This is a genomic window from Rhizobium tumorigenes (assembly GCF_003240565.2).
In the GTDB taxonomy this organism is placed as follows: Bacteria; Pseudomonadota; Alphaproteobacteria; order Rhizobiales; family Rhizobiaceae; genus Rhizobium; species Rhizobium tumorigenes.
Window position 1 is genome coordinate 2,828,504 of the sequence record NZ_CP117255.1, and the last position, 428,997, is coordinate 3,257,500.

General features: G+C 61.2%; 400 protein-coding genes, 2 tRNA genes, 2 pseudogenes and 2 riboswitches (1 of these 406 running past the window's edge). Of the genes and pseudogenes, 197 read left to right on the forward strand and 207 right to left on the reverse strand.

Features of this window, described 5'->3' with window-relative positions:
• The 3 genes from PR017_RS13855 to PR017_RS13865 form a co-directional block, all read left to right on the forward strand.
• Positions 1-654 carry the 3' portion of an electron transfer flavoprotein subunit beta/FixA family protein gene (locus PR017_RS13855; protein WP_111219922.1) on the forward strand. It extends 96 nt beyond the left edge of the window, so only the last 654 of its 750 coding nucleotides appear in the window; its start codon lies beyond the left edge, outside the window; it ends in the stop codon at positions 652-654.
• Between the two features lie 22 nt (positions 655-676).
• Positions 677-1,606, forward strand: a complete 930-nt coding sequence (locus tag PR017_RS13860; protein WP_111219920.1) for an electron transfer flavoprotein subunit alpha/FixB family protein — start codon at positions 677-679, stop codon at positions 1,604-1,606.
• Between the two features lie 145 nt (positions 1,607-1,751).
• On the forward strand, positions 1,752-2,633 hold the full coding sequence (locus PR017_RS13865; protein ID WP_111219918.1) for a 3-hydroxybutyryl-CoA dehydrogenase: 882 nt from the start codon (positions 1,752-1,754) through the stop codon (positions 2,631-2,633).
• 15 nt (positions 2,634-2,648) lie between these two features.
• On the opposite strand, the gene PR017_RS13870 is transcribed toward PR017_RS13865, so the two are convergent.
• Both PR017_RS13870 and tlpA read right to left on the reverse strand, forming a co-directional pair.
• Positions 2,649-4,019, reverse strand: a complete 1,371-nt coding sequence (locus PR017_RS13870; protein WP_111219916.1) for a tetratricopeptide repeat protein — start codon at positions 4,017-4,019, stop codon at positions 2,649-2,651.
• A gap of 144 nt (positions 4,020-4,163) precedes the next feature.
• Positions 4,164-4,829: a thiol:disulfide interchange protein TlpA gene (gene tlpA, locus PR017_RS13875; protein ID WP_111219914.1), complete on the reverse strand. Its 666-nt coding sequence runs from the start codon at positions 4,827-4,829 to the stop codon at positions 4,164-4,166.
• A gap of 23 nt (positions 4,830-4,852) precedes the next feature.
• Here tlpA and argH point away from each other — a divergent pair, with 23 nt between their 5' ends.
• The 4 genes from argH to PR017_RS13895 all read left to right on the forward strand — a co-directional run bounded on the left by argH (position 4,853) and on the right by PR017_RS13895 (position 10,799).
• Positions 4,853-6,256, forward strand: coding sequence for an argininosuccinate lyase (argH, locus tag PR017_RS13880; RefSeq protein WP_111219912.1), 1,404 nt, complete (start codon positions 4,853-4,855; stop codon positions 6,254-6,256).
• Positions 6,257-6,358: 102 nt separating this feature from the next.
• Entirely contained in the window at positions 6,359-6,553 is a 195-nt protein-coding gene (gene lptM / locus PR017_RS13885) for an LPS translocon maturation chaperone LptM (protein ID WP_111219910.1), read from the forward strand.
• 14 nt (positions 6,554-6,567) lie between these two features.
• Positions 6,568-7,836, forward strand: a complete 1,269-nt coding sequence (gene lysA / locus PR017_RS13890; protein ID WP_111219908.1) for a diaminopimelate decarboxylase — start codon at positions 6,568-6,570, stop codon at positions 7,834-7,836.
• A 251-nt stretch (positions 7,837-8,087) separates the two neighbouring features.
• Positions 8,088-10,799: a TIGR02302 family protein gene (locus PR017_RS13895; RefSeq protein WP_111219906.1), complete on the forward strand. Its 2,712-nt coding sequence runs from the start codon at positions 8,088-8,090 to the stop codon at positions 10,797-10,799.
• A 59-nt stretch (positions 10,800-10,858) separates the two neighbouring features.
• On the opposite strand, the gene PR017_RS13900 is transcribed toward PR017_RS13895, so the two are convergent.
• The 3 genes from PR017_RS13900 to PR017_RS13910 form a co-directional block, all read right to left on the reverse strand.
• Complete coding sequence (locus PR017_RS13900; protein ID WP_111219904.1) at positions 10,859-11,218, reverse strand: response regulator; 360 nt, start codon at positions 11,216-11,218, stop codon at positions 10,859-10,861.
• A gap of 133 nt (positions 11,219-11,351) precedes the next feature.
• Positions 11,352-11,894 (reverse strand): hypoxanthine phosphoribosyltransferase, encoded by a 543-nt coding sequence (hpt, locus tag PR017_RS13905; protein ID WP_111219902.1) that lies wholly within the window; start codon positions 11,892-11,894, stop codon positions 11,352-11,354.
• Positions 11,895-11,961: 67 nt separating this feature from the next.
• Positions 11,962-12,687: a hypothetical protein gene (locus PR017_RS13910; protein WP_240538972.1), complete on the reverse strand. Its 726-nt coding sequence runs from the start codon at positions 12,685-12,687 to the stop codon at positions 11,962-11,964.
• A 179-nt stretch (positions 12,688-12,866) separates the two neighbouring features.
• Between PR017_RS13910 and ftsE the strand changes: the two genes are divergently transcribed.
• From ftsE to PR017_RS13930, 4 genes are all read left to right on the forward strand, one after another.
• Positions 12,867-13,526 carry a cell division ATP-binding protein FtsE gene (ftsE, locus tag PR017_RS13915; protein WP_111219900.1) on the forward strand — a complete coding sequence of 220 codons (660 nt, stop codon included), beginning with the start codon at positions 12,867-12,869 and terminating at the stop codon, positions 13,524-13,526.
• Complete coding sequence (locus PR017_RS13920) at positions 13,519-14,538, forward strand: cell division FtsX domain-containing protein (protein WP_206423165.1); 1,020 nt, start codon at positions 13,519-13,521, stop codon at positions 14,536-14,538. Before ftsE ends, PR017_RS13920 begins: the two co-directional genes overlap by 8 nt.
• Positions 14,539-14,653: 115 nt before the next feature.
• Entirely contained in the window at positions 14,654-15,337 is a 684-nt protein-coding gene (locus PR017_RS13925; protein ID WP_240538980.1) for a YdcF family protein, read from the forward strand.
• A gap of 86 nt (positions 15,338-15,423) precedes the next feature.
• Entirely contained in the window at positions 15,424-16,227 is an 804-nt protein-coding gene (locus PR017_RS13930; RefSeq protein ID WP_111219896.1) for a lysophospholipid acyltransferase family protein, read from the forward strand.
• 2 nt (positions 16,228-16,229) lie between these two features.
• Here PR017_RS13930 and PR017_RS13935 read toward each other — a convergent pair whose 3' ends face one another.
• The gene (locus PR017_RS13935; RefSeq protein WP_111219894.1) at positions 16,230-16,763 is read right to left on the reverse strand and encodes a gamma-glutamylcyclotransferase; all 534 of its coding nucleotides are present in this window, start codon (positions 16,761-16,763) and stop codon (positions 16,230-16,232) included.
• 50 nt (positions 16,764-16,813) lie between these two features.
• On the opposite strand from PR017_RS13935, the gene PR017_RS13940 reads away from it, so the two are divergent.
• Positions 16,814-17,830 (forward strand): DUF2125 domain-containing protein, encoded by a 1,017-nt coding sequence (locus PR017_RS13940; RefSeq protein WP_111219892.1) that lies wholly within the window; start codon positions 16,814-16,816, stop codon positions 17,828-17,830.
• A 24-nt stretch (positions 17,831-17,854) separates the two neighbouring features.
• Here PR017_RS13940 and PR017_RS13945 read toward each other — a convergent pair whose 3' ends face one another.
• The 3 genes from PR017_RS13945 to PR017_RS13955 form a co-directional block, all read right to left on the reverse strand.
• Positions 17,855-18,787 carry a prephenate/arogenate dehydrogenase family protein gene (locus tag PR017_RS13945; protein WP_111219890.1) on the reverse strand — a complete coding sequence of 311 codons (933 nt, stop codon included), beginning with the start codon at positions 18,785-18,787 and terminating at the stop codon, positions 17,855-17,857.
• The gene (gene hisC, locus PR017_RS13950; RefSeq protein WP_111220045.1) at positions 18,784-19,893 is read right to left on the reverse strand and encodes a histidinol-phosphate transaminase; all 1,110 of its coding nucleotides are present in this window, start codon (positions 19,891-19,893) and stop codon (positions 18,784-18,786) included. The genes PR017_RS13945 and hisC overlap by 4 nt, the downstream gene beginning before the upstream one ends.
• A 103-nt stretch (positions 19,894-19,996) precedes the next feature.
• Positions 19,997-20,746 (reverse strand): class I SAM-dependent methyltransferase, encoded by a 750-nt coding sequence (locus PR017_RS13955; protein ID WP_111219889.1) that lies wholly within the window; start codon positions 20,744-20,746, stop codon positions 19,997-19,999.
• 87 nt (positions 20,747-20,833) lie between these two features.
• On the opposite strand from PR017_RS13955, the gene gloB reads away from it, so the two are divergent.
• Positions 20,834-21,604 (forward strand): hydroxyacylglutathione hydrolase, encoded by a 771-nt coding sequence (gloB, locus tag PR017_RS13960; protein ID WP_111219887.1) that lies wholly within the window; start codon positions 20,834-20,836, stop codon positions 21,602-21,604.
• Entirely contained in the window at positions 21,604-22,029 is a 426-nt protein-coding gene (locus tag PR017_RS13965) for a cupin domain-containing protein (RefSeq protein ID WP_111219885.1), read from the forward strand. Before gloB ends, PR017_RS13965 begins: the two co-directional genes overlap by 1 nt.
• Before the next feature lie 3 nt (positions 22,030-22,032).
• Here the strand turns inward: PR017_RS13965 and yddG are convergent, their stop codons facing one another.
• Both yddG and PR017_RS13975 read right to left on the reverse strand, forming a co-directional pair.
• Positions 22,033-22,926, reverse strand: a complete 894-nt coding sequence (gene yddG / locus PR017_RS13970) for an aromatic amino acid exporter YddG (RefSeq protein WP_111219883.1) — start codon at positions 22,924-22,926, stop codon at positions 22,033-22,035.
• Between the two features lie 49 nt (positions 22,927-22,975).
• Entirely contained in the window at positions 22,976-23,746 is a 771-nt protein-coding gene (locus tag PR017_RS13975) for a DUF3108 domain-containing protein (protein ID WP_111219881.1), read from the reverse strand.
• Positions 23,747-23,980: 234 nt separating this feature from the next.
• Between PR017_RS13975 and rpmB the strand changes: the two genes are divergently transcribed.
• A complete protein-coding gene (rpmB, locus tag PR017_RS13980; RefSeq protein WP_111219879.1) occupies positions 23,981-24,283 on the forward strand; it encodes a 50S ribosomal protein L28 in 303 nt (100 codons plus the stop codon).
• Between the two features lie 115 nt (positions 24,284-24,398).
• Complete coding sequence (locus PR017_RS13985) at positions 24,399-25,031, forward strand: queuosine precursor transporter (protein ID WP_111219877.1); 633 nt, start codon at positions 24,399-24,401, stop codon at positions 25,029-25,031.
• 39 nt (positions 25,032-25,070) lie between these two features.
• Here PR017_RS13985 and PR017_RS13990 read toward each other — a convergent pair whose 3' ends face one another.
• From PR017_RS13990 to cobS, 3 genes are read right to left on the reverse strand one after another with little or no spacing between them, the layout of a single operon-like run.
• Positions 25,071-26,069, reverse strand: coding sequence for an esterase-like activity of phytase family protein (locus PR017_RS13990; RefSeq protein WP_111219875.1), 999 nt, complete (start codon positions 26,067-26,069; stop codon positions 25,071-25,073).
• A 52-nt stretch (positions 26,070-26,121) separates the two neighbouring features.
• Complete coding sequence (gene cobT, locus PR017_RS13995) at positions 26,122-28,020, reverse strand: cobaltochelatase subunit CobT (protein ID WP_111219873.1); 1,899 nt, start codon at positions 28,018-28,020, stop codon at positions 26,122-26,124.
• A gap of 44 nt (positions 28,021-28,064) precedes the next feature.
• On the reverse strand, positions 28,065-29,054 hold the full coding sequence (cobS, locus tag PR017_RS14000) for a cobaltochelatase subunit CobS (RefSeq protein WP_111220043.1): 990 nt from the start codon (positions 29,052-29,054) through the stop codon (positions 28,065-28,067).
• A 162-nt stretch (positions 29,055-29,216) separates the two neighbouring features.
• Here cobS and PR017_RS14005 point away from each other — a divergent pair, with 162 nt between their 5' ends.
• On the forward strand, positions 29,217-29,369 hold the full coding sequence (locus PR017_RS14005; protein ID WP_154677468.1) for a hypothetical protein: 153 nt from the start codon (positions 29,217-29,219) through the stop codon (positions 29,367-29,369).
• Here PR017_RS14005 and PR017_RS14010 read toward each other — a convergent pair.
• On the reverse strand, positions 29,366-29,983 hold the full coding sequence (locus PR017_RS14010) for a J domain-containing protein (protein ID WP_111219871.1): 618 nt from the start codon (positions 29,981-29,983) through the stop codon (positions 29,366-29,368). The two genes, PR017_RS14005 and PR017_RS14010, sit on opposite strands and share 4 nt — an antisense overlap.
• Positions 29,984-30,087: 104 nt before the next feature.
• Here PR017_RS14010 and PR017_RS14015 point away from each other — a divergent pair, with 104 nt between their 5' ends.
• Entirely contained in the window at positions 30,088-30,369 is a 282-nt protein-coding gene (locus PR017_RS14015; RefSeq protein ID WP_111219869.1) for a BolA family protein, read from the forward strand.
• 319 nt (positions 30,370-30,688) lie between these two features.
• On the opposite strand, the gene PR017_RS14020 is transcribed toward PR017_RS14015, so the two are convergent.
• From PR017_RS14020 to PR017_RS14030, 3 genes are read right to left on the reverse strand one after another with little or no spacing between them, the layout of a single operon-like run.
• On the reverse strand, positions 30,689-31,999 hold the full coding sequence (locus PR017_RS14020; protein ID WP_111219867.1) for an HlyC/CorC family transporter: 1,311 nt from the start codon (positions 31,997-31,999) through the stop codon (positions 30,689-30,691).
• Positions 31,996-33,126 carry a 3-dehydroquinate synthase gene (gene aroB / locus PR017_RS14025; RefSeq protein ID WP_111219865.1) on the reverse strand — a complete coding sequence of 377 codons (1,131 nt, stop codon included), beginning with the start codon at positions 33,124-33,126 and terminating at the stop codon, positions 31,996-31,998. Before aroB ends, PR017_RS14020 begins: the two co-directional genes overlap by 4 nt.
• Entirely contained in the window at positions 33,123-33,713 is a 591-nt protein-coding gene (locus PR017_RS14030; protein WP_111220041.1) for a shikimate kinase, read from the reverse strand. Before PR017_RS14030 ends, aroB begins: the two co-directional genes overlap by 4 nt.
• A gap of 150 nt (positions 33,714-33,863) precedes the next feature.
• Between PR017_RS14030 and PR017_RS14035 the strand changes: the two genes are divergently transcribed.
• The 5 genes from PR017_RS14035 (at position 33,864) to PR017_RS14055 (ending at position 37,775) form a co-directional block, all read left to right on the forward strand.
• Positions 33,864-34,031 (forward strand): hypothetical protein, encoded by a 168-nt coding sequence (locus tag PR017_RS14035; RefSeq protein WP_164498237.1) that lies wholly within the window; start codon positions 33,864-33,866, stop codon positions 34,029-34,031.
• Positions 34,028-34,984: a site-specific tyrosine recombinase XerD gene (gene xerD, locus PR017_RS14040; RefSeq protein ID WP_111219863.1), complete on the forward strand. Its 957-nt coding sequence runs from the start codon at positions 34,028-34,030 to the stop codon at positions 34,982-34,984. The genes PR017_RS14035 and xerD overlap by 4 nt, the downstream gene beginning before the upstream one ends.
• A gap of 63 nt (positions 34,985-35,047) precedes the next feature.
• Positions 35,048-36,001, forward strand: a complete 954-nt coding sequence (locus PR017_RS14045; RefSeq protein ID WP_111219861.1) for an acetyl-CoA carboxylase carboxyltransferase subunit alpha — start codon at positions 35,048-35,050, stop codon at positions 35,999-36,001.
• Positions 36,002-36,235: 234 nt separating this feature from the next.
• The gene (locus PR017_RS14050; protein ID WP_111219859.1) at positions 36,236-37,549 is read left to right on the forward strand and encodes a L,D-transpeptidase family protein; all 1,314 of its coding nucleotides are present in this window, start codon (positions 36,236-36,238) and stop codon (positions 37,547-37,549) included.
• A complete protein-coding gene (locus tag PR017_RS14055) occupies positions 37,542-37,775 on the forward strand; it encodes a sulfurtransferase TusA family protein (protein WP_240538971.1) in 234 nt (77 codons plus the stop codon). Before PR017_RS14050 ends, PR017_RS14055 begins: the two co-directional genes overlap by 8 nt.
• Here PR017_RS14055 and PR017_RS14060 read toward each other — a convergent pair whose 3' ends face one another.
• A complete protein-coding gene (locus PR017_RS14060) occupies positions 37,776-38,939 on the reverse strand; it encodes a CobW family GTP-binding protein (RefSeq protein WP_111220039.1) in 1,164 nt (387 codons plus the stop codon).
• A 13-nt stretch (positions 38,940-38,952) separates the two neighbouring features.
• A complete protein-coding gene (locus PR017_RS14065; RefSeq protein ID WP_111219855.1) occupies positions 38,953-40,086 on the reverse strand; it encodes a D-alanyl-D-alanine carboxypeptidase family protein in 1,134 nt (377 codons plus the stop codon).
• 141 nt (positions 40,087-40,227) lie between these two features.
• On the opposite strand from PR017_RS14065, the gene PR017_RS14070 reads away from it, so the two are divergent.
• The 5 genes from PR017_RS14070 (at position 40,228) to PR017_RS14090 (ending at position 46,175) form a co-directional block, all read left to right on the forward strand.
• Positions 40,228-41,388: a M20 aminoacylase family protein gene (locus tag PR017_RS14070; RefSeq protein WP_111219853.1), complete on the forward strand. Its 1,161-nt coding sequence runs from the start codon at positions 40,228-40,230 to the stop codon at positions 41,386-41,388.
• Positions 41,389-41,542: 154 nt separating this feature from the next.
• Positions 41,543-42,205, forward strand: a complete 663-nt coding sequence (locus PR017_RS14075) for a CBS domain-containing protein (RefSeq protein WP_111219851.1) — start codon at positions 41,543-41,545, stop codon at positions 42,203-42,205.
• A 42-nt stretch (positions 42,206-42,247) separates the two neighbouring features.
• Positions 42,248-42,529: a CBS domain-containing protein gene (locus PR017_RS14080; RefSeq protein ID WP_111219849.1), complete on the forward strand. Its 282-nt coding sequence runs from the start codon at positions 42,248-42,250 to the stop codon at positions 42,527-42,529.
• A gap of 700 nt (positions 42,530-43,229) precedes the next feature.
• The gene (locus tag PR017_RS14085; RefSeq protein WP_111219847.1) at positions 43,230-44,348 is read left to right on the forward strand and encodes a porin; all 1,119 of its coding nucleotides are present in this window, start codon (positions 43,230-43,232) and stop codon (positions 44,346-44,348) included.
• 105 nt (positions 44,349-44,453) lie between these two features.
• Positions 44,454-46,175, forward strand: a complete 1,722-nt coding sequence (locus tag PR017_RS14090; protein ID WP_111219845.1) for an ABC transporter ATP-binding protein — start codon at positions 44,454-44,456, stop codon at positions 46,173-46,175.
• A gap of 58 nt (positions 46,176-46,233) precedes the next feature.
• Here the strand turns inward: PR017_RS14090 and PR017_RS14095 are convergent, their stop codons facing one another.
• A complete protein-coding gene (locus PR017_RS14095; protein ID WP_111219844.1) occupies positions 46,234-46,518 on the reverse strand; it encodes a DUF982 domain-containing protein in 285 nt (94 codons plus the stop codon).
• A gap of 128 nt (positions 46,519-46,646) precedes the next feature.
• Positions 46,647-47,072, reverse strand: a complete 426-nt coding sequence (locus PR017_RS14100) for a hypothetical protein (RefSeq protein WP_240538970.1) — start codon at positions 47,070-47,072, stop codon at positions 46,647-46,649.
• Between the two features lie 214 nt (positions 47,073-47,286).
• On the opposite strand from PR017_RS14100, the gene PR017_RS28310 reads away from it, so the two are divergent.
• The gene (locus PR017_RS28310; RefSeq protein WP_111219842.1) at positions 47,287-47,454 is read left to right on the forward strand and encodes a Thivi_2564 family membrane protein; all 168 of its coding nucleotides are present in this window, start codon (positions 47,287-47,289) and stop codon (positions 47,452-47,454) included.
• Positions 47,455-47,522: 68 nt separating this feature from the next.
• Here PR017_RS28310 and speB read toward each other — a convergent pair whose 3' ends face one another.
• Positions 47,523-48,578, reverse strand: a complete 1,056-nt coding sequence (gene speB, locus PR017_RS14110) for an agmatinase (protein WP_111219840.1) — start codon at positions 48,576-48,578, stop codon at positions 47,523-47,525.
• 103 nt (positions 48,579-48,681) lie between these two features.
• On the opposite strand from speB, the gene PR017_RS14115 reads away from it, so the two are divergent.
• Positions 48,682-49,845: an aminotransferase gene (locus PR017_RS14115; RefSeq protein ID WP_111219838.1), complete on the forward strand. Its 1,164-nt coding sequence runs from the start codon at positions 48,682-48,684 to the stop codon at positions 49,843-49,845.
• Here PR017_RS14115 and PR017_RS14120 read toward each other — a convergent pair.
• Positions 49,826-50,554 (reverse strand): histidine utilization transcriptional repressor HutC, encoded by a 729-nt coding sequence (locus tag PR017_RS14120; RefSeq protein WP_111219836.1) that lies wholly within the window; start codon positions 50,552-50,554, stop codon positions 49,826-49,828. The two genes, PR017_RS14115 and PR017_RS14120, sit on opposite strands and share 20 nt — an antisense overlap.
• 232 nt (positions 50,555-50,786) lie before the next feature.
• Between PR017_RS14120 and PR017_RS14125 the strand changes: the two genes are divergently transcribed.
• From PR017_RS14125 to PR017_RS14145, 5 genes are all read left to right on the forward strand, one after another.
• A complete protein-coding gene (locus PR017_RS14125; protein ID WP_111220035.1) occupies positions 50,787-51,614 on the forward strand; it encodes a transporter substrate-binding domain-containing protein in 828 nt (275 codons plus the stop codon).
• 100 nt (positions 51,615-51,714) lie between these two features.
• Positions 51,715-52,356, forward strand: coding sequence for an amino acid ABC transporter permease (locus tag PR017_RS14130; protein WP_111219834.1), 642 nt, complete (start codon positions 51,715-51,717; stop codon positions 52,354-52,356).
• A complete protein-coding gene (locus PR017_RS14135; protein WP_111219831.1) occupies positions 52,353-53,021 on the forward strand; it encodes an amino acid ABC transporter permease in 669 nt (222 codons plus the stop codon). The genes PR017_RS14130 and PR017_RS14135 overlap by 4 nt, the downstream gene beginning before the upstream one ends.
• Positions 53,018-53,809 (forward strand): amino acid ABC transporter ATP-binding protein, encoded by a 792-nt coding sequence (locus PR017_RS14140; protein WP_111219829.1) that lies wholly within the window; start codon positions 53,018-53,020, stop codon positions 53,807-53,809. The genes PR017_RS14135 and PR017_RS14140 overlap by 4 nt, the downstream gene beginning before the upstream one ends.
• 37 nt (positions 53,810-53,846) lie before the next feature.
• Positions 53,847-54,788, forward strand: a complete 942-nt coding sequence (locus PR017_RS14145; RefSeq protein WP_341797228.1) for an AraC family transcriptional regulator — start codon at positions 53,847-53,849, stop codon at positions 54,786-54,788.
• 15 nt (positions 54,789-54,803) lie between these two features.
• On the opposite strand, the gene PR017_RS14150 is transcribed toward PR017_RS14145, so the two are convergent.
• Both PR017_RS14150 and PR017_RS14155 read right to left on the reverse strand, forming a co-directional pair.
• Positions 54,804-55,070 carry a BON domain-containing protein gene (locus PR017_RS14150; protein ID WP_111219825.1) on the reverse strand — a complete coding sequence of 89 codons (267 nt, stop codon included), beginning with the start codon at positions 55,068-55,070 and terminating at the stop codon, positions 54,804-54,806.
• Between the two features lie 78 nt (positions 55,071-55,148).
• Positions 55,149-55,808, reverse strand: coding sequence for a hypothetical protein (locus PR017_RS14155; protein WP_111219823.1), 660 nt, complete (start codon positions 55,806-55,808; stop codon positions 55,149-55,151).
• 319 nt (positions 55,809-56,127) lie between these two features.
• On the opposite strand from PR017_RS14155, the gene dxr reads away from it, so the two are divergent.
• On the forward strand, positions 56,128-57,303 hold the full coding sequence (gene dxr / locus PR017_RS14160; protein WP_111219821.1) for a 1-deoxy-D-xylulose-5-phosphate reductoisomerase: 1,176 nt from the start codon (positions 56,128-56,130) through the stop codon (positions 57,301-57,303).
• A gap of 21 nt (positions 57,304-57,324) precedes the next feature.
• On the opposite strand, the gene hemA is transcribed toward dxr, so the two are convergent.
• Positions 57,325-58,539: a 5-aminolevulinate synthase gene (gene hemA, locus PR017_RS14165; protein ID WP_111219819.1), complete on the reverse strand. Its 1,215-nt coding sequence runs from the start codon at positions 58,537-58,539 to the stop codon at positions 57,325-57,327.
• Positions 58,540-58,910: 371 nt separating this feature from the next.
• On the opposite strand from hemA, the gene PR017_RS14170 reads away from it, so the two are divergent.
• The 3 genes from PR017_RS14170 to PR017_RS14180 all read left to right on the forward strand — a co-directional run bounded on the left by PR017_RS14170 (position 58,911) and on the right by PR017_RS14180 (position 65,538).
• The gene (locus tag PR017_RS14170) at positions 58,911-59,192 is read left to right on the forward strand and encodes a YMGG-like glycine zipper-containing protein (RefSeq protein ID WP_111219818.1); all 282 of its coding nucleotides are present in this window, start codon (positions 58,911-58,913) and stop codon (positions 59,190-59,192) included.
• A gap of 177 nt (positions 59,193-59,369) precedes the next feature.
• Positions 59,370-61,301 carry an autotransporter assembly complex protein TamA gene (locus tag PR017_RS14175; RefSeq protein WP_111219816.1) on the forward strand — a complete coding sequence of 644 codons (1,932 nt, stop codon included), beginning with the start codon at positions 59,370-59,372 and terminating at the stop codon, positions 61,299-61,301.
• A gap of 55 nt (positions 61,302-61,356) precedes the next feature.
• Entirely contained in the window at positions 61,357-65,538 is a 4,182-nt protein-coding gene (locus PR017_RS14180; protein WP_111219814.1) for a translocation/assembly module TamB domain-containing protein, read from the forward strand.
• Here PR017_RS14180 and PR017_RS14185 read toward each other — a convergent pair.
• Positions 65,535-65,963, reverse strand: coding sequence for an Lrp/AsnC family transcriptional regulator (locus tag PR017_RS14185; RefSeq protein WP_111219812.1), 429 nt, complete (start codon positions 65,961-65,963; stop codon positions 65,535-65,537). The two genes, PR017_RS14180 and PR017_RS14185, sit on opposite strands and share 4 nt — an antisense overlap.
• Before the next feature lie 126 nt (positions 65,964-66,089).
• Here PR017_RS14185 and rocF point away from each other — a divergent pair, with 126 nt between their 5' ends.
• From rocF to PR017_RS14210, 5 genes are all read left to right on the forward strand, one after another.
• Positions 66,090-67,025 carry an arginase gene (gene rocF, locus PR017_RS14190; RefSeq protein ID WP_111219810.1) on the forward strand — a complete coding sequence of 312 codons (936 nt, stop codon included), beginning with the start codon at positions 66,090-66,092 and terminating at the stop codon, positions 67,023-67,025.
• Between the two features lie 20 nt (positions 67,026-67,045).
• Complete coding sequence (gene rocD, locus PR017_RS14195; RefSeq protein ID WP_111219808.1) at positions 67,046-68,245, forward strand: ornithine--oxo-acid transaminase; 1,200 nt, start codon at positions 67,046-67,048, stop codon at positions 68,243-68,245.
• 344 nt (positions 68,246-68,589) lie between these two features.
• Positions 68,590-70,380 carry a methyl-accepting chemotaxis protein gene (locus PR017_RS14200; protein ID WP_111219806.1) on the forward strand — a complete coding sequence of 597 codons (1,791 nt, stop codon included), beginning with the start codon at positions 68,590-68,592 and terminating at the stop codon, positions 70,378-70,380.
• A complete protein-coding gene (locus PR017_RS14205) occupies positions 70,380-70,856 on the forward strand; it encodes a chemotaxis protein CheW (RefSeq protein WP_111219804.1) in 477 nt (158 codons plus the stop codon). Before PR017_RS14200 ends, PR017_RS14205 begins: the two co-directional genes overlap by 1 nt.
• A 377-nt stretch (positions 70,857-71,233) precedes the next feature.
• Entirely contained in the window at positions 71,234-73,006 is a 1,773-nt protein-coding gene (locus tag PR017_RS14210) for a methyl-accepting chemotaxis protein (RefSeq protein ID WP_111219802.1), read from the forward strand.
• A 37-nt stretch (positions 73,007-73,043) separates the two neighbouring features.
• Here PR017_RS14210 and fdhD read toward each other — a convergent pair whose 3' ends face one another.
• From fdhD to PR017_RS14260, 10 genes are all read right to left on the reverse strand, one after another.
• Positions 73,044-73,805: a formate dehydrogenase accessory sulfurtransferase FdhD gene (fdhD, locus tag PR017_RS14215; protein ID WP_240538979.1), complete on the reverse strand. Its 762-nt coding sequence runs from the start codon at positions 73,803-73,805 to the stop codon at positions 73,044-73,046.
• Positions 73,806-73,872: 67 nt separating this feature from the next.
• Entirely contained in the window at positions 73,873-74,643 is a 771-nt protein-coding gene (locus PR017_RS14220) for an SDR family NAD(P)-dependent oxidoreductase (RefSeq protein WP_111219798.1), read from the reverse strand.
• 173 nt (positions 74,644-74,816) lie between these two features.
• Positions 74,817-75,221: a F0F1 ATP synthase subunit epsilon gene (locus tag PR017_RS14225; protein WP_111219796.1), complete on the reverse strand. Its 405-nt coding sequence runs from the start codon at positions 75,219-75,221 to the stop codon at positions 74,817-74,819.
• Between the two features lie 69 nt (positions 75,222-75,290).
• Positions 75,291-76,745, reverse strand: a complete 1,455-nt coding sequence (gene atpD, locus PR017_RS14230; protein WP_111219794.1) for a F0F1 ATP synthase subunit beta — start codon at positions 76,743-76,745, stop codon at positions 75,291-75,293.
• A 21-nt stretch (positions 76,746-76,766) separates the two neighbouring features.
• Positions 76,767-77,654: a F0F1 ATP synthase subunit gamma gene (locus PR017_RS14235; RefSeq protein WP_111219792.1), complete on the reverse strand. Its 888-nt coding sequence runs from the start codon at positions 77,652-77,654 to the stop codon at positions 76,767-76,769.
• 29 nt (positions 77,655-77,683) lie between these two features.
• Positions 77,684-79,213 carry a F0F1 ATP synthase subunit alpha gene (atpA, locus tag PR017_RS14240; protein ID WP_111219790.1) on the reverse strand — a complete coding sequence of 510 codons (1,530 nt, stop codon included), beginning with the start codon at positions 79,211-79,213 and terminating at the stop codon, positions 77,684-77,686.
• Positions 79,213-79,779, reverse strand: coding sequence for a F0F1 ATP synthase subunit delta (locus PR017_RS14245; RefSeq protein WP_206423167.1), 567 nt, complete (start codon positions 79,777-79,779; stop codon positions 79,213-79,215). The genes atpA and PR017_RS14245 overlap by 1 nt, the downstream gene beginning before the upstream one ends.
• 246 nt (positions 79,780-80,025) lie before the next feature.
• Positions 80,026-80,409, reverse strand: a complete 384-nt coding sequence (locus PR017_RS14250) for an AGROH133_08824 family phage infection protein (RefSeq protein ID WP_111219786.1) — start codon at positions 80,407-80,409, stop codon at positions 80,026-80,028.
• 113 nt (positions 80,410-80,522) lie between these two features.
• A complete protein-coding gene (locus PR017_RS14255) occupies positions 80,523-82,742 on the reverse strand; it encodes a primosomal protein N' (RefSeq protein WP_111220033.1) in 2,220 nt (739 codons plus the stop codon).
• An 81-nt stretch (positions 82,743-82,823) separates the two neighbouring features.
• Complete coding sequence (locus PR017_RS14260) at positions 82,824-83,777, reverse strand: GNAT family N-acetyltransferase (RefSeq protein WP_111219784.1); 954 nt, start codon at positions 83,775-83,777, stop codon at positions 82,824-82,826.
• A gap of 139 nt (positions 83,778-83,916) precedes the next feature.
• On the opposite strand from PR017_RS14260, the gene PR017_RS14265 reads away from it, so the two are divergent.
• Complete coding sequence (locus tag PR017_RS14265; RefSeq protein ID WP_111220031.1) at positions 83,917-84,864, forward strand: tyrosine recombinase XerC; 948 nt, start codon at positions 83,917-83,919, stop codon at positions 84,862-84,864.
• A gap of 73 nt (positions 84,865-84,937) precedes the next feature.
• Positions 84,938-86,029 (forward strand): TraB/GumN family protein, encoded by a 1,092-nt coding sequence (locus PR017_RS14270; RefSeq protein WP_111219782.1) that lies wholly within the window; start codon positions 84,938-84,940, stop codon positions 86,027-86,029.
• A 511-nt stretch (positions 86,030-86,540) separates the two neighbouring features.
• On the opposite strand, the gene lpdA is transcribed toward PR017_RS14270, so the two are convergent.
• The 18 genes from lpdA to sdhC form a co-directional block, all read right to left on the reverse strand.
• On the reverse strand, positions 86,541-87,947 hold the full coding sequence (gene lpdA / locus PR017_RS14275) for a dihydrolipoyl dehydrogenase (protein WP_111219780.1): 1,407 nt from the start codon (positions 87,945-87,947) through the stop codon (positions 86,541-86,543).
• Between the two features lie 27 nt (positions 87,948-87,974).
• Complete coding sequence (locus tag PR017_RS14280) at positions 87,975-88,613, reverse strand: LysE family translocator (RefSeq protein ID WP_111219778.1); 639 nt, start codon at positions 88,611-88,613, stop codon at positions 87,975-87,977.
• 11 nt (positions 88,614-88,624) lie between these two features.
• Positions 88,625-89,380 (reverse strand): SDR family oxidoreductase, encoded by a 756-nt coding sequence (locus PR017_RS14285; protein WP_111219776.1) that lies wholly within the window; start codon positions 89,378-89,380, stop codon positions 88,625-88,627.
• A gap of 5 nt (positions 89,381-89,385) precedes the next feature.
• Positions 89,386-89,775 carry an MAPEG family protein gene (locus PR017_RS14290; RefSeq protein ID WP_111219774.1) on the reverse strand — a complete coding sequence of 130 codons (390 nt, stop codon included), beginning with the start codon at positions 89,773-89,775 and terminating at the stop codon, positions 89,386-89,388.
• 50 nt (positions 89,776-89,825) lie between these two features.
• Positions 89,826-91,073, reverse strand: coding sequence for a 2-oxoglutarate dehydrogenase complex dihydrolipoyllysine-residue succinyltransferase (odhB, locus tag PR017_RS14295; protein WP_111219772.1), 1,248 nt, complete (start codon positions 91,071-91,073; stop codon positions 89,826-89,828).
• 144 nt (positions 91,074-91,217) lie between these two features.
• Positions 91,218-94,202 (reverse strand): 2-oxoglutarate dehydrogenase E1 component, encoded by a 2,985-nt coding sequence (locus PR017_RS14300; protein WP_111219770.1) that lies wholly within the window; start codon positions 94,200-94,202, stop codon positions 91,218-91,220.
• Between the two features lie 162 nt (positions 94,203-94,364).
• On the reverse strand, positions 94,365-95,267 hold the full coding sequence (gene sucD / locus PR017_RS14305) for a succinate--CoA ligase subunit alpha (protein WP_111219768.1): 903 nt from the start codon (positions 95,265-95,267) through the stop codon (positions 94,365-94,367).
• On the reverse strand, positions 95,267-95,647 hold the full coding sequence (locus PR017_RS14310) for a hypothetical protein (protein WP_111219766.1): 381 nt from the start codon (positions 95,645-95,647) through the stop codon (positions 95,267-95,269). Before PR017_RS14310 ends, sucD begins: the two co-directional genes overlap by 1 nt.
• Before the next feature lie 2 nt (positions 95,648-95,649).
• On the reverse strand, positions 95,650-96,846 hold the full coding sequence (gene sucC / locus PR017_RS14315) for an ADP-forming succinate--CoA ligase subunit beta (RefSeq protein ID WP_111219764.1): 1,197 nt from the start codon (positions 96,844-96,846) through the stop codon (positions 95,650-95,652).
• A gap of 44 nt (positions 96,847-96,890) precedes the next feature.
• Positions 96,891-97,853, reverse strand: a complete 963-nt coding sequence (mdh, locus tag PR017_RS14320; protein WP_111220029.1) for a malate dehydrogenase — start codon at positions 97,851-97,853, stop codon at positions 96,891-96,893.
• A 178-nt stretch (positions 97,854-98,031) separates the two neighbouring features.
• Positions 98,032-99,192: a cell division protein ZapE gene (gene zapE, locus PR017_RS14325; RefSeq protein ID WP_111219762.1), complete on the reverse strand. Its 1,161-nt coding sequence runs from the start codon at positions 99,190-99,192 to the stop codon at positions 98,032-98,034.
• 47 nt (positions 99,193-99,239) lie between these two features.
• On the reverse strand, positions 99,240-99,779 hold the full coding sequence (locus PR017_RS14330) for a protease inhibitor Inh/omp19 family protein (RefSeq protein WP_111219760.1): 540 nt from the start codon (positions 99,777-99,779) through the stop codon (positions 99,240-99,242).
• Positions 99,780-100,010: 231 nt separating this feature from the next.
• Positions 100,011-100,790 carry a succinate dehydrogenase iron-sulfur subunit gene (locus PR017_RS14335; protein WP_111219758.1) on the reverse strand — a complete coding sequence of 260 codons (780 nt, stop codon included), beginning with the start codon at positions 100,788-100,790 and terminating at the stop codon, positions 100,011-100,013.
• Positions 100,783-101,241, reverse strand: a complete 459-nt coding sequence (locus PR017_RS14340) for a type II toxin-antitoxin system VapC family toxin (RefSeq protein ID WP_111219756.1) — start codon at positions 101,239-101,241, stop codon at positions 100,783-100,785. Before PR017_RS14340 ends, PR017_RS14335 begins: the two co-directional genes overlap by 8 nt.
• Entirely contained in the window at positions 101,238-101,474 is a 237-nt protein-coding gene (locus PR017_RS14345; RefSeq protein WP_111219754.1) for a hypothetical protein, read from the reverse strand. The genes PR017_RS14340 and PR017_RS14345 overlap by 4 nt, the downstream gene beginning before the upstream one ends.
• A gap of 47 nt (positions 101,475-101,521) precedes the next feature.
• Complete coding sequence (gene sdhA / locus PR017_RS14350; RefSeq protein ID WP_111219752.1) at positions 101,522-103,378, reverse strand: succinate dehydrogenase flavoprotein subunit; 1,857 nt, start codon at positions 103,376-103,378, stop codon at positions 101,522-101,524.
• Positions 103,379-103,385: 7 nt separating this feature from the next.
• On the reverse strand, positions 103,386-103,766 hold the full coding sequence (gene sdhD, locus PR017_RS14355) for a succinate dehydrogenase, hydrophobic membrane anchor protein (RefSeq protein ID WP_111219750.1): 381 nt from the start codon (positions 103,764-103,766) through the stop codon (positions 103,386-103,388).
• Between the two features lie 11 nt (positions 103,767-103,777).
• Positions 103,778-104,173 (reverse strand): succinate dehydrogenase, cytochrome b556 subunit, encoded by a 396-nt coding sequence (gene sdhC, locus PR017_RS14360; RefSeq protein WP_111219748.1) that lies wholly within the window; start codon positions 104,171-104,173, stop codon positions 103,778-103,780.
• Positions 104,174-104,476: 303 nt separating this feature from the next.
• Here sdhC and PR017_RS14365 point away from each other — a divergent pair, with 303 nt between their 5' ends.
• Complete coding sequence (locus tag PR017_RS14365; protein ID WP_111219746.1) at positions 104,477-105,034, forward strand: hypothetical protein; 558 nt, start codon at positions 104,477-104,479, stop codon at positions 105,032-105,034.
• 3 nt (positions 105,035-105,037) lie between these two features.
• On the opposite strand, the gene PR017_RS14370 is transcribed toward PR017_RS14365, so the two are convergent.
• The 5 genes from PR017_RS14370 to tsaD are packed head-to-tail and all read right to left on the reverse strand — an operon-like array spanning position 105,038 to position 108,534.
• Complete coding sequence (locus PR017_RS14370) at positions 105,038-105,688, reverse strand: class I SAM-dependent methyltransferase (RefSeq protein WP_111219744.1); 651 nt, start codon at positions 105,686-105,688, stop codon at positions 105,038-105,040.
• A 7-nt stretch (positions 105,689-105,695) separates the two neighbouring features.
• On the reverse strand, positions 105,696-106,127 hold the full coding sequence (locus PR017_RS14375; RefSeq protein ID WP_111219742.1) for an EVE domain-containing protein: 432 nt from the start codon (positions 106,125-106,127) through the stop codon (positions 105,696-105,698).
• 2 nt (positions 106,128-106,129) lie between these two features.
• Positions 106,130-106,423, reverse strand: coding sequence for a YciI-like protein (locus tag PR017_RS14380; RefSeq protein ID WP_111219740.1), 294 nt, complete (start codon positions 106,421-106,423; stop codon positions 106,130-106,132).
• Between the two features lie 27 nt (positions 106,424-106,450).
• Positions 106,451-107,440, reverse strand: a complete 990-nt coding sequence (locus PR017_RS14385; RefSeq protein ID WP_111219738.1) for an NAD(P)H-dependent glycerol-3-phosphate dehydrogenase — start codon at positions 107,438-107,440, stop codon at positions 106,451-106,453.
• The gene (gene tsaD / locus PR017_RS14390; protein ID WP_111219736.1) at positions 107,437-108,534 is read right to left on the reverse strand and encodes a tRNA (adenosine(37)-N6)-threonylcarbamoyltransferase complex transferase subunit TsaD; all 1,098 of its coding nucleotides are present in this window, start codon (positions 108,532-108,534) and stop codon (positions 107,437-107,439) included. The genes PR017_RS14385 and tsaD overlap by 4 nt, the downstream gene beginning before the upstream one ends.
• Before the next feature lie 74 nt (positions 108,535-108,608).
• On the opposite strand from tsaD, the gene hemC reads away from it, so the two are divergent.
• Genes hemC through PR017_RS14420 form a run of 6 tightly spaced genes read left to right on the forward strand, consistent with a single transcriptional unit; the run spans position 108,609 to position 114,423 of the window.
• Positions 108,609-109,538 (forward strand): hydroxymethylbilane synthase, encoded by a 930-nt coding sequence (hemC, locus tag PR017_RS14395; RefSeq protein ID WP_111219734.1) that lies wholly within the window; start codon positions 108,609-108,611, stop codon positions 109,536-109,538.
• Positions 109,539-109,541: 3 nt separating this feature from the next.
• Complete coding sequence (locus tag PR017_RS14400; protein WP_111219732.1) at positions 109,542-110,288, forward strand: uroporphyrinogen-III synthase; 747 nt, start codon at positions 109,542-109,544, stop codon at positions 110,286-110,288.
• A gap of 60 nt (positions 110,289-110,348) precedes the next feature.
• Positions 110,349-111,554 carry a COG4223 family protein gene (locus PR017_RS14405; protein WP_111219730.1) on the forward strand — a complete coding sequence of 402 codons (1,206 nt, stop codon included), beginning with the start codon at positions 110,349-110,351 and terminating at the stop codon, positions 111,552-111,554.
• A 9-nt stretch (positions 111,555-111,563) separates the two neighbouring features.
• The gene (locus PR017_RS14410; RefSeq protein ID WP_111219728.1) at positions 111,564-113,204 is read left to right on the forward strand and encodes a heme biosynthesis protein HemY; all 1,641 of its coding nucleotides are present in this window, start codon (positions 111,564-111,566) and stop codon (positions 113,202-113,204) included.
• 12 nt (positions 113,205-113,216) lie between these two features.
• Complete coding sequence (locus PR017_RS14415; RefSeq protein ID WP_111219726.1) at positions 113,217-113,702, forward strand: tellurite resistance TerB family protein; 486 nt, start codon at positions 113,217-113,219, stop codon at positions 113,700-113,702.
• Complete coding sequence (locus PR017_RS14420; RefSeq protein WP_111219724.1) at positions 113,692-114,423, forward strand: glutamine amidotransferase; 732 nt, start codon at positions 113,692-113,694, stop codon at positions 114,421-114,423. The genes PR017_RS14415 and PR017_RS14420 overlap by 11 nt, the downstream gene beginning before the upstream one ends.
• A gap of 5 nt (positions 114,424-114,428) precedes the next feature.
• On the opposite strand, the gene PR017_RS14425 is transcribed toward PR017_RS14420, so the two are convergent.
• Entirely contained in the window at positions 114,429-115,676 is a 1,248-nt protein-coding gene (locus PR017_RS14425; protein WP_111219722.1) for an MFS transporter, read from the reverse strand.
• A 103-nt stretch (positions 115,677-115,779) separates the two neighbouring features.
• Between PR017_RS14425 and PR017_RS14430 the strand changes: the two genes are divergently transcribed.
• Positions 115,780-116,124: a YggT family protein gene (locus tag PR017_RS14430; protein WP_111219720.1), complete on the forward strand. Its 345-nt coding sequence runs from the start codon at positions 115,780-115,782 to the stop codon at positions 116,122-116,124.
• The gene (locus PR017_RS14435; protein WP_111219718.1) at positions 116,121-116,435 is read left to right on the forward strand and encodes a DUF167 domain-containing protein; all 315 of its coding nucleotides are present in this window, start codon (positions 116,121-116,123) and stop codon (positions 116,433-116,435) included. The genes PR017_RS14430 and PR017_RS14435 overlap by 4 nt, the downstream gene beginning before the upstream one ends.
• Here PR017_RS14435 and ppa read toward each other — a convergent pair whose 3' ends face one another.
• The 5 genes from ppa to PR017_RS14460 form a co-directional block, all read right to left on the reverse strand.
• Positions 116,436-116,978: an inorganic diphosphatase gene (gene ppa / locus PR017_RS14440; protein WP_111219716.1), complete on the reverse strand. Its 543-nt coding sequence runs from the start codon at positions 116,976-116,978 to the stop codon at positions 116,436-116,438.
• Positions 116,979-117,163: 185 nt separating this feature from the next.
• Complete coding sequence (locus tag PR017_RS14445; RefSeq protein WP_111219714.1) at positions 117,164-117,670, reverse strand: GNAT family N-acetyltransferase; 507 nt, start codon at positions 117,668-117,670, stop codon at positions 117,164-117,166.
• A 203-nt stretch (positions 117,671-117,873) separates the two neighbouring features.
• Complete coding sequence (gene typA / locus PR017_RS14450; protein ID WP_111219712.1) at positions 117,874-119,688, reverse strand: translational GTPase TypA; 1,815 nt, start codon at positions 119,686-119,688, stop codon at positions 117,874-117,876.
• 187 nt (positions 119,689-119,875) lie between these two features.
• Complete coding sequence (locus tag PR017_RS14455; RefSeq protein ID WP_111219710.1) at positions 119,876-121,939, reverse strand: M3 family metallopeptidase; 2,064 nt, start codon at positions 121,937-121,939, stop codon at positions 119,876-119,878.
• A gap of 116 nt (positions 121,940-122,055) precedes the next feature.
• The gene (locus PR017_RS14460) at positions 122,056-122,697 is read right to left on the reverse strand and encodes a LysE family translocator (RefSeq protein ID WP_111219708.1); all 642 of its coding nucleotides are present in this window, start codon (positions 122,695-122,697) and stop codon (positions 122,056-122,058) included.
• 150 nt (positions 122,698-122,847) lie between these two features.
• On the opposite strand from PR017_RS14460, the gene PR017_RS14465 reads away from it, so the two are divergent.
• Positions 122,848-123,327 (forward strand): MarR family winged helix-turn-helix transcriptional regulator, encoded by a 480-nt coding sequence (locus tag PR017_RS14465; protein WP_111219706.1) that lies wholly within the window; start codon positions 122,848-122,850, stop codon positions 123,325-123,327.
• Positions 123,328-123,389: 62 nt separating this feature from the next.
• Here the strand turns inward: PR017_RS14465 and PR017_RS14470 are convergent, their stop codons facing one another.
• The 3 genes from PR017_RS14470 to PR017_RS14480 all read right to left on the reverse strand — a co-directional run bounded on the left by PR017_RS14470 (position 123,390) and on the right by PR017_RS14480 (position 125,259).
• Positions 123,390-124,613, reverse strand: a complete 1,224-nt coding sequence (locus tag PR017_RS14470) for an argininosuccinate synthase (RefSeq protein WP_111220027.1) — start codon at positions 124,611-124,613, stop codon at positions 123,390-123,392.
• A 108-nt stretch (positions 124,614-124,721) separates the two neighbouring features.
• Positions 124,722-125,027: a type II toxin-antitoxin system RelE/ParE family toxin gene (locus PR017_RS14475; protein WP_111219704.1), complete on the reverse strand. Its 306-nt coding sequence runs from the start codon at positions 125,025-125,027 to the stop codon at positions 124,722-124,724.
• Positions 125,017-125,259 carry a type II toxin-antitoxin system ParD family antitoxin gene (locus PR017_RS14480; RefSeq protein WP_111219702.1) on the reverse strand — a complete coding sequence of 81 codons (243 nt, stop codon included), beginning with the start codon at positions 125,257-125,259 and terminating at the stop codon, positions 125,017-125,019. The genes PR017_RS14475 and PR017_RS14480 overlap by 11 nt, the downstream gene beginning before the upstream one ends.
• A gap of 83 nt (positions 125,260-125,342) precedes the next feature.
• Between PR017_RS14480 and PR017_RS14485 the strand changes: the two genes are divergently transcribed.
• Both PR017_RS14485 and PR017_RS14490 read left to right on the forward strand, forming a co-directional pair.
• Complete coding sequence (locus PR017_RS14485) at positions 125,343-126,203, forward strand: SDR family NAD(P)-dependent oxidoreductase (RefSeq protein WP_111219700.1); 861 nt, start codon at positions 125,343-125,345, stop codon at positions 126,201-126,203.
• A gap of 60 nt (positions 126,204-126,263) precedes the next feature.
• Positions 126,264-126,905: a LysE family translocator gene (locus PR017_RS14490; RefSeq protein WP_111219698.1), complete on the forward strand. Its 642-nt coding sequence runs from the start codon at positions 126,264-126,266 to the stop codon at positions 126,903-126,905.
• Between the two features lie 106 nt (positions 126,906-127,011).
• On the opposite strand, the gene rlmN is transcribed toward PR017_RS14490, so the two are convergent.
• Complete coding sequence (rlmN, locus tag PR017_RS14495; RefSeq protein ID WP_111219696.1) at positions 127,012-128,247, reverse strand: dual-specificity RNA methyltransferase RlmN; 1,236 nt, start codon at positions 128,245-128,247, stop codon at positions 127,012-127,014.
• 247 nt (positions 128,248-128,494) lie between these two features.
• Positions 128,495-129,052 (reverse strand): invasion associated locus B family protein, encoded by a 558-nt coding sequence (locus PR017_RS14500; RefSeq protein WP_111219694.1) that lies wholly within the window; start codon positions 129,050-129,052, stop codon positions 128,495-128,497.
• A 338-nt stretch (positions 129,053-129,390) separates the two neighbouring features.
• On the opposite strand from PR017_RS14500, the gene PR017_RS14505 reads away from it, so the two are divergent.
• Positions 129,391-129,945 (forward strand): sigma-70 family RNA polymerase sigma factor, encoded by a 555-nt coding sequence (locus PR017_RS14505; protein ID WP_111219692.1) that lies wholly within the window; start codon positions 129,391-129,393, stop codon positions 129,943-129,945.
• Positions 129,946-129,970: 25 nt separating this feature from the next.
• Here the strand turns inward: PR017_RS14505 and PR017_RS14510 are convergent, their stop codons facing one another.
• Positions 129,971-130,360: a YkvA family protein gene (locus tag PR017_RS14510; protein WP_111219690.1), complete on the reverse strand. Its 390-nt coding sequence runs from the start codon at positions 130,358-130,360 to the stop codon at positions 129,971-129,973.
• 58 nt (positions 130,361-130,418) lie between these two features.
• Positions 130,419-130,724 carry a 4a-hydroxytetrahydrobiopterin dehydratase gene (locus PR017_RS14515; RefSeq protein ID WP_111219688.1) on the reverse strand — a complete coding sequence of 102 codons (306 nt, stop codon included), beginning with the start codon at positions 130,722-130,724 and terminating at the stop codon, positions 130,419-130,421.
• 35 nt (positions 130,725-130,759) lie between these two features.
• On the opposite strand from PR017_RS14515, the gene PR017_RS14520 reads away from it, so the two are divergent.
• Positions 130,760-131,239: a low molecular weight protein-tyrosine-phosphatase gene (locus PR017_RS14520; RefSeq protein ID WP_111219686.1), complete on the forward strand. Its 480-nt coding sequence runs from the start codon at positions 130,760-130,762 to the stop codon at positions 131,237-131,239.
• Here the strand turns inward: PR017_RS14520 and thpR are convergent.
• Together thpR and PR017_RS14530 are read right to left on the reverse strand one after the other, a co-directional pair.
• Positions 131,173-131,766 (reverse strand): RNA 2',3'-cyclic phosphodiesterase, encoded by a 594-nt coding sequence (gene thpR, locus PR017_RS14525; RefSeq protein WP_111219684.1) that lies wholly within the window; start codon positions 131,764-131,766, stop codon positions 131,173-131,175. The genes PR017_RS14520 and thpR overlap by 67 nt on opposite strands.
• Positions 131,767-131,832: 66 nt before the next feature.
• A complete protein-coding gene (locus tag PR017_RS14530; RefSeq protein WP_111219682.1) occupies positions 131,833-132,483 on the reverse strand; it encodes an arylesterase in 651 nt (216 codons plus the stop codon).
• 72 nt (positions 132,484-132,555) lie between these two features.
• On the opposite strand from PR017_RS14530, the gene PR017_RS14535 reads away from it, so the two are divergent.
• The 3 genes from PR017_RS14535 (at position 132,556) to PR017_RS14545 (ending at position 136,769) form a co-directional block, all read left to right on the forward strand.
• Entirely contained in the window at positions 132,556-133,266 is a 711-nt protein-coding gene (locus PR017_RS14535) for an ABC transporter ATP-binding protein (RefSeq protein ID WP_111219680.1), read from the forward strand.
• Complete coding sequence (locus PR017_RS14540; protein WP_111219678.1) at positions 133,263-135,809, forward strand: ABC transporter permease; 2,547 nt, start codon at positions 133,263-133,265, stop codon at positions 135,807-135,809. Before PR017_RS14535 ends, PR017_RS14540 begins: the two co-directional genes overlap by 4 nt.
• 189 nt (positions 135,810-135,998) lie before the next feature.
• Positions 135,999-136,769, forward strand: coding sequence for a Bax inhibitor-1/YccA family protein (locus PR017_RS14545; protein WP_111219676.1), 771 nt, complete (start codon positions 135,999-136,001; stop codon positions 136,767-136,769).
• 73 nt (positions 136,770-136,842) lie between these two features.
• Here the strand turns inward: PR017_RS14545 and PR017_RS14550 are convergent, their stop codons facing one another.
• The 8 genes from PR017_RS14550 to acnA all read right to left on the reverse strand — a co-directional run bounded on the left by PR017_RS14550 (position 136,843) and on the right by acnA (position 145,853).
• Positions 136,843-137,490, reverse strand: a complete 648-nt coding sequence (locus PR017_RS14550) for a hypothetical protein (protein ID WP_111219674.1) — start codon at positions 137,488-137,490, stop codon at positions 136,843-136,845.
• Positions 137,491-137,573: 83 nt separating this feature from the next.
• Positions 137,574-138,149, reverse strand: coding sequence for a hypothetical protein (locus PR017_RS14555; RefSeq protein ID WP_111219672.1), 576 nt, complete (start codon positions 138,147-138,149; stop codon positions 137,574-137,576).
• 292 nt (positions 138,150-138,441) lie between these two features.
• Positions 138,442-139,050 carry a hypothetical protein gene (locus tag PR017_RS14560; RefSeq protein WP_111219670.1) on the reverse strand — a complete coding sequence of 203 codons (609 nt, stop codon included), beginning with the start codon at positions 139,048-139,050 and terminating at the stop codon, positions 138,442-138,444.
• A gap of 163 nt (positions 139,051-139,213) precedes the next feature.
• Positions 139,214-139,861, reverse strand: coding sequence for a hypothetical protein (locus tag PR017_RS14565; RefSeq protein ID WP_111219668.1), 648 nt, complete (start codon positions 139,859-139,861; stop codon positions 139,214-139,216).
• Positions 139,862-140,008: 147 nt separating this feature from the next.
• The gene (locus PR017_RS14570) at positions 140,009-141,070 is read right to left on the reverse strand and encodes a helix-turn-helix domain-containing protein (RefSeq protein WP_161959322.1); all 1,062 of its coding nucleotides are present in this window, start codon (positions 141,068-141,070) and stop codon (positions 140,009-140,011) included.
• A 576-nt stretch (positions 141,071-141,646) separates the two neighbouring features.
• Positions 141,647-142,048, reverse strand: coding sequence for a DUF2794 domain-containing protein (locus tag PR017_RS14575; protein ID WP_111220025.1), 402 nt, complete (start codon positions 142,046-142,048; stop codon positions 141,647-141,649).
• Between the two features lie 153 nt (positions 142,049-142,201).
• Positions 142,202-142,945: a DUF1223 domain-containing protein gene (locus PR017_RS14580; RefSeq protein ID WP_111219664.1), complete on the reverse strand. Its 744-nt coding sequence runs from the start codon at positions 142,943-142,945 to the stop codon at positions 142,202-142,204.
• Between the two features lie 217 nt (positions 142,946-143,162).
• Complete coding sequence (gene acnA, locus PR017_RS14585; RefSeq protein WP_111219662.1) at positions 143,163-145,853, reverse strand: aconitate hydratase AcnA; 2,691 nt, start codon at positions 145,851-145,853, stop codon at positions 143,163-143,165.
• A gap of 269 nt (positions 145,854-146,122) precedes the next feature.
• Between acnA and ccmA the strand changes: the two genes are divergently transcribed.
• From ccmA to PR017_RS14610, 5 genes are all read left to right on the forward strand, one after another.
• A complete protein-coding gene (gene ccmA / locus PR017_RS14590) occupies positions 146,123-146,761 on the forward strand; it encodes a heme ABC exporter ATP-binding protein CcmA (RefSeq protein ID WP_111219660.1) in 639 nt (212 codons plus the stop codon).
• 340 nt (positions 146,762-147,101) lie between these two features.
• On the forward strand, positions 147,102-147,761 hold the full coding sequence (gene ccmB, locus PR017_RS14595) for a heme exporter protein CcmB (RefSeq protein ID WP_111219658.1): 660 nt from the start codon (positions 147,102-147,104) through the stop codon (positions 147,759-147,761).
• Between the two features lie 58 nt (positions 147,762-147,819).
• Positions 147,820-148,581, forward strand: a complete 762-nt coding sequence (locus PR017_RS14600) for a heme ABC transporter permease (protein ID WP_111219656.1) — start codon at positions 147,820-147,822, stop codon at positions 148,579-148,581.
• Positions 148,582-148,585: 4 nt separating this feature from the next.
• Positions 148,586-148,756: a heme exporter protein CcmD gene (ccmD, locus tag PR017_RS14605; protein WP_111219654.1), complete on the forward strand. Its 171-nt coding sequence runs from the start codon at positions 148,586-148,588 to the stop codon at positions 148,754-148,756.
• Positions 148,756-149,367, forward strand: a complete 612-nt coding sequence (locus PR017_RS14610) for a DsbE family thiol:disulfide interchange protein (RefSeq protein ID WP_111219652.1) — start codon at positions 148,756-148,758, stop codon at positions 149,365-149,367. Before ccmD ends, PR017_RS14610 begins: the two co-directional genes overlap by 1 nt.
• Before the next feature lie 300 nt (positions 149,368-149,667).
• Here the strand turns inward: PR017_RS14610 and PR017_RS14615 are convergent, their stop codons facing one another.
• From PR017_RS14615 to dapF, 5 genes are all read right to left on the reverse strand, one after another.
• Entirely contained in the window at positions 149,668-150,258 is a 591-nt protein-coding gene (locus PR017_RS14615) for a DUF2585 domain-containing protein (protein ID WP_111219650.1), read from the reverse strand.
• Positions 150,255-150,911 carry a septation protein A gene (locus PR017_RS14620; protein ID WP_111219648.1) on the reverse strand — a complete coding sequence of 219 codons (657 nt, stop codon included), beginning with the start codon at positions 150,909-150,911 and terminating at the stop codon, positions 150,255-150,257. The genes PR017_RS14615 and PR017_RS14620 overlap by 4 nt, the downstream gene beginning before the upstream one ends.
• A 74-nt stretch (positions 150,912-150,985) precedes the next feature.
• Positions 150,986-152,527, reverse strand: a complete 1,542-nt coding sequence (ftsY, locus tag PR017_RS14625) for a signal recognition particle-docking protein FtsY (protein ID WP_111219646.1) — start codon at positions 152,525-152,527, stop codon at positions 150,986-150,988.
• Positions 152,528-152,541: 14 nt separating this feature from the next.
• Positions 152,542-153,816 carry a tRNA (N(6)-L-threonylcarbamoyladenosine(37)-C(2))-methylthiotransferase MtaB gene (gene mtaB, locus PR017_RS14630; RefSeq protein ID WP_111219644.1) on the reverse strand — a complete coding sequence of 425 codons (1,275 nt, stop codon included), beginning with the start codon at positions 153,814-153,816 and terminating at the stop codon, positions 152,542-152,544.
• Positions 153,813-154,718: a diaminopimelate epimerase gene (dapF, locus tag PR017_RS14635; protein ID WP_111219642.1), complete on the reverse strand. Its 906-nt coding sequence runs from the start codon at positions 154,716-154,718 to the stop codon at positions 153,813-153,815. The genes mtaB and dapF overlap by 4 nt, the downstream gene beginning before the upstream one ends.
• A gap of 126 nt (positions 154,719-154,844) precedes the next feature.
• On the opposite strand from dapF, the gene PR017_RS14640 reads away from it, so the two are divergent.
• The 12 genes from PR017_RS14640 to amaB all read left to right on the forward strand — a co-directional run bounded on the left by PR017_RS14640 (position 154,845) and on the right by amaB (position 167,805).
• Positions 154,845-155,129 (forward strand): GIY-YIG nuclease family protein, encoded by a 285-nt coding sequence (locus tag PR017_RS14640; protein WP_111219640.1) that lies wholly within the window; start codon positions 154,845-154,847, stop codon positions 155,127-155,129.
• A 728-nt stretch (positions 155,130-155,857) separates the two neighbouring features.
• A complete protein-coding gene (ffh, locus tag PR017_RS14645; RefSeq protein WP_111219638.1) occupies positions 155,858-157,432 on the forward strand; it encodes a signal recognition particle protein in 1,575 nt (524 codons plus the stop codon).
• A gap of 12 nt (positions 157,433-157,444) precedes the next feature.
• Entirely contained in the window at positions 157,445-157,747 is a 303-nt protein-coding gene (locus PR017_RS14650) for a chorismate mutase (RefSeq protein WP_111219636.1), read from the forward strand.
• A gap of 71 nt (positions 157,748-157,818) precedes the next feature.
• The gene (rpsP, locus tag PR017_RS14655; protein ID WP_111219634.1) at positions 157,819-158,193 is read left to right on the forward strand and encodes a 30S ribosomal protein S16; all 375 of its coding nucleotides are present in this window, start codon (positions 157,819-157,821) and stop codon (positions 158,191-158,193) included.
• Between the two features lie 124 nt (positions 158,194-158,317).
• The gene (gene rimM, locus PR017_RS14660; protein WP_111219632.1) at positions 158,318-158,884 is read left to right on the forward strand and encodes a ribosome maturation factor RimM; all 567 of its coding nucleotides are present in this window, start codon (positions 158,318-158,320) and stop codon (positions 158,882-158,884) included.
• Positions 158,885-158,889: 5 nt separating this feature from the next.
• The gene (gene trmD / locus PR017_RS14665; protein ID WP_111219630.1) at positions 158,890-159,588 is read left to right on the forward strand and encodes a tRNA (guanosine(37)-N1)-methyltransferase TrmD; all 699 of its coding nucleotides are present in this window, start codon (positions 158,890-158,892) and stop codon (positions 159,586-159,588) included.
• 229 nt (positions 159,589-159,817) lie between these two features.
• On the forward strand, positions 159,818-160,381 hold the full coding sequence (rplS, locus tag PR017_RS14670; RefSeq protein WP_111219628.1) for a 50S ribosomal protein L19: 564 nt from the start codon (positions 159,818-159,820) through the stop codon (positions 160,379-160,381).
• A gap of 149 nt (positions 160,382-160,530) precedes the next feature.
• Positions 160,531-161,328, forward strand: coding sequence for a transporter substrate-binding domain-containing protein (locus PR017_RS14675; RefSeq protein WP_111219626.1), 798 nt, complete (start codon positions 160,531-160,533; stop codon positions 161,326-161,328).
• Positions 161,329-161,356: 28 nt separating this feature from the next.
• The gene (locus tag PR017_RS14680) at positions 161,357-162,175 is read left to right on the forward strand and encodes an amino acid ABC transporter permease (RefSeq protein ID WP_111220023.1); all 819 of its coding nucleotides are present in this window, start codon (positions 161,357-161,359) and stop codon (positions 162,173-162,175) included.
• Between the two features lie 245 nt (positions 162,176-162,420).
• Complete coding sequence (gene leuC, locus PR017_RS14685) at positions 162,421-163,830, forward strand: 3-isopropylmalate dehydratase large subunit (RefSeq protein ID WP_111219624.1); 1,410 nt, start codon at positions 162,421-162,423, stop codon at positions 163,828-163,830.
• 1,113 nt (positions 163,831-164,943) lie between these two features.
• Positions 164,944-166,227 carry an NAD(P)/FAD-dependent oxidoreductase gene (locus tag PR017_RS14690; protein ID WP_111220021.1) on the forward strand — a complete coding sequence of 428 codons (1,284 nt, stop codon included), beginning with the start codon at positions 164,944-164,946 and terminating at the stop codon, positions 166,225-166,227.
• Between the two features lie 45 nt (positions 166,228-166,272).
• Positions 166,273-167,805 carry an L-piperidine-6-carboxylate dehydrogenase gene (gene amaB, locus PR017_RS14695; RefSeq protein ID WP_111219622.1) on the forward strand — a complete coding sequence of 511 codons (1,533 nt, stop codon included), beginning with the start codon at positions 166,273-166,275 and terminating at the stop codon, positions 167,803-167,805.
• Between the two features lie 53 nt (positions 167,806-167,858).
• On the opposite strand, the gene PR017_RS14700 is transcribed toward amaB, so the two are convergent.
• Positions 167,859-169,178, reverse strand: coding sequence for a glucoamylase family protein (locus PR017_RS14700; RefSeq protein WP_111220019.1), 1,320 nt, complete (start codon positions 169,176-169,178; stop codon positions 167,859-167,861).
• A 360-nt stretch (positions 169,179-169,538) separates the two neighbouring features.
• Here PR017_RS14700 and PR017_RS14705 point away from each other — a divergent pair, with 360 nt between their 5' ends.
• Positions 169,539-170,039: a YciE/YciF ferroxidase family protein gene (locus PR017_RS14705; protein WP_111219620.1), complete on the forward strand. Its 501-nt coding sequence runs from the start codon at positions 169,539-169,541 to the stop codon at positions 170,037-170,039.
• Positions 170,040-170,239: 200 nt separating this feature from the next.
• Positions 170,240-172,282 carry an NAD(+) synthase gene (locus PR017_RS14710; RefSeq protein WP_111219618.1) on the forward strand — a complete coding sequence of 681 codons (2,043 nt, stop codon included), beginning with the start codon at positions 170,240-170,242 and terminating at the stop codon, positions 172,280-172,282.
• A 49-nt stretch (positions 172,283-172,331) separates the two neighbouring features.
• On the opposite strand, the gene PR017_RS14715 is transcribed toward PR017_RS14710, so the two are convergent.
• Complete coding sequence (locus PR017_RS14715; RefSeq protein ID WP_111219616.1) at positions 172,332-173,093, reverse strand: IclR family transcriptional regulator domain-containing protein; 762 nt, start codon at positions 173,091-173,093, stop codon at positions 172,332-172,334.
• A gap of 305 nt (positions 173,094-173,398) precedes the next feature.
• Between PR017_RS14715 and PR017_RS14720 the strand changes: the two genes are divergently transcribed.
• A complete protein-coding gene (locus PR017_RS14720; RefSeq protein WP_133255584.1) occupies positions 173,399-174,157 on the forward strand; it encodes a hypothetical protein in 759 nt (252 codons plus the stop codon).
• Positions 174,158-174,679: 522 nt separating this feature from the next.
• Here PR017_RS14720 and PR017_RS14725 read toward each other — a convergent pair.
• Positions 174,680-174,754, reverse strand: a tRNA-Gly gene (locus tag PR017_RS14725).
• A gap of 249 nt (positions 174,755-175,003) precedes the next feature.
• Between PR017_RS14725 and PR017_RS14730 the strand changes: the two genes are divergently transcribed.
• From PR017_RS14730 to PR017_RS14745, 4 genes are all read left to right on the forward strand, one after another.
• Positions 175,004-175,513, forward strand: a complete 510-nt coding sequence (locus PR017_RS14730; RefSeq protein ID WP_111219612.1) for a prolyl-tRNA synthetase associated domain-containing protein — start codon at positions 175,004-175,006, stop codon at positions 175,511-175,513.
• Between the two features lie 57 nt (positions 175,514-175,570).
• Entirely contained in the window at positions 175,571-176,539 is a 969-nt protein-coding gene (trxA, locus tag PR017_RS14735; protein ID WP_111219610.1) for a thioredoxin, read from the forward strand.
• Positions 176,540-176,686: 147 nt separating this feature from the next.
• Positions 176,687-177,349 carry an LON peptidase substrate-binding domain-containing protein gene (locus PR017_RS14740; RefSeq protein ID WP_111219608.1) on the forward strand — a complete coding sequence of 221 codons (663 nt, stop codon included), beginning with the start codon at positions 176,687-176,689 and terminating at the stop codon, positions 177,347-177,349.
• Between the two features lie 8 nt (positions 177,350-177,357).
• A complete protein-coding gene (locus tag PR017_RS14745) occupies positions 177,358-177,546 on the forward strand; it encodes a Trm112 family protein (protein ID WP_111219606.1) in 189 nt (62 codons plus the stop codon).
• Positions 177,547-177,552: 6 nt separating this feature from the next.
• Here PR017_RS14745 and PR017_RS14750 read toward each other — a convergent pair whose 3' ends face one another.
• A complete protein-coding gene (locus PR017_RS14750; protein WP_275113021.1) occupies positions 177,553-178,794 on the reverse strand; it encodes a ubiquinone biosynthesis hydroxylase in 1,242 nt (413 codons plus the stop codon).
• Between the two features lie 56 nt (positions 178,795-178,850).
• On the opposite strand from PR017_RS14750, the gene tesB reads away from it, so the two are divergent.
• The 6 genes from tesB (at position 178,851) to PR017_RS14780 (ending at position 186,332) form a co-directional block, all read left to right on the forward strand.
• Positions 178,851-179,732 (forward strand): acyl-CoA thioesterase II, encoded by an 882-nt coding sequence (gene tesB, locus PR017_RS14755; RefSeq protein ID WP_111219602.1) that lies wholly within the window; start codon positions 178,851-178,853, stop codon positions 179,730-179,732.
• 222 nt (positions 179,733-179,954) lie between these two features.
• Positions 179,955-180,293, forward strand: coding sequence for a P-II family nitrogen regulator (locus PR017_RS14760; RefSeq protein ID WP_111220017.1), 339 nt, complete (start codon positions 179,955-179,957; stop codon positions 180,291-180,293).
• A 28-nt stretch (positions 180,294-180,321) separates the two neighbouring features.
• Positions 180,322-181,701: an ammonium transporter gene (locus PR017_RS14765; RefSeq protein ID WP_111219600.1), complete on the forward strand. Its 1,380-nt coding sequence runs from the start codon at positions 180,322-180,324 to the stop codon at positions 181,699-181,701.
• Between the two features lie 243 nt (positions 181,702-181,944).
• Entirely contained in the window at positions 181,945-184,605 is a 2,661-nt protein-coding gene (locus PR017_RS14770) for an FtsK/SpoIIIE family DNA translocase (protein ID WP_111219598.1), read from the forward strand.
• A 126-nt stretch (positions 184,606-184,731) separates the two neighbouring features.
• Entirely contained in the window at positions 184,732-185,400 is a 669-nt protein-coding gene (locus PR017_RS14775) for an outer membrane lipoprotein carrier protein LolA (RefSeq protein ID WP_111219596.1), read from the forward strand.
• Between the two features lie 125 nt (positions 185,401-185,525).
• A complete protein-coding gene (locus tag PR017_RS14780; protein ID WP_111219594.1) occupies positions 185,526-186,332 on the forward strand; it encodes an exodeoxyribonuclease III in 807 nt (268 codons plus the stop codon).
• Between the two features lie 7 nt (positions 186,333-186,339).
• Here PR017_RS14780 and PR017_RS14785 read toward each other — a convergent pair whose 3' ends face one another.
• Positions 186,340-186,795: a cyclic nucleotide-binding domain-containing protein gene (locus tag PR017_RS14785; protein WP_111219592.1), complete on the reverse strand. Its 456-nt coding sequence runs from the start codon at positions 186,793-186,795 to the stop codon at positions 186,340-186,342.
• Between the two features lie 10 nt (positions 186,796-186,805).
• On the reverse strand, positions 186,806-187,489 hold the full coding sequence (locus PR017_RS14790) for a response regulator transcription factor (RefSeq protein WP_111219590.1): 684 nt from the start codon (positions 187,487-187,489) through the stop codon (positions 186,806-186,808).
• A gap of 154 nt (positions 187,490-187,643) precedes the next feature.
• Here PR017_RS14790 and PR017_RS14795 point away from each other — a divergent pair, with 154 nt between their 5' ends.
• The 5 genes from PR017_RS14795 to PR017_RS14815 all read left to right on the forward strand — a co-directional run bounded on the left by PR017_RS14795 (position 187,644) and on the right by PR017_RS14815 (position 191,596).
• The gene (locus PR017_RS14795) at positions 187,644-188,192 is read left to right on the forward strand and encodes a L,D-transpeptidase family protein (protein ID WP_111219588.1); all 549 of its coding nucleotides are present in this window, start codon (positions 187,644-187,646) and stop codon (positions 188,190-188,192) included.
• A gap of 145 nt (positions 188,193-188,337) precedes the next feature.
• Positions 188,338-189,168 carry an aldo/keto reductase gene (locus PR017_RS14800; protein ID WP_111219586.1) on the forward strand — a complete coding sequence of 277 codons (831 nt, stop codon included), beginning with the start codon at positions 188,338-188,340 and terminating at the stop codon, positions 189,166-189,168.
• 96 nt (positions 189,169-189,264) lie between these two features.
• Positions 189,265-189,804 (forward strand): DedA family protein, encoded by a 540-nt coding sequence (locus PR017_RS14805; protein WP_111219585.1) that lies wholly within the window; start codon positions 189,265-189,267, stop codon positions 189,802-189,804.
• A 171-nt stretch (positions 189,805-189,975) separates the two neighbouring features.
• Complete coding sequence (locus PR017_RS14810) at positions 189,976-190,212, forward strand: Lrp/AsnC ligand binding domain-containing protein (RefSeq protein WP_111219583.1); 237 nt, start codon at positions 189,976-189,978, stop codon at positions 190,210-190,212.
• 148 nt (positions 190,213-190,360) lie between these two features.
• A complete protein-coding gene (locus PR017_RS14815; RefSeq protein ID WP_240538969.1) occupies positions 190,361-191,596 on the forward strand; it encodes a glycosyltransferase family 4 protein in 1,236 nt (411 codons plus the stop codon).
• Positions 191,597-191,635: 39 nt separating this feature from the next.
• Here the strand turns inward: PR017_RS14815 and PR017_RS14820 are convergent, their stop codons facing one another.
• The 7 genes from PR017_RS14820 to epmA form a co-directional block, all read right to left on the reverse strand.
• Positions 191,636-194,125, reverse strand: coding sequence for a glycosyl hydrolase 2 galactose-binding domain-containing protein (locus PR017_RS14820; protein ID WP_111220015.1), 2,490 nt, complete (start codon positions 194,123-194,125; stop codon positions 191,636-191,638).
• 14 nt (positions 194,126-194,139) lie between these two features.
• The gene (locus tag PR017_RS14825; protein WP_240538968.1) at positions 194,140-195,099 is read right to left on the reverse strand and encodes a DUF1839 family protein; all 960 of its coding nucleotides are present in this window, start codon (positions 195,097-195,099) and stop codon (positions 194,140-194,142) included.
• An 8-nt stretch (positions 195,100-195,107) separates the two neighbouring features.
• Entirely contained in the window at positions 195,108-196,016 is a 909-nt protein-coding gene (locus PR017_RS14830) for an amino acid--[acyl-carrier-protein] ligase (RefSeq protein WP_111219579.1), read from the reverse strand.
• A gap of 5 nt (positions 196,017-196,021) precedes the next feature.
• Positions 196,022-197,203 (reverse strand): acyl-CoA dehydrogenase family protein, encoded by a 1,182-nt coding sequence (locus tag PR017_RS14835; RefSeq protein WP_111219577.1) that lies wholly within the window; start codon positions 197,201-197,203, stop codon positions 196,022-196,024.
• Positions 197,203-197,454: an acyl carrier protein gene (locus PR017_RS14840; protein ID WP_111219575.1), complete on the reverse strand. Its 252-nt coding sequence runs from the start codon at positions 197,452-197,454 to the stop codon at positions 197,203-197,205. Before PR017_RS14840 ends, PR017_RS14835 begins: the two co-directional genes overlap by 1 nt.
• A 278-nt stretch (positions 197,455-197,732) precedes the next feature.
• Positions 197,733-198,803, reverse strand: a complete 1,071-nt coding sequence (locus PR017_RS14845) for a lysine-2,3-aminomutase-like protein (protein WP_111219573.1) — start codon at positions 198,801-198,803, stop codon at positions 197,733-197,735.
• Positions 198,800-199,864, reverse strand: a complete 1,065-nt coding sequence (gene epmA / locus PR017_RS14850) for an EF-P lysine aminoacylase EpmA (RefSeq protein WP_111219572.1) — start codon at positions 199,862-199,864, stop codon at positions 198,800-198,802. Before epmA ends, PR017_RS14845 begins: the two co-directional genes overlap by 4 nt.
• A 150-nt stretch (positions 199,865-200,014) precedes the next feature.
• Here epmA and efp point away from each other — a divergent pair, with 150 nt between their 5' ends.
• Positions 200,015-200,584 (forward strand): elongation factor P, encoded by a 570-nt coding sequence (efp, locus tag PR017_RS14855; RefSeq protein ID WP_111219570.1) that lies wholly within the window; start codon positions 200,015-200,017, stop codon positions 200,582-200,584.
• Between the two features lie 84 nt (positions 200,585-200,668).
• Here the strand turns inward: efp and PR017_RS14860 are convergent, their stop codons facing one another.
• A complete protein-coding gene (locus PR017_RS14860) occupies positions 200,669-202,540 on the reverse strand; it encodes an ABC transporter ATP-binding protein/permease (protein ID WP_111219568.1) in 1,872 nt (623 codons plus the stop codon).
• Positions 202,541-202,778: 238 nt separating this feature from the next.
• Positions 202,779-202,859, forward strand: a riboswitch (SAM riboswitch).
• Between the two features lie 47 nt (positions 202,860-202,906).
• Here PR017_RS14860 and metA point away from each other — a divergent pair.
• The 6 genes from metA (at position 202,907) to PR017_RS14890 (ending at position 208,755) form a co-directional block, all read left to right on the forward strand.
• Positions 202,907-203,830, forward strand: coding sequence for a homoserine O-acetyltransferase MetA (gene metA / locus PR017_RS14865; protein ID WP_111219566.1), 924 nt, complete (start codon positions 202,907-202,909; stop codon positions 203,828-203,830).
• Positions 203,831-203,936: 106 nt separating this feature from the next.
• On the forward strand, positions 203,937-204,962 hold the full coding sequence (locus tag PR017_RS14870) for an aldose epimerase family protein (protein WP_111219564.1): 1,026 nt from the start codon (positions 203,937-203,939) through the stop codon (positions 204,960-204,962).
• Between the two features lie 88 nt (positions 204,963-205,050).
• A complete protein-coding gene (locus tag PR017_RS14875; protein ID WP_111219562.1) occupies positions 205,051-205,824 on the forward strand; it encodes a GntR family transcriptional regulator in 774 nt (257 codons plus the stop codon).
• Entirely contained in the window at positions 205,821-206,846 is a 1,026-nt protein-coding gene (locus tag PR017_RS14880; RefSeq protein WP_111219560.1) for an SIS domain-containing protein, read from the forward strand. Before PR017_RS14875 ends, PR017_RS14880 begins: the two co-directional genes overlap by 4 nt.
• The gene (gene nagA / locus PR017_RS14885; RefSeq protein WP_111219558.1) at positions 206,846-208,030 is read left to right on the forward strand and encodes an N-acetylglucosamine-6-phosphate deacetylase; all 1,185 of its coding nucleotides are present in this window, start codon (positions 206,846-206,848) and stop codon (positions 208,028-208,030) included. The genes PR017_RS14880 and nagA overlap by 1 nt, the downstream gene beginning before the upstream one ends.
• Positions 208,027-208,755 carry an SIS domain-containing protein gene (locus PR017_RS14890; protein WP_111219556.1) on the forward strand — a complete coding sequence of 243 codons (729 nt, stop codon included), beginning with the start codon at positions 208,027-208,029 and terminating at the stop codon, positions 208,753-208,755. Before nagA ends, PR017_RS14890 begins: the two co-directional genes overlap by 4 nt.
• 26 nt (positions 208,756-208,781) lie before the next feature.
• Here the strand turns inward: PR017_RS14890 and PR017_RS14895 are convergent, their stop codons facing one another.
• The 4 genes from PR017_RS14895 to PR017_RS14910 form a co-directional block, all read right to left on the reverse strand.
• Positions 208,782-209,183 carry a response regulator gene (locus tag PR017_RS14895; RefSeq protein WP_111220014.1) on the reverse strand — a complete coding sequence of 134 codons (402 nt, stop codon included), beginning with the start codon at positions 209,181-209,183 and terminating at the stop codon, positions 208,782-208,784.
• Positions 209,184-209,374: 191 nt separating this feature from the next.
• Positions 209,375-211,201 carry an ABC-F family ATP-binding cassette domain-containing protein gene (locus PR017_RS14900; RefSeq protein ID WP_111219554.1) on the reverse strand — a complete coding sequence of 609 codons (1,827 nt, stop codon included), beginning with the start codon at positions 211,199-211,201 and terminating at the stop codon, positions 209,375-209,377.
• A gap of 3 nt (positions 211,202-211,204) precedes the next feature.
• Complete coding sequence (locus PR017_RS14905) at positions 211,205-211,855, reverse strand: thiamine diphosphokinase (protein ID WP_111219552.1); 651 nt, start codon at positions 211,853-211,855, stop codon at positions 211,205-211,207.
• Between the two features lie 72 nt (positions 211,856-211,927).
• Positions 211,928-212,452, reverse strand: a complete 525-nt coding sequence (locus PR017_RS14910; protein ID WP_425070000.1) for a MarR family winged helix-turn-helix transcriptional regulator — start codon at positions 212,450-212,452, stop codon at positions 211,928-211,930.
• 113 nt (positions 212,453-212,565) lie between these two features.
• On the opposite strand from PR017_RS14910, the gene PR017_RS14915 reads away from it, so the two are divergent.
• The 7 genes from PR017_RS14915 (at position 212,566) to PR017_RS14945 (ending at position 221,633) form a co-directional block, all read left to right on the forward strand.
• The gene (locus PR017_RS14915) at positions 212,566-214,107 is read left to right on the forward strand and encodes an MDR family MFS transporter (RefSeq protein ID WP_111219550.1); all 1,542 of its coding nucleotides are present in this window, start codon (positions 212,566-212,568) and stop codon (positions 214,105-214,107) included.
• A 58-nt stretch (positions 214,108-214,165) separates the two neighbouring features.
• Positions 214,166-214,282, forward strand: a riboswitch (TPP riboswitch).
• A 48-nt stretch (positions 214,283-214,330) separates the two neighbouring features.
• Positions 214,331-215,359: a thiamine ABC transporter substrate binding subunit gene (thiB, locus tag PR017_RS14920; protein ID WP_111219548.1), complete on the forward strand. Its 1,029-nt coding sequence runs from the start codon at positions 214,331-214,333 to the stop codon at positions 215,357-215,359.
• 9 nt (positions 215,360-215,368) lie between these two features.
• Entirely contained in the window at positions 215,369-217,003 is a 1,635-nt protein-coding gene (thiP, locus tag PR017_RS14925; protein ID WP_111219546.1) for a thiamine/thiamine pyrophosphate ABC transporter permease ThiP, read from the forward strand.
• Positions 217,000-217,713, forward strand: a complete 714-nt coding sequence (locus PR017_RS14930) for a thiamine ABC transporter ATP-binding protein (protein WP_111219544.1) — start codon at positions 217,000-217,002, stop codon at positions 217,711-217,713. The genes thiP and PR017_RS14930 overlap by 4 nt, the downstream gene beginning before the upstream one ends.
• 343 nt (positions 217,714-218,056) lie before the next feature.
• Entirely contained in the window at positions 218,057-219,520 is a 1,464-nt protein-coding gene (locus PR017_RS14935; protein WP_240538977.1) for a M48 family metalloprotease, read from the forward strand.
• Between the two features lie 453 nt (positions 219,521-219,973).
• On the forward strand, positions 219,974-221,254 hold the full coding sequence (locus tag PR017_RS14940) for an ATP-binding protein (RefSeq protein WP_133255583.1): 1,281 nt from the start codon (positions 219,974-219,976) through the stop codon (positions 221,252-221,254).
• A complete protein-coding gene (locus tag PR017_RS14945; RefSeq protein ID WP_111219538.1) occupies positions 221,214-221,633 on the forward strand; it encodes a GGDEF domain-containing protein in 420 nt (139 codons plus the stop codon). Before PR017_RS14940 ends, PR017_RS14945 begins: the two co-directional genes overlap by 41 nt.
• 193 nt (positions 221,634-221,826) lie before the next feature.
• Here the strand turns inward: PR017_RS14945 and PR017_RS14950 are convergent, their stop codons facing one another.
• The 7 genes from PR017_RS14950 to PR017_RS14980 all read right to left on the reverse strand — a co-directional run bounded on the left by PR017_RS14950 (position 221,827) and on the right by PR017_RS14980 (position 230,035).
• The gene (locus PR017_RS14950) at positions 221,827-222,738 is read right to left on the reverse strand and encodes a PhnA-like protein (RefSeq protein ID WP_111219536.1); all 912 of its coding nucleotides are present in this window, start codon (positions 222,736-222,738) and stop codon (positions 221,827-221,829) included.
• A gap of 278 nt (positions 222,739-223,016) precedes the next feature.
• Positions 223,017-223,232: a CsbD family protein gene (locus tag PR017_RS14955; RefSeq protein ID WP_111219532.1), complete on the reverse strand. Its 216-nt coding sequence runs from the start codon at positions 223,230-223,232 to the stop codon at positions 223,017-223,019.
• A 518-nt stretch (positions 223,233-223,750) separates the two neighbouring features.
• On the reverse strand, positions 223,751-224,614 hold the full coding sequence (locus tag PR017_RS14960; protein WP_111219530.1) for an RNA polymerase factor sigma-32: 864 nt from the start codon (positions 224,612-224,614) through the stop codon (positions 223,751-223,753).
• A 338-nt stretch (positions 224,615-224,952) separates the two neighbouring features.
• On the reverse strand, positions 224,953-225,522 hold the full coding sequence (locus PR017_RS14965) for a CarD family transcriptional regulator (protein WP_111219528.1): 570 nt from the start codon (positions 225,520-225,522) through the stop codon (positions 224,953-224,955).
• Between the two features lie 360 nt (positions 225,523-225,882).
• Positions 225,883-226,221, reverse strand: a complete 339-nt coding sequence (fdxA, locus tag PR017_RS14970) for a ferredoxin FdxA (RefSeq protein WP_111219526.1) — start codon at positions 226,219-226,221, stop codon at positions 225,883-225,885.
• Between the two features lie 199 nt (positions 226,222-226,420).
• The gene (locus PR017_RS14975) at positions 226,421-226,825 is read right to left on the reverse strand and encodes an RNA-binding S4 domain-containing protein (protein WP_111219524.1); all 405 of its coding nucleotides are present in this window, start codon (positions 226,823-226,825) and stop codon (positions 226,421-226,423) included.
• Between the two features lie 3 nt (positions 226,826-226,828).
• The gene (locus PR017_RS14980; RefSeq protein WP_111219522.1) at positions 226,829-230,035 is read right to left on the reverse strand and encodes a helicase-related protein; all 3,207 of its coding nucleotides are present in this window, start codon (positions 230,033-230,035) and stop codon (positions 226,829-226,831) included.
• A 462-nt stretch (positions 230,036-230,497) separates the two neighbouring features.
• Here PR017_RS14980 and PR017_RS14985 point away from each other — a divergent pair, with 462 nt between their 5' ends.
• The 3 genes from PR017_RS14985 (at position 230,498) to PR017_RS14995 (ending at position 231,286) form a co-directional block, all read left to right on the forward strand.
• Entirely contained in the window at positions 230,498-230,653 is a 156-nt protein-coding gene (locus PR017_RS14985; RefSeq protein ID WP_111219520.1) for a DUF3309 family protein, read from the forward strand.
• A gap of 49 nt (positions 230,654-230,702) precedes the next feature.
• The gene (locus PR017_RS14990) at positions 230,703-230,954 is read left to right on the forward strand and encodes a YMGG-like glycine zipper-containing protein (RefSeq protein WP_111219518.1); all 252 of its coding nucleotides are present in this window, start codon (positions 230,703-230,705) and stop codon (positions 230,952-230,954) included.
• 182 nt (positions 230,955-231,136) lie between these two features.
• Positions 231,137-231,286 carry a hypothetical protein gene (locus PR017_RS14995; RefSeq protein ID WP_154677467.1) on the forward strand — a complete coding sequence of 50 codons (150 nt, stop codon included), beginning with the start codon at positions 231,137-231,139 and terminating at the stop codon, positions 231,284-231,286.
• A 30-nt stretch (positions 231,287-231,316) separates the two neighbouring features.
• On the opposite strand, the gene phbB is transcribed toward PR017_RS14995, so the two are convergent.
• Both phbB and PR017_RS15005 read right to left on the reverse strand, forming a co-directional pair.
• Positions 231,317-232,042: an acetoacetyl-CoA reductase gene (phbB, locus tag PR017_RS15000; protein ID WP_111219514.1), complete on the reverse strand. Its 726-nt coding sequence runs from the start codon at positions 232,040-232,042 to the stop codon at positions 231,317-231,319.
• Between the two features lie 58 nt (positions 232,043-232,100).
• Complete coding sequence (locus PR017_RS15005; protein WP_111219512.1) at positions 232,101-233,282, reverse strand: acetyl-CoA C-acetyltransferase; 1,182 nt, start codon at positions 233,280-233,282, stop codon at positions 232,101-232,103.
• 235 nt (positions 233,283-233,517) lie between these two features.
• Here PR017_RS15005 and phaR point away from each other — a divergent pair, with 235 nt between their 5' ends.
• Entirely contained in the window at positions 233,518-234,090 is a 573-nt protein-coding gene (phaR, locus tag PR017_RS15010) for a polyhydroxyalkanoate synthesis repressor PhaR (protein ID WP_111219510.1), read from the forward strand.
• 35 nt (positions 234,091-234,125) lie between these two features.
• Here the strand turns inward: phaR and PR017_RS15015 are convergent, their stop codons facing one another.
• The 5 genes from PR017_RS15015 to mtgA all read right to left on the reverse strand — a co-directional run bounded on the left by PR017_RS15015 (position 234,126) and on the right by mtgA (position 237,237).
• Positions 234,126-234,530 carry a hypothetical protein gene (locus PR017_RS15015; protein WP_111219508.1) on the reverse strand — a complete coding sequence of 135 codons (405 nt, stop codon included), beginning with the start codon at positions 234,528-234,530 and terminating at the stop codon, positions 234,126-234,128.
• Between the two features lie 133 nt (positions 234,531-234,663).
• Positions 234,664-234,849, reverse strand: coding sequence for a 50S ribosomal protein L32 (rpmF, locus tag PR017_RS15020; RefSeq protein WP_111219506.1), 186 nt, complete (start codon positions 234,847-234,849; stop codon positions 234,664-234,666).
• A gap of 159 nt (positions 234,850-235,008) precedes the next feature.
• On the reverse strand, positions 235,009-235,659 hold the full coding sequence (locus tag PR017_RS15025; RefSeq protein WP_111219504.1) for a glutathione S-transferase family protein: 651 nt from the start codon (positions 235,657-235,659) through the stop codon (positions 235,009-235,011).
• A gap of 14 nt (positions 235,660-235,673) precedes the next feature.
• Positions 235,674-236,396: a DUF1868 domain-containing protein gene (locus tag PR017_RS15030; protein ID WP_111219502.1), complete on the reverse strand. Its 723-nt coding sequence runs from the start codon at positions 236,394-236,396 to the stop codon at positions 235,674-235,676.
• Between the two features lie 94 nt (positions 236,397-236,490).
• A complete protein-coding gene (gene mtgA, locus PR017_RS15035; RefSeq protein ID WP_206423163.1) occupies positions 236,491-237,237 on the reverse strand; it encodes a monofunctional biosynthetic peptidoglycan transglycosylase in 747 nt (248 codons plus the stop codon).
• Positions 237,238-237,374: 137 nt separating this feature from the next.
• Here mtgA and PR017_RS15040 point away from each other — a divergent pair, with 137 nt between their 5' ends.
• Both PR017_RS15040 and PR017_RS15045 read left to right on the forward strand, forming a co-directional pair.
• Positions 237,375-238,289: a polyprenyl synthetase family protein gene (locus tag PR017_RS15040; protein ID WP_111219500.1), complete on the forward strand. Its 915-nt coding sequence runs from the start codon at positions 237,375-237,377 to the stop codon at positions 238,287-238,289.
• Between the two features lie 77 nt (positions 238,290-238,366).
• Positions 238,367-239,004, forward strand: a pseudogene (locus PR017_RS15045) (LysE family translocator).
• Positions 239,005-239,021: 17 nt separating this feature from the next.
• Here the strand turns inward: PR017_RS15045 and ispG are convergent.
• The 4 genes from ispG to PR017_RS15065 all read right to left on the reverse strand — a co-directional run bounded on the left by ispG (position 239,022) and on the right by PR017_RS15065 (position 246,077).
• On the reverse strand, positions 239,022-240,275 hold the full coding sequence (gene ispG, locus PR017_RS15050) for a flavodoxin-dependent (E)-4-hydroxy-3-methylbut-2-enyl-diphosphate synthase (protein ID WP_111219498.1): 1,254 nt from the start codon (positions 240,273-240,275) through the stop codon (positions 239,022-239,024).
• Between the two features lie 98 nt (positions 240,276-240,373).
• Positions 240,374-241,564: an MFS transporter gene (locus PR017_RS15055; RefSeq protein WP_111219496.1), complete on the reverse strand. Its 1,191-nt coding sequence runs from the start codon at positions 241,562-241,564 to the stop codon at positions 240,374-240,376.
• 200 nt (positions 241,565-241,764) lie between these two features.
• Positions 241,765-245,226 carry a pyruvate carboxylase gene (gene pyc / locus PR017_RS15060; RefSeq protein WP_111219494.1) on the reverse strand — a complete coding sequence of 1,154 codons (3,462 nt, stop codon included), beginning with the start codon at positions 245,224-245,226 and terminating at the stop codon, positions 241,765-241,767.
• A 110-nt stretch (positions 245,227-245,336) separates the two neighbouring features.
• Positions 245,337-246,077: a LuxR family transcriptional regulator gene (locus PR017_RS15065; RefSeq protein ID WP_111219492.1), complete on the reverse strand. Its 741-nt coding sequence runs from the start codon at positions 246,075-246,077 to the stop codon at positions 245,337-245,339.
• 353 nt (positions 246,078-246,430) lie between these two features.
• Here PR017_RS15065 and PR017_RS15070 point away from each other — a divergent pair, with 353 nt between their 5' ends.
• Positions 246,431-248,200: a glucan ABC transporter ATP-binding protein/ permease gene (locus PR017_RS15070; protein WP_111219490.1), complete on the forward strand. Its 1,770-nt coding sequence runs from the start codon at positions 246,431-246,433 to the stop codon at positions 248,198-248,200.
• 76 nt (positions 248,201-248,276) lie between these two features.
• On the opposite strand, the gene PR017_RS15075 is transcribed toward PR017_RS15070, so the two are convergent.
• Positions 248,277-249,641 (reverse strand): LLM class flavin-dependent oxidoreductase, encoded by a 1,365-nt coding sequence (locus tag PR017_RS15075; protein WP_111219488.1) that lies wholly within the window; start codon positions 249,639-249,641, stop codon positions 248,277-248,279.
• Positions 249,642-249,957: 316 nt separating this feature from the next.
• Between PR017_RS15075 and PR017_RS15080 the strand changes: the two genes are divergently transcribed.
• From PR017_RS15080 to PR017_RS15090, 3 genes are all read left to right on the forward strand, one after another.
• Positions 249,958-250,677, forward strand: a complete 720-nt coding sequence (locus tag PR017_RS15080; RefSeq protein WP_111219486.1) for a GntR family transcriptional regulator — start codon at positions 249,958-249,960, stop codon at positions 250,675-250,677.
• Between the two features lie 305 nt (positions 250,678-250,982).
• On the forward strand, positions 250,983-251,696 hold the full coding sequence (locus PR017_RS15085) for a histidine utilization transcriptional repressor HutC (RefSeq protein WP_111220010.1): 714 nt from the start codon (positions 250,983-250,985) through the stop codon (positions 251,694-251,696).
• A 52-nt stretch (positions 251,697-251,748) separates the two neighbouring features.
• Positions 251,749-252,312, forward strand: coding sequence for a HutD/Ves family protein (locus PR017_RS15090; protein ID WP_111219484.1), 564 nt, complete (start codon positions 251,749-251,751; stop codon positions 252,310-252,312).
• Positions 252,313-252,326: 14 nt separating this feature from the next.
• Here the strand turns inward: PR017_RS15090 and PR017_RS15095 are convergent, their stop codons facing one another.
• On the reverse strand, positions 252,327-252,797 hold the full coding sequence (locus PR017_RS15095; protein ID WP_111219482.1) for an Lrp/AsnC family transcriptional regulator: 471 nt from the start codon (positions 252,795-252,797) through the stop codon (positions 252,327-252,329).
• 131 nt (positions 252,798-252,928) lie between these two features.
• Here PR017_RS15095 and putA point away from each other — a divergent pair, with 131 nt between their 5' ends.
• Positions 252,929-256,621 carry a trifunctional transcriptional regulator/proline dehydrogenase/L-glutamate gamma-semialdehyde dehydrogenase gene (gene putA, locus PR017_RS15100; protein WP_240538967.1) on the forward strand — a complete coding sequence of 1,231 codons (3,693 nt, stop codon included), beginning with the start codon at positions 252,929-252,931 and terminating at the stop codon, positions 256,619-256,621.
• A gap of 73 nt (positions 256,622-256,694) precedes the next feature.
• Here the strand turns inward: putA and PR017_RS15105 are convergent, their stop codons facing one another.
• Positions 256,695-257,153, reverse strand: coding sequence for a hypothetical protein (locus PR017_RS15105; protein ID WP_111219478.1), 459 nt, complete (start codon positions 257,151-257,153; stop codon positions 256,695-256,697).
• Between the two features lie 111 nt (positions 257,154-257,264).
• Positions 257,265-259,091 (reverse strand): IlvD/Edd family dehydratase, encoded by a 1,827-nt coding sequence (locus tag PR017_RS15110; RefSeq protein WP_111219476.1) that lies wholly within the window; start codon positions 259,089-259,091, stop codon positions 257,265-257,267.
• 271 nt (positions 259,092-259,362) lie between these two features.
• Between PR017_RS15110 and PR017_RS15115 the strand changes: the two genes are divergently transcribed.
• Positions 259,363-260,141, forward strand: a protein-coding gene (locus tag PR017_RS15115) for an IS5 family transposase (RefSeq protein ID WP_425070025.1) whose coding sequence is annotated in 2 segments (ribosomal slippage) — positions 259,363-259,705 and positions 259,705-260,141 — 780 coding nt in all. Because the reading frame shifts where the segments join, the coding sequence is not laid out codon by codon here.
• On the opposite strand, the gene uxuA is transcribed toward PR017_RS15115, so the two are convergent.
• Positions 260,138-261,334 (reverse strand): mannonate dehydratase, encoded by a 1,197-nt coding sequence (gene uxuA, locus PR017_RS15120; protein ID WP_111222043.1) that lies wholly within the window; start codon positions 261,332-261,334, stop codon positions 260,138-260,140. The genes PR017_RS15115 and uxuA overlap by 4 nt on opposite strands.
• A gap of 124 nt (positions 261,335-261,458) precedes the next feature.
• Here uxuA and PR017_RS15125 point away from each other — a divergent pair, with 124 nt between their 5' ends.
• The 4 genes from PR017_RS15125 to PR017_RS15140 all read left to right on the forward strand — a co-directional run bounded on the left by PR017_RS15125 (position 261,459) and on the right by PR017_RS15140 (position 264,448).
• Complete coding sequence (locus PR017_RS15125; protein ID WP_111222044.1) at positions 261,459-262,190, forward strand: FadR/GntR family transcriptional regulator; 732 nt, start codon at positions 261,459-261,461, stop codon at positions 262,188-262,190.
• Positions 262,190-262,975 carry an SDR family NAD(P)-dependent oxidoreductase gene (locus PR017_RS15130; RefSeq protein ID WP_111222045.1) on the forward strand — a complete coding sequence of 262 codons (786 nt, stop codon included), beginning with the start codon at positions 262,190-262,192 and terminating at the stop codon, positions 262,973-262,975. Before PR017_RS15125 ends, PR017_RS15130 begins: the two co-directional genes overlap by 1 nt.
• 36 nt (positions 262,976-263,011) lie before the next feature.
• Entirely contained in the window at positions 263,012-263,698 is a 687-nt protein-coding gene (locus PR017_RS15135) for a D-lyxose/D-mannose family sugar isomerase (RefSeq protein WP_111222172.1), read from the forward strand.
• Between the two features lie 72 nt (positions 263,699-263,770).
• A complete protein-coding gene (locus PR017_RS15140; RefSeq protein WP_111222046.1) occupies positions 263,771-264,448 on the forward strand; it encodes a GNAT family N-acetyltransferase in 678 nt (225 codons plus the stop codon).
• Positions 264,449-264,453: 5 nt separating this feature from the next.
• Here the strand turns inward: PR017_RS15140 and PR017_RS15145 are convergent, their stop codons facing one another.
• From PR017_RS15145 to PR017_RS15195, 11 genes are all read right to left on the reverse strand, one after another.
• Positions 264,454-265,665, reverse strand: coding sequence for an OpgC family protein (locus PR017_RS15145; RefSeq protein WP_111222047.1), 1,212 nt, complete (start codon positions 265,663-265,665; stop codon positions 264,454-264,456).
• Between the two features lie 97 nt (positions 265,666-265,762).
• The gene (locus PR017_RS15150) at positions 265,763-274,264 is read right to left on the reverse strand and encodes a glycoside hydrolase family 94 protein (protein ID WP_111222048.1); all 8,502 of its coding nucleotides are present in this window, start codon (positions 274,262-274,264) and stop codon (positions 265,763-265,765) included.
• 405 nt (positions 274,265-274,669) lie between these two features.
• On the reverse strand, positions 274,670-275,368 hold the full coding sequence (locus PR017_RS15155) for a helix-turn-helix domain-containing protein (RefSeq protein ID WP_206423221.1): 699 nt from the start codon (positions 275,366-275,368) through the stop codon (positions 274,670-274,672).
• A 190-nt stretch (positions 275,369-275,558) separates the two neighbouring features.
• The gene (locus PR017_RS15160) at positions 275,559-275,741 is read right to left on the reverse strand and encodes a hypothetical protein (protein WP_111222049.1); all 183 of its coding nucleotides are present in this window, start codon (positions 275,739-275,741) and stop codon (positions 275,559-275,561) included.
• Positions 275,742-275,878: 137 nt separating this feature from the next.
• Positions 275,879-276,064 carry a hypothetical protein gene (locus tag PR017_RS15165; protein ID WP_111222050.1) on the reverse strand — a complete coding sequence of 62 codons (186 nt, stop codon included), beginning with the start codon at positions 276,062-276,064 and terminating at the stop codon, positions 275,879-275,881.
• A 151-nt stretch (positions 276,065-276,215) separates the two neighbouring features.
• Complete coding sequence (locus PR017_RS15170) at positions 276,216-276,965, reverse strand: ABC transporter ATP-binding protein (protein ID WP_111222051.1); 750 nt, start codon at positions 276,963-276,965, stop codon at positions 276,216-276,218.
• Positions 276,962-277,792, reverse strand: coding sequence for an ABC transporter ATP-binding protein (locus PR017_RS15175; protein ID WP_111222052.1), 831 nt, complete (start codon positions 277,790-277,792; stop codon positions 276,962-276,964). Before PR017_RS15175 ends, PR017_RS15170 begins: the two co-directional genes overlap by 4 nt.
• Positions 277,789-278,724 (reverse strand): ABC transporter permease, encoded by a 936-nt coding sequence (locus PR017_RS15180; RefSeq protein ID WP_111222053.1) that lies wholly within the window; start codon positions 278,722-278,724, stop codon positions 277,789-277,791. Before PR017_RS15180 ends, PR017_RS15175 begins: the two co-directional genes overlap by 4 nt.
• Positions 278,721-279,788 carry an ABC transporter permease gene (locus PR017_RS15185; protein WP_425070001.1) on the reverse strand — a complete coding sequence of 356 codons (1,068 nt, stop codon included), beginning with the start codon at positions 279,786-279,788 and terminating at the stop codon, positions 278,721-278,723. Before PR017_RS15185 ends, PR017_RS15180 begins: the two co-directional genes overlap by 4 nt.
• A gap of 18 nt (positions 279,789-279,806) precedes the next feature.
• On the reverse strand, positions 279,807-281,453 hold the full coding sequence (locus tag PR017_RS15190; protein ID WP_111222055.1) for an ABC transporter substrate-binding protein: 1,647 nt from the start codon (positions 281,451-281,453) through the stop codon (positions 279,807-279,809).
• Positions 281,454-281,495: 42 nt separating this feature from the next.
• The gene (locus PR017_RS15195) at positions 281,496-282,557 is read right to left on the reverse strand and encodes a dipeptidase (protein WP_111222056.1); all 1,062 of its coding nucleotides are present in this window, start codon (positions 282,555-282,557) and stop codon (positions 281,496-281,498) included.
• A 174-nt stretch (positions 282,558-282,731) separates the two neighbouring features.
• Between PR017_RS15195 and PR017_RS15200 the strand changes: the two genes are divergently transcribed.
• Positions 282,732-283,241: a DUF1993 domain-containing protein gene (locus PR017_RS15200; RefSeq protein WP_111222057.1), complete on the forward strand. Its 510-nt coding sequence runs from the start codon at positions 282,732-282,734 to the stop codon at positions 283,239-283,241.
• 24 nt (positions 283,242-283,265) lie between these two features.
• Here the strand turns inward: PR017_RS15200 and PR017_RS15205 are convergent, their stop codons facing one another.
• Both PR017_RS15205 and galE read right to left on the reverse strand, forming a co-directional pair.
• Complete coding sequence (locus PR017_RS15205) at positions 283,266-284,816, reverse strand: alkaline phosphatase family protein (protein ID WP_111222058.1); 1,551 nt, start codon at positions 284,814-284,816, stop codon at positions 283,266-283,268.
• On the reverse strand, positions 284,794-285,777 hold the full coding sequence (galE, locus tag PR017_RS15210) for a UDP-glucose 4-epimerase GalE (RefSeq protein WP_111222059.1): 984 nt from the start codon (positions 285,775-285,777) through the stop codon (positions 284,794-284,796). Before galE ends, PR017_RS15205 begins: the two co-directional genes overlap by 23 nt.
• Before the next feature lie 43 nt (positions 285,778-285,820).
• On the opposite strand from galE, the gene PR017_RS15215 reads away from it, so the two are divergent.
• Complete coding sequence (locus PR017_RS15215; RefSeq protein WP_111222060.1) at positions 285,821-286,054, forward strand: hypothetical protein; 234 nt, start codon at positions 285,821-285,823, stop codon at positions 286,052-286,054.
• A 62-nt stretch (positions 286,055-286,116) separates the two neighbouring features.
• Here the strand turns inward: PR017_RS15215 and PR017_RS15220 are convergent, their stop codons facing one another.
• From PR017_RS15220 to PR017_RS15245, 6 genes are all read right to left on the reverse strand, one after another.
• On the reverse strand, positions 286,117-286,404 hold the full coding sequence (locus PR017_RS15220) for a hypothetical protein (protein ID WP_111222061.1): 288 nt from the start codon (positions 286,402-286,404) through the stop codon (positions 286,117-286,119).
• A gap of 643 nt (positions 286,405-287,047) precedes the next feature.
• Positions 287,048-287,533 carry a bacterioferritin gene (gene bfr / locus PR017_RS15225; RefSeq protein WP_111222062.1) on the reverse strand — a complete coding sequence of 162 codons (486 nt, stop codon included), beginning with the start codon at positions 287,531-287,533 and terminating at the stop codon, positions 287,048-287,050.
• Positions 287,499-287,810 carry a (2Fe-2S)-binding protein gene (locus PR017_RS28315; RefSeq protein WP_111222063.1) on the reverse strand — a complete coding sequence of 104 codons (312 nt, stop codon included), beginning with the start codon at positions 287,808-287,810 and terminating at the stop codon, positions 287,499-287,501. Before PR017_RS28315 ends, bfr begins: the two co-directional genes overlap by 35 nt.
• A gap of 136 nt (positions 287,811-287,946) precedes the next feature.
• Complete coding sequence (locus tag PR017_RS15235) at positions 287,947-291,336, reverse strand: error-prone DNA polymerase (RefSeq protein WP_111222064.1); 3,390 nt, start codon at positions 291,334-291,336, stop codon at positions 287,947-287,949.
• Complete coding sequence (locus PR017_RS15240) at positions 291,333-292,910, reverse strand: Y-family DNA polymerase (RefSeq protein ID WP_275113042.1); 1,578 nt, start codon at positions 292,908-292,910, stop codon at positions 291,333-291,335. Before PR017_RS15240 ends, PR017_RS15235 begins: the two co-directional genes overlap by 4 nt.
• Positions 292,795-293,739: an ImuA family protein gene (locus PR017_RS15245; RefSeq protein ID WP_240539115.1), complete on the reverse strand. Its 945-nt coding sequence runs from the start codon at positions 293,737-293,739 to the stop codon at positions 292,795-292,797. The genes PR017_RS15240 and PR017_RS15245 overlap by 116 nt, the downstream gene beginning before the upstream one ends.
• A 163-nt stretch (positions 293,740-293,902) precedes the next feature.
• On the opposite strand from PR017_RS15245, the gene PR017_RS15250 reads away from it, so the two are divergent.
• Complete coding sequence (locus tag PR017_RS15250) at positions 293,903-294,340, forward strand: metallopeptidase family protein (protein WP_111222066.1); 438 nt, start codon at positions 293,903-293,905, stop codon at positions 294,338-294,340.
• Between the two features lie 8 nt (positions 294,341-294,348).
• Here the strand turns inward: PR017_RS15250 and PR017_RS15255 are convergent, their stop codons facing one another.
• On the reverse strand, positions 294,349-294,555 hold the full coding sequence (locus tag PR017_RS15255) for a DUF1737 domain-containing protein (protein ID WP_111222067.1): 207 nt from the start codon (positions 294,553-294,555) through the stop codon (positions 294,349-294,351).
• Positions 294,552-295,460 carry an HpcH/HpaI aldolase/citrate lyase family protein gene (locus PR017_RS15260; protein WP_111222068.1) on the reverse strand — a complete coding sequence of 303 codons (909 nt, stop codon included), beginning with the start codon at positions 295,458-295,460 and terminating at the stop codon, positions 294,552-294,554. Before PR017_RS15260 ends, PR017_RS15255 begins: the two co-directional genes overlap by 4 nt.
• A gap of 113 nt (positions 295,461-295,573) precedes the next feature.
• On the opposite strand from PR017_RS15260, the gene PR017_RS15265 reads away from it, so the two are divergent.
• The 4 genes from PR017_RS15265 (at position 295,574) to PR017_RS15280 (ending at position 298,150) form a co-directional block, all read left to right on the forward strand.
• Positions 295,574-295,804, forward strand: a complete 231-nt coding sequence (locus PR017_RS15265; protein WP_111222069.1) for a hypothetical protein — start codon at positions 295,574-295,576, stop codon at positions 295,802-295,804.
• A 149-nt stretch (positions 295,805-295,953) separates the two neighbouring features.
• The gene (gene leuD / locus PR017_RS15270; protein ID WP_111222070.1) at positions 295,954-296,559 is read left to right on the forward strand and encodes a 3-isopropylmalate dehydratase small subunit; all 606 of its coding nucleotides are present in this window, start codon (positions 295,954-295,956) and stop codon (positions 296,557-296,559) included.
• Positions 296,560-296,777: 218 nt separating this feature from the next.
• Positions 296,778-296,996, forward strand: coding sequence for a hypothetical protein (locus PR017_RS15275; protein ID WP_111222071.1), 219 nt, complete (start codon positions 296,778-296,780; stop codon positions 296,994-296,996).
• A 191-nt stretch (positions 296,997-297,187) separates the two neighbouring features.
• Entirely contained in the window at positions 297,188-298,150 is a 963-nt protein-coding gene (locus PR017_RS15280) for a GGDEF domain-containing protein (protein ID WP_240539116.1), read from the forward strand.
• A 20-nt stretch (positions 298,151-298,170) separates the two neighbouring features.
• On the opposite strand, the gene PR017_RS15285 is transcribed toward PR017_RS15280, so the two are convergent.
• From PR017_RS15285 to PR017_RS15295, 3 genes are all read right to left on the reverse strand, one after another.
• Positions 298,171-299,778 carry a DHA2 family efflux MFS transporter permease subunit gene (locus tag PR017_RS15285; protein WP_425070002.1) on the reverse strand — a complete coding sequence of 536 codons (1,608 nt, stop codon included), beginning with the start codon at positions 299,776-299,778 and terminating at the stop codon, positions 298,171-298,173.
• Positions 299,779-299,780: 2 nt separating this feature from the next.
• Positions 299,781-300,935 (reverse strand): HlyD family secretion protein, encoded by a 1,155-nt coding sequence (locus tag PR017_RS15290; RefSeq protein ID WP_240539117.1) that lies wholly within the window; start codon positions 300,933-300,935, stop codon positions 299,781-299,783.
• A gap of 83 nt (positions 300,936-301,018) precedes the next feature.
• The gene (locus PR017_RS15295; RefSeq protein WP_240539118.1) at positions 301,019-303,313 is read right to left on the reverse strand and encodes a cation:proton antiporter domain-containing protein; all 2,295 of its coding nucleotides are present in this window, start codon (positions 303,311-303,313) and stop codon (positions 301,019-301,021) included.
• A gap of 245 nt (positions 303,314-303,558) precedes the next feature.
• Here PR017_RS15295 and PR017_RS15300 point away from each other — a divergent pair, with 245 nt between their 5' ends.
• Complete coding sequence (locus PR017_RS15300) at positions 303,559-303,834, forward strand: hypothetical protein (RefSeq protein WP_111222074.1); 276 nt, start codon at positions 303,559-303,561, stop codon at positions 303,832-303,834.
• Positions 303,835-303,856: 22 nt separating this feature from the next.
• Here PR017_RS15300 and recX read toward each other — a convergent pair whose 3' ends face one another.
• Together recX and PR017_RS28420 are read right to left on the reverse strand one after the other, a co-directional pair.
• Complete coding sequence (recX, locus tag PR017_RS15305) at positions 303,857-304,453, reverse strand: recombination regulator RecX (protein WP_111222075.1); 597 nt, start codon at positions 304,451-304,453, stop codon at positions 303,857-303,859.
• Positions 304,432-304,758 (reverse strand): cold-shock protein, encoded by a 327-nt coding sequence (locus tag PR017_RS28420; RefSeq protein ID WP_111222076.1) that lies wholly within the window; start codon positions 304,756-304,758, stop codon positions 304,432-304,434. The genes recX and PR017_RS28420 overlap by 22 nt, the downstream gene beginning before the upstream one ends.
• Positions 304,759-305,005: 247 nt before the next feature.
• On the opposite strand from PR017_RS28420, the gene PR017_RS15315 reads away from it, so the two are divergent.
• Positions 305,006-307,306: an FdhF/YdeP family oxidoreductase gene (locus tag PR017_RS15315; RefSeq protein ID WP_111222077.1), complete on the forward strand. Its 2,301-nt coding sequence runs from the start codon at positions 305,006-305,008 to the stop codon at positions 307,304-307,306.
• Positions 307,307-307,469: 163 nt separating this feature from the next.
• Entirely contained in the window at positions 307,470-308,474 is a 1,005-nt protein-coding gene (locus PR017_RS15320; RefSeq protein WP_111222078.1) for a Tim44 domain-containing protein, read from the forward strand.
• A 190-nt stretch (positions 308,475-308,664) separates the two neighbouring features.
• On the opposite strand, the gene PR017_RS15325 is transcribed toward PR017_RS15320, so the two are convergent.
• Positions 308,665-308,754, reverse strand: a tRNA-Ser gene (locus PR017_RS15325).
• 291 nt (positions 308,755-309,045) lie between these two features.
• On the opposite strand from PR017_RS15325, the gene rplU reads away from it, so the two are divergent.
• The 11 genes from rplU to modC all read left to right on the forward strand — a co-directional run bounded on the left by rplU (position 309,046) and on the right by modC (position 318,509).
• Positions 309,046-309,363 (forward strand): 50S ribosomal protein L21, encoded by a 318-nt coding sequence (gene rplU, locus PR017_RS15330; RefSeq protein WP_111222079.1) that lies wholly within the window; start codon positions 309,046-309,048, stop codon positions 309,361-309,363.
• Positions 309,364-309,393: 30 nt separating this feature from the next.
• Positions 309,394-309,663, forward strand: coding sequence for a 50S ribosomal protein L27 (gene rpmA, locus PR017_RS15335; protein ID WP_111222080.1), 270 nt, complete (start codon positions 309,394-309,396; stop codon positions 309,661-309,663).
• A 126-nt stretch (positions 309,664-309,789) separates the two neighbouring features.
• On the forward strand, positions 309,790-310,425 hold the full coding sequence (locus tag PR017_RS15340; protein WP_111222081.1) for a GNAT family N-acetyltransferase: 636 nt from the start codon (positions 309,790-309,792) through the stop codon (positions 310,423-310,425).
• Entirely contained in the window at positions 310,422-311,012 is a 591-nt protein-coding gene (locus PR017_RS15345) for a GNAT family N-acetyltransferase (protein ID WP_111222082.1), read from the forward strand. Before PR017_RS15340 ends, PR017_RS15345 begins: the two co-directional genes overlap by 4 nt.
• A 178-nt stretch (positions 311,013-311,190) precedes the next feature.
• Entirely contained in the window at positions 311,191-312,285 is a 1,095-nt protein-coding gene (obgE, locus tag PR017_RS15350) for a GTPase ObgE (protein WP_111222083.1), read from the forward strand.
• The gene (gene proB / locus PR017_RS15355; protein ID WP_111222084.1) at positions 312,282-313,448 is read left to right on the forward strand and encodes a glutamate 5-kinase; all 1,167 of its coding nucleotides are present in this window, start codon (positions 312,282-312,284) and stop codon (positions 313,446-313,448) included. Before obgE ends, proB begins: the two co-directional genes overlap by 4 nt.
• Positions 313,441-314,724 (forward strand): glutamate-5-semialdehyde dehydrogenase, encoded by a 1,284-nt coding sequence (locus tag PR017_RS15360; protein ID WP_111222085.1) that lies wholly within the window; start codon positions 313,441-313,443, stop codon positions 314,722-314,724. Before proB ends, PR017_RS15360 begins: the two co-directional genes overlap by 8 nt.
• A gap of 37 nt (positions 314,725-314,761) precedes the next feature.
• On the forward strand, positions 314,762-315,352 hold the full coding sequence (locus PR017_RS15365) for a nicotinate-nucleotide adenylyltransferase (protein ID WP_111222176.1): 591 nt from the start codon (positions 314,762-314,764) through the stop codon (positions 315,350-315,352).
• A gap of 515 nt (positions 315,353-315,867) precedes the next feature.
• The gene (gene modA / locus PR017_RS15370; RefSeq protein WP_111222177.1) at positions 315,868-316,659 is read left to right on the forward strand and encodes a molybdate ABC transporter substrate-binding protein; all 792 of its coding nucleotides are present in this window, start codon (positions 315,868-315,870) and stop codon (positions 316,657-316,659) included.
• 75 nt (positions 316,660-316,734) lie between these two features.
• Positions 316,735-317,433: a molybdate ABC transporter permease subunit gene (gene modB, locus PR017_RS15375; protein WP_111222086.1), complete on the forward strand. Its 699-nt coding sequence runs from the start codon at positions 316,735-316,737 to the stop codon at positions 317,431-317,433.
• Positions 317,433-318,509, forward strand: a complete 1,077-nt coding sequence (gene modC, locus PR017_RS15380) for a molybdenum ABC transporter ATP-binding protein (RefSeq protein ID WP_111222178.1) — start codon at positions 317,433-317,435, stop codon at positions 318,507-318,509. The genes modB and modC overlap by 1 nt, the downstream gene beginning before the upstream one ends.
• A 9-nt stretch (positions 318,510-318,518) precedes the next feature.
• On the opposite strand, the gene PR017_RS15385 is transcribed toward modC, so the two are convergent.
• Positions 318,519-318,896 (reverse strand): winged helix-turn-helix domain-containing protein, encoded by a 378-nt coding sequence (locus tag PR017_RS15385; RefSeq protein WP_111222087.1) that lies wholly within the window; start codon positions 318,894-318,896, stop codon positions 318,519-318,521.
• Between the two features lie 253 nt (positions 318,897-319,149).
• On the opposite strand from PR017_RS15385, the pseudogene rsfS reads away from it, so the two are divergent.
• From rsfS to PR017_RS15415, 6 genes and pseudogenes are all read left to right on the forward strand, one after another.
• Positions 319,150-319,592: pseudogene (rsfS, locus tag PR017_RS15390) on the forward strand (ribosome silencing factor).
• A 108-nt stretch (positions 319,593-319,700) separates the two neighbouring features.
• Entirely contained in the window at positions 319,701-320,183 is a 483-nt protein-coding gene (rlmH, locus tag PR017_RS15395; protein ID WP_111222179.1) for a 23S rRNA (pseudouridine(1915)-N(3))-methyltransferase RlmH, read from the forward strand.
• A 151-nt stretch (positions 320,184-320,334) separates the two neighbouring features.
• Positions 320,335-321,786 (forward strand): murein hydrolase activator EnvC family protein, encoded by a 1,452-nt coding sequence (locus tag PR017_RS15400; protein ID WP_425070031.1) that lies wholly within the window; start codon positions 320,335-320,337, stop codon positions 321,784-321,786.
• Complete coding sequence (locus PR017_RS15405) at positions 321,776-323,098, forward strand: S41 family peptidase (protein ID WP_111222090.1); 1,323 nt, start codon at positions 321,776-321,778, stop codon at positions 323,096-323,098. The genes PR017_RS15400 and PR017_RS15405 overlap by 11 nt, the downstream gene beginning before the upstream one ends.
• Before the next feature lie 96 nt (positions 323,099-323,194).
• Positions 323,195-324,385 (forward strand): divergent polysaccharide deacetylase family protein, encoded by a 1,191-nt coding sequence (locus PR017_RS15410; protein ID WP_111222091.1) that lies wholly within the window; start codon positions 323,195-323,197, stop codon positions 324,383-324,385.
• A 12-nt stretch (positions 324,386-324,397) separates the two neighbouring features.
• Complete coding sequence (locus PR017_RS15415) at positions 324,398-324,940, forward strand: RNA pyrophosphohydrolase (RefSeq protein ID WP_111222092.1); 543 nt, start codon at positions 324,398-324,400, stop codon at positions 324,938-324,940.
• 95 nt (positions 324,941-325,035) lie between these two features.
• Here PR017_RS15415 and PR017_RS15420 read toward each other — a convergent pair whose 3' ends face one another.
• A complete protein-coding gene (locus PR017_RS15420; protein WP_111222093.1) occupies positions 325,036-325,734 on the reverse strand; it encodes a DUF1013 domain-containing protein in 699 nt (232 codons plus the stop codon).
• Between the two features lie 232 nt (positions 325,735-325,966).
• On the opposite strand from PR017_RS15420, the gene acs reads away from it, so the two are divergent.
• The 4 genes from acs (at position 325,967) to PR017_RS15440 (ending at position 331,091) form a co-directional block, all read left to right on the forward strand.
• Positions 325,967-327,919, forward strand: coding sequence for an acetate--CoA ligase (gene acs / locus PR017_RS15425; protein WP_111222094.1), 1,953 nt, complete (start codon positions 325,967-325,969; stop codon positions 327,917-327,919).
• Positions 327,920-328,015: 96 nt separating this feature from the next.
• Complete coding sequence (locus PR017_RS15430) at positions 328,016-328,231, forward strand: CsbD family protein (protein ID WP_111222095.1); 216 nt, start codon at positions 328,016-328,018, stop codon at positions 328,229-328,231.
• An 822-nt stretch (positions 328,232-329,053) separates the two neighbouring features.
• Positions 329,054-330,088, forward strand: a complete 1,035-nt coding sequence (locus PR017_RS15435; protein ID WP_111222096.1) for an aspartate-semialdehyde dehydrogenase — start codon at positions 329,054-329,056, stop codon at positions 330,086-330,088.
• Positions 330,089-330,272: 184 nt separating this feature from the next.
• A complete protein-coding gene (locus tag PR017_RS15440) occupies positions 330,273-331,091 on the forward strand; it encodes a lytic murein transglycosylase (protein ID WP_111222097.1) in 819 nt (272 codons plus the stop codon).
• A gap of 130 nt (positions 331,092-331,221) precedes the next feature.
• On the opposite strand, the gene PR017_RS15445 is transcribed toward PR017_RS15440, so the two are convergent.
• The 4 genes from PR017_RS15445 to PR017_RS15460 all read right to left on the reverse strand — a co-directional run bounded on the left by PR017_RS15445 (position 331,222) and on the right by PR017_RS15460 (position 334,965).
• On the reverse strand, positions 331,222-332,802 hold the full coding sequence (locus PR017_RS15445; RefSeq protein ID WP_111222098.1) for a GGDEF domain-containing protein: 1,581 nt from the start codon (positions 332,800-332,802) through the stop codon (positions 331,222-331,224).
• Between the two features lie 100 nt (positions 332,803-332,902).
• Entirely contained in the window at positions 332,903-333,544 is a 642-nt protein-coding gene (locus PR017_RS15450) for a carbonic anhydrase (protein ID WP_111222099.1), read from the reverse strand.
• Between the two features lie 68 nt (positions 333,545-333,612).
• Positions 333,613-334,488: a pyridoxal kinase PdxY gene (pdxY, locus tag PR017_RS15455; protein ID WP_111222100.1), complete on the reverse strand. Its 876-nt coding sequence runs from the start codon at positions 334,486-334,488 to the stop codon at positions 333,613-333,615.
• Between the two features lie 156 nt (positions 334,489-334,644).
• Positions 334,645-334,965: a low molecular weight protein tyrosine phosphatase family protein gene (locus tag PR017_RS15460; protein ID WP_111222101.1), complete on the reverse strand. Its 321-nt coding sequence runs from the start codon at positions 334,963-334,965 to the stop codon at positions 334,645-334,647.
• A gap of 154 nt (positions 334,966-335,119) precedes the next feature.
• On the opposite strand from PR017_RS15460, the gene PR017_RS15465 reads away from it, so the two are divergent.
• Complete coding sequence (locus tag PR017_RS15465) at positions 335,120-339,898, forward strand: NAD-glutamate dehydrogenase (RefSeq protein WP_111222180.1); 4,779 nt, start codon at positions 335,120-335,122, stop codon at positions 339,896-339,898.
• Positions 339,899-340,083: 185 nt separating this feature from the next.
• Positions 340,084-341,472, forward strand: a complete 1,389-nt coding sequence (locus PR017_RS15470) for an MFS transporter (RefSeq protein WP_240539119.1) — start codon at positions 340,084-340,086, stop codon at positions 341,470-341,472.
• Between the two features lie 75 nt (positions 341,473-341,547).
• Here the strand turns inward: PR017_RS15470 and purH are convergent, their stop codons facing one another.
• The 4 genes from purH to htpX form a co-directional block, all read right to left on the reverse strand.
• Positions 341,548-343,164, reverse strand: a complete 1,617-nt coding sequence (purH, locus tag PR017_RS15475) for a bifunctional phosphoribosylaminoimidazolecarboxamide formyltransferase/IMP cyclohydrolase (RefSeq protein ID WP_111222102.1) — start codon at positions 343,162-343,164, stop codon at positions 341,548-341,550.
• A 100-nt stretch (positions 343,165-343,264) separates the two neighbouring features.
• Complete coding sequence (locus PR017_RS15480; protein ID WP_111222103.1) at positions 343,265-344,923, reverse strand: heparinase II/III family protein; 1,659 nt, start codon at positions 344,921-344,923, stop codon at positions 343,265-343,267.
• A 141-nt stretch (positions 344,924-345,064) separates the two neighbouring features.
• A complete protein-coding gene (locus PR017_RS15485) occupies positions 345,065-346,498 on the reverse strand; it encodes an RsmB/NOP family class I SAM-dependent RNA methyltransferase (protein ID WP_164498259.1) in 1,434 nt (477 codons plus the stop codon).
• The gene (htpX, locus tag PR017_RS15490; protein WP_111222105.1) at positions 346,495-347,478 is read right to left on the reverse strand and encodes a zinc metalloprotease HtpX; all 984 of its coding nucleotides are present in this window, start codon (positions 347,476-347,478) and stop codon (positions 346,495-346,497) included. The genes PR017_RS15485 and htpX overlap by 4 nt, the downstream gene beginning before the upstream one ends.
• Before the next feature lie 103 nt (positions 347,479-347,581).
• Here htpX and PR017_RS15495 point away from each other — a divergent pair, with 103 nt between their 5' ends.
• From PR017_RS15495 to PR017_RS15510, 4 genes are all read left to right on the forward strand, one after another.
• Positions 347,582-347,809, forward strand: a complete 228-nt coding sequence (locus tag PR017_RS15495) for a DUF1674 domain-containing protein (RefSeq protein WP_111222106.1) — start codon at positions 347,582-347,584, stop codon at positions 347,807-347,809.
• A 124-nt stretch (positions 347,810-347,933) separates the two neighbouring features.
• A complete protein-coding gene (locus tag PR017_RS15500; protein WP_240539120.1) occupies positions 347,934-348,317 on the forward strand; it encodes a thermonuclease family protein in 384 nt (127 codons plus the stop codon).
• A gap of 867 nt (positions 348,318-349,184) precedes the next feature.
• Positions 349,185-349,625: a hypothetical protein gene (locus PR017_RS15505; protein WP_133255653.1), complete on the forward strand. Its 441-nt coding sequence runs from the start codon at positions 349,185-349,187 to the stop codon at positions 349,623-349,625.
• A gap of 154 nt (positions 349,626-349,779) precedes the next feature.
• Entirely contained in the window at positions 349,780-351,666 is a 1,887-nt protein-coding gene (locus PR017_RS15510) for an MFS transporter (RefSeq protein WP_111222109.1), read from the forward strand.
• A 39-nt stretch (positions 351,667-351,705) separates the two neighbouring features.
• Here PR017_RS15510 and PR017_RS15515 read toward each other — a convergent pair whose 3' ends face one another.
• The 5 genes from PR017_RS15515 to PR017_RS15535 all read right to left on the reverse strand — a co-directional run bounded on the left by PR017_RS15515 (position 351,706) and on the right by PR017_RS15535 (position 356,508).
• Positions 351,706-352,512, reverse strand: a complete 807-nt coding sequence (locus PR017_RS15515; protein ID WP_240539121.1) for a phosphatase PAP2 family protein — start codon at positions 352,510-352,512, stop codon at positions 351,706-351,708.
• Between the two features lie 87 nt (positions 352,513-352,599).
• Positions 352,600-353,712, reverse strand: coding sequence for a 3-isopropylmalate dehydrogenase (gene leuB, locus PR017_RS15520; RefSeq protein WP_111222110.1), 1,113 nt, complete (start codon positions 353,710-353,712; stop codon positions 352,600-352,602).
• Positions 353,713-353,889: 177 nt separating this feature from the next.
• Entirely contained in the window at positions 353,890-354,705 is an 816-nt protein-coding gene (locus PR017_RS15525; protein ID WP_111222111.1) for a sugar phosphate isomerase/epimerase family protein, read from the reverse strand.
• A 153-nt stretch (positions 354,706-354,858) separates the two neighbouring features.
• Positions 354,859-355,674: a sugar phosphate isomerase/epimerase family protein gene (locus tag PR017_RS15530; RefSeq protein ID WP_111222112.1), complete on the reverse strand. Its 816-nt coding sequence runs from the start codon at positions 355,672-355,674 to the stop codon at positions 354,859-354,861.
• Positions 355,675-355,848: 174 nt separating this feature from the next.
• Entirely contained in the window at positions 355,849-356,508 is a 660-nt protein-coding gene (locus tag PR017_RS15535) for a YggS family pyridoxal phosphate-dependent enzyme (protein WP_111222113.1), read from the reverse strand.
• Positions 356,509-356,703: 195 nt separating this feature from the next.
• Between PR017_RS15535 and leuS the strand changes: the two genes are divergently transcribed.
• From leuS to holA, 3 genes are read left to right on the forward strand one after another with little or no spacing between them, the layout of a single operon-like run.
• Entirely contained in the window at positions 356,704-359,334 is a 2,631-nt protein-coding gene (leuS, locus tag PR017_RS15540; RefSeq protein ID WP_111222114.1) for a leucine--tRNA ligase, read from the forward strand.
• The gene (locus tag PR017_RS15545; protein ID WP_111222115.1) at positions 359,324-359,863 is read left to right on the forward strand and encodes an LPS assembly lipoprotein LptE; all 540 of its coding nucleotides are present in this window, start codon (positions 359,324-359,326) and stop codon (positions 359,861-359,863) included. Before leuS ends, PR017_RS15545 begins: the two co-directional genes overlap by 11 nt.
• A gap of 21 nt (positions 359,864-359,884) precedes the next feature.
• Entirely contained in the window at positions 359,885-360,922 is a 1,038-nt protein-coding gene (holA, locus tag PR017_RS15550; protein WP_111222116.1) for a DNA polymerase III subunit delta, read from the forward strand.
• A gap of 1 nt (position 360,923) precedes the next feature.
• Here the strand turns inward: holA and PR017_RS15555 are convergent, their stop codons facing one another.
• The 8 genes from PR017_RS15555 to hemE all read right to left on the reverse strand — a co-directional run bounded on the left by PR017_RS15555 (position 360,924) and on the right by hemE (position 369,685).
• On the reverse strand, positions 360,924-361,808 hold the full coding sequence (locus tag PR017_RS15555) for a ParB/RepB/Spo0J family partition protein (protein ID WP_111222117.1): 885 nt from the start codon (positions 361,806-361,808) through the stop codon (positions 360,924-360,926).
• Between the two features lie 36 nt (positions 361,809-361,844).
• Positions 361,845-362,642: a ParA family protein gene (locus tag PR017_RS15560; protein WP_111222118.1), complete on the reverse strand. Its 798-nt coding sequence runs from the start codon at positions 362,640-362,642 to the stop codon at positions 361,845-361,847.
• An 18-nt stretch (positions 362,643-362,660) separates the two neighbouring features.
• Entirely contained in the window at positions 362,661-363,278 is a 618-nt protein-coding gene (gene rsmG / locus PR017_RS15565; protein WP_111222119.1) for a 16S rRNA (guanine(527)-N(7))-methyltransferase RsmG, read from the reverse strand.
• Positions 363,279-363,303: 25 nt separating this feature from the next.
• Positions 363,304-365,178: a tRNA uridine-5-carboxymethylaminomethyl(34) synthesis enzyme MnmG gene (mnmG, locus tag PR017_RS15570; protein WP_111222120.1), complete on the reverse strand. Its 1,875-nt coding sequence runs from the start codon at positions 365,176-365,178 to the stop codon at positions 363,304-363,306.
• Between the two features lie 101 nt (positions 365,179-365,279).
• Positions 365,280-366,599 carry a tRNA uridine-5-carboxymethylaminomethyl(34) synthesis GTPase MnmE gene (gene mnmE, locus PR017_RS15575; RefSeq protein ID WP_111222183.1) on the reverse strand — a complete coding sequence of 440 codons (1,320 nt, stop codon included), beginning with the start codon at positions 366,597-366,599 and terminating at the stop codon, positions 365,280-365,282.
• An 82-nt stretch (positions 366,600-366,681) separates the two neighbouring features.
• Positions 366,682-367,947: a transcription termination factor Rho gene (rho, locus tag PR017_RS15580; RefSeq protein ID WP_111222121.1), complete on the reverse strand. Its 1,266-nt coding sequence runs from the start codon at positions 367,945-367,947 to the stop codon at positions 366,682-366,684.
• A gap of 185 nt (positions 367,948-368,132) precedes the next feature.
• A complete protein-coding gene (gene hemJ, locus PR017_RS15585) occupies positions 368,133-368,678 on the reverse strand; it encodes a protoporphyrinogen oxidase HemJ (protein WP_111222122.1) in 546 nt (181 codons plus the stop codon).
• Positions 368,675-369,685 carry a uroporphyrinogen decarboxylase gene (gene hemE / locus PR017_RS15590; RefSeq protein WP_425070003.1) on the reverse strand — a complete coding sequence of 337 codons (1,011 nt, stop codon included), beginning with the start codon at positions 369,683-369,685 and terminating at the stop codon, positions 368,675-368,677. The genes hemJ and hemE overlap by 4 nt, the downstream gene beginning before the upstream one ends.
• A gap of 425 nt (positions 369,686-370,110) precedes the next feature.
• Here hemE and PR017_RS15595 point away from each other — a divergent pair, with 425 nt between their 5' ends.
• From PR017_RS15595 to dnaQ, 5 genes are read left to right on the forward strand one after another with little or no spacing between them, the layout of a single operon-like run.
• Complete coding sequence (locus PR017_RS15595; RefSeq protein WP_111222184.1) at positions 370,111-370,932, forward strand: pyruvate, water dikinase regulatory protein; 822 nt, start codon at positions 370,111-370,113, stop codon at positions 370,930-370,932.
• A 34-nt stretch (positions 370,933-370,966) separates the two neighbouring features.
• Positions 370,967-371,566, forward strand: coding sequence for a Maf-like protein (locus PR017_RS15600; RefSeq protein ID WP_111222124.1), 600 nt, complete (start codon positions 370,967-370,969; stop codon positions 371,564-371,566).
• A complete protein-coding gene (locus tag PR017_RS15605; RefSeq protein WP_111222125.1) occupies positions 371,559-372,419 on the forward strand; it encodes a shikimate dehydrogenase in 861 nt (286 codons plus the stop codon). Before PR017_RS15600 ends, PR017_RS15605 begins: the two co-directional genes overlap by 8 nt.
• Positions 372,416-373,018: a dephospho-CoA kinase gene (coaE, locus tag PR017_RS15610; protein ID WP_111222126.1), complete on the forward strand. Its 603-nt coding sequence runs from the start codon at positions 372,416-372,418 to the stop codon at positions 373,016-373,018. The genes PR017_RS15605 and coaE overlap by 4 nt, the downstream gene beginning before the upstream one ends.
• Before the next feature lies 1 nt (position 373,019).
• Positions 373,020-373,733, forward strand: coding sequence for a DNA polymerase III subunit epsilon (dnaQ, locus tag PR017_RS15615; protein WP_111222127.1), 714 nt, complete (start codon positions 373,020-373,022; stop codon positions 373,731-373,733).
• 57 nt (positions 373,734-373,790) lie between these two features.
• Here the strand turns inward: dnaQ and secB are convergent, their stop codons facing one another.
• Positions 373,791-374,267 carry a protein-export chaperone SecB gene (gene secB, locus PR017_RS15620; protein ID WP_111222128.1) on the reverse strand — a complete coding sequence of 159 codons (477 nt, stop codon included), beginning with the start codon at positions 374,265-374,267 and terminating at the stop codon, positions 373,791-373,793.
• Between the two features lie 90 nt (positions 374,268-374,357).
• Entirely contained in the window at positions 374,358-374,864 is a 507-nt protein-coding gene (locus PR017_RS15625) for an FxsA family protein (protein WP_111222129.1), read from the reverse strand.
• A gap of 140 nt (positions 374,865-375,004) precedes the next feature.
• Between PR017_RS15625 and PR017_RS15630 the strand changes: the two genes are divergently transcribed.
• The 5 genes from PR017_RS15630 (at position 375,005) to gyrB (ending at position 380,341) form a co-directional block, all read left to right on the forward strand.
• Complete coding sequence (locus PR017_RS15630) at positions 375,005-375,706, forward strand: Tim44/TimA family putative adaptor protein (protein ID WP_111222130.1); 702 nt, start codon at positions 375,005-375,007, stop codon at positions 375,704-375,706.
• On the forward strand, positions 375,703-376,821 hold the full coding sequence (mltA, locus tag PR017_RS15635) for a murein transglycosylase A (RefSeq protein WP_111222131.1): 1,119 nt from the start codon (positions 375,703-375,705) through the stop codon (positions 376,819-376,821). The genes PR017_RS15630 and mltA overlap by 4 nt, the downstream gene beginning before the upstream one ends.
• Positions 376,821-377,399 (forward strand): Smr/MutS family protein, encoded by a 579-nt coding sequence (locus PR017_RS15640; protein ID WP_111222132.1) that lies wholly within the window; start codon positions 376,821-376,823, stop codon positions 377,397-377,399. Before mltA ends, PR017_RS15640 begins: the two co-directional genes overlap by 1 nt.
• A complete protein-coding gene (locus PR017_RS15645; protein WP_111222133.1) occupies positions 377,396-377,761 on the forward strand; it encodes a helix-turn-helix domain-containing protein in 366 nt (121 codons plus the stop codon). The genes PR017_RS15640 and PR017_RS15645 overlap by 4 nt, the downstream gene beginning before the upstream one ends.
• A 144-nt stretch (positions 377,762-377,905) precedes the next feature.
• Positions 377,906-380,341, forward strand: coding sequence for a DNA topoisomerase (ATP-hydrolyzing) subunit B (gene gyrB, locus PR017_RS15650; RefSeq protein ID WP_111222185.1), 2,436 nt, complete (start codon positions 377,906-377,908; stop codon positions 380,339-380,341).
• 74 nt (positions 380,342-380,415) lie between these two features.
• Here the strand turns inward: gyrB and PR017_RS15655 are convergent, their stop codons facing one another.
• The gene (locus PR017_RS15655; RefSeq protein WP_111222186.1) at positions 380,416-381,015 is read right to left on the reverse strand and encodes a nitroreductase family protein; all 600 of its coding nucleotides are present in this window, start codon (positions 381,013-381,015) and stop codon (positions 380,416-380,418) included.
• A gap of 208 nt (positions 381,016-381,223) precedes the next feature.
• Here PR017_RS15655 and PR017_RS15660 point away from each other — a divergent pair, with 208 nt between their 5' ends.
• The 10 genes from PR017_RS15660 (at position 381,224) to PR017_RS15705 (ending at position 391,216) form a co-directional block, all read left to right on the forward strand.
• Positions 381,224-382,177 carry a glutathione S-transferase family protein gene (locus tag PR017_RS15660; protein ID WP_111222134.1) on the forward strand — a complete coding sequence of 318 codons (954 nt, stop codon included), beginning with the start codon at positions 381,224-381,226 and terminating at the stop codon, positions 382,175-382,177.
• A gap of 184 nt (positions 382,178-382,361) precedes the next feature.
• A complete protein-coding gene (locus PR017_RS15665) occupies positions 382,362-383,204 on the forward strand; it encodes a fumarylacetoacetate hydrolase family protein (RefSeq protein ID WP_111222135.1) in 843 nt (280 codons plus the stop codon).
• 176 nt (positions 383,205-383,380) lie between these two features.
• Entirely contained in the window at positions 383,381-384,652 is a 1,272-nt protein-coding gene (locus tag PR017_RS15670) for a polyhydroxyalkanoate depolymerase (RefSeq protein WP_111222187.1), read from the forward strand.
• Positions 384,653-384,794: 142 nt separating this feature from the next.
• Positions 384,795-385,220, forward strand: a complete 426-nt coding sequence (locus PR017_RS15675) for a DUF2852 domain-containing protein (RefSeq protein WP_111222136.1) — start codon at positions 384,795-384,797, stop codon at positions 385,218-385,220.
• Between the two features lie 85 nt (positions 385,221-385,305).
• Positions 385,306-386,067 carry a M48 family metallopeptidase gene (locus PR017_RS15680; protein ID WP_111222137.1) on the forward strand — a complete coding sequence of 254 codons (762 nt, stop codon included), beginning with the start codon at positions 385,306-385,308 and terminating at the stop codon, positions 386,065-386,067.
• 75 nt (positions 386,068-386,142) lie between these two features.
• Positions 386,143-386,811 (forward strand): phosphoribosylanthranilate isomerase, encoded by a 669-nt coding sequence (locus PR017_RS15685; RefSeq protein WP_111222188.1) that lies wholly within the window; start codon positions 386,143-386,145, stop codon positions 386,809-386,811.
• A 2-nt stretch (positions 386,812-386,813) separates the two neighbouring features.
• Complete coding sequence (gene trpB / locus PR017_RS15690; protein ID WP_111222138.1) at positions 386,814-388,034, forward strand: tryptophan synthase subunit beta; 1,221 nt, start codon at positions 386,814-386,816, stop codon at positions 388,032-388,034.
• 1 nt (position 388,035) lies between these two features.
• Positions 388,036-388,875 (forward strand): tryptophan synthase subunit alpha, encoded by an 840-nt coding sequence (trpA, locus tag PR017_RS15695; RefSeq protein WP_111222139.1) that lies wholly within the window; start codon positions 388,036-388,038, stop codon positions 388,873-388,875.
• 48 nt (positions 388,876-388,923) lie between these two features.
• Positions 388,924-389,832, forward strand: a complete 909-nt coding sequence (accD, locus tag PR017_RS15700) for an acetyl-CoA carboxylase, carboxyltransferase subunit beta (protein WP_111222140.1) — start codon at positions 388,924-388,926, stop codon at positions 389,830-389,832.
• A gap of 31 nt (positions 389,833-389,863) precedes the next feature.
• A complete protein-coding gene (locus PR017_RS15705) occupies positions 389,864-391,216 on the forward strand; it encodes a bifunctional folylpolyglutamate synthase/dihydrofolate synthase (protein WP_111222141.1) in 1,353 nt (450 codons plus the stop codon).
• Between the two features lie 52 nt (positions 391,217-391,268).
• Here PR017_RS15705 and trxA (PR017_RS15710) read toward each other — a convergent pair whose 3' ends face one another.
• From trxA (PR017_RS15710) to PR017_RS15765, 12 genes are all read right to left on the reverse strand, one after another.
• Positions 391,269-391,589, reverse strand: a complete 321-nt coding sequence (trxA, locus tag PR017_RS15710) for a thioredoxin (protein ID WP_111222142.1) — start codon at positions 391,587-391,589, stop codon at positions 391,269-391,271.
• Positions 391,590-391,664: 75 nt separating this feature from the next.
• Positions 391,665-395,216, reverse strand: coding sequence for a double-strand break repair helicase AddA (addA, locus tag PR017_RS15715; protein WP_111222143.1), 3,552 nt, complete (start codon positions 395,214-395,216; stop codon positions 391,665-391,667).
• Positions 395,209-398,406: a double-strand break repair protein AddB gene (gene addB / locus PR017_RS15720; protein ID WP_111222144.1), complete on the reverse strand. Its 3,198-nt coding sequence runs from the start codon at positions 398,404-398,406 to the stop codon at positions 395,209-395,211. Before addB ends, addA begins: the two co-directional genes overlap by 8 nt.
• Positions 398,403-399,140 carry a nucleotidyltransferase family protein gene (locus PR017_RS15725; RefSeq protein ID WP_111222145.1) on the reverse strand — a complete coding sequence of 246 codons (738 nt, stop codon included), beginning with the start codon at positions 399,138-399,140 and terminating at the stop codon, positions 398,403-398,405. Before PR017_RS15725 ends, addB begins: the two co-directional genes overlap by 4 nt.
• A gap of 12 nt (positions 399,141-399,152) precedes the next feature.
• Entirely contained in the window at positions 399,153-400,661 is a 1,509-nt protein-coding gene (tsaE, locus tag PR017_RS15730) for a tRNA (adenosine(37)-N6)-threonylcarbamoyltransferase complex ATPase subunit type 1 TsaE (protein WP_425070004.1), read from the reverse strand.
• A 5-nt stretch (positions 400,662-400,666) separates the two neighbouring features.
• Complete coding sequence (locus tag PR017_RS15735) at positions 400,667-403,249, reverse strand: PAS domain-containing sensor histidine kinase (protein ID WP_206423222.1); 2,583 nt, start codon at positions 403,247-403,249, stop codon at positions 400,667-400,669.
• A 200-nt stretch (positions 403,250-403,449) separates the two neighbouring features.
• Positions 403,450-404,850 carry an adenosylhomocysteinase gene (gene ahcY / locus PR017_RS15740; RefSeq protein ID WP_111222147.1) on the reverse strand — a complete coding sequence of 467 codons (1,401 nt, stop codon included), beginning with the start codon at positions 404,848-404,850 and terminating at the stop codon, positions 403,450-403,452.
• A gap of 168 nt (positions 404,851-405,018) precedes the next feature.
• Positions 405,019-405,294: an HPr family phosphocarrier protein gene (locus tag PR017_RS15745; RefSeq protein ID WP_111222148.1), complete on the reverse strand. Its 276-nt coding sequence runs from the start codon at positions 405,292-405,294 to the stop codon at positions 405,019-405,021.
• Positions 405,295-405,313: 19 nt separating this feature from the next.
• Complete coding sequence (locus PR017_RS15750; protein WP_111222149.1) at positions 405,314-405,715, reverse strand: PTS sugar transporter subunit IIA; 402 nt, start codon at positions 405,713-405,715, stop codon at positions 405,314-405,316.
• A gap of 154 nt (positions 405,716-405,869) precedes the next feature.
• The gene (locus PR017_RS15755; RefSeq protein ID WP_164498260.1) at positions 405,870-406,316 is read right to left on the reverse strand and encodes an HPr kinase/phosphorylase; all 447 of its coding nucleotides are present in this window, start codon (positions 406,314-406,316) and stop codon (positions 405,870-405,872) included.
• On the reverse strand, positions 406,316-408,091 hold the full coding sequence (locus tag PR017_RS15760; RefSeq protein ID WP_111222151.1) for a sensor histidine kinase: 1,776 nt from the start codon (positions 408,089-408,091) through the stop codon (positions 406,316-406,318). Before PR017_RS15760 ends, PR017_RS15755 begins: the two co-directional genes overlap by 1 nt.
• Positions 408,092-408,168: 77 nt before the next feature.
• Positions 408,169-408,903: a response regulator transcription factor gene (locus PR017_RS15765; protein WP_202617211.1), complete on the reverse strand. Its 735-nt coding sequence runs from the start codon at positions 408,901-408,903 to the stop codon at positions 408,169-408,171.
• Between the two features lie 353 nt (positions 408,904-409,256).
• Between PR017_RS15765 and PR017_RS15770 the strand changes: the two genes are divergently transcribed.
• From PR017_RS15770 to PR017_RS15785, 4 genes are all read left to right on the forward strand, one after another.
• Complete coding sequence (locus tag PR017_RS15770; protein ID WP_111222153.1) at positions 409,257-410,867, forward strand: phosphoenolpyruvate carboxykinase; 1,611 nt, start codon at positions 409,257-409,259, stop codon at positions 410,865-410,867.
• 118 nt (positions 410,868-410,985) lie between these two features.
• On the forward strand, positions 410,986-411,423 hold the full coding sequence (arfB, locus tag PR017_RS15775; protein WP_111222154.1) for an alternative ribosome rescue aminoacyl-tRNA hydrolase ArfB: 438 nt from the start codon (positions 410,986-410,988) through the stop codon (positions 411,421-411,423).
• Positions 411,424-411,484: 61 nt separating this feature from the next.
• Positions 411,485-412,093: an alpha-ketoglutarate-dependent dioxygenase AlkB family protein gene (locus tag PR017_RS15780; protein ID WP_111222155.1), complete on the forward strand. Its 609-nt coding sequence runs from the start codon at positions 411,485-411,487 to the stop codon at positions 412,091-412,093.
• 26 nt (positions 412,094-412,119) lie between these two features.
• Entirely contained in the window at positions 412,120-413,418 is a 1,299-nt protein-coding gene (locus tag PR017_RS15785) for a glycosyltransferase family 87 protein (protein ID WP_111222156.1), read from the forward strand.
• Here PR017_RS15785 and coaA read toward each other — a convergent pair.
• From coaA to hisB, 7 genes are read right to left on the reverse strand one after another with little or no spacing between them, the layout of a single operon-like run.
• Positions 413,306-414,301 carry a type I pantothenate kinase gene (gene coaA, locus PR017_RS15790; protein WP_111222157.1) on the reverse strand — a complete coding sequence of 332 codons (996 nt, stop codon included), beginning with the start codon at positions 414,299-414,301 and terminating at the stop codon, positions 413,306-413,308. The genes PR017_RS15785 and coaA overlap by 113 nt on opposite strands.
• Positions 414,298-414,621: a phosphoribosyl-ATP diphosphatase gene (locus PR017_RS15795; RefSeq protein WP_111222158.1), complete on the reverse strand. Its 324-nt coding sequence runs from the start codon at positions 414,619-414,621 to the stop codon at positions 414,298-414,300. Before PR017_RS15795 ends, coaA begins: the two co-directional genes overlap by 4 nt.
• Positions 414,622-414,640: 19 nt before the next feature.
• Positions 414,641-415,429 carry an imidazole glycerol phosphate synthase subunit HisF gene (hisF, locus tag PR017_RS15800; RefSeq protein ID WP_111222159.1) on the reverse strand — a complete coding sequence of 263 codons (789 nt, stop codon included), beginning with the start codon at positions 415,427-415,429 and terminating at the stop codon, positions 414,641-414,643.
• Complete coding sequence (gene hisA, locus PR017_RS15805; protein WP_111222160.1) at positions 415,426-416,175, reverse strand: 1-(5-phosphoribosyl)-5-[(5-phosphoribosylamino)methylideneamino]imidazole-4-carboxamide isomerase; 750 nt, start codon at positions 416,173-416,175, stop codon at positions 415,426-415,428. Before hisA ends, hisF begins: the two co-directional genes overlap by 4 nt.
• A 28-nt stretch (positions 416,176-416,203) precedes the next feature.
• Positions 416,204-416,854, reverse strand: a complete 651-nt coding sequence (hisH, locus tag PR017_RS15810) for an imidazole glycerol phosphate synthase subunit HisH (protein ID WP_111222161.1) — start codon at positions 416,852-416,854, stop codon at positions 416,204-416,206.
• 3 nt (positions 416,855-416,857) lie between these two features.
• On the reverse strand, positions 416,858-417,337 hold the full coding sequence (locus tag PR017_RS15815; RefSeq protein ID WP_111222162.1) for a DUF2628 domain-containing protein: 480 nt from the start codon (positions 417,335-417,337) through the stop codon (positions 416,858-416,860).
• A gap of 25 nt (positions 417,338-417,362) precedes the next feature.
• Positions 417,363-417,971: an imidazoleglycerol-phosphate dehydratase HisB gene (gene hisB, locus PR017_RS15820; protein ID WP_111222190.1), complete on the reverse strand. Its 609-nt coding sequence runs from the start codon at positions 417,969-417,971 to the stop codon at positions 417,363-417,365.
• Positions 417,972-418,182: 211 nt separating this feature from the next.
• Between hisB and hslV the strand changes: the two genes are divergently transcribed.
• The 4 genes from hslV (at position 418,183) to PR017_RS15840 (ending at position 421,843) form a co-directional block, all read left to right on the forward strand.
• On the forward strand, positions 418,183-418,713 hold the full coding sequence (gene hslV / locus PR017_RS15825) for an ATP-dependent protease subunit HslV (RefSeq protein WP_111222163.1): 531 nt from the start codon (positions 418,183-418,185) through the stop codon (positions 418,711-418,713).
• Between the two features lie 45 nt (positions 418,714-418,758).
• Positions 418,759-420,066: an ATP-dependent protease ATPase subunit HslU gene (gene hslU, locus PR017_RS15830; RefSeq protein WP_111222164.1), complete on the forward strand. Its 1,308-nt coding sequence runs from the start codon at positions 418,759-418,761 to the stop codon at positions 420,064-420,066.
• 160 nt (positions 420,067-420,226) lie between these two features.
• The gene (locus tag PR017_RS15835; RefSeq protein ID WP_111222165.1) at positions 420,227-420,595 is read left to right on the forward strand and encodes a hypothetical protein; all 369 of its coding nucleotides are present in this window, start codon (positions 420,227-420,229) and stop codon (positions 420,593-420,595) included.
• Between the two features lie 294 nt (positions 420,596-420,889).
• Positions 420,890-421,843 carry a DUF1402 family protein gene (locus PR017_RS15840; protein ID WP_111222191.1) on the forward strand — a complete coding sequence of 318 codons (954 nt, stop codon included), beginning with the start codon at positions 420,890-420,892 and terminating at the stop codon, positions 421,841-421,843.
• Positions 421,844-422,029: 186 nt separating this feature from the next.
• On the opposite strand, the gene PR017_RS15845 is transcribed toward PR017_RS15840, so the two are convergent.
• Positions 422,030-422,704, reverse strand: a complete 675-nt coding sequence (locus PR017_RS15845) for a L,D-transpeptidase (protein WP_111222166.1) — start codon at positions 422,702-422,704, stop codon at positions 422,030-422,032.
• 174 nt (positions 422,705-422,878) lie between these two features.
• Between PR017_RS15845 and PR017_RS15850 the strand changes: the two genes are divergently transcribed.
• Positions 422,879-423,367: an MmcB family DNA repair protein gene (locus tag PR017_RS15850; RefSeq protein WP_111222167.1), complete on the forward strand. Its 489-nt coding sequence runs from the start codon at positions 422,879-422,881 to the stop codon at positions 423,365-423,367.
• 4 nt (positions 423,368-423,371) lie between these two features.
• Here PR017_RS15850 and PR017_RS15855 read toward each other — a convergent pair whose 3' ends face one another.
• The 4 genes from PR017_RS15855 to lhpI form a co-directional block, all read right to left on the reverse strand.
• Positions 423,372-423,953, reverse strand: a complete 582-nt coding sequence (locus tag PR017_RS15855; RefSeq protein WP_111222168.1) for an ActR/PrrA/RegA family redox response regulator transcription factor — start codon at positions 423,951-423,953, stop codon at positions 423,372-423,374.
• 82 nt (positions 423,954-424,035) lie between these two features.
• A complete protein-coding gene (locus tag PR017_RS15860) occupies positions 424,036-425,346 on the reverse strand; it encodes an ActS/PrrB/RegB family redox-sensitive histidine kinase (RefSeq protein ID WP_111222169.1) in 1,311 nt (436 codons plus the stop codon).
• 27 nt (positions 425,347-425,373) lie between these two features.
• On the reverse strand, positions 425,374-427,839 hold the full coding sequence (gene hrpB, locus PR017_RS15865) for an ATP-dependent helicase HrpB (RefSeq protein WP_111222170.1): 2,466 nt from the start codon (positions 427,837-427,839) through the stop codon (positions 425,374-425,376).
• Positions 427,836-428,789, reverse strand: a complete 954-nt coding sequence (gene lhpI / locus PR017_RS15870) for a bifunctional Delta(1)-pyrroline-2-carboxylate/Delta(1)-piperideine-2-carboxylate reductase (RefSeq protein WP_111222171.1) — start codon at positions 428,787-428,789, stop codon at positions 427,836-427,838. Before lhpI ends, hrpB begins: the two co-directional genes overlap by 4 nt.
• Positions 428,790-428,997: the final 208 nt, after the last annotated feature.

Genomic DNA, 428,997 nt, shown 5'->3' on the forward strand with positions numbered 1-428,997 from the left:
ATGTCGATGAACCCGTTCGACGAAATCTCGGTCGAGGAAGCGCTCCGCATGCGCGAGGCCGGCAAGGCAACGGAAGTGGTCGTCGTATCGATCGGCCCGGCCAAGGCCGAGGAAACGCTGCGCACAGCGCTCGCCATGGGCGCCGACCGCGCCATTCTGGTCGAGACCGACGATGCCGTCGAGCCGCTGAACGTCGCCAAGATCCTGAAGGGCGTTGCCGATGCCGAGCAGCCCGGCCTGATCATCGTCGGAAAGCAGGCGATCGACGACGACAGCAACCAGACCGGCCAGATGCTGTCAGCCCTGATGGGCATCGCCCAGGCAACCTTCGCGTCGAAGATCGAGATCGGCGATGGCAAGGCCACCGTCACCCGCGAAGTCGATGGCGGACTGCAGACCATCGACATCAAGCTGCCAGCCGTCGTCACCTCTGACCTTCGCCTCAACGAACCGCGCTATGCCTCGCTGCCAAACATCATGAAGGCCAAGAAAAAGCCGCTCGACAAGAAGACTCCAGCCGATTTCGGTGTCTCGACGACAGCACGGCTCAAGGTGTTGAAGACGGAAGAGCCCGGCGGTCGCAAGGCGGGTGTCAAGGTCGCCTCGGTCGCCGAACTGGTGGACAAGCTCAAAAACGAAGCCGGCGTGCTCTAACTTACGGAAAGGACGATCCAAAATGGCCATTCTTCTTCTGGCTGACCACGCCAATGTCAGCCTTTCCGACCAGACCGCCAAGACGCTGACCGCCGCGGCTAAAATCGGCGGCGACATCCATGTGCTGGTATCCGGCAAGGGCGCGCGGGCTGCGGCTGACGCTGCTGCAAAGCTGTCCGGCGTCTCCAAGGTACTGCTCGCCGAAAGCGACGATCTCGCCAACAATCTTGCCGAACCTCTGGCTGACCTTATCGTCTCGCTGGCCGGCAGCTACGACACGATCATCTCGGCTGCCACCTCGGTCGGCAAGAATGTCCTGCCGCGCGTTGCAGCGCTGCTCGACATCGCGCAGATCTCGGAAATCATCGAGGTCGTTTCACCCGATACGTTCAAGCGGCCGATCTATGCCGGCAATGCCATCCAGACGGTCCAGTCGACCGACGCCAAGAAGGTGATCACAGTGCGCACGGCATCCTTCGCTTCGGCAGAAGAAGGCGGCTCGGCTGGGGTGGAAGCCATCTCAGCTGTCGCCAATCCCGGCCTGTCGACCTTCGTCGGTGATGCGCTGTCTTCTTCTGACCGCCCGGAACTGACCTCGGCCAAGATCATCGTTTCCGGCGGCCGCGCGCTCGGCTCGGCGGAAAAATTCCGGGAAGTCATCCTGCCGCTTGCCGACAAGCTCGGTGCTGCCGTCGGCGCATCGCGCGCTGCGGTCGATGCAGGCTATGCGCCGAACGACTGGCAGGTGGGACAGACCGGCAAGGTCGTTGCGCCCCAGTTGTACATCGCAGTCGGCATTTCCGGCGCCATCCAGCATCTCGCCGGCATGAAGGATTCGAAGGTCATCGTCGCCATCAACAAGGACGACGAAGCACCGATCTTCCAGGTGGCCGATTACGGTCTGGTCGGCGATCTGTTCGAGCTTCTGCCGGAGCTTGAAAAGGCGCTTTGAGCCGACCGGAGCCGGTTTGTCCCATGCGGACGACTGGAAACTTTGCTCTTATCAGTCTATCAATAATGCCGGGCTAGAGATGGCCCGGCATTATTTATGAACGGACGGGCCGCATCGATGAAATGCGCCGACCAAGGAGTGGGCGATGAGCACGATTTTGAACGCGATCGGTATTGTCGGCGCCGGCCAGATGGGCTGCGGCATTGCCCAGGTTTCGGCAATTGCCGGCTACAAGGTTCACATCTACGACCTTTCGCAGGAGCGCATCGAAAGCGCACTGGCGACCATCAACGGCAACCTCGCCCGCCAGGTTTCATCAGGCAAGATGACCGATGACAATCGCAAGACCGCTCTGGCGCTGATTTCCGGCTCCGCCGATGTCAACGATCTGGCGCCCATGGATCTGGTCATTGAGGCGGCCACCGAAGAAGAAAGCGTCAAACGCAAGATCTACACCCAGGTCTGCGCCGTGCTGAAGCCGGACGCCATTCTCGCCACCAACACCTCGTCGCTGTCGATCACCCGGCTTGCCGCGTCCACCGACCGCCCGGAACGCTTCATGGGCATCCATTTCATGAACCCGGTCCCGGTGATGAAGCTGGTCGAACTGGTGCGCGGCATCGCCACGGAAGAAGCGACCTTCAAAGTGGCGCGCGACTATGTGAGCTCACTCGACAAGACCTTCACCGTTTCGGAAGATTTCCCCGCCTTCATCGTCAACCGCATCCTCCTGCCGATGATCAACGAGGCCATCTACACGCTCTATGAAGGCGTCGGCACCGTGGATGCCATCGACACCGCGATGAAGCTCGGCGCCAACCATCCGATGGGCCCGTTGCAACTCGCCGATTTTATCGGTCTCGATACCTGTCTGTCGATCATGCAGGTGCTGCATGACGGCCTGGCGGACTCGAAATACCGACCCTGCCCGCTGCTGGTGAAGTATGTCGAAGCTGGCTGGATCGGCCGCAAGTCAGGCCGCGGCTTCTATGACTACCGTGGCGAAGTGCCGGTCCCGACGCGCTAAGAACCATCCGTCGTCTCAGGCGATAGCAGGTCGCCCCGTCATAACCCGGTACTCGCTTGCCCGCTGCTCCAGTAGACGCTCGAAGGCGGCCTTGATCGCCAGCACGTAGGGCGTCTTGTATTCGAACCCCGGATTGTCGCTGTGGATCAGCATCGAGGCGTTGACCTCGAAGACTACGACCCTGCCCTCGGCATCGAGCGCGCAGTCGATGCCGCAATAATCGAGACCGATCTGGCGGCGAATGGTCTCCAGCGCCGCCATGCCCGATACACCGAAAATGCTGGCCGGATCGGCAAGGAACGCCTGTTCTTCCGTCCGCATCCATTCCACATCGCCCATCCGGGTCGATGCATGATGCACCTTCCAGCCGTCGCCGATTGCCAGGTGGTAGGGAAGAATTTCCTCGCCGACGAACAGGAAGCGATATTTCCGGAACAGCCCGTCGGCGGAGCGGTAGTCGACATAGTCCGTCAGGTAGAGCATGCGCTCACCGGCTTCCTCGGCAAAATCCAGCAACGCGTCGGGGCTGTCGACAAGCTCCATCATTTCGCCGCCATGGGTAGTCGCATGGCGGACGATGACCGGTAGGGACGGCGTGGCCTGGTCGCGCACGCGGCGGCAGAGGTCCCCGGCATCGATGCGCACCGTTGCCGGCATCACCGTATCCGCAACATGGGCCAGTCGCTGCGAGATCGATTCTCGATCCGTCCCCAGGATCAGCCGGGGATGGTTGACCACCGGCCTCCCGAGCGAGTCCGCAAGATCGATGGCCGAGGCAATGACATCGAGCCCGAAATCCGTTTCGGAAACGAGGTTGACGACGACATCGACGCGGGGGTCCCGAACGTCAGGATCGTTGCGATAGCCGCGCAGCACCATGATCACTTCGCTGTCGAAGCGACCGCCATTGATCAGATCCTCGTAGGGCGTATTGCCGGCTTCGGGCGAGAACAGCATGAGGATGCGAAATCTGGCCGGCTTCTGCGCGGCCGGATAGTTGCGTACCACGCCCTTTTCGGCGACGGTCAGAAAGCAGGCATGGGCTCCCGCCGCATTGCCGAGCCTCAGCTCGAAAGTACCGCACAGAAGCAGCGCCTCCTGGCTTTCCGGATCGAGACGCAAGGCCGCTTGTGCAGTCTCCAGCGCTTCCAGCCTGCGGCCAAGCTGCTCGAACGCCTGCGCCTTGTTGCAAAGGCACTTGATATGGCCGGGCAAGCGGGCCAACCCCTTGTCATAAGCCTCGATCGAAAGGGTGAACTGCCCCATGCGCTGCAGAAAGTTTCCGCGTTTCAACCATGCAGCAGCCTCGTCGTCGGCAGAAAGGCCGATCATCGGTGCCATGATTGTGGAAACGTGCTGCGAAAAATCCGCCTCGGGCTGGCTCATCGGTATGGCTCTCAACAAAAGAAAATGACGGGCAATGCCGCGACTTTAGAGAGCGGGCCTTACTCCAGGGTGACGCCAACGATGAAAGAGCCCGACCTGCAGCACCCGCGGATGAGGAGCCGGGGCACAACCTTTGGCTCAGGCTTACAAGGCTGTCGCGGCCTTGATCAGCCCCTTGGCGTCTTCGCTGTCCCAGGCGGCCGGGCCATTCATGGCCGACACCAGGCAACCCTTGCCGTCCAGCAGCAATGTCACCGGCAGGCCGAAGGCCAGGCCCTGCTTCTTCAGCGCATTGAAGACGCCCATGCTGTTGTCGCGGTAGTAGCCGAGCGTATCGATACCGTTGTCGCTGCGAAAGGTCTTGGGCTTCTCGTCGTCGCCGGTGTCGATGTTGACAGCCACGACCTCGAACTTGTCGTTGCCCATCTGCTTCTGAAGGGCGTTCAGCGCCGGCATCTCCTCGCGGCAGGGAACGCACCATGTCGCCCAGAGATTGAGCAGCACGGTCTTGCCGGCAAAATTCTCGACCGAAAGGGGCTGGCCGTCAGCCCCCTTGAAGGCAACGCCTTGCAGCGACAGCGGCTGCTGGGCTCCGACCATGGCCGCGACCTGGCCCTTGGTGAAGGGTGTCAGCGCAGCGCCCTTGGCCTTGGCCGGCTGGCAGTCGCCGGCATCGGCGGTTTCGGTCGTCCCATTGCCAGACCCCGCCTGCTTCACGTATACCGCTGCCGCACCCGCGACGACGCCGGCAACGGCTGCGATCAGGACCAATTTCAAAGACGGCAGACCGAACGGCTTCTTTGCTGTCATTTCGTTCTCCAGATAGGCATCTCATGGCTGACGACACCAACGACACCAGCGCCTCCAACCAGATGTGGGGCGGACGTTTCGCGTCCGGTCCCGCCGCCATCATGGAGGAGATAAATGCATCCATCGGTTTCGACAAGAAGCTGTTTGCGCAGGACATCCGCGGCTCTGTCGCCCACGCCACGATGCTTGCCCATCAAGGCATCATTTCGACGGAGGACAAAGACAAGATCGTTCACGGCCTGAACACGATCATGTCAGAAATCGAGAGCGGCAATTTCGAATTTTCCCGCAAGCTCGAAGACATCCACATGAACATCGAGGCCCGGCTTGCGACATTGATCGGCCCCGCTGCCGGCAGGCTTCACACCGCCCGTTCGCGCAACGACCAGGTCGCCCTCGACTTCCGTCTCTGGGTGAAGGAAGAGTTGCAGCGCTGCGAACAGGCGCTGACCGGCCTGATCGCCGCCTTCCTCGACCGCGCCGAAGAGCACGCCGACACCGTCATGCCCGGCTTCACCCATCTGCAGACCGCCCAGCCTGTGACATTCGGTCACCACTGCATGGCCTATGTCGAGATGTTTGGCCGTGACCGCTCGCGCGTTCGCCACGCCATCGAGCACATGGACGAATCGCCGATCGGGGCGGCGGCGCTGGCCGGCACCGGCTTCCAGATCGACCGCCACATGACAGCCAAGGCACTCGGCTTCCGCGAGCCAACCCGCAATTCAATCGACACAGTATCGGACCGCGACTTCGCGCTGGAATTCCTGTCGATTGCCGCCATCGCCGGCATGCACCTGTCGCGTCTGGCCGAAGAAATCGTTATCTGGTCGACCCCGCAATTCGGCTTCGTGCGCCTGTCCGACGCGTTTTCCACCGGCTCGTCGATCATGCCGCAGAAGAAGAACCCCGATGCCGCCGAACTGGTGCGTGCCAAGACCGGCCGCATCAACGGCTCGCTGGTGGCGCTGCTGACGATCATGAAGGGGCTGCCGCTCGCCTATTCCAAGGACATGCAGGAAGACAAGGAACAGGTCTTCGACGCCGCAGAGAGCCTGGAACTGGCCATTGCCGCCATGACCGGCATGGTCCGCGACATGACAGTCAACGTCGCGCGCATGAAGGCTGCCGCCGGCTCCGGCTATTCGACTGCCACCGATCTTGCCGACTGGCTGGTCCGCGAGGCCGGACTGCCGTTCCGCGACGCCCATCACGTCACCGGCCACGCCGTGGCGCTGGCGGAAAGCAAGGGCTGCGAACTGGCGGAACTTTCGCTCGACGACCTCAAGGCCCTGAACGCGGCGATCACAGCCGAGATTTTCGACGTCCTGACCGTCGAAGCCTCGGTTGCCAGCCGCAAGAGCTTCGGCGGAACCGCCCCCTCCGAAGTCCGCAAGCAGATCGCCTACTGGCGCGCCCGGAACTGACTGGAAGGCCGCAAGCCGCAACGCAACAATCAGGGTGCACAAGGCGCTGAAACTTCGCTATGAAGGTCTGCCTGCCCGACGCCGCGCCTCAAGAGGAAATCGATGCAAACCAACGTGCCGCACATCATCCGCATGACCCTCGTGCTTTCGCTCATGGGTCTCGCCACCGTTGCGTGCGGCCGCAAGGGCGATCTCGATCCGCCGAGCGTCAACGCCACCAAGGGCGGCGACACCTCGAAGCCGACCAAGCAACCGGGTACGGCCGACAAGCCTTTCATCCTCGATCCGCTTCTTTAGAACAGGCCACCGCCGTGAACCATTTCCAGTATCGCGACGGCGTTCTCTACGCCGAGGACGTTGCCGTTTCGAAGATCGCCGAGACGGTTGGCACGCCTTTCTACTGCTACTCCACGGCTACGCTCGAGCGGCATTACCGGGTGTTTTCGGAAGCCTTCCACGGCGTCGATGCCATGGTCTGCTACGCGATGAAGGCCAATTCAAACCAGGCGGTGCTGAAGACGCTGGGCCGCCTCGGTGCCGGCGTCGATGTGGTATCCCTCGGCGAACTCACACGGGCGCTGGCCGCCGGCATTCCGGCCGAACGCATCATGTTTTCCGGCGTCGGCAAGACCGCGCTTGAAATGGATGCAGCTCTCGAGGCCGGCATCTACTGTTTCAACGTCGAATCCGAGCCAGAACTGGAAGTCTTGAACCAGCGCGCCGTCCGCGCCGGAAAAAAGGCGCCAGTCTCCTTCCGTATCAATCCCGATGTCGATGCGCGCACCCATGCAAAGATCTCGACGGGCAAGAAAGAGAACAAGTTCGGCATCTCCTATGAGCGTGCCCGGGCCGTCTATGCCCGCGCAGCCACCCTGCCGGGCATCGAGGTGACTGGCATCGACATGCATATCGGCAGCCAGATCACCGAGCTGCAGCCATTCCAGGCAGCCTTCAAGCTGCTTCGCGTACTCGTCGAGACGCTGCGTGGCGAAGGCCATGCCATCCACCACGTCGACGTCGGCGGCGGGCTCGGCATTCCCTACCATGACGACAACAATCCGCCGCCATCGCCGGACGCCTATGCCGAGATCGTCAGGAATGAGTTGAGCCAGCTGAACTGCCGTATCATCACCGAGCCGGGCCGCCTGCTGGTCGGCAATGCCGGCATCCTCGTCACCGAGGTGATCTACGTGAAGGATGGTGGCGAAAAGAGCTTCGTCGTCGTCGATGCCGCCATGAACGACCTCATTCGCCCGACGCTCTACGAGGCCTATCATGAGATCCGCCCGGTCGTCGTAACCGCCGCCAGCGCGCCGCGCATCAAGGCCGATGTCGTCGGCCCAGTCTGCGAGACCGGCGACTACCTGGCGCTCGACCGCGAGATGAGCATGCCGAAGCCCGGCGACCTGCTGGCTGTTTCCTCCGGCGGTGCCTACGGCGCCGTGCAGGCCGGCACCTACAATAGCCGGCTGCTGGTGCCGGAAGTGCTGGTCAAGGGCGACGAATTCCATGTCGTCAGACCGCGCCAGACCTATCAGGATCTGATCGACCTCGATTCCCTGCCGGCCTGGCTTGCCTGATCCCGTCTTCGAATTAAAGCAAAGACGCATGGAAAAACCGGCTTTGTCGTCGCACGCCCTCGTCTTCGCCACAAAGAATGCTATCCTTCCGCAAGCGCTGCTTCCTCGGAGGCGCCGGCCCATGGGCGCCGCGCCCTTGGAACGGCAATGACGATGTGGGGCGTTTTCAGGCGGCGCACGGTCGCCGGAGCAACTCTTCGTCCCGGTGATAAGCGTCGGCCAGCAACACCAGTTCGGGGAACAGCGAACCGATGACCAATGCGAGCAAAGACAGGAAAGGCGCTTTTGCCTCCCGGCCGGCGCTCGCACGCCTGGTCGCGACCAAGCGTTTCCTGGCGAGAGCGGTCCTCGTCTCCGAGCAGTTGCTGCCGATGTTGCTGCCCCTGGCATGCGTGGCTGCCCTCTATGTCTCAGCCTCATGGTTCGGTCTGTTCCGCATCTTGCCGACTGTCCCGAGGCTGGCGCTGCTGGGCATCTTCATCATCGCGCTCGTCGCCTCCTTCATTCCATTCCGCCGCCTGCACTGGCCGACCGCTCTCGATGCCGACCGGTTGCTCGAAGAGCGCAACGGCCTGTCGCATCAGCCGGTCGCAGTGCAGGAGGACGAACCTGCCTTCGAGACGCCCTTCGCGCGAGCCCTCTGGCGCGAACACCAGACACGCATGGCGGAACGGATCGCATCCCTCGATGCCGGCCTGCCGCGCCCCGATATCGCCCGTCACGACCCATATGCGCTGCGTGCCTTCCCGGCCCTGCTGCTGGCGGTCGCCTTCGGCTATTCGATGTCGAACAGCGCCGGCACGCTGGGCGACGCCTTCGACCACCCTCTGGCGTCAACCAACGCCCCCGACCTGCGCATCGACGCCTGGGTGACCCCGCCCGCATACACAGGCCAACCGCCCGTCTACCTGACCGGCACGGCAGCCACTGCCGCCGGCGCGATCTCCGTCCCGCAATTTTCCGAACTGACCGTCCGCGTCACCGGCGGTGCCGGCAGCGAAACGGTGCTGTTCCAAGACACCGGTAGCAAGAGCGGGACCGAGGTTGCGTTGCAGGAGGATGCGCCGGCTGCCAAGGCGGGTTCGCCCACGGCTCAAACGCCGCCTGCCGCTGCCGATGCCACCGAAGCCGCGGCGCGGACCCATCAGATGAAGCTCGACAAGGGCGGGACGCTCTCGGTCAACGGCCGGCAATGGGCGTTCAACGTGCTCGCCGACAAGCCGCCGGAAATCGTTTTCGACGGGCTCCCGCACGCGACCGTCAACGGTGCTCTCGAAATCGGCTTCAGGGCGAAGGACGACTACGGCGTGGACGAAGCCCACGCTGAAATAGTACCCGTCGATGCCGACCCGCAGGCAACGCCGCTCTATGCGGTGCCGGACTACAAGTTCGAGTTCTCCCGCCGCAATCGCAAAGACGTGAAAGGGCTGGGCAGCCACGACCTGACCCAGGATCCGCTTGCCGGAAAGCGCGTCCGGATCACGCTGGTTGCCCGCGATGGCGCCGGCCAGACCGGTCGCAGCCCACCGCACGAGATGACCATGCCGGCCCGCAACTTCAACGAACCGCTGGCCGGTGCCGTTGCCGAGCAGCGGCAGGTGTTCGCCCTCGACACCCGCAAGATGCCGGATGCGATCCAACTGAACGAAGCGCTGACGATCCGCGCCGACGAGACCGTCCCGAACCTCACCCACTACCTGCTGCTCCAATCGGCGCAGGCACGCATGCGGCTTGCCCATGACGATGCGTCTCTGAAGGATACCGCCGACTATCTCTGGCAGATCGCGCTCGGCATGGAAGACGGACAGCTTTCGGACGCCGAGAAGCAATTGCGCGACGCCCAGCAGAAACTCTCGGAGGCGCTGCAGCGCAACGCTCCGGATTCGGAGATCAAGAAGCTCACCGACGAATTGCGCAAGGCAATGGACGGCTACATGAAGGAGCTGGCGCAGCGCATGCAGAACGCGCCAAACCAGCCGAACCAGAAGAATGCGAGGGTTTTGCGCCAGCAGGATCTCGAGCGGATGATGGACCAGATCGAAAATCTTGCCCGCTCCGGCAACCGCGATGCGGCCCAGCAGATGCTGTCCGAACTGCAGCGGATGATGAACAACATGCAGGCAGGCCGCCCACAGCAGGGACAGCAGCAGCAAGGCAAGGACGACAGCAAGGGCCGCCAGCAGATGGACAAGCTCGGCCAGATCCTGCGCGAGCAACAGAAGCTGATGGACAAGACCTTCAAGCTCGACCAGGCCATGCGCAACAAGATGCAGAGCGGCGATCCGAACGAGGATATGGACCCCTTTGCCCAGCCGATGCCGGGCCCGCAGGGGCAGCAGCCTCCGGGACAACAACAGCCGCAGCAGGGTCAGCAACCGCAGGATCCGCAGCAGGGCCAAGGCGAACAGCAGGGCCAAGGCCAGCAGAAGGCGCAGTCGCCGGAAGACGACATGACGGAAGACCAGCTGCGCGAAGCACTGAAGGCCCTGAAGGAGCAGCAGAACGCTCTGGAAAAGCAGCTCGGCGAATTGCAGAAGGGTCTCGGGGAGATGGGCGTCAAGCCGGGCCCGGGCTTCGGTCAGGCACAGCGGGAAATGCAAGGCGCCGGCGGCGCACTCGGCAAGGGCGATGGCGAGAAGGCGACGCAGGGCCAGGGCCGTGCTCTGGAAGCGCTGCGCCAGGGTGCCCGCGACATGCTCAACCAGATGATGCAGGCGCAGCAGGGACAAGGCCAAGGGCAGCAGCAGGGCCAGGGTCCGGGCAATCCGGGAGGCCGGGATCCGCTTGGGCGCGCCACGGCAGACGGCAATGGTCCGCTCGACGACGGCAACACCAGGATACCGGACCAGATCGACGCCCAGCGGGCCCGTGAGATCCTCGACGCCATCCGCCAGCGGCTCGGCAACAATCCGACCCAGGAAGAAGAACGGCGCTATCTGGAGCGCCTGCTCGATATCCAGTAGAAGGCGCGACCCTCAACCGTGCAGGCCGATATCGGCCTAGGGGGTGTCGAGGCGTCGCGTCAAGCGGCAAGCGCCAGCGCAACGGCCTTGCGGATGTCAGGAAGGGCAAAGGGCTTGGAGACCACGTCGACGATCTTCTCCATGAGGTCGTCGGCGCGTTCGCGCTGTTCGGCATAGCCGGTCATCAGCAGGATCTTCATGTCCGGCCAGTGCGAAGACGCCTGGTGGGCCAGCTCTATGCCGTCCATCACCGGCATGCGGATATCCGACAGCAACAGATCGAAGCCGCCGCCCTGCAGCTTCTCCAGCCCCTCGGCGCCATCGGCCGCTTCCTCCGTTTCGTGACCGTCCATGCGCAACGCGCGAGCGACGAACCGGCGCAGCGAATCTTCGTCTTCGGTGATCAGAATTCTTGCCATGTGCATCGCTCCGTCGGACGGTCATGTCCCTGGCAGCGAAATCACCAGACTTTCCTTTGCGATCGGTAAACGGCACGTCGAAGAACCGGTCGCATGGTTAACAAGGCGTCTGTGACAGGCGCCCCGAAATGGCTCAGGCGTCGCCGGTGACGACACCGACGAAAGGCAATTCGCGGAAGGCATAGGCGACGTCCATGCCGTATCCGACGACGAAATAATCCGGGCATTCGAAGCCGACATACTCGGCCTCGATCTTTTCCTGGCGCTTGACGCTCTTGTCGAGCAGCACAGCCACCGAGACATTTCTGGCGCCACGCTCATAGAGCATTTCCTTGGCGAACCGCAGCGTCCGGCCGGATTCGAGGATGTCGTCGATCAGCAGCACGTCCCGGTCGCGCACGTCGCTGTCGATATCCTTGACGATCCGCACACCCTGCGACACCGTGCCGGTGCCGTAGCTGGAGAGCGTGACGAACTCGACCTCGGGCGCCAGCCCGGTATCGTGCAGCGCCCGCAGCAGGTCGGCGGCGAAGATGAATGAGCCCTTTAGGATGGCAATGACCAGCAGGTCCTTGGTCGGTCCCTTGGCAATCTCGGCGGCCAGTTCGAGATTGCGTGCGGCAATCTGCGCGGCGGTGAAAAGCGGCTCGATGTTTTTTCCGCGAACGACTGGCATGGTCGGCAGGCTCCCTGGGCATCATCGGCGGAAGGCCCGCCGGTTGGAGCAACAGCCGTTAGCACAATCACCGCCCGTCGGCACCCGCCTGGACAAAGGAAAGCCGAACCTCTGGCATTTTTTCCCCTTGGTGCGGCAATCGCGCCGAAAAGCCACGGCTCTCGCCTCCGCCGATCCGCTCGCTGGGTGGCGCGATCATCACACTCGCCAGCAACTGGTCGCCATCGTAGAGATCGGCCCGGATCTCCGACAAGGACCGGCCGGCTGCGGTGACGTTATCGATGATGCCGTTGAGCACGAGGATATGCATGCCGTTGGCATCGCGCGGCGTCAGCGAGACATGGGTGAACTGCAATGGTGCCGCAGCGATCGGCGGGACCCGCACCGGCGCTTCCGCCAGGCCGGAAAAACCGCCGACCAGACCGAACACCAGCACGAAAAGCGCCACGATCAACACCGCGAAGCTACGACCGGACGCCCGTTGCAACCAGCTTTCCCCGGCGCGCAGGAAATAGACGAGCGCCGACAGGAGAGCGGCAGATGCCATGCCCTTGCGCGGCTGCGGATAATGGCGTCTGTGGTTGTCGTTACCGCTGCGGCCCGAAAAATTGCTGCTACGGCCCGGCTGGACGATCACGAATTCGGCGTCGACGATATCGTCCGACCGCTCGAAACGACGAAGTGATCGCGTTGGCTGTTGCGCCTCTGGCGGGATCAGATCATAAGCCAGTCCCGTCTGATGGTGGCGATTGCGAAATGCGCCCATGGTGACGTCCTCTGTGGTGATCCACATCGTTTCATCGGCGCCGGCAAACGGGCCATTGAAAGGAATCCCACCTAGAAGTAAATTTGAATGGTTAATGCTTCGCAAAGATGGTCGCCGAAGCAGCTTGGGTCCGGCAAACTTTACGGTCCGTTAACCCTGTTGGTTAACAAGTCAGCGATCGAAACCGCGGAAGACTGGGCTGCCCGTTGATTCATTTTGAAAACGTCGGTTTGCGTTATGGCATGGGCCCGGAGATTCTCCGGGACATGACCTTCGACATTCCGAAAAAGTCCTTCCAGTTCCTGACCGGCCCCTCGGGCGCCGGCAAGACGACGCTTTTGCGCCTTCTGTTCATGTCGCTGCAGCCGACACGTGGCCTGATCCGCATGTTCGGCCGGGACATTTCCGCCATTCCCCATAGCGAGCTGCCGCTGCTGCGTCGGCGGGTCGGGATCGTTTTCCAGGATTTCCGCCTGCTCGACCATCTCACCACCTATGAGAACGTGGCCCTGCCCTTGAGAGTCCGCGGCAAGGACGAAAGCTCCTACCGCAACGATGTGCTCGAATTGCTAAAATGGGTCGGCCTCGGCGAGCGTATAAACGTGCTGCCGCCGGTTCTGTCCGGCGGCGAAAAGCAACGTGCCGCCATCGCCCGTGCGCTGATCGACCGCCCGGAAATTCTGCTCGCAGACGAGCCCACGGGCAATGTCGATCCGCCAATGGCCCGCCGGCTGCTCAATCTCTTCCTCGAGCTTAACCGGCTCGGCACTGCCGTCGTCATCGCCACCCATGACCTGACGCTGATGGACCAGGTCGAAGCGCGCCGCATGATCCTCTCCGAGGGGCATCTCGACATCTATGATTGAACCTGATGTCCCCAGCAGGCAGGCGCGTCCGGACGCGCAGACGCCAGCCGAAGCGAGGCGGCCGGCAATGCGCGTGCGCCCGACCGGCCCGATCGTTCCGTCCTCCAATATCCAAGGCAATGCACTGATGGTGGTGATCGCCATCATGGCTTTCCTCGCCTGCCTGACACTCGGCGCGGTCAGCATGGTACGCTCGACGGCCGCCAGCTGGGAAAGCCAGATCGCGCGCGAAATCACCATCCAGATCAAGCCCGACGACGATCTCGACATGGAGAAGGCGCTGGTCAAGGCCCGCGATATCGCCATGACCTTCGTCGGCACCAAGACCGGGCAGATCGTCGACGAGGCGGCCACCGCCCGCCTGCTGGAGCCGTGGCTCGGCTCGGGCCTCGATCTCAAGGAACTGCCCGTGCCCCGGCTGGTCATCGTCACCATCGACGAAACCCACCCGCCGGATTTCGCGGCGATGCGCGCTTTGCTGAAGGATGCGATCCCGCAGGCCTCGCTCGACGACCACCGCACATGGGTCGACCGGCTGGTGTCGATGGCTCACACCACGGTCATGATCGGCACCGGCATCCTGCTCTTGGTGTTCACGGCGATGGTGCTGACGGTGGTCTTTGCCACCCGGGGCGCACTGTCCGGCAATCGTCACATCGTCGAGGTGCTGCATTTCGTCGGCGCCGAAAGCGCTTTCGTTGCCAAGGAATTCCAGAAGCATTTCCTGAAAATCAGCTTCAAGGGCTCTGCAGTCGGCAGTGCCCTGGCAGCGCTTTTCTTTGCCGCCGCAGGCTTGCTGCAGCGCCACACGATTGCCACCCCGCAAACCGACCAGGCCACGGCGCTGTTCGGCACTTTCTCGGTCGGCGCACTCGGCTATCTCGGCATTTTCGCGACGATGGTAATCATCGCACTGCTGACGACGGTCACCGCGCGGTTCACGGTGATGCGAACCATCTACGAGATCGACCAGATCCGATCGGACCCGAGCAGGAGCGACAATGCGACCTGAGCTTAAAACTATGGCTGATCTGCCATCAAACGGCCCGGACACGGCCCTAGTCTGGCGGAACTGACGTTTGGCAACCATGGAACAGATGACACGAAACACGCTCGATCCGGCGACGATGCAGCAGGCAGCAGGTGGTGAAAATCCCCCGCGCCGCAGCGTTTTCCGTCGGATTATGCGTTGGACGGGCTTTGCCACCATTCTTGCCGGCGCCATCCTTTTCGGTGGCTTCCTGCGCTTTGCTGATTCGGTCACCACCCTACGGCCGCCACTTGATCCAAAGGCCGACGCCATCGTCGTGCTCACCGGCGGCTACCAGCGTATCGACCAGGCGATCGAGCTTTTGCGCAGCGGCGCCGGAAACCGGCTCCTGATATCGGGCGCCTATCCCGCCACGACCCGCAAGCAGATCGCCAAGGCCACACAGACGCCGCCGGATCTCTTCGCCTGCTGTGTCGACATCGGCTACGACGCCATCGACACGATCGGTAATGCCAGCGAAACGGTGAAGTGGATCCATGCCAAGGGCTACAAGAGCGTGCTGGTCGTCACCAACAACTACCACATGCCGCGCAGCATAGCGGAACTGCGCTATGCCGACCCGGAAATGGATTTCATTCCCTATCCGGTCGTCAACTCGGACCTGAAGACCAAGGCCTGGTTTACCGACCCGAATGCGCTGCGCACCATGCTCTCCGAATATGCCAAGGTGCTCCTGACCGGTGGTCGCAACCTGTTTGGTTTTGCCCGCCCGGCAGGCCTTCGCTCGCAGGAGCAGGACGACGCGCAGCACAAGGGCTAGCATCGGCGCCTGCCGTCTTTTTATTGCGATCGATATCGTGTAGGCACGGGATCAGACGCCGTCACCCGGCGTGTCGGGACAGCTTCATGATCACCGTTCGTTCGATCCTCTTCAATGCCGCCTTCTATCTGAACCTGATCATCCGGATGATCGTGCTTTCGCCCATCTATTTCCTGATGCCGCGCAAGGCCGGTTATGCCATTCCCAAGGCCTGGGCCACATCCAGCGTCTGGCTGATGGAGAAGATCGTCGGCACCACCTTCGAGATCGAGGGTCTCGAGAACATTCCGAAGGGCGGCTATATTTTTGCGCCGAAGCATCAGTCGTTCTGGGATACGTTTGCGCTGCTCCCCTACCTCGACGATCCCGTCTACATCCTGAAGCGCGAGCTTTTATGGATCCCGCTGTTCGGCTGGTATGCCAAGAAGCAGCAGATGATCCCGGTCAACCGTGGCGCCCGCGGCAAGGTGATGGTCGAGGTCCTCAGGCGCACGCGCGAGGTTCTGGCGGCAGGCCGACAGCTGATCATCTACCCCGAGGGCACGCGCCGCCCGCCCGGTGCCGAGCCCGTCTACAAATACGGCATTGCGCGCATGTACCGAGATCTCGATGTGCCGGTGGTGGCGGTCGCCATGCACCCCGGACTGTTCTGGCCACGCCGCGATTTTCGTCGCTATCCCGGCCATTTCAAGGTCCGCATTCTGCCCCCGATCCAGCCGGGTATGGACCCGGATGCCTTTTTCGCCCACCTGATCAAGGTGACCGAGGCTGCCAGCGACGAGCTGCTGCTGGAAACCGTGGCCCGCAATCCGGACCTGCCGCTACCGCCGACGGCCATCGAAAGACTGGTAATCCTGCGCAGTTCGACCTCGGCAGAGGCCAGCGGCTGAACTCAGGCAGCGCCTCGCAAACGCAACACCTCCTCATTGACGCTCTCGAGCCAGGCATCGCGGATGCCAGCCTCGCGGAGATGGGTGAGCGTATTGAACACATAGGCATCGTTCGGCCCGGACTGGCCGACGGAGACATCGACGATGCGGGCAGCTGTCAGCGGGTCGAGCGCGCCGGCATATTGCCGGTGATGGCGGTCGACCACATAGGCAACAGCCGTCACCCGCCGGCCGTCCGCAAGCCGGATCGGAGCGAGGCGCTCGAGATAGACCTTGGTCACCAGTTCCCGCTCCCTGAGGTAGGAAAGCACTGCATCCCGGTCAGTGTCGGCCACCCGAAACGCCACGCCACGGCAGGCGCCACCACGGTCGAGGCCGAGCACCAACCCGGGGCTGGCCTCGCTGCCGCGATGCACCCAGGAATAAACACAGAGCGAACGGCGATAACCGAAAATGACGGCATCCGCTTGTTCCAAAAAGGCGAAACCCGGATTCCACATGAGCGATCCGTAGCCAAACACCCAAAATTCGTCCATATCCAAAGCCATACTCACATCAGCATTGCTGTGCACCATTGGAGAACATCATGTCAGCGTCAAGCCAGAGCGAGCGATCCGGCAGAGGCTTCAGGGGGATGTTCATCCTTTTGGGGATCATCGTCCTGCTGGCCGCAGTCTACACCGCCGGCTGGTTCTATGCCGCCTCGGCGCTGAAGACCAATGTCCTGCGGGCGCTGGGCAAACAGGATGCGGCAGGCTTTACCGGCCAGTGTACGGACCTCGACCAGCAGGGCTTTCCCTTCCGCATCGGCCTGACCTGCTCCAAGGTTCAGATCGACGACCACACACGGGGTGTCTCCGCCACCTTCGACGACCTCAGCGCCTCGGCTCACGTCTACGCGCCGGGCAACATCGAGTGGCAACTGAATTCCCCGGCGGAGATCCGCACGTCGCAGGGGCTGACCATCTCCTCCGAATGGGCAGCGCTGCAATCTACCATGGTCACCCGGGGCAACGGCATCGAGCAGGGCGCCACCACCATCAACGGCCTCAAGACCGCCGTCGTCTCCTCGGCGACTGGCCAGACGGTGAATTTCACTGCCGACAAGACGGAGATCCATGTCCGCCAGAACGGCGAAGATCTCGAAGCCGTCTTCGAGGTGAAGAACTCCAACGCCGTCATCAAGGATTTCCCGCAGCTCCCAGCACTCGCCGCCGAGATCGATGTGACGCTGACCGGCAAGGCAGGACTGCTTGACGGCAGCGAAAAGGACGGGCGCGGCCTGTTTGGCGCATCGGGTATCCTGCGCAAGGTGACAACCGATATCGGCGACGGCCGTATCATGACCCTGTCAGGACCATTCTCCTTCGACGACGACGGCTTTCTGTCCGGCCAGTTCAAGCTGGAGATCCAGCAGATCAGCCATTGGCGCGACAGCATCAAGCAGGCGATCCCTGCCGCCAAGCAGACGGTGGACATGGCGGGCAAGCTGCTGAAGGCGCTCGCCGCCGGCGAGGACAAGGTGTCCGTCGATCTCACCGTCGATCACGGCGCGGTCACGCTCAGCGGCTTCATCCCGGTCGGCAAGATCCCGCCGATCTGAGGCGGTACGCGTTGAGACCGGGCGTCACGGCGCTTTCGGATCGAGCGCGTGGCGGCCGAAATCGGGGGCGTCGACATCCTGGCCGGCTTCGATGATGGAGCGGCGCACGGCGCGGGTGCGGGTGAAGAGTTCCATGATCTTGTCGCCCTCGCCCCAGCGGATCGCCCGCTGCAGATAGGCGAGATCTTCGGAAAACCGCGCCAGCATCTCGAGGATCGCATCCTTGTTGTGCAGGCAGACATCGCGCCACATGGTGGGGTCGGAAGCTGCCAGACGGGTAAAGTCGCGAAAGCCGGATGCAGAATATTTGATCACTTCCGACTGCGTCACCGTCTCGAGGTCGGCTGCCGTCCCGACGATGTTGTAGGCAATCAGGTGCGGCAGGTGGCTGACGATGGCCAGCACCTTGTCATGGTGCTCGGCGTCCATTTCGTCGACACGGGAACCAAGTGTCTCCCAGAAATGCCGGAGCACCTTTAGAGCCGTGTCGTCCGTACCTTCGACAGGCGTGAAAATGCACCAGCGTCCCCGGAAAAGACCGGCAAAACCGGCGTCGGGCCCCGATTTTTCCGTGCCTGCGAGGGGGTGGCCCGGAATGAAATGCACGCCCTCCGGAATATGCGGTTGCATCTGCGCGATGACCGAAGCCTTGGTCGAACCGACATCGGTGACAATGGCACCCGGCTTGAGATAGGGGGCAATCTCGATGGCGACACTCTCCGAGGAGCCCACAGGCACCGAGACGATGACGAGATCGGCACCCTTGACAGCCTCGCCCGACGACAGCGTGTAGCGGTCGCCCAGTCCCAGTTCTTCGGCCCGCTTCAGCGTCTCTGCGCCGCGCGTCGCGATGACGACCTCACGGGCAAGACCGAGCGCACGAATATCATGGGCGAGAGACGAGCCGATCAGTCCGATGCCGATCAGCGCGATCCGGTCGAACTGGACATCGCTCATGCCTTGCGTCCCATGAATTCGCCGAGTGTCTCGATGACGCCGCGATTGGCCTCTTCCGTGCCGATGCTCATCCGCAACGAATTGGTGAAGCCGTAGCCGCGCACGGCACGCAGGATATAGCCCCGACTTGCCAGCAATTCGTCAGCATCGGCGGCCCGCTTGCCGTCCACATCCGGGAAGTGGATGAGAACGAAATTGGCAACCGACGGCGTGACCTTCAGCCCGATGGCTTCGAACGCCGCAGTCAGCTTGTCCAGCCACATCAGATTGTAGGTGACCGCCGTCTCGACAAACGCCTGGTCGCGCATGGCAGCGGCTCCGGCGGCGATTGCAGGGGCATTCATGTTGAACGGTCCGCGAATACGGTTCAGCGCATCGACGATATCAGCCGGGCCGAACATCCAGCCGACGCGAAGCGCCGCCAGGCCGTAGGCCTTGGAGAAGGTGCGGGTCATGACGACATTGGAATTTGCCGAGACCAGTTCGATGCCGGCCTCGTAGTCGTTGCGGCGGACATATTCGGCGTAGGCGGCGTCGAGCACCAGAATGACGTTCTTCGGCAGCGCCGCGTGCAACCGTCTGATGTCGCTGACCGGGACGTAGGTGCCGGTGGGATTGCCGGGATTGGCGATGAACACCATCCGCGTCCGTTCGGTGACGGCGGCAAGGATCGCATCGACCTCGACGGTGCAGTCATTTTCCTTGACGGTGACCGGCGTCGCCCCGGCGCCCATGATCTGGATCTTGTAGACGAGGAACCCGTGTTCGGTGATGACGGCCTCGTCGCCCGGTGCCAGGTAGACGTGGCAAAGCAGGCCGAGCAGTTCATCGGAACCGTTGCCGCAGAGGATGTTTGCCGGATTGAGGCCGTTCACGTCGGCGATGGCCTGCCGCAGCACTGTCGCCTGGCCGTCCGGATAACGTTCCAGGTCGTCGGCCGCTGCCTTGAATGCGGCGATGGCCTTGGGGCTGGCACCGAGCGGCGTCTCGTTGGACGACAGCTTGAATACGCGGGAAAGACCCGGCGCACCTTCCTTGCCTGGCACATAGGCAGCGATGTCGAGAATACCGGGACGCGGAACGGGCTTGCTGATTTCGCTGCTCATGGGATCGACCTTGGACAAGGGCCGGCATATCCGGCTTCAAACATCCCGTGGCATTAATCCGGAATGACGATTTTGTCGAGCAGGAAGCCGGCAACACTCAGCGCTACGGCTGGCTTTCCTCACGCGTCGTGGGCACGCCGCGCGGCGCCAGCACGGGCACGAACACGCGCCGCGAAGCGCGCACCGCAACCGGCAGGCCCTGGTAAAGCCGTTTCTGCGCCTCGACGATGATGACGCCGGAGAAGGCCGGCCACAGCGTCCTGCCGATACGCTCGAAGGCGCGGCGCAGCCTGAGCACCGCACGCAGCTTGGAGGGCGGGAAGAACAACGCTTCGGCGGTCGCTCCCGGCGTAAAATTCGTCTCGCGCAACAGCGCCGTCAGTTGGCCGCGCGAATAGGGCCGACCCGAGCCGAAGGGCGTATGCTCCATCCGCGCCCAGACGCCCCGCCTGTTCGGCACCACGATCACCAGCCGCCCGCCGGGCGCCAGCACCCGCCAAAGCTCTTTCAACGTCTCGCGCGGGCTTTCGGCAAATTCCAGCGAATGCACCAGAAGGACGCGGTCGATCGACGAATCGGGCAATGGCAGTTCTTCGTCGAAGATCAGTGCCGTCGAGGACGCCGATCCCATCGGCCAGTTCACCGCCCCCTGCCCCGCCGGCATGAAAGCGAAGGTCCGCTCGGTATCGGCGCGAAAGCGGTCGAGATAGGGCACGGAATAACCGAGACCTACCAGCCGCTCCTCCGGCAATCGCGCCCAGAGCGACGACAGCGCCATGGCAATGGATTGCTCCGCCAGCCGGCCGAGTTCGGAATGATAGAATTGGCGAAGGTCGACGATATCGGCATGCATGCCGGAAATCTTATCAGCCGGCGGTTGGACTTCAAGGCCGCAGCCTCTACATTCGTGTCAACCGACGAAAGTTAGGACATTTGAGCCATGCAGCCTTTGGAACTCGACGTATTTACCTGCCGAACGGACAATTACGGCGTTCTCGTCCACGATCCGGAAACCGCCCTTACCGCCTCCATCGATGCGCCGGACGCAGCAGCCGTTGCTGCCGCTGCGGGGCGGCGTGGCTGGAAGATCAGCCACATCTTCACCACCCACCATCACATCGACCATGTCGAAGGCAATCTGGCGCTGAAGGAGCAGTTCGGCTGTCAAATCTTCGGCCCGCTTAACGAAGCAGTCGCCATTCCCGGCCTCGATCGCGCCTATGGAGACGGCGACAGCTTCAGGTTTGGCACCCACACCGTCAATGTCATCGAGACCCCGGGGCACACCGCCGGACACATTTGCTACCACTTCGAGGACGACAAGCTGCTGTTTGCCGCAGACACGCTGTTTGCGCTCGGCTGCGGTCGTCTGTTCGAACGCCCGGCCTCCGATATGTGGGCTTCGCTGCAGAAACTCGCGGTGCTGCCAGACGAGACCGCCATCTATTTCGGCCATGAATACACGCTGGCCAATGCCCGCTTCGCGCTCACCATCGATCCCGACAACGAGCGCCTGAAAGCCCGGGCGGCCGATATCGAGGCGATGCGCACCGAAGGCAAGTTCACCATTCCGACGACGCTGGCGCTGGAGAAGGAAACCAATCCGTTCCTGCGCCCCGCCGATCCGGCCATCCGCCGCAATCTTCTGATGGAAAGTCGCACCAACGAGGAAGTCTTCACCGAAATCCGCAAGCGGAAAGACAATTTCTGATGCGGCCGGACGACATCATCCGCGAACTTGGCATGCAGCCCCACCCGGAAGGTGGCTGGTATGTCCAGACCTTCCGCGACAGCACGGGCGAGGCGCGCGGCCATTCGACGGCGATCTATTACATGCTGCAGGCGGGAGAGCGCTCTCACTGGCACCGCGTCCGGGATGCCGCCGAAGTCTGGCACTACTATAGCGGCGCTCCCTTGGCGCTCGACATCTCGGAGAATGGCCAAGGCAAGACGACGATCGTCCTCGGGACAGATTTCGCGAGCGGCGAACGGCCGCAGGCGATCGTACCCGCCGGCTGGTGGCAGGCGGCGGAAGCCACCGGCGACTACACGCTGGTCGGCTGCACCGTCGCCCCGGGTTTTAAATTTTCGAGCTTCGAAATGGCGCCTGCGGGCTGGAAGCCTTCGGGCGACTGATCCCTATTCGGCAATGGCGACATCCGGTGCTGGCGGGCGGCGCAGGATCATTTTATGCGCGGCAAGCACGGCGCCGCCCGTCACCAGCAGGCAGGCGCCGGCAATTCCCCAGCTTGGCTCGGCAAAGCCGAACACCGTCAGGATCAGTGTCGACAGCAACGGCGCCGCATAGCTGGCGGCACCGAGTATCTGGATATCGCCGTTCTTGACCCCAAAGTCCCAGGCGTAGAAGGCAGCGCCGACCGGCAACAGGCCCAGACCGACTATAGCCGCCCATTGGAAGCCCGTTTCCGGCCAGACAGTGCTTTCCAGCCCCAGATGGCAGAGCAGCGAGAGGATGGACGTCGCAAGGCAGAAGCCGGTGACGACATCGGTCGAGACGGCATCGAAGCGCCGCGTCAGCAACGAATAGCCCGACCACGTGAAAGCGCAGAGAACGGCCGCACCATAGCCGAGCCCATAGGCCGCATCGAAATGAAACCCGTTGCGCCCGACGATCAGCACCGTACCGGCGAGCCCGGCAAAAGCCCCCGCGAGGTGATACCAGCGCAGCCGCTCCCCCGGCAGCAGCGCCGAGCCGACAACGATCAGCAACGGCCAGAGATAGGCGATGAGACCGGCCTCGACCGCCGGTGCATTTCTAAGTGCCGTGAAATAGAGAAAATGATAGCCGAACAGCCCGGCAATGCCTGTGATCCACACTTTCGCCGGCTGACGCAGCAGTTTTATACGCTCCGGCCTGAGGATCAGAACCACGATGCCCGGGATGCTGCCGATGGCAAAGCAGATGGCCGAAAGCTGGAAGGCCGGCATTGTCCCGGAGGCGGCAGTGAACAGCGCCAGGAACGACCACATCAGGATTGCCGAAAAACCGATCAGCGTTGCCCGCAATGTCATTCTGCCCCCCTTTGCGACACCGCGCCGGTGTCTGCCGGAAGAGGTGCCGTTAACTGCCGTACTTGACCGCCGTGATTGTCACCGTGCCGTATTTGGTCGGGATACGGACGTAGACTGGAGCATATACCTTCATGGCGTCCGCCTTGGCAAACCAGATCTCCATGTCGTTGCTCTTGCTCAGGTAGTCGAAATCGGTGCGGCTCTTCTTGTAGCCGCCGAGAGCGGTAAAATGCACGCCGCAAACGATCGCATCGCCCTTGAAACCCTCGGTCGAAAACGGCTTGGAGCCCTTTGGAGACAGCTTTAGGGTCATGCGTGTCTCGCCGTCGTAGATCGGCAGGGTCTGGGCGCAGACGTCGGTGTTTGCCGGGAAGATGAGCCCTGAAACCGGATCGAGAACGGAGCGCAGATCGCCCTCGGCAACCGGGATCCAGTTTTGCGGCCGGTGCGGCTCCGGCGTCGTGGTCGACGATGTGACGTTGCCATCGCGGTAGAGGACGTCATAGGTGTGCTGCTTGCGACCGCTCTTGTAATTGAGCGTATAGCGCGATGTCTCGAGCTTGCGCGGACCCACGACGCCGGCAACATCGGCTTGCGCCGAGATCGTCGTCACTAGATCGGCGAGGCCCGAGGAACTGACCGTGCCCTTGATGGTGAAATGCTTGTCGATGACTTCGGTCTTGAAATCGGCATGCGCGATCGGCAGCCCGGCCAGCGCAACGCGGTATTCGGTTTCATGCCGCATGTCCTCGGCATGGCCCATGGCCGGGAGTGATCCGGCGATAGCGGAGACGAGAAGCCATTTTCCGAGATATGACATCGTGGTTGCCTTCATATGAGTGGTAGTACCCTATATAGACACTTGTGACGATGTCTGCGATCGCTACAAGCACGAGCTTTTTGGCGGAATTGCGGGAAATGCCAAGGTTTGGCTTGACTGCCAGGGCTGCGCTGACTATAGAACCGCAACTTTCCAATCATGGCCTGTTGGATTGCGGAACCGGTTTTGCCGGCAAGGCTCTCCGATGGCAGACAAAAATAAAATAGGTGTACCATGTCCCGCATGTGCGAATTGACCGGCAAGGCCGTCCTGACGGGTAACAATGTCAGCCACGCAAACAACAAGACCAAGCGCAAGTTCCTTCCGAACCTGTGCCAGGTAACGCTGATCTCCGATTCGCTCGGCCAGCGTTATCGCCTGCGCGTTTCGGCTGCGGCGCTTCGCACCGTCGAACACCGTGGCGGCCTCGATGCCTTCCTTCTGAAGTCCGACGAAACCACGCTGAGCCAGCGCGCTCGCCTGCTTCGTCGCCAGATCGTCAAGAAGACTGCAGAACTCGCAGCGACCGCTGCCTAAGACTTCTTGATCTGACTTTATACGTGCTTTCAAAGGCTTGACGGATAACATCCGCTCAAGCCTTTGCTTTGACCGGCCCTTCCCTCCAACTGGTGGCATCACCCAGGATAAAAAAATGCCCAACCCGCGTTTTCTGCTGATCTACGTTGCCCTGATGACGCTGGTCGTCGTCGCGTCCAATTTTCTCGTCCAGTTCCCGCTGAACGGCGAGATCGCCGGCGTCAAGCTCGGCGACATTCTGACCTGGGGTGCCTTCACCTATCCGGTCGCCTTTCTCGTCACCGACCTCACCAACCGCCAGTTCGGCCCGACTATCGCGCGCCGCGTCGTGCTTGCCGGCTTCGTCGTCGGTATCGCCATGTCGTTCTTCTCGTCGGTGCCGCGTATTGCCATTGCCTCGGGCGCTGCCTATCTGGCAGGCCAGCTGCTCGACATCGTGCTGTTCAACCGCTTGCGCCGCCAGGCGTGGTGGCGCGCGCCGCTGGTTGGCTCCCTGCTGGGCTCTCTGCTCGACACGGTGCTGTTCTTCTCTCTGTCCTTCGCCGCCTTTTTCGTGTTCCTCGGCGACAACACACCATTCGCGCTCGAACAGGCGCCGATCCTCGGCATCTTCACGATGGAAGCGCCGCGCTGGATCTCCTGGGCCATCGGTGACTTCTCCGTCAAGCTGATCGTCGGCCTGATAATGCTGCTGCCCTACGGCGCCCTCATGAACGTTCTGAAGCCGGCGCAGCCGGTTCGGGGCTGAGATCACCTGGACTGTCCCTGAGAAACCGGTAGCGGTTTCTCACCGCAGTAGCCGGAATTCCAGCATCAGGTTGCGCTGTAGGATCGAGTGGTTGTCGTCGGACACCATGATCAGGTGGGTCGTGCCGTCTTCGGCGCGGAAGGCGTCTATGCCTTCCATGTTGTCGATCTGCTCGTCGGCATTGGCCTCGAAGATTACCTTTCCATCGACTACGGCACCCGGCTTGATGTCGCCGCCGGCAATGCGGCGCAGGCGCATGCCGATGCCGTGGGCGAAGTCGAAACGCCGTTCCAGAAGCAGCAGGTCGCCATCCGGGAGGAACACCCCGTCGCTGACATCGTAGTCGTCGTAATGGCGGACGGTGAAGCGGCCTTTCAGGGGGCCGTCGAGGATAGCGGCGAGCATGTTGCCGTCCTTGTCCAGGCTGCGTTCCGTTACCAGTACGGCATTGCCTGCAAGCGGGCTGCCCGGCGGGCCGATCATCAGCGCTTCGAGGCTCTGGTTGCCGCGCAACGCATTGCGGTTCATGAGGATAGGGAGCGAGCCCGAGGGCTTGGACGTCTCGAAGCCGGGATCGGGATAAACGTCGACGCGGTGGTTCTGCTCGTAGCTGACAAGCACGGTGTTGCCGCGCAGCGCAACGCCCTCGGCATCCATTGCGCCCTTGCCTTCATGCGTCTGGCCAAACCGGTCGATCATCGGCATGATGACCGCCTCGGAGATGCCCTGCAGCTTGCCATCGGCATCGCGGTCGATGGCGCCTGTCCACCAGTGCCCGGTATCGAGCACGGAGACGATGTGCCGGTGGTCTGGCCGCAGGCGGATCGCCGAGGCGGCGCCGAACAGATCGTTGCTCGAGGTCATCTGCAGGCCGCCCAGAAACTCGAGATCGCCGAATTTCGTCACCGTCGAGCCAAAACGGAAAGCGGATATCTTGCTCGCACGGATCTCGGCAGGTCCGCCGGCGGAAGGATCGCCGGCAGGCACACAGCCGGCCAGCAGCGCGGCCAGCAGGCAGACGCGGGAAAGTCGCTTCATCAGACCCTCGGATATCAGGGAACAGCCGTCGGCGAAAACCGGCGGCACGCTATCAGCCAGCCCGGCGCCGGCCGCGCCTCGGCTGCTGCGTCTGGTCTTCGAACAGCGATGCCAGCTGCTCTGTCATGGCGCCGGCCAGTTCGTCGGCGTCGACGATCGTGACGGCGCGACGATAATAGCGCGTCACGTCGTGACCGATGCCGATAGCGAGAAGTTCGACAGGCGAACGGGTTTCGATCTGCTCGATGACGGCGCGCAGGTGGCGCTCCAGATAATTGCCCGGATTGACCGACAGCGTCGAATCGTCGACCGGAGCGCCATCCGAGATCATCATCAGGATCTTGCGCTGCTCGCGCCGCGCCAGCAGCCGGTTGTGGGCCCAGATCAACGCTTCTCCGTCGATGTTTTCCTTGAGCAGGCCTTCGCGCATCATCAGGCCGAGATTGTTGCGGGCCCGGCGCAGCGGCTCGTCGGCCGATTTGTAGATGATGTGGCGCAGGTCGTTGAGCCGTCCCGGCGTCTGCGGCTTGCCGCCGGCAAGCCAGTTCTCGCGAGACTGCCCACCCTTCCAGGCCTTGGTCGTGAACCCGAGAATCTCGACCTTGACGCCGCAACGCTCCAGCGTACGTGCCAGGATATCGGCGCAGGTGGCGGCAACCGTGATCGGACGTCCGCGCATCGAGCCGGAATTGTCGATCAGCAGCGTCACCACCGTATCGCGGAACTGCGTGTCGCGTTCCATCTTGAACGACAGCGGCTGCATCGGGTCGATAATCATCCGCGTCAGGCGGGCCGGGTCGAGGTAGCCCTCTTCCAGGTCGAAATCCCACGACCGGTTCTGCTGCGCCATCAGGCGGCGCTGCATCCGGTTGGCGAGGCGTCCGACGGCACCCTGAAGATGGGCCAGCTGCTTGTCGAGAAACGCCCGCAACCGCTCCAGTTCGGAGGCATCACAAAGCTCCGACGCGCTGATGGTCTCGTCGAAATCCTCGGTGAAGACGTGATAGTCGACCTTTTCGTTGAAATCGGAGAAAGGGGTGTTCGGGCGGCGCGTCTCGCCGGGCGTTTCGGAATCGTCCTCGCCCTCGTCGGTCATGTCGTCGTCGGAGATCTCCGCGCCGTCCATCTCGCCGTCGTCCATCTGCTCGTCGGCCTGCTCGCTGTCTTCGGCGGGCGCGGCGTCAGCGCCGGCATCTTCGTCGACCTCGTCCTGGTCCTGCTCGTCGCTGCGCGGCTGGTCTTCCTCGGAGGTGCTGTCCTCGTCGTTCTGCTCGGTCTCGTCGTCGCCGTAGTCCTCGGCCATTTCCATGGCTGAGAGGACGTGGCGCATGGCGCGGGCAAAGGCCTGCTGGTCGTTGATCGCATCAGGCAGCGCATCCAGAGCGCCGGCGGTCTTTTCCTCGATGAACGGACGCCAGAGATCGAGCACCTTTCCAGCGCTTTCCGGCGGCTTCTGGCCGGTAAGCTTCTCGCGGATGATCATCGCCATGGCTTCGCCTAGCGGCGCATCTTCCTGGCGCTCGACACCGGCAAAGTTCGCCTTGGCGTATTTCTCGGTATTCATCGAGTAGATGTTGGCGGCAACGCCATCCATCCGCAACGTCCCGATCGATTCGACACGCGCCTGCTCGACGGCATCGAAGATGGTGCGCGCGTCGGTGCCCTGCGGCGCCATCGTCGCGTGAACGCGCGCATCGTGACAGGCAAGACGCAGCGCCATGGAATCGCCGAGACCGCGGGTAACGGCAAGCTCATGCAGCGTTGGCCGCTTCGACATTTCCGGCAGGCGGATGCGCTCGCCGCTCATGCCCGGACGCTCATTGGCAAACGTCACCTCGACTTCGCCGTCGCCGGCGATCGAGCGCACGCAGCCGGTGATCGCCCGGCGCAACGGCTCCATATCGACCTGCGCGCCGGGCTTGCCCTTCAGATTGTCTCCACGACCTGCCATATGACTTCAGTCTTTCCGAGCTATCATGTCGAGCATGAAATGCTCTAGGCCTCGAGAACGATGTTGGCGGCGCTTTCCTTCAGCTCCACACCGAAGGCGCGCTGATAGTGCTCGGCCACCAGCGGACGCTCGAGCTCGTCGCACTTGTTGAGGAACGTGACGCGGAAAGCGAAGGCGACATCACCGAAAATCTCGGCGTTCTCAGCCCAGGTGATGACGGTACGTGGGCTCATCACTGTCGACAGGTCGCCGTTCATGAAGGCAGCACGCGTCAGGTCGGCAACCCGTACCATCTTCGAAACGGTCTCGCGGCCGGCCGTCGTGCGGAAGGATTTGACCTTGGCGGCGACGATGTTCACTTCCTGCTCGTGCGGCAGGTAGTTCAGCGTCGAGACGATCGACCAGCGGTCCATCTGTGCCTGGTTGATCTGCTGCGTGCCGTGATAAAGGCCCGTCGTGTCGCCGAGGCCGATGGTGTTGGCGGTGGCGAACAGGCGGAAGGCGGGATGCGGGCGGATGACGCGGCTCTGGTCGAGAAGCGTCAGGCGACCGGACGATTCCAGCACGCGCTGGATGACGAACATCACGTCCGGGCGTCCGGCGTCGTATTCGTCGAACACGAGCGCGACATTATGCTGGTAGGCCCAGGGCAGGATGCCGTCCTTGAACTCGGTGATCTGCATGCCGTCCTTGACGACAATGGCATCCTTGCCAACAAGGTCGATACGGCTGACATGGCTGTCGAGGTTGATACGGACGCAGGGCCAGTTGAGGCGGGCCGCAACCTGCTCGATGTGCGACGATTTGCCCGTGCCGTGATAGCCCGAAATCATCACGCGCCGGTTATGCGCGAAGCCGGCGACGATGGCGAGCGTCGTGTCGCGGTCGAAGAGGTAGTCCGAATCGAAGTCCGGAACATAGGCGTCGCCCTTGCTGTAGGCCGGCACGCGCATGTCGGAATCAATACCGAAGGCTTCGCGCAGCGAAACCGTGGTGTCGGGCAGCTGCGAGATATCAACGTCAATCTTACTCATCATGTCTCCAAGGCGGGTGGTCGCACCCGGCCGCATTGCATGTTCTTTGTCGCGACTGCTTCGCCACCGAAGATGGCCGCTCATCTCGAATGGTCAAGACGACGGCGATTCTTCTCCGGGACTAAAGCGAAATCTCTGTGCGACCGGGCTGCGCCGGAGAGCATGACAAGCAAAGTCCCGGACAAGAAACGCCGCGCCCGGAGTGTCGACCGGAGATCGCAGCGACAAACGCGCGGGATACGCCTTGGCCGCCCGGCTGTCCCGGTCGATCTGGACCATACCTCATCCGAATTCGAACTCAAGGAGACGGATTAACAAAAACCGTTCTGCTTCAACAATTGATAGGCCTGGACGACAGCCCGGAATCGGTCTTCGGAGCCCCGGTCGCCGCCATTGGCATCCGGGTGGTGTTTCTTGACGAGCTGCTTGTAGCGGCTCTTGATCTCGGTCGCAGTGGCGCCGAAGGTCAAATCCATCGTGTCGAAGGCCTTGGCCTCCAGTGTCTTCAACTTGCGCGCGGGCGCTTCGAAACGGGGGCTCCGACCGAGCCCTTCGGCCACGAAGCCGAACGGATCGCGCATCCTCGGGTGGGCGCCGGAACGGACCTCGGAATGCAGCGGACTGTTGCGCGCCGCCTTGTTGACGCCGACGCTCCACGTCGGGCGGTGACCGGTGATCGCCTCCTTCTGGTAGCGCGCGATCTCGCTGTCCGAGAGGCCGGAGAAGTAATTGTAGCCCTTGTTGTACTCGCGGACGTGCTCGAAGCAGAACAGGAAGAATTTACCTTCGGCATTGCGGCCGACCGGCGCGCGATGGACACCCTTCTTTTCGCAGCCGTCCCATGTGCAGATGGGGTCGGCAGGCGTCTCGTCCGGTACCTTTCTACGGCGTGTCCGGATGCCATCGAAGAATTTTGAGTCTAGTCCCATGGGGCTAATTATGGGACGTCCGGCGGCCTACAACAAGAATTGACAAACCGGAATCTTGCAGGCTTTGTGATCCGTTTTCTTGAAACCGAAGCAGGCTGCAGATCATGACCGTTCAATCGCGCATCGAAGAAACGCTGACGCAGAATTTCGCGCCCGAGCGCCTTGCCGTCATCAACGAAAGCCATCTCCACGCCGGCCACCATCCCGACATCACCGGCGCCGGGGAAACCCACATGCGGGTTCGCATCGTGTCCGAAAAATTCGCCGGCATGCCCCGCCTCGCCCGCCACCGCGCCATCACCACCCTCCTGAAACCCGAACTCGACGCCGGCCTCCACGCCTTGGCCATCGAGCCATCGGCACCCGGCGAGGCGGTTAGCTGGTAGGTCTGGCCGCGGTTCTGGCAGCCGGCTGATGAACTAGCGTCGCGCTTCAGAGGCGGGGTTACAGCCAAAGTTAGAGCGCAACTCTCTCCGCCCTCATTCCTGTGCTCGTCACAGGAATCCAGTGCGCCCAAGTCCTTGGGCGCGACAAAACTCTCCACCTTAAGTGCATCCTCTCGCCGCGCAGACGCGCGACGGCTGGATCCCTGTGACAAGCACAGGGATGAGGGAGGTGAGTTTTGTCGCGTTATCAAACGGACGTCCAGGGTGCCGCAGAGAGCACCAAAGCGCGCATCGGACGGCGACTAAGCCCGCCTCAGCCCTACACCGGATCCGTATCAGCCGCCTCGGCCGGCCGGATGCGCAGCTTGGTAATCCTGTTCTTCTCGCGCTTCATGACGATGAAGCGCTTTCCGTAGAAGGTGAAGGCCTGGCGTTCTTCGGGGATGGTCATGGATTCGTGGATGACCAGCCCGGCGATCGTCGTTGCCTCCTCGTCCGGAAGGTTCCAGTCGAGGGCCCTGTTGAGATCGCGGATCGGCACCACACCATCGACCACGATCGAGCCGTCCGCCTCCTGCCGCACGCCCTGGATGTCGAGATCGTGCTCGTCGGCGATGTCGCCGACGATTTCCTCCAGGATATCCTCCAGGGTGACGATGCCCTGCACCTCGCCATATTCGTCGACGACGACGGCAAAATGCTGCTTGCGCCGCAGGAAGGCGTTCAGTTGGTCCTCGAGGTTGGTACTATCGGGCACGAACCACGGTTTTTGCGCGATCTTGGCAACATCGAGGTTCTCCGGCTCGACATTCGGCTCCGCCAGCGCCCGCAGCAGGTCCTTGGCATGGATGACGCCGATGATGTTGTCGGTCGTCCCGCGCCACAAAGGCATGCGTGTATAAGGGCTTTCCAGCATGGTGCGGACCACCGCCTCCGGCGCGTCATCGGCGTTGACGGCCCGCATCGACGTGCGGTGAACCATAATGTCTGACAGTTCGAGTTCGCTGAGGTCGAGGACGCCGCCCAGACGGTCGCGGTCGGCCTTCACCACCGATCCCTCGCGGTGCAGAAAGTCGACGGCACCGCGCAGTTCCTCATGGGCCGACAGCATCGACACTTCCTTGGAAAGATTGATGCCGAACAGCGCCAGGATCTGCCGGACGATGACATTGACGACGCTCGACAGCGGCCCGACCACCGCCACGAACAGCTTGACCATCGGCGCGACATAGAGCGCGAAACGGTCCGGCGCCGAGATCGCCCAGCTCTTTGGCAGAACTTCGGCGAAAATGACCAGGATGACAGTCATCGCCAGGGTCGCCAGTGCGACGCCCGAGCTGCCGAACAACCCGAGAAACAGGCTGGTGGCAATCGACGAAGACAGGATGTTGGCAAGATTGTTGCCGATCAGCAGCGCGCCGATCAGCCGGTCACGACGCTCTATCAGACCGTTGACGACAGCGGCACGGATTTCGCCATTGGCCTCCAGAGTATGCATGCGGCTGCGCGATGCCGCCGTCAGCGCCGTCTCGGAACCGGAAAAGAAGGCCGAGACCAGAACGAGCAGGACGATGGACAGGAACTGCGGCCAATATTCCGCAAGCGCTACGAATGTGCCTTCGATGGTCATTGCGGGTGATTTTCCTTGAGGAAGCTCAGAACTTCCGAAGAGGGAACATCGTCGGCGACGAAGGACTGGCCGACGCCGTGCGTGAGGATGAAGGTCAGCTTGCCGCTCTTTACCTTCTTGTCCTGGCCGATGGCTTTCATCAGCATCTCTGCTGGTGGCAAGGCGCCCGGGATGTCGCTCATGCGCGTCGGCAGGCCGACCGCCTTCAAATGTGCCTCGACCCGAACAGCATCGTCGGGGCTCGCCAGATTGAGCCGAGCGGAGAACCGATGCGCAAGCACCATGCCGATGGAAACACCCTCGCCGTGCACCAGCCGGCTGCTGTCGTAATTCGTGGCCGCCTCTAGAGCGTGACCGAAGGTATGGCCGAGATTGAGCAGCGCCCGCGCGCCGTTTTCGTGCTCGTCGGCCACGACCACATCGGACTTCGCCTGGCAGCTGGCGGCAATCGCCTCGATGCGGGACGGGCCGCCGGCAAACACGTCACGCCAGTTGGCCTCGAGCCAGGCAAAGAAGTCCGGCTTGTCGATCAGCCCGTATTTCGCGACTTCGGCATATCCGGCCCGGAATTCCCTTTCGCTCAGCGTATTCAGCACGTCGCTGTCGGCCAGCACGAGATCCGCCTGGTGAAAGACGCCGACGAGGTTCTTGCCCTGGCGGGTGTTGATGCCGGTCTTGCCGCCGACGGAGGAATCCACCTGCGACAGCAGCGAGGTCGGCACCTGCACGAAGCGCACGCCACGCCGGACGATGCCGGCTGCAAAGCCGGCGAGATCGCCGATGACACCGCCACCGAGCGCGATCACCATGTCGTTACGCTCCACGCGGGCTTCCAGCACCGCGTCGCAGACCGCCATCAGCGGCTCGAAGCTCTTGGTCTTTTCGCCGGCCGGCAGCACCAGGCTGGCTACAGCGATGCCGGCAGCCTCAAGGCTGTCTGTCAGGGCGGCGAGGTACAGGGGGCCGACATTTTCGTCGGTAATCACGGCAGCCCGCCGACCCCTGAGGCGTGCGGTAATCTCCGTACCGGCGCGCGCGATCAGGCCGGGGCCGATCAGGATATCGTAAGCCCGCTCGCCGAGCGGCACATGGACGAGACGCTCGGACACCTCGGGAATGGCATTCATGATACTTTACTTTCCTGGCTTGTGCGGAGGATCGCCGCCAGCACGTCCCGGGCGATGATATCCTTGTGGACATCGCGCGACATGACGGTGAGATCAGCCTCCGCATAAATCGGATAACGCGCCGTCATCAGGCCCTCGAGCGTTGCCTTGGGATCCCCTGTCTTCAACAGCGGCCGACTATCGCGTTTGTTCACTCGCTCCCAGAGCACATCGAGATCGGCCTTCAGCCATATGGAGAGGCCTTTGCGCTTGATATGCCAGCGCGTGCGATCGTTGACGAAAGCACCGCCGCCTGTCGAGACAACCCGCGGGCCGCCTTTCAGCAGTCTCTTGATCACCCGCGTTTCGAGCGACCGAAACTCTTCTTCTCCATAGGCCGTAAACAGTTCGGATATGGTCATCCGCGACACTCGCTCGATCTCGGCATCGGCATCGACGAAGGGAATTGCGAGATGGGTTGCAACGAGTCGTCCGATGGAAGTTTTGCCGGCACCCATCAGACCGACGAGGATAAGATTGCGCTGACCGAGCGCCGCTCGGGCTCTGTCTTTGAGGCTTTGCGCAAGGGTTAGGACAGGTTCACACATCGGGCCATTCATAAATTGTTTGCAAAGGGTATCGTCAAATGCGCCCATAGCGTCAAGTCGCCGCAGTATAAACACCTCTGCAATACATCTTCGCTAACGCTAGCCTTGCCGAAATGCCCTTGGCCTCTTGCCGACCACCCAGGAGACTGCATGCCCACACTGTTTCGCTTCCTTGTTTTTTGCGCGGTGATAGCGGGGACGGTCTATGGAGCGATGTGGGCACTGGCTGTTTTCGTCGAGCCGAAACCGCGCGATATCACAATCCGCATCCCGGCCGAAAAGCTCAATCCACCACCGACAGGCACGATCAGGCCATGACAGACCTCGGCCGCGCCCACATGGAAGCTTTCCTCGAAATGATGAGCGCCGAGCGCGGTGCAGCGCTCAACACGCTGTCGTCCTATCAGCACGATCTCGACGACCTGCACGGCTTCCTCAAGGCACGCGCCGTCCGAATGACGGAGGCGGCGTCTGCCGATCTCGGTGCCTATCTCACAGGTCTCTCCAACCAGGGCTTCAAGGCCTCCTCGCAGGCCCGTCGCCTTTCGGCGATGCGGCAGTTCTACAAGTTTCTCTATGCCGAAGGGCTGCGCACCGACGACCCGACCGGTATTCTCGATGCGCCGAAAAAGGGCCGCTCACTGCCAAAGATCATGGGCGTCGAAGAGGTTAGCCGCCTTCTGGCGCAGGCTGAAACCGAAGCCGAACTGGACGGGCCGAACAAGCTGCAGCGCGTCCGGATGCTGGCGCTGCTGGAACTGCTCTATGCAACCGGCATGCGCGTCAGCGAACTTGTCTCGCTTTCCGCCAAGGTACTGGACCACGAAGGCCGCTTCCTGATGATCCGCGGCAAGGGCAACAAGGAACGCATGGTGCCGCTGTCGCACTCTGCCATATCGGCGATGAAGGCCTATGGACAGATGCGCCTCGCCCAGGAGGCATCGGCCAAGGAGCCGCCACCGGAAAGTCCGTGGCTGTTTCCATCCTCCTCGAAGGAAGGCTACCTGCCGCGCCAGGTGTTTGCCCGCGACCTCAAGGACCTCGCCATCCGCGCCGGCCTGACGCCATCGCTGATATCGCCGCACGTGTTGCGGCATGCCTTTGCCAGCCATCTTCTTGCCAACGGCGCCGATCTGCGCGTGGTGCAGGAACTGCTTGGCCATTCGGACATTTCCACCACGCAGATCTATACCCATGTGCTGGAAGAACGCCTTCACCAACTGGTGCAAACGCACCACCCCCTTGCCAAACAGGCGAAAAAGCAGGATTAGGACCGGCAACAAAGGCCGGAGCCTGACAACCCCGCCCGCGCAAAAGGAACGGAAACGCCCCTCATGCACCAATATCTCGATTTCGAAAAGCCCATCTCTGACCTCGAGGGCAAGATCCACGAGCTGAAGAAGCTGGCCCTGGAAGACGAAAGCATCGACACTTCCGATGAGGTGAACAGGCTGGAAGGCCGCGTCCACGAAGCAACGCTCGAGATCTACTCCAAGCTCAATGCCTGGCAGAAGACGCAGGTCGCGCGCCATCCGCAGCGACCGCATTTCATCGATTATTCTGCAGCCTTGTTCGAGGAATTCACGCCTCTGGCCGGCGACCGGAAGTTTTCAGAGGACGCCGCCATCCAGGCCGGCCTCGCACGCTTCCGTGGCCAGCCTGTTGCTGTCATCGGCCAGGAAAAGGGCAGCGACACCAAGATGCGGCTGAAACACAATTTCGGTAGTGCCCGGCCCGAGGGCTATCGCAAGGCCATCCGCGTGCTCGAGATGGCGGATCGTTTCGGCTTGCCGGTCATCACGCTCGTCGATACTGCAGGTGCCTATCCCGGCGTCGGCGCCGAAGAGCGTGGACAGGCGGAAGCCATCGCCCGTTCCACAGAAATGTGTCTCGGCCTCAAAGTGCCGATCATCTCGGTCATCGTCGGCGAAGGCGGATCCGGCGGCGCCATCGCGATTGCCACCGGCAACCGCGTCTACATGCTGGAACATTCGATCTACAGCGTCATCTCGCCGGAAGGTGCGGCCTCCATCCTCTGGCGGGATTCCGCCCGTGCGAAGGAAGCTGCGACCAACATGAAGATCACGGCCGAGGACCTGAAGTCCTTCGGCGTCATCGACGGCATCATTCCCGAGCCGCTGGGCGGCGCGCACCGCGATCCGCAAGCCGCAATCGCCTCGACCGGCAACGTCATCGCGACCGCACTCGAAGAATTTTCTGGTCTTTCCGGCGAGCAGGTCCGCAACGAACGACGCCAGAAATTCCTCGCCATGGGCCGCAATCTCTAGGCGAAGCCCGTCCAAACGCAGAAAATCACGCGAAATTCTGCCGCAAAAAGCCAAATCTTGGCCACATTGATGTTATCCAACGAACCTCGGGCAAAGAAGTGCTTGCCTGGGGGCACCGGCCGATGCATAGGCTGGTAAGGAATCGTCAAGCATAAACGCCTATGATTTTGGTTCCTTTGATGGGGTTGCGATAAGGGTCACCCGACCCGTTTCGCGTCTAGGGCTTAGTCACACATGCGCATTCGTTACCTTGCCTCTCTTTCGCTGATGGCGCTGGCACTCGCCGGCTGCAACGACACGCTTGATTCCGCCACCTCGATCGACCTGTCGAAGGTCAAGAACAAGGTAGAGCAGCCGCTCCCGGACCGCATCGTCGCCGAAATGGCGAAAAAGGGCATGGACCGCAACTCGCCGATCATGATCCGCATCCTCAAGGAAGAGGGTGTCATGGAGATCTGGAAGGCGAAGACAGACAACCGCTTCGACAAGATTGCCGAATACAAGATCTGTGCGTGGTCCGGCCGCCTGGGCCCGAAGGTCAAGGAAGGCGACCGGCAGGCGCCCGAGGGCTTCTACAACCTGACGCCGGCCAACCTTAATCCGAATTCGAAATATTACCTCGCCATCAACACCGGCTTCCCGAACAAATACGACAGCGCAAACGGCCGCAATGGCGTCAACCTGATGATCCACGGCGCCTGCTCGTCTTCCGGCTGCTATTCGATGACGGACCAGCAGGTGCTGGAAATCTACGCCTTCGCGCGCGACGCCTTCAAGGGTGGCCAGAAGACCATCCAGCTCGAAGCCTTTCCGTTTCGCATGACAGCCGAGAACATGGTCCGCCATCGCCTCAACTCCAACATCGACTTCTGGAAGATGCTGAAGGCCGGCTACGACGATTTCGAGGTGACCAAGCGTCCGCCGGAAGTCGAGGTCTGCGAGAAGAAATACGTCTTCAACCAGCAGGCCGACGGTCCCTTCACTGCTGGCGGCAAATGCCCCGCCATGACCACGCCGCCTGCCCTTCAGTCGGCTCTGGTCGCCTACAACAGGAGCTACAAGCTCGATTACGACAAGGCGATGAGCAAATATAGCGATACCGCCTGGTACGATCCGACCGAAGCCGAGCGCAAGGCGGTCGTCGCCAAGCAGCGCGCCGGCCACGATCTGGCATACGCACCGACGGGCTCGGCCCTGGCTGCCGGCAAGATCATGAAGGTCACCGAACTCGAAACCCTGATGGCCCGCCAGTCGAACCTTCCGACGACGTCTCCGACCTTGATGGCCGGAATGCCGTCAGGCATCCACAATGCCAAAGGTAACATTGCGCAACTGCCGATGACGACTGCCTCTGTCCCGACGGCGGGCAGCGCTCCGGCAGCGACATTGGCCCCGACAGCCGTTGCCGTGACATTGCCGGCGACCGTGCCGGTACCGGCCCAGAACCCACTGGCCTATGCGCAGGTCCCGTCCCCGGTCGAGACAGCTCAGGACCAGCCTTCCGACAAGAAGCCGCCGTTCTGGAAATTCTGGTCGAAGAGTGAGTAGGCTCGACGCCGGCACCTATGACCTGCGCGGACTGAAATGTCCGCTTCCCGTTTTAAAGACCCGGAAAAAACTGGCGTCGATGCCTCAAGGCGCAGTGCTGAGCGTCGAGACCAGCGATCCGCTGGCCATCATCGACATCCCGCATTTCTGCAACGAAAACGGCCATACGCTGCTGGACAGCGCCAGCACGGCGGACGGCCATCGCTTCACGATTCGCAAGGGTTGACTACAGGCGCATTCCCGGGATCGCCAGCGGATTGTTTTCCAATGCCTCGCGGTCAGGCATGTCGACGCGCGGCTTGCCGAGGAAGGCGTCGAACAGGTCCTTGACGAAACTCTCCGGCAGATCCTTGGTGATCAGCACCATGCGCGTCCGCCTGTCGGCTGGATCCGGCCACGCCGGCAGTCGCACCGGTGCGTGAAAGATGTTCTGGACGCCATGCAGCACGACAGGCCGCTCCGGACGATCCTTCAGGGCGACGATGGCCTTCATGCGCAACAGCTTTTCGCCATGCGCCGAGCGCAGCAGGTCGATGAACATATCCAGCGCCATCGGATCGATCGGCTGGCTCTCGACAATCGAGAATGACCGGATCGACGCATCGTGACGATTGACGTCATGGCCATGCCGATGCCCGTCGCCATGATGGTGATCATCGTGATGATGATCATGCTCATGTTCGTGGTGATGCCCGTGATCGTGGGCTTCTGCAGTCATCTCATCCTGCAGCCAGCGGCCGACATCTGCAATTTTCGAGCCGGGATCGTACAGGCCGTTGACGAGGATAGCGGCACGCGCGGCCTCCTCGCTGTCGCCGTCGACGATCGGGGCGCGCGGATTGAGCAGCCGCAGCCGCGCTTCCAGCGCTGACGATGAGGCAGCACCCGCCATGGTGCCCTTGGAAATGATCAGCCGGTCGGCGACTGCCACCTGCCGGCGCGCTTCCTCGTGGTTGTCGAGGGTCTGCAGCCCGTTGACGGCATCGACGACAGTGACCATGCCGTCGAGATCGAAGCTCTGGGCGATGACGGGATTTCCCATGATCGCCTGCATCACCGGCGCCGGGTCGGCAAGCCCCGTCGTCTCGATGACGACGCGGCGCAGCGTGCGGCTGCGGCCCGTCTGCATCCGGTCCATCAGCATCGCCAGCGTATCGACCAGCTCCCCGCGTACGGTGCAGCAGAGGCAGCCATCGGACAATTCGATGATAGCGTCGCCGGAGCTCTCGACCAGCAGGTGGTCGATGCCGACATCGCCGAACTCGTTGATGACGACGGCCGTGTCGCGCATCTCCGGATCCTTCAGGATGCGGTTGAGAAGCGTCGACTTGCCGGCGCCGAGAAAGCCGGTGAGGATGGACACCGGCACCTTGTCAGGCGTGCTGTTCATGATCTGGGTCCGATCAGTTGGTCGGGCGCGGCTGCGGAACCGGAATGCCTGCGACATCGCCGGACACCTGTTGCGAATTCTTCGCGACAGACGCCTTGTCGGCAGCCGCATCAGGTCCGCCGCCGATCAGCCCGGCATAGGTGAAGTTGGGGGTATGGGTCATTTCGTGGATATAGGGCGACAGCACCTTCATCCGGCCTGTCGGGTCGCGCGTCTCGCTGCGCATCTGCGCACCCTTGGCGCTGCAGATATCGTTGGTAACGTCCGCCACCTGGTCCTGGCCAGGGCCATAGGGTTTCAGTGTCTGCAAGGTGTCGTTGCCGGGAAACTGCGAGGTAAAGCCTTTTTCGAGCATGTCGGCCGACATATCGGCGCGTTCAGCCAGGCTGTTGGTGCCGAGCACGACGGACACAAGCGTTCTGCCGTTGCGGGTCGCCGACGCGATCTGGTTGAAACCGGATGCGCAGATGAAGCCGGTCTTCATGCCATCGGCACCGTTGTACCGGCCGATCAGCAGGTTGATGTTTGGTACCGGCTTGACGCCGTTGGTAAAGCCTTCGAGCGCAAAGTAACCGGCATACTGCGGAAACTCGCGGCGCAGGGCGACCGTCACGATCGCGAGATCACGGGCTGTCGTGTACTGGCCCTTGCCCGGCAGGCCGTTCGGATTGATGAAATGCGAACTTGTCATGCCGAGTCGCGCTGCTTCCGCATTCATCTTGACGACGAAGCCCTGCTCGGAGCCACCGACCGTCTCGGCAACAGCCATGGCCAGATCGTTGGCCGATTTCACCAGCATCATCTTCAACGCATTATCGAGCGTCATCTTCTGGCCAGGCTTGAAATACATCTTGGCGGCAGGCTGGGCGGCGGCGTGCTTCGACATCACCACCGGGGTGTCGAGGCTGATCTGGCCGGCCTGGATGGCGCGAAACGTCGTATAGACCGTCATCAGCTTTGTCAGCGATGCGGGATACCATTTGCGGAACGCTTCCTCGTGCTCCAGCACGCGGCCGGTGCTGACATCGACAAGGATGTGTGGGTTGGCAAAGGCTGCGGATGCACCGCTCAGGAAAAGCGCTGTGACGGCAGCACCCACCGGCAAAAGCCGCAAGGCGGCAAACAAAGAATTCTGCTTCGTCGGCACGGTCTGTCCTTCAGTGTCCGGAATTTTCTCGAACCTCGCAGGTATTTAACCTATATGGCTATGAGAAGGCAAAGGTGATCGACGGTTTATTTCCGTCTTCCCACGCCATATCAAAGAGATTGATCAGCAGGAAAATCGACCATGCCCATCTTGAACAGAGCAGCGGAACTGCAGGACGAAGTGACCGAATGGCGCCGCCACATCCACGCCCATCCGGGCTTGCTCTACGCTGTCGAGGAAACCGCCGCCTTCGTCGCTGACAAGCTGAAAAGCTTCGGCGTCGACGAGATCGTCACCGGCATCGGCCGCACCGGCGTCGTCGGTATCATCCGTGGCACCGGCGAAGGCCGCACCATCGGCCTGCGCGCCGACATGGATGCTTTGCCGATGACCGAGATTTCCGGCAAGCCCTGGGCCTCGAAGACACCCGGCAAGATGCATGCCTGCGGCCATGACGGCCACACCGCCATGCTGCTGGGCGCCGCCAAATACCTGGCCGAAACACGCAATTTCACCGGCAGCGTCGCCGTCATCTTCCAGCCGGCCGAAGAAGGCGGCGCCGGCGGCAAGCTGATGGTCGAGGACGGCATGATGGACCGTTTCAAGATCGCCGAAGTCTATGGCATGCACAACATGCCGGGCATCCCCGTCGGCAAGTTCGCCATCCGCAAGGGTGCGATCATGGCGGCGACGGACGAGTTCAGCATTGTCGTCAAGGGCCGGGGCGGCCATGCGGCCATGCCGCACACCACGATCGACCCCATTGCCATCGGCGCGCAGATCGTTACCAACCTGCAGATGATCGCCTCGCGCAACGTCGACCCGCTCGGCTCTGCGGTCGTTTCCGTTACCAAATTCAACGCCGGCTTCGCCCAGAACGCCATCGCCAACGAAGCCACCCTCGCCGGCACTGTCCGCACGCTGGACGCAGGCATTCGCGATCTGGCCGAGCAGCGCCTGCGCCAGGTCGTCGCCGGTATCATCGCCGCCCATGGGGCCGAAGCCGACGTCCGCTATAACCGCAATTACCCGGTGACATTCAACCACGCCAACGAGACGGATTACGCTGCGGAGGCCGCTCGCGACATCGCCGGTGACGCCAACGTCAATGCGGAAGTCGATCCGATGATGGGCGGCGAGGATTTTTCCTACATGCTCAACGCCCGGCCCGGTGCCTTCCTGTTTCTCGGCAATGGCGACACCGCCGGCCTGCACAATGCCGCCTACGACTTTAACGACGAGGCCATAGCCCACGGCATTTCCTTCTGGGTCCGCCTTGCCGAGCAACGTCTCGGCTCGTAACGACGCAACCTCATTGGTGACCGATACCCGCGATGGCATTGATCAAAATCAATGCCATCGCGTCCCTCTTCCCTAGTGTGCTGAGAGTTCGGTTAGTGACGTCGGTTAAAAGAGCCGGTGTTGCTGCCCTCTTCAGGTCTCGGGAGGAATAAAAATGCTCGCCAAGAACGTCATGACAACCAGTGTCATCTCGATCCAACCCACCGCGAGCGTCCGCAGCGCCGCACTCTCGATGATCGCCCACTCCATCAGCGGCCTGCCCGTTGTCGATGACGATGGACTGATGATCGGCATCGTGACGGAGGGGGACTTGCTGCGTCGCGTCGCCGTACGCGCGCAGGATCGGCACTACGACCTGCCCGGGCCAAACGATCCCCCTTCATTGGACGACTACGTGCATACCCATGGATGGTCGGTCCGGGATGCGATGTGCAGCGATATCATCACGGCGGGCCCCGACACCGATGTCCGCGAGATTGCCGGCATCATGCTGTCGCACGGGATCAAGCGCGTACCGATCCTCGACAAGGGGCAGCTCATCGGCATCGTCAGCCGTTGCGACCTGCTGGGCATGATCATCGACGCACCCTTCGATATCGTCGCTTCCGGCGATGAGGGAATTCGCCTCGCCATCTCCACCCGGCTGCAGGACGATCTAGGCATCGACCCGGCGCACGTGAAGGTTACGGTATCGGGCGCTCGCGTTTCTGTTGGCGGGCGGCTTGAGACCGACCTGCAGCAAAAAGCCGTCCGGGTGCTCGTCGAAAGTGTTCACGGCGTGACCGGCTACACCGACCACACGACGCTGACAGACTGACAACCCGAGCGATTAGTTGCGACGGCATACCAAGGAACGACCATGGACGACGCCCAAAAGACCAACAAACCGCTGCAGACGGTGACGCGCGGCACATTCGCCAACGATGTTCTGGAAATCATGCAGCGGGAGAACGTCAGCATCGTGGTGGTGGTCGACACAGGAGCCATCATCGGCACCGTGACGGATCGCGACATAGCCATGAAGTGCCTCCTGTCAGGAAAGCTTCCTGGCGCTATCACCGCCTTCGACGTGATGACGCTGCAGCCGGACGGATGCATCGGCAAGGCCATGCGGCGCGCAGAACTGCACATCATGGAATAGCGGCGGCAGTCCCGTCCCGGTGTGGAGCCTGCTAGGCATGCCCTCCCGAACACGGATTTCGGCAAAAGATGAGTTGCGACAGGCTTGAGCCTGCGTTATGGAGACCAGGGCAAAACCGTTATGTCCACGTAGCTCAGTAGGATAGAGCACAGGATTCCTAGTTGCATTAATTGGGGGCTGCATTTGAAAGATTGCAGTCGATCTGCTCAAAGTCGGGGAACGCTTCGCTGAACTCCAGCATGCCAATCCCGAGCCAAGCGCCGGAGAAATCCGGTGAAGGTGTAGAGACTGGATGGGCAGCACCTAAAGGCCTCGGCCCATGGTGAAGGGACAGTCCAGACCACGAACGCCTCCGGGCGGCGGTTAAAACCGAAGTGGTATGAATCCTGGGGTCGGAGGTTCGAATCCTCTCGTGGACACCATTTTTACAAATTTCCAAACAATGGCACGCCCAACTATCCGAGACCGCCAATGCCTGGCGGCTGCCCGGATTTTGTGACATTTGGGCAACCTCGGCGTGCCGAAAGTCTCGCTTCGCGGCGATCGACGCTGATCCCTGTTGATACATTCCGTTGTCCCGATATGCTTATATTCAGCGGGGATTCGCCGCTGTTCCAGGTGGAGCATGGCACAGGCCGCAGTTGCAGCAGACAGTTTTGCGCGCAGCTGCCACGGCCAATCCCGACAGATTGGATAGATCATGAACATTCGCACATTGCTGTTGGGCTCGGCCGCAGCCCTTTCCATCGTCTCCGGAGCAAAGGCCGCCGACGCCATCGTCGCTGCCGAGCCGGAACCCCTTGAATATGTTCGCATCTGCGACGCCTATGGCGCCGGCTACTTCTACATCCCCGGCAGCGAGACATGCCTCAAGATCGGCGGCATGGTCCGTACCGAAGGCGAATGGCACGATGCCTACCAGCCTGACCATAAGATCGGCACCTTCTGGCATACGCGCGTCGAACTGAACGTCGATACCGCAACGGACACCGAATACGGCGCGCTGAAGACCGAGATGGTCTACCGCTTCGAATCGTCCGAGGGCATCAACACCAACAAGGTCCTGTTTGCCAACATCAGCCTCGGCGGCTTCCTCGTCGGCAAGGCAGATTCGCAGTTTTCGTCCTACACGGGCTATGCCGGCGACATCATCCAGGACGACGTGGTCTCCTACGGTCCGGGACCGACGAACACCGAACTCAACCAGCTGACCTACACCTACGATCCGGGCAACGGGTTCACCGCGATGGTCTCGGTCGAGGATTCGCAGTCTGCATCCGACGCAAATTACGACTCCTCCTTCGTCCAGAGCAATGGCCGCAGCTGGCAGGTCTCCAAGGCCGACACCTATGCGCCTGATGTCGTTGCCGGCCTCGGCTACAAGTCGGGCATGTGGAGCCTAAAGGTGGTCGGCGGCTACGACTCGATCGTCGAGGAAGGCGCCATCAAGGCCCGCGTCGATGCCGATTTCGGCGTCTTTTCGGCATTCCTGATGGGCGGCTGGAACACAGACGGCGACAAGCTCAACAAGTATGCTTCGGGCTACGTGACCGATGGCGCCTGCCCCGTCAACAAGGAAGAGCTTTGCGGCTGGGGCGACTGGGCTGTCTGGGGCGGCGTCAACGTGCCGATCAACGACAAGCTGAAGGGCAACGTCCAGGTCGCCTACACCGACAGCAAGATCCTTGCCGCGGCTGCCAACCTGCAGTTCAAGCCGGTCGGCGGATTCACCATCGAGCCGGAAGTCGAGTACACCAAGTGGGATTCGACCAACAACGACGCCTGGGCCGGCATTCTTCGCTTCCAGAGAAGTTTCTGATAGGCTAGACCCTCTCTATCGTCTGCCAAAGGGCCCGGCTTTCGGGCCCTTTTCTTTGTTCAAGCCGCTGGTCGATTGCCTCCTGCCCCATAAGCGAGTTTTCCCATGCTGCGCCGGTTCTTTTCCTATTACGCCCCTTACAAGAAGCTCTTTTATCTCGATTTCGGCTGCGCGGTCGTTGCTGGCCTTCTGGAACTCGGGTTTCCGCTGGCGATGAAGCTGTTCATCGACACGCTGCTTCCGGGCCAGGATTGGGGCCTGATTGCGGGCGTCGCCGTGCTGCTGCTGGTTGTCTATGTGATCAATACCGGCCTCATGGCGGTCGTCAATTACTGGGGACACGCACTCGGCATCAGCATCGAGACCGACATGCGTCGCCAGGCTTTCGACCATATCCAGAAACTCAGCTTCCGCTTCTTCGACAACAACAAGACGGGGCACCTGATCGCCCATGTGACCAAGGATCTCGAGGAGGTCGGCGAAGTCGCCCACCATGGCCCGGAAGACGTCTTCATCGCCATCATGACCTTCATCGGCGCCTTCATCCTGATGTTCACCGTGCACTGGAAGCTGGCGCTGATGACGACCGTCATCGTTCCCGTGATGACCTGGATGGTCAGCCGCTACGGCGCCCGGATGACGGAAAACTGGCGGAAATTGTTCGGCCAGGTCGGTGAGTTCAACGCCCGCATCGGCGAGAGCGTCGGCGGCATCCGTGTCGTCAAGGCGTTTGCCAACGAGGACCACGAGCGCGCGCTGTTTGCCGTCAACAACGAGGGATACAAGGCGACCAAGCTGAATGCCTATGCCTACATGACGGCGAGCCTCACGCTCTCCTATTTCGGCACCCGGTTCGTGCAGCTGCTGGTGATGGTGGCCGGCACCTATTTCGTCATTCGCACCGAGCTGAGCTATGGCGGCTTCGTCGGCTTCCTGCTGCTGGTCAACGTCTTCTTCCGGCCGATCGACAAGATCACCTCCGTGCTGGAAAGCTATCCGAAGGGCATAGCCGGCTTCAAGCGCTTCACGACGCTGATCGACACCGCCCCGGACATTGCCGACCGGACGGACGCCGTCTCGGTGGAGCATCTGAAGGGCGACATCGCCTATACCGACGTCAGCTTCGGTTACGACGCCAATGGCAGGATTCTCGGCAGGCTGAACCTGACGATCAGGGCCGGAGAGACGATTGCCTTCGTTGGCCCGTCAGGCGCCGGCAAGACGACGATCTGCTCGCTGCTGCCACGCTTCTACGAAGTCGACAGCGGCGCCATCAGCATCGACGGAATGGACATCCGCGACATGACGCAGGCCTCGCTCAGGGCGCAGATCGGCATCGTCGCCCAGGATGTATTCCTGTTCGGCGGCACGATCCGCGACAATATCGCCTATGGACGCCTTGGTGCCAGCGACAACGAGATCATCGATGCGCTGAGGCGGGCAGCTTTGGATGAATTCGTGCTGTCGCTCCCCGACGGACTATCCACCCGCGTCGGCGAGCGCGGCGTGAAACTCTCTGGCGGCCAGAAGCAGCGGCTGGCGATTGCGCGCATCTTCCTGAAGAACCCGCCGATCCTGATCCTGGATGAAGCCACGTCCGCGCTCGACACAGCCACCGAATACGCCATCCAGCAGTCTCTTGCAGCGCTCTCGGAAGGACGCACGACGCTGGTGGTCGCCCACCGCCTGGCAACAATCCGCAACGCAGACCGGATTATCGTGGTCGGCACGTCCGGCATCGTCGAGGACGGTACGCACCAGCAGCTGCTCGCACGCCGGGGTCCCTATGCACGGCTGCACGAGGCGCAATTCGGGGCGGTCGCCTGATTTTACGATACTGGAGCCGGTTTGCCGCAAGGCGAAAGCGTCTGCCGGCAATGACTGGCTATACCTTCGGCACATTTAAGAGCCGAGGCGTATCCGATACGAAAACGCCGGCCTCCTCCGCTGCGGCAAGGAAGGCTTCGCGGGCGTCATCAGGCGGCAACTTGTTCATCATCACCTGCCCAAATGTCCGCAAGGCATTGAAGTAGGCGTCTCCTTCGCTGACTGGCCAGTAGCGGGAGAGCAGGTTCATGGCTTGCCGGGTGGAACTGACGATCATGTAGAAGCCGAGCTTGTCTCGCTCCACATAACAACTCTCAGACCACTGCCTATCCTCAAGCGTCATGGCGCCCCCCAAAAACGCAAAAGCTACATATCAATCGACGTGACGGACAATCGTTCCGTGCACCCGGATGTTCTTCGCAACAGCCGGTGCGGCCCGGCATCTGCCATCCGGAAAATGGCGATTTTGTATCAATCGTTGTAAATATAGGAACCGCACATGTCTTCGTCGCTCTCGGGAGCGGCGTGGCCTGTGAAAACTGCAACCGCCGTCAGCCCCACACCAGCACCCCATGTAGCGATATAGCTGACCTTGCCGGAGCCACAGAGCCTGTTGCCATTTTCGAGCACCGGATCGGCCGGGTTTTGCACCCGATAGACGGACGCCGGAACCCTGTGACCGTCGATTCGGAAATGGTCACTGACCAGATCCGAGAAATCGAGCGATTCCCCGTTGGCAAAGCTGATGCTGAAATCATCCATCGAGATGTCGCCGGTTATACTGGACGCGGTGTTGCTATAGGCGGTGTAGGCGTCGGCCCGGGCTAGGGAAGACCAGCAGACGCCGATCGCGCTGGTGATGCACACCGACATGACGATGACGGACCTGTTCAGCATAGTTACCCCCACAGCACGGATTGGCGCCCGATTGAACTGGAAACGCTGGAAAGAGCTCAGCAAACCGGTAAAATCAGTTGTCGATCGGCGGCTTTATTGCACCACACGCACAAAAATGCATCGAATTTATCTGCCGGCCTTTCCTTATGAACATGGCTACATAGTTAAGCCAAGTGGCCGCAAGGCATATTCAAGACGCAAGGAGTTGGGGACAATGGGTTCATCTGTTTTGATTGGTATTTTGATCACGTTTCTGGTGATCATTCTGGTGCTTTGGCTTGTTCAGCGTTTGCCCATCGAGGCTCGCATCCGCCAGATCGTGCAGATCATCGTGATCATCATCGGCATCATCTCGCTGCTGAAGTACCTCGCGGTATTCTAGGCCAGATCCAATCGACGGATACGGGGTCGCCCGTGTCCGTCGATTTTCCAAAGCCTGCCCGTAAAAGCCTACCGCCCGCCGAGTGACGGGCTGAACACCATCAGGCTCAGGATTTCAAACAGCACCTGGGCACCGGCCTGCGCCGTATTGGTGGTCGTGTCGTATTGCGGCGCCACTTCGACCACATCCCCACCGACAATATCGATCCCCTTCAAGCCACGAATCAGCTCCAGCACCTCGCGTGTCGTCAGGCCGCCGATCTCAGGCGTTCCGGTCCCCGGCGCAAAGCTCGGATCGAGACTGTCGATATCGAACGACAGGTAGGTCGGACCGTCGCCGACGATGGCTCTTGCTTTTTCGATGATCGCCGGAATGCCGAGACCCGTCACGTCCTCCGCGTGGATGACTGTCATGCCGGACTCGAACGAAAACTCCCAGAGATATTCGGCCGAGCCGCGAATGCCGATCTGTACCGTGCGCGTCGGATCGAGAACCCCGTCGAGGACGGCGTTTCGGAAAGGCCCGGCATGGTGAAACTTGGTCTGGTCGAAGGCGCCGCTGGTATCGCAGTGGGCGTCGATGTGGATCATTCCGACCGGCCGCTTCCTGCCGACGGCTTTCAGGATGGGGTGGCTGATCGAATGGTCGCCGCCGACCGATAGGGGCAGGACGCCGGCGTCGACGATCTGGTTGACGCGCTTCTCGATATCCGCATGCGACTGCTCCAGCCGGTAGCGGCTCTGGAACGGCACATCGCCGATATCGGCAACACGGATATCGAACACCGGTGCAGTACCGAGCACATGATTGTAGGGACCGATCCGCTCGATGGTGCGCAGCGCACGCGGCCCGAAGCGCGAACCCGGGCGGTTGGTAACGCCGAGGTCCATCGGAATTCCGAGGATGGCCACCTGCAGATTGCCGAAATCGGGATCTTCCGCAGAAACCGGCAGATAGGGCGCGCTGACGAATGTCGGCAGGCCGGAATAGGGTGCCAGCCGCGTGCCGCTCTTTGAAAAGATCTTGTCGCCGACCTTGCGAAACGCTTCGTCGAAAATCGCGCCGCCTGCAGCATCGCTAAATTTCGCCCGCAACGCGTCCAGCTTCGTCTTGTCCCAGCTCATAGCCGCTTCCTCTGCCCGATGTTGTTCCCGCCTGCCTCGCCCGACAAAGCAGTTGAGAATGCCGTTGCACTCGTTGTAGCAATGGAAAAACGAGAAAGCCAATATGACCCGCGCCCAAGCCAACCCCCTCGTCACCCGTCTCTCACCCCCGCCGATCCCCTCGGTGCACGCCTGGGGGAGAGCCTATGACGGCGGGCTCGGCCCGTTGATCGATCTGTCGCAGGCCGTCCCCGGCTATCCGACCCATCCCGAGATGCTGCGGCTGCTTGGGCAAGCCGCCGCCTCGCCTGCCATGACCGGCTATGGCCCGATCGAGGGAGAACCGATGCTGCGCGAAGCCTATGCGCACCATGTCAGCGCGGTCTATGGCGCGGAAATCAACGCCGACCACATCCACATTACCGCCGGCTGCAACCAGGCCTTCATGTCCACCGCCATTGCCCTGACGGCTTCGGGTGGCAGCGTGGCGCTGACAAATCCCTACTACTTCAATCACGAAACGACGCTGTCGATGCTCGGTATCGGGCATAGTCTGGTCCAATGCGACGCGGCCAACGGTTTCCTGCCCGATCTCAACTCGGCGCAAGCAGCGCTGGCAGTTGGTGCACGGGCGCTCGTGGTGGTGACTCCCAACAACCCGACCGGTGCCGTCTATCCGAAAGATCTGCTGTATAAGCTTTTCAAGCTCTGCCAGGAGCACGGCGCCTGGCTGATCATCGACGAAACCTACCGTGACTTCCTACCCGAGGATTTCGGGCGGCCGCACGCGCTTCTGTCCGAACCCGGCTGGGAAGAAACGCTTGTGCTGCTCTACAGTTTTTCGAAATCCTTCTGCATTCCCGGCCATCGGCTTGGAGCAATTACTGCAGGACCGGCCCTCGTTGCGGAAATCGCCAAGGTCATGGACAATATGCAGATCTGTGCGCCCCGTGCGCCGCAAATGGCGGTTGCCACCGCCTTGCCGCTTCTCGCCGACTGGCGCGCCGATAATCGCCAGGAAATCGCCCGGCGGGCCGATGCGCTGCGTCAGGTGTTCGCCGATCTGCCGCAATGGGAAATCGGTGCCATCGGCGCATATTTCGCCTTCGTCCGCCATCCCTTTGCCGGGCAGTCATCGGCAGAGGTTGCCGAGAGGCTCGCGAGGCAGGCCGGCGTCGTCTGCATCCCCGGCAGCTATTTCGGCGAAGGACAGGATCACTATCTGCGGCTGGCCTTCGCCAACGCCGACGTGGCCTCTATCGCGCTTCTCAGCGATCGCCTGCGGTAGGCCAGGTTGCCGCTGGCTGAAAACAGCCGGCAAACTGGAACCGGTCGCCCGGATGGGTGATTTCCACGTAGGTGACGGTGCGGCCATTTTGCCAGGTCTGGCGAACGAGATTGAGGCAGGCTTCGCCACGCTCCGTCTCCAGCAAACGCGCTGTCGCCTGATCGGCCGAGATCGCCCGGATGACGTGACGGGCCTTGGTCCAGGGCACCTGCTCCAGCAGCCATTTTGCCGGCGGCATCGTGGCAAATTTCTCCTCCCGGGCAAGCGGCACCAGATCCAGCATGATGATGCGGCGCTCGAGCGCATTCGGCCTGCCATCGACGATGTGCAGGCATTGCAGCCTGAGGATTTCGGCACCCACCGGCTCAGAAAGCAGCTTGGCGTCGCCTGCGTCCAGGCGTTCGATCTTCCTCGTCAGGATCCTGTGGCCGTGGCTGTGCCCGGCGAGTTCGGCGGCAGTGCTGATATCCTGGATATCCATCACGGTGCGGTCGATCTGCGGCAGAGCGACGAATGAACCTGTCTTGCGCCGGCGCACCACCATGCCACGCGTGACGAGCGCCGACAGCGCCTTGCTGACCGTCATTCGCGAGCAACCATATTGCACCACCAGGTCTTGCTCGATCGGAATGCGGGACCCGGGCTGCCATTCGCCGGCCAGGATTTTCGCCTCTATGTCGCTGAAAATGGTCTGGTAAATTGATGCCAAGGTCGACCCCTCGATCCGTGTGGCAACAGAGCCTACCGGTCACCCGGCAATGGCGGGCGATGTGCCTGCAGCTGTCAGCCGGCACATTTTTTGCGTGTCCAGACTTTTACATTGACACCTTAGGCCCGGCTATATCTATTTGTATAGTCAAAAGCGGATCGCAGAAATCCGTCTCGCGGGAAAAATCACATTCAAATCCTCCGACAGGGGGATGAAAAACTGGAGAGAAATCATGAAAACCAATTCCCTGCTGAAGGGTCTTCTCGGCGCTGCCTTCCTGCTAGGCGCGACGCTGTCGGCCCAGGCTGCTGATACGCTTGCCGCAGTCAAGGCTGCCGGCACCATGAAGGTCGGTACCGAAACCGCCTTCGCCCCCTTCGACTTCATCGATGCCGGCGAGCATGTCGGCCTCAACGTCGATCTGTTCGCCGAAATCGGCAAGGAACTCGGCGTCAAGATCGAATGGGTCACGCTTCCCTGGGACGGCGTCTTCCCGGCCCTTGAAGCTGGCAAATTCGACGTCGTCGCCGGTCCGGCCACAATCACCAAGAAGCGCTTGGAACATTACCGCTTCACGCCGCCAATCGCCGAGGCCAGCATCGCCATCCTGAAGAAGGCCGGCGACAAGAAGATCGTGAAGCCGGAAGACATTGCCGGCACCAAGATCGGCGTCGGCAAGGCTACCTCGCAGCTCGACCAGCTGAAGGAATACTCGGCTACCCTGCCCAAGCCAGTCGACGTGCACGAATATGTCTCGTTCAACGACGCCTATGCCGACCTCGCCGCAGGCCGCGTCGAAGGCGTTGCAAACTCGCTGCCGAACATTGCATTCGTTGCCAAGCAGCGTGAAGGCGTCTTCGAAGTCGTCACGCCGACATTCGGCAAGAAGTCCTATTTCGGCTTCATCGGCCTGAAGGACGCCGATCACGCGCCTCTGATGGACGCGATCGACACGGCTCTTTTGAAGATCAAGGCAGATGGCCGCCTGGCCACGTTGCAGAAGAAGTGGTTCGGCGCCAGCTTCGACACCCCGGATGCCGTCAAGGACCCGGCATTCTGATCTGCTCATCTTTCTGACTGATTGCGCCCCGGCTTATCCCCGGGGTGCGATCCGAGACAGGATCGCGTCTCACTGACTGCCAGGCGAGCGAATTCAGGACATGTCCTTCAAACTCTTCGAACTGCTTTTGCAAGCATCGATCTACACGATCACGATCAGCGTCGCGTCGATCCTGATCGGCTTCACGCTTGCCTTGCTGATCTCGGCGATGACGCTGTCGGGCCAGCGGCTGTTCATCTGGCCAGCCCGAATTTTCATCAGCTTCTTTCGCGGCGTGCCCCTGCTGGTGCAATTGCTGCTGATCTACAATCTGCTGCCGGCCATCGGCCTGAACGTGCCGAGCATCGTCGCAGCCATCATCGGCATGTCGTTGTCGACCGCCGCCTATCAGGCAGAAAACCTTCGCGGCGGCTTTGCCAGTGTCCCACGCGGCCTGATCGAATGTGCCGAAATGGTCGGCCTGACGCCTGCCCAGATCTTTCGCCGCATCAAGGCGCCAATCGCCATGCGTCTGACCTTTCCGGCCCTCGTCAACGAAGCGATCCTGCTGCTCAAGGCCTCGTCGCTGGTATCCGTCGTCGGCATCATCGAATTAACCCGCATGGCCCAGGACCTGTCCGCCAGCACTTTCCTGCCGCTGCAGATCTTCGCCTCGGCCGGCCTCATCTATCTCATAATCAACTGGATCGTGGCGCTTGCAGGCGGCATGATCGAACGCTCGTTGCCGGGAGCGCCGCGATGAGCTTCGATATCCATGTCATCATCGACCAGTGGCCGGCGATCGTCAGCGGCGGCCTCGTAACCATCCTCATCTGGATACTCGGCACCATCGCAGCCGCCTTCCTTGGCTTCCTCGTTGCAGTGGCCCGCCGATACGGCGGCCCTGTGGTCGATAAGGTCTTTGGCCTGCTGGTTGCTATCCTGCGCGGCACGCCTTTCCTCATCCAGATTTTCCTGGTGTACTATGGCGGCCCCTTCATCGGCCTGTCGCTCGATCCGATCCCGGCCGGCCTCATGGGCCTGTCGATCTACGGGGCGGCCTATTACAGCGAAATCTTCCGCTCCGGCTTTGCGGCCGTGCCTCCCGGCCATATCGAAGCCGGCGAATGCGTCGGCATGAGCCAGGGTCAGATCATCCGACGCATCCTGTTGCCGGAGATGATCATGCTGGTGCTGCCGCCTTCGCTGAACATGACCATCATCCTGATGAAGGAAACGGCGGTGCTGTCGATCATCACGGTGCCCGAACTGACGGCCACGCTGAGCGCCATCGGCTCGCAGCAATATGCCTTTGTCGAAGCGCTCTTCGTGCTTGCCGTCTTCTATTGGGTCCTGGTCGAAGCCACCGGCTGGCTCGGCCATCTCGCCGAAACGAAACTTACCAGATTCAGGTTTTTCAACGCATGAGTATCCCGGCAATCGCAGTCAAGAACCTGATCAAGAAGTTCGGCGACACGACCGTGCTGCATGGCATCGATCTGGAAATCCCGCAGGGTCAGGTCTCCTGCCTGATCGGCCCCTCCGGTTCCGGCAAAAGCACGCTGCTGCGCTGCATGGCGTTTCTCGAGGAAGCGACAAAGGGCACCATCACCATCGATGGCGAAGTGCTCGGCTTTACGGAAAATGCACAAGGGGTACGGGAACGCCTGTCGGCCGCGACCAACCGGGCTATCCGCGGCCGTATCGGCATGGTCTTCCAGCAATTCAATCTCTGGCCGCACATGACGGCACTCGGCAACGTCAGCGAAGCGCTGAAGACGGTGCACAAGATGAGCCGCAAGGATGCAGAAGACAGCGCTATGGCACAGCTGGTCAAGGTCGGGCTGGAAAACCGGGCCGGGCACTATCCGTCGCAGTTGTCCGGCGGCCAGCAGCAGCGCGTGGCAATTGCCCGGGCACTGGCCCTGAAGCCGAAGATCATGCTGTTCGACGAGCCGACCTCGTCGCTCGACCCGGAACTGACCGGCGAAGTGCTGAACGTCATGCGCGACCTCGCTGCCGAGGGCATGACGATGGTCGTCGTCTCGCACGAGATCGGCTTTGCCGCCACCGTCGGCCAGCAGATGACATTTCTCGACCATGGCAAGATATTGTTCAGCGGCACGCCACAAGAGGTCTTCGCCAAGCCCCGCCACCCCCGCCTGGAACAATTCCTCGACACCTACCTCGACCGCGGCGCCTCGACGCTGCTTTAGGCGGCCAAGCATTCTCGGCTGTCTTACACCCCGGACTATGCCTATAAGTTTTCGACCGGACGGAGATCGAAACACTTTCAGGGGTAATTTCATGCTGCAGAAACTGCTCAACGGTGGACCGATGACGCGGACGGTTTCGCTGCCTCGGGGACGACACAGGCTGCATGCCATGCCGACCAGCGCCGGCTACGAGATCCGCCAGAACGAAACATATGACTGGGATGGCCGCAAGCGCGGGCAGACACCGTTTACAGTACTGCAGCACACCGTCAGCGGCGAAGGGCGATTGCGCTACGAGAACCGCAATTATCGACTGGGCCCGGGCGATACCCTGCTGGTCATGGTGCCGCACAACCACCGCTACTGGCTGGAGAGGAACAGCCGCTGGGAGTATTTCTGGATCTCGATGAACGGTGAAGAAGCCCTGCGCATCCACCAGCTGATACTGGAGGCCGCCGGCCCGTTACTGAAGTTGCCGCAAGGGACCATCGACCAGCTGGCGGATTGCAGCCTTCAGCTTATACACGGTGCCAAGAGCCCGGCCCAGGCCTCTACAGTTGCCTACAGCGCCGCCATGGCACTCTACGACGGGGTATTCGGGTCGCACGCCTTCATGCAGACCCAGAGCGCCATGCAGGCAGTCGTCGATCACATCAACGCCAATCTCGACAAGCCATTGCCTGTCGAGGAACTGGCGGAAGTAAGCGGCCTCAGCCGGGCACATTTTTCCCGTGTGTTCGCCGAGAGCGAAGGCCTGCCGCCGGCTGAGTTCGTGATGCAACAGCGGATGCAGAGAGCTGCCACTCTGCTGACTAAGGCGGCGTTCCTGCCGGTAAAAGAAGTGGCGATCATGTCGGGTTTCGACGACGCCAATTACTTCTCCAAAGCGTTCAGGCGCGTATACGGGCTCAATCCAACCGAGTTTCGCACCACGGGCATGTACGCATCGCTGCGCAGCGTGCCGGCTACCAACCGCTGACGCTGGGCGGAGACGTCACGCAATCGCGATGTGATTGGTGACGGAGGCAACGCCCTCCACACCGCGCGCAACTTCGGCAGCACGCTCGACTTCGTCGGCAGTTGCGACGGCGCCCCGAAGAACGATGGCATCGCCCTCGGCAGTCACAATCACATCGGAGGCGCTGATGCCGCCGGAGACCGCGAGCGCCTCTGCCACGCGCATCTCAAGTGTCGCATGATTTGGGTTTTCAACCTCGATTTCCGGCTCTTCACCGTTAAATGTCGCGGGTTTCAGCACCATGGCAGTATCTCCCTGTGTTTCAGCAGATGAAACGCCGAGCCCGGCCATTGGTTCAGACACGCCGATGCGCCGGTGCCATTACCACTTGATGCGGTAATTCATGCGCAGATCGCCGGCCCGTGTCGCGGAAAGCGGATCGGCAACGGACGCGGTAAAGCGAAGATGCGGTGCAATCGGCTGGTTGAGTGCCAGCGTGCCCGTGACGTCTCCCGTCCCCGAGGTCACCGTACCGCTCGCCGAAACCGCAGTGCCGGCCCAGGGATACGTCATTGTCAGTGCCTGCGTTGCGTCGATCGATGGCGACACGCCTGCGGCAGTCGCATAGTTGAGATTGAGCGAGTTAGATGCCTTCAGGTCGAGATTGCTGGAATAGATCCAGCTCCTGGATCGGCTCAGCGATACGCCGCCGCTGCCACCGAGCGTGTCGATCCGGACGACGACGGCACTATCTTCCGTTGTCCCCAATCTTTGCCGGCTGTCGGCCACCTTGCCCCAGACCGTTGCCAGTTCCGAGCCGCTCAATAGCTGGCCGCTAGTCCCGGTGCTCAGCCCGAGGTCGGCGCCGGCGCTTGCATCGACAGCCAATGGCAGCTTCACCCCGACTGTGGTCTGGTACACCCTCGGGGCCACCTTCACGGGAGCCCAGATCAACGCGCCGTCGGCCTTCGCCGGCAGGGCAATCGTCATCGTGCCGAGCACGACGCAAACGGGCGCCATGCGGAACAGCATTTTTGCCATGGATCATCTCCAGGGTTGGTATCGAGACAGACGGACATTGTCCGCAACGGCGGCAACCGAACACCGCACGATAGAGACGGTTCGGGTACCTCTTGCTAACAGGGCCAAGGCCCGGACGATGGGATCGTCACCAGCGCAGCGCATCTTGTCGATGAAAATAGTAAATGCCGCGTTGTTATGGTTCATAGATCCCATCCATACCCATGCTTGTAAACCCCCGTCCTTCAGAATTATGGTGCAACGCACACTTGCCGCCCCGAACCTTCCGCGCTAGAGCCTGCGTGACAAGGGATGACTCCGAGTTGCGAACGATGCAGATATGACATTGGACAAGCAGGCGCCGCGTCGGCTGACGATCATGGGCTCGACCGGCTCCATCGGCCGAAATACGCTGGACGTGATCAGCCATCTCGGCGGACGCGATGCGTTCGAGGTCAAGGCCCTGACGGCAAACGGCAATATCGCACTTCTGGCCGAACAAGCGCGAGCCGTTGGTGCCACTCTTGCGGTCACAGCCGACGACAGGAACTACAGTCTCCTGAAAGACGCCCTTAACGGATCGGGGATATCGGTGGCTTCCGGTCGCAGCGGCCTTGAGGAAGCCGCCGACATGGAATGCGATTGGGTGATGGCGGCCATTGTCGGCACCGCCGGTCTGGCACCCACCCTTGCGGCTGCCCGCCGCGGTGCCGATATCGCCCTTGCCAACAAGGAATGCCTGGTATCCGCCGGCGATCTCTTCGTCACCGCAGTAAGACGGGGCGGCGGACGGCTGCTGCCGGTCGACAGCGAACACAATGCCATCTTCCAGGTGCTGGAGGAAAACCAGCGCCACGCGGTCGAACGCGTCATCATCACCGCTTCGGGCGGCCCTTTTCGGACCTTTACCCTCGAGCAGATGGCCGACGTTACCGTCGAAACGGCGCGTGCCCATCCGAACTGGTCGATGGGTCTGAAAATTTCGATCGACAGCGCATCGATGTTCAACAAGGCGCTGGAAATGATCGAAGCGCGCCATCTGTTCGGCCTCACCCCTGATCAGATCGAAGTCGTCGTCCACCCGCAGTCGGTTGTCCATTCCATGGTCGGCTATTCCGACGGTTCGGTTCTGGCGCAGCTTGGCGCGCCCGATATGCGAACTGCAATCGGCTACGCCTTATCCTATCCGCGCCGGGCACATCTGCCGGTGGAGCGGCTGGATTTCACAAAGCTGGCGCGGCTGGACTTCGAGACGCCGGATGACGTCCGGTTCCCGGCCATCCGCCTTGCCCGACTGGCGATGACACGCGGCGGCGTGCAGGGAGCGGTCCTGAACGGCGCGAAAGAGATAGCGCTTGACGCCTTCATCGCCGGCCGTACCGGGTTTCTGACGATGGCAAAGGTCGCGGAAGAGGTGATGGACCGCCTCGCCTATCTGCCGGCCGCATCGAGCATGGACGACGTATTCGCTGCAGACGAAGAAGCCCGGCGACTGGCGACCGGGCTTCTGAACTAAATCGGCGAATGGAGCGATCCGTCAGGCGACGGCGCGCGCGAGCGCGCAGCGTGCCCAGAGCGATTGCACAGCCTCGACCAGATGGGCGATATCCGCATCGCTGTGCAGCGGCGTCGGGGTAATGCGCAGGCGCTCGGTCTTCTTCGGCACGGTCGGATAGTTGATCGGCTGAACATAGACGTCGAAGCTGTCGAGCAGGATATCCGAGATCCATTTGCACTTGGCAGCATCGCCGACCATGATCGGGACGATGTGGCTGGGATTCGGCAAATGCGGGATGCCGGCGGCATCCAGCATGCCACGCAGCTTGCGGACCCGGTCCTGGTGGCGGGCGCGCTCGAAACTGCTGGATTTCAGATGCTGTATCGATGCAACAGCCCCGGCAGCCAGGGCCGGCGGGATCGACGTCGTGAAGATGAAGCCGGAGGCAAACGAGCGGATGAAGTCACAAAGCGCGGTCGATGCGGCGATATATCCGCCCATTACGCCGAACGCCTTGCCGAGCGTTCCCTCGATGACGGTAAGACGATCCATCAGACCTTCGCGCTCGGCGATACCGCCGCCACGCGTACCGTACATGCCGACCGCGTGCACCTCGTCGAGATAGGTCATGGCGCCGTACTTGTCGGCGAGATCGCAGATCTCCTTGATCGGCGCGATATCGCCGTCCATCGAATAGACGGACTCGAAGGCGATCATCTTCGGGGCCTTGGGATCGGCAGCGGCAAGCTTGGCTTCCAGATCCTTCAGGTCATTGTGGCGCCAGATCACCCTGTCGCACTTGGCATAGCGGATCCCCTCGATCATCGAGGCGTGGTTCAGCGAATCCGAAAAGATGATCATGCCCGGAATGCGCGAGCCGAGCGTGCCAAGGGCTGCCCAGTTCGAGACATAGCCCGAGGTGAACACCAGTGCGGATTCCTTGCCGTGCAGGTCAGCCAGTTCGCGCTCGAGAAGAACGTGGTAATGGGTGGTTCCAGAGATATTCCGGGTGCCTCCCGCACCCGCGCCACAGTGATCGATCGCCTCTTTCATCGCCGCGATCACCTTTGGGTGCTGTCCCATTCCAAGATAGTCGTTGGAACACCAGACAGTCACATCCTTCGGTCCGTCGGCTGTGTGGCGCGTCGCGCGCGGAAAATCGCCGCGGTGGCGCTCCAGGTCGGCGAAAACGCGATAGCGCCCTTCCTGATGCAGCCCGTCCAACTCGCCCTTAAAAAACGCTTCGAAATCCATCATTTTCTCCAGTACCGTGACCGTGTTGTATGACTGCTGCACGGCACGTCAACCCTATCCCGCCCGACTGCGGCAAATGGCCATAGTTTGGAATAGCTCAAAAGAGAAAATAGCCCATCGACGAGCTTTTGCAATTGATCCATGCCAATGCGCAACGGACCTGCACGATGAAACAATGCCTGACCTTGTCTTTAGAGCAGAGATCCCAGTCGACAAGCAACACTCAGCAAAAAACCGCATAGGTCGGTAGACAATCATATTTAGCGCTATATTTTGGTGTTTAGACCAGCATTAAGACGGTGCTGACACCGCGCGGACACAATGGGGACGGCCAGCCGCTTTGACGGCAAAGCCAACGTGGAGAGAAATTTATGAAGAAAGTCCTAGCCTTCGTGCTGATCGGATTGTCGATCGCAAGCTGCACACCGACGGAACAGGGTGCGGGTATCGGCGCAGCTTCCGGCGCCTTGATCGGTGGTGCGGTGACCGGCAACTTCCGGGGCGCAGCTGTCGGCGGCGCCATCGGCGGGTTGACAGGTGCAGCGATCGGCAGCGTCGCCGAACAGCCTGGCCAGTGCTACTATCGCGACCGCTACGGCCGTCGCTACATCGACGACTGCCCACGCGGCGGATACCGCAACGACGGCTACTAAGCTACATCGCCTTCAGCGCGCCCCGGGCGAGAGTCCGGGGCGTCTGCATCCCATACGGGTAGTCTCACGTATATTATTAAAATGCTACACATGGCGACTTTGAACCGCTATGGTGAGACGGCGTTAACGGTTGGGGACGCAAAGCTGGCTAAATTATAAGTAATCGTAAAGCGCCGCATGTACATCAGACGAACCGGCCCGGGGATTGGTTTTGCGTATCGACGAGCAGGCACCGTTATTGCGGTCGCGGCGTGCGTATTCGTGAGTCCCGCTCTCATCAGCGACGCGTTTGCTTTCAAGCTCTTCGGCATCAATTTTTTTGGCAAGGACGAGGATAAAACCGATGCGGTTGCCGATCCCGTCCACTATTCGGTAAGGCTGAATACCGGCAACGCTGACAAAGACCTTAAATCTTCGATCGAGTCGAGTTCCATGCTCGAGGTCGACAAGGACAAGGCTGTTTCGGGCGATCTGGGTGTCGTCATCAAGGCCCGCGACGACCGCGACCGGCTGCTGGCATCCTTGTACGAAAATGCGCGCTACGGGGCGGTGGTGACGATCACCGTCAACGGCACCGATATCGACAAGCTCCCTCCGCAGCCGACATTCGGTCGGGTGAAACCCGTACCAGTGGTCGTCACCGTCGATCCGGGCCCACTGTTCAAGCTCGGCAAAATCCGACTGGAAGGCGACGCCGCCGGTCGCAACCCGACGAACTATGGCCTGGTATTGGGTGGTGACGCCGGTTCGCTGGTCATCATCAAGTCGGCTGACAAGGTCGTTGCCGAGATGAAAAGCGAAGGCCGGCCGCTCGCCCGGGTGATCAGGCGCGATGTCGTCGCCGATCACGCCACGAATACGGTAGACGTCACGCTGGACGTCAAGAGCGGCCCGATTGCCAATATCGGCGACGTCACGGTGACCGGCGAGAAGCGTCTCGATCCGACTTTCGTCCAGCGTTATTCGCGCCTGAACAAGGGGGATCGCTATTCCCCCGAGCAATTGAAGAAAGCCTCCGAACGGCTACGCAAGCTCGGTGCGATCGGCAGCGCGACGATCCATCAGCCCGACAAGCTCGCACCGGACGGCACGTTGCCGCTGAACCTGGAGATTTCGGAAGCCAAGCGCCACTACTTCGGCGCCGGCGCGCAATACTCAACCACCGACGGCTTCGGGCTGCAGGGCTACTGGGGCGATCGAAACGTTTTCGGCAAGGCGGAATCCCTGCGCATCGAAGGTACGGTGTCCCGCCTTGGCGAGACCACCAACTACCAGGATCTCGATTACGAGGCCGGGATCATCTACACGAAGCCGGCCGCCGTGCTGGCTGCCGGCACATTCATTGCCAGCATCAAGGCAGTGAGCACGAATCCGGACAACTACAGCGCCAGGACGATTACCGGCGATGTCGGCTACTCCTATGAGCTCAGTGACTACGACACTGCTCTGGCAGGCGGTCGCGTGAGCTACGAGGACAGCACCACCGATGCTTTCGGCGACCAGCAGTTCCTGACCTTCTCCGTACCGCTCGAGTATATCCGCGACACACGCGACAACAAACTCGACGCCACCGAGGGTTACCGGGCGACGCTCGACGCGCAGCCGGGCTATGAGGCCTTGGGCGGGACGATCTTCACGTCGCTTGAAGGCTCCATTTCTGGCTACAAGGGCATAGGGTCCGACGACAATGTCGTCTTTGCCGGCAAGCTTGCAGCCGGCTCGCTGCTGGGCGCGGACAATATCTCCGACATTCCGACCACCCGGCGTTTCTTCGCCGGCGGCGGCGGCTCTGTACGCGGTTATGCCTACCAGGAAATCACCGCCTACAATGCCTTGAACCAGGCACTCGGTGGCACGTCCTATGCGACGGTGTCTCTGGAGGCCCGCGTCAAGGTGACCAAGACGATCGGCCTCGTGCCGTTCATCGACGCCGGCAGTGTTACGGACAAAAACATCCCGGATTTCTCCGACGTTCGCGTCGGTGCAGGCGTGGGCTTGCGCTATGCCACGCCGTTCGGTCCCATCAGGGTGGACTTTGCCGTGCCTCTCAACAAATACCAGGGTGGCACATCGTATGGCATCTACGCCGGCATCGGACAGTCTTTCTGATAGTGCAGCAATGTCGACCTAAGATTCCGGCACGAAATGGGGTAACATCGCTCTGATGGGCACTTTGATAAGAGTTTTGAGCGGACTGACCAGGCTCGTCGGCATCGTCCTCGTTGCCGTCGTGGTGATTGCGATTGGCCTGGTCCTGGCGATTGGCTTTGCCCCGGGCGTGACGCGTTTTGCCGTCGATGAAGTCGCCAAGCTCGCCTCGACGCCTGACCGCCGTATCACCGTCACGGACCCCTCCGGTCTTTTGACGGGCAAGCTGCGCGCCGGCAACGTTACGCTCTCCGACACGAAGGGAATTTTTGGCCAGATCTCCGGCCTGTCCGTAGACTGGTCGCCGCTTGCCCTTATCAAGGGCACCTTCCATGCCGAGACGATCGCCGCTGACAAGGTGGATTTCGTGCGGTTGCCGGTCAGCACTGCGGAAGTCGTGCCGGAGCCGACGCAGGCAACGCGCACCGCGTTCACCTTGCCCGTCGCCGTCACAGTCGATGCGTTCAACCTGCCCAATATCCAACTGAGCAAGCAGATCGCCGGCAACGACTTCGCGCTGGCAGCCTCGGGCAGCCTCGATGCGGACGGCAACAGGATGGCGATGAAGCTCAATGCCAACCGCCTGGATGTGCCGGACGCAAGGCTGGTGGCCGACGTCGTCTTTGCACCCGACGACAACCAGCTGAAACTTCAGGCCAATCTCGCAGAGCCGAAAGGCGGTATGCTGGCCGGTCTGCTGCGCTTGCCCGGAAGTCCCGCAATGAACATCGATCTTTCCGGCCAGGGCCCTCTCTCAGACTGGACCGGCAAGCTGCAGGCGGCCCTGGATGGCCAGCAGATGGCGACGATAGACGGGCGCCACGTGCTGTCGGCAGACGGCGTGCGCCACATCACCGTCAAGGGCGGCGGCAAGGTGGACTCCCTGCTGCCACCGAATTTCCGGCCTCTCTTTGCCGGCCAGACGACCATCGACGTGGCAGCCGCCTTTGACGGCAAAGGCAAGATCGATATCCAGACCGGCAATCTCGCGACAGGCAGCGTCGTGCTTGCGGCATCCGGGACACTAGATCCCGCCGGCAACAACAGTCTCAATGCCAATCTGATCGGCACCTCCGGACCGGTAGACTTCCGCTGGCCGCTGGCCGAAGGCGAGGCTCGCGCCCTGATTTCACGCGTCGATCTCGCGCTAACCGGCGCAGCAGGCTCCGCAAAAATCGATGCCAGGGCGCAGATCGACAGCGCCAGCGTGCCGCAGGGGCGTCTTGCAAAGGTGGACCTCACCGCAAAGAGCGATGATTTCAATGTCTCGGCAAGCTCCGGTCCGCTGCTGCTCAACCTGTCAGTGGGCGATGCTTCCTTCGTCAATCCGGACCTGCAGCGGGCAGTGCACGGCCCGCTATCGCTGTCCGCCCCCCTGCAACTCTCTTCCAACAATATCGGCTTCAACGGTACGACTCTGAAAAGCGGCGGTATCAACGGCACGCTCAACGGTCGCTACACGCTGACCTCGCAGTCTCTGAACGGCAATTTCAAGCTGGCAGTAGCCCCGGCAGCACTGCCCGAGGCGGTCGCCCAGAAATTCGATGCGCCGATTTCGCTGGAGGCGCAGGTCGCCGGCACCATCCCCTCCAAGATCAATCTTTCCAATCTCCATCTGAAATCCGGTACCGCCGAGATTAACGGCAATATCGCCCTTGCGGACGAGGCGCTGACAGCGGATCTCTCCGGCCGATTGCTGAAACTTTCAAAGCTGCTGGACACCGCCGACGGCCAGGCCGACTTTACCGTCAAGGCATCGGGGCCGCTGGCAAAACTCGGCGTCGATGCCAGCCTGAAGGCGATCAACGTGAAACTGGCCGGCCGCCTACTGGATACGCTAGACGTCGCTGTCAAAGGCGTCGCCGATCCGAATGCCCCCGAGGGCAGCGTCACCGCGTCGGGTGCGATCGATGGCAAGCCGATCAACATCAGCGCCAATGCTACTTCCAAGGATGGCGCAACCGACATACCCGGCCTCAGCGTGGAGATCGGCGACAACAGCCTGAATGGGTGGCTGACCCTGTCGCCGGGCTTCGAGCCGGCCGGCTCTTTGACCTTCGACTTTCCTGATATAGGGCTGTTGGCGGCGCTGGCTGGCCAGCGGGCAGAGGGCAACCTCCGAGGCGAGGTCAAGATCGACAACGACAACGGCAAGACCTCTGCCGTGATCAATGCATCCGGTTCCGGAGTGCGGCGAGACGATCTTTCCATCGTCAAGCCGGAGATCGGGCTGACCATCAGCGACCTCAAGGCATTCGCTGCCAATGGCAGCATTCGTGCGGGCGAAATCGCTTCCGGCACGAACCGGCTGGTCGCCCCGGCGCTGACATTCAAGCAGCAGGGCAACCGCACGGACTTCGATCTGAAGGCCAACTATGACGACAAGCCGGTGACAGCATCGGGAAATGTCGTGACTGGTAACGGCCAGACGGTTGTCAGCCTCGATAACTTCGCGGCAACCCCGATGGCTATTCCGGTAAAGCTTGGCGCGCCGACGAAAGCAACGATTGCCAACGGCACCGTGACACTTTCCGGACTGACCATCCAGACCGGCAGCGGATCGATCAACGTGACCGGCAGCGCCGGTGAGGCTCTCGATATCGAGGCCAAGATCACAAGCCTGCCCGCAAGTCTGGCGAACACCTTCATGGCAAGCCTCGCCGCCGAGGGTACGATCTCCGGCACGGCCAAGGTAACCGGCAAGCCTGCGTCCCCGAACGTCGTATTTCAGGCAGACTGGGCCAATGCCGCCACGAGCCAGACGAAATCGGCCGGCATTTCCGCGCTGGGCATCAAGACAAACGGTAAGTTTGCAGACAACAAGGTCACGATCGACCTTAATCTCAGCGGCCCCTCCGGTCTGTCGCTGAACGGTGGCGGCAGTGTCGAGGTTGCAGGCAGCAAGGCCCTGGCCCTGAAATTCGAAGGCACCGTACCGTTCGACGTTCTTGCCGGGCAGTTGTCGGCACAGGGTTACGTTGCCAGCGGCGCGGCAAAGGTCAATGTCCAGATCGGTGGCACGACGGCTGCGCCGGCAATCACGGGCAGCGTCAACGTCAGCGGCGCCAAGCTCCTCGATATCCGTCGCAACCTTGCGGTCAACGCAATCTCCGCAAACCTGACGCTGGAGGGCCCGCAGGCGCGCCTAGTCAGCCTGAATGCGACGCTGGGCAGCGGCGGCACGGTTTCCGCCAGCGGCACCGTCGGCATCTCCGGTGACTTCCCGGCAGACATCGCCATCAAGCTCAACAGGGCGACCTATGTCGACGGCACGCTTGTCACTGCGACCGTCGACGGCACGCTCGGCATCAAGGGGCCAATCCTGACCGCTCCCGTCCTTAGCGGGCGGCTGAGGCTGGAGAAGGCGTCGATCACGGTGCCGGAAAAGCTGCCCGCGTCGCTGTCGGAAATCAACATCCGCCACAAGAACGCCCCCACCGCCGTGACCGCCCAGTTCAAGAAGGACCGGGCGGAAGGCGCCACGCAGAAATCGATGAGCCTCGGGCTGGACCTGCAACTCGATGCGCCGTCCCAGATTTTCGTGCGCGGTCGTGGCATCGATGCGGAACTCGGCGGCAGCGTCATCATCAAGGGGACAGCAGCCACGCCTGTCGTCACCGGCGGCTTCACAATGCGCCGTGGCCGATTGACCATTCTCAGCCGCCGGCTGGATTTCACCGACAAGAGCCGCATCAGCTTTGCCGGCGACCTGACACCCACCCTCGACATGGAAGCGACCTCGACGGCGAGTTCGACGACCGTGACCGTCAATGTGTCAGGCGTCGCCACGGACCCGACCATCGGCTTCTCCTCCTCGCCCGCTCTGCCGCAGGACGAGGTCATGGCACAGCTCATCTTCGGCCAGTCCATGGCCAAGCTTTCGCCGGTGCAGATTGCCCAGCTCGCAGACGCCGCCAGCCAGCTGGCCGGTGGCCGCTCGACCTCGCTGTTCGAGGGTTTGCGCAACCAGCTCGGCGTGGACGACCTCGATGTCACTACCGACTCCAAGGGCCAGACCCAGGTCGGCGTGGGCCGCTACATCAACAAGCGCACCTATCTGGAACTGCAGCAGGGCACCGGCAATTCGACCAAGGCCGTGATCAACCTCGATGTCGGGCGCGGCATCAAGCTGCAGGGCTCGGCTGGCTCCAACGGTGCCGGTGGCGCCGGTGTCGTCTATGAACACGAATACGACTAGAAACCGGTCTTGCTGGTTTTCAGGAGAATGTTCGATTCCGTCGTGTTGATACCGTCGATCAGCCGGATGCGCCTGAGCGTCTCGTCGAAGCCGGCAAGGTCATGGCTCTCCAGCTCGGCGATGAAATCCCATTTGCCATTGGTACTGTGCAGGGCGCGCACCTGCGGCAACCCGCGCAGCTGATCGGCGACCCGGTCTGCCAGCCTGCCGAGCACCTCGATCATCACGATTGCGCGCACACCTGCGGATCTCGTCTCGTGGCCGGTGCGAATCGTGAAGCCGGTGATGGTGCCGTTTTCCACCAGCCTGTCGATGCGCGCCGAGACTGTGGCGCGCGATGCACCGGTTGCAGCAGCCAGCGATGAAACCGGTATCCGCGAATTATGCCTGAGCGCACTCAGCAGCTCCCGGTCCAGATCATCCATACACATCTCACTTTGTAAAATAGGCCTTGGCAATCTGCGCAATCATACGCAAAAACCGACACTTTTCCATCTTTTTGCTGTCATCGCCGTAGGCCATATTACCCTGACAATTCAGGGAACCGCCTCATGAACACCCACTCGACCTCTGTCACGCTGATCGGCGTTCCTCTCGAAGAAGGCTCTGGCCGACGCGGCGCGGCCATGGGGCCGACGGCGCTCCGCATCGCCGGCATCGACACGATGCTGATCGAACTCGGTTATAACGTTATCGATGCCGGTGACCTTCACCCGGAACCGGCCGGCGACTTGCCGGATCATCCGAAGGCACATCACCTGAAGGTCGTCGGCGCCTTTACCCGGGCGCTGGAATCAAGCGTATACGACGTGGCCAAGGCAGGCGGATTTCCCATCATTCTTGGCGGCGACCATGCCCTGTCGATGGGCAGCGTCTCCGGCATGGCCCGCTATGCAGCCGGTATCGGCCGCCCGCTTTTCGTCTTGTGGCTCGACGCCCATGCCGACTTCAATTCGCCGGTGACGTCTCCGTCCGGCAATATCCACGGAATGCCGGTGGCGTTTTTCTGCGGCGAGGCGGAATTCGCCGACATCCTGCCGAAGGAGCGACCCTTCGTCGACCCGCGCAAGGTCTACCAGGTCGGCATCCGCTCCGTCGATCCACATGAGCGCGATGCCATCCGCGAGCACGGTGTCAACGTCTTCGACATGCGCGCCATCGACGAGCAGGGCGTGGCCTCCATCATCAGCAACATCCTGACGACCGTGAGCAATGCAAATGGCCTGCTGCATGTCAGCTTCGACGTCGATTTCCTCGATCCGGACGTCGCACCCGGCGTCGGCACCACCGTTCCCGGCGGCGCCACCTTCCGAGAAGCACATCTGGTCATGGAGATGCTGTCGGACAGCGGCCTTGTATCGTCGCTGGATCTCGTCGAACTCAATCCGTTTCTCGACGATCGTGGCAAGAGTGCCCGCGTTCTTGTTGAACTGACGGCCAGCCTGTTCGGCCGCCGCATCTTCGACCGCCCGACCCGCGCCGCCTGATCCTGGAGAGGAGACCGCCCGTGACCTTGTCCGCCAATCTCATAGCCACCGAACAGCGCCTCGGCGCCCACAACTACAAGCCGCTCGACGTCATCCTGTCACGTGGCGAAGGCGTGTATGTATGGGACACCGACGGCAATCGTTATCTCGATTGCCTGTCCGCATATTCGGCGGTCAACCAGGGTCACTGCCATCCAAAGATCCTCGCGGCCATGACCGAGCAGGCCGGCAAGCTGACGCTGACATCGCGGGCTTTCCGCAACGACCAGCTTGCCTACCTCTACGAAGAGCTCGCCGCCCTCACCGGCTCGCACAAGATCCTGCCGATGAACTCCGGCGCCGAGGCAGTCGAGACCGTCGTCAAGGCGGTTCGCAAATGGGGATATGAGGTCAAGGGCGTCGCCGAGAACCAGGCGGAGATCATTGTCTGCTCGGAGAACTTCCACGGCCGGACGCTCGGCATCATCAGTTTTTCGACGGACCCCGATGCCCGCAATGGCTTTGGCCCCTACGCCCCCGGCTTCGTCACCGTGCCCTTCGGCGATGCCGATGCACTGGCGGCAGCGATTACCGAAAATACAGTTGCGGTTCTGGTGGAGCCGATCCAGGGCGAGGCCGGCGTCATCATTCCGCCGGCCGGCTATTTCACGCGTGTCCGCGAACTCTGCACCGACAACAACGTCACGCTGATCCTCGACGAGATCCAGACCGGGCTTGGCCGTACAGGCAGGCTGCTGGCTGAGGAGCATGAAGGCATTGAGGCGGACGTGACGCTGATCGGCAAGGCGCTGTCAGGCGGCTTCTATCCGGTGTCTGCGGTGCTTTCGAACTCGGAGGTTCTGGGTGTCCTGAAGCCTGGCCAGCATGGCTCGACTTTCGGCGGCAACCCGCTAGCCTGCGCCGTCGCCCGCGCCGCCCTGAAGGTGCTGACGGAAGAAGGCATGATCGAGAACGCCGCCGTCATGGGCAACCGCTTCCTCGATGGCCTCAGGGCAATCCGGTCCAACATCGTCAAGGACGTTCGCGGTCGCGGCTTGATGATGGCGATAGAACTGGACCCGGAAGCCGGCGGCGCCAGGCCTTACTGCGACGCCTTGAAGGCACTCGGCATTCTGGCCAAGGACACCCACGGCCATACGATCCGTCTTGCACCTCCGCTTGTCATCACGGCAGATCAGGTCGACTGGGCCGTCGAGCGACTTGCCAAGGTCCTCGCATAGGACAACCCTTTCATCGCTCTCTATAGTTAGAGGCACGGGTGTTTAAGTGAGAGTGATGCGTATTCACCCCCAGGATTTGAGGGGTAAATTATCGAATCTAAGTAAATTTTTAATGACTTCATTATAATACAAATAGCAACGGATACACGACTTCCAAATAAAAATGACATTTCGCAAATTTAAAATTTTCGCCTGAACTACAAATAACTCAACCCGCAGCAAATAATCAGCCATACTTACAAATTAGATAGAATATAAAATGAAAATGGGCGACGCTCACATTTTACATTCTGCTGATTGGCGAAGTGTGCCTCGACGAAATTGCTTGATTGGAGGAAAATTCCATGTCGATCATACCGTTCAGTTCCGGGACCAAAGCCAAGGCGATCAACGCAGCCCTCATGAAATCCCAGGCAGTCATCGAGTTTGATCTGACGGGCAAGATTATCACCGCCAATGAGAATTTCTGCAATACGCTTGGCTACAAGCTGCAGGATATCGCCGGCAGGCACCACAGCATTTTCTGCGACCCCGCCTATGTCGCATCCAGCGAGTACCGCACCTTCTGGGCCAATCTCGGTGACGGCAAGTTCGATTCCGGAGAGTATAAAAGACTTGGGAAGGACGGACGCGAAGTCTGGCTCCAGGCGACCTACAATCCTGTGCTGTCGCACGGCAAACCCAGCAAGGTGGTCAAATTCGCCAGTGTCATCACCGACGCAAAATTGCGCGCGGCCGATGCCGAAGGCAAGCTCAATGCGATTTCCCGAGTCCAGGCCGTGATCGAATTTACGCCTGGTGGAGAGATCATTACGGCCAACGAAAACTTCCTGTCGCTCCTTGGATATAGGCTCGAGGACATCCGCGGACGTCACCACCAGATATTCTGCGACCCGGCCTATGTTTCAACGTCGGCTTACAGGAAGTTCTGGGAAACACTCTCCTCCGGTCAGTTTATCGCGGAAGAGTTCATGCGGATCGGCAAGGGCGGCAAGGTCGTCTGGATTCAGGCTTCCTACAACCCTATCCTGGACATGAACGGTCGCATCTTCAAGGTCGTCAAATTCGCAACCGACGTCACAGAACGCGTCCGCGCAGTCGCAGAACTGGCCGCTGGCCTGACGGCGCTTGCCAATGGCGACCTGGTATCGCGCATCGAAAAGCCTTTCATTCCGACGCTTGAAAAGGTCCGCGTCGACTTCAACAACTCCGTCGAGAAGCTGGAATCGGCCATGCGCGTCGTGGCCGAGAATGCCAACGCGATTGCTGCCGGCGCAAGCCAGACCCGCACAGCTTCCGACGAGCTTGCACGGCGTACCGAGCAACAGGCCGCCGCCGTGGAGCAGACAGCCGCTGCCTTGGAGGAGATCACCCAGACGGTTGCCGACAGCGCACGTCGGGCCGAGGAATCCGCCAATCTGGTGGCCCAGACCAGAAGCGGGGCCGAGCTCTCCGGAGCCGTCGTCCGCAACGCCGTCAATGCGATGGGGGAAATCGACAAGTCGTCGCGCGAAATCAGCAACATCATCAGCGTCATCGACGACATCGCCTTCCAGACCAACCTGCTGGCCTTGAACGCCGGCGTCGAGGCAGCACGGGCCGGGGAAGCCGGCAAGGGCTTTGCAGTCGTCGCCCAGGAAGTCCGCGAACTCGCACAGCGCTCGGCAAAGGCTGCCAAGGAGATCAAGACCCTGATCACCACTTCGTCGACGCAGGTCAAGAACGGCGTGTCGCTGGTGGACGAAACAGGCCGCGCACTGGACACCATCGTCCGCCAGGTCGGCGAGATCGACACGAACGTTTCGGCGATCGTAGTTGCTGCGCGGGAGCAGGCAACCGGGCTGAAAGAGATCAACAACGCCGTCAACTCCATGGACCAGAACACACAGCAGAACGCGGCCATGGTCGAGGAGACGACAGCGGCAAGCAGCAGTCTCGCCAACGAGGCCGAGAGCCTGCGCGAGTTGTTGGCGCAGTTTAGATTTGGGCAACACTCTTCCGCTATGATTCGATCAGGGCGTCCCGATGCCAGAGTGACGACGGGCTCGGCGCCCGTATCGAGGGTAAAGGCCGCTCGCGCCAGCGGTCGCGGGGCCACATCCGCGCTTGCTCAGGAAAATTGGGAAGAATTCTAATGGCAACCATCACGACCACGAGTTTCAGCGGCGAGACCCTCGAGATCATCGCTTTCCGGCTTCACGAGCAGGAATTCTGCGTGAAGACGACAACCATTCGCGAGATCCGCGGCTGGGCTCCTTCAACCCCGATCCCGCATGCACCTTCTGACGTCATCGGCGTCATGAACCTGCGCGGCTCGGTGATCCCGATCATCGATCTTGCCTACAAGCTGGGCATGAAGAGCACCGTCGCCAACGAACGCAGCGCTATCGTCGTCGCCGAAGTCCACAACATGGTCATCGGCATGCTCGTCGATCGCGTCTCGGACATCCTGACGATCGGCTCGGACCAGGTGCAGCCGGTCCCGGAAGTCACCGCTTCCTTTGATCGTTCCTATTGCGAAGGCATCATTGCCACGGAAAACGGTATGATCTGTTTTCTCAACCTGGCGAAGATGTTCAAGGAAACCGACGCAGAGGACATGGCCGCTTAAGCAGCCATCGCCCTCCACACATGAAACCGCTCCGTTCCGGGGCGGTTTTTTTATTGCCATTACGCGTAGAACAGCGACGCAGCAGAAATAGTGCCGAGCTACAATCTTTAGTTTTATTGTTTATTTAGAATATACCGAAATTTAACTATTTTTATCCATTTTTATATTGCGACATCATGTTGCCCACAGCTTAAACGCAGACAGCCAGTGCAACTCTGGCGCACCTAACAAATCGAATATCAGATGCGGTCGTTCCAGATGGATCGGCCAACGCCTTTTCGTGCGATGCGCCTGAGGAGGGCTGTTGTCGTGCCTGGAGGTTTCAATGGAGCAATGGCGCCGGCGTGAGGCTGCGCCAGGAAATGAGGCACCTTGCTATGAGCTTCGGACTGACTTCAGACGCCCAGCATATACTCGACGCCATCTCGCGATCACAGGCGGTGATCGAATTCGACCTGACAGGCAAGATCCTGAAAGCGAACGAGAACTTCTGCAACGCGCTCGGCTACCAGCAGAGCGAAGTCGTCGGCAGGCACCACAGCATGTTTTGCGACCCGGAATACGGCGCGTCGCAGGAATATCGCAATTTCTGGGCCAGCCTTGGCCGTGGCGAGTATGCCTCGGCCGTTTTCAGGCGAATTGGCAAGAGCGGCCGGAATGTCTGGATCCAGGCAAGTTACAACCCGGTTCAAAAGAGTGGCAAGCCATACAAGGTCGTCAAATTCGCCTCCGACATCACCGCCGAGCATGTCAAATCTGTCGAGAATGCCGGCAAGCTGAATGCGCTTTCCCAGTCCCAGGCCATCATCGAATTTACACCGACAGGCGAAATCCTCGTTGCCAATAAAAATTTCTGCAATGCACTTGGCTACTCGCTCAGCGAGATAGTTGGCAAACATCACAGCTTGTTCTGCGACCCGGCCTACAGCCGCTCCGAGGACTACGCGAACTTCTGGCGCCGTCTGGCCGGTGGCGAGTTTGTCGCCAATGAGTTCGTCCGCCTCGGCAAGGGAGGTCGCGAAATATGGATCCAGGCCGCCTACAATCCGATCCACGATGCCAACGGCAAGGTCTTCAAGGTCGTGAAATTTGCGACGGATGTCACCAGCCGCATGAGCGCCATTGCTAAACTCGGCGAAAGCATGAAGGCACTGGCGGAAGGCGATCTTACCCAGACCATCGACACGCCGTTCGTCCCCTCGATGGAGCAGTTGCGTCGCGATTTCAACGACGCACTGGGCAAGCTTTTGGCCGCCATGGAGACGATTGGCGGTAACGCGGGCGCCATCGCAGCCGGCTCGCGCGAAATCGGAACGGCAGCAGACGACTTGTCCAAGCGCACGGAGCAACAGGCCGCCTCTATCGAAGAGACGGCGGCAGCCCTTGAGGAGATCACGACCGCGGTCAACGACAGCAGCAAGCGGGCGGACGAAGCGGGACGGCTTGTCGCCCAGACACGGCAAGGCGCCGAGCAATCGGGCAATGTGGTGCGCAACGCAGTTGCCGCGATGGGCCAGATCGAACAATCTTCGCGCGAGATCAGCAGCATCATCGGCGTCATTGACGATATTGCCTTCCAGACCAACCTGCTGGCGCTGAATGCCGGCGTCGAGGCTGCCCGTGCCGGCGAGGCCGGAAAGGGCTTTGCAGTCGTTGCCCAGGAGGTCCGCGAACTCGCCCAGCGCTCCGCCGGGGCTGCCAAGGAGATCAAGGGGCTGATCAACAAATCCGGCCAATTGGTGAAAAATGGGGTCGCGCTGGTCGACGAGACCGGCAAGGCGCTTGAAGAGATCGTTCAGCAGGTCGGCGACATCGACAAGAATGTCATCGCCATCGTCGTGGCCTCGAAGGAACAGTCACTCGGCCTCAAGGAAATCAACCAGGCCGTCAACGCCATGGACCATGCGACCCAGAAGAACGCCGCCATGGTCGAGGAAAACACTGCGGCCAGCCACAAACTTACGCATGAGACCGAGGAGTTGCAGACACTGCTCGCGCAGTTTGGGGTTGGCGGCGACGGCCCATCGCGCGCAGCAACCGCCTCACAACGCCCACGGACCGCGCCATCGCTGGCCCGGCAACCGGTGATGCGGGCGGCAAGGAGCAGCGGTTCGTCAGCAGCAGTCGCAGAGAGCTGGGAGGAATTCTAGCCGCGAGCCCAGGAGCTGGGACAGCATACGGCCTCGCTCAGTCAAGCGTCGCGTCGGTAACCCGCCGGGGGTGGGTGAATATCTCGAAATCCTCCCCCCGGACCAGCGCAATCAGCGTCATGCCCGCCGCCTCCGCCGTCCGTATGGCGAGCGCCGTTGGGGCGGAAATCGCAATCAGCACGGCACTGCCGAGGATGGCGGCCTTCTGCACCATCTCGACCGACAACCGGCTGGTAACGACCACCGCGCCTGCGCTGGCGTCGAGACCGGCACGAACGACCGCACCACACAGCTTGTCCAGCGCATTGTGACGGCCGACATCCTCGCGCACGGCCGAAAGTCCCCTCCCCGGCAGATAGAAGCCGGCCCCATGCACCGCCCGCGTCTCGCGATGCAGCGGCTGCGCTGCATTGAGCAGGGCAACGGCGCCGGTGACTTCGGCCATGGTCAGTGTCAGGCCGACACCCGAGACATCCGGTACCGGGCGCACCGCCTGCTCTATCGACTCAATGCCGCACAAGCCGCAGCCGACCGGCCCGGCCATGTGACGCTTGCGGGTGCGCAACGCGTCCGCCACCGCATCGACAAGCGTAATCTGCACGTCGATGCCTTGGTCATCCTCGACAGCCTCGACGGCGGCGATCTCTCCCGTGGTGGTGACGATGCCCTCCGTGAGGCTGAAGCCGACAGCGAAATCCTCGAGGTCGGCAGGTGTCCCCATCATCACGGCATGCGAGGAGCCGCCATAGGAAAAGGCGATAGGCACCTCTTCAGGCACGCTCCGAAGGCTTCGAGCCATGTTGCCATCGCGACGCGCAATTCGCCCGACATGCGCAGTAGTTTCGAATGTGCTCAACGCTTTCCCATCAGCAAATCAGCTGCCCACCATTGATCTCGATAACCTGGCCCGTTATGTAGCCGGATAAGGATGGCGCCGACAGGAACAGATATGCCGGCGCGCAGTCCTCGGCCGTCCCTAGACGCTGCAACGGGATCGTGCGTCGGGTCGCCTCGAGTTTTTCTTCGGACGAATAGCGCTCGTGGAATTCTGTCGTGATCGTCCCCGGCGATACGCAGTTGACGCGGATACCGTCCAGCGCCAGTTCCCGCGCCAAGGCCTTCGAGTAGGTGGCAACGAAAGCCTTCGAGGCTGAATAGATTGCCGAACCCGGACTGCCTCCCGTCAGCGCGGAAATCGAGACTGTGTTGACGATGGCCGCCTGTCCCGAGGCTCTCAGCAGCGGCAGCAGGCCACGTGTGACCTCGACGACAGCTGTCTGGTTGAGCTGCACCACGGCCTGATATTGCGCGTCGGTGAGGTCGGCGGCCGGATAGCGTCCCAGCATCGTTCCGGCGTTGTTGACCAGCACATCCACCTGGCCAGCGTGTTCGCCAACGGCCTTGACGAAGGCAGACGTGCCATCGGCAGTACCGAAGTCGGCGGCAAAGGTCACGGCACGCCCTGTATTTTTAGCGTCGCTGAGACAATCCGGCAACGGGCGGCTCTCATCACGGCCGATATGCACCATCACGCGCGCGCCGCAGTCGAGAAACTGCCGCGCTACCTCAAGCCCGATCCCACGGCCCGCACCCGTCACGACGACGGTCCGGTTGGCAAACAAATTGGATTGAAACACTAGAACTCTCCCAGGCCCGATGGCTCCCATCCCGCTATCATAGGGTTTCGATCCACGAAGGAAAGCGGATTGGCGGGAGGTTTTGCGGAGAAAATCAGTATCCGACGGACAAGCCGGTTCAAAAAATAAAAGCGGCCGAAGCCGCTTTAGAGATTTCTTCCTGACACTCTGTCTCAGTCGCGGATAACGCTACCCTGCAGATGCGAAAGTTCCATGATGAACTGCTCGAGCTTCGACTTGTGCTCATGATGCACAGCATCGTTGAGCTCAGCCTGTGCCGCGTCGATGCGGCGCGTCAGCTCGTCGCGCTGCAGCTCGTCAACCGGAACAGCGGATTCGGCCAGCAACGTGCAGCCTGTCGGCAGGACGTCTGCAAATCCGCCGAAAACCACATAGTCCTTCTTCGCGCCGGTGCTAGAGCGGACGCTGACCACACCTGGCTTGATGGTGGTCATGGTCGGTGCATGGTTTGCCATGACGGTCATCTCGCCTTCGCTCGCCGGAATGACGACAGCCGTCACCATTTCTGACAGCAGCAGCCGCTCGGGAGACACCAGTTCGAATTTGAAATCAGCCATGGACCGTCACTTCTCGATTGTCTTTGGTAAGGCAGTGGCGCCGGCAAAGCCTGGCGCCACCGACAAGCATCAAACGGCAGCAGCCAGCTTCTTTGCCTTTTCGACCGCTTCCTCGATGGTGCCGACCATGTAGAAGGCGGCTTCAGGGAGGTGGTCGTAATCGCCGTTCACGAGGCCCTTGAAGCCTTTGATCGTGTCTTCGAGCGCAACGAGTTTGCCCGGAGCGCCGGTGAAGACTTCGGCAACGAAGAACGGCTGCGAGAGGAAGCGCTCGATCTTGCGGGCGCGGGCAACCGACAGCTTGTCGTCTTCCGAAAGTTCGTCCATGCCGAGGATGGCGATGATGTCCTGCAGTGCCTTGTAGCGCTGCAGCGTCGACTGAACCTTACGGGCAACTTCATAGTGCTCTTCGCCGACGACCAGCGGGTCGAGCATGCGCGAGGTGGAGTCGAGCGGATCGACAGCCGGGTAGATGCCCTTTTCGGCGATCGAGCGCGACAGGTTTGTCGTTGCGTCCAGATGGGCGAACGAGGTGGCAGGCGCCGGGTCGGTCAAGTCGTCGGCGGGGACGTAAATCGCCTGAACCGATGTGATCGAACCCTTCGTCGTCGTCGTGATGCGTTCCTGCATCTGGCCCATGTCGGTGGCCAGTGTCGGCTGATAGCCCACGGCCGAAGGAATACGGCCAAGCAGAGCCGACAGCTCCGAACCTGCCTGCGTGAAGCGGAAAATGTTGTCGACGAAGAACAGAACGTCCTGTCCCTTGTCGCGGAAGTCTTCGGCGATCGTCAGGCCGGTAAGGGCTACGCGGGCGCGTGCACCTGGTGGCTCGTTCATCTGACCGTAGACGAGCGCTGCTTTCGAGCCTTCGCCGCCGCCCAGCTTGTTCACGCCGGATTCGATCATTTCGTGGTAAAGGTCGTTGCCTTCGCGGGTGCGTTCGCCGACGCCGGCAAACACGGAGTAACCGCCGTGCGCCTTGGCGACGTTGTTGATCAATTCCATGATCAGAACGGTCTTGCCAACGCCGGCGCCGCCGAACAGGCCGATCTTGCCGCCTTTGGCGTAAGGTGCGAGCAGGTCGACGACCTTGATGCCGGTAACGAGGATCTGCGCGTCAGTGGACTGCTCGATATAGGCAGGCGCTTCCTGGTGGATCGAACGCTTGTTCGCAGTGACCAGCGGACCTGCTTCGTCGACCGGCTCGCCGATGACGTTCATGATGCGACCGAGCGTTTCCGGGCCGACCGGAACCATGATCGGCGTTCCGGTGTCCGTCACAACCTGGCCACGGACCAGACCTTCGGTCGCATCCATCGCAATCGTACGGACGGCGTTCTCGCCGAGGTGCTGGGCAACTTCCAGGATCAGGCGGTTGCCATTGTTGAATGTTTCCAGCGCATTCAGGATCTTCGGCAGTTCGCCGTCGAACACAACGTCAACGACGGGTCCGATGATCTGCGTGACCTTGCCGGTCGAACCGACTGCAGGCGCTGCTGCTGCGGGGGTAGCTGCCATAGCCATATTCTTACCCTCTTCCTAACCTCAGAGCGCTTCCGCGCCCGAAATGATTTCAATGAGTTCCTTGGTGATCTGCGCCTGACGCTGGCGGTTGTAGCTGAGCGTCAGTTTGTTGATCATCTCACCAGCGTTCCGGGTCGCGTTATCCATCGCGCTCATCTTCGCGCCCATCTCACCGGCAACGTTCTCGAGGAGCGCGCGGAAAACCTGGACCGAGATGTTGCGCGGGATCAGATCCGTCAGGATCGACGCGGCATCGGGTTCGTATTCATAGATCGCATTGGCCTGGGTCGCTTCAGCAGCGACAGGTGCAGTCGGCACGATCGCCGGGATAAGCTGCAGCGCCGTCGGCACCTGCGATATCACGGACTTGAATTCAGAGTAGAACAGCGTGCAGACATCGAATTCGCCGGTATTGAACATCTCGACGATGCGCTTGCCGATTTCATCGGCATTGCCGAAGCCGATCTTCTTGACGTCGCGAAGTTCCTTGCGCTCGACGATCAGCGACGCAAATTCGCGGCGAAGGATGTCGTAGCCCTTCTTGCCGACGGTGAAGATCTTGACAGTCTTGCCTTCGGCCAGCAGCCTGCGGGTATGGTCGCGGGCAAATCGGGCGATCTGCGAATTGAAACCGCCGCAGAGACCACGTTCTGCCGAGCAGACGACCAGCAGATGAACCTTGTCCTGACCGGTTCCACGCATCAGCGCGGGCGCCTCATCGCTGGTGCCGACGGCCTGCGTGATGTTTGCAAGCACGGCGCCCATGCGCTGCGAGTAAGGGCGGGCAGCCTCGGCCGCCTCCTGAGCACGCCGAAGCTTCGCCGCTGCGACCATCTTCATCGCTTTGGTGATCTTCTGCGTCGCCTTGACGGAGGCGATCCGGTTTTTCAGATCCTTAAGTGAAGGCATCCGTTATCCGTCCTAAAGTGATGCCTAGATCAGGCGAAAGACTTGCCGAAGGTATCGATGGCAGCCTGGAGCTTGCCCTTGATATCGTCGCTGATGGCCTTCTGGTCGCGAATGGCGTCAAGGATATCCTTGCCGTCAGACCGCAGATAAGACAGCAGGCCCTGCTCGAACTTGCCGATATCGGCGACAGCGACCTTGTCGAGATAGCCGTTCACACCGGCGAAGATCACCGCGACCTGCTCTTCCGTCTTCAGCGGCGAGAACTGCGGCTGCTTCAGGAGTTCGGTCAGGCGTGCACCGCGGTTCAGCAGGCGCTGCGTCGAGGCGTCGAGATCCGAGCCGAACTGCGCGAAGGCAGCCATTTCGCGATACTGGGCAAGTTCGCCCTTGATCGAGCCGGCAACCTGCTTCATCGCCTTGACCTGGGCGGCTGAACCGACGCGGGAAACCGACAGGCCGACGTTCACAGCCGGGCGGATACCCTGGTAGAACAGGTCGGTTTCAAGGAAGATCTGGCCGTCAGTGATCGAGATCACGTTGGTCGGAATGAAGGCCGAAACGTCGTTGCCCTGTGTTTCGATGACCGGCAAAGCCGTCAGCGAACCGGAGCCCTTTTCGTCGGAAAGCTTGGCAGCACGCTCGAGAAGACGCGAGTGCAGGTAGAAAACGTCGCCTGGGTAGGCTTCGCGGCCTGGCGGGCGGCGCAGCAACAGAGACATCTGGCGATAGGCGACGGCCTGCTTGGAAAGATCGTCATAGCCGATCAGAGCATGCTGGCCGTTGTCGCGGAAGTATTCGCCCATGGCGCAACCGGCAAACGGTGCGAGGTACTGCATCGGCGCCGGGTCGGACGCGGTGGCAGCGACGATGATCGAGTACTTCAGCGCGCCGCGCTCTTCGAGCACCTTCACGAACTGGGCAACCGTCGAGCGCTTCTGGCCGATGGCGACGTAGACGCAATAGAGCTTTTCAGCATCAGGGCCGTTGTCGTGGATGGCCTTCTGATTGAGGATCGTGTCGAGAATGATGGCGGTCTTGCCAGTCTGGCGGTCGCCGATGACAAGCTCGCGCTGGCCACGGCCAACCGGGATGAGAGCATCGATGGCCTTGAGGCCGGTCGACATCGGCTCATGCACCGACTTGCGCGGGATGATGCCGGGAGCCTTGACGTCGACGCGCGAACGGCGGGTCGCGTTGATCGGGCCCTTGCCATCGATCGGATTGCCGAGCGCGTCAACGACGCGGCCGAGCAGTTCCGGACCAACAGGAACGTCGACGATGGCGCCGGTGCGCTTGACGATGTCGCCTTCCTTGATGTCGCGGTCGGACCCGAAGATCACGACGCCGACATTGTCGGATTCGAGGTTGAGGGCCATGCCGCGAATTCCGCCGGGGAACTCGACCATTTCGCCGGCCTGGACGTTATCCAGTCCGTAGACGCGGGCAATGCCGTCACCGACGGAGAGAACCTGGCCGACCTCGGAAACCTCAGCCTCCTGGCCAAAATTCTTGATCTGGTCTTTCAGAATTGCGGAAATTTCCGCGGCGCGGATATCCATCAGCCAACCTCTTTCAATGCAAGCTTAAGGGTAGAAAGTTTGGTGCGTAGCGACGTATCAATCTGTCGCGACCCCACTTTCACAATCAAACCACCAAGAATAGACGGGTCCACCGTTACGGCGACCGTGACTTCTTTACCGGTAACGCTCTTCAGCGCTACCTTCAATTCGTTTTCCTGCTCCGCCGTCAGCGCATGCGCGGAACTGACCTCGGCAGTGACTTCGCCACGCTGCTCGGCAGCGATCAGGCGGAAAGAGCGGATCATGCCCGGCAGCGCAAAAAGACGACGGTGACGCGCAACGACCTTCAGGAAGTTTGCGAAGAAACCGGTGATCCCAGCCTTGGCCGACAAAGCCTCGATGGCCTTGACCTGGTCTCCGGACGAGAAAACCGGACTGGCAACGAAACGCCGCAAGTCTTCGCTTTCGTCGAGCATGGCCTGGAAACGGTCGAGATCGGCAGTCACCTGGGCGATGGCGCCCTCGGCGAGCGCAAGCTCGAACAAAGACGATGCATATCGCTCTGCCACACCGGATATAGGATGGGATGTGTCTGCCACGGGCACAATTTTCCCTGATTTCAACCCTAAAGTTAGGATCCGGGCGTGCGGATGCCTAGGACTTTGAATTGGTTTTGATTTCCCCCAAGAAATCCGCGGGAGATGCCCCCGCTTCTTCCCATTTCCGAGCCCGTCTAACATAGGAAGTTGAGACTCGCAACACACCTCGGTCCCGATTGCGCCTTTCGCGGGGATTTCTGCCGCAAAAACCCGAAATCTGCCCGCGACGAGTTGGCGCAGGTCAAATTCTGCTCAAATCCAGCCGAGAAAATAGATAATCGGCAAAGCTGCAAGAGTGATCTGAATGACAAGCATCACGAGGTTGACGACGATGTTTCCACGGTCCGACATCAGCGACAGTATCCTTCCGAATGCTGCAAGCGCGAAAGACGTGCCGAGCGCCAGATAAACCATGGGCTGTGCCAGAAGGATCGCCATCAGACCGAAGCCTATATAGGATCCGCCCATCGACCGGGCCTCCGCATAAGCGCCGAGGCGACCCTCGCGCGGCTGCAGACCGAGAATGCGATAGGCATAGCCGGGCGCAAACATCATGAATAGCCCGAGCAAAGCCGTAAAGGCAGCAGCGCAATAGGCGAGCTGTTCGCCCCGTTCCGTCGGAAAATAAAATTCCATCACCGTTCCCAAGTTAGATGAAGCTTGCCGGCCTTATGGCACGAAGTCTGTGTCGAGGAAATATGGATGCGGAGCCCTCGGCTCGACCGGAAATGTTGTCGGCAGCGGTCCGATTACAAAAAGCTCTGCGGGTCGATATCGAGTTGTACGTTGACAGAGCCGCGCTCCTTCGGCCCCTGCGCCAGCAGGGTGCGCAAAAAACCCTGCATGTCCGAATTGCGCCGGCCGTGTACCAGGAGCCGGAACCGATGCCGGCCGCGCACCAGCGCCAGCGGCGCTTCCGCCGGACCGAGTACGGCAATGCCCGGCACGCTGGGCGCGGCGTTGCGCATACCGCGCGCATGGGTTTCGGCATCCTGGCGCGTTTCAGCCGAGACGATGATCGAGGCAAGCCGTCCGAACGGCGGCAGCAGGGCTCTCTCCCGCTCCGAAATCTCGCGTTCGTAAAACGCAGCCGCATCGCCCGAGACGATCGCCTGCATGACGGGATGCTGCGGCTGGTAGGTCTGCAGCAGGCCATGGCTTTTCAGCCCGGTCCGGCCGGCGCGGCCGGTGACCTGGCTCAGCAGCTGGAATGTCCGCTCGGCCGCCCGTGGGTCGCCATTGGCAAGCCCGATATCGGCATCGACGATACCGACCAGCGTCATCAGCGGGAAATTGTGGCCCTTGGCCACCAGCTGCGTGCCGATGACGATATCCGCCTCCCCATTGGCAATGGCCTCCAGCTCCAGCCGCAGGCGTTTCACGCCACCGAGAATATCGGAGGACAGGACGATTGTCCTTGCATCCGGAAAATGCTTCTCCACCTCCTCGGCGATACGCTCGACGCCCGGGCCGCAGGCGACGAGATGATCGAAGGTGCCGCATTCCGGGCAGGCTTCCGGCGTCCGCTCCGCGTAACCGCACTGGTGGCACTGCAACTGCTGGCGAAACCGGTGCTCGACCAGCCAGCTGGAGCATTGCGGGCACTGGAAGCGGTGGCCGCAGACCCGGCAGAGGGTCAGCGGTGCATAACCGCGCCTGTTGAGGAACAGCAGCGCCTGGTGCCCGTCCGCGACCGTCTTTCCAACCGCGCGCAAAAGCACCGGTGACAGGAAACCGCCGCGATCCGGAGCATGCCGGCGCATATCCACGAGGTGCAGATCCGGCAACGCGGCATCGCCGAAGCGCGTCGGCAGGTGGATGGTGCTGTAGCGGCCGCTCTGGCCGTTGACCTGGCTTTCGACCGATGGCGTCGCCGACACCAGCACGACCGGGAAATCGCCGATCCGGGCGCGCACCACGGCCATGTCGCGGGCATTGTAGAAGACACGATCCTCCTGCTTGTAGGCAGGGTCGTGCTCTTCGTCGACGATGATCAGCCCGAGATCCTCGAACGGCAGGAACAGCGCCGAGCGCGCACCGGCGACAACGCGCACATCCCCCGTGACCGCCTGCCGCCAGACCTTTTCCCGGGTCCGAGGTGCAAGGTCGGAATGCCATTCGGCCGGCTTCGACCCGAAGCGCTGCTGGAAACGCTCGAGAAAGCTTGCTGTCAGGGCAATTTCCGGCAGCAGGATCAGCACCTGCCGTCCCTGCCGCAGGGTTTCGGCAATCGCCTCGAAATAGACCTCGGTCTTGCCGGATCCGGTAATCCCGTCGATCAGCGATACCGAGAACGTCGCCTTCCTGACCTCGTCGATCACCTCGACCGCCGCCTGCTTTTGCGGCCCCTCCAGCCGGGCCGCCACGAACTCCGGATCGGGCTTGGCAACGACAGGCGGCGGGGTGAGGAAGATAGTCTCGAAAACCCCCTGCTTTACCAGACCGTCGATCACGCTTGTCGACACGCCGGCAGCGTGGGCCAGGCCGCTGCGCGTCCACGAAGGCGCGCCGACGGCCATTTCCAGCACGCGGCTTCTGGCCGGCGTCAGCCGGTCGGGCGCGCCGCCGACAAACTTGAGCCCCTCGACCATCGGCTCCGGATCGAAGGCCGCCGGCACGCGCAAGGCCATCCGTGCCACATGACCGGGCGGCGACAGCGTGTAGGTCGCGACCCAGTCGATGAAGTCGCGCATTTCCTTGGCGAGCGGCGGGCAGTCGAAAACACGGGTGATCGGCCGCAGCTTCTTGGGGTCGACACCGTTGTCATCGCCCCCGTCCCAGACGACGCCGATCACCTGGCGCGGACCCAGCGGCACCTGCACGATCGAACCGGGCTCGACCGCCATACCCTCGGGCACGGCATAGGAATAGGGCCGAGGCGCAGGCATAGGCACCAGAACGGGCACAGTACGCGTCACCGGCGGCACCTTCGCAAGCGCGCCGAACAGATCGGAGGAATCGTTGTTCATTGCGGCAGACCATGCCCGGAGTTGGAAAGAAATGAAACCGGCGATGTGGGGGCGAATGATCACCAACTTGGGAATGTCGCGTTAGAGCGAATTCGCAACGAGCGAGCGCGGTGCTGGCTCGGTTGTCGGCAACGAAAGCGGCTTGAACTCGGCATCGGCGTCCTCCGCCATGTCGTGCACCGTCAGCTTTTCCAGTGCCCTCGTCACTTCGTTGACATCGCCTTCCAGTTGGTCAGGCGATATCAGCTTGCCGACGCGGAAGTCGAAGCGGTCGCCGCGCTTGTTGAGCAGTTCGTAAAACACCGTCATGTCGCGGAGTTCGGTGGACCATTTGGCAAACCAGTAGAACAGCCCTGAATTGCGCGCCGAGAGGTGAACCGGCAGGATCGGCAGATTATATTTTCGGGCCAGCGCGACCGCCGACGTCTTCCACGGGCGCTCGTTCAATTTCCCATTTGCCCAGTAGGCAATGCGGCCGGAGGGAAACAGCACCATCGCCTTGCCGTCTTCGACCGTCTTGTTGGTCAGCAGCAGCGTTTCGCGCGTCTTGAGCTTGCTCTTGTATTCATCGCGCCATTCGACGGGAATGATCATCTCGGCAAAGCGCGGATTGACACGAACCGCGTCCCGATTGGCAAACACCATCATGTCCGGACGCCGTTCCTTCATCAGGTCGAAGATGGCCACGCCGTCGGCAATGCCGGTCGGATGGTTGCTCACCAGAATGAAACCGCCGCTGGTCGGAATACGCTCGGCATTCTGGGAGCGGATATCGAGTTGCAGCAAATCGCTCATATATTCGAAGGACTGGAATCCGGGCAGCTTGGAAACATCGTCGGCAAAACGTATCGCTTTATGATAGCGCAGCAGCACATGCAGGAAGGGACGGATGAGCGGCCAGAAAGGGCTCTTGACGATCTTCTCCCCGCGCTCGGCGATCAGTGTATCGACGATATGGCCGGGTCTTCCCTGCGACACCAAGGCGATGGCGCCGGCAAGCTGTCCGAGGGTCGAGGTGGAATCGCGGCGCGTCATGGAAGGTCCTGCATGCTTATGTCGTGGTTATCGCGGCGTAAGATGATCGAAGCATGACACGCCAGCCGTAACGTTAGCGATTCCATAACTCTCCTTGAAGCAAAGTGGCAGCCTAAAATTGGAATTCAAGAGGTTTACCGTGGGCGAGATCCTGATCATGGCCCATCCCCAGCTTCTGGACGAGCGCCAGAAATGGCTGGAAGCGCTCCGCAGCGAGCGCAGGCTATCCGCCCACACGCTGGACGCATATGAGCGCGACACACGCCAGTTCCTGTTTTTCCTCACTGGCCACCTCGCCGGCCCGACCACATTGAAGGATATCCAGGCCCTGCGCCCGGCCGACTTCCGCGCCTTTCTGGCAAACCGCCGCCGCGATGGCGCCGGCGCACGCTCGCTGGGCCGCAATCTCGCCGGATTGCGCTCTCTGCTGCGCTACCTGGAGAAAAAGGGGCTGGTGAACGCTGCCGGTGTCGCTGCCGTGCGGTCGCCCAAGCAACCGAAATCTCTGCCGAAGCCGCTGTCCGACAGCCAGGCCATCAATGTCGTCAGCGACGAAGCGCAGATGCACGAGGAACCCTGGATCGCCGCACGGGACGCCGCCGTGCTGACGCTGCTTTACGGCTGCGGGCTGCGCATTTCGGAAGCGCTCAATCTTATGCCGGACGATCTGCGCCCCGGCGCCACATCGCTGCGTATCACCGGCAAGGGCAACAAGATGCGTATCGTGCCGCTGCTGGCCGTCGTCGTCGATGCCGTGGAGCGGTACAGGCAGCTCTGCCCCTACCATCTAGACCCGGCCCTGCCGCTGTTTCGCGGCGCTCGCGGCGGAAAGCTGCATCCCGGCCTTATTCAGCGCGGCATGCAGAAACTGCGAAGCGCCTTCAACTTGCCGGAAACAGCAACTCCACATGCCCTGCGACACTCGTTTGCCACCCATCTGCTGGCCGGCGGTGGCGATCTTCGCACCATCCAGGAGTTGCTCGGCCACGCCAGTCTGTCAACGACGCAGATATACACCGGCGTCGATTCCGCCCGCCTGCTCGAAGTCTATGACCGCGCCCACCCCCGGGGCTTAAACTCTGGTTAACCGAATGCGTTAAGAGAATATCCGCTCCGCGCGGGGTAGAGCAGATGCAGATCCCGTCCGCTGAAAGATCGTCATGACATCAGTCTACCGACAAAAGAACCGGCCCGCCATCCTTTCGACGCTCGGCAACGCCGGCTTCTGGGCGGCGGCGTCCCTGCCGCTTGCCTTCGCAGCCACGCTGGTTGTCACGCTGGCTTCTTTTGCGCCCGCCCATGCCGCCGACGATGCGGCCTGCGGCGGCAGGGACCTGCTTGCCGAACTGCGGAAGAACGATCCGGCGAAATACGCAGCTTTCCTCGCTGACGGTGACAAGGTCGCGAACGGGCGCAGCATTTTCTGGAAGATCGAAAAGCCCGGAGTGAAAACCTCCTGGCTGCTCGGCACCATGCACGTCACCGATCCGCGCGTGCTGGTCATGCCGAAGGGCGCGGCGGAAGCGGACGCCAAGGCCGATACTATCATCGTCGAATCCGACGAAATACTCGATGAAAAGAAGGCGACGATGGCGATCCTCGCCCGCCCGGACCTCACCATGCTCGCCAACGGTGCGACGATCAATTCGCTGCTGCCGGCAGCCGACGCCGCCAAGCTCGAGGCCGGCCTTGCCAAGCGCGGCATCACGCTGGGCGCGGTGTCGCATATGCAGCCATGGATGATCTCAAGCGTCGTCGCATTGCCGTCCTGCGAACTCTCGCGCAAAGCCAAGGGCGCGCAATTCCTCGACCAGAAGATCGCCAACGACGCAGCCGCAGCCGGCAAGCAGGTCAAGGGGCTGGAAACGCTCGTCGAGCAGCTGCAGGCCATGGCCGACCTGCCAGCCGCCTTCCATCTGAAATCGCTGATCGAAACCCTGCAGCTCGGCGACAAGATGAACGACGTCGTCGAAACGATGACCGATCTCTACCTTTCCGGCAATGCCGGAGCGACGATGGCGATGCTGAAAGTCGTCACGCCCGATGGCGAAGACACCGATAGCGACGGCGACTACGCTACGTTCGAGCAGCGCATAATCCTCGACCGCAACAAGGTCATGGCCGAGCGCGCCGCACCGATCCTTGCGGGCGGCAACGTCTTCATGGCCGTCGGCGCCCTGCACCTGTCGGGCGACCAGGGACTGGTCGAACTTTTCCGCAAGCAGGGCTTTACGCTGACGGCGGTTGATTGATCTGGCGGATCGAGGAGCGTCTCACCTGAGCAAATTTGCGGCCCCATAACACAGTTTTCGGCATGGGGGATAAATCCGGCGTGATTTATTTTTTTACGCAGTTAAATCAGGTTCTTACAGATTTTCGAGGCTTGTTTCATCCCCCATACCCGCCGGTGGCCATATACTGCAGAGGTCAAAGGATGGGGAAGCCGGGTCGCGAACCGGTCGCTCCAACGGAACGATATCCGGTGTCCGATGATGGTTGGAAGCGATGATCACGATGCGTTGGGCTGAGTGATCGGGATATCGGGTAGCGGAGGTCGGCACCTCCATATCGATATCGTCAAATCGCAACGATCGGCAGGCAGCCAAGCCCCGACACAAACAACACCAGCCACCCGGCTGCTTGCCATTTCCCCATCACGTTCGGCCATATCAGGCGCGACGCGCTTTCCCATGCCTGCAGTTGGCTGGCGTCGAAACACGAGCAGGAGCGCCAGGGCGAGAGGCCTTGGCGCTCCCTTCGATTTTACATATGGATCGGCTTGAAGGCGGCAGCCATGGCCGCTTCCTTGACGGCTTCCGACATTGTCGGATGGGCGTGGCAAACCCGGCCGAGGTCTTCTGCCGAGCCGCTGAAATCCATCAGCACGGCGATTTCATGGATCATGTCGCCCGCGCCGAAACCGATGATGTGGCCACCGAGGACCCTGTCGGTTTCCTTGTCGGCCAAAATCTTGACGAAGCCATCCGTCGCCAGCATCGCGCGGGCGCGGCCGTTGGCGCTGAACGGGAACTTGCCGACCTTGTAGGCGATGCCGGCGGCCTTGAGTTCTTCCTCTGTCTTGCCGACGGAAGCGACTTCAGGCTGGGTGTAGACGACGCTCGGGATGACATCGTAGTTCACGTGGCCGGCCTGGCCGGCGAGAATTTCCGCCAGTGCGACGCCTTCGTCTTCCGCCTTGTGGGCGAGCATCGGACCCTTGACGACGTCGCCGATGGCATAGATGCCGGCAACATTGGTCGCGAAGTGGTGGTCGATCTCGACACGGCCCCTGTTGTCGAGCACGACGCCGGCTTCCTCGAGGCCGAGATTAGCCGTGTACGGCTTGCGGCCTGTGGCAATCAGCACGACGTCTGCATCGAGCGAGGTCGCTTCGCCGCCCTTGGCCGGCTCGAAGGTGACCTTTGCGCCCGTCGCCGACTTCTCGACGCCGGTGACCTTGGCGCCGAGGTGGAAGTCCATGCCCTGCTTGGCGAGCAGGCGGTGGAACTGCTTGGAGACCTCGCCATCCATACCGCCGAGGATGGTGTCGAGATATTCGATGACCGTGACCTTGGCGCCGAGACGCGACCAGACGGAGCCGAGCTCGAGACCGATGACGCCGCCGCCGACGACAACCATCGTCGCGGGGACCTTCTCCAGCGCAATGCCGCCGGTGGATGAAATGATGATCTTCTCGTCGAGATCGACGTGGACGCCCGGAATGCCCGCAACGTCTGAGCCGGTGGCGATGACGATGTTCTTGCCTTCGATTTCCTGGACCTGGCCATCATCGCCGGTGACCGAAACCTTGCCGGCCGAGACGATCTTGCCTGAGCCGATGAAGCTGTCGATCTTGTTCTTCTTGAACAGGAACGCGACACCCTCGACGTTCGACTTCACGGTGGCATCCTTGTGAGCCATCATGTTGGGCAGGTTCAGGGTTGGGGCAGCGACCTCGATGCCGAGCGCTTCCATGCCGTGACCAGCCTGGTGGAACATCTCGGAGGCATGCAGCAGGGCCTTGGAAGGGATGCAGCCGATGTTGAGGCAGGTGCCGCCGAACGTTGCGCGCTTCTCGATGACGGCGACCTTCATGCCCAGCTGTGCTGCCTTGATGGCGCAGACATAGCCGCCAGGGCCGGTTCCGATAACGATCACATCATAAGACATCGAGAATTTCCTCTTGGATTTTTCCGGTTAGTCGGCGGCGCGCGCCAGGGCGAGACGAAGGCCGAAGCCGACCAAAGCCGCTCCGGTGATACGGTTGAACCATTTTCCGCCCGCAATGAAGCGATCGCGGATTGGCTTGACGGTAAAAAATACCGAGACTGCGGCAAACCAGGCAATGAGCGCCATCGCCATGCCGATGCCATAGCTGAACTGGATGAGCGCAGGCGTGTCGTGGTGGACCAGTGTCGAGAACAGCGACAGGAAGAAAAGCACCGGCTTCGGGTTCAGCGCATTGGTGATGAAGCCCGTCGCCAGGCAACGCCAGACCGAAACCGGCTTGCGGTCTTCTTCCGTCACGTCGATGTCCGCAACATTAAAACCCGGTTCACGGAATGATTTGATGCCGAGATAGACAAGATAGGCAACACCCGCCCATTTGATCACGCTGAACAGCAGGAGCGATTTGGAGACGATCAGGCCGAGGCCGAGGATGGTGTAGCTGATGTGAAAAAGCAGCGAAAAGCCCATGCCGACGCCGGTCATCATGGCAGCCCGACGGCCATGGACGACACTCTGGCGAAGGACCACGGCGAAATCGGCGCCGGGCACGACGATGAAGATGGAGAACACCGCCATCAGGCCCAGAAATTCGAACAGATATTGCATATTTGCTCCCCTCAGCGTCCGCCGCTGACATCTAGGATTGCACCCGTAATATAGGAGGCGGACGGGGACAACAGGAACAACACAGCATCGGCAATCTCCTGCGCCTCGCCTGGCCGCCGCATCGGCACAAGATGGGCAAGGTCCCGCGCCCGGTTTGGCAACCCGCCAGAGGCATGGATCTCGGTATTGACGATGCCCGGCCGCACGGCATTCACCCTTATACCCTCTGCAGCAACCTCTTTCGCAAGGCCCGTCGTGAACGTGTCGATCGCACCCTTGGATGCCGCATAGTCGACATACTGGCTCGGCGAACCGAGCGTGGCGGCAACGGACGAAATGTTCACGATGGCACCGCCCTTGCCGCCGTGCCTGATCGACATTCGCTTTACAGCTTCGGCGGCGCAGAAGATCGAGCCGGTGACATTGATGCGGAACAGGCGCTCGATCCGCTCGAAAGACATTTCGTCAACCCGCGCCGTCATGTCGACGATGCCGGCATTATTGACTAGCGCGTCGATGCGGCCGAAGTGAGCATCGACGACCGCATACATGGATGCAACACCGACCGCGCTGCCCACATCACCCTCGGCAATCACCGCTTCGCCGCCTTCGCGGACGATTTCTTCGACCACGGCCTCGGCCGCCTCGCGGTTCGTCGCATAGTTGACGACCACCGCAAAGCCCAGTTTCGCCGCCAGGAGCGAGATAGCGGCGCCGATACCGCGGCTGCCGCCAGTGACGAGGATCACGGGATGATCGCTGCTCATGGCACCTACCAGACCAGTCCGACGAACATCAGTATGAGACCGATCAGCGACACCGTCCAGATCCAGGAACGGTAGGGGCTGAGACCCAGCATATAGGCCGGGAGATAGGCGAAACGGGCCCAGAACCAAAGCCCTGTGCCCCAGGAAAGCAGTGCGCCGTCATGGTTGACGTAGAGGGAAACGACGCTGAGGGCGATGAAGGCAGGATAGGTTTCCTGGAAATTGCGCAGCGCGCGGGTGGCCCGGCCGGTCAGGAGGTTGGGTTGAGGCTCGTCGTCGCGCGTGGAATTTGCCGCCTTGACGCCGATCTGAAGACGGAACGCGGTCGCCTGCGCCGTCAGGTAGATGAAGGCAAGAGCCGCGCTCCACAGCAGGTAGGTAAGTTGAAAGGACATCAGGACTTTCCGAAATGGAAGCGGGCCGCGAAATGCGGCCCGGCCGGTGACTAGAGATCGAGAACCAGACGTTCCGGATCTTCGAGGCTCTCCTTGACGCGGACCAGGAAGGTGACGGCTTCCTTGCCGTCAACCATACGGTGGTCATAGGAGAGCGCGAGATACATCATCGGACGGATGACGATCTGGCCGCCGACGACGACCGGGCGCTCCTGGATCTTGTGCATGCCGAGAATACCGGACTGCGGTGCGTTGAGGATCGGCGAGGACATCAGCGAACCGTAGACACCGCCGTTGGTGATGGTGAACGTGCCGCCCTGCATGTCGGCCATGGACAGCGTGCCATCGCGGGCCGCCTTGGCAAGACGGCCGAGGTCCTTCTCGATTTCCGCAACGGTCATCTGGTCGGCATCACGGATGACGGGAACGACGAGGCCCTTGTCTGTGCCGACGGCCATGCCGACGTGACAATAGTTCTTGTAGATGATGTCGGTGCCATCGATCTCGGCGTTCACGGCGGGCAGTTCCTTGAGCGCGTGCGTAACGGCCTTGGTGAAGAAGCCCATGAAGCCGAGCTTGACGCCATGCTTCTTTTCGAAAATGTCCTTGTACTTCGAACGAAGCGCCATGACGGCCGTCATGTCCACCTCATTGTAGGTGGTCAGCATGGCAGCGGTGTTCTGCGCATCCTTGAGGCGGCGCGCGATTGTCTGGCGCAGGCGGGTCATCTTGACGCGCTCTTCACGCGGCGCATCCTCGACGGCAGTCGGTGCGCGCGGTGCGGACTTGGCAGGCTCGGCAGCGGCCGGTGCCGACAGGCCCTTGGCGACGGCAGCGATCACATCGCCCTTCAGAACCTGGCCACGCTTGCCGGAACCGTCGACCTGTTCGGCTGCAACGTTGTTCTCTGCCATCAGCTTGGCAGCAGCCGGAGCCGGCGGCATCGATGTCGGTGCGGCAGAAGCCGGGGCGGAGACAGCAGCGGCCGGAGCAGCGGCAGCAGGGGCAGCCGGCTCGGCTTTGGCAGGTGCGGCGGCAGCGGCCGGAGCAGCAGCGGCGCCACCGGCAGACATCTGGCCGAGAAGCGCGCCAAGACCCACAGTCTCGCCAGCCTGCACGACGATTTCCGACAGCGTGCCGGCGATAGGCGACGGCACTTCGATCGTTACCTTGTCGGTTTCCAGCTCGAGCAGCGGCTCATCGACCTTGACGACATCGCCGACTTTCTTGAACCAGGTGCCGACGGTCGCTTCGACAACAGACTCGCCGAGGGTGGGTACGCGAATTTCAGTGGCCATGTTCAAATCCTGAATTTTGATCGTTATCGGTTGGACGGCGCTCCGGCAGCAGCCGAAGGGTGGTCTGACGGAGCCCGGCAGGCGACGTCTTCAATCGTATGCTATGCGGAGGGGATATCTCGCGACATCCCCTCCGCTTCGTTCTTAACCGCCGAGCGCATCCTCGAGGAAGGCTGCCAGCTGCGCCAGATGCTTCGACATCAGGCCCGTTGCCGGCGAAGCGGCAGCCGGACGGCCGGTGTAGCGGACGCGCTGGTACTTGGCGTCGATATGGGCAAGAACCCATTCCAGATAAGGATCGATGAACGACCAGGCACCCATGTTCTTGGGCTCTTCCTGGCACCAGACCATTTCCGCATTGCGGAAGCGGCTCAGTTCGTTGATCAGCGCCTTGGCCGGGAACGGATAAAGCTGTTCGATGCGCAGCAGGTAGACGTCATCGACGCCGCGCTTTTCACGCTCTTCCAGAAGGTCGTAGTAGACCTTGCCGGAGCAGATGACGACGCGACGGATCTTGGCGTCCTTCTGCAGCTTGATCGGACCGTCCTTGATGACTTCGGCATCGTCCCACAGCAGGCGGTGGAAAGAAGACTCGCCGGCCATTTCGGCAAGCCCCGACACAGCCTTCTTGTGACGCAGCAAAGACTTCGGCGTCATCATGATCAGCGGCTTGCGGAAATCGCGCTTCATCTGGCGACGCAGGATGTGGAAATAGTTAGCCGGCGTCGTAACGTTGGCAACCTGCATGTTGTCTTCGGCGCAGAGCTGGAGGAAGCGCTCCAGGCGTGCCGACGAATGCTCGGGGCCCTGACCTTCGTAACCGTGCGGCAGCAGGCAGACTAGACCCGACATGCGCAGCCACTTGCGCTCGCCCGACGATACGAACTGGTCGAATACCACCTGCGCACCGTTGGCGAAATCGCCGAACTGGGCTTCCCAAAGGGTCAATGCATTGGGACGGGCCAGCGAGTAGCCGTATTCGAAACCAAGCACGGCCTCTTCCGAGAGCATTGAATTGATGACTTCGTAGCGTCCCTGGGTCGATGACAGGTTGGCGAGCGGAACGTAGCGCTGCTCGGTCTCCTGATCGTATAGCACGGAATGGCGCTGAGAGAAGGTGCCGCGCTCGCAGTCCTGGCCGGAGAGGCGGATCTTCGTACCCTCGACGCAAAGAGCGCCGAAAGCCAGGGCCTCTGCCATTGCCCAGTCGATGCCTTCGCCCGACGAGATCATGTTGGCGCGGTTTTCCATGAAGCGCTGGATCGTCCGGTGCGCGTTGAAGCCTTCCGGGATTTCGGACAGCTTGCGGCCGATATCCTTGAGTGTCTTCATCGGGACGGCGGTCTTGCCGCGGCGCTGTTCGTCTGCATTGTCGGCGGCACGAAGGCCCGACCACTGGCCATCGAGCCAGTCGGCCTTGTTCGGCTTGTAGTGCTGGCCTGCCTCGAACTCTTCCTCGAGATGTGCGCGCCAATCGGCCTTCATCTTGTCGACGTCTTCCTGCGAAACGACGCCCTCGGCAATCAGGCGAGCCGAGTAGAGCTGCAATACAGACTGGTGACCGCGGATGACCTTGTACATTTTCGGCTGAGTGAAGGACGGCTCGTCGCCTTCATTGTGGCCGTAGCGGCGATAGCAGAACATGTCGAGGACGACAGGCTTATGGAACTTCATTCGGAATTCGGTGGCAACCTTGGCCGCATAGACGACGGCTTCCGGATCGTCACCGTTTGCATGGAAGATCGGCGCCTCGATCATCTTGGCAACGTCGGATGGATAGGGCGACGAGCGCGAATAGGCCGGATTGGTGGTGAAACCGATCTGGTTGTTGATGATGACGTGCATCGTACCGGCAACGCGGTGACCGCGCAGCCCGGACAGGCCGAGAATTTCAGCAATGACGCCCTGGCCGGCAAAGGCCGCGTCGCCGTGGATCAGCAGAGGCATGACCTTGGCGCGTTCCGTCAGCGGAATGGTGTCGCCGTCCCAGACGGTGGCGCCCATGTCCTGCTTGGCGCGGACCTTGCCCATGACGACCGGGTCGACGATTTCAAGATGCGAAGGGTTTGCCGTCAGCGATACGTGGATCTTGTTGCCGTCGAAATCGCGGTCTGAAGAGGCACCGAGATGGTACTTCACGTCGCCGGAGCCTTCGACTTCGTCAGGCGCATAGGAGCCGCCCTTGAACTCGTGGAAGATGGCGCGATGCGGCTTGCCCATGACCTGGGACAGCACGTTCAGGCGACCACGGTGGGCCATGCCGAACACGGCTTCGCGCACGCCGAGCGCGCCGCCGCTCTTCAACATCTGCTCCAGCGCCGGGATCAGCGATTCACCGCCGTCGAGGCCGAAACGCTTTGTGCCCTTGAACTTGACGTCGAGAAACTGCTCGTAGCCTTCGGCTTCGATAACCTTCTGGAGAATGGCCTTCTTGGCTGCCGGCGAAAACGCGACACCCTTGTCCGGTCCTTCGATGCGCTCCTGGACCCAGGCTTTTTCTTCCGGGTTGGACATGTGCATGAACTCGACGCCCAGCGTCGAGCAATAGGTGCGCTCGAGGATCTCGATCATTTCACGCACGGAGGCGTATTCTAGGCCGAGAACGTTATCGATGAAAATCTTGCGGTCGTAGTCTGCCTCGGTGAAGCCGTACGCTTCGGGCGACAGCTCGTGGTAGTCCTCGACCGGGGCAGCGATACCAAGCGGATCGAGCTTGGCATGCAGGTGGCCGCGCATGCGGTAGGCACGGATCATCATGATGGCGCGCACCGAGTCGCGGGTCGCCTGGATGATGTCGGCACCGTCGGTCGGCTTGCCGGCTGCTTCGGCCTTTGCCTTGACCTTGGTCTCGACAACCTTCTCGATCACGCCCCAGTTGCCGTCGAGCGCCGAGACAAGATCGCCACCGGCCGCAATCGGCCAGTTCTTGCGCTGCCAAGAGGCGCCCTTGGCTGCCCGCTTCACATCGCCCGGATTGTCATCCAGCGCCTTGAAGAAAGACTGCCATTCGTCGGAAACCGACGAGGCGTCCTGCTCGTAGCGCGCATAGAGCTGCTCGATATAGGCCGCATTGGCGCCGTCGAGGAACGACGTGATCTGAAATTGCTCGTTGGCTTCTTGTCTTGCCATGGTGATCTGCGGACGCTGGTCCGCCTCCCGACTTGAATGGATTGCCGGTCATTTCCGGCGGCCGCATTTCAATTTTCATCCGCCTGTGGCGGCAGTCATTTCGGGCAGATGCCCTGAAATCGAAATGGGCAGGGGCTGATGTCCCTGCCCTTATATATCGGATCAGCCCTTGAGGACTTCAACCAGCGTCTTGCCGAGGCGGGCCGGAGAGGGCGAGACGCGGATGCCTGCTGCTTCCATCGCAGCGATCTTGTCTTCCGCGCCACCCTTGCCGCCGGAAATCACGGCGCCGGCATGGCCCATTGTGCGGCCGGGAGGTGCCGTGCGGCCAGCGATGAAGCCGACCATTGGCTTGGAGCGGCCGCGTTTGGCTTCGTCCTTGATGAACTGCGCCGCGTCTTCTTCTGCCGAACCGCCGATTTCGCCGATCATGATGATCGACTTGGTTTCTTCGTCAGCCAGGAACATTTCCAGGATGTCGATGAACTCGGTGCCCTTGACCGGATCGCCGCCGATGCCGACAGCCGTCGTCTGGCCGAGGCCTTCGTTGGTCGTCTGGAAAACGGCTTCATAGGTGAGCGTACCGGAGCGCGACAGGACGCCGACGGAGCCCTTCTTGAAGATCGAGCCCGGCATGATGCCGATCTTGCACTCGTCCGGCGTCATGACGCCGGGGCAGTTCGGGCCGATGAGGCGCGACTTGGAGGCGTCGAGGCGAGCCTTGACCTTGATCATGTCAGCGACCGGAATGCCTTCGGTGATGCAGACAATCAGCGGGATCTCGGCTTCAATGGCTTCGAGGATGGCAGCAGCAGCGCCGGCTGGCGGCACGTAAATGACCGATGCGTCTGCGCCGGTTGCTTCCTTGCCTTCGGCAACGGTCGCAAAGATCGGCAGGGATTCGCCGGCCGAACCGGCCCAGGTCTCGCCACCCTTCTTGGGGTTGATACCGCCGACCATCTTGGTGCCGTGGTAGGCAAGCGCCTGCTCGGTGTGGAAGGTGCCGGTCTTGCCGGTCAGACCCTGAACCAGGATCTTCGTGTTTTTGTTAATCAGAATGGACATTAGTTGTCTTCCTCTTCCTCGAACTCGAGGGGATCGAATGCCTCAAAGGCGTCATTGGAAAAGCGGTAGCCTTTGCCGGCGGCCGACTTTTGCGTCAGGTGCGCCTCGAGGTTCTTGGACCACTGCGTACGGAACCAGTCGTAATGCTGGTCGACCTGGGAAATGCCCAGTTCGCCCTTCCAGACGAACAGGTCGGTATCCTTGATCTTTTCGGCAAAGTAGGCCTGCGCGTCGTCGTTGTGCGTGAAATGCGCCCAACGCTCGGCGGTACCGTCTTCGCTGTCGTACTCGCTGTCCCAGCAGACGAAGTAGCAAAGGTTCGCATCCGTCTCGTTAGGGCCAAAAGGCTGACGATTGGGGTTCTTCGGGGATTTGGCCATCGTTATAGCGCCTTCACAGCTGAGACGATCTTCTGGGCGGCATCGTCCAGGTCGTCTGCGGAAATGACATTGAGACCGGATTCGTTGATGATCTTCTTGCCGAGCGCGACGTTGGTGCCTTCGAGGCGAACAACGAGCGGCACCTGCAGGCCGACTTCCTTGACGGCAGCCAGAACGCCTTCGGCAATGACATCGCACTTCATGATGCCGCCGAAGATGTTGACCAGGATGCCCTTCACGGCAGGATCGGCCGTGATGATCTTGAAGGCTGCCGTAACCTTTTCCTTCGTCGCGCCACCGCCGACGTCGAGGAAGTTGGCAGGCTCGGCGCCATACAACTTGATGATGTCCATGGTGGCCATGGCGAGACCGGCACCATTGACCATGCAGCCGATGTTGCCGTCGAGGGCAACGTAGGCCAGATCGTACTTGGAAGCGGCGATTTCCTTCTCGTCTTCCTCGCTGGTGTCGCGAAGCGCAACGATATCTTCATGACGGAACAGCGCATTACCGTCGAACGATACCTTGGCATCGAGGACACGCAGGCGGCCATTGGTCATGACGATCAGCGGGTTGACCTCGAGCAGGGCCATGTCGGTTTCGACGAAGGCCTTGTAGAGGATCGGAAACAGCTTTTCAGCATCCTGGCGGGCTTCGCCGTCAAGCTTCAGCGCGTCGCTGAGCTTGGCAACGTCTGCGGCCGTGACGCCCGTCGTTGGATCGATGGCAACGTTGATGATCTTTTCCGGCGTGTCGTGGGCGACGGTTTCGATGTCCATGCCGCCTTCGGTCGAAACGACGAAGGAGACCTGGCCAACGGCGCGGTCGACCAGGATCGAGAGATAAAGCTCGCGGTCGATATCGGCGCCGTCTTCGATGTAGAGGCGGTTCACTTGCTTGCCGGCTTCACCGGTCTGGGCCGTCACCAGCGTGTTGCCGAGCATGTCCTTGACGAAGGCCTGGACTTCCTCGAGCGACTTGGCGAGACGAACGCCGCCCTTGGCTTCCGGCGGCAGTTCCTTGAACTTGCCCTTGCCGCGACCGCCGGCATGGATCTGGCTCTTGACGACATAAAGCGGACCCGGAAGCTGCTTGACGGCTGCCTCGGCTTCGGATGCGTTGAAGATGGCAACACCTTCGGCAACCGGTGCACCAAAGCTCTTCAGCAGAGCCTTGGCCTGATATTCATGAATATTCATGGATCTATCCCTATTGGAACGCGACGCTTATTTCAGCGCCAAACTTATTTTAGCGAAGGCGCGATGTTGATGCAGGCTTCGCAGAGACCGGCCACGGCAGCGACCGACTTGTCGAAGGCTTCTTTTTCAGCCTTGTTCATGTCGATCTCGATGATCCGCTCGATGCCGCCGGCACCGATGACAGTCGGCACGCCGACATACATGTCGTTGACGCCGTACTGGCCGGAAAGATACGCGGCGCAAGGCAGCACGCGCTTCTTGTCCTTGAGGTAGGACTCCGCCATTTCGATGGCAGAGGCAGCCGGAGCGTAATAAGCCGAACCGGTCTTCAGCAGCCCGACGATTTCGGCGCCGCCATCGCGGGTGCGCTGGATGATTTCCTCGAGGCGCTCCTTGGTGACCCAGCCCATCGTGACGAGGTCCGTCAGCGGAATGCCGCCAACTGTCGAATAGCGCGCCAGCGGCACCATCGTGTCGCCGTGGCCACCGAGCACGAAGGCCGTGACGTCCTGGACGGACACGTTGAATTCCTTGGCGAGGAAGAGGCGGAAGCGCGACGAATCGAGGACGCCAGCCATGCCGACGACCTTGTTGGCCGGCAGGCCGGAAAACTTCTGCAGGGCCCAGACCATTGCGTCAAGCGGGTTGGTGATGCAGATGACGAAAGCGTTCGGGGCATACTTCTTGATGCCGGCGCCTACCTGCTCCATCACCTTGAGGTTGATGCCGAGCAGATCGTCGCGGCTCATGCCGGGCTTGCGAGCGACACCGGCGGTGACGATGCAGACATCAGCACCTTCGATCGCCGAGTAGTCGCTGGCGCCGGTGAGGTTGACGTCAAAGCCTTCGACCGGCGAAGACTGGGAAATATCAAGGCCTTTGCCTTGTGGAATGCCGTCCGCGATGTCGAAGAGGACGATATCGCCCAACTCCTTCAAGCCGGCGAGATGCGCCAGCGTGCCACCAATCATGCCAGAACCAATGAGTGCGATTTTGTTACGCGCCATTTCGGGATATCCTTTGCGATCGAAAACGATGGCGCGACACTTTGAAGCATCGACCACGGCCGCCAATCGCTTAGACCCAAAGGGCTAAAATGGCAATTGATTATTTTGTGACGTTAAAATTCAATCGGTTAGATATAAAAACTCTTACGTAAACGTAAGAGTTTTTGTCACCATATCGTTACTCGGCCGCTGACTTAGTTCGAATCTGGGCGAGATACTCCGCACTTCTCATCTCGAAAAGCCGTGAGGCTGTCCGGTCGAATTCGAGGCCCTCGGTGCCACGCCGTTGCACGAGAAGTGCTTCCGGCATCGCCGTTGCGGAGATCGTCACATGGATGGCGTGATCGTAAAGCGTGTCGATGAGAATGATGAAACGCTTGGTCTGATTGCGCTTTTCCGGTCCAAGCTCCGGAATGCGATCGATGAATATCGTGTCGAAACGCGCTGCAATCGCGAGAAAATCTCCGGCCCCAAGGGGGGCCTCGCAGAGATCGGCGAATGAAAACCGCGCCAGCCTGTCGACGGCAGCCGGCACATGGACGGTCCGGCCCTTTCTCTGGATCTCGACTGGCTGTGCCGCGCGTCCGTGAAGCGCCCGCGCCCAGGCTGCATCCATCGCCTTGTCGGTCTCGGCGTTCAGTGGCGTCAGGTAGACAGGCTGGCTGTCGTCCTTTTCCATGCGGTAATCGGTCGGCGAGTCCAGCGTCACCACGTCGACATAGGTCTTCAGAAGTGTGATGAACGGCGTGAACAGCGAGCGGTTGAGGCCCTCGCGGTAAAGGTTATCCGGCTCGACGTTGGACGTGGTGACAAGAACGCAGCCAAGCGAGAACAGTTCTGAAAACAGACGCGACAGGATCATCGCATCGGCGATATCGGTGACGCTGAATTCGTCGAAGCACAACAGCTCCGCCTCGGCAAACAGATCGGCCGCGACAGGCGGAACAGGATCGGAAAGCTTCGTGTCGCCATTCTTGATCTTCAGCCGATGGGCCGCGATACGGTTGTGGACGTCGGCCATGAACTCGTGGAAGTGCGCCCGCCGCTTCTTCTTGGACGGCGCCATGGCGAAGAACATGTCCATCAGCATCGTCTTGCCGCGCCCGACGCTGCCGTGAATGTAGAGGCCACGGATAGACTCGGGCTTCTTGCGCGCCGCAAACAGCCATCCGAGCGCACTGGCCTTCGCAGCCGGCCGCCGCTGCTTGAGAGCGGCCAGCACCCGGTCGAGATGTTTCGCGACATCCATCTGCGCTGCATCCACCTGCAGCGAACCGGAAGCCGTCAGCGATTTCAACTTTTCGCTGACGCTGATCGAGTAGTCAGGCATAGGCTGCATGGAAAAATCCGCCTCGCGCGTCGAAAGATGGCCGGTGGGCCGCAGACCTAGCGGCTAAGCGTGATCGGCTGGCCAGAGGCCGTGGTGCCGGTGAAACGCGAGTCGGCCGTCTTGTAAACCGAACCCAGCTGGTTGCCGCTACGGTCCTTCAGCACGACCTGCTTGCCGGCCACTTCCCAGGATCCCATCGTCGTCAGTTCGCCGACGCAGCCGCGTGTACCGCCGCGCGATCCGCTGCCGAGATTGGTCAGTGTCAGGAACATGTCGCAGCTCGTGCCGCCGTTGCCTACTTTCCAGCTGCCGACCATCGATTCCTTGGTGACATCGAGGCCAGACGCAGCAATCGCTGCATTCTGCTGCGGCGCGCCATTACCCGGATTTGCCGACGGAGGTGCTGGAAACTGCGAGCCGGTACCGGTCGGGGAAGGAAGCTGGCTGGACTGGACCTGCCCAACGGGAGCAGCCTGGATCGGCGGTGGGGAATAGGCTGGAGAAGCGGAGCCATAATCGTTGTTGTAACCCGTCCGCTGGCAACCCGCCAGCGCCACGCCGATAACTGCAGCCGTCGCAGCATATTTGAATCGCATTAGGAAACTCCTGAAATAGCCCAGCCTGCCCCGACGTTGGCGCGCAATCACGGCGGAATTATCGTGAAAGGCATTGATGAATCAAGTGAGCACAAGGAGAAATTGTCGCGGGCCGTTGCCCTTGCCTCTGTCGTGGGACAAATTTGGCGCATTTTTCCAGACGTCCGAACGAAAGACGCCCTCAGATCGACATGAGGGCGGCTCGATAGTGCATATAATGAGAGCAAGCAGCTAGACGCGCCGCTCGACCATCATCTTCTTGATCTCGGCAATCGCCTTGGCCGGGTTCAGGCCCTTCGGGCAAGTCTGGGCACAATTCATGATCGTGTGGCAGCGGTAAAGCCGGAATGGATCTTCCAGATTGTCGAGCCGCTCGCCAGTCGCCTCATCGCGCGAATCGATCAGCCAGCGATAAGCCTGCAGCAGGACGGCCGGACCGAGATATCGGTCGCCGTTCCACCAGTAGCTCGGACAGGAGGCCGAGCAGCAGGCACAGAGGATGCACTCGTAGAGACCGTCCAGCTTCTGGCGGTCGTCATGGCTCTGCTTCCATTCCTTCGCAGGCTCCGGCGATACGGTCTTCAGCCAGGGCTCGATCGAGCGATGCTGCGCGTAGAAGTTCGTCAGGTCAGGAACCAGGTCTTTCACCACCGGAAGGTGCGGCAGCGGGTAGACCTTGACGGTACCCTTCACCTCGTCCAGCCCCTTGGTGCAGGCGAGCGTATTGGTGCCGTCGATGTTCATCGCGCAGGACCCGCAGATCCCCTCGCGACAGGAGCGGCGCAGCGTCAGCGTCGGGTCGATGTTGTTCTTGATGTAGAGCAGCGCGTCCAGCACCATCGGCCCGCAGTCGTCGACATCGATGTAGAAGGTATCGATGCTCGGGTTGTGACCATCGTCCGGGCTCCAGCGATAGATCCGCAGTTCGCGCGTGTTCGTCGCACCCTGCGGCTTAGGCCAGACCTTGCCTTCGCGCATCTGGGAGTTCTTGGGGAGAGCGAGTTCAACCATGCTTATTTTCCTGTTCCAGCAGTAAGCGCCCGTAGGCCTCTTCCAGACTCAAAACGATTTCACCAACGCCTGCCGCGACAGCTTTGGCCCTGAATTTTTCGTCTGCCGTCACTAGCAGACTTCCTGGCGTACGAAGTGCACAAGCCAGGTAAAGAACATCGTAGATCGAGTGGTCCAGACGGGCCGCATACTCAAATGCTACGTTGATGAGTTGTGAGGACGGAACGATCTCCTTGAACGCGGCCGCCAGGTTTTTCACCGACACCGCCGCCTGCTCATGGGAGATGTATCCACCCCTTGCTTTGCGCCTCATCACATTCGAAACTTCGGCAAAAACAAGATCGGGTGCCACCAGCCGATTGCTTTCGTTGGAGATCGCCACCGCTTCGTCGTGATGGCTTTCGTCGACAAACCATTTTATAGCCACGGAAGCGTCGACAACGAAGATCAACGACTGCGATCCTCTTTTAACATCGCCAAGCTGTCAGGCTGCTGGATGCCTTTGGGGGTCATCGCGGCAATCCGCTTTGCAATCGAAGAGAAGGGTTCTGACGCCTGTTGATCTTCGAGCGCATGTCGAAGCAATGCGCTAGCCTGATCTTCGACCGATCGATTATTCAACTGTGCCAAGCTCTCCAGCTTGTTCAGAAGACGATCCTCGATCCTGATCCGCATTTCACCCATGACAGTGCCTCCGGCGATATCCTGCGCCTATCTTGCCATAACCCTCATCAATACACACGCGCCTTCGGCTCGATCTTTTGCGGATCCATGCCTTCGGCGATCAGCTCGGTGTGAACCGGACGGTAGTCGAGTTTCACTTTGCCGGCGTCGTTGACCCAGGAGAGCGTGTGCTTGCGCCAGTTGACGTCGTCGCGGCCGCCGAAGGGACCGTCGGTGAAGTCTTCCCGGGCGTGGCTACCGCGGCTTTCCTTGCGGGCTTCCGCGCCATAGATCGTGGTGATCGCGTTGGCCATCAGGTTGTGCAGTTCGAGCGTCTCGACGAGGTCCGAGTTCCATATCAGCGAACGGTCGGTGACCTTTACGTCGGAAAGCTCCATCCAGATCGCCGACATCCGCTCGCAGCCCGAGGCCAGCGATTCCTGCGTACGGAACACGGCAGCGTCGTCCTGCATGGCATGCTGCATCTTTTCGCGCAGCACAGATGTCGGCGTATTGCCGTTCGAAAACCGCAGCTTGTCGAAGCGATCCATGATCTTTTCGCAGGCAGCGACGTTGAGCTGAGGGATCGGCGCAGCGCGATCGATCACTTCGGCGGCCCGGATGGCAGCAGCACGTCCGAAGACGACGAGGTCGATCAGCGAATTGGAGCCAAGGCGATTGGCGCCATGCACCGATGCGCAGCCGGCTTCGCCGACCGCCATCAGGCCCGGAAGGATGCGTTCCGGATTTTCGCCGTCCGCATTCAACACTTCGCCCCAGTAATTCGTCGGGATGCCGCCCATGTTGTAGTGCACCGTCGGCAGGACCGGGATCGGCTCGCGCGTCACGTCGACGCCGGCAAAGATCTTCGCCGATTCCGAGATGCCGGGCAGGCGTTCGTTGAGAACAGCCGGATCGAGATGGTCGAGATGCAGGTAGATGTGGTCCTTGTTCTTGCCGACGCCACGACCCTCGCGGATTTCCAGCGTCATGCAGCGCGAGACGACGTCGCGCGACGCAAGGTCCTTGGCTGATGGAGCATAGCGCTCCATGAAGCGCTCTCCCTCCGAATTGACGAGATAGCCGCCTTCGCCGCGCGCGCCTTCGGTAATGAGGCAACCCGCACCATAGATGCCGGTCGGATGGAACTGCACGAACTCCATGTCCTGAAGCGGCAGGCCGGCACGTGCGACCATGCCACCGCCGTCGCCGGTGCAGGTATGGGCCGAGGTTGCCGAGAAATAGGCGCGGCCATAGCCGCCAGTCGCCAGCACCACCATCTTGGCGGAGAAGCGATGGATGGTTCCATCATCGAGGCACCAGGCTACGACGCCGATGCACTTGCTGCCGTCTTCCGACATGATCAGGTCGAGGGCGAAGTATTCGATGAAGAACTCGGCGTTGTGCTTCAGCGACTGTCCGTAAAGCGTGTGCAGGATGGCGTGGCCGGTACGGTCGGCGGCAGCACAGGTGCGCTGCACCGGCGGGCCTTCGCCGTAATTCTGCATATGGCCGCCGAACGGCCGCTGGTAGATCTTGCCTTCCTCATTGCGCGAGAAGGGAACGCCGTAATGCTCGAGCTCATAGACCGCCTTCGGCGCTTCCATGGTCAGGTACTGCATGGCATCGACGTCGCCGAGCCAGTCAGAGCCCTTGACGGTGTCGTAGAGATGCCATTGCCAGCTGTCCGGCGTCATGTTGCGCAGTGACGCGGCGATACCGCCCTGTGCAGCGACCGTGTGCGAACGGGTCGGAAAAACCTTGGTGATGCAGGCGGTCTTGAAACCCTGTTCGGCCATGCCGAGCGTGGCGCGGAGACCCGCGCCGCCGGCACCGACAACAATCACGTCATAGGCGTGATCGACATACTTGTAGTCTTTCCCATTCTGGCTGGGACCATTCTGATTGGATGAGGTCGATGCCATGATGCAATTATCCTACGAACGCGATTTTCAGAATGGCGAAGAGACATAGCCCAGCGACGACGATCGAAAAGAACGTGTTGAGCATCAGCAAGACGATCTTGCCGACTTCGCCATGGACATAGTCCTCGATGACCACTTGCATTCCGAGACGCATGTGAACAACGCCGGAGATCACCATAAGCGCCATGACGACGGCCACGAACGGGTTCGAAAGTGCATGCACGACAACGGCGTAAGGCGCGCCGGCGTAGATCATCAGGAAAATGACGAAGAACATGAACAGCGGCACGTTGGCGACGGCAGTCAGCCGCTGGCGCCAGAAATGCTCGGTGCCGTCCTTGGCCGAACCAAGACCGCGAACGCGGCTGAGAGGGGTGCGCATATCCATGACCAGAACCCTCAGAAGCGCATCGCCAGGCCGACGGCCCAGACGACGGCGGTAAGACAGAGCGAACCTATCAGGTTTGCGATAGCGAGCTTCGTGGAGAAATGTTTTTCGAACCCGTAGCCGAGATCCCACATGAAATGGCGGAAGCCACCCAGCATGTGGTGCAGCAAGGCCCACGTATAGCCCAGCAGGATGAGGCGACCGATGATCGTCCCGAGGAACCAGTTGGCCCAGTCGAAATAGAACTGGCCCGACGCCGCAGCGACAAGCCACCATACGACCAAGAGGGTGCCGACGTAGAGCGCAATACCGGTGATGCGGTGTACGATCGACATGATCATGGTTGGAATTGGTTTGTAGATTTGCAGATGCGGCGATATTGGCCGATTTTGTGTGACGTTCGCCATCTAGACCTCGCGGCGTTACGATGCGCTTCCAATGTGGGCAAGCCCGGGCAACACACCAGTGACAAAGTCCTATGTGCGTTGCATCAATCGCGTGGTTTAATCACCGAAATGCCTGCCGACAAGCACTATTGCTATCCTCGGAAAATTTAATCGATTGACGTCATCCACACGCCGATTTCGCCGTATTACACTGTTGCGAGTTAACCATCCGGCCCGGTTTGTTGCCCGCGGCGTGGACTTGGTCTTCCATTTCCGGCACTCTTCCTTAACTTTTTGTTAACGATTATTTGTCCGGAGGCCGGTATGCCTGGTGTTTTCTCGCGAATCGGTACGATCTTTGCTGCTGCAGCACTGTGCGGAACCCTCACGTTGCCTGTTCTGGCAAACGACTACCACAGCCAGGGCCGGACCATTTTTCATCAGCGAGCGCACGCCCCTGGCTTTCGGGACCGCGAGAGTGGCGGACACCGCTTTTACGCCCACGACCGCCGCCCTCGCGAGGGGCGCAGCCGTTTCGATGACAACGGTTATCGCAGCGATGCGCCCGAGCGGCAATTTACCAACGGGCACATGCGTGGAAACCATTTGCGGATGCTGGCGTCCCGGGATTTTTCGACGCGGCGTGGCGGTGGCATCGCCGTCATCGAGAGCCGTCAGCCGGACTATGATTTCATCAGCAATTACGCAGGCTCGGTCGATGTCTACCATGCAAATGGCGGCACCTACATCACCGGCTATGGCGACGGCGGCTACACCGGGTCGAGCGCCCCTGTCATGGCCCCCCGCGCAAAGATCATCGATGTTGCCCGGACGCGCAATGGCTGCGCCTATGAAAACGGCGTCTGCGTCATCAGGCCCTGATCGTCAGTCTGCGCAGAACCGCCACACGGTCGTCTTCTTGATGTCACTGTCCTCGAGCGCGCGCGTCACCGGCACTTGATAGGTCGCCTGGAATGCAAGGCCCGCTTTCGGCAGGTAGGCTCGCCCGGGATCGCCGACGAGAACGACGATGCCCCGGGAGGTCAGTGCCGATAGCCAGGGGACGAGCCGGTCTGCAAATTCGCGATCGTAGAACACGTCGCCAGCGAGCAGCACGTCCGCGTCGAGGGGAAGGCCGACGATATCATTGCCGGAAAAACCGATATCGACGCGATTTTCAGCAGCATTCAGCCGCACTGCCGTTTCCGCCCAGGGATCGATATCCACCGCCAGCACCTTTGCAGCACCCGCATGTGCGGCGGCAATGGCCACCAGCCCCGATCCACTGGCAAAATCCACCACACGCTTGCCGGCGACGACATCGGGGTTATCGAGTACGAAACGCGCCAGGCCCTGACCTCCCGCCCAGGCGAAAGCCCAGAACGGCGGCGGTAGGCCGATCTCCTGCAGTTCCTCTTCGGTCTTCAGCCAGAGGTCATGGGCTTCGCTCGCCAGATGCAGCCGGATCTGAGGCACATGCGGCGGCGCCATCACATCGGTGTTGGCGCGGATAAACGCTTCCGGCTCGGTCTTCACTCGCGGCTCAGCGGGGCGGATTGTCGAGGCCGCCCATCCGGCAGACCTCCAGATATTCCTCGTCGGTGACCGGTTGCACGGACAGCCGCATAGAGGTCACCAGCGACATTTTCGCCAGCTTCTCGCTCGCCTTGACATCCTTCAGCGTCACCGGCTCCGGCATATCGCAGACGGCGCGGATGTCGACGCAATCCCACTTCGGATCGCCCTTGGCGCTGGAATCCGGATGCGACAAGGCGCAGACCTCTATGATACCGACGATCTCAAGCCCTTCGTTCGAGTGGTAGAAAAAGCCCTTGTCGCCGATCTTCATCGCCCGCATGTGGTTGCGCGCCAGATAGTTGCGCACGCCGGTCCATTCGGTGCCGGCCTCGCCCGCATCCTTCTGCGCCTGCCAGCCCCAGGTCTTCGGTTCGGATTTGAACAGCCAGTGAGCCACGATCACGCCTCCGGCTTGTTGAATACCCAGTTGAACGGCTTGACCTCGACGCTCTCGAACAGGCCGGCCTTGGCATAGGGGTCGGCATCGGCCAGCGCCTGCGCATCGGTGAGCGACGCCGCTTCGACGATCACCAGGCTGCCGCAGGGCTTTTCATCCGGTCCGAGAAACGGACCGGCCATCTTTAGAGTGCCCTCGTCATTCAGCTTGTTCAGATGCTCGACATGGGCCGGGCGGGTGTCTATGCGGACGTGCAGATGGTCGGGTTTGTCCTTGCAGAGAAAAGCGAAAAGCATAGGTTTGCTCCTGTTTTGTGGTCAGATCTATTCGGTGGTGATCGGCCGCGTCATCAACTGCTCGATGGCGTCGGAAATATCGAGCGTGCCATCAATAATGGCCGCGACCGCTTCGGTGATCGGCATGGAGATGCCGAGTTCGGCGGCAAGCCGCACCGCGACGGAAGCGGCAAGCGCTCCTTCGACCAGCGCCCCTTGCGCCGGATCCCGAAGCTCGCCGCGACCAAGCGCGATGCCGAAGCGCAGGTTGCGCGACTGGTGGCTGGTCGCAGTCAAGACGAGATCGCCGAGGCCGGAGAGGCCACGCACCGTCTCCGCCTGCCCGCCCTGCGCGCCGACGAAGCGCGACATCTCGGCCAGCCCCCTGCTGATCAGCGCGGCGCGGGCTGAATCGCCGATGCCACGGCCTTCGACGATGCCACAGGCAATCGCCAGCACGTTCTTCAGCGCGCCGCCCAATTGCACGCCGATCCGGTCGTCGGAAGCATAGAGCCTGAACGTCCGCCCCGAAATCGCCTGCGCCAACCGTTCGGCATCAGCCATGTCCCCGGCGGCGACAGCCATTGCCGTCGGCAGCCCCTTGGCAATATCGGCGGCAAAGCCGGGACCTGATAGCACTGCGATGGCGTGATGCGGCAATTCGCGTTCCAGCATCTGCGTCAGCAACGAACCGGAGACCCGGTCGATCCCCTTGGCACAGGTGACGACGACGGCATCCTTCGAGAGGTATTGTCCATACTGCCGGGCTGCATCCGCTTGTGCCTGCGACGGCATGGCGAAAAGGATTATATCGGCATGGGAGACCGCATCCGGCTCGGCGGAAAAGTTGAGCCCATCGGGAAGCGCAATACCGGGCAAAGCCGCTTCGTGCCGGCGCTCGGCGGCAAGTCTGGCCATCAGCGCCGCATCGCGGCCGACGAGCACCACCTCGTTGCGCCCGGCCTGGGCAATGACGGAGGCCAGCGCCGTTCCGAAGGCGCCGGCGCCGATGACGGCGATGCGCTCCGTCCCACTCATGATTTCGCGCCCCGCCGGCCATGGCCGATCAGCGCCGCAGCATTGGCGTCCAGCGGCCAGCGCGAGCGCGGCGCGACCGAGAGATCGTCTGCAGGCTGACCAGTCGCCATCCGCTCGAGGCCGGCCCAGGCGATCATCACGGCATTGTCGGTGCAAAGATGCAGCGGCGGGGCGATGAAGCGGAAGCCCTGCTGGTCGCATAGCTCCTGCAAGGTCCGGCGCAATTCGAGATTGGCGGCGACACCGCCGGCTACGACCAGCGCCGGGCGATCCGACAATTGCGGAAACTCGGTCTTGAAGCGTTGCAGCCCGCGCCCGATGCGATCCTTCAGCGTCCGTGAAATGGCCTTCTGGAAAGAGGCACAGATGTCGGCGATATCCCGATCCGAAAGCGGCGCGATTTCCATTGCAGCCTGCCGCACGGCGGTCTTCAGACCGGAGAATGAAAAATCGAGCCGCACTTCACCTACCAGCGGCCTGGGGAAAACGAACCGGTCGGCATTGCCGGTCTTTGCCGCCTTTTCCACCGCCGGACCGCCGGGATAGGGCAGGCCCAGCAGCTTGGCCGTCTTGTCGAAGGCTTCGCCGAGCGCATCGTCGATGGTCGTGCCCCAACGCTCGTAGACGCCGACGCCGCGCACCAGGATCAATTGCGTGTGGCCGCCGGAGACCAGCAGCATCAGGTAGGGAAAGGCCAGCCCATCAGTCAGTCGCGCGGTCAACGCGTGGCCTTCGAGGTGGTTGATGGCATAGAGCGGCTTGCCCGAGGCACGCGCCATCGCCTTCGCCGTCATCAGCCCGACCAGAAGACCACCGATCAACCCTGGACCTGACGTCGCGGCAATCGCATCGACGTCGGCAAGCGACACATTGGCGCGTTTCAAAGCTTCTTCGATGAGCGTATCAAGCGCCTCGACATGGGCGCGAGCCGCGATTTCGGGGACCACGCCGCCATAGGCACTGTGTTCCTCCATCTGGCTGAGAACGACGTCCGACAACACAGAGCACTGCCCGTCCGACCGGCGTTCGACAACGGCAGCGGCGGTTTCGTCACAGCTTGTTTCGATGCCGAGAATGCGGAGAAAGGGCGTCATGGAACCTGAACGTCGGATTGCGGTGCTGGCGAAACCTGTTTACGAGAACTGTCGGTAACAACGGATCAATACGGATGCAAACGAAACCTTTCCGGATCGGCACGCGCGGTAGTCCGCTGGCGCTGGCCCAGGCCCACGAGGCGCGAGACCGGCTGATTGCTGCCCATGGCCTGCCCTCGGAAATGTTCGAGATCGTCGTCATGACGACGATGGGCGACCGCATTACCGACCGCTCGCTCGCTGAAATCGGCGGCAAGGGGCTGTTCACCCAGGAACTCGAACTGCGGCTTTTGACCGAAGACCTGGACTTTGCCGTACATTCCGCAAAAGACATGTCCACCAAGCTACCGGAGGGCCTTTATCTCTCTGCCTTCCTGCCGCGCGAAGATATCAGGGACGCCGTGATCGGCCGCACGGCGCCGAGCCTGCTGGAATTGCCACATGGCGCAACGGTCGGCTCTGCATCGCTTCGCCGACAGGCGCTGATCCGACGCATGCGGCCGGATATCAACGTCATCGTCTTTCGCGGCGCAGTCGATACCCGGTTGCGCAAGTTGCGCGAAGGCCAGGCCGATGCCACGCTTCTGGCTGTGGCCGGGCTGAAGCGACTGGGCAAGTTTGACGTGCTCACCGAGATACTCGACCCAGACGCCTTTCCGCCAGCCCCGGCACAGGGCGCAATTGCCATCGAAAGCCGTGTGGGCGACGTCCGCACCAATACGCTGCTGGCGCCGATCAACGACATTCCCACCTTCGACACCGTCTCCTGTGAGCGCGGCTTTCTCGCGACGCTCGACGGCTCCTGCCGCACGCCGATTGCCGGCTACGCCACCTGCGAAGGCGATAATTTGCGCTTTTTCGGCATGATCCTTACCCCGGACGGTCGCATCGAGCACAACATAACCGTCGAAGGCCGGCGCTCGGATGCCGAAGCCCTTGGCGCTGCTGCCGGCGAGGCGGTACGCGACAAGGCCGGCCCGACCTTTTTCAACAGCTGGAGCTGACAGATGCGCGTGCTCGTCACCCGTCCCGCAGCATCGGGCGAGCGCACCGCGAAAAAGCTCGAAGCACGCGGCCATGAGGCGCTCCTTCTTCCGCTGACGGCACCAGTCCACGATCCCACGGCGGCATCGGCGGCACTGGACAACTCGACCGGCGCCATTGCCGTCACCAGCGCAGAGGCGCTCCGTGCTTTGCAGGCCATCGGCCCGGCGCTCTCCGCACATCTCGGCCGCCCGCTCTTTGCCGTCGGCAGGGCAACCGCCGATAAGGCCGTCGCAGCCGGTTTCAATACTGTCCACCATTCCCAAGGCGATGGCGTCGAACTCGCCGATCTAGTTGCCAGCCAGAAATTCTTGTTGGGTGATCGTCCGCTGACTTATCTCGCGGGTTTCCCCCGTGCGTCAGGCTTCGAAAAGCGGCTTTCCCTGCACGGCGTCCCGTTCGACTGCATCGAATGCTACCGCATGGAGCAGGTAGAACCGCCTGAAACATTGCTGCAGAGCCTTTTCAGCGACATTCCCGTCGATGCGGTACTCTTCTATTCCAGCCACACCGCCAGACGGTTTTTTGGCCTCGCTTTAGTATCCAGGCATCTCGAGCAGCTGAAAAAGACGCGGCTTCTATGCATGAGCGCGACGATTGCCACAATCGTCCCCTACCCGTTGCGCTCAGCGGTCGAAATAGCGGAAATCCCGGAGGAAGACAGCATGCTCGGCCTTCTCGATCCCGATCCGAGCGCTAAATTGATCTAAGCTCTTTCCATAAACCGCTTCACTGTCTACCTTCTTCGCAGTGCATCACATGAGGACGCCATGATCCCCGGTAATCCGCCGCATCATACGAAGCCCGACGAAGAGCCCGTAACGATCGATCTGGAAGCCAATGCGGCTGACCGCCGCGAAGCCGAGGTCGAAAGTCACAAGGACGAAATCGGCACCTCCGCCACGGACCCAGTGGACATCAAGCCGCAGCCCGAGCCGGAACCGGCATACGAGCCCGCCGGAACAACGCCGACAGAGCCACCGGCCCCGACAGCCACGGCGCCTGTAAACAGCACCACGGGCCTCATTGCAGCCGGTATCGTCGGCGGCCTGATCGCGCTGATCGGTGCCGGAGCGCTGCAATATGCAGGCGTCCTGCCCGCCGCTTCCGGAAACGATAAGCAGCAATTCACGTCGCTGGACTCTGAGATCGACGGGCTGAAGCAGAGCGTCGCCAATCTGGCCACCTCTCCCGCAGCAACGCCGGATACCGCGCTGGAAGCACGCATCGGCGCGCTAGAGGCAGTCATCAAGAACAACCCGCAGGCAGCGACCGCCAACGGCGCATCACCCAGCGCCGTGGATACCGCCTCCGCCCAGAAAATTTCCGATCTGACCTCTGAAGTCGACCAGCTGAAAGCCAGCCTGACGCAGACCTCGCAGACGCAGGCCACGACCGGCGCCGACATCAGCAAGCGGCTGGACGACGCTGAAAAGAAACTGAACGACCCGGGCAAGGATGTGGCCGTTGCCCAGGCAATCGCTGCTGCCGGGCTCAAGGCGGCGATCGATCGCGGCGGGCCTTTCCGCGCCGAACTCGATACCTTTGCCGGCGTCTCTCCCAACGACCCGACAGTGGAAACCCTGGGCAAGTTTGCCGAAACCGGTGTGCCATCGCGCGCGGAACTGATCCGCCAGGTTCCCGATGTCGCAACCGCGATTATCGGGGCGGCAGAAAAGCCGGCTGAAAACCAGGGCTGGAGCGACCGCCTGATGGAAAGCGCCAAGTCGCTTGTGACCGTTCGCCCCGTCGGCAATATCAAGGGCGACGGCGTCGACGCCATCGCCGCCCGCTTCGAGGACAAGATCCGCAACGGCGACCTGCCGGGCGCCGTCAGCGAGTGGAACAGTCTCCCGGAAACCGGCAAGATGGCATCGGCGGCGTTCAAACAGTCGATCGAAGCCAGGATCAAGGTCGAGGATCTCGTCGGTGAAACCCTTTCGAAGGCGATTGCCGGCGCCGGCAAGCAGAGCTGAGGTAAGAACATGATCGTCAGACTGCTTGTCTTTATCGTCCTGATCCTTGCACTCGGCTACGGCTTCTCCTGGCTGGCCGATCGTCCGGGCGACCTGTCGCTGATGTGGGGCGGCGAGCTCTACCAGACCAAGCTGATTGTCGCCGCCAGCCTTCTGATCGCCATCGTCGCCGCTGTCATGATCGTCTGGTCGCTGCTGCGGATGATCTGGACCTCGCCCCATTCCGTCAGCCGCTACTTTCGCGCCCGCAAGCGTGACCGCGGCTATCAGGCATTGTCGACCGGGCTGATTGCTGCCGGCGCCGGCAATGCGCTGCTGGCCCGCAAGATGGCTGCTCGTTCGCGTGGCCTGATCCGCGCCGACCAGGAACCGCTGATCAGTCTTCTGGAAGCGCAGGCAGCGCTGATCGAAGGCAACCACGACGAGGCGCGCGCCAAGTTCGAGCTGATGGCCAAAGATCCGGAGACCCGCGAGCTGGGCCTCCGTGGCCTCTATCTCGAAGCCAAGCGCCTCGGTGCCGACGAGGCTGCCCGGCAATATGCAGAACAGGCGGCCGACAAGGCACCCTACCTGCCTTGGGCGGCGCAGGCGACGCTCGAATATCGCAGCCGCGCCGGCCGCTGGGACGACGCTATCCGTCTTCTCGACCAGCAGAAGGTCGCAAGGGTCATCGGCAAGGACGAGGCAAACCGTCTGCGCGCCGTGCTTCTGACGGCACGCGCCACCGACCGGCTCGACGCCAACCCCACCGGTGCACGCGACGACGCGCTGGCCGCCCTGAGGCTTTCCGACAATCTCGTGCCAGCCGCCCTGATTGCCGCCAAGGCGCTGTTTCGCGAAGACAAGATCCGCAAGGCCGCTGCAGTGCTGGAGGATGCCTGGAAGGTTTCTCCCCATCCTGAAATCGGCCGCGCCTACGTTCGCGCCCGCAGCGGCGACAGCGTGCTGGACCGCCTGAAACGCGCCGAGAAGCTGGAAGCACTGCGGCCCAATAATGCAGAGGCATTGCTGATCACGGCGCAGGCAGCACTCGATGCCGGCAATTTTGCCGTCGCCCGCAGCAAGGCGGAAGCAGCCGCGCGCATGGAGCCCCGCGAGGGCGCCTTCATGTTGCTTGCCGATATCGAGGACGCCGAGACACGCGACCAGGGGCGCACCCGCCATTGGCTCGCCCAGGCCTTGCGCGCACCGCGCGACCCGGCCTGGATGGCCGATGGTTTCGTGTCCGACAACTGGCTCCCGGTCTCTCCCATTTCGGGCAAGCTCGATGCATTCGAATGGCGGTCGCCTTTCAGCCAGCTTGAAGGCCCAGTCGAGGAAGGCACCGTCGCTTCGTTCGAGACAGCGCTCCGCAACCTGCCGCCACTGGCAGATCTGCGTCCGGCCGCTGCTCCAGTATCCGCACAACCTGTCCAGCAACGACCTGAAGCCGCCAAGCCCTCGACAGCAGGTCCGTTGCCCGCGAGCCCCACGCCCGCCAGGCCCATGCCTGCCAGAACGCAGCCATCGACGGCACTGGTCACCGTGACAAAACCCGAAAGCCCGAAAAAGCCGGAGCACCGCCCATTCTTCGGCGGCGCTCCGGACGATCCGGGTGTCCGCACCACAAAGGCAGATCCGGAACCCAAGACCCGGCTGAAGCTTTTTTAAGAATGAAACCGCATGTTTGAACGCTTCCAGGAATTCTTTCAAAGTCTGACGACAGATACTTCGAAAACCGGCCTTGCGCCCGACGATCCCCGGATCTCGGTGGCGGCGCTCTGCATCCAGGTGATGGAAGCCGATGGCAAGGTGGAGGCCAGCGAGAAGAAGGCGCTGCGACGGTTGCTCAAGGACCAGTACGGCCTCGACGGCCGTGAGCTGGACGCGCTGATCGCGGCAGGCACCGAGGCCGAGAACGAGGCAGTCGACTATTTTCGCTTTACCTCGGATCTCAAGCGCCATCTCGACAGCGACCAGCGCATCGAACTGATCGGCATCCTCTGGGATATCGTCTATGCCGATGGCGAGCGCAGCGAGATGGAAGACGATGCCATCTGGCGCATTGCCGAGTTGCTGGGCGTTTCCGGTCGCGAGCGCATCATGAAGCGGCAGGAGGCAGCAGCACGGGTGCCGGGCCTCGCCGTGGAGGCCGACGATGCGGATTGAGGCGGCCAACAGCTGCCACCGCCGGCCGATCCTGATCGTGTTGCACCAGGAGCGCTCCAGCGCCGGACGCGTCGGGCAGATGCTGCTGCAGAAGGGTTACGACCTGGATATTCGCCGTCCCGTCCTTGGCGATCCCCTGCCGGAAACCCTTGAAGCCCACGGCGGCGCAGTCGTCTTCGGTGGACCGATGAGTGCCAACGACACCGATCCCTTCGTGCGCTCGGAAATCAACTGGCTGGATGTCCCGCTGCGGGAGAACCGCCCATTCCTCGGTATCTGCCTCGGTGCCCAAATGCTGGTGCGCCAGCTGGGCGGCAAGGTGCAGGCCCGACCGGATGAAAAGGCCGAAATCGGCTGGTATCCGCTGCATCCGACCGAGCGCGGCCGTCAGCTGATGCGCTGGCCGCCGATGGTCTACCACTTCCACAGCGAAGGCTTCGATCTTCCCGCTGGAGCGGAGCTTTTGGCAAAGGGCGATACCTACCCCAACCAGGCATTCCGCTATGGCGACAACGCCTGGGGCTTGCAGTTTCACGCCGAACTGACCCGCGTCATGATGCAGCGCTGGGTCGTCCACGGTGCCCATCGCTTCGCACTGCCCAACGCCCAGCAGGGTCGAGATCATCTTGAAGGCCGCATGCTTTTCGACGGTGCGCTCAGGCAGTGGTTGTCGGAGTTTCTCGATATCGTCTTCGAGACGCAGGTCGCGGTCGCGGCCTGAACCGATCAGGCTGACCCTTTTTCATCCGGGGCATCCAGCGTGTCGATCTTGCGCAGCTGCGGAAAGCCTATGGCCCAGATGATCGCGACTGCCAGGGTGCCGACACCGCCGATCACGACTGCCGGCACCGCCCCGAATACGGAGGCCATCGTCCCCGCGCGGAATTCGCCGAGCTCGTTCGACGCACCGACAAAGACCATGTTGACCGCGTTGACCCGGCCGCGAACATGGTCGGGGGTCCACAAGGCAATCAGGGTTTCGCGCACATAGACCGAGATCATGTCTGAAGCACCCATGATCATCAGGGCGACGATCGACAGCCATGGCGTGCTGGACAGGCCAAAAATCAGCGTACCCACACCAAACATCGCCACTCCGGCAAACATGTACACGCCCGCCCGATGGCGCAGCGGATAGGTCGCCAGCAGTACCGCCGTGACGATAGCCCCGACACCCGGTGCAGCCCGCAGCAACCCGAGCCCCCAAGGCCCGAGTGTCAGGATATCGCGGGCAAAAATAGGCATCAGCGCCACGGCGCCGCCGAGCAGCACCGCGAAGAGGTCGAGAGAGATAGCACCGAGGACGACCCTCTCAGACCATATGAAGCGGTATCCGGCAAGGATTGTGCTCCAGTTGGTTGCCATGCCGGTGCTCCGCTGGGCGGGCTTGGCAATCATCTGGATCAGGATGGCTCCGAGAATTGAAAACACCGCGGCCACCGCATAGGCAAAGCTTGGCCCGAGCCCATAGAGCAGACCGCCCGCAACGGGACCGACGATTGCGGCAGTCTGCCACGAGGACGAATTCCAGGCGACGGCATTCGACAGGTCTTCGGGCGGAACGAGATTAGGCGCCAGCGACTGGGTGGCTGGCCCCAGGAAAGCGCGTTCGATCCCCATGATGGTGAGAATGCCGAAGACCGGCAACGGCGCGAATGATCCCGTAGACGTCATCACCCACAGCGCCACGGCACAGAGCGCACCGACCAGCGTGCAGATTGCCACGATGTGGCGGCGGCTGTAGCGATCCGCAACCGAACCGGTGACCAGCGTCAGAAGCAGCGACGGCAGGAACTGCACGAGGCCGATGAGGCCCAGGTAGATGGCACTGCCGGTCTGGTCGTACATCTGCCATCCGACGGAGACGCTGATGATCTGCGCGGCGAAGGAAACAAGAAAACGGGCAAAGAAGAAACGCGTGTAGGAAACATGGCGGAATGCAGCGAAGCGATCCGCAGACGAGATAAGCGACATGAAGGGCTTTCCGTTAGCGACCGCCACAGATCCCCACGGCCGTTAAACATGATTCATCGTGCCGGCGGGCATACCACTTGCTCGCGCCTTCGCCAATGTCTACATGTCTGTCAATCGCGAAATGGAGACGTACATGTCCGGAATACTTCTGGCGCTCTTTCAAGTCATTGATATCGTCTTGCAGCTTTACGTCTACATCCTGATAGCCAGCGCCATCTTCTCGTGGCTCTACGCCTTCAACGTGATCAATTCGAGCAACCAGTTCGTGAACTCGGTCGGCCGCTTCCTCTTCAATGTCACCGAGCCGGTCCTCAATCCCCTCCGGCGCATCCTGCCGAACCTCGGCGGCATCGACATTTCTCCGATCGTCGTGCTGTTGATCATCTTCTTCATCCAGGCGGTACTGCATAACACCGTCTACCCGGCCCTCCTTCAACTGACGATGTGAGCAGCGCCTGGCGCAAGCTTGCAGACAATGTCCGATTATCCGTCCGGCTGACACCGAATGGCGGCCGCGATGAGATCGGAGGCATCGAAACCGGCGCCGATGGCGAGGTCTATCTCAAGGTGCGCGTCAGCGATGTGCCCGAAAAGGGAAAGGCCAACAAGGCGCTGGTCGCCTTGTTGGCGAAAAGGCTCTGCCTGCCGAAATCCTCCATCAGCATCATATCCGGCGACACAGCGCGCAAAAAAATCCTCCGGATCGATGGCGACCCGGAGGAAATAAGCAATGCTCTCGATGCTGTCTTAGAAGCCTGATCAGGCCTTCTTCTCGGCCGCGTTGTGACGGGCGATAGCTTCGAGGATCATCTCGCCAGCTTCCTTGGCACCCTTCCAGCCGTAGATCTTCACCCACTTGCCGGGCTCCAGGTCTTTGTAATGCTGGAAGAAATGCTCGATCTGCTTGATGGTGATATCAGGCAGGTCAGTGTATTCCTTGACCTTCTCGTAGCGCAGCGTCAGCTTCGGCGACGGAACGGCGATGATCTTCTCATCCTTGCCGGAATTGTCTTCCATCATCAGTACGCCGATCGGGCGAACATTGATGACACAGCCGGGGATGAGCGGCCGGGTGCTGGCGATCAGTACGTCGATCGGGTCGCCGTCTTCAGACAGCGTGTGCGGCACGAAGCCGTAATTTCCCGGATAGGTCATCGGCGTGTAGAGGAAACGATCGACCACCAGCGTGCCGGCTTCCTTGTCCATTTCGTACTTGATCGGATCGCCGCCGACCGGCACTTCGACGATGACGTTGACGTCTTCAGGTGGATTTTTACCAATGGAAATTGCGTCGATGCGCATGGGAGTCCCCTAAACTATGATAGCTGCCAGCCACTTAATCGGAAATAACCGGTAAGGCAACAGGGCTTCGAATGCATGGCCCGGTTTGAGCCAAGGCCAAAAACCGCGACACCTACCGATGAATTGTCGGCAAAATTACGACCGCCTCCGCATTGGGGCCCGGCGACCGCCGTCGCCAGCCTGCCTCACGGCCAGACGAAGCCGATCTTCTTTACCTGCTCATCGCCGAAGGTCTCGAGCCCCTCGCAGAAGTCGAGCCCACCGTGACTGCGATAGAAACGTTCGGCATTCTCGTTGTCTTCGAGGCACCAAACGACCATGCCCTTGCAGCCGAGCGACTTCAGAAGGCGCCGTGCTTCGCCAAACAGCAGACGGCCGAGGCCGATCCCCTGATATTCCGGACGGAGATAAAGCTCGTAGATCTCGCCTTCCTGCGGCAGCGCGCGCGCCCGGTTGAGGCCAAGTGTCGCATAGCCTGCAACAGTGCCGGCAACGTCGAGAACGAGCAGGGTCGCCGGTCCGCGTGTCGCCCGGCGCCACCACGCTTCGCCGCGCCGCTCGATCATCTGCGACAGTGCGCGGTGTGGAATGATGCCGGTGTAGGCATACTGCCAGGACAGCCGATGCGTCTCCGAAATGGCTCGGGCATCATGCGGTTCAGCCCGCCGGACATCAATCGATAACGTTTTCATAACGCCTACTCTGGCCCGGCAACTGCAAATTAACCATCCAGCAATATTGCCGGGAACCGTTTGCCCACAGGCTTTATGTGTGGACGTGCGCCAAACGTTAACTCTTTTTTAACGGGCGTCACAAGAGACCAAAAATCGAACATGCAAATAAAAAACCCCGATGCAAGCACCGGGGTTTGAGGTCTTCTAAGTGCCGAAAAGCCTTACGCGCTCTTCTTGCCGAAACGCTTGCGATCGTTCGGGTCCAGATAGGTCTTGCGCAGGCGGATGGACTTCGGCGTGACTTCCATCAGTTCGTCGTCCTGGATCCAGGAAAGCGCTCGGTCGAGGGTCATGCGGATCGGCGGCGTCAGGCGAACTGCCTCGTCCTTGCCGGCCGACCGGATGTTGGTCAGCTGCTTGCCCTTCAACACGTTGACTTCGAGGTCGTTGTCACGTGTGTGAATGCCGATGATCATGCCGGCGTAAACCTTTTCACCAGGCTCGATCATCATCGGGCCGCGATCTTCCAGGTTGAACATGGCATAGGCTACGGCTTCGCCGGACTGGTTCGACAGAAGCACGCCGCTGCTACGGCCGCCGATGTCGCCCTTGTAAGCCTGGTAGCTGTGGAAGAGACGGTTCATCACGGCGGTGCCGCGAGTATCCGTCAGCAGTTCCGACTGGTAGCCGATCAGGCCGCGTGTTGGCGCGTAGAATACCAGACGCAGACGATTGCCGCCCGACGGACGGAGTTCGACCATCTCGGCCTTGCGTTCGGACATCTTCTGCACAACGATACCGGAATGCTCTTCGTCGACGTCGATGACGACTTCTTCGATCGGCTCCAGCTTGTTGCCGTTCTCGTCATCGTGCATGACGACGCGGGGACGCGACACAGCCAGCTCGAAGCCTTCGCGGCGCATGGTTTCGATCAGAACGGCGAGCTGCAATTCGCCGCGGCCGGACACGTAGAACGAATCCTTGGCTTCCGACTCTTCAACCTTCAGCGCGACGTTGCCTTCGGCTTCTTTCATGAGGCGGTCGCGAATGACGCGCGAGGTAACCTTGTCGCCTTCGGTGCCTGCAAGCGGGCTGTCGTTGACGATGAAGGACATGGTAACGGTCGGCGGATCGATCGGCTGTGCGTGCAGCGGCTCGGTGACCGACGGATCGCAGAATGTATCCGCAACCGTGCCCTTCGAGAGACCGGCGATTGCAATGATGTCGCCTGCAAATGCTTCGTCGATTGGCTGGCGCTCGATGCCGCGGAAAGCGAGGATCTTCGAGATACGACCGGTTTCGATCGTCTTTCCGTCAACGCCCATGACCTTGACCGGCTGGTTCGACTTGATCGAGCCGGAATGGATACGACCGGTGATGATGCGGCCGAGGAAGGGGTTGGCTTCGAGCAGCGTCCCGATCATGCGAAACGCGCCTTCGCCAACGGTCGGCTCCGGAACATGCTTGAGCACGAGGTCGAGCAACGGGCCGAGGCCCTGGTCCATAGGACCTTCAGGTGCAGTGTTCATCCAGCCGGCACGGCCGGAACCGTAGAGGATCGGGAAGTCGAGCTGTTCGTCAGTGGCGTCGAGCGCAGCAAAAAGGTCGAAAACTTCGTTGACGACTTCTTCGTGACGCGCGTCCGGACGGTCGATCTTGTTGATCGCGACGATCGGGCGAAGGCCGACCTTAAGCGCCTTGCCGACCACGAACTTGGTCTGCGGCATAGGACCTTCGGCAGCATCGACCAGAACGATAGCGCCGTCCACCATCGAAAGGATACGCTCGACTTCGCCGCCGAAGTCGGCGTGGCCAGGGGTATCGACGATGTTGATGCGAACGTCTCTCCAGACGACCGAGGTCGCCTTGGCCAGGATCGTGATGCCACGTTCCTTTTCAAGTTCGTTCGAATCCATCATGCGCTCAACGGTGCGCTGGTTGTCGCGGAACGAACCGGACTGCTTCAGGAGTTCGTCGACAAGCGTCGTCTTGCCGTGGTCAACGTGCGCGATGATCGCGATATTTCGCATAGACATATGGGCTACTCGGAGGGTTTGCGGGCAGCCAATTGCGCGGCCCTTATCTTCGGTTGAGGCGCTCATAGCCTGTTTTTCGCATTTGCGAAAGGGGGGGCGCGACAAAGCCGCGTCTTCCCTGCCCCAGCGCAATCGCATGGCTGGGACAGGGTATGCTGTTCAATTGATCAACCGCCGGCACAAAGCCTTATGCGGCCAAGCCTTTTTGCGCCAGCATGGCATCCGGGCTCGGCAGTTTTCCCCGAAACGCCCGGTAGGCATCTTCCGGGTCGATGGAGCCGCCGACCGAATAGATGTGAGCCTTCAGCTTCTCGGCCATCTCGGGGTTGAACGCATCGCCGGTTTCCGTGAAGGCTGCGAAGGCGTCGGCGTCGAGCACCTCGGACCACATGTAGGAATAGTAGCCGGCCGAATATCCGTCACCCGCAAAGACGTGCTGGAAATGCGGGCTGGCGTGGCGCATTACCATCGATTGCGGCATGCCGAGCGTGGCCAGTATCTTTGCCTGTTCCGCCATCGGATCCTCGACCGGCCCGCGCGTGTGGAATGCCATGTCGACGAGAGCCGACGAGGTAAACTCGACGGTGTTGAATCCGGAGTTGAAGGTCCGGGCGGCCAGGACCTTGTCGAGCAGCGCCTGCGGCATCGGCTCGCCGGTCTGGTAGTGGACGGCATAGGTCTTCAGGATATCGGGCACCGTCAGCCAGTGCTCGTAGAGTTGTGACGGCAATTCGACGAAATCGCGCGATACGCCCGTACCGGCCACCGACGGGTAGGTGACATCGGACAGCATGCCGTGCAGCGCATGGCCGAACTCGTGGAACAGCGTGTAGGCATCTCCCATCGACAGCAGCGCCGGCTTGCCTTCGGCCGGCTTGGCGAAATTGCAGACGTTGTAGATGATCGGCCGCTCGCCCACCGCGCCGTTCTTCAACGGCAGCTTGTGCTGGGACTGGAAGGCGCTCATCCAGGCGCCGGACCGCTTCGACGGCCGAGCAAAATAGTCGCCGAGGAACATTGCCACAAGCTTGTTTGAGCGGTCGCGGATTTCAAAGACGCGGACATCGGGATGATAGGCCGGTGCATCGTGGATCTCGACGGCATGAAGGCCGAAGAGGCGGCCGGCAACGTCGAAGCAGGCAGCGATGATCTTGTCGAGCTGCAGGTATGGCTTCAGTTCGGCCTCGGAAAAATCAAACCGCTCCGTGCGGATCTTTTCCGAATAGAAGCGCCAGTCCCAGGGCATGACATCGTGGTTGCCACCGCCCGCCTTGATCAAGGCCGCAATATCCGTCTCTTCTTCCCGCGCCCTGGCGACTGCCTTGGCCCAGACCGTGGTCAGCAGATGGTTCACCGCCTCGGGCGTCTTCGCCATGGTGTTGTCGAGCTTCAGTTCGGCATAATTGCCATAGCCGAGCAACCTCGCCTTTTCGAAACGCAGCGCCAACGTCTGGCGGATGATATCGCGATTGTCCGTCTCCCCGCCGTTGCGGCCGCGCGCCACCCAGGCCTCGAACGCCTGCTCGCGCAGGTCGCGACGCTCGGAAAAAGTCAGGAACGGCTCTATGATCGAACGCGACAGCGTCACCGCGTACTTGCCTGCATCGCCACGCTCCGTTGCAGCTGCCGCCATGGCCTCGGTGACAAAACCCGGCAGGCCGGCAAGATCGGCCGCGTCGGACAGCACCAGCGCCCAGCCTTTCTCGTCGGCCAGCACGTTCTGGCCGAAGCTGGCGCCGAGGCCTGCCAGCGTCTCGTTGATTGCAGCCAGCCGCTCCTGCTCCGGTTTTGCGAGCTTTGCGCCAGAGCGCACGAAACCTTTCCAATGACGCTCCAGCACGCGGCTTTCCTCGAGCGTCAGGCCGAGCGTATCTCGCATTTCCCAGAGTGCATCGATCCGGGCAAACAGCGCGGCGTTCATGCCGATCTTCGAATAGTGGCGCGACATCTTGGGCGCGATCTCGCGCTCCAGACCCTGGATCACGTCGTTGGTATGGGCACCGGCCTTGCTCCAGAACAGCGACGAGACGCGCGACAACTCGTCGCCGACGATCTCCAGGGCGACGATGGTGTTGGCGAAAGTCGGTGGCTCCGGATTGTTGGCAATCTGGTCGATCTCGACGTTGTGCAGTTCCATCGCCGCATCGAAGGCCGGCCCGAAATCGGCGTCATGGACGCGGTCGAAGTGCGGCAGTCCCTCATGCCCTGTCCATTCGACGAGGGCGGGATTGACGGAGAGTTGCGATGACATGGGACATCCTTTCGGCATCAGATTGGTCACGGGCATATAAGAACGCCGGGCCGGCAATGGTATGGTGATCGCAGCCTGCCGGCAAAACGGTGCGGCGGCGACGTGTTGGAAAGGCATCAGGCCCTGCGCCACCCAAGCAGCCCCGGCGCGGAATGCCAGAGCGCCTGCGCAGCAAAGCCCATGAACAAAACCCCGGAGCAGCGCACGATGACGCGTTCGTGGGACCGATAGAGCCGACGCACGGCCCCGGCACCGATGATACCGATGAGAATGATATCGGCGGCCACGAACCCGGCAAAGGCAACGCCCAGCAGCAACGGAAGCTCGCTGAACTGCAAGGCACTGGCCGAACCGGCGACAAGCGCCGTGAAGGTCGCGAGCGCCACCGGATAACCCTTCGGATTGGTGACGCCGAAGATAAGGCCGCGTCGAAAGGGGCGTTCGACTGCGATCATCGCCGCTCCGTCGACCCGAGGCTTGGCAGTCACCGCGTGCCAGCCGATCCAGGCGAGATAGAGGCCACAGAACAGGCCAAGAAGATCGAACACGAGGCTTCCGATGGTCCGCGCACCGATGATTGCGGTCAAGGCCAGGGCAGACCACATCAGATCGCCGAACAGATGGCCGCACATGAAAAGTGCCCCCGCCCTTCGCCCCTGGCCAGCGCCTATTCCCAGCAGCGCCAGAAAAGCCGGACCGGGAATGAGCACGTAAAACAGTGCGGCAAGGAAAGTGCCGGCAATCAGGGAGGAGGTCATGGCACGGTTTCCGCTTGATTTGCGGCCAGCTTAACGCCGGCACTGCGGGCGTCAAGGCGCCCTTGTCGCCGGCAAAGATTCAATTGTGTTCACGCTATAGAGTGATTAAGGAAAACCAGAGAGAACCGCGATAAAGAGCCGAGAAACGCAATGAGCATCACAATAGATACGGATACGCTCGCATTTCTCGTAGCCGATTGTGCACGGCTGATGCGAATGGCTTTCGAGAAACGGATCTCGTCGGCTGGCCTTGGAATCACGGCCGGCGAGGCAAGAACCCTTGTTCAGATTGCTGCGGTCAACGGCAGCCGACAGCTCGACATCGCCATACGCATGGGGCTGGAGCCGATGACGGTCAGCGCTTTCCTCGACCGCCTGCAGGCCCGCGGGCTGATCGAACGTCAGCCCGACCCCCTGGACCGCCGTGCAAAGCGGATACTCCTGTCGGATGCTGCCGAAGACATGATCCGCGCCATCAGCATCGAAATCGCGGCCGTACAGCAGGAAGCAACGATGGGGCTGGACGAGCAGGCTTTGTGCGATGTGAGCAAGGCCCTCAAAAGCTTCCGGCTCAACCTGCAGAAAGTCGAACAACCCGCAATCGAAAACGCCCCGATCACGGACAGCTGAATTTTCCCGAGCGAGATGCCTGCCACCATCAACGGTGACAGGATTTGTCTAGGCTCGATGGCTCAGTTCGACAGGTTGCGCTTGCCGAGCGTGCGCAGGCGCAGGGCGTTGAGCTTGATGAAGCCGGCTGCATCCTTTTGGTCGTAGGCGCCCTGGTCGTCCTCGAAGGTGACCAGCTTGTCGGAATAAAGCGACTTCGGGCTTTCGCGGCCGATGACCATGACATTGCCCTTGTAGAGCTTCAGCGTCACTTCGCCCTCGACATGCTCCTGGCTCTTGTCGATCGCCGCCTGCAGCATTTCGCGCTCCGGCGAGTACCAGAAGCCGAAATAGATCAGCTCCGCATAGCGCGGCATCAGTTCATCCTTCAGATGCGCAGCCCCGCGATCGAGCGTGATCGATTCCATCGTCCGGTGGGCGGTCAGCAGGATCGTGCCGCCGGGCGTCTCGTAAACGCCGCGCGACTTCATTCCCACATAGCGGTTCTCGACCAGATCTAGACGGCCGATACCGTTGTCGCGGCCGTAATCGTTGAGGGTGGCCAGCAAGGTCGCCGGGCTCATCCTGATGCCGTTGACGGACACCGCATCGCCGCGCTCGAAGCCAACCTTGATGATGGTCGCCTTGTCGGGTGCGGATTCCGGAGAAATGGTGCGCATATGCACATATTCCGGCGCTTCCTGCGACGGGTCTTCCAGAACCTTGCCCTCGGAGGACGAGTGCAGCAGGTTGGCATCGACCGAGAACGGCGCTTCGCCCTTCTTGTCCTTGGCAACCGGGATCTGGTGCGCTTCGGCAAAGGCCAGCAGGTCTGTCCGCGACTTGAAGTTCCAGTCGCGCCAGGGGGCGATGATCTTGATATCGGGGTTCAGCGCGTAGGCCGCGAGTTCGAAACGAACCTGGTCGTTGCCCTTGCCGGTGGCGCCATGGGCGATGGCATCGGCGCCGGTCTTGCGGGCGATCTCGATCAGGTGCTTGGAGATCAGCGGCCGGGCAATCGACGTGCCGAGCAGGTAGACGCCTTCATAGACGGCATTGGCGCGGAACATCGGGAAGACGAAATCGCGGACGAACTCTTCGCGGACATCCTCGATATAGATTTCCTTGATGCCCATCATCTCGGCCTTCTTGCGGGCCGGCTCCAGCTCTTCGCCCTGGCCGAGATCGGCCGTGAAGGTGACGACTTCGGCGCCGAGTTCCGTCTGCAGCCATTTCAGGATGATCGAGGTGTCGAGACCGCCGGAATAAGCGAGAACGACTTTTTTCACGTCTTTGTGCGATACCATGATGATGAGGTCCGTTTGAATGCGCGCGGCGCCGGACGCCGCAAATCTTGATGTCGCGGCACTTTTATCGAGATTAGCGCCATGCGCAAGAAAAACTGAAGCCGGCATTCAGCGCAGATGCGCAGTAATATTCATACGTTGATGCAGGATACGAATGATTGTGACGGTGCGGGCATCGGCTTTGTAAACGATGAAATGCGATTCGAACGGAAGAATGAAATAGCCGGTGATTATGTGGTCAATATTGCGGCCCTGCCTGGCGCCACGCGCCAGTTCTGGGAAGCATGATGTCAGCCGCCTGTAGTAGTCATTGGCTTGCTGAAGCGACCATTTTTCGAGCGTGTATCTGAAAATTCCGTCCAGATCCCGGCGTGCCTTCGGCAGAAGCCGAAATTGGCGTTGCCTATCGGGCATGTTTACGATGCATTTCGCTCAGAAAATCCTCGGCGTCGAATGGTTCGGCCTGGCCCGATTGCTCCCCTTCGATGATGGCAGCACGGATGGCATTGATTTCTGCTTGCTCGCGTAGAAGCCTCAACCCGGCGTCGATGACAGCGCTTGGGGAAGCAAAGTGGCCATCGTTCACCTGTTCGTCGACGAAATCCTCCATCTGTTCATCCAGCGTGACAGACTTGAGTTTAGACATGGCGTCCTCCGTCGTTTGACTTGGCTGGGCAAATTACCATATCTCGCAACATCATAACAAGGGCTGGAGAGGGTAGGCAGACCATGGCAAATATCGAGGAAGTCTTCAAAAGTTCCAACGTCGCTGTCATCACCGGCGGCGCTTCCGGCATCGGCCTCGCTGCAGCCAAAAACTTTGCTGCGCGCGGCATGAGCGTCGTCTTGGCAGACCTCGGTGGCGACCAGTTGGCAAAGGCAAAGGAAGAGATCATCGCCCTTTCCAATGGTAGCGACGAACATGTCATGGCAATCGAGACCGATGTCAGTGACAAGGAATCGCTGGACGCCCTGGAGCGCACCGTCATCCAGCGCTTCGGCCGCGTCCATGTACTGATGAACAATGCCGGCATCGGCCCCGAGACATCGATCTTCAGCCCGCAGGCCGGCTGGGACAACATCCTCGGCGTCAACCTGATGGGCGTGATCAACGGCACGCGCACCTTCGGACAGCACATGATCGGCCATGGCGAACCTGGCATGATCATCAACACCGGCTCCAAGCAGGGCATTACCACGCCGCCGGGAAATCCTGCCTACAACGTCTCGAAAGCTGGCGTGAAAGCGTTCACCGAGGCGCTGCAGCATGAACTTCGCAACACGGAACGTTGCCGTATCACCGCTCACCTGCTCATACCGGGCTTTGTCTACACACCCCTGACGAAGGGCGACCGCACGGAGAGACCCGCAGCCGCCTGGACACCGGAACAGACCGTCGATTTCATGATGCAAAGCCTCGAGCGCGACGATTTCTACATCCTCTGCCCCGACAACGACGTGCCTCGTTCGCTGGACGAAAAACGAATTCTTTGGGCCGCTGGCGATATCGTCGAAAACAGGCCTCCGCTGTCGCGCTGGCACGGTGGGTACGATGACGCCTTCAAGGCCTTTGTCGCCGGCAAGGGCTGATTGGCAATCGCCGCTAAACAAGGTAGGCATCCTGGAAACCTTTGATCCGAGGAGCCTGCCATGGACTTCCTGCCGAGCTTTGCGACGGCGCTCACTTTTGTCGCCGCAAGCCTTCTTCTGGCCGCAACGCCAGGCCCGGACATGACACTTTCGATCAGCCGCGCCCTGTCGCAGGGCAAGACGCCCGCGCTGTTTGTCGTGCTTGGGACCAGCCTCGGAATCGTCGTCCACACGATGCTGGTGGCATTTGGGATATCGGCCCTGATCACGGCCTCTCCGGTTGCCTTCACAATCCTGAAGACCGGCGGCGCGGCCTATCTCCTGTGGCTCGCTGTTCAGGCCATCCGCTTCGGCTCGAAACTCAGCGTCAATGCCGTGGAAGAGCCGAAAGTGTCGCCGCTGTCGAACATGGCGAGCGGGTTTTGGGTCAACCTCCTGAACCCGAAGGTCATCATCTTCTTCATGACCTTCCTGCCGCAGTTCGTCACAGCAGGCGATCCGGCGGTCACCCAGAAACTGCTGTTCTTCGGTTTTCTGTTCATTTCGGTCGGCATGCCTGTCAACGCCTTGGTCGTGCTCGCCTCCGACAGGCTGGCCTCATGGCTGCAGAACAACAAAAAAGTCTTGCGCGGCATGGACTACACCTTCGCCGGCGTCTTCTCGATCTTCGCGGCGAAGATCCTGTTTACGCACGCGCGATAGGATATAGAGCAGCGAACTCGCGCGCGAAGATCGCAGTTGCAATCCCGTCGAAGTGGGTCGCCGTCAGTTTCGTCTGCTCGTTGCGAACGACTTCGCCCGTCGACCGTCAGTCCTCGCCGTGGTTGGCGATCATCATGGCTTCGAAGGCGAGGCGGTCGGTCTTGCGCATGCGCTCCGAATCCGACTTCAGTTGACCGCAGGCCGCGAGAATATCGCGTCCGCGTGGCGTACGGATCGGCGAGGCATAGCCGGCCGCGTTGATGAAATCGGCAAATTTCTCGATCTGCTCCCAGTCCGAGCACTGGTAGTTGCTGCCGGGCCAAGGATTGAACGGGATAAGGTTGATCTTTGCCGGCACGCCCTTCAACAACTGGATCAGCCCCTTGGCATCTTCGAGACTGTCGTTGACGTCCTTCAGCATCACATATTCGAATGTGATGCGTCGGGCGTTCGACAGGCCGGGATATTTGCGGCACGCGTCGATCAGGTCCTTCAGCGGATACTTCTTGTTGATCGGCACCAGGATGTCGCGCAGGTCGTCGCGCACGGCGTGCAGCGATATCGCCAGCATGACGCCAATCTCGTCGCCGGTGCGGAAGATTTCCGGCACCACGCCCGAGGTCGAAAGCGTGATGCGACGACGCGACAGCGACAGGCCGTCACCGTCGGAGGCGATCAGCAGGGCAGTCTTGACGGCCTCGAAATTATAGAGCGGCTCGCCCATGCCCATCATGACCATGTTCGAGACCTTTCGGCCTTCGGCCGGCATGGCGGTACCCACAGGCGTATCGCGATCCGGGAAGTCTCCGAGCCGGTCACGCGCCAGCAGAAGCTGCGAGAGGATTTCCTCGGCCGTCAGGTTGCGCACCAGCCGCTGCGTACCGGTATGGCAGAAGGAACAGGTAAGAGTGCAGCCGACCTGGCTGGAGACGCACAGCGTCCCGCGGCCCTCCTCCGGGATATAGACGGTTTCGATCTCGACGGGGCGTCCTGCACCGCGTGCCGGAAAACGCATCAGCCACTTACGCGTGCCGTCGTTGGAGACCTGCTCCTCGACGATCTCCGGCCGAGCGATGGTAAAATGCTGCTTCAGCATTTCGCGCATGTCCTTGGCGACGTTGACCATGGCGTCGAAATCCGACACGCCGCGCACATACAGCCAGTTCCACAACTGGCTGACGCGCATCTTGACCTGCTTCTCGGGAACGCCCTTCTCACGCAGTGCCTGCCCCATCTCCTCGCGCGTCAGGCCAATCAGGGACGGCTTCGGCAGAGCTTCGCCGCCGCGCACGACGGGCGCCGAAACGGGCTTGGCAATGGTCATGGCATCTATCACGGACATGGGATCATCCAAAAGGTTGATGCCTGCCGTGCTTCAAGGAAGCTGCAGGCGCGATCTAGGGTATTGAAATTGAATTCGGTGACGGAAGGGGCGACATTATCGCAGGCACATCCGCAGTTCGCGGCGGCAATAGCACTAATTTCGTCGTCCGTCATCCCCCTCAAAACGCCAGAGGCCGGCCCAGGGCCAGCCTCCATGATCTTGCGTCCGCGCTTTTCAAACATGAAAAGCGGAAACCCGCTTCAGCCTACTTGCAGCTTTCGATCTGCTTCAGCGAGGCGGAAATGCCGGCCAGCGAGTAGGTGTAGGATGTGCCCGTACCCTTTTTAGACGTCGCGGTAACGGTCAGGGAATGGCCGGTCTTCATGGCTGCCACCAGGGCAGGCTCCTGTGCGGCGTTCTCGACCCATGCGGCCTTGTCCTTGGTGAACATGACGAACGTCTTGTTGTCGATGGTCACGTTGACCTTGGAGTTTTCCTTCAGCACGTAGCCCATCATCGCCTGTGGCTCGTAGGAGATGTTCTGGCCGGGGCGCTGGGTGACGATGAAGAAGTTGTCGCCGTGGTCGATGCCCGTCGCCGGCAGCTTGGCCGTCGGCACCGACAGGACGTAGCACACCTTGCCGGTTCCCGACTGGTAGGAATAGGCGCCCCAGGCATCGAACTGCTTGATGCGGGTCGGCGCTGCAGATTGCGTCTGGGCGGCAGCCGCAGGCGCGGCCTTTGGCTTGGTTTTCTGAGCGGATGCGATGCCGGCGGTGGCCAGAACGAGCGTGAGGGCGATTGCGGAGCTTTTTATAAACATGATTTCCTGCCGGTTTCTTGCGATCCAGAGCCCGACGTGAATTTCGTCGGGAGATGCGTATTCACGAGGCGCCTTATTTTGGCGTAATTTCGGTTACCAAACCGTCAATGTGATGGTCGATTGCCTCTTAACTGTGCCGATTCAGTCAAGCGATGATCGATTGATTGTCGAAACTTCTGAAGAGAGATGGACCTGATTGGCGAGATCGCCAGCCTTTATAGCGATTTAAGACAGAAAGATTCAGGCAAGAGTTTGACGTTTATAAAATCCGCTGTACCTCATAAACCATTCGGACGTGGGTTGCGAGTTGCAAGAGCTTGGGGGCATGTGGAGGGGAAATGGATGCGAAGGAAAAACAGCGCTTTGCTGTCCTCGCCCGGGCCGTTGCAGAGCGCCGCGACCAGACGGCGTTTTCCCATCTCTACGACTACTTCGCGCCAAGGCTGAAATCCTGGCTTTTGCGACAGCGCATGGCCGGTGGAGAGGCGGAAGAGCTAGTACAGGAAGTGATGATCGTCCTTTGGCACAAGGCGGGCCTATATGACCCGGCACGGTCTTCGCTCTCGACCTGGATTTTCCGCATAGCTCGCAATCGCCGCATCGATCTGCAGCGTCGATCAAAAATTCGTGTGCTCGACGATAATGATCCGGGATTGCAGCCAATCGGCGAATTGGCGGCCGACGTCGTGATGGAATACGAAGACCGGGATGCACAGGTGCGTGCCGCCATGGCCGAGTTGCCGCATGAACAGCAGGAACTCCTGCGCGCCGCATTCTTCCTCGGCCAATCGCACTCGGAGATCGCGGCCATCACCGGCCTGCCGCTCGGAACTGTGAAGTCGCGCATAAGGCTGGCTTTCGGCAAGCTTAAGAAACGGCTGGAGGCAGTCTAGGCCGCCGTCGGCCTGCGCTCACCTGCTAGGCCGGCTTGCCAACATCCAGTTTATCCGCCAGCGCACGGTCGGCAGCATCGTAGTGACTTTCGTTGATATGGCCGCTGACCATGCGAAACGCCGCCGTCAGCACCGCTATGTCGTCCGTGTAGCCGACCACGGCCATGAAATCCGGAATGATATCGAAGGGCATCACGAAATAGGCAAGGGCCGCCAGCAGTATACCGCGCACGCGCGTCGGCGTTTGCGGATCTAGCGCGCAATAGAAGGCAGCCACCACGTCGCGCGCGAACGGCACGTAGCGGATTGCCTTTCTAAGCGCCGGCCAGAATTTGCGGCGCACGGTCTTCTCGCGGCTCTTTCGGGTATCTTCGTCACCGGGAAGAAGGATCTCGCCGAACTTGATATCTTGCATTGCTGGAAAATCCTGTGGGACCCATGAGGGACACATATGGAAGCGGCCACTTGCCCAATCAACCGATACGGCCAGCCGCCGCCTTGTCCATTGCCTTCGCCATGCGAAAGTCCTGCTCGGTCAATCCGCCTGCGTCATGGGTGGTGAGCGTGACGTCGACCTTCGAGTACACGTTGAACCATTCTGGGTGATGATCGAACTTTTCGGCCGCAAGCGCGCTTTCCGTCATGAAACCGAAGGCTTCGCGAAAGTTGGCGAATTTGAAGCTTCTGGTGATCGATTTTGCGTCGCCCGTGAGCGTCCAGCCGTCGAGACCAGTCATCTTTTCTTCTATGGCCGTCACTTCAAGTTTGTCGTATTTCATTTGAATGGCCCTCGTTTGAACAGTCGAAAGTTCGTATGCATCGTTTCAAGATCCTCTTCGTCTGCATGGGCAACATCTGTCGCTCGCCGCTCGCCGAAGGAATTTTCAAACATATGGCGTTAAACGCCGGACGCGCCGCAGAGTTCGATATCGACTCGGCCGGCACAGGCGGATGGCATCAGGGCAACCCGCCCGATCCGCGTTCGATTGCTGTTGCCGCTGCGCACGGCATCGATATCGCGGCCCAGCGCGCACGCCGCATCACAGCTGCCGACTTCGATCGTTTCGACCTGATCCTGGCGCTTGATCGTGACAATTTAAGGGTTCTCGAAAAGATGGCGAGTGGCGCAAACGCGGCCAAGCTGCATCTCTTCAATCGCTATGCGCTGGAAACCGGCGAAGACATCCCGGACCCCTACTACGGCGGCCGGGATGATTTTGACCGCGTCTACAGCATGCTCTTGACCGGCTGCAAGTCCTTGCTGGAAACCGCCGGGAAAGTTCGCACTTCGTGAAGCGGAAAAATCTCTTCCGTCAGATACGGACCGCCGCCCACCGATTCCCGAGAGGATAGCAGCACAAAGCGTGACGCCGTGAACAGCGATGTCTGGAAATTGCCGCGGCCGGAGAGATAGTGCGCGACATCGTCCAGACGCGACGATTTCAACCGGGCCAGCGTAACGTGCGGCATGAATTTCCGGGGATCCGCCGACAGGCCGACCCGCTGGCAAATCCGCTCGATCTCGCCCTGCAGGGCATACATTTCGGGATTTGGCGTGACGCCGGCCCAGACGGAGTGCGGTTTCTTGGAGCCGAAGGCACCGATGCCATCCAGCTTGATCTGGAATTCGGGCCTTTCGATCCGGTCCAGGCGCTCGACGATTTCATCGGCGGTCCGCCCGTCGACGTCCCCGATGAAGCGCAAGGTGATGTGGTAGTTCTCTACGTCAATCCACCGGGCGCCCGGTAGACCACCGCGCAACAACGACAGGCTCATCGCCGCGTTACGGGGAATTTCGAGGGCGGCAAACAGTCTCGGCATGGCGAGATCCCCGAATCTTTTGCAGATACATGCAGCGAATCACGCAATCAAATGCGGCGCAAGTGTCTATTTCTGCACCGCAGCGATCGTCCCAATGAAACTTGTCACCTGTGGCATAATACGCTGCACCATGACATCGACCCCTTCAGGATTGGGATGCATGCCATCCTGCAGCTGTAACTTGGCCTGGGCGGCAACGCCGTCAAGGAAGAACGGGTACAACGGCAACTGGTACTTGTCGGCCAGCCGCTTGTAGATGGGGTTGAATCGGGCGGCGTAATCCCCGCCCATATTCGGCGGCGCCAGCATGCCGGCCAGAAGAACGGGAATTTTGCGTTCCTTCAGTTTTGCGATGATCGCATCGAGGTTCTTCTCGCTCTCCTCCGGTGCAATGCCACGCAGCGCGTCGTTGGCGCCGAGTTCGAGAATGACGCCATCGGTCCCGTCTGGCACTGACCAGTCTGTCCGCGCCAACCCGCCGGAGGTCGTGTCACCGGACACACCGGCATCGGAAACCGCGACATCGAGCCCCTTGGCTTTCAACGCGGCCTCGAGCTTTGCCGGAAAACCGTCGCCCGGTGGCAGCATGTAACCGGCCATAAGGCTGTCGCCGAGACCGACCAGCTGGATGGTTCTGGCCGCCGCCGGACCGCAGAGGCCGAACACAAGGGCAGCGGCAATGACGACGAATTGAAACCCGGCAACTTTAAAACGCATGATCGATTCCCTAGATTGCCTGCATTGTGCGCGCAGCAGCGGCACGTCTTCGCTTATATAGGGCAGTTCTCATTGGCTAAAACAATCATCGAGCTGAAGAAGGCGGATTTGACGCTGGGCAACGCCGCGGCGTCGGTGCACGTGCTGAAAGGCATCGACCTGACCATTTTCGAGGGTGAATCCGTCGGCATCGTCGGCCCTTCCGGATCAGGCAAATCGACGCTGCTGATGGTGCTGGCTGGGCTGGAGAGCCTCGACAGCGGCGAAATCATCATTCGCGACACGCCGCTGCATGCGCTTAGCGAAGACAAGGTTGCCGATTTCCGCGGCCGGAACATCGGCATCGTCTTCCAGTCTTTCCACCTGATCGCCAACATGACGGCGCTGGAAAATGTCGCGGTGCCGCTGGAACTGGCCAATGTGCGGGATGCCTTTGACATCGCCCGCCGCGAGCTCCAGTCCGTCGGGCTGGGCGAACGTCTAACCCATTATCCCGGCCAGCTCTCGGGCGGCGAACAGCAGCGGGTGGCGATTGCCCGCGCGCTTGCCCCCTCGCCGGCCCTGATCATCGCCGACGAACCGACCGGCAACCTCGACACCGATACCGGCCGGCAGATCGCCGACTTGTTGTTTGCAAAGCAGGCCGAGCGCGGCACGACCCTGTTGCTGGTCACCCACGACAACGCGCTGGCGGCCCGCTGCTCGCGCCAGATCCGCGTCCGCTCCGGCGCAATCGACAGCGACAACACGAAGACGTCCGACCAGCAGGCGATTTTCGCATGACGCTCGGCGGCGCCCGCCTTTCACTCGCCTTCCGGCTGGCGCTGCGCGAACTGCGTGGCGGATTGCGCGGGTTTTATATCTTCCTCGCCTGTATCGCGCTCGGCACCGGCGCCATCGCCGCCGTCAATTCCGTTTCGCGCTCGATCACCGATGCCATCGCAACGCAGGGCCAGACGCTGCTGGCCGGCGACGTGCGCTTCGAAATCAACAATCGCGAGGCGACGCCTGAAGAGATGTCCTATCTCAAAGGCCTCGGCACTCTCTCTGCGTCGACCGGTGTGCGATCGATGGCGCGCCTGCCCGATGGCGCCGACCAGTCGCTGGTCGAGGTCAAGGCTGTAGATCAAGCCTATCCGCTCTACGGAAAATTCGAAGCCGAACCGGATCAGCCGCTTTCGACGCTTCTGGCAGAAAAGGACGGCACCTATGGCGCACTGGTAGCGCCCCTGCTGCTCGATCGCCTCAACCTGAAAATCGGCAGCGAACTGCTGCTGGGCAGCGCCAAGCTGCGAATTTCAGGCACGATCAAGAACGAACCGGACGCGATTTCCGAGGGCTTTGCCTTCGCGCCGAGATTGCTCACCAGCGCCGATGCCCTGACAGCCTCCGGCCTGGTACAGAACGGCAGCCTCGTCGAGCATGGCTACAAGATCCGCATGGCTGACCCTGCCAATGGGCTGAATACTATTGCAGACCGTGCCAACAAGGCCTTTCCGCAAGCCGGCTGGTCGATCCGCACCAGCGACAAGGCAGCACCGTCGCTGGCCGACAACATCACCCGCTTCTCGCAATTCCTTACCCTCGTCGGCCTGACGGCGCTGATCGTCGGCGGCGTCGGGGTGGCCAATGCCGTGCGCGCCTTTCTCGACAGCAAGCGCACGACCATCGCCACCTTCAAGTGCCTCGGCGCTCCCGCCTCCGTCGTGGTGATGATCTATCTGATCCAGATCGCCCTGATCGCGCTCGCCGGCATTCTTGTCGGCCTGGTGATCGGCGCGATAGCCCCGATCTTCGCGTCTCAGTTCATGGCGCAGTTCCTGCCGGTCTCGACAGCGCCCACCCTCTACCCGGGCGCGCTGACGCTGGCCGCGCTGTTCGGCCTCCTGACCACCCTCGCCTTCGCCATCCTGCCGCTCGGCCACGCCCGCGAAGTGCCGGCGACGGCGCTATTCCGCGAGCAGGGCTTCGAAACCCGCAAGCTGCCGTCGTGGCCCTATCTGCTCGGCGCAGCGCTACTGCTCGCAGCCCTCTCCGCGCTTGCCATCTTTACCGCCTACGACCGCTTTATCGCCATCGTCTTCATCGTTGCCATCGCCGTGGCCTTCGCAGTCTTGCGGCTGGTCGCGTGGGGCCTGGCGTGGCTCGCAAGGCGCAGTCCGCGCGTCAATTCGCCGGCACTGCGGCTTGCTATCGGCAACATCCACCGGCCGGGCGCGCTGACCGCATCCGTCGTGCTGTCTCTCGGCCTCGGCCTGGCACTCTTGGTGACCTTGACGCTGATCGACAGCAACATGCGACGCGAACTGACCGGCCACATGGCAGACCAGGCGCCAAACTTCTTCTTCGTCGATATCCAGGGCAGCGAACTCGAGGGCTTCAAGACGCTGGTCTCAGCGCAGGCGCCAAAGGGCAAACTCACCGAGGTGCCGATGCTGCGCGGCCGCATCACCGCCTTCAACGGCGAGGACGTCACCAAGCGGCAGGTCCCGCCGGCCGGCCAATGGGTGCTGCGCGGCGACCGAGGCATCACCTATGCCGAAACGCCGCCGGAAAACGCCGCCATCACCGAAGGCAAGTGGTGGGACAAGGGATATACCGGCGAACCGCTGGTGTCGTTCTCGCAGGAGGAAGGCAAGGCGCTAGGGCTGAAGCTCGGAGACAGCGTCACCGTCAATGTGCTCGGGCGCAACATGACGGCGAAGATCGCCAACTTCCGCAAGGTGGAATGGCAATCGCTGTCGATCAATTTCGTCATGATTTTCACCCCGAACACCTTCAAGGGCGCGCCACACGCCTGGCTGGCGACGCTGACAGACCCGTCGGCGACGGCTGAGCAGGAGGCGACGATCTTGCGAACCGTGACCAATGCCTATCCGACTATCACCAGCGTCCGCGTCAAGGATGCGCTCGACATGATCAACTCCCTGGTGGCCCAGCTTGCGACAGCCATCCGTGCTGCCGCCTCGATCGCGCTGATCGCCTCGGTGCTGGTGCTGGCCGGTGCGCTTGCCGCCGGCAACAGGGCCCGCACCCACGATGCCGTCGTGCTGAAGACGCTGGGGGCGACCCGCGCCATGCTGATCCGCGCCTTCACCTACGAATACCTCATCCTCGGCGTGGCAACGGCGATCTTTGCGCTCGCTGCCGGCGCGGTCGCGGCCTGGTACATCGTCAGCCGGATCATGCATTTGCCGTCAAGCTTCCTGCCGGACGTCGCCTTTTCGACCATCGTCATCGCCCTGGTGCTGACGGTCGGCATAGGCCTGATCGGCACGTGGCGCATTCTGGGCCAGAAAGCAGCACCCGTGCTGCGCGAACTCTAAGGCCCGCCATTAACCCAAGCGGCCAAAAGCCCCGAGGTTACATCGATTTAACCCGATTGCAGATCGTTGGCTCTTGTACGCGCGCCTCGAAAGCCTCATATTCTCGTCAGGCATGCTGGAGCTCCGCAGCGGCGCCCGGGACTGAAGTGCCCGACACCGTCATCCACTCGGAGCTTGAAAGAGGAAAACATGGCTGACTTTCGTAATTTCCCCAACCGGGCAACCGGCGCGCAATCGGGCGCAATGATCGACGAGGGCCTTCGCAGCTACATGCTGAAGGTCTACAACCTGATGGCACTGGGTCTGGTGCTGACGGGCGTCGCCGCCTACGCCCTGATCGCACTCACCACGACCACTGACCCAACACAGGCAGCGGCCAATTTTCACGGCGTCATGCTGACCAGCGCCGGGGTTGCCGTCTACGGCTCGCCGCTGAAGTGGGTCATCATGCTGGCGCCTCTGGCTGCCGTATTCTTCCTGAGCTTCCGCATCAACAACATGAGCGTGTCCGCTGCTCGGACGACATTCATGGTCTATGCGGGCCTGGTCGGATTGTCGCTGTCGTCGATCTTCCTGGTCTACACGACCGGTAGCGTCGTCCAGACGTTCTTCATCACGGCTGCCGCCTTCGGTGCGCTTTCGCTTTACGGCTACACTACCAAGCGCAGCCTGTCGGCGATGGGTTCGTTCCTGATGATGGGCCTGTTCGGCATCATCATCGCCTCGGTCGTCAACATCTTCATGCAGTCCTCGGCCCTGCAGTTTGCCATCTCGGCAATCGGCGTCCTGGTCTTCGCCGGCCTCACGGCCTACGATACCCAGCGGATCAAGGAACTGTACTTCGAAGCAGACGATGACGTCGTCGCCGGCCGCAAGGCCATCATGGGCGCCCTGACCCTGTACCTCGACTTCATCAACCTGTTCATGTTCCTGCTGCAGTTCATGGGCAACCGGAAGTAAGGCTCAGGCGCCAGGCTCCGAGAAGTCTTTCGAAACGAGAAATCGACCATACGGGGGCATCACTGCCCCCGTTTTAATGGGTGATCGACATCACCAGCCAGTCCTTGTCGGAAATTGCGGCGAGCATGGCTTGGGCGTCCCTCAGGGCACCAACATCATTGAGCAGCCCCCACGCCGCCAGTGCATGAGGATCAGAACCTGAAGGCGGGCCTTGGATCATACGATCTATGCTTAGCTTCAGCATCTGCGCGATCGACCCCTCCGTCCAACCGCCCGTATGGCGAAAGCCACCCTGCTCGATGGGGCGAGACGTATCTGCATAGTTCATCAACATCGACTCGATTGATTTGCCCCGCACCAGAAGTCCGATCTCCGCAGACGACCACCCCAGTAGAGGCAAATGTGTTTCCAGCACATAATGATTGGCTCCGCCGCTCGCGCTCAGGCCGGGGATCGCAGTGAAGCGGTGCGCGAGAAGTGACACAGCTGCCAGACCGGGACTGACGAAGTCTGGCTCCATCCAAGAGGACGCCGAGCCATCGGGATGCAGCATAAATGCAGAATGCAGGTCTTCTCGGTGCGCCAGATGCCTATTGGCGGCAATCGCCAAGGCCGAAAGCTCATCGCGAGCGTCAGCCTTCAATGCGCAAAGCAGCAATGTAACGTCCCTCTGAAATTCCGGCGTAACAGGGCAACGGAAGGCGTGATGTAGAACGGCCATGCCAACTTCTCCTCGAAAAGCCGCCGGACATGGGTCCGGCGGAAGCTGTGATGTCAAGGTTCAGTCTTTTTTGCTGCCGTCCGTCAGGCGTGACAATTTGCAAGCGTGCCATTAACTACGGTTACACCATAGGTGTTGCCGGGATTGTTGGCGAGATTATGGAAACCTAATGCTGCGACCGTGCCAGCGGTGGCGTTGGACGGCACTGGCATGAGAGCAAGGTTTACAATCGCCCCCTTTGTAATGTTCCAGTGACCCGCTGGGGCGTTGTCGAACGTAATTGTCCACGGAAAAGGCAAAGAAGAAGCATTGGCGATACCCACTGCCGCATTCCCGACCGTGTCGTTGGCCAGCACAGCAGGGTGAGCGCCGGTGCCCGCAAGGTGGACCTTGACGAAGCACTGTGCAGCCGGCAGCCCGTGTTGAGCCGCTCCATCGTTGGCGAAATGAAAAAATGAGAGCGATGCGGGCGGTGGTGGAATAGCGGGTCCTGCGCTCACACCAAAGTTGGCGGGAGTCCAGTTGACGACATGGGTAAATGCATCGGCCGTGACACTCCGGTAGACGTCGTATGCGTAGGCCGAGCTCACGACGCTAAGTGCCGCAAACGCGCCGAAGGATATAGCAAGGAAACGACGACTAAATTTGTTGATTTTCATTTGACTTTCCTTTTCACAACAAGAGGTTATCGCTCGTCGCACCATGCTACGAGCGTTGCTCGGAGACGCGTGTCGCCGGAGCTGCAAAAGCGGGGACAGGGTCACCGCCATGTCTGTGGGGCATGCGAGGCGTGCGTGAACGCTCAAAAGTCAGGCGAGATGGCTGCGACCATTCCCGGGAACTGCATGCGGGTTGTCAGTCCCGCTGCCTGCAATGCTTGAAGTCGATGGGACGGGCGTTCACGGACCGCAGAGGTCCGGGACGGCGGCAACAGGGCCGCCGTCCCGAAGATCAGGCTGTGGTGATCAGATTGTTCAGGCCGAGCGTGGCCGTCCGCGATGTCAGCGCGCCGCCGTACGTCACCTCGACCGCCGAGCTGATGTCCTCGATGTCCATGACGTCGCCCGTCGTGTAGTTGCCGAAGATTACCCAGTAGTTTGGATGCGGCGTGAAGACGGCCGTCATGTTCGGAGCCGCCTGGACGGCGTGGGTCCCGGATCCCGCCATGCCGATGCCGACAGACGTGTAGTTGGGCTGGACGTTGGACAGCTGCTGGATCGTCAGGGAGCCGATTGCACCCGTACCGGCAGGATTGGCGAAGGTGGTGGCACCGAAACTGTCTTGCGTCAGCTGCACGACGTTCTGCCCGTTCGGATCGGCTGCGACATTCTGTGTCGCGGCAAAGTTGATGCCGGGCTGCAACAGGCCAGTCTCCGACCAGACAAAGCTGTAGTCGAGGCCCCAGGTGAAGGTGACTTTGCTGGACACAGCCGTCGGCCGGGCGAACCAGGCCAGCGAAAAGATGTTGCCGGGGATGGTCATCGGTGGTGGCTTCTGGAAGATCGCGAAGCTGCCGGACATCTGCGAGTTATTGATGCATGTCAGAGAGTAAGTCGTCATTGTCGTCGCCTTTCGTTTCGGGAAGATCCCCTGTGATCAAGAGGCCGGCACCGCCCAGGGGAGGATGCGGTGCCGGCCCGCCTCGCCACTCCAGTCGTGCGGAGCATGGAGACAGCAAGGATGCCCGGCTCGGTGGCGGAACCCGGGCAATCGGAAATTGCGGCTAGCCGAGCTGGACGATTTCGTCCGTCACTCCGACAGAGATCTCTGCGGTTGCGAGCGGACCGCTGCTCGAGGTCCCCGGCTGGAACGTCACCTGCCGCGGCTGGCTGACATCGGAGACAGGCGGTGGCGGCAGCTGAAAGGCAGTACCAAACGACACCGTTGCAACGGGAGACATGTCGGGCGTCAGGGTGAGTACTGCTTGGCCGATCGCTGGCCGAACCAGGATCGAGCCTGGACCCACCACCAGACCAATTTTTATGCCAGGAGGGACCGCGGAGGTGATCGACACCTGGATGCTGTCTGCTGGGCCGCCGGCAGCCGGACTGATGGTGAAGGCGCCGGCTGCCCATTCGATGGCTACGATATCACCAAGCGCAACTGCGGTACCGGGCGAGGTGACGGGGCTAGCTCCGGCCGTGACAGCAAACAACGACAGCGCACCGCTACCGCCTTGCCATGTCAACGTTGTCGATTGCCCTTTACCTGTCGCAGCGGAGACCAGAGCCACAAGGGTCTGGGCTTTGGCGTCCAGATTTGTCAGTATCGGTGAATAGACATTGAAATAGTTTTGCCCCGGAAGGCTGGAGTCGTTGGTGGCCTTCAGCTCGAATGTGGTGCCGGCGCTCGCTTGTGCATCGATCGACATTGTATCGTTTCCTGTCGCCATTGGTTTGAGAACAATTGATTGCTTCGGCTTTCTCGGTTGTTGCTGTGGATACTAGCGATCCTCTCCTGGTTGTCCTTGGATGCCCGTCCCGCAAACTTGGACAGGCGTCCCAAATCACGGACCGCGTCAGCCGGTGCCAAGCATGAGAAGCCAGTCGGAGAAAGAGGGGACGGGACCCGGCGGGAACTTCAGGCCGTTTAAACTGCTGTCGCCGGCGCGCGCCGCCGCCCTGATGTCGCGCGGGGATTGCCCGAAGGTCTGCCGAAACAGCCGGCTGAAATGCGCCTCGTCGGAAAAACCCATCTCATAGGAAATGTCGGCGATCCTGGTGTCTGCGCGTCGAGGGTCGGCAAGCGCCTGCAGGGAGCGCCGCAATCGCCGGCCGCGAATGTAGGTGTCGACACCGCCGCTCGCCTCGAACTGCCGATAGAGCTGACTGCGGGAGACGCCGATCTCGCGCGCCAGCCGCGAGGCTGTCAGGTCTGCCCGGTCGATATTCTCCTCGATATGACGGCGCAGCCGCCGGCCGAGATCGCCCCTCGTCTTTACCGACGAAACCACGGGAACGGTCCCCAGGCACCAGCCGAGCAGGTCGGGAAAGCAGGCACCGAGGGCATTGACCTCGAGCGCGCTGAAATAACGGGAGGCGTTGGAGAGGCTTTCGAGGATACCCCGCAGGAAAATAGCCATTGCGGTGTCGCCATGGAAAACGCGGCACGGCATTGGCGACAGGGACGCCACGGCACTGGGCAAACCAGCGCGCGGAACGATCAGATGCAGCGCATCAGCCGCCACCATGGCAAAACGCATCGGCGAGGAAAGGTCGACGACCGTAACGTCTCCCGGTCGCAACCGCCTCGCCTTGCCGCCGACAGCAATCCCTCCGCTCAACACCGAGGAGACCACGACATGGTCGAAATCGTCCGAGCAGACCCGCCGATGGTCACGAAGAAAGCGCCCGCTGCCCGCAAAGCTGCGGCAAAGCAGGAACGTCCCGAAATGCTGGACAAGAAGATCGGCCTTGAACCCGGTGGGGGGAATTTGCTGGGTCTGCGTGGCTTCGAACAGCGTGGCGAGAACTGAACGCCAGGCGGCAAAGGGTGCATCGTTGTCAGCCGTGGAAAAGCGAAAGCCGGCGACCTCGCCTTGCCCTGCGGCATGGGACAGCGGTTGTGGTCCTGGTGCCACGGCCTGATTCCAAGGGATCATAAATCATAGGATTACAATCCTACTTCATGGATATCAAGGGTAGTATTTAAAATAATTGCAATTCAAGGTAATTGATGAGGGGTCGCCAGTCGTGAGACCGCCGCCTGTGGCTTAATCCGGGAGGGTTCAACTTCTCATTTTAGGAAAATGGCGATTGAGCATTGCTTTCAGCGTATTGCGCCAAACCACGGACAACACTTAGACGAAAAGTATTTCTATAAGCGCCAGCTAGACCGGGGATAGGATTTAGGTCCTGCCACACGAATGATGGAGTTTCTGCAGGAGAGGCATGAAAAAAGAACTCCTGCTTCCGAAACTCTTTGTCCGGCCCTGACGTACCCACACCTGCGGTAGAAACACTCACGGAGACACGTATTGAAAACCGGTATTTTTCTTTTGAGCATTTCCACGGTGATGTGTTGGGGACTGGCGTTTTACATGGTTTACCGCACGCACTAGTTATGGGAATGGGAGGTCTGCGGCAGGGTGCGGAAGCACCGCCGCCATGGCCCTCCGCAGAGCCGCCACCACAGATGGTAGAAGCCCTCGGAACGACTACTTCTCGACCAGTTTCAACGTCTTGTCGAAAACCTTCAACACCTGACGCAGATCGTGCCCGCGCTTCAATATCATGCCGTTTGTGTTGATGACGGCATAGGCGCCCTGCTTGGCGGCAAGCTTCGGGTCCTTTTCGATGCGAAACAACGGCAACTCGCCGGAGCGCTTGAAAACCGAGAAAATCGCTTTTTCCTTGGTGTGGTCGATGGCGTAGTCGCGCCACTCGTTCTCGCCCACCATTCGACCGTAGATCCACAGTATCGCATCCAGCTCCCGCCTGTGAAACGTCACTGGCAGGATATCCTTGCTCTGTTTATATTGAGTAATATCGACGACAACGGAAGAGTTGCTATCGACGCTGTTGCTTTGGCCGCGTCGCAAATCCGGCTGATCAGTCATCAATTCCTCGAAGCCTCCGCCCATGACAGCAGAGTGACAGTGTCGCCCCGCCGCGATAAAATTGCAAGATGCCGCGCGTCCGGATTTGCGCCAGCGGCGTTCTCACTTGGCGTCCAGCCCAAAATGCAATTCAACAGCGGAGATTTAGCACTTCTAGTCGTCGGCACCCACCGTCATGACGGTTGCGCCGATGATGGCTGCCGGATCTCCCGTTGCCGTCGACGATTGCAGCATGATGGCAAGTCCCTTGCGGCCGGCCTTGTCCATTACGTTCGCAGGCAATGTCAGGTGCATCGGCTTGCCCTCCCACATGCCGACAGTCTCAACGTCCGAAACGCTGTGCATGTAGGCGATCTGCTGGCCGGTATTCTCGCCCTTGGTAACGTCAACGCGCTGTTCACGGTCGAAATAGGCAATCACCACATTGGCCTTGCCCAGGCCGGCCGCGATGTCGATTTCCAGCTCGTCGCCCTTCATCGCGGCACTGACCGGAACGGTCAGTCCCTGTCCGGCACGCGAAAGGTCATCCAGCTTGACGTTGATAGCCCCGAGATCGGCACCGTTCAGATGATCCCTGCCATTCAGCACCGCCTGCGGCGTGTAGACGCTGCTGCGGCCGAGTGTCCGCGCATAGGCATATTGCCGGGCGGTATTGTCCTTGGACGACATGGTGTCGTTCCAGCCGAGATAATTCCAGTAGTCGACGTGATAGGCGAGCGCCACGACATTGCCCTGCTCGATCAGCTGCTTCAGCGCGGCGTCGGCCGGCGGACAGGAGGCGCAGCCCTGCGAGGTGAAGAGCTCGACGACGCCCTTCAGTTTGCCCAAGTCCTGGGCATGCGCCGCGCCCGCCAACGCGACACCGGCCAGCAGGGATATCAGGAACCGATGGGACATGGGGCAACACCTCTTCCAGACCTTGTTAGCCAAAATCCTCGGCCCGCATCAAGCCTGATAAATCTGAAACAAGAGATAATGGCTTGCAGGAGCCACGCAAAGTCACGAACGGGTGAGGCAAGGCGACAACCGCGGGCAACGATACACTTCACCGTGACAGAACAACGCCGCCGGAGATTTCTCTCCGGCGGCGTTGTTTTGTGGCCTGTGTTGCCTATCAGGCAGCGAGATCGCGCAGAACCGTCTGCAGGATACCGCCGTTGTTGAGGTACACGACTTCGTCGAGCGTATCGACGCGGCTGATGAGCGGCACATTCTTCACAGTGCCGTCGCCATAAGTGATGACGGCGGTCTTCTTTTCGCGCGGCTTGATGTTCTCGAGGCCTTCGATGGTGACGGTTTCGTCGCCCTTCAGTGCCAGCGAGGCCCAGGTCGTGCCTTCTTCGAAGACGAACGGGATGACGCCCATGCCGACCAGGTTCGAGCGATGGATACGCTCGAACGACTGGGCGATGACGGCCTTGACGCCGAGCAGGTTGGTGCCCTTGGCAGCCCAGTCACGCGACGAGCCGTTGCCGTATTCGACACCGGCGAAGATCACCAGCGGCACGCCTTCGGCCTTGTACTGCATCGCCGCGTCGTAGATCGATTCCTCTTCCTTGGACGGGTAGTGGATGGTGTAACCACCTTCCTTGCCGTTCGGGCCGAGCATGTGGTTGCGAATGCGGATGTTGGCGAAGGTGCCGCGCATCATCACTTCGTGGTTGCCGCGACGGGTGCCGTACTGGTTGAAGTCGGCAACACCGACATGGTGCTCAAGCAGATAGGCGCCGGCTGGCGACGCTGCCTTGATCGAGCCGGCAGGCGAAATGTGGTCGGTGGTGATCTTGTCGCCGAACAGGCCGAGGACGCGGGCGCCCTTGATATCGGAGATGCCGGAGCCGCTCTTGCCCATGCCCACAAAGTATGGAGGGTTCTGGACGTAAGTGGAATCGTCGTCCCAGGCATAGGTCTGGCCCGGAGGAATCTGCACGGCCTGCCAGTTGACATCGCCCTTGAACACGTCGGCATACTTGCTTTCGTAGAGTTCACGGGTCACGTATTTCAGGATGAATTCCTGGATTTCGTGCGAGGTTGGCCAGATGTCCTTGAGGAACACCGGATTGCCATCCTTGTCTTCGCCGAGAGGCTCGCTGGTCAGGTCGATCTGCACCGAGCCCGCCAGCGCGTAGGCAACGACCAGCGGCGGCGATGCGAGGTAGTTCGCCTGCACATCGGGCGACACGCGACCTTCGAAATTGCGGTTGCCGGAAAGAACGCCGGCTGCAATCAGGCCCTTGTCGTTGATTGTCTTGGAAACCGGCGCCGGCAGAGGGCCGGAATTGCCAATGCAGGTGGTGCAGCCGAAGCCGACGAGATTGAAGCCGAGCGTGTCGAGATCGGTCTGCAGGCCGGACTTCGACAGGTATTCGGCGACCACCTGGCTACCGGGCGCCAGCGAAGTCTTCACCCATGGCTTGGACTTCAGGCCCTTGGCAACTGCGTTGCGGGCAAGCAGGCCGGCTGCGATCAGCACCGAGGGATTGGAGGTGTTGGTGCAGGAGGTGATGGCGGCGATTGCAACGTCGCCATGGCCGAGGTCGTAATCCGTGCCTTCGACGGCATAGCGCTTGTCGAGCTGGCCCGGCTTCTTGTAGTCGGCTTCGAGAGCGGCGGCAAAACCGGCGGCGATGCCTTCGAGTGGAACGCGGCCTTCCGGACGCTTCGGGCCGGCCATGGCAGGCACGACGTCGCCGAGATCAAGTTCCAGCGTGTCGGTGAAGACAAGCTCGGAGCCGTCATTGTCGCGCCACATCCCTTGAGCCTTGGAATAGGCTTCGACCAGCGCGATCCGGTCGGTGGTACGGCCGGACATGGTGAGGTAATTGATGGTTTCGCTGTCGACCGGGAAGAAGCCGCAGGTGGCGCCATATTCCGGGCCCATGTTGCCGATGGTGGCGCGGTCGGCAAGCGACATGCTGTCGAGGCCGACGCCGAAAAATTCGACGAACTTGGAGACGACGCCCTTCTTGCGCAGCATCTGCACGACCATCAGCACGAGGTCGGTCGCGGTGCAGCCTTCCTTGAGCTTGCCTGTCAGCTTGAAGCCGATGACTTCTGGCAGCAGCATGGAAACAGGCTGGCCGAGCATGGCAGCTTCGGCTTCGATGCCGCCGACACCCCAGCCGAGAACGCCGAGGCCGTTGATCATCGTCGTGTGGCTATCGGTACCGACGCAGGTGTCGGGGTAAGCCACCGTTTCCCCATCCTCGTCCTTCGTCCAGACGGTCTGGCCGAGATATTCGAGGTTCACCTGATGACAGATACCGGTGCCGGGAGGCACGACGCGGAAATTCTTGAAGGCCTGCTGGCCCCACTTGAGGAAGCGATAGCGTTCGCCGTTGCGCTCGTATTCGAGCTCGACGTTGCGGGCGAGCGCGGTCGGCGTACCGAATTCGTCGACGATGACCGAGTGGTCGATCACGAGGTCGACGGGAACCAGCGGGTTGATCTTTTCCGGGTCGCCACCGAGCGCCACCATGGCATCGCGCATGGCGGCCAGATCGACGACGGCGGGAACGCCGGTGAAGTCCTGCATCAGCACGCGGGCCGGACGGTAGGCGATTTCGCTTTCAGCGGTGCCCTTGTCGATGAGCCAGGCGGCAACGCTTTCGATGTCATTTTTGACAACCGAGCGGCCGTCTTCGTTGCGCAGCAGGTTTTCCAGGACGACCTTCATGGAATAAGGCAGCTTGGAAATACCGGAAAGGCCGTTTGCCTCAGCCTTGGGCAGGCTGTAGTAGACATAATCTTTTCCGTTCACACTGAGCGTGGAACGGCAATTGAAACTGTCGAGAGATTTAGACACGAGAGACCCCGTTTCTGATAGCCAACACAGTCGTGTGGACGCCTATGCACGTAATGCACATCAGGATGCGGGTACGGCCATTTCCGCTGTCCGCACGTGAGGTTGCTTTGGAAACAACCGCAAGTTCGGCGCTAGGATGAAGTTCACGCCGACCGCTGGCGTGGTTGCAGGTCTTATAGATAATTTCCAAAAAACTTGCCATAGCAGGCAAGCCCAAAATCGGACAATTTTTTGCACATGCGTCGTGCCAACCGGGAAAGCCTCCAGCCATGCATCTGAGTGCCGAAAACCTGGCTGCCAGACGCGGCGAGGATCTGATTTTCGTTAACATTTCCTTTCACTTGGGAGCCGGCGAGGCACTGATATTAACCGGCCCGAACGGCTCCGGAAAATCGACCCTCCTGCGCGTCGTTGCCGGTCTTCTGGCGGCCGAAAAGGGCAGGATCGTCTTCGTCGGCGGGAAGGGTGAGCAGGAGCACCCGGTGGGCGAAGTCAGCCATTATTTCGGCCACCGCAACGCGATGAAAAACGAGCTTACCGTCGCCGAGAACCTCTCCTTCTGGCGCTCTTTCCTCGGGTCTGATGGCGGGGTGCCCGTGGAGGAAGCAGCCGAGGCCGTCGGCCTTTCCGCCATCATGCACCTGCCGTTCGGCTACCTCTCCGCCGGCCAGCAGCGCCGGCTGGCCTTCGCCAAGCTGCTCGTCGCCCACCGCCCGGTCTGGATCCTCGACGAACCCACGGCAGCCCTCGACGCCAGCGCCGACCTCCTGTTTGCCGACCTGATCACCAAGCACCAGCAGCGCGGCGGCATTGTCCTCGCCGCCACCCACCAGCCCCTCGGACTCAGCAACGCGCGCGATCTGGCAATGACCGGATTTGCCGGTGTGGATGAGGGAGTATGGGGTTGATGGTCTCGAGTTTGCAGCAAGCTGCCCCCCTCTGTCACTACGTGACATCTCCCCCACAAGGGGGGAGATCATTCTTTTCCCTTGCCAGTCCTCCACGCGATCGCAAGTCTTTGGTTGTCAAAAGCAGCCACGACCGCCCGATCTCCCTCATTGTGCGGGAGATGTCACCGAAGGTGACAGAGGGGGGTAGCCCTCCTCACCATAGAAGCTTCGGCGTAGCTCCCGAGACGGCCAGCCTGCCTTTCATCAGCGCTCGTCAAAACGATCAGTTGCATCAATCAAAAGCAACGCAAGGCGGCACGCCGACACAGTACGATCTGCACGACGACGGAGGCACCCGATGATCGCTCTCTTTCTTCGCGACCTCAAGCTTTCCGTTCGCTCTGGCGGCGGTGCGCTGATCGGGGTGCTGTTCTTTCTGACCGTCGTTGCCGTAATCCCCTTCGGTGTCGGGCCTGACCTGAAACTTCTGGCCCGCATCGGACCGGCCATCGTCTGGATCGGCGCCCTGCTGTCGGCGCTGCTCGGCCTCGACCGGCTGTTCCAGGCGGAGCGCGATGACGGCTCCCTCGATCTGCTGTTGATGCAGGAAACGCCGCTGGTGCTGACCGTACTCGTCAAATGCGCAGCCCACTGGACAGCCACCGGGCTGCCGCTGGTGATCGCCTCGCCGCTGCTCGGGCTGTTCATGAACATGAGCGAGACGGCGATCGGCGCCACCATGCTGACGTTGCTGGTCGGTTCCCCGGCCATCACGCTGATCGGCGCGGTCGGGGCTGCGGTGGCCGTTGCCCTGCCGCGCGGTGGATTGCTGGTGTCGATCCTGATCCTGCCGTTGGCTATCCCGGTGCTGATCTTCGGTGTTTCCGCCACCTATGCCGCCGTCGAAGGCCCGGCGCCGTTCCTGCCGCCGTTCCTGATCCTCATCGCCCTGACGCTGTTCTTCGCGGTCCTCGGACCGGCCGCAGCAGCCCTGGCGCTCAGGAGCACGCCGGATTGATCGGCTTGCCAGCAGCCTTTGAATTGCAGGCTTCACAATATCGCGCTAAGGAAAATCGATGAGCGAAGTCAGCCCGACACTGAGCCGGTTTTCCGATCTGGCCAACCCGACCCGGTTTCTGGCGCTGGCAAGCCGCGTCATTCCGTGGCTGGCTGCGCTGACGGCGATCATTTCGGCCATCGGCCTCACCCTCTGTTTCTCGACGGATGCGGACTATCAGCAGGGCGACACCGTGCGGATCATGTACATCCACGTGCCGGCCGCCTGGCTGTCGATGATGTGCTATACGGTGATGAGCGTGGCTGCCATCGGCACGCTGGTCTGGCGCCATCCGCTGGCCGATGTTGCTGCCAAGGCCGCAGCCCCGCTCGGCGCCGCCTTCACCCTGCTGGCGCTGGTGACTGGCTCGCTCTGGGGCAAGCCGATGTGGGGCACCTACTGGGTCTGGGATGCCCGCCTGACCGCTGTCTTCATCCTGTTCCTGATGTATCTCGGCCTGATAGCGCTCAATCGCGCCATCGACGATCCCTCGCGCGGTGCGCGGGTGAGCGCAGTACTGATCCTCGTCGGCTTCGTCAACATTCCCATCATCAAGTTTTCGGTCGAGTGGTGGAACACGCTGCACCAGTCGGAAAGCATCATGCGGCTGGACGGCCCGACCATCGCGCCGGAATTTCTCTGGCCGCTGTTCGTCATGGCGCTGGCCTTTACGCTGCTATTCTTCACGCTGCACCTGATGGCGATCCGCAACGAGATCTGGCGCCGCCGCATAGCCGCCCAGCGCCGCCTTGCCGCCCGCATGGCAAGCCGGGAGGGCTGAGCCGATGGACCATGCCTTCTACGTCTATGGCTCCTACGGCTTTGCCGCACTGACCGTGATCGCACTCATCGGCTGGACCTGGATCGACGGTCGCCTGCGTCGCCGCGAGCTGGCGGCGCTGGAAGCCTCCGGCATCCACCGGCGCTCGCAGCGCAACAAGGAAGTCACATCCTGATGGCGGAAAGCACCGATCAGGACCCGGCGCCAAAGTCGCGCGGTCTCGGCCGCTATGCCGCAGCCCTGCTGCCGCTGCTGGTGTTCGGGGTGATTGCCGGCACGGCTGGCAAGATGCTCTACGACCAGGATTTTCACGGCAAGGACATCGCCACGATTCCCTCGGCCCTGATTGGCCGAAGGGCGCCGTCGCTGGCGCTGCCGCCACTCGATGGCGCCAATCTGCCGGCGCTGACGGATGCGGCGATCAAGGGCAAACTGACGCTGGTCAACGTCTTTGCGTCCTGGTGCATTCCCTGCCGCGAGGAACATCCGCTGCTGAAGGAGCTGGCGAAAGACGGGCGGCTGAATGTGGTTGCCATCAACTACAAGGACCAGCCGGAGAACGCCTTGCGCTTCCTCGGCGAACTCGGCAACCCTTTCAAGGCGATCGGCATCGATCCGAAGGGCGCAGCCGCAATCGACTGGGGCGTCTACGGCATCCCCGAATCCTACCTCGTCGCCCCCGACGGCACCATCCTCTACAAGCGGGTTGGCCCCTTCGACGCTCTCAGCCTGAAGGAAGGCCTCTACCCGGCCATCGACAAGGCACTGGGCAAGCCTGGTTCGTAGGGTCACCAGACGCCCGCCGTCGGTCATTAACCCGCGCGGCGGGCCACCAGTAGCACCTGGCAACAATCCAAAGTTGAGCCGCCTCCCTCTCCTCCCTCATCCCTGTGCTTGTCACAGGGATCCAGTGGCGCCGCGTCTGCGGCGCGGGGGAACATGACTATGCAAGGGTGTCATTCACCGCGCAGACGCGCGGTGGCTGGATTCCTGTGACGAGCACAGGAATGAGGAGGGTGGGGGTAACTATTTGAAAACGTTATCTCACAGCGCTGTTTGCCAGGCCTACAGCTCTACCTGCCAGACCTAAAGCGCCGCCTGCCAGGTCTTGACTGCGTCGACCGGCCAGACCAGCATCAGCACGTTCAGGGTGAGGTTGTCGCGGATCAGCCAGCCGGTGAGGAGTTCGAAAAAGATGGCGATGGCTATCGTCAGCCAGACGGGCGCCCGCCAGGCAAAGAAGAAGCCGACGGCCATGAACATGGTATCCATCGCCGAATTCAGGATACTGTCGCCGACATAGGCGAGCGAGATCGTCGTCGCCCGGTAGCGGTCGATGATGATCGGCGAGTTCTCAAGGATCTCCCAGCCCGATTCGATCAGCATGGCAATGAACAGCCGCATGGACAGGGGCTTCGCCCGCATGATCAGATGCGTCAGGCCAAAAAACAGGAAACCGTGAATGATATGCGACGGCGTGTACCAGTCGGCGAGATGCTGCGAGTTGCCGCTGGAATTGACCGCAGGCTCGAACAGTTTGACGTATCCGCAGGTGCAGATGGCAACCCGGCCCATCAGGTGCTCGGCGACGATCTGTACCAGCAGTACCGCCAGGCAGGCGACGAACCAGGCCGTATGACGGCTCGCCCGGCGCTGCGTGCTCCCGACGACCGTCATTTCTCTGTATCCGTAGAAACGGGGGCCGGCGTAACGGTGTGCTTCATGATCAGCGGCATCTGCGAAAGCGTGAACAGGATGGTGATCGGCATCGTCCCCCAGACCTTGAAGGCGACCCAGAAATCATCGGAGAAATTCCGCCAGATGACTTCGTTGAGCACGGCAAGGAACAGGAAGAAAACGCCCCAGCGCACGCTCAGCTTGCGCCAGCCCTCGGCATCGAGCTGGAAGGCGGCGTTGAAGACATAGCCGAGCAGCGACTTGCCGAACAGCAGGCCACCTAGCAACGCACAGCCGAACAGCGCATTGATGATCGTCGGCTTCATCTTGATGAAGGTCTCGTCCTGCAGGTAGATCGACAGCGAGCCGAACACCAGCACGACGATGCCGGAGACGAACGGCATGATCGGCAGGTGGCCGAGCACGAACTTCGAGACGATCAGCGACAGGATCGTTGCGGCCATGAACAACCCGGTGGCGACAAACAGCGGACCGCCCAGCGCTGAAAGCGCCGGGAATTGCGCCACCAGCCAGGGGCCGCGCAGGTTGGCAAAGAAGAACACCATCAGCGGCCCGATCTCGAGCGCCATCTTCAACATCGGATTCTGGCGATCCGCCGTGCTGGGTGTTACGTCACTTTCGCTGCTCGTCATTATCCGTCCTGACCTTGGTCCAAAATCCCGTTGCGCCATGATCGGCGTCGATGGCTTATCTATGGCGCCGGTTGCTATCCGTCGATCCCCGCAATCGCCTGGGCGAACTCCTCGGCCTCGAACGGCTCGAGATCGTCCACCCCCTCGCCGACGCCGATGAAATAGACCGGCAGCTTGTGCTTGGCCGAGATGGCGACAAGAATGCCGCCGCGGGCGGTTCCGTCAAGCTTGGTCATGATAAGACCGTTAACGCCGGCAACATTGCGGAAGATCTCGACCTGGTTGAGCGCATTCTGGCCGGTCGTCGCATCCAGCGTCTGCAGCACGGTATGCGGCGCCTCCGGATCGAGCTTGCCGAGCACGCGGACGATCTTTTCGAGCTCGTCCATCAGCTCCTTCTTGTTCTGCAGCCGGCCCGCAGTGTCGATGATCAACACGTCGGTGCCATCGGCCTTCGCCTGCTGGAAGGCGTCGAAGGCGAGACCGGAGGCATCGGCACCGATCTTGGTCGCGACAAAGGTCGACTTCGTGCGGTCAGCCCAGATCTTCAGCTGCTCGATGGCCGCAGCGCGGAACGTATCGCCGGCAGCAACCATCACCTTCAGGCCGGAGCCCGACAGTTTGGACGCCAGCTTGCCGATCGTCGTCGTCTTGCCGGTTCCGTTGACGCCGACCACGAGGATAACGTGCGGCTTGTGGCTAAGGTCGAGCTGCAGCGGCTTGGCCACCGGCTTCAGCACCTTGACGATCTCGGCCGCCATGATGCGGCTGACATCCTCGCCGGACACATCCTTGCCGTAGCGCTCCGAGGCCAGCGCATCGGTGATACGCAAGGCCGTCTCGACGCCGAGATCGGCCTGGATCAGAAGGTCCTCGAGGTCCTGCAGCGTCTGGTCGTCGAGCTTGCGCTTGGTAAACAGCGCCGTGATCTGGCCGGTCAGCTGCGACGAGGTGCGCGACAGGCCGGCACGCAAGCGCTGGAACCAGGTGGTTCTCGGGGCTTCGGGGACGGCCGCGACGATGGCGGGGCCGGTGGAAAAGCCTTTGGGGAGAATGGGAGGCGTAGGGGTCAGGGGCGTTTGTATCAGGGGCTGCGGAGCCAGGTCGCCCCCCTCTGTCAGCTTCGCTGACATCTCCCCCACGAGGGGGGAGATTGGCGCCGCGGCAGCCTCATCGGCCACAGCTTCCTCCGGTGGGGAGGCGAGACTTTCAACGATTGTCGTCGGAGCCGCGCCACTCTCCGTCTGATCTCCCCCCTTGTGGGGGAGATGTCCCGCAGGGACAGAGGGGGGTGTCGCCTCGCCTTCGGTCTCTGCCTCGATCTGCAGCAACGCCAGCGGCGTCACGCCCAGGTCGTCCAGCGCAGTGACATCCGGCAAAATTGGCGGCGTCTCGTCCTCGACCTCGGGGGCATCGGCCGCAGGCCCACCGGCCGTCGCAATCTCGGCTGCGAGAACCGGATCGGGAGCCTCGGGCAGATGCTCCTCGCGGCTCTTGGGCTCCAGCTCTGCGGCAAGACCCTTGTCTTCGGCTGGCAGCAACTCGGCCGGAACCTCGTTGAAGCCCGGCTGGTCGTGGCGGAAGGTGAAGACTTTTTTGATGAAACCGATCGCCATGAAAATTCCGTCAGTCAGGCCGCGTTTGCGGCGTCAAGTTGTATATCAAGCCGCTTGCCGTCGTGGCCGGTGATGACGGCCGGGACCAGCGCACGAGGCGCAAGGCCCGGCACTGCAACAAGCGTGAAGTTTTCCGTATGCGCCATACCGTTGTTTTCGACAAGCAGCCATTGCGTCGTGCCAACCATGCCATCCAGATGGGATTGCTGCAGCCGAAGACCAGTGGCACGCAGCCGGGCTGCCCGCTCCTTGACGACGGCCCGGTCGAGCTGCGGCATGCGCGCTGCCGGCGTTTCGGGTCGGGGACTGTAGGGAAACACATGCAGATGGGCGATCCCGGCTTCTTCCGCCATGCTCACCGCATTCTCGAACATCGCTTCCGTCTCGGTCGGGAAGCCAGCGATCATGTCGGCCCCGAGGCTGATACCCGGCCGCAGCCGCCGGACCTCGGCGCAGAAGGCGAGCGCCTCGGCACGCGAATGGCGGCGCTTCATCCGCTTCAGGATCATGTCGTCGCCATGCTGCAGCGACAGGTGCAGATGCGGCATGAAGCGCGGCTCGTCGGCGATCAGGTCGATCAGGTGCCGGTCGGCCTCGATGCTGTCGATCGACGACAACCGCAGCCGGCGGATTTCCGGCACCTGGCGCAAAAGGGTCTTGGCCAGCATCCCCAGCGTCGGCCGGCCCGGCAGATCGCCGCCATAGCTCGTGGCATCGACGCCCGTCACCACGATCTCGACATAGCCTGACGCCACAAGCTGGCGTGCCTGCTCGACAACTGATCCCATCGGCACCGAGCGGGAATTGCCCCGTCCGTAGGGGATGATGCAGAAAGTGCAGCGGTGGTCGCAGCCGTTCTGCACCTGGATGAAGGCGCGGACATGCCCGTCGATGTGTTTGACCATCTGCGGCGCCGTGTGGCGGACGCTCATGATGTCGTTGACGCGCAGCTTTTCTTCCGCCGAAACGCCGAAATCCGGCAATGCCCGGTAGGAATCCCGCGTCAGCTTTTCTTCGTTGCCGAGTACCATGTCGACCTCTGGCATCTCGGCGAACATCTGCTTCTCGGTCTGCGCGGCACAACCTGTAACGATGATGCGGGCATGCGGATTGTCGCGCCGCGCCCGCCGGATCGCCTGGCGCGCCTGGCGAACGGCCTCGCCCGTCACCGCGCAGGTGTTGACCAGGATGGCATTGTTCAGCCCGGCCTTCTCCGCCTCGCCGCGCATCACTTCGGATTCGTAGGTGTTGAGCCGGCAGCCGAAAGTAATGACCTCGACGCCGCTCACCGCGCTGATGCCATTTCGGAGTGTTCGTCGCGCGAAAACACGCCCGTCGCCGGATCAACCCTGCCCGACCACTCCCATTCGGCCGGACCTGTCATGACGACGTGATCGTCGTCGCGCCATTCGATCTGCAGCTTGTCCCGCGGCACGCTGCTGGCAACGTCGATCTCGACGGTGCGGCCGGTGCGGCCGGTGCGCGCAGCACTGACGCCGGCGGCACAGGCGGCAGATCCGCAGGCAAGCGTCAGCCCGGCGCCGCGCTCCCAGGTGCGGGTGATCATAGACGAAGGCGAGGTCACCTGCGCCAGTGTGATATTGGCCTTTTCGGGAAACAGCGGATGGTTTTCGAGCATCGGTCCGAAACGGGCGAGATCGTAGGACATCACGTCGAGCTCGACCCAGAAGATTGCGTGCGGATTACCCATCGACATCACGGCCGGCGAATGCAGGATCGGCGCGTCGATCGGGCCGATCTGCAGTTCGATGCGGCTGGTGTCGAAGAACTCTTCCGACAGCGGGATCCTGTCCCATTCGAACACCGGCTTGCCCATGTCGACCGAGATCGTCCCGTCATCGTGCTCGACGGCATTGAGGACGCCGGCGACGGTCTGGAAGGTGAAAACCTTGCGGCCGGTCTCCGACGACAGCGCCTGCACGACGCAGCGCGTACCGTTGCCGCAGGCCTGAGCCTTGGTGCCATCGCAGTTGAGGATGTCGATCCAGGCGTCGGTGCCCTGGGCCTTCGGGTCGTGGATGGCCATGATCTGGTCGAACTGCGTGGCCGGATCGGCATTCAGCGCAATCGCTGCCGCCGGCGTCACCTTGTCCTTGCGACCGCGCATGTCGACGACCAGGATCTTGTTGCCAAGCCCGTTCATCCGCGCAAATTCGACCGTGTCACCCATCAGACAGTTCCATTGTTCGAGCCTGTATATGGCGGAAATGGCCGCGAATTACCAGTCTCGGCTCAAGACAGGCCGCCGCCCGCGCCACGCTTGACCGATGGCAACCTAAGCGAGCACAATAAGCGCATGACCGGCTACACCTACATCGTCACGAACCACAAGCACGGCACCCTCCACATCGGAGTGACCTCGGACCTCGCACGCCGCATCCACGAACGCCGCGAAGCACTCACCCCCGGCTTCACCGCCACATACGGCTGCCGGCAACTGGCCTGGTACGAAGAGCACTTCAACATCCAGGACGCCATCCAGCGCGAAAAGTCCCTCAAGCGCTGGTATCGGCAATGGAAGATCGAACTGATCGAAAAAACCAACCCAGATTGGCGGGATCTGTATTACGAGCTGTGGTGAACATGGTGGTACTCGGGTCGAGCCCGAGGATCCAAACGCAAGCCACCGTAAGTTATTTTCGGCGTTGCAGGCGCTGAAGACCGGGATCGACGTCACTCCCACCGTGCGCTCACCGCGAATGCCGCACTGCTTGCGCCTGGATCCTCGGGTCGAGCCCGAGGATGACGAAGTGCAGGGGGCTTGGCTTTGTAAAAGCGAACACCGCGTTCGAGTCATAAATCCCCGGATTTGTCGCCCACCACCCAAAACCGGCCGAGAATCCCGAACACCCCATACCAATCACCCCATACCGGCCACCACCCCGCACCAACCACCAGCCCCACCCCCGGGGCTCGTCATCCTCGGGCTTGACCCGAGGATCCAAACGCAAGCCACCGCCGGAGGATGACGAACTCCAGGGGCTGGGCTTTCCCAAAACAAGCACTGCCACCCGGAATTACCGTTCTCCGCTCGCGACCGGGCAATTTCCTCGCCGATCTTGACTTTCCCGTCCAATTGCTGTTTACCGCGCCCATCTGCGACGAGCTCAAGCCTCCTAGCCGCCGACCGGGACCCCGCAAGGGAATTGGATCCCGGAGGTCAACACCCGACAGCGCGATGCGCCCTCGGGTGCTTTTTGGCTTTGCGTCTTGTTTTCGTCAAGGAAAAGAACAAAGTTTCCGGCCGACGCCGTGCGATGCCCTGAGGCGATAGGCGGTCGAAAAACCGGAAGCGAGAAGGAAGAGCTGATGTTTGAAAACCTCCAGGACCGACTTGGCTCCATTCTGAATGGACTGACCGGCCGTGGCGCTTTGTCGGAAGCCGATGTTTCCGCAGCGCTGCGCGAGGTTCGCCGTGCTCTTCTCGAAGCCGACGTGGCGCTCGACGTCGTGCGTGGCTTTACCGATCGCGTCCGCGAAAAGGCCATCGGTGCCGAAGTCCTGAAGTCGATCAAGCCCGGCCAGATGGTCGTCAAGATCGTTCATGACGAGCTGATCGAGATGCTCGGTGCCGACAGCGTCGGCGTCGATCTGAATGCGCCGGCCCCCGTCGTCATCATGATGGTCGGCCTGCAGGGCTCGGGCAAGACCACGACATCGGCCAAGATTGCCCACCGGCTGACGACACGGGACCGCAAGAAGGTGCTGATGGCATCGCTCGATACGCGGCGCCCGGCCGCCCAGGAGCAGTTGCGCCAGCTCGGCGTGCAGGCCTCGATCGACGTGCTGCCGATCATTGCCGGCCAGTCGCCGACAGACATTGCCGCCCGCGCGGTGCAGGCTGCCCGCCTCGGCGGCCACGATGTCGTCATCCTCGACACCGCCGGCCGCACCCATATCGACGAGCCGCTGATGGTCGAGATGGCCGAGATCAAGCGCAAGTCCAACCCGCACGAGATCCTGCTGGTCGCTGACTCGTTGACCGGCCAGGACGCGGTCAACCTGGCCCGCAATTTCGACGAGCGCGTCGGTATCACCGGTCTTGTACTGACCCGCATGGACGGCGACGGCCGCGGCGGTGCTGCCCTTTCGATGCGCGCCGTCACCGGCAAGCCGATCAAGCTGATCGGTACCGGCGAAAAAATGGGCGAGCTCGAAGAGTTCCATCCGCGCCGCATCGCCGACCGCATTCTCGGCATGGGCGACATCGTCTCGCTCGTCGAGCGTGCCGCCGAAAATATCGACGCCGAGAAGGCGTCCGCCATGGCCGCCAAGATGGCCAAGGGCAAGTTTGACCTCAACGACCTCGCCGATCAGCTGCGCCAGATGCAGAAGATGGGCGGCATGGGCGGCATCATGGGAATGATGCCCGGCATGTCGGGCATGAAGGACAAGATGGCCGCCGCCGGCCTCGACGACAAGCTGTTCGGCCGTCAGATCGCCATCATCCAGTCGATGACCAAGGCCGAGCGCGCCAACCCCGATATCCTCAAGCATTCCCGCAAGAAGCGCATCGCCGCCGGCTCCGGCACCGATTCGGCCGCCATCAACAAGCTCCTGAAAATGCACCGCCAGATGGCGGACATGATGAAAGCCATGGGGGCCAAGGGCAAGGGCGGCATGATGAAGCAGATGATGGGCGGCCTTGCCGGCAAGATGGGTCTCGGCGGCATGGGTGGAATGGGCGGCATGCCCGATCTCTCCAGCCTTGACCCGAAACAACTGGAAGCGCTGCAGAAGCAGGCAGAGGCAGCTGGCCTCGGCCGTCCGGGCAGCATGCCCGGGCTCGGTGGCATGGGCGGTCTGCCGGGCCTCGGCGGCGCCAAGCTTCCAGGTCTCGGCGGTGGTTTTCCTGGCCTGCCCGGCCTTCCGAAGAAGAAGTAAGGGAGCTCCCTAATGACAGATAACGACGTCAAGTCCAAGCTTTCCGGCTATCGCCAGTCGATCGACAACATCGACGCGGCGCTGGTCCACATGTTGGCCGAACGCTTCAGCTGCACCAAGGCAGTGGGCGTTCTCAAGGCCAAGTACAATTTGCCGCCGGCCGACCCGGCGCGCGAGGAATACCAGATCGAACGTCTGCGGCGGCTTGCCAAGGATGCCGATCTGGACCCGGATTTCGCCGAGAAGTTTCTGAACTTCGTCATTACCGAAGTCATCCGGCACCACGAACAGATCGCCGCCGAATTCAAGGCATGATCGACAAGAACTGAAAGACAAAAGGCCGCCCGCCAAGGCGTCCTGACAACACTCTGAAGGAGTATGATACAATGGCACTGAAAATTCGTCTCGCCCGCGGTGGCTCCAAGAAGCGTCCTTACTACCACGTTGTCGTTGCCGACGCCCGTTCGCCACGCGACGGCCGCTTCCTCGAAAAGGTCGGCTCGTGGAACCCTATGCTTGCCAAGGAAGATGCAAAGCGCGTCGAACTCGACACCGCCCGCATCCAGCATTGGATCGACCAGGGCGCCCAGCCGACAGACCGCGTCCTGCGCTTCCTGTCTGAAGCCGGCGTTGCCAAGCGCGATCCGCGCAGCAACCCGGAAAAGGCAAAGCCAGGCAAGAAGGCCGAAGAGCGTATCGCTGAACGCGCCCAGAAGGCTGCCGACATTGCCGCTGCTGCAGAGACTGCTGCTGCCGAATAAGCCGTGACAGGCAATCACCGCAGCGGGTGGCATGGAGACATGCCGCCCGCTTTTTATTTGCCATCGTTCTCCGTTCCTCTATGAGAAGAACGATGTTCACCCTCATTCGATCTGCGGCATAGTCATGGCGAAACTCCAAAACCCCATTCTGATGGCCACACTTGGCGGCGCGCAGGGCCTGCGCGGCGAAGTCAGGGCGCGCTCCTACACGTCCGATCCGATGGCGCTTGCCGAATACGGCAACCTGCACGCCGCCGATGGCCGCACGTTCGAGGTGCTGGACATCCGCGCCAGCAAGACTGTCGTCATCATCCGGTTTCGCGGTATCAATGACCGTGAGGCTGCCGAGGCGCTGAACGGCCTCGAGCTGTTCGTCGAACGCGAGGACCTGCCGGACGACGAACTCGACGACGACGAATTCTTCTACGCCGACCTCGAGGGTCTGGAAGTCGTCGATGCCAAGGGCGTCGGCTACGGCGTCGTCAGCGGCGTCTACGATTTTGGCGCCGGCGACCTGCTGGAACTGAAGGGGCCGGGCAAGCGCCCCGTGCTGATCCCCTTTTCCGAAGCAGCCGTGCTGGAGATCGACCTCGAGAACCGCAAGGTGCTGATCGACCCGATGGCTGCCGGCCTGATCGACGATCCGACCGACATCGGCCAGCCGCCGAAAACCGACCGCCCGAAGAAGTAGGTCCGATGAGTTTCCGGGCGACCATCCTGACGCTCTACCCCGAGATGTTTCCCGGCCACCTCGCGACATCTCTTGCAGGCAAGGCGTCGGCGCGCGGCCAGTGGTCGCTCGACACGCTGCAGATCCGCGATTTTGCCACCGATCGCCACCGCACCGTCGACGACACGCCGGCCGGCGGAGGTGCCGGCATGGTGCTGAAGCCCGACGTGCTGGCTCGCGCCATCGACCACGCCGGCTCTGACGACGGTCGCCCCCGCCTGCTCATGAGCCCGCGCGGAAAGCCCTTGACGCAGCAACGCGTCCGCCAGCTGGCGGCGGGGCCGGGCGTCGTCATCGTCTGCGGCCGCTTCGAGGGCGTCGACCAGCGTGTGATCGATGCCCGCGACCTCGAGGAAATCTCGGTTGGCGACTACATCCTCTCCGGCGGCGAACCGGCAGCTCTGGTGCTGCTGGATGCCATCATCCGCATCCTCCCCGGCGTCATGGGCAACGACCTCTCCGGTACGCATGAGAGCTTCGAAAACGGCATGCTGGAACACCCGCATTATACGCGCCCGCAGCAATGGGAAGGCCGCGAAATCCCGGCTGTCCTGACATCGGGCAACCACGGTGCCATCGCCAGATGGCAGGCCGAGGAAGCCTTGAAGCTGACACGGGCGCGCCGGCCCGACCTGCTCGACGATGCCGACGTGTCCGGCCGCTGATATCGGCCCCATTGCCGACGGTCCGGATCGAGAAAAATACAGCGCGAGGGATGACAAACCCTGCCTTTTGGTGTAACTGCCCACGCGGACATGGGGTCAACCCCGTCGACCAGCAAAGAAATAATAGTGAATTCGCCCCCGTCCGAAAGGACAAGATCCCGCGGCATCGACCTACGGATATCGGCAGGGCGCTCTGGCTGTTTCAGAAGAACTCGAAAAGGTTAGACCAATGAACATCATTCAGGAACTGGAAGCCGAACAGGCTGCCAAGATCTTAGCCGTACGCAAGCTGCCGGAATTCTCCCCGGGCGATACGCTCCGCGTCAACGTCAAGGTAACCGAAGGTACGCGCACCCGCGTCCAGGCCTACGAAGGCGTCTGCATCGGCCGTTCTGGCGGCGGCATTCACGAGAACTTCACGGTTCGCAAGATTTCCTACGGCGAAGGCGTCGAGCGCGTATTCCCGATGTATTCGCCGATGATCGAAAGCGTCGACGTCGTCCGTCGCGGTAAGGTCCGTCGCGCCAAGCTGTACTACCTGCGCGATCGTCGCGGCAAGTCGGCTCGTATCGTTGAAGACACCGGTATCCGCGCCCGCAAACTGAACGACGCCGAGCGCGCTGCAATGGCCGAAGAGAAGGCCCGCATCGAAGCTGAAAAGATCGCCGCAGCACAGGCACTGGCCGCCGAGAAGGCAGCAGCCGAAGCCGCTGAAGCAAAGGCTGCCGAAGAAGCAGCTGCAGCCAAGGCCGCAGAAGAAGCAGCTGCTGCTGCAGAGCCTGCTGCAGAATAAGCCTTCAGGCTTTGACGCAAAAATAGTATCCGGAAAGGGCGGTCTTTGGGCCGCCTTTTCTGTTTTTATCGTCCCGGCCATGGCATTGCCCTTGCCAGCGACTTTGCACCTGTGACAATTTCGCGATAAGCCATCTGGGGAGATTTTCCATGACGTTCCGCCGCTCGTTCCTGCTGGGTCTGACCGCCCTTGTCTTGTCGCCGCTCGCAGCCCTTGCCGCCGATCTTCCGGATCTGAAAGGCAAGACGGTCGTCGTCGTCACCGAGAATGCCTATCCTCCGCTGCAGTTTGTCGAGCCGAAATCCGGCAAGGCGATCGGCTGGGAATACGATGCGATGAACGAGATCGCCAGGCGTCTGAATTTCAAGGTCGAATACCAGAACACCAGTTGGGATGCGATGATCCAGGCAGTGTCCGACGGCCAGTACGCCATCGGCATGACCGGCATCACCATCAAGGAAGACCGTAAGCAGAAGGTCGATTTCTCCAACCCGTACATGCGCTCACAGCAATTCATGCTGGTGCGTGGCGACGAGAAGCGCTTTAGCGACGCCAAGACGTTCGCCGCCTTCAAGGATGGCCTCGTCGGCGCCCAGCCGGGCACCACGCCCTTCTACACATCCGTCTACGAAGTGCTCGACGGCAACGAGCAGAACCCGCGCATCAAGCTATTCGAAACCTTCGGCGCCACCGTCCAGGCGTTGAAGACCGGCGATGTCGATACCGTTCTGACGGACGGCACGGCTGGCAAGGGCTATGTCGAGAGTTCCGGCGGCGCCCTGAAGCTGATCGGCGGCCCGCTTGGGGTCGAGGACTTCGGCTTCATCTTCCCGAAGGGATCCGACCTCGTGGCACCTGTCAACGCCGCCATCGCCGCCCTAAAGGCAGACGGCACCTTCGCGGCGCTCGATAAGAAATGGTTCGTCGACTACAAGATGGGCGGCTGATGCTCGATACAGTGAAGTCCCGCCGGTGATTGCAGCCCAGCCCTCGCCGAGCGGCAAGGACAAGGGCGACTACCCCTGGTGGCTGGTCGCCCTGATCGTCATCTGCGTGGCGGTCGCCATCGTCATCGCCACCAGCGGCCTCTATACCCAGGTCTTCCTTACCGTCGTTACCGGCGCAACGATCACCGTATTCGTGACTCTGGTCTCCTTCGTGCTGGCGACGCTGCTCGGCCTCGGCATCATGCTTCTCGGGCGCGCCGACAACGTCGTCCTCAGGCAGGTCTCGCGCTTCTACATCGAGGTGATCCGCGGCATCCCGATGCTGGTGCTGCTGTTCTACGTCGCCTTCGTCGGCGCCCCCGCCATCGTCGCTGCCTATAACATGCTGACCGCGCCGCTGGTGGCTGCCGGATGGACCGAGCCACTGATGGTGCGCGAGCTGTCGCTGATGTGGCGGGCGATCATTGCCCTGACGATCGGCTATGCCTCGTTCATCGCCGAGATCTTTCGCGCCGGCATCGAAGCGGTTGACCACGGCCAGATCGAGGCATCGAAGGCGCTAGGCCTCTCCCGCGTCCAGCGCTTCCGGCTCGTGGTCTTTCCGCAGGCGATCCGCGTCATCCTGCCGCCGCTTTCGAACGACTTTGTCTCGATGGTCAAGGACTCGTCGCTGGTATCGGTGCTCGGCGTTGCCGACATCACCCAGATGGGCAAGGTCTACGCCTCCGGCTCCTTCCGGTTCTTTGAAACCTATTCGATTGTCACCTATATCTACCTTATACTGACGGTTGGGCTGTCGCTGCTACTGCGGCAATTCGAGAAGCGGATGCGCCAGGCCAGCCGCTAGAACCCAATGATTCGAATTGCCGTGCGCCGGAAAAATTGGTAAAGCCGGCCCCATGGAATCGAAGTTTAGATGCATCGGCGGAGAAACTGTCGTGCTGCAGGACCACAAGCGTCTGCCGGCCCGTTTCTTTGCGATGATTTCAGGTGCGCTCAGCAGCCGGGTCCGCTGACCGCGTATAGGCGACCGGCAATCCTTTGCCACCCCTCCATTTTTCGCGATACCAACTCCAATATGGATCTGCAGCCATGACCGCACCCCGCACCCTCTACGACAAGATCTGGGACGACCACGTCGTCGATACGCAAGAGGATGGCACCTGTCTTCTCTACATCGACCGTCACCTCGTTCATGAAGTGACCTCGCCGCAGGCTTTTGAAGGCCTGCGCATGACGGGCCGAAGCGTTCGCGCGCCGCAGAAGACGCTCGCTGTCGTCGACCACAACGTGCCGACCTCGCCGGATCGCCATCTCGGCATCAAGAATGAGGAAAGCCGCATCCAGGTCGAGGCGCTGGCCACCAATGCCGCCGAATTCGGCGTCGAGTACTATTCCGCCAGCGACATCCGCCAGGGCATCGTCCACATCGTCGGCCCCGAGCAGGGCTTCACCCTGCCGGGCATGACCATCGTCTGCGGCGACAGCCACACCTCGACGCACGGTGCCTTCGGCGCGCTGGCGCACGGCATCGGCACGTCCGAGGTCGAGCACGTGCTGGCCACGCAAACGCTGATCCAGCAGAAGGCGAAGAACATGCTGGTACGCGTCGACGGGAAGCTGCCCGACCACGTCACCGCCAAGGACATCATCCTTGCGATCATCGGCGAGATCGGCACTGCCGGCGGCACCGGCCACGTCATCGAATTTGCCGGCGAAGCCATCCGCGCCCTGTCGATGGAAGGCCGCATGACAGTCTGCAACATGACCATCGAGGGCGGCGCCCGCGCCGGCCTGATCGCCCCCGACGAAAAGACCTTCGAATACATCAAGGGCAAGCCACGCGCACCATCCGGCGAGAACCTGGAAAAGGCCATCGCCTACTGGAAGACCCTGCAGACCGACGAAGGCGCCCACTACGACAAGGTCGTCGTGCTCGATGCCGCCAACCTGCCGCCGATCGTCTCCTGGGGCTCTTCGCCGGAAGACGTCGTCTCCGTGCAGGGTGTCGTGCCGGATCCGGCCAAGATCGAGGACGAGAACAAGCGCACCTCCAAGCAGCGCGCACTCGACTACATGGGCCTGACCGCCGGCACGAAGATGACCGACATCAGCATCGACCGCGTCTTCATCGGCTCCTGCACCAACGGCCGTATCGAGGACTTGCGCGCCGTCGCCAAGGTTGTCGAAGGCCGCACGGTTGCGTCGACAGTGGACGCGATGATCGTGCCGGGCTCGGGCCTCGTCAAGGAACAGGCGGAAGCCGAAGGCCTCGACAAGATCTTCAAGGCTGCCGGCTTCGACTGGCGCGAACCCGGCTGTTCGATGTGCCTGGCGATGAACGACGACCGGCTGAAGCCGGGCGAGCGCTGCGCCTCGACCTCGAACCGCAATTTCGAAGGCCGCCAGGGCCACAAGGGTCGCACCCATCTCGTCTCCCCCGCCATGGCCGCCGCCGCCGCCATCGCCGGCCACTTCGTCGACATCCGCGAGTGGAAATAAGCATAAGCGTCTGAGTAAACCGGAGGCCCACAAGCCCGGCCTCCGGTTCCAAGCCCGGCGCTGACTTTGTAAGTTCGTCGTCGACGGGATTGCCCATTCCCCTGAAAACGAAACGCGGTCGCAGAAGCCAAATTTTTCGCCACGACAGTACCCACGATTCCCCTCACTCCTGTGCTCGTCATAGAAATGAGGAAAGGAAGTTGGGACCTCCCTGAGCAAGGCCTTGAAAACTCAAGTCTTTCGAGGTGTCCAACTCCGTGAAAAAGGATCAATTGCTACCACGTATTCTAAGGTCCCACATCGCCTGGGATGCCCCCGCTTCCCTCATTCCTGTGCTCGTCACAGGAATCCAGTCACGGCGCGTCTGCGCCGTGGGAGGACTCTCTGTTGGTGGCGAAAGTATCTATCGCCCAAAGACTTGGGCGGCTGGATTCCTGTGACGGGCACAGGAATGAGGGAGGTCGGGGGTGGCTCTTTCCGGTTTTGTGATCTTTCTGACCTCACACGCACACACACTCTCTCTATCTCTCGCACTCTCTCCTCTCGCTTTACTCCCTCGCCCCTGCTCGCAGCACCCGATGGGGATAAACCGTTGGGATTTCCGTTTGGAAACAATGCCGGCGTCATAATTTCATCCCCATGCTTTCGACCCGATCTATAATCATCCCGTTCCACCATCGGATACACCGGTCTGCGTTGCCGGCGAGGTGGGACCGGGTCTTGGAGGGGTTGCCGTCTACGCAGGCGACTTCTTCGAGGGTCCGCAGAAAGTGGATCCCTTCGGGCCCCCCTGGGCTCGGCGTGCCTGTGTGGCATAACTCCGGCAGCTTTTCCCCGAAACGGGACCTGGGTCGGAAACAGAGGATCCGGAGTTGCGGATAAAAACTGTCGAACGGGGCACATCTGGTGTCACTTAACTAAAAAATCATCAGGCACTCGGTGTGCCCCGGCCATCAGAATTGCCATGACACGGACCGAATAGGTCGCGTGAACGGGAGGGTGTGTGGGCTGTTGATGTGACGACCGCTTGGGGCGGTACAAAGACCTCGGAATCGTCTTTCACAACCGCAAGTCGGGCGCTAAGGTAGCCCCACGCAACGAATGGACCGAATGATGCTCAACGACCCGCGCTCCCATGGCCTATGGGAAAAGACCGCCCCGTCGCCGCCTGTGACGCAGCCGCTTGCCGGCGCGGTATCGGCCGATGTGGTGATCGTCGGCGGCGGTTATACGGGCCTGTCGTCGGCCCTGCATCTTGCCGAGGCCGGCACGCGGGTGGTGCTTCTCGAAGGCAACGAGATCGGCTTTGGCGGCGCCGGGCGCAATGTCGGGCTGATCAATGCCGGCATGTGGGTGATGCCCGACGACGTGCCGGGCGTGCTTGGCCCGCTCTACGGCGAGCGCCTGCTCGATACGCTCGGCAACGGCCCCGAACTGGTGAAAGCGCTGATCGACAAGCATGGCATTGCCTGCGAATTGGAGCGCAACGGGACGCTGCACTGTGCCGTCGGCGCCGATGGGCTGAAGGAGATCGAGGCCCGCGCCCGCCAGTGGGCCAGCCGCGGCGCCCCCGTCACCGTGCTCGATGCCGACGAGACCCGCCGCCGCATCGGCAGCGACGGCTATGCCGGTGCGCTGCTCGATATGAGGGCCGGGACGCTGCAGCCGCTTGCCTATGCGCGCGGGCTTGCCGCGGCAGCCATCCGTGCCGGCGCAACACTCCACACCGGCAGCCGCGTTACGGAGACCAGCCGCGAGGGCAGTCGCTGGGTGGTAAAGACAGCCGCCGGCCGCGTCACCGCCGACTGGATCGTCGTCTCCACCGATGCCTACAGCACCGGGCCGTTCGAACAGGTGCGCGGCGAGCAGGTGCTGCTGCCCTATTTCAATTTTGCCACTGTGCCGCTGGGAGACAATCTGCGCAAATCCATCCTGCCCGGCCGCGAAGGTGCCTGGGATACCAAGGAGGTGCTGTCGTCCTTCCGCATGGATCAGGCGGGGCGCCTGGTGTTCGGCAGCGTCGGCGCACTGCGCAACACCGGTGCCGCGATCCACAAGGGCTGGGCCCGGCGGTCCCTGAAGCGGCTGTTCCCGCAGCTTGGCGATATCGAATTCGAATGCGAGTGGTACGGCAAGATCGGCATGACCGACAATGCCCTGCCGAGGTTTCACAGGTTCGCCGAAAACGTCGTCGGCTTCAGCGGCTATAACGGGCGCGGCATCGCGCCGGGTACGACCTTCGGAAAGACCCTTGCAGCCCATATCCTCGGACAGATCGGCGAAGACGAGTTGCCGCTGCCACCGAGCGAGGTTGGCGCCCCCCGCTTCCGTGCCGTCAAGGAAATGTGGTACGAGGCCGGCGCCCAGATTGCCCATCTTGCCGAGTCCCGCTTCTAGCCGGCGGCCAGGCCACCATCAGACCAACTCAAGGGACAGCCTCATATGACCGCTCTCGATCTCGCCCAGGAAACCAAAAAGATCCTCACTGACCTCGGTGTCGCCACGGATCGCTTTACCGGCGGCACCCTGTCGGTAACATCGCCGATCACAGGCGGCGAAATCGGCCGCCTGCCGGAGCACTCCGTTGCCGAGGCCCGGGCGGCAATCGACGGGGCGCATGAAGCCTTCCTCACCTGGCGCAAGGTTCCGGCGCCGAAGCGCGGCGAACTGATCCGTCTGCTCGGCGAAGAACTGCGCGCCGGCAAGGCCGCGCTCGGCCGGCTTGTCTCCATCGAGGTCGGCAAGATCACCTCGGAAGGTCTCGGCGAAGTGCAGGAGATGATCGACATCTGCGATTTCGCGGTCGGCCTGTCCCGCCAGCTCTACGGCCTGACGATTGCCACCGAGCGCGCCGAGCACCGGATGATGGAAAGCTGGCACCCGCTCGGCGTCACCGGCATCATCTCGGCCTTCAATTTCCCCGTTGCCGTCTGGTCGTGGAATGCGGCGCTGGCGATGGTCTGCGGCAATTCGACTGTGTGGAAGCCATCGGAAAAGACGCCGCTGACGGCGCTCGCCACCCAGGCGCTGTTCGAAAAGGCGCTGAAGCGCTACATCGCCGAGGGGGGTTCTGCGCCGGCTAATCTTTCGACGCTGCTGATCGGCGGCCGCGATATCGGCGAAGCGCTGGTCGATCATGTCAAGGTGCCGCTGGTCTCTGCCACCGGCTCCACCGCAATGGGCCGCACTGTCGGCCCGAAGCTTGCCGCCCGCTTTGCCCGCGGCATTCTCGAACTCGGCGGCAACAACGCCGCCATCGTCTGCCCGACGGCCGATCTCGACCTGACGCTGCGCGGTGTCGCCTTTTCGGCTATGGGCACGGCCGGCCAGCGCTGCACCTCGCTGCGTCGCCTGTTCGTCCACGAGAGCGTCTACGACCAGCTGGTACCGCGACTTCAGAAGGCATACGGCTCGGTCAGCGTCGGTAATCCGATGGAAGACGGCGTGCTGGTCGGACCGCTGATCGACAGGCAGGCATTCGACAAGATGCAGTCGGCGCTGACAGCAGCCAAGGCAGAGGGCGCGACCGTCACCGGCGGCGAGCGCGTTAAGGCCAATGGCGCGGACGCGTTCTATGTCCGGCCGGCGCTGGTCGAAATCCCCGGCCAGACCGGCCCGGTCGTCGAGGAAACCTTCGCGCCGATCCTCTATGTCATCAGGTACAGCGATTTCGATGCGGTACTCGACCTGCACAATGCCGTGCCTCAGGGCCTGTCGTCGTCGATCTTCACCAACGACATGAGGGAAGCGGAAACCTTCCTCTCGTCGCGCGGTTCGGATTGCGGCATTGCCAACGTCAATATCGGCCCGTCCGGTGCCGAGATCGGCGGTGCTTTCGGCGGCGAGAAGGAGACCGGCGGCGGTCGCGAATCCGGCTCAGATGCCTGGCGCGCCTATATGCGTCGCGCCACCAACACCATCAATTACGGCCGCACGCTGCCGCTCGCCCAGGGCGTCAAGTTCGACGTCGAATAGGATGCTACATTGGGATGCGCGGTGACAGGGCCGCCGCGCACCCTTTTAGAAAATCAGGAGATGGCGTCCGCCTCGCCATCGAGCCAGCCGCCCTTGAAACCGGCCTTCTCCAAGCCCTTGCGCATGATCGGCGAGCCGCGCAGGAGCTTCCAGATCAATCCGGTGCGGTCGTTCTCGATCATGATCACCAGAAGGCCCTGGTCGATGGCGACGGAGCGGTCATCGACCCAGCCGTCGGGTCCCTTGCCTTCGACGGTGGGGTTGAAACCGCCGACGAAGCATCCGTCGAGCATGATGTTTGGATAGGCCGACATCAGCGCCCGGGTGCCGCTGAGGGCCGCCTTGCGGTCAAAGGGCAGGCAGGAGAGCGGCGCCCAGGGGGCGATGGTGCCGTCATCCGGGCCGAACGGTGCGCCGCGGGCAGCATAGCCCAGTACTTTCGGGCGCCCGCGCCGGCTGTGGCGGCCGCCTGTCGGGTTCGGTCCGTCGCAGGCTGTCAGGCCCCAGACCTCGCGGCTGTAGCCGGAGAAATGGCCGGGGTTGCGGTCAGCATAGTCGCGCTGCGTATCGATGGCGATCTGGGTATTGAGAAAATAGTCGCTGTCCTTCTCCGCCATGTACTTGTCACGGATGCCGCGAAAGTCGATCCAGGCATGGGAGAACAGGTGGATGAAAAGCGGGCCGGCATAGAGGAACGGCTTGTTCTTGACCATCATCCAGCTGTAGGTCGAGGCAAAGGCATCGTAGCACTTCGCCGGGATCGGATGGGTCGGCGAGGCCATGGCCATGGCATAGAGCAGGATCGCCTCGTCATAGCCCTGCCAGCGCCACCGCAAGAAACCGCCGCCCGGCTTCCAGCCCATCGTCAGCGTGTCGCCCTTGTTCAGCGCCCAGCGCCAGTCGGCCCGCTCGTAGAGCATGGTCGCGAGTTCGCGGATCTCGGCATCGTCGGGCTCGTCGCGGTCGAAGTAGGCCGCGACGGTAAGGACGCCCATGAACAGCAGGGCAGTATCGATCAGCGACAGCTCGCTGTTCCAGGCGCGGTTGCCGGTCTTCATGTCGATGAAATGGTAGTAGAAGCCACGATGGCCGGTCGCCCCGCGCTCCTCGCCCTGGTCGCTGTCGGCAAAGAAATTCAGCGTCGTCAGGATGATTTCGGCCGCTTCCGTCCGGTCGATCCAGCCGCGCTCGATGGCGACGGGATAGCTCGAAAGTGCAAAACCGACAGCCGCGATGCTGCAGTGGCTACCCTTGATCGAGGTGTCGGCCACAAGCCCGTTTTCGCGGTTGGTGTGGCGCAGGAAATAGGTGAAGGCAGATTTCTGAAGGCGATCGACGAGGGCATCGTCGGTTTCCTCGCTGCGTTGAAGCATTGCAAATCCATCCATTGTCCGCCCCCTCCATGTGCTTTGCAGCATGCCAAACGTCAACCGCAAATCAATGTGATCGATGCTGCCACGCGTTCATCAACGATTGCTTAAGAAAGTGGCGCCTGCCCTATCCGCAGCCAAAAATAGTTGCGAAAGGCGGCCAGAATTCAACTTACGGCAGCGTCAATAATTCAACGTCGGTTTGGAAAGCGGTCGTCGAGGCGGCCACCGGCCCGGGAAATTGTCCGTGCGCCAGCGTCTCCTCGCTGCCTGACATGCAAATTCAATGGTCCGGAACCGAGCCGGAACAATTGCTCGGAATGCAGGTTAAATGACCTGAAAGCCAACCCACAGGAGAACCTCATGGCCGACAAAACACTCAACGACCTCTTCATCGACACTCTGAAAGACATCTATTTCGCCGAGCGCCAGATCGTGAAGGCACTGCCGAAAATGGCTCGTGCTGCGCAGTCGCCGGAACTGAAAGCTGCCTTCAAGAAGCACCAGGAAGAAACCCAGGGCCAGATCGAGCGCCTGCAGCAGGTTTTTGAACTGGTCGGCAAGCCAGCCCGCGGCAAGACCTGCGAAGCCATCCAGGGGATCATCGCCGAAGGCGAAGAGATCATCGAGGAATTCGCCGGCTCGCCAGCCCTTGATGCAGGTCTGATCTCGTCCGCCCAGGCAGTCGAACATTACGAGATCGCCCGCTACGGCACTCTGAAGAACTGGGCGACCCAGCTCGGCATGACCGAAGCCGCCGACCTGCTCGATGCAACGCTGCAGGAAGAAGGCGCGACTGACGAAGCGCTGACGCAGCTGGCCAACGCTTCGGTCAACGACAAGGGCAAGAAGAAGGTCGCCTGAGGCACTTCTTCTCCATCTAGAAAGGCGGTCGTCTCCGGGCGGCCGCTTTTTTTTGGCGTTCAACACGCCAGAAGTCTGATATCGGCGACATCAAACTCTGGCGCATCGCCCTTGTCGGAACGCTGCCTGAGGGCGTAATAGAGGGAAATAATTGACGTGATTTTCGCCCTGCCCCTCGGCGGCGGCGAAGGGAGACTGCGATGACCTTCTTCTCCGCCTACGACCAGGGTTTCGTGCGTGTTGCCGCCTGCACTCCCATCTGCGAAATAGCCGATCCCGCGACCAATGCTGCCGAGATCATGCGGCAGGCGGACATCGGCCATGCCGAGCATGTCGCCCTCATGCTGTTTCCGGAGCTGTCAATCTCCGCCTATGCGATCGACGATCTGCTTGGCCAGAGCGTGCTGCTCGAGGGCGTCGAGAAGGCGCTGCTCGACATCGCAGCATTCACCCGCACGATCGCGCCGGTGCTGATCGTCGGTGCGCCGCTACACAAGGATGGCCGGCTTTATAATTGCGGCGTTGCCATCCATGACGGCAAAATCCTCGGCGTGGTGCCGAAATCCTATCCGCCGAACTACCGGGAATTCTACGAGCGCCGCTGGTTCGCCTCCGGCCGCACGATTCGCGATTCGTCCATCGCTGTCGGCGACCAGACCGTGCCGTTCGGCGTCGACCTGCTGTTTGAAGCGGAGAACCGTCCTGATTTCGTCTTCCACATCGAGATCTGCGAGGATTTTTGGGTGCCGACACCGCCGAGCGATTTCGGCGCACTGGCAGGGGCAACCATCCTCACGAACCTGTCGGCTAGCAATATTACGGTCGGAAAGTCCGATACGCGCAAGCGCCTTTGCGCCACGCAGTCGTCGCGGGCTCTGGCAGCCTACGTCTATTCGGCAGCCGGTCCCGGCGAATCGACCACCGATCTCGCCTGGGACGGACAGGCCTGCGTCTACGAGCTCGGCGAGCTTCTGGCAGAGACCGAGCGCTTTCCGGGCGGCTCGCAGATGTGCATCGCCGATGTCGACGTCGAGCGTCTGAAGCAGGAACGCCTGCGTCAGGGAACCTTCGGGGAAGCTGCCCTCAATGTCGATCCGGACCGCGCGTTTCGCCGCGTCGGCTTCAGCACTGCGCGGCCGGAAGGTGACAGCGACCTGCGCCGCACTGTTGCCCGTTTTCCATTCGTGCCCGCCGATCCGAGCCAGCTGGCGCAGGATTGCTACGAGACCTTCAATATACAGGTGCAGGGCCTGCAGAAGCGCCTCAAGGCAACCGGCATCAAGCGTTTATGCATCGGCATTTCCGGCGGCCTCGATTCGACCCATGCACTGCTGGTGGCTGCCCGCGCTTTCGACCAGCTGGGCTGGCCGCGCTCGGATATCCTTGGCTTCACAATGCCGGGTTTTGCGACCGGCGACGAGACGCTGGCAAATGCCTGGGCGCTGATGCGCAGCCTCCATATCACCGCCGACGAGATCGACATCAAGCCGCTGGCGCTGCAATTGCTGAAGGATCTCGGGCACCCGTTCGCTGGCGGCCAGCCGGTCTATGACGTGACCTTCGAGAATGTGCAGGCGGGTCTGCGCACCGATTTCCTGTTTCGCGCCGCCAACCAGCGCAACGCCTTCGTTCTCGGCACCGGCGACCTGTCGGAAATCGCGCTGGGCTGGTCGACCTACGGCGTCGGCGACCACATGAGCCACTACAACGTCAACGCCTCGGTCTCGAAGACGCTGATCCAGCATCTGGTGCGCTGGGTCATCCACTCGAACGATTTCGACGCCGACACGAACGCCACGCTCGACCGGGTGCTGAACACCATCATCTCGCCGGAGCTTGTCCCTGCTGGTGCCGATGGCGCGATCCAGAGCACGGAGGACCGGATCGGCCCTTACGCGCTGCACGATTTCGCGCTCTATTACATCAGCCGATACGGGCTGAAGCCTTCGAAGGTGGCGTTCCTTGCCTATCACGCCTGGAAGGATGCCGAAGCCGGCGCCTGGCCGCCGAACTTTCCCGCCGAGAAAAGGCGGGCCTACACGCTGGCGGAGATCAAGCACTGGCTGGAGAATTTCCTGTTCCGGTTCTTCACCATCAGCCAGTTCAAGCGCTCGGCCTCTCCGAACGGCCCGAAGGTTACCTCCGGCGGCTCGCTGTCGCCACGCGGCGACTGGCGAGCGCCGTCCGACGGCAATGCCCGGCTCTGGCTGAAGGAACTGTCGGACAACGTGCCGGATGTGTGAGACGTTGGCGTCCCGCCCCGATGGCTTCTGATGCCCCGATTCTTCGGGATCAGCTGAGGATCCCGGCGAGTTCCCGGCTCGTCTGCTGGAGGGCGTCGAGATATTGCCCAACCACTGCAGGCATGGGCTCGTCTGACATGGGAAGGCCGGTGTTGAGGGCTGCGACGACTTTGCCACGGGCACTCTTCAGGGGCACGGCGATCGAGCGCAGCCCGATCTCGACTTCCTGGTCGACGGCGGCGTAACCCTGCGCCCTGACGCGTCCGAGCTCATCAAGGATGACGTCCGGATCTGTCAGCGTAAACGGTGTCCTCGCCGTCAGCGGCGCGCTGGATAGCAGTGCGCGCGCCTGATCTTGCGGCAGCGTGGCGAGGAGAATGCGTCCCATCGAGGTGCAGTAGGCCGGCAGTCGCGATCCCGGCATCAGCGTGATCGACATCACCTTGCGCTCGGCGGCACGCGCCACGTAGACGATTTCGTGTTCGTCGAGGATCGCCACGGACGTACTTTGCCGGATCGTCTCGGACAGCCTGTCCAGAAAGGGCTGGACGATACGCGGCAGCGGCATCGACGCCAGGCAGCCGGTGCCGAGACGCAGCACCCTCGGGGTGACGGTGAAGTACTTTCCATCATAGGCACAATAGCCGATATCGGCCAGCGTCAGCAGGCACCGCCGCGTGGTTGCGCGATCGAGGCCCGCGATTGCGGCCGCCTCCGAAATGCTGAGGCGCGGTGTTTCGGCCGTAAACGTCTCGATGACGCGCAGGCCCTTGGCAAGGCCGCCCATCATGTCACTCGGCTTCATGTCCATCAGAGCCCCTCCGTGCGATATGGCAACAATGGGCTTTTATCGCACGGATCTGGGGTGGTCGAGGGTGGGGGATTATCGCAGTTCGCCAACTTTGCGCGAGTTGTTTTGATCGCTTGTTCTCGACGATTTCATCGGCATCGATCTCTTGTCATACGTGTCGAAGGTCCCGACACTTCGGAAGAGGCGGTAATGATTTTGCGAAGATGATGAATAGGAATTCAAGTATTTTCGCCATGTATGCGTATGGAGGAGTCTATCCAACGGTGATAGCCATTGAGTTCAAATAAAGAACTAGGGTTGGCTGAATGGAATCAGACTTTATAAATTTAGTCGCAGATGCTGGGCTCACATTTTTTAGCGCTCTCCGCTCTCTCAGTGGAGAGTTTTGGTCAGCTATTGCTGGTGCGGTAGTCGGTGGTGCGATTGCATATCTTATACAATCGAAATCGCTTCGCGACACTCGCATCGAAAGAGATAGAGAGCGAAGACTGTCAGACCAAAATTTGGGTCACTCTCTTTTCTATAAAGTATTATTCATCCATCGCAGTTGTGTCGATACAAAGATTAAAGTCGATGGCCGAATAGAGTTTGGCAGGGAAAGAGATGTGGATAATATAGTTGCACTGTTAATCCCTATGTTGCATCCGCCAACACAAATCCACTTTACAGCTGGTGAAATGGCGATGCTGTTATCGCTCAAAGATAGTGAGGTCTTTAACGCGGTCTTTGGACTGGATGAAATTCACAACAGCACAATCCACACGTGGCTTTTATACAAACAAGAGAGGAAAATTTTCACCGACATGATAGCCATCGAGGGATTTGATTCTGCTCTTGGAGCTGGCGCAGTCTCTGTACGAAAGGGTAGTCGGGCTGAAATCCAGCATTACGAGGTTGAGCAGATAGCGCATACTCTCGTAAGTAGATCCGCCACAGATGTTGAGAGGTCGACAAAATCTCTGAACTTGCTTGCGCATTTGCTGAACGCAGAACTCGGCGCTGCGCCAGCATTTGCTAGTTACGCCTCTGTGGCTAGCATGGCGCCAAACGGGAGCAGCGGCTAAGCTCCCAGAGCACTTTGATCCCGTCCGAAGTGCAGTCTTTTTGCGTCGGGTTTCCGAAGCGGGAAAAGAAGAGATGCATAATTGGCCTCTCATTCCCATATGAAGCGCGCATGATTGATAATTGCAAAGGCGAAGCGGTTGGCCTAGAAGTTATGACCGTATTTGAGATCTTGTTCTCCAGATCGATGGGGCAGTACGTTGCGCCGCTCATCCGGGCAGAGGCGCCGACTCTACGATATTCATCTCGTAGCTGGCCAGACAGTTTGCTAGACACCACACCGGTCTCGAAAGGACTGCAATAATCCGTCGCCACGCTGGCTGACGCACATATGAGAAAAAGAAACAATGGATGCCCTTTCGTTAAGTCGACCGGGATTCCGTTTCATACGCAAATGTGCTGACGACGATGCGAGACAGCCAGTAGCCGGCATATTAGGTGACTTAGAAAGGCGTTAGGAAAAAATGTTGTAATCCACTCCGCTCCCGCGGACTTTCCCTAATTCAATAATATGAAAGGGAAATTGGAGCGGGTGAAGCGATTCGAACGCTCGACCCCAACCTTGGCAAGGTTGTGCTCTACCCCTGAGCTACACCCGCTCATCCCACTGGTCCGGGGGTAGTCTGTGGACCGTGGCGCCACCTTGCGGCGACGGGCGCTATATGGCCCAACCGTTTTTCAAATGCAACAGGAAATCTTTCGGCTTTGCGAAAAATTCGTCACACAGTTCGGAGCGTATGCGAAAAACCGTTCAGCAGCAGGACTTTCGCCCCCAAAGATTGCCAAAAGGCGGACAGGGACGTATCACCGCAGCGACCCATTCTGCAGACGTTGCCAAGCGAGATCCGATGACCGAGCCGACACCGAAAACCCGCGCCGATCTGTTTGCCTTTCTGGACGGGCTGGGCATCGCCCACACGACGCTCGATCATCCCGCCGTGTTTACCGTCGCCGAATCCGTATCGCTGCGCGACCAAATTCCCGGCGGCCATACCAAGAACCTTTTCGTAAAGGACAAGAAGGACAACTTCTTTCTTCTGACTGTCGAGGAAAATGCTGCCGTCGATCTGAAGACGGTCCACACCCTCATCGGTGCGGCCAGCAAGGTGTCGTTCGGCAAGCCGGAGAAGCTGATGGAATATCTCGGCGTCATTCCGGGCGCAGTGACGGCATTCGGCGCGATCAACGATATCGGCCACCACGTCACCTTCGTGATCGACGAGGCGCTGATGGCGGACGACATCATCAATTGCCACCCGCTGTCGAACGAGGCAACGACCTCGATCGCCACGCAGGATCTCCTGCGCTTCATGGAGGCGACCGGCCACACGCCGCTCGTCTTGAAAGTTGCGTCCTGAGATACGATTATAAACGCTGTAATTTCGGTCCGGACACGCGGACAGACGGGAGACATCATGAGCGGCACAGACAATCCTTTTAACGCGGCCTCGCTGGGCGGCCAGATGTCAGGCTCCGTCGCCATGGGCGCCCCTGCTGCAGGCGGCTCCCACGTCAAGGATACGACGACAGCGACCTTCACGCGTGACGTGATCGAGGAATCCCGAAAGCAGCCGGTGCTGGTCGACTTCTGGGCGCCGTGGTGCGGTCCGTGCAAGCAGCTGACACCGGTGATCGAAAAGGTCGTCAACGAGGCTGGCGGACGCGTCAAGCTGGTGAAGATGAACATCGACGATCATCCGTCGGTCGCAGGCCAGCTCGGCATCCAGTCGATCCCGGCCGTCATCGCTTTCGTCGATGGCAGGCCTGCCGATGGCTTCATGGGCGCCGTGCCGGAAAGCCAGGTGCGCGAATTCATCGACAAGATTGCCGGGCCTGTCGGCCCCGATGCCGAGGCTGCCGAGATCGCCGCCATTCTCGAGGAGGCCGCAGCCTTGCTTGCCTCGTCCGACATCCATGGCGCGGCCGAGCTTTTCGGCGCCGTCCTGCAGGCCGACCCGGAGAACCCCAAGGCGCTTGCCGGCATGGCCGAATGCATGATCGCCGCCGGCCAGAGCGAGCGGGCCCGCCAGGCGCTCACCGATCTGCCGGAGACGCTGTCGAAGGATGCAGGCATCCAGGCGGTGGTGAAAAAGCTCGACCAGATCGAGGAGGCTGCCAAACTCGGTGACCCCTCAGCGCTCGAACAGCAGCTGGCACTGCAGCCGGACGATCACGCGGCGCGCCTCAAGCTTGCGAAGATCCGCAATGTCGAGGGCGACCGGAATGCGGCTGCCGAACACCTGCTGACCATCATGCGTCGCGACCGGACCTTCGAGGATGACGGCGCTCGCCGCGAGCTGCTGGCATTCTTCGATGTCTGGGGTCCGATGGACCCTGCCACCATCTCTGCAAGGCGCCGGCTGTCCTCAATCCTGTTTTCGTAGGGTTTGGCATGTCCTGCTGAGGTTGGCCGATCCTCATAAAATCTGGCCCGTCACTTGCGTTTTCGGTGGCGGTTCCCACATCTTGACGAGACATCTGCTGCGCATAGGATGCAATGTGGACGCTGTAACCAGAACGGGAAACCTTTGATGCAGGTGGGCAACGCCAGATATCTGAAGCCGAGCGATCTGCCCGAATCGGTCGCGATCTTTCCGCTGACCGGGGCTCTGCTTCTTCCGGGTGGCCAGTTGCCGCTGAATGTCTTCGAACCACGCTATCTCGCGATGTTCGACGCTGCCATATCGGGCAACAGGTTGATCGGCATGATCCAGCCGGCGCTGGGCGATGCTGCGGAGAACGGCCAGCTTGCGCATGTCGGCTGTCTCGGCCGTATCACGTCGTTCGCCGAGACCGGTGATGGGCGGTACATGGTGTCGCTGACGGGGATTTGCCGTTTCCGGGTCATGGACGAAATTTCCGGTCATCACCCCTACCGGATATTCCGGATCGCACCTTTTTTTGCGGATCTGAAGGCGGAAGACGAGGAAAGCAGCGTCGATCGTGCCGGCCTTCTGTCTGCCTTCAAGGCTTTCCTGGAAGCCAACAAGCTCGAGGCAGACTGGGATAGTGTCGAGCGGGCCGGTAACATGACGCTGGTCAATTCGCTTTCGATGATGGCGCCGTTCGAACCTGCCGAAAAACAGGCGTTGCTCGAAGCCCCCGATCTGAAGACAAGGGCCGAGACGTTCATCGCCATCACCGAAATCGTGCTGGCGCGCGGTTTTGGCGATTCCGACACCATGCTGCAATAGGCGCTGACATGGTGGATACCGTCAGCAAGGTCGATACAAAGCTTCTGGATCTGCTCGTCTGCCCGCTGACGAAGTCGCGGCTGAGCTACGACCGCGAGCGTAACGAGCTCGTCTCGGAAAAGGCGCGGCTCGCCTATCCGATCCGCGACGGTATCCCGATCATGCTGACCTCGGAAGCCCGCCGCATCGAGGACTGATCAGCCTCAAATCGCTTCGCCTGCAAGCAGCCGGGGATTGTGAGCGGCGCTCGTGCCCGCAGCCTGGCCGATGAAATAGGATTTCAGCGCCGGCAACCTGTCGACAAGGCCGAGGCCGAAATCGCGCGCGATGCGCAGCGGGGCAACGTCGTTTGAAAACAGCCTGTTCAGTACATCGGTGGTGACGCCCATCCGGAAGGTGTCGAAGCGACGCCAGGTCTGGTAGCGCTCCAGCGTGTGGATCGAGCCGATATCGATACCGAGGCGGTCTGCCTCGACGATGGTTTCCGCCAGCGCCGCCACGTCCTTGAAGCCCAGATTGAGACCCTGGCCTGAGATCGGGTGGATGCCGTGCGCGGCATCGCCGGCGAGAGCGAGACGTGGTGCCACGAAAGCGCGGGCAAGCGTCAGGCCGAGCGGGAAAGCGCGTTTGCCGCCGACCACCTTCAGCACGCCGAGCTTGCGGCCAAAGCGACGCTCCAGTTCCTCCTCGAAGATTAGGTCGTCGGCAGCGACCAGCCGGTCGGCGTCGGCCGTGCGCTCCGTCCAGACCAGCGAAGAGCGATTGTTTTTGAGCGGCAGGATGGCGAAGGGACCGGAGGGCAGGAAGTGCTCCTCGGCGCAGCCATTGTGCGGTCGCTCGTGCTCGATGGTGGTGACAATCCCGGACTGGCCGTAATTCCAGCTGACGGTCTTGATGCCGGCCATCTCGCGCAGCTTCGACTTGACCCCGTCGCAGGCAACCAGCAGCTTGGCCTCCAGCATGCTGCCGTCGGAGAGTGTCAGCGAAACGCTGCTGTCGGCAGTCTTGAAGTCGGTGGCGGAGAGGCCTTCGCGGATGGTGATGCCGAGCCTTTCGCAGGCTCCCCTGAGCGCGCCGACCATGGCGACGTTCGGCACCATGTGGGCAAAGGGTTCGCCTTCGACAACTGCACCCTCGAAGGTCAGGAAGACGGGGCGAACGGGGTCGGCGGTGCGCGAATCGGTGACGATCATCTTGGTGATCGGTTCGGCCTCGGGAAGGATCTCGTTCCAGACGCCGAAGACGGAGAGCATACGCGAGGCTGCGGTGATGATCGCCGAGGCGCGCTGGTCCTTCTTCCAGCTGTCCTCGGGCGCAGCCTCGATCACCATAACATCGAGATGCGGGGCGGCCTGCTTGACAGCCACCGCTGCGGAAAGGCCCACATAACCGCCACCTACCACCAGCATGTCCAACATTGTGCTCTCCTGCTTCCCGTGATCCATTGCCCGTCTATATAGAGCAGCCTGACGTCCGTTCCTACTGCCGGAGAGCATCCATTATGTCGCGCCACCCCCATTTCGCCGCCATGGAACAGTTGCTCTCGACACTGGATCTCGAGGCCATCGAGGTCAATCTCTTCCGTGGCGTCTCTCCGGATGTCGGCTGGCAGCGGGTGTTCGGCGGCCTGGTGGTCGGCCAGGCCGTCATGGCGGCGCAGCGCACAGTGGATGCTCACCGTCATATCCACTCCCTGCACGGCTATTTCATGCGGCCGGGCGATCCCTCCGTGCCGATCCTCTACCAGGTCGAACGGCTGCGTGACGGCGGCAGCTTTGCCACCCGGCGCGTGCTGGCGACCCAGCACGGCCAGGCGATCTTCTCGATGTCGGCCTCGTTCCAGATCGACGAGCCGGGCTACGAGCACCAGATTGCCATGCCGGAGCGACCGGCGCCGGAGGATCTGCTCGGGGAACAGGAGATCAAGGAGAAATATCTCGCCCAGGCGCCGGCCTCGATCCGCAGGTATTGGGAGCAACCGAGGCCGATCGAGATCCGGCCGGTGTCGCTGACGCATTATTTTTCCAGCACCAAGCTCGATCCGCAGCAGGACGTGTGGGTGCGCGCGACCGGCCCGGTGCCGGACGATCGCCATTACCAGGCGGCCGTGCTGGCCTACCTGTCGGACATGACGCTTCTCGACGGCGCGCTGTTTGCGCACGGCACATCGATATTCGATCCCAGCCTCCAGGTGGCGAGCCTCGATCACGCCATGTGGTTCCACCGCCCCTGCGCGCTGGACGATTGGCTTCTTTACACGCAGGACAGTCCGAGCGCCTCCGGAGCGCGGGGGTTGGCCCGGGGAAGCCTTTTCAACCGGTCAGGCGTGCTGATTGCCTCCGTCGCCCAGGAAGGCTTGATTCGGAAAAAGGCAAATGCCTAATTAACGTGCAAAATCGTAAATTTGCCTTATATTTGCTCGCTTTCAAGGGCCGAAATTGCCTCATTTTTGGGGATGAGTTTTTATCCTATTGATTTTTAAAGGCTTAATGGCTGAATTGAATCTGGCACGGCCTTTGAATGTAGAAGATCAGTCGCTGCCCATTCGATGGTCGGCGTCGAGAAGGGTCGGCCAGTGCCGAGGGTAACAAAGGATGGGAACCAGATGAAAATTGTGATGGCCATTATCAAGCCGTTCAAGCTCGATGAGGTCCGTGAGGCTCTCACGGCGGTCGGCATTCAGGGCCTGACCGTGACGGAAGTGAAGGGCTACGGGCGTCAGAAGGGGCACACCGAAATCTATCGCGGCACGGAATATGCGGTCAGCTTCCTTCCGAAACTGAAGATCGAAGTCGCGGTCTCCACCGAGATCGTCGACAAGGCAGTCGAAGCCATTGCCGCATCTGCCAAGACCGGCCAGATCGGCGATGGCAAGATCTTTGTTTACTCGATTGACCATGCCGTGCGTATCCGTACCGGCGAAACCGATTCAGAAGCGCTGTAAGTCACGGCCGATCAGGGAGTTTTCCGCAATGTCTCTTTCCAAGTTGTCTTCCACGCTGACAGGGCTGGGCGTCGCTTCTGCCGCTCTGCTCGCGCCGGTGATCGCGTTCGCGCAGACGGCCGTACCGGCTGCGACCGATGCTGCCGCAACCGCCGTTGCCGCTGCCCCGGCGCCTGACAAGGGCGACACCGCCTTCATGTTCATCTCGACGATCCTCGTCCTGTTCATGCTCGTTCCCGGCCTTGCACTTTTCTACGGCGGCCTTGTCCGCTCGAAGAACATGCTTTCCGTGCTGATGCAGTGCACCGTCATCGGCGCCACTGTCATGCTGATCTGGGTTATCTACGGTTACTCCTTCGCCTTCGGCGGCGGCACCAGCCCTTACTGGGGCGGCACGGCCAAGATGTTCCTGTCGGGCGTCAACACCACGACCACGGCGGCAACCTTCTCCAAGGGCGTCGTGATTCCTGAATTCATCTTCATGCTCTTCCAGATGACCTTCGCCGCCATTACGCCGGCTCTGATCATCGGTGCCTATGCCGAACGCATCAAGTTCTCGGCCTCGGTGCTGTTCTGCGCATTGTGGGTTACCTTCGTCTACTTCCCGATCGCCCACATGGTCTGGGATTCGAACGGCTTCCTGTTCAAGATGGGCGCCCTCGATTTCGCTGGCGGCACCGTCGTGCACATCAATGCCGGTGTTGCCGGTATCTGCGGCGCGCTGCTCATCGGCAAGCGCACAGGCTACGGCAAGGACATGATGGCTCCACACTCCATGACACTGACCATGGTCGGCGCTTCCATGCTCTGGGTCGGCTGGTTCGGCTTCAACGCCGGCTCCAACCTTGAAGCTTCCGGCGGCGCAATGCTTGCCACTGTCAACACCTTCATCGCCACTGCCGCCGCCATCGTTTCGTGGTCGCTGGTCGAAACACTGACACGCGGCAAGGCTTCGATGCTCGGCGGCGCGTCCGGCATGGTTGCCGGTCTGGTTGCCGTTACACCGGCTGCCGGCATCGTCGGCCCGATGGGTGCCATCGTACTCGGCCTCATCGTTTCGCCGCTTTGCTACTTCTTCGTCTCGGTCGTAAAGAACAAGTTCGGCTACGACGACACGGCTGACGTGTTCGGCGTCCACTGCATCGGTGGTATCTTCGGCGCGCTGGCAACGGGCATCTTCGCCAGTGCATCGCTCGGCGGCGTCGGCTATGCAGAAGGCGTCACGATGAGCAGCCAGCTTATGGTCCAGCTGACGGCTGTCGTCACCACTATCGTCTGGTGCGGCGTTGGCTCGCTCATCCTCTACAAGGTTGTCGATGTCATCGTCGGCCTGCGTGTCACGGTCGAAGCCGAGCGCGAAGGCCTCGACCTCGCCTCGCACGGCGAAGCCGCCTACCACGCTTCGTAATCCGAGAGCCCGTCCTGCCGAAGCTACGTCTTCGGCAGGACTGATCCTCCCGTCGCGTCAGGTCGAAAGATCGGTCGTCTTTGGCCCGAGCCTCCGGTTCGGGCCTTTTTCGTGGAATGAGCTGGCCCGTCAGGCATGGTTAACGCCGCTTTAACCCTCGTCTGGTTAGGTGGGACTGACGTATTGAATGATCGGCATTGCGTCGATTCGTCCGATCATCGCCAACAGACGGGCTTAAGCATTATGGGCAGAAGCAATTCGCCAGCATTGGACGGTCGTCCCGTCCGCTTCACGCTCTCGACATTCGTGATCCGGCAGATTACCGGGCTCGCTGGTTTTGTCCTGTTCTTTGTTTTGGCGCTGGCCGTTGCCGCGCTGGCGACCTGGAACGTGATGGACCCGAGCTATTCCTACGCCACCAGCAATGCGCCCACCAATATCCTCGGTGCCTACGGCGCCATCTTTGCCGATGTCGTGATGCAGGCGCTGGGGCTCTCCAGCGTCATCGTCATGCTGCCGGTCGTCGCCTGGGCCCTTGCCCTCGTCTCCGGTCGCAAGCTTCATCGCCTGCCTGCGCGCCTGGCGGCCTGGGTCGGCGGTGCAGCGCTCGCCGCCGCTGCCGTCGGCTGCCTGCCGGAGCCGCTCACCTGGCCGATCCCGAATGGCATCGGCGGCGTCATCGGAGACATGATCCTGCGCTTTCCGGCCTTGTTCGTCGGTGCCTATCCGAGCGGCGTGTTCGGCGCCGTCGTTGGCACCGTCTTTGCCGTGCCAGCCATCTGGTGCATGCTGTTTGCGGCAGGCCTGATCGGTAACAGCATCGACGATTTCGATTTCGAAGAGGACGAGGAAGACGATATCCCCAGCCGCATGCGCGCCGTCGGTGACGATGCGGAGGACGACGAGCCGCGGTTTCTTGCCTTCGGCGTCGTCATCCACATGTGGTACAACGCCAAGGCGCGCCTGCGCCGGCTGTTCGGCATGGGTCCCCGCCAGCGGCGCGACCACGCCTTCGACGCCCCTTACGATTTCAACGACGACGAATTCGGTCGCCTGAACGAGCCTGCCCGTGCCAAGACGGCAGCCAGCCGCAGCGAGCGGCTCGAGCCGTCCATGGATGGCAGTCCGTCACGCCGCGTCATCTCGGCGCCGCCGATCTCCGTCGGTGACGCAGACTATGACGACGACGACGACGCGCCGTTTGACGCGGACCCGCGTCGTCCTGCCGGCATTCTGCCCGATGACGACGACGTCATCCGCCCGATCGGCTCCCGAGCTTCGCCTTCCAACGCCGGCCACCGCGTCATTCCGCCTGCACCGCGTCCGAAACCTGGCGCCCGTGCGGAACGTGAGGCACAGACCTCGTTCATCCGCCCGCAAGGCTTCCAGCTGCCGGCCGTGCACCTCTTAGCCGAACCGAAAGCCGTGGTGCGCGACTCGACGCTGTCGGCCGATGCGCTGGAACAGAATGCGCGCATGCTCGAAGGCGTGCTCGAGGATTTCGGCGTCAAGGGCGAGATCATCCACGTCCGCCCGGGGCCCGTCGTCACGCTTTATGAACTCGAACCAGCGCCCGGCATCAAGTCGTCGCGCGTCATCGGCCTTGCCGACGATATTGCCCGCTCTATGAGCGCCATTGCTGCCCGCGTTGCCGTCGTCCCCGGCCGCAATGCCATCGGCATCGAATTGCCGAACAATATCCGCGAAACCGTCTACCTGCGCGAAATGATCGCATCCCGGGATTTCGAGACCTCCAAGGCGAAGCTTGCCATGGCGCTCGGCAAGACCATCGGTGGCGAACCTGTCATTGCAGACCTTGCCAAGATGCCGCATCTGCTGGTCGCCGGCACCACCGGGTCGGGCAAGTCGGTGGCGATCAACACCATGATCCTGTCTCTGCTTTACCGGATGACGCCGGAGCAATGCCGCCTGATCATGATCGATCCGAAAATGCTTGAACTCTCCGTCTATGACGGCATTCCGCATCTGCTGTCGCCTGTCGTTACGGACCCGAAGAAGGCCGTCGTCGCGCTCAAATGGACCGTCCGCGAGATGGAAGAGCGCTACAAGAAGATGTCGAAGATCGGCGTTCGCAACATCGACGGTTTCAACACCCGCGTCGAGCAGGCGGCTGCCAAGGGCGAGGCGATCTCGCGCACAGTGCAGACGGGCTTCGACCGGGCGACCGGCGAGGCCATGTACGAGACGGAAGAGTTCGATCTCAAGCCGCTGCCCTATATCGTCGTCATCATCGACGAGATGGCCGACCTGATGATGGTCGCCGGCAAGGACATCGAAGGCGCGGTCCAGCGGCTGGCGCAGATGGCGCGTGCCGCCGGTATCCACGTCATCATGGCAACCCAGCGTCCCTCGGTCGACGTCATCACCGGCACGATCAAGGCGAATTTCCCGACCCGCATCTCCTTCCAGGTGACCTCGAAGATCGACAGCCGCACCATTCTCGGCGAGCAGGGTGCCGAACAACTGCTCGGCATGGGCGACATGCTCTACATGGCCGGCGGCGGGCGCATCCAGCGCGTTCACGGCCCCTTCGTTGCCGATGGCGAGGTGGAGGACATCGTCGCCTACCTGAAGACGCAAGGGCAGCCGCAATATCTCGACGCCATCACCGCAGACAGCGATGAGGACGACGAGGATGGCGACGGTCCGGTCGGCACCGGTAACCTGTCGGATTCGGACGATCCCTACGACCAGGCCGTGGCTGTAGTACTGCGCGACGGCAAGGCCTCGACATCCTATGTCCAGCGCCGTCTAGGCATCGGCTATAACCGCGCCGCCTCGCTGATCGAGCGGATGGAGCAGGAGGGCATCATCGGCCCGGCCAACCATGCCGGAAAGCGCGAGATCCTGGTGCCGACGGAAGCCGATATCCTCGACCGCTGAGCGGCACGGCAGCCTTCTGTCTCCCCCGACCCTCGGCAAATCCGGTCCCCCGCCCTATATCGGGCATCATGAATGTCATGAAGCCGCCGATTTTGAGCGTCATAGAGATCGGCAAAGGAGATTCGCATGAAAAACACTGAAGCCGGCGTTGCCGCCGGGACCCGTTTTGCGCTGACGCGCCGTCATTTTATCGGCGCTTGTGCGGTGGGTCTCGTGGCCGCCGCCTTGCCCTTCAATGCCTTCGCCCAGGCGACCTCCAACGCGCCGCCGCCGGCGCTGGCCCAGGCCATTGCCGATCACTTCTCCGCAACTAAGACCATGCAGGGCTCTTTCGTGCAGTTCGGTCCGCGTGGCGACCAGACCGGCGGCCGGTTCTTCATCGAGCGGCCGGGCAAGATGCGCTTCAACTACGACGATCCATCGCCGATGCGGGTGATCTCCGACGGTTACAACGTCGTGGTCGGCAATTCGCAGCTGAAGACCTGGAACACCTATCCGCTGTCGAAGACGCCGTTGACACTGCTGCTCGCAAGCAAGATCGACCTTTCGGCCGACATGGTGCGCAGCGTCAAGGTCGAACCGACGCTGACCACCATCGTGCTGGGCAGCCGGACGATCTTCGGCGATTCGACCATCACCATGATGTTCGATTCCAAGACCTACGATCTGCGCCAGTGGACGGTGACCGACAACCAGGGCAAGGACACGTCGGTCGTCATCAGCAACGTCAAGACCAACGTCGGATTCGACGAGAGCGTGTTCAAGATTCCGAGCGACACCAGCGCCCGCCACTGAACCTTTTTCATCTTCTCTGTTGGGGCGGTCGTGGCGAGCGGCCGCCCTTTGCTTTTCGCCGTTCGGGCAGTTTCCTTTCATTGCGGCTCGGTCTAAGCCATGGCCATCCATTCAAGAGGCATGGCATGAGCTTTTCGATCACCACGTGGAATATCAATTCGGTGCGGCTGCGCATGCCGATCATCGAAAAGCTGGTGATGCAGCAGCAGCAGCCGGACATTCTCTGCCTGCAGGAAACCAAGGTCATCAACGATCTCTTCCCGTTGGCGCCGCTGCGCGCCATGGGCTACGAGCACATCATCATCCACGGCCAAAAGGGCTATCACGGCGTTGCCATCGCCTCGCGCATCCCGCTGGTCGAGGATCGCCGCCAGGATTTCTGCGGCGTCGGCGATGCCCGGCATATCTCGGCAATCTTCGAGCGTGGCGGCCGGCGGGTGCGGCTGCATAATTTCTATGTGCCGGCCGGGGGCGACGAGCCGGACCGGGCGATCAACCCGAAATTCGGTCACAAGCTCGATTTCATCGAGGAGATGAAGCAGCTGCATGCCAATGCCGAGCCCGACACCTCTGCCATCCTCGTCGGCGATCTCAACATCGCGCCGCTCGAAAACGATGTCTGGTCGCACAAGCAGTTGCTGAAGATCGTCAGCCATACGCCCGTCGAGACGGAAGGCCTGCTGGAGGTGATCAGCGGTGGAGCCTGGGTTGATCTCATGCGCCAGACAGTGCCTGCCAGCGAAAAGCTCTACACCTGGTGGAGCTACCGCGCCAAGGACTGGCAGGAGGCCAATCGCGGTCGCCGTCTCGACCATATCTGGGGGTCGGCGGATCTCGGGCCCCTGCTACAGCGCATCGACATCCTCAAAGAGGCGCGCGGTTGGGACAGGCCATCCGACCATGTGCCGGTGACGGCGCATTTCGATCTCTGAGCCGGCCTTATGAAAAGCGGTCGAGCATCGCGACCGCCTGATTGACCATGATATTGAAATTGTCGCGCACCCGGCGTTCGATAAGCTGCGCTGCCTCGGGATATTCCTCGATCAGCCGGTGAAACAGCGCCCGGGTAATGCGGACGACGGTGGAATCCTCCAGCGCGATGGCCGTGTATTTGCGCTCGACCAGCGTCACCAGCGCCAGCTCGGACAACAGCGTGCCTGCCTCGACGAGCGCTTCAACGCGCGATGCGCCCTTGCCATCCTGCGTCGTCAGTTCGAAACGGCCGCTAGCCACCACATAGGCGCATTCAGCCGGCGACCGCTCGCGAAACAGCGTCTGGCCGGCAGCGATATGCCGCCGGTCGGCCCCGAAGGCGATCAGCCGCAGTTGATCCTCGCCCATGCCCTGGAACAGCGGCAGTTGCGAAAACAGCTGGATATCGTCACTCAGGGCCATCGGAAACGCCTTACGGGATGATCTTGTAGCCGCCGTTTTCCGTTACCAGAATTTCGGCATTCGACGGATCGCGCTCGATCTTCTGGCGCAGGCGGTAGACGTGGGTTTCCAGCGTATGGGTGGTGACGCCGGAATTGTAGCCCCAGACCTCTTCGAGCAGGATATCACGGGTGACCACCTTCTGGTCGGCGCGGTAGAGGTAGCGGATGATTGCCGCTTCCTTTTCAGTGAGCCGGATCTTCTGCCCGTCTTCCGTGGTCAGCAGCTTCTGGCTCGGCTTGAACAGATAGCGGCCGACCGTGAAGGTCGCATCCTCGCTCTGCTCGTGCTGGCGCAGCTGCGCGCGGACACGGGCGAGAAGCACCGCGAAGCGGAACGGCTTGGTAACATAATCGTTTGCACCGGCTTCGAGACCCAGGATCGTGTCCGAGTCCGTGTCGTGGCCGGTCAGCATGATGATCGGTGGCTTGAAGCCGCCCTTGCGCAGCAGCTTGACGGCCTCGCGGCCATCCATGTCCGGCAAACCGACATCCATGATCAGCAGGTCAACGGCCGTGGCGCGGGCCGTGGCTATGCCCTTGCCGGCATTGGCTTCCTGCAGGACGGTGAATTCCTCGTAAAGCGACAATTGTTCGACCAGCATCTCGCGCAGATCGGTGTCATCGTCCACCAGTAGAATGGTGCGTGCGGTCATACGGCTCTCGTCCTTGTGTGGTTCGATCCGATTAAAGGCTTACGCCAAATTGCGTTTTTGGCAAGCGAAGGCACGCTTGCCGCTTGGTCGTCCCCTTGAAACTGCTAGAGTTTCATCAATGGAGCGAGCAGGCGAGAGAGAACACTTGAGAAAGATGGGCAAAGCAAGGCAGCAGCCAGTTACACGCCGAACGATCATCACGGTTCGCCCCGCACCGGGAAACCGCAGCCGCGCGCTTGTCGCCTTCGACGGGGTCGTCGTGCCGGCCGCAATCGGACGAAACGGCAGGACCGTGCGCAAACGCGAGGGTGACGGCGCCACGCCGATCGCGTCGATGCGGCTTCTCTCGGGCTTCATGCGAGGCGACCGCCTCCTGACGCCGGCGACGATGCTTGCCATGCGCCGTATCCGGCCGGGCATGCTGTGGTGCGACGATCCAGGCCACGCCAGCTACAACACGCTGGTCAAGGCACCCTTTCGCGCCGGTCACGAGGAGATGATGCGCGATGACGGGGTGTATGACATCTGCCTCGTGCTCGACTGGAATATTTCAGTGCGGCAGCGCAATCGCGGCTCGGCGGTCTTCTTTCACCTGATCCGCCCGGGTTTCGAGCCGACAGCCGGCTGTATTGCCGTCAGCCTGCCCCACATGCGCCGCTTGCTCTCCCATGTCGGCAAGGGCAGCATCGTCCGCGTGCTTTAGCCACCGCTCTTCGGGAGGGGTGATAAACGCCGGACGCGACCTATATGAGAGGCGTCGGCCTTTGAGCCGGCGGGGCTAGGCGCCGGACCGCAGTCGGTTCGCTCCGCCCCGCATTCCGATTGACCGTCATTTCCGGAGAGACAGTGTGACCGATCAAACCCGCATCACGTTTAACGACGGCCGTTCCATTCCGCAGGTCGGCCTCGGCGTCTGGCAGACGCCGAACGAGACAGCCGCACCGGCCGTGCGCGCCGCAATCGAGGCCGGCTACCGTCATATCGACACCGCCGCCATCTACGGCAACGAAGAAGGCGTCGGCGAGGGCATCCGCTCCTCCGGTGTCGAACGCAAGAATATCTTCCTCACCACCAAGCTCTGGAACGACGCACAGGGCTTCGACAGCACGCTGAAGGCCTTCGACGAAAGCCTGAAGCGCCTCGGCACCGACTATGTCGACCTCTACCTCATCCATTGGCCGGCACCATCCAAGGACCGGTATCTCGACACCTGGAAGGCATTCGTCCAGCTGCACAGCGAAGGCCGGGCAAAATCGATCGGCGTATCCAACTTTGCTGCCGAGCACCTGAACCGCATCATCGGCGAGACCGGCGTCACGCCTGTTCTCAACCAGATCGAACTGCATCCGGATTTCCAGCAGCGGGCGCTGCACGAGACCCATGATGCACTCGGCATCAAGACCCAGTCCTGGAGCCCGCTCGGCCAGGGCAAGCTGCTCGATAACGCCGTGATCGGAAAGATCGCCGGCAAGTACGGTCGCACGCCGGCGCAAGTGATCATTCGCTGGCACATCGACGCTGGCCTGATCGTCATTCCGAAGTCGGTCACCCCGAGCCGCATCGCCGAGAACTTCAAGGTATTCGACTTCAAGCTCGATGCCGATGACCTGAAGCAGATCGACACGCTCGACACCCCCGGCGGCCGCATCGGTCCGGATCCGGTCACCGCGACGTTCTGATCTCGCCTTCGCGCAAAATTTCCCGCTCCCGTCTGGCCTGCCGGCCGGGAGTGGGATAGGCATCTGGCATCGAACCCGTGACCCCGAGGGCCGCCCTTGAGCTTCCTGCATGATGCCTGGTCGTCGATCCAGCCTTTCCTACACGAATACGGCCTGTTGACCCTCTTCCTGATCATCTACTTCGAATCGCTCGGCGCACCGCTTCCCGGCGAGAGCGCCCTCGTCAGCGCATCGCTGCTCGCATCCCGAGGCGAGTTGAACATCGTCAGCGTCTTTTTTGTCGTCTGGGTCGCGGCCGTCGCCGGCGATTTCACCGGCTACCTGATCGGCCATTACGGCGGAAGGCCGCTACTGGAAAAGCATGGCTGGATGGTCCGGTTGACACCGGAACGGCTGCACAAGTTCGAGGAGATATTCCGGGTTCGCGGTCCGATCATCGTCGTCACCGCGCGTTTCTTCATTCTCCTGCGGCAGCTGAACGGCCTGATTGCTGGTTCCATGGGCATGCCGTGGGCCCGCTTCCTCACCGCCAACATCATCGGCGCCGCACTCTGGACCGCCGTATGGGGCCTCGGCCCATACTTCTTCGGCGATTTCGTAGGCCGAGGGTTTACAGCACTGCGCTCGCTATTCTGATGGGGCATTCCTCTCACTGTGGCAGTCAGGATGGGCCGGTCTCAGTCGGATCCTGCGTCCCTCATCCTTGTACCCGCGAAGGCTGGAGGATGCGGGCTTGCTTGATTGCGGAGGGTTACGCGGATATGCAGGCAGGCACATCGTTTGTCTCAAATGTGCCAGGATAGAGCCATGAAGCCCATTTTCGTTCAGCTGCAATGCGCCCCCGGCAAGACCTACGAGGTCGCCGATGCCATCTACCAGACGGAACTCGTCTCCGAGCTCTATTCGACCAGCGGCGACTACGACCTCCTGATGAAGGTCTATGTCGGCGAGGACCAGGACATCGGCAAATTCATCAACGACACCATCGCCAACATCCCGGGCATCGTCCGCTCGCTGACGACGCTGACCTTCCGGGCCTTCTGACAACGCGCACAATCCGCCCATACCAAGCATGCCTTACCTCAGGGTCGCATTAACCCTTTCCCGCCGTATCCGCCGGTGACGGAGGCAATTTAGCGTTTCCTTAACTGGCGCGGTGATTTGCTGACCCCAGACAGACACGACGCGTGTCATGCCGGAGATCGAACTTTGGCGCGAGGGTGGACCGATGACATTGGCGCAGGCGCATGGCCGCGATTTCAACATTCCGGACGAACGACGACCCCTGATCGTCCATGTGGTACGCGCGTTCCTGCCTGACAGCGAAGGCACGGACGCCGTCGCCACCCTTTGCCGCCAGCTGTCGCGCCGCTACCGCATCCGCGTCGTCACCTGCCAGAACCCGGCTTCCGACATAGCCGGCAACCGGGCGACGCGGGACATGATAGACGGTCTCGATATCGTGCGAATTCCCGGTCCCGGCAACAACGTCTATCCGGCGGCGCTCGAGGTCTTCAAGCATATCGCCGATGCCGACCTGGTCCATGTCCACGGGGTCGATTTCTGCTTCGATGCTCTGGCCTGGGGCCGGTTTCTACATCGGCGACCGCTTGTCGCGACCATCAGCGACAACTTCCTGCAGGAAAGCCGGCACGCAGAGATGAAGAAGCTGTGGTTTAGCCTCGTGACGCGCCGCTCCTGCAAAGCCTATAGTTGCATTGCCTGCAGCAGCGAGCCGGACCACCGGCTTTTCGACACCATCGTCGGCAACCGCGCCACGTCGATCGGCAGCGGCGCCGACGTCGCGAAGTTCGCCAACTGCGCCGCTCTCGATGCCCGTCGCCGGATCGTCACCATCGGCGGGCTGTCTTCGGAAGCCCGGCTCGACCGGCTGCTCGATGTGATGCAGGTGCTCGCCCCGCGCCATCCAGACTGGCATCTCGACATCATCGGCACGCCCTCCGGTCTTGATGGCCAGACGCTCAACGCTGACATCCGGTCGCGTGGCCTGTCGCGGCATGTCTCGCTGCAGGTCTCGGACGACCATTGTACCATCCGAAACACGATTGCCCGCGCCTCGCTTTTTGCATCGGCCTCGGACAGCGCCGGCTCGAGGCTTGCCGTCATCGAGGCCATGAGCGCCGGGCTTCTGCCCGTGCTCGACAGCAACGACGCCTTCCGGGCACTCGCCAGAACCCATCCGGCGCTAATGCTAACCGATTTTTCCGGGGCGCAGCGGTCGGCAAAAGCCCTCGAAGCCGCCTTTGCGCGCCTTGTGGCGCAGGGAACAGGCATTCGCGAAGAACTGCTCGGCATCTCCCGCAGCTACGCCTGGGACAAGGTCGCCGAGCGCTACGGTGCGCTGTATGACAATGTGCTGCCAGACCCTGAACGTGTGCGGATACACCTCTACGGCGAACTCGCCTGACGCACAGTAGCCACGCCATCGCGGCGCCGCTCTCTTACGTCATATTGAGACGATATGCCGGCTGCTGACGGTGCCGATCCGCACGGCCGGCGGTCTATCCACCACTCCGGCATCCCTCGGGATGAGCTTGACGCGACGTGGCGCTCCCGGCGCGAGGTGAAACCAGTCGTCCTCGGCCCTGAAACCCTCCGCCTCGATATGGACGGACTGGGCGAGCCGCTCGCAGTCGAGATCGACGAACCACGCGCCATCCTCGAAGACGACAGCAGCAACGATACCGGGCGCGTGAAAGGCCCGAGCCCTGCCGAGCGGGAAGTGAAAGGCCTCGGCCTGGATCGCACCTGGTATCTGCGGGTCCGATACCAGCGACCGCAGGCGGGCAACGGTGACATCGTGCGACGGCGGTCCGAAACGGAAGGCATACGTGGTGTCGAAGAAGGCGCCGAACAGATCGGTGCAGGCGATTTCCTGGCTGGAGCGCGCATCGAGCGTCAGTTCGCGCCGGCCGCTGACGACAACCTGCCGTCCGTCCCGCAGGGCCGAAACCTCGAGCTCGAGTGCAAGCGGCGCAGCGGTCTCGTTGATGACATGCACGGCAAGCCCGTTGGTACCCTCGTCGGTCATCAGCACCTGCACCGGCCGGAAGGCACGGCGCATCGCATACCAGACCGGCTTTGGCTCGCCTGTCGAATCGATCACCCCCCAGCCGGGGCCGGGCAGGAGGTCCTGCAGCGTCCAGACCAGCGCGCCACTGCAGCTCGAGCCCGTGCGCCGCCACTCGCCATAGGTCGCCTCCACCACCTCGCCGGTGGTGGCGCGCGAAAGGTCGAGATAGACATTGGGGTCCTCGCGGCGCAATTGGGCCGGATCGAAACCGTAGAGTTCCCGCAGATAGTGATCGCGGACATCCTCGAAATCCCAGGACGCACTGCGGTCACGCGGCACGCGGCCCTTCCATTGCGGGCTGTGGACGGCGGGAGCCGGCAGATGCGCATCGAGCGTGCGTTGCTGCGGCACATGGGCGAAGGCGAGGCTTTCGGCTGCAAAACGGACATTGGCGCGACGGGCATCGTCGAGCGGCCTTAGATAGGCGCCGACGCCATAGTAATGGGTAGCGCCTGTATCGGGCGAAAATGGCATGGCCCCGCCGACGGGTGAGTTGGCGACATAGGGCACGTCCGGGCGCCTTGCCTCGGCGACCGCAGGCAGGATCTCTTCCGTCACCGGGTTTAGCCAGAACCGCTCGGGCAGCCCCATCATCGCCGCCTGCTGGTACATTTCGCTGCCGCCGCAGATGACGGCCAGCGACGGCGACAAGCTGATGGCGTCGAGAAATCCGACGGCCTCCCTCTCGACATGCGCGTGAAATGTCTTGTCGGTTTTAGGATAATCGAAATTGGCAAACATCATGTCCTGCCAGACGAGAATGCCGAGCTCGTCGCAGAGCCTGAAGAACTCGGGCGTTTCGTAGGCCATCGTGCCGCCGATCCGCACCATGTTCATGCCGGCCTCTGCCGCCAGCCGCAGCCACGGCTCATAGGCAGCACGGTCGCCGGGCAGCCGGACGATATCGGCGCTGGTCCAGACCGCACCCCGGCAAAAAATGCGCGCGCCATTGACGACGAGGGCGAAATCCCGGCCATCGGCACCGCGATCGACTGCAATGCGGCGAAATCCAGTACGGCCGGCGGCGTGGACGACACCGTCGATGACGAGGGCAACGTCGTGGAGATCTTGCGTCCCATGGCTGTTGGGCCACCACGGAGGCACTGCGGGGATCATCAGAGTCGCTGCCCAATGGCCAGCGCCATCGCTTGCGAGGCTCTGCTCGACCCCGGCGCAGGAAAGCACGATGGCGCCGGCCTTGCCCTCGAGCAACAGGGAAACATGCAGCCGCCCCTCGCCGCTCTCGCTGAGTTCCGTCCGCAGGAAGAGATCGCGGCCAACGACGGGGCCATACCGCAGCAGCGATATCGGCCGCCAGGGGCCAACGGCATGGATCTCGGGGCACCAGCCCGGCATATGGCCGAGCAACGTCGTGCGGACCGTTCGCAGCCCCTGCGGCACGATCATTTGCGGCCGCCAACGAGCGCGCGGACCGGGCTCTGCAAGCCTTGGCGCCAGCGCCCGAAAACATAGGCTCAGTTCGTCGCCGCCGAGCAAGGTCACCGGTAGGTCATGGCTTTCGAACATGCTCTCGCTGGCAAGAAGCATGATGCCGTTGAGAAAGACCTCGCAGAGTGTCGCAAGACCGGAAAGGCGAAGAACGGCATCGCCAGGCGCTGCGTCGACCAGCCGGCAGAAATACCAGGCGTCGCGATCGTTCAGCGGTGCCGGATGCTCTCGGTCGAACAGGCCCGCCTTCTCCAGCGCTTCTGCGACGGTGCCGGGCACCATGGCCGGGATGAAGGCTGCGCCCAGCGACACGTCGGCGGGCGTCTCCCATTCGCCGGGAGCGGTCATGACCAGGGTCCACCCCTCGCCCATCAGCGTCTCTTCAGCGCCGATGCCTGCCAAACGCCCCTCGATTGCCATTGCCCGTTTCAGACCTGTCGTTCCAGAAGCCCGACCATGGCATCCCATGCATCCGCCACCGGATCAAGCGCGGTGTGCAGCGGCTCGAATTTCCGCCGCGTCACAGCCCGGGCGATCTGGAACTGCACCGACTTTGCAGCCTCTGAGAGCCGCCGGGCTTGCGCACTTGCAGCAGCGAATTCCGGCGACAGCCAGTCGAGATGACTGCCGGCCAGTTCGAAATTGGCGCCGACCTGACGGAGCGTATTGAAAGCATATTTGTGGAACACGCCGAACGGCCTGTCCGCAATCGCCTCGACCTGGGCGGCAAATACCGTGGCAAAGGCGCGAATCGGGTTGTCGCGCGGACGCCTGGCAAAATGAGCCCCCAGCAGGCGACGGGCTGTCTGGCGGATTTCAGCTTCGGCGGGCGGCTGCAGCGGTAATTTGGCGAATTCCGTGTAGGGCAGGAACGGCGGCGCACCTTCCGGCAGATGTCGCTGGAAAACGCCATCGAAGTCCTCGCCGGAGAGTCGGAAGAAGCCGCCATTGTGGAAATAATCGAGTTCGCGGGCACCAGCGTCTAGCCGGTTGATGGCGACCGTCGTCTTGCCGTGCTCGGCACGGTAGGCGACGCCTTGCGTATCCGGCATGTAGAACGAATCCATCTCGACGAGGCAAAGCCGCCCGCGCGTGATCTGCACGGCGAGATGCCGTTCGACATCGTCGTAGATGGCAAGTTCGGTGCAGCGGATGCCATAGAGCGCCTCGAGGTCTTCGAGCGGCACCTTGAAGAAGGTGAACTGGTCGCCCTCGAAATCCTGTCCCATAGTGAAGCCGAGCATTGCCTCGGGCGGCAGGCCGATCGTGTTCAGCACCTCGATCCACAGATCGATATAGCAGTTGGTTTCCGGCCACATCCGTTCGCTGTCGTGCAGCCCATGGCGAGAATAGGCGGCAGGATCAAGCCCGGGAAATACTGACGGCATCCCGACGATCAGCCCCACAGGACGTCGCGCACCGGCGCCGGCCAGGCCTTTACGTCGAGCCCGTGATGGTGGAACAGAGCCAGCGCGATGCGCTCCAGTCCGAAGCCGACGCAGGCCGTATGAGCGACCTTGCCGTCGGCGAGGTTGAGGCCCCATTTGGTGCCGAACGAATCCTGGTGGTAGTTGAAGCTCATGCAGGCCGTCGGATTGGCGGTCGAGGTGATCGGGATCAGCAATTCGAACTTCAGGTTCTGGTCGCGCTGGTTGTTGACCATCATCTTGCCTGCGCGGCCGAAGAACGGGTCATTGGCGACATCGATGACGACATCGAGACCGACCGACTTCATCATCTCGACGCCACGATCCATCCAGCTCTGGCGGAAATCCGTGACGTGCTGCTCGGTGCCCATGCAGACATATTCGCGCATACGAAAAAGCTGCTGGCGGGCGGGATCCTGTGACGGCTCATGGCGGAAGCAATAGGACTGCAGGTCGAACAGCGCGCCCTCTACAGGCAGATTGCCGCGGCGGGCTACCGTCGGATAGAGAGGATAGCAGGCGGCCGGCGTCAGCACGATCTCGGTTGCCTCCTGGCCCTTGGTCCAGTCGTCGCCGACCTCCATGCATTTCAAAAGGTTCATGTGGTCCATCTCGCCGCCGCAGAAGCTGTGGACTGTGCCGGCCAGCTGCGGAAAGCTCTTCATGTAACCGCTCTTTTCGAAGATCGCGCGGTTCATGCCGGGCGGGAAGCGCATCGCCTCGGCACCGTCGCCACCGCCGAACCTGTCGATCAACCGCTCGAAGGCAGCGATGACGTCTTCAAACTGGCCGCTGCGGCCATAGAGGCCATCGACACCGGTGTCGATCAGGAGACCTGATTCGAAAAGCCGATCGAGAAAAGAAACCTGCATGTCCATGGCGATTACCCCAGCAAATTGGTGTCTTGTTTGTGGACCAGCAGCATCGTCGATGTGTTGGCAAGGATGCGGTCGTTCGAGATCATCAGCTGCGCCGAATGCGCGTCGCGCAAGTGGCGACCTAGGCTGTAGGGCGTCCCGTTCTTGTAGCCCATGATGCCGCAGATCAGCATAGCGTGGTTGATGATCGGCAGGATCGCTTCCGAGGAGACGATCTTGACGTTGTTCATCGCCACCGCGAAAGCCATCGACGACAGGCGGTCGGCATCGAGCTTGGCGTCCTCGTAGACCTTCAGCGCAGCGACGACGTTCGACTTGACCATCTGCAGCTGGCCGGAGACCTCTGCCAGACGCAGCGCGCCGGGCGGAGGCGTGCCGGGTGACTTGCGGGCCGCAGCGCGCACGAAAGCCTGGGCACGAGCCACCGCATCGGCGGCGATGCCGTACCAGAGCGCGCTCCACAAGAGGTGCGAGGTGGCAAGCATGGACTGCGCGGCAATCTCGGCAAACGGTTTAGGCAGGATCTGGACGGCCGGCGCCTCTCCCTTGAACACGAAGCCATCGGAGCAGGTGCCGCGCATGCCGAGCGTATCCCAGACGGAGGTTCTGTCGAGCGTGTACTGGTCCTTGAGGAAGGCCGTCAGGACCTGGTCGGAGGGCGCCGCATCGGCGTGGGCGCGCGATGTGATAAGGATGGCGTCGGCATAGGCGCCGTAGGAAATGACGGTGGCGTCCTTCTCGAGGAAGCAGCTGTCGCCCTCGACGCGGATGGCGCAGATGCTGTTGCGCATGTTGCCGCCGATCCCGCCTTCGGTCGTGGCAGACGCCAGCAGCAGCTGGTCACGGGCGATACGGCGCATGAAATCGCGATGCCAGTCGCTGCCCTCGCCGTGCTCGACCAGGCTAGACAGCTTGATCTGGTGCATGGCGAAAATCATCGCGGTGGCCGCGCAGGCTTGTCCGAGCACGGTGCACAGCGCGGCGATTTCAGTGATTGTCGCGCTTTCTCCACCAAATTCGGTCGGGATCTGGATCGACAGCAGGCGTTCGGCCTTCAGGGCTGTGACGGCTTCGCGCGGAAACCGCGATTCGCCGTCAACAGCATCGGCATGTGCTGCAGCAACTGCCGCGACGCGGGCGATGCGGGCATTGAGATTGTCCTTCGCTATCGCCACCGCCACGCTCATCAGGCGACCTTTCTGGAGCCGAGGATCGCATCCACCGTGCTGGTGATGGCGCTGATGCTGGCGAAGGACTTGCGGTTCAACAGGTTGTCCGGAAACTCCATGTCGAACGCCTCTTCGAGTCCGAGCATCAACTGCACGGATGCGAAGGAGGAGAGGCCTGCCGCATAGAGATCGGCGTCGTCGGCAATGCTGTCGACGGGCACTGGCAGGCCGCCGAGCTTGGTGAGCAAACCACGGATTGTCTCGTTCATCCAATCGTCTCCAGGTGTTTTCGGCAGTCGTCCCGCCTTATCTGAGGTTGTTTTAGGCACAAAATTCCAACATACCGCTAAGCCTTCTGGTTAACGAAGGATGAGCGTTTGCCGGCCATTGTTCATGATCCGGACAGAATGCAATCCGCCGACCTGCTAATAATATCGAGGGTTGCTTCTCTTAGCGCGGATCAGACCGGGGAGGTAGAGCAACGCTCCCGGATGCGTCCAGAAAATAGGAAGAAGATACATTTTCGCGAGTGATCGCGGGATCTCACCTAGTCCGGTTTGCCGCTGCCGGATGGCGGGGGGTAATCGTGCCATTCGCCTCGGAAATCGGCAACCGAATAGCAACCCTCGCCGACATTGCGGATTGCGTGCTCGCCGATGGCTGCTTTGCCGTACCCGCCGGGAATATCGAGGATATAGGTCGGCTGGCAGAGACCGGACAACCGGCCGCGCAAGTCGGCGACAAGCCGCTGGCCTTCAGCGATGGTCAGCCGGAAATGACTGGTGCCGGGAGCAAGATCCGGATGGTGCAGATAATAGGGTTTGACCCGCGTTTCCACGAAGGCGCGCATCAGCGCCGCCAGCACCTGGGGATCGTCGTTGACACCTTTCAAAAGCACGGACTGGCTGACCATGACGATGCCGGCATCGACAAGACGGGCACAGGCCGCGCGCGCGTCCGCCGTCAGTTCGCGCGGGTGGTTGGCATGCAGCGCCACATAGACCGTCTTGCCGCTCACCTTCAGCGCAGCAACAAGCGCCGCATCGATCTTGCTCGGATCGACGACGGGCACGCGGGTATGGAAGCGGACGATCTTGACGTGGTCGATGGCGGCAAGGCCGGACAGCAGGTCTTCGAGACGCCGGGGCGACAGAACCAGCGGATCGCCGCCGGTGAGGATCACCTCCCATATCTCTGGATGGGCGCGGATATAGTCGAAGGCGGCATCGAGTTCGCCGGCATCCAGCGTGCCCATACCCTGCGGACCGACCATCTCGCGGCGAAAGCAAAATCGGCAATAGACGGGGCAGACATGCACCGCCTTCAGCAGCACACGGTCGGGATAGCGATGGACGATGCCTGTGACCGGGCTGTGGGCCGCATCGCCGATGGGATCGGCACGCTCCTCCGGCGTCACCACGAGCTCTGCCATATCGGGCACGAATTGCCGGGCGATCGGATCATCGGGATCGGTGCGGTCGATCAGTGCGGCAATGGCAGGCGTCAGCGCGATGGCATAACGTTCCGCGACCGCTTCCAGCGACGCCGCGTTTTGCCCATCGACAAGCGATGCCCGCTGAAGATCGTCGACTGTCCTGATCGGTCGAATGACGTTCATCTTCCGAACTCCGCAACGGGCGCCCAAAGCACCTGCTCGATGCGGGATGCTCCGGTAGCCAGCATCACCAGCCGGTCGAAACCGAGGGCGATGCCGCTTGCCTCGGGCATGATGGCAAGCGCGTCGAGAAAATCCTCGTCGAGCGGATAGGTTTCGCCATAGACCCGCGCCTTTTCCGCCATCTCGATCTCGAACCGCCGCCGCTGTTCGGCGGCATTGGTGAGTTCGCCGAAGCCATTGGCAAGCTCGACGCCGCAGGCATAGAGTTCGAAGCGCTCGGCGACACGCGGATCCCGCGCCGAGGGCCTGGCAAGAGCGGCCTCGGAGACCGGATATTCATCGAGGATCGTCGGTCGGCCAAAACCGAGATGCGGTTCGATCTTTTCCACCAGCACCCGGCTGAACATATCCGCCCAGCCATCGTCCTCCGAAACGCGCATGCCGACGCGGTTCATTTCCGCAGCGAGGCAGTCGCGGTCCGTCTGTCTGTCGGCGGCAACCGAGGACAAGAGGTCGATGCCGGCATGCTGCAGGAAAGCTGCCGCAACGCTGATCCGCTCCGGCTCGGCAGAGGGATCGCACTCCGCACCCCGGAACGCTAGCCGCGCGGCCCCTGCGGTTGTCGCCGCCAGCCGCATTATATCGACGCAGTCAGCCATCAATTGCTCGTAGCCTTCGCCGACCCGGTACCATTCGAGCATGGTGAACTCCGGATGGTGCAAGGGCCCGCGCTCGCGGTTGCGATAGACGTGGGCAAAGCATGCAATGCGCTTTTCGCCGGCGGCCAGCAGCTTCTTGCAGGCAAATTCCGGCGACGTGTGCAGGTAGAAGGGTGCCGCCTGACCGTCGGTCGTCAGGGCTTGCGTAGAGAAAGCATGCAGATGTGCCTCGTTGCCGGGCGATATCTGAAGGGTTGCCGTATCGACCTCGAGGAAATCGCCTGCTGAAAAAAAAACGCGCAGCGCCGCCTGGATCGCATTGCGGCCGATGAGAAAAGGCCGTCGATCCGCATGGACGCCGGGCGTCCACCAGGGAGATGCTTTTGTCAGGCTGGCGTTCATTCCGCGCTTTCTTTTATAGGATGAGCGGCGACGGGGTGGCTATTTCCACCGTTTTAGGTTAGTTGCGCCCCCAAGAAAACATTGCTGCATCAGGGAAACCGGCTTGGTCCGTCCTCTACGATGCAAAAAGCTGCGTTACAAGGAAGTCTTATGGTCAAGGTTATCGCCTCTTCGATCCGCAAGGGCAATGTGCTCGACGTGGACGGCAAGCTCTACGTCGTGCTGACGGCCGCCAATTTCCACCCTGGCAAAGGCACGCCGGTCACCCAGATCGACATGCGCCGGATTTCGGATGGCACGAAGGTTTCCGAGCGCTGGCGCACGACCGAACAGGTCGAGCGCGCCTTCGTCGAGGACGTCAACCATCAATACCTCTACGAAGACAGCGACGGGTTCCACTTCATGAACCCGCAAAACTACGACCAGGTGACCGTCGATGCCGAAACTATGGGTGACGACAAGGCCTACCTGCAGGAAGGCATGACTTGCATCCTGTCGATGCACGAAGGCATCGCGCTTGCCATCCAGATGCCACGCACCGTGACGCTGGAAATCATGGAAACCGAGCCGGTCGTCAAGGGCCAGACGGCATCGTCCTCCTACAAGCCAGCCATGCTGTCGAACGGCATTCGCACGATGGTTCCACCACATGTCAATGCCGGCATCCGTGTCGTCATCATGACCGAAGACAATTCCTACGTCGAACGCGCCAAGGACTGATCCCTTACCTGGCTGCCCATCTCCAAACAAAGCCCCGAACGCTCGCGAGTCGGGGCTTTTGCTTTTCCGGCCGTGCAGCACCAGTCAGACTGGACGCGCTGGTTCCTTGCGCAACGGAGCGCGCCGGGCCACATTCGGCCGTCGGGCTGCCGCTGCAACCGGCTTTGCCGGCGGCGCGGTTGGATCTTGAGGCACCAGCGCTTGCAGATGCAGCACGCGCGGTGACATGGCCTCAAGATAGGCCTCGGACCGGCCGATATAGATCACCGTCGTATCCTTCAGCTCCTTGAGCAGAGCGACTAGTCGCTTCTGAATGTCCGGCTCCAGTCCCTCGAGCGTTTCATCGAGAATCAGCCAGCGCGGTTTGGCGAGCAGCGCATGCGCAAAGCCAACCGCCTTCTGCTCGTCGGTATCCAGCATGCGGTCCCAGCGGGCATTCGTATCCAGCTTGCCCTTCAACCTGGCCAGTCCGGCCTTGTCGATCGCCATCTCCAGGTCGGAATCCGGGTACGCGTCGCGCTCTTGCGGAAATGTGACCGCGTCGCGCAGCGTCCCGCTCGGAACATAGGCGGCGTGCGGCATGAACAGCATGTCTTCCAGCGGCGGCAGGTCTATTTCGCCCTTGCCGCAATGCCAATCGCCGGCCAGTGCCTGGAACAGCAGCTTGCGGTTCACGCCGTGATCGCCATTGATCATGATGTGCTCGCCGGCGGCAATCGTCACCGTGCCCTCGCGAATACGGAAGCCATTTTCATCGACGTCGTCGCTGGTCTTGGTGGAGACTTCAAGATCTTTCAGCACCAGCATATCAGGCGCGGCGCGGGCGACCTCGATCATGTTGGCCAGATGCTCCTCGCCATCCATCTCCACCACCGCCTCGCGGAAATCGGTGACACGCATCAAAGTCGCGCGCCACTCGGCGATCGGGCCGAAGTTGGCGACATACCAGCGCAAGGCGGTGTTGACCTGATTGAAGGCGCCGACGACCATCATCAACTGGCCGATGCTCAGGCCGCCGGAGAAATAGGCGGGCGCTGCCACCAGGATCGGGATGACCAGTACCATCCAGCCATAGCTGGCAGACACCCAGGTAAGATTGGTATTGGCGATCGCCAGCTTACGGATGACACCGAGCACGGAAGAAATGTCGCCGTTGATGCGCCGCCGTTCGTTTTCCTGGCCACCGGCAGTGGTGATCGATGGCATGTATTCGTTGGCATGCATCAGCGCGAAGCGCAGTTCGGCTTCTTTCGAGTAGCGGTCGGCATTCAGGCGCACAAGCTTGCCGCCGACGAACTGGCTGAGGAAAGAAGCCGAAGCCGCATAGATGATCGCCGCCCAGACCATGTAGCCGGGGATCGAAAAGCTGCTGCCGCGAAAGTGGAAGATGAAGCCACTCGACAGCTCCCAGAGCACGCCGATGAAGCTGATCAGCAGGATGGTCGACTGGACAAGGCCGATGGCAAGGCCGGTGGTGCTTTCTGCCAGGTTGCGGGCGTCCTCGTGCAGGCGCTGGTCCGGATTGACGCCGATCAGTCCGGAGGAGGCGAGCCGCAAAGCGCGCTTGCCTTTCAGCCACTGGTCGACCAGATCGCGCGCCAGGCCCTCGCGCATGTAGAGCGCCGCCATCTGGTTGAGCCAGGCCTGGATGACATTGAGAACGAGCAGGCTGCCGGCGATCATCCCGAAGACGCCGAGTTGCTTCATGAACTCGTCGAGATCGCGGCGGGCTAGCGAATCGTAGAACGGCGCATTCCACTCGTTCAAAAGAACCTGCACATAGGCTGTCACGAGAATGATGACGAACAGCGATACCACGAGCGATATAAGCCTTACGCGCACGGGCGAATGCCAGAACGCCGAAAGCATCATCCTCAACCTGTACAGCAAACTCAAGTCGTATCCGACGCGCGCATCGCCCTGGACGCTGGGCTTCTCTGTGGTATCAACGGCCATTAAAAAATCCTGATCCTCATCCCTCAGATAGTCATGGCCACCGCACATGTCCATCCATGCGAGCCCGAAGCGCGTCGCGCCAGCGATCCCTGGCCTGGAACCGCCCTCCTCGCCATCAACTTGCGCTTCAAACCTTATGAAAGCCTTATACGCTCGAATGCACCTGCAGGTTCACCACGCCGCACCGCGCATTTCCCAGCCGGCGATTGAGGTTGATTCGAAACCTGTCCAGCGCTATTTAACATCCCGTGGTGATTTGGCCGGCCGGCTTGCAGCCACGTTAAACAAGTCGCTAAATCAGGGCCGCATGCGGACCGGTAGCGATTCGTTTTTTTCGCCGCCGGTTTAGTTGATCGAGTAACGCGCATGCCCATTAAGATCCCCGATACGCTGCCCGCCTTCGATACCCTGGTGAAAGAGGGTGTGCGGGTGATGACAGAGACGATGGCCGTCCGTCAGGATATCCGTCCGCTGCAGATCGGGCTGCTCAACCTCATGCCCAACAAGATCAAGACCGAGCTACAGATGGCCCGCCTCGTCGGCGCCTCGCCGCTTCAGGTCGAATTCTCCCTGATCCGCATCGGCGGTCACAAGGCGAAGAATACCTCCGAGGAACACCTGCTTTCGTTCTACGAGACGTGGGAGGAAATCAGGCACCGCAAGTTCGACGGCTTCATCATCACGGGTGCGCCGATCGAGCTGCTCGACTTCGAGGAAGTCACCTACTGGGACGAGATGCGCCAGATCCTCGACTGGACGACCACCAACGTCCATTCGACGCTGAACGTCTGCTGGGGCGCGATGGCGGCGGTCTACCATTTTCATGGTGTGCCGAAGCACCTGCTGAAGGAAAAAGCATTTGGCGTCTACCGGCACCAGAATCTGAACCCGTCCTCGGTCTATCTCAACGGTTTTTCCGACGATTTTGGCGTGCCCGTGTCGCGCTGGACGGAAGTCCGCCGCAAGGATGTCGAAACCGTCCCTGGCTTGGAAATCCTGATGGAATCGCCGGAAATGGGCATTTGCCTGGTGCACGAGAAGACGGCAAGACGGCTCTACATGTTCAACCACGTCGAATACGATTCAACGTCGCTGGCAGACGAATATTTCCGCGACGTCGATGCCGGCATTCCGATCAAGATGCCCCACGATTATTTCCCCCACAACGATCCGTCCCTGACGCCGCCCAACCGCTGGCGCAGCCATGCCCATCTGTTTGTCGGCAACTGGATCAACGAGATCTACCAGACCACGCCTTACGACATGGCCGACATCGGCTTGCAGAAATAACCACGTCGCCGGGACGGAGGCCTGATTCCACCGGCAGGCAGGTTGCGGATAACGGCGAATGGAGGCAGGGTCGGCGCCTCGGATGAGAGACAAATGGGATGAGGACATGACGGAAAGCACTTTGCAGCGCGAAGTTTTCGGCAAGACTGCAGCCGGCGACACGGTACACCGCGTCAAGATTACAGGCGGTGGGCTGACTGCCCATGTCATCAGCTGGGGAGCGGTGATCCAGGACCTTCGGCTTGAGAACCACGCGCCGCCCCTGACGCTCGGCTTCGACGACTTCGAAAGCTACGAGAAGCACTCCGCCTATTTCGGAGCAACGCCCGGGCGCTGTGCGAACCGCATCGCCGACGGCAGGTTCACGCTCGATGGCAAGACCTATCAGCTGGGCCTGAACGAGAACGGCGTGACCCATCTGCACGGCGGCGTCGACAATATCGCCCTGCGCAACTGGACGATCGTCGAGCATGCCGCCGACCGCGTCGTACTGAAGATCGTCGACCCCGACGGTCGCAGCGGCTATCCCGGAAACTGCACGATCCAGGCGACCTACTGGGTGCACGGCAATGGCGAGCTATCGGTCACCTACGAGACCACGACCGACCAGCCGACCATCGCCAATGTCTGCCAGCACGCCTACTTCAACCTCGATGGCCGCGACGATGCGCTCGACCACGACATCATGATTGCAGCCGACCACTATCTGCCGACCGATGCACGGCAGATCCCGACGGGCGAGATCGCCCCCGTCGCGGGCACGCCGTTCGACCTGCGCCAAATGGGCCCGATGAAGCGCTTCGTTGATGGCGACCAGGTGCTATACGACCACAATTTCTGTCTCTCGCAGGAGCGTACGGCCAAGCGCGCCGTCGTTCTCGCCCGCAGCATCAATTCCGGCGTATCGCTCGAAGTGCGGACAACGGAACCCGGTATCCAGCTCTACGCCGGCTTCAAGCTCGGCGTCCCCGTCCCCGGCATTGACGGCAAGATGATGGGGCCTTTCGCCGGTTTCTGCCTGGAAACGCAGATCTGGCCCGACGCCATCAACCAGCCGGGCTTTTCCTCCGCAGCCCTCCATCCCGGCGAAGTCCTGCGTCAGGAAACGGACTACATTTTCACGAAGAACTAAGCACTTAGCCTCCGCCGGTCGTGGCTACGCGACCGGCTGTACAAAGACGCCTTGCAAAGTGGTTCTACATAGGTTCTAATCCGAACCCATGGATAGAACCAGTTTGATTTCCGAACTGAACGGACGCGGCTTGCGGGATGCAGCGGCGAGCGGGCCGCTTTATAGGCGGTTGGCGATGGCGCTGACCGGGCTCATTCAGGAAGGGCTGCTGAAACCGGGTACTGCATTGCCGGCCGAGCGCGATCTCGCCGAGGGACTGCAACTCGGCCGCGTCACAGTACGCACCGCCTATCGCGACCTGCTGACGGCCGGCACCCTGGAGTCGCGGCACGGCAGCGGTACTTTCGTCTCGCAGAAGGTTGAGCGAATGGAACAGTCGCTCTGGCGCCTCTCCTCCTTCTCCGCCGATATGCGCTCGCGCGGTCGCTCGCCGGCGGCAAAAATCCTGTCCCGGAGCGTCTCCATGCCAACGCCCGAGGAGACCTTCCTGCTCGGGCTCGGCGTCGACGAACCGGTGCTGCGGCTCGACCGGTTGCGGCTGGCCGACGGACTGCCGCTCGCCATCGAACGCGCCGTCGTCCCGACACAGTTCCTGGCAGAAGACGCAGTCGGCGAGAGCTCTCTTTACGATGTCCTGACAGCCAACGGATACCGCCCGGTTCACGCCCTGCAGCGGCTGACTGCAGTCACCCTCGATCCATCATCGGCCGCCACGCTCGACGTCAAGCCCGGCGCCCCGGCACTGCTGATCGAGCGCATCTCGCGCCTGGCCGACCAGCGCGTCGTCGAATACACCAGATCGCATTATCGCGGCGACGCCTATGATTTCGTCGCAGAATTGAAAATTGGAGATGACCTATGACGCAATCCCTGATGCTGACCGAGGCCGGCCAGTCGCCTGATGCCGTGGCGACCTTGCTGGAGAAGGAAAAGTCGGTCTTCGCCGAAATTGCCCGGTTGTTTGCGGTAGCCAGGCCTTCCGTCGTCACCACGGCGGCGCGGGGCTCGTCGGATCATGCAGCGACCTTCTTCAAGTATCTGTTCGAGATCACTTGCGGCGTCCCCGTCGCCTCGATCGGCCCGTCGATCGCTTCCGTCTACAATGCGCCGCTGCATCTGAAGGGCGGCATTCATTTCACCGTGTCGCAGTCCGGCGGCAGCCCAGATATCATTTCCCTGCAGGCCGCCGCCAAGAAGGGTGGAGCAACGACGATCGCCGTCGTCAACGTCACCGAGAGCCCACTGGCGCGGCAAGCCGATATCGTCCTCGACCTGCATGCGGGCCCTGAAAAAAGCGTCGCTGCGACGAAATCCTTCATCACCGCGGTCGCTGCCCTGTCGGGCGTTACCGCTGCCGTCTCCGGCAACAGCGCACTGCAGGATGGCCTTTCGCGCCTGCCCCAGGCATTGGCAGTCACCGATGGCATCGATAGCGCGGCCGCCGAGGAGGTGCTGTTCGGAGCCAGCTCGCTCTACACCGGCGGTCGTGGCCCGGCATTCGCCATCGCGCTGGAATCCGCCCTGAAGGCCAAGGAGACGTCGGGCCTGCACGCCGAGGCATTCTCGCTCGCCGAATTGATGCACGGCCCGATGCGGCTGGTTCAGCCCGGCTTCCCGGTCGTTGCCTTCGCCCCGGACGACGCCGCATTTGCCAACAACGCCCAGGCTCTGGAGCGCCTGCAGAAGCTCGGCGCCACCGCCGTATCTTTCTCGACCACCCCGCTGCCGGGTATCAACCTCAAAATGCCGTCGACCGGAAACGGCCTCATCGACCCGCTGGTCTCCCTGCTCTGCTACTATCGAATGATCGAGCGGGTAACGCGCCGCAAGGGTTTCGATCCCGACAAGCCGGCTAATCTTCTCAAGGTGACGGAGACGATGTGATGGACTATACGGTCTTTACTGGCGCCCGCATCTTCGACGGCGACCGCTTTCACGACGACAGCGCGCTTGTTGTCGGCGGTGGCCGGGTGCAGGCTATAGCCGCCCGCAACAGCCTGCCGGAGGGCAGCGTGCGTGTGGAGCTAGACGGCGGCGTTCTGGCACCAGGCTTCATCGACGCACAGGTGAATGGCGGCGGCGGTCGGTTGCTGAATGAAGATCCGTCGCCGGCCTCCATGTATACCATTGCCAAAGGCCATCGCCGCTACGGCACGACATCCCTGCTGCCGACGTTGATCACCGACATCGGCGCTGCCACGACCCGGGCGATCGAAGCCGCCATCGAGGCTGTCAAAGCCGACCGGGGTGTCGTCGGCCTGCATCTGGAGGGCCCTCACCTGTCGCCGGCGCGCAAGGGCGCCCACCTGCCGGAGCTGATGCGGCCGGTAGAAGACAGCGACGTTACGACTTTCATCCGTGCCCGCGAAGCAATCGGCATGCTGCTGGTAACCATCGCCGCCGAGCAGGTGACTCCCCGCCAGGTACAGGCGCTGAACGAGGGCGGCGTCGTCGTCAGCCTCGGTCATTCCGATTGCACGGCCGATGTTGCGGACGCGCTTTTCGACGCCGGCGCACGTGGCGTCACCCATCTCTACAATGCCATGAGCCAGCTCGGCCATCGCAGCCCGGGTCTGGTCGGCGCGGCGCTCGATCATCCCCGTACGTGGTGCGGCATGATTGCCGATGGTCACCATGTCGATCCCCGCGCGCTACGCGTCGCCCTGCGCGCCAAGCGCGGCGAGGGCAAGCTGTTCTTCGTCACCGATGCCATGTCTCTGGTGGGTTCCGATGCCGACAGCTTCGAGCTGAACGGCCGCACTGTCTACCGTGAGAAAGGCGGCTTCTGCTCGAAGGTGGTACTGGCCGATGGCACGCTGGCCGGCTCCGACGTCGACATGGCCTCGACCGTGCGCTACGGCGTCGGCATGCTGGAACTGCCGCTGGCGGAAGCGCTGCGCATGGCAACATCCTACCCGGCCCGTTTTCTGCGCCTGAAGGACCGGGGGCACCTGTCGCCCGGTGCGCGCGCCGACATCGTGCACATCAATGACGACATCGAGGCGACCGCCACCTGGATCGGCGGTGCTGCGGCGTCTGTCGGGACAGGCCCGGAGACATCATCATGACCGCGATCACGGATGCCTATTTTCTGGAGGTGATCGAAAGGCTCAATGGCCTGCGTCAGTCTTTGGCCGAGCCTATGGCAAGGGCTGCTGCCGTCATCTGCGAGGCGGCGCGCAGCGACCACCGTGTCTATCTGTTCGGGACCGGCCATTCTCATATGCTGGCCGAAGAGGTGCATTATCGAGCCGGCGGACTGGCCATCACTGTGCCGGTGCTGGTCGGCTCGGCGATGCTGCATGAAGGTGCCGTTATAAGCTCGGTCTACGAGCGAACCCCGGGGCTGGTTCGACCTGTCCTGGAACGCTACCGGATGGAGCGTGGTGACGTTCTGATCGTCGCCTCCAATTCCGGCGTCAACGCCGCGCCGACGGAGGCTGCCGACTATGGCCGGGAAATCGGCGCCACCGTGATCGCCATCACCTCGCTTGCCTATTCCGCAGCCATAGCCAAAGGGCGCAGACGCCTCGCCGATATCGCCGATATCGTCTTCGACAACGGTCTGCCGCCGGGCGATGCGTTGGTCGATTTGCCCGGCACCGACCTGAAGGTGGGGCCGGCCTCGACTGCCATCGGCGCAACCCTCTTGAATGCAATTTTTGCTGAAGTTGCTTCACAGCTTTCCGGAGACGGCAATCCGCCGGTCTATCGCAGCGCCAACATGCCGGGGGCGAAGGAAATCAACCAACGCCTCGTTGACGTCTACAGGCCGCGCAACCCGCATCTCTGACGAGACGCTCTACTACCCACACACTCTCAGGCAGCAAAGACTTCCATATCAGGAGGAACTGCAGCCAATTGCCCGGTGAGCCGTCCCAACGCGTATTTCAGCGTTTGGGCCACCATTCCGGGCTGCACGGGCTTGCGCAAGACACCGAGGGTCCCATGGATTCCGCCGGCGACAGCCTCGGGGTTGGCTGTCATGAAGACGACGGCGATACCATATTGCTCGGCCAGCATGCGGCCGATCGCTGGACCCGTTGGCCCGTCGGAAAGATTGACGTCCACGAGCGCGATATCGGCATAGGGTGCAGCCGCCAGGGCCCGCGCCATAGTGCTGGCAATGGCTGCGACTTGCAGTCCATTGCTTTCCACCATGTCTTCTAGATCGAGTGCAATCAGCAACTCGTCTTCGACAATCAGCACTTTCCTGTCCATCGTCACATCCCTGAAGCCGGCCGGCACACCTTGGTGCGCCACTCGAAGCTTGCAAAAGCAAACACACTCTGCCTTTACGTCCTCACTTGAATGGTCGGATCAGACGAATGTTCCACGCGGAGACAAGAAATTTTCACATGACGATTTTTTAACCATAACAATCAATGCGTTCGCTTTTTTTATCACTGGCCTTATGAACCCATCTGCTCGCGAATCGTCTCGAGCTCCAGCCATTCCTCTTCCATTTTCGTCACCTTGCCGCGCAGCTTCTCGACTTCCTTGGCAAGCGCATTGAAAGTTGCTGGATCCTTGGAGAACAGCTTTGGGTCAGACATTCTCCGTTCCCGGGCGGCAATCTCGGCTTCGGCCTTGGCGATTTCCTTTGGAATATTTTCAAGCGCATAGGTCTGTTTGAAGGACATTTTTGCCTTGCCCTTGTTGCCGCCATGGCCACCATTGGAGCCTCCACCGACACGCGCCTTTTCGGCCTTGGCCGCCTTGCGCAATTCATCGGCGACGCCTTTGCGTTGTTCCAGCATATCGGAATAGCCACCGGCATATTCGATCCAGCGGCCGTCGGGCGCATCGGGGTTCATGGGCGCGATGGTCGATGTCACGGTGCGGTCGAGGAAGTCGCGATCGTGGCTGACGAGTATGACGGTGCCGGCAAAGCTGGCGACGGTTTCCTGCAGGAGGTCGAGCGTCTCGATATCGAGGTCGTTGGTCGGTTCGTCGAGGATGAGGAGGTTGGTCGGCCGCGAGAGGATGCGGGCAAGCATCAGCCGGGCACGTTCGCCGCCCGACAATTTGCGGATCGGCGTGCGCGCCTGTTCCGGCGCAAACAGGAAGTCCTTCATGTAGCCCGTGACGTGGCGCTGCTCGCCATTGACGATCAGGCTTTCGCCCCGCCCGTCGGTCAGGTAATGGGCCAGCGTCTCTTCCGGATCGAGGTCCTCGCGCTTCTGGTCGAGCGTGGCGATTTCAAGGTTGGTGCCGAGCTTCAGCTTGCCGCTATCCTGTTTCAACTGGCCCGTCAGCATCTTCAGCAGCGTCGTCTTGCCGGCACCGTTCGGTCCGACGAGACCGATGCAATCGCCGCGATGAACGCGGATCGAGAAAGGCGCGACGATGGTCCGCTCACCATAGGCCTTGGTGATCAATTCCGCCTCGATCACCAGCTTGCCGGATTCCTGAACGTCGGAAATGTTGGCGTTGACCGAGCCTTGTGGACCCTTGTGGCCGCGATAATCGGCGCGCATCGTCTGCAGATCGCCGAGGCGGCGCATGTTGCGCTTCCGGCGCGCGGTGACGCCGTAGCGCAGCCAGTGCTCTTCGCGCTCGATCTGCTTGCCGAGTTTGTGCTGCTCCAGTTCTTCCTGCTCAAGCACCGTGTCGCGCCAGGCCTCGAAGAAACCAAAGCCCTTGTCGAGGCGACGCGAGGTGCCACGGTCGAGCCAGACGGTGGCTGTCGAGACTTTCTCGAGAAAGCGCCGGTCATGCGAGATCACGACGATGGCGCTGCGGGTCTTCTGTAGCTCGCCTTCCAGCCACTCGATGGTCGGCAGGTCGAGATGGTTGGTCGGTTCGTCCAGCAGCAGGATGTCCGGCTCCGGCGCGAGCACCCGGGCAAGCGCCGCGCGGCGCGCTTCTCCGCCCGACAGGCTTTGCGGGTCCTCGTCGCCGGTGAGCCCCAGATGCGACAACAGATAGGTCAGGCGATAAGGATCGTCGCCCGGTGTCAACCCGGCCTCGGCATAGGCGAGAACAGTCTTGTGGTCGCCGAAATCGGGCGCCTGTTCGAGATAGCGGATTGTCGACGACGGATGCCGGAAGATCTCGCCGGATTGCGCTTCGACCATGCCGGCGGCGATCTTCAGCAGCGTCGACTTGCCGGAACCGTTGCGACCGACCAGCGAAATCTTGTCGCCGGGCTCGACCTGGAAATTGGCACCAGCCAGAAGCGGTGCGCCGCCGAATGAGAGAAAGATGTCGTCGAGTTTCAGAATAGGGGGGGCCAAGGGTCAGACTCCGGAAAGGTCATAGGGGCGGGCAAGGACGATGGCCCTGCCGCTCGAAAGGGAAAAGCGCACGATACCCTGCGCAACGTTGGAAATGGTGCGGGAGGCACCGAACGGCAAATGGAAACCGGCAAGCGGATAGCGGGCATTGTCGATCGACAGGCCATCCAGCGCGCTGAAGCCGGACACAGAAAACAGGCTACCGGCGGGAAGGTCTAGCTCCATGGCGCCGGCGATCAGCGGCACGGCCTCCTCCTCGCCGGAGGTCAACAGCATCGAGAACCCCTGCTCCGCCAGGCTGACGCCGTAGAGGAGCAGCGCCAGCGCATGGTCGGACCGCTCGCCTCCGAGAGCGCCGGCAAGTACCAGGCGACGGGCACCGCGACGGATTGCCTCCTCAATGGCAATCTCGCCATCCGTCTGTGCCTTGGCGGCAGGATAGGGCTGCCGAGGCACATCCGGAAAGGCCTCGCTAAGGTCGGCCGGGCTCGAATCGAAATCGCCGACCCACAGTTCCGGCACCACACAGAGCGCCTGCGCATGCCGCATGCCGCCATCGGCGGCGATGAAGCGACTGCCGGCGACTGCCGTCTTAAGCCGCTCCGTCAGATGCAGCGCCCCGCCAAGCAGGATCGTGAAGGTGGATGAACTCATGGGCCAAGCCCATAGCGCAAAGACCGGTCGCTAGGGAAGAGCGACAGTCTGTCATCCGTCAAATGGGCGCCTTTAGGTATCCGAATCCCGGTAGCGCGCCCGAAACGCATCCTCGAAGCCACCGATGAACTGATCGAAAAGCCGCGAAAAGGTCTGCATGTCGTCCTCGGACCAATCGGCAACGATATCCCCGATCAGCGCCCGCTTCTGCGCCTGCACCTCTGCAAGCAGCCGCTGGCCGAGCGCGCTCATCACCACGACGATGCGCCTGGCGTCTGCCTGCGATGCCTTGCGGCGCAGGACACCGCGCGTCACCATCTCGGCAACGATGCGGCTGGCCCGCGACGGATCGATGCGCAGGATCTCGGCCACCGCCCCGACTGTCACTTCGCCCCCCGCCTCGGCCCGCCTGATAGCATCGAGCACGTCGAGATGCGAGAGCTCAAGGTCCGGCGCCACGTTCTGGATTGCCAGCCGGCTGATCATCCGGCGTCCGGTCATCAGCCGCATCCGCGTCATCACCTGTCCGATGTGCTGGATATACGCCTCCTGCGCATCCATCGAAACCGGTTCGTCTGTCTTCAAGGTTACTGTCATTTCGCCACGGTAACAGATCATCGCGAAAAGTTGAATATGCAGAATGCATTCAAATGCGCTTGACAGATATATGCTATCAGCACATATAACGGCCATTCTGGATAGGAAGCCCTATGGATATGCACCTGCCGTCTGCGCCCCTCGTGGCGGATCCCCGTCGCCGGCTGATACTCTACCTGTTCCTGATGGTTGCCATGTTCATGGCGATGCTCGACAACCAGATTGTCTCGACGGCACTCCCGACCATCGTCGGCGAATTCGGCCATCTCGAGCGTTTCGGCTGGATCGGCTCCGCCTATCTCTTGTCGCTAAGCGCCGTCATGCCGGTCTACGGCAAGCTGGGCGACCTGTTCGGCCGCAAATATGTGATGATCACCGCAATTGCCATCTTCACCATCGGCTCCGCCATCTGCGGTCTTGCCGTGTCGATGAACACTCTGATTGCCGCCCGCGTTCTGCAGGGGCTCGGCGGCGGCGGTATCCTCGTGTCGATCTTCTCGATCAACGCCGACCTTTTCGAGCCCCGGGAGAGAGCCCGCTACCAGAGCTATTCCAGCCTCGTCCTGATGGCCTCGGGCGCCATAGGCCCGGTGCTTGGCGGCACGATGAGCGACCTGTTCGGCTGGCGCTCGATCTTTCTCGTCAACATACCGATCGGCTTTATCGTCCTTGCCGGCCTCGTCACCATGCTCCCCTACCGGAAACCCGCCCGCAAGCCGCAGATCGACTATGCCGGCGCCATCGTCCTGGCGATGACGACCACCTGCATCGTGCTTGCCGCTGACGGTACCCAGTTGTTCGGATCGCTGCTGTCTCCTGCAGTTCTCGCTATCATCGGATTCGGCATCGTCTGCGCCATTTCCTGGGTCTTCATCGAGCGCCGCGCCCCGGAACCGATCGTGCCGATGCAGTTGTTTCGCAACCCGACTTTCGGACTATTGCTGATCACCTCGCTCACCAGCGGCGCCATCGCCATCGGCATGGTCAACTATTTCGCGCTGTTCCTGCAGACGACCACTGGCCTTTCGCCCTCGGTTGCCGGCCTGTTGTTCATTCTCCTGACCGGCGGCATCGTCTGTGGCTCGCTTTCGGCCGGACGGCTGATCTCGGCCACCGGCCGCTACAAGCCCTTCGCAATAGGCAGCGCCGCCTGCAGCATGATTGCCTTTGCGGCCCTGTCGCAAGTCCATGCGGGCACTCCAGTCTTCGTCATTGGCGGACTGATGTTGCTGCACGGCATCGGCATCGGGCTTGCGCAGCAGGTTCCGGTCATCGGCATCCAGAATGCAGCCTCCAGCCGCGACATCGGAGCGGCCACTGGCGCCGTCACACTGTCGCGCATGGGCGGCGCCTCGATCGCCATCTCCATCTACGGCGCCATCATCGGCTCCCGACTGCTGCATGTCGGCCTGTCGATCCCCGGCATCAGCAATATCGAGGAAGTCACGCCGAAGATGATGGCGGCCTTGCCGGCTGCCACGCGCGAAGCCGTGGCCGAAGCCTACGCTGCCGCCTTCAACCCGCTGTTCCTGACGGCGGCGGGCATCTGCCTTGTCGGCCTGGTCACCGCACTTTGCCTTAAGAACGTCCAGCTACCGGGCGCAACCATTGCCAAGACCATCGACCCTGCGGCTGCGGCCCACGTCGCGGATTGATAAAGCTAGGGCTTCGCGCGGCCCCTTGCCATCCACCCCTCCCGCCGCTACATCTTTTCTCGCTCTAACGGGGTGCCTCATGTCCATCCGGACATCTGGCTGAGAGGCTTTCACCAGCCAACCCGCGGAACCTGATCCGGTTAACACCGGCGGAGGGATTAGACGCGCGAAATCAACAGCGCCTATTCTCCGTTTTAACGCGAACCAAGGAGGAGGCGCTTCGATGCCCACCCGATCTCTGACGACATTTATGGCTGGCCTTATTCTGGCGGCCGGCACGACACTTCTGACCGCTCATGCCAGCCAGGCGGCAGACAAGACACTGACAGTCTATACCTACGAGAGTTTCACCGCCGACTGGGGCCCCGGCCCCAAGGTCAAGGCGGCGTTCGAGAAGACCTGCGGCTGCACCGTCAACTATGTCGCCGTCACCGACGGCGTCGCACTCCTGTCGCGCCTGAAACTCGAGGGCAAGGACACCAAGGCGGACGTGGTTCTCGGTCTCGACACCAATCTCGTCGATGAAGCCAGGGATACTGGCCTGTTCGAGCCCGCCGACATCGACACGACGGCCGTGAAGCTGCCGGGTGACTTCAAGGACGACGTCTTCGTTCCCTACGATTACGGTCACTTCGCAGTGGTCTACGACACGCAGGTCATCAAGAACCCGCCGAAGAGCATGAAGGAACTGGTTGAGGGAGACCCGTCGCAGAAGATCGTCATCGAGGATCCGCGCACGTCTACACCGGGCCTTGGCCTGCTGCTTTGGGTCAAGTCGGTTTATGGCGCCAAATCCGCGGAAGCCTGGAAAAAGCTCAAGGGCCGCATCCTGACCGTCACCCCCGGCTGGTCAGAAGCCTATGACCTGTTCACCAAGGGCGAAGCGCCGATGGTGCTCTCCTACACGACGTCGCCAGCCTATCACATGATCGCCGACAAGACCGACCGCTACCAGGCGGCATCCTTCTCGGAAGGCCACTACATCCAGATCGAGGTAGCAGGCCTGACGAAAACCTCTGCCAACAAGGATCTGGCGCGCGACTTCCTGAAATTCATGATCACACCCGGTTTTCAGGACATCATCCCGACCAACAACTGGATGATGCCCGTCGCCGCCACCTCGGAGCCGCTGCCGGATGCTTTCGGCAAGCTCGTCGTACCTACCAAGACGTTCCTGATGAGCCCGGCCGAAGTCGACAAGAACCGCAAGGCCTGGATCGACGAATGGCTGGCCGCTACTAGCGGCAACTGATCGAGCGCTATGCTGACGACATCCGAGCGAGCAACGGCAGTGACCGGCGGGGCTATCAGCCTCGCCGGCATCCTGCTGTTTGTCGGCCTTGCTGTCGGCACGCTGCTCGCCGCCGGCATCGAGACGCAAGGCAACGCTCCCCTGCTCGATCCTTATATCCTGCGGGTCCTGCGCTTCACCTTGTTGCAGGCGACGCTCTCGACGGTGTTGTCGGTAACGCTTGCCATCCCCGTGGCGCGTGCCTTGGCCCGACAACGGAACTTTCCCGGCCGTCTCTGGCTGATCCGTCTCATGGCCGTGCCGATGGGGCTTCCGGTGCTGATCGGCGCCATGGGGCTTCTTGGCATCTGGGGCCGACAGGGCATCGCCAACGGCGCCCTGCAGACGCTTGGCCTCGCACAGCCAGTTAGTATCTACGGGCTTTCCGGCATTCTCATAGCCCATGTGTTTTTCAACCTGCCGCTCGCCGTGCGGCTGATGCTGCCGGGCCTCGAGCGCGTGCCGCCGGAATACTGGTTGATGGCATCCGGCCTTGGCATGCGTCCAGGCGCCGTATTCCGCTTCATCGAATGGCCTGTGCTAAGGGCGCTCATTCCCGGTATCGCTGGCCTGATCTTCATGCTCTGCGCCACCAGCTTTACCCTGGTCCTGATGCTCGGCGGCGGACCGGCGGCAACGACGATCGAAGTTGCCATCTATCAGGCGCTGCGGTTCGACTTCGACCCCGGCCGTGCCGTTGCACTGGCCTTGTTGCAGGTTGCGATGACCGGCGCCGTGCTTGCCGTGATGGCGCTGCTGCCGGCGCCAGACGATCCGGGCCCCGCAACCGGCAGGGCGCCACGCCGCCTCGACGGCCGGCAGCGTCTCGCGCAACTGTCCGATGGCACGGTGATCGCGACCATTGCGCTGTTCATCGGCCTGCCGCTGGTGTCCGTCGCCGTGGCCGGGATGGAGGCCAACCTCGCAAGGCTCGCCAGCCAGCCGGTCTTTCTGCAGGCGTTGCTGACCAGCCTTGCCATCGCGTTTTCCGCCGGCCTGCTCGCTGTCATCCTCTCGCTGGCAATCGTGCGCGCCCGCTATGCCATCTCGTCGGTGCGAAAAGGCACGACAGGCCTCCGCGCCTTTTCGGCGACGCTCGGTGCCGCCTCATCGCTTGTCCTCTTGGCGCCGCCGATCGTGCTGGCGACCGGATGGTTCATGGCGCTGCGTCCCTTCGGGGACCCGACCCGGTTTGCAGTCACCCTGATCGTTTGCATCAACATGCTGATGGCGCTGCCCTTCGTCATCCGCGTCGTCGAACCGGCCTTTGCCATTCACACCGCCCGCACCGGTCGGCTGGCAGCAAGTCTCGGTCTCACCGGCTTTTCCCGCCTGCGCCACGTGGATTGGCCCGGTCTGCGCAAGCCGCTGTTTACGGCGCTGTCCTTCGCCATGGCGCTGTCGCTTGGCGACCTCGGTGCGGTGGCGCTGTTCGGCTCCGGCAATATCGTCACCCTGCCATGGCTGGTCTATAGCCGGCTCGGCAGCTATCGCACCAACGACGCAGATGGCTATGCGCTGCTGCTGGGCCTGCTTTGCCTCGCATTGACGGTGGCCGGAACCGCAGGCCAGGCATCCCGTGCCGAGAAAGGCAGCAGGCTGTGAGCGCTCTCTCCGATCTTGTCCTGTCGGATGTGCGGTTGCGGCTGGGCGGCCACGATTTCCGCTTCGACTGTACCCTTCCCGCCGGCAAGATCATTGCCGTCACCGGCCCTTCCGGCGCCGGCAAATCGACCTTTCTCAATCTGCTGGCCGGCTTCGAGACGCCGGACAGCGGCCGCATCACGCTGAACGGCACCGATGTTACCGCAATGAGCCCTGCTGAGCGGCCCGTATCGCTGGTGTTCCAGGATAACAACCTATTTGCCCATCTCGACCTCTTTACCAACATCGGTCTCGGGCTCAGCCCGTCGCTGCGGCTCAGCGCCGACGATCGCGGGCGGATCTCAAATGCTCTTGTACGCGTCGGTCTCGATGGTTTCGAAAAGCGGATGCCGGGCACCCTGTCCGGCGGCGAACGGCAGCGCGCAGCCTTCGCGCGGGCGCTGATACGCGACCGGCCTATCCTGCTGCTGGACGAGCCTTTTGCATCCCTCGATCCCAGCCTTCGCGCCGGCATGGCCGACCTGCTGAGGGAGTTGCACCGCGAAACCGGCAACACGGTGTTGATCGTCTCCCACGATCCGCGCGAAGTGCGCCAGTTTGCCGACCATGCGGTGTTCATCGATGCCGGCGAAATCCGCCTGGCAGCCCCCCTAGATGGCTTTCTCGAGGCACACGGTCTGCCCACTTTACAGCGCTTTTTGCAGATTTGAGGCCATGATCACACGGCGGCACGACTTTTGCCGCAATTTCGGTGTTGCACGACAATGTAATCTCGAACCGATGCTTGCCAAAATGCAACGACGCCACAATTAAGCAGAGTCTCGCTATGCAACTAAGGCCTAAATCAGTTAGAGCAGTGGGAGCAGACCATCGACAAATGCGGCGCGAAAGCGCGGATGGATCTAAACCTCGAGCATGTGGGACGATGATCAGCGCGATCTTGCGACCTGCCGACATTAAGACACGACAAGCGGAACTGAAGTCCTGAAGCAGCCCGAGCGCATGGAACGAACGAGGACACGCTTGCGCCCTTCCAGGCTGCGCGGCGCTGCCATGTCGTGCCGGCGCTACGTCCTGCTCCTGGTGGCAGCGACAGTGCTGAACAGCTGCCAATCACTGATGGACCAGACATACCAGCCAAACGTCTCGCCATCCGCGAACCCGCAGATCGTCTCGGAGGTCCAAAAGAACGATCCCCGTGCCCAGATGGGCGCACGCGAGCATCCCCGCATCGTTGCCAGCTATGGCGGCGAATACAAGGACGCCAAAACCGAGCGGCTTGTGGCTCGCATTGCCGGCGCGCTTACCAGCGTCTCGGAAAATCCGCTGCAATCCTACCGGATTACCATTTTGAACTCTCCGGCGATCAATGCCTTTGCCCTGCCGGGTGGCTACCTGTACGTCACGCGTGGCCTGCTGGCGCTCGCAAACGATGCTTCTGAAGTGGCGGCCGTGCTCGCCCACGAGATGGCCCACGTGACCGCCAACCACGGTATCGAACGGCAGAAGCGCGAAGAGGCTGAGGTCATCGCCAGCCGTGTCGTCGGCGAGGTGCTGTCCAGCGACATCGCCGGCAAGCAGGCACTGGCGCGCGGCAAGCTGCGTCTGGCTGCATTCTCGCGCCAGCAGGAACTGCAAGCCGACGAGATCGGCATTCGCACGCTCGGCCAGGCCGGATACGACCCCTACGCCGCCGCCCGCTTCCTGGATTCGATGGAAGCCTACAGTCGCTACCAGTCGGCAAACTCCGACGCCGACCAGAGCCTGGACTTCCTGTCGAGCCATCCGAGCACCCCGCAGCGCATCGATCTTGCGCGCGAGCACGCACGTGAGTTCGGCGAACAGGGCAAGGTCGGCGACACCGGCCGCGACTACTATCTGAACGGCATCGACGGGCTGCTCTATGGCGACAGCCCGGAAGAAGGTTACGTTCGTGGCCAGGTGTTCCTGCACGGTGGTCTCGGTATCCGTTTCGAGGTGCCGCCGGAGTTCCGCATCGACAACAAGGTCGAGGCAGTGCTGGCGACCGGGCCCGGCGACATTGCCGTGCGCTTCGACGGCGTCGCCGACACGCAGAACCAGTCGCTGACAAACTACATCTCAAGCGGATGGGTCACAGGCCTGGATCCCGCAACCATCAAGCCGATGGTTGTCAACGGCATGGAGGCGGCAACGGCACGTGCATCTGCCGACCGCTGGGATTTCGACGTGACCGTCATTCGCGACAAGTCGCAAATATTTCGCTTCCTGACCGCAGTCCCCAAGGGCAGCGCGGCACTAGAGCAGACGGCCGATGTCCTCCGCGCCAGCTTCCGCCACATCACGCCGGCCGAAGCCGCGTCGCTGAAACCGCTGCGCGTCCGCGTCCTCACCGTCCAGCCGGGCGACAATATCACGACGCTCGCCTCGCGCATGATGGGGACCGACCGAAAGCTTGATCTCTTCAAGCTGATCAATGCGCTCCAGACAGGGTCGTCCGTCTCTCCCGGCGACCGCGTCAAGATCATCGCCGAATAACGTCACCGCCGCTGCCAACCGCATCGTGCACCTGAAATTTTTCAGGCTCCGGTGGGCTTGTTTGCGACAGAGTTCCGTTTGCTTTGGGCTGATGGCCAATGGCGATGCGTAGAAAGTCACGCAGCTCTGTCGTTATTGGCCGGGACTGAAACAGTTGCCCGACGGCAGGGTTCAGGACAGAGATAACCGACAACCGGAACCTCCGGGAAGAGCTCGAAAGCTTGCGGGTCGGACCGGCCTCATGCCCAATGCGATATTGCAGCTGTTCAGGTCGTAGACGGCCATCGCCCGGGGGGCATCCACCCAACTTCACCCAACAACCGAGCGGCTCACCGGTGGAATAGTCCCACTTCGGATTGATTTTTCCTTCTTTATTAGGGCGATCTTCAGCCCTCGAAGGCTAAACTAATTTAGCAATCCATCATCATGATGCAGATTAAGCGGAATGTCAGTTTGACATATGTCGCAAACAGGCATCCCGATCCGGATGCCGAGCAGATGGCACTGGATGAAGCCTGGGCTCTCGGCTGCACGGGTCGCTGTTCGACTGCGCTTTCGATGTCGAAGTCGATTCTGTATGCGGCGGAAGCCGCTGGACATCAGAGATTGATAGCCCGCAGCTGTCAGGATAGCGCGTGGTACTGCTTCCAGCTTGGCGAAGCGCAAGATGGTATCGAATATGCGCAACGGGCGGCCGCCCTGTGGAAGGGGCTGGGAAGCCCGGCCTTCGAAGCGCAGGCGCTGAGTATAAAGGCGTGGCTGAATCTCAAACTTGGCAACCTTGAAGATGCCATCGAGCTTGCCGCAGAGGCGCGCAATATCGCCGATTTGAGCGCCGATCTTCGCTCCAGATCCTTGGCGATCAACGTCATCGGCGTCATATTCTGGATGACTCGGCAGACACCTATGGCGATCTACTATTGCGGTCGCGCCGTGGAACTCGCAAGAGAGGCCGGCGATCTAACGTTTGAAGGCTGGTGGTTGATAAACCTCGGTGGCTCCCATGCGGAGGCCGCTTATCTGGCTCAGGAAAACGGCGACGACGCGGCGGCCGCGATCTCGATGAACGCCGCCATCGAAATCACTCGGCAGGCCTGTGAACTGGCGCGCAAGTTGAAGGATATCTGGGCCGAACGCCTGTGCCTCACCAAGCTGGCAAAATATTCCAACGGCTCTGACAACTTCGTCGCAGCGGAGGCTTATCTGGCTCAGTACCGCAAGATCCCGGGAGAGGTCGATGCCAGAGGGAGGGGCCAGTACCTCGTCAATCTCGGGCGCACGCTGGTTTCGCTAGAGCAGTACGAGGCGGCCCTGATTCCCCTCCGGCAAGCTTATAGCGTGGCCAGGACGACCAACAATGTCGAAACGAAAATGTTGTCCTGCCTGTATTTGTCGAAGGCGCACGAGCATGTCGGCTCCTACGATCTCGCGCTCGAATTTCACAAACTGTACCACGGGCTGAACCAGCAGCTTTCTGCGGAGAGGACCCGACAAAACGCGCGCATGGCAGAGATACGTTATGAGACAAAGAAACTTCGGACCTTGCTCGATAGCGAGGTCGAGCGGTTTGCCGAAGTGGCCCGGTCGCTCGAGGTTCTGCAGGAAAGAACGCATCTTCTCGCAGTCGCTGCAGACACAGACGCACTGACAGTGCCTATCCAATCGAAGAAGGCTGGAGTCGGTGTTTCTCGACATGGCGACATCGCAACAGCGCTATGCACTTGCAATGATTGACATCGATCACTTCAAAATGGTCAACGATGCTTTTTCGCATATTGTCGGCGACAAAGTGCTGGCCCAGGTTGGTGCGCTGATCAAATCCCTGACGCGGGAGGGTGATCTAGCGGTGCGGTTTGGGGGTGAGGAATTTGTGATCCTCCTGACCGACACCACCTTGCTGCGCGCAAAGAGCGCTTGCCAACGGCTCCGGGTAGCCATCGCGGATTACGACTGGTCTCAGATAGCCACCGGGCTCCAAGTTACCATCAGTATCGGGTTGGCGATATCAACGGATACGTCAGAACCAAAAACGCTGCTGCAGGTGGCGGATGGCTATCTCTACCGAGCCAAGCAGACCGGAAGAAACCGCGTCGTCTGGTCGGATCATTCGTAACTACAGGCGGCGGACTGCCCACGATCAGGGTCCGTCCGGTCGCCGCTTTGGCTGGGCATGCCGACTCGGCACCCGACCTGCCACCTGAAAGTTGGATTTGCCTCGGAGCGCCCCGAAAACACAACATCCCCCACTGCCGTCGGGGCAATGAGGGATGCTTAAATGTTTCATATCGCCGGAAAAGGGCTAAATATCAGACACCTCTATTGACTGCGACTGTAGCCACCGGGATTGCCCGTGTGCCGACCGCGCCACCGAACCACGACGCGACTGCGCCGAGCAGCAGCGCGATAAAGGCAAGGATGGCGCCGCTGGACACGACCTTGGTAGCTGTCTGCGCGGCGTCGATAGCCTTCCGCTTGGCTGCTTCCATGTTCGTGCGATACGTTGCTTCGTACTGGGCAACCTGCGCCTTGGCCTGATCGACAGGGATGTTCTGAGCCTTCGCAATCGCATCTGCAGCACGGTTGCGGGCATCGTCAGCCTTGGCCTGGTCGCCCGTGAGGGCTGCCTGCACAGCGCTGACAGCAGCTGCACGAAGGGCTTCAGGATCGTTGCCGCCGCTGGCGTTACGGATCTGTTTCTCGATGTCTGCCATCGGGTTGTTCGCGTTTGCAGCCATCGGAGCGGCAGCCGAAACGGCAGTACTTGCAGTTTGCCCTACGCCACCCAGCATGCTGCCAAGGCCGCTGAATGCGCCGCCGACAACGGCGCCGATCGAGGTCGTCAGCAGGTACAGGATGACCAGCGTGGTCACAGCCCATGTTGTCAGGCCATGGAAGGAGCCCGTGGACTTGCTTGGCCGACCGGACAGGCGACCGGCGACATAAGCACCTACGAACGCGGCGATGAGCCCCGCCACGACGAACCAGATGCCCCCGCCGATAGAAAATGAACTGGCGGACGGATTGTCGTATTTAGCAGGGTCAACAACGGCAGCACCGATCCCGACGCCGAGGAGGTTGAGCAGGAACTGGACGGCAAGCGCCACTGCGACGCCTGCGAAAATCGCGCCCCAGGAAATCCTGTTGAAAAGAACAGTGTCGCTCGCGTCTGCAGCGTAGGCGAGTTCGGCGCGGCGGTTAATGCCAACGGGGTCTGTCATAGGTCAAGTCCTGATATTTGAATGTTGAGTGAGAAAGACCCGCATCCGAGGGCGGTCGCACGCTTTTTGACCTCGGAGACAATTCTTGTGAATGTGGGGATGGTTGACCCGCTCTTGCCTGCTTCCACCGTGATCCGGGGTCGGGTGGCAGGGCGCGTCGAAGTTCGGATTATCGTCTTGCTGGGCTGCTCGACCTCGTGTTTGTTGACGCGCGAGTGGCCATTTCTGAAGGCGCAGTACCGCCCGTAGGCTGAGTTCAGGGCCCGCAGACTGGATAATCAGAGCTTCTTGTCGAGATAATCCGATGCCTTCCGCGCACCGTCCTTGACAGCGTCTTTTGCTTCACCGGCAGCCTGCTGGCCTTCACCCTTGATCTCCTGCAGCTTGCCTTCAGCCTGCAGCTTTTCGCTGCCGACCAGCTTGCCGACGCCCTGCTTGATGTTGCCGATCGCTTCGTTAGCGAGACCGGATGCCTTGTCTGTGGTGCTGCTCATGAGACGCCTCATTTCGTTGACTTTACAGGGCGCATAACGCAATCGCTGACATCTTGTTCCTCTAATGTAGAATATTATATCGAAGGATAAGTGGCCAGGAATTCTGTGATGCAAACGTCTTCAACCAGCGAGGGAATTTACCAAGCCTGCGGGTAAACGCGTCCCCTCAGCATCAAGCGTATGGCCGTAATTCACAGGCAAATCGCACTAAGTTTCAGTATCAACAAGGGCAGGATCGCGGATTTCGGCGAGGGAGTTGGCGTAGGATGTCAGCGACGGTCGGGGGGAGCGATCGTTGAACTTCCAATATGCCTTTGTGGGAGCTAACTAAGATCTGAGTGGGAATGGCATACCGCCGCTCCTTCAATCCGATAGTTGGCGAGTCGGCTTTTATGGAAGCGACCGCTCCTCGGGGCGTGCGATACGCTGAAAAGAAACAGCGTATCTGATAGGATTTCCGTTATGCGCGAAAGCCATCGCCATAAACGCGATGCCTCCCAAATCTCAGGCCTTCTGCCTCAAGCAAATGCTGCCATGTGCGGATCGGCGACAACCAGGGCACTCCGCAGCTTTTCGATGGCGCGGCTTTCGATCTGGCGAACACGCTCCTTGGAGATGCCAAGATCGGCTCCAAGTTCCTCGAGCGTAGCGCCGTCCTCAGCCAAACGACGGGCGCTGATAATTTTCATCTCGCGCTCGTTAAGATGGGTGAGGGCTGCGGCAAGCCATTTGCGACGACGCTCGCCATCGATCATCGATGTCACCTGCTCGTCCGGCAACGGCTCGTTGCTGACGAGGAAATCCATGCGCTCAGCGCTGTCTGCATCGCCGGAGATCGATGGAGCCTGTAGAGAAGCGTCGTTGCCGGACAGGCGAGCATCCATCACCTGCACATCGTTCAGGCTGACGCCGAGGGCAGCAGCAATTTCTTGGTGGATGGACTGCACGGTCAATTGCGTGTCGCCCTTGGCGAGCTTAGCGCGCAGCCGGCGGAGGTTGAAGAACAGCGCCTTCTGGGCTGAACTCGTACCTCCACGGACAATCGACCAATTACGCAGGATATAATCCTGGATGGAAGCGCGGATCCACCAACTGGCATAAGTCGAGAAGCGCACTTCCCGCTCTGGCTCAAAACGGGCAGCCGCTTCCAGCAGCCCGACGTATCCTTCCTGGACTAGGTCGCTCATCGGCAGGCCGAAATTGCGGAATTTGCCAGCCATGGAGATGACAAGACGCATATGAGCAGTCGCAATCTTGTTGCGTGCGCCGCGATCGTCGTTTTCTTTCCAACGAAGTGCAAGATCATGCTCTTCGCTTCGCTCGAGATAGGGAGCCGCCATTGCGATTTTGATCATGCGTCGATCTGCAGACATGGTCGTCATATCATTCTCCCTAATGTCGGCGTCGCGCCGGAAGCAGAAAAAGCAGTCCGTGTCCGCGCAGGCGTTGCGCAGATTACTTTCGGTGTCGGCGAGCGGGGTTTTTAAATCTGCCCAGGATCTTCATTGTAATTTCGTCAGGGCTTGTCGGATCGGTGCGGTGGGCTATGTATTGTCTGAGAGACATAAAGCCTTGGAATTGAGCGCATGATCCGGCCCCAAGTTGGTGGACACGGCAGGTCCTCTGCCGGAATTACATGCGATTAACGCAGTGAAAAAACAAAAGTTCCAAAGAAAAACCCGGCACAAGGCCGGGTTTTCAAAGAATGCTGCCTATATGATCAGGCCGCTTCGTCCTGCGACTCTTCCTCTTCCAGAACCTTGCCGCGCTTCGGTCCCTTGTTGAGGTTGGTCTCGACGACACGAACGGCTTCCGTTTCCGACAGGCGGTTGACGGCAGCGATTTCCCGAGCCATCCGGTCAAGAGCTGCTTCGTAAAGCTGGCGCTCGGAGTAGGACTGCTCCGGCTGGTTCTCGGCCCGATAGAGATCGCGGACGACTTCGGCAATCGAGATCAGGTCGCCGGAATTGATCTTGGCATCATATTCCTGCGCCCGACGCGACCACATGGTACGCTTGACGCGGGCTTTACCCTGCACGACCTTCAAGGCACGTTCGACGAAATCGCTTTCCGACAGCTTGCGCATGCCGATACTCATGGCTTTCGCCACCGGAACCTTCAAACGCATCTTGTCCTTTTCGAAATCGATCACGAAAAGTTCAAGCGTCATGCCAGCCACTTCTTGATCTTCAATCGCGGTGATCGTACCCACACCGTGGGCGGGATAAACGATCGATTCGCCGGTTTTGAAGCCGTGGCGCACTGAAGGTTTCTTCTGTTGGGTCGTCATTCTTATCAAAAACTCCCTGTTATGCACCCGGCGAGCGCCGAGGCCGGGTCAGTCAGGCCCGGATGAGACGGAAAACCGTCGGGGTGACTACATGCTGGTCCACCAAAGGCGCAGAAAAACAATCCGTTCATCGCGATCCCTGACCCGACAACTCACAATGTTGATATGTCAAGGAAACCGCGTGCGGGATTATTTGATTGCTTTCGTGGTGAAAAGAAGCATCAAGATGCCTCAATGGATCAGTAGAGCGACCCTAGCACAAAAATCTGAGGAAATCAATAATTTGCTTTGCAGTGCCGTATTTGCATGCAAATTCGGACGCTTGCATGATTCGGCGAGACGTTCGTTTGTAGAACGGCATCAGTCGCCAGAACCGGGGTTGGCAGAGAAGTATTTCTCGAATTTGCCGGTCTCGCCATCCATCTGCTTTGCTTCGGCCATCGGCTCCCGCTTGACCGTGATATTTGGCCACTGAGTCGCGTAATCGGCGTTGATTTTCAGCCACTTGTCGAGGCCCGGCTCCGTATCGGGCTTGATGGCTTCAGCCGGACATTCCGGTTCGCAAACGCCACAATCGATGCATTCGTCGGGATGAATGACGAGGAAGTTTTCGCCCTCGTAAAAGCAATCGACAGGGCAAACTTCAACGCAATCGGTGTATTTGCAACGTACGCAATTGTCGGTCACGACGTAGGTCATGATGAACTCCAGGATTTTTCGAGTTTTCCGGGGACGCACGACCTGGAACGTCGCGCCTTTCCTTCGGGTACCGGCAGCCTGCCTCATCCCGGAGGCAAGTAAACCGGCTGTCTCAGCGGGTTGCTCGTCAGGTATCGGCTTTGTCGGCAGATTTCAAGATTAAACAGTCTCTAAATCTCAAGCCTCCCGGCATCGTATTCTACTCGTCGTCCGTCATCAGCCGGTCGATCTCGCGGCGCTGACGCTTCGTCGGGCGTCCGGCGCCGGGGTCGCGCATCGCTTGTTCGAACAGGGTTAGCTTTTTGGTTTCGTCCGGTGGCGGCGTCACGTCCTCGTAAAGCAGCTTGGCTTCCTCGAAAGGACCTCGCCTCTCGCCCGGCAACCGTACAACGAGAACTATGTCCCTTCGTTCCAGCGACAGTTCGATCTTGTCGCCGGGCCTGACACCGTGGCTCGGCTGGACGATCCGCTCGCCATTGATCCGCACGTTGCCCTTCAGCACGTAGGTCTGCGCCAGCGAGCGGGATTTTATCATGCGGGCGAAAAACAGCCATTTGTCGATGCGCTGTCGCGAACCGCTCGAGACCTGTCTTTCGTCCACCATGGCCTACTTCTTCATCTGCTCCTTGAGCGCCGCCAGCTTTGCAAAGGGCGAATCCGGATCCATCGGCTTCTCCTTGCGCGGAGGCTTCGCCTCGAAGCGTGTTGGCTGCGCTGCCGGACGATTGTTGCGATCGTTGCGCTCTCCGCCACGGTCATTGCGCTCGTTGCGCTCGCCGCCGCGATGATCAGGACGCTTACCCTGCTGCGGCGGACGGCCGCCGCCGCCCTCCTTGCCACCGCGCGGCCCGCGATTGTCGCGTGCTTCACGATTGCCTTCGCCCTGCGGCTGGTCGCCTGATGGGCGGCGATTGGTGTTTGGCTGCGCATTTGCCTGATCCTGGCCGGCGCGCGGACCCTGCTGACCACGGCGCTCACCCTGGCGGGGAGCCGGACGCTGGTTGTCGTTGCGACCACCCAGCCGCCACAGCAACACTGGCTTCGGAGGCTCGGCAGCGGCGGCATCGACTGAAGCGCCCTCGCCTGCAGCTTCCGAAGGGGCCGCATCGGTAACGACGGCCTCTGCTGCGCTTTCGGGCGCAACGTCATTGGCGGCTTCCAGCGCGGCAACAGGAGCATCCTCAGAAACCACGGGGGAAACTTCCTCGACGGCGTCTGACGGAGTCGGCTCGGTAGCTTCTGCTTCTGCTGCCTCTGTGTCCGACGTAGGAGATCCGTCAGCTGGTGCAGATGCGTCTGCGGCAGCTACGGGTGTAGCGGCGGCGGGAGCGTCCTGCTTGCTGAGGTGAACTGCAGCTTCTTCGGCCGGCACCGCATCTGCGCGATAGCCGAGGCCCTTCAGGATCTCTTCCATGTCGTCGAGCGTCGCGCCGAGAATGGACAGCATCGCCGTCGTCGTGGTGAAGCGGCGGCCGTCATAGGCACCGTCCGGACGGGAAGGCTGGCCGGGCTTCCACTGCAGCAGCGGCCGGATGAGATCGGCAAGGCGCTCGAGAATGTCGATACGTACGGCACGCTTGCCGAGGAAGCGGAAACCGGCGAGCTTGTAGAAGGTGCGCTCATAGGTCGAATCCGTAACCACGGACGTGCGGCCGGCAGCCAGGACCGGAATGAGATCGCCGTAGCCCGGCTTGTCGATGCCGTCGTTTTTCAGCGCCCAGAGCAGGGTGATCAGTTCGGCCGGAGCCGGCTTCAGCAATGCTGGAACGAAAATATGATAGGCGCCGAAGCGGATGCCATAGCGGCGCATCGAGGCGCGTGCATCCTGGTCCAGCGACTTCACTTCCTCCGTGACATCGCGGCGGAACAGTACACCGAGATTCTCGACGATCTGGAAAGCCAGACCCTTGGCGAGGCCCTGCAGGTCTTCGGCACGAGAGAGGTCGTCGAGCGGCTTCAGCACCGTCGAAATGTGATGATTGACGAAGCGCTCGATGCGTGCGGCAACATGTTCGCGCGCATGGCCGGTCAGTTGCTCGTCGGCGAGCAGGATGACGCGGGGGCGCATGATGTGGTCGCTGCCGGTCAGCCGCGCTACGGGGTCGCCCAGCCAGCGCACCGAACCGTCGGAGCCAATCGCCAGATCGCCGTTGCCAGCTGCGTGCATGCGGGCAGCGCGCGCCTCGAATTCCAGACCCAGCGCTTTGAGCGACGCGTTCTGCACGGCCTTGGCGTCGGGACCGTCAGTCCCGCCAATGGGAGAGAACCGGAACCCGGTCAACTGCCCGACATGATGCCCTTCGACGAAGACATCTCCATTTACACTGATTTCAGCTTCCAGCATTGCATTCTCTCTCAGGCGCTTCATGAGCACAGATGTCCTGCGATCAACAAAGCGGTTCGTCAACCTTTCATGTAACGCGTCGGACAACCGATCTTCGATTTCCCGCGTCTTTTCTTGCCAGTGTGTCGGATCGGCAAGCCAACCGGGCCGATTCGAAACATAGGTCCAAGTTCTTATCTGCGCGATTCGCGCCGAAAGCGTGTCTATCTCGCCATCGGTCCGGTCGGCGCGCCGGACTTGCTCGGCCATGAAATCCTCGTTCACCGTGCCATGTTGCACGAGATCGGAAAACAGGGACGAAATCAAATCGGCATGTTGGGCCGGTGTGATACGCCGATAATCCGGCAATGCACAGGCTTCCCATAATTTTTCTACATTTGCCCGGCCGACGGCGAGGCGAGCGACCTCCGGATAACCGGTCAGTTGCTCCAAAGCCTGCTGGTCGACGGAAGGCAGCGAGCGTGTCAGCCCATGGATGCGCGGCGGCGCATCGAGGCTGAGCTTCAGTGCGGCGACGGATGAAAAGTCGAGATCCTTCGTGCGCCACTGCAGCACTTTGACGTTGTCGAACTGGTGACTCTCGATGCGGCGAACGAGATCGGCATCGAAGGGATCGACCTGGCCGGTGACACCGAAGGTCCCGTCGCGCAGATGGCGACCGGCACGGCCGGCAATCTGTCCGAGTTCGCCGGGGTTGAGATGGCGGAACTGGTATCCGTCGAATTTCCTGTCCTGGGCAAACGCGACGTGGTCCACATCGAGATTGAGGCCCATGCCGATGGCATCGGTGGCGACGAGGTATTCGACGTCGCCGTTCTGGTAAAGCTCGACCTGCGCATTGCGCGTCCGTGGGCTGAGGGCACCGAGGACCACGGCCGCTCCGCCACGCTGGCGACGGATCAGCTCGGCAATGGCGTAAACTTCCTCTGCCGAAAAAGCGACAATGGCGCTGCGCTGCGGCAAGCGGGTAATCTTCTTCTGGCCCGAATAGGCAAGATGGGAGAGCCTCGGCCGCTCGACGACGGTAATTCCCGGCAACAGATGTTCGAGGATCGGCCGCATGGTGCCCGCGCCGAGAAGCAATGTCTCGTCGCGGCCGCGCAGATGCAGGATACGATCAGTGAAGATATGGCCGCGCTCGAGATCGCCGGCGAGTTGAACCTCGTCGATGGCAACGAACGAAGCTCGAGTCTCGCGCGGCATCGCTTCGACAGTGCATACTGAGTAGCAGGCGTTGGGCGGGGCTATCTTTTCTTCACCGGTAAACAGCGCAACGTTCTTGATGCCGACTTTCTCGACGAGACGCGTGTAGACCTCGCGCGCCAGAAGTCGCAACGGCAGGCCGATCATGCCATTGCCGTGCGCGACCATACGCTCGATGGCGTAATGGGTCTTGCCGGTATTTGTCGGTCCGAGCACCGCGGTTACACCGCGACCACTCAAAATCATGGGCTGCGAAGTCAGGGTCATTGGTCCATGCGAAGATGAGGCGCAGCAGCCTTCAGGGTCAGGAACGCTTGTTGTAAGCTCCCCCACAGATGACCAGCCCAGGTGGCAAAGGCAAGGCCCGGAGGGCAAAACAATTTTGTAGACACCGGATAATACTTGTCATCTGCCACAGGCGGGAGGCAAAGTGGCGGCGGGACGACCAGCCGGAGCGTTTGGGAACGGCCCCGGAACAAAGATGCTACGAATCGCTGACCCGCCGGTTTCATGATCCGTTCACGGATTGCCGACGGAGTCGGCGTGATCGCATCTTCGCGGCGAGGGCAATATCCAACCATCACAAACTGTAGAGCGGGCTATAAAATCTGTCGCTCACCGCCACATTCGCCATTGTGCCAAATAATCGAGAAAATTGCCGGAACAACTTAATGTGAGCTGCGTTTAAGGGGGCAGCAAATAATGCTTTCGAAGTGAAGGGAACTGACCATGCTCGGCACAATACTGCTCGTCGTACTCGTATTGCTCTTGGTGGGCGCACTGCCAAACTGGGGCTACAGCAGCGGTTGGGGTTATGGTCCCTCTGGTGGTCTCGGCCTCATCGTCGTCATCATTTTGGTGCTCGTCCTGATGGGGCGGATTTAATTCGTAATTTGTGCTAGACCACCATGGTCTAATATCTAGGGAGCAAGACATGAAAAAACTGATTATTGCAGTTGCCCTCATCGGCACACTCGCATCGTGCACGCCGGAAGAACGCGGCACAGCCATTGGTGCTGGCACCGGTGCCGTTATCGGTGGTGCCGTTACCAATAGCTGGGGCGGCGCAGCCGTCGGCGCAGTTGCAGGCGGCCTCGTAGGCAACCTGATCGGCCACTCGGAACGTCGTGGCTACTGCATCTATCGCGACCGTTATGGCCAGCGCTACGAAGCACGTTGCCGCTAAGCTTCGGCATGAATTTGGAATTGGGCGCTTCGGCGCCCTTTTTCATGCCGTCAATACACTGTTGACGATGACGTGAACTTCAACCCCTTTCAATTCGATCTTGCTGTACCGATATTGTTGGAACGCGAGCAATATTGTCTGAACCGGGCTACCGGGTGCTCGCCGAAAGGATCGACTTTTCCATGGTTGAACTCGTCACACATATCGCTGCTTTGGGTGTCATCGCTGCCGCCGCCGTCACCTCTATCGTTGCCGTGCGTGCGGCGCAGCGCAAGGAGCAAAGCCGCGTGCTTGTGCCCGTTCGTTCGCGCTCGCGAAATACACGACGCTAGCTCGCCACTTCCTAGGCGAAGATAGATCCGTCAGACGAAAAGTTGGCCGCCATTCGCCGTGATCGTGGAGCCGGTGATGAAGCCGGCGTCGTCGGCAACGAGAAACACGACGCAACGGGCGACCTCCTCCGGCTCGCCCAGCCTGCCGACCGGAATTTGCGGCAGGATATAACCGTTCATTACTTTTTCCGGCACGGACAACACCATTTCCGTACCGATGTAGCCGGGGCAGATCGCATTGACGGTAATGTTCTTGGCGGCACCTTCTTGGGCCAGCGCCTTCGTAAAGCCGATGTCACCCGCCTTTGCTGCAGAATAGTTGGCCTGGCCCATCTGACCTTTCTGGCCATTGATCGACGAGATATTGACAACTCGACCGAAGTTCCTCTCCCGCATGCCAGCCCACACATGGTGCGTCATGTTGAATAGACCGTTCAGGTTGGTATTCACGACCTCATGCCACTGTTGCGGCGTCATCTTGTGGAACATCGCATCTCGGGTGATACCGGCGTTGTTGACCAGGATCTCTACCGGACCCACATCGGCCTCGACCTGGGCAATGCCTTTGCCGCAAGCCTCATAGTCCGTGACGTCCCAGCGATAGACGGCAATGCCCGTCACGCTATGAAAGGCATCGGCTCTCTCATCGTTGCCGGCATAGGTCGCCACGACCCGGTAACCGGCATTGTGCAACGCCATTGCAATGGCGGCGCCGATACCGCGGGTACCCCCGGTGATGAGTGCTACTCTGCTCATAGTCCGTTCCCCAGTACCACTGCCTACCATGTAGCCAGCTGACCCCATGGCAGATTGTTTAAAACGCCTCGATGCACATGGCTATCCCCATGCCACCGCCAATGCACAAGGTCGCCAGACCCTTTCGTGCACCGCGCCGCTTCATCTCGAACAACAAAGTGGTCAGAATGCGGGCGCCCGATGCTCCAATCGGATGACCAATCGCAATCGCCCCGCCGTTGACGTTGACGATGGCGGGATCGAAGCCCAGTTCGCGGCTGATCGCGCAGGCCTGTGCCGCGAAGGCTTCGTTAGCCTCCACGAGATCGAGATCGCCAACCGCCCATCCAGCTTTTTCCAAGGCCTTGCGAGAAGCCGGTATCGGACCCGTGCCCATGATCTGCGGATCCACGCCGGCCGTTGCCCAGGACACGATCCGGCCCAGCGGTCGGATTCCCCGACGCTCGGCTTCCGCCTCGCTCACCAGCACCGTCGCGGCAGCGCCGTCGTTGAGGCCGGAGGCGTTGCCGGCGGTAACCGTCCCATCCTTGTCGAATACCGGCCGGAGGCGCGCCATGCCCTCGAGCGTCGATCCGTGGCGGATGTACTCGTCGCTATCGACCGTCACGTCGCCCTTGCGGCCGGCGATGGTGAAGGCCACGATCTCATCGTTGAACCGTCCGGCCTGCTGGGCTGCCTCGGCTTTGTTCTGGGAAGCGACGGCAAAGGTATCCTGGTCATGGCGGGACAGTTGAAACTGCCGGGCAACGTTTTCGCCGGTGATACCCATGTGATAGCCGTAGAAAGCGTCGGTCAGGCCATCCTTGATCATCGTATCGACCATGGTCATGTCGCCCATCTTCGTGCCCGAGCGCAGGTGGGCCGCGTGTGGCGCCGTTGACATGGACTCTTGCCCGCCGGCAACGATAATTTTCGCATCCCCAAGCGCAATCTGCTGCATGCCGAGTGCCACGGCCCGCAGGCCCGAGCCGCAAAGCTGGTTGACGCTCCAGGCCGTCGCCTCCTGCGGCACGCCCGCCTGCATCGCGGCCTGGCGCGCCGGGTTCTGGCCCTGCGCTGCCTGCAGCACCTGGCCGAGGATGACCTCGTCGACTTCGGCAGCCTCGATGCCGGCGCGCTGCAGCGCACCCCGGATTGCCGTTGCTCCCAGTTCGTGGGCCGGGACCGCTGCAAAAGCACCGTTAAAGGCGCCGACTGCGGTGCGTGCGGCACTGGCGATGACGATGGATGGTTGGCTCATGAAATCCTCCTCGAGAGCTGGCTCGGCCGGCGAAAACTGTCAAAGCCGGGCTTCCGAGTCAAACACGAAGATTTCAACCCTGCATGTTTTGTTTCAACATGCTGATGGACCGAAAAACCAACCTGCGGAAAGGGATTGCCGCAGCGCACAAACTGATTGTCACCGGCCTTCCTTTCCGTCTACACTCTTTGGTGGAGGAGTATCCATACAATCAGACGGGGTTAGGAGACTGATAATGGCAAAAAACGAGGGCCAGGTCGTAATAAAGAAATACGCCAATCGCCGCCTCTACAACACGGGCACCAGCACCTACGTGACACTGGAAGACTTGGCGGAGATGGTGAAACGGGGGGAGGAGTTTACAGTTCAGGACGCCAAAAGCGGCGATGACATCACTCATGCGGTATTGACGCAGATCATCTTCGAGCAGGAATCGAAGACCAACAATACCCTGATGCCGATTTCCTTCCTGCGACAGCTGATCGGCTTTTACGGCGATCAGATGCAGATGGTCGTGCCAAGCTTTCTCGAGCATTCGATGAAGTCCTTCACCGAGCAGCAGGTCCAGATGCGCGAGCAGATGAGCAGCGCTTTTGGCGAAACGCCGCTCGCCAAGAACTTCTCGCTGCCGATCAAGATGGTCGAGGAGCAGGTGCGCCGCAACACGGACATGTTCCAGCAGGCCATGGAGATGTTTGCGCCCTTCATGAAGTCACCGCCGAAGGAAACCCGCAAGGCCGAAGCCCGCGACATCGACGAGTTGAAGGAGCAGATGAAGGCACTGCAGGCCAAGCTCGACAGCCTGTAACCGCGATCAGGCCGCAGCCACGGCTGCGGTCGCCCTCAGAGACCGATCGATACGTCGCGTCCCGCCGTGCGGATCGAGACTGCGAAACCGCCGATCACATCGATGAAGGCGGTGGTCATCAGGATGAAAAATATCTGCGTCGCCGCGTCGCGCACCAGCAGGAATTCCACCAGGAAAGCGATGAAAACCAGCATCGACAGCATGTGATTGGCGAGCGAGCCAACATTGCGGGTGGATTTCAGGATTTCGAAGAACAGCAGCGCCAGCGCGATGACGATGAAAAGATCGCCGAGCGCCATCTTCCAGGTTGCTCCCGACAGCATCGACAACATGATCACGTCGTTGCCGAGCGCCGAAATGCCGCCACCGCCCATCAGCCCGACCATGGCGAGATTGTAGAGCACGAACGGGATAACCATCAGCGGGAAAGCGGCAATCATGATCGACTAACTCCATCGTGGACGAACGGCCGCACAGCCATAGCGCAAGTCGCACCGGTTTTAAACCTGGGCGACAAATGCAAAAAGGCCGGCCAAAGGCCAGCCTCAATACCGATATTGCAACCGCAGGAAATTATGCGGATTCTTTTGGCGTCAGAACCTGGCGGCCGCGGTACATGCCGGTCTTCAGGTCAATGTGATGCGGGCGGCGCAGTTCGCCGGAGTTCTTGTCTTCGACGTATGTCGAAGTCTTGAGCGCATCAGCCGAACGGCGCATGCCGCGCTTGGACGGGCTTGTTTTTCTCTTCGGTACAGCCATTTTCTCATACTCCACTGTGCGGGATAGACATGACAACGGCCAGCCAGGCGGCCGAAACGACATGCAATCGATTTCGGAATTTTGGCGCGCTTATACATCGGGGTTTGGCCTTTGACCAGTCCCTAGCCGCATTTTTTGCGGCAACGGCTGATTCGGGCATCAAGCCTCGTCTTCAGCGACGATCCAGGTTTCTTCCAGCGCCGCCGTCTGCCACTTCTGCCAGGCCGGATGGGCTTTCATGACCGCCATATAGCTCAAAGTATCCTCAGCGACAACCAGGTCATAGGCTTCGAAGCGATTGACGACAGGCGCGAACATCGCATCGGCGGCCGAAAAGGCGCCGAACAGGAAAGGCCCGCCTGATTGCGCCCGCATCTCGCGCCAGATCGTTTCGATCCGCGCCACGTCGATTGCCACGTCATGGGGCTGGTCGAGCAACCGGCGCTTCGGGCGACGGAAGTTCATCGGGCAGGCGTTGCGCAGGCCCCGAAAGCCGGAGATCATCTCCATGGAGATCGACCGCGCCTGCGCCCTGAGAGCTGGGTCTGTCGGCCAGAGACCCGCTTGCGGAAACAATTCGGCGACGTATTCGATGATGGCCAGCGATTCCCAGACCCTGAGGCTCCCGTGGTGCAGCGCCGGAACCCGCGCCGTCGGGGAGATCTCGCGGAAGCGCGGATTGCCTGCCGGAAAATCGAAGCAAACGAGCACTTCCTCGAAAGGCACGCCGCACCCCTGCATCGCCAGCCATGGCCGGAAGGACCAGGACGAATAGTTCTTGTTGGCGATGTAGAGGGTGAGCTTGTCCATGGTGTCGTCCTGTCTCAGGGCTTGAAGTTGAAGACCATCAATTCTTCGAAATGGTTCATGTCGTCGAACGCGCAGAATGCCGGCGGCCTCAACTCGAGGATCGGGCAGCGTTCGAGAACGTCGCTGGCGACCTCGTCGAGCAACTGCTGCCAGCGCGGCAGGGCCTCGTCAGACAGGCGCTCGATGACATAGGCGAAAGTGATATGAAATGCATAGGTATCGTGGTCCGGATGACGATAGCCAAGGAGGTCGGCAAAGGCATCGCGCCACGCCCGCATGATGCGTCGATCCTCTGCCGTCGCGCCGTCGACCAACAGCCCGGCCGGACGGGCTCGGGTGACGCTGACCTTGAAAGGATCGCGCATCGAAAAGGCCTTCAGCCGCTCGCCCATGACCTCAGTTATCTCGTCGATCGGCATGTCGGTCGGCAGGTCCGCCGGCCAGAATTGCCGGTCACGGCGATGTTCGATGATGCCCTGGAAGAGGGTCATGTGCAGGCTGGACATCGCCGTGAAGGTGAATTGCCCGGCCTCCGGCATGGCGAGATATTTGGCGCGCGCGTCGATCAACGTCTGCTGGGTCTCGGATCCCTCGACGACATGGCAGACGATCGTGTTGCCCGGCTCATACTGGAATGTCCCGGAGAGATCAAAGCGCCGCCCCAGATGCACGGAAGGCTCGGGATGGCGGCTCTTGGAATAGAACAGCAGGTCGGGCGACAGGTTTGCGGCATTCATCGGGGCATCCGTATGTTGATGGAGACAATCCGCCCCTTAAGTCACTCGCAAGAATGGCAGATGACAACAGTGTGTCGAGCCACAAGTTCTGATGTCAATCATAAAGGCATTTGATGTAATCGCCGGCGCCCTGTGCACGTCGCTGGATCAGCGCGGCCAGTTGCCTGAGCCCACGGCCAGGCTTGCTGGCAACCCGCTCGATCGGATTTGGCAGCGACACAGCCAGCAGCGCCGCCTGACGGGCAGTCAATCTTGAGGCCGGCACCTTGAAATGGTGCTGGGCGGCGGCCTCGATGCCATAGATGCCGGGACCCCATTCGGCGACATTCAGGTAATTCTCCATCATCCGTCGCTTCGACCAGACAATGGAAGCCGTGACGGCCAGCGGCAGCTCCAGGGTCTTGCGCACGAACGATCGACCGTTCCAGAGAAACAGGTTCTTCACCGTCTGCATCGGAATGGTGCTGCCGCCACGCGTCGATTGGCCGTGCAGCGTATCTGCCACCAGCATCCCCATTTCGCTCCAGTCGACACCTCCATGGGAGCAGAACTGCCCATCTTCCGAAACCATCACCGATTTCACCAGCACCGGCGAGATATGCTCGAAAGACACCCAACGGCGATCGTAGCCGCGCAACAGCACGACATCGCGCAGCATCAGGTTCGAGACAGGATGGATGAAAGGCAGGACATAAAAAAAGATCAGCACATAGGGCAGCAGCAGAAGACCGAGGAGGCCGATGACGACGCGCTGCCAGATGGGACGGCCGAAAAACCAGGCCAACCTGTCCCGTTCTTCAGGCATCTCGTCCTGCTCGTCGTTCTGCGTCGATATGTCCAATTCCGAACGCCCGTCCTCGCCTCTACCTCAACGTCATACCGCCTGCTTCCGGCAATGGCCAGAGTGGGGCTGACAGGCAAAAGATCTCTCCCGACAATTTCGTTGCGAGTATCCGGCACTCATGGCAAACAGCGGCAATGGATAGCACGACCACCCTCTTTGAGCAGCGTCTCAAGGCCAATGCGCTCGAGGTCGAGACCATGCTGGCCGCCCTGCTCGGCGACACGCCGCTCGCGGGCGAGATAGACCGGCCGTCGACACTGCTGGCAGCCATGCGCCACGGCGTCCTCAACGGCGGCAAGCGGCTGCGTCCCTTCCTGGTGCTCGAAACCACGAAACTGCTGGGTGGCGAGCCGCAGCCGGCATTGCGCATCGGCGCGGCCCTCGAGGCGATCCATTGCTACTCGCTGGTGCACGACGACCTGCCGGCGATGGACGATGACGATCTCAGGCGCGGCAAGCCGACCGTGCACATCGCCTTCGACGAGGCGACCGCGATCCTCGCCGGCGACAGCCTGCTGACCTATGCCTTCGATATCATCGCCGCACCGCAGACCGAACTGCCGCCGGCTGACAAGATCGACCTCATCCTCGCCCTGTCACGGGCTGCCGGCATCGGCGGCATGGCAGGCGGACAGGCGCTGGACCTAGCTGCGGAAAAGCAGTCGCCTGGCGAAGAGGGGATCAGGACCCTGCAGGCCATGAAAACAGGCGCGCTGATCCGTTTTGCGTGCGAGGCGGGCGCCATCATCGCCGGCGCTTCCAGCGACGACAGACAGAGGCTGCGGGCGTTCGGCGAGAAGATCGGCCTTGCCTTCCAGCTTGCCGACGACCTTCTCGACCTCACAGCCGACGCCAAGACCATGGGCAAGGCCACCGGCAAGGACGCCGGCCGTGGCAAGGGGACGCTGGTAGCGCTGCACGGGATCACCTGGGGCGAGGAACATCTGGCGCGCCAGGTCCGGGAGGCCGCAGAGCTGCTGGAACCCTATGGACACAAAGCCGCCGTCCTGACGGAGGCCGCCCGTTTCATCGCCAACCGCAAGAGTTGAAGGCAGCCATTCCGAGGCAGTCCGCGCTGCTGAGAGCAAGGCCAAGCCTCGACATCGCCGAACCGGAGTATCGCCGCATGCATGAGACGCTCGCTACCTTCCCCAGATCCTGCCTGCCTATGTGGCCTATCTGATAGCAGTTGCGAGCCCCGGCCCGGCGATCATGGCCATCATTTCCACCTCGATGACCCAAGGTCGCAAGGCCGGCATGACGATCTCGCTTGGTATTTTCGGCGGGTCGATGACCTGGGCCTGCGCGGCAGCACTCGGTCTTGCAACCCTGCTCCAGACCTATGCCACGGCACTGGAAATCCTGAAGATACTCGGCGGCCTCTATCTGCTTTATCTTGCCTACAAGGCTTTTCGCGCCATGCGCTCGCAGATCGACATGCCCGCCGCAAGCGCGGTCAGGAAGGACAGCGCCCGATCGCTCCTGCTTCGTGGCTACGGCATCCACGTCACCAATCCCAAGGCGATTTTCGCCTGGCTGGCGATCATCACCCTCGGCATGCCGCAGGGCGCGCCTGCATCCGTTGCAGCACTGATCATCGGCGGCTGCATGATCATGGGTTTCACGACCTTCATGGGCTACGCGGTGATCTTCTCGACCCCACGCGCCCTGAGTGTCTACAAACGTCTTCGGCGGTGGATTGAAGGCGCAATGGCGACCTTCTATTGCTTCGCCGGGCTGAAGCTGTTGGCCAGCCGCATCTGAGGCCGGCCGGTTTCGGCCTATTCGGCGGCCAGCGTCTTCTGGCCAAAACGCTTTTCGATGTATTCCGCAACCAGCGCCTCGAAATCGGATGCGATGTTCGGGCCACGCAGCGTCATCGCCTTCTGTCCATCGATGAAGACGGGAGCCGCGGGGCTTTCGCCGGTGCCGGGAAGCGAGATACCGATATCGGCGTGCTTGCTTTCGCCGGGACCGTTGACGATGCAGCCCATGACCGCGACGTTAAGCGCTTCGACGCCCGGATATTTCTCGCGCCAGACCGGCATGTTCTTGCGCAGGTCGTTCTGAATGTTCTGCGCCAGTTCCTGGAAAACCGTCGACGTCGTGCGACCGCAGCCCGGACAGGCGGCAACAACGGGCACGAACTGGCGGAAACCCATGACCTGCAGCAGTTCCTGCGCCACCTGGACTTCGCGCGTCCGGTCGCCATTCGGCTCCGGCGTCAGTGACACGCGGATGGTGTCGCCGATGCCGTGCTGCAGGACGTAGCCCATGGCAGCCGACGAGGCGACGATGCCCTTGCTGCCCATGCCGGCTTCGGTGAGCCCGAGATGCAGCGCGTGGTCGGAGCGCTCGGAGAGCATGGAATAGACAGCAATCAAATCCTGAACCTGGCTAACCTTGGCCGAAAGAATAATCCGGTTGCGCGGCAGGCCGATCTCCTCGGCAAGCTGCGCCGAAATTAGCGCCGACTGGACGATAGCCTCGCGTGTGACCTGCCGTGCCGATAGCGGGAAGCCCTCGGCCTGGTTCTTGTCCATCAGCGCGGTGAGAAGATCCTGATCCAGCGATCCCCAGTTGACGCCGATACGGACAGGCTTGGAATAGCGGATCGCCATCTCGACGATCTCGGCGAACTGCTTGTCCTTCTTGTCCTTGAAGCCGACATTGCCCGGATTGATCCGGTACTTGGCCAGCGCCTCGGCGCAATCCGGATGATCGGCCAGCAATTTGTGGCCGATATAGTGAAAATCGCCGATCAGCGGCACGTCGAGACCGAGGCGCACCAGACGGTCGCGAATGCGCGGCACTGCGGCCGCACTTTCGTCGCGGTCGACGGTGATCCGCACCATCTCCGAACCCGCCTTGAAGAGCGCCGCCACCTGCGCCACCGTGCCGTCGATATCAGCGGTATCGGTGTTGGTCATCGACTGAACGACGACGGGCGCGCCGCCGCCGACAATGACGCCGCCGACATCGACGGCAACGCTGGCGCGGCGGGGTTTTGGATCGAATTCGCTCGGTGAAGACATTCTAAGCTCGTGTTGGCGCAAGGGTGCTAGGGCTTTCAGGTGGCGTACCGCGTCCGCCTTGTCAACCATATCAGGTATCACATTTCCCGGCTTGCGCCTCAATGGCCGGACTGCTCTCCGTTGTCGGCATAGCGGGCAAGGCTGGAAAACGCGAGCACGATGAGCAGCAGCAGCGGCAACATCATGAAGACCGCTGAAAAGCCGATATGCTCGGCGGCAAAGCCGATTGCCGAGGGCGCTACCAGCATCCCGGAATAGCCGAGCGTCGTGACCACCGAAATGCCGATGCCAGGCTGCAATCCCGGAATGTTTCCGCCAGCCGAAAAGGCGATCGGCACCATGTTGGAAATGCCGACGCCGCAAAGCGCGAAGCCGAGGATCGCCAGTCCGGCATTCGGCGACAGGGCGGCCATCAGCATCCCAACGATGGCAATCACCGTGCTCACCCGCAGCGTGTTAACGGCGCCGAACCTGTCGCGCACCGCGTCGCCGGCAAAGCGCATGATGGACATCGTCAGCGAGAATGCGGCGAAGGCAAAGCCGGACAGCGTGGGCGTGGCAGCGAATTCCTGGCGAAGATAAAGCGCGCCCCAATCGAGAACGGCGCCCTCGGGAACCATGCAGAAAAGAGCGATCACCCCCAGCAGCCATGGCAGCGGCGTCATCGGCAACTTTGCCTTTTGCTTGACTTCGCCTGGATGCGGCTGATCGCTGAAGATGATCGGCCACGCTGCCACCAGGAAGAGGATGGCGAGACCAGTCGCCACCTCCGCATGCGCAAGCACACCCCAATGGCCGATGAGATAGCCACCGATGCCTGAACCGATGAGGCCGCCAAGGCTCCAGAAGGCATGGCAGGACGACATGATGGCACGGCGCATGGATTTTTCCACCACGACAGCATTCGCATTCATCGCCACGTCCATGGCGCCAACGAACCCGCCGAACAGAAAGAGAGCGATGGCGCCCGTCCAGACATCGGGAACCAGCGACAGGATGATCAGCATCGGCAGAAGCAGGACCGCCGTGACCTTGGCGACGAACTTCGAACCGCGTCCGGCGATCTGGGCACCCGCCACCGGCATCATCACCAGAGACCCGATGCCGAAGAACAGGATCATTAGTCCGAGTTCGAACTTGCTCAGTTGCAGGCGTTCGGCAAATTCCGGAATTTTCGGCGCCCAGCACCCGACGACAAAGCCGTTCAACAGGAACAACAGCGATACAGCCACGCGCGTCCGCGTCAGCCAAGACGTTTTCACGCCGCTTAAAATTTCAGTCGTCTCCACCGATTCTCTCCCCAGCAAATCAGGCCCCACCCTATTTAAATCGATTGAATTCACAAGCGCTGATCGCCTGCGGCAAATTCACGTTTGATCTCCCGGCGTAACCGGAAGCAACTTGCTCGTTTGATCCAGATTTAGCTGCCAATGAAAAAAGGCGACCCCTGCGGGCCGCCTTTGTATCGATTGCAATGCATCTATCCTGCTCAGGCCTTGTAGACAACCAGCAGGTCCTTGGCGTCGATCTGGTCGCCGGCATTGACCAGCACTTCGGCAATGGTGCCATCGGCTTCGGCGTGCAGCGCCGTCTCCATCTTCATCGCCTCGATCGAAACGAGGACGTCACCAGCCTTGATCGCCTGTCCCGCCGTCACGAAGACGCGCGAGATCACGCCCGGCATCGGCGCGCCGACCTGAGCGGCATTGCCTGTTTCGGCCTTGCGGCGCACCGCTCCGCCGGCGGCGCCATGCACGCGGTCAGGCACCTTGATATGACGTGGCTGACCGTTGAGCTCGAAGAATACCGTGACCATGCCCTTCTCGTCGGTACCGGTCATCGCCTGGTTGAGAATAACAAGCGTCTTGCCCTTCTCGATCTCGGCAAACAGCTCTTCGCCTTCGGGAAGGCCATAGAAATAGGCCGGCGTCGGAAGGGCCGAAACCGGACCGTAGGTGTCATGCGCCAGCGCGAAATCGGTGAAGACCTTCGGGTACATCAGGTACGAGGCAAACTCGAAATCGTTGACCTTGCGCTCGATCTTGGTCTCGATCGCCGCCCGCTCGGCATCCAGATCTGCCGCTTCAAGCAGGGAACCGGGGCGAACTGTGTAGGGCTTTTCGCCCTTCAGAGCCTTTTTCTGCAACGCCTCTGGCCAGCCGCCGGGCGGCTGCCCGAGATCGCCCTTCAGCATCGAGACGACCGATTCCGGAAACGAAACGTCCTTGGCCGGGTTGATCACGTCGGCAACGGTCAGGTCCTGGCTGACCATCAGCAGCGCCATGTCGCCAACCACCTTGGAGGACGGTGTCACCTTGACGATATCGCCGAACATCTGGTTGACGTCAGCATAGGTCTGGGCGACCTGATGCCAGCGGCTTTCCAGACCTAGCGAGCGCGCCTGTTCCTTGAGATTGGTGAACTGGCCGCCCGGCATCTCGTGCAGGTAGACCTCCGAGGCCGGCCCCTTCAGGTCGCTCTCGAATGCCGAGTACTGATGGCGCACCGCCTCCCAATAGAAAGAGATACGGCGGATCCATTCGGGATCTAGACCCGGATCGCGCTCGGAAGCGCGCAGCGCTTCGACGATGGAGCCAAGGCACGGCTGCGAGGTATTGCCCGACAGCGCATCCATGGCCGCATCGACGGCATCGACCCCCGCATCGACGGCCGCCAGCACCGTTGCAGCGGCGATACCCGACGTGTCGTGCGTATGGAAATGGATCGGCAGGCTGGTGGCCTCGCGCAGCGCCTTGAACAGCACCGTCGCGGCCGCAGGCTTCAGGAGGCCCGCCATGTCCTTCAACGCGATGATGTGAGCGCCGGCCTTTTCCAGTTCGACCGCCAGGTCCGCGTAGTACTTCAGATCGTATTTTGGCCGTGCGGAATTGAGGATATCGCCGGTGTAGCAGATCGCCGCTTCGCAGAGCTTGTTCTCTTCGATGACCGCATCCATGGACACGCGCATGTTCTCCACCCAGTTCAGGCAGTCGAAGACGCGGAACAGGTCGATGCCGCCCTTGGCCGCCTGGCGGACAAAGTATTTGACGACATTGTCCGGATAGTTCTTGTAGCCAACCCCGTTGGCGCCGCGCAGAAGCATCTGCAGCAAGAGGTTCGGCGCGCCCTCGCGGATCGAGGCCAGCCGCTCCCACGGATCCTCGGTCAGGAAGCGCATCGACACGTCGAAGGTGGCGCCGCCCCAGCATTCGAGCGACAGCAGTTCCGGCAACGCCCGGGCGTAGGTGCCGGCCACCTGGGCGATGTCGAAGGTCCGCATGCGAGTGGCAAGCAGCGACTGGTGCCCGTCGCGCATCGTGGTGTCGGTCACCAGCACACGCTTTTCGTTGCGCATCCATTCGCCGAACTTCTTCGGACCGAGCTGGTCCAGCCTCTGCTTGGTGCCGTCAGGGATCTTGGCGTCGATATAGGGGAGGACAGGCTTGGCGATATTGTCGGACGGCGCGGGACGGCCACGCGCTTCCGGATGTCCGTTGACCGTGACATCGGCCAGATAAGTAAGCAGCTTGGTAGCGCGATCCTGCCGCTTTACTTGCTGGAACAACTCCGGCGTCGTGTCGATGAAACGCGTCGTGTAGGTATTGTCGCGGAATTTCGGGTGGGTGATGATGGCTTCGAGGAAGGTCAGGTTGGTCGCAACGCCGCGAATACGGAATTCGCGAAGAGCGCGATCCATCCGGGCAATGGCCTCATCCGGCGAGGGCGCCCAGGCGGTGACCTTTTCCAGCAGCGGATCGTAGAATCGTGTAACGACGCCGCCGGCATAGGCCGTGCCGCCGTCGAGACGAATGCCGAAGCCGGATGCCTGCCGGTAGGCGGTTATGCGACCGTAATCCGGGATGAAGTTGTGCTCGGGATCTTCCGTCGTGATCCGGCACTGCAGGGCATGGCCGTTCAGCCGGATGTCCTTTTGCGCCGGAACGCCAGAGCCCGGCGTGCCGATGGCAAAGCCGTCGAGGATGTGGATCTGCGCCTTGACGATATCGATGCCGGTAACGACTTCGGTAACGGTGTGCTCGACCTGAATGCGCGGATTGACTTCGATGAAGTAGAATTTGCCCGTGTCCATATCCATCAGATATTCGACCGTACCGGCGCCGACATAGCCGGTGGCGTTGGCAATCTTCAGCGAATAGGTAGCCAGCTCCTGGCGCTGCTCCTCGGTAAGGTAAGGGGCCGGAGCGCGTTCGACGACTTTCTGGTTGCGCCGCTGCACCGAGCAGTCGCGCTCGAACAGATGCACCGCATTTCCATGGGTGTCGCCAAGGATCTGGCTTTCGACATGGCGTGCGCGCTCGACCAGCTTTTCGAGATAGACCTCGTCCTTGCCGAATGCGGCCATCGCCTCGCGCTTAGCCTCGGTAACTTCCTTGGTCAGATCCTTCGGGTCGCGAATGGTGCGCATGCCACGCCCGCCGCCGCCCCATGAAGCCTTGAGCATGATCGGATAACCGATGCTGTCCGCCATCCGTGCAACTTCGGCCATGTCTTCGGGCAGCGGCGCGGTCGCCGGCACGACGGGCACGCCGATCTCGATGGCGAGGTTACGGGCAGCGACCTTGTTGCCGAGGCGCCGCATGGTGTCGCCTGTCGGACCGATGAAGATGATACCGGCTTCTTTACAGGCGTCGACGAATTCCGGGCTTTCCGACAGTAGGCCGTAGCCTGGATGGATCGCATCAGCACCCGACATCTTGGCGACGCGGATGATTTCCTCGATCGACAGGTAGCTTTCGATGGGGCCAAGATCACGTGCGAGGTGCGGGCCGCGGCCGACCTGGTAGCTCTCGTCGGCCTTGAAGCGATGCAGCGCGAGCTTGTCCTCCTCCGCCCAGATGGCCACCGTCTTAATGCCCAGTTCGTTGGCGGCGCGGAATACGCGGATCGCGATCTCGGAACGGTTGGCAACCAGGATTTTGGAAATGGGCAAGGCGATCTCCTCAGGGTCGAAACGAGTATGTTGCACCCGCGAAGAAAATTCTTAGCGCCTTGTCACAAGAAGTTCAATTTCCCCGCGAGCCTGCAAATCAAATTTCTTGATTAGACGATTAAGCCATAGCGGAAAGCTAAAGCGACTATGTTCTGGCGGTTTTTGGCCTTCATCTTGTCCTGGATGCCGTTCATGTACCAATCGACAGTATGATTGGAAATCTTGAGCAGCTTGCTGATCTCCATCGAGGTCAGACCTTCTGCGAGATAGTTGAGAATTTCCATTTCCCGCCGGGTCATCTGTATATCGACCTCCAGGCCTCGCTCGAGCGCTTCGGCCTCGTTCCTCAACTCGAGAATTTTCCAGAAAGCCTTCGAAGCGACGGCATTGAAAAGGCTGACCTCGATCGGCGAAAGATCAATGACGTCGCCGCCCAGCGTCATGGTGCCAAGCAGGCCGTTGCGCCCATGGATGGGAAAGATGTAGCCGTCCAGCATCCCGTGGTTCCGGGCGTCCATCATCATCTGCTCCATCCGCCGGCGATGCGGATCTGCACGAAACACGGCAATGGTATCGCGCCAGCGAAAGGGGCGCTGGGCGCGCGCCAGATAGCGGACGGTTGGGTCGATCAAGACGTATTTCTTAGCGATGTAGAGCGGCGCCCATTTATCTGGCCACTTGCCGGCAAGTACGAGGCTCATAGGGTCGGCGCTTGGTTTTGGCTGTTTAAGCAAGCCGTAATAATCGAATTTGTAAGAATGAACCACGCGTTCCAGTTCGGCAACGACGGCTTCGACAGTGCGGCACTCCTCGAAAATAACCAATAATTGAAGTAGGCAATTAATATTCACAAATACCCCCTGGCGCCCGGGTGCGGCAGCCGCGCCGCCATCGTCAGGCGCGGTAACAACACTTAGCCCATGCAGTTAACCCCCTCATTTTTGCAGGAAATGCGGGAGGCGTCACCCGCGAATTTTCGCGTATTGATCAAAGGTAAGTTATGCAGCGCGAGAGGGCCTGCAAAACAGCGAGACTGACCGGATTGGAGGACCTCGGGGGAGCGGCCTATCGGTGCCCGCAGACCGGTCCTGAGCGACGAAAATGGTGCCGATAACGCCTTGTCGGGATTCGTTAATCGCCGGTTCAGGTAGCAAATCGTAAAGCTGGCAACATCGGAATTCGCAGATGCACAAGAGGTATCGACGTGTCGCTTTTAAGAGTTTACGCAAGAGCTTTGCAATATCTTGCCGCCTACCGGCTCCGCGTTTCTTTTGTCGTGCTCGCAAACATCGTGCTTGCCGCAATCACCATCGTTGAGCCAATCCTGTTCGGCAAGATCATCGATGCCATGTCTTCCAAGGCGCCGGTGCAGCCGATCCTCATCATGTGGGGCGCCTTTGCCGTATTTAACACGATCGCCTTTGTGGTGGTGGCGCGTGAAGCCGACCGCCTGGCGCATGGCCGCCGCGCCACGCTGCTGACCGAAGCCTTTGGCCGCATCATTTCTATGCCGCTGTCCTGGCACAGCAAGAACGGCACGTCCGCTGCGCTGCATACTCTGCTGCGTGCTTGCGAAACGCTGTTCGGCCTGTGGCTGGAATTCATGCGCAACCATTTGTCGACGGTCGTCGCGCTTGCCCTTCTAATCCCGACCGCCATCTCGATGGACGTCCGTCTGTCAGCTGTGCTCGGCGTGCTCGGCGTTGCATACTGGCTGATCGGCCGTGTCGTCATGAGCCGCACCAAGGATGGTCAGGCTTCTGTCGAAGATCACTATCACACGGTATTTTCGCATGTCAGTGACTCGATCAGCAACGTCTCCGTGCTGCACAGCTACAACCGCATCGAAGCTGAAACCCGCTCGCTGAAGGCATTTGCTGATCGCCTGCTGGCTGCGCAGTATCCTGTTCTCGACTGGTGGGCACTTGCCAGCGCCCTGAACCGCATGGCCTCGACCATTGCCATGATGATCATCCTGATCATCGGCACCACCCTGGTCCAGGCCGGTAGCCTGCGCGTCGGCGACGTCATTGCCTTCATCGGCTTTGCCAACCTCTTGATCGGCCGTCTCGACCAGATGCGCATGTTCGCCACCCAGATTTTCGAAGCCCGTGCCAAACTGGTTGACTTCTACGCCTTGGAAGACTCCGTTCGTGAGCGTGAAGAGCCAGCCGGCCTGGCCGAGATCAAGGACGTCAAGGGCGATGTCGAGTTCCGCAACGTCTCGTTCGGCTTCGGTGGCGAAAGCTCGCAGGGTCTGCACGACGTCAACTTCACGGTCAAGGCTGGCCAGACGGTCGCAATCGTCGGCCCGACCGGCGCCGGCAAGACGACGCTCGTCAACCTGCTCCAGCGCGTCTTCGACCCGCAGGTCGGCCAGATCCTCGTCGATGGTACGGATATCTCGAAGGTCACCCGCAAGTCGCTGCGCCGCAGCATTGCCACGGTCTTCCAGGATGCCGGTCTGCTGAACCGCTCGATCAGCGACAACATCCGCCTAGGCCGTGAAGATGCGACGATCGAGCAGGTCATGGAAGCTGCCAATGCTGCTGCCGCTGCCGACTTCATCGAGACACGCGATGATGGCTACGACACCCGGGTGGGCGAACGCGGCAACAAGCTCTCCGGCGGCGAACGCCAGCGGATTGCCATCGCCCGCGCCATCCTCAAGGACGCCCCGATCCTGGTCCTCGACGAAGCAACCAGCGCGCTGGATGTTGAAACTGAAAACCGCGTCAAGGCGGCCATCGACAACCTGCGCCAGAACCGCACGACGTTCATCATCGCCCACCGTCTTTCGACTGTCCGCGAAGCCGATATCGTCCTCTTCCTGGAAAATGGCCGGGTCGTGGAAAACGGCAGCTTCGACGATCTGAGCAAGAGCAACGGCCGCTTCGCAGCCCTGCTGCGGGCCAGCGGCATCCTCACGGACGAAGAAGTCCGCAAGGCACACACCACTCACGAAGCCGCCTAGGGCTTAAGATCAAACAAAATAGAAAAGGCCGGAAGGATGATCTCCCTGCGGCCTTTTTTGCATCTCGGTTTACTGATTACAGGCTTCGAAAAGACGCCCCCGCGTGCCGCGATGGAAGGCGGTTGCCCTCGCCGAATAGTCGGTTTCGCAACGATCCCTCCGCATATTCCGTCTTGTAGATGCCGCGATCCTGCAGCGCCGGCACCACGTATTCGATGAAGTCCTCGTAGCTCTCCGGCATCACCGTCCGCGTCAGGTTGAAGCCGTCGATCTCACCTTCGACGATCCAGTCCTGGAGCTCGTCGGCAACCTCCGAGCCATCACCGACGATGGTCGGATAGCGTCCGCCAATTGTCATTTCAGCGAGCAACTGCCGTCTCGTCCAGCCGCGTTGCTGGGCGACCTGCGCTGCAGATTGGCTGGCATTGGACGGGCCGCCATAGGCAATGGTTTCGTCCAGCCCGTAGCGGGAAAAATCGACGCCGGTGCTTGCCGAAAAATGCGCCAGACCGGCCTCCGGGTTGGCATAGCGCAGATAGTCCGCATATTTTTCCTGAGCCGCCTTCGATGTGCGGTCGGCAACCACCGTGATGCCGACAAGGATCTTGATGTCGTTGGCGCGTCGCCCGGCTGCCACCAGTTCCTCTCGCAGCAGGCGCGACGTCTTGCGTGCTGCCGCCTTGTCGGTCGCGGTGATGAAAACGCATTCGGCATGACGGATCGCAAATTGCCGCCCTCGCCCCGAAGTCCCTGCCTGATAAATGACAGGCGTCCGCTGGATCGACGGCTCGCTGAGATGATAGCCGCTCATCTGGTAGAAAGGCCCGTCATGGCTGACGGCACGCACCTTTGACGGGTCGGCATAGATGCGGGCTTCGCGGTCTGCCCGGACCGCGTCGTCGGCCCAGCTGCCTTCCCAGAGCTTGTAGAGTACCTCGAGGTAGTCGTCCGCGCTGTCGTAGCGTGAGTCGTGGGCAGCTTGAGCGTTCTGGCCGAGCGCCCGCGCGGCGCTGTCGAGATAACCGGTGACGATATTCCAGCCGATCCGCCCGCCGGTCAGATGGTCGAGCGTCGACATGCGGCGCGCGAAGAGATACGGGGCCTCGGCATTGACGTTGACCGTCACCCCGAAGCCCAGATGCTTGGTGACCGCAGCCATGCCGGATATCAGCAGCGAAGGATCGTTGAGCGGCAGTTGGATCGCTTCGCGCAGCGTCAGATCCACAGAGCTATCGTAGACATCATAGACGCCGAGGATATCGGCAAGGAAGACACAATCGAACAGGCCGCGCTCCAGGGTCTTGGCGAGCGATGTCCAATGGTCCAGCGTCTTATACTCGACGGACCGGTCACGGGGATGGGTCCACAGGCCGTGGTTGATATGGCCCACCGAGTTCATGGTGAAGGCATTGAGGACGATATGCTTCTTTCCAGTCGTCATCGACAAGCCACCAGTCCCTTTTGCTGAACAATTTCAGACCCCATGACATCCCTCCGCGCAACGAACACGGCTGCCGGATGGCGCCGCTGCGCGATCATAGGGTCGATGACAGCCCCGACAAAGGGGGGCGTTCTCTCCAACATGCTTCCTGTGAAAAATTCGACTCATTTTGCCCGTAACCGAGCAATTCTCGAAGCCTCGGTCGCCACACTACAGCAACTGTCGAAATCAGGCATGATCAGTCGAGGCAATTGGCATTGCGATCAGTTGCCCGCTATATGTCGGTGCGGACCCTGAACATAAAATCGAGGCCTTGATGGCAAAGACCGAGACAGACGACAGCGAGGAAACAGCGCGCGTGCGCGGTTCCGGCACGCAGAGCGTATACGCCGCGTTGCGCGGAGAAATCCTCGCGATGGTGCTGGCGCCCGGCAGTCCGCTGGATGAGGTGCGATTATCCGAGCGTTTCAAGATGTCGCGCACACCCATCCGCGAAGCGCTTCTGCGCCTGGCAGCCGATGGCTTTGTCACGACGCTGCCGAACCGTAACACCATCGTCGCCACCATAGATTTTGCAACGCTGCCGACCTATTTCGAAGCGCTGGCGCTGATGTACCGCGTGACTACCCGTGGGGCTGCGCTGCGTGGCAAACCTGCAGCCATGGCGAAAATCCGTGCCCACCAGAACCAGTTCGCCGCGGCCGTCGAGGCGCGCGACGCCTTTGCGATGATCGAGGCAAATCGGGAATTTCACGTGGCGATCGCCGAACTCGGCGGGAATGCCTACTACACCAATTTCTTTGCCCGGCTGCTCGACGAGGGCCGGCGCATCCTCAGGCTTTATTATTCCACCTTCGACGATCGTCTGCCCCGCCAGTATGTCGATGAACACGAGGAAATGATTGCCGCCATCGAGACGGGCGATGTCGAGCGCGCCGACAGGCTGGCCATCGATCACGCCGCCCAGATCGTTCGCCAGATCCAGGATTATGTCGCGCGCCACCTGCAGGAGCCGATCGATCTCAAGATCGGCTGATGGGGAAACTTTGAATTCGGAGAGCTTTTAGGGACGGCCACGTCGTTTCGCAGCAGCAGGAGAGACGTCAATCTACCCGCCCGATCCTACCCTAAAGCTGATAGCGATCGCGCCCTGCCCTTTCGGACGGGTGGCTTTTGGCAGATTTTTCGCGGCAGCGATATGGCAAATCGCAGCTCTGCTAAAATGTGGAGTTTTTTTCAAAAGCATATACAAACCGAACAGAGGTGACGCCGCTTGCGTTCGATAGCGGCACGAGCATCGGTCGCGCACGGCGATCGCTGCACTGCGGACCGGGGATTGTATTGAAGTCCATCCATCAGAGCATTTACGACGACATCGAGACCAAGATCATGGACGGCACCTGGCAGCCGGGCCAGCGCATCCCGTTCGAACACGAGCTGGAACGGGAGTACGGTTGCTCCCGGATGACCGTCAACAAGGCGCTCACGGCTCTTGCCGACCGCGGCATGATCCTGCGCAAGCGCCGCGCCGGTTCCTTCGTCGCACCGCCGCAGATCGACCGGACCGTGATGGAGATCCAGGACATCGGCGCGGACGCCCGGACTGCCGGGCACGACTACACATTCCGGATCCTGTCGAGCAAGATCGAGCGCCTTGGCCCGTCGGAGGCCCTGAAACTCGGCGAGGAGGCCGGCAAGGAACTGTTGCGGCTCACCTGCCTTCACATCGTCGACCACAAGCCGCATGCTATCGAGCACCGGGTTATCATGCTGGACACTGTGCCGCGCGCGCGCTTCGAGACATTCGAGACTAAGCCGCCCGGCAGTTGGCTGCTGGAGCAGGTTCCGTGGTCGGAGGCCCGGCACGTCATCAGGGCAGTTGCCGCGGACGGCAGCACGGCAAAAACTCTCGATATGCAGAAGGGAGAGCCCTGCCTCGTGCTATCCCGCCAGACATGGCAGAGCGGCCGCACCGTGACGTTTGCTGAAATCATTCATCCCGGCGACCGCTATCAGTTCGCAGGTGTCTTCCGCCCGTTGAGTGCAACAGCGTAGGCGCCCTACAATCTTATAGACATTAGCCGATAAACCGAACCAAGGGACCAGCATGATCGTCCTTCGTCTCAACGACTACAAGCGGATGCCCTGGAAAAACGGCGGCGGGGAAACGCTGGAAATCGCGGTCATGGCATCGGCTGTGCAGAACGCCGATTTCGACTGGCGGATCAGCATGGCAACCGTCGCCTCCGACGGCCCTTTCTCACGCTTTCCGGGGATAGACCGCATCCTCACGGTTATCGACGGCGATGCCATGGAGCTTTCGGTCGAGGGCCGCGCGCCGGCGATGCTCGACCAAAACACCGCGCCCTATGGTTTTCCGGGCGACGCCGTGACCTCCGGTCGCCTGCGGGATGGCCCGATCGCCGATCTGAATGTGATGGCGAGACGCGGGATTGCGCATTCTGTCAAAAGGATCGAGGCCTGCGACCTGCCGCAATCGGAAGCGATGTCTCAGACCTCGTTTCTGTTTGCGCTGGCGCCGATGGCATTCCGTGTCGGACTGGAAGAGATCGCGCTGCAGCGACACGACACGCTGGATCTGTCGGGCGCAATGATGGCGGATATTGTCGTCGAGACATCCGGTGAAGGCCTGCTCATCGCCATAGGTTGAGGAAAGCGAGCGCATCAGATGCCGCTCTCCTTGATCGCCTGCATCACAACGAAGGTCGATGTACTCGCGACATGCGGCAGGCTGGAAATCTTCTCGCCGAGCACCTGCCGGTATTTCCTGACGTCCGACGTGCGGACCTTCAGCAGATAGTCGAACTGGCCGGCAATCATATGGCACTCCTCGACTTCCTTGATCTTCGCGACCCGGCTGTTGAATTCCTCCAACGCCTTCTCGCGCGTATCGGACAGCTTCACTTCGGCGAAAGCGATGTGATCGAGGCCAAGTTTCTGCGGATCGAGCCTGGCATGGAAGCCAAGAATATAGCCGTCTTCCATCAGCCGTTTCAGTCGCACCTGGCAGGGTGTTTTCGAAAGACCCACCCTTTTCGACAGGTCGGTGATCGTCATCCGCCCGTCTTCGACAAGTGCATCCATGATTTTTCGATCAAGATGATCGATTTCACCGCTATTGGCCTCATCAGGCATCGATTTCACCATAAAAGCATAACTAATCGGAGAAACTGCAACATCAGGGCCAACTATAAGGGCAGATCGACTTCGGCCACAATGCTATAAACGATTCACGTGAAATCACGCATTTGGCAGGGATGACCGCGATGCAGACAGCCGTTCCCGAGAAGACCGTCGAAACCGCTGGCAGCACGCCGATATTTGCGGATTTTGCCCCACCCGTTTTTCCGCCCGCACCCCTGCGCAAGGCGATCACCGCCGCCTATCGCCTTCCGGAAGCGGAATGCGTACCGCGACTGGTGGAAGCGGCAACGCTGCCCGAAGATATCCGCGCCACCGCACGCCAGACTGCCACCAAGCTGATCGTCGCCCTGCGCGCCAAACATAAAGGCTCCGGCGTAGAGGGACTGGTGCATGAATATTCGCTCTCCAGCCAGGAGGGCGTGGCTCTCATGTGCCTTGCAGAGGCCCTGCTGCGCATTCCGGATACTGCGACGCGTGACGCACTGATCCGCGACAAGATCGCCAATGGCGATTGGCGCTCGCATATCGGCGGCGGTCGCTCGCTCTTCGTCAATGCCGCCACCTGGGGCCTCGTCGTCACCGGCAAGCTGACTTCGACCGTCAACGATCCCGGCCTGTCTGCGGCGCTCACGCGGCTGATCGCCCGGGCCGGCGAACCGGTGATCCGCCGCGGCGTCGACATGGCCATGCGGATGATGGGCGAGCAGTTCGTCACCGGCGAAACCATCGACGAGGCGCTGCGGCGCTCGCGTGCGCTGGAAGCCAGAGGTTTCGGCTATTCCTACGACATGCTGGGAGAAGCCGCGACGACGGCAGCCGATGCGAAACGCTATTTTGCCGACTACGAAAATGCCATCCATGCCATCGGCAAGGCATCCGCCGGCCGCGGCATTTATAGCGGCCCGGGCATCTCCATAAAGCTGTCAGCCCTGCACCCGCGCTATTCGCGCGCCCAGAGCACCCGCGTCATGACCGAACTGCTGCCGGCCGTCAAAAAGCTGGCTCTCATTGCAAAAGGCTACGATATCGGCCTCAACATCGACGCGGAGGAGGCCGATCGCCTCGAACTGTCGCTCGACCTGCTCGAAGCCCTGCGCCTCGATCCCGATCTATCCGGCTGGAACGGCATGGGTTTCGTCGTCCAGGCCTATGGCAAACGCTGCCCCGCTGTACTCGACTTCATCATCGATCTCGCAGAGCGGGCCAAGCACCGCATCATGGTCCGTCTCGTCAAGGGTGCCTACTGGGATGCTGAAATCAAGCGCGCGCAGGTCGACGGCCTTGCTGATTTCCCGGTCTATACTCGCAAGATCTACACAGACGTCTCCTATATCGCCTGCGCGAAAAAGCTGCTGGCATCGCAGGAACGCGTGTTCCCCCAGTTCGCCACCCACAATGCCCAGACGCTGGCAACGATCCACGCCATGGCCGGCCCCGCCTTCAAGGTCGGCGACTATGAATTCCAGTGCCTGCACGGCATGGGCGAGCCGCTCTATGACGAGGTCGTCGGCAGCAGCAATCTCGACCGACCGTGCCGCATCTACGCTCCTGTAGGCACTCATGAAACGCTGCTCGCCTACCTCGTCCGACGGCTGCTCGAAAACGGAGCCAATTCCTCCTTCGTCAACCGAATCGCCGATCCGGCCATCTCCGTCGACGAACTGACGGCCGATCCCGTCGAAATCGTCCGCGCAATGCCAACAGTCGGCGCCCGTCATGAGCAGATCAAGCGCCCTGCCGATCTCTACGGCGAACGTCGCAACTCCGCTGGACTCGATCTCTCAGACGAAACCACGTTGTCCGAATTGTCGAGCGTGCTGCGCGAAGGCACGAAAGTCGAATGGACCGCAGCCCCTGCGCACGGCAGCGGCAACCCTGCCCAGCCTGTCCGCAACCCCGCAGACAACAGCGACATCGTTGGCACCGTCAAGGAGGCCACCGACTCCGAGGTGCAGCAGGCCGTGACCCTCGCCACTGCCGCCACCGCATCCTGGAGCGCCACGCCAACGGCCGAACGTGCCGCGTGCCTGTTACGCGCCGCCGACCTGCTGCAGCAGCGGATGCCGGACCTTTTGGGACTGATCATGCGCGAGGCCGGCAAATCCCTGCCGAACGCCATCGGTGAAGTGCGGGAAGCAATCGATTTCCTGCGCTACTACGCCGAGCAGGCCAACCGTACAATAGGCCTGGCGCACCACGCTCTCGGTCCAATCGTCTGCATCAGCCCCTGGAATTTTCCATTGGCCATTTTTGCCGGTCAGATTGCGGCGGCTCTGGTCGCAGGCAATCCGGTGCTGGCAAAACCTGCCGAAGAGACGCCGCTCATTGCCGCCGAAGCGGTGCGTATCCTGCATCAGGCAGGCATTCCGGGAGATGCCCTGCAGTTGCTGCCCGGCGACGGCCGGGTCGGTGCCGCATTGGTCGGAAACGAGGCCATTGCCGGCGTCATGTTCACCGGCTCGACAGATGTAGCCCGGCTGATCCAGGCACAGCTCGCAAACCGCCTCTCGGAGAATGGCAAGCCAATTCCCTTCATCGCCGAAACAGGCGGCCAGAACGCCATGATCGTCGACAGTTCGGCCCTTGCCGAACAGGTGGTCGCCGACGTCATCGCCTCGGCTTTCGACAGCGCCGGTCAGCGCTGCTCGGCATTGCGCGTCCTCTGCCTGCAGGATGAGGTGGCTGACCGTGTGCTCGACATGCTGAAGGGCGCCCTCAACGAGCTCGTCATCGGCCGCACCGATAGCCTGGCTGTCGACATCGGCCCGGTGATCACGGCTGAAGCGAAAAGCAACATCGAAACGCATATCGACGCCATGCGCGGCATCGGCGCCGAAGTCGAGCAGCTCGCCCTGACAGCCGCCACCGCAAACGGCACGTTCGTTCCGCCGACGATCATCGAACTCCGCCAGCTGTCGGACCTGAAGCAGGAAGTCTTCGGCCCCGTACTGCACGTGCTGCGCTATCGGCGCGACGATCTCGACCGGCTGATCGACGATATCAACGCCACCGGCTACGGCCTGACTTTTGGTCTGCATACCCGACTGGACGAAACCATTGCCCATGTGACAAACCGCGTCAAAGCCGGCAATCTCTACGTCAACCGCAACATCATCGGCGCTGTCGTCGGCGTGCAGCCGTTTGGCGGCAGAGGGCTATCCGGCACCGGCCCCAAGGCAGGCGGTCCGCTCTATCTCGGCCGCCTGGTGTCGACACCGCCAGTGCCCCCGCAGCACAGCTCTGTCCACACCGATCCGGCGCTGCTCGATTTCGCCAAATGGCTGGATGGAAAAGACGCCAAGGCCATCGGTAGCGCTGCCCGCGAGAGCGGCCTGTGGTCAGCCCTTGGCCTGATATCGGAGCTTGCCGGCCCGGTCGGCGAGCGTAACCTCTACGCCCTCCATCCACGCGGAACGATCCTGTTGATGCCGGAGACAGTGGACGGACTTTACCGGCAGCTCTCCGCTGTGCTCTCAACCGGTAACAACGCCATCATCGACGCATCGACCGGGTTGGAAGCAGCACTGGAGGGCTTGCCAGCCAGCGTTTCGTCCAGGTTTTCCTTCAGTCCTGACTGGACAGCATCGGGGCCGTTTGCAGGTGCGCTGATCGAAGGCGAGGCGGAGCGTATCCGGGCTATTAATACCGCGATCGCCCAGCTACCGGGGCCGCTGATCATTGTCCAGGCCGCATCGAGCCTGGAGCTGTCAGACAAACCCGACAGCTATTGCCTGCACTGGCTGCTGGAAGAGGTCTCGACCAGCATCAACACTACAGCCGCCGGCGGTAATGCCAGCCTGATGTCGATCGGCTAATCGGCTAGACACCGGTTTGAAAAGTGGCCGCTCGAGGCGGCCACCGATAGCCGTCTTGGAGGATAGGCCGGAATTACTCAGGCGCCTTCTGGGTCTGCGTGCACTCGGTCAGGCCTGTGAACGCCTTCTCGACACCCTCGAGCGGAAACTCGACGCTGTTAGTATTGGCCTTGACCGCGAGCGTCTTGCCCGTCGTGAACGCCGTGACGGCCTCGGTGGTGTTCGGCACGTCGATGGTGGCGGTGGCGTCGGTATCCGCGGTCGAGGAGAAGTCGGTCGGAACCCCACCATCCACAGACCACGTACCTTTCACCTCATCGCCCTTGGCAATGGTGAACTTCGGCGAATTGGCAAACAGCACAACCTTGTCGCCGACGGCGAGCAGGCCTACCCCGGCATCGATGTTCTGCGCCAGGCAGCCGGTAAAACTATCGCCATCCTTCAACGGCATGACCGCAAAATCGGCGGCATCGGCAGCACCGGAAAGCAACAGGGCGACGAGCGCCATGCTGAAGAATTTGAACCTGTTCACGAATGTTTCCTTTGTGGGAGAGGTTTGGGAATTCGGTACGACACGGCATCCACGAGCCAAGAAAGCCTGTGCGAATGAGTGCCGGACAGCGGTGGCCACCCGCTGCAATGCTTAGTGATTATCGCGCGGAATGCCCTTGGTCTGGGCGATACGCTGGTAGTTGACTGCCGGCTCGAGCACCGCACCGGTTTCCAGCTGGCCGACATAGGCGCGCTGTATTTCCTGCCACGGCGTCTGGCTTTCGGGATAGGCATAGCCACCGGCAGCCTCAAGCGCCCGACGCCTTGATGCCAGTTCCTCATCGTCGACAAGGATATTGGCCGATCCCTTGTTGAGATCGATACGCACAATGTCGCCGGTGCGCAGCAGCGCCAGTGTACCGCCGGCTGCGGCTTCCGGTGACGCATTGAGAATCGACGGCGAGCCTGACGTGCCGGACTGGCGTCCATCACCGATACAGGGCAATGAGTTGATACCCTGCTTCAGCAGATAATCGGGCGCCCGCATGTTGACGACCTCGGCGGCGCCGGGATAGCCGATGGGACCGGCACCGCGCATGAACAGGATGCTCTTGAGGTCGATCGCGAGCGCCGGATCGTCGATCCGCGCATGATAATCCTCAGGCCCGTCAAAGACGATCGCCCGGCCGGTAAACGCATTCGGGTCTTCGGGATTGGAGAGATAGTGCGCCCGGAATTCCGGCGAGATGACGCTGGTCTTCATGATCGCCGATGAGAAAAGATTGCCTCGCAACACCCGGAAACCGGCTCGCTCCTTCAAGGGACGCTCGAATGGGCGGATGACCTTTTCGTCTTCTGTCCTGGAATTCGAATAGTTCTCGCCGACAGTGCGGCCATTCACGGTCATCGCATGGGTGTCGAGCAGGCCGTGCTTGATAAGCTCGCCCATCACGGCCGGCACGCCGCCGGCGTGATAATAATCCTCGCCCAGATATTCGCCGGCCGGCTGCAGGTTGACCAGCAGGGGAACATCCTCGCCGTGGGTCTGCCAGTCGTCGATATCGAGCGCCACGCCGATATGCCGGGCAAGCGCATTCAGATGGATCGGCGCATTCGTCGAGCCGCCGATGGCGGAGTTCACCTTGATCGCATTGATGAAGGCTTCGCGGGTAAGGATGTCCGACGGTTTCAGATCCTCGCGAACCATCTCGACGATCCTGAGGCCCGTTTCGTAGGAGATCTCCTGGCGGTCGCGATAGGGAGCCGGGATCGCGGCGGCACCGGGCAGCTGCATGCCGAGCGCTTCGGCCAGCGAATTCATCGTCGTCGCTGTGCCCATGGTGTTGCAATAGCCGGTCGACGGCGCCGAGGAAGCAACGAGCTTCAGAAACCCCTTCTGATCGATTTCACCCTTGGCCAGAAGCTCGCGTGCCTTCCAGATAATGGTGCCGGAGCCCGTGCGCTCGCCGCGAAACCAACCGTTCAGCATCGGACCGACGGAGAGCGCGATGGCCGGAATGTTGACCGTGGCCGCCGCCATCAGACAGGCCGGCGTCGTCTTGTCGCAACCGATTGTCAGCACCACGCCGTCCAGCGGGTAGCCATAGAGCACTTCGACCAGACCGAGATAGGAGAGGTTGCGGTCGAGCCCCGCCGTTGGTCGTTTGCCGGTCTCCTGGATCGGATGGACCGGAAATTCGATGGCGATGCCGCCGGCGTCGCGGATGCCCTCGCGGACGCGCTTGGCGAGCTCGATATGGTGGCGGTTGCAGGGTGACAGGTCCGAGCCAGTCTGCGCAATACCGATAATCGGCCGCCCCGACTGCAGCTCGTCGAGGCTGAGGCCGAAGTTCATGTAGCGCTCGAGATAGAGGGCCGTCATGTCCGGATTTTGCGGATTGTCGAACCAGGCGCGCGAGCGCAGAGGCACGTCGTCCGGCAGCGGGGTCGGAACGGAAGGGGGTGTTTTCTTGTCCATGACGGTATCCACGATTGGCGATGAATCAACCACCAGATTACTGGATCGTGGTGGATTGTATAAGCCAATTCGTGCGGCGATGCGGAGTGCAGATCGCCGATTGCACCAATCTTGAGCCATCCTGTTTCAGGAACGACATCGGGGCGTTGACCAGCCGCAAACGGCACCGCATGTCAGGCAAGCGGTGCCGTCCGGTCTCTCTATTAGGCAGTGTCCCCATAAACGGGGTTCATCTTATTGACGGTGTGTGATTCAATCTCCTTGAAAGGAGATTGCCATGCGCCGTCATGAATTGAGCGACGAAGAATGGGCTATCATTGCACCTCTTTTGCCGAACAATAGCCGTGGAATTGAACGTGTCGATGACCGCCGGGTGATCAACGGCATCCTGTGGCGTTTCAGGACTGGTTCGTCTTGGCGAGATGTGCCGGAGCGTTATGGCCCGCGCACGACGCTTTACAATCGGTTCTCCCGATGGCGCAAGGCGGGCGTCTGGGATCGTCTTCTGGACGCCGTTTCAAAGCGTTACGATGGAGACATCGTGATGATCGACAGTTCTTGTGTTCGCGTTCACCAGCATGGTGCCAACGCTAAAAAGGGGGATCTGCCGATCCTTGCATGGGACGTTCGCGCGGCGGCCTGACGACAAAGATCCACGCTCTTGTCGATGCAGATGGCAGACCGGTTCGGCTTGAACTCACCGCCGGCCAAGCCGCCGATGCACCGATGGCTGAAAAGCTGTTGAGCGACCTGCGGCCCGGCGCGACGATCCTCGCCGACAAGGCATATGACACCGACGCAATTCGTAACTTTGCCAAGCAACGCAAGTGCTGGGCGAATATCCCTGCAAAGGCCAATCGAAAGCAGACATTCAGCTTCAACCGCTGGGTCTACCGTCAGCGCAATCTCGTGGAACGGTTCTTCAACCGTATCAAGCAGATGCGAGGCCTCGCGACGCGATACGACCGGCGCGCTGATAATTACATGGCCGCCCTCAAGCTTGTCGCGACGAGGATATGGATCGCCTCAACTAATGAGTCCGTGGCCTAGGCCACGGGAGACGGTGCGCCTTGCAATTGGTCGACCGCTGCAATCACGCCCCGAAGCTCCGCCAGTCCCTTCAGCCGACCGATGCAGGAATAGCCGGGATTGACGGTTTTCTCCTGGTCGTCGATCAGCAGATGGCCATGGTCGGGACGCATTGGAATGACGCAGTCGCTGCGGCCGGTGGCCAGACGCCGACGCTCCTCGCCGCGCAGCACGGAAATCAGCGACACCATGTTGACGTCGCCGCCGAGATGTTCGGATTCGACGAAGGACCCGTCCGCTTCCTTGCTGACGTTTCGCAAGTGGGCGAAATGAATATGCTCGGCGAAACGGGATGCGAGGCCGACCACATCGTTGCCGGCGCGCGAGCCGTAGGAGCCGGCGCATAGCGTGATGCCGTTTGCGGGTTCATCGACGGCATCGAGAAGGGTCTGGATATCCTCGGTCTGCGAGACGACGCGCGGCAGCCCGAACAGTGAAAACGGCGGATCGTCGGGATGGATCGCGAGCCTGACGCCATTTTCCGCCGCGACCGGCACCACCTCCCGCAGGAACTCGACCAGATTGGCGCGCATGTCACCCGAGGAAAGGTCGTCATAGGACGCGATCTGGCCGCGAATGGTTTCGCGGGTGTGGCTGTCCTCCCCACCCGGCAGACCGGCAATGATGTTCTTCTCGAGCGTCAGGATGTCAGTATCCGTCATCGCCTGGTGACGGAGGCGGGCAGCCTCGATGATATCGACCGCATAGCTGTCTTCTGCCCCGCGCCGCCTCAGCACGAACAGATCGTAAGCGGCAAAATCCACCATGTCGAAGCGTAGCGCAAAGCCGCCCGCTTCAGTCGGAAAGAGCAGGTTCGTGCGCGTCCAGTCGACGACCGGCATGAAATTGTAGCAGACAACGGGAACGCCGCCCTTGCCGAGATTGGCCAGGCTCTCTTTCCAGGCATCGACATAACGTCGCCAGTTCTGATTGCGCAGCTTGATGGCGGAGTTAACCGGAATGGATTCGCAGACCGACCAGACCATCCCGGCCTTTTTCACCAGCGCCATCCGCTCCGCGATATCGTCCGGCGTCCAGACGCGACCGTCATAGATGTGGTGCAAGGCCGTCACGACGCCGTGGGCGCCCGCCTGCCGTGCGTGAGATAGGCTCACGGGATCTTCCGGCCCGAACCAGCGCCAACTTTCCAGCATGTCGTCCTCCGCGTAATGTTGGGCAATTAAAGCAAGAATATTTCAAATGACAAGTCGAGATCGCATATTGCGACTTTAAGCCCAACATAATAATCTTGTTAACGGCGAGGAGTGAGGGACAAGCATGGAGGACGGCAGCAGGGCTTCGGCCGTCGACGACGTGGTCCGCCAGATCCGCGAGATGATCCGCGAGCGCGGCATGGGCGTCGGCGACATCTTGCCGGGAGAAGCGGAACTGGCCGTGCAGTTCGCCTCCAGCCGCAATACCGTGCGCGAAGCATTCCGGACGCTGAAAGCCTATGGCGTCGCCGAATCGCGACAGAAGATCGGCGCCGTTCTCACCGACCAACACCAGCACGCCATGCAGCGGCTGTTCGCATTCGCGATGGATGTGTCAGTCGATGCCTTTCGCGATATCCAGGGCTATCGCCGGCTGACCGAAATGAACCTGTTCGACCCGCTCATGCAACGCCTGACGCCCGGAATGCTGGATGAAATGGACGCGCTCAACCAGACCATCCTTACATCCGAAAACGCCGAGCAGGCCTCCGAGCGCGATTTCCAGTTTCACACCCTGTTGGTCGATGCCGCCGGCAACCGAACGCTGTCGGAAACCTACGGCATGTTGCGACCGGTCATCCAGCGCCTGATGATGGCCGGCAAATCGCAACGGCTGACGCTGGAAGCCGTCGTCAGCGAGCATGCGGACATTGTTGCCGCCCTGCGCCATCGCAACCGTATCGCCTTTTCCTACCATATGGACCGGCATCTCGACGCCGGTCTCCAATTCATTCCCGAGGCGCCGCGAGCGACGCCGACCGCCAATCGCAGCATGCCGCGTAAAGGACGCCGATAATGCCAGAATTTACTAACAAGGTAGCGCTGGTCACAGGAACCACCGGCATTGGCCGCGCCGTGGCGCTGCATCTCGCCCGCGAGGGGGCAGCGGTCGCAACCATCGGGATCGACGCGGCGGCAAATACGGAACTGCAAGGCTTGGCAGACGCCGAAAAGCTGCGGCTCATCGTCCTCACCGCAGATGCCTCCATCCCGGAAATGGTAAGCACCGCCGTGACGGAAACGGTATCCCGCTTCGGCGGCCTCGATATCATCGTCAACGCGGCAGCCGTTCACCCCTATGGCGATGCGACGGAGACATCCTTCGAGACCTTCATGCGCTGCATGGCGGTGAATGTCGGCTCGATCCACCTCACCGCGCAGTTTGGCGTGCCGGAGATGCGCAAACGCGGCGGCGGGGTGATTGTAAACCTGTCCAGCGTCCAGGGTCACGCCTGTCAACAGGGTGTCTCCGCCTATGTGGCGTCCAAGGGTGCAATCCACGCGATGACACGCGCCATGGCACTGGATTTTGCCGCTGACCGGATCCGCGTCGTCTCGATCAGTCCGGGGTCGGTGCGAACGCCTATTCTCGAACTCGCAGCCCGGACGTTCGGCGGGCCGGATGCCGATATCGACGATGCGTTCCGTCGCTTCGGCGAAGCCCATCCCCTCGGTCGTATCGGCGAACCGGAGGAGGTGGCAGCCTTGGCGGCCTTCCTCGCCTCCGACAAGGCGGCGTTCATCACCGGCTCCGACCACCGCATCGACGGCGGCCTGACGGCCGGCATCGGCGTCAAGTAATCACCACGCAGGCGGAGACACACCATGACAGCATCGATGAAACGCAGCGAAATAAACAGGATCATCCGCGATGCCGAGGCCTTCATGCGCTCGTTCGGCTACATCCTGCCGCCTTTTGCCAAGTGGTCACCGAGCGAGATGCAGGCGCGCAAGGCCGAGATCAGCAATATCGTCGATGCGAACCTCGGTTGGGATATCACCGACTTCGGGCTCGGGGATTTCTCCAGATCCGGTCTCTTCCTGTTCACCGCCCGCAATGGCAGGTTTGCAGATCTGCAAAAGGGACGCGGGATGCTCTATGCCGAGAAGGCGATGATTTCCCGCAACGGCCAGGTGACACCGAGCCACACCCATGTGCTGAAAGCCGAGGACATCATCAATCGTGGCGGCGGCACGCTGGTCATCGAACTGTTCGGCGATACCGACGGCCGCTGCGACCGCACCAAAGGCACGCAGGTTTTCTGCGACGGCCTGTTGCGCAGGCTTACGCCCGGCGAAAAGCTGAGGCTTGCGCCCGGCGAGAGCGTGACGCTGATGCCTGGCGACTGGCATGCCTTCTGGGCAGAAGACGGCGATGTGTTCGTCGCCGAAGTCTCGACTGTCAACGACGATGCCACGGACAACATCTTCGACGATCCCGCCGTGTCGCGCTTTTCCGGGATAGAAGAGGACGAGGCGCCGCTCCATCTGCTTGTTTCGGACTATGCGACCTGGCTGCGCTGAACGACGAAATTGATTTCTACGATGGCTGACGCTATCGGTCGTTGAAGTCTAAGCTTAGGATGGAGGCGCTACATGTCCGAGAATTTACAAAACTGGCAGCCGCGCCCGCGTCCGGAGCGCAAGATCCTCCAGGGCCGCTACGTCCGCCTGGAACCCCTGAATGCCGTGCAGCATGGCGACGGGCTGTACGAGGCCTCCGCAGTATCAGACATCGATAGTCGATTTGCATGGTTACCGGATTATCCTCCAGAAAACCGGGCGGCCTTCCAGCCATGGCTCGACAATGCCGAAACAAGCAATGATCCACTCTTTTTCACATTAATCGACGAGGCAAGCGGCAAGGTCGCAGGGCGCCAGGCTCTGATGCGGATCGAACCGGCACCCGGTGTGATCGAGATCGGCAATATCTACTGGGGGCCACTCGTTTCCCGCAAGCCGGCAGCCACCGAGGCGTTCTTCCTTTTTGCCAGCTACATCTTCGACGAACTCGGCTACCGCCGCTACGAGTGGAAGTGCAACAACCGCAACGATCCGTCAAAGCGGGCCGCAGAGCGATTTGGCTTCCAGTTCGAGGGCATTTTTCGCCAGCATCTCGTGGTGAAGGGCGAAAACAGAGACACGGCTTGGTTTTCGATCATCGACAAGGAATGGCCGGCATTGCGAGAAGCCTACATAGCCTGGCTCGATCCGGACAATTTCGACGCGGATGGAAGGCAAAAACGCCGGCTCGAGGAGTTTCGCGCCGGCTGATTTTATCAACGCGGATCGCGTCGCGCGGGAAGAGCCATTGCCGCGGCGGGCGATATGCCCCTTGACCGGTTACGCTCCGCGATACGCTTGGTCTCCAGGTGGTCTGCATAATAGAACTGCACAACGATGCCGAACACCACGAACAGCGGGCCGACAACATGGTCGTTGTTGGTAACGTAGAGCAGTACCTGACCTGTCATTGCCAGGATGGTGCCGGCAGCAAAGATATTCAGTGAGTGGCGACCAAGCACCGTCAGCGGATTGTCCGCTGACAACCGCAGCCAACGCGAGATCGCGGGAATGTTAATCACCAGATAGGCCAGGGCCAGCACGTGAAGAAGACGCGGCAGCGACAGGAACGTCTTGTCGAATCCGATGATGACCGGTGGCAGCCCAGTGGAGGCCAGGAATTCGCCCAAGACCCAGAGCTTGAAGGCTACCCAGACAAAAGAAAGCGCGACGTAAGCGGCGGCGAGTGCAAACAGCGCCGGGTTCTGCGGCAGCGTTCCGCCTCGACGAACATGCATCATGCAGACGATGCCTATGACAAACAGGAACTGCCATGACAACGGGTTAAGGAACCAGAAGCCCGGAAGCAGGAAATTGTGGGGAGCAATCTGATAGACACCGGCGGCCATCCATACCGTAGCCGAGACCATGAGAAGCAGCTTCGGACTGAGCGCCTCCAGCCAGAGGATCGCAGGTACCATCAGCAGCAAAGCGCCATACATCGGCAGTATGTTGTTATATCCGATCTGGTGACCCAATAGCAAAAGCGATGGAATACCTGCGGTGAGGTTGGTCAGCACAGGCAGGATGTTGATCTCGCAGAGAAGACCTGGGCGGCTGAAGAGCCAGGCTCCGGTGATGAACAGGCCGATCGTCATGAACGTTGTGATCATGTGAGCCAAATACAGCGTGCCGGCGCGCCGGACGGCCTTGTAGGAAGCCGCCAGCCTGTTACCCACGACGAAGCGCCCGCCGTAGGCGAGCGCTATGGAGATACCCGAAATCAGAACAAAAGCCTCGGCCGAATCGGAGAAACCAAAATTCTTGGTTGTCAGGTTCTCGAAGATCTGACCCGGTACGTGGTTGATGAAGATTGCGATCAACGCCAGTGCTCGCAGCACGTCGAGCCTTGTATCGCGCCCTGCGGCGCCCGCAACCGGGCCTGTTTTTCCCGTCGCCAACGGATTTGTCCTGAGATTGGGAGCCATCAGGTTCTCTCCTGTTCGGGCTTGAAACGCGAAGGCGGCCTAAGGGTTCCCCCTTTTGGCCGCCTGCGTCAATTCGAGTCGGTTCAAAAAAGAGTGACTATTGGCCGATCGCGAATCCTTCGTCGGGATTGGCGATCTCCTTACCGTTGATAGTGACAAGGTAGCCTGCCGCATTGGACAGTTTTGAGACCGAAATGCGATATTCTGTGTCTGAAAGATCAAGTTCAGCCGTAAAGCCGTCCCATGCCGAGGGTAAGGCGGGCTTCACGTAAAGGTGACCATTGGCGACACGGATCCCCAGCAAACCTTCGATGGCGACACGGTACATCCAGCCCGCAGAGCCGGTGTACCAGCTCCAGCCGCCACGTCCGGCCAGCTGTCCTTCGCCGTAGATATCGGCAGCAACCACGTAGGGTTCGACCCGGTATTGGTCGCTCGCAGCTTTGTCCAGAGCGTGGTTGACGGGATTGAGCAGGTTGAAGCAACGCCACGCATCGTCACCACGACCCATTTCAGCCAGCGCCAGTACAACCCAGGTCGCGGCATGGGTATACTGCCCACCATTTTCGCGAACTCCCGGCGGATAGGACCTGATGTAGCCGGGATCGCGCGGCGACTTGGCGAATGCCGGTGTAAACAGCCGGATAATGCCCTTGTCGTCATCCACCAGCCGCTCGAGAACGGCATCCATGGCTTTTTCACCACGAGCCCGGTCGCCTTCGCCTGACAGAATGTTCCAGGATTGGGCAATCGAATCGATCTGGCATTCGAAGTTCTCGTTCGAACCGAGCGGTGTGCCGTCATCGAAATAGCCACGACGATAGTAACCGCCATCCCAGCCTGCCGTTTCCAACGCCTTCTTCAGTTCCCTCAGATGGGCCGACCAGCGTGCAACGCGCTCGCTGTCGCCACGGGCTTCTGCATAAGGGATGAAGGATGTCAGCGTACCCGCCAGGAACCAGCCAAGCCATGTGCTTTCACCACGGCCGAGCATGCCGACGCGGTTCATGCCGTCGTTCCAGTCGCCCCCGAGGATCAGCGGCAAGCCGTTTCCGCCCTTGCGACGGATAGCAAGGTCGAGGGCCAGCGCTGCATGTTCGTAGAGGCTGACCTTGTCCGAAGAAATCTCCGGCTTGTAGAAGGCATCATGCATCCCCGATGTCAGGGAAGCGCCTTCGACGAAGGCAAGTTCCTCGTCGAGCAGTGCGCGGTCACCGGTCACGGTGCAGTACTGGTTGATGGCGTAGGCGAGCCATACCACGTCGTCCGAGATATGGGTCCGGACGCCGGCGCCTGTTCCCGGCAGCCACCAATGCTGGACATCGCCTTCGTGGAACTGGCGCGAGGCAGCATTAAGGATCTGCTTGCGGGCAAGCTCCGGCGAGTGCGTCAGGAACGCCAGCGTATCCTGCAACTGGTCACGGAAGCCGAAGGCGCCGCTCGCCTGATAGAAGGCGGTGCGTGCCATGATGCGGCAACCGAGGCTCTGATAGGGGAGCCAGGCATTGACCATGTTGTTCATCGCCTTGTCGGGCGTTGAGATCTGCAGCCGACCTGTGAAGCCGTTCCAGAAAGTCTTGCTGGCCTCGAGCAGGTCGTCGAAGCTCTCCGACCGGATTGCCGACACGAGAGCGCGAGCCTCTTCAGTGGACGCAGTATCGCCCATGTAGAAGCAGATATCCCGCTGTTCGCCAGCCTCCAGCGTCACGTCGATGGCCATCGCGGCGCACGGGTCGCCCTCAAGATCGAGTGAGCCGGAGAGAACCGCACCAGAGACGACCGCCTGCGGCAGTTGGATAGAACCGGCCCGACCGATGAACTCACGGCGGCTGGAAGAGATGCTACCGGCAGTTTCGCTGGCCGCCATGAAGGCGACATGGCGCGAATAGTCGATGCTGTAGGGGTTGCTCGCAAACAGCGCTCCGGTCTCGGCATCCTGCGACGACAGGATGAAGGGCCCTGTCTTGCGCGGATTGTTGCCGAGAACCCATTCTGCATAATTGTAGAGACGCAGACGGCGGACCGCCGTGCCCTCGTTGCGCAGACGCAGGCGTGTCATCTTTACAGGACGTGTCCGGTCAACCGTCTGGGTGACCTCGAGCGAGATTTCGTCCTGCACGCTGGTGAAGACCGAATAGCCTAGGCCGTGACGGGCTTCGAACGTGATGGATGGACGGCGCGACAGGGCGGCATAGGGCGTCATGACAGCACCGCTGACTAGATCGGCAACATAGAGTGCCTCGCCCGGACGATTGATGACCATGTCGTTGGACCATGAGGTCAGCTGGTAGTCACGGGAATTCGCGCTCCATGTGAAAGCAGCACCCTCAGCTGCAACATGGAAGCCGAAATTTTCGTTGGATATGACGTTGATCCACGGCTGCGGCGTCGATTGGCCGCCGAACAGGCGCACGACATATTCGCGGCCGTCGCTGGAGAAGCCGCCATAGCCGTTCCAGAAGTCCAGGTCACCCTTGTCTACCATCGAAGCCGGCGCCGAATCCGGCTGTGTCGCGGTGGCAACTACAGCGGTACGCCGCATTTCGGGTTCGCCGGTATGCGCTGATGTCGCAAGCGAGGGCGCACGGGTGATCTGGTCGACGATCGTACCGTTGCGGGCATGGAAGACGACGCGCGATGCCGCCAGCACTGCCTGGTAGGTTTCAGGCTCCATCAGGTCCTTGCGCGCTGCAAAGATATGCGGCCGCAGGCCCTCGCCCTGGCTCGAATGGCGGACGGATTCGCAAAGCGCATCCAGATCATGCTGCATGTCCTGCGCATAGGACGCAGCCCGCTCGTTCATGATCACCAGATCGGCGGTGATGCCGCGCGAACGCAGATATTCCTGGGCGCTCAGCGCTTCCTTGGCGATTTCGAGATCGATATCGTCGTTGATGCGCAGCGTAAAGATCGGGTGATCACCGGAGATCGCCAGCGGCCACAGCGCCGACTGCGGCTGCAGCCCTGCGTGGACCACGGCTGCTTCAGCCCTCAGGTGCATATCCGGGTAAACCAGATAACGGGCCAAGTGCTGGAATATCTTCGCATGTTGCGAAGTCACGCCGATCTGGCGCATCTGAACCTGTGTCCGGGTCCAGGCATGAACCATTTCCTGACCGAATGCATCGGGATTGCGGAAGCGCTCGACAGCCCTGTCGATATCTTCGCGGTTCGGGGCAGCGATCGTCCAGAAGATGACGCTGACCTTCTTGCCGGCCGGAACGCGGATGACACGGCGCAGCGAAAGGCAGGCGTCGAGCGTAAATCCATCGGTGCCGGAGAGGCTTGTGCCCGGATCGAAGGCGGCAGCTTCGCCGAGGCTGCGGCCGCGTCCTATGAAGCGACGGCGATCGGTTTCAAATTCAGTTGGTCGTTCCGAGCCGGCATTGTCGACGACCATGTGGGCCATCGTCATGTCCGGTTCGTTCGGATCGCGCTTGTTACGCTCGACACGGATGACGTCGCCAAGTTCGCCGATTTCGGTCTTGACGAACATCCGCGCAAAGACCGGATGGGCTGCGTCGACATCCTCGTTGGCGATGACGGGCTCGAGATAGGACGTCACTTCGATGAAGCGGTCCTCGGAGCCGGCATTGTGCAGCGTGACGCGTCGACCTTCGGCATCGTGGTCGGTGGCTATAATGCACTCGACGTCGGAGGTCAGGTCGCCAACCGTCTTGCTGTACTCTGCCTTGTCGTCGCTGAAGATGACGCTGGCCTTCTCGCCCTCGATGCTGCGCGGCTCAGATGTCGCCGACCACCACTGGTGGGAGACCGTATCGCGCAGGAAGATGAAAGTGCCCCAGCGATCCTCCGTCGGATCGGGCTTCCAGCGCGAAACGGCAAGACCGTTCCAGCGCGAGTAGCCTGAACCTGTCGCGGTCAGCATGACGGAATAGTGGCCGTTCGACAGAAGAGCAATTTCGCGGTCCTGGCGCGCAGGATTGCTGATCTTGCGGACTTCAGCCTTGAGCAGGTCTTCCTGGATGTTGGCCGGAGCATCGGTCTCGTGCTTGGCGGCCATGACAGGTATGTCGCGCGGTGCCTTTTCCTGCAGCAGCAGTTCGGCGGCCTCGATCACCGGATCGGCGTGGAACAGCTCGCGAAGCCTGCCGTTGAATGCAACGTTGGCAACGGCTGCGATCGACATGCCATGATGGTGGGCATAGTAGTTGTAGACGATCGCGAACTTCTTGCCGTCGGGGACGCGGGTTGGCGTGAAATCGACGGCATCGTGGAAGCCGTACATGCCGAGAGCGCCGACCTTGCGCAGTCGGTTGAGGTTTTCGAGCGCTGCCTCCGGATCGTACATGGCGGCCAGCAACGAGGCATAGGGCGCGATAACGGCATTCTGTCCGAGACCACGCTTCAGGCCGAGCGAGGGCACGCCGAAGTTGGTGTACTGATAGTTCATCTGATGGTCGCGGGCGTTGAAGGCCGCTTCCGAGATCCCCCACGGCACGCCGAGGCGACGGCCGTAATTCATCTGCTCGATGACGATCAGGTTGTTCGTCTGGTTGAGAATACCCCCCTGGCGCTCTTGCATGACAAGCGGCGGCATCAGGTATTCGAACATCGAGCCCGACCACGACACCAGCGCACCACGCGAGCCGACTGGCACGACCTGACGGCCGAGACGATACCAGTGCTCCGTCGGCAGATCGCCCTTGGCGATGGCAAAGAGGCTGGTAAGGCGGGCTTCAGAAGCCAGCAGATCGTAGCAGGCAGCATCGAGCTCGCCGCTTTCGACGCGATAACCGATCGACAGCAGGCGTCGTTCCGGCCGGAACAGGAAGGCGAAGTCCATCGAGAAAGCGATATCGCGGGTACGATCGCGCAGGTTGATCAGCCGCTGGCGAAGTGCCTCGACATTGGAGAGGTCGAAGACGCTGTCGGCGATGTGGCCTTCGCACACCTGGATCAGCGATTCCGACCAACGGATGACTTCAGCGCTCTGCTGGGACTTAACCTCGTGGTCGAGATTGGCCGCAAGCTTCTTGATATCGCGGGCAAGCACGGCAAGGTTGATGACGCGGATCGAGGCGAACTCGTGCTCACGCTTGACCGCAGCAAGTGCGTTCTGGAAACCGATGATGCGCTCTTCGAGACGGCGTCGCAACGGACGCACGGTCTTGCGGTCGTCGGGAAGGTCGGCAAGGATTTCCTGGAGAACACCGGAGACATCGCCGACGCCATCGAGGTTGCCCTGCATATGCGCCGACGGTGCCTCTGCCCAGATGCGGCATGCAGAGGAAACGGCAATCAGATGGCCGGCAAGGTTACCGCTGTCCACGGCCGAGACATAGCGCGGCCCGAGCGTCTTCAGCGTATCCGTATGATACCAGTTGAGCAGGTGACCGCGGTATTTTTCCATCCGATCAACGGTGGCGATCGTCTGCTCGAGACGGGTGATTGTCTCCTCGAACGACAGCCAGCCGAAATGACGGGCTGACACGACCGACAGGAGATAGACGCCGATATTGGTCGGCGACGTCCGTGGGGCGACCACGGCGTGCGGCGTCTGCTGGACGTTGTCCGGCGGCAGGAAGTTCTGCTGCTCGACGACGAAGGCTTCGAAATAGCGCCAGGTGCGGCGCGCAATCTTGCGCAACTCAGTCGACACATGCTCCGAGACATGCAGCTGGTCTTCGGTTTCCGCCGACTGGCTGACATAGTAGGCGACGGCCGGCGACAGGACCCAGAGGACGACAAAGGGGATGCCGACCAGATAGGCGTTGCTGCCGCTGAGTGCGGCAAGCCCGAGGGCGAGCACCGCCAGAACTGGCGCCTGCCACATGACCTTGTAGTGGCCAAGAATGGTCGTCTGGGCCGCAGCTTGGGCGCTTGCAGCCGTACGCCACTGCAGCATGAGCTTGCGGCTGACGAAGGTGCGGTAGATGGACCGGCCAATGGCGTCTGCCATGCCGCAGGCGGAATCCGCCAGGAACACGATACGCAACGCCACCTGGGCATTGGCATCGCGGATGTCTGTCCAGACAGTATAGAGGTGGGCGCGGGCGACGATATCGCTGGTGCGCGGGATGATGCCGTTGATAAGACCGAGCGTCGGAGCGACGAAGAGGCAGAAGATCAGCACGATCTGCCAGATCAGCGCCGAGAACGGTGCCATGAGATACCAGCCGAGCACGGACGCGAAGAACCATGCGATCGGCGTCAGCGAGCGGCGCAGGTTGTCGAACATCTTCCAGCGTCCGAGGCCGGTAATGCCGCGCGAGGGATTGAAGATGTATGGCAGCAGCTGCCAGTCGCCACGCGCCCAGCGGTGCTGACGCGAAACCTCGACCTCATAGCGGATCGGGAAGTCTTCGACGAGTTCGCAGTCGGTGACGAGCGCGCAGCGCGCCATCGAGCCTTCAAGCAGATCGTGGCTGAGAACGGAGTTCTCGTCGATCTTGCCGCGCAGGGCGTTTTCGAAGGCGTCGACGTGATAAAGGCCCTTGCCCGTAAACGTGCCTTCGCCGGCCAGATCCTGGTAGACGTCGGAAACGGTGAAGACGTAAGGGTCAAGGCCGCGATTGATCGAAAAGACGCGCTGGAAGACGGACGCGTCCTTACCTGTCGTCAGCGACGGCGTTACGCGCGGCTGGAGAACACCGTAGCCGCTGATGACGCGCTTGGTTTCCGGATCGACCACAGGCCGGTTGATCGGATGGTAGAGCTTGCCGACGAGCTTGGTCACGGTATCGCGCATCAGGCGTGTGTCGGAATCCAGCGTCATGACATACTGGATGTCCTTCGGAATGACGTTGGCGCCGGGCAGGAATGTCGTGTCGCGGTCGCCCCGCAACAGCAGGTTCAACTCGTGCAGCTTGCCGCGCTTGCGCTCCCAGCCCATCCACACATCTTCTGCAGGATTATAGAGCCGACGACGGTGCAGCAGGTAAAACCGTGTCTTGCCGTCGAAATTGTAGCGCTGCGACAGGTTGCCGATTTCGCGGCGCGCGTAATCCAGCACTTCCAGATCGGCCGGCGTCTCCTCGACCTTGTTGTCGGGCCAGTCGCTGAGCAGCGCAAAATAGATTTCTCCGCGCGGATTGGCGAGATAGTGGACCTCGAGATTGCGCACCAGTTCGTCGACGCTGTCGCGATTGGAGATCAGCGTCGGGACGACGACCAGGGTGCGGGCGTCTTCGGGGATGCCCTCCTTGAATTCGTATCCAACAAGCCGGACCGGCGTCACGAAAAGGGTGATGAGGGTGTTGAAGAGCCCCGTGGCGCCTTCGGAGGCAGGCAGCGAGAACATCAGCAGCAGGACGATCGTCTCAGCCGCACCCATGCCGGCGCGCACCATGAAGGTGCCGACAATTGCCATGGCAAGAATGGTCAGCAACACGACCGGACCGGCGATTGCAAACCAGCGAAGCCTGCGGACCTGGCGGACAAAATGCTGCACCGGCAATGGCCTGTAGCGGATCGCCTCTTCCAGCTTCATGCGCTGCGTGCCGACGAGGAAGCCGCCGACATTCGGTTCGTGAGACTGGGGCTCGGCAGACGCCTTGGCCGCAGCCGTCATGTCGATGGCAATCTGGGCGATTTCGATTTCGGTCTTGTCGGACCGGCGCGCCAGCTTTTCGATCTGCTTGCGGTACTTGTTGCGCGACCCGGCATCGAGCGCACCATAGTCTGTCTCTGTCCAGAGCAGCTTGTCGACCTGGCTGACTTCCTCGACCCAGACGGACCATTCGGTGTCATCGATTTCGCGCAGGCTGCGAATGATATGGCCCATGGTGGCATTGCCGGCGGCGAGCCGCGTGTGCTCGGCCATCATGACTTCTTCGGAGCCGGTACCGGCTGCCGCCATCCGCTGCTCGAGCCAGTCGATGGCAAGGCTCGATGTCTGCGATCCGTCGCGCAGGCGGTAGAGGAACTGCGTCGCGAAGGTATTATCCCTCGTCAGCGGTTCCAGCGATTTCAGATATTCTGCGCATTTTGCGGGCTCGGCGAGGCGGATCATTTCGTCGGCCGCCTCGTTGGCCTTGCCGCGCATGCGGCGGCTGTGCTCGACCCGGATCGAGATGCGACGCAGATTGTCGACCAGTACGTAACGCACCAGTGACGGCAGCGCCCAGAGCTCGCCGATCTTGAAGATCTCGTGCTCCTGGAAGCCATCGACGATGGCCATCAAGCCTTTGTAGGAGATCTGGCTATGGGTATGGGCGACATAGAGCCAGGCCACAGCGAGCGCGCGCGGCATAACCATGCCCTGTATGGTTATCGTCGGCAGCTGGCGATAGAATTTCTTCGGAAAATCCCGTCGAACTTCCTGGATCGCTTCTTCGACGATGTAATGATTGTCCAGAAGCCATTCCGCCGCTGGCGTGATGGACTGGCCTGCCTCGACATCCGCAGCAGCAGCGCGATAGACGCGCAGGATTTCCGTTTCGTTTTCACGATGGCGGGCGAAGAACTCGAAGGGCTTGAAATTCGGCAGAGTATCTGCGCCGTCTCGCGCGAAGGCTTCCCCGCACTCCCTCAGTTGGTCGTTGGACAGGAAGCTTGCGCGTATCGAATCGTTGAGATCGACAAGCTTGGCTTCAGGAGCGCGCGGCGAAGTAGTCGGGGAAATTTCAGCTGACATGGGGCGGTCTGGATCCAAACGGGGTAAAGAGCATTCGCCTGCAGAGCCATAGCGCGATCACCATTCTGAGTTCAAACCCCGGAGCCCACCAGGCGCCAGGTATTTGCAAATGGCAACTTTACCGCTGCATGACCAAATTCGGCGGAGATTTTCACGGACCTCATGGACCGCGGCATCACGCCGTGGTTCACCCGCTCCATGAAATCTTGGAAGCACTCAATATAAATCAAGTGAGCGCGGCGGCAAGATTACATCAAGGCGATCAAATTCATCATACATTCCCCAAATTGCACCGCGAATCTCGCCGGCTGGAAGCCAGCGTGAGACGTGCCTACTCACATAGGCCGGCAAAGATGAACTTAAACTGAACTGACGCACGAGATTGTGCAGGACGGCGGTCGGGCCTTATACACCGACCCTTTCTGGATAGGAAATAATTGACAGGAAGCGGATCGGCAGGGTGATCAGAACCTCTGGACCGTGCGGCGCGTCGGCATCGAAGAACAGGCTGTCTCCCGGCAGCATCGTATAGAGCTTGTCGCCATGGCGGTACTTCACCTCACCCTCCAGCATGTAGATGAGTTCCAGGCCGTCGTGCTGGAAGGCCGGAAAGACGTCTGAATCAGCGGTCAGGGTGATGAGGTACGGCTCGACCTGCAGACCGCTGGCACTGTTGCCGATATGGCCGAGCAGGTTGTACTGGTGCCCGGCACGCGTGCCCCGTCGCTCGATCTCCAGCCCCTCCCCTGCCTTGACGAAAACCGCGTTGCGCACCTCTTCAAACCGGCGGAAAAAGGCGGTGACGGGAACGCCCAATGCGGCGGCCAGCGACTGGAGTGTCGTCAGTGACGGCGAGGTGTTGCCGTTTTCGATCTTCGACAGCATACCGAGCGAGATGCCGGTGGCGGAAGCCAGATCGGCGCCGGTAATACCAAGGGTTTTGCGGAAAGCACGGACCTCGCGGCCAATGGCCACTTCGAGATTATTTTCCTTGGGGTCGCGCAGGGAATGCGGATCCTGCTTCAGGATCGGCTTGGCTGGGGTTGTTTTACTCGACGCTGCCGTCGCTTCGACGCTGTTGCGCGTCGCTTTGTTGTTTTCCATCCGAATATCCCATGCTGCTCGACATCCAAGCTTACTTGTTTCGCCGAATGCTTGCTATCTGGACATTCAGAATTTCTGAGCTGCAGGGGGATTTAACGACGAACGGCGGCCGATTTGGCCGCCGTATTGGATGTCTAAATCAAATCCGCATCGCGTAAGCCGCAGGATCGGGATCAGCGAGCAAACGACCTCAGGTCCCGATGCCGCACACCATGGCGGCAACGAACACGAACGCGGCCGCAAAAAGCACCACGTGCAGGACCGCCTCCCACCGGCGCCGTTTGGAGATACCGGCCGTGACCGCAAGGCGACGACGCTCGGAAGACGGGACAAGTTCGTCTACAGACGCGTTTGACAGACCAATATTTGCCATATCCTGCCTCCGTTAGAATGTTGCGCGCGAGTGTGAGCCACTGTTATCGGGGATCGACGGTCGCATTGGGAGAGATAGATTTCCGCCCTCTGCCCCGGAGTGAAAAAATTAATCTTCACGAGGGTCAAAACAGAGAACTAGCAAAGAATGCGACGAGCCCAGAGCAGGGTCCGCTCAATGGCTCCGTCGACGACTGTCGGCGCCAACTGCTGGCGCTGTATGACAGCGGTTTCCTCGTCAGCCACGGAAGCACCGGCTTCGATGCGCTTTGCCCGGACGGGCGGGTGAAGGTAACCAAGGGTCATGCCGCCCATGAAAAACATACTGCACCTCCAGACCTTGGCGATCACGAAAGTTAACCGCCGTTAACGAGATCATGACAGAAATGCGGCAGCTGTCAATAGTCTATGGCGTTGGTCGTGTTTAAACCATCTGTTAACCATAATCAAAAAATATAAAGGTAAAAACAGATACTTAAGCCCGGGCAAAACCCTTGCTGGCGATCATGAGATTGCGTGTGTACTCTTCCGAGACGCGGCCGGCAGCAAGATCGACCGAGGCGAGCCGCTCGACCACGGAGCCGTTCTGCATGACGGCAAGCCGGTCGCACATGTGGGTGACGACGCCGAGATCATGGCTCACCATCACGAAGGTCAGATTGCGATCGCGACGGATCTGCTCGAGAAGATTGAGCACCTCCGCCTGCACGGAAGCATCGAGTGCCGAGGTCGGCTCATCCAGCAGCAAAATCGACGGCTCGACGATCAGGGCCCTGGCAATCGCCACCCGCTGGCGTTGACCGCCCGAGAGCTGGTGCGGATAGCGGAAGCGAAATCCGGCACCGAGGCCGACTTCGTCGAGCGCCCGGGTAATGCGCCGTTCGCCATCGTCTATCCCATGGATCAGCAAGGGTTCGAGAAGCAGCCGGTCGATCGTCTGGCGCGGATGCAGCGACCCGTAAGGGTCCTGAAACACCATCTGCACCTCGCGGTAGAAGCTCTTGCTACGCTTTGCGCCCTTCAGGGTTTCGCCTTCGATGCGGATCGTGCCTTCGCTGACCGGTGCCAGGCCCGCGACGGCGCGCAGAAGCGTCGATTTTCCGGAGCCGGATTCGCCCACCAGCCCGAAAGACTGGCCCTTGTCGACGGAGATGCTGACGGCGTTCAGTGCGTAGTAGCCGTCATAGATGACGCTGAGATCGTTGATCGACAGGGTGGTGGTCATAGCGCCCACTCCGGCTTGCGCTCGAGCACCGGCAGCGGATGGCGATCCTCGCCGATGACGGGCATGCAGTTCAGCAGGCCCCGCGTGTAGGGATGCTGGGCATTGCGCAGTTCGGACGCCGGCAATTCCTCGACGATTTTGCCTGCATACATGACGATGACGCGATCACAGAACGAAGACACCAGCCGCAGGTCGTGCGATACGAAAATCAGCCCCATGCCGCGCTCGGATACCAGCTTGTCCATGATGCGAAGGACATCGAGCTGCACCGTGACGTCGAGCGCGGAGGTCGGTTCGTCGGCGATCAGCAATTCCGGGCCGGCAATCAGCATCATGGCGATCATCACCCGCTGCCCCATGCCGCCGGAAACCTCGTGCGGATGCAGGTCGAAAACCCGTTGCGGCTCACGGATCTGCACTGCTTCCAGCATGGCGAGCGCCCGGTCGCGGGCCTCCGCCTTGCTGACGCGCTCATGCGTTCGCAACGTTTCGCAAACCTGCTTGCCGATCGTCATGACGGGATCGAGCGAATATTTCGGGTCCTGCAGCACCATGGCGATCCGCTTGCCGCGCAGCGCACGTCGCTCTTTGGGCGAGGCTTTCAACAAGTCTATGCCGTTGAAACTCAACGTATCGGCGGTGACGATCCCGTGTGACTGGGTGAGGCCCATGATGGCGCGGCCGGTCTGCGACTTGCCGGAGCCGCTTTCGCCGACAATGCCGAGCCGCTCGCGGCCGAGGGTGAAGGAAACACCGCGCACGGCCTCGATCACACCCGTGCGGGTCGGATAGCTGACCTTCAGATTGTCGACTGTCAGCATGGTCATCGGCCGCTCTCCTGCGGATCGAGCGCATCGCGCAAACCGTCACCGAGCAGATTGAAGCCGAGACTGACGACCAGGATGGCAAAGCCAGGCATTGCCGCCACCCACCACTGGTCGAGGATGAAGCGGCGGCCGGACGCAATCATCGCGCCCCATTCAGGCAGCGGCGGTTGAGCGCCGAGACCGAGGAAGCCTAGGCCGGCTGCGGTGAGGATGATGCCAGCCATATCGAGTGTCACCCGGACGATCAGCGACGAGATGCAGAGCGGCATGACATGGCGGAAAATGATCCGCAGCGGCGAGGCGCCCATCAGCCGGACGGCTGAAATATAGTCGGAGCGCCGCACCGTCATCGTCTCGGCCCGGGCAATACGGGCATAGGGTGGCCAGGAGGTGATGGCGATGGCGATGATGGCGTTCTGGATGCCTGGGCCGAGGGCCGCGACAAAGGCGAGCGCCAGCACGAGCTTCGGAAAGGCGAGGAATATATCCGTGATGCGCATCAGCACCGCATCCAGCCAGCCGCCGACATAACCGGACACCGTACCGATCAGCAGCCCGATCGGTGCCGAAATGATAGCGACAAGCACAATCACCAGCAGTGTCAGACGCGAGCCGTGCATGATCCGCGAAAAGATATCGCGTCCCTGGTCGTCAGTGCCGAGCAGATAGCCCTGGGCGCCGGGCGGCAACAGCCGGGCATTGGCGAGATCGCCGATGACAGGCGACTTGGTGGCGATGACGTCGGCAAAGGCGGCGATGAACAACAGGGCAAGGATAATCACCAGGCCGAGCACGGCCAGATGGTTGGCGGAAAATTGGCGCCAGGTGATATAGGCGCGGCCAAGCCTCGCCTGCAGTCGCGATTGCGGCCGGTCGGAGAGCAGCCATTGGCGGCGGGTGAGTGGCGCTATTGGTGAGGTTGGACCCGTCATTGGCGTCGTGTCCTTGGGTCTAGTGTTCGGTAGAGGATATCGGACAGGAGATTGATACCGATGAACACCGTGCCGATGACGATGGTGCCGCCAAGCACGGCGTTCATGTCGGCGTTCTGCAGCGAGTTTGTGATGTAGAAGCCGATGCCCGGCCAGGAGAACACGGTTTCGGTCAGCACCGACCCCTCAAGCAGGCCGGCATAGGACAGCGCGATGACAGTCACCAGCGGGACCGCCGCGTTGCGCAGCGCATGCGCCCAGATGACCCGGGTTTCGGAGAGGCCCTTGGCCCGCACTGCGACGATATATTCCTGGCCGAGCTCGTTCAGCATGAAGCTGCGCGTCATGCGGCTGATATAGGCCAGCGAGAAATAGCCGAGCAGGGATGCCGGCAGGATGATGTGGCGGAAGACATCAGCGAAGACGTCCCATTCGCCCTGCAAGGCGGAATCGAGCAGGAACAGGCCTGTGATCGGCGTGAACGTATATTCGTAGGTGATATCGATGCGGCCGGGAAAGGCTACCCATTTTAATTTGGCGTAGAAGATCACCAGCGAAATCAGCGCCATCCAGAAGATCGGCACAGAATAACCGACGAGCCCGATGACGCGCACCAGCTGGTCGATCAGGCTGCCACGGCGCACGGCGGCCAGCACGCCGAGCGGCACGCCGATCACCGAACCGATCATCGTCCCGAGCGTCGCCAATTCGAGCGTGGCCGGAAAGGCGCGACGGATATCGGTCATGACGGGGTTCGTCGTCAGCACCGAGGTGCCGAAATCGCCGGACAGCACACCCTTCAGATAAATGTAGAACTGCTCGTAGAGCGGCAAATCGAGGCCAAGCTCACGCCGCACCCGCTCGATCACATGCGCCGGCGCCCGGTCGCCGAGGATAGCGAGAACCGGGTCGATCGGCACCACGCGGCCGATGAAGAAGGTGACGGCCAGAAGACCGAGATAGGTGGTGATGGCGATGCCGACGAAGCGTAGCACGGCCTTTACGATGGGCATGGTGCGGCCAGTCGCGGGCCGCACCTCCATCCTGCGTTCAACTGTACTCAAGGGACCAATCCTTCCGGACTACTCCTTCGATATCGGCCAGACGAAGTTGGTGTCGAAGCTCGGACCGAGCGCAAAGCCCTTCAGGTCCTTCTTGTAGGCAGCGACTTCGATCTGCTGGAAAATAATCGCAAACGGGCTGTTGTGCAGGAATTTCTTCTGCACGTCCTGGTACATCGCAGCGCGCTTGTTGGCATCCGGCTCGAACAGGGCAGCCCGGGTGATCTTGTCGAGCTCGGGAGTAACGAACGTGTTGCGCCAGGCCAGCGTCTTGGTCTTGCCGTCGTCGGAATTGTCCGGATTGGTGGTGAAGGTTTCCGCGTTGGAATTCGGATCCCAGTAATCCATGCCCCAGTTGCCGATATAGATATCGTGGTTGCGGGCACGATATTTGGTCAGGGTCTGCTTGCCGTCGCCCGGAATGATCTCGAGCTTGATGCCGGCCTGTCCCAGCGTCTGCTGGATCGACTGGGCAACGCCGGTGATCGGCTCGATATTGCGCACGTCCATGGTGACCGTGAAGCCGTCCTTGAGGCCAGCCTTGGCCAGTAGTTCCTTGGCCTTGGCGACGTCCAGCGTGAACGGCTTTTCCTCGAGCGCGCCAAGCACGCCCTTCGGCTCGAACGTCTGGCGGATTTCGCCCACACCCTTGATCAGCGTCTTGCCGATGGCATCGTAGTCGATCAGGTAACGGAACGCCTCCTGGACTTCTGGCTTGGCAAGGTTCGGGTTCTTCTGGTTGAGGCTGATGTAATAGACCGTGCCCTTAGGAGCGTTGGTCACGGACACCTTGCCTTCCTTGATAAGCTGATCAAGATCGCCCGGTTCGAGGTTGCGGGCAACATCGATGTCGCCGTTCTCGAGTGCCAGCCGCTGGCCGGAGCTTTCCTTCATGAAGCGATAGATGACGCGGGCAAGCTTCGGCTTTTCACCGTAGTAATTGTCGTTGCGTTCCAGCACGATCGCTTCGTTGGCGCGCCATTCACGCAGCTTGAAGGGGCCGGAGCCCGCATAGCCGGTCTTCAGCCACTCGTTGCCGAAATCATTGTCGTACTTGTAGTCGGCCGACGGCGTGACGGCCTTGACGTGGTCGAGCACGAGCTTCTTGTCGACGACATTGGCGACTGTGGAGGTCAGGCAATTGAGGACGAAGGACGGCGCATAGGCCTTGTCGACCGTGAGGGTGAAGGTTGTCGCATCCACAGCCTTCGCCTTGGTCGCAACGTTGTCGCCGGTCAGGCCAAACTGGGTGAGGATAAAGGCGGGGCTCTTGTCGAGCTTGACTGCGCGCTCGAACGACCATGCGACGTCGTCGGCAGTGATCGGATTGCCCGAGGCAAATTTCAAGCCCGGCTTCAGCTTGAATGTGTAGGTCAAATGATCGTCGGACACTGTCCAGCTCTCGGCTAGATCGCCCTTGACCTTCGTGGTGTCGGCGACGTCTAGGCGGACCAGGAGGCTATAGGTATTCCCGGTGATTTCGGCGGTCGAAAGTTCGTAGGCCTCGCCTGGGTCCATGCTGATGATGTCGTCGAACGCGAAGCCCTCGACCAGCGTGTCCTTCGGCGTCGCAGCAAACGAAGTTGCCGGGGCTGCTGCCATAAGGATTGAAATCGAGGCGCTTGCCGCAAGGAGACGGACGTTGCGGTGGATGGTGCTGATGATCATTTTCTATTCCCCTGTTTTTTAAAGTCTTATTTCTGCGAAAACTCAGTGACCGCTCGTCTCCCCCCAGGCGGACGCCAGCACCCGAAGCCAGTTTTCCCGGCATAATTTAACCAGATCGTCCTCACCATAACCAACGTTCCGAAGCGCAGCAATCAGCTTCTGGTTGCCGGCAGCATCGCCGATCTCGTCAGGGATGGTTGCCCCATCGAAGTCCGATCCGAGACCGACGCAGTCGATTCCCATGCGCTGCACGAGATGATCGATATGGCGCACCATATCCTCGAGCGGCGTATCGGCCTCGGAGCGTCCGTCGGCGCGCAACATGGCGGTTGCGTAGTTCAATCCTACGATGCCGCGGCTTTCCTTGATGGCGTCGAGTTGCCGGTCGGTGAGGTTGCGCGCTACCGGCGTCAGTGCGTGTGAATTGGAATGGCTGGCGACCAGCGGCTGGTCGGTGGTCTTTGCCACGTCCCAGAAGCCCTTCTCGGTAATGTGCGCGAGATCGATCAAAATTCCGAGCTCGTTGCAGCGCCGGACGAGAGCGAAGCCTGCCTGTGTCAGCCCGGGCCCGGTATCCGGCGACATGGGGAAGGCGAAAGGTACGCCGTGGGCAAAGACATTGTTGCGGCTCCAGACCGGACCGAGCGAGCGCAGGCCGGCGGCATGGAATGTTTCCAGCGCGACCAGATCCGCATCGATCGCCTCGCAGCCCTCCATGTGCAGCACCGCGGCAAAGACGCCTTTTACCATGCACTCGCGGATATCGCCGATCGACCTGCAAAGCTTCCACGCGCCATCACGATCTAGGCGCAGCGCAATCGCGGCCATCTCATGGGCAATGTCCAGCGACGGAGAGCGCTCGAGCGGAGCTGCCATCGGCGTCACGTAATTACCGTTGCGATCCGGCTCGGCAAAGACGAGATCGCCGGAGGGAATGTAGATGGCGCAAAGTCCACCGGCGAGGCCGCCGGCTTTTGCCCGCGCTGCGTCGATGTGCCCGCTGGTCGTTCCGTCCCGGAATTCGGCGACCGGATCGCTCCCCTTTTTCTGATGCGACCATAGTCGCAGGAGAACATCGTTATGGCCGTCGAACACGAGTTGCATATGCTATCCTGGGCAGGCTGCCGATCCATCGGAAGCGGCCAGCATAAAAAGGCTGACAGGATTCGCCATCCCCCGGAGAAAATAAAAATAGCGGTGGCATCCTGCGTCGAACGCACCACCTAAGGGCGGCAACGACGGCGACCCATCGCCCGCTGCACTACAAGGGAGATTTCCATGGCGCTTTCGATGTACCGCATGAGCATTCCGGTGTTTCAGCGTGGCCTGGCCACGCTCACGACCTATCTCGACAAAGCAGATTCCTACGCGACGGAAACAGGCAAGGATCCCGCGACATTGGTCGAGGCCCGCCTGGCACCCGACATGCTGACGCTGTCAGGCCAGATCCAGCGCGCTTCTGACACGGCCAAGCTGACCGTATCGCGCCTCTCCGGCATCGAAGCGCCGCGCTTCGAAGACACCGAAACGACCATCGCCGAACTGCGCGCCCGTGTGGAAAAGACGACAGCATTCCTGTCCTCGGTTGCTGCCGACGCGCTCGAAGGCAGCGAGACCCGCGAGGTGACGATATCGCCTGGTGGAGTCGCTACGACGTTCCGGGGCGACGACTATCTCGCAAGCTTCGCATTGCCGAATTTCTATTTCCACGTCGCCATGGCTCACGCCATCCTGCGAAACCAGGGCCTCACCATCGGCAAGAGGGACTATCTCGGCCCGCAAGGCTGACGTCCCGATCTCGCCGATTGCGGATCAGGGTCGGTATGTCACCGGCCCGTCTTCCGTCAACTCCGTATAAGCCAGCGTCTGGTCGAGATGCCGGGCCCGGACAGATAGAAGCCGCTCGGCATAGCGCAGCCGGGTAGCAAGGTAGGCAGGCTCTTCCGCCAGATTGTAGAGCTCAGCCGGATCGGCCTGCAGGTCGAACAGCAGCGGCGGCAGGCCGGCGAAATGGACATATTTGAAGGCCGCATCGCGGATGACCGACAGATTGCATTCGTTGGGCCGCAGACCGAAATGCTGCTCCGGCAGAGAGTGGCGAATATCGCGGAAATCAAACTCCCAGAATGCCGCATCCCTCCAGCCGGCGGGCGCCTCGCCGTTCAGGAACGGCACCAGTGTCTCGCCATCGAGGTGATTGTCCGCATCGAGGCCAAGCCTGTCGCAGAGCGTCGGAAAGATATCCACCGAGCTGGTGAACTGCTCGATGACGGTGCCGTTGCCGGTTGCCTTGGGATCGCGGACCACCAGCGGGATATGATAGCTGCCGTCGAAGAAGCCACCCTTGCCCAGCGTCCAGTGGTCTCCGGCCATTTCCGCATGGTCGGAGGTGAAAATGATGACGGTCTTGTCCCAGACGCCGGCATCCTTCAGCGCCTGACAAGCACGTCCGATCTGCGCGTCGACCTCGGCAATCATGCCGTAATAGATGGCCCGGATGGCGCGAAAATCCTCTGACGACCAGTCGCTGAGCGGACCGTCGCCACGATGGATATAGTAGCCCTGGTTATTTTGCGGCATCGCATAGGCGAGATAGGGATGCAGAGCATGCTCGTCTGCCACCGTCTCGGCACGCGCAAACTCGGGACCGTCCTCGGGCGTAAACATCGTGTTGTAGGGCGCAGGTACGGAAAACGGCGGATGCGGCCGCAGCAGCGACACATGCGCAAACCAAGGCGCCTCCTGCTCGCCGAGCCAGCGCTCGAACTCGCCGATCAGAAAGGCCGTCTGGGTCTCATCCTTCGAATAGGACGGCGCGCCGTTCGAGATTTCGCCGGGGCTGGCGCCGACAGGGATATGGATGTCCCGACTGGTCGCCTCGTCATGACCGCGCGCCCTCAGCCAGGACAGCCACTGCTTCTCGTGCTCCGGCAGCAGCTGGCGGGCGGTAAAGCCGGGCAGGACGCCCTCATAGGTCGTCATATGCGGATCGGCACCTTGGAGGCTGCGCGGGTCGGGCGCCGTATCGGTATAGCCGAAAAGGGTCGGCTCGTAGCCGCCGCGCCGGGCGGCAAGCGCCAGGTTATCGAAGCGAGCATCCAATGGCGACCCATTACGGCAGACACGCGTGTTCATCTGGTAGAGACCGGTATAGAGCGTTGCCCGCGCCGGCGAACAGGGTGCGGTGCCGGCAAAATGGCGCTTGAAGAGAACGCCTTCCGCAGCCAGTGCATCGATGTTCGGCGTCCGCACGGCGGGATGGCCGACAGCCGAAAGGCAATCGCCGCGCCACTGGTCGGCGGTGATCAACAGCACATTTGGCCGTTCCGAAGGGTTCTGGTCAGTGATGATTGGATTTTGCATGCCAGTTCCAAGCCGATTGAATGATCTGCGACAGGTCGTATTGCGGTGCCCAGCCGAGCACGGCCTTGGCATGGTCGTTGTTTGCGACGAGCGTCGTGGAATCACCCTCGCGGCGATCGACATACTCTACCGGGAACGGCTTGCCGGTGACGTCCTCGATGGCCGACAGCAGTTCCTTGACCGTCGTTCCCGTACCCGTCCCAAGGTTGAGCGCCACGGAATCACCGCCATCGAGCAGGTACTGGACGGCGCGAACATGGGCATCGGCGAGATCGAGAACGTGGATATAGTCGCGAACACAGGTGCCGTCGCGGGTTTCGTAATCGCTGCCGAACACCTTGAAGCCGGCCCGGCGACCGAGGGCCGCGTCGATTGCCAACGGGATTGCGTGGGTTTCCGGCTTGTGCCATTCGCCGACGCGACCCTCGAAATCAGCACCGGCGGCATTGAAATAGCGCAGGATCACCGAGCGGAAGCCGGTGTAGCGGTCATAGTCGGATAGCGCCTGCTCGACGATATACTTGGTCTGGCCGTAGGGATTGATCGGCACCTGCCGGTGGGTCTCGTCGAGAGGTACGCTCTGCGGCAGACCATAGGTGGCGCAGGTGGAGGAGAAAACGAAAGCTTTGATGCCCGCGGCTTGCGCTGCGGAGAGAAGGGTCAGCGTGCCGACCACGTTGTTTTCATAAAACGCGACGGGATCCTTGACGGATTCACCCACTTCGATCAGCGCTGCAAAATGCAGGATGGCTGCCGGCTTGTGCCGGGCGATCACCTCGTCAAGGCGGGCGCGGTCACGAATATCGCCTTCCTCGACCGGCCCCCATCTGACGAACTCGCGATGACCATTCGAGAAATTATCGTAGACGACGGGCACGAAACCCTTGTTTGCGAGATCGAGGCAGGTGTGCGAGCCGATATAGCCGGCACCCCCCACAACGAGAATTGTTTCCCCGGCCATGCAACAGTCTCCCTCTATCTAAGCTGTCAAAGACTTAGACGAGTTGGGAGACAAGAAAAAGGCATCGGCGGTCGAAAATCAGAGTCTGGCCGTCGCGCGTCCATGCGTGGAGGATCTGCGCAGAAAAACCGAGCTTTTTTGGGCCTATCTGGTTGCGACATTGGCGAAGCGGCTCAACGCTCTTTCCGAGGAGAGCAAATGGGCCGATCGCACGCTGAGATGGACGGAGTTGCCATCTCTGCTGGACACGGCGAAGCCGCCGATGCCGGCGACATGACTTCTCTTGATTTGAAATACCGCTTGCCTGACAAGGCGTGGCTATGAGCCCTGCGGGGATGCCTACTTGTTGCGCATCAGCCAGATCTTACCCGCCATGGTGATTTCATGGCAGTCCAGTTCCGGCGATTCTTCCTGGTTGCAACGCTCGATGAGACCCATTTCGCGCAGTTCTTCCAGGGTGGTGTTGGTGAGGAATTTAACCTTCTGCGGCCGCTCCTTGAAGCGGTCGGTCTTGGCATAGGTCACCACGGCATTCAGGTGAGTCCACTTCTTCGGTGGCAGCGGAAAAAGCTTCCCGTCCTTGGCAAGCTTCAACCCTCTGATCTGAGTCGGTGTGAGCGTAATCATCGTGTGTCCTTGGATGCTAAAAGTTGTGCCTGACGGCCAAAAAGAGGGCTTGATCGACCCTCTTGTTTTTCTCTTGAAGCTCTCCCTAGCAGATCAATCGGCAAAAAGATAAGGATCTGTGCACGCCGACGGCGTTTCAGCGTGATCAAGGCTAACGCGACCCCACTATTGGCCGGGGCTGACGTCACCGTGACGCTTGTTGCGTGCGTCCTTGGAAGGAACAAATGCCAAAGTCTGGCTAGGCCACTGGCAAGGGTTCACCCCATGTCAAAGTCCACAACGGCTCGCCGGCCGGCATATGCGTATATGTAAAGCGCTCGGTCACATCAGTGCCAACTACGTCGACGATCCACTCCGTCGGTGACCGACGACAAAGCGCCTTCTGCTTTAACCATGAACTGAATTGCTGTCTGCTCCCGCAGGCAGTTTCCATTTGTCCGTTCGGCAGCTCAAAAGCCCAGTGTATCATCGCCATGCTCTAACTTTAAAAAAGTTGGATAGCAGGCAATTCTTACGGCTGCCTGAGGCAGACCGTTCAATAGGACACATTTTTTGACGTTACATTTCTGCACCGCGCCAAGCGAAACCGGCAGGCCAAGGCAAAAAAAAGCGGCAGCCTTTGCAGGCTGCCGCGTCTATGAAACTACTCGGCTGCGTCGGCCGAATCGGCATTGAGCTGCCCGTATTTCTCGGCGCCGATCTTGGCGAAAAGTTCGAGTTGGGTTTCGAGGAAGTCGATATGACCCTCCTCATCGGCAAGCAGCGTTTCGAAAAGCTTCATCGAAACATAGTCGCCGGCATCATGACAGATATCGCGCGAAATCTTGTAGGCGGCACGCGCGTCGTATTCGCCGGCGAGATCTGCCTCCAGCACTTCCTTGACGGTCTGGCCGATACGCAACGGTGCAAGCGTCTGCAGATTGGGATGGCCTTCGAGGAAAATGATGCGGGCGACGAGCTTGTCGGCATGCTGCATCTCTTCGATCGATTCGGCGCGTTCTTTCTTGGCAAGCTTGGTGTAGCCCCAGTCTTCGAGCAGCCGGTAATGCACCCAGTACTGGTTTACGGCACCGAGCTCGAGGAACAGTGCCTCGTTAAGCCGCTCGATGACTCTTATGTCGCCTTTCAATGTCCGCTCTCCTTTGGTCTTCGTGGAACTTTTTAAGACGGGACATGAAATCAACTATTTCGACATCCGTCGAGTGGCGACGGGCATGATAGTCTTCGGTTGTCTGTATGATCAGGTCGACCACGCCGGGAAAACAGCCGCAGCAGCGTCCGCGCTTCGACATCGCATGATAGACCTTCGACGGCACGATCAGCTGCCAACAGTCTTCGTCGAGCAGCTCGTTGATGACTGCCCGGATATCGTGATCGGTGATGTAATTACAGCTGCAGACCAGCATGGTTCTTCAGTCCGTCAAACATGACACTTGCTATCCTGTTTTTGATAAAGAAGAGACTGGATGTCAAGAAAGATTCTGATGCCGGCTTCCACAGGATGTCGCGAGTGTGTCACATCGCCGTGAATGGCGAGTGTTTTCAATGAAAATTCCGCCCCTTGGGCATGACACTGGCAGTCCCGGAGATATCCGCAAGATCCGGGACATCCCTTTTCACCGCCCTTTCACGCGCTAGGCGCTCGAGTTGCAAGGCCAGTTTCTTCTGCCGATGGTCGGCCGTTGGACGCAACGCTTCGTCCGCTCTCTCGCTCGCGCCGAAACGCCTTGCTTCACGCTGCAGGATGCCGAGTGCAGGGGTCAGGTCCTCGAGGTGATCGGCAACCACGTGAATGACGCCATTGGCACTTTGCAGCCGCCCATGGATCTTCACCAGCCGCGCGCCCATCGCAATCGATCGGTATTTCTCGAAGATTTTCGGCCAGACAATGGCGTTGGAAACGCCCGTCTCGTCCTCGAGCGTCAAGAAAACGACCCCCTTTGCAGACCCCGGCCTCTGGCGCACCAGCACCAGACCGGCAATGATCAACTTGCGGCCGGATGGAACGGTAAGCAGATCGACATTGCGAACAATGCCCATCCCGGTGAACTCGGTGCGCAGGAATGCTACCGGATGCGCCTTCAGCGAGAGCGACAGGGCACGATAATCCTCTATCACCTCTTCGCCCGGCAACATGGTGGGGAGGGTAACCTCCGGCTCGACCTGCAGATCGGCCCTGTCGGCGAGATCGAACAGCGGCAGGTTCTCAGCCGCATTTTTGGCATCCAGCGCCCGCACGGCCCAGAGAGCCTCCCGCCTGTTGAGACCGATTGACCGGAAGCCATCGGCATCGGCCAGCTTCTCGATATCGCTTCTCGTCAGCCCGGACCGCAGCCAGAGATCGCGCACGGAAACATATCCGGCGCCGCGCCGTCCCACGAGGAGGTCCCTCATGTCGCCCTCCGATACTCCACGCACCTGTCGAAAGCCCAGCCGGACGGCCTTCTGCGTCCGGATCACACCCTGCATCGATGCATGCCTAGGGTCGATGGCGTTGGGAGAAGGTGCATCTTCAAGGATCGAATCCCACTCCGACAGATTGATATCGACCGGGCGAACGTCGACACCGTGCTCACGCGCATCGCGAACCAGCTGCGCCGGCGCGTAAAAACCCATCGGTTGCGAATTCAGCAGCGCCGCACAGAAGACGTCCGGATAATAGGTCTTGAACCAGCAGGATGCATAGACCAGCAAGGCGAAGGAGGCGGCATGGCTTTCCGGAAAACCGTATTCGGCAAAGCCTTCGATCTGGCTGAAGCAGCGCTCGGCAAACTCCTGCGAATAGTTGTTGGCCAGCATGCCGGCGATCATGTCGTCCCTGAATTCGTTGACCTTTCCAGATCGCTTGAAGGTGGCCATCGAGCGTCGCAGCCGGTCGGCCTTGGCGGGAAGGAAGCCGGCTGCAGTGATGGCGATCTGCATCGCCTGCTCCTGGAACAACGGCACGCCGAGGGTGCGCTTCAGCACTGCCTCCAGCGCCGGGCTCGGATACTCGATCTCCAGGCCGCGGCGCTTGTCTTCCCGACGCTTCAAGTAGGGATGCACCATGTCGCCCTGGATCGGCCCTGGCCGGACGATTGCCACCTCGATCACCAGATCGTAGAACTCCCGTGGCCTCAGGCGCGGCAGCATGCTCATCTGCGCCCGGCTTTCGATCTGGAAGACGCCGATCGTATCCGCCCGGCAGATCATATCGTAGACGGGCTCGCCGTCCTGGTGATCGTCGTTACCGAGATCGGCGAGCGTCTTCTTCACCTCGTAGTGCAGCGCCAGCATGTCGAAGGCCTTGGCAAGGCAGGTCAGCATGCCAAGCGCTAGGATATCGACCTTCAGGATGTCGAGTACATCGAGATCGGTCTTGTCCCACTCGATCATATAGCGATCGGGCATGGCGGTGTTCATGATCGGCACGATCTCGTCGAGCCGGTCGCGGGTAATGACGAAGCCGCCGACATGCTGCGTGAGATGGCGGGGAAATCCCATCAGTTCGGAGGCATAGGACAGCACCCGCTGCGTCGTTTGATCCGAAAGATCGAGCCCTGCGGCGCGCGCCTCGCGCTCCGACAGATCGTCGGACGACCAGCCCCAGACGGTGCTTGCCAGCGCCGACTGTACGTCCTCGGAGAGCCCGAATGCCTTGGCGACCTCGCGGCCGGCGGAGCGGGCGCGATAACTGGTCACCGCCGCCGTCAGGCCGGCATGGGCGATGCCGTAGGTCCTGTAGATATACTGGATGACTTCCTCGCGGCGGGCATGCTCGAAATCGACATCGATATCCGGGGGCTCGTCGCGGTCCATGGAGATGAAGCGCTCGAACAGCAGCGTGCTCTTCTCCGGATTGACCTCGGTAATCTCGAGGCAATAGCAAAGCGTCGAATTGGCCGCCGAGCCCCGCCCCTGACAAAGGATATTCAGTTCGTAACGAGCGTGCTGGATGATCTTGTGAACCGTCAGGAAGTAGGATTCGTAGTTCTTTTGCCGGATGAGATCGAGCTCATAGGCGATCTGCGTGGAGATTTTCTCCGGCACGCCACTGGGATAACGGCGCGCGGCGCCGAGCCATGTGAGCCGCTCCAGGGTTTGCGCCGCCGTTTCCCCCGGTGCACTTTCATCCGGATAATTATGCTTCAGTTCGTCCAGCGAAAACCTCAAGCGGGCAAAAAAGGCCTGCGTGTTGGCGACCGCCTTGGGATAGGCCTCGAAAAGCCGCGCCATTTCACGCGGTTGCTTGAGGTGGCGCTCTGCGTTGGGCGCCAAAAGAAATCCGGCATCGGCAATCGTCACATGCTCGCGGATCGCCGTGACGATATCGGCAAGCGGGCGCCTCTGAGCGCCATGATAGAGAGGCTGGTTGGTGGCAATCAACGGCAACCGCGTCTTTGCAGCCAGCATTGCAAAGGCTTCGAAGACGAAGCGGTCTCGGCCGTCATAGGATGGCGACAGGGCCAGATGCATCTGCTGCGGAAAGCGACCGCGCAACCGCTCGAGACAGGTCGTCAGCGATTTCCAGCCGGCAGCATCGGAAACGAGGGCAGGGTCGGGGACAACGGCCAGCATCATGGCGTCCCCCCAGGCACACAGATCCTCTTCATGCAGGATACAGCAGCCCTTTTCCGTTCTGAGGTTGCCGGCACTGAGCAGCCGGCAAAGATGGCCCCATCCGGCCCGGTTCTCCGGGTACGCAAGAATATCCGGCGTACCGTCGGCAAACACCAGCCGCGCACCGGGCTGGAATCGATAGCCGTTCTGCCGGGCGATCGCATGGGCGCGCACCACCCCCGAAACGCTGTTGCGATCGGCAATGCCAAGGCCGGTCAGGCCGCAGGATTCGGCCGCCACGACCATTTCCTCCGGACTTGAGGCGCCTTCAAGGAACGAGAAATTCGTTCTCGCCCCGATCTCGAAGAACATAGGCGCCGGGCGCGGGCTCATGCGAAAACCCCGTGCATCAGCCAGCGCGGCGACGCGCCTTGCCCATAGAGCCCCTCGCGAAACATCCAGAAGCGGTGGCCGCTCTGTACTTCCAGCCTGAAATAGTCGCGTGGCGGGGCCGCCTCGCCATCCAGCCACCATTCGCGTGCCAGCCTCTCCGGCCCCTCGGCGCGCAGCACCTCGTGCATCGTTCGCCGCCATCGAAATCTCTGTGGCGGTCCCTCCGGCACCTCCGCCATGAACGTCTCGACAGGCTCCGGCGTCCGGAACAGCCGCAGCGGTCGCTCGGACCGGCCGGCCCCGACCGTCGGGCCGGTCGTCTGTCGCGGCTTGTCGGACAGCACGTCCGCTGCGGGCACGAACAGCGCCGCCCGCTCCGGCACGTGACTTTCCGCCAGTTCCAGCGCCTGCAGACAGGCGCGCCCGAGCCGGGCTGCGACCTGGTCGACAAAAGCGGAAAGCGACTGCTCCGTTGGTCCATCAGCAGTGAAGTCCGCCTGCAACGCATCGAAGATCTCATGCTGCAGCACGTTAAGGCGGACGATCTCGTAGCCGAAGCCGGCATCGAGATCGTCATGCACGGCCTTGATACGCTCTGAAAACAGAGAAGCGATACGTTTTGGCTCGCGCAGCGGCTTCGACGCACCGGCCGAAATCCGGAATACGGCGCCGTCGACCCTGAACAGCAGCAGTTCGAACAGCCGACCGCCGATACCGCGGGCTTCCAGCCCTGGCTTCAGGGCAGCCCCGAGCTGGCCCGCGAGCATAAGAATATCCTCCTCGGCCTGAACAGGCTCGATGAGGCGTCGTTCGGCAGAAAGGCTGGCCACTGGCCGTCGCGGCGAAATCGGCTCCTCGTCAAGGCCGAGCGCCTGGTCGAGGCGCAAAAGCAGATGCGCGCCGAACCGTCGTGCCAATGGCGCCCGGGCGGCAGCGATGATATCGCCGACCTGCTTCAGGCCTAGCTTCTGCAGGGCGGCGACGGTCGGTCCGTCGAGCCTGAGCGACGCCACGGGCAATGGCGCCAGCACAGTCTCCATCTCATCCGCTTCGACAATGCCGCTGCGGCCAAAGCGTGCGACGGCCCAGGAGAGGCCCGGAGAAGATGAAATGGCGCCCCGCACCTCGAGACCCAGATGGAACAACCGGTGCAGCACATCCTTCAGCAGTGCCCGCTCACCCCCGAAAAGGTGGGCGCAGCCGGTAATATCGAGGAACAGGCCGTCACGACCATCCAGCGATACCAGCGGCGTATAGCGGTCACACCAGTCGGCCATCGCCTCCAGCAGTCGCCGGTCGGCCGCATCATCTTCCTCGACCACATCAAGGTCTGGACAGATGGCCCGTGCCTCGGCCACGCCTTGCCCCGGCTTCAGACCGATGCCCTCGGCCGCCGCTTCCAGGGCTATCAGCCGCATGGCATTTTTCACCCGCCCGGCGCAGACCAGCGGCGGCGTCTCAGGACGCCCGGTGGTACGCCACGACAGACCCCAGCGCTTGCGGGCGATCCGGTCGGTCGACAGCCGGGGAAATGTGAGGGCCAGAATGCGCTGCTGGCCGTTCGACAGCGGCAGGCTGCCGGTTGACAGGGGAAAATTGGCGGTCATGGGCATTCCATTCGAGGACAAATGATAAGGGAGCCGGGTTGCGGCTCTTTTCCAGGGTGAGACGGAAGGACGGGTTACCGATACTGCCGCCCAGCATCGATCCGTCCGGCAAAGGCCGCGCCGAGGCCGGCGCGGGTTCGATATGAAGGCGCAGAAGGGCGCTGCTGGCCTCTTCCTGCCCGGCTTGCCTGAGGACAAACAGCGGTCGCCCGGCAGCCTTGGCCCGCAGGCTCAGCCGGCGACTTTCCGTCAGGCCGAAATGGGCGGGATTGCCGCGCACCTCGAGCACGACGAGGGTAAAGACGGCACTGGCAAGCGCCTCCTCCGCCAGCCACAGCGCCTCTTCGAGTTTTCGCGGCGCCGCGTGCAGGAAGCCGCGTGGCATGACGCCGAAATCCTGTAGGCCCAGGGCATAGGGCAGGCCTGCTTCCAGCATTACCATCGTCTCGCCGATCCAGAGGACCGGCGAGACGCCGGCATGGTTGTCGCGCGCCCTGAGCCTTGCGGCTAAAGCCAGCACGAAGCCGGTCGCAGCCCCTGCATCACGCAGGCTGGAAGAGCGTATCTCGGTCAGCGCATCGAGGGGAAAGCCCCCCTTGAGCGCCACATCGAGATCCGCAACACCGCTCGAGAGCAGCGCCTTCCCCACGGAACGAGCCTTGCCCGAGGCAGCACTTTCGTTGCCCAGGCGATCGTGCTCGGTCGCCAAAATGGCCGTCACGGGCTTGCCTTCCAGACGGGCGATGGTTTCGCGCAGGGCAAAAAGCGTCTCCCGCGCCACGGCATTGCTAGCCATGGACGTTAGCTCCTGAGTAGATTGTTCCTGTTATGTTCTTATAGATTCCAGAGCGCTAAAGAAGAGTCAACAGGGATTCTCTGTGAATTTATTCCTGCCTTGAATTGGCTCTCGAAAAATTTCCCCAAAGCCTCTATATGGGCCGAAAGAAGGGAATGAGATCATGGCCCGCATTGACCAGAGCGACGATTGGCGGGACCGCCACGCGCCGACAATCAGCGCATTCGAGTCGCTCGCTGCCGAAGCCTACGGCCATCTGCCGGAGGAATTCCGTGCTCTGACCGGCAACCTGTCGATCGAGGTCGAGGATTTCCCGGATGATGAGATCTTCGATGACATGGCGCTGGAAACGCCTTTCGACCTGCTCGGCCTGTTCGAAGGCCGCGGCATTTCCGAGCGCTTTACGGTAGAGACCGGCGAGATGCCCAACCGCATCCGCCTCTATCGCCGGCCTATCATCGATTACTGGGCCGAGAACGACGAGACGCTGGGCGATATCATCACCCACGTCCTGATCCACGAAATCGGCCACCATTTTGGCCTCAGCGATGACGATATGGAACGCATCGAGGCCAGCGCCGAGGAAGCCACGGATCGCTGACGCCCGCTCTACTGCTCCGACAGCTTCATGTCGGGATAGTAGTCCTTGCCCGGAACGTCCTTCACGACGGCCTGGCCGCACTGCATGACGCCGGTTGCGGCATTGAAGGCATAGGTCGGCGAACCCGACAGCACCCAGCCCTTGGAAAGGGCCGCCGATACCTTGTGACAGAAGGCGGAATCGTCCGGGCCGGTGAGGAAGCGATAGAGTTTCATGACGACGTCTTTCGGTCTGCAATGAGATCGGCTTTATGGACCAGTCCCTCCGCCTCGACAAGATGCAGCCGCTCGACCATCTGCCCGTCGAGATCAATGACGTTGAGCCCGGCGGCGGCGGGCTCGGCGAAGGCAGCAATGATTTTCCGCGCCTGCGCGACGGCGGCCTCGTTGGGGCCGAAGTGGCGGTTGGCGGCGTCGATCTGGGCCGGATGGATCAGCATCTTGCCGCCAAACCCCATGGCCCGACCTTGGGCGCACTCATCGGCAAATGCGGAAAGATCCCTGAAATCGTTGAAAACGCTATCGATCGCGTCGAGCCCGTAGGCGCGGACTGCCAGCACCACCTGCATCAGCCAAGGCACCAGATAGGTCCGTCCTGGCAGTGCCGGAACGCCGGTTTCCTTGCGCAGGTCGTTCAGGCCGACGACGAAGCAGTCCAGCCTGGAACCGCCTGTCCGGCCGAATTCGGCAAGGGCGGCAACATTGAGAATGCCCCTTGGCGTCTCGATCATCGCCCAGATGCGCAGCTCCTCCGGCGCGTCCGCATCGGCCAGCCGGTCGCCGACTGTCATGATGTCCTGAGGTTCGTCGACCTTGGGCAGCAACACCGCATCCGGCCGCAGCGCCAGCACGAGGTCCAAGTCGGCCTTGCCGAACATGGAATCGAGCCCGTTGATCCGGATGATCAGTTCCTTGCCGGGAGGTTTCGGCCCGGCAAAGAAGGCACGCACATTGTCCCGCGCTTCTTCTTTACGCTCCGAGGCAACGGAATCTTCCAGATCGAAGATCACCGCATCGCAATCGAGATCGTGGATTTTCTCGAGCGCCCGGCGGTTGATCGCCGGCACGCTGAGGACGGAACGGCGCAGGCGCGCGGAACGGGTGTGCGGAAAACGGCTCATAGACGACTTCTGCCAATCTTTGCTGCAGCAGGCAAGACAACAAAAAGCCACTCTCCTCTTGCATAGCAGCGGGTCTGGGGCCACATTGGCTGCAGAGAAAGGGTCCCAAAGCCATGAAGAATATCCGTTCGCTGTTTCTCGCCTTCACAGGCGTCGCAATCTTTGCAGGCTTGGCCTTACTCACAGTTTCCCTGACGCTGGTCTTTGCCGCCATTCTGACCGTCTTCCTCGCCGTTCGCGTGCTATCGACCCGCGCCAAGCCGGTGCCCGTTCGCGCCACCGCAAATGGAACAAAGCCGATGCGTATCTGGAACGACGGCCGCGGCACCATCATCGATCTGTGATCGCTGCCGCTCCCCGTCGTCCACTCTCGCCATCACCCTTTTGTCATACCGTGGCGAAATCTTCACGATATTTTTCTTCATTTCCTGCCCAATTTGCTCTATTAGCTGGAAAATTCGTTGATGCGGCGAAATCGTAGGCAGGAATTTCCATGGACAAGTTCGTGAAGCTGACGGGTGTCGCGGCACCTCTCCCGGTCGTCAATGTCGATACCGACATGATCATCCCGAAGGATTATCTGAAGACTATCAAACGCACCGGCCTCGGCGTCGGCCTGTTTGCCGAGGCTCGCTACCGGGATGACGGTACGCCGAATCCGGATTTCGTGCTCAATAAGCCAGCCTATCAGAACGCCAAGATCCTGGTTGCCGGCGACAATTTCGGTTGCGGTTCGTCGCGCGAGCATGCCCCTTGGGCCCTGCTCGATTTCGGCATCCGCTGCGTCATATCGACAAGCTTTGCCGACATCTTCTACAACAACTGTTTCAAGAACGGCATTCTGCCGATCACGGTTTCGCCGGAAGACCTGGAGAAGCTGATGGACGACGCTTCGCGTGGCTCCAATGCCGTTCTGACGATCGATCTCGAAAACATGGCAATCACCGGTCCTGACGGCGGCTCGATCACCTTCGATCTCGACCCCTTCAAGCGCCATTGCCTGCTGAACGGCCTGGACGACATCGGCCTGACGCTGGAAAAGGGAGCGGCCATCGACCGCTTTGAAAAGTCCAACGCCGTAGTCCATCCCTGGGCCTGATTTTTAGAACCATCTAGCATCCAGGCCGGGCCCGTTGCCCGGCTTTTTTGTGCCTTTTCCGGGCACCGACCGCTGCCCTTCTCCAGCATCCGCGCGTGGGTCTTTCTGGCACAAGGGGCGCGGACCAGCCGCTTGGCGGCTTAACGGTTTCTTTGCTCGAATCCCTTACCGCTCGCTGCGCTGCGCTGCGGATAGCTGTGTGTTATCGGGAATAAAGAATGAATAGTTCCAAGAATTTTACCGGCTGGGCACTTGATCGGGCCGAAGCAATCGTTGCCGACCAGGGATTCGACATCATCGAATCGACCAGCGACCATCCGCGCTGGACGAAGGAGCAGAAGGTTGTCCGACTGACCCTCGCGATCATCGAAGCTCTTGTCGATGCTCACAATTTCGGCCGCGAAGACGAGAAGCCGAACCGCGGGCTCCACTCCTGAAAACGTTAAACCGTAACCGAGGCAGTGTGCGGCCAGGATGGTGATCCCGCCGCATAGTCTGTCCGTTCACTCTCATAGCCCCGCCCAGTGAGACAAGCTCATTGCTGTCGATAACTATCACGTGTATTTTAGCCATGCCTTAAGGCTTTCAAAATAGGGTCGCCGCATCCACGAAAATTCCGGGGCTGGCCATGGACGAGGACGAAGTAATTCCACCAGACGTGCTGGCTTCGATGCTGGTGCGGATGTTCGAATTGGCGCCCATAGCCATGGCGATTACCACCAGCGACACACGGACCTCCAGCTATGCGAAGGTCAACGACGCCTATCTTCGCCTGACGGGTCTCAACTGGAACAAGATCCGGGGGAAGAAGCTCATTTCCGAAGGATCGGCGATCGATAGCCCGGCGCGCGACCGTCGCCATCGCCTCTTGGCAGAAGAAGGTAGCTATGTGCTTGAGGAGGTCGATATCGTTCATGTCGATGGCACCACTATACCGACGCTGATTTCCGCCCAGCGCACTGTCGTCAACGGCGTCTCCTTCGATGTCGAGGTCATCGTAGACGTCTCGTCTCGCGTCCGGCAGCAACGCGAGATCGAGAACGCCCTGAAGGCCTCGGCCATGACAGACGCTCTTTCGGGACTGCCGAACAGGGCCAGCTTCGACGCCGTGATCGCCGAACACCTCAACGAAAACAGGCCGACCAGGAATATCCTGGCTCTCGCCTTCATCGACCTGAACGGTTTCAAGGCAGTCAATGACAGGCTGGGCCATGGCGCCGGCGACGAGGTCTTGCGGATAATAGCCGCCCGTCTGCGCGAGCACTCGCGCGCCAACGACTTTATCGCCCGGATCGGCGGCGATGAGTTCGCAATACTGATAGAGACCGATCCGGTCACCGCATCGACATTGCCGCAGACAATCCGCGAGACCATGGAGCGCGTCTTCAAGCCTATCGCCATTGAAGGGCATGTTACCGATACCGGCGCTGCTGTCGGCGTCGCATTTCTCGGTGCCGACGACGACCCAGCATCGTTCGTCAGGCGGGCAGATGAGTTCATGTATCTTGCCAAGACGACGGAGCAACGCGTTGCGGTCGTCTGCTCCGGTCAGATCCTGACGCCGGTGTCACCAATCTTCCGCGCGCGATAAGCGGCGCCAACCCTCGATAATCAATGGCCGCCGGCAGGCGCCCCGCCCGTCAGGTCGATCTTGCGCAGGATCAGCGCCAGCGGAATGACACCGAGTGAAATCACCATCAGCGTATGGAAGACGTCGATATAGGCGAGATAACTCGCCTGGTTCTGAACCTGCGCGCTGATCCAGGCCAGCGCCCGCGATTGCGCATCCACCATACTGGAGCCCCTGTCGACAAAATACTGGGTGACCGACTGCAGCGTGCTGATATAGCCGGGATCCGAGGGAACCACCCCCTCGATCAGCCGGCTCTGATGGAATTGCTCCCGATGCGCAAGCACGTTGGAGGCGATCGATACGCCGATGGAACCGCCGGTATTGCGGGCCGCATTGATGAGCGCAGACGCCTGGTCCGTCTGGTCTGGTCGCAATCCGTCGTATGAGGCCGATGTGATCGGGATAAAGATCAGCGGTAACCCAAGCCCGAGATACATCCGCGACCAGACGAAAAAACCGAAGTTGAGATCGGCATAGAGCCGCGTCATGTACCACATGGCGAAAGCGATGATGCCCCCGCCGATGGCGATCAGGTATCGCGGCTGGACCTTTGTCGCCAGACGGCCGCAGACGAACATCATGATCATTGTCACGACACCGCCGGGCGACAAGGCAAGTCCGGCCCACGTGGCCGTATAGCCGAAGTTCTCCTGCAGCACCTGCGGGATGAACTGTGTCGTGGCAATCAGGATGGCGCCGGTCGCCAGCATGACGATGAAGCAGGAGCCGAATTGCCGGCTAACCAGTAGTCCGACGTCGATCACCGGATTACGCTTGGTCAACAGCCATGGGATGGCCGCCAGAAGCGCGATCGCACAGAGCGACGTGGTGACGACGATAAAGTTCGAATCGAACCAGTCTTCCGTCTGCCCACGGTCGAGCACCATTTCGAGGGCGCCGAGGAAGGTGGCCACCAGAAGGAAGCCGACAATATCGAAACGGATACCTTTCTTTCGCATCTCGGCCCGCTCCTTGCGAAGCTTTTCAGGCTCCTGCACCAGCATATAGACCAAGGCAAAGGCCAGCACGCCGACGGGCCCGTTGATCAGGAAGCACCAGTGCCAGGAAAAATTATCCGACAGGTACCCACCCAGCGTCGGGCCGACGACAGGGGCAACGACGACAGCCACGCCGAACAGTGCAAAGGCTTGCCCGCGCTTGGCCGGCGGAAAGGAATCCGCGAGGATAGACTGCGAAATCGGCACCATGCCGCCGCCTGCAAAACCCTGGATCATGCGGAAGAGCAGCAGCGATTCGAGGTTCCATGCCAACCCGCACAGAATGGAGGAAATGGTGAAGACAGCGAGGCATGCGAGGTAGAAGCGCCGGCGTCCGTAGCGCTTGGCGATAAAGCTGCTGGCCACCAGCACGATGGCATTCGATACCAGATAGGTCGTCACCACCCAGGACGCTTGGTCGGAACTGACTGCGAGGCCGCCAGAGATGTAGCGTAGTGCCACATTGGCGATTGTCGTATCCAGCACTTCCATGAAGGTGGCGAGCGACACCACCATCGCAATCAGCCAGGGATTAACGACCGGTGACGACTTCTCAGCCGCCCCGCCGGAAGTAGCAGCGGCGCTCACCGTCAGCGCCTCGGCCGGACGGTAACGATGGGAATGACCGACATCCCGGGCCCAATCGAAACATCGGCCGGCCAGCTGTCGACGAGGATCTTCACCGGTACGCGCTGGGTCACCTTGACATAGTTTCCGGTGGCGTTTTCAGCCGGCAGCAACGAGAAGGCCGTGCCCGAGCCGGGCTGCACGGAGGCAACCTTGCCTTTGAGCACGTGGTCCGGATAGGCATCGATCGTGACAGCCACCGGCTGGCCCGGACGCATGTCGGTAAGTTGCGTCTCCTTGAAATTGGCCGTGACCCAGATTTCGTCCGGCACAAACATCGCGACGGCCTGTGCCGCCTGGACATATTGGCCTTTTGAGCCGCTGAGACGGACGACGCGGCCGGGCTGGGCAGCCGAGATCGTCGTATATTTGAGGTTCTGCTCGGCCGTCTCGACCTGAGCCTCGGCCTGATGGAGGTCGGCGACGGCGCTGGCGCGCTGTGCCTCGGATGCGACCTTGTTCTTGACCGCAGAGGTGACGCTCGCCTGCGCCTGGGCAAGGTTGGCCTCGTTCTGGCGCAGGGTCGATGTTGCCTGCTGCTGTGTCTGCTGCGAGCCGGCGCCTGATTTCAGCAGCTGGTCCTGCCGGCTGGCCTCGTCCCTCGCAAACTGCAGGGCTGCCGCTGCCGAAGCCAGCTGAGCCTTCTGCTGGTCGATCGATGCCGCGCTGGCGGCAATCTGCGCATCGGCGCTTGCAATCGCGGCATTGGACACGTCGATCTGGCTTTTCGCCTGGTCGAGAGCAATCTGGTAGTCTCGCGGGTCGATCTTCAGGATGACATCGCCGGCGTTGACGTGCTGGTTATCGGTGACCGGCACTTCTGAGACATAGCCCGAGACTTTGGCGGCAACAGAAAAGCTGCGCGCGTCTACAAAGGCGTCGTCCGTCGTCTCGTAGGGATGGACGTATATGAGCCAATAAACATAACTGCCGATGGCCAAGAGGATGATGGCGACGATCGCCAGCAGCACGATGAATGGATGGCGGCGGAAGACGGAAGGCTTTTTCTCCTCACCGTCATGTCCTGTGTCTTCTGAAGCCTTCGTCTCGGCGCCGTCCTCGACTGCGTCTTCAGGCCTCGCGGCGCGGCTGGTCGGAGCGTGCGGGTTGTTGTCCAACGTGACATTCCTGAGATTGTGAAGAATGGGCTTCAAACGTCGACGAAATCATTAGGTTCCCAATCGAATCCAGGAGCCGGCCTTTACTCGGTTTCGAAAAACACGAAGGACCGGTCGGCAGCTTCCAGCAGGGTATCGGCAATTGCGCCGTAGGAGAGCCGCTCCCCTGCCCTGCGGCTGACACCGAGCACGATGAGGTTGTAATCGCCCTTGCGCGCATGCCGCAGGATAGACAGCTCGGGCGCTGCCCCCTCCTGGACGATCTTGCGGACCTTGACCCCGTTGTAGAGAGCGATCTCGTCGATCTTCTTGAACGCGGCGACATGGGCGTTGCTGGCGTCGCTGACGCGCGGCAGCGAGCGGATCTGCTGCGGTTCGCGGATATAGAGCACCGAAATCTGGCACTCCGTCGCCTTGGCAATGACGAAGGCAAGCTCGGCGGCGCGCGTCGAACGTTCCGTGCCGCTGATCGGCACCAGGATGCGCAAATTCTTGTCGACCGGCAGTTCGCCCCGCGAAGACACGATCGCCGTCGTTCCCCTGAAGGCAGACGTCATGACAGACAGCTGTTCGTGGAAACCACCGGCAGGATCGACCGTCGGCTCGACGCCGATGAACAACAGGTCGTGGCCCTTCTCCGCACCCTCGCCGAGGATCTTGCGCAGGTTGGCGTCCTTGATTTTTGTGGTGATATGAATGTCTGTTGTTTCCGGCTGGTGCGGATCTGTGGTCGTTGCCACCGCGTCGTCGGCCGCAGCCTTGACGCGCTCTGCACCCTCCTCGGCCCGGGCGACGGCTGCCTTCGGATCGCTATCGCCAGCGGCTTCCGGCTTTGCCGACGGCGCATCCTCGCCGATGATGTCGAGCACGGTCACGGGTGTCTTGCGCACCGCGGCGAAATGGCCGGCAATGCGCGCGGCCAGATGGCTGCTTGCGGAGACGTCGATCGCGAGCAGGATCCGTTCGAATTTTTGCAGGAAGCTGCGCTCCTCGAACTCTTCCTGCTTCAGCCGCTCTCGCTCCTCGTCGCGCATCGGCAGACGCGCCAGTGCCCAGCGCAGCGTCGGCGGCATTGCCATGGTCGTCACCACGGCCATGGCGACGATGACCGAGAACAGCCGCTCGTCGAGGACGCCGACGGAGAGACCGATAGTGGCGACGATCACTTCCGTCGACCCGCGCGCGTTCATGCCGCAGCCGAGTGCCAGCGCTTCGGCATTCGAAAATTTGCCGATCTTGGCGCCGGCAAAGGCACCACCGAACTTGCCGACGCTGGCAATGACGATCAGTCCGACGGCGAGCATCAGCGTCGAGGGATCGCCGAGCACGCTGAGGTCGGTATGCAGGCCGGTAAGCCCGAAAAACACAGGCATGAACAACGCCGTCGTCAGCGCTCGCAACTGCTCGTCGATCTGGCGCGTCAGGATCGGCGATTCGCCGACCAGGATACCGGCAACGAATGCGCCCAGCACCGTGTGGACCCCGATGGCATTGGTGATGATCGCCATGCCGCCCATGATGGCAATGATCGCACTCAGCACAGGCAGGTCGCTGCGGAACCGGTCGTTGGTGAAGCGGATGATCTCGAACACCAGTTTTCGGCCGATGGTAAAGCTGAAGGCCATGAAGGCCAGCGTGCCGATGACCGCCCTGGCAAGCGTCGGCAGGTCGACGGCGCCCTTTTCCGCCAGGCTGAAGGTCACGGCGATGATCACCCAGCCGACCGTATCGTCGATGATAGCCGAGGCGACGATCAGCTGGCCGATGTTGCGGCGCATGAAGTCCATCTCGCGAACGACGGAGGCGACGATCTTCACCGACGAGATCGACAGCGCAGTGCCGAGAAACAGCGACGTCACCAGCCGCTTGCTGGCATCCGGCAGGAACTCTACCGGGATAAGCTGCCCCAGCGCAAAACCGGCGGCAAACGGCACGGCGATACCGGTCAGCGACACGCCAAGGGCTGCCCGCCGCAGCCGCTTGGCGAGCCCGAGATCGGTTTCCATGCCGGCCAGCAGCAGCAGGAACAGGATGCCGAGCTGCGCCACGGCATCCGTCATGCTCTTCTGCTCGGGAGACATCGGAAAGATATGCGCCTGGGCACCCGGCCAGATCTGGCCGAGGATCGAAGGTCCGAGAATGATGCCGCCGATGATCTGCCCCATGATCGACGGCTGGCCGATCCTCACCATGGCCTCGCCGAGCAGGCGGCCGACGACCACCAGGATGACGATCTGGATCAGAAAAAGACTTTCCGACGCGCCCCCCTTGGCGCCTTCTTCAGCAAACGCGGTTGCCGGCGCCAGGAAAAAACAGGCCGCCGCCGCCATCTGCAGAATGCGATTTCGGGAAAGGTCGGATAATCTGGGGAAACGCATCGATAGGTAAGCCTCGTTATGTCTGCCAGCAACGTCGGATGTAACGCGGCGTTCCCTCGCATTAGCCTTGCAGATGGGTCCTATCCAGAAAAATCAACCCGGTAATCTTCCGCTGGCGTAGATGACTGCCGTCGCCGGCCCGCCGACCGGAACCGCTCATCAAAGCCTCAGCCGCGAGAGATACCCTTGCATAGAGGCCGCCCGAAGCCTAAATCGGCGCTTGCACAGACAGGATCGGAGACCAGATGAACCCTCTCGCAAAGCCGCAACGCGAAGGAAAATATCGCGACAGGGATATCGACTGCCAGGAGGCTTTGGAAAAGGCGTTCATGGAGATTGCCGGCGTCCAGTCCAACACGGTCGTTGCCGCTGCAGGCGGCACCATGTCTCCGGCATTGGCAGCCCTGGCGAAACGCGCCGAGGCCGTCGGCTGGTCGCTGGAGGAGGCCGAAGTCGCCATCAGCGAACTGGCGCAAAATCTGCTGGATGAAGACGCTGCCGGTGCCGGTGAAGACGAATAAGCAGATGCCAGAAGCGGCGCCGTCAGCCTGCCAGGATGGCGTCCGCTTCGTCGGCACTCATCTCGAAGACCGCATTGCCGATCGTGAAGCCGAACCCGTTGCGGGCGAACGCCGATAGCTCCTTGGCCCTGCGCTTGTCATCGACCTCCCCCCGCCGATACGGGCCGAAGGCGCGCTTCCGGGCAAACACCACCGCCGCGTAGAGATCGTCGGTATCCTTGAGTGCCGAAGCAGCGACGTCGGTATCAACACCCTTTGCCGAGAGCGTCTGTGCAATAAACCGCTTCGACTTGCCGTTGCGCACGGCGGCGTCCGTCTTCTGGCGGGCATAGGCGCCGTCATCCAGCGCCTTCTGCTCATAAGCCAGAGCGACTGCCGCAGCGGAAATCGCCCGCAGCTGGTCGCCTGTAATGTCTTCGAATTTCGCCTTGGCTTTTTTGACGATCGCTTCAGAAAGCTCTTTTTCCGTCATCATCCGTCGCTCGAGACGGGATAGCGTCGCATTGCGCGTCCAGGCCAACATCCGTGGCGTGGGGACGGAACCCTGGTCCTCTTCGGGGACTTCGGATGGACGCGCCCTGGCCTTCGGAAATTCGATCAGAATCGCCGCAGACCCCATTCACGCTCGAATTCGGCGTCGGCATCGACTTCCTGGACAACAGGGTTCGGACTGCGTTTCTGCTGCACGGGAGCCTCGACCTTGGCAACAGGAGCAGGCGGCGCGATCATCACAAGGTTCTCGGCGAAGACCTTGCCGTTCTTGTCACCCAGTGTGTATTCCAGGGATGTGCCGGGTTCGAGCGGCGGCAACTTCGCTTCCTCGATTTTCCGCAAATGCAGGAAGACATCAGCGCTGCCATCGTCCGGCGTGATAAAACCATAGCCCTTGGTTACGTTGAACCATTTCACCTTGCCCGTGGCCAAATCCGGCTTTCCTCATTCGCTGCAAATCATTTAACCCATAGTGGCACTACGGCCGGCAAAATTCAACGCCATGACCGTTTGAAGCCCCGAGTAACCGCGATTATTGTTACTATCCGGCACAAGAAATACGTCGGTAGCGGATGCGCGGTCGCCGCTTCGTGACTGGTCCTTCGTCAGAGCTCAACTATAATGCTTCGGATATGGCGGAGATCGCCTTTGAAACCATCGACGAGGAAGAGGAAGCACCGTGAGCAAGAAGCGTCCTGAAGGCATCGAAACCTACGACGCGCCGGCAGGCGGCTGGGGCGCATTGCGCGCCGTTGCCAAGACGCTCTCCCAGCAGCAGGTTGTGACGCAAGGCACGACGACGTTGCTGAAAGCCAATCAACCCGATGGCTTCGACTGTCCGGGTTGCGCCTGGCCGGACCCGAAACACACCTCCTCGTTCGAATTCTGCGAAAACGGCGCCAAGGCGATCACATGGGAATCGACTGCAAAGCGCGTCGGGCCCAGCTTCTTCGCCGACAACAGCGTCAGCGATCTCTGGCACTGGACGGACCACAAGCTGGAAGATGCCGGCCGACTGACCCATCCGCTGGTCTACGACCGCGACAGCGACCGCTATGTGCCGATCGAATGGGACGAAGCCTACCGCTTGATCGGCACCGAACTGAACAAGCTGCCTGATCCGCACATGGCCGAATTCTACACCTCGGGCCGCGCCTCGAACGAGGCTGCCTTCCTTTTCCAGCTCTTTGTGCGCGCCTACGGCACCAACAATTTCCCCGACTGCTCGAACATGTGCCACGAGGCGACCAGCGTCGGACTGCCGAAATCGATCGGCGTCGGCAAGGGAACGGTGACGCTGGAGGATTTCGACCATTGCGACGCGATCTTCAGTTTTGGCCACAATCCCGGCACCAACCACCCTCGCATGATGGGAACGCTGCATGAGGCCGCCCGTCGCGGCGTACCGATCATCGTCTTCAATCCGCTGAAGGAGCGCGCGCTGGAGAAATTCGCCTCGCCGCAAAGTCCGGTGGAGATGGCGACCTTCTCCTCGACGCCGATCGCTTCCGCCTACCACCAGGTCCGCACCGGCGGCGATCTGGCTGCCCTGAAGGGCCTGATGAAATCGATCTTCGAGCGCGATGCCGCAGACCTTGCTACAGGGGGAACGGGCGTGCTGGATCGCGAATTCATCGAAACCCATACCGTTGGCCTGGAAGCTCTGAAAGCCGATATCGAAGCCACCAGCTGGGACACCATCCTCGAAAGCTCCGGCCTGACGCGGGCAGCGCTCGAGAGCGCCGTCGATGTCTACCTCAATGCCAAAAAGGTCATCCTCTGCTACGGCATGGGCATCACCCAGCACGCCAACGGCACCGCCAATGTCCAGCAACTCGCCAACTTCCTGATGCTGCGCGGCAATATCGGCAAGGAGGGCGCCGGCATCTGTCCGCTGCGCGGCCATTCCAACGTCCAGGGCGACCGCACTGTTGGTATTACCGAGATCCCGACCAAGCCGCTGATCGACGGCATCGAGCGCGCCTTCGGCTTCCGCCCGACCATGGACAAGGGGCACAATGCCGTCGAAGCTGTCGAGGCGATCCGCGACGGCAGGTCGAAGGCGCTGATCTGCCTCGGCGGTAACTTGGCCGTCGCCATGCCCGATCCCGATGCCACCTTCGCTGCCATGCGCAAGCTGGATCTGGCGGTCCACATCACCACCAAGCTCAACCGCTCGCATCTGCTCCTGGCAAAGACCTCGATCTTGCTGCCGGTCTTCGGCCGTACCGACCTCGACACCCAGAAATCCGGGCCACAATCCGTGACCGTCGAGGACTCGATGTCCATGGTGCACGCCTCACGGGGCTTTCTCAATCCACCAAGCGAGCACCTGCGCTCCGAACCCTCGGTCGTTGCCGGCATGGCAAAGGCGACCCTCGGAGATCGCTACGGCATAGATTGGGACGGCATGATCGAGAATTACGACCGCATCCGCGACAAGATTGCGATTGTCTTCCCTGATTTTCACGACTTCAACACCCGCGTCCGCGTCAAGGGCGGCTTCCGGCTGGACGTTCCCGCCACCTATCGCACCTGGAAGACGGAAAGTGGCAAGGCGACCTTTCTCGTCGCCCCCGGCGTCGACGAAGATCCGCGCCTGTCCAGCGATAGCGTGCTGGTGCTGACGACCCTGCGCAGCCATGACCAGTACAACACCACCATCTACGGCATGGACGACCGCTATCGCGGCGTGTTCGGCAGGCGGGATGTCGTCTTCATGAACAAGGACGATCTTTCTGCACGTGGCCTGACGGAAGGCGACAAGATCGATATCGTCGCGGCCCCCTATCCGAACGAAAGCCCGTCGGCCAGCAAGACGGTGCGCGGCTTTACCGTCGTCACCTACGATATCCCCAAGGGCTCGGTGGCCGGCTATTATCCCGAGATGAACAGCGTCATCGCGCTTGGCCATTACGACCGGAAGTCCGGCACTCCGGCCTACAAGGGGGTGCCGGTCGAGGTGCGCCGCGCCGTCTGACTACACCGGCAAGGATTTCAATCCCCATTGGCCCGCAGCACGGGACAGTGGGATGGGAAGTCACAAAAAGTCCCCGCAAGGAGAATCGTTGGGAGAGCTTAAAACTGTGATCTGCAGTCCCTATATGCGGAGCGTCACAGTTCCGTGCCCCATAGGAGAAGCAATGCCCGCTGCCTCGCGTTTCGCCAAATTCGCTCTCATTGCCGTCGTTTCAGCGGCCAGCGTCTTTGCTACCATCGGTGATGCGGATGCCCGGCGCGCCGGCGGCGGCATGAGCTTCGGCAGCCGAGGCACCCGCACCTATACGGCACCTCCCGCCACCAGCACGGCCCCGACCACAGCCGCTCCGATCGAGCGCTCGATGACACCCCAGACCTCGCCGCAATTTCAGCCGCAGCCTGGCGTCAACGCACCCCGCACCGGCGGGATGTTCGGTGGCTTCGGCCGCTCGCTGCTCGGCGGCCTCGCCATCGGCGGCCTGCTCGGCATGTTCCTCGGCAACGGCTTTGGCGGTGCTGCCGGCTTCCTCGGCATGCTCCTGCAGATCGCCATCGTGGGCGGCCTGATCATGCTCGCTATGCGCTTCTTCGCCAACCGCCGGCAGGGTGCCGCCTCACCGTCGGCGAGCAACGCCTATGCCGGCCCGTCGCCGATGACGCCGTCCTTCCGCATTCCGACCTTGGGCGGCTCATCTTCAGGCTACGGTTCCGGCAGCGCCGCGCCGAAGACCTCGGCCAAGCCAAGTGACGAAATCGGCCTGTCGCCAACCGACTACAGCCGCTTCGAGGCACTGCTGACCAGAATCCAGACCGCCTACGGCGCCGAGGATTATAGTGCCATCCGCGCCCTGACGACGCCTGAAGCCATGTCTTACCTGGCCGAAGAGCTCGGCGAAAACGCCACCAATGGCGTCCGCAACACCGTATCGCAGGTGAAATTGCTGCAGGGCGACGTATCCGAAGCATGGCGCGAAAATGGTGTCGACTACGCGACCCTCGCCATGCGCTATTCCAGCATCGATGCCATGGTCGACCGCAACAGCGGCAAGCTCGTCGACGGCGACGATCGCAACCCGAGCGAATCCACCGAACTCTGGACCTTCACCCGCAAACCCGGCACGGAATGGATCCTCTCCGCCATCCAGGGAACCGAGCCTGCGAGGCACTAAGGCGAACTGCGAGCGCGGCCGGGGATTAATCCGGCCGTATGAGCATCGGCAGAAAATTGCGATAACGTGCCGTGGCCTGAGAGTGGCACACGCCAATCTTTTTAGTGAGCACATCTGCAAAAAATTGGAAAATAATCAAAGCCATCGCAGATAGTCACTACAGATGGCGGAAATCCAAATCAGGGAAGAATGGCGGAGAGGGTGGGATTTGAACCCACGGTGCCCTTGCAGGCACGCCGCATTTCGAGTGCGGTACATTCAACCACTCTGCCACCTCTCCGCGGAACCGGTTGACGCTGTGAAGCGCGCCGTCCTCATACCGATAGAAAGTCCGGATGGCAAGGGTGAAAGTCGAAGCTTTTCACCCTTTTGCCTTGACACAATTTGACCCCTCGCGTATGTGCCCGATCCAATAGGTGCGGAGAAGTCCGCTCCCTTTGCGCTTCCGCGTTCCGCGCAAGCATCACCGGCAGGCCGGTTCGGGCACAAGGCCCGCCTCGCCTGCTCAATGTCGACTGATAAAAAGACGGCCCCCTCAGGGAGAGCCGGAACGAACATGAAAGGATAACCAATGTTCGCAGTCATCAAGACCGGCGGTAAGCAGTACCGTGTGGCAGCAAACGACGTGCTGACCATCGAGAAGCTCGACGTCATCGCCGGCGATATCGTAGAATTCAATGAAGTCCTGATGATCGGCGTCGGCGCCGACGCTTCCATCGGCGCTCCCTTTGTGGTCGGCGCAACCGTCAAGGCCGAGGTTGTCGAACACAACCGCGCCCGCAAGGTCATCGCATTCAAGAAGCGTCGTCGTCAGAATTCCAAGCGTTCGCGCGGTCATCGTCAGCACCACACGGTTGTCCGCATCACCGACATCGTCGCTGCCGTTTAAGATCACGGACAGATTTAAAGGAGAAATCCCATGGCACATAAAAAAGCAGGCGGTTCGTCGCGCAACGGTCGTGATTCCGAATCCAAGCGTCTCGGCGTGAAGAAGTTCGGCGGCGAAGCTGTCATTTCAGGCAACATCATTCTGCGCCAGCGTGGCACGCAGTGGCATCCGGGCGCCAATGTTGGCCTCGGCAAGGACCACACGATCTTTGCGCTTACTCCAGGTAACGTCGCCTATCGCACCAAGGCCAATGGCCGCGTGTACGTATCGGTAATGCCGAAAGCAGAAGCAGCGGAATAAAGCCGGAAGCGTTCAAGCAGCCGGCGTCTCATCGACCCGGCTGACCGCATCAGGTTCAGTCTTAGAAAAAGGGGAGATGGGGCGCCATCTCCCCTTTTTTCTTTACCCCCACAGGAGGACTGAACAATGCAAAGCGAATTGTTAAGGGAGGACCAGTCGCGGTCGCCCGAAGACCGGTTGAGGCCGGAGAGGTTAAGACCCGATTGCCCCGTCTTGTTATCGGAGCGGCTCGTTCTGCGCGCGCCCCACAAAGACGACATCGAAGCTCTTGCCCATCTCGCCAACAACGCCAATGTCGCCACCATGGTCTCGCGCATGCCGCACCCGTATACGACCCGGGACGCCGCCGATTTTGTGCGCCGCACGACGTCTGGCGAGATTGGCAAGTGCCTCTATGCGATCACCAAAATGGAAAACGGCGCCTTTCTCGGCTGCTGCGGCATAGAACCGGGCCAGGATCCGACGACTGTCGAAATCGGCTACTGGCTGGGCGAGCCCTACTGGAACCAGGGCTTCATGACGGAAGCGGCTCACGCGCTGATCGACATGGTGTTTCGCACGCGGCCTGAGGTCGACCAGATCGATGCTCGCTGCCGGGTGACCAACGTCGCCTCGCGCCGGGTGATCCACAAATGTGGCTTCCAGTTCCAGGGCGCCGGGCTTGCTGCGTCCCTGGCGCTTGGCAGCACGGTCTCTGTCGAATGGTTCCGGCTAGATCGCCGCACTTGGATGTCGTTGCGCAGCTGGGGGGCACTGAGATGAACGCCGCTGTCCTTTCGCGCCGGTCGCAGCAGATCGCGGCACCCGGCCCGGAACCGGTTATCCGGACCGCCCGGCTGACACTGCGTCCGCATCGCCTTGGCGACGCGGACGCGATCACGGGATCCCTGTCGGATTTCGCGGTTACCCGCATGTTGGCGCGCGTCCCGGTTCCCTACCACCGGCAGGACGCGCTCGACTGGCTGGTGCCACGGGCCTCAGGCCTGCTTGGTGACTGGGCGCTCGCCATCACCGAGGGCGATGACGATGTCCATATCGGCACGGTCGGCATCGAGCTGCGCCACGATCGCTGGCACGTCGGCTACTGGCTGAACCGCTACTACTGGCGGCGTGGGTTCATGGGCGAGGCGGTGGCAGCAGCGCTGGAACGCTTCAGCCGGCGGATGCCAGGCGAAAACATCCATTCCGGTGTTTTCGTTGACAATCCGGCGTCGCTGAAGCTGCAGGAGAAACTCGGCTTCCGCATCACAGGTTGCGCGGAAGTCTTCAGCTTTGCCCGCAGCACCATGGTTCCGCATGTCGAAACCCTGCTGTCGCCGGGCGATCTGCGCGCGAGCGCTAGTGCCTGACACTGACAAAACCGTCGCCGGTTTGCCGGCGGCGGCTTCTTATTGACCACACAGCAAGACCCCCGCAGGCGGCTATGCTATAGCTGCTGCAGATGACGATAATCTTTGACCTCCGGCAGAACCGCCTATATCGAAGGCGGCATGACGGGCGCAAACTGACCGAATAGCGAAGAATACGATGAAATTTCTTGACGAAGCAAAAGTCTACATCCGCTCCGGCGACGGCGGCGGCGGCAGCGTCTCCTTCCGGCGGGAAAAATTCATCGAGTTCGGCGGCCCCGACGGCGGTGATGGCGGACGCGGCGGTGACGTCTGGGTCGAGGCGGTCAACGGCTTGAATACACTGATCGACTTTCGTTTCCAGCAGCATTTCAAGGCCCAGATCGGCACCCATGGCATGGGCCGCAACCGCACCGGCGCAAACGGCGAGCACGTCACGCTGAAGGTGCCGGTGGGTACACAGGTCTTCGAGGAAGACGCCGAGACGATGATCTGCGACCTGACCTTCGAAGGTCAGCGCTTCCGCATCGCCGCCGGTGGCAATGGCGGCTTCGGCAACGCCCATTTCAAATCCTCCACCAACCAGTCGCCGGACTGGGCCAATCCCGGCCTCGAGGGCGAAGAAAAGACCATCTGGCTGCGGCTGAAGCTGATCGCCGATGCGGGACTCGTCGGCATGCCAAATGCCGGCAAGTCGACCTTTTTAGGCGCAGTCACCCGCGCCCGGCCAAAGATCGCCAATTACCCTTTCACCACGCTCCATCCCAACCTCGGTGTCGCCACCGTCGACGGCACGGAATTCATTCTGGCCGACATTCCGGGCCTTATCGAAGGTGCCCATGAGGGCGTCGGCATCGGCGACCGTTTCCTCGGCCATGTCGAGCGCACCCGCGTGCTGCTGCACCTGGTCTCCGCCCAGGAAGAAAAGGTCGGCAAGGCCTACAAGACCGTCCGCCACGAGCTCGAGGCCTATGATGAGGCGCTGGGCGAAAAGCTGGAAATCGTCGCCCTGTCGCAGGTCGACATTCTCGACGATGCGGAACTGAAGAAGAAAACGAAGGAGCTCGCCCGCGCCTGCGGTCACACGCCGTACCAGATTTCGGCGATCACCGGCAAAGGCATGACGGACCTTTTGCGCGCGCTGCGCGACATCATCGCTATCGGCGAAACCGAAGACAAGCCGATGAAGGCGCTGAAAAACCGCCACAGGGATACGGTAGACCTGGTCGCGGATGAAGCCAACGAAAGCGGGGACGAGGAGCGCGAGGGATGACAGCCCGACAGCCGCTCGACCGCTACCGGCGCATCGTCATCAAGATCGGCTCGGCGCTGCTGGTCGATCGCGGCACCGGGCTGAAGAAGGCCTGGCTCGATGCGATCTGCGCCGATATCGCCGCGCTGAAGGCAAAGGGTGTTGATGTCCTCGTCGTCTCCTCGGGAGCCATCGCGCTCGGCCGCTCCGTGCTCGACCTCGCCAGTGGCGCCCTGAAACTCGAGGAGAGCCAGGCGGCTGCGGCCGTCGGCCAGATTGCGCTGGCCAGGGCCTGGTCAGAGAGCCTTTCGCATGACGGCATTGTCGCCGGGCAGATCCTGCTGACGCTCGGCGACACCGAGGAGCGACGCCGCTATCTCAACGCCCGCGCCACCATAAGCCAGCTCCTGAAACTCGGTGCAGTGCCTATCATCAACGAGAACGACACCGTTGCCACCAGCGAAATCCGCTATGGCGACAACGACCGACTGGCGGCGCGCGTCGCCACCATGGCCGGCGCAGACCTCCTGATACTGCTGTCCGATATCGACGGCCTCTACACCGCCCCGCCGCACCTCGACCCAAATGCCCGGTTCCTCCCCACGATTGCTGAAATAACGCCCGAAATCGAGGCGATGGCCGGCGGCGCTGCCTCGGAACTGTCACGCGGCGGCATGCGCACAAAGATCGACGCCGGCAAGATCGCCACCGGCGCCGGCTGCGCCATGATTATTGCATCTGGCAAGACGGATCAGCCGCTGTCCGCCATAGACCAGGGCGCCCGCTCTTCCTGGTTTGCCCCCTCCGGTACGCCGGTCACGGCACGCAAGACCTGGATCGCCGGGCAGCTGCAGCCGGCAGGCGAACTGCATGTCGATGCCGGCGCCGTCACCGCGCTCGGTGCAGGCAAGAGCTTGCTGCCTGCTGGCGTGCGCTCCGTGGTCGGTCACTTCGGACGCGGTGATACAGTCGCCGTCATCGGTCCCGCCGGCCGCGAGATTGGCCGTGGCCTTGCCGGCTACGATGCCGAAGAGGCACGGCAGATCACCGGCCGCAAGTCTGCCGAGATCGAAGCCATTCTCGGTTATGCCGGCCGCGCCGCCATGGTTCACCGCGACGACTTGGTGATGACGGCGTCGGGAACGCAAGGCACAGCAAGCCGAAAGGACGAGGCCCATGCTTGATCACGTTGCAGCCAGCCCTGATATCGACCGGCTGATGGGTGAAATCGGTCTCCGGGCCCGCGCTGCGGCGCGCCCGCTATCGTTTGCCTCTGCCCAATCGAAAACCCGCGCCCTCAATGCCATGGCCGATACCATTCTTTCAAAGCAGGACCATATATTGGCAGAGAATGCCAAGGACCTGCGCGACGTGGAAGGCACCGGCATGCTCGCATCGTCGATCGACAGGTTGACGCTGACCGAGGCGCGTATCGAAGCCATGGCCGACGGCATCCGCACGATTGCCGCACTGGCCGATCCTGTCGGCGAGGTCATTGCCGCTTGGGAGCGCCCAAACGGGCTGCATATCGAGCGGGTCCGCACGCCGCTCGGCGTCATCGGCGTCATTTTCGAAAGCCGCCCCAATGTTACGGCCGATGCCGGCGCACTCTGCCTGAAAGCCGGCAATGTCGCCATCCTGCGGTGCGGCAGCGATTCGCGCCATTCCTCACGGGTAATCCATGCCTGCCTCGTCGAGGGACTGAAGGCGGCAGGCTTGCCGGAGCACGCAATCCAGCTTGTCCCGGTTACCGATCGCGCAGCCGTCGGCGCCATGCTGTCGGGGCTCGATGGAAATATCGACGTCATCGTCCCGCGTGGCGGCAAAAGCCTGGTGGCGCGGGTGCAAAGCGAGGCGCGCGTTCCGGTCTTTGCCCACCTCGAGGGTATCTGCCACATCTACATCGATGCGTCTGCGACACTGGAAATGGCAAAGCAGATTGTCGTCAACGCCAAGATGCGCCGTACCGGCGTGTGTGGCGCAGCCGAGACGCTGCTTGTCGACCGGGCGGCAGCGGCAACCCACCTCAAGCCGCTCGTCGACGCTCTCACGGCGGCCGGCTGCGAAGTTCGCGGATCGGCCGACGTGCTTCATGCTATCCCTGCATTGAAGGCTGCCAACGAGGAGGATTGGTCGACGGAGTATCTCGATGCCATTATATCGATTGCTATGGTTGATGGCGTCTCGGGGGCTATCGAACACATAGCCCGCTATTCATCCAATCATACGGAGGCTGTCATTGCCGAAAACCCTGAAGTGGTGGGGCGCTTCTTCACGGAGGTCGACTCGGCAATCCTGCTGCACAACGCGTCGACGCAATTTGCCGATGGCGGCGAATTCGGCATGGGAGCGGAAATCGGCATTGCCACCGGAAAGATGCATGCGCGCGGACCTGTCGGCGTCGAACAACTGACGTCGTTCAAATACAGGGTGCGCGGCAGCGGACAGATACGGCCCTGATGTGACAGCAGACCGTATCGACGCGCCCTATCTGCGCATGCCCCATGCCGAGCGTGGAATGGTCGTCGGCCTGTTCGGCGGATCCTTCAATCCGCCGCACCCGGGACATGTGCTGGTTGCCGAGATTGCCATCCGTCGGCTTGGCCTCGATCAGCTGTGGTGGATGGTGACGCCGGGCAACCCGCTAAAAAACACCAACCAGCTCGCCCCCTTGGCAGAACGCATCGCCCTCAGCGAAAAGATCGCCGTCGATCCGCGCATCAAGGTGACCGGCTTCGAGCAGGCGCTCAATATGCGCTACACGGCCGATACGCTGGCCCGCGTCAAGGCGCTGAACAGCCACGTGCATTTCATCTGGATCATGGGCGCCGATAGCCTGAACACGTTCCACAAATGGCAGAAGTGGCAGACCATCGCCAAGACTTTCCCGATCGCCGTGATCGATCGTCCGGGTTCGACGCTGTCGCACCTCTCGGCAAAGATGGCGAAGACCTTTCACTACGCCCGCGTCGATGAAGACGACGCAAGGGTTCTGTGGAAGAAGCGAGCACCGGCCTGGACATTTATCCACGGCCCGCGCTCGACGCTGAGCTCGACCGCGCTCCGCGAAGAACAACAGAAAACCTGAATTTCCGAAGTTTAAAACCCTCCAAAATGAAAAGCCCGACGGGGGAGGAGATCCGTCGGGCCTATCAAAACTGATCGACAACCGGGAGGAGGAGTGTCATCGATCCAAAATCGAATGGCGCTGGGAGGAGGAGTGCGCCGTTCGATGAGTTGAATCTAGCACAGCTGTCGAGAAGTAAAATCGTTGATATCGCAACGCAGCCATGCATTTTACACATGACAGAAAAGTGCAAATGCACAAAATTAAATCTTTCGTAAGCTTTCGCGCGAGATCACGCCGACCACCTACACTGTTGACGACGTCCTGCCGTCAAAAGACGCTGGCGGGGCATGTTGCAGCCTGATCGGTGTCACAAGGGCCTATAGAGCCATGCGCAATCGACCAAGTCAGTAGGGAATACCAATCGGCGAAATCTCTGAAATCATTATCGATTGATCGTGTTGACGAAACCGACACTGGTCAAATCATGCGAAGCGATATATTCCTGCAAATACTTCGCCAATTTGGAGATTGCCATGCCGACCAGCCATTCCTGGATGAAATTTGCCGCCACAGCCGTTGTTGCAGGCTGGCTCGGACTGACCACCGGCGCTTCCCCCTCGGCAGCGGCGGACAAAATAACCGTGTTTGCTGCCGCCAGCATGAAGAACGCCCTCGACAGCGCAAACGCCGCTTACACCGCCCAGAGCGGCAAGCAGATCACCGTGTCCTATGCCGCTAGTTCGGCGCTCGCAAAGCAGATCGAGAGCGGCGCACCTGCCGATATCTTCATTTCGGCCGACACCGACTGGATGGCCTACCTCGGCAACAAGAACTTGCTGAAGCCGGATACGCAGGTAAACCTTTTAGGCAACCAGATCGTCCTCGTTGCTCCGCGCGACAAGGCAAAGCCGGTCGATATCAAGGCCGGCATGGATCTCGCCGCCCTCCTCGGCGACGGTCGCCTGGCGATGGGCCAAGTCGATTCCGTACCAGCCGGTAAATACGGCAAGGCAGCCCTCGAAAAGCTCGGGGTCTGGCCTTCCGTCGAAAGCAAGGTTGCCGGTGCTGAAAGCGTGCGCGCTGCGCTGGCGCTGGTGTCGCGTGGCGAGGCACCTTACGGAATTGTCTACCAGACGGATGCCGCGTCCGATCCGGGCGTCGCCATCGTTGGCACGTTTCCGGCGGACAGCCACCCGCCGATCATCTATCCGCTGGCCATCACTGCCAGCAGCAGGAACAAGGACGTCGACGCTTATTACGACTTCCTCAAATCGTCCAAGGCGGAGCCTTTCTTCGAACACGAAGGTTTCACCATCCTGAACTGATTGTCGCTTGCCTCAGGCAATGTATGACGCCTACCCGCTGACTTGCCGACGGGCCGATAGGGAAAGAGACCGGTTTTGGAGGGATGGCATTTAAGCAGTGACGAGTGGACGGCGATCTTGCTTAGCCTGCGCGTCGCTAGCGTGGCCATGCTGGTGAGCCTGCCATTCGGGGTCGCCGCAGCGCTGCTTCTGGCTCGCGGCCGGTTCTTTGGAAAATCGCTGCTGAACGGGATCATCCACATGCCGCTGATCCTGCCGCCGGTCGTCACCGGTTTTCTGCTGCTGATCCTGTTCGGCCGCCGCGGCGTCATCGGCGCCTTCCTCGAAAGCCATTTCGGCATCGTCTTTTCTTTTAGATGGACCGGCGCTGCGCTTGCCTGCGGAATCATGGGGTTCCCGCTGATGGTACGCAGCATCCGGCTGTCGCTGGAAGCCGTCGACCGCAAGCTGGAGGAGGCTGCAGGAACGCTGGGTGCCAGTCCCGTGTGGATATTCCTCACCGTCACCCTGCCGCTTACGCTCCCCGGTATCATTGCCGGCATGATCCTCTCATTTGCCAAGGCGATGGGGGAATTCGGCGCCACTATCACCTTCGTCTCCAACATTCCCGGCGAAACACAGACGCTTTCGTCGGCAATCTATACCTTCACCCAGGTCCCCGGCGGAGATGCCGGCGCGCTGAGGCTCACCGTCGTCGCGGTGCTGATTTCCATGACCGCGCTGCTGGCGTCCGAGTTTCTAGCCCGATGGGTCGGCCGCAGGGTGGACGCCTGATGACGCTGACGGTGAACATCCGCCACAGGCTGGGCGCTTTTGCGCTGGACGCGGCATTTACCGCAGAGGGCGGGGTTACGGCCCTGTTCGGCCGGTCCGGCTCCGGCAAGACCTCGCTCATCCGCAGCATTGCCGGGCTGATCCACCCCGACCACGGCCACGTTGCGCTCGATGGTACGGTGCTGACGGACACGGACCGAAACCTCTTGGTGCCACGCCATCGCCGCCGTTTCGGCTACGTCTTCCAGGAGGCACGGCTGTTTCCGCATCTCTCGGTCCGCCACAACCTCGGCTATGGCCGCTGGTTCGCGCCGAAAAAGACGGACCGCGATGATTTCGACAGCGTCGTCGACCTGCTCGGCATCGGGCCGCTTCTGGAGCGTCGGCCGGGCAAGCTGTCGGGCGGCGAAAAGCAACGGGTGGCAATCGGCCGTGCCCTGCTCTCCAACCCGCGCCTGTTGCTGATGGACGAGCCGCTGGCAGCTCTCGACGAGGAGCGTAAGGCAGAGATCCTGCCCTATCTTGAACGGCTGCGCGACGAGACGAAAATCCCGATCGTCTATGTCAGCCACTCGATTGCAGAGGTCGCAAGGCTCGCAAGCCGCGTCGTTCTTTTGCGCGACGGCCATGTCGAAGCGGTCGGCAGTGCCGTCGAGGTTCTCAGCCTGCCATCGACGGCGGAGGGCGCCGAGCGCCGCGAGGCAGGCGTGCTGCTGGAAGGCCGCATCGACAGCATCTCGCAGACCCATCTCCTGTCGACGATCGCCCTGAAGACCGCAAAACTGCAGGTGCCGGGGACAGGATTTCCGGTCGGCAGGATGGTGCGGATCCACGTCCCGGCTCGCGATGTGATGCTGGCGACCGTGCGCCCGGAGGGCCTCAGCGCTCTCAATATTCTCGAAGGTACGATCACCGGCATCGGCGCGGTCGCCAACGGTGCGCTAGAGGTCCGTCTCGACTGCGGCGGCGACCCGATCCTGTCGCGAATTACACAGCTGTCGGGCGAAAAACTGCGCTTGTCCGTGGGCATGACCGTTTTTGCGGTCATCAAGACCGTGGCCCTGCAAAACGGATGACAGGTGGCGTCACTCTTGCGGCGACGCCTGCGGACGGTAATGCTCTTGCAGCCAAATCAGGTCGTCGGCGAGAACGAGGCCGATCGCCTGCTCCATCGCCCGGAAACGCTCGAGCAGCGCCTCGCCGAAAGGTGTCAGCACCGCACCGCCACCCTTCTGGCCGCCCCGCTGCGATTCGACCGAGGGCACATCGAACATGCGATTGAGGTCGCTGACCAGCAGCCACGCGCGGCGGTAGGACATATCCATCGCGCGCCCCGCAGCTGAAATCGAGCCCGTCCTGCGGATGTGCTCGAGCAACTCCATCTTGCCCCGGCCAAGCCGATCCTGTCCCGTGAAGCGGATGCGCAGGATGGCGTCTATCGTGTCGTTGGAATGTCTGTTCATGGCCCGCAGCTTTTGAGCGTTGTTTCCCTATACGCGCAGCGTTCTTGGCTGTATACGGCCGTACCCGACGCATCGACACGGGCCAATGGGAAGGCCGGCGGGCAAAAGCTCGCAGATCGGTACCGAAAACGCATCGCTGGCCTGAATATTGTGCCCCGACTGCCGATGCCGAGCTGCACGCGTCTTGAAACCTTAGTGCTTTGATGCCTATCTTGAGAACTGATTTGAACGACAGTTCGAATCAATCGCGTGCATGTTCTGTTACTCCTGAAAGGAAAAGCACTGACAACAGTACACGCCAAGGGACGAACGCTAGCCGTTGCCCCGAAGAGCCCGGAACGTGGCGTTGATGCCGCCGCCCGCGCCCTGCAAGCCGTCCTCAACAGCCTTGAGGACTCCAAAGCTGAAGACATCGTCACCATCAACATTGCGGGCAAGTCCGCGCTGGGCGACTACATGGTTGTGGTCTCCGGGCGCTCGAACCGCCATGTCCTGGCGATCTCCGATCACCTCACGTCCGACATCAAGGGCGAAGGCCTCGGCAACCCGCGCGTCGAAGGTCTCGACGCAGGCGACTGGGTCCTGATCGACACCGGTGACATCATCGTCCACGTCTTCCGTCCGGAAATCCGCGAGTTCTACAACATCGAAAAGATGTGGGCCGCGCCGGATCTCGACGAGGGCACGATACACTAGCAGATCCGGTTTAACCGGCTGCTGCGCAGGTTTGACTGGCCGCAACGGCATCTGTCGCGCGGCTAAGAAATGTGTGCGGCCGTGCTGGCCATCGTCTCTGGAGTGAACATGCGGATTGGATTGTTTGCCGTTGGCCGGCTGAAGACCGGCCCGGAGAAGGATCTCGCGGCCCGCTATTTCGACCGGTTCGCCAAGACGGGCCCGGCCATCGGGCTGGATTTCTCGCGCGTCACTGAAGTCGCGGAAAGTCGAGCCTCGAACGGCGAAACGCGCAAGCGGGAAGAGGCGGCCATGCTGCTGAAATCGCTGCCCGACAGCGGTGTCCTGATGCTGCTCGACGAGCGCGGCAAGGCGATGGACAGCGAAGTCTTTGCTGCCCTCCTCGGCCAATACCGGGATCAAGGCAAGCGCGACCTGACGATCGCCATCGGCGGCGCTGATGGCCTCGATCCGTCACTCTACGACAAGGCAGACAGCACGATCTGCCTTGGCAAGATGACGTGGCCACATCAGCTTGTGCGTATCCTGATCGCCGAACAGCTCTACAGGGCGGTCACCATTCTCTCCGGCCACCCCTACCATCGCGTCTGAAAGTGACCGATCGCTCACACAGCCGTGTTTTGATTTCGTCATCCAACTGGCGATATGTCTTGGCCATCGGCGGCAAATCAGCTTACGCCTTGCGCGATAGAGAAATCCTAAGCCATCCGCGATGAAACGATCCGCCGCCCCTCTGCCGCGTCTGCTACCGCCGCCTCTCGCGGCAGGTACCCGTGCGGCCTTTTTGTGCGCAGCCGTACTGCTGGTGGCAGCTCCGCTGATCCAGGCATATCAGGCACGCGCCGAAGATGGCGCCGCCGATCCGACGTCGTCCCGGCTGCCATCGGACCAGCAAACCGCACCCCATACCGCCACTGCAAACCCGCCACCGCTCGATCCGGCCGCCGATCTTGCCGAAAAACGCGACCAGACAAGGGCCGAACTCGATAGCCTGTCGAAAACAATCACCCTTTCTGCCGAAAAGCAGAAGCAGCTTCAGGACAGTGTGGCGGCGCTCGACAAGAGCAATGCCAGCCTGCGCCAGGCGCTGATCGATTCGGCATCCCGCCGCAAGACGATGGATCGCAAGATCGAAGACAGCGAAAGGGCGCTGACCGATCTGAAGGTCAAGGAGGGCGGCGTCCGTCGCTCGCTGCACGAACGGCGCGGTCTCCTGGCCGAGGTTTTGGCAGCGCTGGAGCGCATGGGCCGCAACCCGCCGCCGGCTTTGCTCGTCAGCCCCGACGACGCCCTCAATTCGGTGCGAAGCGCCATCCTGCTCGGCGCCGTCGTTCCCGGCATGCGCAAGGCGACGGAAAAGCTGCTTGCCGACCTCGGCGAACTGTCGACGCTCGAAGCTTCCACGGCCAAGGAGAAGGCGGACCTTTCCGCAACGCTCACGTCCGGTCTGGAGGAAGAGCGGCGGATGGATCTGCTGATCGGCGAGAACGACCGGCAGAGCAAGGAAAGTGCTGCCCAGATTGAAGACGAGCGCAAGCGTGCCGAGCAACTGGCAGGCAAGGCAACCAGCCTGGAAGGCCTTGTAGCCTCCCTCGAAAGCCAGATCGGCTCGGTGCGTAGTGCGGCAACGGCTGCCCGCGAGGAAGAACAACGCCGGCAAATGATGACCGACGAGCAGCGTGCCGAGGCCAAGGCCCTGGCCGAAAGCGGGGTGCCCGATAAAAACCGCATTGCCCCCGCATATCGATTTTCAGACCTCAAGCAGAAGCTCGAGCTGCCTGTGGCCGGTGATATTCTTCGGCACTTTGGAGACGACGACGGAACGGGACACACGGCCGCCGGCATGACGCTCGCAACCGGCCCCGGCGCTCTCGTCACGGCGCCCGCCGATGGCCTGGTGGTGTATGCCGGCGCTTTCCGCAGCTACGGCCAGATGATCATCCTCGATACCGGCGACGGCTTCCACATGGTTCTGTCCGGAATGGACGCCATCAAGACGCGCCAGGGAAAATTTGTTTTCGCCGGAGAACCGGTTGCGGTGATGGGCGAGAAAAGAGTGGCAAGTGCGACAGCATTGGCGCTGGAAACAAACAAGCCAACGCTTTACATTGAATTGAGAAAAGACGGAAAACCGGTTGATTCCCAACCCTGGTGGACCGCAAAGGATACTGGAAAGGCACGCAATGATTCGTAGGGCTTCTCTTGTCGTCATCGGCGCATTGATGGGTGCGACCGCCATGGGCGTCATTTACTCAGCGGGAGTCCCGGCGGAAGCTGCGAGCGGTTCCACGTATAAGGAACTGTCGGTATTCGGCGATGTCTTCGAGAGGGTTCGGGCGCAATACGTTACGCCTCCCCAGGAAGACAAGCTCATAGAGGCGGCCATCAATGGCATGCTTGCCTCGCTCGATCCGCATTCGAGCTACATGAATGCCAAGGATGCCCAGGACATGCGCACCCAGACCAAGGGTGAGTTTGGCGGTCTCGGCATCGAGGTAACCATGGAGAAGGACCAGATCAAGGTCGGCTCCACGATCGAGAATACACCCGCCGACAAGGCTGGCGTCAAGGCTGGCGACTTCATTACCGCAATCGACGGATCGCCTGTAAAGGGCCTGAAACTCGAAGATGCCGTGCTGAAGATGCGCGGCGAGGTCAAGACGCCGATCAAGCTGACACTGCAGCGTGCCGGTGTCGACAAGCCGATCGAACTGACGATTGTCCGCGACATCATCCCGGTCGCCGCCGTCCGCTCGCATGTCGAAAACGATGTTGGCTACATCCGCATCCTGCAGTTCACCGAGAAGACCACACCGGATCTCGAAGCTGCCATCCAGAAGATCAAGCAGACCGTGCCAGCCGACAAGCTCAAGGGCTATGTCCTCGACCTCCGCCTCAACCCGGGCGGCTTGCTCGACCAGGCAATCAACGTCTGCGACGACGTCCTGGAGCGCGGCGAAGTGGTCTCGACCCGCGGCCGCAACCCGGACGAAACCCGCCGCTACAACGCCGGTCCCGGCGATCTGACAGACGGCAAGCCGATAATCGTGCTGATCAACGGCGGCTCGGCCTCCGCATCGGAAATCGTTGCCGGCGCCCTGCAGGACCTGCGTCGCGCCACGATCCTCGGCACGCGCTCCTTTGGCAAGGGATCGGTCCAGACGATTATCCCGCTCGGCGAAAACGGTGCGCTGCGCCTGACCACGGCACTTTATTACACGCCGTCGGGCCGCTCGATCCAGGGCACCGGCATCACGCCTGACATCAAGGTCGACGAGCCGCTACCGGACGATCTCAAGGGCAAGATGGTCTCCGAGGGCGAATCCACCCTGCGCGGTCACATCAAAGGCCAGTCTGAAACCGACGAAGGCTCGGGCTCGGAAGCCTATGTGCCACCGGAGGTCAAGGACGACGTGCAGTTGAACTACGCGCTCGACCTGCTGCGTGGCGTCAAGAAAGACCCGGCCTTCCCGCCAAATCCGGACAAGGCTGTGGTCGCCAAGTAAGACGTCGCCAGCAAAGACAATGGCGCCGGGCTGGAAACAGACCCGGCGCCTTCACGACGCGGAACGACGATTTCCGATCTGGGGCGGACAAGGAAATTGGGAACGGACCTACACGCACCGCTGGGACAAAACCGCCCGCCCCGCCGCACCAGGCGCCTGCCGCCGGTGGGCCGCATGCTTGCAGCGCTCTGCCTGATGGCCATTGCCGGCTTCTCGCTTTACACCGCACTGATCCGCGATCCCTTTCAAAAGCCTCCCGTTGAAACCGCTGCCAAGGCACCGCCGCCGGCTGAAACCGGGGTTACGCCGTCGGAGGACGCTGCCGCCGCGCCGACAGGCATGCCACAAGCCGACCCGCAATCCGGCGCCAACGTCGAGCGCACCCTCACCGGCGACGGCTCCGTGGTAACCACCTACACGCCCAAGCCGCGCGACGGCTCAGGGCCGGTCCTCGTCAGGGCCAACCAGATCGGCCAGGATCCCCGCATGGCGGCAACGCCCAATGATGCGCTGCTGGAAAGCTCACCCTTCGGCCGGCTCCCGATCACCTCTCCCGCCGGCCTGCGGCCGATGGATCAATATGCGCGGCCTTGGTCTGGCGCCCACGGCACGCGCATCGCCATCGTCGTTGGCGGCCTCGGCCTCAGCCAGACCGGGACGCAGCGGGCCATAAAGCAGCTGCCGGAGGAAGTGACTCTTGCCTTTGCGGCCAGCGGCAACAGCCTACAGCGCTGGATGCAGGACGCCCGTCGCAGCGGCCATGAGATACTCTTGCAGGTACCGCTGGAGCCCTTCGATTATCCGGCCAACAATCCCGGTGGCGACACGTTGCTGACATCGCAGCCAGCGGCGAAAAACGTCGAAAACCTGCACAAGGCGATGGCTGAAATCACCAATTACACCGGCATCATGAATTATCTCGGCGGCCGCTTTCTGTCGAACCCGACCGCTCTGGAACCGGTTCTGCGCGATGTCGGCAAACGCGGCCTGCTATTCCTTGACGATGGCTCATCTGCGCAATCGAAATCCGGCACGATTGCCAAGGCGCTCGCCGTGCCGCATGCCTTTGCCGACATCCAGCTGGACAGCGAACTGAATGGCGACGCGATCACCCGGAAACTGGACGAGCTTGAGCGTATCGCCCGCCGCAACGGCTCGGCAATCGGCGTCGCATCCGCATTCGACGAAAGTGTCGACGCGATTTCTGCGTGGAGCGAGAATGCCGCAACGCGTGGTATCGAGATCGTCTCCGTCTCGGCGCTCGCCAACGACCCTAAACATCCCTGACCGGAGGATATGATGAGCAAGAACCCCAATCCCTTAAAAGCCGAGGACCTGCCTTATCGCCCCTGCGTAGGGGTGATGATCCTTAATGCCGAGGGCCTCGTCTGGGCCGGCCGGCGCATTCCCATCGGCAATTCCGAATATGATGGCTCCGAAAATCTCTGGCAGATGCCGCAAGGTGGCATCGACGAGGGCGAAGATCCGCTGGAAGCGGCCTATCGCGAACTCTACGAGGAGACGGGGATGAAAACCGTCACCCTGCTTGCCGAAGCCAGCGGCTGGATCAACTACGATCTGCCTCCCGAACTCATCGGCATCGGCCTGAGGGGGAAGTTTCGCGGCCAGACACAGCGCTGGTTCGCCTTCCGCTTCGATGGCGACGAAAGCGAGATCGCCATCAACCCGCCACCCGGCGGCCACGAGCCGGAATTCGATCAATGGGAATGGAAACCGATGGAGGAGTTGCCGGAACTAATCGTCACCTTCAAGCGTGGCGTCTACGAGCGCGTGGTTGCCGAATTCCGCCATTTGGCTACGCTTGGCAAGAGCAGCGACTGATCGCAGTTGCCAGACGCGCAACCGGGATAGCTCTATCCCTGAACGTCAAACCCCGGCAAAAGCCGGGGTCTGGTCATGCAAACGTCGATAAGACCTCAGTACTGGTCTTCGTCCTCGTCCTTCGGGGCACGAAGGGATTTGAGCTTGGCGAAGACGGCATCGGCGTCGATTGCCTTTTCCTTTTCTTCACGCTCGTAGGAGAATGGCAGCTTTTCGGTTTCCTGCGACGGCTGCAGGGTTGCGCCGAGTTCGGCAGCGGTCGGCAACGGACGGCCCTTGGCGGCCTTCTCGACTTCCATATCGAGGTCGATCTGGCTGCAGAGACCGAGCGTCACCGGATCCATCGGCGCAAGGTTGGTCGAATTCCAGTGGGTGCGGTCGCGGATCTGCTCGATCGTCGACTTGGTGGTGCCGACCAGGCGCGAGATCTGCGCGTCCTTCAGTTCCGGATGATTGCGCACCAGCCAGAGGATCGCATTGGGGCGGTCCTGGCGCTTCGATACCGGCGTATAACGCGGGCCGCGGCGCTTGGATTCCGGAACGCGCACTTTCGGTTCGGAAAGCTTCAACTTGTAGTCCGGCTTGCCTTCGGCGCGGGCGATTTCCTCGCGCGACAGCTGCCCGGTGGAAATCGGGTCGAGGCCCTTGATGCCCTGCGACGCTTCGCCATCGGCAATGGCTTTGACTTCCAGCGGGTGAAGCTTGCAAAACTGCGCGATCTGTTCGAACGACAAGGCGGTGTTGTCGACAAGCCAGATGGCCGTAGCTTTCGGCATAAGCAGTTGTTGAGCCATGGGTATAGTCCTTCTGTCCGTCCGCGCCGGGGTCGCGGTCCGTGGGTGTTTTCACCACTGATGTCCGGGAAATGATGCCCTGTATATCCCCAGTGCCGCATAATTGCAATTCTTTGCGGATGAAATGCTCTTTGTCCAATGGACGCCGTATCTTAAGGTGCTATCTGTGAGGACAAAGACCGCCGTTTTTGTCGAAAAACGCGGGCCTTGCCGGACATTTCGAGGAGGAATCATGTCTGAAAAAATTTATCCGGTCACAACGCCGGCCAGGCAGAATGCGCTGATCACCAAGGAGAAATACGAGGCCTGGTACGCAGACAGCATTGCCGATCCCGACGCCTTCTGGGGCGAGCACGGCAAGCGCATCGATTGGTTCAAGCCGTACACCAAGGTCAAGAACACCTCGTTCACCGGCAAGGTGTCGATCAAGTGGTTCGAGGACGGGCTGACCAACGTCGCCTATAACTGCATCGATCGCCATCTCGAAAAACGCGGCAACCAGGTTGCCTTCATCTGGGAGGGCGACAATCCCTACATCGACAAGAAGATCACCTACAACGAACTCTACGATCAGGTCTGCCGCCTCGCCAATGTGCTGAAAAAGCATGGCGTCAAGAAGGGCGACCGCGTCACCATCTACATGCCGATGATACCGGAAACGGCCTATGCGATGCTCGCCTGCGCCCGTATCGGCGCGGTGCATTCCGTCGTATTCGGCGGCTTTTCGCCGGACGCGCTGGCAGGCCGCATCGTCGATTGCCAATCGACGTTCATCATCACCTCCGACGAGGGCGTGCGCGCCGGCAAGCCGGTGCCGCTGAAGGACAACACCGATACGGCAATCCACATCGCCGCCCGCCAGCAGGTCATGGTCGACAAGGTGCTGGTCGTGCGGCGCACCGGCGGCAAGACCGGCTGGGCGCCCGGCCGCGACCTCTGGTACCACCAGGAAATGGCCGCCGTGACTGCGGATTGCCCGCCTGCGAAGATGAAGGCCGAGGACCCGTTGTTCATCCTCTACACCTCGGGCTCGACGGGCAAGCCGAAGGGCGTACTGCACACGACGGGCGGCTACCTCGTCTATGCGGCCATGACGCACGAATACACCTTCGATTACCATGACGGCGATATCTACTGGTGCACCGCCGATGTCGGCTGGGTCACCGGCCATTCCTATATCGTCTACGGCCCGCTCGCCAACGGTGCGACGTCTGTGATGTTCGAGGGCGTGCCCAATTTCCCCGACCAGGGCCGTTTCTGGGAGATCGTCGACAAGCACAAGGTCAACATCTTCTACACAGCGCCGACCGCAATCCGATCGCTGATGGGGGCAGGCGACGAGTTCGTGACCCGTGCGTCACGCGCCAGCCTAAGATTGCTCGGCACGGTCGGCGAACCCATCAATCCAGAGGCTTGGAGCTGGTACTACAATGTCGTCGGCGATGGCCGGTGCCCCGTGGTCGACACCTGGTGGCAGACCGAGACCGGCGGCCACATGATCACGCCGCTGCCTGGCGCCACGGATCTCAAACCGGGCTCGGCAACCAAGCCGTTCTTCGGCGTCGTTCCGGAGCTGGTCGATGCGGAGGGCAGGGTGCTCGAGGGCGCCGCTGACGGCAACCTCTGCATCGCTGACAGTTGGCCAGGCCAGATGCGCACGCTCTACGGCGACCACAAGCGCTTCATCGAGGCCTATTTCTCGACCTACAAGGGCAAATACTTTACCGGCGACGGCTGCCGGCGCGACGCCGATGGCTACTACTGGATCACCGGCCGCGTCGACGACGTGCTCAACGTCTCCGGCCACCGGCTTGGAACGGCGGAAGTCGAATCGGCGCTGGTGTCGCACAACCTGATCTCGGAAGCCGCTGTCGTCGGTTATCCGCATGCGATCAAGGGGCAGGGGATCTACTGCTACGTGACGCTGATGTCCGGCCACGAGGGCACCGATGCGCTGAGGGCCGAACTGATCAAGCATGTGCGCACCGAGATCGGTCCGATCGCCACGCCCGACAAGATCCAGTTCTCGCCGGGCCTCCCGAAAACGCGCTCGGGCAAGATCATGCGCCGCATCCTGCGCAAGATCGCCGAGGACGATTTCGCAGCGCTGGGAGATACTTCCACCCTCGCCGACCCCGCCGTCGTCGACGACCTGATCGCCAACCGCCAGAACAAGGCAGGGTAGCCCGACGAGAATGGTCTCACTCCTTGCTTCCCGATGCTAGCGGAACCAATTCGGTGCAGCTTCGTTAATTGGATGGAAATTCAAAGGAGAAGTCACATGGGTAGCACATCAGACAAAGCCTCGGGTCTCGCCAATGAAGCCGTCGGCAACGTGAAGCAAGGCGTCGGCAAGCTTGTTGGCAATGAAAAGCTCCAGGCTGAAGGCAAGTTGCAGGAAATCAAGGGCGAAGGCCAGCAGGCACTTGGCAACGCCAAGGATACCGTCAAGGACGGTGCTGCAGCAGCCTCGGATTACGCTAACAAGAAGCTCTGATCTTTCCCAGAGATATGGCATTTGAAAAAAGGGCGGGGATTTAATCTCCGTCCTTTTTGCATTCCGGGCAAAAGTGTCGTGACTGAATGTGTACGGTCGAAGCGGGCTGCTTCTATAGATCGCAAGATATGTCAACCTACCCATGAAACCTTTTCTGGATTGGAGCATTGTATAAGCAGGAAAACAAGGAAGATCACAATGACCGATTATGATGTAAACCAGCTCAAGTCCTCTTGCTTCACAGCCGTCGTATTCATGAGCGTTGCCGCTGTCGCTCTCGGCCTGATGTTCCACCTCGTCAACGGCTGATTACCTCAGCAGCTATACTTCCCGGTAACAGTATTACGTCCCGACAAATACCGGTGAACCGGCATTCCATAAGTCCACGAGGCTTACCACCGCGATTTGCGGGAAAGAATGCCACGACATTTATCATTAAATAACCTATGCTCCGGTCCACGCAGCTGCCGTGGTAGCAACAATGCGACACGACGGGGACGTTTCGCCGGTCGAGGTAGCGTCGCGTCCTTCCTCCGGGGCCGACTCTTGACTCTTTCGCAAAACATTTTATTACCTGCGATGGAATAGGAAAAACGGTCCATGGTTCGTCTCGAACAGATCCGCGACTGCGACCGCCTGGCAGCCCTTGTCGGGTCGCATAGCCGTTTTCCGCTATATTCCAACACCAAGGCCAAAACCACGACGAAAACCGTCTGACGTTTCCTGGCCTGCCGCTCTCTCCCCGGCTCGGCTGGGGACAGGGAACCGCTGATCGCGGATCCCCCTCACCGGATAGCGGAGAGATGAGAAAGAGAGCATAAAATGGGTTTCAAAGTCGCAATCGCAGGCGCTACCGGCAATGTCGGTCGTGAAATGCTCAATATCCTCTCGGAGCGCGGTTTTCCAGCCGACGAAGTCGTCGCGCTGGCCTCGGCGCGCAGCCAGGGAACGGAAGTGTCGTTCGGCGACCGGACGCTGAAGGTCCAGAACCTCGAAAACTACAATTTCGCCGATACCGATATCTGCCTGATGTCGGCCGGCGGTGAAATCTCCAAGAAGTGGTCGCCGAAGATCGGTGCGCAGGGCTGCGTCGTCATCGACAACTCCTCGGCCTGGCGCTACGACCAGGATGTCCCGCTGATCGTGCCGGAAGTGAATGCCGACGCTATCGACATGTTCACCCGCCGCAACATCATTGCCAATCCGAATTGCTCAACGGCACAGCTGGTCGTCGCCCTGAAGCCGCTGCATGATTTTGCCAAGATCAAGCGCATCGTCGTATCGACCTACCAGTCGGTGTCGGGCGCCGGCAAGGATGGCATGGACGAGCTGTTCAACCAGACCCGCGCAGTCTTCGTTGCCGATCCGATGGCCAACAAGAAGTTTCCGAAGCGCATCGCCTTCAACGTCATCCCGCACATCGATGTGTTCATGGAAGACGGCTACACGAAGGAAGAGTGGAAGGTGCTGGCCGAAACCAAGAAGATCCTCGATCCGAAGATCAGGGTGACCTGCACGGCCGTGCGCGTTCCGGTCTTCATCGGCCACTCGGAATCGGTCAATATCGAGTTCGAGAACGAGATCAGCGCCGACCAGGCGCGCGACATCCTGCGCGAAGCGCCCGGATGCATCGTCATCGACAAGCACGAGGACGGCGGCTACATGACGCCATACGAATCGGCCGGCGAAGATGCGACCTATATTTCGCGCATCCGCGAGGATGCGACAGTCGAGAATGGCCTCAACATCTGGGTCGTCTCCGACAACCTTCGCAAGGGTGCTGCGCTGAATGCCATCCAGATTGCCGAGCTGTTGATCAATCGCGGGCTCATCAAGCCACGCAAGCAGGCCGCCTGAGAGGACTACTTTTTATAAAGGTCTTGACTATATAACCCTGCGGTTCGCTTGCGAACGGCGGGGTTTTTCACAGATACCGGAGGTCGGGCGGCAGCGTCCACGCCCGAGGGATGGTTTTTGACGGATCAAAAGGACATCGGACGCAGGCGGGGCCGGCGCGGATGTCGAAACACAGGGACGAGGAATGCGCATGAAGAAGTCTGGTTGGGCGGCGCTCGCAGCCGTGCTCATGATAACGGCGCCGGTGGCAGCCGAGGCTGCGCAGTGCGGCAACACAGCAGCCGGATTTCCGGCCTGGGTCGGTGAGTTCAAGCAGGAAGCGGCAGCCAAGGGCATCAGCCCACAGGTTCTCGACCGCGCCTTTGCCGATGTGCACTACAACCAGCCGACGATCCGCGCGGACCGCGGCCAGAAGAGCTTCAAGCTGTCGTTCGAAGAGTTCATGAAGAAGCGCGGCGGCCAGACGGTTATCAACCGTGGCCGCGGCATGAAGCAGGCGAACGCGGCGCTGTTTGCGAGCATCGAGCGCAAATACGGCGTGCCGGCTGGCCCCCTGATCGCGATCTGGGGCATGGAAACAGGCTTCGGCAGCTATATGGGCAACGAGCACACGATGTCAGCCGTCTCGACCCTGTCCTATGATTGCCGCCGCAGCGACTATTTCACCGATCAGCTCTATGCAGCGCTGAAACTGGTCGGCGAAGGCTATCTCAGCCCGTCTGCACGCGGCGCTGCCCATGGCGAAATCGGCCAGACGCAGTTCCTGCCACGCAATGTCGTCAATTTCGGCGTCGACGGCGACGGCAACGGCCGGATCGACATGGTCGGCTCGAAGGCCGATGCTCTCGCATCGACTGCCAACTTCCTGCGCGGCCACGGCTGGCGTCCAGGTGAAGGCTATCAGCCCGGCGAGCCGAATTTCAACGCCATCGCCGGCTGGAATGCCGCAGTCGTCTATCAGCAGTCGATCGCCTATATCGGCAAGCAGATCGACGGAAAGTAATTTTCACACCCGGTGTGAATGGCGGGGCTCCGGGAAACCGGGGCCCTTTTCGTTTTGCATTTCACAGAAACGCAGGGTGTTCTGTAGCTTTCATGCCGTTCGCGAAGTCGCACGCATTTGCGCAACAGCTTCAAGCCGGATTGCTGCGGCGTCTTTCGACGATACCTGAGGTGGCGACGTAGTTCCGGCCGCTGGCCTTGGCTGCATAAAGCGCCATGTCGGCTTTCTTGATCAGGTCTTCGAAATGATCGCCGTGCGCCGAATAGGTCCGAGCGGCGCAGCCAAAGCTGGCGGTGATATCGACGACGCCGCCGTCGGGCAGCGGGATGCGGGCGTCCTGCACCGCGCGCCGCACCCGCTCGGCAACCGATGCTGCTTCATCCTTGCTGGCATCGGGAAGCAGGGCCAGGAACTCTTCGCCGCCGTGGCGGACCAGCAGGTCGACGCCGCGAAAATTGCGCTTGGCGATGTCGGCCACCTGCCGCAGCACATCGTCTCCGACATCGTGGCCATGCTGGTCGTTGATCTTCTTGAAATGATCGAGATCGAAAAGGACGACAGCGACTGGTCGGGCGCGATCCTTGCCAAGCAGCGCCTCTGCCGCAGCCTCGAAACCTCGGCGATTGTAGAGACCTGTCAGCAGGTCGGTCTGCGAGGCGCTGCGCAGCTCGGTCACCAATTCCTCGCGCTCGCGGGTCAGCCGGTCGAGCAGGCGCATCCCCTTGACCGCCAGGCCGCCGACGATGGCCGCTAATAACGCCAGGATAAGCGCGAGGCCAACCACTGCCAGCAAATGATAGTGCGCACGCCGCGATAGTTCGTCGCCGGTGTCACGGAGATCTTGCGTCACGGTAAGGATGTTCTGCCGCAGGAACGCCAGCCGTCCCTCCTCCGCCACCGTCCAGAGGTCGCGCAGCTCAGGCGTCGGCCGCAGGACCCCGGAGAGGATCGCCTGCGAATAGACATCGGCGCGTTTTTCGCCCGGCTGGTTGAGGAAGTCGATGATGCCGCGAATGACCGGCGAAGAGGTGTGAAAGCGCAACCGGTCCGTACCCAGCCGCCGTGTCACGTCGCCCTGCAGCAGCTGCTCGCGCGACATGGCGGAAAAACCGATCTGCTCGAGGTAATGGCTGCCGATATTGTTGACCACGAGTTCGCCGTGATAGGTCAGGAGGATGCTCATCAGCTCGTTCGACTTGCGCAGCAGCAACGGATCGTGGATCAGCGCCGAGAGGCTGTCGCCAAGGCCCAGCTGGCGCAGTGCTGCCTGCCGGTAGATATAGCCGACATTGACCTGGCGGCCGTAGCGCCCGTCGTCGATGGCCGACCTGAGGCCGACGATCCGGCTGTAGCCGGACCGCAGCCGTGACAACTGGCCGTTGATGCCGCCGGAAAATTTGTCCGCTGACGGCAGCCGCGCAAAGAAGCGCTTGCGCGCGTTGTCGACGGCATCCCTGGTACTGCGCATTGCTGTGGTCGTATCGGGGCTGCGATCGAGTAGAAATGCCTGGGTCGCCACCATTTCGGCAGGGATTTCCGTCGAGGCAATGGCGCCGCCGTCCGCCAGCATCTCGGCTACCAGCCGGTCCGCTTCCAGCGTCCGGTACTGCTCGAAGGACGACGCGATGAGCAGAAGTCCGGCCGCCATCATGAACGCAAACGGCAGGAGGATCGCGGCAAGGACTGTTTTCTTGATAGTCTGGAATTGCATGGATGCGCCTTTGCGGGTCCATCCATTTCCTGCCAGCGGATGCACTCATAGCGAGATTAGCAGATATCGCCCGAGAAGTGACCACGTAAATTAGGGGTTATCAAGCGCCGGGTCGGATGAAGTCGCCGGTTTCGCCGTCCATGACCCACAATTCGCCGGTCGAGATGTCGAACCATGCGCCGTGAAGCTGTAACTGGCCCTCTTTTTCCAGTTCGCGGATATCCGGGAAGCTGCGTAGATTGGCGATCGAATTGCGGATGGAAACGCGCTCGAGTGCCGTCTGGCGCTCGCCCTGGGTCATCATGTCGTTGTTCTGGATCTGCTCGGCAGCAGAGGAAACCAGCGACATCCAGCGACCAATGAAGTCGCCGGGAGACAGTGGCTCGGAGCTCGGATCGAGGGCAGCGCGGATACCGCCGCAGCGACCGTGGCCCATGACGACGATGTTCTTGATCTTCAACGCCTGCACGGCAAACTCTAGCGCTGCCGATGTCGCATGGAAATTGCCGTCCGGCTCATAGGGCGGCACGATGTTGGCGACGTTGCGAATGACGAACATCTCGCCGGGACCGGCATCGAAGACTGTTTCCGGCGCTGCCCGTGAATCAGAACAGGCAATCACCATTGTCGAGGGGCTTTGGCCCTGCTCAGCAAGGCTGCGATAGCGCTCGCGCTCGTCAACGTAGCGCCCGCCCATGAAGCTGTTGTAGCCGTCGATCAGGAAAGAAGGAAAAGTATGCATGCTTCCCGATTAGCGCGGGGAGACGCCGAGATCAACAGTCGAGATGTTAAAAATTTGTGTCGCCGCCGCTAGCGCTTGCGGCGGTGGGCCGGATGCATGAGGTGGCGCATCTGGACCATGGCCATCGGTGTCGACAGGCTGGCAGCGTCGGCAGCCAGCGTCAACTCGTCACTGCCGCGCTTCACGGCACGGGCGAGCACCTCGTAGACGCTGGCTGTCGCCAGCTGCAGCGCACGCTCCTCCTCCATGCCGGACATCAGCCGCGACAGGAACAGCGCCGCCAGCAGGTCGCCGAGCCCGTTTGGCGCATGATCGATCGCCCGGTGCTCGGCCAGCAGCGCGTTGCGGCCGCTGAGATAGAGATTGCCGGTGCCGCCGGCCATCATCGGCACCGCCGAAGTCACCAGCATGCGCGACGGACCGAGCGCCAGGGCTGCTTCCATCACGGCATTGTTGTCGTCGAGCGGCGCGCCGGAGAGCCAGGCAAGCTCGTAGCGGTTCGGCGTTGCCAGCGAAGCGAGGGGCAAGAGATGGTCGCGGATGGCTTCCGCCGTCGGCTGCGGAACGTAGAGCCCGCCGAGATCGCCGATGACGGGATCGCAGGCATAGAACAGGTCCGGCGTCTTTTCACGCATTGCGGTGATCAGCCGGGCGACCGAATGTGCCTGGGCGGCATTGGCGAAGTAGCCGGACAGCACGGCCTTGACCTCCGGAAGCCAGGGTGCCGCCAGGAGGTCGTCGATGGCAAGGTCGAAGTCGGCTTCCGGAAATGTCAGCCGCGTCGATCTTCCATGGCCGGGGTGCCAGGGCAAAACAATGGTCGGCAGCGCCCAGACGGGATGCCCCAGCGTCTCCAGCGCAAAGACGGCAGCGCGGTTACCCACCGAGCCCCGCACCACGTGGCTGGAAATGACAAGGACCGCGCCCTCTGCTGTGTCCGACATGGTGATGACTTTCGGTGATGGCTGGCCGTGTTTACGGAATGTTTGATGAGGCGTTCGCGGTTGCCTGTCAACGAAGATCGACGTTGCCCGGCAGACCGCGCCAAAATCACGGTCACGCCGGCCACTCGGAGGTGCGAGCATACGCCGCCTAGAACGTTACAAGTAGCGCGGCACCCTGGCCTCCAAAAGTGCGATGAGCCTTTGGTCCATGAAGGTGTAGTCGTCCGGAATGTCGAGGCAGATGATCCGCTTGCCCTTCAAAACCGATCGGTATCGGCGCTGTATCTTGGATCGATGGATTTTCTCCACCGCAAAGATGATGTCTGCCCATTCGACCAACTCCGTCGACAGAGGATTTTCGGCATCGTTGTTTGTGCCAGCCGACATAACCTCAATGTCACGCCTGGCGGCAAACACCTGCTCGGCCGTCGGACTGCGAAGCTTGTTTTGACTGCAGACGAAGAGGATGTTTCGCATGTCGAGATCTCTGTGCCATTAAATCGAGCGCGGTGACCGTAGCGCCGGTGAAGCCAAAACGCGGTTGATCTTACCACCCCGTCATAATCTTTTGCGGTTGCATCTCTATCGCTTCTGAAGTCTGCTTGGGAGCAGGATGCGTCGGGAGAGTGCAATCATGGCCAGAATGAACCCCAAGCGGGAAAAGCTGATCGAGGCGGCGATCAACGCGGCCGAAGCGTCGGGCAAGACCTACCTCGATCCGAGAATCCTGTTCGGGCAGGCCAGCAACGACGACATGGCCCGCTACAGCGCCGAAATGCTGGCGCTGACCGCCATTCACACCGCAGACGAACTCGGCCGCTGGTCCGGCGAGGCCCGTATCAGCATTGCGCCGATAGAGGGGGTCGCACCCGGGGGCATTGCTGTCTCGGTGCTGTCGATCACCGACCGCAACATGCCGTTTCTCTACGAATCGGTGATGGGCGAAGTCACCAGCACCTACCGCGACGTGGCGATGGCCGTGCACCCGATCCTGTCGCTGCAGCCGGACGGCACGCCGGCCCTGAAGGCGGCGCAGGCCGGCGATCCCGGCCAGCGCGTCAGCCATATCCAGCTGCACCTGGCGCCGTTGACGCCGGAGCAGGCAGATGCCCTCATCGCCCGCGTCAGGACGGTGCTGGAGCAGGCTCACCTCTCGGTCGGCGACTGGCAGCCGATGCTGGCGCGGCTAGACACTGTGATCGACGAACTCAGCACCCATGCCGCAGGGCGCCGTGCGGCAGAGCGAGACGAGGCACTGGCCTTCCTGTCGTGGCTTCGGGACGACAATTTTACCTTCCTCGGCATGCGCGACTACGTCTATTCCGGCAAGGGCAAGCAAGCGACCGTAGAGCGGGACCGTGGCACGGGCCTCGGCATCCTCGCCAATCCCGACGTTCGCGTGCTGCGTCAGGGGAGCGATGCCGTCACCACGACGCCGGAAATCCTGGCGTTCCTCGATGGCCCGGATTTCCTCATCGTCACCAAGGCCAACGTCAAGTCGCTGGTACATCGCCGCGCCTACATGGATTATGTCGGCGTCAAGCGCTTCGACGAGAAGGGCAATGTCGTCGGCGAACTGCGCATCGTCGGGCTGTTCACCTCGATTGCCTACACTGCCGAATTGTCGGACATTCCGCTGCTGCGGGCCAAGGCCCAGAAGGTTACGGACCATTTCGGCTTCGATCCGACCAGCCATTCCGGCCGCATGCTGCAGAACACGCTGGAATCCTATCCCCGCGACGATCTCTTCCAGATCGACACAAGCCTGCTCGCCACCTTCTGCGAACAGATCAACGACCTCGCAGACAGGCCCCGCGTGCGCGTCCTGCCGCGCATCGACCATTTCGACCGCTTCGTGTCCGTCATCGTCTATGTGCCGCGCGAAGAGTACGATTCGGTCGTCCGCGAAAAGATCGGCGCCTATCTGAGGACGGTCTATGACGGCCGCGTTTCGGCCTATTATCCGGCCTTTCCGGAAGGCGGCGTGGCGCGCGTGCATTTCATCATCGGCCGCACCATCGGTCGCACGCCGCATATCGCGCAAGCCGTGCTGGAAGATGCCGTCCGGGCAATCGCTGCCCGCTGGATCGACCGGCTGGAGGCGCTGGCCGGCCCGGCCGCGCCCGACCTCACCGTCAGCCAGGCGTTCCAGGAAGCCTTTTCCCCGGAAGAGACCGTGGCCGACCTGCCGGCCATCATGGCCTGCGCTGGCGATGCGCCGATCCGCATCGGCTTCTACAGGCGCTCCTTCGGCGACACCGACGTGCTGTCGCTAAAAATCTTCCATGGCGAGGGCAACCTTGCCTTGTCGCGGCGCGTGCCGCTGCTCGAAAACCTGGGTTTCAATGTGCTCAGCGAACGCACCTTCGACATCCATGTCGAGGGGTCCGGGATCAGCGGCGATGTGGTGTTGCACGACATGGAGCTGGAGGCGCGCGACGGCGTCGCCTTCGATCTCAAGCGCCATGGCGCAGCCCTCGAGGAGGCTTTTCTCGCGGCTTTCGAAGGCAGCATCGACAATGATGTGTTTAACCGGCTGATCGTCTCGGCCGACCTCACCGCCCGAACCGCCAATATCCTGCGCGCCTACGCCCGCTATCTTCGCCAGGCCGGCATCGCCTATTCGCAGGACTATATCGCCACGACACTCGACAAATATCCGGCCATTGCGGCCAGCATCGTCCGGCTGTTTCACGATTCGCTCGACCCGGCGCTGGAGGAAAAGCCGCGCCTGAAACGGCTGGCGACGCTGCATGCGGCGATCGAGACCGAACTCGCCTCCGTGCCGAGCCTCGACGACGACCGCATTTTGCGCCGCTATGTCAACGCCGTCGACGCGACGCTGCGCACCAACTATTTCCAGCGCAACGACGACGGTTCGCCAAAGGCGATGTTCGCGATCAAGCTTGACCCGAAGCAGCTCGACGGATTGCCGGAACCCCGGCCGTTCCGCGAGATCTTCGTCTACGGCGTCGAGGTGGAGGGCGTGCATCTGCGCTTCGGCAAGGTGGCCCGCGGCGGCCTGCGCTGGTCCGACCGGGCGGAAGACTACCGCACCGAGGTGCTCGGGCTCGTCAAGGCGCAGCAGGTGAAGAACGCTGTTATCGTGCCGGTCGGTGCCAAGGGCGGCTTCTATCCGAAACAACTGCCGGCCGGCGGCAGCCGCGATGCCATCTTCAATGCCGGCCGGGAGGCCTACAAGACCTACATCCGCACGCTGCTTTCGATCACCGACAATATCTCCGGCGCCGATATCATTCCGCCTCCGGATACACTCCGGCTGGACGGCGACGATCCCTATTTCGTCGTTGCCGCCGACAAGGGAACCGCGACATTCTCCGATACCGCCAACGGCCTGGCGCAGGAGGCCGGCTTCTGGCTCGACGACGCCTTTGCCTCGGGCGGATCGGCGGGCTACGACCACAAGAAGATGGGGATCACCGCGCGCGGCGCCTGGGAGACCGTCAAGCGGCATTTCCGCGAACTCGATATCGACATCCAGACGACGCCATTCAGCGTCGTCGGCGTCGGCGACATGTCGGGCGACGTGTTCGGCAACGGCATGCTGCTGTCGCCGAAAATCCGGCTGATCGCCGCCTTCGACCACCGCGATATCGTCATCGACCCCGATCCCGACATGGCCGCGACGCTGGCCGAGCGCCAGCGGCTGTTCGACCTGCCGCGCTCCAGCTGGCAGGATTTCGACAAGAGCCTGCTTTCTGCGGGCGGTATGATCATTCCGCGTTCGGCGAAGTCTGTGACGCTCACCAGGGAAGCCGCGGCTGCCATCGGGCTCGACAGGACAGTTGCCACGCCGTTCGAAATCATTACCGCCATCCTCAAATGCCAAGCCGACCTGCTATGGTTCGGTGGCATCGGCACCTATGTGAAATCGCCGACCGAAACCGACGCCGATGTCGGCGACCGCGCCAACGATCCGATCCGCATCAATGCCGACGAGGTTCGCGCGCGGGTGATCGGCGAGGGCGCCAATCTCGGCGTCACGCAAAAGGGCCGCATCGCCTATTGCCTGAAGGGCGGCCGATGCAATTCCGACGCCATCGACAATTCTGCGGGCGTCAACACGTCCGACGTCGAGGTCAACATCAAGATCGCCCTTGCCGCCGCCATGCAGGACGGCCGCCTGACGCGCGCCAGGCGTGACCAACTCCTCGCATCGATGACCTCGGAAGTGGCAAGCCTCGTATTGCGCAACAACTATCTGCAGTCGCTGGCGATTTCGCTGACCGAGCGGAAGGGAACCGGCAACGGCCTGGAGCTCGGCCGCTTTATCAGCGTGCTCGAATCCGCCCGCAAGCTCAGCCGCAAGGTCGAGACGCTGCCGGATGAGGCAACCTTCGCCGAGCGCTATGCCAACGAGCGGCCGCTGACTCGGCCGGAAATCGGCGTGCTGCTCTCCTACGCCAAGATCGTGCTGTTCGATGCGCTGCTCGAGAGCTCCCTGCCGGACGATCCCTATTTTGCCGCGACGCTGACCGGTTATTTCCCGCAGAAGATGCATCGTGGCCACGCAGCCGATATCGCCGGACACCGGCTTCGGCGCGAGATCGTCGCGACCAATCTTGCCAACGAGGCGATCAATCGCGGCGGTCCGGCTTTTGTCGTGTCGATGATGGATGCAACGGCGGCGGCCGCTTCCGAGGTCGTCAAGGCAGCCGTGCTCGCCCGCGACGGGTTCGATCTCGACCGGCTGTGGAATGGCGTCGACGGGCTCGACGGCAAGATCGGCGGCGAAGTGCAGAACCGGCTCTACGGCGACATCGGGCAGATCTACACCGTGCTGACCCGGCTGCTGTTGAAGACCAGCATGGTCAAGTCCGAGATCGGCGAGACCGTGGGCCGGCTGCAGGCGGCGGCTAAAAAGCTGCGGCCCATGCTGTCGAGCCGGATTCCAGCCGAATTTTCCGCCGAGATCGAGTCCCGGCGCAACGACTACACAGTGGCCGGCGTGCCCGAAGGCCTTGCCGGCGAGATTGCCGCGCTCGGCACGTTCCTGCTGGTACCCGATGTCATGCAGATTGCCGAACAGACGGGCGAGGCGCTGTCGCGCGCCGCGGAAACCTACTTCGAGGTGTCGCAGACATTCCGGGTCGGCCGCCTGCTGGTTTCCGGCAGCCGCATCGTCACCAGCGATCACTACGAAAACCTGGCGTTGGCCCGCAGCCTCGACCGCATCGCCACGGCGCGTCGCGACATCGTCATCTCGGCGCTCAATGCCCATCCGCAGGACCGCCAGCCGCTTGCCGCCTGGCACGCCAGCGACCGTATCCGCATCAACCGCATCGCCGAGGAACTCGCGGGCCTCAGCGAAGGCGGCGAGGCAAATCTCGCCCGCATCACCGTCGCCGCCGGCCTGCTCGGCGATCTCGCACACGACTTGCCGAGGTGAGAACCCCTGTCTTCCCTCGCCCCTGTGCTCGCCACGGTCATCCCATGCGCCCATGGATTTGGGCGCGTCGGATTACTCAAACGAGCACGTTTGCGAGCGCCGAAACCGGCCTCAGGTTGCTTGCGCGGGGCCTTTCGGGATGACAAGGTCCGGCGGGAGGCTGGCGGAATAGCAGGGAACAGACTGTGGCGATTGCAGAGCGTGACGATGCCCAGGCGGCGACCGTTCCAGCGCGCGGTATCTGGGGCTGGATGCTGTTCGACTGGGCGGCGCAGCCTTTTTTCACGGTGGTCATCACCTTCATCTTCGGCCCGTATTTCGTCGCGCGACTGACGACCGATCCGGTCGGCGCCCAGGCGATGTGGAGCAACATGGCAACGATCAGCTCGATCGTCATTGCCGTGCTCTCGCCCATTCTCGGATCGATTGCCGACCAGTCCGGCGCCCGCAAGCCGTGGATCGCCTTTTTTGCCGTCATCCAGATTATCAGCATGTTCTGCCTGTGGTGGGCAGCACCTGGCTCGCCGATCGTCTATCCGTTCATCTTCATCATCCTCGCCTCCATTGCAGCCGAGTTCTCCATCGTCTTCAACGATTCGATGATGCCGCGGCTTGTCAGCAAGGACGATGTCGGAAAACTGTCGAACACCGCCTGGGGCCTGGGCTATCTCGGCGGCATGATCGTGCTGATCACAGTCGTCGCACTACTCGCGGGTAATCCGGAAACAGGGCGCACAATCCTCGGGCTGAGGCCGCTGTTCGGCCTCGACGCCGTGCTCGGCCAGGATGCGCGCATCACCGGCCCGATTGCGGCAGTGTGGTACCTGATCTTCATCCTGCCGATGTTCCTGTTCACGCCCGATGCGCCGCGCGGGCTTCCCATGCGCTCCGCCGTCGGCATGGGGATCGGCGAATTGGCAAGGACGCTGAAGTCGCTACGCCATCGGCCGGGCATCAGCCGCTTCCTGATCGCGCGCATGATTTACCAAGACGGCGTCAACGGCGTCGTCATCCTCGGCGGGACTTTTGCCGCCGGCATGTTCGGTTGGCCGACCATCGAAATCGGCATCTTCGGCATCATCCTCAACGTCGTCGCCATCTTCGGATGCATTGTGGCCGGCCGGCTCGATGCCCGGCTGGGGTCGAAGACCATGGTCGTCATCGGACTGGTCATGCTGCTGATCGCCACCATCGGCTTCATCTCCACCGGTCCTGGCTTTACGCTGTTCGGCCTGGTCAAGCTGTCGACGGTCGATTCAGGCGGGCTGTTCGGCACAGCGGCGGAAAAGGCCTATGTGATGTACGGGCTGTTGATCGGGCTCGCCTTCGGCCCGGTGCAGGCCTCGTCGCGCTCCTACCTGGCCCGCAGCGTCAGCCTTGAGGAATCCGGCCGCTATTTCGGCATCTACGCGCTGTCAGGTCGCGCCACCAGCTTCATGGCGACCCTGATGTTTTCCATCGTCACCAGCTTTTCCGGCTCGGCCCGGCTCGGCATGGCGACGCTGATCCTTTTTCTGGCCGGCGGCCTGCTGTTGCTGCTGCCCACACCTTATCCTGCCGACGCACAGGAATAAGAAATCCCGGCACAGTGAAAGCTGGCCGGGATATACAATATTACAGAATGGATATCCGCCACTGGCGGATATCGCTCAGTGGCGGAAGTGGCGGACGCCGGTGAAGACCATCGCGACATTGTGGGCGTCGGCTGCGGCGATGACCTCGGCGTCCCGCATGGAGCCGCCCGGCTGGATGACGGCGGTGGCGCCGGCGGAGATTGCCGACAGCAAGCCATCTGCGAACGGCAGGAAAGCTTCGGAGGCGACGGCGGAGCCACGGGTCATCGGCTCCGCCAGACCCAGTGCCCTTGCCGCGTCCTCGGCCTTGATGCCGGCGATGCGGGCCGAATCGACGCGGCTCATCTGGCCTGCACCAATGCCGGCAGTCTGGCCGTTCTTGGCATAGACGACGGCATTCGACTTGACGTGCTTGGCGACCCGGAAGGCAAAGCGCATGTCTTCTAGTTCCTGCGCAGTCGGCGCCCGCTTGGTCACCACCTTCAGTTCGAGATCGTCGACCATGACGTTGTCGCGGCTCTGCACCAGCAGTCCGCCGGAAACGGTCTTGGCAGTGATGCCACGGGCGCGGGGATCGGGCAGGGCGCCTACCGACAGCAGACGCAGGTTCGGCTTGGCGGCAATGATCGCCCTCGCCTCGTCGCTGACTGCGGGCGCGATGATCACTTCGGTAAACAGTTTGACGATCTCATGCGCGGTCTCGGCATCGAGCAGGCCGTTGAGCGCGATGATGCCGCCGAACGCCGATGTGCTGTCGCAGGCAAGCGCCCGGCGATAGGCTTCCGCCAGCGTCGGCCCGGTGGCTACGCCGCAAGGATTGGCATGCTTGATGATGGCGCAGGCAGGCCCCTGTTCCGACGGGAATTCCGCTACAAGCTCGTAGGCGGCATCGGTGTCGTTGATGTTGTTGTAGGAGAGCTGCTTGCCCTGCAGCAGCGCCGCGGTCGCAACGCCCGGGCGGTTGTCGCCGGTGACGTAGAAGCCGGCCGTCTGGTGCGGGTTCTCGCCGTAGCGCATTTCCTCGCGCAGCACGCCGCCGATCGTCCGGTGGTGCGGCGTTGATATGTCGAGGGCATCGGCGAACCAGTTCGAGATCATCGTGTCGTAGGCGGCGGTACGGGCATAGGCCTTGGCGGCCATCTTCTGGCGGAAGGCATAGGCCGTCTGGCCGGCATCGCTCGACAGCTGCGCCAGCAGTTCGGGATAGTCGGCCGGGTCGGTGACGATGGTGACATAGGCGTGGTTCTTGGCCGAGGCGCGGATCATGGCGGGGCCGCCGATATCGATGTTTTCCACCGTCGTCGGATAGTCGCCGCCGGCAGCACGGACCTCCTCGAATGGATAGAGGTTGACGATCACGAGGTCGATCGCCTCGATGCCGTGCTCCTTCATCGCTGCCTGGTGCTCGGCATCATCGCGGATGGCCAGCAACCCGCCATGCACGCGCGGATGCAGCGTCTTGACGCGGCCATCCATGATTTCCGGAAATTCTGTGATTTCGGAGACGTCGATGACGGCAATCCCAGCATTGGCGATCGCCTTGTGAGTGCCGCCTGTCGACAGCAGGCGGACGCCTTTGTCGTGCAGCGCCTGGGCCAGCTCGACGATGCCCGCCTTGTCGGAGACCGACAGCAGTGCGGTCTTGACCTTTACCTTGTCGGGAGCTGGGATTTTCTTGGAAACAACGGCCATGACGTTCTCCGGTCCTGTCTTCGCAACGCGCCCGGCTGGGACGCTCGGGATGATGGCGTCGCGTTAGCACAGGCGGCCGGACGATTAAACCGTCGCCGTCTCAGCGGCGGGATAAAAACCAGCGGATCTCGGTTTTTTCCGCGAGCGAGAACGCGATCTCGAGCAGTTCCGAGGCGCGAACGCCGGAGGAATCGGCGAAAAAAACGTCCTCTCCGATCAGCACTTCGTTGCCGGGCGAGGAGAATGTCCAGCTTTCGCCATCCGGTGCCGTCAGGGTCACCTGATCCGGCTGCATCTGGCCGATGGTGATCGAGGGGTGGATGTGGAAGCGGGCCGAGGCGTGGTGAGCGGCACCGGCTTTCTTCCTCGATGCCTTTTTAGTGTCTGGCGCAAAGAAACGATCGTGCCCGGTGATGATGGTGCCGGCATGGTTCAGCGCCACTTCGCGCTCGTGCATCAGCCCAAATGCGGCAAGATAGCCGTCATGGGCAGCCTTGACACTGTCGCGGCCATCGCCGGTGTCGAGCCGCTCGACAGAGACTTCGCTGACGCCGCCAGTCATGACGGGGCCGAGCACCTTCGAGCGGGAAAACGTCAGCGACGAGGTGTCGTCCAGTGTCACGGTCGAATGCGCCGCCGTCGCGCGCGCCATCTGGACATATCGAGCACCGGCAAATTTCGGCGAGCCGGCATTGATGATGATCCGGTGTCGCCCCGACGACATCTCGAACGACAGGCAGCCGGCATGGGCAGTGCGCGACAGGTCGACCGAGAGAGGGCCGCCAGTATCCATGATCACCAGCGTCTGGCCGGCGGACAGCCGCTGGTAGTGGGCATGGGGCAGCGCCTTGAACGTCTGTCCCGATGTCTCGTCGTAGCGCAGCACGGACATCAGCTCGTTGGCAAAGGTCGAGGTGGCGCCGTTGAACAGCGCAAGATCGCCGTCCTGGTGGCGAAAGAAGCGCAGCGCCGGATACATGCGGTCGATGCCGGCGATCAGCCGTGCGGGGGCGTCATGGCCGAGATTGATGTAGGTCTGGCGCAGCGGCAGGAGGTCGAGCAACAGTTCCAGCGCGGCGCGGGGATTGCGCGAGATGTGCGAGCCGTCGGCGAGGATCTGACGTTCGATCTCGCGGTCCAGCGCCTGGCCGGCCCGCTTGATGGTGGCCGCCCGCGCCGGCATCGCGACAGACGACATGGCAAGCGCAATGCGGACGCGGAAGCGCACCTCGCCATCCGGCGCAGTCGCTGCCACATGGCGGAGATAGCGGACGTGGTGGGTGAGCGAACGCATGAACCGGCGGTAGAAGCTGCTGTCGGTGCCCTGCAGCACCACCGGAGAGTGGGACAGCCAGGAAATCAACCGTTGGGCAGCGATATCCGGATCCCAGGCAATACCCTCGGTCTTGCGGCCGTGAAGGCCAATCCACTCGTTCACCAGTGCGCGGGCAAGCATATTGCCCTGGCCGCTCTTGTCGGCGCGCATATGGCGCAGCCAGCTGAAACAGTGCAGCCGCGCGGCAAAGATCTCTGACGGCAGTTCCTGCGAGAACGGTGAGCGACCGTTGGTTTCCAGCACGCGTCCGGCCAGCGGAATCCGGCCGTCGATCATTTCTTCTGCGACAAAGGCATCGATGCTGCGCAAATCGGTCGGCGCGACGATCAGCCGTTCCGGCACACGCACGGTGTGCCGGGTGAGGCGCAGGCGTGTCAACGCTGCGCGACGCGATAGTCGCCGCCATGCCTCCCGCGCGTACAAATTCACAAAACGCCCGCCAAAACCTCTAAATTATAGATGATGATTGTCCGCCTCCAGCGTTAAGAGAGCGTTAGCAGACGCTCTTGCTATCCGGGTAATGATCCAGATTGACGCAGATAGGGCGCAAAACCCGCATGGCCATTAGCTGCGGCGGCGAAGCACGCTGGCAAAAAATCCGTCCAGTCCCGGCAGAAAACCTTCGGGCAGGGCCAGCATAGCCGGTGTCGTGCGGAAATCGCCATCAGATGAAATGGCTGTCTCAAGACCGGGCCAATCCTCCGGGCGGATGGCGATGCGCTCGACGTCAGGGCTATCGGCGAGAATGCGGGCGACGATGTCCTCGCCTTCGGACGGATCGAGCGAGCAGTTGGAAAACACCACCGTGCCGCCGGGTTTCACCAGCGTCAGCGCATGCCGCAGCAGGCGCTCCTGAAGCGCTGCCAGCTTGGCGATATCGTCACGGCCCTTGGTCCACAGCACGTCCGGATGACGGCGCGTCGTGCCGGTCGAGGAACAGGGCGCATCGAGCAGCGCCGCATCGAAAAGATCGTCGGGGGCAAATTTTGCCATGTCGGCGACCAGGGTTTCCGCTTCTAGGCCGAGGCGGGCAAGGTTTGACGACAGGCGCCTGAGCCGGCTCTCCGATTGGTCGAGCGCCGTCACCTTGCCGCCGGCCATGACCAGCTGCGCCGTCTTGCCGCCCGGTGCGGCGCAGAGATCGACGACGCGCTTGCCGGCAAGCGAGTCGAACAGCTTTGCCGGAATGCTGGCAGCTGCGTCCTGAACCCACCATTCGCCATCGGCAAAGCCTTCGAGACCTGGAATGGTGCCGTCGAAGGCGGCGAGCCGGACGCTGCCGGTCGGAAGGACCATGCCGTTCAGCCGCTCGGCCCATCCCTCCGGGTCGGATTTGACCGTCAGGTCGATCGCTGCCGGTTGCAACTGGGTGTCCGAAATCGCCAGCGCCGCAGCACGGCCATAGGCCTGCTCCAGCCGCGACAGAAACCACGCCGGCATGGCCGGTATCGATGCGGTACGCTCGAGAATATCGTCTTTCTCGCGACCCATGCGCCTGAGCACGGCATTGACCAGCTTGGCAAAACGGCGATTGCGCGGGTCCTGGTTCGCCTGCTCGACTGCGAGGTCGACAGCGGAATGATCGGGAATGTCGAGATAGAGCATCTGCGCGGCAGCGACGACCAGCACGTGATGGAGCGCGCGGGCCCCCTCCGGCAGCGGCGCGTCGATCAGCGATGCGATGGCGGCCTCGATGCGCGGCAGGTGGCGAAGAGCCGAGTTCAGGATGGCGCGCACCAGGGCGCGGTCGTTATCCTCGAGTACGCGATAGGCCGGATTACCGTGGTCGCCATCGAGCATGCCGTCAAGCGGGGTCTTGCGATCGATGACAGCCGCGAGGATCTTCGAGGCTGCAGCCCGTGCGGCAAGACCCGGCTTCACCGGACCGCTGTCGGCAGGCCGGCTGGTACGACGCTCTCCGTCATTAGTGTTGCCTTGCGAACCGGCTTGCGGGCGGGCGGGCCGGCGGCCGGCGGATTTACTGTCGTCTGACGTCAAGACCAGGGTCCTTTGGGTGGTTGTGGACCACCGCGACTGGACCCCGTATCCGGCACCGAGCGCGATTTGCGCACCGCATTAGCAGGCCGGATCGGCTGCGTCGAGCCGTGCCCATGCGCTGGACTGCGGTTGGCCGGCATATCCACGGACATTGCCTGCAGCGCGGCGATGCGGCTTTCGGTGTTCGGATGGGTCGAAAAAAGATTGTCCATCGGCCGCCCGGAGAGCGGGTTGATGATGAACATATGTGCCGTTGCCGGATGACGCTCGGCATCCTCGTTGGGAACATGCGCAGCAGCGCCGGCGATCTTGCCAAGCGCCGAGGCAAGCCACAGGGGGTTGCCGCAGATTTCCGCGCCACGCCGGTCTGCGGCATATTCGCGCGTCCGACTGATCGCCATTTGCACCAGCATGGCCGCCAGCGGCGCGACGATCATGGCGACAAGGGCACCGATACCACCGAGCGGGCTATTGCTGTCGCGCCGGCCGCCGAAAAAGAACGCGAAATTGCCGAGCATCGAGATGGCGCCCGCGAGCGTCGCTGTTATCGTCATGGTCAGCGTATCGCGGTTCTGGACGTGGGCCAGTTCATGCGCCATGACGCCGGCCACTTCTTGCGGCGTGAGCGCGTTCAGCAGGCCGGTAGAGGCGGCGACGGCGGCATTCTCGGGATTGCGGCCGGTGGCAAAGGCGTTCGGCTGCGGGCTGTCGTAGAGATAGACGCGCGGCATGGGCAGGCCGGCATTGGCGGCGAGATCGCGGATCATGCCGAAAAACTCCGGCGCGCTGCGCTCGTCGACAGCCTGGGCATTGTAGGTCGACAGCACCATGTTGCCGGAATTCCAGTAGGAAAAGAAATTCATGCCGGCCGCAGCGACGAAGGCGATCATCATGCCCGACCGGCCGCCGATCAGAAAGCCGACGCCCATGAACAGCGCCGTCATGAAGGCCAGAAGCATCGCCGTTCGCATCATGTTCATCGTCGTCTCCGCCAATTGACCCGCGTCGCGCTTTTCATTCCGGCAGCGACGCCCTATAATCTGGCTATTCGCCCGCCCAATTCAATATTTGCTGGAGAGCCTCATGCAGGCAGCCGATAACGACAACAGCGAAACCGTCGAGACTTCTGACGAAGGCGCTACATCGCGCAAGCCGCTCTCTCCGGCAGCCAAGCGTGCGCTCGCCGAAGCGGACGAACGTCGACGGCTGCAAGCGCAGACCGAACTTCCGCCCGAAATCGGCGGTCGCGGCGGCGCCGAGCCCTCCCGGTTCGGCGACTGGGAGATCAATGGCCGGGCCATCGACTTTTAGTCGGTAAATATTCCTATTGACTTGCCCGTGATCAGGAAATAATTCCTCAATCATGGTTCGATCCTGTTTGACTCTGTTGGTCTGTCTTACCCTCTCGCTATCCTCTAGCGCGACGGCCAACACGGTGCATGAGACAATTGCCGGTCCCGTCACCGCCGAGATCCTCCAGGTCATCGACGGCGACACCATTCTGGTGGATGCATCGCCCTGGCCCCAGCAGACGATCGAGGTCTATGTCAGGCTGCGCGGCATCGATGCGCCGGAACTGCATTCGACATGCGCTTCGGTGCGCGAAGAGGCTGAGCGGGCACAGGCAGCGCTGGAGGAAATATTGCCGGCCACAGGCGAGATCCAACTGACGCGAATTTCCGGCGACAAATATTTCGGCCGCATCCTCGCCGACGTCACCACCGCCGACGGGCGCAACCCGGCCGACACACTTCTCTCATCCGGCCACGCCATCCCCTACCACGGCGGCCACAAACCCACCGAGCGATGCCAGCAGTAGACTCCAGGCTGAAAAGTCTTTCAGTCCACCCACGCCTGATGGCACGCTGATCAAGGTATTGAAAAATCAAGTCTTTCGAGGTGTCCCACTCCGTGAAAAAGGATCAATTGCTGCCACGTATTTTAAGGTCCAACCTCGCCTGGGATGCGCGCCCCCACTTCCCTCATTCCTGTGCCTGTCACAGGAATCCAGTCACGGTGCGTCTGCGCCGTGGGAGGACTCTCTGTTGGCGAGGAAAGTGTTTATCGCCCAAGGACTTGGGCGGCTGGATTCCTGTGACAGGCACAGGAATGAGGGAAGTTGGGGTTGCTCTCTGACCTCAGACGCACACCCACACCCAGACCATCCACACATACTCCCTCCCTACCTCATCCCTACTCGCAGCACCTCATGGGGATAAACCGTTGGGATTTCCGTTTGGAAACAATGCCGGCATCATAATTTCATCCCCGCTTTTCCGGGTTGATCTATAATCACCCCGTTCCACCATCGGATACACCGGTCTGCGTTGCCGGCGAGGTGGGGCCGGGTCTTGGAGGGGTTGCCGTCTACGCAGGCGACGTCTTCGAGGGTCCGCAGAAAGTGGATCCCTTCGGGCCCCTAGGCTCGGCGTGCCTGTGTGGCATAACTCCGGCAGCTTTTCCCCGAAAAGGGACCTGGGTCGGAAACAGAGGATCCGGAGTTGCGGATAAAAACTTTCGAACGGGGCACATCTGGTGTCACTTAACTAAAAAATCATCAGGCACTCGGTGTGCCCCGGCCATCAGAATTTTCATGACACGGACCGAACAGGCCGCGTGAACGGGATGGTGTGCGCGCGACGGACGCCGGATGCGAATATGGGAACACCAAAACATGGAGATCTGCATGTCGACGCCCATCATAGACCACCGTGCCGTCTTTCTCCAGCAGCGCGCCGTCAGGCACGAGTTGCTCAGCCGCAGTGCTGCATCCTATTTCTGCAATCGGGCCTCGCCCTGCGTCGCCCACCTTTGCCGCCTCAGAAAATGCCACCGGGACCGCGTTTGCAGCGGGCCGATGCGAACGTCCGCGGTCCTCCTCGACAGACTGAACGAACTCCACAGGCTTGGCCTGCCCAGCAGCGCCTGCACCGTTCTCCCCGCCTGCCTTTCAGCTGCCGACAAGGACCTGCTGCAGATATTCGAAGAGTGGCGCGACTTTTGGACGCCAAGGCTCAAGAACTTGCCCGAGATGACCTGGCCGCAACTCTCAAAAGTCCTGCGCTACTCCATGAGGCGCGATCGCGACGAGGGCGATCTGTCCGCAGATGGCGACAACGATCTGTAACATCGGCGACACAGGCGGCAACGGCAGGCTGCAATGGCGTGTTTCACTGCGGCGTTTTTTCTGGCACACTCGAAAGATGCGCGTCGTGTTGGAGGACGCCCCGGGATCCGGGAGGCGCGCATGACAGTCAGCATTCCGTGGGAGGAAAGAATTTATGGCTAACGTCGCAATGACCGGTCGGCCGAAGGCGGCCGCCATGACTGCCGAGGAACGGAAGGTGATCTTCGCCTCGTCGCTTGGCACCGTGTTCGAATGGTACGACTTCTACCTCTACGGCTCTCTTGTCGTCTATATCGGAGCGAGCTTCTTCGGCCAGTATCCGGAAACCACCCGCAACATCTTCGCACTGCTGGCCTTCGCTGCCGGCTTCCTGGTTCGCCCCTTCGGCGCACTGGTGTTCGGCCGGCTCGGCGATCTCGTCGGCCGCAAATATACCTTCCTCATCACCATCCTGATCATGGGCCTGTCGACCTTCCTGGTCGGCCTCTTGCCCGGGGCGGCCTCGATCGGAATTCTGGCCCCGATCATCCTGATTGCGCTCCGCCTGCTGCAGGGCCTGGCGCTCGGCGGCGAATATGGCGGCGCTGCAACTTACGTTGCCGAACATGCTCCGCCCGGACGTCGCGGCTTCTACACCGCCTGGATCCAGACTACCGCAACGCTCGGCCTGTTCCTGTCGCTGATCGTCATCCTGTCCGTCCAGGCCTTCCTCGGCAAGGAAGCCTTTGCCGCCTGGGGATGGCGCGTGCCGTTTCTGGTCTCCTTCGTGCTGCTCGGCGTATCCGTCTGGATCCGCCTCAAAATGAACGAATCGCCGGCCTTCCAGAAGATGAAGGCGGAAGGGAAGGGCTCCAAGGCGCCGTTGACGGAGGCGTTCGGCACTTGGAAAAATGCCAGGATCGGCCTGATCGCGCTGTTCGGCGCAACCATGGGACAGGCGGTCGTCTGGTATTGCGGCCAGTTCTACGCGCTCTTCTTCCTGCAGAACGTGCTCAAGGTCGAGTTCCAGGCTGCCAATATCATGGTCGCTGTCGCCCTGTTCATCGGCACGGGCTTCTTCCTGCTGTTCGGCTGGCTTTCCGACCATATTGGCCGCAAGCCGATCATCATGGCCGGGCTGCTGCTGGCAATGCTGACCTATTTCCCGCTGTTCAAGGCGATGACCTGGACGGCAAACCCGGCGCTGGCACAAGCCCAGTCGACCGTACGGGCAACCGTTACCGCCGACCCGGCCGATTGCCGCTTCCAGTTCAATCCGACCGGCGTGGCGAAATTTACCAGCTCGTGCGACGTGGCGACGGCGTTCCTCACCAAGAACTCGGTGCCCTATGATGTCGTCGCAGCCCCTCCGAGCACGCCGGCGACCGTGACGATCGGCGGCCAGACGGTGCCGAGCTATGATGTCGTTACCGCCGGCGACAAGGCCAAGAGCCTGAACGCGGCATTTGAGAAAGGCATCAACACCGCCCTGCACGATGGTGGCTATCCTCTTGTCCGTGGCGCGGCAAAAGTACCGGACAGCAAGCTTGACGCTTTCGTCGCCGCCAACCCGGAGGTCGGCATCGATGCTGCAGCAGTACGGGCGGGCGACAAGACGGTCGTGCCGGCGGACAAGCTGGTGGCCGACAAGATGCTCACCAAGGAAGAGGCCGCCGGCGTGACCGACATGCCGGTCTACACCATCGCCAAGGCAGGCGCCTTCGCGATGGTCGCCGACCCCGCAGCGGTGAACTGGCTCGGCACTATCCTCGTCCTGACGGTGCTGGTGATCTATGTCACCATGGTCTACGGCCCGATAGCCGCCCTGCTGGTCGAGCTTTTCCCGACCCGCATCCGCTACACCGGTATGTCGCTGCCGTATCACATCGGCAACGGCTGGTTCGGCGGCCTGCTGCCGGCCATGGCTTTCGCGATGAGTGCTGCCAAGGGCGATATCTATTATGGCCTTTGGTACCCGATAGTCTTTGCCGGGATCACGCTGGTGATCGGCATGATCTTCCTGCCGGAAACCAAGGACCGCGATATCAACACGATGGATTGAGCCGGATCGCAATCCGGCCGGCGCCGCTGGTGCCGGCCGCTATCCGTCTGCAAGCGGCCGACGCCGCATCAAGCGCCGCACGCGCGGCACCGGAAAGCCGTTCGGCGAAAGCGCGAACAGCAGGCCGAAGCGAGAAAACATCACCGCCGTCGCAAAGGCGAACCAGGCGCCAAGAGCCAGGCCCGCCGCCACGTCGCTCGGATAGTGCACGCCGAGAATGACCCGCGTCGCCCCGATCCACAGCGCAACCCCGACGAAAACCAGCCTGAAACGTGGAAACAGAAGGGCGAGGGCGACGCAGAACGCACCGATCTGGGTGGAGTGGGCGGAAGGGAAGCTCTGGAACAGGAAATGACCGTCGAACGGCTTGAAGCCGAGGATGCCGTACTGGTCGTAGACCAGCGGCCTCGCCCGGCCGATCGCGGTCTTCAGCACGTGCACCACCGCGCTTGCCGAGAGTACCGAAATCAGGAGATAGGCTGCCATCCGCGAGAAATAGGCAACGCGGTACCGGCGCCGAAGGTCCGCCAGCCGCCGCGCCAGAAGCACGCCAACGACGAAAATGACGACGATGGCGCCGAGCATCCGCAACATCTGCCCGACATTGGTGATGTCGCCGGCAAAAGCCACCAGTGCCGCCGGCAGATCTCGTGCCGTCTTGCCGAGCGGCGCATCGAGCACGAAGAAGGCAAGGGCGACGATATTGATGACGCTGAGCGTATAGCCGAGCCAGGGGAGGGACCGATGCTGCGCGCGACGGGCAGCATAGCGCACGCCCATCAGCCGCCAGAAGCCTCGGCCGGTCTTGTCGGGCAGGGTGGGAGCGTTCTCGGTGTCGTGTTGCATCGACCAGACATAGGCATGCCGGAGGGCAGATCAAGACGATCGCCGCGCCCGGAATTACCGGACGCGGCAAAAATGTTTCACGTGAAATCAGGCGCTCAGGGTCTTGAGCTCGGCAAGGATCGCATCGCCCATCTCGACAGTGCCGACCGGGGTCATGCCGTCCGAGACGATGTCGCCGGTGCGGATGCCGCGATCGAGCACGTTGGCGATCGATTTCTCGAGCGCATCGGCCTCGGAAATCATCGCAAACGAGTAGCGCATGCACATCGCGAAGGAAGCGATCATGGCGATCGGGTTGGCAACGCCCTTGCCTGCGATATCGGGCGCCGAACCGTGGACCGGCTCGTAGAGTGCCTTGCGCTTGCCGGTCTTGCCATCGGGCGCACCGAGCGACGCGGACGGCAGCATGCCGAGCGAGCCGGTCAGCATCGCGGCCACGTCGGACAGCATGTCACCGAACAGGTTGTCGGTGACGATGACGTCGAACTGTTTCGGCGCCCGGACCAGCTGCATGCCGCCGGCATCTGCGAGCATGTGCTCGAGCTTGACGTCGGAATATTTTTCCTTGTGGGTCGCCGTCACCACCTGGTTCCACAGCACGCCGGACTTCATGACGTTGCGCTTCTCCATAGAGCAGACGCGATTGTTGCGGGTGCGGGCCATCTCGAAGGCAACGCCGGCAATACGCTCGATCTCGTAGGTATCGTAGATCTGCGTATCGATGCCGCGCTTCTGGCCGTTGCCGAGATCGATGATCTCCTTGGGCTCGCCGAAATAGACGCCGCCGGTCAGTTCGCGGATGATCAGTATGTCGAGGCCCTCGACCAGCTCCGGCTTCAGCGACGAGGCCGAGGACAGGGCCGGATAGCAGATCGCCGGACGCAGGTTGGCGAACAGCTGCAGGTCCTTGCGCAGCCGTAGGAGGCCGGCCTCGGGACGGGCTTCATAGGGAACGTCGTCCCACTTCGGACCGCCGACCGCGCCGAACAGCACGGCATCGGCCGCCATCGCCTTGGCCATGTCGCCTTCGGAGATCGCCACGCCATGCGCATCGTAGGCACAGCCGCCGACGAGGCCTTCCTCGGTGACGAAACCGGCCTGATGGGCCTCGTTGAGATAGGCAATGATCTTGCGGACCTCGGCCATGGCTTCCGGTCCGATGCCGTCACCCGGCAGCAGGAAGAGATTGCGCGCTGTCATGAAAAGCCCTCTGCTTTGACAATCGATTGCGAGTTCTTAGACCCGCAGACCCCGCTTTTCAAGCGAGGTAGGGGCCGAAACGGTACGCTCCATGCCACCGTTTCGGCATCTCGCCATGTTTCGCGCCACCGCTGCGACCGGCGACCTCTTCGCCTGGGTCGTAGGGGCAGAGCCATTTTACTGGGCGAGACCGAGCTGCTCGAGATGCGTCGCAGAAGCGCGGATATTCGTCTTGTCGCGCAACTCGATGATCAGGCGCGGGTTGCTGGTCAGCTTTCCGAGCGCCGCAAACACCGAATGCCAGCGGATGATACCCTCGCCGAGACCCCAATGGCGGTCGGCATAGCCATCGACGTCCTGCAGATGCACATGCTTCAGCTGGTTGCCGGCCGCGTGGATGAAATAGTCGACCGGCGGTGCACCGTAGCTACCATGGGCACACTCGGCATGGCCGGTGTCGATGGACACGGCAACGGCTGGCGAATTGAAGCTTTCGGCAAGCGCGACGCGGGTGTGCGGATCGATATCGTCGCAATTCTCGATGACGAATGTCAATCCGATGTCTTCGGCCCGCTTGACGGCGGCGGCCATCGTCAGATGGGCATATTCGGTCATCCGCTCCCGCTCGCCGGGGAAGTGGGGGAAATTGTTGTGGTGCCAGGCGGTGTAGGGGCTATGGATGACCATATGGGTCGCACTGAGCGCCGTCGCAACATCGAGCGCCTGGCTCAGCCGCTTGGCGACAACGGCACGGATCTCCTCGTCTTGCGACGAGATGGTGAATCCGAAGAATGGCCCGTGGATGCCGACCCGGCCCGTATGGCCGTCGAGCAGCCGCTTGGCGCGCTCGACCAGCGGCATCCAGTCGCCGGCAAGCACCCTCGCATCGACGAAATTTTGCAGTTCGAGGTCGCGCTGCTTGTCGAGCATCCAGTCGCGGTGGATTTCGAGGTCGTCCAGCGAGAGGGCGGCACCGAGAACGGGAAGGGTCATGGAAGTCTCCTGTTTGGATCCGTGGCACGAACGATCGGATTGCGGATGGTCACCATGGACCACGCCGTCGTCGGCCGTATTGACAATGCGGGCAATCGGCCGCCCCGCTTTCGGCGCGGGTCGGCTTTTTCAAGGCAACGGGGCAGGCCGGATTTACTGGGCCAGACCGAGCGATTCGAGATAGGCGGCCGAGGCCGGGATCTTCGACTTGTCCTTGATCTCGATGATCAGACGCGGGTTGCTGGTAAGCTTGGCAAGGGCGGCAAAGACGGAATGCCAGCGGATCGTCCCTTCGCCGAGCGACCAGTGGCGGTCGGCATAACCATCGGCATCCTGAAGATGGACATGCTGCAGGCGGTTGCCGGCGGCATGGACGTAATAATCGACCGGGGGACCGCCCGTCGAGCCGTGGGCGTAGTGGGCATGGCCGGTATCGATCGACACGGCGACGGCCGGCGAGGCAAAGCTGTCGACCAGCACGTTGCGGATTTCAGGATCGATATCCTCGATGTTCTCCATCACCATGGTGAGGCCGATATCCTCGGCCCGCTTGACGGCATCGCCCATGGTCTTCTGCGTGTACTCAATAATGCTTTCGCGCGCGCCCGGATTATTGTCGAGATTGTTGTAGTTCCAGGTCGTGTACGGGCTGTGGACGACCATGTGGGTTGCGCCGATCGCCGCCGACACATCGAGCGCCTGTCGCATGCGCTCTGCAACGACGGCACGTACGCCAGGGTCCTTGGAGGCAATCGTGAAGCCCCAGAACGGCCCGTGGATGCCGACGCGGCCGGTGTGGCCATCCAGCAGCGTCTTGGTGCGCTCGACGAGCGGCTTCCAGTCACCGCCGAGCACTTCAGCGTCGACAAAGCTCTGCAATTCGAGGTCACGCTGCTTTTCGAGGAGCCAGTGTCGGTGGATTTCGAGTTCTTCCAGCGTCATGGCGGCGCCGAGGATGGGAAGGGTCATGGAGGTCTCCGGTTCCAGTCATGTGCGCTGCAGCATGATTGGCAACGCGGCCCCTCTCATGATCCTCATTCTTGTCAGCCATATTACAATTTGCGGGCGGGCTTCGATACGCTATCCGCGGCCAAGGCCGCAAACCGTTGTGCATCAACGCCTGCAGAAAAATTCGACGCGAACCTAACGGGCCCCGAAAATTGCCGAACCGACCCGCACACTGGTGGCACCGAAAGCGACGGCGACCTCGTAGTCGCCAGACATGCCCATAGAAAGCTTCTCGACCCCGCAGGCTGCGGCAAGCTTTGCCAGGAGGGCGAAGTGCGGACCGGGATTTTCATCCGCCGGCGGAATGCACATCAACCCCTCGACCGTAAGCCCCAGTTCGTCGCGGCAGAGGGTCACGAAGGCGGCGGTGTAATCAGGGCTGATCCCCGCCTTTTGCGGCTCAAGCCCGGTGTTGACCTGCACGTAGAAACGCGTCGACTTGCCCTGCTGCTTCATTTCGGCGGCAAGCGCACGGGCAATCTTCTCGCGGTCGACGGTCTCGATGACGTCGAACAGCGCCACGGCATCGGCCGCCTTGTTCGATTGCAGCGGGCCGATCAGGTGCAGCTCGATATCAGGCGTCTCTGCCTTCATTGCCGGCCACTTGCCCTGGCTCTCCTGCACCCGGTTTTCGCCGAACAGCCGCTGACCGGCGGCGATGACAGGACGGATGACGTCGGCATCGAAGGTCTTGGAGACCACCACCAGCTGCGCCGAACCCGCAGGCCTGCCGGCCTTCTGTTCGGCCTTTGCGATCCTGTTGCGCACATCGTCCAATCGCTCTTGAAGTTCCATCGCTCGACCTCGACATAGGAGTGGAATTGCCCGTCCTGAGTAGACAGCCCGGCCGCCCTTGCCAAGAGCAACCCCTTGAAATTCGGCCATCTCGAACGCCGGATGACGATGCTGTTGGCCACCAAACTTGACGCTTGGTTGGTTTCATGATGAAGGTCACGCCAACTCCCCATTACATCCGGAAATACAACTCCCATGGCTACCGAACGTTATAATCCGCGCGACTCCGAGCCCCGCTGGCAGCAAAAGTGGAATGACGCCAACGTCTTCCTCACTGACAACAACGACCCGCGCGAAAAGTACTACGTCCTCGAGATGTTCCCGTATCCATCGGGCCGCATCCACATGGGCCACGTGCGCAACTATGCGATGGGCGACGTGGTGGCCCGCTACAAGCGTGCGCGTGGCTATAACGTTCTGCATCCCATGGGCTGGGACGCCTTCGGCATGCCGGCCGAAAATGCTGCCCGCGACAACAAGGTGCATCCGAAGGAGTGGACCTACCAGAACATCGCCTCGATGAAGGCGCAGCTGAAGGCCATGGGCCTTTCGCTGGACTGGAGCCGCGAATTCGCTACCTGCGATGTTGAATACTATCACCGCCAGCAGATGCTGTTCCTCGACATGATGGAAAAGGAACTGGTCTACCGCAAGAAATCGAAGGTCAACTGGGACCCGGTTGATAACACCGTGCTGGCCAACGAGCAGGTGATCGACGGACGCGGCTGGCGCTCGGGCGCGCTGGTCGAACAGCGCGAGCTGACGCAATGGTTCTTCAAGATCACCGACTTCAGCCAGGACCTGCTGGATGCGCTCGACACGCTGGATCACTGGCCGGAAAAGGTCCGGCTGATGCAAAAGAACTGGATCGGGCGCTCGGAAGGATTGACCATCCGCTGGGAGATCGTGCCCGGCCCGGTTCCAACGGAAGAGCGCGAGGTCGCCGTCTACACGACACGCCCGGACACCCTGTTCGGCGCTTCGTTCCTTGCAATCGCCGCCGACCATCCGCTGGCGAAGGAAGCAGCAAGCCGTGACGCTGCCGTCGAAGCGTTCTGCGAAGAGTGCCGCCGCGCCGGCACATCCGTTGCAGCACTCGAGACAGCTGAGAAAAAGGGCATGGATACCGGTATCCGCGTCCGTCATCCGCTCGATCCGAGCTGGGAACTGCCGGTCTATATCGCCAATTTCGTGTTGATGGACTATGGCACTGGCGCCATTTTCGGTTGTCCCTCGGGCGACCAGCGCGACCTCGATTTTGCGCGCAAGTACGACTTGCCGGTCATCCCGGTCGTCATGCCGGCAGATGGCGACGCCAAGAGCTTCACGGTCGGCGACGTGGCCTATGACGGCGACGGCGTCATGATCAACTCTCAGTTTCTCGACGGCATGACCACGACGGCAGCCTTCGACGTCGTGGCTACACGCCTGTCGACGACGAATATCGGCAATGCGCCGCAGGCCGAACGCAAGGTCAATTTCCGCCTGCGCGATTGGGGAATTTCGCGGCAACGCTACTGGGGCTGCCCCATTCCGGTCATCCATTGCGACGATTGCGGTGTCGTTCCGGTACCGAAAAAGGACTTGCCGGTAAAGCTGCCGGACGACGTTACCTTCGATCTGCCAGGCAACCCCCTGGATCGCCATCCCACCTGGCGGCATGTTGCCTGTCCGCATTGTGGCAAGGATGCCCGGCGCGAAACCGACACCATGGACACGTTCGTCGATTCCAGCTGGTATTTCACGCGCTTCACGGCGCCTTGGGAAAACGACCCCACCGACAAGGCTGCCGCCAACCACTGGCTCCCCGTCGATCAGTATATCGGCGGCGTCGAGCATGCGATCCTGCACCTGCTCTATTCGCGCTTCTTCACGCGTGCCATGCAGAAGACAGGCCATGTCGATGTCAAGGAACCCTTCAAGGGTCTGTTTACCCAAGGCATGGTCGTCCACGAGACCTACAGCCGCGGCGAGGGGGCATCGCGCGAATGGGTACCACCGGTAGATTTGCGCTTCGAGGAGATCGACGGCAGGCGGCGCGCCCTGTTGCTGTCCTCCGGCGAGGAAGTCGCGATCGGCGCCATCGAGAAGATGTCCAAGTCGAAGAAAAACGTCGTCGACCCCGATGATATCATCGCCTCCTACGGAGCCGACACGGCGCGATTCTTCGTTCTCTCGGACTCGCCGCCGGACCGCGACGTCATCTGGTCGGAAGCCGGTGTCGAGGGCGCCCATCGCTTTACCCAGCGCGTCTGGCGTCTGGTGTCGGAGGCCGCTGACCGGCTGAAGTCGGTCGAGCCAAAAGCGGCTCATTCCGGCGATGGACTGGCCGTATCCCAGATAGCCCATAAAACCCTGAAAGCGGTCGGCGCCGATTACGACAAGCTCGCCTTCAACAAGGCCGTGGCGCGCATCTACGAATTCGTCAACGCACTTGCAGCACCGCTGGCAAAGGTTGCAGCTGGGGAGGGCGACGAAGCCTTCTGCAGCGCCGTTCGCGATGCCGTCGAGATCCTGATCGCCATCGTCGCGCCGATCACGCCGCACCTGTCAGAGGAGTGCGCGGCTGCCATCGGATGCCCGGCAATGGTGGCGACGTCGCCGTGGCCCGAATTCGATCCCGTCCTCGTCGTTGAAAACGAGGTGATGATGCCGGTACAGATCAACGGCAAGAAGCGCGCCGAATTGACAATCGCCCGCGATGCGGATCAAAGTGCCGTCGAGGCCGCCGCCCTTGCCTTGGACGCGGTGCAAAGCGCGTTGAATGGTCAGGCGCCGAAAAAGATCATCGTCGTTCCACAGAGGATCGTAAACATTGTCGTCTGATTTCATGTCCAAGCTCGCCAGGATCGCCTGCGCGGTCACCGTTATCGCGGTCCCGGCCCTGCTGTCCTCCTGCCAGGTTCGGCCTCTCTACGCGGAAAGCACGGGTGCGACGGCGAAAATGGCGACAGTCGGCTTCACCGATGCTGTCGCCGCCGATGCTGCCCAGCGTCGCGTTGGCCAGGAGGTCAGGAACCAGCTGATCTTCATCGCCAGCCATGGCGCCGGCGAGCCTGCCAACCCGCAATACATGGTCAGCCTGAACGTCAGCTCCGGCACAGGCGGCGTTCTCTACCTTGCCTCGTCCGATACGTCGCAGGCCGGCCGTACGACTGTAACGGCCTCCTATGTCATCAAGCGCATCAGCGACGGCAAGGTCATCAAGGCCGGCAACCGCTCGATGGTAGCGCTGGTGGATTTCCCGACGCAGGAATTTGCCAAGCAACGCGCCATCCGCGATGCGGAAGACCGCGCGGCCCGCGAAGTCGCACAGTTCGTCGGTGCCGACATCGCGGCTGCATTGAGCAATTGATCCAGCCATAAGGACGGCCGCATGACGGAGATAAAATCCCACGAATTCGAGGGATTTTTGCAGACGGCCGCCCGTAAGCATCGGCTGTTTGTCATCTATGGCCCTGACCGCGGCCTCGTCTCCGAGCGAGCGAAACAAATCGCCGAAAAGACGGGGGTCGATCTGTCTGACCCGTTTTCGCTAGTCAAGCTGGATGTCGGCGACCTCCACAACGACCCAGGTCGTCTGATCGACGAAACCAACGCCATCGGCTTGTTCGGCGGTGCCCGCCTTGTCTGGATACGTGGTGCGGCCAATGAAAAATCGGTCGTCGACGGGCTTCAGGCTATCGCTTCCAATCCACCCGACACGGCCTTCCTGATCGTCGAGGCCGGCGATCTGAAAAAGACCGCGGCTCTGCGCAAGCTTGCCGACGGCAACCGTGCGATCATGGCCATTCCCTGCTACGCAGATGACGCCCGGGCGCTGAACACGCTCGTCGATCACGAACTGGCCCACGAAAACCTGCGCATCACGCCCGCTGCCCGCCACATGCTGCTGGAACTGCTCGGCGGCGACCGGATCGCCTCACGAAACGAGGTGCGCAAGCTCGCCCTCTATTGCCGTGGCCTCGGCACGATCGACGAACAGCATGTCGTCGACATCATCGGCGATGCCAGCGCAGTGTCGGCCGACGATGCGGTCGATGCCATCCTCAAGGGCGACTCGGCCGGATTTCTGCACGCGACTCAAAAGATCATCGCCTCGAAGACGTCGATTTTTCTCGTGCTGCAGGGTTGCCTGCGGCAATTTCAGCTGCTGGATGTCATGAGGGCTGAAATGGATGAAAAACGCCTACCGGCAGCGCAGGTGCTGCAGACGCACGGGCGGCATCTGCATTTCCGGCGTAAACCAACGATCGAACACGCATTGCGCGTCTGGACATCGGACGCGATCGGACGCGAAATGAACAGGCTTCAGGCCGCGATCTTCCAGACACGCCAGCGCCAAAGCCTCGAGGACAGCATCGCCATGCAGACATTGCTGGCGACGACGCTGCAATCTGCGCGTAAGGCCTGAATTAACGGCGCTCCAGGAGCCTGCAGATTTCTTCCAGCTGTTCCAGTGACTTGTAGGAAATCCGCACCTGTCCGCCGCTCCCCTTGTGGGCAATCGTCACATCGAGACCAAGCGTATCGGTAAGCGTCCGCTCCAGCGCGAGGGTATCCGAATCCTTGTCGTCCTTGCGGGCGCCGGCTGGTCGGGGGTCGTTCTGGGCCTTGATATCATTCTGAGCGAGGCGCTCCGCATCACGAACCGACATGCCCCTGGCAACGATGGTGCGTGCAAGACCGGCGGCGTCTGACGTCGACACCAAAGCGCGCGCATGACCCGCCGACAGCGCGCCGCTCGACAGCATGTCCCTGACAGGCTCCGGCAATTTCAGAAGCCGCAGAGAGTTGGCGACGTGACTGCGGCTTTTACCGATGATTTCGCCGAGATCGTTCTGCGTATAGCCATGCTCGGCAATCAGCTGGTCGTAGCCGAGAGCTTCTTCGAGAGGGTTGAGATCGGCTCGCTGGACGTTTTCGACAATGGCGATTTCCAGTGCGGTCTTGTCGTCGACATCGCGGACGATCACCGGGATCTCGATCAGGCCCGAAAGCTGAGCCGCACGCCAACGACGTTCGCCCGCAATGATCTCGTACCTACCGCTGGAGACGGTGCGAACGACGACCGGCTGCACGATGCCGTGCTGGCGTATGGAGGACGCAAGATCCTGCAGGTCCGCCTCGTTGAATGTCCGGCGCGGGTTCTTCGGGTTGCGACTGATAAATTCGATCGGCACGAGGCGATCCGGATTGATGGTCGGCTTTGCGTCGCCTACGGGCGCCGACTGATCCATCTCACCGATAAGGGCTGCCAGACCGCGCCCCAGGCGGCGCTTCGATTGATCATCATTCATGGGTAAATACGCTCGCTTATTCTACTGGACGAAATCTTATGCCGCGATCTTGCGCTGCCGCTCCCGCTGGATCACCTCCGAAGCCAGCTGCAGATAAGCCTGGCTGCCGGCGCATTTCAGATCATAAAGTATGGCAGGCTTGCCATAGGAGGGGGCCTCCGAGACGCGGACATTGCGCGGAATCAACGTGTGATAGACCTTGTCGCCAAGATGCGTCCTGACGTCGTTGACGACCTGCTGTGCCAGATTATTTCGGGCGTCGAACATGGTTAACACAATGCCTTGAATATCCAAGGTGGGATTGACCGTGCGCCTAACCTGATCGACAGTCTCGAGCAACTGGCTCAATCCCTCGAGAGCGAAGAATTCGCACTGCAACGGAACCAGGACGGAATCTGCCGCTGCCATGGCGTTCATTGTCAACAAATTGAACGACGGCGGGCAATCGATGAGAATGTAGGAAAACTGTTTGGCGTCAGGCTGCGAAAGCGCCCGCTTGAGGCGGAAAACGCGATCGGCTTGCTGCGCAATCTCCATCTCGACGCCTAGCAGATCCATCGTCGACGGAACGATATAAAGATCCGGCACCACCGTCTGCACCGCAGCTTCCACGACGGTATGGGAGCCAATCAACAGATCGTAGGAGGACACCTCGCGGCGGCGGCGGTCGATACCAAGACCCGTGCTGGCGTTACCCTGCGGATCCAGATCGATAATCAGGACGCGCTCACCAATCGCAGCGAGAGCGGTGGCAAGATTAATCGCTGTGGTCGTCTTGCCGACCCCGCCCTTTTGATTGGCGACGGTGATGATACGATTTCGCTGAGCTGACATTGCCGCACCTGGGTTCGATTAAGCTCGGCGTCTGAGGCTCGAAATTTCCAGGATAACGGAATCTGCCTCAAGAACGCTCTCATGCTTTACCAGATCGAACTCCCAGTCACCATGGGCAGCGTCGATCTCGCGTTGGTAATCCCGGCCTTTATGAAGAAAAAGTTTAAGGGATTCAGTTTTCCCCGCCCAAGGCGATGCATATTCAAATAAAAGAGACAGATCTCCCAAAGCCCTTGCAGAGATCGCATCGCATTTGGCAATCGTGTTCTGCGCTTCCTCGATACGCAGGCAGTGGACGCTGCCTCGACCCCCGCACTCACGCAGACAAGTCCGCAGAAAAGCAGCTTTTTTCCGGTTGCTTTCGATGAGATCGACATGTCCGTCACCGAGTTCTGCCAGGAATATCGATGTAATTATTCCCGGAAAGCCCCCGCCACTGCCGAGGTCAAGCCAATGGATCGGCTTCGGATAGAGCTGAAATATCTGTGCGCTATCGGCAATGTGGCGCTGCCAAAGCTCATTGCGTGTCGATGGCGCGACCAGATTGATTGTCTTCGCCCACTTCTCAAAGAGCGCACTGAATGTGATCAGCCGCTCGGATGTTTCACGTGAAACACGTAAACCGTTCAATTCCATATGAGGACTCTCCAGCCTTGTAAGATCACGCCACTCTGGTCGATGTCGCGGCATACTTCGTCAAGGCAGCAATGAGCAACAAGAGCGCCGCCGGCGTCATGCCATCGACTTTCGCAGCTTGCGCAAGATTGGCTGGGACAGCCTGTTTCAATTTATGCGTCAATTCATTCGACAGACCGGAAAGCAATGAAAAGTCAAAAGCACGTGGAATAACCATGGCTTCTTCTCGTCGAACCTTTTCGATATCGGACGCCTGTCGCTCCATATACACGGAGTATGTTGCTTCGATCGCAAGCGCGTCAGCGACAGGCGCTTCGAGCGCGGCAAGCTCGGGCCAGATGCGCTGCAGAGATGAGCGGTCATGATCTTGGTGTGACAAAAGCTCGTAGGCCGAACGACGTTGTCCATCCTGATTGAGATGAATACCGAAAGCCGCGGCAGCGTTCGGCGTGACAGTGAGGTCCTGAAGCAGCTTCCTTCCAGCTTCCAACCGCCCAAGGTAGCTCGTAAAGCGTGCTGATCTCTCGGCACCTACGCAACCGATTGCCATGGCAGTCGGTGTCAACCGCACGTCGGCATTCTCTGCTCGGAGCGAAAGTCGATATTCTGCGCGGGACGTGAACATCCTGTACGGCTCAGCAACACCGCGTGATGTCAGATCATCGATCATCACGCCGATATAGGATTGCGTACGACTGAAATGGACCGCATCCATTCCCGCAGAAAGACGCGCTGCGTTAAGACCAGCGACTAAACCCTGCGCTGCTGCTTCTTCATAACCGGTTGTCCCGTTGATTTGACCGGCAAGAAAGAGCCCTGGTAGCTTGCGCATTTCCAGCGAAACAATGAGTTCGCGTGGATCGACATGATCGTATTCAATTGCATAACCCGGCTGTAGGATCGTAACTCGTTCCAGACCCGGAATAGTCCTGATAAAGGCCTGCTGCACTGACTCAGGCAAACTTGTGGAAATACCATTTGGGTAAATGGTATCGTCGTCCAAGCCCTCGGGCTCAAGAAAGATCTGGTGACCGTCGCGTTCACCGAACTTGACAATCTTATCTTCGATTGACGGACAGTAGCGCGGACCTATTCCCTCAATCTGGCCAGAATACATGGCAGACTGCTGGAGATTATCCATAACGATCTTGTGCGTGGCGGCCGTCGTCCGCGTCACACCGCAATCGACCTGTCTGTTGACGATAGTGTCCGTCATGAACGAGAAGGGCACCGGATCTTCATCTGCACCCTGCCTGCCCACTGCTGTCCAATCGATCGTCTTGCCATCGAGCCTTGCTGGGGTACCAGTCTTCAACCTGGCCAACGAAATGCCAAGCCGCTCCAGCGTGCCCGACAGTCCAACCGACGGCTCCTCGCCCATACGTCCTGCCGGGATCTTCTGCTCCCCAATATGGATCAATCCTCGAAGGAACGTACCTGTCGTGACCACAACGCTGCCGCAGTAAAGTTCCGTACCGTCTCGCAGGGAGATTCCGGTAACTCGCCCATCTCGCTGGAGGATATCGAAAACATCACCCTCTACAACGTCCAGATTTTCCTGCGATGCGATCTCAGCCTGCATGGCGAGGCGATAAAGCTTCCGGTCTGCCTGGGTGCGAGGACCGCGCACCGCTGGTCCCTTCTTGCGATTGAGCATTCGGAACTGTATTCCGGCAGCATCGGCAACACGGCCCATCAGTCCATCAAACGCATCGATCTCGCGAACGAGATGCCCTTTACCAAGCCCGCCGATGGCAGGATTACAGGACATGACGCCGATGGTGTCCCGGCGATGCGTAACAAGTGCGGTGCGTGCACCAAGGCGGGCGGCCGCAGCTGCGGCTTCACTGCCTGCGTGGCCGCCACCTACTACAATTACATCATAACGCGTCGTTTGCATCGTAATCTCCAGCTTAGGCTGTTTTCCGGACTAACGACCGGGAGTCAAGAAGTTTCACGTGAAACACGTTTCCAACGCAGTCACCGAATGTTTCACGTGAATCATTTGCCCACGCAGAACTCAGAGAAAATTACACCGAGCAAATCCTCCACATCCACATGCCCGGTTATCCGACCCAATGAGCGAGCAGCGGCGCGCAAATGCTCAGCTCTGATATCGAGTCCCTCAGACGAATTTAATGCGCAAGTGATGTCTGAAATCGCTTGTTCCAGCAATACACGATGTCTTCGTCTCGCGGGGACTGCCATGGAAAGACCAGTAGAGCGCTTGCTGAGTTCTGTCGAAATTCTTTCCCTTAATTCCGCCAGCCCCGTCCCATTTTGAACAGAGATACAAATATCAAATTGCTCACCTGGCCCGTGGATATCCGCTTTAGTCCCCACCTGAATCGCGTCTGAGTGAACCACAATCTCTGTTTCAGGACTGCCTATCTCCCTGAGCATGAGCACGAGGTCGGCTGCCTCAACGGTTTGAAGTGCGCGCTTCACACCTTCTGCTTCTACAACATCTTCCGTCTCGCGAAAGCCGGCGGTATCGAACAAGCGGACCCGAAAGCCGTCTATATCAAGATTAACCTCAAGCACATCGCGCGTCGTGCCGGCGATCTCTGTGACGATAGCAACATCTCGACCGGCCAACGTATTCAGCAAGGTGGACTTGCCGCTATTGGGCGGTCCAGCTATCGCAACTCGGAACCCATCGCGGACGATTTCTCCGAACTTTGCCCCAGCCAAATGGTCTGAAATCGCATCACGGATCAGGAGCATATCAGCCCAAACCTGGTCTGAGACGGAACCTGGCACATCACCTTCATCCGAGAAGTCGAGCTCGGCCTCGATCAGCGCCCTGGCCCGCGTTATGCGGTTCGCCCAGGCGGCATACAGTTCGGAAAGTCCGCCGCTACTCTGTTCTATCGCCAGCCGCCGCTGCATTTCGGTTTCGGCCGCTAAGAGATCTGCGAGACCCTCCGCCTCCAGCAGGTCCATCCGTCCATTTTCGAACGCTCGTCGCGAAAATTCGCCATTCTCCGCCAGTCTGCATCCGGAAATAGCTGAAAGCTCGTCCAATATCGCAGCCGCAACCGCGAGGCCCCCATGCACTTGAAATTCCGCACAATCTTCTCCGGTGAACGAATTCGGACCGGGAAAAAGAAGGACAATCCCCTTGTCGATCACCAAACCGTTTCGAGTCCGAATCGTTCGCAGTGAAGCAGTGCGAGGCGCAGGCAGTTGCCCTGCAATCTGCGAGGCCACCGCAAATGCGCCATTACCACTGACGCGGATGACGGCGACGCCGGCGGGCAAGCCGCCGCTGGACAACGCATAGATCGTATCTGCAAATTCTGACACGTTGCACCGCATTTGGTACGCAACCGAATCGATCCACCCAGCATAAAGGCCGCACATGGCGGCCCTTAAGTAGCAAACGTTCGGCCGACTGAAATCAAGTATTCATCGAGTCGAAGAAATCCGGATTGTTCTTCGTCTGCTTCAGCTTGTCGATAAGGAATTCGATCGCATCCGTCGTACCCATCGGGGCGAGGATACGGCGAAGAACAAAGATCTTCTGCAGATCCTGACGCGGAACGAGCAGGTCTTCCTTACGCGTACCGGACTTAAGGATATCCATCGCCGGGAAGATGCGCTTGTCGGCGACCTTGCGGTCGAGCACGATTTCCGAGTTGCCGGTACCCTTGAATTCTTCGAAAATGACTTCGTCCATGCGGCTCCCGGTATCGATCAACGCTGTCGCGATGATCGTCAGCGATCCGCCTTCCTCGATATTTCGTGCAGCACCGAAGAAGCGCTTCGGGCGCTGCAGCGCGTTGGCGTCGACACCACCCGTCAGGACCTTGCCAGACGATGGCACGACGGTGTTGTAGGCGCGACCGAGACGGGTGATCGAATCGAGCAGGATGACGACGTCACGACCGTGCTCGACGAGACGCTTCGCCTTCTCGATTACCATTTCAGCGACCTGTACGTGGCGAACCGCCGGCTCGTCAAAGGTTGATGACACGACTTCGCCGCGCACAGAGCGCTGCATGTCCGTCACTTCTTCAGGCCGTTCGTCAATGAGAAGGACAATCAGATAGCATTCGGGATGATTGGCCGTGATCGAGTGCGCAATGTTCTGGAGCAGGACGGTTTTACCGGTGCGCGGCGGGGCAACGATGAGGCCGCGCTGACCCTTGCCGATCGGCGCCACGAGATCGATGACGCGGGCAGAGAGATCCTTGGTCGTCGGCACATCGAGTTCCATACGGAACCGGTCGTTCGGATAAAGCGGCGTCAGGTTGTCGAAGTGAACCTTATGGCGAATTTTCTCAGGATCGTCGAAGTTGATCGTGTTGACCTTGAGGAGAGCAAAATAGCGCTCGCCTTCCTTAGGTCCACGGATCGGGCCTTCGACGGTGTCGCCGGTCTTCAGCGAGAAACGGCGGATCTGGGAGGGCGAAATGTAGATATCATCGGGCCCGGGCAGATAGTTCGCATTGGCAGAGCGCAGGAAACCGAATCCGTCCTGGAGGACTTCAACCACGCCTTCGCCAATGATTTCCACGTCCTGGCTGGCCAGCACCTTCAGGATGGCAAACATCAATTCCTGTTTGCGCAGCGTGCTGGCGCTTTCGACCTCGAGCGATTCGGCGAAAGCCAGCAAATCGGTCGGGGATTTGCTTTTCAGTTCTTGCAGCTTCATTTCAGCCATGAAGGGACCATTACTCTATTTTTAGAAAGGGAAAGGCGACGTTTTCGTATTCGGGACCGCGAAGGGGACTCGCGGGCGACAGGATGAATACATGCCACGAAGATGAGATGCGCGAAAATAGCGACTTCCGCAGGAAGCCGCAAGGGGCATGTCGCCGATGGCGAAAATTTAAAATGACGCCTTTTCTAGGCGAAAGGTTTGACCACGACGAGGATGACGATGGCAATCATCAGCAACGTCGGCCCCTCGTTGGCAAACCGCCAGTAGCGGGCCGAGCGGGTGTTCTGGTCCTTCGCAAAGGCTTTGACGGCACGACTGAAATAAACATGGACGCCAGTCAGAAGCACGACAAGGGCAATCTTTGCATGCAGCCAACCGCCCTGGAATGCAAACCCCGACCAAGCAAGGTACAGCCCGAAGATCCAGGTGAGCATCATCGCCGGGTTCATGATCACCTTGAGCAGCCGTTGCTCCATGACCTTGAAGGTTTCCGACTGGGCAGAGCCCGGTACGGCATCGGTGTGATAGATGAACAGCCGAGGCATGTAGAGCAGTCCGGCCATCCAGGAGATGACAGCGATGACATGCAATGCCTTGATCCACAGATAGAGGTTATCCGGGTTCCAGTAAAACAGCGCCACGGCGAGCAACACGAATACGAGGATTGCAGTCAACGCGCGGCTGCGTGCCGTCCGTCCCGCCTTTTGATCCGTCTGCTTTTCGACCGTCAAAACTTGAAACTCCGCACCCTGTCGACCAGCACCGCAACATTCTCAGGATCTGCCTGGGGCGTGATGCCATGACCGAGGTTGAAGATCAGAGGTCCGTTGCCAAGCCGCTCCAGGATCCGGTCTATCCCGTCGGTCAGCGCATCGCCGCCAGCCACCAGCCGCATCGGATCGAGGTTGCCCTGGATCGGCCCGTCCTGCTGCAGCTCAGTCGCGAAGGAAAGGGGAACGGACCAGTCCAGGCCAATGGCATCGGCGCCGGTCTTGCGGCGATAATCCTTCAGCATGTAGCCGGCATTTTTGGCAAAGGCGATGATCCGCGCATGAGGACGGCGCGCCTTCACCGAAGCGATGATCCGCGCCACAGGAGCCACGGCAAATGCCTCGAATTCCGCTTCCCCGAGCACACCCGCCCAGGAATCGAAAATCTGCACCGCGTCGGCACCGGCATCGATCTGCGCCACGAGATAATCGGCAGAGAGCTCGGCGAGCATTGCCAGCAGGTGTTCGAAAGCCTTTCGATGGCGATAGCCGAACAGACGGGCCGGCGCCTGATCAGGAGTCCCGTGCCCGGCGATCATGTACGTTGCCACCGTCCACGGAGCCCCGCAGAAACCGAGCAGCGTCGTTTCGCCCGGCAGTTCGGCGCGCAGCCGCCGCACAGTTTCAAACACAGGCTTCAGGTGCTCGAGCACATCCTTCGGTTCAAGAGCCAGAATGCCGGCCTCATCGATAGGATCCATCTGCGGCCCGTGGCCTTCCGTAAACCTTACATTCCGATGCAAGGCGTCAGGGATGACGAGGATATCCGAAAACAATATCGCAGCATCGAAACCATAGCGCCTTATCGGCTGCAGCGTCACCTCGACGGCGTGATCCGGCGAATAACAGAGATCCAGAAAGCTCCCTGCCTGAGCCCTCGTTGCCTTGTATTCAGGGAGATATCGACCTGCCTGTCGCATTAGCCATATCGGAGGGGGGGTCAGCGTTTCTCCCGCCAACACTCTCATAATTGCCCTGCGTTCTGCCGTCAAATGCCTCTTCCCTCTAAAAATTATAAAGATCTTCTTAAGGTTTCTATTTCTAAGAGTCGGTGACTATCAAGGATTATCACTTATCCATGCGAACTCCCCGTGACTGCCATATTCCGAAATAGTCGGGACGAAAATTGCCGCATCCTGACGAGATATGGGGACTGAATGAATTTCATCAATCATCCCTGACATTTAGCGTGGCCACAGATTTGCGTATCCTGTGGACAAGCTTAGGATGACAATCGGTCGAAGCTTCTTTATCCCCAGTCTTCACAGCCTCTGTTTTCAGCAAGCCGCAAAATCGCAATTGTGGACAACTTGGCAGTTATCCCAGCCCCTCCGCCATGAGGCTGCCCAATTATATTTTCCTCCCCGGTTATCAACAGACGACGGAAAACAACGTGGAGAACAGAATAAATTTCTTTCATCTGCACCTGATATCTGACTCAACCGGAGAGACTCTCATTTCTGCTGGAAGGGCGGCCTCGGTCCAATTCCAGGCGAGCCAGCCAATCGAGCATGTCTACCCGCTGATCCGCAATCGCCGACAGCTGCTGCCGGTGCTCGAGGCGATCGATGCTTCTCCGGGTATCGTGCTCTACACTATCGTCGATCACGAACTTGCCGATCTCATCGACGAGCGCTGCAAGGCGATGGGTGTCCCGTGCGTCGCTGTGCTCGAACCGGTACTCAACGTCTTCCAGACCTATCTCGGCGCCGTTTCCCGACGCAGGGTGGGCGCCCAACATGTGATGAATGCGGATTACTTCGCCCGCATCGAAGCGTTGAATTTCACCATGGATCACGATGACGGCCAGATGCCGGACGATTATAATGATGCCGACGTCGTCATCGTCGGCATCAGTCGAACGTCAAAAACTCCGACCAGCATCTATCTCGCCAATCGCGGCATCAAAACCGCCAATATTCCGATCGTCTACGGCGTACCGCTGCCGCCGAGCCTGGCTGCCGCAACCAAGCCTCTCATCGTCGGCCTGATCGCCACCACCGACCGGATTTCACAGGTTCGCGAAAATCGCATCCTCGGCACTACGCCCGGCTTCGATCGCGGTCATTATACGGATCGCGCGACGATCTCCGAGGAATTGAAATATGCCCGTGCGCTTTGCGCCAGGCACAGCTGGCCCGTCATCGACGTGACCCGGCGCTCGATCGAAGAAACGGCTGCCGCCATCGTTGCCCTGAAACCGAAGCTGCGCTAAGCGCAAGTCTGCCGAACAGCGCAGGAACAACCCCATGACATCGCCACTCATCCTCGCGTCCTCCAGCCCCTTTCGTCGCATGCTGATGGAAAATGCCGGTCTGCGGTTCGAATCCATCGCTGCCAGCATCGACGAACGTGCCATTGAGGCACCGCTTGAAAAAGCCGGCGCCAGCCCGGATGCTGTTGCGCTGGTTCTTGCCAAGGCCAAGGCTGTCGCTGTCAGCGAAAGCCACCATGGTTCGCTGGTCATAGGTTCGGACCAGACGATGTCGCTCGGCTCTCGCGTGTTTCACAAGCCGAAGGATAGCGCCGAGGCAGAGGCCCATCTGCTGGCCCTCTCGGGAAAAACCCACCGGTTGAACAGTGCCGTCGCGATCGCAAGGGATGGCGACATCCTCTGGGAGCACCTGTCCCACGCCGAATTGACAATGCGGACGCTCACACCCGCTTTTATCCATCGCCATATCGGCAGGGTCGGCGGCAAGGCGCTCGGCAGCGTCGGGGCCTATCAGCTGGAAGGCGAGGGGATACAGTTATTCTCACGGATAGACGGCGACTACTTTACAATCCTCGGCCTTCCCATGCTGCCGCTGCTGGCCGAATTGCGGGCCCTGGAGGCAATCGATGTATGATTCACGTGAAACAATCGGCCGGCGTGCCTTCGTCACAGGCTATCCTGTCAGCCATTCCCGCTCGCCGCTCATCCATGGACACTGGCTTAAAACACTGGGCATCGCTGGCAGCTATCAGGCTCACGCCGTGTCCCCGGGAGATTTCCCCGGCTTCATCGCATCGCTGAAGGATGGCGCGGATGGCTTCGTCGGTGGCAACGTCACGATCCCGCACAAGGAACAGGCATTCGCGCTGGCTGACCGGCCGGACGAATTGGCGCAGGAGCTCGGCGCCGCCAATACGCTGTGGTTGGAGAACGGCCAACTCATGGCCACCAATACCGATGGCCACGGCTTTGTCGCCAATCTCGATGCGCGCCATCCCGGGTGGGACAAGGTGGAAATCGCCGTCGTCCTCGGCGCCGGCGGCGCAAGCCGCGCTATCATCCAGGCAGTTCGCAATCGCGGCATCGCCACTATCCACGTGGTCAACCGGACCCTGGATCGGGCGCACGAACTTGCCGACCGGTTCGGTCCCAGCGTCCATGCCCATCCGGAAAAGGCTTTGCGCGAGGTCATGCAGTCGGCGGGCTTGTTCATCAATACCACCTCCCTTGGTATGAATGGAGGCCCGGCCCCAGCAATCGATTTCACGACGATGGCGAGGAACGCCGTTGCCACAGATATCGTCTACGTGCCGCTGAAGACGGAAATTCTTGCCCAAGCCGAACGGCAGGGCATCGCCACGGTCGACGGTCTCGGCATGCTGCTACACCAGGCGGTGCCGGGATTTGAAAAGTGGTTTGGCCAGCGCCCAGAGGTTGATGACCGTCTGCGGCAGTTGGTTATCGCAGATATGGAAGCGCACAAATGATCCGGCTTGGCCTGACGGGCTCGATCGGCATGGGCAAGACGACAACGGCCAGGCTGTTTGCCGATGCCGGCATTCCGGTCAACGATGCCGACAAGGCGGTGCACGAACTTTATGCGGGCGAGGCGGCACCTTTGATCGAGGAGGCTTTTCCGGGAACAGTTGCAGGCGGTCTCGTTGACCGGCAGCTGTTGTCTAGGCAATTGGCAGCGAACCCGGCTGGCTTCAAGACACTCGAGGCCATAGTCCATCCGCTGGTGCGCCGCCGCGAATTGGCATTCCTGGGTGAGCAGGCCCTGGCCGGCGCCGATATCGTTGTGCTCGACATTCCGCTGTTGTTCGAAACGGCAAGCACAGATCGCGTCGATCGCATCGTCGTCGTCACTTGTGATCCACAGCTTCAGCGCCAGAGGGTTCTTGCGCGACCGGGCATGACGGAGGAGAAGTTCAATATGATTCTCTCTCGGCAGATGCCGGACGCCGACAAGCGGGCGAGGGCGGATTTCTTGATCGATACCGACAACGGTATCGAGCCGGCCCGCAGCCAGGTCGCGGCGATCATTGCCGCCCTGAGGACAGGCACGACGGACAGGGACTGCTGACATGCGCGAAATCATCTTCGATACGGAAACGACAGGCCTCGACAGCCGCACAGACCGCATCATCGAAATCGGTGGCGTCGAGCTGTTCAACCATTTTCCGACGGGACGCACCTTTCACATGTACGTCAATCCGGCCGGCCAGAAAGTCCATCCGGACGCGCTGGCGGTGCACGGCATTACCGACGAGTTCCTTGCCGACAAGCCACCCTTTGCCGACGTCGCCGGACCGATGCTGGAATTTTTCGGCGACGCCAAGTGGATAGCCCATAACGCCAATTTCGACATGGGCTTCATCAATGCGGAGCTGGCGCGTCTCGGCATGCCGTCGATCCTGCCGGAGATGGTGATCGACACCCTGTCTCTTGCCCGTCGCAAAAACCCGATGGGTCCGAATTCTCTCGATGCCCTCTGCCGCCGCTATGGCATCGACAATACCCACCGCACCAAGCACGGTGCGCTGCTAGACTCGGAATTGCTGGCAGAAGTCTATATCGAGATGATCGGCGGCCGGCAGACAGCCTTGGGTCTAAGCTCCGATAAAGGCGGTCAGAGCGGTTCAGATCGCCGGATGGACAATGACGACGTGGTTGTCGCGGTGCTTGCGAGACCATCTCCGCTGCCGGACAGGGTAAGCGATCTGGAGCGCGAAGCACATCGGGCGCTGCTCGCCAAGCTCGGAGAAAAGAGCATCTGGCTGAAATACAGTTCTGCCTGATAGATATAAAAAATGCCCGGACAAGCCGGGCACATGTCTCATCATATCGATCGAGGATTAGTTCGGAACGGAGCTGACCTGCGCACGTGTCTGTTCTTCGGCAACGCGCTGGGTGAACATCGTCGCGAAATCGATCGGGTCGATGATCAGTGGCGGGAAGCCGCCGTTGCGGGTGACGTCGGCAATGATCTGGCGCGCGAACGGGAACAGCAGGCGTGGGCATTCGATGAACAGCAGTGGCAGCATATGCTCCTGCGGAAAGCCAACGACCCGGAAAACGCCGCCATAAACCAGCTCGGTGTGGAATACGGTCTTGCCGTCATCCTTGGCATCGGCATTCAGCGTCAGCACGACGTCAAAATCGGTGTCAGACAGCGGGTTGGCATTGACGTTGACGTTGATATTGATTTCCGGCGGCTTGTCGCGGGACTGCAGCGAGCGCGGCGCACCGGGATTTTCGAAGGACAGATCCTTCGTGTACTGGGCAAGAACAGATAGGCTGGGGGCGGTCTCGCCGTTGATTTCGTCGGCCATGGCACTTCCTCGCGGCTCAAAATGGTGTCGCCATCTAACATTTCATGCCGGGGCTTACAACCCTTCGGCAGCCGGCCCGAAACCGGGGCGTCAGTCCTTCAGACGCTTGCGATCGGACCACGGAGAGCCTGGATTCGGGCCGCGCCGAAAATCGTCGGCGTCGAGATCGACCACGGGACCGGAGCTGTTCGGCCTTTCCGGTGCGCTGCGCGAGCGATTGAACGCCGGCGAAGACCCCAGGATGACGATGCGGCGGCTGAGAAACTTCCAGGCAAGATCGCGCACCCCAGGAATGAAGAGAAGCAGGCCGAGGATGTCCGTGAAGAAGCCGGGTACCAGCAGCAGGAACGCAGCCACCACCACCATTGCACCATGCACGAGATCGCGGGCAGGCGCTGCGCCGTCGCGGCTTGCCATCGAGAGCCGCCGCAGGATGCTCAATCCCTGAGATCGCAGCAGGAAAGCGCCGACGACAACACTGAGGACGACGAGCCCGAGCGTTGCCCAGAGACCGATCGCCTTGCCGACCACGACGAAGCCGGCGATCTCCACCAGGGGGAGCAGCAGGACGAAGGCAGGTAGAAGCGAAAGGCGCATGGTCTCTTCCTCGAATGAGTAACTCGTCTGCCGTTCAGCATAGCAGATCACAAAGATGAGGACCTGCTATTTGAATGATGGCATTATGCTGACTATATGGGTGTTGAAACTTCGAATGTGAACAGTGGTGCCGGAGCGATATGGGTTCGAATGACTTTGTGACGATTTTCTTTCTGGTCGCAGCGGTGCTGATCTTCCTTCAGTTGCGCAGCGTGCTTGGTCGCCGCACGGGCACGGAGAAGCCACCGCGTGATCTCTACACTCCCCGCGACGCTGTCAAAGGTCCCGATGCACCGGATACCGGCAAGGTCGTTACTCTGCCGCGTCGCGACGCCGTTGATGATGAAAATCGCTTTGCCGCCATCGACGCCTTCGCCAAGCCCGAAACGCCGCTGAACGCGCAGCTGCGCGAAGTGGTGAAGATCGACCCGTCCTTCGATCCCAAGGAGTTCGTCAAGGGCGCCCGCATGGCCTACGAGATGATCGTCATGGCTTTTGCCGACGGCGACCGGAAGGCGCTGAAGGGTCTGCTGTCAAACGAGGTCTACGAGGGCTTCGACGCAGCGATCGCCGATCGCGAAGCACGCGGTGAGAGGGTCAAGTCCAGCTTCGTCGGCATCGACCGAAGCGATATCATGAGTGCCGAGGTCAAGGAGACCGATGCATTGGTCACCATTCGCATCGTCAGCCAGATGATATCGGCGACATACGACAAGGCCGACGTGCTGGTCGATGGCGATGCAGAGCAGGTGTCGGAAGTCAGTGACCTCTGGACATTCGCCCGCGACACGCGCTCGCGCGATCCGAACTGGAAACTTGTGGCGACCGAATCTGAGCAATGAGTGTCCGATCCGACGATTTTTTGCTGGAGCCGACAACCTTTGACGATCTGAAGGGCTGGGGGGATGACGATCCCTCCGGCCTTTTCGATGCCATGCGGGCCTGTTATCGGCACGTCACTGAGACAAAGTCGTACCGAGCCGGGTCGCTTGGGCTGACGACGGCGGACCTGCTGCCGCTGCTGGAAGCGGCAAAGGACATCGCGCCAGCCGACGCCGCAGAGGCCAGGGCTTTTTTCGAAGCCAATTGCCAGCCGTTTTTCATAAGGCGGAGCGAAGACCGGAGCGGGTTCGTCACCGCATTCTTCGAGCCGGAAATAGAAGTGTCCGCAACACCCGACGCGGTCTATCGCTATCCCCTCTACCGCCGCCCGGCCGATTTGGTCGATCTCGACGACGGCAACCGCCCGGCCGGACTAGATCCATCCTACATGTTCGCACGTCTGAGGGATGGCGAGATCGACGCCTATCCGGACCGCGGCGAGATCACCTCTGGCTATCTTGCCGGCAAGGACCTGGAAATCGCCTGGGCCAGATCCAGCGTCGATGTGTTTTTCGTGCATGTCCAGGGCGCCGCGCGGCTGCGCTATCCGGATGGAACGCTCCGTCGTATCACCTATGCCGCCAAGGCCGGCCATCCGTTCTCGGCTGTCGGTCGGCTGCTGATCGACCGTGGCGAACTGGACCGTGCGACGATCTCGATGCAGACGATTCGGGACTGGCTCTACGCCCACCCGGAGGAGGTCGACGAGGTTCTCGCACACAATCGCTCCTACATTTTCTTTTGCGAGGCCGATGTTGCCGATCTGCAGGCCGGGCCAATCGCAGCGGCCAAGGTGCCGCTGGTGGCGGGCCGGGCGCTTGCCGTCGACAGGCTGATCCATACCTTCGGCTTTCCGTTTTTCATCCGGTCGGAAGGCCTCACCCACCTGGACAACGGCGGACCGTTCCAGCGGCTGATGCTGGCGCTCGACACCGGTTCGGCAATTGTCGGCCCCGCCCGTGGCGACATCTTCACCGGCTCGGGCTATGAAGCCGGAGAACTGGCGGGCACCGTCCGTCATGACGCCGATTTCTACATTCTCGTGCCCAGGGCGGCTGCCGCGAGGTTCAGCTGATGGCGAAGGACCGCAAGCTCAGCCCGGAGGAACGCATTCTCTGGAGCAAGGTTGCAAAGAGTACCCGGCCGCTGCCGCAGCATATGGCCGAGATGCAGGCGCTCGATATCTTTTTGACCGAGCAGCAGGCCGCCGAAGAAGCGCAGCGCGATGTATCATTGCCAGCACCGCCGAAGATGCCGATTTCGCAACAACCCCTGCCAATGCCGCAAAAGCCGCAGCCGTCCGCGAGCAAGCACCATCCGCTCGAGCGGCCGGTGAAGCGCAAGATCGCCAAGGGCCGGCTTGCGCTGGAGGCAAGGATCGACCTGCACGGCCTCTATCAGGACGAGGCGCATGATCTGCTGCTCGATTTTCTGGTTCGGGCCCATATGCGCGGTCTGCGCCATGTGCTGGTTATAACAGGCAAGGGAAGCTCGATGGGCAGCGAAGGTGCTCTGAAGCGGGCAGCACCCTTGTGGTTCTCCAAGCCCGACTTCCGCTATCTCATCTCGTCCTATGAAACGGCGGCCCAGCATCACGGTGGCGAAGGCGCCCTCTATATCCGTCTGGCACGACGGCCGGGAGATGCGCCATGACACCGTTCGGCGAAGCGGTGCGCAAGCTCCGGGAGCGCAAGGGTGTGACGCAGAAGGAAATGGCGGCAGCGCTCGACGTGACACCCGCATATCTCTCTGCGCTGGAGCACGGCAAGCGCGGCCTCCCGACCTTCGTCATGCTGCAGCGGATCGCCGGCTATTTCAATATCATCTGGGACGAGGCCGAGGAGTTGTTCATGCTGGCGCGTGGTTCCGACCCGCGTGTCGTGATCGACACGGCGGGAATGGCGCCACATTATACCGCGCTCGCCAATCGCCTTGCCGGACAATTTCGCTTTCTCGACCGGGATGCTGTAGAAGCGCTGGAGGCCATCCTCGAAAAGGCTCGGAAAACTGGCTGAAATCAGCCTTAATCCCCTGCTTTATAGGTCTTTTCGGGGCCATGTATTTGGCATTGACTATGAAATACCTCTATAGTCCGGGGAGGAAAAACGATGATTCGCAAGGATCGTCGCGCCCTGCGACAACACGAAAGACTTCAAGCCATGACCGATATCCCCGCGACCGAAAATGCCGCCAATGCTGAATATGGCGCTGACTCCATCAAGGTCCTGAAAGGCCTCGATGCCGTGCGCAAGCGGCCCGGCATGTATATCGGCGACACGGATGATGGATCCGGCCTGCATCACATGGTCTACGAAGTCGTCGACAACGCCATCGACGAAGCGCTCGGCGGCCACGCCGACCTCGTGACGGTGACGCTCAACGCCGACGGCTCCGTGACGGTGACCGATAACGGTCGTGGTATTCCGACGGATATCCACACCGGCGAGGGCATATCCGCTGCTGAAGTGATCATGACCCAGCTGCACGCCGGCGGCAAATTCGACCAGAATTCCTACAAGGTATCAGGCGGTCTGCATGGCGTCGGTGTCTCTGTCGTCAACGCGCTGTCGGTCTGGCTCAAGCTGCGCATCAAGCGCCAGGGCAAGATCCACGAGATCAGCTTCACCCACGGCGTCGCCGACGCACCGCTGGTGACGCTTGGCGACAGCGGCGGCGAAACCGGCACGGAAGTCACTTTCCAGCCCAGCACCGAAACCTTCACGATGATCGAGTTCGACTTCTCGACGCTGGAGCACCGGCTGCGCGAACTCGCCTTCCTCAATTCCGGCGTCCGCATTCTGCTCACCGACAAGCGTCATTCCGACGTCAAGCAGGTGGAAATGCTCTATGACGGCGGCCTCGAAGCCTTCGTCGTTTACCTCGACCGCGCCAAGAAGCCGCTGGTCGACAAGCCCGTTGCCATCCGTGGCGAAAAGGACGGCATCGTGGTCGAAGTGGCGATGTGGTGGAACGACAGTTACCACGAGAACGTACTCTGCTTTACCAACAACATCCCGCAGCGCGACGGCGGCACCCATATGGCCGGTTTCCGTGGCGCCCTGACCCGTCAGATCACCTCCTACGGCGAGACCTCGGGCATCAGCAAGCGCGAGAAGGTGACGCTTACGGCAGACGACTGCCGCGAAGGCCTGACGGCCGTGCTGTCGGTGAAAGTGCCGGATCCGAAATTCTCGTCGCAGACCAAGGACAAACTGGTTTCATCGGAAGTTCGCCCGGTGGTCGAAAGTCTTGTCAACGAGGCGCTCGGCACTTGGCTCGAAGAACATCCGACCGAGGCCAAGATCCTGATTGGCAAGGTTGCGGAAGCCGCAATGGCCCGCGAAGCCGCCAAGAAGGCCCGCGAACTCACGCGCCGCAAGGGCGCCCTCGACATCGCCTCGCTGCCGGGCAAGCTCGCCGACTGCTCCGAGCGTGACCCGACCAAGTCCGAAGTCTTCCTCGTCGAAGGGGATTCCGCCGGCGGCTCGGCCAAGCAGGGCCGTTCGCGCGAAAACCAGGCGATCCTGCCGTTGCGCGGCAAGATCCTGAATGTCGAGCGTGCGCGCTTCGACAAGATGCTTGGCAGCCAGGAAATCGGCACGCTGATCATCGCGCTCGGCACCGGCATCGGCAAGGACGAGTTCAACGCCGACAAGCTGCGCTACCATAAGATCATCATCATGACGGACGCCGACGTGGACGGCGCCCATATTCGCACGCTGCTGCTGACCTTCTTCTTCCGCCAGATGCCGGAGTTGATCGAGCGCGGCCACATCTACATCGCCCAGCCGCCGCTCTACAAAGTGTCGCGCGGCAAATCGATCCAGTATCTGAAGGACGAAAAGGCGCTGGAAGAATATCTGATCGGCCAGGGCCTCGATGACGCCAGCCTGCGGCTCGGCAGCGGCGAAGTCCGCTCCGGCCAGGATCTGCGCGAAGTCATTCAGGACGCGCTTCGTCTGAGGGCACTGCTCGAAAACCTGCATTCCCGTTATAACCGCGCCGTCGTCGAGCAGGCGGCGATTGCCGGCGCGCTGAATGCCGACGTGGTCAGCGATCCCGCCCGGGCCGCGACGATCGTTGCGGAAGTTGCCCGTCGTCTGGACATTATTGCCGAAGAAACCGAACGTGGCTGGATCGGCGACATGACCGACGAGGGTGGCCTGCGTCTGGAACGCACCGTGCGCGGGGTCAAGGAAGTCATCACCCTCGACATGGCGCTGATCGGCTCGTCCGACGCCCGCCACATCGACCAACTCGGCCCGCGCCTGAAGGAAATCTACGACGTGCCGCCAAAACTGGTGCGGAGAGACGGCGAAACGGAAATCTCCGGCGCCCGTGCGCTGCTGGAAGCCGTCTTTGCCAGCGGCCGCAAGGGTCTGTCGATGCAGCGCTACAAGGGCCTCGGCGAAATGAATGCCGAGCAGCTCTGGGAAACAACGCTCGATCCGAACGTGCGCTCGCTGCTGCAGGTTCGCGTCAACGACGCCGTCGATGCCGACAGCCTGTTTGCCCGGCTTATGGGCGATGAAGTCGAACCACGCCGCGAGTTCATCCAGGACAATGCGCTCAACGTCGCCAACCTCGACATCTAATCTATCAGCGACCAGACATGGAAAAGCCCGCGCCGCAATATGCAGCGCGGGCTTCGTTTTGTCGGGATCAACGACTACTTGGCGACAAACTTGCCGTTAAAGGCGACCTCGGCCAGCGGCTTGCGCGGGCTCGGGACTTCGCGTTCGCGCAGGCCTTCCGGCAGCTGGTTCTTGTCGCCGATCTTGCCGATCGCGACGGCGCATTCGACGCGGAAGCCGTCTGGAATGCCGAGTACGCCCGGTACCTTGTCGAAATGAACGCCTGTCATGCCGTGCGCTTCATAGCCGGAAAGATGGGCCTGCAGGGCAATGTAGCCCGATGCGGTGCCAGCGTCGAAGGAGTGGCTGTAGATCGGCTTCTGGTCGTCTGCACCGAGTTCGCCGGAATGCGTGCGGGAAACGATGAACAGCAGCGCGGATGCAGACTTCACCCAGCTCTGGTTGAAGTCGATCAGCAGGCTGAGGAACGTGTCCCACTGCTCCGAGCCGCGCAGCGCGTAGACGAAACGCCATGGCTGGTGGTTGTAGGAGGAGGCTGCCCAGTGGCCGGCTTCGAGGATCGTCAGCAGATCTGCTTCCGGCATGGTCTCGTTGTTGAATGCACGGGGCGACCAGCGATCCAGGAAAAGGGCGTCGATCGGATGGTTGGATTCGCGGCTGTTGCTGCTTGTCATGGTTTTTCTCTCTGAAACGGTCTGCGCTGGGAGCAGCGCTTGTGTTTGGATGGAGTGCCCGACGATGTATAGCGTGCCGCCCGCCATAGTCCAGATCGCCGGCGCTTCTACGGATGGCGCAAGGGTGACGGTCTGTTTCAACAATGTGTGATGTGGCCTTCGCAGGGACCGGGTAGACCAGTAATTCCCGCGCGCGAAGGAGAAGAACATGCTGGTCGACGGAAAGTGGACGGAAGATTGGCAGCCGGTGCAGGCAAAGGACGAAAAGGGTGGCTTTGTCCGCCAGACGTCCAGCTTTCGAAACTGGGTGACGCCGGATGGCAGCGCTGGCCCGACCGGTACCGGTGGGTTTGCTGCCGAACCGGGCCGCTATCACCTTTATGTTGCGCTGATCTGCCCCTGGGCATCGCGGACGCTGATTGGCCGGGCGATGAAGGGCCTGGAAGCTGCCATCGATATCTCCATCGTCGAACCTGCCCTCACAAAGCAGGGCTGGCAATTCGGCGACTATCCCGGCGCGACCGAGGACAGCGTCGACGGTGCCCGCTACATCCACGAACTCTACACAATGGCTGATCCGCATTTTACCGGAAGGGCGACAGTTCCCGTCCTCTGGGATAACCGGACCAACACCATCGTCAACAATGAATCGTCCGACATCCTGAGGATGATGAATGACGGCTTTGGCGATCTGGCAACCCTCTCGACCGATCTTTATCCGAAAGACCGGCGCGAAGAGATCGACGCCTTCAACGCGCGGATCTACCCTTCGCTCAACAACGGCGTCTATCGGACCGGCTTTGCAACGACGCAGGTCGCCTACGAAGAAGGTTTCCGGGATGTCTTCGACTGTCTGGATTGGGCCGAACGCCAGTTCGAAGGCAAGCGCTTCCTTTTTGCCGATCACCCTACTGAAGCCGATATCCGTCTGTTCGTGACGCTGGTGCGCTTCGATGTCGCCTATCACGGCATTTTCAAATGCAATCTCAGGCGTCTATCCGATTACTCGAATCTCAGCGCTTTCTGCCGGAGCATGCTCGATTGGCCCGGCATCGCGGAAACGGTAAGTTTTGACCACATCAAGCGCGGATATTACTCGATAGAGACGCTCAATCCATCCGGCATCGTTCCCGTTGGGCCCGCTCTCGAAGAGCTGTTCTAATTGCCAAGCCACCGGATATTGCGCTTTGGCAAGTAGTATATCCTTTTCCATCCGTCGCTTTGCCGGTTGCCTTCACGGACTGTCGGCGTAAAGTTTGGCACGCAATCCACGGGTGACACAGGTGAATGTTTCGTTCATATATGGCGAAACGCGCTTCTGAAGACATGGCAGGAAGGACAATACGATGAAACTGATGCGAGTCGGCGAGCCCGGCAAGGAAAAGCCGGCCCTCCTGGACAAGGACGGCAAGATCCGCGATCTGTCGGCACATGTTGCCGATATCGGCGGCGAGGCGATCCATCCCGATAGCCTGGCAAGGCTTGCCCAGATCGATCCCGCAACATTACCGGAACTGGCAGCAGGCCGTATCGGCGCTTGCGTCGCGGGTACCGGCAAGTTCATCTGCATCGGCCTCAATTTTTCGGACCACGCTGCAGAGACCGGCGCTACTGTGCCGCCTGAACCGATCATTTTCATGAAGGCAACCTCGGCAATCACAGGTCCGAATGACACGGTTCTCATTCCGCGCGGCTCTGAAAAAACAGATTGGGAAGTCGAACTCGGCGTCGTCATCGGCAAGACGGCTAAGTATGTCAGCGAAGCCGACGCACTCGATTATGTCGCCGGCTACTGCGTTTCGCACGACGTCTCCGAGCGCGCTTTCCAGACGGAGCGCTCCGGCCAGTGGACCAAGGGAAAGTCCTGCGACACATTCGGTCCGATCGGCCCCTGGCTGGTGACCAAGGACGAAGTTGCCGATCCGCAAAATCTCGGCATGTGGCTGAAGGTCAACGGCAAGACCATGCAGGATGGATCGACCAAGACGATGGTCTACGGCGTCGCCCACCTGGTTTCCTACCTCAGCCAGTTCATGTCGCTGCATCCGGGCGACGTCATCTCGACTGGAACCCCTCCGGGCGTCGGAATGGGTATGAAGCCGCCCACTTACCTGAAGGCCGGCGACGTGGTCGAACTCGGCATCGAAGGTCTCGGGGACCAGCGCCAGACGTTTGCTTCCGACGCTTAAGTTCAACCGCCACAGACGACATCATGCCGGAGATCAATTCTCCGGCATTTTAATTTATAGGCCCTCAGCTGTGTCTAACTTTGGCAGAACGTGATAGGGACTTCGGCAATACTGCCGCTGATCCGCACGAAGGACCAGCCATTCTTTCGGCCGCAGTCGAAAAGGTAATGACGGTCATGTACTATCATCTCTACGAACTGAACCATGCGGTCATGGCGCCATTCCGGGCTGCTGCCGGCATGATGCGCCAGGCTTACGATAATCCGCTCAATCCCATGGCCGAAACCGCGTTCGGCAGGACGATATCTGCCAGTCTCGAGGTCTTCGAGCGCAGCACACGGCGTTACGGAAAGCCCGAGTTCGGGCTGGCGCAGACAATCATCGACGACAAGCCGGTGGTCGTCACCGAGGCTGTCGTCTGGCAGAAGCCGTTCTGTCGTTTGATCCATTTCGAAAGGGACCTGCCAGTCCCCCGTCCGTCCGATCCGCGGATCCTGATCGTGGCGCCGATGTCCGGCCATTACGCGACGCTTTTGCGCGGTACCGTCGAGGCACTGTTGCCGGCCGCCGATGTCTATATCACCGACTGGACCGATGCCCGGATGATACCCGTCGAAGAGGGAGACTTCGATCTCGACGACTACATCGACTATATCGTCGCCATGCTGCATCACCTCGGCCAGGATACCCATGTGGTGGCCGTCTGTCAGCCATCCGTGCCGGTGCTCGCTGCAGCCGCCCTCATGGAAGAGGCAGGCGATCCACTTTCGCCAGCGTCCATGACGCTGATGGGCGGGCCGATCGACACGCGCATCAATCCAACCGGTGTCAACAAGCTCGCCATGGACAAGCCCATCGAATGGTTTGCCGATAACGTCGTGATGAACGTTCCATGGCCGCTGCCGGGCTTTGGGCGGTCGGTCTATCCCGGCTTCCTGCAGCTTTCCGGCTTCATGTCGATGAACCTCGACCGGCACGTCATCGCCCAGAAGGATTTTTTCATGCACCTCGTCAAGAATGACGGGGAGCCTGAAAAACATCGCGAGTTTTACGACGAATATCTGGCGGTCATGGATTTGACCTCGCAGTTCTACCTGCAGACTGTCGAGCAGGTCTTCATGAAGCACGCCCTGCCGAAGGGCGAGTTGCACCATCGTGGTCACCGCGTCGATCCGTCGGCGATCCGCAAGGTGGCGCTCCTGACGGTGGAAGGCGAAAACGACGATATCTCCGGCGTCGGCCAGACCCAGGCAGCCCAGACGATCTGCAGCAACATCCCCGACGCGATGCGCATGCATTATTTGCAGCCAGATGTCGGTCACTACGGCGTCTTCAATGGCTCGCGCTTCCGCCGCGAAATTGCGCCGCGCATCCTGGCTTTTGCCAGGGCCCACGCGAGAACTGCCGATGTCCCGAAGCGGAAGGCCAAGGGTCCAAAAACGGCCTAGGCATGAAAAACGGGATTTTCGGTCCGCAATGAAGGGTATTTGCGATTTTATAGCACTTCCTTATTGAAGCCGGAGCACGTTATTCCCACATCGATTTGAGCGGCTCCGGCATTCAGCCGGCCGCCTTACGAGGTATCTCACGATGAATCAGTCAGCATTGATTCGGCCGGAGTGGACCCCGGCGACCATCGCGCTCATGGTCCTGGGCTTCGTGGTTTTCTGGCCGCTCGGTCTTGCTATGCTCGCATACATCCTCTTCGGCGATCGCCTTAGAGGCTTCAAACGGGACGTAAACCAGGCAGCCGATGGCATGTTCAGCGGTTTCCGCCGCAACGGCCGTCGCTATCGTCAGCAGTTCAACAGCGACAACGTCGCCTTTGACGACTGGCGCCAGGCAGAACTCGACCGCCTTGACCAGGAGCGTCGCAGGCTTGACGAGACCCGCGCTGACTTCGACAACTACGTGCGGGAATTGCGCCGCGCCAAGGACCAGGAAGAGTTCGACCGTTTCATGCGTGACCGCACAGCGGCGCGACGCACGGATCAGGGCTCCGGCCAGGAGTTTTGAACCTCCTGACGCATTCGACAGCCGGCATCGCGAGATGCCGGTTTTTCTTTGCAAGACGCTGCCGCGAATCATATAAACCAGACCGATGTTTCCGCTTCTTTCAAAAGCCCGCAAGACTGCCCGGACGCCGCCTGCTCCGGAGACGAGGACGCTCGACCTTGCCGGACGTCAGATGCCGCTGACGATCCGCAAGCACGAGCGCGCCACCCGTATTACCCTGCGCATAGAGCCGGGTGGCCGCGCCTTGAAGATGACCGTGCCGCATGGCGTGCCGCCGCGCGAGATCAACGCCTTTCTCGACCGCCACCAGGGCTGGCTCATCACCAAGCTGTCGAAGTTCGAGCCTGATGCGAAGCTGCGCGATGGCAGCGAGATCCTGATCCGTGGAGTGCCCCACCAGGTCGAGCATTCAGGCAGCCTGCGTGGCATCACCGAAATCCTCGAACTGGACGGCGAGCGCATCCTGCGTGTCAGCGGAATGCCGGAGCATGCCGGGCGGCGCATTGCAGCCTTCCTGAAGAAGGAAGCGCGCGCCGATCTGGAACGCCTGGTGAAATTGCACGCCGGCACCATCCGCGCCGATGTGGCATCGATCACCATGAAGGATACGCGCAGCCGCTGGGGCTCCTGTTCGTCGCAGGGTAATCTCAGCTTTTCCTGGCGGATCCTGATGGCGCCGCCGGAAGTCATCGACTATCTCGCTGCCCACGAGGTGGCGCATCTGAAGGAAATGAACCACGGGCCGCGCTTCTGGGCGCTGTGTAAAAAGCTGTGCCCACACATGGAAGAAGCCAAAGCCTGGCTGAAGAGGCATGGCACCCACCTTCATGCCATCGATTTCGGCTAGCGCTGAAGGGTCTGAAATCCGGCAACTGTCGCGAATGGGCTCGACTCTTTTGCCATTTCGTGTCACTTGCCTGCCATGAAACCCGATATCAAGATTTGCGGATTGAAGACGGCCGAGACGGTCGATCGCGCTGTCGCGCGGGGCGCCACACACATCGGTTTCATCTTCTTCGAAAAAAGCCCGCGCTATATCGAGCCCGATCTGGCAGGCGTGCTGGCTGACCGCGTTCGTGGCAAGGCCCTCATCGTCGCCGTCGTGGTCGATCCGGACAATGACGATCTCGATGAGATTATGAACCTGGTTCGGCCCGACATCCTTCAGTTGCATGGCCATGAGAGCCCCGAGCGGGTTTTGACCATAAAGGCGCTCTACAATGTTCTCGTGATGAAGGCGTTCTCCGTCCGCGATGCGGAGGATCTGCGCCGCGTCGAGGCCTATATCGGCATTGCTGACCGCTTCCTGTTCGATGCCAAGGCACCCAAGGGTTCTGAACTGCCTGGCGGAAACGGCGTTGCTTTCGACTGGAGCCTGATGGCGTGGCTTGACGGCCGCGTCGACTACATGCTTTCGGGAGGCCTCAACAAAGATAACGTCGCCCTTGCGCTCGCCTCCACCAAAGCCTCGGGTATCGATATATCGTCCGGTGTGGAAAGTGCGCCGGGCGTCAAGGATCTGACCATGATCGACGAATTTTTCGACGCGGTTGCCTCGGCTCGCATGCCGGCAACAGCCTCAGGGAGTTGACAGTGAACGAGACGCCAAACGTAAATTCCTTCCGCGCCGGGCCAGACGAAGATGGCCGCTTCGGTATCTTCGGTGGACGCTTCGTCGCAGAGACGCTGATGCCGCTGATCCTCGACCTGCAGGCCGAGTGGGAAAATGCCAAGACCGATCCGACCTTCAAGGCCGAGCTCGATTATCTCAACACCCACTACATCGGTCGCCCGAGCCCGCTGTATTTCGCCGAGCGGCTGACGGCCGAGCTCGGCGGCGCCAAGATCTATTTCAAGCGCGACGAGCTCAACCACACCGGATCGCACAAGATCAACAATTGCATCGGGCAGATTCTGCTCGCCAAGCGCATGGGCAAGACCCGCATCATCGCCGAGACCGGCGCCGGCCAGCATGGTGTGGCATCCGCCACCGTTGCTGCCCGCTTCGGGCTGCCCTGCGTGGTCTACATGGGCGCAACCGATGTCGAGCGCCAGGCGCCGAATGTCTTCCGTATGAAGCTGCTCGGTGCCGAGGTCATTCCCGTCACGTCCGGCCACGGCACCCTGAAAGATGCCATGAACGAGGCGCTGCGCGACTGGGTCACCAACGTCGACGACACCTACTACATGATCGGAACTGCGGCCGGACCGCACCCCTATCCGGAAATGGTCCGCGATTTCCAGTCCGTGATGGGCCGCGAAGCCAAGGAACAGATGATGGCCGCAGAAGGCCGCCTGCCGGACATGCTAGTGGCAGCAGTCGGCGGTGGCTCCAATGCGATCGGTTTGTTTCATCCGTTCCTCGACGACAAAAGCGTCCAGATCGTCGGCGTCGAAGCCGGCGGCAAGGGCCTCGAGGGCGAAGAACACTGCGCGTCGCTGACGGTTGGTTCCCCGGGAGTGCTGCATGGCAACCGCACTTATTTGCTGCAGGACAAGGACGGCCAGATCAAGGAAGGTCACTCGATTTCCGCCGGTCTCGACTATCCCGGCATCGGCCCGGAGCATTCCTGGCTGAAGGATATGGGTCGCGTCGAATACGTGCCGATCATGGACACTGAGGCTCTGGCAGCATTCCAGATGCTGACCCGCCTTGAAGGCATCATCCCGGCACTCGAGCCTGCTCACGCACTGGCCGAAGTCATCAAGCGTGCGCCAAAGATGAACAAGGACCAGATCATCGTGATGAACCTCTGTGGCCGCGGCGACAAGGATATCTTCACCGTTGGCAAAATTCTCGGCGTGGAGCTCTGACATGACCGCACGGATGGACAAACGCTTTGCCGATCTGAAGACCGAGGGCCGTCCGGCGCTCGTCACCTATTTCATGGCTGGCGACCCCGATTACGACACATCGCTCGGCATCATGAAGGCGCTGCCGGAAGCAGGCTCTGATATCATCGAGCTCGGCATGCCGTTCTCCGACCCGATGGCCGATGGTCCGGCAATCCAGATGGCCGGGCAGCGGGCGCTGAAGGCAGGACAGACCCTGAAGAAGACGCTGCAGCTCGCCGCCGATTTCCGTAGATCGGATGACGCCACGCCGATCGTACTGATGGGCTACTACAATCCGATCTACATCTACGGCGTCGAGAACTTTCTCGATGACGCATTGGCATCCGGCATCGACGGCCTGATCGTCGTCGACCTGCCGCCGGAAATGGATGACGAACTCTGCATCCCGGCTATCCGCAAGGGCGTCAACTTCATCCGCCTGGCGACCCCGACCACCGATGACAAGCGCCTGCCGATGGTACTGCGCAACACGTCGGGCTTCGTCTACTACGTATCCATGAACGGCATCACCGGCTCGGCGATGGCCGACCCGTCGCTGGTCTCGGCGGCCGTCCGCCGCATCAAGAGCCATACCGACCTGCCTGTTTGCGTCGGCTTCGGCGTCAAGACTGCCGAGCATGCCCGGGTCATCGGTGCAGCTGCCGATGGCGTCGTCGTCGGCACTGCGATCGTCAATCAGGTTGCGAATTCGCTGACCGCGGATGGCAAGGCGACTGCCGATACCGTGCAGGCGGTGGCAACCCTTGTTCGTGGTCTTTCAACCGGAACCCGCTCGGCGCGCCTTGTTGCCGCCGAATAGTTCCCCCACATTGGCCTTGGTCAATTCAGTCATTCAGGAGATCTCGATTTGAACTGGATCACGAATTACGTTCGCCCGCGGATCAATTCCATGCTGGGCCGTCGCGATGATATTGCCGAAAATCTCTGGATCAAATGCCCGGAAACCGGCGAAATGGTCTTCCATAAGGATCTGGAAGACAACAAATGGGTGATTCCTGCTTCCGGCTTCCACATGAAGATGCCGGCAAAGGCCCGCCTGATCGATCTGTTCGACAATGGCGAATACGAGGCCTTGGTGCAGCCGAAGGTCGCCCAGGATCCGCTGAAGTTCCGTGATTCGAAGAAATACAGCGACCGTCTGAAGGACAGCCGCGTCAAGACCGAGCAGGAAGACACGATCCTCGCCGGCGTCGGCAAGCTGCAGGGACTGAAGATCGTTGCCGTCGTGCACGAGTTCAATTTCATGGGCGGATCGCTCGGTCTCGCTGCCGGCGAGGCGATCGTCAAGGCATTCGAGCGCGCTATTGCCGAGAAATGCCCGCTGGTTATGTTCCCGGCTTCGGGTGGCGCACGCATGCAGGAAGGCATCCTGTCGCTGATGCAGCTGCCGCGCACGACGGTCGCAGTCGACCTCCTAAAGGAAGCAGGCCAGCCCTATATCGTCGTGTTGACCAATCCGACGACCGGCGGCGTCACCGCCTCCTACGCCATGCTGGGCGATGTACATCTCGCCGAACCCGGCGCCGAAATCTGCTTCGCCGGCAAGCGCGTCATCGAACAGACTATCCGCGAAAAGCTGCCTGAAGGCTTCCAGACGTCGGAATATCTGCTCGAACACGGCATGGTCGACATGGTCATCAAGCGTCATGATATCCCGGATATGCTGGCACGACTGTTGAAGATCCTGACCAAGCAGCCGGCGACCGCCTCGCTTGAACCGAGCGAGATTGTCCTGCCGATGGCTGTCGGCGCCTGAGCCGACGAAGACCGAAAAGCGGAGGTGCGGAATGGGCTCCATAGATCACTCCACCAAGAGCCAGGCCGAACAGGTGATCGACGAGCTCCTGGGCCTGCACCCCAAGGGCTTCGACCTGTCTCTCGATCGCATCACACGGCTGCTTGAGCTTCTTGGCAACCCGCAGACAAAACTGCCGCCGGTGATCCATGTCGCCGGCACCAACGGCAAGGGCTCCGTCACGGCGTTCTGCCGGGCGCTGCTCGAAGCGGGCGGCAAAAGCGTTCATGTCCACACGTCGCCGCACCTGGTCAACTGGCATGAACGCTATCGCATCGGCGTCAAGGGCGGTCGAGGACAGCTCGTCGACGACGCTGTCTTTGCCGATGCACTGCGCCGCGTCGCGGATGCCAATGCCGGCCAGAAGATCACCGTATTTGAAATCCTGACCGCAGTTACCTTCCTGCTGTTCTCGGAACAGCCCGCCGATGCGGCGATCATCGAGGTCGGTCTCGGTGGCCGCTTCGATGCGACCAACGTTATCTCCGACCCCGCCGTGTCCGTCATCATGCCGATCTCGCTGGATCATCAGCCTTATCTCGGCGACCGCGTCGAACTGATTGCCGCTGAAAAGGCCGGCATTATGAAGCGCGGGCTTCCGGTGGTCATCGGCCACCAGCAATACGATGCTGCGCTCGAGGTCTTGACGGCGACGGCCGAGAGGCTGCATTGCCCGACGGCAGTATTCGGCCAAGACTTTTCGGCTCATGAGGAATACGGACGGCTGGTCTACCAGGACGAGTTTGGCCTTGCCGACCTGTCGCTGCCACGTCTGCCGGGACGCCACCAGCACGCCAATGCCGCCGCCGCCATCCGCGCTGTCAAGGCCGCCGGCTTCATCGTCACGGACGCCATGATGGAAAAGGCGATGACGACGGTCGAATGGCCCGGCCGACTGCAGCGCTTGACCGAAGGCAAGCTCTTCGCTCGCGCGCCGAAGGGTGCCGAAATCTGGGTTGACGGAGGGCATAATCCGGGTGCCGGAGAGGTCATTGCCGAGGCGATGGCCGGCTTCGAGGAGCGTCAGGCTCGACCGTTGTTCCTGATCACCGGCATGATCAACACCAAGGATCCTATAGGTTACTTCAAGGCTTTCGCCGGTCTGGCGGAAAAAGTTTTCTGCGTGCCGATCGCCCATAGCGATGCGATGATCGATCCCGTCGTTCTCAGCCATGCCGCCTATGATGCCGGACTGGTTGCCGAGCCTATGTCGTCAGTTGGCGATGCGCTCGACGCAATCATGCGGACGATGTCGCCGGATACCTTGCCCCCACGCATCCTGATGGGCGGCTCGCTCTATTTGGTTGGCGAGGTATTGGCCGAAAACGGAACTCCACCGCAATAAAAAAGCCCGGACAATGCCGGGCTTCTAACTCTGCTGTCTCTAGGCGACGCAATCAGGCGGCGTTGGAAATCCAGCTTGCCAGCGCAGACTTCGGTGCAGCACCGACCTTGATGTCGGCAACTTCACCAGCCTTGAAGAGGGCCAGCGTCGGGATCGAGCGAACGCCAAACTTGGCGGCAAGTTCCGGATTTTCATCGATGTTGAGCTTGGCCACCTTGACCTTGCCGGCCATCTCGACTGAAATCTCTTCGAGGCTCGGAGCAATCATCTTGCACGGACCACACCATTCAGCCCAGAAATCAACGACGACTGGTTCTGCAGAATCCAGAACTTCCGCTTGGAAGTTCGAGTTATCGACTTTCACGGTAGCCATAAAAATGCTCCTTCACCGGAATTAACTGTTGAACCACATGTGATGTTGCGGTGCCAAATTTCAAGCTTTGGTATTTCACTTTGTCATGAGTTCGGCAAGCGCCGATCTTAGCGCTGCCTCGGAGAGCGTGTGGACAGTCGCGCTCTCGGAGTAGACCAGCACGCAATCGATGCGCTTGCCCGGATAGAGCGGCGCCAGGATCTCGCGGTAGATCGCCAGCTGTGCCTTGTGCGCGAAGGGAATGGCGTCCGCCGTTGCCGGAGGCACGCGGTTGGTCTTGTAGTCGAGGATCACCACACGATCGTCCAGTACCGCCAGCCTATCGACGCGGCCGGAGACCGCATAGGTCTGCCGGTCGAGCGCAAGCGTACCCATAATCGAAACTTCTGCCTGTGCGTGGCTGCTGAAAACCCCCATCAGGTCCTCGTGCGCCATCAGCGCCAAAACTGAGGCGACCAGCGCCTGGCGCTCCGTTGCCGGCCAGAAGCGCGTGGTGCGTTCGGCATAGCGCGCGGCTGCGTCGGCGCGATCGGCCGGAAGCAGATCCGGCAGCATCTGCAGCATACGGTGGACCAGTCGGCCCTTTTCCAGCGCCCGGTCGGAGGCACCCTTGTCGCCGAACAGCGGGGAAGTGACCGCCAGATTTCCAGCTTCGTCATCGATGATGGTGCCTGCTCCAGACGGGCTCAGCGGACGCGGGAGATGGCGGGGGGGCGGAAGCGGTTGCAACAGGGCAGGCGGCAGCGCCGTCGTGTCCTTTCGTGCCTCCGTCGACACTGCGGTTTCGAGATCCTTTGCCATCCCCCCGACGCGCCAGCGCAGGCCGGTCCAGTCGCCGTCAGGTCCCTTGAACGTCGCCTCAGTACAGCGCTTGGGATGCTGGCCGAGTGCGGTCGCGATCATGCTGTGCCAGATATCGGGGTTCTGGCGCACGCCGCGATAGCCACAAACGATCAGCCTGTCGGCCGCCCGCGTCATGCCGACATAGAGGAGCCGGCGATATTCCTCCTCCGCCTGGCCCTGGATGCGGCTGGCATTAGCCTGGGTCAGTGTGTTGCCGAGCGAACTCAGCGGCAGCCAGGCCGGCATCGGCACCTCTTCGCCGCGCCCCTCCAGCAGCCGCAGCTTCGGCAGATGGCTGGAAGTGAAGGATTTGGAGCCGCCATCGACGAGAAAGACAATCGGCGCCTCCAGCCCCTTGGCGGCATGCACCGTCATGATCCGCACCTCATTGCGGCCCTTGTCCTGCTCGCGCTTGACGACTGGTGCTTCGAGTTCCAGCGTCGAGACGAAGGATTGCAAACCGGGCAGCCCCGATGTCTCATGGTCGAGCGCAAATGTCAGGAACTCGTCGAGGATGTCGCTGACCTCGCTGCCAAGCCGCGCCAGGAATTGACGCCGACCGCCATGGCTGCCGAGAATGCGGGCAAAGAGATCGTGGACCGAATAGGTCTTCGAAAGCGTCATAAACAGCTTCAGTCGCTCGACTGTATCGGCAAAGGTATCCTTTCCGTCGGCTGCAAAAGCCTGGAGATGCTTCCAGACACTTGTGCCATCGCCGCGCAGTGCCGCCACCATGAACACGTCGTCCTCGGAAAGGTCGAATAGCGGGCTTTTCAGCACCGCCGCCAGCGACAGGTCGTCCTCCGGCAGAAGCAGGAAGCGGCCGAGCGCCAGCAGATCCTGGATGGCGATATGGCTGGTCAGCACCAGCCGGTCGGCACCGGCAACGGCAATGTTGCCGCGTTTCTTCAGCGCACGGGTGAGTGCGTTGACGAACGCATCGCGCTTGCGCACCAGCACGAGGATATCGCCCGCCTCGATCAGCCGCGTCTTACCCTTGTCGATAATGCTTTCGCGGCCGACCAGCGTATCCATCACATGAGCCATGCGTCGCGCGAGAACCGCGGCCGGCGCGCTTTCAGGCGTCGAATCGAAGGGCGCCGTCCAGTCCTCTTCCTTGGCGGCAGGTTCGGGCGCGATCATGTGCCAGAGGTCGACTTCCCCGGGATGTCCGATACGGCTGGATCGATGAACGACGGCCTCATCGGTGGCGCTGAGGCCCCTGGCATTGTCCGGCGTCGAAAAAACATGGTCGACGGCTGATAGCACGTCCGATGTCGAGCGGAACGACAGCGGCAGCCGCACGGGCGAAAACGCCTGGCCGCTGGCAAGCACGCGACGCCGCGTCCGGTCGCTCTCCTCGGAAAACCGCTCCGGCCGCGCGCCCTGGAAGGAGTAGATCGACTGTTTCTCGTCGCCGACGGCAAACAGCGTCCGCAGCGTCGGCCGGGCGCTGGCACCGGAGAAAAAATCTTCGGCCAGAGACTGGATGACACTCCACTGGATCGGGCTGGTATCCTGCGCCTCGTCGACGAGAATATGGTCGATGCCCTGGTCCAGCTTGTAGTGGATCCACGGGCCGACACCGCTGCGCGTCAAAAGATCGGCCGTGCGAGTGATCAGGTCCTCGAAGTCGAGCTGGCTGCGCTGTTTCTTGAGTTCGGCATAATCGGCGTTCAGCCGGTCGGCAAGCGTTAGCGCGGCGCGTGTAGCGCGGTACATCTGCATGCGTTTCAGCCTGTCGCGGCAGTCCACGACATGGGCGCGCGCCGTGGCGATGGCATCCGTCAGCTCCGGCGCCTCGACAAGCATTGCTTTGATAACGAACTGGCCATCGGCTTTTGGCTCGCCCTTGGCGGTCAGCATGATCTTTCCAAGGATTTCGACACGCTCGCTGGGATCTAGCGCGCGCATGACCAGCCTCAGGCCGTAGGCGACTTCCTGGGCCTTGCTGCCACCCTTGCTGTCCGCGAGCTCAAGATAACGGTCCAGCACCGCACCCGATAGTCCCCTCAGCGGCCAGAACTGCTGTGCGATGTCGGCTTCCGTCTCGGTAGCCGACAGCCCCAGCCGCTGGCGCATCACCTTATCGAGGCCGCCGCGCTGTTCCGCATCGAGCGCGAAGCGACGGATGGCGTTACGGTGGGCAATGATCTCGCCCAGCAGCGTCTCGAGACCGGATTCGTCCCCGAGATCGAGCACATGGGCAAAGGCCTCCGCCAGAGCCGCATCGTCTTCAGGCGTCGTTGCCGTCAGCAGGGAGCGTCGGGCGTCCGCCAGCAGCGTCGTCGCAGCGCGGTCGTCCAGCACCGAAAAATGACCGGCGACATTGGCTTCGAGCGGAAACTGGTGCAGTAGCGCCTCGCAGAAGGCATGGATGGTCTGGATCTTCAGCCCGCCCGGCGTTTCCAAGGCCTTAGCAAAAAGCCGCCGCGCCTCTGCCAGCTTGAAGACGTCCGGCACAGCTCCCTCGACATCGGTAATGCGCTTGATCAGCGCGTCGTCCGGCAGTGTTGCCCATTCGGCAAGCCGGTCGAAGACGCGGTTCGACATCTCGGATGCGGCTGCCTTGGTGTATGTCAGGCACAGGATCGCCGAAGGCCGCGCGCCCGCCAGCAGCAGCCGGATCACCCGCTGCGTCAGCACATGCGTCTTGCCGGAGCCGGCATTGGCCGAGACCCATGCAGACCGGGTCGGATCGGAGGCCAGCGATTGCTGGACGGTTGTCCAGCCGATCCAGGTCCCGGCATCGTCGCCTTCCGGAAGCTCTGCCAGTTCACTCATCGTCTGCAGCCTCTTCCGCTTCGGCCGTCGACCATTCCGACACCCGTGCCAGATGGTCGTAATCGCCGCCGAATTCCTGCTGCTGGGCCGGGATCAGCCGCGAGGCAAACCCTTTTTCGCCGGAGCGCAGCAGAAGGACAAACTGGCTGAGCTGTTCGATCGATTCGTGGCCGAGATCGAGCGCCGATTTCGGCTGTGTCCGGGCGCTGGCCTTGGCGAGCTCGTTGTTGACCTGATCCTCCCTGAATCGATCGCCCGGCCTTAGGCGCACATAAAGCAGGTTTTCTGGCGTCAAAGTCCCGACATCGCGAAAGGCACCGGCCTGCAGCGCGTAGGCCTCGAGTGCCAGCTGCGGATCGAGCAGCGCCCGGGCCTGCTGCGGCGTCGGATTGAAGCCGGTCTTGTAGTCGATGATATCGGCCGCCTTGCCGCCCTTCAGGTCGATCCGGTCGGCAACGCCGGTCAGCCGGATGCCGGCGGCTTCGAGATCGACGGCGGCGCGGACTTCGGTAAATGTCTGGCGGATCTGCGGCTGCCGGGCCTTTTCCCAGTTGAGAAAGGCCCGTGCGACCTCGCGAAAGCGCGGGCGCCAGACTGCGTCGATATGCGGCGGCAACTGCTCGGCGTCGAACAGCTCCGTCAGGACGCGTTCCATTGCCTTCAAGGCATCCGGCGCCGTCGCCAGATGGCCCTCACGGGTGAAGCGATCGACAATCCGGTGATAGAGCGTGCCGCGCTCGGCAGCGCCGGGGTCGCTGTTGAACGGGTTGACCGGGTCGAGCCGGAGGACGCGGCGGGCATAGATCGCGTAAGGATCGCGCCTCAGGCGTCCGACCTCGCTGAACGAATAGCTTTTCGGCTGCATCGCTGCCGGTGGCTTGGGCGAGGGACGCTGCGCCGGTGCCTGGCGGTCGCCGGCATCGATCAGCGCTGCCCAGTCGCGAAAGCAATCGCCGCGCATTTTCAGCTCTTCGGTAAATTCCTTGCCGCCCAGCGCCATAAGTCTCTGCAGCCAGCGTGAGGCGACTGTGGGGGTAGAGCCCTGCCGTAGAGCCCTCGAGTAGATAAGGTCCGCCGTGCCGTTTGCCATCTCGAAGTCATGGGCCAGCTGGCCGATGCGTCGCTCCGGCGGCTCCAGGCCGATCTCCGTCTTCATCATCCGCGACACGAATGGGTTGTTGGCCGTCTGTCCGGGCCACGAGCCCTCGTTCAGGCCTCCGAGGATGAGAGTGTCGACGCTCTGCAACCGGGCTTCCAGCGTACCGAAGATGAACAGCCTGGGATGGCTGAGCGCCCGGGGTTTGACCGCCTGGCCGGCGGAAAGTGCCATCATGATGTCGATCCACTGCGGGCCATCGGCTTCCATCTGACCATCGGTCGTCATCACTTCGCGCAGTACGGTCGCCAGCGCATCGCCCGCTTCGGAAGACCAGAGCGCCGCAAGGTCGCCCTTCTCGTCGGCAACCACCGCCTCCAGAGCTCGCCCGGTGCGCTCGGCCCATTCCGACAATGTGAAGCTGGTCGTCAGCCGCCGATCCTCGGGGCGGCGTCGCACCAAGGCGCCAGCCAGCGGCTCGGTCGCAAGCCGCACACGATTGGCCAGAACAGCCGCCATGGAAGCCGCTTCCGGCGGCAGGCTGTCGCGCCATCTCGGTGCATGGCGATCGTTCTCCTGGTCCGCCAGCCGCTGTTCCAGCAGAGGCTCCAGCGTATTGATGTCGACCTCGCCGACGCCTCCGCGCAGGGCCAGCAACTCCAGCGCGTCGACCGCATGATCCAGCACAGAGCGTTCAAGCCCGAAGCTCGCAAGGGGGTGCTTGAGCAGGCTGACGATGGCAACGGGGTCGCCGGGCCTGAGCGTTGCCTCGAGCAGCAGCGTCAACAGGCTGCCTTGCGGCGTGGAGGATAGCGGCGTGCCTGCCGAATCATCGGCGATGATGCCGAAGCGGGCGAGTTCAGCCGTCACTCGACGCGCCAGGTCCCGGTCGGGCGTAATCAGCGCCGCCTGGCTTTCATTGCCGTTACGGCCAGGCTTTTCCAGCGCCAGCCGCAGGGCAATCGCGATGGCCGTCGCCTCTTCGCGCTCGTTCGCAGCCTCGATCAGCGAGACATCGGCGAACGCCGCGCGAAACGCGCCGGGCGGCAGCGTCTTTTGCCAATCTCCCCAGCCGCTCGTAGCCTTGGCTGGCGCCAGCGCACGGGACAGGATTTCGGCACGCCGCTGCAGATCGGCCGGCGCCGTCTCTATTGTATCGACCTCGGTGCGCTCCGTTTTCAGTTGCCGCAACAGGTGCGCAAGGCCGTACTGTGGATGGCTGCGGCTGGCCGGATCGACCCGATCGGCAATGCCAGCAATCGGCGCGACCATGGCCCAGTCCTCATCGGACATCGTCTGGTCGAGGCCCGGCAGTACGATGACGCCTTGCGGCAGCGCTGCGACGGCGGCAATCAGCTCTGCGGTGGCCGGCACGGAACCTGTCGAACCGGCGATGATGATCGGTCCCGTGGGCTGCGCATTTGCTAGCCGCTTCGCCTCGGCGCGCAGTATGGCATTGCGATGCCGGGCCGGCGAGGACCGGCAGAGTTCGTCCAGGCGGGCCGGCCAGAAGGCGCTGGCGATCTGCAGAAATTCGGCCGTCAATTGCCACCAGAGAGCATGATCCTGGGCATCCAGCGTCGCGAGATCAGCCCAGTCGCGGTCTTCCGTCTCGATCGAATCGATCAGTTCGGCAAGATTGCGCGCAAGCCAGATCGCATCGGCCGGGCTGGCAGGCGCCACCAGCGGTGAATCGGAGTGGATGTCACGGACGATCTGCGGCAGCTTGTTGCGCCACGCAAGGATCAGGCGGGCAAGTTCTAGCAGCCGGGCGGTATTCGAGAGCGGCTGAAGCAGGTCAGCGGTGGCTGGCAGGTCCTCGTCGAAATAGCCGCTATCTTCATCGGTCTCGCCAAGGGGCCGGATGACGGGGAGGATCGCCGATTGGCCGCCGAGCAGATCGACAAAGGCGGAGCGCAGCACGCGGGCTGCACGGCGTGTCGGCAGATAGATCGTTACCTTGGCAAGGGACAGCGGATCGGCAGGATCGTGGCGAAAGTGTTCGGTCAGCCGCCCGTCGCACAGCGCCGCCGCAAGCGTCGCAAGGAAGGGCAGTCCCGCCGGTATCGTCAGGATGCGCTGCCGGTGCTTCATGATGGCTCGCTTGTGCCGACGCGACGGAGCGTGTCTTCCGCAGCTTCGATTGCATCCGGCGTCCCGACCGTCAGCCATTCGCCTTCGAGTATCATGCCGTAAAGCCTGCCGCTCGCTATGGCCCGGTCGAAATAGAGGTTAAGGTTGAAGGCTTCGTCCGGCGCCTCGTCGAACAGTGCCGGATGCAAGGCAATTGCGCCGGCATAAACCACGGGATTGGGCATACCCTCGCGGTAGCGCGTCAGGCAACCATCTGCAGCCATGGAAAAATCCCTCTTGCCGTCATGGCCGGTGGTCTTTTCTAGAGGGACGCAGAGCAAGGCCATGTCCATGGCCCCGGCATCGAAGAAGTCAGCCAACCGCTCGAGGTTCGTTGGTGTCCCAGGCGTTTCGCCAATCCAGAAAAGGTCGGCGTTCATGACCAGAACCGGGTCGCGGCCTAGCAGCTTCAGGCCTTTGGCAAGGCCACCGCCGGAGTTCATCAGGCCGCCGGTCTCGTCGGAGACTACGATCTCCAGTCCCTCGCGAGCTTGGAAATAGGCCCGCATCTGGTCCGGATGATGATGAATATTGATTGCGACCGTGTCCACCCCTGCGGCGACCAGAAGATCGAGCACATAGTCGAGCATCGGCTTGCCACCGATCTTCACCAGCGGCTTCGGGGTATGTTCGGTGATCGGGCGCATGCGGGTTCCAAGCCCCGCTGCCAGCACCATGGCCTGTTTGATGGTCATCTGATCCGGTATTTATGATTCGCCTGCGCCTATACCAGCCCTTGCGCACCAATCGCGCAAGGGGGCAAGCGTTTCGTGCTCGAATGCAGCCTGCAGGTAGGTGAGGGTACGCGGCATATGCTGGAGATAGCCCGGCTTTCCATCCCGCTGCTTCAACCTGACCCACAGTCCGGCCAGCTTGCAGTTGCGCTGCGCCGACATGATAGCCCAGCTTTTCAGGAATAACGGCTCGTCGAAGCCTGGTTGAGCGCGACGGAGCGCCAGGTAGTCACCCATCAGCTGCTCGAACAGCGGCCGCTCGATGGTGACGCGGGCGTCCTGTACGAGAGATGCCAGGTCATAGGCCGTCGGCCCGATCATTGCGTCCTGGAAGTCGATCAGTCCGATGCGGCCAATGCCGACGTCCTCGCCACGCCAGATGATGTTCGGGGAATGCAGGTCGCGCAGCAGCAGGCTCTTTTCCGAGGCGGCGAGCTGGTCGATGAGATCGTCCCAGATTGCCAGGTATTCTGCGCGTTCCGTGTCGCTGGCAGCTTCGCCGCGTTTCCATGGCAGGTACCAGTCGAGCAGCAGGCGGGCTTCCATGCCCATCGCCGTACGGTCGAAATCCGGAATATGGTGGACATGATCTGAAGTCACCACGATATCGCGGGGCAGGATAAGCCTGTGCAGCTGTGCCAGGCAGGCGACGCCGGCGCGGTAGCGCTCCGCAATCGGCCTGCCGTCCGCATCGAGAACACCATCGGTGCCGAGGTCCTCGATCAGCAGAATGCCTTGCTCGTAGTCGACATGATAGATTTCCGGCGTGGCGAAACCGTTGTCCCGCAGCATGCCCGCGATCGCCACGAAGGGATAAGCGTCTTCGGCAAGGTGCGCGACCTTGGGGTAAGGTTTGCCGTCCAGCACCGGGGGTCCCTCCGGACGGCGTGGCCAGTCCATCAGGATGATGCGCTTGCCCCCGTCGGCAGGGTATATCGATTCATAAGCGCGCATAGACGCATCGCCTGTCAGGAAGCGACGTTCTGCGCCTGCAAGCCCGCTCTCGTCGAGAAACGAGCGGATATCCAACACGCGCCGGATGCGGGCTGCCTGGCCTGACGGTGCCGATATAGTCGCGCGGCGCCCTTGGCCTTCGGTCTCGAGGCGAAGCGTAATACGACTTGCAGGTAATTCCGTCTCCGCCATTTCCGGCCATTCGACCAGGCAGATACCGGTATCGAGCGCCTCGTCGAAACCCAGTTCCACGAGTTCCGTCGGATCGCCCAGACGATAGAGATCGAAATGCGAAACCGCAATGCGCAGCGCATAGGACTGGACAAGCGTGAACGTCGGGCTTGGCACTTCGAGGCCCCCGTCGTCGGCCATCGCCCGCAGAAAGGCGCGGGCGAGCGCCGATTTGCCTGCTCCAAGATCGCCGCTCAGCGCCAGGCAGTCGCCCGCCGTAAGCGCGAGCGCCAGATCTTCGCCGAGTTGGCGTGTCGCCGCGTCATCTTGCAGAAAGACCGAGATCGGGGCGTCCATGGACGTCACTCGGCAGCGGCAATCGATTGCGGAACGTCGGCAGAGGGAATGCGGCAGCGCACGATAGTTCCCTTGCCGGGCTGGCTGTCGATGGAAACCTGTCCGCTGTGCAGGCTGACGAAGCTTTCGACGATCGACAGTCCGAGACCGGCGCCGCTGCGCTTTCCGCCCTTGCCGTTGGACGCGAAGCGCTTGAACACCGTTCCCATCACGTCTTCCGGGATACCCGGGCCTTGATCGGCAACGGAAAACAGGAAATCGGTGCCGTCACGATGGCATTTCAGCGAAATGACCGAACCTTCCGGTGCAAAATTGGCGGCGTTGTTGAGAAGCTTCAGCAAAATCTGTTTCAGGCGCTGCTGGTCGGCAACGACACTGCCGAGCTGTGCCGGAACAATGATTTCCAGCGTGACGCCACTCTCCTGCAGCCTGTCCGCGATTTGCAGCGAGACGTCATCCAGAAGGTCATCGAGAAGGATATTGCTGCAATTGAGCCGCATGATACCTGCATCGACGGTCGCCAGATCGAGAATGTCGTTGACGAGCGTCAGCAGCACCGAAGAAGATGTGGCGATATGGTCGATATACTCGGCCTGCCGCTCGCTGAGCGGCCCGATACCCGGCGTCTTCAGGAGATCGGTGAAGCCGATGATGTTGGTCAGTGGCGAGCGCAGTTCGTAGGACACGTGCTGGACGAAGTCGTTCTTGAGTTCGTCTGCCTTGCGCAGCGCCTCGTTCTTTTCCGTCAAGGCGCGCTCGGCGCGGACGCTGTCTGTCATATTGACGAAAGTCAGCATCGTCTGGGCATTCGGCAGCGGTGTCACTGCGTAGTCGAGCACCAGTCCGGAGAATAGCTCAAGCGTCCCTTGCGAAGAAGGCCGTTCGTCGTTGAAGCTGGTGATCTGTTCGGCAAAGGATTTCCAGCCATCCGGCTTGTCATAGGAGGCGAGGCAGGCATCGGCCACCATGCGGATATGGGTTCCGGGCTTGGCTTCAGTCTCGCTGATGCCCCATAGCGCGCGGAACGCCGGGTTGGACAGCCGCATGCGACCGTCGGGCCCGAACACCGCCACACCTTCCGAAAGGTGGTCGATGGTCTCGCCCTGGACCTTGACGAGCGTATTATAACGGGTTTCGAGATCGACTTGCTCGGTAAGGTTTTCGAACACCCAAGTGGCGCCACCCTGGGGATGCGCGGTCGCGAAAACGCGCAGGATCTGGCCGTTCGGAAGATGCCAGAGGTCGGATTGCGTATCCAGCGCCCGGTAGACGGAAAGCACGCTTTCCTTCCAGGTCTTCCAGTTCAGCGGCTCGGGCAGCTTTTTGGCAGCGCGCAGCCGGTCCAGCAGTTCGCTGTTGTCAGGCTTCGATTCCAGGAAGGAGATATCGAGTTCCCAGAGCTGCACGAAGGCCTGGTTGTAGAATTGCAGACGGCGGTTGCCGTCGAAGATGGCGACAGGTGTCGCGAGATGGTCGAGCGTTTCGGCATGGCTTTTCAGCGTCCGCTGTAGCTCGGCGCGCACAGCCTCAGTCTCAGACACATCGATTGCCATGCCGGCGGAACCACTGCGGGCGCGTACGTCGACCACGTCGAAAAACGTGCGGTTGCCGCGGACGACAGTCGAAATCTTGTCGTGGAAAGGCGAGTCGGGCGTTGCGGAGGCGCGGATGCGTTCGCGGGCAATGGTGCTCAGGAATTCACGACCCTCGCGGATCGCTTCCTCAGGCGAAACGGCTTCCACGGCTTCGCCATAGGCATGGTTGACCCAGGTCAACTTGCCATCGGGATCACGCTGCCAGACGGGAAGATCGATGGCGTCGAGCAGGTTCTGGAAGGCCGAGATCGACGTCAGCAATCGGTCCCGCTCGATCTTGATTTCAGCCAGTTCGGCACGGAGGTTATTGAGCGCGACAAAGCGGACGAAGGCGCGCCCGCCGGAGATCCGGCCTTGCGCTTCGAGTATTTCGTCGCGGTTGGTTTCGACCACCAGGTCGAAGCCTTGGCCGCTGCTGCGCAGCTTGTCGATCGCCTTGTCGAGATCGCCGGCGGACCAGGATTTCATCCAGCGACCGAATGCGAGAAACTCGTTGTCTTGCGGCGCGCCGGTCTCGATAGGGAGCTGGCCCAGCAGTTCCGGCCGCGTGTTGGGGCCGTCCCAGATGACGATGCGGCGGTTCTTGTCGGCGATCAGCGCTTGGTATCGTGAAATGCGCTGGTTGGCGTCCGACAGGGCTGTGCGGATCTCGCGGCTTTCTGTCTCGAGGTTGCCACGCTGGCGGACGAGCCACAGCGTCGACAGCAGAGCGGCGGAGACGACGCCGATCACCACGGAGAAGGTGACTATTTCCGACGATGTGAACAATCTGGCCGCTGCCGGCATCTGCGCCTGGGCAAGCGCCGGGCCTGCGAGTGACGCAAGGGCAGTACCGGAAGCAAGGAAGGAAAGGATGGCGACGAAGCGCGACGATTTACGCGGCGCGCGCTGGCGATTGCAATCAGCCGCCTGTATTCCGTCTTGCCTTGGCAAGCCTGGACCGCAGGGTCGCGCGTCAGCCTGCTCTGGCAGGCTTTCGTTCATTTCCATCAGCGGTCTGTCTCCGTCCTGTAATGTGCCGTATCTCGACAAGACATCCCAATTTCGCAGGGTCCCGAAGCTCGGTTCAATGCGAATCAAGTCCCAAAAGGATACAGTTTTAACGATTCCGCGAAAAGACTCCTGCCCAAAAAAGAAGCCGCAGCATTTGTCAATGCTGCGGCCACAAGATGTTGTGGATATAGAGGCTAAAGTTAGTACCTGTAGTGGTCAGCCTTGAAGGGGCCCTGAGCCGGGACGCCGATATAGGCAGCCTGCTCCGTCGAAAGTTCGGTCAGCTTGACGCCGAGCTTGGCGAGATGGAGGCGGGCAACCTTTTCGTCGAGGTGCTTTGGCAGAACGTACACATCGTTCTTGTACTCGCCAGGCTTGGTGAACAGTTCGATCTGGGCCAGCGTCTGGTTGGTGAACGATGCGGACATCACGAAAGAAGGATGGCCGGTGGCGTTGCCGAGGTTCAGAAGACGGCCTTCCGACAGCAGGATCATACGATTACCCTTGGGGAACTCGATCATGTCGACCTGCGGCTTGATGTTCGTCCACTTCAGGTTCTTCAGCGAGGCAACCTGAATTTCGTTGTCGAAATGGCCGATGTTGCCGACAATTGCCATGTCCTTCATCTCGCGCATGTGCTCGATGCGGATGACATCCTTGTTGCCGGTAGTGGTGATGAAGATGTCGGCCGAAGAGACGACGTCTTCGAGCGTAACGACTTCAAAACCGTCCATGGCAGCCTGCAGGGCGCAGATTGGGTCGACTTCTGTGACCTTGACGCGGGCGCCAGCGCCGAGCAGCGAAGCGGCCGAACCCTTGCCGACGTCACCGTAACCGCAGACAACGGCAACCTTGCCGGCCATCATCACGTCGGTACCGCGGCGGATACCGTCTACGAGCGATTCCTTGCAGCCATACTTGTTGTCGAACTTCGACTTGGTGACGCTGTCGTTGACGTTGATGGCCGGGAAGGGCAGCAGGCCCTTCTGGCTGAGTTCGTAGAGGCGATGAACGCCCGTGGTAGTTTCTTCGGTAACGCCCTTGATGGCATCGCGCTGCTTGGTGAACCAGCCGGGCGAAGCGGCCATGCGCTTCTTGATCTGTGCCATGAGGATGACCTCTTCCTCGGAGGTCGGCGTCGACAGCACATCTTCGCCAGCTTCGGCGCGGGCGCCGAGAAGGATGTACATGGTGGCATCGCCGCCATCGTCGAGGATCATGTTGGAAAAGCCACCGTCGGCCCACTGGAAGATCCGGTCGGTGTAGGTCCAGTAGTCTTCAAGGGACTCGCCCTTGATGGCAAAAACTGGAACGCCCGAGGCGGCAATCGCGGCTGCAGCATGGTCCTGGGTCGAGAAGATGTTGCAGGAAGCCCAGCGCACGTCGGCACCCAGCTTGACCAGCGTTTCGATCAGCACGGCCGTCTGGATGGTCATGTGAAGCGAACCGGTGATGCGCGCGCCCTTAAGCGGCTGCGTCGGGCCGAATTCCTCACGGCAGGACATCAGTCCCGGCATTTCGGTTTCGGCGATGTCGATTTCCTTGCGACCAAAGTCGGCAAGCGCGATATCTGCGACAACGTAGTCCTTGTCAGTGGTCATTGAATTCTCCAGCCTGGACAGGGCACCCGGACCACCGACTTTCGGCGACGGAATGCATGGGGGATTTTTGGGGCGCAGTCGCGCCGACAGTGACCCCGTCTAGCAGGCCGGACGGCAAAATGCAACTAGCATATAAAGAAGTCTTTATGTCTTTATATGATTTACGGTTTACATTTCCTCGCCAAATTTGTTGGCAATCAGGGCATCTAGGGCGTTCAGTGCTTCTTCCGCCTGGTTTCCGCTGGCGGTCACCAGCACGCTGCAGCCTGGGCTTGCAGCAAGCATCATCAGGCCCATGATCGAATTGCCGCCCACCGTCGTTCCGTCCCTGGACACCGTGATGGCGGCATCGAAGGCTTCGACGGTCTGGACAAATTTTGCCGAGGCGCGGGCATGCAGGCCACGTTTATTGATGATGAGCAGTTCGCGGGAATGCGATGTCATGGGAGAGATAGCCGTTCCGTCACTTGCCGCTCAAGACGCGGCTGGCCACATTGATATATTTCCGTCCGGCTTCCGATGCTTCGACCAGCGCCTTTTCCATATTGTTTTCGCCGCGCACGCCAGCCAGTTTTATCAGCATCGGGAGGTTGACGCCGGCAATGACTTCCGTGTGGCCGCTGTTCATCACCGAGATCGCCAGATTGGAGGGCGTGCCGCCAAACATATCTGTGAGGATGATCACTCCGTGGCCGTCATCGGCACCGGCGACGGCCTGGATGATGTCCTGTCTCCGGCGATCCATATCGTCTTCCGGGCCGATGGAGACGGTTTCGATGAATTTCTGCGGACCAACGACATGCTCGACGGCATGACGAAACTCTTCAGCCAGCTTGCCATGTGTGACAAGCACAAGTCCGATCATGATATTACTGCTCCCATCGCATAAGCAAACAGGTGGCCCTTATCGCAACGCAGCAATCGCGTCCACCGGTGGGGGGACATCTTGGCCATGAAAAGCCGAAGTGCAAGCGTAAAATGCAGAGATTGGCCCTCATCCTTTGCTCGAGTTGCCGCCATCAGAAGTAATGCGGATGCATCGCCATGATGATGGCAAGCGGATTGATACTGGTTTTTGAAAGGTGGATCGCAGGCAAAACAATGCCCTTGGAGACCTCGATCTTGGCACCTTCCGGCGGAAGCCTTTCGGCGGTCGCAAGGTCGACAGGCAACACTGCGAAATGCATCTGGTTGGAAAGGACGCTGCCGATCCGTAGGATCCCGGTCCCCCGGATCTCGATGAGCCCGGCGATGGACGGTGGACATTCGGCAACGACGCTGCGGTCGCGACGCGAGACAAGCACGCGATCGTCAGCGACCAGCGCCGACGACAGTCCCAGCTGTCTGGCCGATGCGAGACAGGAAAAGGCGAGGGTCGATTTTCCAATGCCGGAGGGTCCGAGAAAGAGCAGCCCGGTCGCGCCGACCACGATAGCGGTGCCGTGGATGTTGACTGCCTTTTGCATCAGGCACTGGCCTCGGCGGGGAGGGACAGGATAAAGCGAGCGCCGCGCGATTTGCCGGTGTCGGCATCGATGATGTTTTCCGCCCTCAGCGAACCGTTATGCGCCTCGGCAATCTGCCGGCTGATCGACAGGCCGAGCCCGGAATTCTGTCCGAATCCTTCGGCTTCAGGTCTGTCGGTGTAGAAACGCTCGAAAATCCTGTCGATGTCTTCTGCCTGGATGCCGGGACCGTTGTCTTCGATGTGCACCAGGCAGCGTGTGCGCGTCCGTGACAGTCGCACGGCGATCCTGCCGCCGTCCGCCGGGACGAACGACCGGGCATTTTCGATCAGGTTGGTGATGATCTGGCTGATGCGCAGTTCGTGGCCGTTGATGAGGAAGCGTGTTTTTGCGCCCGGCTTGCGGTCGATGACGTAGTCGATCTCCACGGCCTTCTTGCTGTGGCGCACCTGCTGCGACAGATCCACCATGTCACGCAGCAGGACTTCCATGTCGATCTGCTCGGCATCGCTGCGCGCCAGTTCGGCATCCAGCCGCGACGCGTCGGAGATGTCGCTGATCAGGCGATCGAGCCGCCGGACATCGTGCTGGATGACATCCATCAACCGCTTCTTGGAATCGTCGTTGCGTGCGAGCGGCAAAGTTTCGACGGCGCTACGCAGCGACGTCAGCGGGTTCTTGAGCTCGTGGCTGACATCGGCCGCGAAGCTTTCGATGGCGTCGATGCGGTCATAGAGGGCAGTTGTCATTTCCCTGAGCGCAATCGACAGATTGCCTATTTCGTCCTGACGAGCGGAAAAATCAGGGATTTCCTCGCGCACTTTCGAGCCTCTGCGCACCCGGATGGCCGCAGCCGACAGTCGCCGTAGCGGATTGGCGATCGTCGATGACAGCAGCAGCGACAGCGCCACATTGACCAGCGTCGCGACGCCGAAGACGCGCATGATAGCGAGGCGCTCGGCATGTACGATCTTGTCGATATCGCCGGCCTGGGTGGACAGAAGCAGAACGCCAAGCACGGCGCGGGCGCGCTGCACAGGGACGGCGACGGAAACGATCAGCTCGCCCTTTTCCGTGCTGCGGACAACTGCGCCACGCACACCGGTGAGTGCGTTCATCACCTCGGGATAGATGGAACCGTCGCCGCCGGGGGCTTCCTTGTAGACCGGCAGGTTGGCCGGTTGCAGCATCTTGTTGAGAAGCCCGCTGAACCAGTCCGACCAGCTCTGGACTTCGTCGTCGACCGGCGGCAGATCGTAGCGCAATACCTGGCCGCGCGAATAGAGATGACGCGAATCCAGCAGCAGGTTGGCATCGGCATCGAAAATGCGAGCCCTTGTACGGGTCGGCGAAATAAGCCTCCGCAGCACCGGTGCTACCTTTTCCGGATCGATCGGGAACTCCAGGTCATCGTCGTTGGGCGCCGGCGTGATGCTCTGGCCGGCCTGCAGCTCGAGTAGCTTTTCCGGATCGATGGTGATCGAGTTGGTGTCGACCGAGGCGGATGCGGAGACTGCGCCGGCGATGATTTCGCCTTGCGTCAAAAGGCTTTCGACGCGGGCATCGATCAGGCCCTCGCGAAACTGGTTGAGATAGAGAATGCCGCCAACCAGCACGATGAGCGCCGCAAGGTTGAAGAACAGGATGCGGCGGGTGAGGCTGGAAAAAACCGCGTTGCCGAAAATGCGGCGGATGAGCGTGAACGGATGCGTCCAGCGACTGCCGGCCTGTCCTTCCGCCTCTTCCGTATCCCTATGCTGCACAAGCTGTGCCACGCCGCGGCCCTTTCGAAGGGCGTGGCCGGTATTTCCACCAGCTCACCCCATACGTATCCGCCATCGAAGCTTCAGCCTCAGGCAGCTTCGCGGAAGCGATATCCGACTCCGTAGAGCGTTTCAATCATATCGAAATCCGTGTCGACCATCTTGAATTTCTTGCGCAGCCGCTTGATGTGGCTGTCGATTGTCCGGTCGTCGACATAGACCTGTTCGTCATAGGCAGCATCCATCAGCGCATCGCGACTCTTGACCACGCCGGGGCGCTGCGCAAGCGAGTGCAGGATCAGGAATTCCGTCACGGTCAGCGTGACCGGTTCACCCTTCCAGGTGCAGGTATGGCGTTCCTGATCCATGACCAGCTGGCCGCGCTCGAGCGAACGTGCCTGCAGCACGGCGCCGGCTTTCGGTGTGCCACCGCTGTTGCCGGCTGTCGCCGAAGCCTCGCGGTTGGAGGCGCGTCGCAGGACTGCTTTTACGCGTTCCACCAGCAGGCGCTGCGAGAAAGGCTTGGTGATGAAGTCGTCGGCGCCCATCTTGAGGCCGAACAACTCATCGATTTCCTCGTCCTTCGAGGTGAGGAAGATGACCGGGATGTCGGATTTCTGACGAAGGCGACGAAGAAGCTCCATGCCGTCCATGCGCGGCATCTTGATATCGAAGATCGCCAGCTGCGGCGGCCGCGCCAGAAGCCCGTCAAGAGCGGAAGCCCCGTCCGTGTAGGTCTCGACCTTGTATCCTTCGGCTTCCAGAGCGATGGAGACCGAGGTGAGGATATTGCGGTCGTCGTCTACGAGCGCGATTGTCAGCATGCTGTTGGTCTCCGTCATCTAAGCGCATCTCCCGGAATTGGACCCCGACCCAGGCGGTCTGCCGAACTGATCGGCCTCAACCAGGCGCGCTTATGGAGGATAAAGGTGGAACAAATTGTGGCAAAGATAAAGGGCCGATATTTTCCACGACATTCGCAGGTACCAAAAGTTGTGGCAATAAAATTACCAATCGACAAAATTCAAACGATTTAAATATTGCGACAGAAATTTAAATCGATTAAATGTTTGAAAACATTGATCTTTTAAGATTTTTCTCTCTTGCGTCTCCAACTTTTTGCTCTTAAGGCTGTCATCATTCAATGGCGATTGTCGGAACAGGGGATGAAATGGCGATGCAAGTTTTTGGAGACCACAACCCGGCAGTCGGTCTGGAAACAATCGGATTGGGCAGCGTCGCCAGCGTTCGATACAATCTGCCCGAAGCTCAGCTTTACGAAGAGGCGATTCGACGCGGCGAGGCCGAATTGACCGCCCACGGTGCGCTTCGTGCGCTGACAGGCCAGCACACCGGCCGTTCCCCAAAAGACAAATTCGTGGTCCGCGACGAAACCACGGAGGACCAGATCTGGTGGGACAACAACAAGCCAATGTCGCCGGCGCACTTTGCGCAGTTGCATCAGGACATGCTTGCCCATGCCGGCGGGTTGTCCCTGTTCGTGCAGGACCTGGTCGGCGGCGCCGATGTCGACTACGCGCTGCCATCGCGCGTGATCACCGAATTTGCCTGGCATTCGCTGTTCATTCGCAATCTGCTGATCCGGCCGGATAGGGCGACTTTGGCAAACTTGGTGCCCAAGCTGACGATCATCGACCTGCCCAGTTTTCGCGCAGATCCGGAACGCCATGGTTGCCGGACGGAAACCGTGATCGCTTGCGACTTCAACAGGGGCATGGTGCTGATTGGCGGCACGTCCTACGCTGGCGAAATGAAGAAGGCCGTCTTCACGGTGCTGAACTATCTCTTGCCGGCCCGCCACGTCATGCCGATGCATTGCTCGGCAAATGTCGGTCCAGATGGAGACGCCGCTGTCTTCTTCGGGCTGTCGGGCACCGGCAAGACCACGTTGTCTGCCGATCCCAGCCGTACGCTGATCGGCGATGATGAACATGGCTGGGGCGAAAATGGTATCTTCAATTTTGAAGGCGGCTGCTATGCCAAGACCATCCGGTTGTCGGCAGAAGCAGAGCCTGAGATCTACGCCACCACGCGCCGGTTTGGCACGGTTCTGGAAAATGTCGTGCTCAATGCAGAGGGCGTGCCCGACCTCGACGATGGCTCGCTGACGGAAAACACCCGCAGTGCCTATCCCCTGCACTTCATCCCGAATGCCTCGGAAAGCGGCATGACCGGCCACCCTCAGACGATTATCATGCTAACCGCCGACGCATTTGGCGTCATGCCCCCGATTGCCCGGCTGACACCCGATCAGGCAATGTATCACTTCCTGTCCGGCTACACCGCCAAGGTCGCAGGAACCGAAAAGGGCGTCACCGAGCCGGAAGCTACTTTCTCGACCTGTTTTGGCGCCCCGTTCATGCCGCGTCATCCGGCCGAATACGGCAATCTCCTGAAAGAGCTGATTGGCCGTCATGGCGTCGACTGCTGGTTGGTCAACACCGGCTGGACAGGTGGCGCCTACGGCACCGGCCGCCGCATGCCCATCAAGGCAACACGGGCGCTGCTCGCTGCTGCACTGAAGGGCGACCTGGACAAGGCTGAGTTCCGCATCGATCCTAACTTCGGTTTTGCCGTGCCGGTAGCTGTCGCGGGTGTGGATGGTGATATCCTCGATCCGCGCTCCACTTGGGCCGATCCTGCAGCCTATGATGCCCAGGCCAGCAAGCTCGTGCAGATGTTCGTCACCAACTTCACGAAGTTCGAGCAACATGTCGATGGGGGAGTGCGCGACGCAGCACCGGGCATGCGGGTTGCCGCCGAATAGGCATCCGTATTAGATGATTCACGTGAAACCCGGCGGTCTTTCCGCCGGGTTTGGCTTTTGCGCGCTCCCCTGTTTTCAAGCGTCCGGCAATATGGGATAGACGGGCCTGGAGAGACCAATGGCCAGCGACGCACTTTACATCAACGACCGGATCACCATCGCCGGCTGGGAACTGACGGAACAGTTCGTTCTTGCCGGTGGTCCCGGCGGCCAAAACGTCAACAAGGTGTCGACTGCTGTTCAGCTGTTCTTCACCCTCGTCAACTCGCCGTCGCTGAACGAGCGTGTCAAGGCGAATGCCATCAAGCTGGCTGGCCGGCGGCTGTCGAAGGACGGCGTGCTGATGATCGAGGCAAGCCGTTTCCGGAGCCAGGACCGCAACAGGGAGGATGCCCGCGACCGGCTGAAGGAACTGATCCTCGAGGCGGCGCTGCCGCCTCCGCCGCCCCGTCGCAAGACCCGGCCTACCAAGGGATCCGTCGAGCGCCGGTTGAAGGCGAAATCCGGGCGCTCCGAGGTCAAGAAATTGCGCGGAAAATCCGACGGCAGCGATTGAGCACTGTTTGTCGGCATTCGTCACCCCAAATCACTGTCAGGATGATCGCGGAGCACCGACCATGATGCTGTTGAACGGAATTCGTCATCTGCCAGGCTATCTCGATCGCACTGCGCAGGAGGCGCTGGTCGAGCAGATCCGCGCTGTTGTCGCCGAGGCGCCGCTATTCGTTCCGGCCATGCCCGGCACCGGCAAGCCGATGTCGGTGCGCATGACGAACTGCGGCCCGCTCGGCTGGGTCACGGACAAGCAGCGGGGCTATCGGTATCAATCGACCCATCCGGAAAACGGCCGGCCATGGCCGTCAATCCCGGAGTCTCTGCTGGCGCTGTGGGTCGAGGTGGCGGGCTATGAAAAGCCACCGGAAGCCTGCCTTGTCAATTTTTATGCCGACGACGCCAAGATGGGCCTTCATCAGGATAAGGACGAGCAGAATATGGGCGCACCCGTCGTCTCCATCTCGCTCGGCAACAGCTGTCTCTTCCGCATCGGCGGCACCGTCAGGACGGACAAGACTTCGTCCATCAAGCTTGCCAGCGGCGATATCGTCGTGCTGGGTGGAGAAGGCAGGCTCTGCTTCCACGGTGTCGACCGGATCTACCCGGTAACCTCAACGCTGCTCAAGAGCGGCGGTCGCATAAACCTGACATTAAGACGCGTGAAGCCATAGTTTGCCGGAAAACCGGGGACGTCGACATGGCTGACAGACATGCATTTGCGCGGGGACTCGCCGTGTATGTCGTGGTCTTAGGCCTGTATCTCGGTGTCCGACAACTTTTCCTTTTATGGACGATCGACACGCACGGCCTCTCCGAGGTTTCGCAGAAATTACCGTACTGGGATTTCACCAATCTCTGGGGTGGTGCTGTCTTGGCGCTCAGGGGACAGGTTGCCGATCTCTTCAATGTCGATATTTATCGGCATGACTTGAGAGCCTTGATATCGCCGTTCATGCCGGACCAGGAATGGAGTTACCCGCCGTCCTTCCTGCTGTTGGGTCTGCCGCTTGCCGGCTTACCGCTGCTGCCCGCCTATCTCGTCTGGACATTTGCAACATTGTTGCTGCTGTTCGCCTCCCTGCAAATGCTCTCACTTCCACTATGGGTGCGCCTTCTAGTCATCATATCTCCAGCCGCTGTGATGAACGTGATATTTGGTCAAAACGGCGCGCTAACCGCTGCCTTGCTGCTATCCGGATTGTTATTCGCGCCGTCTCGGCCTGTCATTGCGGGCATTCTGCTCGGTCTGCTGACAGTGAAGCCCCAAATCGGGCTGTTGGTGCCGTTCTGCCTGCTGGCAAGCGGAAACTACCGCTCCATCGTCGCCGCAGCCGTGACCGCCTCGTTTCTGGCCGTGATGGCAGGTGTCGTATTCGGCTGGGAAAGCTGGGTGCTGTTTTTCACCAAGACGCGGCCTATGATGACAGCGATCCTCGAGGCGCCATACCCGCAAGGCTATCAAAGCAACGGTATGACGTCCTTCCTGCTCTCCCGATCGCTGGGACTGGGGGTCGGCGCTGCCTATGCCGTACAAGCCGTCTTTTCCACTGCCAGCATCGCGGCGGCATGTTGGCTTTGGCGGCCAATTCGCCGCGTCGATCATGCCACGCGCGCCTGTCTCACGGCGGTTCTGGCAATCGTTGCCACTCCTTACGGGTATGTTTACGACGCAATACCGCTGAGCGTCGCGGCGGCGCTGTTCTTCTGCAAACGTCGCGAACCGACCATCTTGTTGGGGGTCGCCTGGCTCTACCCGCTGGTCAATCATATCCTCGTCCGGAGCCTGCCGCTGATCGGCGTCCTCGTGCCGACGATTGTTGCCGCCTGGACATGCTGGAATATCTGGCGGGACGAACGCCGGATTGGCGATTGTCCGGACACCGCTAAAGCTTGCGGAGAGCCACCTGTTCGATCAGATGATCCTGACCCTTGCGCAGGATCAGGTCCGCCCGCGGCCGCGTCGGCAGGATATTCTGTCGCAGGTTCCGCAAATTGATGTTCTTCCAGAGACCTTCGGCTGTCAGGAGAGCCTCTTCCTCGGTGATCGACGCATAGCGGTGGAAAAACGAGTTCGGGTCACGGAAGGCCGTTTCACGCAATTTCATGAAGCGTCGCACGTACCATTTGCGGACCAGCTTCTCGTCCGCGTCGATGTAGATCGAAAAGTCGAAGAAGTCCGACACCATCGGCACGATCTTCCCATCGGCCGGCAGATGCCGGGACTGCAGCACATTTATGCCTTCGAAGATCAGGATGTCCGGACGGTCGACGATCTTGAATTCATTGGGCAGCACATCGTAGACCAGATGCGAGTAGCAAGGAGCCGCCACATTGGGCCGACCTGCCTTGATCGCCGACAGGAAGCGCAGCAGCGCACCGGTGTCGTAGCTATCGGGAAAGCCCTTGCGCTGCATCAGGTTGCGCCGCTGCAATTCCGCATTGGGGTGTAGAAATCCGTCCGTGGTGATCAGGTCGACCTTCGGGCTGGACGGCCAGCGGCGAAGCAGTTCCTTCAGGATACGGGCCGTCGTCGATTTGCCGACGGCAACCGATCCGGCAATGCCGATAACGAAAGGCGTCTTGGCAACATTTTCGAGGCTGAGAAAGCGATTGCGCTGTTCGAACAGGATTTGCGAAGATTCGACATGGGCCGAAAGCAGCCGCGATACGGACAGATAGATGCGCCGGACCTCGTCGAGGTCGATCGGATCGCCCATCGACCGCAGTCTGTCGACTTCGTCAGCCGTCAGGGTCAACGGCGTATCGGCGCGAAACTTCGCCCACTCCCCGGACGAGAAGAAATGATAGGGAGAATAGGCGTTGGCCTGAAAATGGTCCAGCGGTTCGGGCGCAGATGCGGGCTTGCTGAGTGACGTCATGAGCTCTGCCGACCGGCCTTTTCAGTGAGGCCGGATTGCAGAGTGCGTCTTTCAAGCTCGGCTAGAACGTCATCGAGAGGGATCTCGGCGATCTTCAGCACCACCATCAGATGGTACAGGAGATCAGCGGCCTCATAGGTGAGGTTCTCGCGATCGTTGACGACAGCAGCCATCACTGCCTCGATCGCTTCCTCGCCGAGCTTCTTGGCAGCCTTTGCCTGGCCTCCTGCAACGAGCTTGGCAGTCCAGGATTCCTCGGCGCCCGCCCGAGAGCGCTGGTCGACGATCTTCTCCAGATCGGAAAGGGTAAATCCGCTCATTTCGCCTCGTTTCCCCCGGTCAGTCGAGTCGCATGGCGATGCCATGCTGCGACATATAGCGCTTTGCCTCGCCGATCGAATAGGTGCCGAAGTGAAAAATCGATGCCGCCAGTACGGCAGTGGCGTGACCTTCCGTGACGCCGGCGACAAGGTCGTCCAGCGTGCCGACGCCGCCGGATGCAATGACCGGCACGCGCACGGCATCGGCAATCGCCCGCGTCAGTTCCAGATCGTAGCCACTCTTCGTGCCGTCCCGGTCCATAGACGTTACCAGCAGTTCGCCGGCGCCGCGTTCCACCATGCGTGCAGCAAATTCAACGGCATCGATGCCGGTCGCGTTGCGCCCGCCATGGGTATAGATCTCCCAGGCGCTCATATTATCCTGGCCGACGCCCTGGCTGCGGCGACGCTTGGCATCGATGGAGACGACGATGCACTGGTTGCCGAACTTGTCTGCGGCTTGGGCGACGAAATCCGGATTGGCAACGGCGGCGGAGTTGATCGCCACCTTGTCGGCACCGGCCAGCAGTAGCCGGCGAATATCGGAGACGGCGCGGACACCGCCGCCGACGGTGAGCGGCATGAAGCAATGCTCTGCCGTCTGGGCTACGACATCGAAAATGGTATCGCGACCGTCGGAAGAGGCTGTGATGTCGAGGAAGCAAAGTTCGTCTGCACCGGCCGCGTCATAGGCCTTGGCGGCTTCGACGGGATCACCGGCATCGATCAGGTCGACGAAATTGACACCCTTGACGACGCGTCCGTCCTTGACGTCGAGGCATGGGATGATACGCGCCTTGAGGGTCAAAGTGCCACCTCCGTGGTGCGAGCATCCTTGATCAGCCTGAGGGCTTCGGTCGGATCTATCCGTCCATCGTAGAGCGCTCGGCCGGAAATCGCGCCTTCGAGCCTGGCTGCGTCCGGTTGCAGCATGCGCCTGATGTCGTCGATCGACGCAAGACCACCGGAGGCAATCACGGGGATGGAAACTGCCCCGGCCAGTTCCAGTGTCGATGGCCAGTTGATGCCGGCGAGAATGCCGTCGCGGTCGATGTCCGTGTAGATGATCGCGGCAACGCCAGCGCCTTCGAATTTCCGGGCGAGGTCTATGACGCCGAGTTCCGAGGCTTCGGCCCAGCCCTCGACAGCTACCTTGCCACCCTTGGCGTCGATGCCGACCGCGACTTGGCCCGGAAACTTGCGGCAAGCTTCGATGACCAGCGCCGGATCGCGCACGGCAACGGTTCCAAGAATGACGCGGGCGAGACCGCGCGAAAGCCAGCTTTCGATATGCTCCAGCGTCCGGATGCCGCCGCCGAGTTGCACCGGATTACGGGTCGCCTTGAGAATGGCATCGACAGCGTCGCCATTGACGCTCTTGCCTGCAAACGCACCATTGAGATCGACCACGTGCAACCACTCGAAACCCTGGTCCTGGAAGGTCTTTGCCTGTGCTGCCGGGTCCGGATTATAGACAGTGGCCTGGTCCATATCGCCGAGCTTCAGCCGCACGCACTGGCCGTCCTTGAGGTCGATGGCGGGAAAAAGGATCATCGTGTCGGTCCGTTCAGGGCGCGCGCCATCAGGGCTGCCAGCGCAGGAAATTGGAAATCAGGGTAAGGCCGAGCGTCTGGCTCTTCTCAGGGTGGAACTGGGCCCCCACCATATTGTCCCGCCCGACGAAAGCCGTCATCGCGCCGCCGTAGTTCGTGGTGGCGATGATGTCGCCGTCGTCAGCCGCTGCCAGGTGGTAGGAATGCACGAAATAGGCATGCAGGCCGTCCTGCCCCGTCTTTATGCCATCGAACAGCGCATGCGGACGACGCAGGTCGAGCGTGTTCCAGCCGATCTGCGGGATTTTCAGCGATGGATCGGATGGCGTCATTTCCACGACGTCGCCCCTGATCCAGCCGAGGCCCTCCGTGGTCGTCTTCTCCAGCCCGCGCGACGACATCAGCTGCATGCCGACGCAGATGCCGAGGAAAGGTCGGGCCTTATGCTCGACGGCTTCCGCGAGCGCTTCGGACATGCCGTCAACGGCGCCAAGCCCGCGGCGGCAGTCGGCGTAGGCGCCAACGCCCGGCAGGACAATTCTGTCGGCAGAGGCGACCCGCTCGGCCTTGTCGGTCAACTCGATCTCGGCATCGATCCCAATTTCCCTGGCAGCGCGCTCGAAGGCCTTGGTGGCCGAGCGCAGGTTGCCCGAGCCGTAGTCGATAATGACAACGCGCATCGCTCAGCGTCCTCCGTCGTAGCCGATGAGGCCGAGGGCAGCACCCTTGTGGGGATTGCCAGCAGAGTTTTCTCGAATATCCCAGCGTGCAGCGCGGATATCCTCCGGCACTTCCTCCGAAAGGCCACTGAAATAGATATCTTCGGCCTCGGCGAGATTGCGCGCCGACACCAGGCCACCGGCAACGAAGCCATTGGCCAAAAGGCGGCTGGCAAACAGCATTCGCCCTTCAACTGCAGAGAGGACACTGACCGCAAGCAGCAGCGACACTCCGGCAGCCCAGAGAGCGGGCGTCCGCAGCAACTCCATCCCGATGCCTTGGAGCAGCAAGGCGCCGATCCCGAGCAGCCAAAAACGATGGCAGAGCAGCCAGATGCCGGGAAGCAAGAATGCGGTCAGCGAAAAGCCATCGCGCACGAAGCGCGTTTTCTCGTGATCTCTGCCCGGTCCGATCTCGGGTGTCAGAACTATAAAACTCGCCATCGGGGCGCTCCGCTAAAATTCCGGTTCAGGCGAGGGTGCCCTTGGTCGATGGCACGCGGCCCGCCTGGCGGGGATCGATCTCGGTGGCCGTCCGCAAGGCACGGGCCACGGCCTTGAAGCAGGTTTCAGCGATATGATGGTTGTTGGCGCCGTAGTGGTTGAGAATATGCAACGTGATTCCGGCGTTCTGGGCCAATGCCTGGAAAAACTCGCGCACTAGCTCTGTGTCGAAGCTACCGATCTTCGGCGCACTGAACTGCACGTTCCAGACAAGAAAGGGTCGGCCGGAGAGATCGACGGCGGCCTTGGTCATCGTCTCGTCCATGGCAAGATCAATCGACGCGTAGCGGGCGATGCCCCGCCGGTCGCCCAGCGCCTTGGAGATCGCCTGGCCGATGGCAATACCGGTGTCCTCGACAGCATGGTGATCGTCGACGTGGAGATCGCCTTTGGTCTCGATTTCCATGTCGATCAGCGAATGGCGCGATAGCTGGTCGAGCATATGGTCGAAGAACCCGACGCCTGTCGAGATTTTCGAATTGCCGGTACCGTCGAGGTTGACGGTGACCGAAACCGAGGTCTCGTTGGTCGCGCGGGAAATACTCGCCGTGCGGTTGGCTGCGGTGTCTGCCATGGCCTGCTCCATCGGATAATGGCCGTCCATATCAGCCACATGCGAAAATATCCAGAAGTTCCCGCACGACGGGCGCGCCTTTGCCACGCGAGGCGAACCGGAACCGAAAGGAGTGATATTTGCAATCGCCGGAAGCCCACTTACATAGGCTTCAACAGGGCCGATGCGCGGCCCACTGAAACCGCCCGATCATCGGGCAGACAGGTGCTTTATGACAACGATTATTACCGTCCGGAAGGGCAACCAGGTGGTCATGGCAGGCGACGGACAGGTCAGCCTCGGCCAGACTGTAATGAAAGGCAACGCCCGCAAGGTCCGTCGCATCGGCAAGGACGGCGAGGTGATCGCCGGTTTTGCCGGTGCCACAGCCGATGCGTTCACTCTGCTCGACCGCCTGGAGAAGAAGCTCGAACAATATCCGGGCCAGCTGATGCGCGCTGCCGTCGAACTTGCCAAGGATTGGCGGACAGACAAGTACCTGCGCAATCTCGAAGCGATGATGCTTGTCGCCGACAAGACCACCACCCTGGCGCTGACCGGCAACGGCGACGTGCTGGAGCCGGAACATGGCACCGTCGCTATCGGCTCCGGCGGCAACTATGCTTTTGCCGCCGCCCGGGCGCTGATGGACACGGACAAATCGGCCGAGGAGATCGCCCGCCGCGCCCTCGATATCGCCGCCGACATCTGCGTCTACACCAACCACAGCATTGTCATTGAATCGATCAATTCCGACGCCTGAGTTTTCTCTCCTGATCGTTTCCAGCCCCGATGGGAAAGCAGTATAATGACCAATTTCTCCCCCCGCGAGATCGTCTCCGAACTCGACCGTTACATTATTGGCCAGCATGAGGCCAAGCGCGCGGTCGCAATCGCGCTCCGCAATCGCTGGCGTCGCCAGCAGCTGGAGCCCGACCTGCGCGATGAAGTCATGCCGAAGAATATCCTGATGATCGGGCCGACCGGTGTCGGCAAGACGGAAATCTCCCGTCGCCTCGCCAAGCTTGCCGGTGCGCCCTTCATCAAGGTGGAAGCTACGAAGTTCACCGAAGTCGGCTATGTCGGCCGCGACGTCGAGCAGATCATCCGTGATCTCGTCGAGGTCGGCATCGGCCTGGTGCGCGAGAAGATGCGTGCCGAGGTGGAATCGAAGGCCCACATGAGCGCCGAGGAACGCGTGCTCGACGCTCTCGTCGGCGCCACTGCCTCGCCGGCCACCCGCGAAAGCTTCCGAAAGAAGCTGCGGGACGGCGAACTCGACGACAAGGAAATCGACATCGAAATCGCCGATACTGCTTCCGCCGGTTCCGGTTTCGAAATTCCCGGCATGCCCGGCGCCAATATCGGCGTCCTCAACCTGTCTGAAATGTTCGGCAAGGCCATGGGCAACAAGACCAAGAAAGTCCGCACCACGGTCAAGGCTTCCTACGCCGATCTGATACGGGACGAATCCGACAAGCTGGTCGATAATGAGGTTGTCCAGCGAGAGGCGGTGCGCTCTGCCGAGAACGACGGTATCGTCTTCCTCGATGAGATCGACAAGATCGCTACCCGTGAGGGCGGCATCGGCGCGGGCGTGTCCCGCGAAGGCGTTCAGCGCGACCTGCTGCCGCTGGTCGAAGGCACCACCGTATCGACAAAGTACGGACCTGTGAAAACGGACCACATCCTGTTTATCGCCTCGGGCGCGTTCCATGTCTCCAAGCCATCGGACCTTCTGCCCGAACTCCAGGGTCGCCTGCCGATCCGCGTCGAACTGAAGCCGCTCAGCAAGGACGACATGCGCCGCATCCTGACCGAGACGGAGGCAAGCCTCATACGCCAGTACAAGGCGCTGATGGAAACGGAAGGCTTCTCGCTCGATTTCACCGATGATGCGCTCGATGCATTGGCGGATGTCGCTGTCCACCTGAACTCTTCGGTCGAGAATATCGGTGCCCGTCGCCTCCAGACTGTGATGGAGCGCGTGCTAGACGACATCTCCTACAACGCACCTGATCGCGGAGGTGCGTCGCTCACTATCGACGCGGCCTATGTTCAGAAACACGTTGGCGATCTCGCCGCCAACACCGATCTGTCGCGTTACATCCTGTAGCGCCAGCGCTGCCCTCGGTCCCCTCCTTGTGTCGGGACCGGGGCCCACGATGAACGCGGCATTCATCGGCCATTAAGCTAAATGAAATATATTATTCACTATGAGTTGGCTTAGATTCGTTGGGTTCAGGCCCAGTTCCCGAGCCTTCGTGGAGGTGGCAATGTTAAAGAAGACTGTTGTATCAATGCTGATCCTGGCGTCGGTCGCCGGAGGCGCGCTTAGCACCGCAAGCACTGCCGAAGCCCAATACCGCCGTCCTCCGCAGGACGATGGCTGGGACCGTGGCCCGCCACCCCCGCAGCGGCGCCATCACCACAATAACAATGGCGGCATCATTGCCGGTGGCATCGCAGCCGGCGTACTTGGCGGCCTGATCGGCGGCGCTTTGGCCAATGGCAACGACGGTGGTTATGGCTATGCACCGCCGCCCCCACCTCCGCCGCAGCCACGCTGCTGGTTCGAGGACCGCCCGGTTCAGAACCAGTATGACGACGGCTGGCACCGCGAACAGATCCGCGTCTGCAACTAAGGTCGCGCCTTCTCAGCGCCATGCGGACGCATCAATATCCAGTTTGTAATATACGACGGACGCGATCTGACACGCTGCAGGTCGCGTCCTTTCTGTTTGCCAGACTTTCGACCTCCTCAGCCAGCCCATCGTTATTCCTGGTTTTTTCGACCATAACCTCTCGACACCGGGCCGTTAACTTTTTAGGTGATGGTCAGTTTCCTTGGGGCGTCGGCGTCGGGTTGGCATTATTCGGCCAAGATTGTGATCCACGCCTCCGGAAAGACCGATGAACCTTCGACGGGGCAGCCAATCGTGCGACGCATTCTCATTTCCCTCCTGGTTGCCGTCCTGAGCCTTGGCTCGATCCCTGCAAGCGCTGCCGGAATCCTGACTGTACCGCCCGGTAACCGCAATGCCGAGCAACCTGACATCCCGGGCGCATCTGTTCGCCGCACCAAGGGCACCAATTCCAGTTTCGATCGCAAGTACCAGAAGGTCCGCCAGTTGCTGGCAACCGACAGCAAGCTGATGTCGAAGATCAAAGCTGTGTCGCGCGCTTATGGCATCGATCCCATCCATGTCGTCGGGGCACTCGTCGGCGAGCATACCTATAATGTCGATGCGTATGACGGCCTGCAGTCCTACTACGTCAAGGCTGCCTCCTACGCCGGAGAAAGCTTCAAGTTTGCCTACAATGGCGAGAACGTCGATGATTTCGTCGCCCGTCCGCAGTTCGCCAAGTGCAACGGAAAAAGCGATTCCTACAGCCTCTGGACTTGCCGCGAGGATGTCTGGAACGACGCCTTCAAGGGAAAAACCGTCGACGGAAAATCTTTTCCCAACAATCGCTTCAGCGCCGTCTTCTTCCAGCCCTTCTACGCTGGCCAGACCTTTGGCCTCGGCCAGATCAACCCACTGACGGCGCTGATGCTGTCCGATATGGTGTCGCGGACATCAGGCATCCCGAAGCTCGACGAGCGCAAGGCCGGCGATGTCTATCACGCCATCATGGATCCGGATATTTCGCTTGCCTTCGTCGCCGCCGCTGCCCGGCGCTCGATAGACGACTACCGCTCGATCGCCGGCATGGATATTTCCGGCAACCCGGGCCTCACCGCCACCCTCTACAATGTCGGAAATTCCCGTCAGCGCGCCACGGCCCTTGCCGCGCGCAACAGGGGCGCCAGCCAGCCTGTCTGGCCTGAAGAGAATTATTACGGCTGGCTGATCAACGACAAGCTGGATGATCTGAAGTCGCTGCTTTGATCTGTGCGCGAACAGGCACGCAAATCAGCGAGTTGAGCCAGCGGCGTTTTTCCCATGAGCGTCGATCTTTGTGAGTCTGGTTACTCCGGCTGCGAAACGGAAAGAGGCCGTGCTACCCATTCCATACCAATAAAAAAGGCTGCCGGAAGTTATCCGACAGCCGCTGATTTCGATGAGATGTGAAATCTACTGGATGACGACGACTTTGGTCGTATGGCCCGGAAGGACGCGGCTGTAGAGATCGATGACGTCCTGGTTGATCAGGCGAATGCAGCCCGAAGATGCTGCCGTGCCGATGGAAGCCCATTCTGGCGTTCCATGCAGGCGGAACAGGGTGTCCTGGCCCTTGTCGTTGTAGAGATACATTGCACGGGCGCCGAGCGGGTTTTCGAGGCCTGGATTCATGCCACCTTCGACGAACTTGGCGATTTCCGGCCGGCGCTCTGCCATTTCTTTTGGCGGGTGCCAATTTGGCCATTCCTGCTTCCAGGCAACGTAGGCGTTGCCCGACCAGGCAAAGCCAGCCTTGCCGACGCTGATGCCGTAGCGCATGGCCTGGCCATCCGGCAGGATGTAATAAAGATGACGTTCGCGGGTGTTGACGATGATGGTGCCCGGCGATTCCGTCGTCTGATAGCTGATGATCTGGCGGCGGAATTCCGGCTTGACCTTCTGGATCGGGATAGCAGGAAGCGAGAAGCCGGAATCCTGGGTGACCCCGTAGTCGCCATCAAACGTCTTCAGCGTATCGACCGAAGAGCTTGGCGCGGTAATCGGCGCAGCCATCGCTGTGGAAGAATAGCCGGCCGCGGCAAATGCCGCGACAAGGCCCAATACAGTCATTGCATTGCTGAAGCGCATGGGGGTCTCTCGATTTTGTGTCTGGAATTCAGGGTTTTGCCAACCATCTCTGGCAAGGTTTATTTTCGATATCACCGCATTGCAAGTAAACGCGTCGCACAAATAATCGTGTGAGCCGCGATTTGAGAGCGCATGGTTTTTTTGCAACAAAACTTGGTCTAGACTGGTTAAATCATGACGATTCTCAGCCTATACAATAACAATCCGTTAATAGATGGTCGCCAGTCTGAGCGTGCGATGCTGGTGCGCAAGGGCGCCCAGCGCCTGCTCCACGAGATGAGGCATGCAGTCCTGCCGGAGTTGACGCTCGCCGGCGGCAGGCGGGCCGATCTCATCAGCCTCAGCGAAAAGGGCGAGATCTGGATCATCGAAATCAAGTCGTCCGTCGAGGACTTTCGTGTCGATCGGAAATGGCCGGACTACCGGCTGCAATGCGACCGTCTGTTCTTTGCCACGCACAAGGATGTGCCGCTCGATATCTTTCCGGAGGAATGCGGCCTGATCCTGTCCGACGGCTACGGCGCCCACATGGTGCGCGAGGCGCCCGAGCACAGGTTGACGCCAACCACCCGCCGCGCCGTCACGCTCAATTTCTCGCGCGTCGCCGCTCAACGCCTGCTCGCGGCAGAATGGGCAACCGGCAAGCCGCTGCCGATCGAATAGCCCGCTATTTAGGCGCCCGCTTGGCCAGGATCCGCTGCAGCGTACGCCGATGCATATTGAGACGCCGCGCCGTCTCCGAAACATTGCGCTCGCACATCTCGTATACCCGCTGGATGTGTTCCCAGCGCACCCGGTCGGCTGACATCGGGTTTTCCGGCACGTCGGCCTTTCCGCCGGGCCGCTGCGTCAACGCGGCGTAGACATCGTCGGCGTCAGCCGGCTTGGATAGATAGTCCACCGCACCAAGCTTCACGGCGGTGACAGCGGTAGCGATGTTGCCGTAGCCGGTGAGGACGATCACCCGTGTGTCGTCGCGGCGCTGGCGAATGGCTTCGATCACGTCGAGGCCGTTACCGTCGCCAAGCCTCAGATCGATGACTGCATATTTCGGCGGATGGGCCTTCGATTTCGTCACGCCTTCCGCAACGCTGTCGGCCGTTTCGACGAGAAAGCCGCGTGTTTCCATAGCCCGGGCAAGTCGCCTCAGAAACGGGCCGTCGTCGTCGACGATCAGCAGGCTCGGATCCGGGCCGATATCACCGTCGCTGGAGGCAAGTGTCTCGATGTCGTGGTCTAGATCTGTCATTCCGTGATCCCGGCGGTTTTCCGCCTGCGTATATCTTCTGTGTATATATAGCGTCGCGAGCACTGGTCATAAGCCCGTCGGCTCAGTTTGTCGAATTGCTGTCTATCAAAACACGAGGCCATTCGATGCGGATCCGTGCCCCTGAAGTTTCCGCCTCGCGGTTTCCGAATGTCAGGGTTGCGCCGGAGCGCTCCAGCAGCGTCTTTGCAATAAACAGGCCAAGCCCAAGGCCGCCTGCGGCATCGTCACGCTGCCGTGTCGTTACATAGGGCTCGCCGATGCGGGTCAAGATATCGGGCGCATAGCCGACCCCGTCGTCTTCAATGGTGATCGCCAGAGTTTCGGCATCGAACGCCACCGTGACAGTCACCATCTCGCGGGCGTAGTCGACAGCATTTTCTACCAGGTTGCCGAGCCCGTACATGATCCCGGCATTGCGGTTGAGGACCGGTTCGCCGGATCTGGTGGTCTCCTCGACCAGCGTCAGCTTGATCCCGAATTCGCGATGGGGGGCGAGAATTTCCTCCATCATCGATGACAGCGTCAGATAGCGCATATGCGCCTCGTTCTCCGCCGACAGCGTCGTAATCCGCCGCAGGATGTCGCGGCACCGCTCGCTCTGGCTGCGAAGCAGCGCCACGTCCTCCCGGTAACGCTCGTCGTGACCGAGTTCCCGCTCCATCTCCTTGGCAACGATGCTGATCGTCGCCAGCGGCGTTCCGAGCTCGTGGGCCGCTGCCGCCGCCAGTCCGTCCAGCTGCGACAGGTGCTTCTCACGCTGCAGGACCAGCTCGGTCGCCGCCAGCGCATCGGCCAGCTGGCTTGCCTCCATGGATACGCGATAGGCATAGAAGGCGGCGAAGGCCATTGTCGATGCGATGGAGCACCAGACGCCGAGTTGCATGACTTGGTTGATGGCGACGATGCCGCCAGCATACCACGGCAGCGGGAAAGGCGAAAAGGCGAGCGACGTGATCGCCACCATCGCCGCAAGGATCAGCGTCATGCTGTAGCGGATAGGCTGGGAAGCAAAGGAGATGATGACGGGCACGCAGACCAGGATCGAAAACGGATTAGCAAGGCCGCCGGTGATGAACAGCAGGCCGCACAGCTGCAGCAGATCCAGCCCCAGAAGGGCGAAGGTGGCCGGCGCATCCAGCCGGTGCGTCGGCGGATAGCGCAACGTCAGGAACAGGTTGATCCAGGCAAGGCAGGCGATCAGCACGCAGCAGGGCAGCAAGGGTAGCGGAAACTGCAGCCAGAAGGCGACGATCGCGACCGTCGCGGCCTGGCCACCGACGGCAAGCCAGCGCAGGCGGACCAGCGTCTGCAGCCGCACGCGCCGGCTGGTGTGATGATTGCCCGGCAAGAGGCTGTCATTTTCGGCAATCATGCTGCTCACTCCTTAACGGCGATGCACTCAAGTTCCGCGCGGCTTCACGCGGGTAGTCGGGGCGGCTGCTGCCGGGTCCTCGGGCCAGGGGTGGCGAGGATAGCGACCGCGCATGTCGGCGCGCACGTCCTTCCAGGTTCCGGCCCAGAAGCCCGGCAGGTCTCGGGTCGTCTGGATCGGCCGGTGTGCCGGCGAGGTCAATTCCAACACCAGCGGCAAACGTCCGCCGCCGATAGACGGATGCTGACGAAGCCCGAACAGCTCCTGCACCCGGATGGTCAGCAGCGGCTCCGTCCCATCGTAATGGATGGGGTGGCGCTGCCCCGTCGGCGCCTCGAAATGCGTCGGTGCCATCCGTCCGAGTTCCCGTTGTAAATCATGCGGCAGCAACGACATCAGCCCGTTCGACAGTCCGCCGGTGGAAATATCGGATAAGCCCCGCGCGTCGCCCTGATACGGTACGAACCAATCGTCGAGCCGGATGAGCAGGGCCTCGTCGCTCGTATCTGGCCAGGGCTCCCCGATCGTTCGGTGCAGAAAGCCGATCCGGTCGCGCAGCTGGGCGGCTTCCTTGGAGAAGGTGAGCACGCCAAGCCCGAGTTCGCGGATACCCTCCGCCAGTGCCGCTGCCACCTCGCGCCCGGAGGGACGCGGCAGGGGCGTCTCCTCGAGGATAATGGCCCCGAGCCGCGTCACCCGCCGGGCCCGGACCTGCCGGCTCGTCTTGTCGAACAGGCACTGATCCTCGGTCACGATGCTGTCCGGCAGCTCGGCCTCGACATCGCCGCGCGTAATCTCGGCAGCACTGAGAATCCGGCCCTGCGCGGCACGACCGGTAAGGTCTGCGACGACAAGCATCGTTGCACCCGACAGCCGCTCCGTCTCCGGCAGCTCGGCACCACGGCCATTGGCCATGACGAACCGGCCGCGACCGCCCCGCTGCAGGGCAATGCGGTCGGGAAAGGCGTGCAGCAGCAGCGTGCCGGCCATCACCGGTTCGCCGCCGCCTCTGCTGCCCCCGGCAGTTGCCACCAGTCTTGCCACCAGTCGTCGCGCCGCCTCGGCCCGCTCGCTTTTTTCGCCCCGGAAACGCCGCAGGCGTTCCTCCAGGTCGATGCTTTGCCCTCCCAGCCCCTGTTCGGTCAAAAGCAAGGCCAGCATCGCCGCCTCGCGTGCCTGGCCGTTTCCGGCGGCTGAGATCACCATCGCCGCCAGTCGGGGCGGAAGTGCCATCGCCCGCATCGTCCGACCGCGTGCGGTGAGCCCGTTAGCGTGATCGAGCCCTCCCAGTTGTCTGAGCAAGCTCCGCGCCTCGAAAAGCGTGCCGGCCGGCGGCTGGTCGGCGAAGCCGAGACTGCCGGGATCCTCGACGCTCCAGTGGGCAAGATCGAGCGCCAGACTTGAAAGGTCGCTGGAGAGTATCTGCGGCGGTGTAAACGCCGGCAGCGCCGCCGTCTGGCCGGGATGCCAGAGCCGGATCGCAATACCCGGCTCCGTCCGTCCGGCGCGTCCCGCCCGCTGGTCTGCCGAGGCGCGAGACACCCGCACCGTTTCCAGCCGGGTGATGCCGGTCGCCGCCTCGAAGACGCCCAGCCGCTGCAGGCCGCTGTCGATCACAACGCGCACACCGTCGATGGTAATCGATGTTTCGGCGATCGAGGTCGCCAGCACGATCTTGCGCATCCCCGCCGCAGTCGGGCGGATCGCCGCGTCCTGCTCCTTCTGGCTGAGGTTGCCGAACAGCGGCGCTATCAGCGTCTCCGGCCCGAACCGTCCTTCCAGCCGTTCGGCGGTGCGGGTGATTTCCGCCTGGCCGGGTAGGAAGGCGAGGATCGAACCCTTTTCATCCCGGTGGGCAGCAACGATGGCGGCAGTGACACTGTCCTCGATCCGCTCGCCGGCAGGCCTGTCGCGGTAGCGCACATCGATCGGAAAACTGCGTCCCATGCTCTCGATCACCGGCGGCTGGCCGAGCAGCTGCGCGACCCTCTCTATATCGAGCGTTGCCGACATCACCAGGATGCGCAGGTCGTCGCGCAGGGCAGACTGCACGTCGAGCGCCAGCGCCAGGCCGAAATCGGCATCCAGCGAGCGTTCGTGGAACTCGTCGAAGATGACAGTCGAAACGCCTGCGAGTTCGGGATCGTCGAGGACCATTCGTGCAAAGACGCCATCGGTGACCACTTCGATCCGGGTCCTTGCCGAAATCTTCTTGTCGAGCCGCATCCGGTAACCGACGGTGCCGCCAACCTCCTCACCGAGCAGCGATGCCATGCGCGCCGCCGCTGCCCTTGCCGCCAACCGCCTGGGCTCGAGCAGGAGGATCCTGCCGTCTCCGCGCCACGGCTGATCCAGCAGATAAAGCGGCACGAGCGTCGTCTTGCCGGCGCCGGGCGGCGCCGAAAGAACCGCACGGCCGACGTCGCCAAGCGCGGTTCCGATCTCGGGCAGGACCTCGGAGACCGGCAGGATAGGAAGTGCCGTCCGCGTCATGCCGCCAGTTCGTCCTTAAGGGACTCGTAGGCGAGAATGGCGCCGGCCAAATCTTCGAGCGCCGCGCCGACAGATTTGAACAGCGTGATCTCGTTGTCGTCGCGGCGACCCGGCTTTTCGCCGCGCACCAGTTCCGCCAGTTCTGCGCGGATCCCGTCTGGCGTCAGCACGCCGCTTGCAAGCGGCTGGACGATATCGCCCGCCTCGTGCGTCGCCCCGGCAAGCGTATCGACAAAGACAGAGGCGCGGCGGATGGCCGTGTCGTCTGCCTCGCGCATATCGGGTTTGTAGCCGCCGACCAGGTCGAGATGGGCGCCTGCCCTCAGCCAGCTGCCGTCGATCAGCGGCTGGCTGGAGAGAGTGGCGCAGGAAATCACGTCGGCAGTGCGGGCCGCCGCCGCAAGATCGGTGACGGCAATGGCCGGCAATCCCATGATCCGCGCCTCTGCTGCTATTCTCTCGGCCGTGTCGCCGTTCCGGCCCCAGACATGAATGCGTGTCAGTGACCGGACCTCGGCATGTGCCTGCATCAGGTTGAGAGAGAGGCGGCCTGTGCCGCACACCAGAAGCTCCGAGGCATCCGCCCGCGCGAGCTTTCTCGCTGCCAGCGCCGAGGTCGCCGCCGTGCGCCGCGCCGTTAGCTCGCCACCATCGACGATCGCCAGCATTTCCCCGGTCGTCCCGGATGACAGGAGATAGGTGCCGTAGATTGCCGGCAGGCCCCGGAGGCCGTTGTCGGGAAAAAGGGACAGCACCTTGACGCCCGAATAGCGCCCCGGCACCCAGGCCGGCATCAAGAGCAGCGTCGCGTCGCTTTCCCCTGGAACCGCCATTGCATGATGATGGCGCACCGGCATCACGCAGTCGCTCGCAAACATCCGCTCGATGGCGTCGATAAGGGGCCCCCATGGAAGGGCGGCGCGGGTTCTGGCTTCGTCGAGGACCAACATCTGGTGCTCCGGCATGAGAGAAATGGATGAAGCTCAATCCTTAGGGCGGGTAAAGCCCGATGGCAATTGAAACGCCATGCCTCTCACCCGATCCGTAACCGGTGATTTTTGACCATTTGGGCAAGATTTTGGGTTTTGTGGTTTGGGTTTGGCTGTCCGAGCGGGGTCTGGTTTTGGTGTGTTGATAAAGATGTTCTGAATATGTGTT

Excerpts from the sequence above, each read along its gene's own strand:
- PR017_RS15365 (WP_111222176.1), top strand. The coding sequence starts at position 314,762 with ATGCCCCATGCCGAGCGTGGAATGGTCGTCGGCCTGTTCGGCGGATCC.
- PR017_RS14005 (WP_154677468.1), top strand. The coding sequence starts at position 29,217 with ATGACAAGCAAAGTCCCGGACAAGAAACGCCGCGCCCGGAGTGTCGAC.
- rho (WP_111222121.1), bottom strand. The coding sequence starts at position 367,947 with ATGGCTGAAATGAAGCTGCAAGAACTGAAAAGCAAATCCCCGACCGAT.
- PR017_RS14910 (WP_425070000.1), bottom strand. The coding sequence starts at position 212,452 with ATGACAGTAACCTTGAAGACAGACGAACCGGTTTCGATGGATGCGCAG.
- PR017_RS15855 (WP_111222168.1), bottom strand. The coding sequence starts at position 423,953 with ATGACAGATCTAGACCACGACATCGAGACACTTGCCTCCAGCGACGGT.
- acs (WP_111222094.1), top strand. The coding sequence starts at position 325,967 with ATGTCTGAAAAAATTTATCCGGTCACAACGCCGGCCAGGCAGAATGCG.
- PR017_RS15150 (WP_111222048.1), bottom strand. The coding sequence starts at position 274,264 with ATGTCAGCTGAAATTTCCCCGACTACTTCGCCGCGCGCTCCTGAAGCC.
- dnaQ (WP_111222127.1), top strand. The coding sequence starts at position 373,020 with ATGCGCGAAATCATCTTCGATACGGAAACGACAGGCCTCGACAGCCGC.
- zapE (WP_111219762.1), bottom strand. The coding sequence starts at position 99,192 with ATGCAGCCTATGCCTGACTACTCGATCAGCGTCAGCGAAAAGTTGAAA.
- PR017_RS14480 (WP_111219702.1), bottom strand. The coding sequence starts at position 125,259 with ATGTCTAAACTCAAGTCTGTCACGCTGGATGAACAGATGGAGGATTTC.
- ahcY (WP_111222147.1), bottom strand. The coding sequence starts at position 404,850 with ATGACCACTGACAAGGACTACGTTGTCGCAGATATCGCGCTTGCCGAC.
- hisH (WP_111222161.1), bottom strand. The coding sequence starts at position 416,854 with ATGCGCGTTGTCATTATCGACTACGGCTCGGGCAACCTGCGCTCGGCC.
- PR017_RS14225 (WP_111219796.1), bottom strand. The coding sequence starts at position 75,221 with ATGGCTGATTTCAAATTCGAACTGGTGTCTCCCGAGCGGCTGCTGCTG.
- thiB (WP_111219548.1), top strand. The coding sequence starts at position 214,331 with ATGCCCACCCGATCTCTGACGACATTTATGGCTGGCCTTATTCTGGCG.
- PR017_RS14200 (WP_111219806.1), top strand. The coding sequence starts at position 68,590 with ATGTCGATCATACCGTTCAGTTCCGGGACCAAAGCCAAGGCGATCAAC.
- mnmG (WP_111222120.1), bottom strand. The coding sequence starts at position 365,178 with ATGCAAACGACGCGTTATGATGTAATTGTAGTAGGTGGCGGCCACGCA.
- phaR (WP_111219510.1), top strand. The coding sequence starts at position 233,518 with ATGGCAAAAAACGAGGGCCAGGTCGTAATAAAGAAATACGCCAATCGC.
- PR017_RS13930 (WP_111219896.1), top strand. The coding sequence starts at position 15,424 with ATGATCACCGTTCGTTCGATCCTCTTCAATGCCGCCTTCTATCTGAAC.
- modA (WP_111222177.1), top strand. The coding sequence starts at position 315,868 with ATGCCGACCAGCCATTCCTGGATGAAATTTGCCGCCACAGCCGTTGTT.
- PR017_RS15155 (WP_206423221.1), bottom strand. The coding sequence starts at position 275,368 with ATGGAAAACAACAAAGCGACGCGCAACAGCGTCGAAGCGACGGCAGCG.
- PR017_RS14430 (WP_111219720.1), top strand. The coding sequence starts at position 115,780 with ATGTCTGTCAATCGCGAAATGGAGACGTACATGTCCGGAATACTTCTG.
- PR017_RS15430 (WP_111222095.1), top strand. The coding sequence starts at position 328,016 with ATGGGTAGCACATCAGACAAAGCCTCGGGTCTCGCCAATGAAGCCGTC.
- PR017_RS14790 (WP_111219590.1), bottom strand. The coding sequence starts at position 187,489 with ATGACCGCACGCACCATTCTACTGGTGGACGATGACACCGATCTGCGC.
- rsmG (WP_111222119.1), bottom strand. The coding sequence starts at position 363,278 with ATGGAATTGAACGGTTTACGTGTTTCACGTGAAACATCCGAGCGGCTG.
- PR017_RS14810 (WP_111219583.1), top strand. The coding sequence starts at position 189,976 with ATGAAGCCCATTTTCGTTCAGCTGCAATGCGCCCCCGGCAAGACCTAC.
- lpdA (WP_111219780.1), bottom strand. The coding sequence starts at position 87,947 with ATGTCTTATGATGTGATCGTTATCGGAACCGGCCCTGGCGGCTATGTC.
- PR017_RS14780 (WP_111219594.1), top strand. The coding sequence starts at position 185,526 with ATGAGCTTTTCGATCACCACGTGGAATATCAATTCGGTGCGGCTGCGC.
- trpA (WP_111222139.1), top strand. The coding sequence starts at position 388,036 with ATGACCGCACGGATGGACAAACGCTTTGCCGATCTGAAGACCGAGGGC.
- PR017_RS14720 (WP_133255584.1), top strand. The coding sequence starts at position 173,399 with ATGGAATCAGACTTTATAAATTTAGTCGCAGATGCTGGGCTCACATTT.
- PR017_RS15090 (WP_111219484.1), top strand. The coding sequence starts at position 251,749 with ATGATCGTCCTTCGTCTCAACGACTACAAGCGGATGCCCTGGAAAAAC.
- PR017_RS14475 (WP_111219704.1), bottom strand. The coding sequence starts at position 125,027 with ATGCCCGATAGGCAACGCCAATTTCGGCTTCTGCCGAAGGCACGCCGG.
- arfB (WP_111222154.1), top strand. The coding sequence starts at position 410,986 with ATGGCCAGCGACGCACTTTACATCAACGACCGGATCACCATCGCCGGC.
- PR017_RS14090 (WP_111219845.1), top strand. The coding sequence starts at position 44,454 with ATGCTGCGCCGGTTCTTTTCCTATTACGCCCCTTACAAGAAGCTCTTT.
- PR017_RS14760 (WP_111220017.1), top strand. The coding sequence starts at position 179,955 with ATGAAAATTGTGATGGCCATTATCAAGCCGTTCAAGCTCGATGAGGTC.
- PR017_RS15845 (WP_111222166.1), bottom strand. The coding sequence starts at position 422,704 with ATGCGCTTCAGCAATGCAATGACTGTATTGGGCCTTGTCGCGGCATTT.
- PR017_RS14030 (WP_111220041.1), bottom strand. The coding sequence starts at position 33,713 with ATGTGTGAACCTGTCCTAACCCTTGCGCAAAGCCTCAAAGACAGAGCC.
- rplS (WP_111219628.1), top strand. The coding sequence starts at position 159,818 with ATGAACATCATTCAGGAACTGGAAGCCGAACAGGCTGCCAAGATCTTA.
- PR017_RS14285 (WP_111219776.1), bottom strand. The coding sequence starts at position 89,380 with ATGAGCAGCGATCATCCCGTGATCCTCGTCACTGGCGGCAGCCGCGGT.
- PR017_RS15705 (WP_111222141.1), top strand. The coding sequence starts at position 389,864 with ATGGGCTCCATAGATCACTCCACCAAGAGCCAGGCCGAACAGGTGATC.
- leuB (WP_111222110.1), bottom strand. The coding sequence starts at position 353,712 with ATGACAGCGCGCAATCTCTTCCTGCTGCCGGGTGACGGCATCGGACCG.
- PR017_RS15360 (WP_111222085.1), top strand. The coding sequence starts at position 313,441 with ATGCTTGATCACGTTGCAGCCAGCCCTGATATCGACCGGCTGATGGGT.
- atpD (WP_111219794.1), bottom strand. The coding sequence starts at position 76,745 with ATGGCTATGGCAGCTACCCCCGCAGCAGCAGCGCCTGCAGTCGGTTCG.
- PR017_RS15725 (WP_111222145.1), bottom strand. The coding sequence starts at position 399,140 with ATGACCATCAAACAGGCCATGGTGCTGGCAGCGGGGCTTGGAACCCGC.
- yddG (WP_111219883.1), bottom strand. The coding sequence starts at position 22,926 with ATGACATTGCGGGCAACGCTGATCGGTTTTTCGGCAATCCTGATGTGG.
- PR017_RS15755 (WP_164498260.1), bottom strand. The coding sequence starts at position 406,316 with ATGCAAAAGGCAGTCAACATCCACGGCACCGCTATCGTGGTCGGCGCG.
- hpt (WP_111219902.1), bottom strand. The coding sequence starts at position 11,894 with ATGCCAGTCGTTCGCGGAAAAAACATCGAGCCGCTTTTCACCGCCGCG.
- PR017_RS14510 (WP_111219690.1), bottom strand. The coding sequence starts at position 130,360 with ATGCAAGATATCAAGTTCGGCGAGATCCTTCTTCCCGGTGACGAAGAT.
- PR017_RS14715 (WP_111219616.1), bottom strand. The coding sequence starts at position 173,093 with ATGGACATGAAGCCGAGTGACATGATGGGCGGCCTTGCCAAGGGCCTG.
- PR017_RS15165 (WP_111222050.1), bottom strand. The coding sequence starts at position 276,064 with ATGTTTTTCATGGGCGGCATGACCCTTGGTTACCTTCACCCGCCCGTC.
- PR017_RS14125 (WP_111220035.1), top strand. The coding sequence starts at position 50,787 with ATGAAAACCAATTCCCTGCTGAAGGGTCTTCTCGGCGCTGCCTTCCTG.
- PR017_RS15505 (WP_133255653.1), top strand. The coding sequence starts at position 349,185 with ATGTCGACGCCCATCATAGACCACCGTGCCGTCTTTCTCCAGCAGCGC.
- speB (WP_111219840.1), bottom strand. The coding sequence starts at position 48,578 with ATGAGCTGGGACAAGACGAAGCTGGACGCGTTGCGGGCGAAATTTAGC.
- PR017_RS14895 (WP_111220014.1), bottom strand. The coding sequence starts at position 209,183 with ATGGACAGGAAAGTGCTGATTGTCGAAGACGAGTTGCTGATTGCACTC.
- coaA (WP_111222157.1), bottom strand. The coding sequence starts at position 414,301 with ATGACGTCACTCAGCAAGCCCGCATCTGCGCCCGAACCGCTGGACCAT.
- PR017_RS14365 (WP_111219746.1), top strand. The coding sequence starts at position 104,477 with ATGCCTGGTGTTTTCTCGCGAATCGGTACGATCTTTGCTGCTGCAGCA.
- atpA (WP_111219790.1), bottom strand. The coding sequence starts at position 79,213 with ATGGATATCCGCGCCGCGGAAATTTCCGCAATTCTGAAAGACCAGATC.
- PR017_RS13965 (WP_111219885.1), top strand. The coding sequence starts at position 21,604 with ATGCGGCCGGACGACATCATCCGCGAACTTGGCATGCAGCCCCACCCG.
- thiP (WP_111219546.1), top strand. The coding sequence starts at position 215,369 with ATGCTGACGACATCCGAGCGAGCAACGGCAGTGACCGGCGGGGCTATC.
- PR017_RS14100 (WP_240538970.1), bottom strand. The coding sequence starts at position 47,072 with ATGCTGAACAGGTCCGTCATCGTCATGTCGGTGTGCATCACCAGCGCG.
- PR017_RS14745 (WP_111219606.1), top strand. The coding sequence starts at position 177,358 with ATGGTGGATACCGTCAGCAAGGTCGATACAAAGCTTCTGGATCTGCTC.
- PR017_RS15765 (WP_202617211.1), bottom strand. The coding sequence starts at position 408,903 with ATGCTGACAATCGCGCTCGTAGACGACGACCGCAATATCCTCACCTCG.
- PR017_RS15685 (WP_111222188.1), top strand. The coding sequence starts at position 386,143 with ATGAAACCCGATATCAAGATTTGCGGATTGAAGACGGCCGAGACGGTC.
- PR017_RS14690 (WP_111220021.1), top strand. The coding sequence starts at position 164,944 with ATGCTCAACGACCCGCGCTCCCATGGCCTATGGGAAAAGACCGCCCCG.
- PR017_RS15125 (WP_111222044.1), top strand. The coding sequence starts at position 261,459 with ATGGAGGACGGCAGCAGGGCTTCGGCCGTCGACGACGTGGTCCGCCAG.
- PR017_RS15420 (WP_111222093.1), bottom strand. The coding sequence starts at position 325,734 with ATGGCTCAACAACTGCTTATGCCGAAAGCTACGGCCATCTGGCTTGTC.
- PR017_RS14405 (WP_111219730.1), top strand. The coding sequence starts at position 110,349 with ATGATCCCCGGTAATCCGCCGCATCATACGAAGCCCGACGAAGAGCCC.
- odhB (WP_111219772.1), bottom strand. The coding sequence starts at position 91,073 with ATGGCCACTGAAATTCGCGTACCCACCCTCGGCGAGTCTGTTGTCGAA.
- PR017_RS14765 (WP_111219600.1), top strand. The coding sequence starts at position 180,322 with ATGTCTCTTTCCAAGTTGTCTTCCACGCTGACAGGGCTGGGCGTCGCT.
- mdh (WP_111220029.1), bottom strand. The coding sequence starts at position 97,853 with ATGGCGCGTAACAAAATCGCACTCATTGGTTCTGGCATGATTGGTGGC.
- PR017_RS15030 (WP_111219502.1), bottom strand. The coding sequence starts at position 236,396 with ATGAATGCCGCAAACCTGTCGCCCGACCTGCTGTTCTATTCCAAGAGC.
- PR017_RS15860 (WP_111222169.1), bottom strand. The coding sequence starts at position 425,346 with ATGATTGCCGAAAATGACAGCCTCTTGCCGGGCAATCATCACACCAGC.
- PR017_RS15280 (WP_240539116.1), top strand. The coding sequence starts at position 297,188 with ATGGACGAGGACGAAGTAATTCCACCAGACGTGCTGGCTTCGATGCTG.
- PR017_RS14015 (WP_111219869.1), top strand. The coding sequence starts at position 30,088 with ATGACCGTTCAATCGCGCATCGAAGAAACGCTGACGCAGAATTTCGCG.
- PR017_RS14620 (WP_111219648.1), bottom strand. The coding sequence starts at position 150,911 with ATGACGAGCAGCGAAAGTGACGTAACACCCAGCACGGCGGATCGCCAG.
- PR017_RS14965 (WP_111219528.1), bottom strand. The coding sequence starts at position 225,522 with ATGACGACCCAACAGAAGAAACCTTCAGTGCGCCACGGCTTCAAAACC.
- PR017_RS15605 (WP_111222125.1), top strand. The coding sequence starts at position 371,559 with ATGTATGATTCACGTGAAACAATCGGCCGGCGTGCCTTCGTCACAGGC.
- PR017_RS15275 (WP_111222071.1), top strand. The coding sequence starts at position 296,778 with ATGAATAGTTCCAAGAATTTTACCGGCTGGGCACTTGATCGGGCCGAA.
- PR017_RS14010 (WP_111219871.1), bottom strand. The coding sequence starts at position 29,983 with ATGGGACTAGACTCAAAATTCTTCGATGGCATCCGGACACGCCGTAGA.
- PR017_RS14175 (WP_111219816.1), top strand. The coding sequence starts at position 59,370 with ATGTACATCAGACGAACCGGCCCGGGGATTGGTTTTGCGTATCGACGA.
- PR017_RS15320 (WP_111222078.1), top strand. The coding sequence starts at position 307,470 with ATGCCCGCTGCCTCGCGTTTCGCCAAATTCGCTCTCATTGCCGTCGTT.
- PR017_RS14150 (WP_111219825.1), bottom strand. The coding sequence starts at position 55,070 with ATGGTGCTGAAACCCGCGACATTTAACGGTGAAGAGCCGGAAATCGAG.
- PR017_RS14890 (WP_111219556.1), top strand. The coding sequence starts at position 208,027 with ATGACCGCGATCACGGATGCCTATTTTCTGGAGGTGATCGAAAGGCTC.
- tsaE (WP_425070004.1), bottom strand. The coding sequence starts at position 400,661 with ATGGACGCCCCGATCTCGGTCTTTCTGCAAGATGACGCGGCGACACGC.
- PR017_RS14075 (WP_111219851.1), top strand. The coding sequence starts at position 41,543 with ATGCTCGCCAAGAACGTCATGACAACCAGTGTCATCTCGATCCAACCC.
- PR017_RS15405 (WP_111222090.1), top strand. The coding sequence starts at position 321,776 with ATGATTCGTAGGGCTTCTCTTGTCGTCATCGGCGCATTGATGGGTGCG.
- PR017_RS15680 (WP_111222137.1), top strand. The coding sequence starts at position 385,306 with ATGTTTCCGCTTCTTTCAAAAGCCCGCAAGACTGCCCGGACGCCGCCT.
- PR017_RS14470 (WP_111220027.1), bottom strand. The coding sequence starts at position 124,613 with ATGGTATCGCACAAAGACGTGAAAAAAGTCGTTCTCGCTTATTCCGGC.
- typA (WP_111219712.1), bottom strand. The coding sequence starts at position 119,688 with ATGTCTATGCGAAATATCGCGATCATCGCGCACGTTGACCACGGCAAG.
- sucC (WP_111219764.1), bottom strand. The coding sequence starts at position 96,846 with ATGAATATTCATGAATATCAGGCCAAGGCTCTGCTGAAGAGCTTTGGT.
- PR017_RS13990 (WP_111219875.1), bottom strand. The coding sequence starts at position 26,069 with ATGAAGCGACTTTCCCGCGTCTGCCTGCTGGCCGCGCTGCTGGCCGGC.
- PR017_RS15340 (WP_111222081.1), top strand. The coding sequence starts at position 309,790 with ATGCAAAGCGAATTGTTAAGGGAGGACCAGTCGCGGTCGCCCGAAGAC.
- rimM (WP_111219632.1), top strand. The coding sequence starts at position 158,318 with ATGGCGAAACTCCAAAACCCCATTCTGATGGCCACACTTGGCGGCGCG.
- mltA (WP_111222131.1), top strand. The coding sequence starts at position 375,703 with ATGAGTGTCCGATCCGACGATTTTTTGCTGGAGCCGACAACCTTTGAC.
- sdhA (WP_111219752.1), bottom strand. The coding sequence starts at position 103,378 with ATGGCATCGACCTCATCCAATCAGAATGGTCCCAGCCAGAATGGGAAA.
- galE (WP_111222059.1), bottom strand. The coding sequence starts at position 285,777 with ATGGCCGGGGAAACAATTCTCGTTGTGGGGGGTGCCGGCTATATCGGC.
- PR017_RS15525 (WP_111222111.1), bottom strand. The coding sequence starts at position 354,705 with ATGACCCTTCCCGTTCTCGGTGCCGCCCTCTCGCTGGACGACCTCGAA.
- PR017_RS15600 (WP_111222124.1), top strand. The coding sequence starts at position 370,967 with ATGACATCGCCACTCATCCTCGCGTCCTCCAGCCCCTTTCGTCGCATG.
- PR017_RS15460 (WP_111222101.1), bottom strand. The coding sequence starts at position 334,965 with ATGCGAAACATCCTCTTCGTCTGCAGTCAAAACAAGCTTCGCAGTCCG.
- PR017_RS13975 (WP_111219881.1), bottom strand. The coding sequence starts at position 23,746 with ATGTCATATCTCGGAAAATGGCTTCTCGTCTCCGCTATCGCCGGATCA.
- PR017_RS15515 (WP_240539121.1), bottom strand. The coding sequence starts at position 352,512 with ATGCAACACGACACCGAGAACGCTCCCACCCTGCCCGACAAGACCGGC.
- PR017_RS15220 (WP_111222061.1), bottom strand. The coding sequence starts at position 286,404 with ATGATTACGCTCACACCGACTCAGATCAGAGGGTTGAAGCTTGCCAAG.
- hslV (WP_111222163.1), top strand. The coding sequence starts at position 418,183 with ATGACAACGATTATTACCGTCCGGAAGGGCAACCAGGTGGTCATGGCA.
- lhpI (WP_111222171.1), bottom strand. The coding sequence starts at position 428,789 with ATGTTGGTCCTCGACGAAGCCAGAACCCGCGCCGCCCTTCCATGGGGG.
- gloB (WP_111219887.1), top strand. The coding sequence starts at position 20,834 with ATGCAGCCTTTGGAACTCGACGTATTTACCTGCCGAACGGACAATTAC.
- trxA (WP_111222142.1), bottom strand. The coding sequence starts at position 391,589 with ATGGCTACCGTGAAAGTCGATAACTCGAACTTCCAAGCGGAAGTTCTG.
- rlmH (WP_111222179.1), top strand. The coding sequence starts at position 319,701 with ATGCGGATTGGATTGTTTGCCGTTGGCCGGCTGAAGACCGGCCCGGAG.
- PR017_RS15295 (WP_240539118.1), bottom strand. The coding sequence starts at position 303,313 with ATGCGTTTCCCCAGATTATCCGACCTTTCCCGAAATCGCATTCTGCAG.
- hrpB (WP_111222170.1), bottom strand. The coding sequence starts at position 427,839 with ATGACGCGGACGGCACTTCCTATCCTGCCGGTCTCCGAGGTCCTGCCC.
- PR017_RS15345 (WP_111222082.1), top strand. The coding sequence starts at position 310,422 with ATGAACGCCGCTGTCCTTTCGCGCCGGTCGCAGCAGATCGCGGCACCC.
- PR017_RS14185 (WP_111219812.1), bottom strand. The coding sequence starts at position 65,963 with ATGGATGATCTGGACCGGGAGCTGCTGAGTGCGCTCAGGCATAATTCG.
- PR017_RS15260 (WP_111222068.1), bottom strand. The coding sequence starts at position 295,460 with ATGAGCCGTTTTCCGCACACCCGTTCCGCGCGCCTGCGCCGTTCCGTC.
- PR017_RS14550 (WP_111219674.1), bottom strand. The coding sequence starts at position 137,490 with ATGGCCGTTCTACATCACGCCTTCCGTTGCCCTGTTACGCCGGAATTT.
- thpR (WP_111219684.1), bottom strand. The coding sequence starts at position 131,766 with ATGCCGAGACTGTTTGCCGCCCTCGAAATTCCCCGTAACGCGGCGATG.
- PR017_RS14935 (WP_240538977.1), top strand. The coding sequence starts at position 218,057 with ATGTCGTGCCGGCGCTACGTCCTGCTCCTGGTGGCAGCGACAGTGCTG.
- leuC (WP_111219624.1), top strand. The coding sequence starts at position 162,421 with ATGACCGCACCCCGCACCCTCTACGACAAGATCTGGGACGACCACGTC.
- hemA (WP_111219819.1), bottom strand. The coding sequence starts at position 58,539 with ATGGATTTCGAAGCGTTTTTTAAGGGCGAGTTGGACGGGCTGCATCAG.
- PR017_RS13985 (WP_111219877.1), top strand. The coding sequence starts at position 24,399 with ATGCCCAACCCGCGTTTTCTGCTGATCTACGTTGCCCTGATGACGCTG.
- PR017_RS14425 (WP_111219722.1), bottom strand. The coding sequence starts at position 115,676 with ATGTCGCTTATCTCGTCTGCGGATCGCTTCGCTGCATTCCGCCATGTT.
- mnmE (WP_111222183.1), bottom strand. The coding sequence starts at position 366,599 with ATGCGGTGCAACGTGTCAGAATTTGCAGATACGATCTATGCGTTGTCC.
- PR017_RS14460 (WP_111219708.1), bottom strand. The coding sequence starts at position 122,697 with ATGACCTCCTCCCTGATTGCCGGCACTTTCCTTGCCGCACTGTTTTAC.
- PR017_RS15200 (WP_111222057.1), top strand. The coding sequence starts at position 282,732 with ATGGCGCTTTCGATGTACCGCATGAGCATTCCGGTGTTTCAGCGTGGC.
- PR017_RS15795 (WP_111222158.1), bottom strand. The coding sequence starts at position 414,621 with ATGAGCGGATTTACCCTTTCCGATCTGGAGAAGATCGTCGACCAGCGC.
- PR017_RS15555 (WP_111222117.1), bottom strand. The coding sequence starts at position 361,808 with ATGAATGATGATCAATCGAAGCGCCGCCTGGGGCGCGGTCTGGCAGCC.
- PR017_RS14600 (WP_111219656.1), top strand. The coding sequence starts at position 147,820 with ATGAGCGAAGTCAGCCCGACACTGAGCCGGTTTTCCGATCTGGCCAAC.
- sdhD (WP_111219750.1), bottom strand. The coding sequence starts at position 103,766 with ATGGATATGCGCACCCCTCTCAGCCGCGTTCGCGGTCTTGGTTCGGCC.
- PR017_RS15665 (WP_111222135.1), top strand. The coding sequence starts at position 382,362 with ATGAAACTGATGCGAGTCGGCGAGCCCGGCAAGGAAAAGCCGGCCCTC.
- sdhC (WP_111219748.1), bottom strand. The coding sequence starts at position 104,173 with ATGGCGAACGTCACACAAAATCGGCCAATATCGCCGCATCTGCAAATC.
- PR017_RS15025 (WP_111219504.1), bottom strand. The coding sequence starts at position 235,659 with ATGGACAAGCTCACCCTCTACATCGCCAACAAGAACTATTCGTCCTGG.
- PR017_RS14130 (WP_111219834.1), top strand. The coding sequence starts at position 51,715 with ATGTCCTTCAAACTCTTCGAACTGCTTTTGCAAGCATCGATCTACACG.
- PR017_RS14145 (WP_341797228.1), top strand. The coding sequence starts at position 53,847 with ATGCCTATAAGTTTTCGACCGGACGGAGATCGAAACACTTTCAGGGGT.
- PR017_RS13920 (WP_206423165.1), top strand. The coding sequence starts at position 13,519 with ATGATTGAACCTGATGTCCCCAGCAGGCAGGCGCGTCCGGACGCGCAG.
- PR017_RS15770 (WP_111222153.1), top strand. The coding sequence starts at position 409,257 with ATGCAAGTTTTTGGAGACCACAACCCGGCAGTCGGTCTGGAAACAATC.
- modC (WP_111222178.1), top strand. The coding sequence starts at position 317,433 with ATGACGCTGACGGTGAACATCCGCCACAGGCTGGGCGCTTTTGCGCTG.
- PR017_RS14115 (WP_111219838.1), top strand. The coding sequence starts at position 48,682 with ATGACCCGCGCCCAAGCCAACCCCCTCGTCACCCGTCTCTCACCCCCG.
- PR017_RS15170 (WP_111222051.1), bottom strand. The coding sequence starts at position 276,965 with ATGACCACCACCCTGTCGATCAACGATCTCAGCGTCATCTATGACGGC.
- PR017_RS14530 (WP_111219682.1), bottom strand. The coding sequence starts at position 132,483 with ATGCGTTTTAAAGTTGCCGGGTTTCAATTCGTCGTCATTGCCGCTGCC.
- trmD (WP_111219630.1), top strand. The coding sequence starts at position 158,890 with ATGAGTTTCCGGGCGACCATCCTGACGCTCTACCCCGAGATGTTTCCC.
- PR017_RS15145 (WP_111222047.1), bottom strand. The coding sequence starts at position 265,665 with ATGGCTCCCAATCTCAGGACAAATCCGTTGGCGACGGGAAAAACAGGC.
- nagA (WP_111219558.1), top strand. The coding sequence starts at position 206,846 with ATGGACTATACGGTCTTTACTGGCGCCCGCATCTTCGACGGCGACCGC.
- PR017_RS14870 (WP_111219564.1), top strand. The coding sequence starts at position 203,937 with ATGACGGAAAGCACTTTGCAGCGCGAAGTTTTCGGCAAGACTGCAGCC.
- PR017_RS14815 (WP_240538969.1), top strand. The coding sequence starts at position 190,361 with ATGCCGGAGATCGAACTTTGGCGCGAGGGTGGACCGATGACATTGGCG.
- PR017_RS14860 (WP_111219568.1), bottom strand. The coding sequence starts at position 202,540 with ATGGCCGTTGATACCACAGAGAAGCCCAGCGTCCAGGGCGATGCGCGC.
- lptM (WP_111219910.1), top strand. The coding sequence starts at position 6,359 with ATGCAAACCAACGTGCCGCACATCATCCGCATGACCCTCGTGCTTTCG.
- rlmN (WP_111219696.1), bottom strand. The coding sequence starts at position 128,247 with ATGTCCGTGATAGATGCCATGACCATTGCCAAGCCCGTTTCGGCGCCC.
- hslU (WP_111222164.1), top strand. The coding sequence starts at position 418,759 with ATGACCAATTTCTCCCCCCGCGAGATCGTCTCCGAACTCGACCGTTAC.
- rpsP (WP_111219634.1), top strand. The coding sequence starts at position 157,819 with ATGGCACTGAAAATTCGTCTCGCCCGCGGTGGCTCCAAGAAGCGTCCT.
- PR017_RS14045 (WP_111219861.1), top strand. The coding sequence starts at position 35,048 with ATGCACCAATATCTCGATTTCGAAAAGCCCATCTCTGACCTCGAGGGC.
- PR017_RS15415 (WP_111222092.1), top strand. The coding sequence starts at position 324,398 with ATGAGCAAGAACCCCAATCCCTTAAAAGCCGAGGACCTGCCTTATCGC.
- PR017_RS14455 (WP_111219710.1), bottom strand. The coding sequence starts at position 121,939 with ATGTCATCGCAACTCTCCGTCAATCCCGCCCTCGTCGAATGGACAGGG.
- PR017_RS14960 (WP_111219530.1), bottom strand. The coding sequence starts at position 224,614 with ATGACGACCATGTCTGCAGATCGACGCATGATCAAAATCGCAATGGCG.
- PR017_RS15190 (WP_111222055.1), bottom strand. The coding sequence starts at position 281,453 with ATGATCATCAGCACCATCCACCGCAACGTCCGTCTCCTTGCGGCAAGC.
- PR017_RS15450 (WP_111222099.1), bottom strand. The coding sequence starts at position 333,544 with ATGCATACTTTTCCTTCTTTCCTGATCGACGGCTACAACAGCTTCATG.
- PR017_RS15815 (WP_111222162.1), bottom strand. The coding sequence starts at position 417,337 with ATGGCGAGTTTTATAGTTCTGACACCCGAGATCGGACCGGGCAGAGAT.
- PR017_RS15780 (WP_111222155.1), top strand. The coding sequence starts at position 411,485 with ATGATGCTGTTGAACGGAATTCGTCATCTGCCAGGCTATCTCGATCGC.
- aroB (WP_111219865.1), bottom strand. The coding sequence starts at position 33,126 with ATGAATGCCATTCCCGAGGTGTCCGAGCGTCTCGTCCATGTGCCGCTC.
- hisC (WP_111220045.1), bottom strand. The coding sequence starts at position 19,893 with ATGAGCAGCGAAATCAGCAAGCCCGTTCCGCGTCCCGGTATTCTCGAC.
- PR017_RS14210 (WP_111219802.1), top strand. The coding sequence starts at position 71,234 with ATGAGCTTCGGACTGACTTCAGACGCCCAGCATATACTCGACGCCATC.
- fdxA (WP_111219526.1), bottom strand. The coding sequence starts at position 226,221 with ATGACCTACGTCGTGACCGACAATTGCGTACGTTGCAAATACACCGAT.
- PR017_RS14555 (WP_111219672.1), bottom strand. The coding sequence starts at position 138,149 with ATGAAAATCAACAAATTTAGTCGTCGTTTCCTTGCTATATCCTTCGGC.
- PR017_RS15075 (WP_111219488.1), bottom strand. The coding sequence starts at position 249,641 with ATGACGACTGGAAAGAAGCATATCGTCCTCAATGCCTTCACCATGAAC.
- PR017_RS13925 (WP_240538980.1), top strand. The coding sequence starts at position 14,654 with ATGCAGCAGGCAGCAGGTGGTGAAAATCCCCCGCGCCGCAGCGTTTTC.
- cobT (WP_111219873.1), bottom strand. The coding sequence starts at position 28,020 with ATGGCAGGTCGTGGAGACAATCTGAAGGGCAAGCCCGGCGCGCAGGTC.
- PR017_RS14155 (WP_111219823.1), bottom strand. The coding sequence starts at position 55,808 with ATGGCAAAAATGCTGTTCCGCATGGCGCCCGTTTGCGTCGTGCTCGGC.
- PR017_RS14500 (WP_111219694.1), bottom strand. The coding sequence starts at position 129,052 with ATGTTTATAAAAAGCTCCGCAATCGCCCTCACGCTCGTTCTGGCCACC.
- PR017_RS14140 (WP_111219829.1), top strand. The coding sequence starts at position 53,018 with ATGAGTATCCCGGCAATCGCAGTCAAGAACCTGATCAAGAAGTTCGGC.
- epmA (WP_111219572.1), bottom strand. The coding sequence starts at position 199,864 with ATGAACGCCAGCCTGACAAAAGCATCTCCCTGGTGGACGCCCGGCGTC.
- PR017_RS15640 (WP_111222132.1), top strand. The coding sequence starts at position 376,821 with ATGGCGAAGGACCGCAAGCTCAGCCCGGAGGAACGCATTCTCTGGAGC.
- PR017_RS15110 (WP_111219476.1), bottom strand. The coding sequence starts at position 259,091 with ATGGACAAGAAAACACCCCCTTCCGTTCCGACCCCGCTGCCGGACGAC.
- PR017_RS14290 (WP_111219774.1), bottom strand. The coding sequence starts at position 89,775 with ATGTCCTTTCAACTTACCTACCTGCTGTGGAGCGCGGCTCTTGCCTTC.
- rpmB (WP_111219879.1), top strand. The coding sequence starts at position 23,981 with ATGTCCCGCATGTGCGAATTGACCGGCAAGGCCGTCCTGACGGGTAAC.
- secB (WP_111222128.1), bottom strand. The coding sequence starts at position 374,267 with ATGGCCGACGAAATCAACGGCGAGACCGCCCCCAGCCTATCTGTTCTT.
- PR017_RS13935 (WP_111219894.1), bottom strand. The coding sequence starts at position 16,763 with ATGGACGAATTTTGGGTGTTTGGCTACGGATCGCTCATGTGGAATCCG.
- ccmA (WP_111219660.1), top strand. The coding sequence starts at position 146,123 with ATGCATCTGAGTGCCGAAAACCTGGCTGCCAGACGCGGCGAGGATCTG.
- PR017_RS14085 (WP_111219847.1), top strand. The coding sequence starts at position 43,230 with ATGAACATTCGCACATTGCTGTTGGGCTCGGCCGCAGCCCTTTCCATC.
- PR017_RS14845 (WP_111219573.1), bottom strand. The coding sequence starts at position 198,803 with ATGAACGTCATTCGACCGATCAGGACAGTCGACGATCTTCAGCGGGCA.
- PR017_RS14270 (WP_111219782.1), top strand. The coding sequence starts at position 84,938 with ATGACATCAGTCTACCGACAAAAGAACCGGCCCGCCATCCTTTCGACG.
- PR017_RS15080 (WP_111219486.1), top strand. The coding sequence starts at position 249,958 with ATGGCAAAGACCGAGACAGACGACAGCGAGGAAACAGCGCGCGTGCGC.
- hisA (WP_111222160.1), bottom strand. The coding sequence starts at position 416,175 with ATGATCCTTTTTCCCGCCATCGACCTCAAGGACGGCCAGTGCGTGCGG.
- PR017_RS14835 (WP_111219577.1), bottom strand. The coding sequence starts at position 197,203 with ATGAGCGTGGCGGTGGCGATAGCGAAGGACAATCTCAATGCCCGCATC.
- PR017_RS14840 (WP_111219575.1), bottom strand. The coding sequence starts at position 197,454 with ATGAACGAGACAATCCGTGGTTTGCTCACCAAGCTCGGCGGCCTGCCA.
- PR017_RS14255 (WP_111220033.1), bottom strand. The coding sequence starts at position 82,742 with ATGAACAACGATTCCTCCGATCTGTTCGGCGCGCTTGCGAAGGTGCCG.
- PR017_RS15660 (WP_111222134.1), top strand. The coding sequence starts at position 381,224 with ATGCTGGTCGACGGAAAGTGGACGGAAGATTGGCAGCCGGTGCAGGCA.
- PR017_RS14400 (WP_111219732.1), top strand. The coding sequence starts at position 109,542 with ATGCGCGTGCTCGTCACCCGTCCCGCAGCATCGGGCGAGCGCACCGCG.
- PR017_RS14710 (WP_111219618.1), top strand. The coding sequence starts at position 170,240 with ATGACCTTCTTCTCCGCCTACGACCAGGGTTTCGTGCGTGTTGCCGCC.
- PR017_RS14985 (WP_111219520.1), top strand. The coding sequence starts at position 230,498 with ATGCTCGGCACAATACTGCTCGTCGTACTCGTATTGCTCTTGGTGGGC.
- PR017_RS14205 (WP_111219804.1), top strand. The coding sequence starts at position 70,380 with ATGGCAACCATCACGACCACGAGTTTCAGCGGCGAGACCCTCGAGATC.
- argH (WP_111219912.1), top strand. The coding sequence starts at position 4,853 with ATGGCTGACGACACCAACGACACCAGCGCCTCCAACCAGATGTGGGGC.
- PR017_RS14775 (WP_111219596.1), top strand. The coding sequence starts at position 184,732 with ATGAAAAACACTGAAGCCGGCGTTGCCGCCGGGACCCGTTTTGCGCTG.
- PR017_RS13945 (WP_111219890.1), bottom strand. The coding sequence starts at position 18,787 with ATGAGCGATGTCCAGTTCGACCGGATCGCGCTGATCGGCATCGGACTG.
- PR017_RS15300 (WP_111222074.1), top strand. The coding sequence starts at position 303,559 with ATGAACCCTCTCGCAAAGCCGCAACGCGAAGGAAAATATCGCGACAGG.
- PR017_RS15510 (WP_111222109.1), top strand. The coding sequence starts at position 349,780 with ATGGCTAACGTCGCAATGACCGGTCGGCCGAAGGCGGCCGCCATGACT.
- PR017_RS15745 (WP_111222148.1), bottom strand. The coding sequence starts at position 405,294 with ATGACATCGCATTCCCGCGAACTGCTCATCATCAATAAACGTGGCCTG.
- PR017_RS14180 (WP_111219814.1), top strand. The coding sequence starts at position 61,357 with ATGGGCACTTTGATAAGAGTTTTGAGCGGACTGACCAGGCTCGTCGGC.
- PR017_RS15625 (WP_111222129.1), bottom strand. The coding sequence starts at position 374,864 with ATGCGCCTTTCGCTTCTACCTGCCTTCGTCCTGCTGCTCCCCCTGGTG.
- PR017_RS15180 (WP_111222053.1), bottom strand. The coding sequence starts at position 278,724 with ATGACGGGTCCAACCTCACCAATAGCGCCACTCACCCGCCGCCAATGG.
- PR017_RS14750 (WP_275113021.1), bottom strand. The coding sequence starts at position 178,794 with ATGGATCACGGGAAGCAGGAGAGCACAATGTTGGACATGCTGGTGGTA.
- recX (WP_111222075.1), bottom strand. The coding sequence starts at position 304,453 with ATGGGGTCTGCGGCGATTCTGATCGAATTTCCGAAGGCCAGGGCGCGT.
- PR017_RS14170 (WP_111219818.1), top strand. The coding sequence starts at position 58,911 with ATGAAGAAAGTCCTAGCCTTCGTGCTGATCGGATTGTCGATCGCAAGC.
- PR017_RS14730 (WP_111219612.1), top strand. The coding sequence starts at position 175,004 with ATGACCGAGCCGACACCGAAAACCCGCGCCGATCTGTTTGCCTTTCTG.
- purH (WP_111222102.1), bottom strand. The coding sequence starts at position 343,164 with ATGGCCGTTGTTTCCAAGAAAATCCCAGCTCCCGACAAGGTAAAGGTC.
- pdxY (WP_111222100.1), bottom strand. The coding sequence starts at position 334,488 with ATGTCGGACACAGCAGAGGGCGCGGTCCTTGTCATTTCCAGCCACGTG.
- PR017_RS14380 (WP_111219740.1), bottom strand. The coding sequence starts at position 106,423 with ATGCTTTTCGCTTTTCTCTGCAAGGACAAACCCGACCATCTGCACGTC.
- metA (WP_111219566.1), top strand. The coding sequence starts at position 202,907 with ATGCCCATTAAGATCCCCGATACGCTGCCCGCCTTCGATACCCTGGTG.
- PR017_RS14445 (WP_111219714.1), bottom strand. The coding sequence starts at position 117,670 with ATGAAAACGTTATCGATTGATGTCCGGCGGGCTGAACCGCATGATGCC.
- PR017_RS15495 (WP_111222106.1), top strand. The coding sequence starts at position 347,582 with ATGCAGGCAGCCGATAACGACAACAGCGAAACCGTCGAGACTTCTGAC.
- amaB (WP_111219622.1), top strand. The coding sequence starts at position 166,273 with ATGACCGCTCTCGATCTCGCCCAGGAAACCAAAAAGATCCTCACTGAC.
- holA (WP_111222116.1), top strand. The coding sequence starts at position 359,885 with ATGACGGAGATAAAATCCCACGAATTCGAGGGATTTTTGCAGACGGCC.
- PR017_RS15655 (WP_111222186.1), bottom strand. The coding sequence starts at position 381,015 with ATGACAAGCAGCAACAGCCGCGAATCCAACCATCCGATCGACGCCCTT.
- PR017_RS15140 (WP_111222046.1), top strand. The coding sequence starts at position 263,771 with ATGTCCGAGAATTTACAAAACTGGCAGCCGCGCCCGCGTCCGGAGCGC.
- PR017_RS14980 (WP_111219522.1), bottom strand. The coding sequence starts at position 230,035 with ATGACCCTGACTTCGCAGCCCATGATTTTGAGTGGTCGCGGTGTAACC.
- PR017_RS14640 (WP_111219640.1), top strand. The coding sequence starts at position 154,845 with ATGACCGGCTACACCTACATCGTCACGAACCACAAGCACGGCACCCTC.
- PR017_RS14070 (WP_111219853.1), top strand. The coding sequence starts at position 40,228 with ATGCCCATCTTGAACAGAGCAGCGGAACTGCAGGACGAAGTGACCGAA.
- PR017_RS14560 (WP_111219670.1), bottom strand. The coding sequence starts at position 139,050 with ATGACGACTTACTCTCTGACATGCATCAATAACTCGCAGATGTCCGGC.
- tlpA (WP_111219914.1), bottom strand. The coding sequence starts at position 4,829 with ATGACAGCAAAGAAGCCGTTCGGTCTGCCGTCTTTGAAATTGGTCCTG.
- PR017_RS14700 (WP_111220019.1), bottom strand. The coding sequence starts at position 169,178 with ATGCTTCAACGCAGCGAGGAAACCGACGATGCCCTCGTCGATCGCCTT.
- ccmD (WP_111219654.1), top strand. The coding sequence starts at position 148,586 with ATGGACCATGCCTTCTACGTCTATGGCTCCTACGGCTTTGCCGCACTG.
- PR017_RS14610 (WP_111219652.1), top strand. The coding sequence starts at position 148,756 with ATGGCGGAAAGCACCGATCAGGACCCGGCGCCAAAGTCGCGCGGTCTC.
- PR017_RS15445 (WP_111222098.1), bottom strand. The coding sequence starts at position 332,802 with ATGCAATTCCAGACTATCAAGAAAACAGTCCTTGCCGCGATCCTCCTG.
- PR017_RS15645 (WP_111222133.1), top strand. The coding sequence starts at position 377,396 with ATGACACCGTTCGGCGAAGCGGTGCGCAAGCTCCGGGAGCGCAAGGGT.
- PR017_RS14995 (WP_154677467.1), top strand. The coding sequence starts at position 231,137 with ATGGTTGAACTCGTCACACATATCGCTGCTTTGGGTGTCATCGCTGCC.
- PR017_RS14770 (WP_111219598.1), top strand. The coding sequence starts at position 181,945 with ATGGGCAGAAGCAATTCGCCAGCATTGGACGGTCGTCCCGTCCGCTTC.
- PR017_RS13910 (WP_240538972.1), bottom strand. The coding sequence starts at position 12,687 with ATGTGGATCACCACAGAGGACGTCACCATGGGCGCATTTCGCAATCGC.
- PR017_RS28310 (WP_111219842.1), top strand. The coding sequence starts at position 47,287 with ATGGGTTCATCTGTTTTGATTGGTATTTTGATCACGTTTCTGGTGATC.
- PR017_RS28315 (WP_111222063.1), bottom strand. The coding sequence starts at position 287,810 with ATGCTGGTCTGCAGCTGTAATTACATCACCGATCACGATATCCGGGCA.
- PR017_RS15435 (WP_111222096.1), top strand. The coding sequence starts at position 329,054 with ATGGGTTTCAAAGTCGCAATCGCAGGCGCTACCGGCAATGTCGGTCGT.
- htpX (WP_111222105.1), bottom strand. The coding sequence starts at position 347,478 with ATGAACATGATGCGAACGGCGATGCTTCTGGCCTTCATGACGGCGCTG.
- PR017_RS14385 (WP_111219738.1), bottom strand. The coding sequence starts at position 107,440 with ATGAGTGGGACGGAGCGCATCGCCGTCATCGGCGCCGGCGCCTTCGGA.
- trxA (WP_111219610.1), top strand. The coding sequence starts at position 175,571 with ATGAGCGGCACAGACAATCCTTTTAACGCGGCCTCGCTGGGCGGCCAG.
- PR017_RS14035 (WP_164498237.1), top strand. The coding sequence starts at position 33,864 with ATGCCCACACTGTTTCGCTTCCTTGTTTTTTGCGCGGTGATAGCGGGG.
- efp (WP_111219570.1), top strand. The coding sequence starts at position 200,015 with ATGGTCAAGGTTATCGCCTCTTCGATCCGCAAGGGCAATGTGCTCGAC.
- addA (WP_111222143.1), bottom strand. The coding sequence starts at position 395,216 with ATGAGTGAACTGGCAGAGCTTCCGGAAGGCGACGATGCCGGGACCTGG.
- coaE (WP_111222126.1), top strand. The coding sequence starts at position 372,416 with ATGATCCGGCTTGGCCTGACGGGCTCGATCGGCATGGGCAAGACGACA.
- PR017_RS14795 (WP_111219588.1), top strand. The coding sequence starts at position 187,644 with ATGGGCAAAGCAAGGCAGCAGCCAGTTACACGCCGAACGATCATCACG.
- PR017_RS14990 (WP_111219518.1), top strand. The coding sequence starts at position 230,703 with ATGAAAAAACTGATTATTGCAGTTGCCCTCATCGGCACACTCGCATCG.
- xerD (WP_111219863.1), top strand. The coding sequence starts at position 34,028 with ATGACAGACCTCGGCCGCGCCCACATGGAAGCTTTCCTCGAAATGATG.
- PR017_RS14310 (WP_111219766.1), bottom strand. The coding sequence starts at position 95,647 with ATGGCCAAATCCCCGAAGAACCCCAATCGTCAGCCTTTTGGCCCTAAC.
- dxr (WP_111219821.1), top strand. The coding sequence starts at position 56,128 with ATGACATTGGACAAGCAGGCGCCGCGTCGGCTGACGATCATGGGCTCG.
- PR017_RS15195 (WP_111222056.1), bottom strand. The coding sequence starts at position 282,557 with ATGCAACTCGTGTTCGACGGCCATAACGATGTTCTCCTGCGACTATGG.
- PR017_RS14580 (WP_111219664.1), bottom strand. The coding sequence starts at position 142,945 with ATGTCCCATCGGTTCCTGATATCCCTGCTGGCCGGTGTCGCGTTGGCG.
- PR017_RS14280 (WP_111219778.1), bottom strand. The coding sequence starts at position 88,613 with ATGCAATATCTGTTCGAATTTCTGGGCCTGATGGCGGTGTTCTCCATC.
- PR017_RS15385 (WP_111222087.1), bottom strand. The coding sequence starts at position 318,896 with ATGAACAGACATTCCAACGACACGATAGACGCCATCCTGCGCATCCGC.
- PR017_RS15255 (WP_111222067.1), bottom strand. The coding sequence starts at position 294,555 with ATGAAACTCTATCGCTTCCTCACCGGCCCGGACGATTCCGCCTTCTGT.
- PR017_RS14135 (WP_111219831.1), top strand. The coding sequence starts at position 52,353 with ATGAGCTTCGATATCCATGTCATCATCGACCAGTGGCCGGCGATCGTC.
- PR017_RS14515 (WP_111219688.1), bottom strand. The coding sequence starts at position 130,724 with ATGAAATACGACAAACTTGAAGTGACGGCCATAGAAGAAAAGATGACT.
- hemC (WP_111219734.1), top strand. The coding sequence starts at position 108,609 with ATGCAAACGAAACCTTTCCGGATCGGCACGCGCGGTAGTCCGCTGGCG.
- PR017_RS14410 (WP_111219728.1), top strand. The coding sequence starts at position 111,564 with ATGATCGTCAGACTGCTTGTCTTTATCGTCCTGATCCTTGCACTCGGC.
- PR017_RS15175 (WP_111222052.1), bottom strand. The coding sequence starts at position 277,792 with ATGACCATGCTGACAGTCGACAATCTGAAGGTCAGCTATCCGACCCGC.
- PR017_RS15130 (WP_111222045.1), top strand. The coding sequence starts at position 262,190 with ATGCCAGAATTTACTAACAAGGTAGCGCTGGTCACAGGAACCACCGGC.
- PR017_RS15630 (WP_111222130.1), top strand. The coding sequence starts at position 375,005 with ATGGGTTCGAATGACTTTGTGACGATTTTCTTTCTGGTCGCAGCGGTG.
- PR017_RS14520 (WP_111219686.1), top strand. The coding sequence starts at position 130,760 with ATGCATCGTTTCAAGATCCTCTTCGTCTGCATGGGCAACATCTGTCGC.
- PR017_RS14260 (WP_111219784.1), bottom strand. The coding sequence starts at position 83,777 with ATGACGCGCCGCGATTCCACCTCGACCCTCGGACAGCTTGCCGGCGCC.
- PR017_RS14945 (WP_111219538.1), top strand. The coding sequence starts at position 221,214 with ATGGCGACATCGCAACAGCGCTATGCACTTGCAATGATTGACATCGAT.
- cobS (WP_111220043.1), bottom strand. The coding sequence starts at position 29,054 with ATGAGTAAGATTGACGTTGATATCTCGCAGCTGCCCGACACCACGGTT.
- PR017_RS14415 (WP_111219726.1), top strand. The coding sequence starts at position 113,217 with ATGTTTGAACGCTTCCAGGAATTCTTTCAAAGTCTGACGACAGATACT.
- PR017_RS15560 (WP_111222118.1), bottom strand. The coding sequence starts at position 362,642 with ATGTCAGCTCAGCGAAATCGTATCATCACCGTCGCCAATCAAAAGGGC.
- PR017_RS15535 (WP_111222113.1), bottom strand. The coding sequence starts at position 356,508 with ATGGAACTTCAAGAGCGATTGGACGATGTGCGCAACAGGATCGCAAAG.
- PR017_RS14060 (WP_111220039.1), bottom strand. The coding sequence starts at position 38,939 with ATGAACAGCACGCCTGACAAGGTGCCGGTGTCCATCCTCACCGGCTTT.
- PR017_RS15440 (WP_111222097.1), top strand. The coding sequence starts at position 330,273 with ATGCGCATGAAGAAGTCTGGTTGGGCGGCGCTCGCAGCCGTGCTCATG.
- PR017_RS14545 (WP_111219676.1), top strand. The coding sequence starts at position 135,999 with ATGGCTGACTTTCGTAATTTCCCCAACCGGGCAACCGGCGCGCAATCG.
- PR017_RS15160 (WP_111222049.1), bottom strand. The coding sequence starts at position 275,741 with ATGGCAAATATTGGTCTGTCAAACGCGTCTGTAGACGAACTTGTCCCG.
- PR017_RS13900 (WP_111219904.1), bottom strand. The coding sequence starts at position 11,218 with ATGGCAAGAATTCTGATCACCGAAGACGAAGATTCGCTGCGCCGGTTC.
- rplU (WP_111222079.1), top strand. The coding sequence starts at position 309,046 with ATGTTCGCAGTCATCAAGACCGGCGGTAAGCAGTACCGTGTGGCAGCA.
- PR017_RS15040 (WP_111219500.1), top strand. The coding sequence starts at position 237,375 with ATGGATAGCACGACCACCCTCTTTGAGCAGCGTCTCAAGGCCAATGCG.
- PR017_RS14705 (WP_111219620.1), top strand. The coding sequence starts at position 169,539 with ATGGCCGACAAAACACTCAACGACCTCTTCATCGACACTCTGAAAGAC.
- fdhD (WP_240538979.1), bottom strand. The coding sequence starts at position 73,805 with ATGGCTCGAAGCCTTCGGAGCGTGCCTGAAGAGGTGCCTATCGCCTTT.
- PR017_RS15135 (WP_111222172.1), top strand. The coding sequence starts at position 263,012 with ATGAAACGCAGCGAAATAAACAGGATCATCCGCGATGCCGAGGCCTTC.
- PR017_RS14565 (WP_111219668.1), bottom strand. The coding sequence starts at position 139,861 with ATGTCGATCGATGCACAAGCGAGCGCCGGCACCACATTCGAGCTGAAG.
- PR017_RS14675 (WP_111219626.1), top strand. The coding sequence starts at position 160,531 with ATGACGTTCCGCCGCTCGTTCCTGCTGGGTCTGACCGCCCTTGTCTTG.
- PR017_RS15835 (WP_111222165.1), top strand. The coding sequence starts at position 420,227 with ATGTTAAAGAAGACTGTTGTATCAATGCTGATCCTGGCGTCGGTCGCC.
- gyrB (WP_111222185.1), top strand. The coding sequence starts at position 377,906 with ATGACCGATATCCCCGCGACCGAAAATGCCGCCAATGCTGAATATGGC.
- PR017_RS15015 (WP_111219508.1), bottom strand. The coding sequence starts at position 234,530 with ATGATTGCCGCTTTCCCGCTGATGGTTATCCCGTTCGTGCTCTACAAT.
- PR017_RS14050 (WP_111219859.1), top strand. The coding sequence starts at position 36,236 with ATGCGCATTCGTTACCTTGCCTCTCTTTCGCTGATGGCGCTGGCACTC.
- PR017_RS15670 (WP_111222187.1), top strand. The coding sequence starts at position 383,381 with ATGTACTATCATCTCTACGAACTGAACCATGCGGTCATGGCGCCATTC.
- ppa (WP_111219716.1), bottom strand. The coding sequence starts at position 116,978 with ATGCGCATCGACGCAATTTCCATTGGTAAAAATCCACCTGAAGACGTC.
- hemE (WP_425070003.1), bottom strand. The coding sequence starts at position 369,685 with ATGAGAGTGTTGGCGGGAGAAACGCTGACCCCCCCTCCGATATGGCTA.
- PR017_RS15265 (WP_111222069.1), top strand. The coding sequence starts at position 295,574 with ATGAAGAATATCCGTTCGCTGTTTCTCGCCTTCACAGGCGTCGCAATC.
- PR017_RS14420 (WP_111219724.1), top strand. The coding sequence starts at position 113,692 with ATGCGGATTGAGGCGGCCAACAGCTGCCACCGCCGGCCGATCCTGATC.
- dapF (WP_111219642.1), bottom strand. The coding sequence starts at position 154,718 with ATGGGTGACACGGTCGAATTTGCGCGGATGAACGGGCTTGGCAACAAG.
- PR017_RS14825 (WP_240538968.1), bottom strand. The coding sequence starts at position 195,099 with ATGCCGTCAGTATTTCCCGGGCTTGATCCTGCCGCCTATTCTCGCCAT.
- PR017_RS14300 (WP_111219770.1), bottom strand. The coding sequence starts at position 94,202 with ATGGCAAGACAAGAAGCCAACGAGCAATTTCAGATCACGTCGTTCCTC.
- PR017_RS14465 (WP_111219706.1), top strand. The coding sequence starts at position 122,848 with ATGAGCATCACAATAGATACGGATACGCTCGCATTTCTCGTAGCCGAT.
- rpmA (WP_111222080.1), top strand. The coding sequence starts at position 309,394 with ATGGCACATAAAAAAGCAGGCGGTTCGTCGCGCAACGGTCGTGATTCC.
- uxuA (WP_111222043.1), bottom strand. The coding sequence starts at position 261,334 with ATGCTGGAAAGTTGGCGCTGGTTCGGGCCGGAAGATCCCGTGAGCCTA.
- rocF (WP_111219810.1), top strand. The coding sequence starts at position 66,090 with ATGAACACCCACTCGACCTCTGTCACGCTGATCGGCGTTCCTCTCGAA.
- PR017_RS14880 (WP_111219560.1), top strand. The coding sequence starts at position 205,821 with ATGACGCAATCCCTGATGCTGACCGAGGCCGGCCAGTCGCCTGATGCC.
- PR017_RS14335 (WP_111219758.1), bottom strand. The coding sequence starts at position 100,790 with ATGGTTGAACTCGCTCTCCCCAAGAACTCCCAGATGCGCGAAGGCAAG.
- PR017_RS13955 (WP_111219889.1), bottom strand. The coding sequence starts at position 20,746 with ATGCATGCCGATATCGTCGACCTTCGCCAATTCTATCATTCCGAACTC.
- leuS (WP_111222114.1), top strand. The coding sequence starts at position 356,704 with ATGGCTACCGAACGTTATAATCCGCGCGACTCCGAGCCCCGCTGGCAG.
- PR017_RS14615 (WP_111219650.1), bottom strand. The coding sequence starts at position 150,258 with ATGACGGTCGTCGGGAGCACGCAGCGCCGGGCGAGCCGTCATACGGCC.
- PR017_RS15235 (WP_111222064.1), bottom strand. The coding sequence starts at position 291,336 with ATGAGCCCGCGCCCGGCGCCTATGTTCTTCGAGATCGGGGCGAGAACG.
- PR017_RS14330 (WP_111219760.1), bottom strand. The coding sequence starts at position 99,779 with ATGCGATTCAAATATGCTGCGACGGCTGCAGTTATCGGCGTGGCGCTG.
- tesB (WP_111219602.1), top strand. The coding sequence starts at position 178,851 with ATGTCGCGCCACCCCCATTTCGCCGCCATGGAACAGTTGCTCTCGACA.
- ispG (WP_111219498.1), bottom strand. The coding sequence starts at position 240,275 with ATGTCTTCACCGAGCGAATTCGATCCAAAACCCCGCCGCGCCAGCGTT.
- phbB (WP_111219514.1), bottom strand. The coding sequence starts at position 232,042 with ATGAGCAGAGTAGCACTCATCACCGGGGGTACCCGCGGTATCGGCGCC.
- addB (WP_111222144.1), bottom strand. The coding sequence starts at position 398,406 with ATGAAGCACCGGCAGCGCATCCTGACGATACCGGCGGGACTGCCCTTC.
- PR017_RS13895 (WP_111219906.1), top strand. The coding sequence starts at position 8,088 with ATGACCAATGCGAGCAAAGACAGGAAAGGCGCTTTTGCCTCCCGGCCG.
- PR017_RS14485 (WP_111219700.1), top strand. The coding sequence starts at position 125,343 with ATGGCAAATATCGAGGAAGTCTTCAAAAGTTCCAACGTCGCTGTCATC.
- PR017_RS14875 (WP_111219562.1), top strand. The coding sequence starts at position 205,051 with ATGGATAGAACCAGTTTGATTTCCGAACTGAACGGACGCGGCTTGCGG.
- putA (WP_240538967.1), top strand. The coding sequence starts at position 252,929 with ATGCAGACAGCCGTTCCCGAGAAGACCGTCGAAACCGCTGGCAGCACG.
- PR017_RS15850 (WP_111222167.1), top strand. The coding sequence starts at position 422,879 with ATGACGATTCTCAGCCTATACAATAACAATCCGTTAATAGATGGTCGC.
- PR017_RS14235 (WP_111219792.1), bottom strand. The coding sequence starts at position 77,654 with ATGCCTTCACTTAAGGATCTGAAAAACCGGATCGCCTCCGTCAAGGCG.
- rpmF (WP_111219506.1), bottom strand. The coding sequence starts at position 234,849 with ATGGCTGTACCGAAGAGAAAAACAAGCCCGTCCAAGCGCGGCATGCGC.
- PR017_RS14785 (WP_111219592.1), bottom strand. The coding sequence starts at position 186,795 with ATGGCCCTGAGTGACGATATCCAGCTGTTTTCGCAACTGCCGCTGTTC.
- PR017_RS14020 (WP_111219867.1), bottom strand. The coding sequence starts at position 31,999 with ATGACCATCGAAGGCACATTCGTAGCGCTTGCGGAATATTGGCCGCAG.
- PR017_RS15205 (WP_111222058.1), bottom strand. The coding sequence starts at position 284,816 with ATGCAAAATCCAATCATCACTGACCAGAACCCTTCGGAACGGCCAAAT.
- PR017_RS14490 (WP_111219698.1), top strand. The coding sequence starts at position 126,264 with ATGGACTTCCTGCCGAGCTTTGCGACGGCGCTCACTTTTGTCGCCGCA.
- leuD (WP_111222070.1), top strand. The coding sequence starts at position 295,954 with ATGGACAAGTTCGTGAAGCTGACGGGTGTCGCGGCACCTCTCCCGGTC.
- PR017_RS15530 (WP_111222112.1), bottom strand. The coding sequence starts at position 355,674 with ATGACCCTTCCCATCCTCGGCGCCGCCATGACGCTGGAAGAACTCGAA.
- PR017_RS15005 (WP_111219512.1), bottom strand. The coding sequence starts at position 233,282 with ATGAGCCAACCATCCATCGTCATCGCCAGTGCCGCACGCACCGCAGTC.
- PR017_RS14345 (WP_111219754.1), bottom strand. The coding sequence starts at position 101,474 with ATGGGTGAAATGCGGATCAGGATCGAGGATCGTCTTCTGAACAAGCTG.
- hisB (WP_111222190.1), bottom strand. The coding sequence starts at position 417,971 with ATGGCAGACACCGCAGCCAACCGCACGGCGAGTATTTCCCGCGCGACC.
- PR017_RS14975 (WP_111219524.1), bottom strand. The coding sequence starts at position 226,825 with ATGGTGGACGAAAGACAGGTCTCGAGCGGTTCGCGACAGCGCATCGAC.
- PR017_RS14505 (WP_111219692.1), top strand. The coding sequence starts at position 129,391 with ATGGATGCGAAGGAAAAACAGCGCTTTGCTGTCCTCGCCCGGGCCGTT.
- PR017_RS15785 (WP_111222156.1), top strand. The coding sequence starts at position 412,120 with ATGGCTGACAGACATGCATTTGCGCGGGGACTCGCCGTGTATGTCGTG.
- PR017_RS13865 (WP_111219918.1), top strand. The coding sequence starts at position 1,752 with ATGAGCACGATTTTGAACGCGATCGGTATTGTCGGCGCCGGCCAGATG.
- PR017_RS15250 (WP_111222066.1), top strand. The coding sequence starts at position 293,903 with ATGGCCCGCATTGACCAGAGCGACGATTGGCGGGACCGCCACGCGCCG.
- tsaD (WP_111219736.1), bottom strand. The coding sequence starts at position 108,534 with ATGACGCCCTTTCTCCGCATTCTCGGCATCGAAACAAGCTGTGACGAA.
- PR017_RS13860 (WP_111219920.1), top strand. The coding sequence starts at position 677 with ATGGCCATTCTTCTTCTGGCTGACCACGCCAATGTCAGCCTTTCCGAC.
- PR017_RS15095 (WP_111219482.1), bottom strand. The coding sequence starts at position 252,797 with ATGCCTGATGAGGCCAATAGCGGTGAAATCGATCATCTTGATCGAAAA.
- PR017_RS14540 (WP_111219678.1), top strand. The coding sequence starts at position 133,263 with ATGACGCTCGGCGGCGCCCGCCTTTCACTCGCCTTCCGGCTGGCGCTG.
- PR017_RS14955 (WP_111219532.1), bottom strand. The coding sequence starts at position 223,232 with ATGAGCAGCACCACAGACAAGGCATCCGGTCTCGCTAACGAAGCGATC.
- ffh (WP_111219638.1), top strand. The coding sequence starts at position 155,858 with ATGTTTGAAAACCTCCAGGACCGACTTGGCTCCATTCTGAATGGACTG.
- PR017_RS14575 (WP_111220025.1), bottom strand. The coding sequence starts at position 142,048 with ATGACTGATCAGCCGGATTTGCGACGCGGCCAAAGCAACAGCGTCGAT.
- PR017_RS15675 (WP_111222136.1), top strand. The coding sequence starts at position 384,795 with ATGAATCAGTCAGCATTGATTCGGCCGGAGTGGACCCCGGCGACCATC.
- PR017_RS14095 (WP_111219844.1), bottom strand. The coding sequence starts at position 46,518 with ATGACGCTTGAGGATAGGCAGTGGTCTGAGAGTTGTTATGTGGAGCGA.
- ccmB (WP_111219658.1), top strand. The coding sequence starts at position 147,102 with ATGATCGCTCTCTTTCTTCGCGACCTCAAGCTTTCCGTTCGCTCTGGC.
- PR017_RS14650 (WP_111219636.1), top strand. The coding sequence starts at position 157,445 with ATGACAGATAACGACGTCAAGTCCAAGCTTTCCGGCTATCGCCAGTCG.
- sucD (WP_111219768.1), bottom strand. The coding sequence starts at position 95,267 with ATGTCCATTCTGATTAACAAAAACACGAAGATCCTGGTTCAGGGTCTG.
- PR017_RS14950 (WP_111219536.1), bottom strand. The coding sequence starts at position 222,738 with ATGACAGACCCCGTTGGCATTAACCGCCGCGCCGAACTCGCCTACGCT.
- PR017_RS14250 (WP_111219786.1), bottom strand. The coding sequence starts at position 80,409 with ATGGAATTTTATTTTCCGACGGAACGGGGCGAACAGCTCGCCTATTGC.
- obgE (WP_111222083.1), top strand. The coding sequence starts at position 311,191 with ATGAAATTTCTTGACGAAGCAAAAGTCTACATCCGCTCCGGCGACGGC.
- PR017_RS15750 (WP_111222149.1), bottom strand. The coding sequence starts at position 405,715 with ATGATCGGACTTGTGCTTGTCACACATGGCAAGCTGGCTGAAGAGTTT.
- ftsY (WP_111219646.1), bottom strand. The coding sequence starts at position 152,527 with ATGGCGATCGGTTTCATCAAAAAAGTCTTCACCTTCCGCCACGACCAG.
- PR017_RS13940 (WP_111219892.1), top strand. The coding sequence starts at position 16,814 with ATGTCAGCGTCAAGCCAGAGCGAGCGATCCGGCAGAGGCTTCAGGGGG.
- PR017_RS14740 (WP_111219608.1), top strand. The coding sequence starts at position 176,687 with ATGCAGGTGGGCAACGCCAGATATCTGAAGCCGAGCGATCTGCCCGAA.
- PR017_RS14905 (WP_111219552.1), bottom strand. The coding sequence starts at position 211,855 with ATGAGTTCATCCACCTTCACGATCCTGCTTGGCGGGGCGCTGCATCTG.
- PR017_RS15245 (WP_240539115.1), bottom strand. The coding sequence starts at position 293,739 with ATGGCTAGCAATGCCGTGGCGCGGGAGACGCTTTTTGCCCTGCGCGAA.
- PR017_RS14830 (WP_111219579.1), bottom strand. The coding sequence starts at position 196,016 with ATGGACATGCAGGTTTCTTTTCTCGATCGGCTTTTCGAATCAGGTCTC.
- PR017_RS14915 (WP_111219550.1), top strand. The coding sequence starts at position 212,566 with ATGGATATGCACCTGCCGTCTGCGCCCCTCGTGGCGGATCCCCGTCGC.
- PR017_RS14080 (WP_111219849.1), top strand. The coding sequence starts at position 42,248 with ATGGACGACGCCCAAAAGACCAACAAACCGCTGCAGACGGTGACGCGC.
- proB (WP_111222084.1), top strand. The coding sequence starts at position 312,282 with ATGACAGCCCGACAGCCGCTCGACCGCTACCGGCGCATCGTCATCAAG.
- PR017_RS13870 (WP_111219916.1), bottom strand. The coding sequence starts at position 4,019 with ATGAGCCAGCCCGAGGCGGATTTTTCGCAGCACGTTTCCACAATCATG.